The 459,246-nt window shown below is 69.2% G+C and carries 370 protein-coding genes, 2 tRNA genes and 3 pseudogenes (2 of these 375 only partly in view); 211 read left to right on the top strand and 164 right to left on the bottom strand.

Features of this window, described 5'->3' with window-relative positions; translation table 11 throughout:
• Both AC1D29_RS08325 and AC1D29_RS08320 read left to right on the top strand, forming a co-directional pair.
• A protein-coding gene (locus AC1D29_RS08325; RefSeq protein WP_477896051.1) for a hypothetical protein crosses the window boundary here: on the top strand, positions 1-481 show its 3' portion. The gene continues 2 nt to the left of window position 1, outside the view; the window shows 481 of its 483 coding nt (coding positions 3-483); its start codon straddles the left edge of the window (only 1 of its three bases is visible, at position 1); the stop codon is at positions 479-481.
• Between the two features lie 251 nt (positions 482-732).
• Entirely contained in the window at positions 733-2,040 is a 1,308-nt protein-coding gene (locus AC1D29_RS08320; RefSeq protein ID WP_477896049.1) for an SGNH/GDSL hydrolase family protein, read from the top strand.
• A gap of 67 nt (positions 2,041-2,107) precedes the next feature.
• Here the strand turns inward: AC1D29_RS08320 and AC1D29_RS08315 are convergent, their stop codons facing one another.
• Positions 2,108-5,248: a TonB-dependent receptor gene (locus AC1D29_RS08315; RefSeq protein ID WP_477896047.1), complete on the bottom strand. Its 3,141-nt coding sequence runs from the start codon at positions 5,246-5,248 to the stop codon at positions 2,108-2,110.
• 437 nt (positions 5,249-5,685) lie between these two features.
• Here AC1D29_RS08315 and AC1D29_RS08310 point away from each other — a divergent pair, with 437 nt between their 5' ends.
• From AC1D29_RS08310 to AC1D29_RS08255, 12 genes are all read left to right on the top strand, one after another.
• Entirely contained in the window at positions 5,686-6,366 is a 681-nt protein-coding gene (locus tag AC1D29_RS08310) for a GntR family transcriptional regulator (protein ID WP_477896045.1), read from the top strand.
• Positions 6,367-6,430: 64 nt separating this feature from the next.
• The gene (locus AC1D29_RS08305) at positions 6,431-7,609 is read left to right on the top strand and encodes a fumarylacetoacetate hydrolase family protein (protein ID WP_477896043.1); all 1,179 of its coding nucleotides are present in this window, start codon (positions 6,431-6,433) and stop codon (positions 7,607-7,609) included.
• Between the two features lie 368 nt (positions 7,610-7,977).
• Positions 7,978-8,106, top strand: coding sequence for a hypothetical protein (locus AC1D29_RS08300; protein WP_477896041.1), 129 nt, complete (start codon positions 7,978-7,980; stop codon positions 8,104-8,106).
• An 80-nt stretch (positions 8,107-8,186) separates the two neighbouring features.
• Positions 8,187-8,681 (top strand): nuclear transport factor 2 family protein, encoded by a 495-nt coding sequence (locus tag AC1D29_RS08295; protein WP_477896039.1) that lies wholly within the window; start codon positions 8,187-8,189, stop codon positions 8,679-8,681.
• Between the two features lie 209 nt (positions 8,682-8,890).
• The gene (locus AC1D29_RS08290; protein ID WP_477896037.1) at positions 8,891-9,493 is read left to right on the top strand and encodes a helix-turn-helix domain-containing protein; all 603 of its coding nucleotides are present in this window, start codon (positions 8,891-8,893) and stop codon (positions 9,491-9,493) included.
• Positions 9,490-10,314, top strand: coding sequence for an SRPBCC family protein (locus tag AC1D29_RS08285; protein ID WP_477896035.1), 825 nt, complete (start codon positions 9,490-9,492; stop codon positions 10,312-10,314). The genes AC1D29_RS08290 and AC1D29_RS08285 overlap by 4 nt, the downstream gene beginning before the upstream one ends.
• Before the next feature lie 279 nt (positions 10,315-10,593).
• Entirely contained in the window at positions 10,594-10,827 is a 234-nt protein-coding gene (locus tag AC1D29_RS08280; protein WP_477896033.1) for a hypothetical protein, read from the top strand.
• Positions 10,820-12,736, top strand: a complete 1,917-nt coding sequence (locus AC1D29_RS08275; protein WP_477896031.1) for an AAA family ATPase — start codon at positions 10,820-10,822, stop codon at positions 12,734-12,736. Before AC1D29_RS08280 ends, AC1D29_RS08275 begins: the two co-directional genes overlap by 8 nt.
• 63 nt (positions 12,737-12,799) lie before the next feature.
• A complete protein-coding gene (locus tag AC1D29_RS08270; protein WP_477896029.1) occupies positions 12,800-14,488 on the top strand; it encodes an ExeA family protein in 1,689 nt (562 codons plus the stop codon).
• A 27-nt stretch (positions 14,489-14,515) separates the two neighbouring features.
• Entirely contained in the window at positions 14,516-15,214 is a 699-nt protein-coding gene (locus AC1D29_RS08265; protein ID WP_477896027.1) for a general secretion pathway protein GspB, read from the top strand.
• Between the two features lie 136 nt (positions 15,215-15,350).
• Positions 15,351-15,884, top strand: a complete 534-nt coding sequence (locus AC1D29_RS08260; RefSeq protein WP_477896025.1) for an EVE domain-containing protein — start codon at positions 15,351-15,353, stop codon at positions 15,882-15,884.
• Positions 15,885-15,926: 42 nt separating this feature from the next.
• On the top strand, positions 15,927-16,109 hold the full coding sequence (locus AC1D29_RS08255; RefSeq protein WP_477896023.1) for a hypothetical protein: 183 nt from the start codon (positions 15,927-15,929) through the stop codon (positions 16,107-16,109).
• A 22-nt stretch (positions 16,110-16,131) separates the two neighbouring features.
• On the opposite strand, the gene AC1D29_RS08250 is transcribed toward AC1D29_RS08255, so the two are convergent.
• The 5 genes from AC1D29_RS08250 to AC1D29_RS08230 all read right to left on the bottom strand — a co-directional run bounded on the left by AC1D29_RS08250 (position 16,132) and on the right by AC1D29_RS08230 (position 22,356).
• Positions 16,132-17,184: an aldose epimerase family protein gene (locus AC1D29_RS08250; protein WP_477896021.1), complete on the bottom strand. Its 1,053-nt coding sequence runs from the start codon at positions 17,182-17,184 to the stop codon at positions 16,132-16,134.
• A complete protein-coding gene (locus tag AC1D29_RS08245; RefSeq protein WP_477896019.1) occupies positions 17,184-18,158 on the bottom strand; it encodes an SMP-30/gluconolactonase/LRE family protein in 975 nt (324 codons plus the stop codon). The genes AC1D29_RS08250 and AC1D29_RS08245 overlap by 1 nt, the downstream gene beginning before the upstream one ends.
• Positions 18,155-18,991: an NAD-dependent epimerase/dehydratase family protein gene (locus tag AC1D29_RS08240; protein ID WP_477896017.1), complete on the bottom strand. Its 837-nt coding sequence runs from the start codon at positions 18,989-18,991 to the stop codon at positions 18,155-18,157. Before AC1D29_RS08240 ends, AC1D29_RS08245 begins: the two co-directional genes overlap by 4 nt.
• A gap of 46 nt (positions 18,992-19,037) precedes the next feature.
• The gene (locus AC1D29_RS08235; RefSeq protein ID WP_477896015.1) at positions 19,038-20,120 is read right to left on the bottom strand and encodes a LacI family DNA-binding transcriptional regulator; all 1,083 of its coding nucleotides are present in this window, start codon (positions 20,118-20,120) and stop codon (positions 19,038-19,040) included.
• Positions 20,121-20,220: 100 nt separating this feature from the next.
• On the bottom strand, positions 20,221-22,356 hold the full coding sequence (locus AC1D29_RS08230; RefSeq protein WP_477896013.1) for an alpha-glucuronidase family glycosyl hydrolase: 2,136 nt from the start codon (positions 22,354-22,356) through the stop codon (positions 20,221-20,223).
• A 222-nt stretch (positions 22,357-22,578) separates the two neighbouring features.
• Here AC1D29_RS08230 and AC1D29_RS08225 point away from each other — a divergent pair, with 222 nt between their 5' ends.
• The 7 genes from AC1D29_RS08225 (at position 22,579) to tkt (ending at position 33,418) form a co-directional block, all read left to right on the top strand.
• A complete protein-coding gene (locus AC1D29_RS08225) occupies positions 22,579-24,135 on the top strand; it encodes an MFS transporter (protein ID WP_477896011.1) in 1,557 nt (518 codons plus the stop codon).
• Between the two features lie 16 nt (positions 24,136-24,151).
• Positions 24,152-25,807 (top strand): glycoside hydrolase family 43 protein, encoded by a 1,656-nt coding sequence (locus AC1D29_RS08220; RefSeq protein WP_477896009.1) that lies wholly within the window; start codon positions 24,152-24,154, stop codon positions 25,805-25,807.
• Between the two features lie 45 nt (positions 25,808-25,852).
• Positions 25,853-27,400, top strand: a complete 1,548-nt coding sequence (locus AC1D29_RS08215; protein ID WP_477896007.1) for an MFS transporter — start codon at positions 25,853-25,855, stop codon at positions 27,398-27,400.
• Between the two features lie 57 nt (positions 27,401-27,457).
• Positions 27,458-28,774, top strand: a complete 1,317-nt coding sequence (xylA, locus tag AC1D29_RS08210; RefSeq protein ID WP_477896005.1) for a xylose isomerase — start codon at positions 27,458-27,460, stop codon at positions 28,772-28,774.
• Between the two features lie 170 nt (positions 28,775-28,944).
• Positions 28,945-30,408 carry a xylulokinase gene (gene xylB, locus AC1D29_RS08205; protein ID WP_477896003.1) on the top strand — a complete coding sequence of 488 codons (1,464 nt, stop codon included), beginning with the start codon at positions 28,945-28,947 and terminating at the stop codon, positions 30,406-30,408.
• A gap of 52 nt (positions 30,409-30,460) precedes the next feature.
• Positions 30,461-31,411: a transaldolase gene (tal, locus tag AC1D29_RS08200; RefSeq protein ID WP_477896221.1), complete on the top strand. Its 951-nt coding sequence runs from the start codon at positions 30,461-30,463 to the stop codon at positions 31,409-31,411.
• A gap of 3 nt (positions 31,412-31,414) precedes the next feature.
• Positions 31,415-33,418 (top strand): transketolase, encoded by a 2,004-nt coding sequence (gene tkt, locus AC1D29_RS08195; protein WP_477896001.1) that lies wholly within the window; start codon positions 31,415-31,417, stop codon positions 33,416-33,418.
• Positions 33,419-33,436: 18 nt separating this feature from the next.
• Here tkt and AC1D29_RS08190 read toward each other — a convergent pair whose 3' ends face one another.
• The 3 genes from AC1D29_RS08190 to AC1D29_RS08180 are packed head-to-tail and all read right to left on the bottom strand — an operon-like array spanning position 33,437 to position 36,389.
• Positions 33,437-34,501 carry a PEP-CTERM sorting domain-containing protein gene (locus AC1D29_RS08190; protein ID WP_477896000.1) on the bottom strand — a complete coding sequence of 355 codons (1,065 nt, stop codon included), beginning with the start codon at positions 34,499-34,501 and terminating at the stop codon, positions 33,437-33,439.
• A 32-nt stretch (positions 34,502-34,533) separates the two neighbouring features.
• A complete protein-coding gene (locus AC1D29_RS08185) occupies positions 34,534-35,526 on the bottom strand; it encodes a tripartite tricarboxylate transporter substrate-binding protein (RefSeq protein ID WP_477895997.1) in 993 nt (330 codons plus the stop codon).
• Positions 35,523-36,389, bottom strand: coding sequence for a class I SAM-dependent methyltransferase (locus tag AC1D29_RS08180; protein WP_477895995.1), 867 nt, complete (start codon positions 36,387-36,389; stop codon positions 35,523-35,525). Before AC1D29_RS08180 ends, AC1D29_RS08185 begins: the two co-directional genes overlap by 4 nt.
• Before the next feature lie 63 nt (positions 36,390-36,452).
• On the opposite strand from AC1D29_RS08180, the gene AC1D29_RS08175 reads away from it, so the two are divergent.
• Positions 36,453-37,364, top strand: coding sequence for a LysR family transcriptional regulator (locus AC1D29_RS08175; RefSeq protein ID WP_477895993.1), 912 nt, complete (start codon positions 36,453-36,455; stop codon positions 37,362-37,364).
• A gap of 18 nt (positions 37,365-37,382) precedes the next feature.
• Here the strand turns inward: AC1D29_RS08175 and AC1D29_RS08170 are convergent, their stop codons facing one another.
• The gene (locus AC1D29_RS08170) at positions 37,383-37,703 is read right to left on the bottom strand and encodes a plasmid stabilization protein (protein WP_477895991.1); all 321 of its coding nucleotides are present in this window, start codon (positions 37,701-37,703) and stop codon (positions 37,383-37,385) included.
• A gap of 79 nt (positions 37,704-37,782) precedes the next feature.
• The gene (locus tag AC1D29_RS08165) at positions 37,783-39,252 is read right to left on the bottom strand and encodes a TonB C-terminal domain-containing protein (protein ID WP_477895989.1); all 1,470 of its coding nucleotides are present in this window, start codon (positions 39,250-39,252) and stop codon (positions 37,783-37,785) included.
• 185 nt (positions 39,253-39,437) lie between these two features.
• Between AC1D29_RS08165 and trxC the strand changes: the two genes are divergently transcribed.
• The 6 genes from trxC to AC1D29_RS08135 all read left to right on the top strand — a co-directional run bounded on the left by trxC (position 39,438) and on the right by AC1D29_RS08135 (position 47,460).
• Positions 39,438-39,860 carry a thioredoxin TrxC gene (gene trxC / locus AC1D29_RS08160; RefSeq protein WP_477895987.1) on the top strand — a complete coding sequence of 141 codons (423 nt, stop codon included), beginning with the start codon at positions 39,438-39,440 and terminating at the stop codon, positions 39,858-39,860.
• Between the two features lie 142 nt (positions 39,861-40,002).
• Complete coding sequence (locus AC1D29_RS08155; protein WP_477895985.1) at positions 40,003-40,605, top strand: biliverdin-producing heme oxygenase; 603 nt, start codon at positions 40,003-40,005, stop codon at positions 40,603-40,605.
• Positions 40,602-42,827 (top strand): ATP-binding protein, encoded by a 2,226-nt coding sequence (locus tag AC1D29_RS08150; RefSeq protein ID WP_477895983.1) that lies wholly within the window; start codon positions 40,602-40,604, stop codon positions 42,825-42,827. Before AC1D29_RS08155 ends, AC1D29_RS08150 begins: the two co-directional genes overlap by 4 nt.
• Positions 42,828-42,834: 7 nt before the next feature.
• Positions 42,835-43,293 carry a response regulator gene (locus tag AC1D29_RS08145; protein WP_477896219.1) on the top strand — a complete coding sequence of 153 codons (459 nt, stop codon included), beginning with the start codon at positions 42,835-42,837 and terminating at the stop codon, positions 43,291-43,293.
• Positions 43,286-45,274, top strand: coding sequence for a hybrid sensor histidine kinase/response regulator (locus tag AC1D29_RS08140; RefSeq protein ID WP_477895981.1), 1,989 nt, complete (start codon positions 43,286-43,288; stop codon positions 45,272-45,274). The genes AC1D29_RS08145 and AC1D29_RS08140 overlap by 8 nt, the downstream gene beginning before the upstream one ends.
• 5 nt (positions 45,275-45,279) lie before the next feature.
• Positions 45,280-47,460 carry an ATP-binding protein gene (locus AC1D29_RS08135; protein WP_477895979.1) on the top strand — a complete coding sequence of 727 codons (2,181 nt, stop codon included), beginning with the start codon at positions 45,280-45,282 and terminating at the stop codon, positions 47,458-47,460.
• A gap of 5 nt (positions 47,461-47,465) precedes the next feature.
• On the opposite strand, the gene AC1D29_RS08130 is transcribed toward AC1D29_RS08135, so the two are convergent.
• Positions 47,466-51,242, bottom strand: coding sequence for a glycosyl hydrolase family 8 (locus AC1D29_RS08130; protein ID WP_477895977.1), 3,777 nt, complete (start codon positions 51,240-51,242; stop codon positions 47,466-47,468).
• A gap of 222 nt (positions 51,243-51,464) precedes the next feature.
• Here AC1D29_RS08130 and AC1D29_RS08125 point away from each other — a divergent pair, with 222 nt between their 5' ends.
• From AC1D29_RS08125 to AC1D29_RS08110, 4 genes are read left to right on the top strand one after another with little or no spacing between them, the layout of a single operon-like run.
• The gene (locus tag AC1D29_RS08125; protein ID WP_477895975.1) at positions 51,465-52,886 is read left to right on the top strand and encodes an aldehyde dehydrogenase (NADP(+)); all 1,422 of its coding nucleotides are present in this window, start codon (positions 51,465-51,467) and stop codon (positions 52,884-52,886) included.
• Positions 52,883-54,613, top strand: a complete 1,731-nt coding sequence (gene araD, locus AC1D29_RS08120) for an L-arabinonate dehydratase (protein ID WP_477895973.1) — start codon at positions 52,883-52,885, stop codon at positions 54,611-54,613. The genes AC1D29_RS08125 and araD overlap by 4 nt, the downstream gene beginning before the upstream one ends.
• A gap of 8 nt (positions 54,614-54,621) precedes the next feature.
• The gene (locus tag AC1D29_RS08115; protein WP_477895971.1) at positions 54,622-55,332 is read left to right on the top strand and encodes a ribonuclease activity regulator RraA; all 711 of its coding nucleotides are present in this window, start codon (positions 54,622-54,624) and stop codon (positions 55,330-55,332) included.
• 5 nt (positions 55,333-55,337) lie between these two features.
• Entirely contained in the window at positions 55,338-56,483 is a 1,146-nt protein-coding gene (locus AC1D29_RS08110) for an ROK family protein (protein ID WP_477895969.1), read from the top strand.
• Here the strand turns inward: AC1D29_RS08110 and AC1D29_RS08105 are convergent.
• Positions 56,480-64,741, bottom strand: a complete 8,262-nt coding sequence (locus tag AC1D29_RS08105; RefSeq protein WP_477895967.1) for an LEPR-XLL domain-containing protein — start codon at positions 64,739-64,741, stop codon at positions 56,480-56,482. The genes AC1D29_RS08110 and AC1D29_RS08105 overlap by 4 nt on opposite strands.
• Before the next feature lie 45 nt (positions 64,742-64,786).
• Positions 64,787-102,646 carry an LEPR-XLL domain-containing protein gene (locus tag AC1D29_RS08100; RefSeq protein WP_477896217.1) on the bottom strand — a complete coding sequence of 12,620 codons (37,860 nt, stop codon included), beginning with the start codon at positions 102,644-102,646 and terminating at the stop codon, positions 64,787-64,789.
• 347 nt (positions 102,647-102,993) lie between these two features.
• Between AC1D29_RS08100 and AC1D29_RS08095 the strand changes: the two genes are divergently transcribed.
• The 7 genes from AC1D29_RS08095 to AC1D29_RS08065 are packed head-to-tail and all read left to right on the top strand — an operon-like array spanning position 102,994 to position 113,643.
• Positions 102,994-103,716, top strand: coding sequence for a SapC family protein (locus tag AC1D29_RS08095; protein ID WP_477895965.1), 723 nt, complete (start codon positions 102,994-102,996; stop codon positions 103,714-103,716).
• Complete coding sequence (locus AC1D29_RS08090) at positions 103,716-105,347, top strand: TolC family protein (protein WP_477895963.1); 1,632 nt, start codon at positions 103,716-103,718, stop codon at positions 105,345-105,347. The genes AC1D29_RS08095 and AC1D29_RS08090 overlap by 1 nt, the downstream gene beginning before the upstream one ends.
• A complete protein-coding gene (locus AC1D29_RS08085) occupies positions 105,344-106,144 on the top strand; it encodes an efflux RND transporter periplasmic adaptor subunit (protein WP_477895961.1) in 801 nt (266 codons plus the stop codon). Before AC1D29_RS08090 ends, AC1D29_RS08085 begins: the two co-directional genes overlap by 4 nt.
• Positions 106,141-108,060, top strand: coding sequence for a hypothetical protein (locus AC1D29_RS08080; RefSeq protein ID WP_477895959.1), 1,920 nt, complete (start codon positions 106,141-106,143; stop codon positions 108,058-108,060). The genes AC1D29_RS08085 and AC1D29_RS08080 overlap by 4 nt, the downstream gene beginning before the upstream one ends.
• A gap of 6 nt (positions 108,061-108,066) precedes the next feature.
• Entirely contained in the window at positions 108,067-110,220 is a 2,154-nt protein-coding gene (locus AC1D29_RS08075) for an efflux RND transporter periplasmic adaptor subunit (protein ID WP_477895957.1), read from the top strand.
• Between the two features lie 4 nt (positions 110,221-110,224).
• Positions 110,225-112,117: a hypothetical protein gene (locus AC1D29_RS08070; RefSeq protein ID WP_477895955.1), complete on the top strand. Its 1,893-nt coding sequence runs from the start codon at positions 110,225-110,227 to the stop codon at positions 112,115-112,117.
• Positions 112,114-113,643 (top strand): Lcl C-terminal domain-containing protein, encoded by a 1,530-nt coding sequence (locus AC1D29_RS08065; RefSeq protein ID WP_477895953.1) that lies wholly within the window; start codon positions 112,114-112,116, stop codon positions 113,641-113,643. Before AC1D29_RS08070 ends, AC1D29_RS08065 begins: the two co-directional genes overlap by 4 nt.
• Positions 113,644-113,658: 15 nt before the next feature.
• Here the strand turns inward: AC1D29_RS08065 and AC1D29_RS08060 are convergent, their stop codons facing one another.
• The 3 genes from AC1D29_RS08060 to AC1D29_RS08050 are packed head-to-tail and all read right to left on the bottom strand — an operon-like array spanning position 113,659 to position 118,809.
• On the bottom strand, positions 113,659-116,046 hold the full coding sequence (locus tag AC1D29_RS08060; RefSeq protein WP_477895951.1) for a mechanosensitive ion channel domain-containing protein: 2,388 nt from the start codon (positions 116,044-116,046) through the stop codon (positions 113,659-113,661).
• A 23-nt stretch (positions 116,047-116,069) separates the two neighbouring features.
• Entirely contained in the window at positions 116,070-117,542 is a 1,473-nt protein-coding gene (locus AC1D29_RS08055) for an acyl-CoA-binding protein (RefSeq protein ID WP_477895949.1), read from the bottom strand.
• Positions 117,535-118,809, bottom strand: a complete 1,275-nt coding sequence (locus AC1D29_RS08050; RefSeq protein WP_477895947.1) for an MASE1 domain-containing protein — start codon at positions 118,807-118,809, stop codon at positions 117,535-117,537. The genes AC1D29_RS08055 and AC1D29_RS08050 overlap by 8 nt, the downstream gene beginning before the upstream one ends.
• Before the next feature lie 152 nt (positions 118,810-118,961).
• Here AC1D29_RS08050 and AC1D29_RS08045 point away from each other — a divergent pair, with 152 nt between their 5' ends.
• Both AC1D29_RS08045 and AC1D29_RS08040 read left to right on the top strand, forming a co-directional pair.
• Positions 118,962-119,801 (top strand): hypothetical protein, encoded by an 840-nt coding sequence (locus AC1D29_RS08045; RefSeq protein WP_477895945.1) that lies wholly within the window; start codon positions 118,962-118,964, stop codon positions 119,799-119,801.
• A 71-nt stretch (positions 119,802-119,872) separates the two neighbouring features.
• The gene (locus AC1D29_RS08040; RefSeq protein WP_477895943.1) at positions 119,873-122,023 is read left to right on the top strand and encodes a patatin-like phospholipase family protein; all 2,151 of its coding nucleotides are present in this window, start codon (positions 119,873-119,875) and stop codon (positions 122,021-122,023) included.
• A 19-nt stretch (positions 122,024-122,042) separates the two neighbouring features.
• Here AC1D29_RS08040 and AC1D29_RS08035 read toward each other — a convergent pair whose 3' ends face one another.
• Positions 122,043-122,540, bottom strand: coding sequence for a hypothetical protein (locus AC1D29_RS08035; RefSeq protein ID WP_477895941.1), 498 nt, complete (start codon positions 122,538-122,540; stop codon positions 122,043-122,045).
• 230 nt (positions 122,541-122,770) lie between these two features.
• Between AC1D29_RS08035 and AC1D29_RS08030 the strand changes: the two genes are divergently transcribed.
• Positions 122,771-122,941 (top strand): hypothetical protein, encoded by a 171-nt coding sequence (locus AC1D29_RS08030; RefSeq protein ID WP_477895939.1) that lies wholly within the window; start codon positions 122,771-122,773, stop codon positions 122,939-122,941.
• A 5-nt stretch (positions 122,942-122,946) separates the two neighbouring features.
• Complete coding sequence (gene ku, locus AC1D29_RS08025) at positions 122,947-123,825, top strand: non-homologous end joining protein Ku (RefSeq protein WP_477895937.1); 879 nt, start codon at positions 122,947-122,949, stop codon at positions 123,823-123,825.
• Between the two features lie 4 nt (positions 123,826-123,829).
• Here the strand turns inward: ku and garD are convergent, their stop codons facing one another.
• On the bottom strand, positions 123,830-125,419 hold the full coding sequence (garD, locus tag AC1D29_RS08020) for a galactarate dehydratase (protein ID WP_477895935.1): 1,590 nt from the start codon (positions 125,417-125,419) through the stop codon (positions 123,830-123,832).
• A 108-nt stretch (positions 125,420-125,527) separates the two neighbouring features.
• Here garD and AC1D29_RS08015 point away from each other — a divergent pair, with 108 nt between their 5' ends.
• The 7 genes from AC1D29_RS08015 to AC1D29_RS07985 all read left to right on the top strand — a co-directional run bounded on the left by AC1D29_RS08015 (position 125,528) and on the right by AC1D29_RS07985 (position 133,767).
• The gene (locus tag AC1D29_RS08015; protein ID WP_477895933.1) at positions 125,528-126,337 is read left to right on the top strand and encodes a FadR/GntR family transcriptional regulator; all 810 of its coding nucleotides are present in this window, start codon (positions 125,528-125,530) and stop codon (positions 126,335-126,337) included.
• A gap of 144 nt (positions 126,338-126,481) precedes the next feature.
• Positions 126,482-127,393 (top strand): 5-dehydro-4-deoxyglucarate dehydratase, encoded by a 912-nt coding sequence (kdgD, locus tag AC1D29_RS08010; protein ID WP_477895931.1) that lies wholly within the window; start codon positions 126,482-126,484, stop codon positions 127,391-127,393.
• Between the two features lie 32 nt (positions 127,394-127,425).
• Positions 127,426-128,388 carry a Bug family tripartite tricarboxylate transporter substrate binding protein gene (locus AC1D29_RS08005; RefSeq protein WP_477895929.1) on the top strand — a complete coding sequence of 321 codons (963 nt, stop codon included), beginning with the start codon at positions 127,426-127,428 and terminating at the stop codon, positions 128,386-128,388.
• A gap of 8 nt (positions 128,389-128,396) precedes the next feature.
• Positions 128,397-129,725, top strand: coding sequence for a glucarate dehydratase (gene gudD / locus AC1D29_RS08000; RefSeq protein ID WP_477895927.1), 1,329 nt, complete (start codon positions 128,397-128,399; stop codon positions 129,723-129,725).
• Positions 129,726-129,770: 45 nt separating this feature from the next.
• Positions 129,771-130,754: a Bug family tripartite tricarboxylate transporter substrate binding protein gene (locus tag AC1D29_RS07995; protein WP_477895925.1), complete on the top strand. Its 984-nt coding sequence runs from the start codon at positions 129,771-129,773 to the stop codon at positions 130,752-130,754.
• A 143-nt stretch (positions 130,755-130,897) separates the two neighbouring features.
• Positions 130,898-132,337, top strand: a complete 1,440-nt coding sequence (locus AC1D29_RS07990) for an aldehyde dehydrogenase family protein (protein ID WP_477895923.1) — start codon at positions 130,898-130,900, stop codon at positions 132,335-132,337.
• A gap of 62 nt (positions 132,338-132,399) precedes the next feature.
• The gene (locus AC1D29_RS07985) at positions 132,400-133,767 is read left to right on the top strand and encodes an MFS transporter (protein WP_477895921.1); all 1,368 of its coding nucleotides are present in this window, start codon (positions 132,400-132,402) and stop codon (positions 133,765-133,767) included.
• Here the strand turns inward: AC1D29_RS07985 and pelA are convergent.
• A complete protein-coding gene (gene pelA / locus AC1D29_RS07980) occupies positions 133,751-135,046 on the bottom strand; it encodes a pectate lyase (protein WP_477895919.1) in 1,296 nt (431 codons plus the stop codon). The genes AC1D29_RS07985 and pelA overlap by 17 nt on opposite strands.
• 92 nt (positions 135,047-135,138) lie before the next feature.
• On the opposite strand from pelA, the gene AC1D29_RS07975 reads away from it, so the two are divergent.
• Complete coding sequence (locus tag AC1D29_RS07975; protein ID WP_477895917.1) at positions 135,139-136,509, top strand: metallophosphoesterase family protein; 1,371 nt, start codon at positions 135,139-135,141, stop codon at positions 136,507-136,509.
• Positions 136,510-136,701: 192 nt separating this feature from the next.
• Positions 136,702-138,132, top strand: coding sequence for a S41 family peptidase (locus tag AC1D29_RS07970; RefSeq protein WP_477895915.1), 1,431 nt, complete (start codon positions 136,702-136,704; stop codon positions 138,130-138,132).
• A gap of 16 nt (positions 138,133-138,148) precedes the next feature.
• Here AC1D29_RS07970 and AC1D29_RS07965 read toward each other — a convergent pair whose 3' ends face one another.
• Positions 138,149-138,598 (bottom strand): nuclear transport factor 2 family protein, encoded by a 450-nt coding sequence (locus AC1D29_RS07965; RefSeq protein ID WP_477895913.1) that lies wholly within the window; start codon positions 138,596-138,598, stop codon positions 138,149-138,151.
• Positions 138,595-139,062, bottom strand: a complete 468-nt coding sequence (locus AC1D29_RS07960; RefSeq protein WP_477895911.1) for a VOC family protein — start codon at positions 139,060-139,062, stop codon at positions 138,595-138,597. Before AC1D29_RS07960 ends, AC1D29_RS07965 begins: the two co-directional genes overlap by 4 nt.
• Before the next feature lie 46 nt (positions 139,063-139,108).
• On the opposite strand from AC1D29_RS07960, the gene AC1D29_RS07955 reads away from it, so the two are divergent.
• Positions 139,109-139,726 carry a TetR/AcrR family transcriptional regulator gene (locus tag AC1D29_RS07955; protein ID WP_477895909.1) on the top strand — a complete coding sequence of 206 codons (618 nt, stop codon included), beginning with the start codon at positions 139,109-139,111 and terminating at the stop codon, positions 139,724-139,726.
• An 11-nt stretch (positions 139,727-139,737) separates the two neighbouring features.
• Here AC1D29_RS07955 and AC1D29_RS07950 read toward each other — a convergent pair whose 3' ends face one another.
• On the bottom strand, positions 139,738-140,904 hold the full coding sequence (locus AC1D29_RS07950) for an MFS transporter (RefSeq protein WP_477895907.1): 1,167 nt from the start codon (positions 140,902-140,904) through the stop codon (positions 139,738-139,740).
• Positions 140,905-140,978: 74 nt separating this feature from the next.
• Here AC1D29_RS07950 and AC1D29_RS07945 point away from each other — a divergent pair, with 74 nt between their 5' ends.
• The 4 genes from AC1D29_RS07945 to rocF all read left to right on the top strand — a co-directional run bounded on the left by AC1D29_RS07945 (position 140,979) and on the right by rocF (position 144,516).
• Positions 140,979-141,902, top strand: a complete 924-nt coding sequence (locus AC1D29_RS07945; protein ID WP_477895905.1) for a LysR family transcriptional regulator — start codon at positions 140,979-140,981, stop codon at positions 141,900-141,902.
• Positions 141,899-142,657 carry a HesA/MoeB/ThiF family protein gene (locus AC1D29_RS07940; RefSeq protein WP_477895903.1) on the top strand — a complete coding sequence of 253 codons (759 nt, stop codon included), beginning with the start codon at positions 141,899-141,901 and terminating at the stop codon, positions 142,655-142,657. The genes AC1D29_RS07945 and AC1D29_RS07940 overlap by 4 nt, the downstream gene beginning before the upstream one ends.
• 66 nt (positions 142,658-142,723) lie before the next feature.
• A complete protein-coding gene (locus AC1D29_RS07935; RefSeq protein ID WP_477895900.1) occupies positions 142,724-143,599 on the top strand; it encodes an LOG family protein in 876 nt (291 codons plus the stop codon).
• Entirely contained in the window at positions 143,596-144,516 is a 921-nt protein-coding gene (rocF, locus tag AC1D29_RS07930) for an arginase (RefSeq protein WP_477895898.1), read from the top strand. Before AC1D29_RS07935 ends, rocF begins: the two co-directional genes overlap by 4 nt.
• A gap of 53 nt (positions 144,517-144,569) precedes the next feature.
• Here the strand turns inward: rocF and AC1D29_RS07925 are convergent, their stop codons facing one another.
• The 6 genes and pseudogenes from AC1D29_RS07925 to AC1D29_RS07900 all read right to left on the bottom strand — a co-directional run bounded on the left by AC1D29_RS07925 (position 144,570) and on the right by AC1D29_RS07900 (position 149,214).
• Positions 144,570-145,031 carry a nuclear transport factor 2 family protein gene (locus AC1D29_RS07925; protein WP_477895896.1) on the bottom strand — a complete coding sequence of 154 codons (462 nt, stop codon included), beginning with the start codon at positions 145,029-145,031 and terminating at the stop codon, positions 144,570-144,572.
• Positions 145,032-145,033: 2 nt separating this feature from the next.
• Entirely contained in the window at positions 145,034-145,477 is a 444-nt protein-coding gene (gene cynS / locus AC1D29_RS07920; RefSeq protein WP_477895894.1) for a cyanase, read from the bottom strand.
• Positions 145,474-146,358, bottom strand: coding sequence for an ABC transporter ATP-binding protein (locus tag AC1D29_RS07915; protein WP_477895892.1), 885 nt, complete (start codon positions 146,356-146,358; stop codon positions 145,474-145,476). Before AC1D29_RS07915 ends, cynS begins: the two co-directional genes overlap by 4 nt.
• A complete protein-coding gene (gene ntrB, locus AC1D29_RS07910) occupies positions 146,348-147,220 on the bottom strand; it encodes a nitrate ABC transporter permease (protein WP_477895890.1) in 873 nt (290 codons plus the stop codon). Before ntrB ends, AC1D29_RS07915 begins: the two co-directional genes overlap by 11 nt.
• Before the next feature lies 1 nt (position 147,221).
• Positions 147,222-148,604: a CmpA/NrtA family ABC transporter substrate-binding protein gene (locus tag AC1D29_RS07905; RefSeq protein WP_477895888.1), complete on the bottom strand. Its 1,383-nt coding sequence runs from the start codon at positions 148,602-148,604 to the stop codon at positions 147,222-147,224.
• Positions 148,605-148,736: 132 nt separating this feature from the next.
• A pseudogene (locus tag AC1D29_RS07900) lies at positions 148,737-149,214 on the bottom strand (VOC family protein).
• Positions 149,215-149,286: 72 nt separating this feature from the next.
• Here AC1D29_RS07900 and AC1D29_RS07895 point away from each other — a divergent pair.
• From AC1D29_RS07895 to AC1D29_RS07875, 5 genes are all read left to right on the top strand, one after another.
• Positions 149,287-150,102, top strand: a complete 816-nt coding sequence (locus AC1D29_RS07895; protein WP_477895886.1) for a substrate-binding periplasmic protein — start codon at positions 149,287-149,289, stop codon at positions 150,100-150,102.
• A gap of 262 nt (positions 150,103-150,364) precedes the next feature.
• Positions 150,365-150,712 (top strand): ArsR/SmtB family transcription factor, encoded by a 348-nt coding sequence (locus AC1D29_RS07890; RefSeq protein ID WP_477896215.1) that lies wholly within the window; start codon positions 150,365-150,367, stop codon positions 150,710-150,712.
• Complete coding sequence (locus AC1D29_RS07885) at positions 150,702-151,211, top strand: SRPBCC domain-containing protein (RefSeq protein ID WP_477895884.1); 510 nt, start codon at positions 150,702-150,704, stop codon at positions 151,209-151,211. Before AC1D29_RS07890 ends, AC1D29_RS07885 begins: the two co-directional genes overlap by 11 nt.
• A 34-nt stretch (positions 151,212-151,245) precedes the next feature.
• A complete protein-coding gene (locus tag AC1D29_RS07880) occupies positions 151,246-151,656 on the top strand; it encodes a VOC family protein (RefSeq protein WP_477895882.1) in 411 nt (136 codons plus the stop codon).
• Between the two features lie 109 nt (positions 151,657-151,765).
• On the top strand, positions 151,766-152,590 hold the full coding sequence (locus tag AC1D29_RS07875; protein ID WP_477895880.1) for a DUF6445 family protein: 825 nt from the start codon (positions 151,766-151,768) through the stop codon (positions 152,588-152,590).
• Positions 152,591-152,649: 59 nt separating this feature from the next.
• On the opposite strand, the gene AC1D29_RS07870 is transcribed toward AC1D29_RS07875, so the two are convergent.
• The 3 genes from AC1D29_RS07870 to AC1D29_RS07860 all read right to left on the bottom strand — a co-directional run bounded on the left by AC1D29_RS07870 (position 152,650) and on the right by AC1D29_RS07860 (position 155,334).
• Positions 152,650-153,450, bottom strand: a complete 801-nt coding sequence (locus AC1D29_RS07870; RefSeq protein ID WP_477895878.1) for a hypothetical protein — start codon at positions 153,448-153,450, stop codon at positions 152,650-152,652.
• Positions 153,451-153,547: 97 nt separating this feature from the next.
• On the bottom strand, positions 153,548-154,207 hold the full coding sequence (locus AC1D29_RS07865; protein ID WP_477895876.1) for a response regulator: 660 nt from the start codon (positions 154,205-154,207) through the stop codon (positions 153,548-153,550).
• Positions 154,204-155,334, bottom strand: a complete 1,131-nt coding sequence (locus AC1D29_RS07860; protein WP_477895874.1) for a PAS domain-containing sensor histidine kinase — start codon at positions 155,332-155,334, stop codon at positions 154,204-154,206. The genes AC1D29_RS07865 and AC1D29_RS07860 overlap by 4 nt, the downstream gene beginning before the upstream one ends.
• Before the next feature lie 59 nt (positions 155,335-155,393).
• Between AC1D29_RS07860 and AC1D29_RS07855 the strand changes: the two genes are divergently transcribed.
• The 4 genes from AC1D29_RS07855 (at position 155,394) to AC1D29_RS07840 (ending at position 158,839) form a co-directional block, all read left to right on the top strand.
• On the top strand, positions 155,394-156,821 hold the full coding sequence (locus AC1D29_RS07855) for an amidohydrolase family protein (protein ID WP_477895872.1): 1,428 nt from the start codon (positions 155,394-155,396) through the stop codon (positions 156,819-156,821).
• 108 nt (positions 156,822-156,929) lie between these two features.
• A complete protein-coding gene (locus AC1D29_RS07850; protein WP_477895870.1) occupies positions 156,930-157,622 on the top strand; it encodes a hypothetical protein in 693 nt (230 codons plus the stop codon).
• Between the two features lie 126 nt (positions 157,623-157,748).
• Entirely contained in the window at positions 157,749-157,880 is a 132-nt protein-coding gene (locus tag AC1D29_RS07845; protein WP_477895868.1) for a hypothetical protein, read from the top strand.
• 98 nt (positions 157,881-157,978) lie between these two features.
• Positions 157,979-158,839: a sensor histidine kinase gene (locus AC1D29_RS07840; protein WP_477895866.1), complete on the top strand. Its 861-nt coding sequence runs from the start codon at positions 157,979-157,981 to the stop codon at positions 158,837-158,839.
• Here the strand turns inward: AC1D29_RS07840 and AC1D29_RS07835 are convergent.
• Positions 158,829-159,641 carry a DUF429 domain-containing protein gene (locus AC1D29_RS07835; RefSeq protein WP_477895864.1) on the bottom strand — a complete coding sequence of 271 codons (813 nt, stop codon included), beginning with the start codon at positions 159,639-159,641 and terminating at the stop codon, positions 158,829-158,831. The genes AC1D29_RS07840 and AC1D29_RS07835 overlap by 11 nt on opposite strands.
• Positions 159,642-159,679: 38 nt before the next feature.
• On the opposite strand from AC1D29_RS07835, the gene AC1D29_RS07830 reads away from it, so the two are divergent.
• The 3 genes from AC1D29_RS07830 (at position 159,680) to AC1D29_RS07820 (ending at position 163,687) form a co-directional block, all read left to right on the top strand.
• Complete coding sequence (locus AC1D29_RS07830) at positions 159,680-161,383, top strand: GGDEF domain-containing protein (protein ID WP_477895862.1); 1,704 nt, start codon at positions 159,680-159,682, stop codon at positions 161,381-161,383.
• Between the two features lie 82 nt (positions 161,384-161,465).
• Positions 161,466-162,656: an MFS transporter gene (locus AC1D29_RS07825; protein WP_477895860.1), complete on the top strand. Its 1,191-nt coding sequence runs from the start codon at positions 161,466-161,468 to the stop codon at positions 162,654-162,656.
• Positions 162,653-163,687 carry an asparaginase gene (locus AC1D29_RS07820; RefSeq protein ID WP_477895858.1) on the top strand — a complete coding sequence of 345 codons (1,035 nt, stop codon included), beginning with the start codon at positions 162,653-162,655 and terminating at the stop codon, positions 163,685-163,687. Before AC1D29_RS07825 ends, AC1D29_RS07820 begins: the two co-directional genes overlap by 4 nt.
• Here the strand turns inward: AC1D29_RS07820 and AC1D29_RS07815 are convergent.
• The 6 genes from AC1D29_RS07815 to hutC form a co-directional block, all read right to left on the bottom strand.
• Entirely contained in the window at positions 163,674-165,227 is a 1,554-nt protein-coding gene (locus tag AC1D29_RS07815; protein ID WP_477895856.1) for a methyl-accepting chemotaxis protein, read from the bottom strand. The genes AC1D29_RS07820 and AC1D29_RS07815 overlap by 14 nt on opposite strands.
• Positions 165,228-165,287: 60 nt before the next feature.
• Positions 165,288-166,673 carry a formimidoylglutamate deiminase gene (gene hutF, locus AC1D29_RS07810; RefSeq protein WP_477895854.1) on the bottom strand — a complete coding sequence of 462 codons (1,386 nt, stop codon included), beginning with the start codon at positions 166,671-166,673 and terminating at the stop codon, positions 165,288-165,290.
• A complete protein-coding gene (gene hutG / locus AC1D29_RS07805) occupies positions 166,661-167,461 on the bottom strand; it encodes an N-formylglutamate deformylase (protein WP_477895852.1) in 801 nt (266 codons plus the stop codon). Before hutG ends, hutF begins: the two co-directional genes overlap by 13 nt.
• Positions 167,458-168,645, bottom strand: coding sequence for an imidazolonepropionase (gene hutI, locus AC1D29_RS07800; protein ID WP_477895850.1), 1,188 nt, complete (start codon positions 168,643-168,645; stop codon positions 167,458-167,460). Before hutI ends, hutG begins: the two co-directional genes overlap by 4 nt.
• 7 nt (positions 168,646-168,652) lie before the next feature.
• Positions 168,653-169,201, bottom strand: a complete 549-nt coding sequence (locus AC1D29_RS07795; RefSeq protein ID WP_477895848.1) for a HutD/Ves family protein — start codon at positions 169,199-169,201, stop codon at positions 168,653-168,655.
• A gap of 70 nt (positions 169,202-169,271) precedes the next feature.
• The gene (gene hutC / locus AC1D29_RS07790; protein WP_477895846.1) at positions 169,272-169,991 is read right to left on the bottom strand and encodes a histidine utilization repressor; all 720 of its coding nucleotides are present in this window, start codon (positions 169,989-169,991) and stop codon (positions 169,272-169,274) included.
• A gap of 66 nt (positions 169,992-170,057) precedes the next feature.
• On the opposite strand from hutC, the gene hutU reads away from it, so the two are divergent.
• Positions 170,058-171,719, top strand: coding sequence for a urocanate hydratase (hutU, locus tag AC1D29_RS07785; protein ID WP_477895844.1), 1,662 nt, complete (start codon positions 170,058-170,060; stop codon positions 171,717-171,719).
• Positions 171,716-173,215, top strand: a complete 1,500-nt coding sequence (gene hutH, locus AC1D29_RS07780) for a histidine ammonia-lyase (RefSeq protein WP_477895842.1) — start codon at positions 171,716-171,718, stop codon at positions 173,213-173,215. Before hutU ends, hutH begins: the two co-directional genes overlap by 4 nt.
• On the opposite strand, the gene clsB is transcribed toward hutH, so the two are convergent.
• From clsB to AC1D29_RS07750, 6 genes are all read right to left on the bottom strand, one after another.
• Positions 173,212-174,474 carry a cardiolipin synthase ClsB gene (gene clsB, locus AC1D29_RS07775; RefSeq protein WP_477895840.1) on the bottom strand — a complete coding sequence of 421 codons (1,263 nt, stop codon included), beginning with the start codon at positions 174,472-174,474 and terminating at the stop codon, positions 173,212-173,214. The genes hutH and clsB overlap by 4 nt on opposite strands.
• Positions 174,471-175,262 (bottom strand): endonuclease/exonuclease/phosphatase family protein, encoded by a 792-nt coding sequence (locus AC1D29_RS07770; RefSeq protein WP_477895838.1) that lies wholly within the window; start codon positions 175,260-175,262, stop codon positions 174,471-174,473. The genes clsB and AC1D29_RS07770 overlap by 4 nt, the downstream gene beginning before the upstream one ends.
• Complete coding sequence (nudB, locus tag AC1D29_RS07765) at positions 175,259-175,735, bottom strand: dihydroneopterin triphosphate diphosphatase (RefSeq protein WP_477895836.1); 477 nt, start codon at positions 175,733-175,735, stop codon at positions 175,259-175,261. The genes AC1D29_RS07770 and nudB overlap by 4 nt, the downstream gene beginning before the upstream one ends.
• Before the next feature lie 29 nt (positions 175,736-175,764).
• The gene (locus AC1D29_RS07760; RefSeq protein ID WP_477895834.1) at positions 175,765-176,562 is read right to left on the bottom strand and encodes a CsgG/HfaB family protein; all 798 of its coding nucleotides are present in this window, start codon (positions 176,560-176,562) and stop codon (positions 175,765-175,767) included.
• Positions 176,563-176,686: 124 nt separating this feature from the next.
• Positions 176,687-177,097: a PaaI family thioesterase gene (locus AC1D29_RS07755; RefSeq protein WP_477895832.1), complete on the bottom strand. Its 411-nt coding sequence runs from the start codon at positions 177,095-177,097 to the stop codon at positions 176,687-176,689.
• A gap of 308 nt (positions 177,098-177,405) precedes the next feature.
• Positions 177,406-180,099 (bottom strand): zinc-dependent metalloprotease, encoded by a 2,694-nt coding sequence (locus AC1D29_RS07750; protein ID WP_477895830.1) that lies wholly within the window; start codon positions 180,097-180,099, stop codon positions 177,406-177,408.
• Between the two features lie 123 nt (positions 180,100-180,222).
• Between AC1D29_RS07750 and AC1D29_RS07745 the strand changes: the two genes are divergently transcribed.
• The 12 genes from AC1D29_RS07745 to AC1D29_RS07690 all read left to right on the top strand — a co-directional run bounded on the left by AC1D29_RS07745 (position 180,223) and on the right by AC1D29_RS07690 (position 190,641).
• Complete coding sequence (locus tag AC1D29_RS07745) at positions 180,223-180,813, top strand: YqiA/YcfP family alpha/beta fold hydrolase (protein WP_477895828.1); 591 nt, start codon at positions 180,223-180,225, stop codon at positions 180,811-180,813.
• An 18-nt stretch (positions 180,814-180,831) separates the two neighbouring features.
• On the top strand, positions 180,832-182,853 hold the full coding sequence (locus tag AC1D29_RS07740; protein WP_477895826.1) for a ribonuclease catalytic domain-containing protein: 2,022 nt from the start codon (positions 180,832-180,834) through the stop codon (positions 182,851-182,853).
• Between the two features lies 1 nt (position 182,854).
• Positions 182,855-183,706, top strand: coding sequence for an energy transducer TonB (locus AC1D29_RS07735; RefSeq protein ID WP_477895824.1), 852 nt, complete (start codon positions 182,855-182,857; stop codon positions 183,704-183,706).
• Positions 183,703-184,518, top strand: coding sequence for a shikimate dehydrogenase (gene aroE / locus AC1D29_RS07730; protein ID WP_477895823.1), 816 nt, complete (start codon positions 183,703-183,705; stop codon positions 184,516-184,518). Before AC1D29_RS07735 ends, aroE begins: the two co-directional genes overlap by 4 nt.
• Positions 184,518-185,234 carry a monofunctional biosynthetic peptidoglycan transglycosylase gene (mtgA, locus tag AC1D29_RS07725; RefSeq protein ID WP_477895821.1) on the top strand — a complete coding sequence of 239 codons (717 nt, stop codon included), beginning with the start codon at positions 184,518-184,520 and terminating at the stop codon, positions 185,232-185,234. Before aroE ends, mtgA begins: the two co-directional genes overlap by 1 nt.
• A complete protein-coding gene (locus AC1D29_RS07720) occupies positions 185,231-185,815 on the top strand; it encodes a hypothetical protein (protein WP_477895819.1) in 585 nt (194 codons plus the stop codon). The genes mtgA and AC1D29_RS07720 overlap by 4 nt, the downstream gene beginning before the upstream one ends.
• Entirely contained in the window at positions 185,812-186,333 is a 522-nt protein-coding gene (locus AC1D29_RS07715) for a TlpA family protein disulfide reductase (protein WP_477895817.1), read from the top strand. Before AC1D29_RS07720 ends, AC1D29_RS07715 begins: the two co-directional genes overlap by 4 nt.
• A gap of 151 nt (positions 186,334-186,484) precedes the next feature.
• Positions 186,485-186,931 (top strand): type II 3-dehydroquinate dehydratase, encoded by a 447-nt coding sequence (gene aroQ, locus AC1D29_RS07710; RefSeq protein WP_477895815.1) that lies wholly within the window; start codon positions 186,485-186,487, stop codon positions 186,929-186,931.
• Positions 186,932-186,980: 49 nt separating this feature from the next.
• On the top strand, positions 186,981-187,445 hold the full coding sequence (gene accB / locus AC1D29_RS07705; RefSeq protein WP_477896213.1) for an acetyl-CoA carboxylase biotin carboxyl carrier protein: 465 nt from the start codon (positions 186,981-186,983) through the stop codon (positions 187,443-187,445).
• 9 nt (positions 187,446-187,454) lie between these two features.
• Complete coding sequence (gene accC / locus AC1D29_RS07700) at positions 187,455-188,804, top strand: acetyl-CoA carboxylase biotin carboxylase subunit (RefSeq protein WP_477895813.1); 1,350 nt, start codon at positions 187,455-187,457, stop codon at positions 188,802-188,804.
• A gap of 5 nt (positions 188,805-188,809) precedes the next feature.
• Positions 188,810-189,697, top strand: a complete 888-nt coding sequence (gene prmA / locus AC1D29_RS07695; RefSeq protein ID WP_477896211.1) for a 50S ribosomal protein L11 methyltransferase — start codon at positions 188,810-188,812, stop codon at positions 189,695-189,697.
• Positions 189,694-190,641 carry a zinc-ribbon and DUF3426 domain-containing protein gene (locus AC1D29_RS07690; RefSeq protein ID WP_477895811.1) on the top strand — a complete coding sequence of 316 codons (948 nt, stop codon included), beginning with the start codon at positions 189,694-189,696 and terminating at the stop codon, positions 190,639-190,641. Before prmA ends, AC1D29_RS07690 begins: the two co-directional genes overlap by 4 nt.
• A 257-nt stretch (positions 190,642-190,898) precedes the next feature.
• Here AC1D29_RS07690 and AC1D29_RS07685 read toward each other — a convergent pair whose 3' ends face one another.
• The 7 genes from AC1D29_RS07685 to AC1D29_RS07655 form a co-directional block, all read right to left on the bottom strand.
• Positions 190,899-191,507, bottom strand: coding sequence for a histone (locus AC1D29_RS07685; RefSeq protein ID WP_477895810.1), 609 nt, complete (start codon positions 191,505-191,507; stop codon positions 190,899-190,901).
• A gap of 209 nt (positions 191,508-191,716) precedes the next feature.
• Positions 191,717-192,877, bottom strand: coding sequence for a ribonucleotide-diphosphate reductase subunit beta (locus AC1D29_RS07680; protein WP_477895808.1), 1,161 nt, complete (start codon positions 192,875-192,877; stop codon positions 191,717-191,719).
• Positions 192,878-193,034: 157 nt separating this feature from the next.
• Positions 193,035-195,941: a ribonucleoside-diphosphate reductase subunit alpha gene (locus AC1D29_RS07675; RefSeq protein ID WP_477895806.1), complete on the bottom strand. Its 2,907-nt coding sequence runs from the start codon at positions 195,939-195,941 to the stop codon at positions 193,035-193,037.
• Between the two features lie 500 nt (positions 195,942-196,441).
• Positions 196,442-197,899, bottom strand: coding sequence for a sigma-54-dependent transcriptional regulator (locus tag AC1D29_RS07670; RefSeq protein WP_477895804.1), 1,458 nt, complete (start codon positions 197,897-197,899; stop codon positions 196,442-196,444).
• Positions 197,896-199,563 carry a sensor histidine kinase gene (locus AC1D29_RS07665; RefSeq protein ID WP_477895802.1) on the bottom strand — a complete coding sequence of 556 codons (1,668 nt, stop codon included), beginning with the start codon at positions 199,561-199,563 and terminating at the stop codon, positions 197,896-197,898. Before AC1D29_RS07665 ends, AC1D29_RS07670 begins: the two co-directional genes overlap by 4 nt.
• A gap of 15 nt (positions 199,564-199,578) precedes the next feature.
• Positions 199,579-199,830, bottom strand: a complete 252-nt coding sequence (locus tag AC1D29_RS07660) for a PP0621 family protein (protein WP_477895800.1) — start codon at positions 199,828-199,830, stop codon at positions 199,579-199,581.
• On the bottom strand, positions 199,827-200,705 hold the full coding sequence (locus AC1D29_RS07655) for a cytochrome C assembly family protein (RefSeq protein WP_477895798.1): 879 nt from the start codon (positions 200,703-200,705) through the stop codon (positions 199,827-199,829). The genes AC1D29_RS07660 and AC1D29_RS07655 overlap by 4 nt, the downstream gene beginning before the upstream one ends.
• Positions 200,706-200,760: 55 nt before the next feature.
• Between AC1D29_RS07655 and ffh the strand changes: the two genes are divergently transcribed.
• Positions 200,761-202,140 carry a signal recognition particle protein gene (ffh, locus tag AC1D29_RS07650; protein WP_477895796.1) on the top strand — a complete coding sequence of 460 codons (1,380 nt, stop codon included), beginning with the start codon at positions 200,761-200,763 and terminating at the stop codon, positions 202,138-202,140.
• Between the two features lies 1 nt (position 202,141).
• On the opposite strand, the gene AC1D29_RS07645 is transcribed toward ffh, so the two are convergent.
• Together AC1D29_RS07645 and AC1D29_RS07640 are read right to left on the bottom strand one after the other, a co-directional pair.
• Complete coding sequence (locus AC1D29_RS07645) at positions 202,142-202,735, bottom strand: LysE family transporter (protein WP_477895794.1); 594 nt, start codon at positions 202,733-202,735, stop codon at positions 202,142-202,144.
• Positions 202,732-203,628 carry an NAD-dependent epimerase/dehydratase family protein gene (locus AC1D29_RS07640; RefSeq protein WP_477895792.1) on the bottom strand — a complete coding sequence of 299 codons (897 nt, stop codon included), beginning with the start codon at positions 203,626-203,628 and terminating at the stop codon, positions 202,732-202,734. The genes AC1D29_RS07645 and AC1D29_RS07640 overlap by 4 nt, the downstream gene beginning before the upstream one ends.
• 101 nt (positions 203,629-203,729) lie before the next feature.
• Here AC1D29_RS07640 and AC1D29_RS07635 point away from each other — a divergent pair, with 101 nt between their 5' ends.
• Together AC1D29_RS07635 and AC1D29_RS07630 are read left to right on the top strand one after the other, a co-directional pair.
• On the top strand, positions 203,730-204,698 hold the full coding sequence (locus AC1D29_RS07635; RefSeq protein WP_477895790.1) for a LysR substrate-binding domain-containing protein: 969 nt from the start codon (positions 203,730-203,732) through the stop codon (positions 204,696-204,698).
• 10 nt (positions 204,699-204,708) lie between these two features.
• Positions 204,709-205,242: a hypothetical protein gene (locus AC1D29_RS07630; protein WP_477895788.1), complete on the top strand. Its 534-nt coding sequence runs from the start codon at positions 204,709-204,711 to the stop codon at positions 205,240-205,242.
• A gap of 52 nt (positions 205,243-205,294) precedes the next feature.
• Here AC1D29_RS07630 and ftsY read toward each other — a convergent pair whose 3' ends face one another.
• Positions 205,295-206,443 (bottom strand): signal recognition particle-docking protein FtsY, encoded by a 1,149-nt coding sequence (gene ftsY / locus AC1D29_RS07625; protein ID WP_477895786.1) that lies wholly within the window; start codon positions 206,441-206,443, stop codon positions 205,295-205,297.
• A gap of 124 nt (positions 206,444-206,567) precedes the next feature.
• Between ftsY and AC1D29_RS07620 the strand changes: the two genes are divergently transcribed.
• The 5 genes from AC1D29_RS07620 to AC1D29_RS07600 are packed head-to-tail and all read left to right on the top strand — an operon-like array spanning position 206,568 to position 215,892.
• Positions 206,568-210,479, top strand: a complete 3,912-nt coding sequence (locus AC1D29_RS07620; protein WP_477895784.1) for a beta-galactosidase — start codon at positions 206,568-206,570, stop codon at positions 210,477-210,479.
• Positions 210,480-210,507: 28 nt separating this feature from the next.
• On the top strand, positions 210,508-211,671 hold the full coding sequence (bglB, locus tag AC1D29_RS07615; protein WP_477895782.1) for a beta-galactosidase BglB: 1,164 nt from the start codon (positions 210,508-210,510) through the stop codon (positions 211,669-211,671).
• Between the two features lie 7 nt (positions 211,672-211,678).
• The gene (locus AC1D29_RS07610) at positions 211,679-213,337 is read left to right on the top strand and encodes an MFS transporter (RefSeq protein WP_477895780.1); all 1,659 of its coding nucleotides are present in this window, start codon (positions 211,679-211,681) and stop codon (positions 213,335-213,337) included.
• A gap of 55 nt (positions 213,338-213,392) precedes the next feature.
• Positions 213,393-214,643: a rhamnogalacturonan acetylesterase gene (locus AC1D29_RS07605; protein ID WP_477895778.1), complete on the top strand. Its 1,251-nt coding sequence runs from the start codon at positions 213,393-213,395 to the stop codon at positions 214,641-214,643.
• 4 nt (positions 214,644-214,647) lie between these two features.
• Complete coding sequence (locus AC1D29_RS07600; protein ID WP_477895776.1) at positions 214,648-215,892, top strand: serine hydrolase domain-containing protein; 1,245 nt, start codon at positions 214,648-214,650, stop codon at positions 215,890-215,892.
• Between the two features lie 13 nt (positions 215,893-215,905).
• On the opposite strand, the gene AC1D29_RS07595 is transcribed toward AC1D29_RS07600, so the two are convergent.
• A complete protein-coding gene (locus tag AC1D29_RS07595) occupies positions 215,906-217,054 on the bottom strand; it encodes a M12 family metallopeptidase (RefSeq protein WP_477895774.1) in 1,149 nt (382 codons plus the stop codon).
• Between the two features lie 321 nt (positions 217,055-217,375).
• On the opposite strand from AC1D29_RS07595, the gene AC1D29_RS07590 reads away from it, so the two are divergent.
• Both AC1D29_RS07590 and AC1D29_RS07585 read left to right on the top strand, forming a co-directional pair.
• Positions 217,376-219,202 carry a rhamnogalacturonan lyase B N-terminal domain-containing protein gene (locus tag AC1D29_RS07590; protein ID WP_477895772.1) on the top strand — a complete coding sequence of 609 codons (1,827 nt, stop codon included), beginning with the start codon at positions 217,376-217,378 and terminating at the stop codon, positions 219,200-219,202.
• The gene (locus AC1D29_RS07585; protein WP_477895770.1) at positions 219,199-219,879 is read left to right on the top strand and encodes a hypothetical protein; all 681 of its coding nucleotides are present in this window, start codon (positions 219,199-219,201) and stop codon (positions 219,877-219,879) included. Before AC1D29_RS07590 ends, AC1D29_RS07585 begins: the two co-directional genes overlap by 4 nt.
• Positions 219,880-219,937: 58 nt before the next feature.
• Here AC1D29_RS07585 and AC1D29_RS07580 read toward each other — a convergent pair whose 3' ends face one another.
• Together AC1D29_RS07580 and AC1D29_RS07575 are read right to left on the bottom strand one after the other, a co-directional pair.
• Positions 219,938-221,323, bottom strand: a complete 1,386-nt coding sequence (locus tag AC1D29_RS07580) for an FGGY-family carbohydrate kinase (protein WP_477895768.1) — start codon at positions 221,321-221,323, stop codon at positions 219,938-219,940.
• Positions 221,320-222,201, bottom strand: coding sequence for a DeoR/GlpR family DNA-binding transcription regulator (locus tag AC1D29_RS07575; RefSeq protein WP_477895766.1), 882 nt, complete (start codon positions 222,199-222,201; stop codon positions 221,320-221,322). Before AC1D29_RS07575 ends, AC1D29_RS07580 begins: the two co-directional genes overlap by 4 nt.
• A gap of 486 nt (positions 222,202-222,687) precedes the next feature.
• Between AC1D29_RS07575 and AC1D29_RS07570 the strand changes: the two genes are divergently transcribed.
• The 15 genes from AC1D29_RS07570 (at position 222,688) to AC1D29_RS07500 (ending at position 245,040) form a co-directional block, all read left to right on the top strand.
• Positions 222,688-224,796, top strand: coding sequence for a bifunctional rhamnulose-1-phosphate aldolase/short-chain dehydrogenase (locus AC1D29_RS07570; RefSeq protein ID WP_477895764.1), 2,109 nt, complete (start codon positions 222,688-222,690; stop codon positions 224,794-224,796).
• Positions 224,797-224,829: 33 nt separating this feature from the next.
• Positions 224,830-226,128: an L-rhamnose catabolism isomerase gene (rhaI, locus tag AC1D29_RS07565; RefSeq protein ID WP_477895762.1), complete on the top strand. Its 1,299-nt coding sequence runs from the start codon at positions 224,830-224,832 to the stop codon at positions 226,126-226,128.
• Between the two features lies 1 nt (position 226,129).
• Positions 226,130-227,497, top strand: coding sequence for a glycoside hydrolase family 28 protein (locus tag AC1D29_RS07560; RefSeq protein WP_477895760.1), 1,368 nt, complete (start codon positions 226,130-226,132; stop codon positions 227,495-227,497).
• A 19-nt stretch (positions 227,498-227,516) separates the two neighbouring features.
• Entirely contained in the window at positions 227,517-227,840 is a 324-nt protein-coding gene (locus AC1D29_RS07555; RefSeq protein WP_477895758.1) for an L-rhamnose mutarotase, read from the top strand.
• Positions 227,804-228,559: a DUF6250 domain-containing protein gene (locus AC1D29_RS07550; RefSeq protein WP_477895756.1), complete on the top strand. Its 756-nt coding sequence runs from the start codon at positions 227,804-227,806 to the stop codon at positions 228,557-228,559. Before AC1D29_RS07555 ends, AC1D29_RS07550 begins: the two co-directional genes overlap by 37 nt.
• Complete coding sequence (locus tag AC1D29_RS07545) at positions 228,556-230,094, top strand: alpha-N-arabinofuranosidase (protein WP_477895754.1); 1,539 nt, start codon at positions 228,556-228,558, stop codon at positions 230,092-230,094. Before AC1D29_RS07550 ends, AC1D29_RS07545 begins: the two co-directional genes overlap by 4 nt.
• Positions 230,091-231,923 (top strand): glycoside hydrolase family 2 protein, encoded by a 1,833-nt coding sequence (locus AC1D29_RS07540; protein WP_477895752.1) that lies wholly within the window; start codon positions 230,091-230,093, stop codon positions 231,921-231,923. Before AC1D29_RS07545 ends, AC1D29_RS07540 begins: the two co-directional genes overlap by 4 nt.
• 35 nt (positions 231,924-231,958) lie before the next feature.
• Positions 231,959-234,682, top strand: coding sequence for an exo-rhamnogalacturonan lyase family protein (locus AC1D29_RS07535; protein ID WP_477895750.1), 2,724 nt, complete (start codon positions 231,959-231,961; stop codon positions 234,680-234,682).
• Positions 234,679-236,058, top strand: coding sequence for a glycoside hydrolase family 28 protein (locus AC1D29_RS07530; protein ID WP_477895748.1), 1,380 nt, complete (start codon positions 234,679-234,681; stop codon positions 236,056-236,058). The genes AC1D29_RS07535 and AC1D29_RS07530 overlap by 4 nt, the downstream gene beginning before the upstream one ends.
• Positions 236,055-236,939, top strand: coding sequence for a polysaccharide deacetylase family protein (locus AC1D29_RS07525; RefSeq protein WP_477895746.1), 885 nt, complete (start codon positions 236,055-236,057; stop codon positions 236,937-236,939). The genes AC1D29_RS07530 and AC1D29_RS07525 overlap by 4 nt, the downstream gene beginning before the upstream one ends.
• Before the next feature lie 85 nt (positions 236,940-237,024).
• The gene (locus AC1D29_RS07520) at positions 237,025-239,964 is read left to right on the top strand and encodes a glycoside hydrolase family 2 protein (RefSeq protein ID WP_477895744.1); all 2,940 of its coding nucleotides are present in this window, start codon (positions 237,025-237,027) and stop codon (positions 239,962-239,964) included.
• The gene (locus AC1D29_RS07515) at positions 239,961-242,345 is read left to right on the top strand and encodes a glycoside hydrolase family 95 protein (RefSeq protein WP_477895742.1); all 2,385 of its coding nucleotides are present in this window, start codon (positions 239,961-239,963) and stop codon (positions 242,343-242,345) included. Before AC1D29_RS07520 ends, AC1D29_RS07515 begins: the two co-directional genes overlap by 4 nt.
• The gene (locus AC1D29_RS07510; RefSeq protein ID WP_477895740.1) at positions 242,342-243,379 is read left to right on the top strand and encodes a glycoside hydrolase family 43 protein; all 1,038 of its coding nucleotides are present in this window, start codon (positions 242,342-242,344) and stop codon (positions 243,377-243,379) included. The genes AC1D29_RS07515 and AC1D29_RS07510 overlap by 4 nt, the downstream gene beginning before the upstream one ends.
• A complete protein-coding gene (locus AC1D29_RS07505) occupies positions 243,376-244,143 on the top strand; it encodes an alpha/beta hydrolase (protein ID WP_477895738.1) in 768 nt (255 codons plus the stop codon). Before AC1D29_RS07510 ends, AC1D29_RS07505 begins: the two co-directional genes overlap by 4 nt.
• Before the next feature lie 42 nt (positions 244,144-244,185).
• On the top strand, positions 244,186-245,040 hold the full coding sequence (locus AC1D29_RS07500; RefSeq protein ID WP_477895736.1) for a hypothetical protein: 855 nt from the start codon (positions 244,186-244,188) through the stop codon (positions 245,038-245,040).
• A 6-nt stretch (positions 245,041-245,046) separates the two neighbouring features.
• On the opposite strand, the gene AC1D29_RS07495 is transcribed toward AC1D29_RS07500, so the two are convergent.
• Positions 245,047-246,012: a family 43 glycosylhydrolase gene (locus tag AC1D29_RS07495; protein WP_477895734.1), complete on the bottom strand. Its 966-nt coding sequence runs from the start codon at positions 246,010-246,012 to the stop codon at positions 245,047-245,049.
• A gap of 18 nt (positions 246,013-246,030) precedes the next feature.
• On the bottom strand, positions 246,031-247,971 hold the full coding sequence (locus AC1D29_RS07490; RefSeq protein WP_477895732.1) for a rhamnogalacturonan lyase: 1,941 nt from the start codon (positions 247,969-247,971) through the stop codon (positions 246,031-246,033).
• A gap of 447 nt (positions 247,972-248,418) precedes the next feature.
• On the opposite strand from AC1D29_RS07490, the gene AC1D29_RS07485 reads away from it, so the two are divergent.
• Positions 248,419-250,062, top strand: a complete 1,644-nt coding sequence (locus AC1D29_RS07485) for a GH35 family beta-galactosidase (RefSeq protein ID WP_477895730.1) — start codon at positions 248,419-248,421, stop codon at positions 250,060-250,062.
• A 10-nt stretch (positions 250,063-250,072) separates the two neighbouring features.
• On the opposite strand, the gene AC1D29_RS07480 is transcribed toward AC1D29_RS07485, so the two are convergent.
• From AC1D29_RS07480 to AC1D29_RS07460, 5 genes are all read right to left on the bottom strand, one after another.
• Positions 250,073-252,499, bottom strand: coding sequence for a glycosyl hydrolase 115 family protein (locus AC1D29_RS07480; RefSeq protein ID WP_477895728.1), 2,427 nt, complete (start codon positions 252,497-252,499; stop codon positions 250,073-250,075).
• A gap of 5 nt (positions 252,500-252,504) precedes the next feature.
• Positions 252,505-253,494, bottom strand: a complete 990-nt coding sequence (locus AC1D29_RS07475; protein ID WP_477895726.1) for a hypothetical protein — start codon at positions 253,492-253,494, stop codon at positions 252,505-252,507.
• A complete protein-coding gene (locus AC1D29_RS07470) occupies positions 253,491-255,347 on the bottom strand; it encodes a rhamnogalacturonan lyase (protein ID WP_477895724.1) in 1,857 nt (618 codons plus the stop codon). Before AC1D29_RS07470 ends, AC1D29_RS07475 begins: the two co-directional genes overlap by 4 nt.
• A 92-nt stretch (positions 255,348-255,439) precedes the next feature.
• Complete coding sequence (locus AC1D29_RS07465) at positions 255,440-258,598, bottom strand: TonB-dependent receptor (protein WP_477895722.1); 3,159 nt, start codon at positions 258,596-258,598, stop codon at positions 255,440-255,442.
• Between the two features lie 369 nt (positions 258,599-258,967).
• Positions 258,968-260,320: a hypothetical protein gene (locus tag AC1D29_RS07460; protein WP_477895720.1), complete on the bottom strand. Its 1,353-nt coding sequence runs from the start codon at positions 260,318-260,320 to the stop codon at positions 258,968-258,970.
• A 133-nt stretch (positions 260,321-260,453) separates the two neighbouring features.
• Here AC1D29_RS07460 and AC1D29_RS07455 point away from each other — a divergent pair, with 133 nt between their 5' ends.
• Together AC1D29_RS07455 and AC1D29_RS07450 are read left to right on the top strand one after the other, a co-directional pair.
• Positions 260,454-262,115, top strand: coding sequence for a rhamnogalacturonan acetylesterase (locus AC1D29_RS07455; protein WP_477895718.1), 1,662 nt, complete (start codon positions 260,454-260,456; stop codon positions 262,113-262,115).
• Positions 262,116-262,169: 54 nt separating this feature from the next.
• A tRNA-Met gene (locus tag AC1D29_RS07450) sits at positions 262,170-262,246 on the top strand.
• A gap of 63 nt (positions 262,247-262,309) precedes the next feature.
• Here AC1D29_RS07450 and AC1D29_RS07445 read toward each other — a convergent pair.
• Positions 262,310-263,542, bottom strand: coding sequence for a vanadium-dependent haloperoxidase (locus AC1D29_RS07445; RefSeq protein WP_477895716.1), 1,233 nt, complete (start codon positions 263,540-263,542; stop codon positions 262,310-262,312).
• 265 nt (positions 263,543-263,807) lie between these two features.
• On the opposite strand from AC1D29_RS07445, the gene AC1D29_RS07440 reads away from it, so the two are divergent.
• Complete coding sequence (locus AC1D29_RS07440; RefSeq protein WP_477895714.1) at positions 263,808-264,185, top strand: hypothetical protein; 378 nt, start codon at positions 263,808-263,810, stop codon at positions 264,183-264,185.
• Positions 264,182-265,540 carry a tRNA (N6-isopentenyl adenosine(37)-C2)-methylthiotransferase MiaB gene (miaB, locus tag AC1D29_RS07435; protein WP_477895712.1) on the top strand — a complete coding sequence of 453 codons (1,359 nt, stop codon included), beginning with the start codon at positions 264,182-264,184 and terminating at the stop codon, positions 265,538-265,540. The genes AC1D29_RS07440 and miaB overlap by 4 nt, the downstream gene beginning before the upstream one ends.
• Here miaB and AC1D29_RS07430 read toward each other — a convergent pair.
• Complete coding sequence (locus AC1D29_RS07430; protein ID WP_477895710.1) at positions 265,530-265,805, bottom strand: hypothetical protein; 276 nt, start codon at positions 265,803-265,805, stop codon at positions 265,530-265,532. The genes miaB and AC1D29_RS07430 overlap by 11 nt on opposite strands.
• 54 nt (positions 265,806-265,859) lie before the next feature.
• Between AC1D29_RS07430 and hemA the strand changes: the two genes are divergently transcribed.
• From hemA to AC1D29_RS07395, 7 genes are all read left to right on the top strand, one after another.
• Positions 265,860-267,122: a glutamyl-tRNA reductase gene (hemA, locus tag AC1D29_RS07425; RefSeq protein WP_477895708.1), complete on the top strand. Its 1,263-nt coding sequence runs from the start codon at positions 265,860-265,862 to the stop codon at positions 267,120-267,122.
• 68 nt (positions 267,123-267,190) lie between these two features.
• A complete protein-coding gene (gene prfA / locus AC1D29_RS07420; protein WP_477895706.1) occupies positions 267,191-268,276 on the top strand; it encodes a peptide chain release factor 1 in 1,086 nt (361 codons plus the stop codon).
• Positions 268,273-269,088, top strand: a complete 816-nt coding sequence (gene prmC, locus AC1D29_RS07415) for a peptide chain release factor N(5)-glutamine methyltransferase (protein ID WP_477895704.1) — start codon at positions 268,273-268,275, stop codon at positions 269,086-269,088. Before prfA ends, prmC begins: the two co-directional genes overlap by 4 nt.
• Positions 269,089-269,222: 134 nt before the next feature.
• Positions 269,223-269,795, top strand: a complete 573-nt coding sequence (locus tag AC1D29_RS07410; protein ID WP_477895702.1) for a hypothetical protein — start codon at positions 269,223-269,225, stop codon at positions 269,793-269,795.
• Between the two features lie 56 nt (positions 269,796-269,851).
• Positions 269,852-270,166 (top strand): Grx4 family monothiol glutaredoxin, encoded by a 315-nt coding sequence (gene grxD, locus AC1D29_RS07405; protein ID WP_477895700.1) that lies wholly within the window; start codon positions 269,852-269,854, stop codon positions 270,164-270,166.
• Positions 270,163-270,723: a UbiX family flavin prenyltransferase gene (locus AC1D29_RS07400; RefSeq protein WP_477895698.1), complete on the top strand. Its 561-nt coding sequence runs from the start codon at positions 270,163-270,165 to the stop codon at positions 270,721-270,723. Before grxD ends, AC1D29_RS07400 begins: the two co-directional genes overlap by 4 nt.
• Positions 270,724-270,856: 133 nt before the next feature.
• The gene (locus tag AC1D29_RS07395) at positions 270,857-271,450 is read left to right on the top strand and encodes a hypothetical protein (protein ID WP_477895696.1); all 594 of its coding nucleotides are present in this window, start codon (positions 270,857-270,859) and stop codon (positions 271,448-271,450) included.
• 25 nt (positions 271,451-271,475) lie between these two features.
• Here the strand turns inward: AC1D29_RS07395 and AC1D29_RS07390 are convergent, their stop codons facing one another.
• The 3 genes from AC1D29_RS07390 to AC1D29_RS07380 all read right to left on the bottom strand — a co-directional run bounded on the left by AC1D29_RS07390 (position 271,476) and on the right by AC1D29_RS07380 (position 276,040).
• Positions 271,476-273,611 carry a M3 family metallopeptidase gene (locus tag AC1D29_RS07390; RefSeq protein WP_477895694.1) on the bottom strand — a complete coding sequence of 712 codons (2,136 nt, stop codon included), beginning with the start codon at positions 273,609-273,611 and terminating at the stop codon, positions 271,476-271,478.
• A gap of 84 nt (positions 273,612-273,695) precedes the next feature.
• The gene (locus AC1D29_RS07385; RefSeq protein ID WP_477895692.1) at positions 273,696-274,298 is read right to left on the bottom strand and encodes a lytic transglycosylase domain-containing protein; all 603 of its coding nucleotides are present in this window, start codon (positions 274,296-274,298) and stop codon (positions 273,696-273,698) included.
• Positions 274,295-276,040, bottom strand: a complete 1,746-nt coding sequence (locus AC1D29_RS07380) for a proline--tRNA ligase (RefSeq protein WP_477895690.1) — start codon at positions 276,038-276,040, stop codon at positions 274,295-274,297. The genes AC1D29_RS07385 and AC1D29_RS07380 overlap by 4 nt, the downstream gene beginning before the upstream one ends.
• A 140-nt stretch (positions 276,041-276,180) precedes the next feature.
• Here AC1D29_RS07380 and AC1D29_RS07375 point away from each other — a divergent pair, with 140 nt between their 5' ends.
• Positions 276,181-276,768, top strand: a complete 588-nt coding sequence (locus AC1D29_RS07375) for an RNA pyrophosphohydrolase (RefSeq protein ID WP_477895688.1) — start codon at positions 276,181-276,183, stop codon at positions 276,766-276,768.
• 13 nt (positions 276,769-276,781) lie between these two features.
• Here the strand turns inward: AC1D29_RS07375 and proB are convergent, their stop codons facing one another.
• From proB to rplU, 4 genes are all read right to left on the bottom strand, one after another.
• Positions 276,782-277,897, bottom strand: coding sequence for a glutamate 5-kinase (gene proB / locus AC1D29_RS07370; protein ID WP_477895686.1), 1,116 nt, complete (start codon positions 277,895-277,897; stop codon positions 276,782-276,784).
• Positions 277,894-278,958 (bottom strand): GTPase ObgE, encoded by a 1,065-nt coding sequence (gene obgE, locus AC1D29_RS07365; protein ID WP_477895684.1) that lies wholly within the window; start codon positions 278,956-278,958, stop codon positions 277,894-277,896. The genes proB and obgE overlap by 4 nt, the downstream gene beginning before the upstream one ends.
• 142 nt (positions 278,959-279,100) lie before the next feature.
• Positions 279,101-279,364 (bottom strand): 50S ribosomal protein L27, encoded by a 264-nt coding sequence (gene rpmA, locus AC1D29_RS07360; RefSeq protein ID WP_477895682.1) that lies wholly within the window; start codon positions 279,362-279,364, stop codon positions 279,101-279,103.
• Positions 279,365-279,401: 37 nt separating this feature from the next.
• Positions 279,402-279,713: a 50S ribosomal protein L21 gene (gene rplU, locus AC1D29_RS07355; protein WP_477896209.1), complete on the bottom strand. Its 312-nt coding sequence runs from the start codon at positions 279,711-279,713 to the stop codon at positions 279,402-279,404.
• A 368-nt stretch (positions 279,714-280,081) separates the two neighbouring features.
• Between rplU and AC1D29_RS07350 the strand changes: the two genes are divergently transcribed.
• From AC1D29_RS07350 to AC1D29_RS07315, 8 genes are all read left to right on the top strand, one after another.
• Positions 280,082-281,011 carry a polyprenyl synthetase family protein gene (locus AC1D29_RS07350; RefSeq protein ID WP_477895680.1) on the top strand — a complete coding sequence of 310 codons (930 nt, stop codon included), beginning with the start codon at positions 280,082-280,084 and terminating at the stop codon, positions 281,009-281,011.
• Between the two features lie 32 nt (positions 281,012-281,043).
• A tRNA-Pro gene (locus AC1D29_RS07345) sits at positions 281,044-281,120 on the top strand.
• A 202-nt stretch (positions 281,121-281,322) separates the two neighbouring features.
• Positions 281,323-282,990, top strand: coding sequence for a type IV-A pilus assembly ATPase PilB (pilB, locus tag AC1D29_RS07340; protein WP_477895678.1), 1,668 nt, complete (start codon positions 281,323-281,325; stop codon positions 282,988-282,990).
• Positions 282,991-283,010: 20 nt separating this feature from the next.
• A complete protein-coding gene (locus AC1D29_RS07335) occupies positions 283,011-284,234 on the top strand; it encodes a type II secretion system F family protein (protein WP_477895676.1) in 1,224 nt (407 codons plus the stop codon).
• A gap of 90 nt (positions 284,235-284,324) precedes the next feature.
• Positions 284,325-285,260, top strand: coding sequence for a prepilin peptidase (locus AC1D29_RS07330; protein WP_477895674.1), 936 nt, complete (start codon positions 284,325-284,327; stop codon positions 285,258-285,260).
• 7 nt (positions 285,261-285,267) lie between these two features.
• On the top strand, positions 285,268-285,873 hold the full coding sequence (gene coaE, locus AC1D29_RS07325) for a dephospho-CoA kinase (protein WP_477895672.1): 606 nt from the start codon (positions 285,268-285,270) through the stop codon (positions 285,871-285,873).
• A gap of 14 nt (positions 285,874-285,887) precedes the next feature.
• Entirely contained in the window at positions 285,888-286,643 is a 756-nt protein-coding gene (gene zapD, locus AC1D29_RS07320) for a cell division protein ZapD (protein ID WP_477895670.1), read from the top strand.
• On the top strand, positions 286,640-286,858 hold the full coding sequence (locus AC1D29_RS07315; protein WP_477895668.1) for a DNA gyrase inhibitor YacG: 219 nt from the start codon (positions 286,640-286,642) through the stop codon (positions 286,856-286,858). Before zapD ends, AC1D29_RS07315 begins: the two co-directional genes overlap by 4 nt.
• Here AC1D29_RS07315 and AC1D29_RS07310 read toward each other — a convergent pair whose 3' ends face one another.
• Genes AC1D29_RS07310 through tal (AC1D29_RS07300) form a run of 3 tightly spaced genes read right to left on the bottom strand, consistent with a single transcriptional unit; the run spans position 286,859 to position 290,039 of the window.
• The gene (locus AC1D29_RS07310; RefSeq protein ID WP_477895666.1) at positions 286,859-287,479 is read right to left on the bottom strand and encodes an HAD family hydrolase; all 621 of its coding nucleotides are present in this window, start codon (positions 287,477-287,479) and stop codon (positions 286,859-286,861) included.
• Complete coding sequence (pgi, locus tag AC1D29_RS07305) at positions 287,476-289,095, bottom strand: glucose-6-phosphate isomerase (protein WP_477895664.1); 1,620 nt, start codon at positions 289,093-289,095, stop codon at positions 287,476-287,478. Before pgi ends, AC1D29_RS07310 begins: the two co-directional genes overlap by 4 nt.
• 2 nt (positions 289,096-289,097) lie before the next feature.
• The gene (tal, locus tag AC1D29_RS07300) at positions 289,098-290,039 is read right to left on the bottom strand and encodes a transaldolase (RefSeq protein WP_477895662.1); all 942 of its coding nucleotides are present in this window, start codon (positions 290,037-290,039) and stop codon (positions 289,098-289,100) included.
• Between the two features lie 123 nt (positions 290,040-290,162).
• Between tal (AC1D29_RS07300) and zwf the strand changes: the two genes are divergently transcribed.
• Positions 290,163-291,608 carry a glucose-6-phosphate dehydrogenase gene (zwf, locus tag AC1D29_RS07295; protein ID WP_477895660.1) on the top strand — a complete coding sequence of 482 codons (1,446 nt, stop codon included), beginning with the start codon at positions 290,163-290,165 and terminating at the stop codon, positions 291,606-291,608.
• Between the two features lie 2 nt (positions 291,609-291,610).
• Entirely contained in the window at positions 291,611-292,471 is an 861-nt protein-coding gene (locus AC1D29_RS07290) for a MurR/RpiR family transcriptional regulator (protein ID WP_477896207.1), read from the top strand.
• 4 nt (positions 292,472-292,475) lie between these two features.
• Here AC1D29_RS07290 and AC1D29_RS07285 read toward each other — a convergent pair whose 3' ends face one another.
• From AC1D29_RS07285 to AC1D29_RS07260, 6 genes are read right to left on the bottom strand one after another with little or no spacing between them, the layout of a single operon-like run.
• Positions 292,476-292,784: an STAS domain-containing protein gene (locus tag AC1D29_RS07285; protein WP_477895658.1), complete on the bottom strand. Its 309-nt coding sequence runs from the start codon at positions 292,782-292,784 to the stop codon at positions 292,476-292,478.
• Between the two features lie 2 nt (positions 292,785-292,786).
• The gene (locus tag AC1D29_RS07280; protein ID WP_477895656.1) at positions 292,787-293,425 is read right to left on the bottom strand and encodes an MlaC/ttg2D family ABC transporter substrate-binding protein; all 639 of its coding nucleotides are present in this window, start codon (positions 293,423-293,425) and stop codon (positions 292,787-292,789) included.
• A gap of 56 nt (positions 293,426-293,481) precedes the next feature.
• Positions 293,482-294,342: an MlaA family lipoprotein gene (locus AC1D29_RS07275; RefSeq protein ID WP_477895654.1), complete on the bottom strand. Its 861-nt coding sequence runs from the start codon at positions 294,340-294,342 to the stop codon at positions 293,482-293,484.
• The gene (mlaD, locus tag AC1D29_RS07270) at positions 294,339-294,836 is read right to left on the bottom strand and encodes an outer membrane lipid asymmetry maintenance protein MlaD (protein ID WP_477895652.1); all 498 of its coding nucleotides are present in this window, start codon (positions 294,834-294,836) and stop codon (positions 294,339-294,341) included. Before mlaD ends, AC1D29_RS07275 begins: the two co-directional genes overlap by 4 nt.
• An 18-nt stretch (positions 294,837-294,854) precedes the next feature.
• Positions 294,855-295,634: a lipid asymmetry maintenance ABC transporter permease subunit MlaE gene (gene mlaE / locus AC1D29_RS07265; protein ID WP_477895650.1), complete on the bottom strand. Its 780-nt coding sequence runs from the start codon at positions 295,632-295,634 to the stop codon at positions 294,855-294,857.
• On the bottom strand, positions 295,631-296,485 hold the full coding sequence (locus tag AC1D29_RS07260) for an ABC transporter ATP-binding protein (RefSeq protein ID WP_477895649.1): 855 nt from the start codon (positions 296,483-296,485) through the stop codon (positions 295,631-295,633). Before AC1D29_RS07260 ends, mlaE begins: the two co-directional genes overlap by 4 nt.
• Positions 296,486-296,723: 238 nt before the next feature.
• Between AC1D29_RS07260 and AC1D29_RS07255 the strand changes: the two genes are divergently transcribed.
• From AC1D29_RS07255 to AC1D29_RS07230, 6 genes are read left to right on the top strand one after another with little or no spacing between them, the layout of a single operon-like run.
• Positions 296,724-297,197 (top strand): type IV pilin protein, encoded by a 474-nt coding sequence (locus tag AC1D29_RS07255; protein ID WP_477895647.1) that lies wholly within the window; start codon positions 296,724-296,726, stop codon positions 297,195-297,197.
• On the top strand, positions 297,167-297,802 hold the full coding sequence (locus tag AC1D29_RS07250) for a pilus assembly FimT family protein (RefSeq protein WP_477895645.1): 636 nt from the start codon (positions 297,167-297,169) through the stop codon (positions 297,800-297,802). The genes AC1D29_RS07255 and AC1D29_RS07250 overlap by 31 nt, the downstream gene beginning before the upstream one ends.
• Positions 297,787-298,212: a type IV pilus modification PilV family protein gene (locus tag AC1D29_RS07245; protein WP_477895643.1), complete on the top strand. Its 426-nt coding sequence runs from the start codon at positions 297,787-297,789 to the stop codon at positions 298,210-298,212. The genes AC1D29_RS07250 and AC1D29_RS07245 overlap by 16 nt, the downstream gene beginning before the upstream one ends.
• Positions 298,209-299,381, top strand: a complete 1,173-nt coding sequence (locus AC1D29_RS07240) for a PilW family protein (RefSeq protein WP_477895641.1) — start codon at positions 298,209-298,211, stop codon at positions 299,379-299,381. Before AC1D29_RS07245 ends, AC1D29_RS07240 begins: the two co-directional genes overlap by 4 nt.
• 1 nt (position 299,382) lies before the next feature.
• Complete coding sequence (locus tag AC1D29_RS07235; protein WP_477895639.1) at positions 299,383-300,027, top strand: pilus assembly PilX family protein; 645 nt, start codon at positions 299,383-299,385, stop codon at positions 300,025-300,027.
• 38 nt (positions 300,028-300,065) lie between these two features.
• The gene (locus AC1D29_RS07230) at positions 300,066-303,905 is read left to right on the top strand and encodes a pilus assembly protein (protein ID WP_477895637.1); all 3,840 of its coding nucleotides are present in this window, start codon (positions 300,066-300,068) and stop codon (positions 303,903-303,905) included.
• An 89-nt stretch (positions 303,906-303,994) separates the two neighbouring features.
• Here the strand turns inward: AC1D29_RS07230 and AC1D29_RS07225 are convergent, their stop codons facing one another.
• The 12 genes from AC1D29_RS07225 to AC1D29_RS07170 all read right to left on the bottom strand — a co-directional run bounded on the left by AC1D29_RS07225 (position 303,995) and on the right by AC1D29_RS07170 (position 322,501).
• Positions 303,995-305,470, bottom strand: a complete 1,476-nt coding sequence (locus AC1D29_RS07225; protein ID WP_477895635.1) for a glutamate synthase subunit beta — start codon at positions 305,468-305,470, stop codon at positions 303,995-303,997.
• Between the two features lie 11 nt (positions 305,471-305,481).
• Entirely contained in the window at positions 305,482-310,239 is a 4,758-nt protein-coding gene (locus tag AC1D29_RS07220) for a glutamate synthase-related protein (RefSeq protein ID WP_477895633.1), read from the bottom strand.
• Positions 310,240-310,368: 129 nt separating this feature from the next.
• On the bottom strand, positions 310,369-311,070 hold the full coding sequence (locus tag AC1D29_RS07215) for an REP-associated tyrosine transposase (protein ID WP_477895631.1): 702 nt from the start codon (positions 311,068-311,070) through the stop codon (positions 310,369-310,371).
• 84 nt (positions 311,071-311,154) lie between these two features.
• A complete protein-coding gene (locus tag AC1D29_RS07210; RefSeq protein ID WP_477896205.1) occupies positions 311,155-312,285 on the bottom strand; it encodes a deoxyguanosinetriphosphate triphosphohydrolase in 1,131 nt (376 codons plus the stop codon).
• A gap of 5 nt (positions 312,286-312,290) precedes the next feature.
• Positions 312,291-313,385 carry a 3-dehydroquinate synthase gene (aroB, locus tag AC1D29_RS07205; protein ID WP_477895629.1) on the bottom strand — a complete coding sequence of 365 codons (1,095 nt, stop codon included), beginning with the start codon at positions 313,383-313,385 and terminating at the stop codon, positions 312,291-312,293.
• A 37-nt stretch (positions 313,386-313,422) separates the two neighbouring features.
• Complete coding sequence (locus AC1D29_RS07200) at positions 313,423-313,962, bottom strand: shikimate kinase (protein ID WP_477895627.1); 540 nt, start codon at positions 313,960-313,962, stop codon at positions 313,423-313,425.
• Positions 313,963-313,979: 17 nt separating this feature from the next.
• Complete coding sequence (locus tag AC1D29_RS07195) at positions 313,980-317,405, bottom strand: beta strand repeat-containing protein (RefSeq protein ID WP_477895625.1); 3,426 nt, start codon at positions 317,403-317,405, stop codon at positions 313,980-313,982.
• A 29-nt stretch (positions 317,406-317,434) separates the two neighbouring features.
• A complete protein-coding gene (locus AC1D29_RS07190; RefSeq protein ID WP_477896203.1) occupies positions 317,435-319,585 on the bottom strand; it encodes a type IV pilus secretin PilQ in 2,151 nt (716 codons plus the stop codon).
• Between the two features lie 26 nt (positions 319,586-319,611).
• A complete protein-coding gene (locus AC1D29_RS07185) occupies positions 319,612-320,136 on the bottom strand; it encodes a pilus assembly protein PilP (protein ID WP_477895623.1) in 525 nt (174 codons plus the stop codon).
• On the bottom strand, positions 320,133-320,804 hold the full coding sequence (locus AC1D29_RS07180; RefSeq protein ID WP_477895621.1) for a type IV pilus inner membrane component PilO: 672 nt from the start codon (positions 320,802-320,804) through the stop codon (positions 320,133-320,135). Before AC1D29_RS07180 ends, AC1D29_RS07185 begins: the two co-directional genes overlap by 4 nt.
• 18 nt (positions 320,805-320,822) lie before the next feature.
• Positions 320,823-321,425: a PilN domain-containing protein gene (locus AC1D29_RS07175; RefSeq protein ID WP_477895619.1), complete on the bottom strand. Its 603-nt coding sequence runs from the start codon at positions 321,423-321,425 to the stop codon at positions 320,823-320,825.
• Entirely contained in the window at positions 321,422-322,501 is a 1,080-nt protein-coding gene (locus tag AC1D29_RS07170; RefSeq protein WP_477895617.1) for a pilus assembly protein PilM, read from the bottom strand. The genes AC1D29_RS07175 and AC1D29_RS07170 overlap by 4 nt, the downstream gene beginning before the upstream one ends.
• Before the next feature lie 284 nt (positions 322,502-322,785).
• On the opposite strand from AC1D29_RS07170, the gene AC1D29_RS07165 reads away from it, so the two are divergent.
• Positions 322,786-325,176 carry a penicillin-binding protein 1A gene (locus AC1D29_RS07165; RefSeq protein ID WP_477895615.1) on the top strand — a complete coding sequence of 797 codons (2,391 nt, stop codon included), beginning with the start codon at positions 322,786-322,788 and terminating at the stop codon, positions 325,174-325,176.
• Between the two features lie 6 nt (positions 325,177-325,182).
• On the opposite strand, the gene cyaY is transcribed toward AC1D29_RS07165, so the two are convergent.
• On the bottom strand, positions 325,183-325,515 hold the full coding sequence (gene cyaY / locus AC1D29_RS07160; protein ID WP_477895613.1) for an iron donor protein CyaY: 333 nt from the start codon (positions 325,513-325,515) through the stop codon (positions 325,183-325,185).
• An 11-nt stretch (positions 325,516-325,526) separates the two neighbouring features.
• Between cyaY and lptM the strand changes: the two genes are divergently transcribed.
• Positions 325,527-325,700, top strand: a complete 174-nt coding sequence (gene lptM / locus AC1D29_RS07155; RefSeq protein WP_477895611.1) for an LPS translocon maturation chaperone LptM — start codon at positions 325,527-325,529, stop codon at positions 325,698-325,700.
• On the opposite strand, the gene AC1D29_RS07150 is transcribed toward lptM, so the two are convergent.
• From AC1D29_RS07150 to AC1D29_RS07125, 6 genes are all read right to left on the bottom strand, one after another.
• Entirely contained in the window at positions 325,701-326,699 is a 999-nt protein-coding gene (locus tag AC1D29_RS07150; protein ID WP_477895609.1) for an ABC transporter ATP-binding protein, read from the bottom strand. It abuts the gene before it with no gap.
• Positions 326,696-327,676: an ABC transporter ATP-binding protein gene (locus AC1D29_RS07145; protein ID WP_477895607.1), complete on the bottom strand. Its 981-nt coding sequence runs from the start codon at positions 327,674-327,676 to the stop codon at positions 326,696-326,698. The genes AC1D29_RS07150 and AC1D29_RS07145 overlap by 4 nt, the downstream gene beginning before the upstream one ends.
• Positions 327,673-328,617 (bottom strand): ABC transporter permease, encoded by a 945-nt coding sequence (locus AC1D29_RS07140; protein WP_477895605.1) that lies wholly within the window; start codon positions 328,615-328,617, stop codon positions 327,673-327,675. Before AC1D29_RS07140 ends, AC1D29_RS07145 begins: the two co-directional genes overlap by 4 nt.
• A 1-nt stretch (position 328,618) precedes the next feature.
• Complete coding sequence (locus tag AC1D29_RS07135) at positions 328,619-329,596, bottom strand: ABC transporter permease (RefSeq protein WP_477895603.1); 978 nt, start codon at positions 329,594-329,596, stop codon at positions 328,619-328,621.
• A 180-nt stretch (positions 329,597-329,776) separates the two neighbouring features.
• On the bottom strand, positions 329,777-331,051 hold the full coding sequence (locus AC1D29_RS07130) for a porin (RefSeq protein WP_477895601.1): 1,275 nt from the start codon (positions 331,049-331,051) through the stop codon (positions 329,777-329,779).
• Between the two features lie 97 nt (positions 331,052-331,148).
• Entirely contained in the window at positions 331,149-332,186 is a 1,038-nt protein-coding gene (locus AC1D29_RS07125; RefSeq protein WP_477895599.1) for a porin, read from the bottom strand.
• Positions 332,187-332,383: 197 nt separating this feature from the next.
• Here AC1D29_RS07125 and coq7 point away from each other — a divergent pair, with 197 nt between their 5' ends.
• Complete coding sequence (gene coq7, locus AC1D29_RS07120) at positions 332,384-333,046, top strand: 2-polyprenyl-3-methyl-6-methoxy-1,4-benzoquinone monooxygenase (protein WP_477895597.1); 663 nt, start codon at positions 332,384-332,386, stop codon at positions 333,044-333,046.
• Here the strand turns inward: coq7 and AC1D29_RS07115 are convergent, their stop codons facing one another.
• Complete coding sequence (locus tag AC1D29_RS07115) at positions 333,047-333,478, bottom strand: OsmC family protein (protein WP_477896201.1); 432 nt, start codon at positions 333,476-333,478, stop codon at positions 333,047-333,049. It abuts the gene before it with no gap.
• A gap of 319 nt (positions 333,479-333,797) precedes the next feature.
• Here AC1D29_RS07115 and ilvA point away from each other — a divergent pair, with 319 nt between their 5' ends.
• The gene (gene ilvA, locus AC1D29_RS07110) at positions 333,798-335,318 is read left to right on the top strand and encodes a threonine ammonia-lyase, biosynthetic (protein WP_477896199.1); all 1,521 of its coding nucleotides are present in this window, start codon (positions 333,798-333,800) and stop codon (positions 335,316-335,318) included.
• Between the two features lie 33 nt (positions 335,319-335,351).
• Positions 335,352-336,425, top strand: coding sequence for a nicotinate-nucleotide--dimethylbenzimidazole phosphoribosyltransferase (locus tag AC1D29_RS07105; RefSeq protein WP_477895595.1), 1,074 nt, complete (start codon positions 335,352-335,354; stop codon positions 336,423-336,425).
• A gap of 3 nt (positions 336,426-336,428) precedes the next feature.
• Here the strand turns inward: AC1D29_RS07105 and AC1D29_RS07100 are convergent, their stop codons facing one another.
• Entirely contained in the window at positions 336,429-337,037 is a 609-nt protein-coding gene (locus tag AC1D29_RS07100) for a hypothetical protein (RefSeq protein WP_477895593.1), read from the bottom strand.
• 53 nt (positions 337,038-337,090) lie between these two features.
• Between AC1D29_RS07100 and gspG the strand changes: the two genes are divergently transcribed.
• The 11 genes from gspG to gspF all read left to right on the top strand — a co-directional run bounded on the left by gspG (position 337,091) and on the right by gspF (position 347,666).
• Positions 337,091-337,513, top strand: coding sequence for a type II secretion system major pseudopilin GspG (gspG, locus tag AC1D29_RS07095; protein WP_477895591.1), 423 nt, complete (start codon positions 337,091-337,093; stop codon positions 337,511-337,513).
• Positions 337,485-337,949: a pilus assembly FimT family protein gene (locus AC1D29_RS07090; RefSeq protein ID WP_477895589.1), complete on the top strand. Its 465-nt coding sequence runs from the start codon at positions 337,485-337,487 to the stop codon at positions 337,947-337,949. The genes gspG and AC1D29_RS07090 overlap by 29 nt, the downstream gene beginning before the upstream one ends.
• Positions 337,946-338,302: a type II secretion system minor pseudopilin GspI gene (gspI, locus tag AC1D29_RS07085; RefSeq protein ID WP_477895587.1), complete on the top strand. Its 357-nt coding sequence runs from the start codon at positions 337,946-337,948 to the stop codon at positions 338,300-338,302. Before AC1D29_RS07090 ends, gspI begins: the two co-directional genes overlap by 4 nt.
• Before the next feature lie 2 nt (positions 338,303-338,304).
• Positions 338,305-338,943: a PulJ/GspJ family protein gene (locus tag AC1D29_RS07080; protein ID WP_477895585.1), complete on the top strand. Its 639-nt coding sequence runs from the start codon at positions 338,305-338,307 to the stop codon at positions 338,941-338,943.
• Positions 338,940-339,920, top strand: a complete 981-nt coding sequence (gspK, locus tag AC1D29_RS07075; RefSeq protein ID WP_477895583.1) for a type II secretion system minor pseudopilin GspK — start codon at positions 338,940-338,942, stop codon at positions 339,918-339,920. Before AC1D29_RS07080 ends, gspK begins: the two co-directional genes overlap by 4 nt.
• A gap of 104 nt (positions 339,921-340,024) precedes the next feature.
• Positions 340,025-341,278 (top strand): type II secretion system protein GspL, encoded by a 1,254-nt coding sequence (gene gspL / locus AC1D29_RS07070; protein WP_477895581.1) that lies wholly within the window; start codon positions 340,025-340,027, stop codon positions 341,276-341,278.
• A complete protein-coding gene (gspM, locus tag AC1D29_RS07065) occupies positions 341,278-341,805 on the top strand; it encodes a type II secretion system protein GspM (protein ID WP_477895579.1) in 528 nt (175 codons plus the stop codon). The genes gspL and gspM overlap by 1 nt, the downstream gene beginning before the upstream one ends.
• Positions 341,805-342,683, top strand: a complete 879-nt coding sequence (gene gspN, locus AC1D29_RS07060) for a type II secretion system protein N (protein ID WP_477895577.1) — start codon at positions 341,805-341,807, stop codon at positions 342,681-342,683. Before gspM ends, gspN begins: the two co-directional genes overlap by 1 nt.
• Positions 342,684-342,685: 2 nt before the next feature.
• On the top strand, positions 342,686-344,884 hold the full coding sequence (gene gspD / locus AC1D29_RS07055; protein WP_477895575.1) for a type II secretion system secretin GspD: 2,199 nt from the start codon (positions 342,686-342,688) through the stop codon (positions 344,882-344,884).
• A gap of 14 nt (positions 344,885-344,898) precedes the next feature.
• Entirely contained in the window at positions 344,899-346,314 is a 1,416-nt protein-coding gene (gene gspE, locus AC1D29_RS07050; protein ID WP_477896197.1) for a type II secretion system ATPase GspE, read from the top strand.
• Between the two features lie 140 nt (positions 346,315-346,454).
• Positions 346,455-347,666: a type II secretion system inner membrane protein GspF gene (gene gspF, locus AC1D29_RS07045; RefSeq protein WP_477895573.1), complete on the top strand. Its 1,212-nt coding sequence runs from the start codon at positions 346,455-346,457 to the stop codon at positions 347,664-347,666.
• A 90-nt stretch (positions 347,667-347,756) separates the two neighbouring features.
• Here gspF and AC1D29_RS07040 read toward each other — a convergent pair whose 3' ends face one another.
• The 3 genes from AC1D29_RS07040 to AC1D29_RS07030 all read right to left on the bottom strand — a co-directional run bounded on the left by AC1D29_RS07040 (position 347,757) and on the right by AC1D29_RS07030 (position 350,046).
• Positions 347,757-348,431 carry an amino acid ABC transporter permease gene (locus AC1D29_RS07040; RefSeq protein WP_477895571.1) on the bottom strand — a complete coding sequence of 225 codons (675 nt, stop codon included), beginning with the start codon at positions 348,429-348,431 and terminating at the stop codon, positions 347,757-347,759.
• Positions 348,428-349,129 carry an amino acid ABC transporter permease gene (locus tag AC1D29_RS07035; RefSeq protein WP_477895569.1) on the bottom strand — a complete coding sequence of 234 codons (702 nt, stop codon included), beginning with the start codon at positions 349,127-349,129 and terminating at the stop codon, positions 348,428-348,430. Before AC1D29_RS07035 ends, AC1D29_RS07040 begins: the two co-directional genes overlap by 4 nt.
• 74 nt (positions 349,130-349,203) lie before the next feature.
• Positions 349,204-350,046, bottom strand: a complete 843-nt coding sequence (locus tag AC1D29_RS07030; protein ID WP_477895567.1) for an ABC transporter substrate-binding protein — start codon at positions 350,044-350,046, stop codon at positions 349,204-349,206.
• Positions 350,047-350,271: 225 nt separating this feature from the next.
• Between AC1D29_RS07030 and AC1D29_RS07025 the strand changes: the two genes are divergently transcribed.
• Complete coding sequence (locus AC1D29_RS07025) at positions 350,272-351,660, top strand: pyridoxal-phosphate dependent enzyme (RefSeq protein ID WP_477895565.1); 1,389 nt, start codon at positions 350,272-350,274, stop codon at positions 351,658-351,660.
• Entirely contained in the window at positions 351,657-352,841 is a 1,185-nt protein-coding gene (locus AC1D29_RS07020; protein WP_477895563.1) for a trans-sulfuration enzyme family protein, read from the top strand. The genes AC1D29_RS07025 and AC1D29_RS07020 overlap by 4 nt, the downstream gene beginning before the upstream one ends.
• On the opposite strand, the gene AC1D29_RS07015 is transcribed toward AC1D29_RS07020, so the two are convergent.
• Positions 352,838-353,353 (bottom strand): DUF3455 domain-containing protein, encoded by a 516-nt coding sequence (locus AC1D29_RS07015; protein WP_477895561.1) that lies wholly within the window; start codon positions 353,351-353,353, stop codon positions 352,838-352,840. The two genes, AC1D29_RS07020 and AC1D29_RS07015, sit on opposite strands and share 4 nt — an antisense overlap.
• 86 nt (positions 353,354-353,439) lie before the next feature.
• Here AC1D29_RS07015 and AC1D29_RS07010 point away from each other — a divergent pair, with 86 nt between their 5' ends.
• Positions 353,440-354,330: a 5'-nucleotidase gene (locus AC1D29_RS07010; RefSeq protein ID WP_477895559.1), complete on the top strand. Its 891-nt coding sequence runs from the start codon at positions 353,440-353,442 to the stop codon at positions 354,328-354,330.
• Between the two features lie 5 nt (positions 354,331-354,335).
• Here AC1D29_RS07010 and AC1D29_RS07005 read toward each other — a convergent pair whose 3' ends face one another.
• The 4 genes from AC1D29_RS07005 to AC1D29_RS06990 are packed head-to-tail and all read right to left on the bottom strand — an operon-like array spanning position 354,336 to position 358,397.
• A complete protein-coding gene (locus AC1D29_RS07005) occupies positions 354,336-355,442 on the bottom strand; it encodes a HupE/UreJ family protein (protein ID WP_477895557.1) in 1,107 nt (368 codons plus the stop codon).
• Positions 355,439-356,596 (bottom strand): hypothetical protein, encoded by a 1,158-nt coding sequence (locus tag AC1D29_RS07000; protein ID WP_477895555.1) that lies wholly within the window; start codon positions 356,594-356,596, stop codon positions 355,439-355,441. Before AC1D29_RS07000 ends, AC1D29_RS07005 begins: the two co-directional genes overlap by 4 nt.
• Positions 356,593-356,853 (bottom strand): hypothetical protein, encoded by a 261-nt coding sequence (locus tag AC1D29_RS06995; RefSeq protein ID WP_477895553.1) that lies wholly within the window; start codon positions 356,851-356,853, stop codon positions 356,593-356,595. The genes AC1D29_RS07000 and AC1D29_RS06995 overlap by 4 nt, the downstream gene beginning before the upstream one ends.
• An 11-nt stretch (positions 356,854-356,864) precedes the next feature.
• Positions 356,865-358,397 (bottom strand): DUF4331 domain-containing protein, encoded by a 1,533-nt coding sequence (locus AC1D29_RS06990; RefSeq protein ID WP_477895551.1) that lies wholly within the window; start codon positions 358,395-358,397, stop codon positions 356,865-356,867.
• 136 nt (positions 358,398-358,533) lie between these two features.
• Here AC1D29_RS06990 and AC1D29_RS06985 point away from each other — a divergent pair, with 136 nt between their 5' ends.
• Both AC1D29_RS06985 and AC1D29_RS06980 read left to right on the top strand, forming a co-directional pair.
• A complete protein-coding gene (locus tag AC1D29_RS06985; RefSeq protein WP_477895549.1) occupies positions 358,534-361,884 on the top strand; it encodes a S41 family peptidase in 3,351 nt (1,116 codons plus the stop codon).
• A gap of 105 nt (positions 361,885-361,989) precedes the next feature.
• Positions 361,990-362,427, top strand: a complete 438-nt coding sequence (locus AC1D29_RS06980; RefSeq protein ID WP_477895547.1) for an ExbD/TolR family protein — start codon at positions 361,990-361,992, stop codon at positions 362,425-362,427.
• A 50-nt stretch (positions 362,428-362,477) separates the two neighbouring features.
• Here AC1D29_RS06980 and AC1D29_RS06975 read toward each other — a convergent pair whose 3' ends face one another.
• Positions 362,478-362,825: a hypothetical protein gene (locus tag AC1D29_RS06975; RefSeq protein WP_477895545.1), complete on the bottom strand. Its 348-nt coding sequence runs from the start codon at positions 362,823-362,825 to the stop codon at positions 362,478-362,480.
• 5 nt (positions 362,826-362,830) lie between these two features.
• A complete protein-coding gene (tyrS, locus tag AC1D29_RS06970; protein ID WP_477895543.1) occupies positions 362,831-364,057 on the bottom strand; it encodes a tyrosine--tRNA ligase in 1,227 nt (408 codons plus the stop codon).
• Positions 364,058-364,363: 306 nt separating this feature from the next.
• On the opposite strand from tyrS, the gene AC1D29_RS06965 reads away from it, so the two are divergent.
• Together AC1D29_RS06965 and AC1D29_RS06960 are read left to right on the top strand one after the other, a co-directional pair.
• Positions 364,364-365,668 carry a peptidoglycan DD-metalloendopeptidase family protein gene (locus AC1D29_RS06965; RefSeq protein WP_477895541.1) on the top strand — a complete coding sequence of 435 codons (1,305 nt, stop codon included), beginning with the start codon at positions 364,364-364,366 and terminating at the stop codon, positions 365,666-365,668.
• The gene (locus AC1D29_RS06960; protein ID WP_477896195.1) at positions 365,665-366,771 is read left to right on the top strand and encodes an anhydro-N-acetylmuramic acid kinase; all 1,107 of its coding nucleotides are present in this window, start codon (positions 365,665-365,667) and stop codon (positions 366,769-366,771) included. Before AC1D29_RS06965 ends, AC1D29_RS06960 begins: the two co-directional genes overlap by 4 nt.
• Here the strand turns inward: AC1D29_RS06960 and erpA are convergent, their stop codons facing one another.
• The 3 genes from erpA to rplM all read right to left on the bottom strand — a co-directional run bounded on the left by erpA (position 366,772) and on the right by rplM (position 368,067).
• On the bottom strand, positions 366,772-367,137 hold the full coding sequence (erpA, locus tag AC1D29_RS06955) for an iron-sulfur cluster insertion protein ErpA (RefSeq protein ID WP_477895539.1): 366 nt from the start codon (positions 367,135-367,137) through the stop codon (positions 366,772-366,774).
• Between the two features lie 99 nt (positions 367,138-367,236).
• Complete coding sequence (gene rpsI / locus AC1D29_RS06950; RefSeq protein ID WP_056262649.1) at positions 367,237-367,629, bottom strand: 30S ribosomal protein S9; 393 nt, start codon at positions 367,627-367,629, stop codon at positions 367,237-367,239.
• A 9-nt stretch (positions 367,630-367,638) separates the two neighbouring features.
• Positions 367,639-368,067: a 50S ribosomal protein L13 gene (gene rplM, locus AC1D29_RS06945; protein WP_056203159.1), complete on the bottom strand. Its 429-nt coding sequence runs from the start codon at positions 368,065-368,067 to the stop codon at positions 367,639-367,641.
• 209 nt (positions 368,068-368,276) lie between these two features.
• Here rplM and AC1D29_RS06940 point away from each other — a divergent pair, with 209 nt between their 5' ends.
• The 3 genes from AC1D29_RS06940 (at position 368,277) to AC1D29_RS06930 (ending at position 371,170) form a co-directional block, all read left to right on the top strand.
• Entirely contained in the window at positions 368,277-369,083 is an 807-nt protein-coding gene (locus AC1D29_RS06940) for an N-acetyltransferase family protein (protein WP_477895536.1), read from the top strand.
• A 156-nt stretch (positions 369,084-369,239) separates the two neighbouring features.
• Positions 369,240-370,100: a DUF2726 domain-containing protein gene (locus tag AC1D29_RS06935; RefSeq protein WP_477895534.1), complete on the top strand. Its 861-nt coding sequence runs from the start codon at positions 369,240-369,242 to the stop codon at positions 370,098-370,100.
• 26 nt (positions 370,101-370,126) lie between these two features.
• Entirely contained in the window at positions 370,127-371,170 is a 1,044-nt protein-coding gene (locus AC1D29_RS06930; RefSeq protein WP_477895532.1) for a serine/threonine protein kinase, read from the top strand.
• Here the strand turns inward: AC1D29_RS06930 and AC1D29_RS06925 are convergent.
• Both AC1D29_RS06925 and AC1D29_RS06920 read right to left on the bottom strand, forming a co-directional pair.
• A complete protein-coding gene (locus AC1D29_RS06925) occupies positions 371,167-371,550 on the bottom strand; it encodes a YciI family protein (protein WP_477895530.1) in 384 nt (127 codons plus the stop codon). The two genes, AC1D29_RS06930 and AC1D29_RS06925, sit on opposite strands and share 4 nt — an antisense overlap.
• A 31-nt stretch (positions 371,551-371,581) precedes the next feature.
• Positions 371,582-371,962: a VOC family protein gene (locus AC1D29_RS06920; protein WP_477895528.1), complete on the bottom strand. Its 381-nt coding sequence runs from the start codon at positions 371,960-371,962 to the stop codon at positions 371,582-371,584.
• A gap of 136 nt (positions 371,963-372,098) precedes the next feature.
• On the opposite strand from AC1D29_RS06920, the gene AC1D29_RS06915 reads away from it, so the two are divergent.
• The 13 genes and pseudogenes from AC1D29_RS06915 (at position 372,099) to AC1D29_RS06855 (ending at position 387,019) form a co-directional block, all read left to right on the top strand.
• Positions 372,099-372,971 (top strand): translesion DNA synthesis-associated protein ImuA, encoded by an 873-nt coding sequence (locus AC1D29_RS06915; RefSeq protein WP_477895526.1) that lies wholly within the window; start codon positions 372,099-372,101, stop codon positions 372,969-372,971.
• Positions 372,940-374,247, top strand: a complete 1,308-nt coding sequence (locus AC1D29_RS06910) for a Y-family DNA polymerase (protein ID WP_477895524.1) — start codon at positions 372,940-372,942, stop codon at positions 374,245-374,247. Before AC1D29_RS06915 ends, AC1D29_RS06910 begins: the two co-directional genes overlap by 32 nt.
• An 8-nt stretch (positions 374,248-374,255) precedes the next feature.
• The gene (locus AC1D29_RS06905) at positions 374,256-377,579 is read left to right on the top strand and encodes an error-prone DNA polymerase (RefSeq protein WP_477895522.1); all 3,324 of its coding nucleotides are present in this window, start codon (positions 374,256-374,258) and stop codon (positions 377,577-377,579) included.
• 94 nt (positions 377,580-377,673) lie between these two features.
• Complete coding sequence (locus AC1D29_RS06900) at positions 377,674-378,807, top strand: glycosyltransferase (protein ID WP_477895520.1); 1,134 nt, start codon at positions 377,674-377,676, stop codon at positions 378,805-378,807.
• The gene (locus tag AC1D29_RS06895; protein ID WP_477895518.1) at positions 378,804-380,390 is read left to right on the top strand and encodes a hypothetical protein; all 1,587 of its coding nucleotides are present in this window, start codon (positions 378,804-378,806) and stop codon (positions 380,388-380,390) included. The genes AC1D29_RS06900 and AC1D29_RS06895 overlap by 4 nt, the downstream gene beginning before the upstream one ends.
• A gap of 81 nt (positions 380,391-380,471) precedes the next feature.
• The gene (msrP, locus tag AC1D29_RS06890; protein WP_477895516.1) at positions 380,472-381,440 is read left to right on the top strand and encodes a protein-methionine-sulfoxide reductase catalytic subunit MsrP; all 969 of its coding nucleotides are present in this window, start codon (positions 380,472-380,474) and stop codon (positions 381,438-381,440) included.
• Positions 381,441-381,444: 4 nt separating this feature from the next.
• Positions 381,445-382,071, top strand: coding sequence for a protein-methionine-sulfoxide reductase heme-binding subunit MsrQ (locus AC1D29_RS06885; RefSeq protein WP_477895514.1), 627 nt, complete (start codon positions 381,445-381,447; stop codon positions 382,069-382,071).
• A 24-nt stretch (positions 382,072-382,095) separates the two neighbouring features.
• Positions 382,096-382,635, top strand: a pseudogene (locus AC1D29_RS06880) (FAD-dependent oxidoreductase); the annotation flags it as partial.
• A 312-nt stretch (positions 382,636-382,947) separates the two neighbouring features.
• On the top strand, positions 382,948-383,343 hold the full coding sequence (locus AC1D29_RS06875; RefSeq protein WP_477896193.1) for a dihydroneopterin aldolase: 396 nt from the start codon (positions 382,948-382,950) through the stop codon (positions 383,341-383,343).
• Positions 383,344-383,465: 122 nt separating this feature from the next.
• A pseudogene (ttcA, locus tag AC1D29_RS06870) lies at positions 383,466-384,341 on the top strand (tRNA 2-thiocytidine(32) synthetase TtcA); the annotation flags it as partial.
• 60 nt (positions 384,342-384,401) lie between these two features.
• Positions 384,402-385,025, top strand: coding sequence for a DUF4136 domain-containing protein (locus AC1D29_RS06865; protein ID WP_477895512.1), 624 nt, complete (start codon positions 384,402-384,404; stop codon positions 385,023-385,025).
• A gap of 76 nt (positions 385,026-385,101) precedes the next feature.
• On the top strand, positions 385,102-386,481 hold the full coding sequence (gene glmU / locus AC1D29_RS06860; protein ID WP_477895510.1) for a bifunctional UDP-N-acetylglucosamine diphosphorylase/glucosamine-1-phosphate N-acetyltransferase GlmU: 1,380 nt from the start codon (positions 385,102-385,104) through the stop codon (positions 386,479-386,481).
• A 118-nt stretch (positions 386,482-386,599) separates the two neighbouring features.
• On the top strand, positions 386,600-387,019 hold the full coding sequence (locus AC1D29_RS06855; protein ID WP_477895508.1) for a hypothetical protein: 420 nt from the start codon (positions 386,600-386,602) through the stop codon (positions 387,017-387,019).
• Positions 387,020-387,085: 66 nt separating this feature from the next.
• Here the strand turns inward: AC1D29_RS06855 and AC1D29_RS06850 are convergent, their stop codons facing one another.
• Positions 387,086-388,126, bottom strand: a complete 1,041-nt coding sequence (locus AC1D29_RS06850; RefSeq protein ID WP_477895506.1) for a BON domain-containing protein — start codon at positions 388,124-388,126, stop codon at positions 387,086-387,088.
• 145 nt (positions 388,127-388,271) lie between these two features.
• Complete coding sequence (locus AC1D29_RS06845) at positions 388,272-389,117, bottom strand: phytanoyl-CoA dioxygenase family protein (RefSeq protein ID WP_477895504.1); 846 nt, start codon at positions 389,115-389,117, stop codon at positions 388,272-388,274.
• Between the two features lie 87 nt (positions 389,118-389,204).
• Between AC1D29_RS06845 and AC1D29_RS06840 the strand changes: the two genes are divergently transcribed.
• The gene (locus AC1D29_RS06840; protein ID WP_477895502.1) at positions 389,205-389,735 is read left to right on the top strand and encodes an SRPBCC family protein; all 531 of its coding nucleotides are present in this window, start codon (positions 389,205-389,207) and stop codon (positions 389,733-389,735) included.
• Positions 389,736-389,877: 142 nt separating this feature from the next.
• Positions 389,878-390,486: a hypothetical protein gene (locus tag AC1D29_RS06835; RefSeq protein WP_477895500.1), complete on the top strand. Its 609-nt coding sequence runs from the start codon at positions 389,878-389,880 to the stop codon at positions 390,484-390,486.
• On the opposite strand, the gene AC1D29_RS06830 is transcribed toward AC1D29_RS06835, so the two are convergent.
• Positions 390,483-391,184 carry a hypothetical protein gene (locus AC1D29_RS06830; RefSeq protein WP_477895498.1) on the bottom strand — a complete coding sequence of 234 codons (702 nt, stop codon included), beginning with the start codon at positions 391,182-391,184 and terminating at the stop codon, positions 390,483-390,485. The genes AC1D29_RS06835 and AC1D29_RS06830 overlap by 4 nt on opposite strands.
• A 208-nt stretch (positions 391,185-391,392) precedes the next feature.
• On the opposite strand from AC1D29_RS06830, the gene AC1D29_RS06825 reads away from it, so the two are divergent.
• The 5 genes from AC1D29_RS06825 to AC1D29_RS06805 all read left to right on the top strand — a co-directional run bounded on the left by AC1D29_RS06825 (position 391,393) and on the right by AC1D29_RS06805 (position 394,311).
• Positions 391,393-391,908, top strand: a complete 516-nt coding sequence (locus AC1D29_RS06825) for a hypothetical protein (protein WP_477895496.1) — start codon at positions 391,393-391,395, stop codon at positions 391,906-391,908.
• Positions 391,905-392,591 (top strand): DUF4386 domain-containing protein, encoded by a 687-nt coding sequence (locus AC1D29_RS06820; protein ID WP_477895494.1) that lies wholly within the window; start codon positions 391,905-391,907, stop codon positions 392,589-392,591. The genes AC1D29_RS06825 and AC1D29_RS06820 overlap by 4 nt, the downstream gene beginning before the upstream one ends.
• Positions 392,592-392,620: 29 nt before the next feature.
• Positions 392,621-393,325: an orotidine-5'-phosphate decarboxylase gene (pyrF, locus tag AC1D29_RS06815; protein WP_477895492.1), complete on the top strand. Its 705-nt coding sequence runs from the start codon at positions 392,621-392,623 to the stop codon at positions 393,323-393,325.
• Between the two features lie 69 nt (positions 393,326-393,394).
• Positions 393,395-393,865: a group II truncated hemoglobin gene (locus AC1D29_RS06810; protein WP_477895490.1), complete on the top strand. Its 471-nt coding sequence runs from the start codon at positions 393,395-393,397 to the stop codon at positions 393,863-393,865.
• 59 nt (positions 393,866-393,924) lie between these two features.
• A complete protein-coding gene (locus AC1D29_RS06805; protein WP_477895488.1) occupies positions 393,925-394,311 on the top strand; it encodes a VOC family protein in 387 nt (128 codons plus the stop codon).
• Between the two features lie 15 nt (positions 394,312-394,326).
• Here AC1D29_RS06805 and AC1D29_RS06800 read toward each other — a convergent pair whose 3' ends face one another.
• Together AC1D29_RS06800 and AC1D29_RS06795 are read right to left on the bottom strand one after the other, a co-directional pair.
• The gene (locus tag AC1D29_RS06800) at positions 394,327-396,582 is read right to left on the bottom strand and encodes a penicillin-binding protein 1A (protein ID WP_477895486.1); all 2,256 of its coding nucleotides are present in this window, start codon (positions 396,580-396,582) and stop codon (positions 394,327-394,329) included.
• Positions 396,583-396,591: 9 nt separating this feature from the next.
• Complete coding sequence (locus AC1D29_RS06795; protein ID WP_477895484.1) at positions 396,592-397,053, bottom strand: tetratricopeptide repeat protein; 462 nt, start codon at positions 397,051-397,053, stop codon at positions 396,592-396,594.
• 208 nt (positions 397,054-397,261) lie between these two features.
• On the opposite strand from AC1D29_RS06795, the gene AC1D29_RS06790 reads away from it, so the two are divergent.
• From AC1D29_RS06790 to AC1D29_RS06775, 4 genes are read left to right on the top strand one after another with little or no spacing between them, the layout of a single operon-like run.
• The gene (locus AC1D29_RS06790; protein WP_477895482.1) at positions 397,262-397,630 is read left to right on the top strand and encodes a hypothetical protein; all 369 of its coding nucleotides are present in this window, start codon (positions 397,262-397,264) and stop codon (positions 397,628-397,630) included.
• 14 nt (positions 397,631-397,644) lie between these two features.
• The gene (locus AC1D29_RS06785) at positions 397,645-398,733 is read left to right on the top strand and encodes a sensor histidine kinase (protein ID WP_477895480.1); all 1,089 of its coding nucleotides are present in this window, start codon (positions 397,645-397,647) and stop codon (positions 398,731-398,733) included.
• On the top strand, positions 398,730-399,752 hold the full coding sequence (locus AC1D29_RS06780; protein ID WP_477895478.1) for a LytS family sensor histidine kinase: 1,023 nt from the start codon (positions 398,730-398,732) through the stop codon (positions 399,750-399,752). Before AC1D29_RS06785 ends, AC1D29_RS06780 begins: the two co-directional genes overlap by 4 nt.
• The gene (locus tag AC1D29_RS06775) at positions 399,749-400,483 is read left to right on the top strand and encodes a LytR/AlgR family response regulator transcription factor (RefSeq protein WP_477895476.1); all 735 of its coding nucleotides are present in this window, start codon (positions 399,749-399,751) and stop codon (positions 400,481-400,483) included. Before AC1D29_RS06780 ends, AC1D29_RS06775 begins: the two co-directional genes overlap by 4 nt.
• Here AC1D29_RS06775 and AC1D29_RS06770 read toward each other — a convergent pair.
• Positions 400,470-401,309, bottom strand: coding sequence for an amidohydrolase family protein (locus AC1D29_RS06770; RefSeq protein ID WP_477895474.1), 840 nt, complete (start codon positions 401,307-401,309; stop codon positions 400,470-400,472). The two genes, AC1D29_RS06775 and AC1D29_RS06770, sit on opposite strands and share 14 nt — an antisense overlap.
• Positions 401,309-402,154, bottom strand: a complete 846-nt coding sequence (locus tag AC1D29_RS06765) for a transposase (RefSeq protein ID WP_477895472.1) — start codon at positions 402,152-402,154, stop codon at positions 401,309-401,311. Before AC1D29_RS06765 ends, AC1D29_RS06770 begins: the two co-directional genes overlap by 1 nt.
• A 44-nt stretch (positions 402,155-402,198) precedes the next feature.
• Here AC1D29_RS06765 and AC1D29_RS06760 point away from each other — a divergent pair, with 44 nt between their 5' ends.
• Genes AC1D29_RS06760 through AC1D29_RS06750 form a run of 3 tightly spaced genes read left to right on the top strand, consistent with a single transcriptional unit; the run spans position 402,199 to position 403,444 of the window.
• Positions 402,199-402,438, top strand: coding sequence for a hypothetical protein (locus tag AC1D29_RS06760; RefSeq protein ID WP_477895470.1), 240 nt, complete (start codon positions 402,199-402,201; stop codon positions 402,436-402,438).
• A 25-nt stretch (positions 402,439-402,463) separates the two neighbouring features.
• Entirely contained in the window at positions 402,464-403,075 is a 612-nt protein-coding gene (locus AC1D29_RS06755) for a UPF0149 family protein (protein ID WP_477895468.1), read from the top strand.
• Positions 403,076-403,126: 51 nt separating this feature from the next.
• Positions 403,127-403,444, top strand: coding sequence for a hypothetical protein (locus AC1D29_RS06750; RefSeq protein ID WP_477895466.1), 318 nt, complete (start codon positions 403,127-403,129; stop codon positions 403,442-403,444).
• A 6-nt stretch (positions 403,445-403,450) separates the two neighbouring features.
• Here AC1D29_RS06750 and AC1D29_RS06745 read toward each other — a convergent pair whose 3' ends face one another.
• Positions 403,451-405,232, bottom strand: a complete 1,782-nt coding sequence (locus AC1D29_RS06745) for an ABCB family ABC transporter ATP-binding protein/permease (protein WP_477895464.1) — start codon at positions 405,230-405,232, stop codon at positions 403,451-403,453.
• Between the two features lie 83 nt (positions 405,233-405,315).
• Between AC1D29_RS06745 and AC1D29_RS06740 the strand changes: the two genes are divergently transcribed.
• Positions 405,316-405,720, top strand: a complete 405-nt coding sequence (locus AC1D29_RS06740) for an acyl-CoA thioesterase (protein WP_477896191.1) — start codon at positions 405,316-405,318, stop codon at positions 405,718-405,720.
• A gap of 39 nt (positions 405,721-405,759) precedes the next feature.
• On the opposite strand, the gene AC1D29_RS06735 is transcribed toward AC1D29_RS06740, so the two are convergent.
• A complete protein-coding gene (locus tag AC1D29_RS06735; RefSeq protein WP_477895462.1) occupies positions 405,760-407,592 on the bottom strand; it encodes a rhamnogalacturonan lyase B N-terminal domain-containing protein in 1,833 nt (610 codons plus the stop codon).
• A 102-nt stretch (positions 407,593-407,694) separates the two neighbouring features.
• Positions 407,695-408,429: an SGNH/GDSL hydrolase family protein gene (locus AC1D29_RS06730; protein ID WP_477895460.1), complete on the bottom strand. Its 735-nt coding sequence runs from the start codon at positions 408,427-408,429 to the stop codon at positions 407,695-407,697.
• Positions 408,430-408,564: 135 nt separating this feature from the next.
• On the opposite strand from AC1D29_RS06730, the gene AC1D29_RS06725 reads away from it, so the two are divergent.
• Positions 408,565-408,726 (top strand): DUF1328 domain-containing protein, encoded by a 162-nt coding sequence (locus AC1D29_RS06725; RefSeq protein WP_477895458.1) that lies wholly within the window; start codon positions 408,565-408,567, stop codon positions 408,724-408,726.
• 3 nt (positions 408,727-408,729) lie between these two features.
• Here AC1D29_RS06725 and AC1D29_RS06720 read toward each other — a convergent pair whose 3' ends face one another.
• From AC1D29_RS06720 to AC1D29_RS06685, 8 genes are read right to left on the bottom strand one after another with little or no spacing between them, the layout of a single operon-like run.
• Complete coding sequence (locus tag AC1D29_RS06720; RefSeq protein WP_477895456.1) at positions 408,730-409,494, bottom strand: enoyl-CoA hydratase; 765 nt, start codon at positions 409,492-409,494, stop codon at positions 408,730-408,732.
• Between the two features lie 11 nt (positions 409,495-409,505).
• On the bottom strand, positions 409,506-410,048 hold the full coding sequence (locus AC1D29_RS06715) for a DUF1569 domain-containing protein (RefSeq protein ID WP_477895454.1): 543 nt from the start codon (positions 410,046-410,048) through the stop codon (positions 409,506-409,508).
• Between the two features lie 3 nt (positions 410,049-410,051).
• Positions 410,052-411,266 carry an acetyl-CoA C-acyltransferase gene (locus AC1D29_RS06710; RefSeq protein WP_477895452.1) on the bottom strand — a complete coding sequence of 405 codons (1,215 nt, stop codon included), beginning with the start codon at positions 411,264-411,266 and terminating at the stop codon, positions 410,052-410,054.
• Between the two features lie 11 nt (positions 411,267-411,277).
• On the bottom strand, positions 411,278-411,769 hold the full coding sequence (locus AC1D29_RS06705) for a DUF4442 domain-containing protein (RefSeq protein WP_477895450.1): 492 nt from the start codon (positions 411,767-411,769) through the stop codon (positions 411,278-411,280).
• An 8-nt stretch (positions 411,770-411,777) separates the two neighbouring features.
• Positions 411,778-414,174 (bottom strand): 3-hydroxyacyl-CoA dehydrogenase/enoyl-CoA hydratase family protein, encoded by a 2,397-nt coding sequence (locus tag AC1D29_RS06700; RefSeq protein ID WP_477895448.1) that lies wholly within the window; start codon positions 414,172-414,174, stop codon positions 411,778-411,780.
• A gap of 31 nt (positions 414,175-414,205) precedes the next feature.
• Positions 414,206-414,631 carry a DUF2147 domain-containing protein gene (locus tag AC1D29_RS06695; protein WP_477895446.1) on the bottom strand — a complete coding sequence of 142 codons (426 nt, stop codon included), beginning with the start codon at positions 414,629-414,631 and terminating at the stop codon, positions 414,206-414,208.
• A 29-nt stretch (positions 414,632-414,660) separates the two neighbouring features.
• Positions 414,661-416,451 carry an acyl-CoA dehydrogenase C-terminal domain-containing protein gene (locus tag AC1D29_RS06690; protein ID WP_477895444.1) on the bottom strand — a complete coding sequence of 597 codons (1,791 nt, stop codon included), beginning with the start codon at positions 416,449-416,451 and terminating at the stop codon, positions 414,661-414,663.
• Between the two features lie 37 nt (positions 416,452-416,488).
• A complete protein-coding gene (locus AC1D29_RS06685) occupies positions 416,489-417,211 on the bottom strand; it encodes a TetR/AcrR family transcriptional regulator (protein WP_477895442.1) in 723 nt (240 codons plus the stop codon).
• A gap of 198 nt (positions 417,212-417,409) precedes the next feature.
• Here AC1D29_RS06685 and AC1D29_RS06680 point away from each other — a divergent pair, with 198 nt between their 5' ends.
• The 6 genes from AC1D29_RS06680 (at position 417,410) to AC1D29_RS06655 (ending at position 420,596) form a co-directional block, all read left to right on the top strand.
• Positions 417,410-417,967, top strand: coding sequence for an HNH endonuclease (locus AC1D29_RS06680; RefSeq protein ID WP_477895440.1), 558 nt, complete (start codon positions 417,410-417,412; stop codon positions 417,965-417,967).
• A gap of 97 nt (positions 417,968-418,064) precedes the next feature.
• A complete protein-coding gene (locus tag AC1D29_RS06675; RefSeq protein ID WP_477895438.1) occupies positions 418,065-418,556 on the top strand; it encodes an outer membrane lipoprotein in 492 nt (163 codons plus the stop codon).
• 49 nt (positions 418,557-418,605) lie between these two features.
• Entirely contained in the window at positions 418,606-418,881 is a 276-nt protein-coding gene (locus tag AC1D29_RS06670) for a hypothetical protein (RefSeq protein ID WP_477895436.1), read from the top strand.
• Positions 418,878-419,363, top strand: coding sequence for a hypothetical protein (locus AC1D29_RS06665; protein WP_477895434.1), 486 nt, complete (start codon positions 418,878-418,880; stop codon positions 419,361-419,363). Before AC1D29_RS06670 ends, AC1D29_RS06665 begins: the two co-directional genes overlap by 4 nt.
• An 83-nt stretch (positions 419,364-419,446) precedes the next feature.
• Entirely contained in the window at positions 419,447-419,905 is a 459-nt protein-coding gene (locus AC1D29_RS06660) for a DUF1203 domain-containing protein (protein ID WP_477895432.1), read from the top strand.
• A 97-nt stretch (positions 419,906-420,002) separates the two neighbouring features.
• Entirely contained in the window at positions 420,003-420,596 is a 594-nt protein-coding gene (locus AC1D29_RS06655; protein WP_477895430.1) for a PEP-CTERM sorting domain-containing protein, read from the top strand.
• Here AC1D29_RS06655 and AC1D29_RS06650 read toward each other — a convergent pair.
• The 4 genes from AC1D29_RS06650 to AC1D29_RS06635 all read right to left on the bottom strand — a co-directional run bounded on the left by AC1D29_RS06650 (position 420,593) and on the right by AC1D29_RS06635 (position 425,179).
• Complete coding sequence (locus AC1D29_RS06650) at positions 420,593-421,354, bottom strand: nitrilase-related carbon-nitrogen hydrolase (RefSeq protein ID WP_477895428.1); 762 nt, start codon at positions 421,352-421,354, stop codon at positions 420,593-420,595. The two genes, AC1D29_RS06655 and AC1D29_RS06650, sit on opposite strands and share 4 nt — an antisense overlap.
• Positions 421,351-422,580 (bottom strand): saccharopine dehydrogenase family protein, encoded by a 1,230-nt coding sequence (locus tag AC1D29_RS06645; RefSeq protein WP_477895426.1) that lies wholly within the window; start codon positions 422,578-422,580, stop codon positions 421,351-421,353. The genes AC1D29_RS06650 and AC1D29_RS06645 overlap by 4 nt, the downstream gene beginning before the upstream one ends.
• Entirely contained in the window at positions 422,577-423,122 is a 546-nt protein-coding gene (locus AC1D29_RS06640) for a GNAT family N-acetyltransferase (protein WP_477895424.1), read from the bottom strand. The genes AC1D29_RS06645 and AC1D29_RS06640 overlap by 4 nt, the downstream gene beginning before the upstream one ends.
• Positions 423,123-423,184: 62 nt before the next feature.
• The gene (locus AC1D29_RS06635) at positions 423,185-425,179 is read right to left on the bottom strand and encodes an SDR family oxidoreductase (protein WP_477895420.1); all 1,995 of its coding nucleotides are present in this window, start codon (positions 425,177-425,179) and stop codon (positions 423,185-423,187) included.
• Positions 425,180-425,367: 188 nt separating this feature from the next.
• Here AC1D29_RS06635 and AC1D29_RS06630 point away from each other — a divergent pair, with 188 nt between their 5' ends.
• The 6 genes from AC1D29_RS06630 to AC1D29_RS06605 all read left to right on the top strand — a co-directional run bounded on the left by AC1D29_RS06630 (position 425,368) and on the right by AC1D29_RS06605 (position 429,071).
• Positions 425,368-426,105 carry a phasin family protein gene (locus tag AC1D29_RS06630; protein WP_477895418.1) on the top strand — a complete coding sequence of 246 codons (738 nt, stop codon included), beginning with the start codon at positions 425,368-425,370 and terminating at the stop codon, positions 426,103-426,105.
• A 100-nt stretch (positions 426,106-426,205) separates the two neighbouring features.
• Complete coding sequence (locus AC1D29_RS06625; protein ID WP_477895417.1) at positions 426,206-427,384, top strand: patatin-like phospholipase family protein; 1,179 nt, start codon at positions 426,206-426,208, stop codon at positions 427,382-427,384.
• A gap of 44 nt (positions 427,385-427,428) precedes the next feature.
• On the top strand, positions 427,429-427,809 hold the full coding sequence (locus AC1D29_RS06620; protein WP_477895415.1) for a thiol-disulfide oxidoreductase DCC family protein: 381 nt from the start codon (positions 427,429-427,431) through the stop codon (positions 427,807-427,809).
• Complete coding sequence (locus AC1D29_RS06615) at positions 427,806-428,024, top strand: ferritin family protein (protein ID WP_477895413.1); 219 nt, start codon at positions 427,806-427,808, stop codon at positions 428,022-428,024. Before AC1D29_RS06620 ends, AC1D29_RS06615 begins: the two co-directional genes overlap by 4 nt.
• Complete coding sequence (gene ubiG / locus AC1D29_RS06610; RefSeq protein WP_477895411.1) at positions 428,017-428,751, top strand: bifunctional 2-polyprenyl-6-hydroxyphenol methylase/3-demethylubiquinol 3-O-methyltransferase UbiG; 735 nt, start codon at positions 428,017-428,019, stop codon at positions 428,749-428,751. The genes AC1D29_RS06615 and ubiG overlap by 8 nt, the downstream gene beginning before the upstream one ends.
• A complete protein-coding gene (locus tag AC1D29_RS06605; protein ID WP_477895409.1) occupies positions 428,748-429,071 on the top strand; it encodes an SDR family oxidoreductase in 324 nt (107 codons plus the stop codon). The genes ubiG and AC1D29_RS06605 overlap by 4 nt, the downstream gene beginning before the upstream one ends.
• Here the strand turns inward: AC1D29_RS06605 and AC1D29_RS06600 are convergent.
• The 6 genes from AC1D29_RS06600 to AC1D29_RS06575 all read right to left on the bottom strand — a co-directional run bounded on the left by AC1D29_RS06600 (position 429,043) and on the right by AC1D29_RS06575 (position 434,898).
• On the bottom strand, positions 429,043-430,797 hold the full coding sequence (locus tag AC1D29_RS06600) for an ABC transporter ATP-binding protein (protein WP_477896189.1): 1,755 nt from the start codon (positions 430,795-430,797) through the stop codon (positions 429,043-429,045). The genes AC1D29_RS06605 and AC1D29_RS06600 overlap by 29 nt on opposite strands.
• Before the next feature lie 28 nt (positions 430,798-430,825).
• A complete protein-coding gene (locus AC1D29_RS06595; RefSeq protein WP_477895407.1) occupies positions 430,826-432,562 on the bottom strand; it encodes an ABC transporter ATP-binding protein in 1,737 nt (578 codons plus the stop codon).
• Between the two features lie 85 nt (positions 432,563-432,647).
• A complete protein-coding gene (locus tag AC1D29_RS06590) occupies positions 432,648-432,986 on the bottom strand; it encodes a hypothetical protein (protein WP_477895405.1) in 339 nt (112 codons plus the stop codon).
• Positions 432,983-433,138 (bottom strand): hypothetical protein, encoded by a 156-nt coding sequence (locus tag AC1D29_RS06585; protein ID WP_477895403.1) that lies wholly within the window; start codon positions 433,136-433,138, stop codon positions 432,983-432,985. The genes AC1D29_RS06590 and AC1D29_RS06585 overlap by 4 nt, the downstream gene beginning before the upstream one ends.
• An 8-nt stretch (positions 433,139-433,146) precedes the next feature.
• Positions 433,147-433,473, bottom strand: a complete 327-nt coding sequence (locus AC1D29_RS06580; protein ID WP_477895401.1) for a hypothetical protein — start codon at positions 433,471-433,473, stop codon at positions 433,147-433,149.
• 27 nt (positions 433,474-433,500) lie between these two features.
• On the bottom strand, positions 433,501-434,898 hold the full coding sequence (locus AC1D29_RS06575; protein WP_477895399.1) for a sodium:solute symporter: 1,398 nt from the start codon (positions 434,896-434,898) through the stop codon (positions 433,501-433,503).
• A 106-nt stretch (positions 434,899-435,004) separates the two neighbouring features.
• Here AC1D29_RS06575 and AC1D29_RS06570 point away from each other — a divergent pair, with 106 nt between their 5' ends.
• Positions 435,005-438,052: an ExeM/NucH family extracellular endonuclease gene (locus tag AC1D29_RS06570; RefSeq protein WP_477895397.1), complete on the top strand. Its 3,048-nt coding sequence runs from the start codon at positions 435,005-435,007 to the stop codon at positions 438,050-438,052.
• A gap of 14 nt (positions 438,053-438,066) precedes the next feature.
• Entirely contained in the window at positions 438,067-438,558 is a 492-nt protein-coding gene (locus AC1D29_RS06565; protein WP_477895395.1) for a PEP-CTERM sorting domain-containing protein, read from the top strand.
• A 65-nt stretch (positions 438,559-438,623) separates the two neighbouring features.
• On the opposite strand, the gene ruvC is transcribed toward AC1D29_RS06565, so the two are convergent.
• From ruvC to dusB, 12 genes are all read right to left on the bottom strand, one after another.
• A complete protein-coding gene (ruvC, locus tag AC1D29_RS06560; protein WP_477895393.1) occupies positions 438,624-439,172 on the bottom strand; it encodes a crossover junction endodeoxyribonuclease RuvC in 549 nt (182 codons plus the stop codon).
• Position 439,173: 1 nt separating this feature from the next.
• Positions 439,174-440,157 (bottom strand): phosphatidate cytidylyltransferase, encoded by a 984-nt coding sequence (locus AC1D29_RS06555; RefSeq protein ID WP_477895391.1) that lies wholly within the window; start codon positions 440,155-440,157, stop codon positions 439,174-439,176.
• Positions 440,157-440,807 (bottom strand): lysophospholipid acyltransferase family protein, encoded by a 651-nt coding sequence (locus AC1D29_RS06550; protein ID WP_477895389.1) that lies wholly within the window; start codon positions 440,805-440,807, stop codon positions 440,157-440,159. Before AC1D29_RS06550 ends, AC1D29_RS06555 begins: the two co-directional genes overlap by 1 nt.
• Positions 440,808-440,852: 45 nt before the next feature.
• Positions 440,853-441,743, bottom strand: a complete 891-nt coding sequence (locus AC1D29_RS06545) for a tetratricopeptide repeat protein (protein WP_477895387.1) — start codon at positions 441,741-441,743, stop codon at positions 440,853-440,855.
• A 109-nt stretch (positions 441,744-441,852) separates the two neighbouring features.
• Entirely contained in the window at positions 441,853-442,242 is a 390-nt protein-coding gene (locus tag AC1D29_RS06540; protein ID WP_477895385.1) for a GFA family protein, read from the bottom strand.
• Positions 442,243-442,246: 4 nt separating this feature from the next.
• Positions 442,247-442,783 (bottom strand): N-acetyltransferase family protein, encoded by a 537-nt coding sequence (locus tag AC1D29_RS06535; RefSeq protein ID WP_477895383.1) that lies wholly within the window; start codon positions 442,781-442,783, stop codon positions 442,247-442,249.
• Positions 442,784-442,800: 17 nt separating this feature from the next.
• On the bottom strand, positions 442,801-444,411 hold the full coding sequence (locus tag AC1D29_RS06530) for a GMC family oxidoreductase N-terminal domain-containing protein (protein ID WP_477895381.1): 1,611 nt from the start codon (positions 444,409-444,411) through the stop codon (positions 442,801-442,803).
• Complete coding sequence (locus AC1D29_RS06525; RefSeq protein WP_477895379.1) at positions 444,408-444,917, bottom strand: hypothetical protein; 510 nt, start codon at positions 444,915-444,917, stop codon at positions 444,408-444,410. Before AC1D29_RS06525 ends, AC1D29_RS06530 begins: the two co-directional genes overlap by 4 nt.
• Entirely contained in the window at positions 444,917-446,335 is a 1,419-nt protein-coding gene (locus tag AC1D29_RS06520) for a coniferyl aldehyde dehydrogenase (protein WP_477895377.1), read from the bottom strand. Before AC1D29_RS06520 ends, AC1D29_RS06525 begins: the two co-directional genes overlap by 1 nt.
• Positions 446,336-446,610: 275 nt before the next feature.
• Positions 446,611-448,188, bottom strand: a complete 1,578-nt coding sequence (gene purH, locus AC1D29_RS06515; protein WP_477895375.1) for a bifunctional phosphoribosylaminoimidazolecarboxamide formyltransferase/IMP cyclohydrolase — start codon at positions 448,186-448,188, stop codon at positions 446,611-446,613.
• A gap of 6 nt (positions 448,189-448,194) precedes the next feature.
• The gene (locus AC1D29_RS06510) at positions 448,195-448,443 is read right to left on the bottom strand and encodes a helix-turn-helix domain-containing protein (protein ID WP_477895373.1); all 249 of its coding nucleotides are present in this window, start codon (positions 448,441-448,443) and stop codon (positions 448,195-448,197) included.
• An 18-nt stretch (positions 448,444-448,461) separates the two neighbouring features.
• A complete protein-coding gene (gene dusB / locus AC1D29_RS06505) occupies positions 448,462-449,511 on the bottom strand; it encodes a tRNA dihydrouridine synthase DusB (protein WP_477896187.1) in 1,050 nt (349 codons plus the stop codon).
• 61 nt (positions 449,512-449,572) lie between these two features.
• On the opposite strand from dusB, the gene AC1D29_RS06500 reads away from it, so the two are divergent.
• Complete coding sequence (locus tag AC1D29_RS06500; protein ID WP_477895371.1) at positions 449,573-450,070, top strand: YqaA family protein; 498 nt, start codon at positions 449,573-449,575, stop codon at positions 450,068-450,070.
• The gene (locus tag AC1D29_RS06495) at positions 450,067-451,557 is read left to right on the top strand and encodes a carboxypeptidase M32 (RefSeq protein ID WP_477895369.1); all 1,491 of its coding nucleotides are present in this window, start codon (positions 450,067-450,069) and stop codon (positions 451,555-451,557) included. Before AC1D29_RS06500 ends, AC1D29_RS06495 begins: the two co-directional genes overlap by 4 nt.
• 275 nt (positions 451,558-451,832) lie before the next feature.
• Here the strand turns inward: AC1D29_RS06495 and AC1D29_RS06490 are convergent, their stop codons facing one another.
• The 4 genes from AC1D29_RS06490 to AC1D29_RS06475 form a co-directional block, all read right to left on the bottom strand.
• Positions 451,833-452,018: a hypothetical protein gene (locus AC1D29_RS06490; protein ID WP_477895367.1), complete on the bottom strand. Its 186-nt coding sequence runs from the start codon at positions 452,016-452,018 to the stop codon at positions 451,833-451,835.
• Positions 452,012-452,947, bottom strand: a complete 936-nt coding sequence (gene lpxC / locus AC1D29_RS06485; RefSeq protein ID WP_477895365.1) for a UDP-3-O-acyl-N-acetylglucosamine deacetylase — start codon at positions 452,945-452,947, stop codon at positions 452,012-452,014. Before lpxC ends, AC1D29_RS06490 begins: the two co-directional genes overlap by 7 nt.
• Before the next feature lie 18 nt (positions 452,948-452,965).
• Complete coding sequence (locus AC1D29_RS06480) at positions 452,966-454,936, bottom strand: sensor histidine kinase (protein WP_477895363.1); 1,971 nt, start codon at positions 454,934-454,936, stop codon at positions 452,966-452,968.
• Between the two features lie 92 nt (positions 454,937-455,028).
• The gene (locus AC1D29_RS06475) at positions 455,029-455,589 is read right to left on the bottom strand and encodes a TetR/AcrR family transcriptional regulator (RefSeq protein ID WP_477895361.1); all 561 of its coding nucleotides are present in this window, start codon (positions 455,587-455,589) and stop codon (positions 455,029-455,031) included.
• A gap of 112 nt (positions 455,590-455,701) precedes the next feature.
• On the opposite strand from AC1D29_RS06475, the gene AC1D29_RS06470 reads away from it, so the two are divergent.
• Genes AC1D29_RS06470 through AC1D29_RS06460 form a run of 3 tightly spaced genes read left to right on the top strand, consistent with a single transcriptional unit; the run spans position 455,702 to position 458,418 of the window.
• Entirely contained in the window at positions 455,702-456,397 is a 696-nt protein-coding gene (locus AC1D29_RS06470; RefSeq protein ID WP_477895359.1) for an SDR family oxidoreductase, read from the top strand.
• Positions 456,398-456,415: 18 nt separating this feature from the next.
• Positions 456,416-457,237, top strand: a complete 822-nt coding sequence (locus tag AC1D29_RS06465) for an alpha/beta fold hydrolase (protein ID WP_477895357.1) — start codon at positions 456,416-456,418, stop codon at positions 457,235-457,237.
• Positions 457,234-458,418 (top strand): Bcr/CflA family efflux MFS transporter, encoded by a 1,185-nt coding sequence (locus AC1D29_RS06460; protein WP_477895355.1) that lies wholly within the window; start codon positions 457,234-457,236, stop codon positions 458,416-458,418. The genes AC1D29_RS06465 and AC1D29_RS06460 overlap by 4 nt, the downstream gene beginning before the upstream one ends.
• A gap of 56 nt (positions 458,419-458,474) precedes the next feature.
• Here the strand turns inward: AC1D29_RS06460 and ftsZ are convergent, their stop codons facing one another.
• On the bottom strand, positions 458,475-459,246 hold the 3' portion of the coding sequence (gene ftsZ / locus AC1D29_RS06455) for a cell division protein FtsZ (RefSeq protein WP_477895353.1). The gene runs 473 nt beyond the window's last position; 772 of the gene's 1,245 nt are visible here — the last part of the coding sequence; the start codon falls outside the window, past its right edge — the gene reads right to left on this strand; the stop codon is at positions 458,475-458,477.

The raw sequence follows: 459,246 nt of genomic DNA, 5'->3' as shown, positions 1-459,246 counted from the left end.
GACAGTTGATCAGTTCAGGTTGCCGACCGTGGGCAATGACGATTCAGCCTTCCGCCAGATGCCGCCGTCTGACGGCACTCTGGGCGCCGCCAACATGGACACGGTGGCGCCGGTGGATGACCATCCGAGCGACGTGCGCAGCGTGGGCGCGCGCCGCCCCGGTGGCAGCACCATGGGCCGGCTGATGTGGCGCAGCCGCACGCGCACGGCGGGCATACGCTTCGAGTGGGCAATGCGCTCCTGCGGGCCGGTGTTGCGCGTGGTGGCGACCTGGACCGACCGCCAGGGCCAGCCGCACCACACCTCGTTCTCGGTGCAGTGCAACGGCCTGGAAGGCGCGCTCGACCGCGCCATCGCGTCGCGCATTTCCTGCGGCGCACCGATGCCGGACCGCGAGGATTTGCTGCAACGTCTGCAGCAAGAATTTGCCACGGCGCCGCCGCACGTCCACATGCCGGCGCAGGCGGCCAAGGCCGCTTAAAGTCGGCGCCCGGCCCGGTTGGGCAGCCCGCCTGGCGTGACTGGCCGGCCGGCTCAGAGCCAGCTGATGATGCGGCGCAGCCACTGGGGCAGCGGGCGCGTCGGGGTGTAGTTCTGGCGGTATTGATTGGGCATGGCGATGGGCTCCGAACGATGTACTGTATGTTTATACAGTATTTTCAGCCGACCCATCAAGCGTCATGGCGTAGTTGGTAGCGATATCATTTATCGCACCACCGCCACGGACGCCCCATGAACGCTTCGCGCCGACAGACGCTTCGCCACGCTCCCCTGACGCTGATCGCGGCGCTGCTGCTGGCCGGCTGCAGCGGCCTTGCGCCAACGCCCCCGGCCGACGGCACCTGGGTGGCGGCCTGGGGCAGTGCCCAGCTGGAACAGGCCTCACCCACCAGCGGCACCACACAGCCGCTGCGCGACATGAGCCTGAGGCAGGTGGTGCGCACGACAGCCGAAGGCATGGCGCTGCGGGTGCGCGTCAGCAACCTGTTCGGGCGCGAGCCCCTGCAGCTGGGCGCGTCCAGCGTGGCCCTGGTCCAGGCAGGCACCGAGGCCGGCCGGCCGTCGCTCCAACCCGGTAGCCTGCGCACGCTGAGTTTCCAGGGTCGGCGCGAGCTGACGCTGGCGCCCGGCGCCGAAGCCTGGAGCGACCCGATCGCGCTGCCCGTGCCGCGGCTGGCCGACGTGGCCGTTCAGATGCATGTGGTGTCGGCGCCGGCGCTGGCGACGGCCCACCCGGGCTCGCGCATCAGCAGCTGGGCCCTGCCCGGCAATCAGGTGGGTGCCACGGACTGGCCCGACGCCACGCCGCGCGACGGCTGGTGGCATCTCGCGGCCGTTGACGTGAGTGTGCGCCAACCTCAACCGGTGCTGGTGGCCATCGGCGACTCCATCACCGACGGCTATGGCGTGCCGCCCGGCAGCTACCAGCGCTGGACCGACGCCCTCGCCCGCCGCCTGGCCGCGCAGGGCCGCACCGCAGCCGTCGTCAACACCGGCATCGGCGGCAACCGGCTGCTGACCGATGGGCTGGGGCCCAACGTGATGGCGCGTTTCGAGCGCGACGCGCTGGCGCGCAGTGGTGTCACGCATGTGGTGCTGCTGGCCGGCGTCAACGACCTGGGCACGAGCCACCGCCAGCGCCCGACCACGCCGGCGTCGCGCGAGGCCCTGCTGAATCAGTTGGCGGGCGGTCTGTCCCAGCTGGAACAGCGGGCGGCCGAGCGCGGTGTCTGCCTGCTCGTCGCCACCGTCATGCCTTACGGCGGTAGCGGCTACTACCAGCCCCAGCCCGAGAACGAAGCCGACCGGCAGACGCTGAATGCCTTCATCCGCCGCGCCGGCGGCTTCGACGGCGTGGTCGACTTCGACGCCCTCACCCGCGACCCGGCGCGGCCCTCGCACCTGAAGCTCGAGCTGGACAACGACGGCCTGCACCCGTCCATGGCCGGCTACCAGGCCATGGCCGATTCCTTTCCCGTCGAGTGGCTGGACCGGCGCTGCTCGGTCCGCAAGACGATCCGGATCGACGGCGCCAAGTAGCAAGGGGCTCCGTGAGGAGCCCCTTGTCGTCGAGCCGAGCCCGGCGCGCCGGGCTCGTCGCTCAGCCTCAGAAGCTGGCGCGCAGGCCGACCTGGTAGGTGCGGCCCGGCTCGTAGATGGCGTAGGGCGCGTTGGCGAACTGGAAGTTGGTGCGCTGCGAGGCACGCGTGACGTTGAAGACGTCGAACGTGGCCTGCAAGTCCTTCTTCCAGCCAATGATCTCGCCGATGTTCAGGCGGGACGTGAAGTCCACCTGGGCATAGTCCAGCCCGTAGAACGCGGCGGCGGTGATGCCGTTCTGCCCCGTGCCGCTGGACTGCGACCCCTTGGTGAAGTTCTTGGTCACGCGGAAGCCGCCATAGGTGCCTTCGTAGTAGGCCGCCAGGTTGTAGGTGTAGGGCGGCACGCCGATGGCCACGTTGGCGCCCGACTGCTTGACCTTGGTGTAGTTGGCGCTGACGCCGAAGCCCTTCAGGTAGGACATGAGGATCTCCAGCGGCTGCTGGATCGTCAGCTCCAGGCCCTTGATGTAGAGCTTGTCGGACGTGTTCTGCGTCTGCGACAGCGTGACCGGCAGGTTGTTGATGTCGGTCAGCGCCTGGCCGACGGGCAGCGCGTCCAGGTCCGCCGGCGGGTTGGCGTAGCCGGCGCGGATGTAGAGCGCGCGGCGCTGGTCGCGGCTCAGGCCGTTGGTCCAGTTGATGCCGTACTGGTTCAGGCTGCTGAACGGCACGTTGGCGTTGACGTTGCCGGTGAAGCCCTTGATGCCCTTCTTGAACCAGGCCAGCGCGATATAGCCTTCACGCCCGGTGTACCACTCCAGGCCCAGGTCGGTGTTCTTGGACTCGTAGGGCTTGAGGTCGGGGTTGGTCAGCGTGCCGTTCTGCGCCGACGGGTCGGTGAAGCTGGCAGTCAGCGCGCGCAGCGACGTGGGGTCGGCACGCGTGATGGTCTTGGACACCGACGCACGGGCCAGCAGGTCGGGGCGGATGCTGTAGGCCAGGCTGCCCGACGGCAGGAAGTTGCTGTAGGTCGTCGTCGTCAATGCTTCGACGATGGGCGTCGGGTAGCGGCCGCCGTCGGCCAGCGTCGTGTTGCGCGGATCGGCCGGCGCGCTGAGCGACGCGAAGGTCTGCTGCGTCGTCACATAGCGGGCGCCGGCGTTGTAGCGCAGCGTGTTGCCGAACACGGTCGCGTCGCCGTTGACCTCGGTGAAGATGGCGCTGACTTTCTCCTCGATGTAGCCGGGGTTGACGCCCGTGTTGGTGCCGCCGGTGCCGGGCACCGCGGTCTCGTGGGCGGCGGCGTAGTTGGCGTCCTTGGCGAACTTGCCCCAGTCCAGCGCAACGAAGCCGCGCGAGTTGGCCGACAGGTAGCCCGGGATGCTTGCGTTCGGGATGGCCGAGCCCAGGTATTGCAGCGGCGTCGTCGCGCCCGCGGTGTAGCCGGTGCCATAACCGGGATAGTCAGCGGCAGCCGAGCCGGCGGCACCCGTGCCATTGCAGCCGTTCTTGTTGGTCGTGTTGGGCGCCGGCAGGTAGACGTTGAGGTTGCGGCCGCAGACGATGTTGGACCAGTAGGCGTCGTTGTTCAGCGAGCTGATGCGGCGCGACACGCTGTCGTAGGCGCCGCCGAACTTGATGTCGACGACGTCGGCGTCGATGTCGATGGCGCCGCGCAGGCCCGAGGTGCGCACCTGGCGTTTCTCTTCCTGCACGTTGACACGGCCGCCGTTCCAGCCGAACGCGGCGGGCGTGTTCAGGATGTCGGTGCTGGCGCCGGTGAGGGTGTTGGTGGCCTTCAGCATCGGCGTGCCGCTGGTGTTGTCGTACTCGGTCGTGATGCCCGAGCCCAGCACCGTCTGGAACAGCACCGTGGGCGACTGGCGGTGGAAGTCACTGCGCGTCGCGTTGGCCTGCACGTCCACGCTGATCGCGTCGGTGATCTTGATGTTCAGGCCGGGGTTGATGCTGTGGAACTTGGTGTCCTCGGTGTACGGCCGGTACTCCAGGAAGTACTGCGAATTCGCGAACGTGCCCTTGGTGACGACGCAACCGTTGGCGCAGTCCGTGCGGTCCACCGTCATGTTGACGGGGATGGACGAGCCGTTGCGGCCCACCCAGTTCATGTCCGAGCGTTCGAACTCGTTCTTCTTGTGGCCGTAGATCGCGTCGACGAACAGCTTCACCGAACTGTTGGGGCGGGCCTCCACCGACAGGATGGCGTTCTGCCGGTCGCGGCTGCCCTCGGCCACCATCGCGCGGCCCAGCCGCGGGATGATGGCGTTGTCGATCTGCGTGATGGTCAGGCCGGGGTTCTTGGCCAGCAGGAAGGCCTCGTCGATGGTGGCGCCCGTCGTCAGGCCGTTGCCCGCGTTGGCCGGCACGGTGCCGGGGATGGTCCAGTTGCCGCCGCCGGTGTTGTTGCGCGTCGCGCTGCTGCTCTGCGTGGCCAGCAGGTTGGCATTGGTCCAGCCGATGGACTCGAAGCCGGTGGTCTTGACCTTGTTGGTCGACCAGGCCACGCCGGCCAGCACGCCGAAGGTGTTGTCCCAGGTGTTGCTGATCAGCGCCGAGCCGCGGTTGCCGTTCTTGTCTGCCTGCTGGTTCTTGGTGCCGGTCAGCGTGAACGCGGTGCGCAAGCCCTTGCGGTCGAACGGGCGCGCGCTGCGCATGTCGACGATGCCGGCCGCGCCGCCTTCCAGCATGGACGCGGTCGGGCTCTTGACCACCGTCACGCTGCTGAACAACTCGCCCGGCAGGAAGTCCATGTCGACTTCACGATTGGCGCTGCCCGAGTCGACCCGGCCGGTGGAGGCCGATGCGACGGGCGCGCCGTTGAGCAGCACGCGGGTGAAGTTGGTGCCCAGGCCGCGGATCTGGATCTGCAGGCCTTCACCGGTGATTTCGCGCGTCAGCGTGACGCCCGGGATGCGCGAGATGGACTCGGCGATGTTGCTGTCCGGGAACTTGCCCATGTCCTCGGCGCTGATCTTGTCGATGAAGCCGATCGAGTTGCGCTTCGCGTTCGCGGAGCTCTCCAGCGATGCGCGGATGCCGGTCACGACGACGGTGTCGAGCTTCTGCTGATCCTGGGTCTGGGCGGGAGTCTGGGCGTACGCCTGCGAAATCAGCCCTGCGAGCAGCGTGATGCCCACGCCCAGATGTTGGTTTGCGCGACGCGTCAGTCGCTTGGAAGGCTCGTTCATCGTTGTCTCCGTGTGGTTCTGTGATCGGCGCCGTGACCGGTGCGGTAACGGCCTCAAAAATGGTAGCGCGAACATTTTTAATTTACGTTCACCAGCAAACAGCGTCAACGAGGGTGTGTACTAATGTATTAGTGAAATATGGGGGCGGGATTCTTGGCCGAACACCTCAATCCGGAGGGATCTTGGATCGCGCTCTCGCAAGACATCGACAACGGCCGGCGCGTCCCCCGTTGCCGTCCCGGCAACCAACGCGGCACCCCGAACCGGCCGGCCTCACCCGTCATGGCCAGCTCAACGCCCGGCCCCCGCGCAACGACGCACCGGCCGGGGCGCGCCCTGCCCTCCAGCACCAGGCACTGCGCGCGGAGCACGCACAAGGCAGGCCATGACAATGGCGCCCAGCACTTGAGCGCGCACGCCCGCGTCTTCACCCCGAAATGAACTTCACGCTAGATCCCACCCGCCACGCGGCGCCGCAGGTCGTCGAGGCGCTTCGAGCAGCCATCATTTCGCTGGAGCTGGCGCCCGGGATCGCCCTCGACCGCGCAGAACTGGCACAAGGCTTCGGGGTCAGCCAGACCCCCGTCCGCGACGCACTCATCCGGCTCAGCGAGGAAGGCCTGGTGCTCATCCGCGCCCAGTACACGACGCAGGTCAGCCGGATCGACGTGCCAGCCGCCCGTGAAGCCCACGTCCTGCGCCGCGCCATCGAGATCGAGATCGCGCGCCAGCTGGCCAGCGCCCATGACGACGCCGTCATTGCCGACATGCGCACGCAGTTCTCGCGTCAAGCCGAGCTGGCGGACAGGAAGGACTTCATCGGCTTCATCGCGGCCGACAAGGAGTTCCACCGCGTGATGTACGAGGCGGCAGGTCTGCCGCGGCTCTGGTCGGTGGTCGTCCGCATGTCAGGCCATGTCGACCGCCTGCGCCTGCTCCACATCCCGACCGCCGGCAAGACCGAACAGATCCTCGACGGCCACCTGGCCATCCTGGAGGCCATCGCCTCGGGGGATGTCGAGGCGGCGCAGCAGGCCGTCCGCGACCACCTGTCCGGCACGCTGGCCTCCGTGGACGACATCCAGAAGCGCTACCCCGAGTACCTCATCGTCAGCTGAGCGGCCACACCCGCGTACATCACCCGACTTGGCAGTAATTTAGGTAGCGCTCACAATCAACGCCATGAATCGGCGCTTCAACCATTTTCTGCCTGACGACGCCGACCGCGCGCTGCTCATCGGCCGCGTCTGGCGCCCGGACGGCGGCGGACCGTCTCTGGTGGCCGTGCGAGGTGGCGAACTGGTCGATATGTCGGCGTACGCGGCCACCGTGTCGGAGTTGCTGGACCACCCCGAGTTGCTGCACATCGCCCGGCAGGCGCCCGGCGCCGCGCTGGGCCCGGCGCAAGCGCTGCTGGACAACGCGCTGGCCAGCGCGCCAGACCTCGCGCTGCCGCGGCCGCTGGCACCCTGCGACCTGCAAGCCCTCAAGGCCTGTGGCGTGACCTTCGCGGTCAGCCTGCTGGAGCGCGTCATCGAGGCGCAGGCGGGTGGCGACGCCACGCGCGCGAACGCCTTGCGGCAGGCCTTGCACGACACGCTGGGCAGCGACCTGTCCAGCATTCGCCCCGGCTCGGACGCGGCGCTGCGGCTCAAGGCCGAGTTCGTCGCGCGCGGCGCCTGGTCACCCTATCTGGAAGTGGGCCTGGGCCCGGACGCCGAAGTCTTCACGAAATCGCAGCCGATGTCGGCCGTCGGCTTCGGCGCGGCCGTGGGCCTGCACCCCGACTCGCAGTGGAACAACCCCGAGCCCGAGATCGTGCTGGCCGTCAACGGCCGCGCCGAGGTCGTCGGCGCGACGCTGGGCAACGACGTCAACCTGCGCGATATCGAGGGCCGCAGCGCCTTGCTGCTGGGCAAGGCCAAGGACAACAACGGCTCCTGCGCCATCGGGCCGTTCATCCGGCTGTTCGACGGGTCCTTCACGCTGGACAGCGTGCGGGCAGCGGCAGTGAGCCTGCGCATCGAGGGCGCGCACGACCGCTTCGTGCTGGAAGGCGTCAGCCACATGCCGCAGATCAGCCGCGACCCGCTGGAACTGGTGCGCCAGACCTGCGGGCCGCATCACCAATACCCGGACGGTTTCATGCTCTTCCTGGGCACGATGTTCTCGCCCATCCAGGATCGCGGCGCGCCGGGTGCCGGCTTCACGCATCAGCTGGGCGACCGCGTGACCATTTCAAGCCCGGCGCTGGGTGCGCTGGTCAACACTGTGCAGCGCAGCGACGCCATCCCGCCGTGGACGTTTGGCGTGGGTGCGCTGATGAGGCATCTGCGCATGGAGCGAGCGATGCGCCGCTGAAACCCGAGTCACTGGTTGGGCGCCCTGCTGGTGGGCGTCCTGTCTCTTGCGGCGGCCTGCGCGAGCGGACCGCCGCTTTTTTTTTCCGATCGGCAACTGCGGCCAGCATCAGACCGAGTGTCACCAGGAGGCCGAATGCCTGACACAGATTGATGGCCGCCGTGCGTTGAAACCGCTTGAGTCCGGCCAGACAGAGCAGTGTGTCCAGAAGGCCGAAGCCGTTCTTGCGCTGGACAAGCAGCGCAAACACTGCCGCGCTCAGCACAAAGACCACCTGCGCGGCTGTGAAGTAGGGACTCGCCACGATCGTCTGCATTGCTTGCATCTGGTGGTGCCCGGCCCATTGAGAAGTTCATTGAGGAGGGTCGATGCGAAACACTGAAACGCGTGCAGGCATTGTGGCGAAGAGCGATGCGGCAGGCACGTTCCCGATCGCTGGCCGGCTGGCAGTGAAAGTACGTTTTGTCGAGCCGTTCGACGCTTGGTCGGCGCAATGACGCCGACCGTCGCAGCAGCATGGCGGTGCCGGCTGCCGGCCGGGAGGATGCGCCATTCCCACGCGTCCCAAGGCCGATCGATGCCCGCTCTACCCCACCGCCTTATCGCGCTCGCCCTCGCCGGCGTCGCCATGGCCGCCCAGGCGGCAGACACATCCCCGCCCGAGGCTGAACTCACGGCCACCATCACTGCGCAGGATGCCGCGGCCTTCGACGCCTTCAACCATTGCGAGGCCAACGGCCAACTCGATCGCTACGCGAGCTTCTTCGCACCCGACGTCGAGTTCTATCACGACCTCGGCGGCGTCACGTGGACGCGCGACGCGATGATCGCGCAGACCCGGGCCAACGTCTGTGGCAAGTTCCAGCGCGAATTGGTGCCGGGCACGCTGAAGGTGTGGCCGATCAAGGGCTATGGCGCGCTGGCCCGCGGCGAGCACCGCTTCTGCCACTACAAGCCGGGCGGCGCGACGCACCCCTGCGAAGGCCGGGCCGAGTTCACCATCCTCTGGCGCAACCAGGACAACGCGTGGACCATCACGCGCGCGTTCAGCTACGGCCACGGGTCGAACTGACACCCGCTTGAGGCGGACTGCGGGCCTTCGCCGCGATTCCGAAGACCGCTGCTTACGACCCCTTCGCGGTCGTTCGAACTGGCCACCGCCATCGTCCTCTTCTGCTGCTGAGCGGGCACCGCGCATCGCGATCCCTCGCGTCGGCGCGGCGAATGCACAAGCTCGACGCGCCTTGACAATAATATTTGTCAACGTCTAGCATGGGTTTCATGCTAGACATCCAAGTCATCGAAGACCCGGCGGCGGCGACGGCGGCCTTGGCGCCGGTGCGAAGCCTGCTGCTCTCGGCGTTGGCCGAGCCGGCCTCGGCGGCGACGCTGGCCGCGCGGGTCGGCCTGGCTCGGCAGAAGGTCACCTACCACCTGAACGCGCTGGAAGCCCACGGGCTGGTGCAACTGGCCGAGGAGCGCCGGTGGGGCGGGCTGACGGAAAGGCTTCTCGTGGCGACGGCCGCGTCCTACGTGGTGTCACCGGGCGCGCTGGGCCCGGTCGCGGCAGACCCGGGGCGTGAGGTCGACCGGCTGTCGGCGAGCTACCTCATCGCGCTGGGCGCCCGGGTCGTGCGCGAGGTGGGCGACCTGGTGCGCCGCGCAAGCGACACGGGCAAGCGCCTGGCCACGCTGGCGGTGGACACCGAGATCCGCTTCCGTTCGGCGGCGGACCGCGCCGCCTTCAGCCACGAACTCACCGAGGCCGTCGCCAGGCTGGCCTCGAAATACCACGACGAATCCGCCCCCGGCGGACGGGCGCATCGCCTGGTCGTCGTGGCCCATCCGCTGGTCAAGACATCCGCTTCCAAGGAGCTTTCATGAGCGTGAAGAAAGAAGCCTCCGGGCGCCGTTCGGTGCAGATCGAGTTCGAAGTCCCCGGCACGCCGGAAGAGGTCTGGCAGGCCATCGCCACCGGCCCCGGCATTTCGTCCTGGCTGATGCCGGCCGAGTTCGAGGAGCGCGACGGCAAGCCCGTGGCCCTGAAGCTGGACTTCGGCTCGGGCCCGAACCCGAGCTCCGCGGTGACGACGTGGGACCCGCCCCGGGTGCTCGCCCTGCAGAGCGATGGCCTGGTGCCGGGTTCGCCGCCCATTGCGGCCGAGTGGCACATCCAAGCGCAGGCGGGCGGCACCTGCACGCTTCGGCTGGTGCACAGCCTCTTCGCCAGCACGGACGATTGGGATGACCAACTGGGGTACATCGAATCCGGCTGGTCCGCGTTCCTGCGCACGCTGCAGATCTATCTCACGCACTTCCGCGGCCAAGGCTCGACGCTGATGAAGTGGATGGTCCCCGTTGCGGGCACGGAAGCGCAAGCCTGGCAGACGCTGACCACCGCGCTGGGTCTGCAAGGGGCGAGCGCCGGCCAGCGCTGGACGGCCCCCGCGGGCGCGCCGGCACTCAGCGGCGTCGTCGAGTACGTCAGCGAGGAGCCTTACGACATCCTGGTGCGCGTCGACCAGCCCGGCCCGGCCGTCGCCGCCTTTGGCGCCGTCGACATGGGTGGCCCGTGCATGGTGGGCATGAACGTCTACTTCTACGGCGACCAGGCGACCGCCACCGCCGCCCGCGAGACGCCGCTGTGGCAGGCATGGACCCAGGAACACCTCCCGACGCCGGCGCAGGCGGATCAGGCCGGTTGACCGCTGCGGCCCACGTTGGCGCGCCACAACGCCGCAGTCCCGCAGCGCTTGCGTCGCCGCGCTAACGCCTCCATCATTCGCGCCCTTGCTGAAGGCACCCACGACAGCGCCCGCAAAACGGAGATCCCTGCCATGTCCTCCCTGTTCATCTCGACGATCGACTGAACACGGTTCCCGAGCCCCGGCTGAACCGTGTCTGTTCCCAGATACGGCCTCAGACCGCGCGGCGTGCAAAGCCCCGTGACCCAAGAGCCGGGGCTTTTGCTTTTCGGAAACCGAATGAGTGCACAACTCCGTTCCCGCGCCTTGCAAGAAGGCCGGGTCAAGGCCCTGCGCCGCATGAAACAGCCGATGACGCTGGTGCTCGAAGGCGCGCGCGACCCCGTCGCGCGTGCGCTGGCCCAGCGCGGCTTGCGCGGCGCAGGCCAACACATCCAGAGCCGCGGCGCCCAGCGCGGTGCCGATCGCGTGGCGCTGCAGGCGCTGCTGCGAAGAAAGGATTGGGATGACTGATTCCCAGAACGAACTGCGCGCGCAACTGGCGCAGAGAAATCGACAGCTGCAAGACGTCGCCGCGCAGCTCAAGAGCGAGCTGTTCGGCATCGACGCCATCATCGACCGCGTCATCGATTCGGTGAGGGCGTGGTACGTGCTGCCCGAGCTGGTGGCGCGGCCCGTCATCGTCTGCCTGTGGGGCCTGACCGGCACGGGCAAGACCCAGCTCGTGCGCCGTCTGGCGCAGCTGCTGGGCTTCTACGACCGCTTCGTCGAAGTGCAGATGGACGGCTTCTCCAACGGCGCCAGCTGGCGTGGCGCGCAGAACATCTCGGGCATGCTGGCACAGAGCGGCGTGCGCGAGGGGGAGCCGGGCATCCTGGCGCTGGACGAGTTCCAGCGCTTTCGCACCATCGACGGCAAGCGCAACGAGATGCGCGTGGAGCGTTACCAGGACGTGTGGGCACTGCTGTCCGACGGCCGGCTGCCGCCCGCGCTGTCGCTGCTGGGGGACATCGAATCGTCCATCGCCGAGGCTGCGTTCGACGCCGAGCGGGCCGATGTCGACGACGCCAAGCTGCGCTTCAAGCTCAGCAGCTGGGATGCGAAGGAACTGCGGCGCACCCTCAAGCTCGACGTGCCGCTGCTGGAGATCATGGCCTGGACGCCGGAGCAGATCCAGCAGCGCCTGCACGCGTTCCGCGAGAGCGGCCAGCAGCAGTGGGACACCGACTACAGCCGCCTGCTCGTGTTCGTCTGCGGCAACCTCGACGAGATGTACGAGGACCTGGCCACCAGCGTGGACGACTGCGACAGCGATGCCGACACCTTCCACGCGGTGACGGCCAAGCTCAGCGTCATCGATGTGAAGCAGGCGCTGAACCAGCGCTTCAAGCCCGAGCAGGTGGCGCGGCTGGGCAACGAGCATGTGGTCTACCCGTCGCTGTCGCGCCGCGCGTACGAGCAGCTGATCGAGCAAGGGTGCGCACGCTACGCCCGTGAGACGTCGGAGCGCTGCGGCCTGCACTTCGAGCTGGACGCCAGCGTGCGCGAGCAGATCTACGCCAACGCCGTGTTTCCCGCGCAGGGCACGCGGCCGCTGTTCTCGTCGCTGCACGCCATCCTGGGCACGGGCCTGGCGAAGGCCGCGCTGTGGGCCCTGGAGCACGGCGCCATGGCGGGCGACAGCGTGGGCCTCACGGCCGACGGCCGCAGCCTGACTGCGCACTGGCGCGGCCAGTCGCACGCCATCGCCGCGCCCTTCGAGATCAGCCGCCTGCGCCAGCGCAGCAACGCCGATTTCCGCGCGCTGCTCGCCGTGCACGAGGCCGGCCACGGCCTGGTGCATGCGCTGCTGTTCGGCCGCGCGCCGACCGAGATCAAGATCCACGTCGCCAGCTTCGAAGGCGGCTACAACGCCTACACGTCGCGCAAGGTCTGGTCGCGCCAAAACCTGCTGGACAACATCTGCACCAGCCTCGCCGGCCGTGCCGCCGAGCTGCTGGTGTTCGGGCCGGAGATGAGCTCCAGCGGCGCCGAGAGCGACCTGACAAAGGCCACGGAGAAGGCCGCGCGCATGCTGCGCCATCTCGGCCACGGATCGCGCATCGGCCGCATCGATGTGTCCGTCAGCAGCGAGGACAACGTCTGCACCGACGTGCAAACCAGCAACGCGCCCATCGAGGCGCTGCTGCAGGCCGAGCACGCGCGCGCCACGCAGCTGATCGAAACGCATCGCGGCGCGCTGCTGGCGCTGGTGGACGAGCTGATCGATCAAGGCCAGGTCACGCCGGCTCGCTTTGCGGCGGTGGCGGGGTTGCCGCCAGGCAGCCTGGGCCGACCCGAGGACGCGCTGGACCCGTATGCGCAGCGGCTGGCGACGTTTCGCGGGGCGGGCGCCGACGCGCGGGAGCGCTTGCGGGCCTAGCGCGGACGGTGCCGGCGGCACGAATGGGTGACCGGCGCGGTGCAATGGTTATCCTGCCGCCCCATGTACGCGCCCTTCTTCGGCTTGAGACAAGCGCCGTTCTCGATCGCGCCGGATCCGCACTACCTGTTCATGAGCGAGCGCCACCGCGAGGCGCTGGCCCACCTGCTGTATGGGCTGGACGGCGGCGGCGGCTTCGTGCTGCTGACCGGCGAGATCGGCGCCGGCAAGACCACCGTGTGCCGCTGCTTCCTGGAGCAGATCCCGGCGAACTGCAACGTCGCCTACATCTTCAACCCCAAGCTCACCGTCACCGAGCTGCTGCAGGCGATCTGCGACGAGTTCCACGTCCCCGTGCCGCCCGGCGCGCGCACGGTGAAGGACTACGTCGACCCGCTGAACGACTTCCTGCTGGCGCAGCACGCGGCGGGCCGCAACAACGTGCTGATCATCGACGAGGCGCAGAACCTGTCGGCCGACGTGCTGGAGCAGCTGCGCCTGCTGACCAACCTGGAGACCAGCGAGCGCAAGCTGCTGCAGGTGGTGCTGATCGGCCAGCCCGAGCTGCGCGGCATGCTGGCCCGGCCGGAGCTGGAGCAGCTGGCGCAGCGCGTGATCGCCCGCTTCCACCTGGGCGCGCTGTCCGAAGCCGAGACGGCGCAATACATCCGCCACCGCCTGAACGTGGCCGGCCTCACCGGCGCCCTGCCCTTCGACCGCAAGGCGCTGCGCCTGATCCACCAGCTCACCCGCGGCGTGCCGCGCCGCATCAACCTGCTGTGCGACCGCGCGCTGCTGGGTGGCTATGCCAGCGGCCAGGCGCAGGTCACGCTGCCCATCGTGCGTCAGGCCGCGGCCGAAGTGTTCGACGCGCAGCACGCCGCGCCTGCGCCCGGGCGCCGGGCGGTGGTCGGCACAAGCCTGGCGGTGCTGGCAGTGGCGGTAGCCGGCGGGGCGCTGACCTGGGGGCTGCAACAGCGCGGCGGCGGGGCCGGCGCCGCGGCGGTGGCCACGGCGGCGAGTGCCGCATCGGCCCCAGCCAGCTCGGCGTCGACCGTAGCGTCGGCCGCAAGTGCCGCCCTGCTGCCGGCGTCGGCCGCCAGCAGCGCCGAACCGGCACCCGAGCCGCTGCGCCTGGCCGACTGGACACCGCGCGACGGCGACGCCTGGACCATGCTCGCCCAGCGCTGGGGCCTGCCGCTGCAGCCTCAAGCCGACCCCTGCACAGCAGCCGCACAGCGTGGCCTGCAGTGCTACCGCACCAACAACGGCAGCTTGTCGCTGATCCGCCTGATCGACCGCCCGGTGCTGCTGACGCTGCAGCGTCCCGGCCACGCGCCGGCCCTGGCCACGCTGGTGGCGCTGGATGGGCAGCAGGCCACGCTGCTGGTGGACGGCAGGCCGCGCCGGGTCGCGCTGCCCGAACTGGCCGGCGCCTGGCGCGGCGAGTTCACCACCTTGTGGCGCGTGCCACCAGGCTATGTCAACCGGGCCGAGAACATCGCTCCGCTGCGCGCCTGGCTGGCCACGCAGCTGGCCAGCGTGCCGGGCATCGGCGCACCGGCCAGCGCCGCCGCCGAGCCCGCCAGCGCGGTCGCGCCGACGACCAGCTGGACCGAACTGACCCGCCAGTTCCAGGCCTTCCAGGCCAGCCAGGGCCTGCAGCCGGATGGCCGCATCGGCCCCATCACACTGATGCAGATCAACCGGGCCACCGGCGTGGCCGAGCCGCGCCTGGACGCGGCACGCTGAACCCCAGAATCGAGCGACCGAACCGCCATGTCCTACATCCTCGATGCCCTGCGCCGGGCCGAAGCCGACCGCGAACGTGAACGCGGCCAGGTGCCGGGCCTGCACACGCAGGCGCCATCCGGCCGCCCGGCCGCGCCGGCCGCTGGCCCACGCCGCTGGCTGCCCTGGGCCGGCGGCGGCCTGCTGCTGCTGGCCGGCATTGGCGCCGGCAGCTGGTGGGCGAGCGGGCAGCCGGATGCCCAGTCACCGGCTGCACCGGCTGCATCAGCTGCACTGCCGGCGCCAGCGACCGAGGTCGCCACGGCGCCGCCGGCCGCGCCACCAGTGGTCAGCGTGCCAGTACCGCCGCCGGCAGCCTCAGCCTCGCCCTACCTGCCGCCCGCGCCACCGCCCGGCGCCGTGACTGCTGCCCCCGTGCCCGCACCCGTGGTCGCCGCCAAGCTGGCACCGGTGCCCGCAGCACCGCCCGCTCCGGCCCCCGCGCCCGCGGCCGACATGCCCATCCCGCGGCTGGCCGAGCTGCCCGAGAGCACGCGCCGCGAGCTGCCCAAGCTGGTGATCAGCGGCTCGGTCTATTCGGACGACCCGGCCAGCCGCTTCGTGATGATCAATGGCGAGGCGGTGCGCGAAGGCGCCAAGCTGGGCCCCGACCTCGTGCTGGAGCAGATCGGCCCGCGCGAGCTGGTGCTGCGCTTCAAGGGCCAGCGCTACCGGCAACCGGTCTAGAGGCTGGCCAGAGACCCGCGCCTTGCGCCGTTCGGCGCCCGGCCCGACCTCCCGGCGCCAGCGGCACTGCTGACAAGCCGTTGTCAATCGCCTTCGTCACCATCGCGGCTCCTGAGATTTCGCAAAGGCAGCAGCCATGATGACGCGTATGGACATGGCAGCAGCAAACACGTGGGCGCAGGCCAGCTTGTGGGCGCCAGCGCCCGAACCTGAAACGACCGCGTCGCGCGGCAACTGGATTGCAGTGGCCAGCGCCACCCATGCACGCCGCGGCTGCGCCGAGCCGGACGCCGGCTACATGCAGGTGTGCCATGGCAAGGTCGCACCGCTGAGGCGCGTGAAGCCCGGCGACCGCGTCGCCTACTACGCGCCGACGGTGACCATGGGCGGCAGCGACAAGCTGCAGGCCTTCGTGTCGCTGGGACTGGTGAAGCCCGGCGAGCCCTATGCCTTCGACATGGGCGGTGGCTTCGTTCCCTTCCGCAAGGACGTGACCTATGTGCCCGCACACGAGGCGCCCATTGCGCCGCTGCTGGACCATTTCGAGTTCGTGCAGGACCGCGCGCGCTGGGGCTACTCGTTCCGTTTCGGGCTGTTTGCCGTCAGCGACCATGACATGCGGCTGATTGCCGATGCCATGGGCGCCGATGCCGCTTCAATGCATTTCTGAACGGCCGCCGGTTTCTACGGCTTGGGCTTGAGTTCAACGGCGATGACCAACGGCTCGCCGGTGCCCGCGTTCGCGATCCGCCTCCGCCGTGCGCACCGAATCGCTTTCCAGCAGCTCTTTGTGATGCTGCGTGGTGGCAGCCACGGCGTCGGCTGCCGCCGCGTCATGGGCATGGAGATGTCCCGCCGGCGCAAGCAGCAGACTCGAGACCCGGACCAGCATTGAGCGCGTGGCGTCGTGCCCGCTGCTACAGGCTGCCGAAACGATGCAGCGTCGCCGACCTGAAGACCTCGCCCGGCCGCAGCACCGTGCTGGGCCAGTCGGGGCCGACGGGGCGGTTCGGCGAGTCGGGGCTGTGCTGGGTTTCCAGGCACACCCCGGCGCCGCGCGTGTACGGGACGCCACCCGGACCGGTCAGCGAACCGCTCAGCCAGGTGCCCGCGTAGAACTGGATCGCCGGCTCCGTCGTCAGCACCTCCATCCAGCGCCCGGAGGCGGGGTCGCTCAGACGCGCGGCCAGATGCAGGCCGCCGTCCAGCGCATGGTCCAGCAGCCAGTTGTGGTCATAGCCGACGTCCATGCCGATCTCGCGCTCGCGACGGAAATCGAACGCCGTGCCTTCGACATCGACATGCCGGACCGGCACGCCACTCGCGTCCGGTTCCGTGTAGCGGCCGGCCTGCAACGCCAGGCGGTGTTGCAGCGCCGAGCCGGATTCGGCGCCGCCCAGGTTGAAGTAGGCGTGCGACGTCAGGTTGACGACGGTCGGGCGGTCGCAGCGGGCCTCGTAGTCGATGCGCCAGCTCATGTCCGCCCCCAGCGTGTAGCGCACGCCGACCTGCAGCGTGCCGGGGAAACCCATCTCGCCGTGGGGGCTGTCGCGCGTCAGCAGCAGGCTCACGCTGCCATCCGCCGCCGGCGGCTGCGGCATGCCGCGCCACAACTGCGCGCCGAAGCCGGCCGGGCCGCCGTGCAGGCAGTTGGCGCCGTCGTTGGCGACCAGCGTGTAGCGCTCGCCGTCCAGCTCGAAGCTGGCGTTCGCGATGCGGTTGGCGTAGCGGCCGGCGATGACGCCCAGGTGCGAGCCGGCACCGCTCAGATAGGCATCCAGGTCACGCAGGCCCAGCACGACGTTGTCGCTGCGGCCGGCGGCATCCGGCACCCACAGGCCGGTGACGATGCCGCCCAAGTCCAGCGCCGTCAGCACGAGGCCGCCGCCGTTGTCCAGGCGGTACTCGTGCACCACGCGCCCATCGGGCAGACGGCCGTATTCGCGCGCGGCGATGCTCGCGTCCGCCATCAGCGGACCAGCCCGCGCGCGTTCACATACAGCGCGTACAGCGAATGGCTGCTGGCCATGAAGAGGCGGTTGCCCTTGGCGCCGCCGAAGCACAGGTTGGCGCAGCGCTCGGGCAGGTGGATGTGGGCCAGCGGCTTGCCGTCGGGCGCATAGACGCGCACGCCGTCCAGCGCCGCCGCATCGGCGCCGGGCTGGCCGCCGCCGCCGAAGCCGCACCACAGCCGCCCCTGCGTGTCGATGGCGATGCCGTCGAAGGCGCCATGGCCATCGGCGTCGATCAGCAGGCGCTTGTCGCTCAAGGCCGCGCCATTGACGCCGTAAGACCAGATCAGCCGGTTCGGCTGCGCGCGGCTTTCGACGACATAGAGCCGCGTGCCGTCGGGGCTGAAGGCCAGGCCGTTGGGGCCGGCGAGGTCGTCCAGCACGCGCTGCAGCTCGCCGCTCGCCGGGTCGATGCGGTAGACGCCATGCGGCTGCTCGCGCACCGCCGGCGCGCCTTCCCAGTCGCCGGAGATGCCGAACTCCGGGTCGGTGAACCAGACGGCGCCGTCGGGCGCGCAGGTGATGTCGTTGGGTGAGTTCAGCGGCTTGCCGTCGAAGCGGTCGGCCAGCACGGTGATCCGGCCGTCCAGCTCCGTGCGCGTGATGCGCCGGCCCAGGTGCTCGCAGCTGACCAGGCGCCCTCGCGCGTCGCGCGCATGGCCGTTGGCATTGCCGCTGGGCTGGCGGAACACGCTGACGGCGCCGCTGCAGTCGTCCCAGCGCAGGATGCGGTCGTTCGGGATGTCGGACACCAGCAGGTAGCGACCGTCGCCGAACCAGACCGGGCCTTCGGCCCATTGCAGGCCGGTGGCCAGCTGCTCCACGCAGGCCGAGAACAGGCGCAGCTCGCGGCCCTCGGGCGCGAGGAGCTCGAAGGCCGCGTCGGGCAGCCGCGACGCGGGCTGGAACGGGATGACCGGGCCGCTGCTCATGCGCCCTCCTGGCCGGCAAACGGGAAAGGCCCCAGCACGACGAAGCCGCCGCCCTGGTAGCGGGCCTCGGGCTGCGCCGGGTCGACATGCGGCTGGCGCGCTTCCACTTCGGCCCGCCACGGGTCCGAGCTGTCCTGCGGCCGGAAGCCGATGTGGTTGGCCGCTGCGTTGTCCCACCAGGTCGAGCGGTTGGCGCTGACGCCGTAGACCACGCTGTGGCCCACCACGGGCGCCGTCAGCGCCGCCACCAGCAGGCGCTCCATGTCGTCGTAGCTGAGCCAGCTGGACAGCATGCGGCGGTCGGTGGGCACGGGCCAGCAGGAGCCGATGCGCAGCGTGACCGTCTCGAGGCCGTGACGGTCGAAATAGAACTGCGCCAGGTTCTCGCCGAAGGCCTTGGACAGGCCGTAGAAGCTGTCCGGCCGCGGCGGGGCCTTGGGCGTGATGGTCTCGCCCTGGCCGTAAAAACCGGTCACGTGGTTGGAGCTGGCGAAGACGATGCGCTTGACACCCTGGCGGCGCGCGGCCTCGTAGACGTTGTAGGCGCCGACGATGTTGGCCGGCAGCACCGTCTCGAAGGGCTTCTCGATGGACACACCGCCGAAGTGCAGCACCGCGTCCACGCCCTCCAGCAGCGACAGCATCGCGCTCGCATCCTCCAGCGCCGCGGGCACGACCTCCTCGCCGTCGCCGGCCGGGTCCATGGCGGCCAGGTCCGACAGGCGCAGCGTCTCGCAGTAGCGCTTCATGCGCGGCCGCAGCACGCGGCCCAGGTTGCCGGCGGCGCCGGTCAGCAACAGGCGCTTGAAGCGCATGGCGGTGAGTTCTTGCATCGATGAGTCTCCGGCCCGGCGGCGGGCCCCGAGGGGGTTGGCGGTGTCAGGCGCCGATGCGCAGTGGCGGGCGCAGGCGCGGCGCGGCGTCGGACTGGCGGCGCACCAGCTCGAAGTCCATCAGCTCATGCTCGCAGGGCAGCGGCTCGCCGCTCCTGCGCGCGCGGATGTGGCGCACCAGCAGGTCCACCGCGGCGCCGGCCATCTCCATGATGGGCTGGCGCACGGTGGTCAGCTCCGGCCAAATGGTGGTCGCCAGCGGCGCGTCGTCGAAGCCGACGACGGTCAGGTCGCTGGGCACGTCCAGGCCCATGCGGTGGGCAATGGCCACCGTGGCCGCGGCCATGTCGTCGTTGCTGGCGAAGATGGCCGTGGGCCGGCGCTCCTGCGACAGCAGCGTCTCGGCGGCGTCCAGGCCCGAGCGGTAGGTGAACATGCCCTGCGCCACGACCTCTTCCTCCTCGATGTTGAGGCCGGCGTCGCTCATGGCCGCGTGAAAGCCCGCCAGCCGGCGCGCGCTGCTGCTCTGGTAGGGGTCGCCAATGATGAAGCCCAGGCGGTGGTGGCCCAGGTTCAGCAGGTGGCGCGTCATCTCGTAGGCGGCCTGGTAGTCGTCGATGCCCACCGCGCAGACGGCCTCGGGCGGCACGCCGCTGGAGACGACGACGGCCGGCGTTTCGGTTTCGGCGACCAGCTTGAGCAGGACCTGAGAATCGCAGAACGGCGGCGGCAGGATCAGGCCGTCGATGCCGTTGGCAATCATCTCGGCGACCGGCTTTTCCTCGCCGTCACGCTCGGCCTCGCAGCGCTGCACGATCAGCTGCACATGGCGCATGCTGGCCTTGTTCAGCAGGCCGATCAGGAACTCGTTCAGGTAACCCGCGGTCGGGTCGATGTAGAGCATGCCGATGCGGATGGGCTCCGAGCCGGCGAGGTGGCGGGCGGCCTGGTTGGGCAGGTAGTTGAGCTGCGCGATGGCGGCCTGCACCTTCTCCCGCGTGCCCGGGCGCACGTTGAGCTCGCCGTTGACCACGCGGGACACCGTCATCGGCGACACGCCGGCCAGACTGGCCACGTCGGCAATGGTGGCGACCTTGGTGCTGCGCCCCTGACGCACGTTTGGCTTCAATCTGCACCTCGAGTGTTCATTGTTCTTGGCAGCCGGACAGACGCTGCCGGGCTGGAGCCGCGATTCTCTATCAAGCGCATGGTTGCGCGATCTTCCATGGTCAACCGCCACGGCCCGGCGCGAAACCGAAGCGCAGCGCCTTGTAGTGGGCGAGGTCGTGTTCGGGCGGCCGCACGCCGGCCGGCAGCGGCAGCCCGGAGGCGGACTGGAAGTAGGCGATGCAGGCGTCGCGCCACCAGCGGGCCTCGCGGGCCTGCACCGCGAGGTAGGCGGCCACCTCGGCATGTCGCTCGGCGTCGATGTCCGGCCGCAGCGCGGCCCAGCGCCGGCGCAGGTCGTCCACCGTCGCCACGCCGCGGTCGTAGCGGCCGATCAGCTCCGCCCACAGCGTGCGGCCCGACGGCATCGCGTGCTCCCATGGCAGGTGGTGGAACCACAGCAGCAGCTCGGGTGGCGTCGTGCGCGGGTCGGCGAAGCGGCGTGCCACCGACGGTGCGTACTGGGCCACCGCATTGCTGCCCGTCGGCGTGCGGTCGAAGCCGATGCCGCCGCGGTCGGCGCGGTGGAAGTAGGTCGGGTTCCAGTCGGCGCGCTCCAGGTTGTCGACCCAGGGGGCCGGCCCGTGGTGATGGCCCGTGCCCATGAGGTGGTGCAGGCCCAGCGGGGTCATGTAGTCCACGACGGCCTCGCGCGACCGCGTCATCAGCTCGGCGATGGCGTCACGCGCGGCCGGCCGCGCCGTGAAGGTCTGCGCGGCCCAGTCCTGGGCGACGGCGCGCGCGCGCACCTCCGGGTCCCAGGCCATGCGGCCGAAGGCGTACCAGTTGGCCTGGTCGAACTGCGAGCCGCTCCAGTTGCGGTCCGTGCCGATGTTGGCGACGCCGGCCATCGCCGTCAGCCGCTGGCCGCCCAGGCTGCCGTCGATGACGCGCGCCACCGTGCCGCCCCGGCCCGTGTCGGCCTGCAACACCTCCTCGAACAGCGGGCCCAGGTAGACCAGGTGGGTGGCAAAGCCCAGGTATTCCTTGGTGATCTGCAGCTCCAGCGCCAGCGGCGTTTTCGGCATCGCCCCGAACAGCGGGTGGAAGGGCTCGCGCGGCTGGAAGTCGATGGCGCCGTTCTTGACCTGCACGATGACGTTGGCCGCGAACTGGCCGTCCAGCGGCTGGAACTCGGCGAACGCCTGGCTTGCGCGGTCACTGGCGTCGGCCGCGTAGACGAAGGCCCGCCACATGACGACGCCGCCATGCGGGGCGAGCGCCGCGGCCAGCATGTTGGCGCCGTCGGCATGGCTGCGGCCATAGTCCTGCGGCCCCGGCTGGCCTTCGGAGTTGGCCTTGACGAGAAAGCCGCCGAAGTCCGGAATGGCGCGGTAGATCTCATCAGCCTTGGCCCGCCACCACGCGCGCACGGCCGGGTCCAGCGGGTCGGCGGTCTTCAGCCCGCCCAGCTCCACCGGCGCCGAGAAGCGCGCCGACAGCCAGACCTTGAGGCCGTAAGGCCGGAACACGTCGGCCAGCGCCGCGGCCTTGGCGAGGAAGGGCGCGGTCAGCGACTCCGCCTTGGCGTTGACGTTGTTCAGCACCGTGCCGTTGATGCCGAGCGACGCGTTGGCGCGGGCGTAGTCGGTGTAGCGCAGGTCGAGGATGTCCGGCAGCTTCCACCAGTCCCACAACGACTGGCCGGCGTAGCCCCGCTCCACCGTGCGGTCCAGGTTGTCCCAGTGGTTGAGCAGGCGCAGCGCGATCCTGGGTGCCGAGCGCTGGTCCAGCCGGGCCAGGTCCACGCCCGTCTGCGCCGCGCGCAGCCAGGCAAAGCTGCCGTAGAGCAGGCCGATGTCGGTATTGGCCGCGATCAGCGTCACGTCCCGACCCTGCAGCCGCGTGCGGCGCAGCAGCCAGCCTTCGGCCCCCAGGTCTTGCAGCTGCGAACCCAGCTCGGGCAGCGAGGCGGGCGTCGCCAGCACCAGCGCGCCCGCACCGATCTTGCGCAACAGCGCCGGCGGCCGACCCGACAGGCCGGCCACGCCGCGCTGCAACTCGACCACGGCCGCCTGCAGCGTGGGCGACGCGGCGCCTCTGGTCACGATGGCCTGCGCGCTGGCCTGCAGCTGCGCCAGCGCCGCGCTCTGCAGCGGCCGGTAGCGCAGCCACAGCGCCGCGCCGTCCTCGGCCGACGCCCATGCCGGCAGCAGCGCCAGCAGCATCCATCCCAGCCATTTGCCCACCGTCTTCATCCAGTCTCCTCGCCGATCCACGAAATCCAGGCTTGCGCGAACCCAAATGGTAGCGCTACATTTGCGTCCGCAGCATGCCATAAACAAGCACCGCGCAGGTGCCCCCTACATCGGAGACAGGCCTTTGAACACCACAGCGTCCGGACCCCATTTCAGGTCGCCACAGCGACAGGGGTTTACCCGGACAATCGCTAGCGCTACCAATCGCCCTGGACGCCTGGCGTGACGAGGGATGTCGCCGCCGCCGTCACCGGTCGCCAGCGCTGGTGGATCTGCGCGCTGCTGTTCGCGGCGACGACGATCAACTACCTGGACCGCAACGCGCTGTCGGTGCTGAAGACCAGCCTGCAGCAGCCGTTCGAGGCCGGCGGCCTGGCGCTGACCGATGCCGACTACGGCTGGATCACCTTCGCCTTCACGGCCGCCTACGCCGCCTTCCCGCCGCTGATCGGCGCCGGCATCGACCGCTTCGGCGTCAAGCGCAGCCTGGGTGTCGCGCTGGTGCTGTGGTCGCTGGCGTCCGCCGCGCACGGCCTGGTGGCCACGGTGCTGGGCCTGGTGCTCGTGCGCTTCCTGCTGGGCATGGCCGAGGCGGCGCACTTCCCGGCCGCCATCAAGGCGGTGGCGATGTGGTTCCCGCAGCAGGAGCGCGCGCTGGCCACCGGCGTGTTCAACGCCGGCACGGCGCTGGGCATCATCGCGTCGCCGCTGACGGTGTGGCTGGCGCTCAGCTTCGGCTGGCAATGGGCGTTCGTCGCCATCGGCGCGGCGGGCCTGGTCTGGCTGCTGTTCTGGGAGCACGGCTTTCATGCGCCGGAGCGCCACCCCAAGCTGGCCGCCGCCGAACTGGCCTACATCCGCGCCGGCCAGGCGCCGGGCGAGCAGGCCGTGCGGCTGCCGTGGACGGCGCTGCTGCGCTACCGCGAGATCTGGCCCTTCCTGCTCGGCAAGCTGCTGACCGACCCGGTCTGGTGGTTCTTCCTGTTCTGGCTGCCGTCGTACCTGGAACGCGAGCGCGGCCAGAACCCGCTGAAGAGCGCCGGCCTCGTGGCCCTCATCTACCTGGGCTCCAGCGTCGGCTCCATCTTCGGCGGCTGGCTGTCGGGTCACCTGACTCAGCGCGGCTGGCCGGTGGGCCGGGCGCGGCTGACGACCATGGGCCTGTTTGCCGCCTGCATGCCGGCCAGCCTGATCGCCTACTGGAGCGACAGCTTCGCGCTATGCGTCGCGCTGATCACGCTGGCCACGGCCTGCCACCAGGCCTGGTCGGCCAACCTGCTGACCTCCGCCACCGACCTGTTCCCGACCAAGGTGTCCGGCGCCGTCATCGGCCTGGGCGCCACGGCGGGCGGCATCGGCGGCATGTTCATCGCGCTGCTGACGGCGCTGACGGTGCAGTGGACCGGCACGCAGCAATGGGCCTTCGTCTACGCCGGGCTGATGCACCTGACCAGCCTGGCCGTCTTCCTGCTGTGGTTCCGCGGCCGCTTCGAGCGCGTCAACGTCGATGCCGGCCTGGACCTGGCGCAGCCGCACCGCCCGCTGCTGACGGCCGGCGGCCTGGTCGCGGCGCTGGGGCTGCTGCTGGTGTCGCTGATCACCTCGCACTGGGACGCCTGCGTCGCCGCAGCCAAGGTCTCCGGCGCGGCACAAGCACTGACTGCCGCGGCCGGCCTGGGCCTGATCGGCGCGCTGCTGGCCTATGCCGGCCGCCCGCACGCGACGCCAGCACCCCTGCTCTCCCATTCCACCGAGACGCGCCCCCAACATGGCGCCTGAACGCACCCCTCTGACGATGATTGCCAATCCCATCCTGCCGGGCTTCCATGCCGACCCGTCCATCTGCCGCGTTCCCGGTGAGGGCGGAGACGACTACTACATCGCCACCTCCACCTTCGAGTGGTGGCCGGGCGTGCGCATCCACCACTCGCGCGACCTCGTCCACTGGCGCCACCAGGGCTATGCCGTCACGCGCCCCAGCCAGCTGGACCTGACCGGCCACCCCGACTCGGCCGGTGTCTGGGCGCCCTGCCTGACCTATTCGAACGGCCAGTTCTGGCTGATCTACACGGACGTGCGCTCCACCATCGGCGCGTTCAAGGACACGCACAACTACCTGATCACGGCGCCGACCATCGACGGCCCGTGGAGCGAGCCCATCTACCTGAACAGCTCGGGCTTCGACCCCAGCCTGTTCCACGACGCCGACGGCCGCCAGTGGCTCGTCAACCAGCAGTGGACGCACTGCCCCGGCAAGAACCACTTCAACGGCATCCTGCTGCAGGAGTACGACCACGAGGCGAAGAAGCTCGTCGGCCCGATCAAGAACATCTACCTCGGCACCGAGCTGGGCGTCGTCGAAGGCCCGCACATCTATCGCCGCAACGGCTGGTACTACCTGCTGACCGCCGAGGGCGGCACGTTCTACGAGCATGCCGTGACGCTCGCCCGCTCGCGCAATCTCGACGGACCCTACGAAACCCTGCCGGGCAACCCGCTGCTGACCGCGTGGCAGAAGCCCACCGACGGCCTGCAGCGCTCGGGCCACGCCAGCCTCGTGGAGACGGCACAAGGCGAGTGGTTCATGGCCCACCTGTGCGGCCGGCCGCTGGAATGGAGCGGCCCCAACGCCGACGCCAATGCGCCGGAAGACGGCTACGCCGGCCTGCACTGCCCGCTTGGCCGCGAGACGGCGCTGCAGCGCATCCACTGGCGCGACGACGACTGGCCGGAGGTCGTCGGCGGCAACGGTCAGCAGCCCAGCCTGGCCGTGGCCGCGCCGGACCTGCCGCCCCACCCCTTCCCCGCCGAGGCCGCGCGCGACGACTTCGACTCGACCACGTTCAGCGGCCACCTGAACTCGCTGCGCAAGCCCTTTGACGAAAGCTGGGCCTCGCTCACCGCGCGCCCCGGCCACCTGCGCCTGACGGGCCGCGAGTCGCTGATGAGCCTGTTCGACCAGAGCCTGGTCGCGCGCCGCCAGCAGCACTTCAACTGCCGCGTCGAGACGCGCCTGGACTTCGCGCCCGAGAACTTCCACCAGATGGCCGGCCTGGTCGCCTACTACAACACCCGCAACCACGCCTACCTGCACGTGACCTGCGACCCCGACAGCGGCCGGCGCGTCGCCTGCCTGCACGTCAACCGCGACGGCGCCTACAGCGCCAATGGCGCGCCGCTGCCGCTGGCCGACGGCCCGGTGGACCTGGCCGTCGAGTTCAGCCACGACAGCTACCAGTTCCACGTCCGCCAGGACGGCCAGCCCTGGCAGCCCATCGGCATCGCGCTGGACACGGCCATGCTGAGCGACGAATTCGCGACCCGCTTCATCAACGGCTTCGCCCACAGCTTCGGCTTCACCGGCAACTTCATCGGCATCGCCTGCCAGGACCTGGCCGGCACGCGCAAGACCGCCGATTTCGACCATCTGAGCTACGAAGCCAAGGCCTGACGGCGCCGACGAGCGCCGCAGCCGCAAAAACACAAGAGGAGACATATGAGCCACAGACTTTCCTTCCTGGAAAAGGCCGGCTACAGCTGCGGCGACGCCGCCGCCAACCTGGTCTTCATGTCCATGGTGCTGTTCCAGCTGAACTTCTACACGGACGTGGTGGGCCTGAGCGCCAGCACGGCCGCCGCCATCCTGCTGTGGCCGCGGCTGTGGGACGCCGTCTTCGACCCGGTCATGGGCGTGCTGGCCGACCGCACCAACACCCGCTGGGGCAAGTTCCGCCCCTGGGTGCTGTGGACGGCCGTGCCCTGGGCCGTGGTCATGATCCTGGCCTACACGACGCCGGACAAGAGCTGGGGCTGGAGCACCGGCATGGTCATCGCCTACGCGGGCCTCACCAACACGCTGTTGATGACGCTGTACTCGATGAACAACATGCCCTACTCCGCGCTCGGCGGCGTCATGACGGCGGACCTCAACGAGCGCACCAAGCTCAACTCCTACCGCTTCGTGTCGGTCAACGTCGCGCAGTTCATCGTCGGTGGCTTCACGCTGCCGCTGGTGGCCAAGTTCGCGCAAGGCCATGACCGCGCCTACGGCTGGCAGATGACGATGACCATCTGGGCTGCCGCCTGCCTGGTGCTGTTCATGGTCACCTTCTTCACGACCAAGGAGCGCATCAAGCCCATCGTGGAGGTCAACGCCACACCCAAGCAGGACTTCGTCGACCTGCTGAAGAACGGCCCGTGGCTGGCGCTGGTCTGCTACACGGTCTTCAACTTCGGCATGCTGTCCATGCGCGGTGGCGCCCACTTCAACTACTACCACCACTACGTCGACAAGGCGGCGATGTTCGACTTCGTCGCGGCACTGGGCCTGACGACGCCCGACCCGGCCGGCACCGGCAGCCTGGCCGACAGCCTGGGCTACATCGTGCACGGCACGCGCGACAGCCTCGCCACGTCCAACGTCGCCGACGTCTACAACAGCATCCTCAACATGGCCGGCTTCGCGACGACCATCGTCGTCATCATGCTGTCCGCCGGGCTGTCGGCGCGCTTCGGCAAGCGCACGGTCGCGACGGTGGGCTTCGCGCTGTCGACGCTGCAGGCCTGCGCGCTGTACCTGATGCCGCCCACGGCCGTGTGGGGCATGCTGGCTTTGCACATGCTCGGCTCGGTGTTCTACGCGCCCACCATCGCCGTCATGTGGGCCATGTACGCCGACGCGGCCGACTACTCCGAGTGGCAGACGGGCCGCCGCTTCACCGGCATGGTGTTCGCGACCATCGGCTTCTCGCTGAAGTCCGGCCTGGCGCTGGGCTCGGCCGGCTTCCTGTGGCTGCTGGCCGGCTTCTTCGGCTACGACACGCAGGCGCCGACGGCGCCCAACGCCATCGAGGGCTACCGCTTCGCGTCGAGCTTCGGCGTCGGCGCCTTGTTTGCTGCCTGCACGCTGTGCATGCTGGCCAACAAGCTCGACAAGCGCACGACGCTGCAGATGTCGGAGGAACTCGCGCAGCGCCGCCGCAAGGCCGGCGTCGCCGACGACCCACCCGACGGCAGCGCCGCCGCCGTGCCGGCCACCGCCTGATCTCCGCCGCCTTCTTTCTCCACCTTCTCCATCGCTTCCCGCAGTAAGGACCTCGCCATGAGCACCGCCTATTCCGACCTCCCCGTCGTTCAATACGAAGGCCCCCAATCGACCAACCCGCTGGCCTACCGCTGGTACGACGCCAAGCGCGTCGTCATGGGCAAGACGCTGGCCGAGCACCTGCGCCCGGCCGTCTGCTACTGGCACAACTTCTGCTGGAAGGGCGAGGACGTCTTCGGCCTGGGCGCCACGGCCCACCAGCGCAACTGGTTCGCCGAGGCCGACGCCGTCAAGGCGGCCTACCTGAAGCTGGACGCCGCCTTCGACCTGTTCGGCAAGCTGGGCCTGCCCTACTGGTGCTTCCATGACCGCGACGTGGCTCCCGAAGGCGCGACGCTGGCCGAGTCCAACCGCATCCTCGACGGCCTGCTCGAAGCCGCCGGCAAGAAGATGCAGGACAAGCAGATCGGCCTGCTGTGGGGCACGGCTAACCTGTTCTCCAACCCGCGTTTCATGAGCGGCGCGGCCACCAATCCCGACCCCGAGGTGTTCGCCTATGCCGCCGCGCAGGTCAAGCATGTGCTGGAGTGGACCAACCGCCTGGGCGGCCAGAACTACGTGCTGTGGGGCGGCCGCGAGGGCTACGAGACGCTGCTGAACACCGACCTCAAGCGCGAACTGGCGCAGTACGGCCGCTTCCTGTCGGCCGTCGTCGAGCACAAGCACAAGATCGGCTTCAAGGGCACCATCCTCATCGAGCCCAAGCCGCAGGAGCCCACCAAGCACCAGTACGACTACGACAGCGCCACGGTCTACGGCTTCCTGAAGACCTATGGCCTGGAGAACGAGGTCAAGGTCAACCTGGAGGTCAACCACGCGACGCTGGCCGGCCACAGCTTCGAGCACGAGGTGGCCACCGCCTGCGCGCTGGGCATCTTCGGCTCCATCGATGCCAACCGCGGCGACGAGCAGCTGGGCTGGGACACCGACCAGTTCCCCAACAACCACGCGGCGCTGGTGCCGGCCATGCTGGAGATCATCCGCGCGGGCGGCTTCACGACCGGCGGCACCAACTTCGACGCCAAGGTGCGCCGCCAGTCCATCGACCCCACCGACCAGCTCGAGGGCCACATCGGCGGCATGGACACGATGGCGCGCGCCTTCCTCAGCGCCGCCGCGCTGTACGAGAGCGGTCAGCTGGAAAAGGTCGTGGGCGACCGTTATGCGGGCTGGAACGGCGAGCTGGGTCAAAAGATCCACGGCGGCGCCAGCCTCGACGACCTGGCCAGCCTCGTGCACGCGCAAGGCCTCTCGCCGGTCGCCCGTTCCGGCCGCCAGGAGCGCCTGGAGAACATCGTCAACAACTTCGTTTAAGGACTGTTGACCCCTCGCCCAGACGCACCTCGCTGAACGCGGGTGCGTCTGGTCGATCCCCCGAGGGGACGGCGATACATGCGGCATGGAGCCGCATGCACATCGCCCAAGGGGCCGGCTTGGGGCGGCCCGGCGCTCGGCCCAAAACGCAATTCAGAACTCAACGCACCATGTTCCTCGGTATCGACCTCGGCACGTCCGAGCTGAAGCTGCTGCTGCTCGACGAGCAGCACCGCATCGTCGCCACCACCGGCGTGACGCTCACCGTGCAGCGGCCCAAGGCGCTGTGGAGTGAGCAAAACCCCGCCGACTGGTGGGCGGCGCTGGACCAGGGCATGGCCCAGCTGAAGGCCCAGCACGGCAGCGCACTCGCGGCCGTGCGCGGCATCGGCCTGTCGGGCCAGATGCATGGCGCCGTCACGCTGGACGCGGCCGACCGCGTGCTGCGGCCGGCCATCCTGTGGAACGACGGCCGCAGCGCCGCGCAGTGCGCCGAGATGATGGCCGCCTGCCCCGAGCTGCCGGCCATCACCGGCAACCTGGCCATGCCCGGCTTCACGGCGCCCAAGCTGGCCTGGATGCGCCAGCACGAGCCCGAGCTGTTCAGCCGCGTCGCCAAGGTGCTGCTGCCCAAGGACTGGCTGCGGCTGCAACTGAGCGGCTCGCATGTCAGCGAGATGAGCGATGCCGCCGGCACGCTGTGGCTGGACGTGGCCCGCCGCCGCTGGTCGCCCGAGGCGCTGGCGCTGACGGGACTGAACGAAGGCCACATGCCGCGCCTCGTCGAAGGCAGTGCGCCCAGCGCCGCGCTGCGGCATGAGCTGGCCGAACGCTGGGGCCTGCACGCCGGCATCCCGATCGCCGGCGGCGGCGGCGACAACGCCGCCAGCGCGGTGGGCATGGGCGTCGTCAAGCCGGGCCAGGGTTTCCTGTCGCTGGGCACCTCGGGCGTCATCTTCCTGTGCAACGAGCGCTTCAGCCCCAACCCGGCGCACGCGGTGCATGCCTTCTGCCATGCGCTGCCCGACACCTGGCACCAGATGAGCGTCATGCTCAGCGCCGCCAGCGCGCTGCGCTGGGTCACGCAGACCCTGGGCCAGGCCAGCGAGGCCGCGCTGATCGAGCAGATCGCTGCGCTGCCCGCCGCGCAGCGCGAACGCGCGCCGCTCTTCCTGCCCTACCTCAGCGGCGAGCGCACGCCGCACAACAACGCCAACGCGCAGGGCGTGTTCTTCGGCCTCACGCACGAGCATGACGCGGCGGCGCTGGGCTATGCCGTGCTGGAGGGCGTGGGCTTCGGCCTGCTGGACGGCTGGCAGGCGCTGCAAGCGGGCGGTGGCGCGGCGGACTCGCTGTGGCTGGTCGGCGGTGGCGCCCGCAGCGAATGGTGGGCCAGGCTGCTCGCGTCGCTGCTGAACACCCGCCTCGTCAACGGCGTCGGCGCCGAAGCCGGTGGCGCGCTGGGCGCCGCACGCCTGGCCTGGCTGGCCTGCGGCGGCACGGTGGACGAGGTCTGCCGCACGCCCGACATCGCCCGCGTCGCTGAACCCGATCCCGAGCTGGCTGCAGCGCTGCAGCCGCGCCACGCCGGCTTCCAGCGCCTGTACACCGCGCTGCGCAGCGAGTTCGGCTGACCTCCTCCACCCCGACACGATGCCGCCACGCGCGGCAGGCCCCGCCATGCCCATGAACAGCCTCGATCAACTCCGCCAGCACACCACCGTCGTCGCCGACACGGGCGACTTCGACCAGATCGCCCGCTTCAGCCCGCAGGACGCGACGACCAACCCCTCGCTCGTGCTGAAGGCCGTGCAGTCGCCGCGCTACCTGCCGCTGCTGCAGCGCGCCGTCGCCGAGCACCCGGGCGCCGGCGCCGCCACCGTGGCCGAACACCTGCTGGTGGCCTTCGGTGTCGAGATCCTGAAGCTGGTGCCCGGCCGCGTCTCCACCGACATCGACCCGCGCCTGTCCCACGACAGCGCGGCCTCGCTCGCGTCGGCGCGGCGCCTCATCGGCCTGTACGCCGCCGCCGGCGTGCCGCGCGCCCGCGTGCTGATCAAGCTGGCCGCCACCTGGGACGGCATCCAGGCCGCCCGCCAGCTGGAGGCCGAGGGCATCCACACCAACCTGACGCTGCTGTTCTGCCTCGCGCAAGCCAAGGCCTGCGCCGACGCCGGCGTGCGGCTGATCTCGCCCTTCGTGGGCCGCATCTACGACTGGTACAAGAAGACCGCCGGCGCCAGCTGGCACGAGGCCGCGATGGCCGGCCCCAACGACCCCGGCGTGCGCTCGGTGGAAGAGATCTATCGCCACTACAAGCGCCACGGCATCCGCACCGAGGTGATGGCGGCGAGCTTTCGCAACGCGGGCCAGATCCTGGCGCTGGCGGGCTGCGACCTGATGACCATCAGCCCGGCGCTGCTGGCCGAACTGGCCCAGGCCACGACGCCGGTCGCGTGCCGGCTCACGCCGCCCGCGGGCAGCGGCGGCACGCCGCCACCGGCGCTGACGCAGGCCGAGTTCGAACAAGCCCTCGCCGCCGATGCGATGGCCCGCGACAAGCTGGCCGAGGGCATTGCCCAGTTCATCGCCGACACCGAGTCGCTCGAGCAGCTCATCCGCGCCCACCAGGCCTGACCCATGCAAGACCTCACCCTCGCCGCCAACGCGCTGCGCATGCTGGCCGTCGACGCCGTGCAACAGGCCAACTCCGGCCACCCCGGCATGCCCATGGGCATGGCCGACATCGCCGCCGTGCTGTGGAGCCGCCACCTGCGCCATAACCCGGCCGACCCGCACTGGCCCGGCCGTGACCGCTTCGTGCTGTCCAACGGCCATGGCTCCATGCTGCTTTACGGCCTGCTGCACCTGAGCGGCTACGACCTGGCCCTGGACGAGCTGAAGGCCTTCCGCCAGCTGCACAGCAAGACGCCGGGCCACCCCGAGGTGGGCCTGACACCCGGCGTCGAGACGACCACCGGCCCGCTGGGCCAGGGCCTGGCCAATGCCGTGGGCATGGCGCTGGCCGAGCAGCTGCTGGCGGCCGAGTTCAACACGGCCGAGCACCGCGTCGTCGACCACCGCACCTTCGTCTTCGTCGGCGACGGCTGCCTGATGGAAGGCATCTCGCACGAAGCCTGCTCGCTGGCCGGCACCTGGGGCCTCTCCAAGCTGGTCGTCATCTACGACGACAACGGCATCTCCATCGACGGCGACGTGAGCGGCTGGTTCAACGACGACACGCCGGCCCGCTTCGAGGCCTACGGCTGGCGCGTCATCCGCGATGTCGACGGCCACGACTTCGCCGCCATTGACGCGGCGCTGCACCGCGCAACGGAAGACGTCGGCAAGCCCACGCTGATCTGTGCCAGGACGCAGATCGGCCACGGCTCACCCAACAAGGCCGGCGGCCACGACGTGCACGGCGCGCCGCTGGGCGCGGCCGAGGTGCAGGCCGTGCGCGAGGCGCTGAACTGGCCGCACCCGCCCTTCGTCGTGCCGGATGCCGCCCGCGTGCCGCTGGATGCCCGCGAACGTGGCGCAGCCGCCCAGCGCGAATGGGAGGCGCAACAGGCCAAGCACAGCGCCGCCCTGCCCGAACGCGCGGCCGAGCTGGCGCGCCGCCTGCGCGGCGAGCTGCCTGCCGACTTCGACGCGCGCTGCGCCGCGCTGCTGGCCGACGCGGCCGCGCGCGCCGACACGCTGGCGTCGCGCAAGGCCTCGCAGAACAGCCTCACCGCGCTGGCCGCGCTGCTGCCCGAGCTGCTGGGCGGCTCGGCCGATCTGGCGCCGTCCAACCTGACGCAGTGGCCCGGCTGCCGCCCCGTGAAGAAGGCCGCGGCGGGCGGCAACTACCTGCACTACGGCGTGCGCGAGTTCGCGATGGTGGCCATCCAGACCGGCCTCGCGCTGCACGGCGGCTGGCGCCCGTTCGCCGGCACCTTCCTGATGTTCTCGGAGTACGCGCGCAACGCCATCCGCATGGCGGCGCTGATGCGCAGCAACCCCATCTACGTCTTCACGCACGACTCCATCGGCCTGGGCGAGGACGGCCCCACGCACCAGCCGGTGGAGCAGCTCGCGACGCTGCGCCTCGTGCCCAACCTCGATGTCTGGCGCCCCGGCGATGCGGTCGAGACGCTGGTGGCCTGGCAGACCGCCGTGCGCCACCTGCACACGCCCACCTGCCTCGTGCTGTCGCGCCAGAACCTGCCTCACCAGGAGCGCGACATGGAAACCCTCGATGCGGTTCAGCGTGGCGGCTATGTGCTGGTGCGCGAGGACAAGGCCCGGCCGCTGCAGCTGGTGCTGATCGCCACCGGCTCGGAGCTGCACCTGGCCGTGCAGGCGCAGCGCCGGCTGGCGCAGGACGGCGTCAACGCGCGCGTCGTGTCGATGCCGTCCTGCTTCGTCTTCGAGCAGCAGGAGACCCTGTGGCGCCGCGCCGTGCTGCCGCCCGGCGTGCCACGCGTGGCCGTGGAGGCCGGCGTGACGGCGGGCTGGCGGCAGTATGTCGGCCTGGAGGGCGCCGTCGTGGGCATCGACAGCTTCGGGGAGTCGGCCCCGGCCGCGGCACTGGCCGCACATTTCGGCATGACGGTGCAGGCCGTCGTCGACGCGGCACTCGGCTGCCTGGCGCGCTGAACCCGCCGCACCCGCAGCTCACGCGCCGGGTGACGCGCGGCGCCGCGCCCACAGCCCCAGCAGGCCGGCGCACAGCATCAGCGCGGCAGCCGGCTCGGGCACCGCGATGACGCCGCCCGGGCCGTACAACGTCCCCGACGCGGCCATGATCGTGAAGTCGGGCAGCGCCTGCCCGCTGCTGTCCAGCACCTGGATGCCGGTGAGCCTGGCGCTGGTGAGGAAGCTCGCGTCGCCGCCGCTGGCTGTCAGCAGGCCCACGTTGGACCGGGGCAGCGTCGCCGCCCACAGGCTGAAGCCGATGTCCTGCGCCACGCCGAAGACGATGGGCACGTCGAACGAGAACGTCGTGGCGCCCGTCACCGTGCGGCCGTTGGCCAGGTCACCGGCGACGGTCATGCCCGGCAGCGCGGTCTGGAAGGCGTCATTGGCGTAGAGGGACACCGCGCCGTCCTGCGACGCCATGATGCGCAGCGCCAGCCGCGTCGGCCCGCTGCCCGCCGAGTAGCCGAACTCGATCTCGCTGTCCGTACGCCCGACGTTGAAGAACGACCCGTCCAGCGTGATGCTGGCGCGGTAGGTGCCGCTGCCGGTGCCGCCGGCTATCGTCAGCGTGTCGACCTGCCGCGCACCGGCCTGCGCACCCGCGACCGTGCCGTTGTCGGAGGTGCCGGTGTAGCTGGAGGTTGCCCGCACGCCCAGGCTGCCGTAGCCGGCGCGGGCCTGCGCGTTGCCGGTGAAGGTGCGCGGGTCGGTCGGCGCACCGAAGGCGACGGCCAGCGGTGCTGCCACCTGCGCCGCGCCGGCTATCGCGCTCGCGCTGCGCAGCACGCTGCCCACCCCGCAGATGGGCCCATCGGTGGGCAGCGCCAGCTCAAACGTGCGGCCGAACAGCGCCGCGCCGCTGTCGGGCGCAAAGGTGGAGCAGCCGAACGGGTTGCCGTTGGCGCCGAACAGCGAGTTGCCGCCCGCCGTCAGCGCGTACACGTCCAGCGCCGGTGCGGCGGAGGCCTGACCGGGGCACAGCGACGCCGACAGCAGTGCGGAGATGGCGAGGGAAGCAGCGAAAGAAGAGGCGAGGCGCATGACGGACTCCAGGTGGATCGGTGGACGGTTGGCTAGTCGGCACGGATGTCATGTGCCTGCAGCACGGGCTGCCAGTAGCGCTGCTCGGCGGCGATGCGCGCGGCCAGCACGGCGGGCGCACAGGACGACGGCGTCATGCCGGCCTGGGCAAACACGGCGGCCACCGACGGGCGGGCGACGGCCTGCTGCAGCGCCGTCGACCAGTGCGCGACCGTGTCCCTGGACATCGCGCCGGATGCGAAGACGGCAAACCATTCGTTCACGACCAGTGCGGGGTGCCCCTGCTCGGCCAGCGTGGGCACCTCGGGCAACTCGGCGCTGCGCGCGGCACCCGACGTGGCGATCACGCGGACGCGGCCGGCCGCATGGTGCTGCCGCAGCAACCCTTGCGGCAGCACCAGCGCCGCGATTTGCCCGCCGAGCAGGTCGGTGACGGCCGGCGGGCCGCCCGAGTAGGCGATGTGCTGCCAGGCGACGCCGGCTTCGCGCAGCAGCAGGGCCTCGACGAGATGGGGCAGCGTGCCGCTGCCGGGCGAGCCGATGTTGGCCGCTGCCGGGTGCGCGCGCAGCCAGGCGATGAAGTCCGCCAGCGTCGTCACCGTGGCCGGCACCGCGGGGCCGATGGCCAGCGCCAGCGGCATCTCGCTGGCCAGTGACACCGGCTGCAGGTCGGCGTCCGCGTCATAGCCCAGGTGCGGGTACAGGAAGGGGTAGACCGTGGCGATGGCGCCCTGGGCGAGCAGCAGCGTCGAGCCGTCGGCCGGCGCCGCCTTCAGCGCCATGACGCTCAGCTGGCCAGCCGCCCCGGGGCGGTTGTCGACGATGACCGCGCGCCCCAGCGACGGCGCCAGCGCGTCGCCCACCGCGCGCGCCACCAGGTCGGGGATGCTGCCGGCCGGCCCGCTGCACAGCAGCCGCAGCACACGCTCGGGCGCGGCCCGTGCAGCGCTCGGCGCCAGGCACAGCGAGCCCAGCGTGACCAACGCATCGCGGCGGCGCGTGGCCGTGGGGAAGGCTGGGCTCATGCAGCGCTCCCGGGCTTGCGGGCCGCGGTCAGCAGCAGCTCGTTCGGCCCCGCCCAGCCCGTGGCCGTGCTGAAGGCCTGCAGCTGCTGTCGGATGTCGTCCCAGGCGGCCTGGGCTGCGGTGGCGTCCAGCCCGGCCAGCATCTGCAGCACGGGGCTGGCGGAGCTGCGCACGAAGGCAAGATAGTCGTCCACGCCGGGCATGTGGAAGACCGCGTCCATCGCGGTGGTGGCCACGTCGCAGAAACCAGCCTCTTGGCAGAGGCGGTCCAGCTGGCCGGGGCGCGACAGGCTGAACAGGCTGCCGGGTGCGAAAGGGTCACGCGCCGGCAGCCCGGCGTGGCGCAGCGCGGTGGCCGTCAACGCGGTGATGCAGGGGTTGCGCGGCGGCCCGGCGAACACCACCGTGCAGATGCGCCCACCCGGGCGCAGCACCCGGTGCAGCTCGCGCAGGCCTTGCAGCGGGTCCGGGAACAGCATCAGCCCGAGCCGGCAGACGGCGGCGTCGAAGGACGATGCGTCCGCAGGCAGCGCCTCGCCATCGCCCACGCACCAGCGCACCTGCGCCAGGCCGGCGCGCCGGGCGCGCTGCTCGCCCAGCGCCACCAGCGCCGGCGACAAGTCCACCGCCACGACGGCGCCCGCCGGCCCGACGCGCTCGGCCAGGGCCAGCGTCTGGTCGCCCGCGCCCGCCGCCACGTCCAGCACGCGCGCGCCCGGCTGCACGCCGGCCATGGCGATCATGGCCTCGGTCGCCTGACACAGCCATGCGTGGAGGGCCGGCGTATGCTGGTCCCAGCCCGCCGCCGCGGCGTCCCAGTGGGTGCGCACGGTGGTCTTGAAGTCGGTTGCTGAAGCTTGCATGCCTTCAGCGTACGGCCCGGCGCGTGCCGGCGGCAGCCGCAAATCTGCAGGACAGGAGCCGCAATGGCGCATACCCCCCGGGACTTCGACTGGGACGACCTCAAGCATCTGCTGGCCGTGGCGCGCCACGGCAGCACATTGGCCGCAGGCCGCGCGCTGGGTGTGGACCAGTCCACCGTGCAGCGGCGCCTGACGCAGCTGGAGCGGCGCTTCGGGCTGCCACTGGTGCAACGCCAGCCCAGCGGCTACCAGCTCACCGAGTTCGGCCAGGCGCTGCTGCCGCACGCCGAGCGCGTCGAGGAGGCGGTGACCCAGTTCAGGCAGCAACTGGCCACGGCAGTCGCCGAGGTGGCGGGCGTCATCCGCGTGACCTGCCCGGAGCCCATCGTCTTTCGCATCACGCAGTCGACGCTGCTGCAGCGCTTCCAGGAACGCTACCCGGCGCTGCAGGTGCACTTCGTCATGAGCGACAAATACGTCGACCTGGCCAGCGGCGAAGCGGACGTGGCGCTGCGCTCCGGCGACACCGACGATGGCGACCTGGTCGGTCGCAAGATCGGCGATTCGGTCTGGGCCGTCTATGCCAGCACGGGCTACATCGAGCGTCACGGCAGCCCACACCGTGTGGAAGACCTGCCGGCCCACGCGCTGGTCGGGCTCGACGAGACCATGGCGCGCCATCGCATCGCCGGCTGGCTGCGCCAGGTCGCGCCCGACGCGGTGCTGGTCGCGCGCAGCAACAGCGTGCTGGGACTGGTCTATTCCGCCAAGGCGGGCGTGGGCGTGGCGCCGTTGCCCATCGCGCTGGGCGACGCCGAGCCTGACCTGGTGCGTGTCATCGAGCCCGTGCCCGAGCTGACGCGCATCTGGCGGCTGCTGACGACGGCCGAGCTGCGGCACACACCGCGTGTCGCCGCCTTCTTCGACTTCATCGTCAGCGAGATCGACACGCTGCAGCCCATCATCACCGGCTGAGCCGGTACCGGGCGTGCCTCAGTGGCTGCGGGCGCGCGCCGCGGCGTTGCGCTTGCGCGTCTCGGCGCCCTTCCTGGCCGACGCCGACCGCTCGGCCGCCGTGCGGCTGGCAGCGGCCTCGCCGCCCAGGCGGCCGCCCTTGCGCGACGGCTCGTGGTTGACCGGCTGGCCACGGCCGGAGCCGGACTTCTTGCCGCCGCCGGTCTCCTTGTTCACGGTCGCCCAGGCGCGGGCCTCGGCTTCCTTCTCGGGCACGCCGCGCTCTTCGTAGCCGGCCTCGATGTGCGCGGCCTGGCGCTTTTGCTTGTCGGTGTACGACGACTTGTCACCTCGGGGCATGGTGCGCTCCTGCAGTTGCAACACCATCACCTTGCGACGGTCCGCGGCCCGGCGCTGTAGGACTTGGCCTTGCTTACGTTCAGTACAGGCGGATGGCCATGTCGAAGTGCCAGGTGCGGCGGATCTCGACGACGTCGAAGTCGCGCAGCAAGGCCGGCTGGAAGGCCTGGTAGCGCTCCTGGCTCTGCACGATGCGCCGCACCGCGTCGTCGACGGCCGGCACGCCGCTGGAGCGCACGAAGGTGATGGACTCCACCGAGCCGTCGCTGCGCACGGCCACCGTGACGATGGGGTCGGTGTGCGGCTGCTTCGCGGCCTCGCGCACCATCTCCATGGTTGGGTTCAGCTGGATCTTGCGGGCGAAGGCCTCGGCATACAGCACCAGTTCCTCGTTGGCGTCGCTGCGACCGAACAGCCGGCCGCGGCGCGCCGGCGTCCAGTCGGCCCGCTTGCGCTCGGCATCGCGCTTGGCGGCCTCCTCGTCCAGCTGCTTGCCGATGGCGCGCAGCCGCGCCTCGCGCTGCTCGGCCTCGGCCTGCGCCTGCGTCTGCAGCGCCGCCAGCTTCGCCGCCTCGATGCGGCCAGCCTCCAAGCGCGCCGCGGCCTGGCGGGCAGCTTCCTGGCGGCCCGCCTCCTGCCGGGCGGCTTCCTGACGGGCGGCTTCCTGACGGGCTGCCTCGGCGCGGGACGCTTCCTGGCGTGCGGCTTCCTGCCGCACCGCCTCCTGCCGGGCGGCGGCCTGGCGGGCGGCCTCCTGCCGTTCGCCCTCCAGGCGTGCGGCCTCGGCCCGCGCTGCTTCCTGGCGCAGCGCTTCCTGCCTTGCCGCCTCCTGCCTTGCCGCCTCCCGTCGCGCGGCCTCGGCCCTTGCGGCCTCCTGGCGCAGCGCGTCCACGCGCGCCGCCTCCAACTGCTCCGCCTTCTGCTGCGTGTCCTGGCGCGCGTTGTCCAACTGGGCCAGCTCGGCCACGCGCTCGCGGGCGTCGCGGTCGACCGCGCGCAGCGCATCGCGGCGCAACGGCTCCACGGCGGGGCTGGACGCACTCGCGAAAGCCGCGACGACGGTTGCCGGCAGCGGCTTGGCCTCGGGTCGGCTGACCTCCGGCGGCGCGGGCTCCACGCTGCGCACGCGCAGGGCATCGCTCATCTGGCGCAGCGGTTCCACGGCCGGGCTGGAGGCGCCCGACATGGCTGCGATGACCGAGGTCGGCACCGCAGACGCCGCCGGCACGGCCCACGCGGCCGGGCGGTCCACGGCGATCAGCGCCGGCCCGGCATCCGGTGGCGGGGCCACGTCGACGACGGGCTCGGGTGCCTCCAGCGTCTTCGAGGCCGGCGCGGCCTCGGCGGCCGCTGGTGCGGTGCTCGGCTCGACCGGCGCCTGCTCGACCACGGCCGACGGCGGGCTGAGCACGACGCGCAGGTCCGGCGCCTCGGTGCGGCGCGCCTGCCACGGCAGGCTCAGGCCCGGCAGCCCGAAGCCCTGGCCACCGAAGGTGAGACTCACCAGCAGCGCATGCGCCAGCAGCGAGAACAGCAGCGCACGGTTCATGCGAGCGTTCGGCATCGCACCCAGGGCGGCGCCGGCCGCGCTCAATCGCACGCCACCGCCTCCTGCGCCGCAGGCCCTGCGCTGATGCCCTCAACCCCCATGCGGTCTATTGTCTTTGCTATCGGATGCCGGACCGCGAAGTTGTCCTACGCAAGCCCCGGCTCGGGTGGTGCATCGTTTCACCCATGCTGCTTGTCTGCCCCCACTGCGGAACCCGCAATCGCGTCCCCGGCGAACGCCTGGCGGACGACCCGGCCTGCGGCCGCTGCGGGGAGCCGGTGGCGCCACGCCAGCCGGTGGCGCTGGGCGATGCGGCGCTGGCCGCTTACCTCGACGGCACCGAAGCCCCCGTGCTGGTGGACTTCTGGGCCGCGTGGTGCGGGCCCTGCCGGTCCTACGCGCCACAGTTCGAACAGCTGGCCGCCTCCCGCCCCGACATCCGCTTCGTGAAGGTTGACAGCGACGCCGCGCCGGCGGCCAGCACGCGGCTGCAGATCCGCAGCATCCCCACGACGCTGCTGTTCCTGAACGGCCGCGAGATCGCACGCCAGAGCGGCGCGATGTCCGCGGCGCAACTCAATGCCTGGGTCGAGGGCGCGCTGCGTTGATGCGACTGCAAGGCGGCTTGCAAATATTTCGGCAAATGTTGCGCGCGTGCGGCGGCAGGCGGACCGCCCTGGGCGAGCCCGCATGGAGATTCGACGGGCACGTTTTTTGCGCGGCAGGGCTGAAACAACAAGGGCTGTACCGATGATGTTGATGCCAACGGCAACAAAGCCGGTCGAAGGATTGCTGGGTGAGCTGCGTGCTGCGACGCGGCCCCACCACGACCGCATCGAACAGTTGCTGGCGCTGGATGCGCCGATGGATCTGGACCGCTATGGCGCCATCGTCGGCGGCTTCCACAGCTTCCTGACGCGCTGGGAGCGCGAGCTGCGGCTGGCCTTGCCGGCGCGCCTGCACGGCTGGCTGGCCGCCCGCGGTCGCGCGCAGTTCGCGGCCGACGACCTGGCGTTCCTGGGCGCGTGCCCACCGGCCGCGCGAGGGCTGCCCGCCTGCCTGCCGGAGCCGAGCGTGCCGGCCGCCTTCGGCTCGCTGTACGTGATCGAGGGGTCGGCGCTGGGCGGCCAGGTCATCACGCCGCGGCTGCAGCAGACGCTGGGCCTGGCGCCCGGACGCGGCGCCAGCTACTTCCACGGCCACGGCGACCGCACGGGCTACATGTGGCGCGAGTTCCGGCTGCGCGCGACCGCCGAGGTGGGTGATGACGCGGCCCGTCACCGCATGGCCTGCCGCGCCGCCGAGCGCACCTTCGATGCGCTGATCGCCACTTTCGAACCGCTGCTGGCATGAGTCATTCCAACCCGGTCGATGCGGACAACCCGCTGGCCCTGGCGGACTGCGCCAGCGAGCCCATCCGCGTGCCCGGGGCGATCCAGCCGCATGGCTGGCTGCTCGCGGTCAACGCCGCCGATGCCTCGGTGGTCGCGTGGAGCGACAACTGGACCGATCTGCTGGGCGGCACCCTCAGCGACGAGCTGAACGGTTTCCTGGGCGAGCTCAGGCAAGACCTGGCGCGGCTGGTGGATGGCGAGGGCGTGCTGTCGCTGGGCCTGCACGCGATGGCCGGGCGCACGCTGCACGTGTCGGCGCACCGGCAGGGCGAGCTGGTCCTGCTGGAGCTGGAGGCGGCGACCGCCGACCGCGGCGCACAGGCGCCCATCTACGGCCTGGCGCGGCATGCGGTGCCGCTGATGCAGCGCACGACCGCGGTCCAAGACGTCTGCCGCGTCGTCGCTGCCGAGATGAAGCGGCTGACCGGTTTCGGCCGCTGCCTGGTCTACCGCTTCGATGCCGACGGCCACGGCGAGGTGCTCGCCGAGGCGCTGGACGCGGGCTACGACGCCTACCTGAACCACCACTTCCCGGCCGGCGACATCCCGGCGCAGGCACGCGCGCTGTACCGGCTCAACCACCTGCGCCTGATTCCGGATGCGAACTACCAGCCGGTGCCGGTACGCTTCGCCGACGGGCGCAGCGCGGCGATGACGCTGGACCTGTCGCAGGCCCAGCTGCGCAGCGTCTCGCCGGTGCACCTGGAGTACATGCGCAACATGGGCACGATGGCGTCGATGTCGGTCTCCATCGTCGTGCGCGGCGAGCTGTGGGGGCTGGTGTCCTGCCACGACCACGAAGTGCGGCACCTGCCCTACCAGACCCGCATGGCCTGCGAGCACCTCGGGCAGCTGCTGTCGCTGCAGATCGAGGCCAAGGAAGAGCATGAGCAGGTCAGCGAGCAGCTGCGGCTGCGCCAGCTCACGCTGGCCATGGTGGCGCACATGGCGGACAGCGACGCCACGCTGCAGCGCCTGGTCGACGAGCCGGGGCCGCTGCTGCGGCTGGGCCGCGCGGCGGGCGCCGCGGTCATCCTGAACGATGAGTGCTGGCGCGTCGGCGAGACACCCGACGCCGACACCGTGCTGCAGATCGGCCGCTGGCTGGCCAACCACATCGACGAGGTCGCCTGCACCGACCGGCTGGCGCAGGAGGCTCCCGGCCTTGCCGAGCATGTCGGCGTCGCGGCCGGGCTGCTGGCCATTTCCATCTCCCGCCTGCACCGCCACTACATCGTCTGGTTCCGGCCCGAGATCGTGCAGAACATCACCTGGGCCGGCGACCCGCGCAAGGAGGCGCTGGCGCAGGGCAGCGCGCTGCACCCGCGGCGCAGCTTCGCGAGCTGGGTGGAACGCGTCAGCGGCCGATCGGCGCCATGGACCCCGGCGGAAGTGCATGCCGCGCTGGAGCTGCGCCATGCGCTGATCGGCATCGTGCTGCGCCGCGCCGAGGAGATGGCCGAGGTGGCGGCCGAGCTGGGCCGCGTCAACAAGGAGCTGGAGGCCTTCTCATACACCGTCTCGCACGACCTGCGCGCGCCGATGCGGCACATCGCCGGCTACGTGGACCTGGTGCTGGACATCGAAGGCCGCAACATCAGCGACCGCGCGCGGCGCTACCTGACGCATGTCAAGGACGCATCCGCGCACGCCGGCACGCTGGTCGACGCGCTGCTGGACTTCTCACGCATGGGCCGGGCGGCGCTGCGCTGCAGCTGGGTCAACACCGACATGCTGGTCGACGACCTGGTCGCCGAGCAGGCCGGCGCGCCGCGCGACGGTCGCGTTGAATGGCTCATCCACCGCCCGCTGCCGCGCCTGTGGGCGGACCCGGTGCTGATCCAGGTCACGCTGCGCAACCTGATCAGCAATGCCGTCAAGTACAGCCGCACGCGCGAGCTCGCGCGCATCGAGATCACGCCCGTCCAGGACGAGCACGGTGCCGGGCTGTACATCAGCGACAACGGCGTGGGCTTCCAGATGAAGTACGTCAACAAGCTGTTCGGTGTGTTCCAGCGCCTGCATCGCTCCGAGGCCTTCGAGGGCACGGGCATCGGCCTGGCCACCGTGCGGCGCATCGTCGAGCGCCACGGTGGCAGCGTCGAAGCCTTCGGCGAGCCCGACCGCGGCGCCCGCTTCCGGTTTGTCCTGCCTCACCCGCCCAATCTGAACCATGCATAACAACCACATGCTCAAACCCATCCTCCTCGTCGAGGACGACGCCCGCGACCTGGAACTGACCCTGGTCGCCCTCGAGAAAAGTCAGCTGGCCAACGAAGTCATCGTCGTGCGCGATGGCGCGGAGGCACTGGACTACCTCAACCGTGAAGGTGTGCATGCAGAGCGCAGCGAAGGCAGCCCCGCCGTCGTGCTGCTGGACCTGAAGCTGCCCAAGGTCAACGGCCTGGAGGTGCTGCGCGCGGTGCGCAGCACCGAGGCGCTGAAGAGCATCCCTATCGTCATGCTGACCTCGTCGCAGGCGGAGACGGACGTGGTGCAGAGCTACGAGCTGGGCGTGAACGCCTACGTCGTCAAGCCGGTGGAGTTCAAGCAGTTCGTCACGGCCATTTCCGACCTGGGCGTGTTCTGGGCCGTGCTCAACGAGCCCCCGCCCGGATCGCTGCGCAGCAGCCGCCGCTATGAATGACACGGCCAGCCTGCTGACGGCGGTGCCGGACACGGCCCCGCTGAACATCCTGCTGCTGGAGGATTCGGCCTTCGACGCCGAACTGCTGCAGGCCTCGCTGGAAGCGGCCTACCCCGCAGCCCGCTTCATCTGGGTGCAGGACGAGGCCGGCTTCACGCAGGCGCTGGCGCAGCAGCGCTTCGACCTCATCCTGTCGGACTACCAGCTGCCCGACTTCAACGGCGCCGAGGCACTGGACCATGCCCGCGTCGCGGCGCCGCAGACGCCGTTCGTGTTCGTCTCCGGCGTCATCGGCGAGGAGAACACCGTCGAGCTGCTCAAGCGCGGCGGCACCGACTACGTCATGAAGGGCCGGCTCACCCGGCTGCCCATCGTCATCGAGCGCGCGCTGCGCGAAGTGGCACAGCGCGATGCGCAGCTGCAGGTGCAGGCGCAGCTGCGCGAGGCGGATGCGCTGTACGCACGCGTCGTCGACTCGCTGCAGGACTACGCCGTGATCCTGATGGACCACGAAGGCCGGATCCGTGACTGGAACCGCGCGGCCGGCAGCATCTTCGGCCACACGCTGGCCGACGTGCGCGGCGAATCCACCGAGATCCTGTTCGCACCCGATGACCGCGCGGCCGGCACGCTGCAACGCGAGATGGCCACCGCGCTGGCCACCGGCTCGGCGCGCGACGACCGCTGGCTGATGCGCAAGGACGGCTCGCGGCTGCGCGCCGAGGGCGTGCTGACGCCGCTGTACAGCGCCACCGGCGAGCACACCGGCTTTTCCAAGATCGTGCGCGACGTCACCGCTCCTTACGAGGCCTCGGAGCTGCTGCGCCAGGCCAAGGAGGAGGCCGAGCGCAGCAACGAGCTGAAGGACCAGTTCCTGGCCGTGCTGTCGCACGAGCTGCGCTCGCCGCTGAGCGCGATTGCCGGCTGGGCCGACGTGCTGGAGAAGCGCGCCGGCGGCGACGAACTGCTGACCAAGGCTTCTCTGGTCATCCGCCGCAACGCGCAGATGCAGACGCGCATGATCAACGAGCTGCTGGACATGAGCGCCGTCGTGGCCGGCAAGCTGGTCATCCAGCGCGAGGTGCTGGACCTGAGCGCGCTGGCCGCGGAGGCGCTGCTGTCGCACCTGCATGTGGCGCAGGGCCGCCGCATCGAGCTGGCCTGCCAGGGCAGCGAGGTGCTCTGGGTCTCCGGCGACGCGCAGCGCCTCACGCAAGTCATCGCCAACGTGGTGGGCAATGCGCTGAAGTTCAGCCCCGACGGCAGCCGCGTCGAGGTGACGACGCGGCTGGACGGCGACATGGCACTGCTGAGCATCCAGGACAGCGGCCGCGGCATCTCGCCGGAGTTCCTGCCCCATGTGTTCGACCGGCTGCGCCAGGAGGACAGCTCGCGCACGCGCAAGGCCGGCGGGCTGGGCCTGGGCCTGGCGATCGCACGCGCCATCGTCGAGCTGCATGGCGGTCGCATCGAGGCGCACAGCGACGGCCCCGAACACGGCTCGCGCTTCGATGTGCGCCTGCCCATCGCCGCCGCACCCGCCGCCAAGCCGACCGCGCCGGCCCTGAACGCATCCGACCGCGCGGCGCCGCGCCTGGACGGCATCCGCGTGCTGTTCGTCGACGACGAGGAGGACGCGCGCGACGTCGGGCAGGCGGCGCTGCGCGAACTGGGCGCCGCCGTCACCGTGGCCAGCGGGGCGCGCGAGGCGCTGGCGCTGCTGGCCGAGCCGGCCTTCGACGTACTGGTGTCCGACATCGGCATGCCCGAGATGGACGGGCTGACGCTGATGCGCACCGTGCGCCAGCAGCCCGCCACCGCCCGCCTGCCGGCGGTGGCGCTGACCGCGTTCGCGATGCTGCCCGACCGGCAGGCCGGGCTGGCGGCGGGGTTCCAGCGCTACGTCGCCAAACCCATCGAGGTGCGCGGCCTCGCCACGGCCATTCTTGAAGCGCTCGGCCGGTCGGCCCAGGCGGCATGACCCGCATGAACAAGCACGCCACCGAGCCCGTCACACTGGACAACTGCGAGCGCGAGCCCATCCACATCCCCGGCTCCATCCAGCCGCACGGCGCCCTGCTGGCCTTCGACCGGCTGGGCCGGCTGGTCTCCATGAGTGCCAATGCCAACGCGATGCTGGGGCTGGACCTGAAGCTGGGCCGCGCGCCACGGGCCGCCGAGCTGGGCAGCGACCCCAGCGTCTACCTCGCCATCCAGCAGGCCATCGCGGGCATCGGCACCGACGACACCATGCCCGACTCGCGCGAGGTCGTGCTCAACGGCCGCGGCCTGGACCTGGTGGTGCACACGCACGGCGCGCTGTGTCTGTGCGAATTCGAGCGCCGCGACGGCAACACCGACCGGCTCAGCAGCTTTGCGCAGATGGCCTACCGGTCCATGGAGAAGCTCAAGCGCCAGCGCAGCATCGACAAGCTGCTGGAGGTGGCCGTGGCCGAGGTGCGCGCGATGACCGGCTTCGACCGCGTGATGGCCTACCGCTTCCGCCACGACGACAGCGGCGACGTCGTGGCCGAGTCGCGGCGCGACGACCTGGAGGCCTACCTGGGCCGGCGCTACCCGGCCAGCGACATCCCCGCGCAGGCAAGGCGGCTGTATGTGCTGAACACGCTGCGGCTGATCGCCGACGTGGGCTACCAGCCGGTGCCGCTGCTGGCCGAGGCCAGCCATGCCGAGCCGCTGGACCTCAGCCACAGCGTGCTGCGCAGCGTCTCGCCCATCCACATCGAGTACCTCAGCAACATGGGCGTGGGCGCGTCGATGAGCGTGTCCATCGTCGTCGCCGGGCGGCTGTGGGGCATGCTGGCCTGCCACCACATGGGGCCGCTGCTGGTGCCCTATGCGATCCGCATGGCGTCCGACGTCATCGCGCAGCTGATCGCCGCGTCCGCGCAGTCGCTGGCCGCGCAGGACCGCGAGGCGGCGATGGCGCGCGCGGCGCTGCTGCGCACTGACATTGCCGCGGAGATCGTGCAGGGCCACGAGGCCGTGGACGTGCTGGCCCGCGAAGCCCCCGCGCTGTGCGCCAGCCTGGGCTGCGATGCCATGTTCGTCAGCCTCAACGGCCGCGTGCGCTGCCATGGCGCCGTGGATGAAGCCTGGGCCGCGCAGCTGGTGGACTGGCTGCAGGCCCGCGAACAGCCGCTGGTGCATGTCGACCGCGGCGACACGCTGCCGCCTAGCGATGGCGCGGAGCGCTACTGCGGCGTGCTGGGCCTGCGCTTCGACCCGCCGCGGCGGGGCTGGCTGGTGGCGCTGCGGCGCGAGCAGATCGAAACCATCCGCTGGGGCGGCAAGCCCGAGAAGGCGATCACGCCCGGCCCGCTGGGGCCCCGGCTGACGCCGCGGGGCTCGTTCGACGAATGGCGCGAGACCGTGCGCGGCACGGCGGTGCCGTGGTCGGACGTCGCCCTGGAAAGCGCCGCGCTGCTGCACGACACGGTGAGCCGCGTGCACGCCGACCGCGTGCTGGAGCTGGACCGCCTGCGCTCGCAGCTCTGGGCCGTGCTGGGCCACGACCTGCGCGACCCGCTGCAGTCGCTGAGCGTGGCGTCCATCGTGCTGGACCGGCAGAACGCCACCGACCGCATCACGTCGGTGATCCGCAACTCCACCAACCGCATGCAGCGCCTGCTGCGCGACCTGCAGGACATCACCCGCCTGCAGAACGGGCTGGGCCTGGCGATGACCTATGAGCACACGGACCTGGTGGCGCTGCTCAGCCAGCAGCTGGATGACCAGCGCACCACCTACCCCAACATGCAGCTGGACGTGCAGCTGCCGGCCACGCTGCCGGTGCACGTGGACCCGATGCGCTACCTGCAGATGGTGGCCAACCTGCTGAGCAACGCGCGCCACCACGGCGCCGGCCGCATCGCCGTGGCGCTGACGACGGAGGCCGACCGCGCGCTGCTGAGGATCAGCAACCCGGCGGAGCCGATCGCGCCGGAGCTGGTCGACAGCTTGTTCGACCCCTTCAAGCGCCGGTCACTGGGCAACAGCCGCAACCCGGGCAGCATGGGCCCGGGGCTGTACATCGTCGACCAGGTGGCCAGCGCGCACGGCGGCGCCATCCGCTACGAGGCCGGCGACGGCGAGGTGCATTTCGTGCTGACCGTGCCGCTCGCCAGACACGACGTGTCGGCCTAGGCGGTTCACCAGGCCTTGAACCGCCCGCTCACGTGCAGCAGGGCCATGAACTGCAGCAGCCCGTCGTAGTAGCGCCACTGGCCCGCGGGCGGCTCCAGCGCCCAGAGGTCATCGACGAAGCGCCTGGCCAGCGGTGGGTCGACCAGCAGCGCCGCCACGGCATTGCTGGCCATCAGGCCCTTGGACGGCTCGTCGTTCAGCGGCTTGCCGTCCAGCGTGTAGAGGTGCGGGTAGGGCTGGGTCGGCTGGCTGGCGAAGAAGCCCAGCAGCCTCTGGCTCAGGCCCGCCGCGGCCGGGTTCCTGCCCCACCAGGCCTGGTCGACGCTCCAGTTCACCGCCGTGCGGAAGGCGTCATAGCGGAAGTCTTCATGGCCTTCGTGCACATGCGGACGGCCGTCGAACTCGGCGTAGTCGGACGTCAGGCCGGTCCTGGGGTGCGCGGCCTGGCTGAAGTAGGCGCGGCTGATCTGCGCGATCTCGGCCCAGCGCGCGCGGTCGGCGGGCTTGGCGCGCTGCGCCCACAGCTCGTAGAACGCGGGCAGGTGGTAGGACGGGTCGCTGAAGTCGGCCGCGTCGCCGATGGGCACGAAGACGACCTGGCCGTGCTTGGGCGAGAACATCGAGCGCACGCCGTCGACGACGCCGCCGTTGATGCGCTCCTTGTTCAGCATCACGTCCAGCAGCGCCAGCGCCTGCGCCGTGTAGTCGTACAGGCCTTGGCCGTTGCCCCAGCGGCTGGCGGCCATCAGCAGCGCGGTGGCCATGTACTCCTCGCCGTCGGACGCGGGCACGGCGTCCTTGCCGAAATCTCCGCAGCCCTTGGGCTGGCATTGCCAGCGGAAGTAGCCCTTGCGCGGGCCGGTGGCATAGCGCATGTGCGTCGCGGCCCAGTTCCACAGCGCGTCGAACTCGGCCTTGCGGCCCATCTGCACGGCAATCATCATCCCGTAGGACATGCCTTCGCTGCGCACGTCGGCGTTGCCCACGTCCAGCACATAGGCGGCCGGGCCGTCGGGCGTCGCGGGCGCGGGGTAGACGACGCGCCGGTCGGCGCCGCCTTCGAACAGCGAGGTCCAGTAGGCCGACAGCTTGGCGGTGATGTCGGCCTCGGTGATCTCGGGGCGGATCTCGCGCAGCAGGTTGCGGTACTGACCGGTCACCGCGGCGCCCTTGGCGGGAGCGCGCTGGTCCGCGATGGGGGTCAGCGCCAGGCGCTGCAGCACCGCGTTGTCATCCAGGCGCCAGACGCGGATCACGTGGCGCCCCGGCTTGACGCCGGGGAAGCGCGCATGGAGCCGGAACTGGTTGTCCTTGACGGCCCGCGCCCAGTCCTTCTCCTCACGCGTGACCTCCGGCCCGGCGGTGGGCTGCAGGTTGAGCCTGAGCTCCTGCGCGGGCTGGTCGTCGAGGCCGACGGCCAGCCGGATGCCGCCGGCACGGCCAGTGTCCAGCGTGGGCACCATGTAGAGGTCCAGGTTCATGTCGCCGCCCACCGCCAAGTCGACGTCGTACTCCAGCCGCACGCCATCCGCCAGCGTCGTGGCCGGCCGGCCCTGAGGCAGCGCCGTCACCGCGCCTTGCCCCTGGCCCAGGTTGGCGATGGCGGTCCACGTCAGCCCGCGGCCGTTGACGGCGCGGCTGAACTGCGCGGCCTGCAGCGCGACGCCGCTCGCAGACGCCTGGGCCGCGCCGCGTTCCAGCTGGCGTTGCACGGCCGCGGCGTCCGGCGTCGCGCCGGGCACGCGCTGCACGGCGGGCATGACGTTCTTGTCGGGCTGCTGCCAGCTCGTGTAGCCGATGTGGGTCTGCAGCATCATGCCGGCCCATTTGCCGTTGGCGGTCGCGTGGTACTGGTCGGTGATGGCCTGGTCGCGCGCGAACGCGGCCTCGGCGCGGTCGGCAAAGACGTTGGCGCGCGGGTCGGCGTCCCGGGCGAGCTGACGGTTCCAGGCCACCGCGTAATACAGGCGGTAGAGGTTCGCCAGTGCCAGCACCGGGTGTTCGACGAGCTGGAAGTAGGCATCGAGCTGGTCAGGCCGCAGCTCGCGCTTGACCCGGGCCACGCGCGTTTCCAGCGCGTCCCATTCCGCCACGCGCCTGCCGAAGTCCTCGCCGCGCAGCGTGTCGGCCGTGTGCACGCCGATGAGGAAACTGCGCTCGTCGATCAGCTCCGGCTTGCGCCGCGCCGCGTACTGGCTGTAGCGCGTGACGATCTCGCCGATCTCGGCCGCCTGGGCGCCGCCAAAGGTCGCTGCCGCCCAGTCTCGCGGGTAGGCCGCCAACGCCGACGGGGTCATGCGCTGCGGGCTCCAGGCCATGTCGAGGAAGAAGCTGATCGGGAATTCCATCGGCTTGATGTCGCCGACGTTGACGATCCACATCGCATCAGCGCCGCGCTCGTGCGCGAGGTCCATCTGTTGCCAGGTCTTCTCGAGCTGGTTGGCGTTGAGCCACTTGTAGTTGCGCGGCCCGCCGACGTAGTCGAAGTGGTAGTACACCCCGTAGCCGCCCTTGCGCTGGAGGTCCTGCGTCGGCAGGCGGCGCACCTGGCCCCAGTTGTCGTCGCAGAACAGCAGCAGCACGTCGTCGGGCACCTTCAGCCCCGCGTCGTAGTAGTCCTGCACCTCCTTGTAGAGGGCCCACATCTGCGGCGTGTCGGACGCCGGCCGGCGCGTCACGTCGGCAATGATCTGCCGCTGGTCCTGGACGATGCCTTCCAGCAGCGCGGTCGCCGTGCCCTCGCTCATGGGCTCGTCGCCGTCGCCGCGCATGCCGATGGTGACCAGGCTGTCGAAGGGCTTGCCGTCGGGGCGGCCCATCATCCGCGTGATGCCGCCGCGCCAGAACTCGCGCAGCTGGGGCGCGTTCTTCGCGTAGTCCCAGGCGCCACCCTTGTAGCGACGCCACTCATCGTGGGCGCGCATCATGGGCTCGTGGTGGGACGTGCCCATGACGACTCCCATCTCGTCGGCCAGCACCATGGCCTTGGGGTCGTCGGCGTTGAAGGCGCGCGGCTGCCACATGGCCGGCCACAGGTAGTTGCCGCGCAGCCGCAGCAGCAGCTCGAAGACATGCGCGTAGAAGGCCGCGTTGGTGCCGCCGAACCTGGTCTGCGCCCACGTGCTCAAGGCGGGCGCCTCATCGTTGATGAAGAGGCCGCGGTACTTGACGCCCGGCTGGTCGCTGTGCGCGCCGGCGGTCACGAACACGTCGGCCTGCGTCACGACGGGCACGTCCGCCCACCAATGCCAGGGGCTGACACCGATGCGCGCGGACAGGTCGTAGGCGCCGAACACGGCGCCGCGCCGGTCCGAGCCGACGATGACCAGGGCCCGGTTCACGCCTTTGAAGGGCTGCTCGACGACGACCTGCGTGTAGGCCTCCCACTGGCCCTTCTTCAGCGCCGCCGCCTTCAGCTTGCCGCGGGCCACCAGGCCGTCGATGACGGGGCTACGGCCCAGCTCGCCAATGACGACGATCTCGCGCGGGGCGCCGGCGATGCCGCTCAGCAGCGCCGCGGGCCGCCCCGACACGCGCGCCAGATCGGCGACGAAGCTGCGCCCCAGATGCTGCAGCGCCGGGTCGGCGCCGCCCTCCACGACAACGGCCGCCGGCTGGCCGCCGCGCACCAGGCCAAAGCTCTTGCCCATGTCGCGCGCGCAGACCGAGGCTGGCTGCTCGCAGGCCAGGGCGCCTGCGCACACGATGGCCTGGAGCAGCAGCACTGCCAGGGACTTGAACCTGGGCAGCGGCCGGTTCACGGCCTCGGAAGCAATGGTCATTGGCATCAAAATGGTTGCGCGATCATTTCAGTCTAGCCGCCCCGCCATGCCACCGGCCACATGGTTAACAGCAGTGCGGCAGAGCCCATGGAGGCAGGCCGTGCACTGGGCGACCAACCTCTTCCCCTGGGGGAAACGCTGAGCGCAGCAGGGGTAGCGATATATATGATAGCGATACCAAATGCCAAGCTGGTGCGCCGCACTTCTCTTGATCGCTTCACGATGACCCTCTCCGACAGCCCGGCCGCCCAGATCCGGGCCGCCTGCTCCGCAGCCGCTGATGCGGCGCCCACCTGGGCTGCCCTGCCCCTGGCTCGCCGCGCCGCACTGCTGCGCGCGCTGGCCGACGCGCTGCAGTCCCCCCGCGATGCGCTGGTGTTGCTGGCCGACGAGGAAACCCACCTGGGCGCTGCTCGCCTGAATGGCGAGCTGGACCGCACCTGCTTCCAGCTGCGCGGCTTCGCCGACCAGGTGGACGCCGGCGCGCCCCAGCCCGTGCAGCACGACGCCGCCATCGCCGGCGCACCGCCCGGCGGCCGGCCGCAGCTGACCCGCGTGCGCGTGCCGCTGGGGCCGGTGGCCGTGTTTGCGGCCAGCAACTTCCCGTTCGCATTCAGCGTGCTGGGTGGGGACACGGCGTCGGCGCTGGCTGCCGGTTGCACGGTCGTCGTCAAGGCCCACCCCGGGCACCCACGGCTGTCGCAGGCCGTGGCCGACATCGCGTCAGCATGCATCGCCGCGCAACGCCTGCCCGTGGGCCTGCTGCAGATAGTGCAAGGGGTCAGCGTGGAGGTCGGTCTGGCGCTGGTGCGCGACCCGGCCATCGAGGCGGCGGCCTTCACCGGCAGCGTGCGCGGCGGCGTGGCGCTGTGGCGCGAGGCCAATGCCCGGCCGCGGCCCATCCCCTTCTACGGTGAACTAGGTTCCATCAACCCGGTCGTCGCGCTGCCCGACGCGCTGGCCGCCAATGCGGCGCTGGCCACGCAGCTGGCCGGCAGCATCGTGCTGGGCTGCGGTCAGTTCTGCACCAGCCCGGGCCTGCTCATCGTGCGCGACGACACCGCCAGCCAGAGCTTCGTGCGCCAGCTGGCCGAGGCGCTGGCCAACGCCACGCCGCACGCGATGCTGAACGCCGGCATCCGCGCCGGCTTCAACACCGGCGTGGCGCGCCTGCATGGCCGCGCCGGCGTGAAGACGCTGGTGGCGTCACCGGCGCGCGGTGCGGCGCCCGGCGCCCATTTGTTTGCCACTCATGCCACCGGCTTCCTGGCCGACACCGCGCTGCACGATGAAGTCTTCGGCCCGGCCTGCCTGGTCGTCACCGTGCGCGACCTGGACGAGACGCTGCAAGTGCTGCAAGCCGTGCGGGGCAGCCTCACCGTCACGTTATGGGGCGCGGATGAAGACAGCGCCGACAACCGCCGCCTCGTGCGCGCGGCGCAAGGCATCGCCGGTCGCGTGCTGTTCAGCGGCGTGCCCACCGGCGTGGCCGTCACGGCGGCGCAGCAGCATGGCGGCCCCTGGCCGTCGTCGACGAATGCCTTCAGCACCAGCGTGGGCCATGCGGCGCTGGAGCGTTTCCTGCGCCCGGTGGCGCTGCAGGACGCGCCGGCCTGGCTGCTGGACGCGAGGGGCCAGGCATGAGCATCAAGAAGGCAGAAGACCTGCGCAGCGCGCGCTGGTTCGCCAAGGACGATTTCCGCAGCTTCGGCCATCGCAGCCGCGTGCTGCAGATGGGCTATGGGCCGGAAGACTTCATCAACAAGCCCGTCATCGCCATCGTCAACACCTGGAGCGATGCCAACCAGTGCCACACCCACTTCAAGCAGCGGGTGGAGGACGTCAAGCGCGGCATCCTGCAAGCCGGTGGCTGGCCGCTGGAGCTGCCGGCCATCTCTCTGAGCGAGAGCATGGTGAAGCCGACGTCCATGCTCTACCGCAACTTCCTGGCGATGGAGACCGAGGAGCTGCTGCGCAGCCACCCTGTCGATGGTGCCGTGCTGATGGGCGGCTGCGACAAGACGACGCCAGGCCTGTTGATGGGTGCGATCAGCATGGGCCTGCCCTGCATCTTCCTGCCGGCGGGCCCCATGCTGCGCGGCAACTGGCGCGGCCAGGTGCTGGGCTCGGGCTCGGACGCCTTCAAGTACTGGGACGAGCGCCGCGCCGGGCGCCTCTCTGACCAGGCCTGGGCCGAGATGGAAGCCGGCATCGCGCGCAGCCACGGCACCTGCATGACCATGGGCACGGCGGCGACGATGATGGGCATCGCGGAGGCCATCGGCTTCACGCTGCCCGGCGCCAGCAGCATTCCGGCGCCCGACGCCAACCACACGCGCATGTCCGCCGAATGCGGCCGGCGCATCGTGCAGATGGTGTGGGACGACCTGACGCCCGCCAGGATGCTCAGCGCCGGCAGCTTTGCCAATGGCATCGCCGTCGCGATGGCCATGGGCTGCAGCACCAACGCCATCATCCATCTCGTCGCCATCAGCCGCCGCGCGGGGCTGCCGGTCACTTTGGACGACTTCGATGCGGCCAGCCGGCATGTGGGCGTCATCGCCAACATCCGCCCCAGCGGCGACGCCTACCTGATGGAGGACTTCTTCTACGCCGGTGGGCTGCCGGCGCTGATGAAGGTCATGGCGGCCAAGCTTGACCTGGGCGCACGCACCGTCAACGGCCGCACCGTGGGCGAGAACATCGACGGCGCGGAGGTCTTCAACGACGACGTCATCCGCCCGCTGGACAACCCCATCTACGCCGAAGGGGCGCTGGCCGTGCTGCGCGGCAACCTCGCCCCGGACGGCGTGGTCATCAAGCCCAGTGCCGTCGCGCCGCACCTGCTGCGGCACACCGGCCGCGCGGTGGTGTTCGACGACTATCCGCAGCTGAAGGCCGCCGTCGACGACCCGGACCTGGACGTGACCGGCGACGACATCCTGGTGCTGCGCAACGCCGGCCCCAAGGGCGCCGGCATGCCGGAGTGGGGCATGCTGCCCATCCCGACCAAGCTGCTGAAGGCCGGCGTGACCGACATGCTGCGGCTGTCGGACGCCCGCATGAGCGGCACCAGCTACGGCGGCTGCCTGCTGCACTGCAGCCCCGAAGCCTTCGTCGGCGGACCGCTGGCGCTGGTGAAGACGGGCGACCGCATCAGCGTCGACGTGCCGGCCCGCAGCATCCACCTCGAAGTCAGCGACGCGGAACTGGCCGCCCGCCGCGCCGCGTGGACACCGCCGCCCGCCCGCTACGAACGCGGCTACGGCTGGATGTTCGGCCGCCACATCCTGCAGGCCCACGAGGGCTGCGACTTCGACTTCCTCGAAACCAGCTTCGGTGCGCCCGTGCCCGAGCCGGTCATCTATTGAGACCCGCCATGAACCCAGACACCCGCAACAAGTTGATGGGCGTCAGCACCGCCACGCTGTGCACTGCCCTGTTCAAGCGCGGCCTGCGCAGTCAGTTCATTCAGGACGTTCGCCCGCTGAACCCTGGCCTGCCCAACATGGTGGGCCCGGCCTACACGCTGCGCTACATGCCGGCGCGCGAGGACCTGAACACCATCGCCGTGTTCCAGGACCGCAGCCACCCGCAGCGCAAGGCGGTCGAGGAATGCCCCGCGGGCGCCGTGCTGGTCATCGACAGCCGCAAGGATGCGCGTGCCGCATCGGCCGGCGGCATCCTCGTCGCGAGGCTGATGGTGCGCGGCGTGGCCGGCGTCGTCACCGACGGCGGCTTCCGCGACAGCCCCGACATCGCCAAGTACCCCTTCCCCGCCTACCACCAGCGCCCCAGCGCCCCCACCAACCTGACGCTGCACCAGGCCATCGCCATCAACGAGCCCATCGGCTGCGGTGACGCGCCGGTGTTCCCCGGCGACATCGTCGTGGGTGATGCCGAGGGCGTCATCGTCATCCCCGCGCACATCGCCGACGAGATTGCCACCGAGGCCGTCGAGATGACGGTCTTCGAGGACTTCGTGCAGGCCCAGGTGCTCGCCGGCCGCAGCGTGCTGGGCCTGTACCCGCCGACCGACGCGGACGTCGCCGGCGCGTTCGCCGCCTGGCGCGCCAGCCAAGGCCGGTGAAGGCCATGTTGATGAAAACCGGCGGCAGCAGCCAGGCCCAGCTCAAGCACAACAACCGCATGGCGCTGATCCGCCAGCTGCGCGTGCGGCCCGGCCTGTCGCGCGTGGACCTGGCCCAGGCGCTGGGCCTGACCAAGTCGACGGTCAGCGCCCTGTCGCGCGAGCTGCTCGACGAGGGCTGGCTGGTGGAGCGCGACGTCGTCGCCACCGGCGACCTGGGCCGCCGCCCGACGCCGCTGTTCATCGACCCCACGCGACTGCTGCTGCTGGGCGCTCAAGTGGGCATCGGCCATGTGCGCGTGGTGCTGACCTCGCTGACGGGCGAGGTCCTGGCCGCGCGGAGTGCCAGCTACGACACCGGCCTGGAGGTCGAGGCCTGCATCCAGCTGCTGACCCGCACGCTGCTGGCCGTGGCAGCCCGGCGCGGCGACGCGCAGCGCATCATCGGCATCGGCGTGGGCCTGCCCGGCGGCGTGGACCAGACCCACGACCAGCTCGTCTTCGCGCCCCACCTCCACTGGCACCATGTGCCTTTCGGTGCCCTGCTGCGGGCGGCGCTGCGCGGCACGCCGCTGTCCGGTGTGTCCGTCTTCATGCAGAACGACGCCGATGTCGCCGCTTTGGGCGAGAGCGAGTTCAACCCTTCGCCCACGGCCGACCCGCTGCTGCTGGTCTTGGTCGGCGAAGGTGTCGGCGCGGGCCTCATCGTGGGCGGCCGGTTGCTGACGGGCGCGCGCGGCCTTGCCGGCGAGGTCGGCCACATGGTGCTGCAGGTCGACGGCCCGCGCTGCTCCTGCGGCCGTCGCGGCTGTGCGGAAGCGCTGATCGGCAGCCGTGCGCTGCTGCAGCAGGACGACCTGGCCGGCGACGCGCAAGCCGCGGCCGCCGTGGCCAAGGCTGGGCAGTACCTGGGCGTGCTGCTGCAGAACCTGGCCGCCGCGTACGACCCGGCCTGCATCGTGCTGGGCGGCCCCGCGGTGGCATGGGGCGACGCGCTGCTGGCGCCGGTGCGCGCGACGCTGCAGGAGTACGCCCAGGCGGCACGCCTGTCCGCGCCGACGCTGCGCGTGTCCCGCTTCGGCGCCGATGCGATCGCGATCGGTGCCGCCGCGCTGGCCGGCTACCGCCTGACGCAGCCGGCCCTGTCCTAGAGCATCAGCTCTTCGGACCAGACGCGAAAGCGCGCGCTGTCGGTCGCGGGCGCATCGACCGCCACCGTGGCCGCATCCAGGCCGAGCCAGGACGCCAGCTGGCTGGGCAGCAGCGGCGCCGGATCGGCGTCGAACACCGGCGCCGGCTCGCGCAGCGACGTGGCCGCCAGCAGCGTCGACATCGTCGGCGCCAGCGCGGCGGCCAGCGTCGTGTCGCGGAACTCCTGCAGCGGCCGCGCCGTGTTCAGCCAGGCCCAGGCATCGGCAGCAGCGGCCGAGGGCTGCCCGCCGGGGGCGGCCGCCACGCTGGCCTGCCGCGCCGGCGCGCCCAGCGCCACCAGCTGCTGGTAGATCTGTCCGCCGTCCAGCAGGTTGAAGGCCGTGTGGCCATTCGTGCCGCTGTCGCGCAAGATGACCCCGCTGGGCGCGTCGACGTCCAGCTTGTTGGCCTGCACGTCGAGCGCCGCTGGCGTCTCGGACGCACCGCCGGCCAGTGCCGGCCCGCGGCCACGCAGCGTCAGCAGGTCGGCGTAGATGTCGGCCGCCGCATCGCCATTGGCCTCGCTGATGGTGCCCGTCGTCGACGCCAGCACGACGGCTGCCGTGGCACCGCCCGCACCGCGCGTGTCGATGCGCCCGACCCGCAGGTCGCCACCGGCCTGCAGCTGCACGTCACCGGCCTGCGTGGCGAGCACCCCATCCGTCGCCATGCGCAGCGCACCGCCGGCCGTGGCATGCACGTCGGCGCCCGCCGCGGCCAGCGCCAGCGTGCCGGCCAGCGTCAAGTCCTGCCCGGCTGCCAGGTCCAACAGCTGCACGCCGGCGTTCGGGCCGGTGACCCCACCTTGCAGGCTGAGGCTGCCGCCCGCCAGGCTCAGGTGCGGCGTGACGAGGCTGTTCAACGTGGCTATGTCGACGGTGGTGGCTCCCTGGTCGACGCGGCCGATCTGCACCGTGCCGAAGCCTTGCAACGCCGCCAGTTGCGCACCACTCAGGCCCAGGCCCGAGCCGGTGGCGGTGCCGACCGTCACGCCGCTGGCCGTGCCGGCGCCGGCCACTTCCAGCCGCGCCGCCGCACTGCCGCTGATGAGGCCCGACAGCGTCAGCGCGTCGACGCGGATGACCGCATTGCCGCTCGTGATGACGACGTTGCCGATGACCAGCTCGGTCGCGCCGACGATGTTGAGGCTGCCGCTGCTGAGGTCCAGCAGACCCTTGAACTCGACCTTGCCCGCCGCCTGCAGCGTCAGGTCGCCGGCCAGCTTCACATCCTGGTCGAAGCGCACGTTGCGCGCGTCGTTGATGGCCAGGCCGCCCAGGCGCTCGGTCGCGCCGATGGCGCCACCGAAGACGACGTCGGCACCGTCGCTGGTGACGACCAGCTGGTCGGCCGCGCCGCCGGCCGTGCCGTCGATGGCACCGCTGATGGTGATGGGGCCGTCGCCACGCGCGCCGCCCTGGCCGCCGGTGATGCTGACGGCACCGTCGAACTTCAGGCCGCTGTCGATGCTGACCGGGCCTTGCTGCACGATGGCGCCGGCCGGCGCGTTCAACACCGCGCCCGCGCCGCCGGCCTTCAGCAACACGCTGCCCGTGCCGTCAGCCGTGACGCTGCGGCCGTCCTGCGGCGCCGTGCCGTCGGCAAAGGTGATGCTGCCATTGGTGGTCGCCAGCGCGATGCTGCCGTTGCCGCCGGTCGTGATGAGGTCGGACTGCGTCGCGTCGTCGATGGACGTGCCCGTCGTCGCCTGCGCGCTGACGCGTTTCACCGACACGGCCACGTCGCCGATGGTGATGATGTCGGCCTCCTGCAGCCAGATGCCGCCGCCGGCCGCGCGCGCACTGACGCGTTGCACGGCGGTCTCGAGGCGGTCGCTGTTGCTGCCGACGCCCCCCGCCGCCACCAGCCGCAGCCAGGCCGCGCTGACTTCCGTACCGCTGTGGCCCGCCGCCGCAGCGATGCTGCCGCCGGTGGAGATCAGCGACACCTGGCCCAGGCCCGCTGCGATGCCGCCGACCGTCAGATCGCCGCCAGCCTGCACGCGGATGGCGGAGTCCACCGTCGTCAGGTCGGTCGTCGCGGCCATGCTCACGGCGCCACCCGCCTGCACATCGAGCGTGCGGCCCGTGCGCGTGATGGCCACGTCGGCGCCCAGGCTCATGCCGCCGGTGGCCAGCAGGCTGATCGCGCCGGCCGTGCTGCGCAGCGCCGCGCCGACGTTCATGTCGCCGCCAGCATCCAGCAGCACATTGCCGCCGGACTGCAGCGCGAAGCCGTCGGCATTGCCGCCGTCCGCCAGGCTGAGCGTGCCGCCGGCCACGAGGACGACGTTGCCGCCGGACACCACATCGGACAAGGCCGCGTCGGCCAGCGTCGCCTGCGAGCCATCGGCCGCGACGCGCGCGACGGACACGCTGACCGTGTCGATGGCCAATGCATCGGCCTCACGCGCAAAGAAGCCGCCCGCGCCCGTGCCGGCCACGCTGGCCGCCAGCGTGCCCACCTGCAGTTGCAATGGCGCGTTGCCTGTGCCGAAGCCCTGCGTCGTGCCCGTGCCCGTCGTCACGACGCGCAGCGCGCGCGCCGTCACGTCAGTTTCGGCACCACCGGCATCCGTGATGTTGCGGGCCAGCAGGCTGACGTCCCCACCGGTTTGCAGCGCGCCGACACTGAGATTGACGGTGGCCGCCAGACGCAGCGAGCCGCTGCCGCTGGCGATGACGCTGCCGTCCGCCATCGTGAGGGACGCGCCGGCCTCGGCATCGAGGCTGCCGGCGCCGGCCAGCGTCACGTCGCCGCTGGCCGTGAAGCTCAGCTCGCCACCAGCCCGCAGGCTGGTGTTGCCCGCGGCCGTGAGGCCGGCCTTGATGGCCACGCCGCCGGTCACCGCGCGCAGCAGCAGCGCGCCGCCCGCATTGACGGCCTGCTCCAGGCTGGCCGTGCCGCCGTTGATCGTCAGGTCGCCGCTGTTGATGGTCAGCAGCAGCGCGCCGCTGGTCGTGACCAGGTCTTCCTGGGCGCCGAGGTCCAGGCCCTGCGTGCTGCCGTCGGCGGCAATGCGCTGCAGGCTGGTCGTCACGCGGTCCACCGTCAGCCCCTGGCTCTGCGCCAGGGACAGCGAGGCCGCGCTGACGCTCAGGCTCGTGAGCGTCGTCTCCAGCGCGTTGGCCGCGGTGCCCACCGCACCGCCGGCCGTCAGGCGCAGCGCGCTGGCCGTGATGTCGACCTCCGCATCGCCGGCCGCATCGCCGTCGACGATGGCGCCACCGGCGATGACTGCCGCGCCGGCGGTGCCGGCGTTCAGCGTTTCCAGCGTGATGTCGCGGCCGGCCTGCAGCGCGATGACGCCGTTGGCCGTTTGTGCACTGGCGCCCTGCCCCTGCGTGATGTCGCGCGCGGCGACGAGGTCGAGGCTGCGCGTGCTACCGAAACTGCTGACGGTGCCATTGAGCAGCAGGTCGCGACCGGCGTTCAGGGACAACGCGGCTGTCGTGCTGGTGAGCATCGCGCCAATGCTGAGGTCCCCTGCGCTGCTCAGCAGCACTGCGCCGGTGGCACTGGTCGCGGCGGTCAGGGCAAGGCTGCCACTGCCGCGCACAATCAAGGCAGCGCTGCTGCGCAGACCCAGGAGCGGCGCGTCAACGACACCAACCTGGCTCGTCGTGCCGTCCAGTTGCACACGCGTGCCGCCGAAGCTGGCCAGGCTGTCGATGACCAGATCGCCGGTCTGGGCGAGGAACACGCCACCGCCCGCCGCGTCCACGGCCAGGCGCTGCACGGCCGTCTCCACGGCGTCACTGCCGGTGCCCACGCCAGCAGTCGCTGTCGTGCCGGTGGTGCGCAGCATCAAGCTGGATGCGATCAGGTCGACATCGGTTGGGTCACCCACCAAATCCTTGACCTGGCTGGCCGTCACACTCATCGCGCCACTGCCGGCGTCGAGCTGTGCCAACGCGAGCGCCCCGGTCGCCGCCACCCGCAGCGTGCCGCCGCCACTGGCAACACGGCTGCCCTGGGCCATGGCCCAGGCGCCTGCGGCCTGCACGTCCACGCTGCCACCGCCGCTCGTGATGCTGCCGGCCTGCGCCTGCTGCACGGCGCCGCCGGCAATGACGCTCAATGCGCCGCCGCCACTGGCCACGGCCGCGTTCAATGTGACGGCGCCGCTGGCCTCTAGCCGCACATTGCCGCCCTGGCTCTGCACGCCGGCATCCACCGTCAGCGCGCCGCCAAGCAGTCGCAGTACCAGTGCTGAATTGCCAGTGTTCAGTCCCTGTACTTCGGTCACGCCAAGCGTGGCGATGCTGCCGTCGACAAACACGCGCTGCACCGTGCCGAAGCTGGTGCTCAGCGCGCCGTTGATGACGAGCGCATCGCTCTCGTCGATGAAGAGCCCGCCCCCTCCGCTGGCGCCGAGATAGGTCGCCGTCGTTTCAACTGCATTGCCGGCCTGGCCGATGCCGGCAGTGGCGATCAGCACCAGTTTGCCAGCCTTCAGGTTGACCGTGCTGTCGCCGGCTGTGTCAGCATCGCGCAGGCTGCCACCGGCGGTGATCGTCAGCGCCTTGCTGCCGCCTACATCGATGCCGGCCACGCGCACGTCGCGCCCAGCCGTCAGAAGCGAGGCCCCCTGGGCCGTGGCCGACACGCCCGAGGTCATCAGGATGTCACGCCCGGCCAGCAGATCAATGCCGGCACTGCCGGTGATGCCGCCTTGCACGAGCAGGTCGCGAAGGGCCTCCAGGCTCAGCGCGCCGCCGGTGACAAGTCCCGCCTGCAGGCTCAGATCACCCGCGGAAGACAGCCTCGTGCCCTGCGCGCTGATGGCGCCCAGCACGCCGACGTCGCCACCGACGGTCAACACCAGACCGGCCGCGCTCGTCAGGCCGCTCAGTGCTGCGTCGGCCGCAAGAGCTGTCGTGCTGCCATCGGCTTGCACGCGGCTGCCCGCGGTCGCGGCGATGTTGTCCACGATGACCCCATCGGCTTCGTTCAGATAGACCCCGCCCGCGCCGGCCGACTGCGCGGCCAACCGCTGCACCGACAGCACCAGCGTGCCCATGTTGCTGCCAAGGCCATCGCCACTGCCCGTGCCAGTGGCAATGAGGCGGGCAGCGCCCGCGGTCAGGTTGGTCACCCCGTTGACGCCGTAGGAAGCGATGCGCGTGCCTTGCACCCAGGCCTCGCCGCTGCCGGCGTTGAGCTGGCCCAGGGTCAGCACGCCGCCACTCTGGATGCGCAGCCGCCCGCCGTTGCTGCTGACTGGGGCCGCATAGTCCATGGTCACCGCACCGCCAGCCTGCTCGTCGAGCTCGCCTCCGGACGTGCTCACACTGCTGGGGGCCGCATGCGTGATGGGGCCGCCGGCCAGCAGGCTGACCTGGCCACCACCGATGCCGTTCCAGATGCTGAGGGCCGCACCGGCGCTCAATCGCAGATTGCCCGTCGCGCTGGTCGAGGTGTTCACCGTGATCGTGCCGCCGGCATTCAGCACCAGATTGCCTCCCGCTGCCAGCATGCCCGACAAGGCTCCACTGGAGGGCACCAGCGTCGCGGCGCCTGTCGCATCGACCGCTTTGACCGACGCCAGGTTGATGTAGCTGACAGTGATGTCGTCAAGCTCGTTCAACACAACGCTGCCCGTGCCACTGGCCGCCAGGTGGTCGACTTTCAGTTGCAGAGGTGCCGCCCCGGTGCCGATGCCGCCGTTGCCCGCCGACACCGTCAGGCTGCCTGCGGTGATGCTGGCCGACGGCGAGGCCACCGTGACCGCGCCAGCGGTGACGCTGACCGTGCCGGAACCGGCGTCGATGCTGCCCAGGACCACCCCGCCGCCGCCGTGCAAACCCTGATCCGCGTTGACCGTCGCGAGCAGCGTCGTGGCGCCCAGCGTGAGGCTGTTGACGCCGCGCAGGTTCAGCGTCTGCCCGGCCGAACGGCTGCGGACCTCGGGGCCTGTGACGGTCAGCGCCGTACTGGCGAGCAGGCTGATGCTGCCGCCTTGGGCAACCACGTCGCCCTGTACCACCAGGGCGCCGGACATGGCTTCCAGCAGGATGTGGCCGAAACCGCTCGCGCCGTTCGTATGCACAGAGCCGATCACGGTCATGTCGGCCAGCGCGTTTCGCACAACGATGGCACCACCGCCAGCCGTGGTCAGCCCGCCGGCCGCGATGGTCAGCGCCGTGTCCTCGGCAATGAAGATGCCGCCGCTGCTGCCGCTGACCGTCGCGGTCAGGCTGCCGATGGCCGTGTGCAGCGGCGCGCTGCCGGTGCCGACGCCATTCGCCGCCGTCAGCGTGACCGCCGCGGCCTCGCCACGCAGGTTGGCCGTGTCGCCCGCCAACGCGTCGACGATGGCGCCGGTCGTGGACGTCAGCGTGATGCTGCTCGCGGCCTGCACGATGCCGATGCTCAGGTCGCCCACCGACTGCAGCGCGATGACGCCGCTGGGGCCGGCGTCCAGCGTGATGCCGCTGAGGTCCAGCGCAGCGCCACTGTTCAGCGCCAGACTGCCACCCACCGTCGTGACGGCCGCATGCAGCGTCAGCGCGCCTGTGCCGGAGGTGATGCTGACGGCCGAGGCGCCGCTGGCGTTGATGGGCGCCGAGGCATTGGTCGTGAAGCTGTCGACCGCATTGAACGTGGCCGCGCCGCTGACGAGGCTGACGGGCGCCAGCAGGCTGATGTCCGAGCCCGTGCCCTGCGCCGTCAGTGACAGCGCGCCCGTGCCGCCGAGGCTGATGCCCGCGCCGGCCGCCAGCGTGATACCGCCGCCCTTGGTCAGCAGCGAAATGCCATTGGCGCCGCTCACCGCCGTCTGCGCGAGGTGGGTGACGCTGATGTCGCCGCTGATGTCGGTCAGGAAGGTGGTGTTGCCGCGTGCGAGGTTCTGCACCAGCGCGATGTCGCCCTGGCCGGTGTTGACGACGTCGGCCGTCTTGACCTCCAGGCTGGTCAGGCTGACGCCGTTGGCGGCCTGAGCCACCAGGTCGTAGGCCCGCAGCGGCTCGTTGGTGCGCTGCGCGCCGTCGACGACGCTGTCGAACTGCTTGATCTGGCCGCTGGCCGAGTAGAGATGGACGGCCTGCGCGTCGAGCTCGTTGTAGAGAGACACGTTGCCGACCGCATCCAGCGTCAACGTGCTGCCGGTGTCCACGCGCAGCCAATCCGACGAGGCGCTGAGGTCGTCGACCTGGATCGCACTGCCGTAGACCTTGATGGCGTCCCAGGGCAGCGGGTTGCTGTCCGCCGTGCCGCCCAGCCAGACCGGGCCGCTGCTTGCGGCCGCATGGCCCGCGGTCTCACGGCCGAAGCTGAAGCTGGTGAACGACGAGGCGAAGGTGCCCATCGCCGTGTTGTCGAGTGACAGCGAGCCCGCATGCACGCCAGGCGCTGAGAACAGCGCCATGCCGTAGCCTGCCGTCGTCGGCATGATGGTGGCGCTGCCACTGCCGGTGATGCGGTTGGCGGGCACCAGCAGCGTGATGTCATCGGCCTGCAGCAGCAGGTCGCCGGGCGTGCCGCCGTTGGGGGTGGTCAGGTCCAGGCGCGATGTCGTCGCGAAATAGATGGCGCTGGCGCCGTAGATCTTCAGGCTGCCGCCCTCCGACAGCGCGACGGGCTTGTCGAACGTCACCGTGCCGGTGGCGTGGATCTCCAGCGTGCCCTTGATGCTGACTGCTTCCTTGAAGCTGACATTGTTGGCCTGCAACACCGTCAGGCTGGACAGCGAATCGGTGTCATTGGCGCCGACATTGATCTCGGCGTTGATGGTGACGTTGCCGGAGGTCGAAGTGAGCGTCAGGTTGTCCAGCACGCCCGGGCTGAGCGTCGAGCTGTCCCCCGACAGGAAGTCGCCGTGGTTCGCGACGCCGAGGACGATGTTGCCCGTCTCCTGGATCGACGCCGTGCCGGTGACCTTCAACGACCCGAGCGGATAGGTCAGGCCCGTGTTGCTGCCACTGATGCTGGAGGTCTGGCCGGGGTTGTTGATGATGGCCAGCGCATGCATGGTCGGCCCCGCGCTGGCAGCGGAATAGGCATCGTCCAGCAGGTCGGCCTGACCGCCGCCATCCGGCAGCATGGCCAGTTGCACGGCCCCCAGCACCGGGTCGGCCGACAGCAGCACGCGCGGCTCCAGCGCTTCCAGGCTCCAGGCGCGGGCACTGCGTCGGGGCGACAACGTGGCCGCAGCCTCGGCGGTAGGGCTCAGGGCCTCGCGCCAACGGCGCGGCAGCAGGGAGCGGGCTTTCACAAGGTGTTCCTTTTTTGATGAGGCAAGCCGCCCACCTGATCGCTGTCAGAGGGCCAGGCTCTCCTCCCAGACATCGAAGGCAGTATCGACCGAGCTTTGCAGGCCGCTGGCCGCCGGTTGCTGCGAGCCGCTGCCGAGCAGCCAGGCGCGCTCCAGGCTTTGCGAGAGGCCGAAGGACGCGTCCGACAGCAGGTCCAGCGCCGCGCCGCCGGCGGTGGCGCCGACCGCGGCTTCGGGGGCCGTCGTCAGCGTGGCCAGGTAGACGCTGGCGGCGCTGTCGTGCGGCACGTCGTCACCGGCGGTGGCGGTCAGCGCCGACAGCGCGTGGCGGGCCGGGCCGTCCAGCAGCGAGCCCTGACGCAATTCGGACAGCGGCCGCAGCGCCTGCAGCCAGGCGGCCATGTGGGCGGTCACGTCGGCCGCGCTGCTGCCGCTGGCGCCCGGGGCGATGGGCGCCGTGGAGCCGCGCAGCGGGCTGCCGTCGGCGACGACCTGCTGGTAGAGCACGCCGTTGTCGAGCAGGTTGAAGCGGGTGCGGCCGTCGGCGCCGGTGTCGCGCAGCATCAGGCCGCGCTGGTCGTCGGCGTCCAGGCGGTCGACCTGCACGTCGATGGCGGCGGCCGTGGTGGAGCTGCCAGGCGCCAGCGCCGGGCCATGGCCGCGCACGGACAGCCAGGCTGCGTGCACGTTGACGCTCTCGTCGTTGTCGGCGTCGACGATGTGGCCGGTCAGTGCCTGCAGCAGCACGCCGCCGCTGCCGGCTTCGACGCGGCCCAGCGTGATGCCGGCGTCGGCGATGGCGGTGACGTCGCCGCCGTTGGTCATGACCAGCGAGCCCGGGGCCATCTTCAGCGCGCCACGGCTGTCGATGCTGAAGTCCACGCCGGCCGCGGTCAGCGCGGTACGGCCGCTCATCGCGACGTCGCCGCTGGCGTGCAGCGCGACGTGATCCGTGAACTGCAGGTTGGCGCTGCCGCCGGCCAAGCTGAAGCTGCTGCCGGTGATGTCCAGGCTGCCGGCGGCCAGCGCGCTCAGCGTGTCGGTGGCCACGTTGACGGCGCCGCTGGTGGTCAGCGACACGGCGCCGAAGCCATGCAGCTGGGCCAGTGTCGACGCGCTGAGCAGCAGACCGTCGCCGCTCTCGGCCAGCGTGAGAGGCAGGCCCGCGGTCGTGGCCTGCAGGTTGAAGGCGCCGCCACTGGATGTCAGCGCGCCGTTCAGCGTCAACGCGTCGGCGCTCAGCACGATGTCGCCGCCGGAGATGACGACGCCGTTCAGCACGACGCGCGTCGCGCCGATGATGTGCAGGCTGCCGCCGTCCAGCACCAGGTCGCCGTGGAACTCGACGGTGCCGCTGGCGTGGATGCTCAGGTCGCCGGTCAGGTGGACCGTCGAGGCGAAGCTGACGTCGGTCGCGCCGTCGATGGCCAGGCCTGCCAGCGCCGTCTGGCTGCCCACGGCGCCGAGCACGTTCACCGCGCCGTCGGCATGCAGCGTCAGCGTGTCGGGTGCGCCGCCGGCCTGCCCGTCGATGGCGCCGGTCAGCGTGATCGCACCGTCACCGGCGGCGCCACCCTGGCCGGCGTTGACGACGAGGCCGCCTTGCAGCGCGAGGTTGCTGTCCAGCACGACGTCGCCGTCCTGGGAAATGGTCTGTGCCGGCACGCCCAGCACGGCACCGGGGCCTTGCGCCTGCAGGCTGACCTTGCCGCTGCCGTCGGCCTTCACGGCCACGCCGTTGCTGGGCGCACTGCCGTCGTTCAGCACGATGCCGCCGGCCAGCGTGCGCAGGCCGATGCTGCCGTTGGCGGTGGTGAGCAGATCACTCTGCGCCGCGTCCACCACCGTGCTGGCCTGGCCACTGGCATCCAGGCGCGTGACGCTGACAGCCACGTCGCCGACGGTGACGGCGTCGGCTTCCAGGATCCAGATGCCGCCGCTGCCGGCGCGCGCCGACACGGTGTCGACACGGGTCTGCAGGCGGTCGGCGGCGTTGGCCGTGTCACGACCGATGCCGCCGCCGGCCGACAGGCGCAGCACCGGGGCCGTCACGTCGATGCGGTCGGCCGCCGCGCCGAGGATGCTGCCGCCGGCGATCAGCGACACGGCGCGCAGGCTGCTGAGGGCGCCGAGCTGCAGGTCGCGGCCGGCCGCCAGGCGCAGCGCGGCGACGGCGTCGGCCGTGGCGCTGCTGGCGAAGACGATGTCGCGGCCGGCCTGGGCTTCGAGGCTGGCGGCGCTGGACAGGCGGCCGTTGACGATGAGGTCCTGCGCCGCAGCGAGGCTGACGGCGCCGGCCGTGGTGCTGACGTCGGCGTTCAGCGTCAGCGTGCCGCCGCTGGCCAGCATCAGGCTGTCGCTGGCGACGCTGGCCTGCGTCAGCGTCAGGTCGCCGACGTTGCTCAGGCTGACCGGGCCGGCCGCGGCGAGCTGCAGCGTGGCAACGTCGGTGTGCATGCCGATGATGCCGCTGCCGGCAGCCAGGCTGGCGCTGCTGCCCAGCAGCTGCACGGCCGGCGCGCCGGCGGCGACGCCGAGCTGGCCGCCCGCGGTGACGGCCACGCTGGCCGGGCCTGCGCCGGCGGCGCCGCGCGCATCGACCTGGCTGACGCTGATGTCGCCGCTGGCCGAGATCTGGATGGCGCCGCCCTGGCTGGTGACCGCGCTGCCCGCGCTCATCACCAGGCTGCCACCGGCGACGGCGAGGCCCAGGCTGCCGCCTTGGGTGCTGAGGCCGCTGAGTTGCAACGTTTGCGCCGCGGCACCATCGACCGCCAGGCTGGCGCTCAGCGAGCCGATCTGCAGCGAGCCGGTCTGCACGACGTTCAGGCTGGCGGCGCTGGCGGCCAGCTGACCGACGGCGATCTCGATGGGCGCGCTGGCCGTGCCGGCCGCGCCGCCAGCCTTCAGCAGCAGCGAGGCGGCGCTCACGTCAACGGCCGCATCGCCATCGGTGACATTGCCGCCAGCGACGATGACCGCCGCGCCCGGCGTGCGCAGGTCGCCCAGCGCGACATTGCCGCCGGCCACGAGGACCAGGTTGCCGCCGGCCGTGATGCGCTCGGCGTCGCCCATGACGATGTTCTGGCCGGCGCGCAGTTGCAGGTCGCCGTTGGCGGTGACACCGGACAGCGCGGCGTCGGTGAAGGCGGCCGCGTTGACGCTGCCATCGGTCTGCACGGCCCCGACGCTGATGGCGCCGCTGTTGCCGATGACGAGGTTGCCACCGCTGGCGATGTTCACGGCCGCGCCGGCCTGGGCCGCCACGCTGGCGGCTTGCACATCCAGCGCGTTGCCGCTGGCGCCGATGGCGTCGCCGGCCTGCAGGCGCACGCTGCCGGCGACGACGTCGGCCGAGCCGTTGCTGTCGGCGTCGAGGATCTTGCCGCCGCTGACCAGGCTGACGGCGCCGCTGCCGGCATCGACCAGCGCCACGGTCATGTCGCCGTCGGACTGCAGTCGCACGTTGCCGCCACCGCTGCTGATCTGCGCACCGTCGGCCTGCGTCAGGCTGCCGCCCACGGCGCGCACATCGACCGTGCCGCCGCGCGTGACAAGCAGGCCGCCGGCGGCCTGGGCGATGCTGCCCTGCACGATGACCGACAGCGCGCCGCTGCCGGCATCGACGGTGGCGTTGAGCTGCAGGCTGGGCTGGGCCAGCGCCGCGGTGTTGACGGCGATCAGCACATTGCCATTGCCGGTGGCGATGACGTCCTGGTTGATCGTCAGGCGGCCTTCGTGCGTGTTGCCGCTGGTGATGACGATGCTGCCGCTGCCCTGGGCACCGGCCATCGCGCCGCTGGCGCCGACGGCCGCGACGCTGCCGACTTCCAGGCCGTTGCCTTCGGCGACGAAGACACCACCGGCCGCGGCGCGCACGGCCAGCGTGTTGATCGAGGTCTCGATGGCGTTGCCGCCGCTGCCGACGCTGGTGCCGGCGCTGAGCTGCACACCGCCGGCGGCGATGTTGACGGTCTGGCTGCCACCACTGACATCGGCATCGCTGATGCTGCCGGCCGTGCTGATGGCGACGACGCCGGCGCCGGCCGAGACCTGGCCCAGCAGCACGCTGCTGGCCGCGACGAGGCGCTGGTTGCCGCCGGCGGTGACCAGGCGGGCGTCGGCGGCCATGACCAGGCGGGCGCCGGCGGACAGGTCCAGCGGCGCGGCCAGCGACTTGGTCTGCACGCGGCTGTGGGCGGCCAGCGTGATGTCGGCCGCGGCCTGCAGTTGCACGGCGCCGGTGTCCGTCGCCACGAGACCGGCGATGGTCAGGTTGGCATTGCTGCCCAGCGCGGTCAGGCGGATGTCGCCGCCGGCGCTGGCGTTGTTGCTGATGGACTGGTCGATCAGCAGGTCGCCGCTGGCGACGCTGAGCTGCAGTGCGCCGCTGGCGCCGGCCAGGCTGAGGCCGCCGCTGGCCAGGTGCAGGCCATTGGCTTCGGCGATGTAGAGGCCGTCGGTGCTGGCGGTGACGCTGGCGGCCAGGCTGGCGACGTCGGTGCGCAGCGGTGCGGCAGCCGAGCCGATGGCCGTGCCGGCGGACAGGCGCAGCGCGTCGGTGCGCAGGTTGGCGGCGTCGCCGCTCAGGCCGTCGACGAGGGCGCCGCTGGCGCTGTTGAGGACGATGGACGAGGTAGCCGAGATGATGGAGACATGCACGTCGCCGGCGGCATCGGCCACGACACGGCGCGCATCCTGGGCGCCACCGCCCAGCGAACTGACGACCACGCCATCGGCCATCTGCAGGCCTGCGCCGGCCGTCAGCGTGACGAGGCCGCCCAGCGTCGTCAGGTCGGCGCCCAGCTGCAGGTCGCCGCCGGCGGTCAGGCTGATGACGGCATTGCCGGTCGGGGCGATGCGGCCGGCACCACTGGTGGCCAGCAGGCCGGCGGCTTCCATGGAGATCTGGCCGCTGACGGCCGTGACCAGCTGCTGCACGCGCAGCGCGGCAGCCACGCCGTTGTTGACGCCGCTGGCCTTGAGGCTGATGGAGCCGCCGCCGACCGTGGACACGCCGCTGCCGGCCGCCAGCACGGTCACATCGCCGCCCAGGCTGGCCAGCTCGATGGCGCCGCTTTCGGTGCTGCTGAGCTGGGCCAGGCGCTGGATGCCCACGCTGCCGTCGACGAGGTTCTGGCCGACGTTGAAGCTGTCGCGCGCAGCGTTGATCGTCAGGCCGATGCCGCCGGTGCCGCTGTTGACGACGTCCAGGCTGTGCACTTCCAGCGAGTTCAGCGACACGCCGCCGGTGGACGACACGACCAGGTCCACCGCGCGCAGCGCCTCGCCGAGCAGGCCGTCGGCGGCCGTGTCGACCTGGCGCACGCCCGACGCGCCGGCCACCAGCGTGATGCTGTGGGCCTCGATCTCGTTGGAGAGCGTGATGAGGTTGCTGGCGTCAAGCGTCAGGTGGCTGTTGCCGCCCAGGCGCAGCACGGCCGTGGCGTCGCTGTAGTCGGTCACGGCGATGGTGGCGCCATAGACGGTCAGGCTATCGCTCAACGTCAGGCTGTCGACGTCGCCGCGTGCGCCGATGCTGACGGCGCCGGCGCTGGCCAGCGCATGGCCGCCGTCCTCGTGGCCGATGACGATGCCGGCGAAGCCGTCTGCCAGCGTGCGCAGCTCGGCCACGTCGAGGTTGAGCACGCCGGCGCTGCCGACGCCGGTGGGCGAGGCGATGGCGATGGACTGCGAGAGGGTGGTCGGGCGCAGCGTCAGCAGGCCGTGGCCGACGAACTGGGCCTCGCTCATGCGCAGGTCGATCTCGTCGCCTTCCAGCACGACATCGCCCGCGTGGCCCGCGTTCACGCCGGACAGCACGACGCTGCCCTTCATGACGATGTGGTTGGCGCCCAGGATGGTCAGGCTGCCGCCATTGAGCAGCGTGATGGAGCCGGAGAAAGTGACGACGCCGCTGGCCTGGATGACGAGGTCGCCGTCGACGGTGATGTCCTGGTCGAAGACGACGTCCTGCGCGTTCAGCACCGTCAGCGCGTTCAGCAGGTCGCTGGCTTCCTCGCCGCCGCCGATGCGGCCGCTGACGTGGACGTTGCCGTTGCGGGCGTCCAGCGTCAGCGTGTCGCGCGTGGCGGTGCTGTCGCCGCCCAGGTAGTGCAGGTTGCTGCCGCCCAGCGTGATGCCGCCGTCCAGCGCCGTCAGCACGCGGCTGCCGGAGATGCGCACCGAGTCGTTGATGAGGATGTCGCCGGTGGTCGCGGTCGCGTCGCCGGACAGCGTCGTCGTGTCACCCGAGCCGAAGATGGTCAGCGACGGTGCGATCAGGTTGGCGCTGATGCCGACGTGGCCGCCCTCGCCGTTGGTGTAGAAGACCAGGTCGTCCTTCATCTCGACCTGCGCGCCCGTCACCATGATGGCGTTGGACGAGCCTTCCGAGCCGAAGACGATGCGAGAGAAGCCGTCCTTCAGGCGGTTCAGCTCGCTGCCGGCCAGCAGCATGTAGTCGCCGCTGGCGAGCGCCTGGCCCAGCACGATCTGGCGGTCCGGCGCGATGGAGCGGAAGCGCAGTTCGGCGCCGGCGCTGCGCACGTCGGCCAGGATGTCGAGGTCGTCGGCGGCGATGTCGATGTTCTCGCCATTGGCGTCAACGTTGCTGGACAGCGTCTGCTTGCCGGCCAGGCTGATGACGTCGGTGGAACCGGCGCGCGAGCCGGCCGCGCCACCACCGCCGATGCTGATCGCGCCGCTGGCGACGACCGACACGTTCTCGCGGCTGGTGCTGCCGGCATTGATGCTGGCCGCGCTGACGTAGATGGCCAGCGGGCTGTAGCGCATGCCGTCCACGGCCTCGCCGATGCCGTGCAGCGCCGACAGCACGACGCGGCCGCCGGCGCTTTGCAGGTAGGCGCCGCCAGCCTGGCGCAGCGCGGTGCCGTTGCTGACACCGTGCTGGGCGGCTTCGGCCGCGGTCAGGCGGTCGGCGGTGACAGCGCCGGTGGCGGCGTCGACCTGGAAGCGGCCGTGCGTCAGCAGCCATTCGAGCTCACCCTCGAAGGCGCCGCTCGTGTAGCCACCGCCTTCGCGCAGCCAAGGCGAGGCGCTGTCGGCTTCAAGGATGGAGCCCTCCACGGCGCGCAGCGTGATGGTGCCGCCGGTGCCGCTGGCCTTGTCGGCCTTGATGCCGGCCGCCAGCGTCAGGTCGCCGCTCTCGGCGACGAGGTTGACCGCGCGGCCGCCCGAGGTGATGGCCGCGCCGACGTTGATGGCGCCGCCGCCGGCGTACAGGGTGATGCCCGGGATGGCCGAGGCGTTGCCGATGTCGGCGCCCGTGATGGCGCCGCTGACGTCGATGCGCCCGGCGCGCGTGGTGATGTTGACGCTGCCGGCCGTGGCCTGCGAGATGCCTTCGATCTCGACGCCGTCGACCTCTTCCAGCGCAATGTCGCCGCTGGCCGTGTTGACCAGCAGCAGCTTGGCGACCTGGATCTCGATCGGGTTGGCCTGCGTGCCGATGCCGCCGTGCGACGTGATGGACAGGCGCGCATCGGCCGCGATGATGTCGGTGTCGCCTTCGCCACCGTCGACGACGCCGCCGGCCCAGACGACCAGGTCGCTGTGCGAGTCACTGCGCAGCTTGCCCAGTGTGATCCTGCCGCCGGCGTGCAGCTCGATGGCGCCCGCGCCGGCGTCGACATAGGTCTCGGCCGTCAGGTCCATCAGGCCGTTGGTGGCCCACAGCTTCACGTTGCCGCCCTGGGTCGTCACGTCGGCCTGGGCACCCAGGTCCAGCAGGCCCGCGGCCTCGACGGTGACGCTGCCGGTGACGGCGCTGATGGCCTGGGTGGCCGTGATGTCGCCCGCCGTGGAGACCAGGCGAACCGCCGCGCTGCCCAGCGTCGCCACCGCGGCGCGCAGGTCGAGGTTGCCGCCGGCCTGCACGTCGATGGCGCCGCCGCCGCTGTCCAGCTGGTTGACGAGCAGCGCGTCCTGCTCGTGCACCTTGATGCTGCCGCTGGCCTGCACGTCCAGCTCGGTGGCATCCAGCACGACGTCGACGCTGCCGGCCGCGCGCAGCACGACCTGGTGCGAGGAGGCCGTCGTCGCGGCGCTGCCACCGATGATGATGCTGCCGCCGGTGGACGTGATGCGGATGTTGCCGACGCTGCCGACGATGCTGTCGATGGTGATGGTGCCGGTGGCCTCGATGTCGATGTCGCCGCCGGCCAGCGTCAGCACGTCGATATGCAGCGCGCCGGTCTGCTGCAGCGTCAGGTCGCTGCTGGCGCCGTTCAGCGTGATCGTCATGTCGCTGACACGGGTCAGCAGGCTCAGGTCGTTGCCGGCGGTGGCCGTCAGCGTGCCGGCCTTCACTTCCTTGCCGAGCGTGATGCTGTCGCCGGCGGTGACGGTCAGCGTGCCCGTCGTGCCGAGGTCGAACTCGTCGACGACGACCAGGGCGTGGCCCGCGCTCAGCGTGATGTTCTCGGCCGGGTTGACCGGCAGGCGCACGATGAAGAGGTCGTGCGTGGCGCTGATGTTCATGTCACCCAGCGACGTGCGCGTGGGGATGATGACGACGCCGTCGCCCGTGTACGGCAGGTTGCGCAGCGCATCGCCGCTGCGCACTGCCGCGCCGGCCGCGAACGGGGTGTTGTTGCTCAGCGCGAGCAGGTCCAGCGAGTTGCCGACGCGGCTGGCGTTGATGACGCCGCCGCCGTCGATCAGCGTGACCAGCGCGTCGATGACGGCAGGCCAGGTCGTGCCCACGCCATTCTGGCCGGCCGTGACGGTGTAGACGGTGTTGGCGGTGACGGTGACGACGGTGCCCGACGCGACCGAGCCGCTGAAATCGATGCGGCTGTGCTGCGGCGTCAGGCTGCCGGCCAGCTGCAGGTCGCTGGCGCTGCCCGATGCGCCGGCCGAGGCGACCTGGCGGCTGTCGAGCACCTGCACGTCGGTGATGCCAAAGCCCGCATTGGCCGCGTCGGCCGTGAAGGTGATGGAGCGTGCCGTGCCGTCGATGGCCGAGGCCGTGATCGCGAAACCGGGGTGGGCCGCGTTGTCGGCGTTGAAGGCATTGACGGCGTCGCGAATGCCGTCCAGCACGTCCGGCCAGGTCGTCAGGTTGGCCTGCACGGTGTAGCTGAACGCCTCGCCACCAAGGCTGAAACTGATCTTGTCGCCAACGGTCAGCGTGTTGTCCGCGAAGACGATGCGGCTGACCTGCGTGGCGTTGCTGCCGGCGCTGACCAGGTTGACCGACGCCGCGACATGGAAGGCGGGGTTGACGGTGACGTCGAAGGGGTCGTTGTCACTGTCGGCCGTCAAGCGCACCGAGTTGCCGTGGATGGCGGCGCCGACGACCGCACCGCTGTCGTTGGTGACGGCGGTGACCAGCGCCTGCTGCAGCTCGCTGCGCGTGGGCGTCGCGTCGCTGGTGATGCTGTAGCTGCGGCCGTCGATGACGAAGGAGTAGGTCGTCAGCGCCAGCGGCGTGGCCGAGAAGTCGATGTCGGTCTGCTGCTTGGCGCTGGCACCCGGCGCCTGCACCTGCGTCGCGGTTGGCGTGTCGGTCGTGGGCGACAACGTGGCGGCCGTGATCGCGACAGCGAAGCCCGCGGCGCCGGGGGTCTTGGCCGTCAGCTCGACGTTGCCGCCGACGATGGCGGCCGTCACCACGGCGTTGGCACCGCTGGCGCCATCGGCCTGGATGGCGGCGACCAGCGCGTTGTTCATCTCCGTCTGCGTGGGTGTGCCGTCGGCCACCCACTGGTAGGGCCGGCCGCCGATGTCGACGCGATAGGTCGCGCCGGCCAGTGGGCTGGACGAGAAGGTGACGGTGGACTTCTGCGCCACCGCCGGCGGGCTGTTGCCATTGCCAGCGTCCGCGCCATTGACGGTCTTGGCCGTCGTCGGCGTGTCGGTCACGGAGAACGTGCCGAAGCTGAAGGCCTGGTTGGCGGCCTGCCCCACCAGCCAGATCACGCCGTCCGCCGGGTCGACCGTCAGACCGTCGCCACCGCTGCCGGAGTAGCTGTGCGTGATCGCCGTGGCACCGCTGGCGCCCGTGACGAGCAGCAGCGTCGTGCCCTGGGCCAGCGCCGTGTAGGTGGGCGTGGTGTCTGCGTTGATCTTGCGCACCAGGCCGTCGATGACGGTGGACGCGTCGTCGCCGGCGACACCGGTGTAGGTATAGGTCTCGCTGCCGATGTTGAGGGTGTAGGTCTTGCCGTCGGGGCTGGTGATGGCGCTGCCGTCGATGACGCGCTCGGCCGCGTTGACGAGGCTGTTGCCGTCGATGCCAGAGGCCAGCACCTTGACCAGGCTGGCGTAGTTGCCGGCCGTGACCGTCGTGCCACCGGCGACGTCGCCGACCTTGGCCGTGTAGAGCGCGCCGCCGACATGGACGCTGAAGGTCTTGAAGCTGTCCAGGCCGATGCTGGTGTCCAGCCACAGCTGGCTGCGCTGCGCCTGGCTGATGCCGGCGGCCGTGACGGGCGTGCTGCCGTCGTCCACGGTCTCATGGCGAGCCGCGACGTTGGAGACGGTGAAGGTCTTGTTGACCGCGTCGCCGGTCAGCACCAGCGCATCGCTGCCGGCCGACAGACTGGCGGTGACGGGCAGGCCGGTGTCGGCGTTGACGGCGTCGCGCAGCGCGGTCAGCACGCCGGACCAGCTCGGCGAGGCGCCGGCCACGATGCGGTAGGTGGCGCTGATCGTGTCGCCGCTGCCGTTGACGAAGGAGACGTCGATGGTGAACACGTCGCCCGCGGCGGGTGACGCGGTGGCGTCGAACTTCACCTGGCTGATCTGCGGCAGCGCGGCGGTGGCCGACTGCGTCGGCACGCTGCCGTCCTGCAGCACGCTGGTGCCGAAGGCGGTGAACAAGTCATGCGTGACCGCGGCCGACGCGGTGAAGCTGCTGTTGACCGTGTTGCGCGTGACCACCAGCGTGCCCAGGGTCACGTCGACGTCGACGGTGTAGCCCTGGGCCTCGATCTGGGTTTCCAGGTCGGTCAGCAAGGCCTCGAACTCCACGCTGGTCGGCGCGTTGTTGCCCGAGCCCTGCAGCACCGACGAGAAGGGGGTGCCCGCGAGGTAGACGACGTAACGGTCGCCGGCCAGCAGCGCGCCGCCGAAGTCGATCTTGCTGATCTGCGCGCGGTCGACGCCGGGCGGCGCCAGTTCGACGGGCGTGATGCTGCGGATGCTGCCGCTGCCCTGGGCCGCGCCGGTCTCGCCGATGTGGCTGACGTCGCGGGTGATGGCGCCGCCGGCGACCATGCGGATCTCGATCTCGTCGGTCGTCCCGGCATCGCCGCTGCCGACCAGCTGCTTGTAGGCGACGACGGCGTTGTTGTAGAGCTTGACCTGGTAGCCGTAGAGCTCGGCGGCGCTCTGGTCGTAGGCGCTGGTGCCGTCGAGCTGGCCGTCGGCCGTGCGGCCCAGCGCCTGCCACTCCTTGATCGTGCCCAGCGAGTCGACGCTGACGATGCCGCCGGTCTTGCGGGCGCCGACGGCGAAGCCGGCCTCAATGCGGTCGATGAGCAGATTGCCGCCGGACTTGACGGTGATGTCATCGCCGTCGGCGTAGTTCAGGATGCTGCGCACCGACACGTCGCCACCGGCGTCGATGAGGATGCTGCCGTCGCGGGCCTCCACCTGTTCGATGGTGATGGCGCCGGCTTCCTTCACGCTGATGCCGCCCACGCCGTTGCTGACCGCGCGCAGATGCTGGGTGAAGGTGTTGAGCTGGATGGCCAGCGCATTGGCGGCGACGCTGCCGGTGGTCTCGACGTCCAGGCTGCTGGCGATGAAGACGGAGGCACCGTCCGACGACACGGCGCCGGCGCGCACGATGAGGTCGTTGCCGGCGCTGACGATGCCGCTCTTGAGCTGCAGCGTGCCGCTGACGTCCAGGCGCACATTGGCCGCCGGGTTGAAGCCCATGAGGCCACCGACGAACCCGGCCAGGCTCAAGCCTGCCGTCACATCGACGCGCACGTCGCGCGCGGCGCGCAATTCGAGGTGGGTGACCGGCAAGGCGGCCAGCTGCAGGTCAATGTGGCCCGTCGGCGTGACGACGTTGGCCTCGTCGATGACGTCGGTGAGCAGGTTGCTGTTCAACACGCCGTCGCCGTTGTAGTCGACACCCAGGATGATGATGCTGGTGCCGTCGACGAGGCCGTCGTGGTTGGCGTCGGTGCCGGCTTCGATGAAACGGTCGTTCAGGCCGTTGGCGTTGTTGATGTTGATGGACTTGGTCGACGACGTCAGGCCGCGCGCCGTGATGACGAGTTCGTCGATGGCCGAGCCGGCGTTCGTGCCGTTGTAGTACTGGCCCTTGACCAGCACCTGGCCACGCAGGATGACGTCCTGGCCGGACACCAGCTCCAGGTGGCGGTTGGCGCTCAGCGTGCCGTTCAGGCTCAGCGTGCTGCCGCTTTCCAGGATCAGCGTGTCCGACGTGATGCTGGTCGGCAGCAGGCGGCGGTTGCTACCCTGGTCGGCAAACGAGAAGTAGTCGCCGGCACGGTATTCGGTGCGCTCGGGGCCGCTGTAGAAGCGGTTCAGCTGCAAGGTGTGCGCGGCGACGAAGGCGACGCCGCGCGTGTAGTGCAGCGACTCGGACTGGCTCTGGCCGTAGTCCGTCGAGCGGCCGCCAGTGGTGGGCGCGAGGACGAAGACGCTGTCGGTCGTGCTGGCCAGGCGGATGTTGTCGCCGCGCACCCAGCCGGTGGCCGTCACGCGCAGGTCGCCCTCGATGCCGCTGCGGTTGACGCGCGACGCATCGCTGCCGGTCACGCTGATGTCGACGCGCGTGCCGGCGTTCAGTGCCGTCGTGGCGCGTGCGACCGTGAGGCCCGGCGAGGTCTCGGCGACGCCGTCGAAGTCGGCCAGCAGGATGTCGCCACCGGTGGTGTCGGCGTCCAGCGTGTTGGCCGCGATCTCCAGGCCGGTGATGCCGGTGGCGGCGCGCAGCGTCAGCACGTTGGCGACGAGGTCGGGCGCGTCGTCGACGAAGTTCTCGCTGATGCCGCCGGCGATGGACGTGATGCTGATGTTCCCGCCGGAGCTGTAGCCCGACATGGCGATGACCTGGCCCTGCGCATTGCGCACGACCGGCGCGTCGGCCAGGCGCTCCAGATAGAGGCCGGCCGACACCTCGCGCACCAGCACGTCGCCCTGGGCCGTCACGCTGATGTCGGAGGCCGCGCGGTTGGACGCGACGACCAGCTTGGCCAGGTCGACGAGGCCGCCGGCCGTCAGCGTGAAACTGCCGTCGGCCACCGACGAGTTGGCAACCGTCAGGCGGTGCGCGCCCTGGGCCAGCGTCACGTCGCCGACACCGCGGGTCGTGACCGACACGCTGTTGACCAGCAGGTTCAGGTCGACGGCGCCGCGGTCGCTGGCCTGGTCCAGCCGCGAGCCGGCCAGCAGCACCAGTTCGTCGGCCGTGATGCGCGAACTGCTGGAGATCTTGAGCAGCTTGCCCTGGGCGTCCAGCAGCACGTCGCCGCGCACGCCGGCCGTGACGTCGCCCACCAGGATGCTGGCGCGGCTGGTGGCACCGTCGCGCAACAGGCTGCGCAGGCTGATGTCGTTGCGGTCGGTGCTGCCCAGCGTCTCGACGCGGGTGGCCGTGATGTCGCCGAAGGCCTTGATGCTGATGAAGCCGTCGGCCGCCGTGACATGGGTCAGCACCAGCGCGCGCTGGTTGGCCAGTTCGATGTTGCCTTCGCCGGTCAGCACGGCGCTCTCGACGCGGTTCACGTCGGTGGCCAGCACGATGCCGGCCTCGGCCGTGGCGCGCAGCACGTCGGCGGTCAGCACCCCGCTGATCACGACATTGGCGCCGCTGCCGATGGAGGATTGCAGGATCTGGCCGGCGGCCGCCGACAGGTCGATGGCCGCGCTGGCATGCAGCTCGCTGCCGCCCAGGCGGATGGTGCCGGCGAACTCGCCGGAGGACAGCGTCAGGTCGCCGCCCGTGGCGTACAGCGTCGTGCCCTCGCTGACGTTGATGCTGCCGCTGCCGATGCCGTAGGTGACGAAACCGCCGCCGTCGCGCTCCAGATGGCCGGCACTGATGGTGATGCTGGCGGCCGTGATGCCGCCACCGCGCACACCCGTCTGGTTGCCCAGCGTCTCGCTACCGCCGCCGCTCAGGGTCACGTCGCCCAGCGCCTGCAGTTCGACATGGCCCAGCGACGCACCCTGGATGCGGCCCGCCATCAGCAGGTCGCCATCGCTGGTCAGTTGCACGCTGGCGGCGTTGACGCCGGCAGTGCCCGACAGCACGGCCGAGTTGTCCAGGCGCAGCGTGACGCCCGCATGCAGGCGCAGGTCGTTGGCATCCAGCTCGACCGCGAGCGCCTTGCCGGCGTGGTCGTTGCCGTGCAGGGCCAGCTCGCCGCCGGCGTTGACTTCCATCGACGTCGACGCCGTCAGATGGCCTGACAGGCGCACGGCATTGCCGGCATCGACGAGGACCGAGCCGCCGCTGATGGAGGCGTTGGCGCCAGCCAGCGCGGCCGACAGCGTCTGCGTGACCACCTCGGTGCGCAGCTGGGTCTCGGTCGTCGTGACGGGCACGTCCTTCCAGACCGTGACGAGCTTGTTGACGACGGTGGGCACCATCGTCGTCGTGGTCTGGTAGATGGGGCGCTGGTCCAGGATGTCCTGGGCCTGCGTCGTCAGCGTGTACTGGTGCTGCTCGCGCCGGTCATAGACGGCCTTGTCGGTGCTGGTCCAGTTGTAGACGTAGTTGTAGAAGTTCTCGTAGACCTTGCCCCAGGCCCGGTAGGACGAGACGTTGTCGTTGCCGACGGTGTTGTCGCCCAGCCAGCCGTCGTCGGCGGTGAAGTTGGTCCATGCGCCGCCGTAATTGACGTGTTGGATCAGCTGCACCAGGTAGGCAGAGCCGATGCTGATGGCGCTGGCGTAGTCGTGGAAGCCGTAGTTGAACGGCGGCGGCAGGCCGTTGAAATAGGTGTTGCGGATGTCCGGGTCGTTGGCGCCGCCGTTGTAGGTGCTGAAGTCGGCGCCCCAGCTGCCGATGCCGTCGACCCACAACTTGAAGTTGAAGTACGCGCCCTGCGAGCCGCCGACGACCTTGGTGGTGGCGTAATAGGCCGAGTCGGTCGTGATGGACGCGGTGTCCTGCGTCAGCGCCGTGTACCAGTTGGCGCTCGAATTGATGTAGTTCGTGCCGCGGCCGCCGGAGACGTTGTCGGTGTAGTCGTTCGGGGTGCTCGGGTTCACCGCCCAGACGGGCATGCGGTCCAGCGACGCGTCGGCCAGCGCGTTGGCGCCGCCGAAGCCCGTGTTGACCAGGTCGTAGATCTTCTTGGCGGCCGTGCCACCGGTGAACAGGCTGACGCCCCAGCGACCGGCACCGTCCGTGTCGCCGATGTTCCAGTCGCCGACGCCGCTGTTCTGGAAGACGGAGGCGATCTGCGAGTACAGCACCTGCGCGGTCTCGCGGGTATAGCCCACCAGTTCGCCGCTGTTGGTGCCGGCATTCACGCCCCAATTGCTGGCACCACCCTGGTTGCCGCTGGCCGTGTTGTTGCCGTCGGCGCTGACGTCGATGACCGCGCCGTGGCCCGGGTTTTGGGCATTCACGAACGGGTCGGAGCCGCCCAGGTACTTCGTCGCGCCGACCGACGCCAGCGACAGGATGTCCTCCTGCGCGCCGACCGGCATGTAGACGTACTTGTCGCGCCAGCCGGCCACGTCGACGAAAAAGATGCGGCGCTGCGTGGCGTTGCCCTGGTCCCAGGTCGGCGTCGTGCCGGTGACCGTGGTCACGCCGTTGAGCGTCTTGTGGTTCTGCGCATTGGCGTAGGCGAAGTCGTAGAGCGGCTTGAAGCCGGTGGCGTTCAGCACGGCCCAGCGCTCGGTGTCGTTCAGGTCGGCGAAGGTCTTGTAGTTGTTGCCGCCGAAGGCCGTGGGCTGCATCGTGACGGTGCCGCCGGGGTTCTGCTCGCTGCCGGCCTTGCTCCAGTCGACCACCGGCACGTTGTTCGGGTTGCTGGCCGGGCGCTGGTTGAAGTAGTCGCGGCCCTCGACGAGGTACTCGGCGAACGCGTTGCTCGTCGGGTTGAAGTAGCCGACCTGGGCCAGCGTGACATCCATCGTCAGGTACTCGCGGCCCACGGGCACGAGTTCGGTACCGATCTGCTGCGTCAGCACGGTGGGCGTCAGCACGACCTCGGGCACGCTGATCTGGCCGGCCTCTTCCTTGCGGTAGCTGATGATCTTGTCCACCGTCTCGGAGACGGTGCGCACGATCTGCACGGTCAGGCTGCGGTCGGCGTTCAGCGCCGCGTCGGCGTCCAGCGTCACGTCGCCTCCGGCCATCAGCTTGACGACGCCGCCGGCGGACAGCAAGCCCTGGCCGTGGATGAGGATGTCGCCGCCCTGCAGGTCGGTCTTCAGGATGCTGCCTTCGAGCGCCGTGCGGCCCAGCGCCAGGTCGACGCCGGCATGCACCTCGATGTCGCCGGTGGAGAACACGCTGCCGCCGATCAGCACCTGGCGTTCGGCCGACACCAGCACGCGGCCGTTGGCCTGCGTGGCCTGCACGAAGCCGTCCAGCGTGACCGCGGGCGCCGCGAAATGCACCAGGCGCCCGGCTTGCACGATGGCGGGGTTGACGGCCGTGGGCACCGTCTGGCCCTGCGAGACCGTGATGCTGTTGCGGCCTTCCAGGTAGACCGTGGACGTGGCCGACAGCGCGAAGATGTGGCTGCCCGCCTGAGCGGCAAGGTCGCGGCCGGTCATGACGACGTCCTTGCGGACGTTGATGTCGCGCCGCAGGATGACGTCGCCGGCGACCGACTGGATGTCCACCAGCGCCGTGCTGCCCTGGCCGCCCAGGTCGTATTGGCCCACGACGCCTTCGATGACGATGGAGTCGATGGCCGCCAGCACGATGGAGCCGTCCAGGTCGGTTTCCAGCGCGCCGGTGCGGCCGTTGCTCTGCACGTCGACGCGGATGGCGATGCGGCTGTCGTCGGTGCCGCCGATCAGCTCGACGCGATCGCTGGCATGCACCAGGCCCTTCACGTCGATGCGCGAGCGCGACTGGATCTGCACGTCGGCGCCGACGTCCAGCGCGCTGATGCCGCCGTCCAGCGACAGGTCGCCGTCGCTCTGGATACGGATCAGGCCGGGTGCGGTGACGCCGGGTGCCGTGCCCTGGGCCGCGTCGACGCGGACGGTGCTGTTCGCGGAGCTGGCGAAGCCTCGGCCGGTGGCATCGGAGCCGCTCTGGATCAGCAGCACACCGGTCGACGTCAGCTCACCGCCGGCACCGGTCGCCAGGTTGCCCAGCGTGATGCCTTGCAGCGCCGTGACCGACAGCGTCGCACCGCCACCCGTGTACTGCCAGCCGGCGCCAGCACCGCCGGTGTAGTCGCCGCCGGCGCGCAGCGTGCCCAGCAGCGTCAGCGTCGGCGCCAGCAGCTGCAGGCGGCTGCTGACGCCGCTGGTGTAGGCCTGTGCATCGGCGGCCAGCACGAAGTTGCCGCCAGCGCTCAGCTGCAGCAGGCTGTCGGCTTCCAGCACCAGGCCGCCGCTGCGGCCGTTCAGGCTGCCGAGTTCAAGGTTGCGCGTGGCGCCGAGGATGAGACGCTGCTCGCTGGCCTGTGCCGAGACGATGGTGTTCCACGCGAACAGGTCGCGGCCGGCGATGGCGCGCATGGAGCCCGCCACCTGGAACTCGCCGTGCAGGCGCAGGTCGCGCTGGGCCAGCACGCTGATTTCGTCGTCGTAGGCCGCCGCCGTGGCGCCGGTGCTGTGCACGACGCCGACGATGTCGACATCGACCCCGCTGAGCGTGATCAGGCCCGCGGTCTCCAGGCGACCCGCCGTCTGCGTGGCGCTGACTACCTCGCCCACGGTCAGCGTGCCCTTCGTCGAGCGCACGTCCAGCTGGGCCAGGCCGGGGCTGGTCGTGCCGATGGTGCTGCCGATCAGCACGTCATTGACACCGGAGATCAGGATGCGGCTGCCGACGTCCTGCGTGTTCAGCACGCTGCTGCTGAAGGTGTGCAGGCTCAGCTCGCCGGCATGCTCGGTGGTACCGGCCTTGATGATGATGTCGCGCTGGGCCGTGAAGCTGCCGCGCAGCTCCAGCGTGTCGTGCGCATTGATCGTGATGTCGGCGCCGGCGCCGCGGGCGATGAACTCGCCGTTCAGCGCGGCCGCGCCCGTGGGCGAGAAGCGCATGCCGCCGGACAGCGTCTCGACGCGGGCCGTGGGTGCGAACGTGACCTGCGCGTTGCCGCTGCTGCTGGTGCCGGCATTCAGCTCGATGGCCGTGTGCGCGCGCAGCGAGCCGGCGACGATGATTTCGCCAGTCGGCGCGTTCTCGCGGCCGATCTTGATGACCGAGCCCGTCGCGCTGGCATCCACCGCGTACGGGCGGCTGGACGTGGCACTGGCCTGCGTGAAGCCCAGGCGGTCCGAGCCGGCTGCGGCGCCGACAGTGAAGGGCTGCGCGGTCGTGCTGGTCAGCACCAGGTGGCCGTCGTCCAGGCGCACCTGCAGCTGGCTGGCGGTGATGCCCAGCGTGCTGCCCACCGCCGGCGTGCCGGTCGGCGACCGAGTGACGACCAGGGCCGCCCCGGCCAGCGCGTTCTCCACGTCCTGTCGCAGTCCGGCAATGCCGGTGTTGTCGACCGTGTCGAGCGCGCGAACGGTGACGGTGCCAGTGACGGTATAGCCGCCCGCATCGAAATTGATCGTGAACGACGCGTCTTCGCTGAGGCGGCCACTGGCCAGCTCGGCAAAGCCCGCGGCCTGCAGCTCCTGCGTCCAGGCCGGCACCAGCACGCCCAGCTTGCCGGCGGCGGACAGCGCGATCGTGCTGTCTTCCTGCCAGGTGCTGAGCTGCACGGTGCCGCCCAGCAGCAGGCCGTAGCCGGCGAACGGGTCGCTCGGGTCGGCCGCGCCTGGCACACCGCCACGCACATCCAGCGTGCGGCCGGCCTGCAGGTCACGCGTCAGGCGCACGGCGCCACCGGCCTCGACGGTGATGACCGAGTTGCCGCCGAAGGTCTTGACGCGCGAACCCAGGTTGAAGCCGTCGCGGTCCTGCACGTCCTCGATGTCGCCGCCGGCGACGAGCTGGCCATCGAGGTTGGCGGCGCCGACTGCGCGCAGGTCGATGCGACCGGCCTCGTCGTGGACGACGACGCGGGCCGCACCCGGCAGGCGCAGGCTCAGGCCGTCGGTGGACACGCCGCCGCTGAGCAGCACCGACTGACCGGCGCGGATGGTGGCGCCGACCTCGACCAGGTTGCCCGATGCCGCACGCACCATGCCGCCCAGCCACAGCTGGCCGCCGGCCGTGATGCTGACCTTGGACGGTTCGTCGGACCAGTCGAAGTTCTCGCTGATCAGGCGGCCGTTGGCGCCGAAGGTCTGGCTGGCCGTCGCGCCGGACAGGATGTTGCCGGCGATGCTGATCGCACCGGCCGTGTTGATGGTGACCTGGCCGCCGCTGGCGTTGCTGGTCAGGCCCGGCACGCTGATGCCGCCGGCCGACGTGATGACCAGGCCGTAGCCGGCGTCGTCGGCGCCGGGCGCACCGGTGGTCGTGAGCGTGACGGCGCGAGCCGCCGTCAGTGCCGTGTCGATATCGATGCGCTCGCCAGCGGTGACGCTGATGCGCGAGTCCGGCCCCAGCCACTGCACGCCGCTGGGCGTGATCTCGCCGCCGGCGACCAGCGCGCCGTGCAGTTCGACATCGCGGGCGCCGCTGACGGTGATGCTGGCGCCAGCGGCCAGCGCGTTCAGCGTGGAGCTGGCGTGCACGTAGACGCTGGTGCCCTCGCCTGGCTTGCCGGCTTCCGGCGCGCCGCGGCCGGTCAGGCTGATGTTGCCGTGGATCTCGGCCTGGCCTTGCCAGTAGACCCAGCGGTCGGAGGCCAGCGTCAGGTCGGAGCCGTTGCCCAGCAGGTTGATGTTGCCCTGGACGATGATGTCGTCGCGGGTGTTGACGTTCAGGTCGGCATTGGCCTGCAGCGTCGTGATCGTGCCCGTCAGCAGGAAGCCGGCGCCGCGCTGGCCGAACAGCGGATGCGGGTCCAGCACGCGCAGCTCTTCGGCCACGCCGTCGCCATTGGCGTCGTAGGCGTAGGCGATGTAGCGGTGGCCGGCACCGTCGTCCAGCACCCAGCGCGTCGCGTGCGACACACCGGCCGCGGCGTTGCTGTAGTCCTGGCCCTGAGCGAAGCTGGTGCGCAGCTTCAGGCCGTCGGCCGCGTCGGCCTTGTAGAAGACCAGGCCGGCGTCGCTGTAGGGCGTGAAGCCCGTCTGCGCAAGCACGCGGGCCTGCTGCTGCGCGTCGAGGCTGGCAAAGGCCTGGCCGGCGTTGGGGATGGCGACGGCGGACCAGACGATGGCGTCGCGGTCGAAGTCCAGGCTGGTGCGGTACTCCGGCGCACCCGCGGTCTTGGCGAACACCTCGCCCTGCCAGCGGCTGTAGCCGTTGCTGGCGAGCACGCGGTCCTGCTGCTCCACCGTCATGTCGACGAAGGCGGTGCCGGCCAGTGCCGGCGCGACGCCGCCCCAGGCGATGTTGGCGAACTGGTAGTCCGCGCCGTCCGTCAGCGTCGCCAGCACCTGGTGGCCGTCGGCGGCGCTGCGGTTCACGTAGACCTCGCGCTGCACCTCGGCATAGCCCAGGCCGGTCAGCACGACGGCGCGTTGCGCCAGGCTCAACTCGCCAAAGCTGGTGCCGGCATCCGGCTTGATGGCGCCGCCCCAGTCGATCTGCGCGTAGTCGACATCGGCGCCGCCGGCCGTGAAGCCGCTGACCCAGCGGTCGCTGGCCGGCGCGTCGGCCTTGAAGAAGCTCTCGCCGTCGGCGCGCTCGTAGCCCAGGCTGTGCGCGACGATGCGCTGCTGGGCCGCGGTCAGTGACGCGAACGCCGTGCCGGCGGCCGGGGCACCGGCGCTGCCCCAGTCGATCTGGTCGTTGCGGTAGTCGGTGACGACGCCTTCCCTGAAGCCGGTGACCAGGCGCTTGCTCGCCGCGGCCTCGTAGTTGAAGAACTGCGCCGGCTTGCCCGCCGCGTCGCCGGCCTGGATGTAGGTGATGACGGTCGCCTTCTGAGCGGCCGTCAGGTCCTTGAACTGCGCATCCTCGGCCGGGCGCAGCAGCTGGTCGACCAGGCTGCGCTGGTCGGGCGTCAGCTGCGCGTAGCCCGTACCCTGGGTGGGCACGAACTCGATGGCGCTGTCGACGACGGCCTGCTGCGCGGCGCTCAGCAGCTCGTAGGGCGTCGCGATGTCGGGCTTGCCGGCGGCGCCCCACAGGTCGGCATCCACCAGCAGCGCGTAGTTGCCGGTGAAGTACTCGATCCAGGTCGCGCGTGGGATGGCGGCGTAGTCCAGCGGCTGGCTGGACCATTGCGCGGCTGGGATGGCGTAGTAATCCAGGCGGTAGCCGAGCTGGTCGACGACGGCCATGCGCTGCGCGGCGCTGAGCTGCGCGAAGCCGGGGTCGCCGCTGGGCGCGGCCACGCCGGCGGCGGCCCAGCCGATGGTCGCGTTGTCGTAGTCGGCCGAGAGCCCTTCGATGAAACCGGCGCGCAACCCGGCGGTGGCGCTGTAGTAGGCCGGCTGGGCATACATCGTGTAGCCCAAGTGCGCGGCCACGGCGGCCTGCTGGGCGGTGCTGAGCGACTCGAAGGCCGTGCCGGCGGCCGGTGCGTCAGCGGCGCCCCAGTTGACGGCGGCGGGGTCGTAGCTGACGGCGTGGCCGACGACCAGCTGCTCGCGCATCGTGTTGGTCGTGGCGCGGAAGAAGGCGCCGTGCTCCAGCACCTGGTAACCGAGGCTGGCGGCAACGGCGGCCTGGGCCTCCTTGCTGAGCTCGCCAAAGGGCGTGTAGTCGCCCACGGCGACCGCGTGCGAGGAGCCCAGCGTCAGGTTCTGGCTGGCCAGCAGCGACAGCAGCTCGGGCGACAGGTTGCCGGCGGCGAGGCCCGACAGGATGGCGGCGATGGTCGCCGCGTCGGCCGTGCTGGCGAGCGTGATGCCCGGCAGCGTGTCGAAGTAGTCGGCCTGCGTGCTGCTCACCTCGCCAACGTTGAAGACGGCGCTGGCCGCCGTTGTCAGCGAGCCGCCCAGCAGCAGCTCGCCCGGGGTGTTGATCTCGACACGCGTGCCGCTGCCGGTCAGCAGCGGCGTGCGGCCGTCGCTGGCGAAGGTGGCGCCGCCCAGCACGGCGCTGCCGCTGAGCAGATGCACCTTCTGGCCGGCGTTCAGGCTGACCAGCGAGCCGCCCAGCGACGCCGACACCAGCGCGCCCTCGCCCAGCTGCAGCTTGCTGCCGGCCTCGATGCGCAGCGTGGAGTTGGCGGCCAGGGCCTGCACGGCGCTGGCGATGACGACGGAGCCGCTGCCGCGCAGGCTCAAGCTGCCGCCGGCCTGGGCGACGCTGATCTCGGCGCCCTTGTCCGTGGAGATGCTGTTGGGGCCGTCGCCATAGCCGATGAAGGCGCCGGCGCCGGTGCTCGCCAGCACGTTCATCGTCAGGTTGCGCTGGGCGCGCAGCCAGCCGGAGACGACGACCTGCTCGGCGACATTCAGCGTCAGGTCGACGGCGCTCAGGCCCGAGCTGGGCCCGCCGTCCGGCGCATTGACGTTCTGGCGGCGGATCTCGAGCAGGCGCGACTGCAGGCTCAGGCCTTCCGTGGACTGCACGTCGCCCTGGACGATGATCCAGTCGGCCTGCAGCTGGGCCACGTCGTCCAGCCGCGCGGAGAAGGCCTTGCCGTAGACGGTGCCGTTGTTCAGGTCGCCGACGCGCATGACGACGCCCGGCGCCGTGTGGCCGATGTCGATGACCGAATAGCCGTTGGCCAGCGCGGAGACATCGCGCTCGCTGAGTTCCATCGCGCCGGTCTGGCCGAACGAGCGATCGTTGCCGTACTCGCTCTGGCCGGCGCTGCCGATGCGGTAGTTCTGGTCGACCGCGTGGCTGCGCAGGGTCAGCCGGCCGCTGCCGATGACGCTGTCGTTGCCGGCCTGCAGGTCGATGTCGTCGGCGATCAGGCGCAGCTCGCGACCGGCACCGCCGGCCAGCACGCGGCCGCTGACATGGTCGAACAGCGCCTCGCGGCCGGCCAGGTCCACGTCGATGCCGCCGGACTTGGCCACCAGCCCGCCTTCGGCGCGGCCGTCGCTGACGATCTGCAGGCTGTCGACCTCGCGCACGACGATGTCGACGGTGTCCGCCGCGCCGGTGCCGCGGTTCAGCACCGACAGCTCGGCCAGCTGGGTGTTCAGCACGCCGCGCACGCCGGCCGCGCTGACGCTGAACAAGCCCTGCGGCGCGACGATGCGCGCGTTGGTCACGTCCAGCACACCGGCGGCGTCGATGACCAGATCGCTGCGGCCCCAGCTGGCGCCCGTCGGGTTGGACAGCACGGTGCTGGTGGCGTTCTGGTCGGTCAGCTCGACGCGTTCCAGGCTCTCGTTGAAGACGATCTGGCGGCTGCCGGCCGAGGCGGCGATCAAGACCTCGTGGTCCTTGATCTGCAGCGGCGCGTTGCTGGTGAACGGCGCGACGACCAGGCGATCGTTGCCGGCGCCGCCGTCCAGCGTCAGCTTGCCGCCGCCGACGGCGATGCGGATCAGGTCGTCGCCACCGCCGGCGTCGACGACGTTCTCGCCGGCGCCGATGTTGATGACGTCGTTGCCGCCATTGCCCCAGATGCGGTTGTTGCCCGCACCCATGTCGATGGTCTCGGCACCGTCGCCGCCGATGAACTTGTCGTCGCCGTCGCCGCCGAAGAAGCTGACGCCGTTCTCGGGCCCGCTGGAGAACTCGTCCTTGCCCGCGCTGCCGCGCACGACGCTGCCGGCCGCACCGCCCATGATGACGAAGGCGTCGTTGCCCAGGCCGCCGTCCACGTCCAGCAGCGCCGCGACGCTGGTGCCGATGAACAGGCTGTCATTGCCCTTGCCGCCGTAGTAGACGATCTTGCGGACGCTGCCGGCGGCGTAGGTGTCGGTCTCGCCCAGCGAGCGCACGGTGATGGTGCCGCCGTCCTGGTCGACGCTGAAGGCCTCGTTGGTGATGTCGTCGTACAGCGTGCCGCTGCCGTAGCGGCCGGACGCGTCACCGGCATGCAGGTACAGCGTGCCGTCGGACGCCAGGTGGCTGATGTCGGGCGGCGAGCCGAAGCTCCACTTGTAGCTGCCGCCGACGCTGATGCCCATGACGCGCACGCGCGCCGCGACATAGGCCGCGGCGGGCGTGATGTCGATCTGCGCATCGAAGCCGGCGATCGTGAAGTCGATGCTGCCGAAGATGCCCAGGTCGATCTCGAAGTCCAGCGAGCCATGCGCCTCGGCGAAGAAGCGCGGCCGGCTCGACAGCGCCACGCTCATGCCGGCGTTGAAGTGCAGCGGGCCGAGGTGGATGTCGATCTCGGCGCTGCCGTGGACTTCCCACTGGCCGTCGCTGGAGACGAAGCCGCCCACGTCGACCGTCAGCGCATTGAAGAAGTTCAGGTGGCCGTTGAACTCCAGCTTGAAGACGTCGTTGACGATGCTGATGCGGCCACCGAAGTCGATGTCGAAGGCCAGCAGCTTCAACTTGCCGTTGAGGCTGAGGTCGAACATCGTGTCGCCGGCGATGGTGTGGCCGGACAGCGTCGTGTAGTCGTTGCTGCTGGTGTTGATCTGCAGCAGCGCATTGGCCTTGATGTTCAGCACCGAGATGCCGAACTCCAGCGTGGTCTGCACGCGCAATGCAAAGAACGGCGAGTTGCTGGCGTCGGTGCCGAAGGCGGCATCGAGCGCAAAGGCCAGCTCGCCGAAATCGCCCAGGTCCAGCGTGACGTTGCCGCTGGCCTGCAGGCCGTGGCTGTCGATCAGCAAGTCCATGCCGCCGGACAGCGTGATCGGGCCGACGTGGATGGCAGCCGAGCCCGACAGGCGCAGCAGCTGCGGCGCGACGTTGACGATGACCGGCTGGCCTTGCGCGTTGAAGACGTTGCCGCTCGCGTCGCGGCCGCGCACCTGCTGGGTCTGGCTCGTGGTGTTGATCTGCAGCAGGAAGCGGCCGCTGACGTCGAACACGCCGCCGCCGTCGATGATCTTGGAGTCGGCGCCACTGCCGCCCACTTCCAGGCTGCCGTAGATGCCGCCGGCGACGATGCCCAGCGTGCCGGTGACCTGCAGCGGCTGCAGCACCGGCAGGTCCAGCGTGGCCGTGACGGCCATCTCAACGCCGCTGGTGGAGATGATGACGCTGAAGTCGCCGCGCAGGTCCAGCAGGCCGTCAAGCAGGTCCAGCGAGCCGTTGCCCGTCAGCGCCATGTAGGGGCCGGTCCAGTTGGGCTTGCCGGGCGGCGTGGCGGGGATGGTGTAGACCGGGAAGTCGACCTTGTCGAGGAACTCGTCCGGCACGTTGTAGACGATCTCCTGGCCGAAGCTGTTCATGTTCAGCTCAAGCTCGGCATGCAACTTGGCGACGGCGCCGAAGTCGAGGTTGGCCGACAGGTTCAGGCGCATCGCGATGCCGTCACGGATGACCAGCAGGCCGGTCGCGTGCGTCGTGAACAGCGGCGCGCTGGCCGTGCCGATGCGGGCCTGCACGTCGACGAAGACGGAGATGCCCTGGCTGGCACTGGCGCGCACGTCGAACACGCCCGTCATGTTGACCAGGCCGAAGACGTCGATCTCGGCCTCGCCGAACAAGCGCAGGAACTGCTCGTTATAGAGCAGCACGATGGGTTCGTCGGGGTTGCCCGTCTCGATGGCGTAGCCGGGGGAGATGACGCCCTGGCTGTTCTTCCAGTTGGCACGCGAGAAGTCGATGACGGTGAAGGCGCCGGTCAGGCTGACACCGCCGCCCAGCGTCACCGCGCCCGAGGTGTCCTGCGTGAACTGCGACGTGCCGATCTGGATGCGCACGCCGGTGTTCAGTTCCAGCTGCAGGTTCTCGGCATGGAAGGTCACGTCGGGCACGCCGACCAGGCCGATCTCCGTGACCTTGGCCTGGGCCGCGAGGTAGACACCCACCGACGCGCCCTGCGCCGTGATGACCAGTTCCTTGGCGACGATGAGGCCCACGTCGAGGTCGTTGATCGCGAAGCCGACGGCCGAGGTGTCGGGGCTGTCGGTCTCGGTGATGCGGCCGTCGCCATTGCTGTCGCGCCAGTAGCCGCCGACGCCGATGAAGCCGAAGCCGTCGTTGATGCCGATGGCCAGCGTCGTGACCGTGGTCTCCTCGCCGTTGTCCAGCGTGACGCGCTCCGACCCGCGCTTGGTGAAGGCCATCGACGCCGAGATCTGCACGAAGCCGGCCAGGTTGATGGACGCGTAGCCGATCTTGGCCTGCACCAGGTCGCCGGTGAAGTCGATGAAGACGCTGTTGCCGCCGCCGGCCGGCAGCGCGAAGCCGTGGGCGTTGAGGCGGCCGTCGCGGTTGCTGTCTTCGCCGGTGTCGAGCTGGCCGTTGCCGTTCTTGTCCTCGGTGTAGTCCTTGAACGAGGGGCTCAGCTGGTAGTTGATGGCCGGCGGGCCGAACAGCTGGATGGCGGCCTGCACCGGTGCCGGGATGGACGGCACGTAGAAGCTGTTGATGTTGACTTCGACATCCTCGGCGCGCACGTCCAGGATGTTGTGATCGATGCCGACCAGGCCGGCAAAGCCCACCGAGGCCTTGGCCGTGACGAAGCGCGGTGAATACTGCTCCAGGCCCGGGATGGCCTTGCCGACGGCCGGCGTCATGATGGCCAGGCCGAAGTCGACGTCGTCCAGCGCCACGCCCACGGCGTTGTCGTTGATCTTGTCCAGCAGGCCGTCGTTGTTGGCGTCGACGCCGTAGCGGTATGGGCCGCCCACGCCGGCAAAGCCGCTCAGGTGCGAGCCGCCCAGCGTCATCGCCGAGACCTGCAGCGGCAGGCTGTCGCCGTTGACGCCCAGGCTCTCCAGCAGCGGGCGCAGGCCGCCCATGTCGATGGCGACGTTGAAGATGTCGCCCTGGCGGAAGGCCAGCGAGCCGCGCAGGAACAGGAAGTCGGCGACGGCGATCTCGGCCAGGCCGATGTCGATGCCGATCAGGTCGTTGCCACGCAGCGTCAGCCGCACCGGCGTGCCGCCGGTCTTGATCTCGTAGCCGATGCGCGTGACGCCGCCGGCGTCGACGGTGCGGATGCTGGAATAGTCCGCCGTCGAGCGCATCAGGCCGCCGAACAGCTTGCCACCGTTCTGCACTTCCAGCGTCACGTCGCTGGCGCGGATGGTCAGGATGTTGCCAAAGCCGTAGGTGCCGATTTCCTGGGCATGCAGCTGCAGCGACAGGAAGTTCTGCGCGTTGAAGAAGCTCGGCAGGTCGGCCTTGAAGACGCCCAGGCCCAGGTCGACGTCCTGCAGGCCGAAACCGATCAGGCCGTCCTGGCTGGACAGCGGCTTCGTGAAGTCGGGGTTGCCGACGCCGATGAAGACGTCGACGTCGGACGCGCCGAAGCTCAGGCCCTTGAAGGTGACGTTGGACAGCCGCGAGTAGTCGCTGGAAAGGCCGCCGATGGCGCGCAGGCCTTGCAGGATCTGCGTCGCCTGGCCGGCCGGCAGCAGCTGCTCGATCAGCGACAGCTCGGCCGGCAGGCCGGTGTACATGTCGGCGGTGAAGGTCTCGCCCAGGTTCAACCTGAAATCGCCATGGATGTGGACGAAGTTGGCGATGTTGATGTTCAGGTTCGGCAGCTCGACCGAGCCGAACAGCGTCAGGCCGAGGCTGGGATCGAAGCCGATGGACAGCTCGAGGTTCTTCAGGAAGTCCAGCGCGCCGTCGAGGAAATCGAAGCCCGGCAGCTTGTCGGGCAGGAAGCTCGTGAGCTTCTTCAGGCTGATGGTCGGGATCAGCTGGCCGGTGGACGGGAGTTCAAAGTCGAAGTCGAACGAGGTCGTGACCGAGAACAGGTCGAACACGCCCAGCGTCGCCGTCATCGCGATGCGCAGCGAGTTGCTGTCGAAGTCGATCTTGAACGCGTTGGCGTCGCTGCCGATGGGGATGGCCAGGCCGCCACCGGGCAGCTTGCTGAAGTCCACGTAGGCGCTGGGCACCGGGTACTTGCCCAGGAATGCGCCGTTGAAGCCCAGCTTGACGTCGGTGGCCTGCAGCGTGAGATACGGGTCGGTGCCGACCAGGCCGGCCAGACCAGCGCTGGCCGTGAAGGCGTAGAACTTGCCCGGCAGCGTGATGCCGGCGCCCAGCGTGGGCGTCAGCATCGCCAGCGCGAAGTCCAGGTTGTCGATGGCGAAGCCGATGGCGTCGTCGTTGGGCGTGTCGCTCGCGTCGATGACACCGTCGCCGTTGGTGTCGCGGCGATAGGGGCCGTTGATGCCGGCAAAGGCGTTGACGTTCTTGCCGGCGACAACCAGCACGTCGGCCGGGATCTCGACGTTCAGGCCCACGGCGTTGAAGTTGACGCCGTCGACCGTCTGCTTCTGGAAGGTGAAGCCGCCCGACAGGCTGACGATGCCCGCCACGCTGGCCTTGGCCTGGCCCACCGTCGCGCTGATGAGGCGGTTGCCGGCATCCAGCATGATGGGCGTGCCGCCGGTGGCGATGGCATGGCCGCCGCCGGCCGCGAAGTCGATGACGTAGAGCGGGTTGCTGCTGATGTTGACGTCGACCAGTGCGTCGTTCAGCGAGAACTCGATGAACTGGTCGAAGCCGACGAAACCGATCTGCCGGGCCGAAGCCTTGAGTGCGGTGAACTTGGTGCCGACGACGATGTTGGCGGCCGGGTTCAGCACATCGGGCATGGCCTTGTACAGGCCCAGCGCGAAGTCGAAGTCGTCGACGACCAGGCCGATGGCGTTCGGGTTCGTGCTGTCGCCGCCCACGCCCACGAAGGCGTGCACGTCGCTGGCGCCGATCTCGATGGCGCGCATCTTCACGTCGGCGATGCTGACGCCCAGCGGCGCCTTGACGGTCAACCTGACGTCGTCGGCCTTGCGGAAGGCGAAGTTGCCGTCGATGTGCACGAACTGACTGATGGTCAGCCGCGCGTCGGTCAGGCTGGCGGCGATGACGCTGCCGGACATGTCCAGCACCACCGGCGCGCCGCCGGTAGGCACGCTGAAGCCGCTGCTGCCGCCGGCCGTGAAGTCGATGGGCCGGGCGATGCCGGTGGCCGTGTTCAGCTCGATGTCGACACCGTTGGCCGACAGCTCGAAGTCCTTGGGGTCGAAACCGTAGACGCCGATGGCATCCGCGTGGGCCTTCAGCGCCGTGTACTTGATGCCGCCGGCGTTGGCCATCAGCAGGCCGATGTCCACGCCTTGCACGCCCAGGCCGTAGAGCTGGCTGGTCTGGTCCTGGAAGCGACGCGTGCGGTCCAGGCCACCGTCGGCATAGCCGATGAAGACGTCGACATTGCTGGCGCCGACCGTGAAGCCGCGCGCGTTCAGCAGCGGCAGGCCCAGCGTGTTGCGCAGGCCCGTGAAGCTGGCTTTCTGGAAGGCGAAGCTGCCCTGGATGAGCACGAAGTCCGAGATCGCCAGCGTCGCCTGCGCGGCGGACAGCATCAGCCGCTCGCCGGAGAAGTTCAGCGTGACCGGGTCGGCGCCGGTGGGCAGGTCCAGCGCGCGGCTGCCGGCGAAGTTCAGCGGCGTGATGAGGCCGCCCACGCCCGGCGAGGCGCTGTTGTATTCGATGTGGACGTCGGTCGCGCTGAGCTGGAAGTCGCTGGCGTCGACGCCGTAGATGGCCACGTTGCTCGCGTCGGCGCGCAGCGCGCGGTAGGTCTTGCCAGCCTGGTCCTTGACGCTCAAGAAGCCGAAGCTCAGGCCTTGCACGCCGAAGCCGTACAGGCTGCCGGCCTGGTCGGCGAAGGACTTGCTCGCGTCGATGCCGCCGTCCGCATAGCCGACGAAGGCGTCGATGCCGCTGCCGGCGATGGAGAAGCCCTTGGCGCCCAGCACCGGCGTGAGGCCGTTGCCGGCACGCAGCGTGTTGCCGAAGTCGGCCTTCTGGAAGCCGATGGCGCCGCGGAAGTAGATGAAGTCCGAGACCTTCAGCACCGCCTCGCGGGCGTAGACGCCGATGCGGTCGCCGCCGCGGAAGTCCAGCGCGATGGCGCCCGCCGAGCCCAGCGCCAGGCCACCGGCACCGAAGCTGCGCACGAAGTCGATGCTGCGGCCGCTGGCGTCGGCGCGGTTGATCTCCAGCTGCAGGTCGCTGGCGCTGAGCTCGAAGTCGTTGGGGTCGAAGCCGTAGACGGCGACGTGCGCGAGGTTGGCCTTGGCCGCCGTGTACGACTGGCCGCCGGCCTTGGCGATGAGCAGGCCGAAGTCCGCGCTGCTGACGCCGAAACCGTAGAGGTTGCCGGCCTGCTGGTCGGGCGTCTTGCTGGTGTCGAAGCCGCCGTCCGCATAGCCGACAAAGACGCTGACGCCCTGGCCGGTGATGGCCAGCATGGAGGTGGCTGTGACCTGTTGCGGCAGGCCGGCGGCGGTGGCCAGCGTGATGGGCGCGGTGGGGCTGTACTTCTCGAAGCCGATGCGGCCCGACAGGTAGGCGAAGTCGAACAGCTGCAGCGTGATGTCGCCTTCGACGCGCACCAGCTCGCCGGCGCTGCCGTCCAGCGTGATGTCGGCCGTCTGGCCGGGGCCGATGAGCACGGTCAGCGGCGCGGCGGCGAAGTCGATGACGCGGTCGTTGGCGCGGCTGGCCTGGTTCAGCTCGATGCTGAGGTTGCGCACCGTGGGCAGCAGGTCGGACAGGCCCACAAAGCCGGCCGACGTTGCGTTCGCTTGCAGCGCCGTCCATTTGCGGCCGGGTTCGGCCTGCGAGCTGATCAGCGCCAGCGCCAGGTCCACGCCAGCAATCTGCAGGCCGGCCGCATCGGCGGTGCCGCCGTTGACACCGGCGAACACCGTGACGTTGTCCAGACCGAAGGTCAGCACGTCGACGGCGATGTCCTGCGCCGGCAGCGTGCGCGTGGCGGCCAGCGACAGCGTGGTGCTGCGCTTCTCGACGGCGAAGCCACCCGAGACCTGCACGAAGCCGAAGGCGTCCAGCGTCAGCGTGCCGGTGGCGCTCAGCATCGGACCGTTGGCGCCCGGCATGTCGAACGTGATGCCACTGGCCGGGCCGGTGGCGACGGTCATCGCGGTCGCACCGCTGGCGTAGTCGACGACCGCGGGCTTGGCGCCGACCGGCACGACCTGCGACGCGCGGTTGACCTGCACCTTGATGTCGTTGGCCTGCAGCGTCAGGCCGTCGGGCATGCCAACCAGGGCGATCTGCTGGGCGGTGGCTTCCAGCGACGTCCACTTGCGCGGCGCGGCGCCACCCACTTCGCTGATCAGCGCCAGACCGAAGTTGGCGCCGGTCAATTCCAGGCCGACTTGGTCGGCCGTGCCGCCGTTGATGCCGGCGAACGCGCGCACGTTGCTGGCGCCAATGGTCAGCAGACGGGCGTTGACGGTGGCGGGCGTGGCGGTCTGCACACCTTGCGCGTTGGTCGCGGCGGACAGCGTGACCGCCTGGTCGCGCTGCTCGATGGCGAAGCCGCCGCTGACCTGGAAGAAGCCGAAGGCGTCCAGCGTCAGCGTGCCGCTGGCCTTCAGGACCTTGCCCTCGCTGCCGGCCATGTCCAGCGTCAGCGTGTTGCCGGGGCCGGTGGCGACGACGAGGTTCTGCGCCGCATAGTCGACGACCTTGTCGTTCAGCGCCTTGGCCTGGTTGATGCGCAGCGCGAGGTCGCTGCCGGTCAGCGTCAGGCCGTCGATGCCGACCAGCCCCACGCTGCCGGCACTGGCCTGCAGGCTGGTCCAGCTGCGCGTCGGCGTGGCCTTGCTGGACTGCATCGCCAGCGCGAATTCGAGGTTGGTCAGCGCCAGGCCCACGCGCTCGGCCGAGTTGCCGTTGATGCCGGCAAAGCCGTTGATGCCCGCGCCGCCCACCGTCAACAGCCGGGTCTGCACCGTGCTGCCGTCGGCCAGCACGACCGTCGAGTCCTTGCTCTCGATGGCGAAGCCGCCACTGACCTGCACGAAGCCGAACGCGTCCAGCTGCAGGTTGCCGCTGGCGCGCAGCAGCTTGCCGTCGCTGCCGGCGACGTCCAGCGTCAGCGTGTCGGCCGAGCCGGTCGCGACCGTGAGGTTCTGCGCCGCGTAGTCGGCCACCGCGTCGTTGAGCTGCTTGGCCTGGTTGACCTGGATGCTGAGATTGCTGCCCGCCAGCGTGAGGCCGTCGATGCCGACCAACGCGACGCTGCCGACGCTGGCCTGCAGCGTCGTCCAGCCGCGTGCGGGCGTGGCCTTGCTGGACTGCAGCGCCAGCGCGAACTCGGCACCGCTGAGCGTCAGGCCGACGCGGTCGGCCGAGTTGCCGTTGTTGCCGGCAAAGCCGCTGATGCCGCTGCCGCCCACCGTCAGCAGGCGGGTCTGCACGGTGCTGCCGTCGGCCAGCACCAGCGTGGAATCCTTGCTCTCGATGGCGAAGCTGCCGTCCAGCTGCACGAAGCCGAAGGCGTCCAGCGTCAGGTGGCCGCTGGCCTTCAACATCTTGCCGTCGGCACCGGCCATGTCCAGCGTCAGCGTGTCGGCGGGGCCGGTGGCGACGACCAGGTTCTGCGCGGCGTAGTCGGCCACCGGGTCGGCGAGCTGGCCGGCCTGGTTCAGCTTGATGGCCAGGTTGGTGCCGGACAGCGTCAGGCCGTCGATGCCGACCAGGGCCACGCTGTTGGCATTGGCCTGCAGACTCGTCCAGCTGCGCGCCGGCGTGGCCTTGCTGCTCTGCAGCGCCAGGCCGAACTCGGCGCCGGTCAGCGTCAGGCCCACGCGGTCGGCGGAGTTGCCGTTGTTGCCGGCGAACCCGTTGATGTTGCTGCCGCCGACGGTCAGCAGGCGGGTCTGCACCGTCGAGCCGTCGGCCAGGATCAGCGTCGAATCCTTGCTCTCGATGGCGAAGCCGCCCGACAGCTGCACGAAGCCGAAGGCGTCCAGCACCAGGTTGCCGCTGGCCTTCAGCAGCTTGCCGTCGGCGCCGGCCATGTCCAGCGTCAGCGTGTTGGCCGGGCCGGTCGTGACGACGAGGTTCTGGGCCGCGTAGTCGGCGACCGAATCGTTCAGCTGCTTGGCCTGGTTGAGCTTGATGCTGAGGTTGTTGCCAGCCAACGTGAGGCCATTGATGCCCACCAGCGCGACGCTGTCGACGCTGGCCTGCAGGCTGGTCCAGCTGCGCGTGGGCGTGGCCTTGCTGGACTGCAGCGCCAGCGCGAACTCGGCGTTGGTCAGGCTCAGGCCCAGCTTGTCGGCCGAATTGCCGTTGTTGCCGGCAAAGCCGTTGATGCCGGCGCCGCCGATCGCCAGCAGGCGCGTCTGCACGGTCGACCCGTCGGCGAGGACCAGCGTCGAATCCTTGCTCTCGATGGCAAAGCCACCGCTGAGCTGCACGAAACCGAAGGCGTCCAGCGCCAGGTTGCCGCTGGCCTTCAGCAGCTTGCCGTCGCTGCCGGCCATGTCCAGCGTCAGCGTGTCGGCCGGGCCGGTGGCGACGACCAGGGCCTGGGCTGCGTAGTCCGCGACCACGTCGTTCAGCGCCTTGGCCTGGTTGAGCTTGATGGACAGGTTGCTGCCCGACAGCGTCAGCCCGTCGATGCCCACCAGCGCGACATTGGCGACGCTGGCTTGCAGGCTGGTCCAGCTGCGCGTGGGCGTGGCCTTGCTGGACTGCAGCGCCAACGCGAACTCGGCGCCGGTCAGCGTCAGGCCGACGCGATCCGCCGAGTTGCCGTTGTTGCCGGCAAAGCCTTTGATGTTGCTGCCACCCACCGTCAGCAGGCGGGTCTGCACGGTGCTGCCATCGGCCAGCACGACCGACGCGTCCTTGCTCTCGATGGCGAAATTGCCGCCCAGTTGCACGAAGCCGAAAGCGTCAAGCGCCAGCGTGCCGCTGGCCTTCAGCAGCTTGCCCTCGCTGCCCGCCATGTCCAGCGTCAGCGTGTCGGCCGGGCCGGTGGCGACGACCAGGTTCTGCGTCGCGTAATCGGCGACCACGTCGTTCAGCGCCTTGGCCTGGTTGAGCTTGATGGACAGGTTGCTGCCCGCCAGCGTCAGGCCGTCGATGCCCACCAGCGCGACGCTGTTGACGCCGGCCTGCAGGCTGGTCCAGCTGCGCGTCGGCGTGGCCTTGCTGCTCTGCAGCGCCAGCGCGAACTCGGCGCCGGTCAGCGTCAGGCCCACGCGGTCGGCGGAGTTGCCGTTGTTGCCGGCAAAGCCGTTGATGCCGCTGCCGCCCACCGTCAGCAGGCGGGTCTGCATGGTGCTGCCGTCAGCCAGCAGCAGCGTCGAGTCCTTGCTTTCCAGCGCGAAATTGCCGCCCAGCTGCACGAAGCCGAAGGCGTCCAGTGACAGCGTGCCGCTGGCCTTCAGCATCTCGCCTTCGCTGCCGGCCTCGTTGAGCGTCAGCGAGCTGCTGCTGCCGGTGGCGACGACCAGGTTCTGCGCCGCGTAGTCGGCCACCGCGTCGTTCAGCTGGCTGGCCTGGTTGATGCGCACGCCCAGGTTGCTGCCCGACAGCGTCAGCCCGTCGATGCCCACCAAGGCGACGCTGGCGACATTGGCCTGCAGGCTGGTCCAGCTGCGCGCCGGGCTGGCCTTGCTGCTCTGCAGCGCCAGCGCGAAATTCAGGTTGGTCAGCTCCAGGCCGACCTTGCTGGCCGAGCCGCCGTTGTTGCCGGCAAAGCCGTTGATGCCACTGCCGCCAATGGCCAGCAGCCGGGTCTGCACCGTGCTGCCGTCGGCCAGCTGCAGGCTGGTGTCGCGGCGCTCGATGGCGAGGCTGCCGCTGGCGCTGAAGAAATCGAACAGGCCCAGCGCCAGCGTGCCGCTGGCCTTCAGCAGCCGGCCGTCGCCGCCGGCCATGTTCAGCGTGATGCCGGGGCCGCCGGTCGCCACGGTCAACGCCGTCGCGCCGTAGTCGACCACCGCGTCATTGACGGCGGTCGCCTGGTTGACGCTCAGCGCGAGGTTGCTGCCGGTCAGCGTGACGCCGTCGATGCCGATGAGGCCGACCGACGCCGCGCTGGCCTGCAGGCTGGTCCAGCTGCGCGCGGCGTTGTTGCGGTCGGCGAACACCGCCAGCGCCAGGTCCAGGCCGCTGAGGTTCAGGCCCATCGCGCTGGCCTGGCCGGCGTTCATGCCGGCAAAGCCGCTGACGCCGCTGGCGCCCACCGTCAGCAGCCGCGTCTGCACGACCTCGCCGCCGGCCAGCGTGACGGCCTGGTCGCTGCGCGTCAGCGCCAGGCTGCCGTTGAAGCGGACGAATTCGTAGATGTCGAAGGTGACCGTGCCGGAGGCCTGCAGCAGCCGGCCGCGCGAGCCGGCCATGTCCAGCGTGAAACTGCCGGCGCCGGTCGGCACGGCCAGCACCGTGCGGGTGGCACCGTAGTCGACGACCGAGTCGTTGACGTTGCTGGCCTGGTTGACGCTGACCGACAGATTGCTGCCCGTCAGCGTGATGCCTGGCAGGCCGCTGAAGCCGGCCGTTGCGGCGCTGGCCTGCAGGCTGGTCCAGTGGCGGGTCGGGTCGCTGCGCGCGCTCATCAGCGCCAGCGCGAAGTCGACGCCGGCCAGCGCCAGGCCCGGGCCGCCAGGCACCCCGGCGCTGGCCGAGAGGCCATGGCCGCCGAGCAGGAAGCAGTCGACCAGCACGCCGGCCGTGGCCTCGTCGACGCCGGCGGTGCTGGTGTTGTCGGCGGCCAGCAGCACGGTGGCGCTGCTGCGCTCCAGCGCCAGGTTGCCGCCGGCGCTGAAGAAGTCACCCACCGTCAGGGCGGCGCCGGTCAGGCTGACCTGCTGCAGGCCGGCCGTGAAGCCGGCGCCGAAGGTGTAGCCGGCGTTGCCGACGGCCAGCACGCGGCCGCTGGCGTCGCCGGCCGTCGCATTCCAGCGCAGTGCGGCGGAGGACGCGCTGGCTGACACATCGCTGCCCAGCTGCAGGAAGGCCGCGCCGCTGGCCTCGACCAGCTCGACACCGCCACCCGAGGCGCTCATCGCCACGGCGACCTGGGCGCCGCTGACGCCGGCCTTGAAGCTGCCCGCGACCAGTTGGAAGCCGGCGTTGGCGGCGATCAAGTCCATGCCGCCGGTGTTGGCGTCGCGGCCGAAGGCGAAGTCGCCGCTGAGGCTGAAGGTGTCGCCGATGCTGGCCTGCAGGCCGCGGATGTCGACCGTCGGCGTGCTGCTGGCCGGCAGCGTGCCGAAGGTGTGGCTGAGCGCGCCGGCCGTCAGCACATGGCCGGTCTGGTCGGCGCCGCTGAGGTTCAGGCGCAGCAGCGCCGACGTGGCCGACACGCTGGCAAAGCCGCCGCCGGACAGATGGAAGCCGCCGCTGGCCTCCATGGCCAGGCCGCCCCCCGAAGTCATCAGCGCGCCGAAGCTGGCGTCGGTCACGCCGGCCGCGAAGCTGCCCGTCGTCAGCCGGGCCTCGATGTGGTCGCCGATGGCCGTCAGCGAGCCGGCCGATACCGCCAGGCCCAGCGAACCGCTCAGCGTGACCGGGCCATAGGCCAGTTGGCCGGTGCCGCTCATGGACGCGAAATCGCCCAGGTGGCCGTCACCGTTGAAATTGACCAGGTTGCCGCCGACCAGCAGGCCCTGCGGCTGGCTGGAGAGGTCGATGCCCGCGTGGTTGGCCGCGCCGTTCAGCTGGCCCAAGCCCAGGCTGAATTCCAGCGACAGGTTGCTGGCGCTCAGCGTCAGGCCGCTGACGCCTTGCAGGCCAATGCCACCGGCCGCGCCCTTGGCCAGCAGCCAGCCGGCCGCATTGGCGCCTTGACCGTCCAGCAGCACGACTGCCGCGTCGATCTGGCTGAAGGTGACGCCGGGCTTGCTGGCATCCGCCGAGTTCAGGCCCAGGTAGCCACTGGCGTCGTCCAGGCCAATCTGCCAGACGTCGTAGCTGTGCGTGCCGCTGCCGTCGCTGAGCAGCACGTTCTGCGTGTAGCTGGCGGCCAGCGTACCGGACAGCTTGACGCCCTGGCCCAGGTCCAGCGTGCCGCCGAAGCTGTAGGCCTGGTTGCGAGCGAAATAACCCGCGTTGAACCACTCGCCCGCCTGGTCGGCCAGCGCCTGGCCATTGCTGCCGGCCGCGGCGTACAGCAGGTTGACCGCAAAGGTGCTGGGAGCGTCGAGCCGGTGCGCGATGAGGCTGAGCTCCTTCGCGGCCGCGTCGTGATGGATCTCGAAGTACAGGCCATTGCCGACGCTGACCAGGCCCTCGCCCTCGGCGAAGCTGCCGGACAGCTGGTCGTAATGCAGGAACTTGAAGGTCTGGCCGTCGGTCGGCGACGCGCCGCCGATCAGGCTGACCTTGAGCGTGCCGTTCAGCGTGGCCAGGCCGCTGACATCGACGAAGTCGACGGCGCCGGTGCTGTCGATCTCCACCTCGAAGGTGTCGCCGACACCCAGCGTCAGCGAGGGTTCGGTCGTCTGCGTGACGGCCTGCGCGCCGCCCGGGTTCACAACGGCCAGCGCATGCGAGAACGTCGTCGCGCTGCTGAGATTCAGCACCTCGGGGTCGTTGGCCGCGTGGTCCAGTGGCACGCTCAGCGTGCCGGCCATGAAGCCGCTGGCCGTCTGTGCATGGCCGGCGTCGAAGGCGCGCGCGTCGACGGCGAAGGTCTGGCTGCCGGCGGACGAAGCCTCGGGCGCGCTCGGCGCCCAGGTCTGCCAGCCGTCCGGCAGCGTGGCATGAGCGAAATGACCCGGGTGGTCGGCCAGCGCGTCGGCCGGGTCGTAGGCGCCGTCCAGTGATTGCGCGTAGGGGTCGACCGGCTGCATGACCACCGCATGCGCCGCACCCAGCACCGGGTCGGCCGACAGCAGCACGCGCGGCTCCAACGCCTCCAGCTTGTAGGCATCGCGCATCGCGCGAGCCAGACCGACCATCGTGCTCACGACGCCCGGCCCTCGGCCCCGGCGCTGATCACAGCGCTGACGAGGGGGGCATGAAGGGCGGCGGACATGCGGGCGAGCATATAGAAGGCGGGTGTCAATCCCATGAGAGTTTTCAGCAAGAAGTGCGCGTTTTTCACACCCGCTTCCGGGGGTTGAGGAGACCCCACAACCGCAGACGCTATTGCGCGCGGCATTGCGACAGCCGGCGCCCTAGGACTTTCCTGTGTCCGGTGCGCAAGGGCCTTCACCGATACTGAGAAACAGCTTGCGCGGCGGGTCGCAGGTCGCGGCGTCTGCCCCTGTCCCGCCGATTGAAAAACGCGTCAGAAGGATTTGCGATGTTCGAGAAAGTGGTCCCCGTCAACCGTGAACGTCACGCCCGCACCCGCATCAAGGAGATCACGGGTTTCGGTTTCGCGAAGGACTTCCACATCGCCTACCTGACGATGCACGAGTTCGCCCGCGCCGCGGCCGTCTACCCCATCGTCTTCGTCGAGGACAAGGAGAAGGACGCCTTCCGCCCGGTCACGCTGCTGGGCCTGGACGCCGGCGAGAACCTGTTCATCAGCGAAGGCGGCAAGTGGGAGGCGAGCTACATCCCCGCCATCATCCGCCGCTACCCCTTCGCGCTGGCCGGCAGCGGCACCGAGGGTCACTTCACCATCTGCATCGACGAGGCCAGCAGCCTGGTCAGCGAGACCGAAGGCAGCGCGTTGTTCGACGACAAGGGCGAGCCCACGCAGGTCATCGAGAACGTCAAGCGCTACCTGGCCGAGCTGCAGCAGATGGACCAGATCACGCTGGAGTTCGCCAAGACGCTGGCCGAGCTGAACATGTTCACGCCGCTGCAGATGCGCGTGCGTGAAGGCGACCGCGAGAAGAACATCGCCGGCTGCTGGGTGGTCAACGAAGAGCGCCTGAACAACCTGTCCAACGACAAGTTCGTCGAGCTGCGCACCAAGCGCTACCTGCCGGCCATCTACGCGCAGCTGATGTCGCTGGCCCAGATCGAACGGCTGATGCAGCTCAAGGACAAGCGCATCGCGCCGAAGGCCTCCTGATGCGACGACGCGCCGCGGCCTGGCGCCATGCCCTCGGCGCGGCGGTCGCGGCGGCGGCCTGTGCCGGGCCGGCCCCGTCGGCGCTGGCGGCCATCGACACCAGCGAGGCGGAATACCCGCGCGACTTCGCGCCGGCTCCCATCCGCTACGAGCCCTATGTGCCGCCGCCGAAGGCGCCGGCGCAGCGGCCCGTGCGGCTGGACGCGAAGACGCTGGCCCAGCTGGCGCTGGCGCAGAACGCCGAGGTGTTGTACGCCCGGCTGCAGTCGCGCGTGTCCGAGCAGGCGGCCGAGGCCGAGACCGGGCTCTACATGCCCGTCGCCTACGCCAACCTGCGCCGCGAGGGGCGCAACCGCCAGCGCACCGTCGAGGAACGGCTGACGGCCGCGCTGGGCGGCATCACGCGGCTGGACGAGCAGGTGCTGGGCGGCGAGACCGGCGTGCGCGTGAAGGCGCCCACCGGCGCCGAGGTGGCGCTGGCCTGGCGCAGCACGCAGCGGCGCAGCAACGTCATCGGTTCGGCCAGCTTTGCCCAGGGCGACTCCGAAAGCGTCGGCGCGCTGGTGCTGTCCATGCGCCAGCCGCTGCTGCGCGGCGCGGGGCGCGACGTGGTCGAGACCGACCTGCGCGTGGCCCGCGTCGAGCGCGAGATCGGCGTCTGGCAATTCCGCCAGCAGGCGCTGCGCATCGGCAGTGACGCGCTGTCAACCTACTGGCAGCTGTGGCGGGCCCGCGCGACGCAGGCGCTGCGCCGCGACGCGCTGGACAACGCCCGCGAAACGGTCGACGACGTGCGCACGCGCGTCGACGGCGGCCGGCTGGCGCCCGGCGCGCTGGACGAGGCTCAGGCCGTGCTGTCCGCCCGCCGCGCCGAGCTGGCGCGCGGCCAGCAGGCGCTGTTCGAGGCCGAGGCCAAGGTGCGCGTGCTGCTGGACCTGCCGCCGCAGGACGGCGGCTGGGCACTGGCCGAGCCCAGCCTGGACACGCCGCCCCCGTCCACGCAGCTCGCCGCACTGGCCGAACGACTGCCCGACGTGGAGGCCGCGTGGCCCCCACTGCGCATGGCCCAGCTCAAGCGCGAGCAGGCCGACGCCCGCCTGCGCCTGGCCTACAGCAAGAAGCTGCCGGCGCTGGATGTGCAGGCCAGCTACAGCAGCAACAGCCTGACCTATGGCCCGCTGGACGCGGCTCAGAAAGCCACGCAGGGCCGCAACCCCGACTGGACGATCGGCGTCGCGGTGGAAGTGCCCATCGGTGGCGACCGCCGCGCCCAGGCCGAGTACCGCGCGCAGCAGCTGCGCGTGGAGCAGTCGGCGCTGGAAGTGCATTCCGTGCGCCAGGCGCTGGCCAGCGACTACTTCAACCGCGCCGCACAGCTGGCGGAACTGGACGGCGAGCTGACGCAGCTGCGCGAGGAGCTGGCCGCCCGCCAGCAGCTCGAGGCCAGCGTGCGCGAGCAGTTCGCCAGCGGCGCCGCGCCGCGCAACCGCCTGCTGCGCCTGCAGGCCGACGTGCTGGACGCCCGCATGCGCCTCATCGACGGCAGCAGCCGTTGGGCGCTGGCCCGCGTGGCTCTTCAACTGGTGGACGGCAGCCTCTTGTCCGCCAACGACGTGCGCATCGACGAATGAAAGCCCCTGTCCTTCTCTTCATCACGCTGCTCGCCGGTCCCGCACTGGCAGCGGACTACGTCGGCATCGTCCACGCCCGCCACAAGCTGAGCTTGAGCCTGCCGGTCACCGGCGTCGTCGCCAAGGTGGCCGTCGAGCCCGGCCAGAAGGTGGGCGCCGGCCAGGCGCTGATCCTGCTGGACGAGCGTGCCCAGGCGCTGGAGGAACAGCGCCGCCGCACGCAGTACGAGGACATGAGCGAGGTGCGCGCGACCGAGGAGCGCCTCAAGGTCGTGCAGCCGCTGGCCGAGGACGCGCGCAAGCTGGCCGCCACGCGCGGCGCCATCAGCCGCGAGGACGCCGCCCGCAACGAGCTGGACTTCATCGCCACGCGCGGGCGCCTGGCGCAGCTGCAGACGCAGAAAGGCCGCGAGAAGCTGGAGATGCAGCTGGCCGAGACCGACCGCCAGCAGCGCCGCTTGCTCGCGCCGGTGGCCGGCGTCGTCACCAAGGTCGGCATCGACGTGGGCGAATGGGCCAAGCCCGGCGACACACTGGTGGAGCTGGTGGACGCGTCGGTGCTGCACCTGCGCGCCAACGTGCCGGCCGCGGCCGCGCGCAAGCTCAAGGACGGCCAGGCGCTGCCCATCGCCATCGAGGGCGGCGAGACGGTGAACGGCAACGTCAGCTTCATCTCGCCGGCGACCGATGCCGCCAGCGGCCTCGTGGAGGTGCGCGTGCGCTTCACCAACACGGGTGGGCGCATCGCCCCGGGCAGCAAGGGCATCCTCAAGCTGGACGGAGGCGCCACGAAATGAACGCGCCGGGCGTGGTCACCGCGTTGCCGAGCTACAGCGCCCGCGAGCTGGTGCTGGCGCTGCACGCGCTGCGCGGCGCCAGCGGGCAGGCGGACTACGCGGCCCAGGTGGTCGCGGCGCTGGCGCGGCTGATGCGCGCGCAGCAGGGCTGGTGGTTGACCGAGCTGGAGGCTGGCTGGCAGCTGCGCGCCGAAGTCCAGGACGAAGCCGGCGCCAGCGACCCGGCGCCGGACCCGCTGCGCGCCGACTTCTCGGCCGACCTGCTCGCGTTGGCGCAGCGCGCCCGCACGCAGGGCTTCGCCAGCCTGCCGCAGCGCTCGGCGCTGGGCACGACGCAATGGCTGGTGGCCGTGCGCCCCGAGCGCGCCGCCAACGACGTCTGGCTGCTGTGCCTGCCCGACCGCGAGCGGCCGCACCTGAACGAGCTGGTGCTGCGCGCACAGCTGGTGGCCGACCTGCCGGCACCGGGCGAGGTGCCCGCCACCGCGCCATCCACGGACGCGCCGCTGCTGACCTGGGCGCCGCTGCTGGATGCGGTGCTGTTCGCGCAACGCCACGACGGCTTCGAGCCGGCCACGCTGGCACTGGTCAACGCGCTGGCCAGCACGCTGGGCGCGCAGCAGGTGGCGCTGGGCTGGCGTGCCGAGGCCGGCGCCGCCGTGCGCCTGGTGGCGCTGAGCCACCGCGACAAGCTGGACCGCTTCGCGCACGCCGTCGTGTTGACCGAAGGCGCGCTGGACGAAGCACTGGATCATGACGAAGGCGTGCGCCTGGACGCGGTCGCCGCCTCGGCCGAGGCCGGCACCGCGCTGGCCGAGGTCGACGCCACCGCGCCGCTGGCGCTGCCCGCGCACCGGCTGCTGCAGCAGTCGCTGGGTGATGTCAGCCTGGCGTCGCTGCCGCTGACCAGCGGGCACAGCGCGCCGCGCGCGGCGCTGCTGATGGTCTTCGACGGCGAGGCGCTGCCGGCCGACCAGCTCGCGCGCCTGCGACTGGCCCTGCGTGTGGCCCTGCCCTGGCTGGAAAGCCTGCATTGGCAGCAGCGCCCGCTGATGCTGCGCGCCCAGGACGAGCTGCGCCGCCGCGCACGGCTGTGGCTGGGGCCGCAGCACCTGGGGCTCAAGCTCGGCAGCGGCCTGGCGGCCATCGCGCTGGTGATCGCCCTCTTCGTCGACTGGGACTACCGCGTCGGCGCCAGCGCCCAGCTGGCCACCGACAGCACACGCATCCTGTCGGCGCAGTTCGACGGGCGCGTCGAGGAAGCCCTGGTCAGCGCCGGCCAGAACGTCAAGGAAGGCGAGCTGCTCGCGCAGCTGGACGTGCGTGACCTGCAGAACCAAGTTGCCGACGCCCGCGCCGAGGTGCAGCGCTACACCGCCGAGGCCGACAAGGCCCGCGCGGCCGGCGCGCTGGCCGAGTCCGAGGTGGGCAACGCGCGCACGGCCCAGGCGCAGGCGCGGCTGGCACGCACGCAGGAGCTGGTCGACCTGGCCGCCAACCGCGCGCCGTTCGACGGCGTCATCGTCGAAGGCGAGAAGCGCGAGCTGCAAGGCGCGCCGGTGCGCAAGGGCGACAAGCTCTACCGCATCGCCCGCGTCGAGAAGCTGTACGCGACGCTGCAGGTGCCCGAGCGCGACGCGGCGCAGCTGCAGGCCGGCGCGCGTGGCGAGCTGAGCCTGATGACGCGGCCGGACGAGAAGATCCCGCTGCGCGTGCTGGCGGTCATCCCGGTGGCGCAGATCAAGGGCCAGGAGGGCAACCAGTTCATGGTCCGTGCCGAGCTGCTGTCGCCGCCGGCGCCGTGGTGGAAACCGGGCATGAGCGGCAACGCCCGCATCGACGCCGGGCCGCGCCGCATCATCTGGGTGCTGACGCATCGCCTCGTTGACCAGCTGCGGCTGTGGCTCTGGTGGTGATGCGCGATGACGCAAGGCACGCTCTCCGATAGCTGGTACCAGGTCGCGCAGGCCCGCGTCGCGCTGCTGCCCACTGTCGAGGCGCAGGCCCAGCGTTACCGTGGCCAGGCCTGGGTGCTGCTGGAGGACGGTTACTCGCACCGCTTCTTCCGCGTCACGCCGCAGGCCTACGAATTCCTGCGTGCGCTGGACGGCGAGCGCACCGTCGACGCCATCTGGCAAGACCTGGCCCGCCGTCACCCCGAGGGCACGCCCGGCCAGGACGAGGTCGTGAGGCTTCTGTCGCAGCTGCACCTGTCCAGCCTGCTGTTCTTTCGCGAGCAGCCGCATGCCGACGCGATCTCGGAGCGGCTGCAGCGCCAGCGCTCGCGCGAGTTCATCGGCCGGCTGCTGTCGTTCATGTACTGGCGCTTCCCGCTGTTCGGCCTGGACAAGTGGCTGGACCGCATGCTGCCTTTCATCCGCGCCTGCACCGGCCGCGTCGCCGGGCTGGTGTGGCTGGCGGCGGTCTGCTGGGGCGGCGCGACCGCCTTCGAGCACGGCGGCGCGATCAGCAACGGCAGCGAAGGCTTGCTGTCGCTGTCCAACCTGCCCTGGCTGTACCTCGCGACGACGCTGGTCAAGGTCGTGCACGAGCTGGCCCACGCCTTCGTCTGCAAGCGCTACGGCGGCCAGGTGCCGACCTTCGGCGTCATGGTGCTGGTGCTGGCGCCACTGCCCTATGTGGACGCGTCGGCCAGCTGGGGCCTGCGCAACAAGTGGCAGCGCGCCTACGTGGGCGCGGCCGGCATGCTGGCCGAGGTCTTCCTCGCCGCACTCGCCTGTGTCGTCTGGGCGGCCACGGCCGACGGCACCGTGCACAGCATGGCCTTCAACGTGATGATCGTCGGCTCGCTGTCCAGCCTGATCTTCAACGGCAACCCGCTGCTGCGCTACGACGCGTACTACATCCTCAGCGACCTGACGGAGATGCCCAATCTCTACCAGAAGGCGCAGGCGCAGTGGCTGCACTACGGCGCGCGCTGGCTGTTCGGCCAGCGCAGCCACCCCGAGCCGGCGCAGGACCGCCACGAACGCATCTGGTTCACCGTCTACGGCGCGCTGGCCTTCGTCTATCGCTGGATCGTCACGCTGGGGGTGCTGGCCTACGTGACCGACCAATGGTTCGGCGTCGGCGTCATCATGGCCATCACCACCTTCATCACGATGGTGCTGATGCCGGCGTCCAAGCTGTGGAGCTGGCTGCGCGTCGCGCCGGGCACGCTGCGCGCACGCGCTTTCGCGGCGACGGGCGGCATGGTGCTGGTGGCCTGGCTGCTGTTGTTCGTGCTGCCGCTACCGCATGCGCTGCGCCTGCCCGGCGTGCTGGAGGCGCGCCAGAGCAGCCCCATCTACCTGCAGACCCCCGCCCGGCTGCAGGAGCTGGCGGTGCGCCACGGCCAGCGCGTCAAGAAGGGTGAGCTGCTGGCCCGCTTCGACAACCCCGAGCTGGCGCTGCAGCTGGACCTGGTGCAAGGCCAGATCGCCGAGACGCGCGCCCAGCTGGGCCTGGCGCTGAGCGGCACGCCGGCCGAGATCGGCCCGCTGCAGGCGCGGCTGGACGCGCTGACGGCGCGCCGTGCCGAGACCGAAAAGCTGCTCGCCTCGCTGGAGGTGCGCGCACCGCAGGACGGCGAGTGGGTGGCGCCCGCATTGCACGAACGCCTGGACGCCTGGGTGGACCGCGCCCAGCCGGTCGGCGAGGTCGTCGACCGCAGCGCGCTGCGCTTCGCCGCCGTGCTGCCGCAGGCGGACGCCGCCGAGCTGACGACGCTGCCGCCGGCCGCGCAATCGCAGCTGCGCCTGGCCGGCCGCCGCGGCGAGGCGCTGGGCCTGGCCAGCCTGCGCATGGTGCCCTACCAGCGCCAGCGGCTGATGTCGCCGTCGCTGGGCTTTGGCGGTGGCGGCGACGTGGCGATCCGCCCCGACGACAGCACCGGCACGACGGCAGCCGAGGCCTTCTTCGAGATCCAGGCCGAGTTCGCGCCTGGCGGCCTGCCGGCCGACCTGGGCCTGCACGGCATGAGCGGCGTGCTGCGCCTGCCCGTGGCGGCCAAGCCGCTGGGCAGCCGCCTGTGGGCCGGCCTGCAGCAGCTGCTGCAACACCGCTACGGGCTGTGAAGCGATGAACAGCAGCGCCACGCTCAGCCCGCCCTGGTTCCCGCCACGGGAGCAGGCCCAGCCCACGCGCGGCTTCGCGCCGCGGCCGGCCGAGCGCGCGGCCCGCATCGCTGCGCTGCGCGCCGCCGTTGACGCCGCCCTGCCCCATGTCTTCGATGCCGCGGCCTGCCTGCGCACGGCCGGCCAGGCCTTGCGGCGCGCGCTGAACCGCGAGGACGCCGCCGCCGAACAGGCCGCCCTCGCCCAGGCGCTTGCCGCCGCGCAGACGGCCTGGCGCTTCGACGCCGCCGTGCTGGACGCGGCCTGCCGCCTGGTGCTGGGCGGCGCCACCGCGCTGCCGCGCGCCAGCCAGCGTCACCAGGCGCTGGCGCTGGCCGCCGCGGCGTGGGCGTCGTGCGGGCGGCCCTGCGTGCTGATGACGGCCGACGACGAGGCCGCCGCGCAGGCCAGCCGCAGCCTGCTGCCGCTGTTCCAGCAGATCGAACTCGACGCCGCGCCCGCCGGGTCCGACGCCAGCGGCACGCTGCTGCGCCGCGCCTATGCGGCCGGCGTCGTCATCGTGCCGGCGCGCCGCTTCACGGCCGACCTGACGCGCGACCGCCGCGAGCGCGGCAGCGGCGATGCGCAGCGGCTGGAGTCGCGCCTGCACGGCGAGACCGGCGCGGGCCTGCTCGTCACGCGCGGCCTGTTCGCGCTGCTGGTCGACGAGCTGGACCGCGTGCTGTTCGACGACGCCGTCAACCCGGTGCTGCTGTCCGTGCCCGACGACAGCACGGCGCTGGGCGAAGCCATCCAGCGCAGCCGCGACATCGCCGAGCAGTTGGACCCTGCCCACCACTACACGCTCAGCACCGAGCAGGGCCTGGCCTGGACGGCCGCCGGCGCCGCGCTCGCGGGCGAGCTGATCGCCGCGCTGCCGCCGCTGTGGCGCCAGCCCGAGCGCGCCGAATGGCTGCTGCGCCAGGCGCTGGTCGTGCGCGATCTGCTGCAGCCCGGCCGCCACTACACGTTGACCAACGCGCAGGTGCACCTGGACGACGCCATCGGCCAGGCGCTGCCCGACCGTGGCCTGCTGCCGCAGCTGACGCAGGCCATCCAGGCCCGCGCCGGCGTGCAGCTCAGCCCCATCACCCGCGCCACCGAGCGCGCCAGCGTGCTGGGCCTGGCCGGCAGCGCCCACCGCCTGGCCGGCGCCGCCGCCGACCTGCACGGGCTGGAGGCCGCGCTGTGGCGCCAGCACGGCCTGGTCGCGGACCCCACGTCCGCCGCCACGCTGACCGCCGTCACGCTGCAAACCTGCCGCGACGAGGCCGACTGGCAGGCCCGCGTGCAGGCCGCGTTCGGCGCGCCGCCCGACGTGCATCGCCTGTTCGTGCTGCGCCAGCTGACCGCAGCTGCGCGCTTTGCCGAGCTGCCCGGCGCCAAGACCGAGGCCTGGGTGCTGGCCGGCCTGGGCCCGCAACGCGCGCTGCACCAGCTGCGCGAGCGCGCCGAGGCCGACGGCCGCGCGCCGGCGCGGCGCATCGAGATCCTGTTCACCGAGCCGCTGGACAGCCGGCGCGCGGAAGGCCAGTTCATCGCCCGCGTGATGGACGTCGCCGCCGATGCGGACGTCAGCGCCCGCCTGCTGCTGCATGCCGATGCGCGCTGGGTGCAGCAGGCGCTGGGACCGCTGGCCGCGCCGGTGCGCGCGCTGTGCCGGGTCTTGCCCGCCAGCGCGCCGCGGCTGCTGAATGTCACGCTGGCGCTGCTACGCTGGCAGATGGCCCGCCAGCAGGCGCGGGCGCTGCATGCCCAGGCGCAGCGCGAGCACCAGCTCAAGTTGCAACTTTCCTTCGCCGGCAGCACGCCGGTGCTGCCCCAAACATCGCCCGAACCCGTCAGGAGAACGTCATGACGATGAACATCCCGCGCCCGCCCCTGCCGCTGATGGCCCCGCCCGCCCCTGCCGGCCGGGCCATGATGCGCAACCCCTGGTTGCTCGGCTTGCTGGGCGCTGCGCTGCTCAGCGGTTGCGGTGGTGGTGGCGGTGGGGGCGGCGGCACGACACCGCCGCCCGCGCCCACGCCCAAGGGCCCGCTGACGGTCAGCGTCGACCCCGTCGTGGCCGGCACGTCGCTGAGCGTCAAGATCAACCTCGCCGCCGGCGCCACCGGCCCGGTGGACATCGTCTACTCGACCGTCAACACCGGCACCGTGACCGGCGACGCCACCGGCGGCGACCGCTGCAACAGCGTCGGCGTGGACTACATCACCGCGACGCGCTCCACCATCAGCGTGCCCGCGGGCGCCAGCAGCGTGACCGTGCCGATCACGACCTGCGCCAACACCAGCTTCGAGCCCAACGAGCGGCTGGACATCACGACCGAGCTGGAAGGCCGCACGACGACCAACCGCGTGCTCATCCTGAACAACTTCGCCGGTGGCCTGAACGACACCGGCGCCACGCAATGCCTGAACAGCGCCAACGCGCTGGTCGCCTGTTCGGCCACCGACCTGGCCGGCCAGGATGGCGCGGCCGGCCGTGATGCCAGCGCGCTGACCAACGACAGCGCGGATGGCCGCGTCGGCTTCTCATTCGCCGCGACGAACGGTGGCGCCTGCGTGCAAGATCAGGTCACCGGCCTGTTCTGGGAGGCCACCACGGCCGCGGCCGTCAACCTGGCCACGGCGCAGACGCTGGTCGACGCCGCCAACGCCGCAGCGCGCTGCGGCCGCACCGACTGGCGCCTGCCGACGGCCGCCGAGCTGATCAGCCTGGTCGACGCCGGCCTGACGACCGGCGCCCGCCTGGACCCCAAGCTGGGCACGACGGCGCCGGTGCCGGCGTGGACCGCCACCGCCTACGCCGCCGACACGCGCGCCAACTGGGTGGTGGACTTCGGCTCCGGTGCGGTGGCGTTCGAGTCCGCCACCAACCCCCTGGCCAAGCCGTTCGCCGCCCGCATCATCGCCGGCACGGCCGCGACCGATGCCGACTGCGACAACGCGACCGCGCCGCGCTACACCGACCACGGCAACGGCACCGTCAGCGACACGCGCACAGGGCTGATGTGGCAGCAATGCGTGGACGGCCTGTCCGGCGCCAGCTGCGCCACCGGCACCGCGACGACGCACGCCAGCTTCTCGGCCGCCCTGGCGCGCGCCACCGCCGTCAACGCCGACGCAGCCGGCGCGGGCAAGACCTACAACGACTGGCGCCTGCCCAACCGCAACGAGCTGGCCTCGCTGGTCAACTGGCGCTGCAGCAGCCCGGCCATCCAGCGCAGCCGCTTCCCCGGCACGCCCAACGCCAGCGCCTGGACCTCGTCGCCGGCAACGGTGGCGGGCTTCGTCTGGTACGTGGACTTCACGGACGGCAACGTGGGCCTGTCGGGCAGCGCGGGCAACCGCGTGCTGAGGCTGGTGCGCGCGGGCCAGTAAGTACGCGGCAGGGCCTCAGGCCTTGTCGTCGGCGGGGTGCAACCACACCTCACGCTGCGGCAGCGGCAGCTTGATGCCCGCGTCGCCGAGCCGCTGCGGCAGCAGTGCGCGCAGCTCGCCGCCGACCGACAGCGCGCTGTCCACGTCGGCCACCCAGGCCGCGAGGCGGAACCTCAGCGCATCCGGGCCGAAGTCCAGCAGCAGCACCTGCGGCGGGGGGTCGGCCAGCACGAGGGCATGCTGCTGCGCGGTGGTGCGCAGCAGCTCGGCCACCTGCGCCGTGTCGCTGCCGTAGCCGACACCGATCTCGATGTCGACGCGGCGGCCGCGGTCGCGGAAGGTCCAGTTGATGACCTGGCGCGACAGCAGGTCGCCGTTGGGCACGATGACGTCGGCGCCCTGCGAGGTGCGGATCACGCTGGCCCGGATGCCAATGCGCCGCACGTTGCCGACGACGCCGTTGACGTCGATCAGGTCGCCGACGTGGATGGGCTGCTCGATCAGCAGCATGATGCCCGAGATGAAGTTGGTGATGATGTTCTGCAGGCCCAGGCCCACGCCCACGCCGATGGCGCCGGCCAGCAGCGTGACCTTGCCCAGGTCTATGCCCGCCGCGGCCAGCGCCAGCAGGAAGCCGATGACGCCCACCGTGTAGCGCACCAGCGTGGAGACGGCGAAGGACACGCCGGGCTTGAGCGACAGGCGCGGCAGCACACCGTCGTCCAGCAGCAGCCGCAGCAGCCACACGGCCGCGGCGGTGGCCAGCAGCACGATGCCGGCCGACAGCACGGCGGCGATGGGCAGGCTGGCGCTGCCGATGACGATGTGCGCGCCCTGCAGGGCATCGAGCCAGCGCGGCAGGTCGTCGCCGAAGCCGAAGCCGTTGATCGCCGAGAGCCCTACGCCCAGCACGGCCAGCGTTCGCAGCCCCAGGTCCAGCGCGCGGTCCAGCGTGGCCCGGCGGTGGCGCACCAGCAGCGAGTCGGCCAGCAGCGGCGTGCGCAGCAGGCCCATGCCGACGCCCAGCAGCGCGTGGTACAGCGCGAAGCACACCATGACCGCGCCCAGCGTGCCCAGCACGCCGTTGCGCAGCGTGCGCGCCAGGCCCACGTGGCCGACCACCGTGGCATACAGCGCCAGCACCAGCACGGCCAGCACCCCGAAGCCGGCCTGGCGCAGCAGCCCGCGCAGGCGCAGCGGGAAGGTCTGCGGCAGATAGCCGCGCGCCAGCTCCCAGCCCAGCGCGCCGCCCACCAGCAGCAGTTGCAGCAGCGTCTTCAACCGGTCGGCCAGCGGGTCCAGCTCCAGCAGTGAGCGAAACGGCGACAGCAGCACCGCCGCCGTCAGCGCGCAGACGACGGTGCGCATGCCCGGCCCCAGCACGGCCAGCACCAGCACCGCCGCGGGGATGGGCACCAGCAGCCCGCCGAAGTCGTAGAACGCGATGGGACCGCCCTCGGGCGCCAGCACGGCGACGGCCATCAGGCCCAGCAGCATCGCCACCCAGTGCCGGTGTTGCAGCACCAGCAGCGTCTGGCGCAAGGGGTTGCGCGTGGCCGCCGGGTCTTTGCGCAGCGCATCGCGCGTGGCTGCGATGACCAGCGAGCACGCCAGCATGGTCAGCAGGCTGCCCAGCAGCAGCAGCGCGGCGTGCGCCCACAGGTAAGTGCCCACGGCGTGCCACTGCAGCCTGCGCTCGTTGCGCAATGCCTGCGTCTCCCAGTGCGGCTGGCCCAGCAGGCGCCACAGCGGCTCCTGCTCGACGCCCCGCAGCGTCTCGCCGATGCGCTGGCGGCGCGCCAACAGGTCTTCGTGCAGCAGCGCCATGCGCGTGCGCAACTGCGTCGCCCGGTCCAGCAGCGACAGCAGCCGGTCCCGCAGTGGCAGCAGGCGCTGCGTCTGCGTCGCCAGCTCGCCCTGCGCCAGCCGCAGCCGCTCGACCAGGTCACCAGCGGCCTGCAGCGACTGCGCCTGGGCGGCGCGCACCTGCCAGTGCCGGGCCTCTTCGCGCAGCTGCTGCAGCACGGCCTCCAGCGCCTGTGTGACGTCGCGCAGCTGGCTCAGCCGCAGCTCGGCCTGGCTGCGGGCCAGGCGAAGGTCATCGTCGAGATCGAGCAGCTGCTCCTGCGTGGCCGTCGTCGCGCCGTCGCCGCCGGCGTGGCCGGCCAGCTCCGCAAAGCGCGCCTCGGCCTGCGCCAGCTCGCTGTCCAGCCCCAGCGCGCCCTGGGCGCGCTCGGCCGCCCGGCTGGCCTGCAGGCGCAGCCGCTCCAGCGTGTCGAGCGCACCGATCAGGCCGGACAGCCGGTCGTCCTCGGCCGCCGCAGCCGGCGCCGAGGCCGCAGGCCCCGGCGCGCTCTGCGCCCACGCCGGCCCAGCCACCACCACCAGCCAGAACGCAGCCAACAGCCAATGCAGCCTGATGCCCCTCATGCCGGCTGCGCGTCGGCGGCCTTGAGCTGGTTGACCAGCGTCACGTAGTCGGCCATGGCCTGCTCGCGGCTGGCGCCGCGGCGGGCCGCCCAGGCGTCGTACTTGGCACGGCCCACGACGTCCAGCGCGCCGGGGCGTGCGCCCGCCGCGTCGCCGAGGCTGCCCTGCTTGTACAGGGCGTAGAGGTCCAGCAGCGTCGCCTCGGGCGGCGTGCGGCCCAGCGTCTTGGACAGCGCCGCAGCAGCCTCGAAGGCCTTCTCGGCGGGACTGGGGCCGTCGGGGATGGGCTCGCCGCCGAAATGGGCATCCTCCAGCGCGACCTCGTCGGGGAACCAGCGCATCTCCAGCAGCCGCCCGTTGCGCATCGACAAGGCCAGCACGCCATGCGAGGCCAGCGCGCCCGCGCGCAGCGTGGCCGGCAGCGCCACCATGCCGGCGTTGAAGACCGGCGTGCCGAACGCGGTGAAGGCCACGCCCTCGCCCGCCCAGGCCTTCAGCCGCGCCAGGCCCTTGGCGCCGCGGAAGATGCCGGTGCTGCGGTTGGCGCCCGGCTGGAACCAGGCGAAGTCGGGGATGCCGCGCTCGTACAGCGCGTCGGCATCGCCACGTTCGAGGTCGGCCTGGGCGGCTGCCAGCAGCTGGGCCATGTCCTGCGCGGACATGCGCGGGTCGTCATTGATGACGCCCAGCGTGTCGGAGGCGCCGAAGAACTCCAGCACGCGCTGCGCCAGCAACTCCTTGTCGTTGTCGACGCAGATGAGGTGGTAGCTGTTCTCCAGCACCACCATGCGTGCCTGGCCCGCGCGCTTGCCGGCGCCGATGCGCTGCACCAGGAAGTTGGCCGAACGCAGGCTGGTCAGTTCGTCCTCGCGGGCGTGGATGACCAGCGTCGGGCAGGGGATCTTGTCCAGCCCCTTCATGACGAAGCCGCGCAGCCGGTCCACCTCGCGGATGCAGGCCAGCGGCACCCAGCTGTAGGCGAAGGCATCGCCGCGCTCGAACTTGGCGCGCACGATGGCCCGCAGCTGTTCGTTCTTGATGCCGTAGGGCTCCTCTTCCGTGACCTTCATGCGATTGGCCAGGCCCGGGATGCGATAGACCAGCGGCCGCAGGCCGCGGTACCAGGGCGTGGACCAGCCGTCGATGAACACCGGCGGCGCCAGCGCCACCAGCCGCCCTTTGGCATGGCGCTCGCGCTTGCAGGTTTCGACGGACAGCAGCGCGCCCATGCACATGCCCATCACGTGCACCACCTCGTGCTGGTCGATGATCTCGCGGTACTTCACGCGCACCGCCTCCAGCCAGTCCTCAGCGCGCACGCCGACCAGGTCTTCGGGCTTGCCGCCGTGGCCGGGCAGCGTGATGGAGTAGGTGACGAAGCCGGCGTTCTTCAGCCGCTTGTGCATGGACCCGAGGTCGTACTGCGTGCCGCCCAGGCCGTGGATCAGGAAGACGGCGGGCTCAGACACGCGCCGGCTCCGCGGCCGCCAGGCTCAGCAGGCCGGCCACCTGCTCCACCAGGCCGTCGCCGCCGCGCACGCCGGCCAGCCGCTCGTGCACGCGCTGCACGCGGCCGTCGGCCAGGCGCAGCGCGTAGGTCTGCTCGCTGCTGGCCGCATCACCGCGTGCCACGGCCGCCCACTGTGCCTGCACCAGGCCGCGCTCGGCGGGGTCGATGCGGTCCAGCCACTGGTCAACGCTGTTGATCTCGGTGACAGCCGCCCCCAGCACCGCGGCGGCACCTTGGCCCCAGGTGGCGCGGCCGGTGACGGCGTCGTATTCCACCGCCGCCACGCCCACCGCGTGCAGCGTGCGCTCGTAGCGCAACCGCCAGGCATGCGCCTGCGCCAGCGCGATGCCACGGCTCTCCGACAAGGCCCGCGCCGCCAGCAGCACGATGGCCCAGATGGCGACGAAGCCCTGCACCTCGATGACCGCTTCGCCGGGGAAGTCCTCGTTCACTGGGAAAGGCCCGCCGCCCGCCGCCGTGCGCGCCACCATCCACAGCGAGCCGAGCAGCGTGGCCACCGTGCCGCCGCGCGGGCCCCACAACAGCGCGGCGAGCATCAGGAAGGGCATGGGCAGGTAGGCCAGCGTCGCGGCCAGCGATCCGAACCGCTGGACGGCCTGGTCGCCGAACACCACGCCCACCGCGAGCACGAATGCCGCGAAGGCCAGGCCGCCCTGGACGAACTGCGCCATCGGCATGCCGCCCGAGCGCTTCACCTTGAAGCCGCGGTAGGCCACGGCCACCGGCGCGATCAGCAGCAGGCCAAGCCCGGTGGAGCAGGTCCAGGCCAGCCATTCGGCCAAGGGCTGGGTCGCCGGGCGCTGCCAGTGCCAGAACGGCACGGCCAGCAGGCCGCCCAACACGGCCGCCAGCAGCGCGCCGGCCACCAGCAGCGCCGCGCCGGCCGGTGCCTCGGGGTCTTGCCGGCCCAGCGTGGCGACCCACGCACCCAGGCCAATGCTGACGACTTCGATGGCAGCAAAGGCCAGCGTGCCTGTTGCACCAAGGCCGTGCGCGACGACGCCCCAGATCGCGGCGGCGAGCGCCGCACCCACCAGCGTGGCCGGCCAGAGCCAGCGCGCGCTCACGAGCAAGACGGCAAACGTGATGCCGCTGCCCAGCCACACCGGCACCGACTGCGTTGCCGCTTGGCCCAGGCCGCGCGACACGAAAGCGGCTGCGAGAAACAGCACCGCCACCCACGCCACCCGTCGTACTTGCTGCAACGGCGATCTCCCTGGTGAAGTGCGCGGCAGGATAGCGAGGGCCAGGCCCGGCGACAAGCCAGTTAGCAACTGCCGGCTCGCTTCAAACAGGAGGGTACAAAATCCGCGCCGCCTGCGCTAACGTGCGGCGCATTTTTCAGGGAGCTGAACATATGAAGAAGTCATTCGCGCCTTGGCGCTGTGGTCGCCTGGTGCTGGCTGGCGCTGCCGTCCTGGGGGGCCAGGCGCAGGCGGCTGGTACGGACACGCTGGACCAGTCCATGTGGCTGCGCGTCGAGTCCTTCCGGGCCGATCTCAGCACCCGCGTACGCATCGACGACCCCGGCCTCAGCGCCAAGGGCACCGAGTTCGAGTTCGAGCGCTACGGCATGTCCGACAAGAAGACCTTGCCGGCGCTGAACCTGGGCGTGCGGTTCGCGGAGAACTGGCGCCTCGAGTTCGAGTACTTCAAGCTCAACCGCAGCGGCAGCGGGCAGCTGGACAAGGACATCAAGTTCGACGACACCACGTTCCCGGTGCTGGCGCTGCTGGACACGCACCTGCGTTCGGACGTGGGCCGGGCCAGCGTGGGTTACTCGTTCGTGCGCTCGCCGACGTTGGAAGTGGGGGCCGTGGGCGGCGTGCACGTCACCAAGTTCGACATGTCGCTGCAGAGCACCCTCAGCGTCGCCGGCGCGCCGGCGACCGTGCGGCGCGACGAGAAGACCGCCACCGTCCCGCTGCCGACGGCCGGGGCCTACGGCGCCTGGGTGTTCGCCCCGAGCTGGATGCTGGGGTGGCGCGCCGACTTCTTCGCCCTGAAGCACAAGGGCTACGACGGGCGCCTGCTCAACGGCCAGGCCAACGTGGTGTACCGCTTCACGCCCAACGCGGCGGTGGGCGGCGGCGTGCGCTACGTCGACTACAAGCTGCGCTCGGACAACAGCAAGATCAAGGGCAACGTGGACTACAAGTTCACCGGCCCGCAGCTGTTCGTCGAGCTGGGCTTCTGAAGCCGCGCCGGGCACTCACCCTCATCGCCGCGGGGCTGCTGTGCCTGGCGGCGCTGCCCGCTGCCGCGCAGGTGCAGGCGGCGGGACCGGCGGCCGCGCAGGCCCGCCCGCGCATCGGCCTGGTGCTCTCGGGTGGCGGCGCGCGCGGTGGTGCGCACCTGGGCGTGCTGAAGGTGCTGCAGGAGCTGCAGGTGCCGGTGGACGTCGTCGTGGGCACCAGCGCCGGCGCCATCATCGGTGCGGCCTATGCCAGCGGCATGTCGCTGCCCGAGATCGAGGCCGAGGTGCGGCCGCTGGGCACGGCCCTGCTGTTCCATGACGTGTCACGCACGGACCTGCCGGTGCGGCGCAAGGACGACGACGCCTTCAACTTCATCGGCCCCGAGGTGGGCATCAATGCCGCAGGCCTGGCGCTGCCCAAGGGGGCCGTGTCGGGCGTGTCACTGGAGGCCGTGCTGCGCCGGCTGACCGCGCGCCAGCATCACGAGCGCTTCGACCGCCTGCCCATCCCCTTCCGCGCCGTGGCCACCGATGTGGCGACGGCCGAGATGGTCGTGCTGGACCAGGGCAACCTGGCCTCGGCGGTGCGCGCCAGCATGGCGCTGCCGGCCATCGTCAACCCGGTCGAGATCTCGGGCCGGCTGCTGGTGGACGGTGGCGTCAGCCGCAACCTGCCGGTGGACGTGGCGCGCAGCCTGGGCGCGCAGGTGGTGATCGCCGTCAACATCGGCACGCCCATGCTGCAACGCCAGCAGCTGGTGTCGCTGCTGTCGGTGTCCGATCAGATGGTGCGCATCCTCACCAACAAGAACGTCAACCAGTCGCTGTCGGAGCTGACGCCGGACGACGTGCTGATCACGCCCGAGCTGGGCACGCTGGGCACGGCCGACTTCGACCGCATGCTGGAGGCCGCCACGGCCGGCGAGCAGGCCGCACGCGCCGTGGCCGCGCAATTGCAGCGCTACCGCATCGCGCCGGAGGCCTACGCGGCGCTGCAGTTGCAGCAGCATGCCGGCCGCCTGCAGTACAGCCCCAAGGTGGACGAGGTGCGCATCGTGGGCGTGCAGCGCGTCAACCCCGACACCGTGCTCGGCGCGATGCAGCTGCAGGCCGGCCAGCCGTTCGACGCGGCCAAGGCCGACGCCGACATGAAGCGCATCTACAGCAGCGGCGACTTCGAGCATGTCAGCTACCACCTGGTCGACCGCGCTGATGGCGGCCACGCGCTCGTCACCGACGTGACCGAGAAGTCCTGGGGCCCGCACTACCTGCGCGCCGGCCTGGGCCTGGCGAGCGACTTTGCCGGCAACTCCTACTTCAACCTGCTGCTGAGCCACCGCCAGACCTGGATGAACCGCCTGGGCGGCGAATGGCGCAACGACTTGCAGATCGGCCGCATCGACCGCCTGCGCAGCGAGTGGCACCAGCCGCTGAACGCCGGCCAGCAGCTGTTCGCCAACCTGCACGGCGAAGTGCGGCGCGAGCCCTTCGACCTGTATGCCAACGGCCAACGTTTTTCGCGCTTCAACCGCGAGGAGTTCATGCTCGGCGCCGATGTGGGCGTGGCGCTGGCCAATACCGCGGAGCTGCGGACCGGCCTGCGACGCGGCCGCGTGCGCCTGGGCACCGACACCGGCGTGATCTCCGGCAAGGAGCTGATCCCCACCACCGACGTGGGCGGCTACGTGGCGCGGCTGCGCGTGGACACGCTGGACAGCCTGCGTTTCCCGCGCAACGGCGTGGCGATGGACCTGAACTACTTCCTGGCCCACGACAGCCTGGGCGCGAAGGACAGCTACGCCAAGGTGCAGCTGGCGCTGCAGGGCGCCATCTCGTCGGGCCCGCACTCGCTGCGTGCCGCCTTCTTCGGCGCCCAGCCGGTCAGCGGCGACGAATTGCCGGGTTACGAGCTGGTGCAGCTGGGCGGCTTCCTGCGCCTGTCGGGCTACCGCAGCGGCGAATTCATCGGCACCAAGATGGCCATGGGGCGCATCGTCTACACACGGCGCATCGCCACGCCCGGGCTGCTGGACGGCGTCTATCTCGGCGTGTCGGCAGAAGCCGGCCGCATCAATGAAGGCCCCGGCGCGGTCGCGCAAGGGACGCTGCGCAGCAACGCGCTGTTCCTGGCGGCGGACACGCCACTGGGGCCGATCTACCTGGCCTACGGCCGCGCCAAGTCGGGCCACAGCGCGACGTACCTCTATCTCGGCCTGCCCTGAGCAGGCGCGCCGCCAGCGTTCACCAGGTGGCCGAATAGGCCAGCATCACGCGGCGGGCCTGCGGTCGCAGCATCAGGCGGCTCTGCGACCCCAGCTTGTAAGAGAACGCACCGCGCAGGCCGGCCACGCCATCGGTCTTCGGCCGCTCGAAAGCCATGCGCGACGCCCAGCCGGTGTCGCGCTGCCACACCGGCACTTCCACGCCACCGCGCAGCCGCGTCGTCAGGTCGTAGCTGACGCCCGCCCACAGCGCCTCGCGCACGGCGGCCTGCGGACCCAACTGCACGGGCGAGCGCAGCTGCTGCTCCAGGCCGATCTGGTAGCGCCAGCGGGAATGCTCGCGCTGACGGGCCAGCCATTGCGGGTCGCGCCAGTTCAGCTCGGGGTCGGGGGTGGACAGCGTCATCGCCTGCCCGGCGAGCGTCGAGCCACCGGTGACACTCACGGTCTGCGTCTGCGCCTGGGCCAGGCCGGTCAGACCGAGACAGAGCAGCGAAGCGATCAGGCGGGAGTTCATGGTGGCGAATCTCGTCGGTTGATGAGGCCATGATGGGCGTGCGGCGGCGCACGGGATGTCGGCCCCGGTCGGCGCCGCGTATCGGACAAGCGGAAGCCGCGCTGCCGGCCTGCAGGCCTTGGCGTGGCTGCCGGCCCGGTCAGCCGGCGCCTACACGCAGACGTCCGCCGCACCGATCGCCTGGCGCGGCCACGCGATCGATAGTGCGGCGAGCGCATCAGGAGTAAGCCATGCCCCCTCAGCAGCGATTCGTGCAGGTGATGTCAGCGGCGCTGATGGCCGTCGCCCTGCTGACGGCCTGCCGCAAGGAGGTGCCGCCACCGCCCTTGCCCAAGCCGGAAAAGACGCCCAAGCCCACCGTGGCGGCGGTCGCGGTCGGCGCCATCTGGCGCGTCGGGTGATGAGCATGGCGGACGACAAACCCCAGGCCGGCCCGCGCGCCATCTGGAAGGGCGCGATCTCCTTCGGCCTCGTCCACGTGCCGGTGTCGCTGCATTCGGCCACCGAGGAGCAGGAGGTGGACTTCGACTGGCTGGACAAGCGCAGCATGGACCCGGTGGGCTACAAGCGCATCAACAAGCGCACCGGCAAGGAGATTGCGCGGGAGCACATCGTCAAGGGCGTGAAGTTGCAGGGCGACGACTACGTCGTGCTGTCCGACGACGAGATCAGGAGCGCCTATCCCAAGCGCACGCAGACCATCCAGATCGAGACTTTCGTGAAGGCCGCGGACGTGTCCTTCGTCTACATCGAGAAGCCGTACTACCTGGCGCCCGACGGTCGGGCGCACCGCGTCTACGCGCTGCTGCGCGAGGCGCTGGCCAAGGCCGGCGTCATCGGCATCGCCCGCTTCGTGCTGCACAACAAGGAACACCTGGCGGCGCTGATCCCGGCGGGGCCGGCGCTGATGCTGGGCACGCTGCGCTGGGCCAGCGAGATCCGCTCGGCCGACGCGCTGGACCTGCCCAAGCCCGGTGCGGCGGCCAACAGCCTGAAGCCGGCCGAGCTGAAGATGGCGCAGCAGCTCATCGCGCAGATGACGGCCGCCTTCAAGCCGCAGCAGTTCAAGGACGACTTCACGACCGCCATCCGCGCGCTGGTGCAGCGCAAGGCCAAGGCCGGGGACAAGGCCACCGTGCAGCCGTTCGAGGACGCGCCCGAGGCCGGCAGCGACAACGTCGTCGACCTGACCGAACTGCTGCGCAAGAGCCTGGGCGGCAAGGCACCTGCGTCAGCCCGCAAGACGCCCGCCAAAAAGAGTGCGGCCCGAAAGAAGGCGGCCTAGCCTCTCAGGTCACCGGCGCCGGGTTGAACAGCACCAGGCTGTTGTGCAGCTTCCAGTGCTCGGCCCAGGTCTTCCTGCGGCCGCTGGCCACGTCCAGCAGCAGGCGGAACATGTCCCAGCCGGTTTCCTCGATGCTGGCCTCGCCGTCGGCGATCTTGCCGGCGTTGACGTCCATCAGGTCGTGCCAGCGGCGCGCCAGGTCGCTGCGCGTGGCGACCTTGACGACCGGGCATTCGGCCAGGCCATAGGGCGTGCCGCGGCCGGTGGTGAAGATGTGCAGGTTCATGCCGGCGGCCAGCTGCAGCGTGCCGCAGATGAAGTCGCTGGCCGGCGTGGCGGCGTAGACCAGGCCGCGCTGGTCGCGCCGCAGCTTGTCGCCGGGGGCCAGCACGTGCGAGATGGCCGAGCTGCCGCTCTTGATGATGGAGCCCATGGCCTTCTCGGCGATGTTGGACAGCCCGCCGGCCTTGTTGCCGGGCGTGGTGTTGGCCGAGCGGTCGACACGGCCGCGGTCCAGGTAGCGGTCGTACCAGCCGAGTTCGCGAATGATGGCGTCGGCCACCTCGGGCGTGGCGGCGCGGCTGGTCAGCTGCTCGACGGCGTCTCGCACCTCCGTGTTCTCGCTGAACATGATGGTGGCACCGGCGCGAACCAGCAGGTCGGCGCAGAAGCCCACGGCCGGGTTGGCCGTCACGCCGGAGAAGGCGTCGCTGCCGCCGCACTGCACGCCGACGACCAGCTCAGCTGCAGGCACCGTCTCGCGACGGCGGGCGTTCAGGCGCTGCAGATGCGGCTTGGCGCTGTTGACGATGTCGTCCAGCATGGACATGAAGCCCACATGCGCGTCGTCCTGCAGGCAGATGGTCTCGGGGCCGCTGGCCGGGTCGCGCTCGTCGGTGATGGGGAAGGAGCCCGGCGGCAGCAGCCGCGCGGGCTGCAGCTTCTCGCAGCCCAGGCTGACGACCATGACCTCGCCGCCGAAGTTGGGGTTCAGCGAGATGTTCTTCAGCGTGCGGATGGGGATGACTGCGTCCGGCGCGTCGATGGCCACACCGCAGCCGTAGCTGTGCTCCAGGCCGATGACGTCGTCCACGTTGGGGTAGCGCGGCAGCAGCTCGGCCTTGATGCGCGCGACGGCGTGCGCGACGACGCCGGCCACGCATTGCACCGTCGTCGTGATGGCCAGGATGTTGCGCGTGCCCACCGAGCCGTCCTTGTTGCGATAGCCCTCGAAGGTGTAGCCGTCCAGCGGTTCGGCCAAGGGCGGCTTCACGGTGGCGATGGGCAGGCCCTCCAGCGCGCGGGCGGCGGGCATCTGCAGCAGGCGCTCATGCACCCAGCTGCCGGCGGGGATGGCTTTCAGCGCATAGCCGATGGGCACCGCGTAGCGCAGCACCACCTCGCCCTCGGCGATGTCGCGCAGCGCGACCTTGTGGCCTTGCGGCACCTTGTCCCGCAGCACCAGGCCGGCGCCGGGCACGCCGTCTGGCAGCCGCGTGCCCTCGGGCAGGCCGCCGTCGTTGGCGACGATGGCGACGTTGTCCTCGGCGCGCATGCGCAGCGTCAGGGGCGGACGGGGGGAAACAGCAGTCATGAGAAGCCGAGGCGGAGCTACAGTTGATGTCGTACGTCGTCTAGTTGTCGTACAACTTCCGTCACTTTAGACGTCGCGACCGTTTCAAAACTCCGGGAAAACCCGCGAATGCACGCCCCTTACCTGCCGTCGGCCCGCCGCCGGCCCCGCACGCTGGCCCTCGAACTGGTCGATTCGCTCGGAGACCGCATCCGCGCCGGCCAGCTGCAGCCGGGCGACAAGCTGCCCACCGAGGCGGCCATCATGGGCGAGTTCGAGGTCAGCCGCACCGTCGTGCGCGAGGCCATCTCCAAGCTGCAGGCGGCCGGGCTGGTGGAGACGCGGCACGGCATCGGCACCTTCGTCATCGGCCCGGGTGATGCGCCGTCGTTCAAGATCACACCGGAACAGTTCAGCACGCTGCAAGACGTCATCGCCGTGCTGGAACTGCGCATCGGCCTGGAGACCGAGGCCGCGGGCCTGGCCGCCCAGCGGCGCACTTCCGACAACCTCGTCGCCCTGCGCAGGGCGCTGGATGCCGTCATTGCCGCGGTGGAAGCCGGCGCGGACTCGGTCGCGGCCGACTTCCAGTTCCACCTGGAGATTGCCCGGGCGACGCAGAACAGCCATTTCGCCGAGCTGATGGCGACGCTGGGCGCCCAGATCATTCCGCGCGCCCGGCTGGAGCCGGTGGCGGACATGAGCCCCGCGCAGCCGCCCGAAGGGGCTCAGCGCCCGCTTGGCGGGACAGCGCGCAGCGAGAAGGGGGCAGACATCAGTGCGGAGCGGCTGGCTTACATGCGCCGCGTGAACGCCGAGCACGAAAGCATCCTCGACGCGATCACCAGCCAGGACGCCGAATCGGCGCGCGCCGCGATGCGCACCCACCTCAGCAACAGCCGCGAACGGCGCCGTCGCGCTCAAGCCGAGGCGGCCTGAGCCGCGCGTAAAGACACCCCGCATCGCGGGTTATCCCTAGTCTCGTCGGATTTGACTGCAGTTGTACGATGACCTACAACTTGAAGATTCGATGCCGCCCGGCGTCGAGCCGCCCGTCACCCCAACATCCACGGAGACCCGCCCATGTCGCCCCAAGAACTCAAAGCCGTCCTCGAAGCCGGCCTGCTGTCCTTCCCGCTGACCGACTTCGACGCGCAGCTGAACTTCGCGCCCAAGGCCTACGCCGATCGGCTGGAGTGGTTGCAGCCCTACGGCGCGTCGGCGCTTTTTGCGGCCGGCGGCACGGGTGAGTTCTTCTCGCTGGAGCCGGGCGAGTACAGCGACGTCATCAAGGTGGCGCTGGACACCTGCCGCGGCCGCACGCCCATCCTGGCCGGTGCCGGCGGCGGCACCCGCGTCGCCATCCAGTACGCGCAGGAGGCCGAGCGCCTGGGCGCGCAAGGCGTGCTGCTGCTGCCCCACTACCTGACCGAAGCCAGCCAGGAAGGCCTGATCGCTCACGTCGAGGCCGTCTGCAAGAGCGTCAAGTTCGGCGTCGTCGTCTACAACCGCGGCGCCTGCAAGCTGACGCCCGCGTCGCTGCAGGTGCTGGCCGACCGCTGCCCCAACCTGATCGGCTTCAAGGACGGCCTGGGCGACATCGAGAAGTTCGTCTCCATCCGCCAGACGCTGGGTGACCGCTTCGCCTACCTGGGCGGCCTGCCCACGGCCGAGCTGTTCGCCGGTGCCTACAAGGCCATGGGCTGCCCGGTCTACTCGTCGGCCGTCTTCAACTTCATCCCCAAGACGGCCATGGAGTTCTACAACGCCCATGCCGCCAACGACACGGCGACGACCGACCGCCTGGTGCGCGATTTCTTCATCCCCTACGTGGCGCTGCGCAACAAGGGCGAGGGCTATGCCGTGTCCATCGTGAAGGCCGGCGCCACGCTGGTCGGCCACACGGCCGGCCCGGTGCGCCCGCCGCTGTCCGACCTGGCGGCCGCCGAGGTCGACCAGCTCGGTGCGCTGATCTCCAAGCTCGGCCCGCAATAAGCCAACAACACAGAACAACCCGGAGACACCCCATGAAGAATCTGCTGACCGTCCTGCTGCTGGGCGCCGCTGCCGCCACCGCTGCCGTGGGCCAGGCCTGGCCCGCCAAGCCGGTGACGCTGCTCGTGCCTTTCCCGCCCGGCGGCTCCACCGACGCCATCGCGCGCCTGCTGGGTGCGAAGCTGCAGGAGCAGCTGGGCACCAGCTTCGTCATCGACAACCGCGGCGGCGCGGGCGGCACCATCGGCACCACGGCCGTCAAGCGCGCCGCGCCGGACGGCTACACCATCCTCGTCACGTCGCTGGGCCCGCTGGTCATCGGCCCGCACCTGCTGAAGAACATCGCCTACGACCCGACCAAGGACCTGGACTACATCAGCGTCGCCGTGCAGGCGCCCAACGTGCTGGTCGTGCCCGCCGCGTCGGCGCACAAGAGCATGGCCGACGTGCTCGCGTACGAGAAGGCCAACCCCGGCAAGATGAGCTTCGCTTCCAGCGGCAACGGTTCCAGCGACCACATCACGGCCGAGCTGTTCTGGCAGCAGACGGGCACCACCGGCCTGCACATCCCCTACAAGGGCGGCGGCCCGGTCATGACCGACCTGCTGGGCAACCAGGTGGATGCCAGCTTCATGAACATCAACACCGCGCTGCCGCAGATCAAGGCCGGCAAGCTGCGCGCGCTGAGCATCACCAGCGCCGCGCGTTCGCCCGTGCTGCCCGACGTGCAGACCATGGACGAGCTGGGCATCAAGGGCTTGCAGGTCTACTCCTGGCAAGCCGTGGCCGCGCCCAAGGGCTTGCCGGCGGACATCAAGCAAAAGCTCTACGCCGGCATCGTCAAGACGCTGAACGCGCCGGACGTGAAGCCCAAGCTCCTGGAGCAGGGCTTCGAGATCGTCGCCAACACACCCGACCAGTTCACCGCCTTCCAGGCCAGCGAGTTCGCGCGCTGGAAGAAGGTCATCGAGGACCGCAAGATCACGGCAGATTGAATCTCTCCATGAACTCCACTCCCGTCATCAAGGAGTTGCGCGTCGTGCCCGTCGCCGGGCGCGACGGCATGCTGCTCAACCTCAGCGGCGCGCATGCGCCCTTCTTCACCCGCAACATCCTGATCCTGACCGACAGCGCCGGCCACACCGGCGTGGGCGAGGTACCGGGCGGCGAGAAGATCCGCCAGACGTTGGAGGATGCCCGCCAGCTGGTCGTCGGCCAGCCCATCGGCTCGCACCAGGCGTTGCTGCAGAAGGTCAGCCAGAGCTTCGCCGACCGCGACGCCGGCGGCCGCGGCCTGCAGACCTTCGACCTGCGCACCACCATCCACGCCGCAACGGCCATCGAGTCCGCCTTCCTGGACCTGCTGGGCCAGCACCTGGGCGTGCCGGTCGCGGCGTTGCTGGGCGAAGGCCAGCAGCGCGACGCGGTCGAGATGCTGGGCTACCTGTTCTACGTCGGCGACCGCAAGAAAACCGACTTGCCCTACAACAGCGAACCCGATGCCGACAACGCCTGGAGCCGCCTGCGCCACGAGGTCGCGCTGACGCCCGAGGCTGTCGTCAAGCTCGCCGAGGCCGCGCGCGAACGCTACGGTTTCAACGACTTCAAGCTCAAGGGCGGCGTGCTGCGCGGCGACGAAGAGGTCGAGGCCATCCGCGCGCTGCACGAGCGCTTCCCCGACGCCCGCGTGACGCTGGACCCGAATGGCGGCTGGCTGCTGAAGGACGCGATCCGGCTGATGCGCGACATGAAGGGCGTGCTGGCCTATGCCGAAGACCCCTGCGGTGCCGAGGACGGCTTCTCGGGCCGCGAGGTCATGGCCGAGTTCCGCCGCGCCACCGGCCTGCCCACGGCCACCAACATGGTCGCCACCGACTGGCGCCAGCTCAGCCACGCGCTGTCGCTGCAGAGTGTGGACATCCCACTGGCCGACCCGCATTTCTGGACCATGGCCGGCTCGGTGCGCGTGGCGCAGACCTGCCGCGACTGGGGCCTGACCTGGGGCAGCCACTCGAACAACCACTTCGACATCTCGCTGGCCATGTTCACCCACGTCGGCGCCGCCGCGCCGGGCAAGGTCACGGCCATCGACACGCACTGGATCTGGCAGGACGGCCAGCGCCTGACGAAGGAGCCGCTGCAGATCGTTGGCGGCCACGTGAAAGTCCCAGCAAAACCAGGGCTTGGCGTCGAGCTGGACATGGCCGAGGTCGAGAAGGCGCATGCGCTCTACAAGCAATATGGCCTGGGCGCACGCGACGACGCCATCGCGATGCAATATCTGATCCCTGGCTGGACCTTCGACAACAAGCGTCCCTGCATGGTGCGCTGAAGCCGCGCCGGTCCTGAAGGATCGGCGCCCCACGGAGACCTTCCCATGATCAAACGCTCCCGCTTCGGCCTGGCCCTGCTGGCCAGCCTGACCCTGTCCACCCTGGCTACCGCGGCCACGGCGGCGCCGGCGCCTGCCGCCTGGCCGACAGGCCCCATCAAGCTCGTCGTGCCCTACCCCCCAGGTGGTTCGTCGGACATCATCGCCCGCGCCATCAGCACCCAACTGGGCGCGGCGCTGAAGCAGAACGTCATCGTCGACAACCGCCCGGGCGCCAGCGGCAACATGGGCGCGGACGCGGTCGCCAAGTCCACCGATGGCCACACGCTGCTGCTGTGCGACGTCGGCGCGCTGGCCATCGCCCCCTCGGTCTACACCAAGCTGCCCTTCGATCCGTCCAAGGACCTGCGCGGCGTGACCATGCTGGCCTATTCGCCTCACCTGCTGGTCGTCCATCCCGGCGTGCCGGCCAACAACCTCGGCGAACTGGTGGCACTGTCGAAGACCCGGCCGTTGAACTTCGCCGTCACGGCGCTGGGCAGCGCGCCCCACCTGGCCGGTGTCGCTGTCGAGCAGGCCAGCGGCGCGAAGTGGACCTACATCCCCTACAAGGGCGGCGCGCAGTCGGTGGCCGACACGATTGCCGGCCAGACCGAGGTCACGATGAACGGCATGCTGGCCACCCTGCCCCATGTGCAGTCCGGCAAGCTCAAGGTGCTGGCGGTGTCCAAGGGCACGCGTGTGCCGCTGCTGGCCAACGTGCCCACCGTCGCCGAGCAGGGCCTCAAGGGCTTCGAGTCCGGCACATGGCAGGGCGTGCTGGCGCCGGCCAGCATGCCGCCGGCCGTGGTCGCCAAGCTCAACGCCGTGCTGACCGAGATCATCCGTTCGCCCGAGGTGCGCGAGCGCCTGGTCTCGCAGGGCGCCGAGGTCCGCACCATGACGACGGCTGAGTTCACCAGCTTCTTCGACGCCGAGCGCAAGCGCTGGGCCCAGGTGGTCGCCAAGGGCGGTGTCAAACTCGACTGACATGACCGCACCCCGCCTGCTGCTGGTCGGCAACTTGATGGCGGCGCGTTCGAGGGAGTCATGACCTCGGCCGCGGTGGGCCTCGCTGAGGCCCAGCTGGCGGCGTCCGTTCCGCCCTTCCTTTTCTTCATCGTGGAGTTCCCATGAAACCGAACTACATCGCCGGCGCCTGGATCGAAGGTCCCCACGCCTCGCGCAACATCAACCCGTCGGACACCCGCGACCTGGTCGGCGAATACGCCCAGGCCGATGCCGCGCAGACCGAGCTGGCCATCACGGCCGCCGCCGCCGCCTTCCCGGCCTGGAGCCTGTCCACGCCGCAGCAGCGTTTCGACATCCTGGACGCCGTCGGCACCGAGATCCTGGCCCGCCGCGCCGAGCTGGGCGACCTGCTGGCGCGCGAAGAGGGCAAGACGCTGCCCGAGGCCATCGGCGAGGTCCAGCGTGCCGGCAACATCTTCAAGTTCTTCGCCGGCGAGGCGCTGCGCCCGGGCGGCGAGAGCCTGCCCTCGGTGCGCCCCGGCGTGGGTGTCGAGGTCACGCGCGAGCCCATCGGCGTCGTGGGCCTCATCACGCCTTGGAACTTCCCCATCGCGATTCCCGCCTGGAAGATCGCGCCGGCGCTGGCCTACGGCAACTGCGTCGTCTTCAAGCCGGCCGACCTGGTGCCCGGTTCGGCCTGGGCGCTGGCGGAGATCCTGTCGCGCTCGGGCCTGCCGGCCGGCGTGTTCAACCTGGTCATGGGCCGCGGCTCGGTGGTCGGCGAGAAGCTGCTGAACGACCCGCGCGTGGCCGCCATCAGCTTCACCGGCTCGGTCGCCACCGGCCAGAAGGTCGCTGCGGCCGCCGTGGCGCGCATGGCCAAGTTCCAGCTCGAGATGGGCGGCAAGAACCCCATGATCGTGCTGGACGACGCCGACCTGGGCGTGGCGGTGAATGCGGCCGTCAACAGCGGCTTCTTCTCCACCGGCCAGCGCTGCACGGCCTCGTCACGCCTGATCGTCACCGAAGGCATCCACGACCGCTTCGTCGCCGCGATGGTCGAGAAGATGAAGACGCTGAAGGTCGACGATGCCCGCAAGGCCGGCACCGACATCGGTCCCGTCGTGGACCAGAGCCAGCTCAGCCAGGACCAGGCCTACGTCGGCATCGCCCAATCCGAAGGCGGCCGGCTGGCCTTTGGTGGCGAGCGCATCGAGCACAACACCGCCGGCGCACCGGGCTTCTACCTGACGCCGGCGCTGATCACCGACACCACGCCCGAGATGCGCATCAACCGTGAAGAGGTCTTCGGCCCCGTCACGAGCGTGCTGCGCGCCCGCGACTACGAGCACGCGCTGGCGCTCTCCAACGACACGCCGTTCGGCCTGGCCGCCGGCATCGCGACGACGTCGCTGAAGCACGCCACGCACTTCAAGCGCCACTCGCAGGCCGGCATGGTGATGGTCAACCTGCCGACGGCGGGCGTGGACTACCACGTGCCCTTCGGCGGCCGCAAGGGGTCCAGCTACGGCCCGCGCGAACAGGGCCGCCACGCGGCCGAGTTCTACACCACGGTGAAGACCGCCTACACCTTCGCCTGATCCCTCAGTTCCGGCACACCCGCCCGCAAGAAGGCGGGGCCGCTGCATTCCCGGAGACACCGATGAACACCGCCACCGCCACGCTGGGCGCCGCGTCCAGCAGCGCCACCCGCACCAAGAAGCGCTTCGCCATCCTGGCGATGCTCTTCATCGTCACGACCATCAACTACGCGGACCGCGCCACGCTGTCCATCGCCGGCCCGGCGCTGTCCAAGGACCTGGGCATCGACGCGGTGACCATGGGCTTCATCTTCTCGGCTTTCGGCTGGTCCTACGTCATCGCCCAGCTGCCGGGCGGCTGGCTGCTGGACCGCTTCGGCTCCAAGAAGGTCTATGCGGCCAGCATCCTGCTTTGGTCCATCTTCACATTGCTGCAGGGCGGCATCACGTTCTTGACGGCGACGGCCGGCACTGCCGTGGTGACGCTGTTCGCGCTGCGCTTTCTCGTCGGCGCGGCGGAGGCGCCGTCCTTCCCCGCCAACGGCCGCATCGTCGCGTCCTGGTTCCCGGCCGCCGAGCGCGGCACGGCCTCGGCCATCTTCAACTCGGCGCAGTATTTCGCCACCGTGCTGTTTGCGCCGCTGATGGGCTGGATCACGCACAGCTACGGCTGGCCGGCCGTGTTCGTCGTCATGGGCCTGCTGGGCATCGCGCTGAGCGCCGTCTGGCTGAAGACCGTCTACACGCCCAAGACCCACCCGGGCGTCAACCAGGCGGAGCTGGACCACATCGCGGCCGGCGGCGCGCTGGTGAACATGGACCAGCCGGGCACGCAAAGCCGCAGCTTCGGCGCCGAGACCCCCAAGCTGAACTACATCAAGCAGCTGCTGAGCAACCGCATGCTGATGGGCGTCTACGTGGGCCAGTACTGCATCACGACGCTGACCTACTTCTTCCTGACCTGGTTCCCGGTCTACCTCGTCAAGGAACGCGGCATGTCCATCCTGAACGCCGGCTTCGTCGCCGCGCTGCCGGCCATCTGCGGCTTTGCCGGCGGCGTGCTGGGCGGGCTGATCTCCGACGGCCTGCTGCGCCGAGGCAAGAGCCTGACCTTTGCCCGCAAGACACCCATCGTCATCGGCATGCTGCTGAGCACCAGCATGATCCTGTGCAATTACGTCGACAGCGCCATGGTCGTCGTCGCCATCATGTCGCTGGCCTTCTTCGGCAAGGGACTGGGCGCTTTAGGCTGGGCCGTCGTGTCGGACACCTCGCCCAAGGAAATCTCGGGCTTGTCCGGCGCGCTGTTCAACACCTTCGGCAACACGGCCGGCATCACGACGCCCATCGTCATCGGCTACCTGATCAAGGGCACGGGCTCGTTCAACGCGGCGCTGGTGTTCGTCGCGGCGAACGCGCTGGTCGCCGTCTGCTGCTACCTGTTCGTCGTCGGCGACATCAGGCGCTTCGAGCTCAGGAAGGCAGCTTGACGACCCAGGCGTCGTAGGCCGCCAGCGTCTTCAACGGCCAGTTGCCCCACCAGGCATAGCCGTTGCGGCGCTCCAGGCTGATGTCGTTGACGTCGTCGTGCAGGCTCTTGTCACGGTCGCCGAACACGGGCTTGAGCGTCACGGCGTCGTAGTAGCGCGCCCACAGCGGGCCAGCACCGGGCTGCACCACCAACCGGCGCCCGTCGTCGGTCTTGACGAAGGCGCGGTCCTGCACGGCGATGGCCCGCAGCGTGGCGACGCCGGCGCGCACGGCCGCGACGACGGTCGGCGACGGCCGCGGCAGGCTCATCAGGAAGGCCAGCGCCTTGGCGCTCTCGCCACTGCTCAGCGCGGGCGGCTCGTAGTTGCGCGCCGACACCGGCGCCAGCGTCAGCGCGTCGTGCTGCTGCGCCCACAGCGTGAGCTTGCCGTCGACGCGGATCTGCGTGGCCAGCAGCAGTTGCACGGCCCTGGCCTCCGCGGCGCCGGCCGCCGCGCGTTGCGCCGCGGGCAGAAAGCCCAGATCCGCCTCGCCGCGGGCGATGGCACCCATCAGCTCGGCCACTTCGACCAGCGCGTTGTCGTTCAGCGTGATGGCATCGTGGTAGCCGCCCTGCAGCGGCCACACCTGCGGCCAGCCGCCGTTGGGGAATTGCGCCGCCAGCAGATAGGCCACGCCGCGCTGTGCCGCCTGGCGGTAGACCTCGCCGGCCGCACCCGGCTGGGCCGCCGCCACCCGGGCCAGAAAGCGGATCTCGGTGATGGTCGCGTCGTTGTCGATGGTGCCGACATAGCTCCACTGCGCGTCCTCGGCGCGGTCGAAGTCGCCGGCCACGGCGGGCTTCTTGGGGCTGTTGTCGGCCACATAGGCCTGGCCGGGCTGGCGTGGCGGCGTGTCGCGCGGCTGGTTCTTGCCCCAGCCGCCGGCCGGCGTCTGGTAGCTCAGGATGTTGCGCGCCACCGCCTGCGCGGCCTCGCCGGCATACCAGTCGCCGGGCTTGTCCAGCGGCATGCTGGCCTCGCCGTTGCCACCAGCCGGCGGCGCAGGCCAGGTGGCCAGGCCCTTGCGCTCGGCCGCCAGCGCTGACCGGTCGGCCGCGCGCTGGGCGTCCGAGCGGGCCAGGTAGTCGGCCCAGACGGCGCGCTCGGCGGCTGGCAGCGCCGCCACGCGCGCCGCCGTCAGCGGCTGGGCCGGCGGGATGACGCCGATCTGGGCCGCAAAGGCCGTCGACGCGCAAGCCAGCGCAAGCAAGGTGACAAGGCGGCGCAGGGCGGGCATGGCGGGCAACGAAGTGGGGATGGCGGCAATCTACAGGCCCACAAAGGCCGCGGCGACGCTAATCTCCCGCCGCTCACCACCTTGATCGCTTCATGACCGCTCGTGCGCTTTCCCTGTTGCTCGCCGCGCTGCTCGCCGGCTGCGCCGCCCCGCCACTCCCGCCGCAGGCGCGCACCACGCCGGGGCTGCAACAGGCCTGGGTGCAGGCCGTGGCCGGCCCGGCCTGGGCCGTGCGCGCGCTCACCGCCGAGGCGACCTGCCCGACGCTGCACTGGGCCGGCGGCGGCTCGCCGATGCTGGAGCGCAGCGCCCCCGGCGACGAACCACCGCCGCCCGGCAACAAGCAGCCCGAGAACAAGCCCACGAGCTTCACGCTGCGAGCCTGCGAGGCCGCCTGGCCGGCGGGCGCGTCCAGCGTGCAGGTCGACGCCGTCACGCTGCGGGCCCCGGCCGCCGAGGCGCGCCGCATCGTCGTCATCGGCGACACCGGCTGCCGGCTGAAGGCGTCGGACCGCGACTTCCAGCCCTGCAACGATGCCTTCGGCTGGCCGTTCCCGCGCGTGCTGGCCCAGGCGCTGGCGCTCAAGCCCGACCTGGTCATCCACGTCGGCGACTACCACTACCGCGAAAGCGCCTGCCCTGCCGGCATGGCGGCCTGCGCCAACAGCCCCTGGGGCTACGGTGACGACACCTGGCAGGCCGACTTCTTCCAGCCGGCCAAGGCGCTGCTGGCCGCCGCGCCCTGGGTCTTCGTGCGCGGCAACCACGAGGCCTGCTCCCGCGCCGGCCAGGGTTGGCTGCGCTACCTGGACGCCGAGACCGGCGCCGCCCGCGCCTGCGCGCCCGAGGCGGCCGGCGTGAATGAAGGCGATTTCACGGCCCCGTTCGCCGTGCCGCTGTCGCCGCGCAGCCAGCTCATCGTCTTCGACTCCGCCGAGGTCGGCAGCGCCGCGCCGCCCGTCAACTCACCGGCCTGGACGCGCTGGCGCCAGCAGCTGGACCGGGTCGCCGAGCTGTCGCGCCACCGCGCGCAAAGCCTGTTCCTGAGCCACCACCCCAGCCTCGCCTTCAGCCCCAGCCTCACGGGCGCGCCCGGCACGACCCGCTCGGGGCTCACGCCGCTGCTGCAGGACGCCACGCCGGGCCGCCTGTTCCCACCGGGCGTGCAGGCCACCATCCACGGCCACCTGCACATCCACCAGGTGCTGGGCTTCGCCAGCAACCAGCCCGCCACCCTGGTCATCGGCAACGGCGGCTCGGCCGCGTCGGGCCGCATCAACGCGGCCGCGGCGCTGAAGGCTGAACCGCTGCCCGGTGCCCGCCTGGAGACCTTCCAGAGCCACAGCGAGTTCGGCCTGTCGCTGCTGACGGCCACGCCCGAGGGCTGGCAGCTGCAGGCCTTCAACGCGCTGGGGCAGCCGCTGGCCACCTGCTCGCTGGCGGGGCAGAAACTGCGCTGCTGACCGGGTTGCCGCTGGGCGCACTTGGTTACGCATGACTTCAGACAGGTAACGCTCGCGCATTCCTTCACTCCGACGCCGATTTGAAGGGTTTCTGTCGGGTAAATCGACGGCCCGTTTCAGGCCCCCCGGCTACACTCGGGGCACCTGTCAAGCTGTTTCGACAGGATCATGTTGATCAAAGGACTCGCCTACATGAGCTCCAAACTGAAAGTTGCCGGTTGGGTCGCCCTCGGGGCCGTTGCAGGTGCGCTCACGACGATGCAACTGCAGGCCAATGCGCGCAGCAGCCTCTCCCCGCTGCCGCTGGACGAAATGCAGCAGCTGGCTGCCGTCTTCGGCCTCGTCAAGGCCGAGTACGTCGAAGCGGTCGACGAGAAGAAACTGATCAACGACGCGATAGGCGGCATGGTCTCCGGCCTGGACCCGCACTCCCAGTTTTTCGACAAGAAAACCTTCAAGGAATTCCGTGAAGGCACGTCCGGCAAATTCGTCGGCGTCGGCATCGAGATCGGCATGGAAGACGGCCTGGTCAAGATCGTCTCCCCCATCGAAGGCTCGCCCGCCTTCCGCGCCGGCCTGAAGAGCGGCGACCTGATCAGCCGCATCGATGACACGGCCGTGCGCGGCATGACCATCGACCAGGCCGTCAAGAAGATGCGCGGCGACCCGGCCACCAAGGTCTCGCTGAGCATCTATCGCAAGACCGAGAACCGCACCTTCCCCGTGACCATCGTGCGCGAGGAGATCAAGGTCCAGAGCGTGCGCGCCAAGGTCGTGGAGCCCGGCTATGCCTGGCTGCGCGTCAGCCAGTTCCAGGACCGCACGGTCGACGACTTCGCCAAGAAGCTCGAAGAGATCTACAAGCAGGAACCCCAGCTGAAGGGCCTGGTGCTGGACCTGCGCAACGACCCGGGCGGCCTGCTCGACGGCGCCGTGGCCATCTCGGCGGCCTTCCTGCCCAAGGACGTCGAGGTCGTGTCGACCAACGGCCAGATCGCCGAGTCCAAGGCCAGCTACAAGGCCAACCCCGACGACTACCGCCGTCGCAGCAGCGATGACCCGATCAAGCGCCTGCCCGCCGCACTGAAGAACGTGCCGCTGGTGGTGCTTGTCAACGAAGGCTCGGCCAGCGCCAGCGAGATCGTCGCCGGCGCGCTGCAAGACCACCACCGCGCCACCGTCATGGGTGCGCAGACCTTCGGCAAGGGCTCGGTGCAGACCGTGCGCCAGCTGGGCCCGGAAACGGCGCTGAAGATCACCACCGCGCGCTACTACACGCCGAGCGGCCGCTCCATCCAGGCCAAGGGCATCGTCCCCGACGTCATGCTGGACGAGACCGCCGAAGGCAATGTCTTCGCTGCGCTGCGCACCCGGGAAGCCGACCTCGAGAAGCACCTCGCCAACGGCCCGGAAGAGAACGAAGCCCGCCAGAAGGCCCGCGAGGAAGCCCGCGCCAAGCTGGAAGCCGAGTACGCCAAGCGCGCCGAACCTCCCAAGCCGCTGCCCGAGTTCGGCTCGGCCGAGGACTTCCCGCTGCTCCAGGCCCTGAACCAGCTCAAGGGCAAGCCCGTCATTGCGTCCAAGACGGCGCTGGAACGCAAGGCCGAAGCGAAGACCGAATAAGCCGTAGCTCCACGTTTCAAGCACACGGGCCTCGCAAGAGGCCCGCTTTTTTTGTCCGGCGCAGCGCGGCCGTCGCGCCGCCCGCTAAGCTGGCGGGCGTCAGGTGGGTCAGCACGCAACGCCATTGGCCCTGCGCGAGACGGTAGACGTCGGTGATCCATTCATCGGCGCTGATGGGCGCACCCCGGAAGGTGCCGGTGTTGCTGCCGCGCCCGGTGACGACCGCCATGTCGCCGTACACGCTGGCGCGCACCACCTGCTTGGTCATCGAGTCGTGCGTCAGCATGCCGCTGCTGATGGCGTGCAGGATGGCCTCGCGCGTGATCGGGCCCTTCTCCGGCGTGACCAGCGTCCAGTCGTCCGCGATGCATCGCGCGATGCGCTGCACGTCGTTGCTGACCATCGCGTCGTTGAAGCGGTCCTCGATGGCCTGGAAGGTCTTGAGGACCTCGCCGACGGCCGTCATGACGGGCTCCCGGCGGCCATCGCATCCCAGCGGCGCTGCATTTCCTCGGCGCTGACGTCCTCTGCCTTGCTCGCGATGAACCAGCTGTAGCCGAACGGGTCGGCGATGAGGCCGGTGCGATGGCCGTGGAACTCGAGCTTGACGGCGCGAAGCACGCTGGCGCCATGCCGCACGGCGTTGGCGACAGCCAGGTCGGCGTCGGCCACGTCCAGGTGGAGCTTGACGGGGGAGCCACCTATCGCCTCGGGCCCGACGGCACCGAAGTCGGGATACTCATCGGCAATGAGGACCCGCGTGGTGCCGAACAGCATTTCGGCGTGGCCGATGCGGCCGTCGGCCGGGTCCAGCAGCTTGAAATCCAGCGTGGCGCCAAAGGCCTGGATGTAGAAGTCGATGGCGGCCTGCGCATCCCGGACCACGAGGTAGGGCGACAGGCTGGACGGTGAGGCTGCGACTGCGGGCATGATGAATCCTCCGGCAACTTGCAATTAGATTACGATACGTCACGTAATGAGTCAAGCATCCCCTCCGAAGCCCCCGCGCAAGCCCGGCCGCCCGCCCAGCGAGGAAGCGCGCCGTCTGGCGCTGGCGACCGCCTACCGCATCCTGATCGAGGAGGGTTTGAGCCGGCTGACGATAGAGCGCGTGGCGGCCGAATCGGGTGTGAGCAAGCCGACGATCTACCGGACCTGGATCAATGCGCAAGACCTGGCGATGGCCGCATTCATGGCGCATCCGGCCTCGGACGAGCCGGTCTCGCGGGCGAACTCCGTGCGGGCCGGCCTGCGGGCGCACCTGGCAGGCGTCATCGGCACCTTCGCCACGCCGCGCGGGCGCCAGATCACGTTGACCATGGCCTCCGCCGACCCCGACAGCGAGCTGGCCAAGGCCTTTCGCAACCAGGTGATCCTGAAGAGCCGGGAGGCCGGCCGCCAGCTCATCGAGCGCGCCATGGCGGCGCGCGAGATCCGCTCCGGCATCGACATCGACGTCGCGCTGGACATGATCTACGGGCCGTTGTTCTTCCGGCTGCTGGTGGGCCACCGGCCGCTGTCGCTGCCATTGGCGGAGCAGTTGGTCGACACGCTGTTCAACGGCATTGGCATGGCAGAAGAATCGCCCCGCTGACCGGGACGCCCTCAGCCCCGCCGGGCAATGGCCAAGGCGCCCAGCGCCGCCACCGCGCCCAGCGTGGGCACCGCCCGCCAGCCGAAGGACGCCAGCAAGGTCGAGCCCAGCGCCGCGCCGCTGGCCATGCCGACGAACATCGAGCTGACCAGTACCGCATTGAGCCGGCTGCGCGAGGCCGGGTCGAGGCTGTAGATGACGCTCTGGTGCGAGACCAGCGCGGCCTGCACGCCGAGGTCGAAGACGACAGCTACCGCCACCAGCAGCCACAGCGATGCCGGCGCCACGGCCTGCACGGCGAACGCAAGGAACACCAGCAGCGCCGCGACGCGGATGACCGCCTGCGGCCCGCGCTTGTCGGCGATGCCGCCAGCCAGCGGCGCGGCCAGCGCGCCGGCCGCGCCGGCCAGGCCGAAGGCCCCCGCGACCGCGCTGCCCTGGCCGAAGTCCGGCCCGGCCAGCACCAGGGCCAGCGTGGACCAGAACGAGCTGAAGGCCACGCTCAGCAGCCCCTGCGTCAGCGCCGCGCGCCGCAGCGGCGCATGCCTGGCCCAGAGCCCGGCCATGGACATCAGCAGCGAGCCATAGCCGGCCGACGTGGCCGGCACGAAGCGCGGCAGGCTGCGCCACAGCAGCGGGATCAGCGCTGCCACGGCGACGGCCGCCACCGCATAGACGGCCCGCCAACCGGCCACGGCCGCCAGCGCACCGCTGGCCACGCGCGACAACAGGATGCCCAGCAGCAGCCCCGTCATGACCTGGCCGACCCGTTTGCCGCGCTCGGCCTCAGGCGCCAGCGTCGCGGCGGCCGGCACCAGGTCCTGCGCGAGCGTGGCCGCCAGACCGATGGCCACACTGGCCATGCACAGCGCCGCAAAACCGGGCGCCAGCGCGGCGAAGGCCAGCGCCGCCACCAGCGCCGCGGCCTTGACGACGATGATGCGTCGACGGTCGAAGCGGTCACCCAGCGGCGACAGCAGCAGGATGGCCGCGCCATAGCCCAGCTGGGTCAGCGTGGGCAGCAGGCCGATGGCCGCGCTGCCCACGCCGAACTGATCGGACAGCAGGCCCAGCAGCGGTTGCACGTAGTAGATGGAGGCGACGGCCAGGCCGGTGGCCGTTGCGAGCAGCAGCGTCAGCGCGGGGCTGAGCGGGGTGATGGCGGGAATGGACTTCATAGCGCCCGCAGTGTGGCCATGCGCGACAAACCCCGCTAGACGCAGAGCCCGACTGACTGCCATACGCTTGGCGCATGAGCACCACGTCCGACCGCCTGCAGCTGATGCAGACCTTCATCCGCATCGTCGAGGCCGGCAGCCTGTCGGCCGCCGCGCGCCAGCTGGGCACGACGCAGCCCACCGTCAGCCGACGGCTGCAGGCGCTGGAGCGCCAGCTGGGCCAGCCGCTGGTGCAGCGCTCCACGCACGCGCTGCGCCTGACCGCGACGGGCCAGTGCGCCTTCGAGCGCGCGAAGGCGCTGGCCATTGAATGGGAGAGCTTCGAGCACTCGCTGCGCGCGACGCCCGCCCTGCCCGAGGGCCTGCTGCGCGTGCAGGTGCCACATGCCTTCGGCCAGGAGCATCTGGTCGAGCCGCTGGTGCGGGCGCTGCGGGCCGCGCCGCGGCTGCGCGTGGACTGGCTGCTGAACGACGCACCGCCCAACTTCGTCGAGCAAGGGCTGGACTGCGCCATCCGCGTCGGCGGCAAGGCCGAGGGCGCCGTCGTCGCCATCCCGCTGGCCAAGGTGTCGCGCGTGCTGGTGGCCGCACCCTCGCTGCTGAAGGGCCGCACGCTGCGCGAGCCCGAGGCGCTGGCCGAGCTGCCGTGGCTGGCGCTGTCCACCTTCTACCGCCAGGAACTGCGTCTCAGGCGTGACGACGGTGCACGCCACCGCCTGGCCATCGTGCCCGTGTTCGCGACCGACAGCCTCTACGCGACGCGCGAGGCCGCGCGCCTGGGTCTGGGCGCGGCACTGCTGTCGGGCTGGTCGGTGCGCCAGGACATCGCCGACGGCCGCCTTGTGCAGTTGCTGCCGCGCTGGCGCGGCGAGTCGCTGCCGGTGCAGCTGCTCTACCCGAACCCGCCGGCGCCGAGCGCCCGGCTGCGCTATTTCATCGAGGCGATGCGGCGCAGCATGGCCGAGCCCTTGTGGCCAGATTTATCCTCTCCCACATGACCGACGACGATCTGCTGCGCTATTCCCGCCATCTGCTGCTCGACGAGATCGGCATCGAGGGCCAGCAGCGCCTGCTCGACGCCAAGGCCCTGGTCATCGGTGCCGGCGGCCTGGGCTCGCCGGTGGCGCTGTACCTGGCCTCCGCCGGCATGGGCCGCATCACGCTGGTGGACCACGATGCCGTGTCGCTGACCAACTTGCAGCGCCAGATCGCGCACGACATGAGCAGCCTGGACCGGCCCAAGGTCGAGTCCGCGGCTGCGCGCATGGCCGCGCTGAACCCCGGCGTGCAGGTGCGGACCCTGGCGCAGAAGGCCGACGCCGCGCTGCTCGACGCCGAAGTGCCGCGCGTCGACGTCGTCATCGACTGCACGGACAACTTCGCGACCCGCCACCTCGTCAATGCCGCCTGCGTGCGCCATGCCAGGCCCCTGGTGTCGGGTGCGGCCATCGGCTTTGACGGCCAGATCAGCGTCTACGACAGCCGCTCGGGCCAGCAGCCGTGCTACGCCTGCCTGTTCCCGCCCGAATCCGGCTTCGAGGACGTGGCCTGCGCGACCATGGGCGTGTTCGCGCCGCTGGTGGGCATCGTCGGCAGCATGCAGGCGGCCGAGGCGCTCAAGCTGCTGGCCGGCATCGGCGAGCCCTTGACCGGGCGGCTGCTGATGCTGGATGGCCGGCGCATGCAGTGGAGCGAGATCGCCATGCAGCGCGACCCCGATTGCTCGGTCTGCAGCCGCCCGCTAGGCGCATGAAATCCCGCGAATGCTCTCGAATGGGGCGGAAAATTCGGCCCTGACCTGCCCACAATCCTCTCGCCCATGAAGCCTACCGACGTCCCGACGCGCAACTTCCCGACCGCCAAGGAAGAGTGCCGCACGCTGCAGCCCCATCCCGACTACGACGGCCCGGGCAGCGCCTATGAGCTGGCCTTCAAGGACGAGAGCTTCCTGCTGCGCCAGGACATGCGGCCGGTGCGCATGCAGCTGGAGCTGATGAAGCCCGAGCTGGTGCAGAACGAGCAGGGCGTGAAGTCCACCATCGTCATCTTCGGCAGCGCGCGCATCCTGTCGGCCGACGCGGCCCAGGCGCTGATGAGCGCGGCCGAGGCCGGCGGCGACGAGACGGCGCTGCGCATCGCGCGCAACAAGCTGGACATGAGCCGCTACTACGAGGAGGCACGCCGCTTCGCGCAGATCGCCACCGTGGAATGCACCCAGCGCGGCCGGCCCGTCGTCATCGCCACCGGTGGCGGCCCCGGCATCATGGAAGCCGGCAACCGCGGCGCCTACGAAGTGGGCGGCAAGAGCGTGGGCCTGAACATCGTGCTGCCGCACGAGCAGTACCCCAATCCCTACATCACGCCGGAGCTGTGCTTCCGCTTCCACTACTTCGGCCTGCGCAAGATGCACTTCCTGATGCGCGCCGTGGCCCTGGTCTGTTTCCCCGGCGGCTTCGGCACGCTGGACGAACTCTTCGAGACCCTGACGCTGATCCAGACGCGCAAGAGCCGCCGCCGCCCCATCCTGCTGTTCGGGCGCGAGTTCTGGACCAAGCTGCTGAACATCGAGCTGCTGCTGGAGACGGGGATGATCAGCCCCGGCGACGAGAAGCTCTTCCACTACGTCGAGACCGCCGAGGAAGCCTGGGCCGTGCTCGAGGCCGAACCCGAACTTTCAAGCATCCACACGCCATGACCAAGCTCAGAAACGTCTCCCTCATCGGCGCGCCCACCGACATCGGCGCCGGCGCCCGCGGCGCCAGCATGGGCCCCGAAGCCATGCGCGTGGCCGGGCTGGCCGAGGCGCTGCGTGCCCGCGGCGTGGATGTCGTCGACCGCGGCAACCTCAACGGCCCCGCCAACCCCTGGCTGCCGCCGACCGACGGCTACCGCCACCTGAACGAGGTCGTCACCTGGAACCGCACGGTGCACGAGGCGGTCTATGCCGAGCTGAAGACCGGCCGCATGCCCATCCTGCTGGGCGGCGACCACTGCCTGGGGCTGGGCTCCATCAGCGCCGTGGCCCGACACTGCCGCGACACGGGCAAGAAGCTGCGCATCCTCTGGCTGGACGCGCACGCCGACTTCAACACCAGCGAGCTGACGCCCAGCGGCAACATCCACGGCATGCCGGTGGCGGCGCTGTGCGGCTTCGGCCCGCAGGAGCTCATCGAGATCGGCGGCCACGTGCCCGCCATCAGCCCCAAGTGGATGCGCCAGATCGGCATCCGCAGCGTCGACGAGGGCGAGCGCCGCTTCGTGCATGAACAGGACCTGGAAGTCTTCGACATGCGCTTCATCGATGAGATGGGCATGCGCCACACGATGGAGCTGGCCCTCGCCACGCTGGACGACAACACCCACCTGCACGTCAGCTTCGACGTCGACTTCCTGGACCCCGTGATGGCGCCCGGCGTGGGCACCACGGTCGGCGGCGGCCCCACCTACCGCGAGGCCCACCTGTGCATGGAGATGATTGCCGACACGGGCCGCTTGGCGTCCATGGACCTGATGGAGCTGAACCCGGCGCTGGACGAGAAGAACCGCACGGCGCTGGTCGCAGTCGATCTCATCGAATCCCTGTTTGGCAAGAGCACATTGATGAGGAAGTGAGCTTGCCCTGCCTGGGGCAGACGGCAAATCAACCCTGATGCGCAAGTAGGCGCTCAGAGCCCCAGCTCGCTCAGGCCAGGGTGATCGTCGGGCCGCCGCCCCAGCGGCCAGAAGAAGAGCCGGTCCGCCGCCGCGATGGGCAGGTCGTTGATGCTGGCAAGGCGGCGGCGCATCAAGCCCTCGGCGGTGAAGGCCCAGTTCTCGTTGCCGTAGCTTCTGTACCAGTGGCCCGAGTCGTCGTGCCACTCGTAGGCGAAGCGCACGGCGATACGGTCATCGCTGAAGGCCCACAACTCCTTGATGAGCCGGTAGTCCAGCTCGCGCGCCCACTTGCGCACGAGAAACCCATGCACCTGCTCGCGCCCGACCGGGAACTCCGCGCGGTTGCGCCAGACCGTGTCGTCCGTGTAGACGCCCACGACGCGGTCGGGGTCGCGGCTGTTCCAGGCATCTTCGGCCAGGCGCACCTTCTGCGTGGCCGACTCGGCCGTGAACGGAGGCAGCGGCGGCTTCATGCTCAGTAGGTCTTGTAGGGCAGGAACTTGCCGCTCATGACGATGCTGACGCGGTCGCCAGCCGCGTGGGGCTCGCGCTGCAAGTCCATCTTGAAGTCGATGGCGCTCATGATGCCGTCGCCGAACTCTTCATGGATCAGCTCCTTGAAGGTCGTGCCGTAGACGCTGATCAGCTCGTAGAAGCGGTAGATCAGCGGGTCGGTCGGCACGGAGGTCGGCAGGCTGCCCTTGTAGGGGACGACCTTGAGCCACTGCGCCTCGGCCTCGGTCAGATCGAAGTGCTTGGCCAGCTTGGCGGCCTGCTCGTCGTTGAAGGTCATCTGGCCCAGGCAGCCGGCGGTGACCCACTCCTTGCTGAGGCCGATGTCGGTGGCGACGTCGGCCCACTTGATGCCTTTGGCGACCTTGGTGGCAATGATCTTTTCGGTGACTTCGAGGCGGCTCATGCTTGGCTCCTGAGGGTGGTGTGGGTTGAAGGTTCGAGGGCAAAGACTTCCGCGGTCTGCGTGAGACGGGGCCGCACTTCCGGCGGCTGCTCCGGCGCGCGGCCGTGGGACAGCGTGGCGCTGCGCTCGACGAGGAAGTCGACGAGGTGGTTGCGGATGCGATAGAACTGCGGGTCGTGGTGCAGCGTGGCGCGCTGCCGGTCGCGCGGCATCGTGTTGACGACGATCTCCGCCACGCGCGCCTGCGGGCCGTTGGCCATCAGCAAGATGCGGTCGGCGAGCAGGATGGCCTCGTCGACGTCATGCGTGATCATGAAGACGGTCTGGCGCGTGGCGGCGCAGATCTTCAGCAGCTCATCCTGGATGGTGCCGCGCGTCAGCGCGTCCAGCGCGCCGAAGGGCTCGTCCAGCAGCAGCATGCGCGGCTCGATGGCGAAGGCGCGCGCGATGCCCACGCGCTGCTTCATGCCGCCGGACAGCTGGCTGGGCTTCTTGTCCAGTGCGGGCGTCAGACCGACGAGAGCGACGTACTTCTCGACCTGCGCATCGACCTCGGCGCGCTTCCAATCGGGCCACTTGCTGCGCACCGCAAACGCGATGTTCTGGCGCACGGTGAGCCAGGGCATCAGCGCATGGCCCTGGAAGACGACGCCGCGCTCCAGCCCCGGCGCATTCACCTCGCGCCGGGCCATGAAGACATGGCCTTCGCTCGCCTGCTCCAGCCCCGCCAGCACGTTGAGGATGGTCGTCTTGCCGCAGCCGCTGTGGCCGATGATGCAGACGAACTCGCCCTCGGTCAGCGTGAAGTTGACGTTGTCGAAGACGGTCGCGTCCCCATATCGCTTGGCCAGGCCTTGCACTTGCACGAGCTCAGTCGACATAGGTCACCGCCTTCTGGGCGCGGGCGAACAGCAGGTCCAGCGCCATGCCGACCAGGCCGATGACGAGGATGGCGAAGATGACGTTGGGCAGGCTGAGGTTGTTCCACTCGTTCCAGACGAAGTAGCCGATGCCCGTGCCACCCACCAGCATCTCGGCCGCGACGATGACCAGCCAGGCGATGCCCATGCTGATGCGCATGCCGGTCAGGATGGTGGGCGCCGCCGCCGGCAGAATGACCTCGAAGGCACGGCGCAGCGGGCTCACCTCCAACGTGCGCGCGACGTTCAGCCACTCGCGCCGCACGCCGGCCACGCCGAAGGCGGTGTTGATCAGCATCGGCCACAGGCTGCAGATGAAGATGACGAAGATGCCGCTCGCGGCCGAGTCCTTGATCGTGTAGAGCGCCAGCGGCATCCAGGCCAGCGGCGAGATGGGCTTGAGCACCTGGATGAACGGGTCCAGCGCGCGGTGGATGAGCGGGCTCATGCCGATGACGAAGCCCAGCGGGATCGCGCCCAGCGCGGCCAGCAGATAGCCCAGGCCCACCCGGCCCAGCGAGTAGGCCAGCTGCAGGCCAAGCCCCTTGTCGTTGGGGCCGCGGTCGTAGAAAGGCTCGGCCAGGTGATGGGCCACCGTGCGGCCCATCTGCGCCAGCGTCGGGAAGCCGCTCTTGGCCGCCACCGGCGTCGCGTCCACCGGCTTGCCCATCAGCTTGGCGTACTCGATCTGCTCGGGCGTCATCGCGGCCGTGGGCGCGGCGCTGGCACTGCCGCCCAGCGTGGCCAGGTGCCAAAGGCCCAGCAGGCAGGCCAGCAGCAGCAGCGACAGCAGGCCGGCGCGGAAGTTCAGCGAGCGCTGCATGTCAGGCGCGCTTGATGGCGAAGCTGTCGATGTAGGCCTGCGGCTTGGCGGGGTCGAACTCCTTGCCCATGACCTTGAACTTCGGATAGCCGCCGGCCTTGTCGTCCGGCACCACCATGTCCAGCGCCTTCATTTGCTTTCTCGCGTCGGTCAGCAGGAACACCTTCTCGGCGATCTGCTGGTAGTTCACGTCGCCCTTCAGGTAGCCCCAGCGCTTCATCTGCGTGAGCATCCACACGGCCATGCTCTGCCAGGGCATGGGGTCGAAGTCGGCACGGTCCGGCACGACCTTCACGTTGCCCAGGCCGTCGGCGAACTTGCCCGTCAGCACCTGGGCGATGACGGTCTCCGGCTGGTTCAGGTAGGCCTGTGGTGCGATGACCTTGGCGATCAGTTCGCGGTTGCGCGCTTCGCGGGCCATGGCCGCGGCCGTCAGCACCGCGCGGTACAGCGCGATGAAGGTGTTGGGGTTCTTCTGGATGAACTCGCTGCTCGTGCCGAAGGCGCAGCAGGGGTGGCCGTTCCACAGCTCCTTGGTCAGCAGGTGGATGAAGCCCACCTCCTCGTACACGGCGCGCTGGTTGAACGGGTCCGGGCCCAGGAAGCCGTCGATGTTGCCGGCACGCAGGTTGGCCACCATCTCGGGCGGCGGCACGACGCGGATCTGGATGTCACGGTCCGGGTCCAGCCCCGCCTCCGCCACGTAGTAGCGCAGCAGGAAGTTGTGCATCGAGTACTCGAAGGGCACGGCGAACTTGAAGCCCTTCCAGCTCGCCGGGTCGCGCTTGTCCTTGTGCTTGACGCTCAGCGTGATGGCCTGGCCGTTGGTGTTCTGGATGGTGGCCACATTCATGGCCGTGGCCGGCGCGCCCAGGCCCAGGCTGATGGCCAGCGGCATCGGCGACAGGAAGTGCGTGGCGTCGTACTCCTTGTTGATCATCTTGTCGCGGATCAACGCCCAGCCCGCCGTCTTCACGACCTCCACGTTCAGCCCCTGCTTGGCATAGAAGCCGAGAGGGTGGGCCATGATCAGCGGCGTGGCGCAGGTGATGGGGATGAAGCCGATCTTCAGGTCCTTCTTCTCCGGCGCGCCCTTGGTGTCCTGGGCCATCGCCTGCAGGCTGGCGATGGGCAGCACGCTGCCGATGGCGGCCATCGCCGTGTTGCGACCAACGGCCCTCAGGAAGCGGCGGCGCAGCGCGTCCTGCGGAAACAACGCCTTCACCAGCGTGGCCTCGACGAAGCTGGCCGACTCGGCCTCGAAGTCCGCCGTTTCGCTGCGGGCCCTCAGCTCGGCTGCGGCATGCTCGGCGGTGCTGGCGTGGCGGCCGCAGGCGCAGTGCATCAGCAGCGGCCGGCCGGCATCGTAGGGATCGTGGCTCATCGAGTGCTCCTCAAGATGGGAGCGACTCTAGGAAGCCGCGGGTCGTCTCGGAATCGTGGTGGCTGGCAACTTCTTGTAGGGCTGGAACTACGCGGGAAATCCTGGCGCGCGGGCGATGCGGGTCACGAGCCCTCAACGCCCCTGCTTCATCGGATCCTCCCGCCCCACCTGCTGAACCAGTTGCTCCACCAGCCCGATCAGGATGCCCTCCGGCCCCCGGATGTCGCAAAGGCGGTAGATGCTTTCGTAATCCACCACCTGGCCCACCAGCGTGGCGCCGAGCTTGTAGATGCGGGCGAGCGTGTCGGTTCAAGTCCTCCACCGCGAACATGACGCGCACGTAGCCCCGCGCGTTGACCGGGGCGGTGCGGTGGTCGGCGGCGATGGGCGGCGAGTCGAAGCGCGACAGCTCCAGCCGGCTGTGGCCGTCGGGCGTGCGCAGCATGGCGATCTCCACGCGCTGGCCGGTGAGACCCGTGACGCCGTCGGCCCACGTGCCCTCGATGGGCGCGCGGCCTTCGAGCGTGAGGCCCAGTTCGGCGAAGAAGGCGATGGCCCCGTCAAGGTCGGCGACGACGATGCCGACGTTGTCCATGCGTTTGACGGTCATGCTCGTGTCTCCTGGTCGCGCAGCGCTACCATGGCCATCACGACGAGTTGGCTTGCGCAAGCCTTGACTTGAATGGTGAATCTCCCGGCTCATACCCTCGCGTCGCTGCTGCTGAGTTGCATGCCCTTCCTGGCGCAGGCCGACTGCTTGCGGGCGTTGCGGGTGCCGGTGGCGCCCATCGGCCTTGCGGTCACGGTCAACGATGGCGAGGTGGGTGGCATCTATCCCGATCTGCTGCGCGCCGAGATCGCGAAGACGGGTTGCACGATGGAATTCCAGGTCGTGCCACGCTCACGCCAGGAGATGCTGTTCGAGACCGGCCAGGCGGACATGCTGCTGCCGGCCCGGCGCTCGGCGCGCCGCGACGCGCACGGCATCTTCGTGCCCATGATCCGCAGCCGTGCCGTGCTGCTGTCGCTGCGGTCACGCCAGCTGCCGGCGCGTAGCGTGGCTGAGTTGCTGGAGCATCGCGAGCTGCGGGTGGCGGTGGTGCGCGGCTACGACTATGACGGGCGCTACCAGTCCCTGGTCAAGCAGCTGGCGGCGGAGGGCCGGTTGGTGGAGTCCGCCGATCCCCTGTCATTGGCCCGCACGCTGGACGCCGGCATCGCCGATGTGGCCGTGATCACGCCCACGGCGGTCACGGGCGCATTGCGGGCCACGCCGAAGCTGAGCGCCTGGATCGATCGGCTGCATGCCGAACCCGTGGATGAACTGGCCTGGGGCGAGAGCGGCGCCTATGTGAGCCGCAGTTCGTCGCTGAGCGACGCCGACCGCAAGCAGGCGCTGGAGATGCTGGAGCGCATCGGCCGGTCCGGCGCCGCCTGGCGCGCCTTCCAGCATTACCACCCCGACACCAACCTCAGCGATTCGGTGCGGCCGCGCTAGGCACCGGCCACCACGGCCATGCTTGCGCGGACCACAGGATGCGGGCCGAGCATATGCACGCGGCGCTTCCAGTCGAGCGCGGTCGTCGGGCGTGAACTCGAGCGCCCGAGAGCAGGGGTCAGCAAACGGCGGACTCGTCCTAACCGGCCAGTGTCAGGTGCTGGATGACTGACGATGCTTGCACGCGGCGATCAAGGCGCAGCCGAACGCCAGCATGGCCACCCGGTTGCGGCGCCCATTCACGCTTGCTAAACTTAGCTTTATGGCTAACAATAATCTGGCGCTGGATGCTGTTTTCCATGCCCTGTCTGACCCGACGCGCCGGGCCGTTCTGCAACGGCTGGGCCGCGGGCCGGCCACCGTGAGCGAGCTGGCGGAGCCATTCCCCATGGCCCTGCCATCGTTCCTGAAACACGTGGGCGTGCTGGAGGACAGCGGGCTCATCCGTTCCCGCAAGGTCGGCCGCATCCGTACCTGCACGCTCGAACGCCGCAAGCTCGCGGCCGCGGAGCGCTGGTTCGATGAGCAGCGCGCGATGTGGGAAAGCCGCTTCGACAACCTTGAAGGCCTGCTGGCCAAACTGAGTGGAGATGACACCCTTGAAACCTAACCTTCAATTCGACTTCCTCGTGGACCGCGAGCGAAGCACCATCACGGTGAAGCGCGAGTTCGCCGCCCGCCGCCAGCTCGTGTGGGACTGCCACACCAAGCGCGAGCTGCTGGACCAATGGTTCGCGCCCAAGCCGCTCACCACGCAGACGAAGCACATGGACTTCCGTGAAGGCGGCCACTGGCACTACGCGATGGTCACGCCCGAGGGCGAGTCCTACTGGAGCCGGCTGGACTATGTGCGCATCACGCCCATCGACGGCTACGAAGCGCAGGACGCCTTCAGCGACGCGACCGGCGCCGTCAACCCCGACATGCCCCGCGCCCACTGGGACGTCTCCTTCACCGAAGCCGCACCCAAGCGCACCCTGGTGACGACGGCCATCCTGTACCGCTCACCCGAAGACGTGCAGAAGGTCATCGACATGGGCCTGCAGCAGGGCCTCGCGTCCACCGTCGAGCGGCTGGACGAGCTGCTGGCCTCCCTGGACAACGCCTGACCATTCCCAGGCAACCCCACCCTGAAAGCCCCCAATGCCCAAGCAAATCTTCGTCAACCTGCCGGTCGCCGACCTCGGCAAGGCCAAGTCCTTCTACGAAGCCATCGGCGCCGTCAACAACCCCCAGTTCTCCGACGACACCGCCGCCTGCATGGTGGTCTCCGACACCATCTACGTGATGCTGCTGACGCATGCCAAGTGGGCCACCTTCACGATGAAGCCCATCGCCGACGCCCATGCGGTGAGCGAAGTCATGCTGTGCCTGAGTGCCGACAACCGCCAGGCTGTCGACACCATGGTCCAGGCCGCAGGTACGAATGGCGGCAAGCCGGACGTGAACTCGGTGCAAGACCACGGCTTCATGTATGGCCGCAGCTTCGAGGACGTGGACGGCCACGTCTGGGAAGTCATGTTCATGGACACGTCGCAGATGCCGCAGGGCTGACGCAACGTCTGATTGGCAGCGAAAGCGGACGCATTTGAGAAACATTTCCAGGTCATGATTCCCGCAACGGCGACGTTAGGCGTCGTCGACCACCGGCCTTGACCTGAACATGCTGCAACCGCCCGACGCTTTCCAGCAAGATGATCTGCGCATCGTTGCCGAGCGTGGCGCACCGGGGATGGCACCGCAGTCCAATATGGGACGCGCGGCCGCGGCACCGTCCTTGCAGATCAACCGCGCAGCGCGTCTTGAAACGGTGGCACTGGACGGCGGCGCCAGGGTCTTCGTCATCGACGATTTCGTACGGGACCCCGAGGCGCTCGTGGCGCTGGCGCGCGCGATGGCGGGCCAGTTCAAGGCTGTCCCGGGCCATCCTTATCCCGGGCCCCAGCTGAGCGTGCCCGATGGCGTATCCGGCGAACTGCGCAACTTCTTCGAGCAGCAAATGCGCGCGCGCCTGGGCGCCAGGGCCTTTCTCGGCATGTATGCCCGCTTCAGCCGTGTCATTCAGGATGTGATGACGCTGGACGCCCGCCAGCGTGTCTGCCATCGGGACGATGCGGGCCTGCCGGCCGGCGAGATGGTTGCCGCATTCGTTCACTATCTGTTCCGGGACGCAGCGCTGGGCGGCACGGTGTTCTTTCGCTCATCGATGTCCCTTGCCGACACGGCTCAGTTCTGGCGCGACGCCAACACGCTGGACCCCGCCGTCTTCGGTGACAAATACGACATCCCGCAGGGCTACATGACCGAGAGCAACCGCTTCTTCGAGGTCATCGGCCGCGTGCCGGCAAAGTGGAACCGTGCCATCTTCTATGACGGCGGCATCTTCCATTCTGGCGATGTCGGCCGCGCGCCGCTGGCGGCCTACCGCGAGGACTCGGGCCGGCTGACCATCAACGCCTTCTTCAGGTGCCTTCGCCACGTTGCCTGAAGATTGACCAGCCTGAAGCCGCCGTTGGCGAAGGCAACAGTCATCCCGGCGGCGCTGGGTCAGGCAGCGACGGCGGTCGCTCGCGCGATCTGCACCTGCACTTCGCCGACTCCGGCAAACACATGCCGCGACTGCTGACCGATGCGGATGTCGTGCACGCCGGTGATCATGCCGGTCGAGATGACGTCGCCGGCGCGCAGGATCTGGCCCTGCTGCGCGCGCTTGTTCAGCGTGAAGGCCAGCGCGCCCAGCGGCCCGGGCTTGATGGCAACCTTGCCGGTGCCCACCGGCTGGCCATCGATGAAGGTCTCGACGTCGATGGTTTCCAGCTCGCGCCAGTTGGCGATCTCGGCGCCGACGACGACGCCCCAGTTGTTGCCGAAGTCGGAGATGACGGCGCCGGGGCCGATGTCGTTCAACGTCGCGAGCGGGCTGCTGGCGACTTCGACGCCGATGTGCATGGACTTGACGAGCGGCAGCACGGTCTCGGCCGTCCAGTCGCTCTTGCCCGCCGGCGAATCCGCCGCGACGACGATGACGACTTCCGCCTCGACGGCCGCGAAGCCGCCTTCGAACACGGGGCAGGTCGCCGTGCCGCCCGGCTCGACGTGGTGCACATTGGGGGCGAACGCGGGGCCGATCAGCCGCTCCTCGGGGAACTGCGTGGCGAAGGCCGGGTTCACGCGGGCAACCTTCCAGCCCTTGACCGCATCGGGCCAGCGCGCGATCGCGGCGGCCTGGATCGCGTAGGCCTCGGCCAGCGTCGCGGGCGGCGTGCCCGGATAGCCGTCAATGGCGCGGCCGGTGGCACGAGCGGTGGTGAAGGCTAGGGCGATTTGCTGGGTTTGATCGACGCTCATCTCTGTTCTTCCTCTGCGCCAGCCGGCGCCATGGTGCATGCGGGCGGCAATGTACCGCGCGGGGATCAGCGGCGGTTCTGCATCTGTGCAAGTGCAGCTATCCCGCGGCGCCCGCCTGCGCCGTGCGCACCGCGAACAGCGCCAGTTCCACGTCGTTGCGCACGCCGATCTTCTCCAGCACCCGCGCGCGATAGGTGGACACCGTGTTGGGCGACAGCACCAGCTGCTCGGCGATCTCGCCCACGCTGCGACCGGCAGCCAGCAGTTGGAAGACCTGATGCTCCCGGTGCGACAGCCGCTCGTGCAGCGGCTGCTCATCATCCGCTCGCCGGCCACTGCCCGCGCCCACCGCACCGGCCAGCTGCTCGGCCACGCTGGGCGTGATGAAGAGTTTGCCGCGCGCCACGCTGCGCACGGCGTCGATCATCTGCTCGCTGTCCGCGCTCTTGTTCAGGTAGCCGGCCGCGCCGAGCTTGAGGCTGCGCACGGCGTACTGGCGGTCGGGGTAGGTGGACAGCATCAGCACCGGCAGCCTGGGGAACTCGGACTTCAGCGCCTTCAGGATGTCCAGCCCGTCGCGCTGCGGCATGGCGATGTCCAGCAGCACGACGTCGACCTCGCCAGCCCTCACCTGCTGGATCGCGTCCGGCCCGTTCGCCGCCTCACCGACCACGCGCAGGTCCTCGGCCTCGGCCAGCACCTGCTTGATGCCCTGGCGGACGATCAGGTGGTCGTCGCAGATGAGGACGCGAATCATGTCTGCTCTAGCGGCATCACCAGTCGCACCGTCGTGCCTCGACCAGGAACGCTTTCAATGCCCAGCCGCCCACCGAAGTGCCCCGCCCGCTCGCGCATGCCCAACACGCCGTAGCTGCGGGCGTCGTTCAGCGCCTCGGGCGCGGCACCCACGCCGTCGTCGCGCACCTGCAGGTACAGCACCGGCGCCGGCGGCGCGTCCACGTCGATGCGGATGGCCACCTTGCGCGCCTTGGCGTGCCGGGCGATGTTGGACAACACCTCCTGGAAGATGCGGAACACCGCGATGGGCAGCCCGCCCTCCGGCGGCGCCACGTCGGCCGCCACGTGCATCTTGAAATCGACCGCGCGCTCGTCGCTGCCGGCCAGCTGGAACTCCTGCGCCTGCCATTCCAGCGCGGCCCACAGGCCCTGGTGGTCGAGGATGCTGGGGCGCAGGTCCGTCATGATGCGGCCGACCGCGTCCACCGCCGTGTCCACCAGCCCGCCCATGCGCTGGCACTTGCCCACCATGGCCTCGCGCTGCGCGGCGTCGCCCACGCGGCGGGCCAGCCAGTCCAGGTCCATCTTCAGCGCCACCAGCAGCGAGCCCAGTTCGTCGTGGATCTCGCGGGCGATGCGCTTGCGCTCGGTCTCGCGCACGGCCTCCAGGTGGTGGGACAGCTCGCGCAGCTGCGCGGTGCGCTCGGCCACGCGCCGCTCCAGCTCGTCATGGCTGGCCCGCTGCACCTCCTGCGCGCGCTTGCGCACCGTGATGTCGACGAAGGTGGCCACCGCGCCCTGCACGACGCCGTCCTGCAGCATCGGGTAGCTGGAGTACTCGGCCGGGAAGGCGCTGCCGTCGGCGCGCCAGATCACCTCGTCGTCGATGCGGCAGGGCTCGCCGCGGCGGAAGGCGTTGAAGATCGGGCAGTCGCACTCCGGGTAGTGCCGGCCGTCCGCGTGCGAGTGGTGGATGAGCTGGTGCATGTTGCGGCCAAGCACCTCTTCGGTGCGCCAGCCCAGCATGTCGCAGGCGGCGCGATTCACGAAGGTGCACGCGCCGGCCATGTCGACGCCGAAGATGCCTTCACCCGTGCTTTCCAGCAGCAACGCCAGGCGGCGGGCGGGGTCGGCGGCGGCTTGCATGCCCGGTCCGGGTGCAAGCGCCGTGCCACCGCGGTGCCGACGCCGTGCGAGGATGAAGCATGCACCGACACACGCTGCCCATCGCCGCTCTCGCCACTCTCGCGCTGACGGCCTCGCTGGCCCGCGCCCAGCCCGGCAACGACACCGAGCGCTACACCCTCTTCCACGCTCCCGTCACGCTGCTGCGCAACGCCCAGCTGTTCGACGGCACGGGCCGCGCGCCGCGCGAGCACATGAGCGTGCTGATCCGCGACGGCCGCATCGCCGACGTCAAGCCCGACGCCGAGCTGAAGGCCCCCGCCGGCGCGCTGGTCAAGGATCTGGCCGGCGGCGCGCTGATGCCCGGCTTCGTGCTGCTGCACGAGCACCTGTTCTACCCAACCGAGCGCGGCAGCTACGGCGCCTTCTTCCAGAGCTTCCCGCTGCTCTACCTGGCCGGCGGCGTGACGACGATGCGCACGGCCGGCAGCATGAGCCCCTATGCCGACCTGAACACCTGGAAGGACATCAAGGCCGGCACCGCGCCGGGGCCGGACATGGACGTGACGGCACCCTTCCTGAACGGCATCCAGGCCTTCGTCGCCCAGGTGCCGCGCCTGCAGAACGCGGAAGACGCCGTGCGCCAGGTCGGCTACTGGGCCGACGTCGGCGCCACCTCGTACAAAGGCTACATGCACCTGACGCGCGAGCAGCTGGGCGCCATCGTCACAGCTGCGCACGACCGCCAGGCCAAGGTCACGGCCCACCTGTGCGGCGTGACCTATGCCGAGGCCGCCGCGCTGGGCATCGATAACCTGGAGCACGGCTTCTTCGCGTCCAGCGACTTCGTCGACGGCAAGCAGCCCGACGCCTGCCCGGCGGGCGACGCGGTGCCACGCTCGCTGGACGCGCTGGCGCTGGACGACCCGCGCATGGCGGCGCTGCAGCGCCAGCTCATCGAGCGCAAGGTGGCGCTCACGTCCACGCTGACCATCTTCGAGACCTTCTCCCACGGCCGCCCCATGGCCCCGGCTGCGGCGTTGGACCTGCTGATGCCGCAGCTGCGCGAGCAGTACGTGATGCGCTACACGGCCATCCAGCGCGGCGGGCCCAACGCCTACGGCCGCGTGCTGCCCAAGGACATGGCCTGGGAGAAGCAGTTCCATGACGCCGGTGGCCTGCTGGTCGCCGGCACCGACCCGACGGGCTACGGCGGCGTCATCCCGGGGTGGTCGTCGCTGCGCCAGTTCGAGCTGCTGCGCGAGGCCGGCTTCGACCCGGCCGCGACCGTCAAGGTCATGACCGCCAACGGCGCGACCTACCTGGGCCGCACCGCCGACATCGGCCGCATCGCGACCGGCCTGCGCGCCGACCTGGTCGCCTTCGAGGCGCCGCTGGACGCGGCCAAGCCTGCGTTGCCCAACGTCGCCTGGACGATGAAGGCCGGGCGGGCCTGGGACCGGTCCAAGATCCTGAATTCCTGGAAGGGCCAGGTCGGCCTGCGCTGAGGCCCCCAGCCCGCGCGGGTTTCGCCCGCATAGTTCACACAAGCCCGCCGCTGCCATGTCAAGACCCGCGGGGTCTCGTCCGAAGATGCTTCAAAGGAAGTATCTGCCGTGCTGCGTCGCCTGTTCACCCTCCTCGCCCTGCTGTCCGGCGCGTTGTCGCAGACGGCTCACGCCACCGACCTGACGCCGCTGGAAACGCGCTGGCTGCAAGGCATCTGGCCCGTTGTCAGCCATGCGCGCCAGGCCCTGGCGCTGCCGCTGGACCTGGTTGTGCAGCCGCAAGACACGCCCGGCGCCGCGCCGATGGCGCTGGGCTTCGTCGACGGCCGCTGCAAGCTGGTGCTGTCCATGCGCGGCAATCCGCAGGTGCGGCGCCAGCTGGACACCATAGACCCCGCGCTGCTCGGCGTCACGCTGGAGCTGATGGCCGCCCATGAGCTGGGCCATTGCCGCCGATACCTCGACGGCGCCTGGTACGACGTTCCGGCCGGTTTCGTCGCCGCGCAAGCGCCGGCCGGGCTGGCGCCCGACCTGCAGCGGGCCTGGCTGGAAATGCGCTCGACCCGTCGCGAGGAGGGCTTTGGCGACCTCGTGGGCCTGGCCTGGACGCGTGAACGCCATCCCGAGCTGTACGCGAAGCTGCACGCCTGGCTCGTGACCGAGCGCTCCACCGAGCTGATCCCGGGCAGCCACCACGACACGCTGGAATGGCTCACGCTCGCCAGAGAGGCTGCGGCGCTGGACGGCCCGACGATGTTCGAGGCCGCCGGCAAGCTCTGGATGCGCGGGCTCAAGGACTGAACCGCTGCGATCAAGCGCCGTCATCCGTGCGTTGCCGCACGGATGACGGCGGGCCGACGGTCTACAAGCGTGCAGCGCATCTGGCAGGTGCTTGCTCGCTCTGTGGTCCAGTCAACGAAAGCCCCCATGTCCAAAGGTCAACACGGCAACAAGGAAGCGAAGAAGCCCAAGAAGGCGCCGGTGCCCGTAGCCCCGGTCGCGCCCGAGGCGACCGTGCGCACGGCCGCCACCGTGTCGGTCGCTCCGCGCAGGAAGTAGCGCGGCTGCGGCGGCACACCCCCGGCGTGTGCGACAACGCACCGACGCCCGCAGCTGCTTCGATGACGCTCGCCGCATCGACGCTTCAGGTTGCCGCCATGTCCCCGCAGTACACCCCCTTCGAGACGATGGTGCCCGCCACGTCGGCGCCGCTGCTGCTCACACCGATGCCCGCCGCCTTCGGCCGCTGCGACGCCACACGAGGGGGCTTGACTGGGGAAACCGCACCCGGCGGGCACGACGCTGGCGAACCGGCCTGCGCGCTGTGGCGCCAGGCCGTCCATGACCTGCGCGGCAAGCTGGGCGTGGTCAGCAACGTCACGGCCCTGCTGCAGACCAGTTCCGGCCACGCGCGCCGCTCCGAGCTGATGGCCGTGCTGGACCGCAACGTGGCCGGCCTGGGCGAGCTGCTGAACGGCCTGGCCGACCTGGCCCGCCTGGATGCGCAGCAGGAACGCCCGGCCATCTGCGGCCTCAACGTCGCGGTCGCGCTCGGCCAGAGCTGCGACAACCTGCGCGTGCTGGCCCGTTCGCGCGGCCTCACGCTCGAGTTCAAGGGCCCCGCCAGCCTGGCGGCGGAGGGCGATCCGCTGCTGCTGTCGCGCATCGCCCAGAACCTCGTGCTCAACGCGCTGCAGTACACGCGGGCCGGCGGCGTCGTGCTGACCTGCGGCCCCTGTGACGCGGCCGAGGCCGGGCATTGGTACTTCGAGGTCGGCGACGCCGGCCCTGCCGCGCCGGGCGGGCCGCCGCCGGCCACCGCGAGCTCGGGTGAAGGCATAGGCCTGTCCATCGTCAGGCGGCTCTGCAGCCTGCTGGGCGGCGCGATGGCGATGCAACCCTGCGCTACCGCCGGCCGCACCACCCGCGTCACGCTGCCGCTGCGCTACGTCAGCACGCTCCAGGTCGCGAGCCCGCTACCGGCCTCGGGGCTGGCCAGCGTGGCGATCACGCACTGACGATCCAGCCCTCCAGCGCGTCCACGCCCTGCGGCCAGCCATAGCCCGGTTGTGCCGCCGCCCAGCCGGCCTGCAGCAGCGCCAGCACGGCATCCAGGCTGTCGCCGCTCGCGTCGGCCACCAGCTCATCGCGCTGGGCGTGGCTCAACTTGAGCCGCAGGCCCAGCCGCGTGCGGCCCTGCTCCAGCGCGTCGACGACGTCCTTGCGCGCGATCAGCCGCTCGGGCGTCTGCGCGGCCTTGGTGTCGCTCTTGTAGGAGCGCCGGCCAATCAGCTCGCGCGCCAGCAGCCCGGGGTAGGCCTCCAGCGCAACACGCCCCGGGTCGCCGGCCAGCAGCCCCGGCAGATGAACGCCCGCCGCGATCAGCCGCGGCACGCCGGCATGCAGCATCCAGGCCACCGGCGGGTTGACCCATTTCATGCTCGGGCTCGCGCCAGCCGGGCCGTCACAGGCCCGGTGGGCAAACTTGGCGCCGGCCGGCCGCGCATCGCAGAAGGCCGCGAAGCGGTCACGGATCTCCACCCGGCTCAGCCCGGCGTAGTGGGCCATCAGCGCGGCGTAGTCGGTGGGCCAGCCCAGCTGTTCGACCAGCTCGCGCGGCAGGCCGAAAGGCAGGTCGAAACCGGCCACCCAAGGCCCCGGCCGGGCCAGCCAGACGGAAAAAGCCTCCAGGCTGTCCAGCGCTGTCAACCCGGTCAGGCGGACGACGGCGCCGTGCCGCCGCCCTTCGGCGACGCAAATGGGCTTGCTGCGGCGGGGCGCACTCGTGAAGTCGATCCCGAAAATGGCGGCGTCATGCATGGCCGGCATTCTGGGGGTAGGCAAAATCAGCCGCTTCGATGTCAGCCCTGCTCGATCTCCCCACTCTGCCCGCCGACGACAACGGTTTCGACCCCGAGGCCTTTGATCGGGCGGTCATCGCGCAGCGTCTGCGCGCGGCAGCCGGGGACTACCAGGCCTCCAGCGACACGCTGGAGCACCTGCTGCTCAATTGCCCGTTCACGCAGTTGCGCCGGCGTGCCGAAACGCTGGCCTTGCTGGCCCACCAATACCCGCGCCTGGGCCGGCTGACGGCGAGCGCGCGCTGCGCCACCGAGGCCCTGGGGCTGGCCGAGCGCCTGGGCGACGACGCGCTGCTGGCCGACGCACTGACCACCCAGGCCTATGTCTACGGCCAGCTGCTGATGGGCCGCGAGGCGCTGGAGACCGGCATGCGGGCGCTGGCCGCCGCGCGCCGTGCCGGCCACGCGGTGCGCGAGGCCTGGGCGCTGAACCGCGTGGCCATTGCCTACTCCAGCCTGGAAAACCCGGTGCAGGCCTGCGCCTCGGCCGAACAGGCGCTGGAGATCGCGTTGCGCACCGACGCGCCCGAGGTGCTGTTTTCCTGCCAGAACAACCTGGCCTATTTCTGGCTACGCCGCGCCGAGGAGGCCCAGGCGCTGGGCGATGCCACCGCGCTGGCCGAGGCCGTCACGCACGCGCGCCGCACGGCCCAGCAGGCCACCGACCTGGCGCGCCGCTCGGGCAGCCCCTTCCAGGTCGCGGTGGCCGTGTCCAACCTCGTCAACGCGGAGCTGGCCGGCGGCCAGCTGGACACCGCGCTGCCGCTGCTCAACGAGTTCGGTCACCTCGCGCACGACCATGGCTACCGCACGCTGGCCGTCGAGGCCGACGCCCAGCGCGCGATCTTCCTGCGCCTGAAGGGCGAACCCGTGCAGGCCGCGCGCATCCTGGAGGCGCTGCTCAGCGCGGCCGTGGAGCCGCCGCCCAAGCTGCGCCGCCTGCTGATCCGCGCGCTGTACGAGACGCACAAAGCCTGCGGCCAGTACCGCGAGGCGCTGGGCTGGCTGGAGGAACTCGGCGGCCTGGACCGCCAGATCCGCCGCGACAACCTGGTGCTGCAGACCGAGGTCATCCTGATCCGCGACCAGGTCGAGCAGGCCCAGGCGCGCGCCGACAGCGCCGTGGCCGACGCCCGCCGCGAGCGCGCCCGCGCGACTCATCTGGAGAACGAACAGCAGCGCCTGCGCGAGCATGCGATGGCGCTGGACCGGGCCGCGCACGAGGACGTGCTGACCGGCCTGCACAACCGGCGGCACGCCGAGTTCGCGCTGCCGCTGCTGGTGCAGGGCGCACAGATGGGCGGCCAGGTCATCAGCGTGGCGGCGCTGGACGTGGATCATTTCAAGAAGATCAACGACACCCACGGCCACGCGGTGGGCGACGCCGTGCTGCAGCAGCTCGCCCAGCTGCTGCGCCACCGCCTGCGCAGCGCCGACCTGATGGCCCGCATCGGCGGCGAGGAGTTCATGGCCGTGCTGGTGGGCATCGCGCCGCAGCAGGCGGCCGAGATCTGCGAGCGCCTGCGCCTGGCCGTGGTCGAGCACGACTGGGCCGCCATCACGCCCGGCCTGCTGGTGCGCATCAGCGTCGGCATCGCCGGCGGCCTGCCGCCGCTGCAGGCCGACAGCTTGCTCGCCCGCGCCGACCACGCGCTCTACGCCGCCAAGCGCACCGGCCGCAACCGCGTCCACGTGGACTGACGCCCATCTTGAAGCGCGGCTTCAAGCTGCTGGCATGCCCGGCCAGCTTATCGGGCCATCGCCAAGCCCGTATGGTGCGGGCATGTCTGCTCCCCCAACCGTTCCCCCCGTCAACGCCACCCATGCCTTGCTGGCCCTGGGCGTCGGTGGCTTTGCCATCGGCACCGGCGAATTCGTCATCATGGGCCTGCTGCCCGAAGTCGCCAGCGACGTCGGCATCAGCGTGCACGCCGCCGGCGGCCTGATCAGCGCCTACGCACTGGGCGTGGCCGTTGGCGCGCCGCTGCTGGCCGTGCTCACCGCCGGCTGGGCGCGCCGTGCGCTGCTGATGGCGCTGATGGTGTTCTATGCCGCCGCCAACTTCGCGACCGCGATCGCGCCCGGCGCCTTTGCCGTCGGGCTGACGCGGCTGGCCTGTGGCCTGCCGCATGGCACCTATTTCGGCGTCGCGGCGCTGGTGGCGGCCGCGCTGTCGCCGCCCGGCCAGCGCGCGCGTGCCGTGGGCCTGGTCATGATGGGACTGGCCACGGCCACGCTGGCCGGCGTGCCGCTGGCGGCCTGGCTGGGCCAGCAGTTCGGCTGGCGCGCCGCCTTCGTCTTCGTCGGCGCCATCGCGCTGCTGGCGGCCGTGCTGATCCGCCGGGCGCTGCCGGCCCTGCCCGCCGCCGCCGGTGCCAGCCCGCTGCGCGAGCTGGGCGCGCTGGCACGTCCGCAAGTCTGGCTGACGCTGGGCGTGGCCGGCATCGGCTTTGGCGGCATGTTCTGCGTGTTCAGCTACATCAAGCCCACGCTGGTCGAGGTCAGCGGGCTGCCGCTCGCGCTGGTGCCGCCGGCGCTGGCGCTGTTCGGCCTGGGCTGCATCGCCGGCAACCTGTTCGGCGCCCGCCTGGCCGACCGCGCGCTGCTGCCCACCATTGCCGGCACGCTGCTGTACTCGGCGCTGCTGCTGGCGAGCTTTGGCACATTGGCCCAGCAGGTGCCGACGGCGCTGCTCGCCGTGTTCGGCCTGGGCTGCGTCGTGGCCCTGGGCCCGGCGCTGCAGATCCGGCTGATGGACGTGGCCGGCGACGCGCAGACGCTGGCCGCGGCGCTCAACCACTCGGCCTTCAACGTCGCCAACGCACTGGGCGCGGCGCTGGGTGGCGCGGCCATCGCGGCGGGCTGGGGCTGGGCGTCGCTGGGCTGGGTGGGGGCGGCGCTGTCCGTGGGCGGGCTGGTCGTGTTCGCCGCGTCGCTGGGCCTGCAGTTCTACCGGCCTAGACTGGCGGCATGAACCCCGTCCTCATCGAAGTGCTGCGCGGCAGCGCCGTCGAATCGCGCCACGCCGGCGCACTGGCCATCGTCGACGCCGCGGGCGCCGTGCACACGGCGCTGGGCGACATCGACCGCCCCATCTTCCCGCGCTCGGCCGTCAAGCTGCTGCAGGCGCTGCCGCTAGTGGCCAGCGGCGCGGCCGAGGCCTTTGGCCTGAGTGACGCCGAACTGGCGCTGGCCTGCGCCTCGCACAGCGGCGAGCCCGAGCATGTGGCCACCGCCGCGGGCGTGCTGACCAAGCTGGGGCTGGACGCCGGCGCACTGGAATGCGGCACGCAATGGCCCAGCCGCGAACCCGTGCTGCGCGGCATGCTGGCGCGCGGCGAGGTGGCCGGCCCGCTGCACAACAACTGCTCGGGCAAGCACAGCGGCTTTGTCTGCGTGGCCTGCCTGATGGCGCGCGATGCCGGCGCCGAGCCCGCCGAGTTCGTGCGCGGCTATGTGGCGGCCGAGCACCCGGTCATGCGCGAGGTGTCCGCCGCGCTGTCGGCCGCGAGCGGCGTGGACGTCGAGCAGGCCCCGCGCGGCATCGACGGCTGCTCGATCCCGACCTTCGCGCTGCCACTGCGCTCGCTCGCGCTGGCCTTCGCCCGCTGCGGCACGGGCCAGGGGCTGTCTGACGGCCACGCCCGCGCGGCACGCCGGCTGCGCCAGGCTGTGGCCGCGGCGCCCTTCATGGTGGGCGGCACGGACCGCTTCGACACACGCGTCATGCAGGCCTACGGCGAGCGGCTGTTCTGCAAGATCGGCGCCGAGGGCGTCTACTGCGCGGCGCTGCCGGCGCTGGGCCTGGGCGTGGCGCTGAAGATCGACGACGGTGCCATGCGCGCCGCCGAGGCCGCGATGGCCGCCGTTGCGCAGGCGCTGCTGCAGACCGAGGACGCGGTGCTGCGTGGCTACAGCCACCTGGAGCTGCGCAACTGGCGCGGCATCGACGTCGGCGCGCTGCGGCCCGCCGATGCCTTGAACCGCGCGCTCAGCTCAGCCTGAAGATCGACACCGAGCGCGCCAGCTCGTCGGCCTGCTGCTGCAGGCTGACCGCGGCCGCGGCGGATTCCTCCACCAGCGCGGCGTTCTGCTGCGTCATCTGGTCCAGGCCCGCGATGGCCTGGCCGATCTGGCCGATGCCCGTGCTCTGCTCGCCGGTGGCATGGCTGATCTCGGAGACGATGGCGCTGACCCGTGCAATCGACTCGATGATTTCCTTCATCGTGCCGCCGGCCTGGGACACCAGGGCCGCGCCACTGTCGACGTTCTCGCCGCTGCGCGTGATCAGCGCCTTGATCTCCTTGGCGGCCTCGGCCGAGCGCTGCGCCAGCGTGCGCACCTCGCTGGCGACGACGGCGAAGCCACGCCCCTGCTCGCCCGCGCGCGCGGCCTCCACGGCTGCATTGAGCGCCAGGATGTTGGTCTGGAAGGCGATGCCGTCGATGACCGAGATGATGTCGGCGATCTTGGCCGACGACGCACTGATGCGCCCCATGGTCTGCACGACCTCGTCCACCACCGCGCCGCCGCGGCGCGCCACCTCGGCGGCGTCGCCGGCCAGCTGGTTGGCCTGGCGGGCTGACTCGGCGTTGTGCGTGACGCTGGCGGTCAGCTCCTCCATCGCCGAGGCCGTCTCCTGCAGGTTGGACGCGGCCTGCTCGGTGCGGTTGCTCAGGTCCTGGCTGCCGACGGCCACCTCGCGCGACGCATTGGCGATGCTGTCCGTGCTGAGGCGCACGCCGGAGACGACCTTGGCCAGCGAGTCCTGCATGCCCTGCACGCCGCGCATGACGGCCGCCGTCTCGTCACGGCCATCCACGCGCACCGGCTGGCTGAGGTCCTGGCCAGCGATGCGCTCAGCCGTCTTCACCGCATAGGCCAGCGGCGCGAGGATGGAGCGGATGTTGACCACCGTGTAGCCCGCCAGCAGCAGCACCGCGGCGATGACGACCAGCGTCAGGTTCAGGCGGATGTCCTTCTCGTGCTCGTCCAGCAGCGCGACCTGCCGGGCCGAGTGCTGGTCGACCTTCTCGGTCATCTCGGCCAGCGACTTGTCCAACGCCCGCACCGGGCCCTTGACCGGTTCCATCGCCTGGTTGGCGGTGGCCGTGTCGGCGAACTCGCCCTTGGCGACCCGCTCCAGGATGCCACTGAAGCCGCCGCGGTAGTCCTGCAGCGCCTTCAGCAGCTCCGCCGGCATGCGCTTCACGTCGTCCGGGATGTCGAGCTTGCCGATCTTGTCCAGGCTGATCGAGACCTTGTCGAAGGTCTCGTTCCAATCCTTGCGATAGCGCTCTACGGCCTTGGCGTCGGCCAGGTTGATCAGCAGGTCTTTTTCATAGCGGCGCAGGTTGCCGACGCCGGCGCGTATGCCGGCCAGCTGCGTCAAGGTCTCGACGTCGTTGTCCACGTAGTGGACAAACTCCGCCTTGGACTGGGACAGGCTGCGCAGGCCCTGCAGGCCGACGACGAGCATGGCCACCACCGCGAGGGCGGCGAGCGCAAGAAGCCGCGCCCTGATCGTGAAATCGCTGAGCTTCATCGCCATCCCCCTCCGGGTTGATGGCGGGAGACTAGTCCTTTGCAGGGGCCTCGCCAAGCCTCAGCCTTGCAGGTCCCCGTCCGGCTGCCACAGCTCGCGCATGGCCGCCTCGAAGGCGTCGCCCACGCGCTGCGGCGCCCGCCAGGGCCGCGCGCGGCCGGCCACCCAGACCGATTGCCAGGGCGAACCGTTGCTGCCGAAGACGACGGCGTCCAGCAGCGCCTCGTCGGGCAGGCCGCGCAGCGCGTCGGCGTCGCGGTTCAGCACCAGCGCGTCGGCACGGGCGCCGGGCGTCAGGCCCCAGGCCGCAAAGCCGGCCGCACGGGCGCCGCCCGCCACGGCCGCGTCGAACAGCCGCGCCGCGCTGGACGGCTGGCTGCCCGGTGCAGAGGCGATGTTGCGCTGGCGCAAGGCCAGGCGCTGGCCGTACTCCAGCCAGCGCAGCTCCTCCACCCAGCCGCGCGTGACCTGGCTGTCCGAGCCCACCGTCAGCGGCACGCCGTTGGACAGCCAGCGCGGCAGGTCGGCCAGGCCGTCGCCGAGGTTGGCCTCGGTGCCCGGGCAGATGACGATGCCCGCGCCGCTGAGCGCCACGGCCTCGATCTCGGCGGGCTCGGCATGGGTGGCGTGCACCAGCTGCCAGCGCGGGTCCAGATGACCCGCGTCGGCCAGCCACTGCAGCGGGCGCTTGGCCGTGGCGGCCAGGCAGTCGGCCACCTCGGCGGTCTGCTCGGCGATGTGGATGTGGATGGGCAGGTCGGCCGCGCCGACGAGTTCGCGCAGCCGCAGGATGTCGGCCGGCGCCGCGCCGCGCAGCGAGTGCAAGGCCACGCCGGCGTTCACGCGCGGCAGGCCGGCGGCCATCACGCGCTGGCAGGCCCGCCAGGCCCAGTCGGCATCGGCGGCGAAGCGGTGCTGGTCAGGCCGCAGGCCGGCGGCGTCGAAGCCGCTGCGCGTGTAGACCACGGGCAGCAGCGTCAGGCCGATGCCCACGTCCTCGGCGGCCGCGGCCAGCGCCCAGGCCATGTCCAGCTCGTCGTCGAAGGCCTGGCCCTCGGCCGCATGGTGCAGGTAGTGAAACTCGCAGACCTGCGTGTAGCCGCCGCGCAGCATCTCGCCGTACAGCTGGCTGGCCACCGCGCGCAGCTGCTGCGGCGAGATGCGCAGCGCCAGCGAGTACATGCGGTCGCGCCAGCTCCAGAAGTCGTCCTGGCCGGCCTCGCGCCGCTCGGCCAGGCCCACGAAGGCGCGCTGGAACGCATGGCTGTGCGCGTTGACGAGGCTGGGGATGACCGGCCCGGCCAGCTTCTCGGCGTCGGGCGGCGCGGGCAGGTTGACGGCGATATCGGACCAGTGGCCGCTGGCGTCCACGGTCAGCAGCACGTCGCGCTGCCAGCGGCCATCGATCCAGGCCAGGGGCGCGTGCAGTTTTTTCAGGGCCGCCATGCCAGCATCTCTTTCAACATCTGTTCGATCAGCGGCGCCACCTGCGCGGCGCCGGCTTCGTCATAGGCAGACCGCGGGTCCAGCGCCTCGTCCATGTAGCAGCGCTGGCACATCTCCAGCTGCACGGCGTGCACGCCGCCTTGCGGCTGGCCGTAGTGGCGCGTGATGTAGCCGCCCTTGAAGCGGCCGTTGATGACCTGGCTGAACCGCTGCTGGCCGGCCAGCAGCGCGCCCAGCCGCTCGGTGATGATCGGCGCGCAGGACGCGCCGTCCGCCGTGCCGAGGTTCAGCGCCGGCAGCTCGCCCTCGAACAGCCAGGGCAGTTCGGAGCGGATGCTGTGGCCGTCGAACAGCAGCGCGTGGCCGTGCAGCTCGCGCAGCCGCGCCAGCTCGGCCGCCAGTGCCTGGTGATACGGCTGCCAATAGGCCTCGCGTCGCGCGGCGATGCCGGCCGCGTCGGGTTCGGCACCGTCGACGTACAGCGGGTCGTCGGTGAAGAAGCGCGTGGGCACCAGGCCGGTGCCGCCGGCAGCGCCCGGATACAGCGGCTGGTCGTCGGGCGGCCGGTTCAGGTCGACGACGTAGCGGCTGTAGCGCGGCACGATGAGGCTGGCGCCGAGCTGCTCGGCCAGCGGCCGGTACAGGCGTTCCAGATGCCAGTCGCTGTCCTCGCTGATCAGCGCGCGCGGCACCAGGCGTTCGGCGATCTCCGGCGGGATCTCGGTGCCGACATGCGGCAGGCTGATCAGCAGCGGCGCCTGGCCCTGCTGAAGACGATAGACGCTCATGCTTCTCCCTGAAACACCCGCTTTGTCAGCGGGTTATGCCCAAAGCATGCTGCCAGCTCGCGCGGGTGGGCGCTATCCCAGATGCAGAAGTCCGCCCGCTGGCCGGCCACGAGCTGGCCGCGGTCCGCCAGGCCCAGCGCGCGGGCGCCGTTGACGGTCAGGCCGCGCAGCGCTTCCTCGGGCGTCAACCGGAACAGCACGCAGGCCATGTTCAGCATCAGCAGCGGCGACAGCGTGGGCGAGCTGCCGGGGTTGTGGTCGGTGGCGATGGCGATGGGCACGCCGGCCTCGCGCAGCGCGGCAATGGGCGGCAGCATGGTTTCGCGCAGCGCATAGAAGGCGCCGGGCAGCAGCACGGCCACCGTGCCGGCCTGGGCCATGGCCTGCACGCCGGCGGGGCTGAGGAACTCGAGGTGGTCGCAGGACAGCGCCTGGTGACTGGCCGCGAGCTGGGCACCGCCCTGGTCGCTCAACTGCTCGGCATGCAGCTTGACGGGCAGGCCCAGCCGCCGGGCGGCGTCGAACACTCGGGCGACCTGGGCCGGGCTGAAGGCGATGTGCTCGCAGAAGGCGTCCACCGCATCGACGAGGCCCGCCTCGACCAGGTCCGGCAGCCACAGGCAGACGGCGGCGATGTAATCGTCGGCATCGGCGAACTCGGGCGGCAGTGCATGAGCACCGAGATAGGTCGTGCGCACGGTCAGGCCCAGGCCGGTCAGCTGGCGTGCGACGCGCAACATGCGCGCCTCGGTCGCGGCGTCCAGGCCGTAACCCGACTTGACCTCCAGCGTCGTCACGCCCTCAAGCATCAGCGCCTGGGCGCGTTTGGTCGCGCTGGCCAGCAGCTCGGCCTCGCTGGCGGCGCGCGTCGCGGCCACCGTGGAGCGGATGCCGCCGCCGGCCTTGGCGATGTCGGCGTAGCTGGCGCCATGCAGGCGCTGCTCGAACTCATGGGCGCGGCTGCCGCCATAGACCAGGTGGGTGTGGCAGTCGACCAGGCCGGGCGTGACGAGGGCGCCATCCAGCGCCACGACCTCCGCGCCAGCGGCTTGCGGCGGCAGCTCCGCCACCGGCCCGACCCAGCGCAACAGGCCGTCGTCCACCAGCAGCGCGCCATCCTCGATGAGCCCCCAGCCGCTGTCGCCGGCCAGCGTGGCCAGAAGGCCCCCGCGCCAGAGCTTCATGCGCCCCTCACTCGCCGCTCCAGGTCAGCCACCAGGCATGGCTGCTGGTCGCGTCGGGTCCCGTGAACACGCAGCTCTGCGCGGCCGGCGTCTCGCACCAGGCCAGCGTCAGCGGCGCCAGCGGCATCGCGCGGTGGCCATGCTCCAACAGGCCGCCCTCGACGGTGAACAGCGCCACCCAGGGCGTGCGCGGCAGCAGCACATGGCTGGCCGGCTCGACCTCCAGGTTGCCGCGCCGTTCCATCACGTTGAAGACCTCGGTCTCGCCCTTGATCAGCTCCGCGTCGGGCGCCAGGCCGCCATCGAAGCGCAGCGGCTCGTCGCCCAGGCTCTGCGGCCAGTCGAACAGGCGCAGCCCCGCGCCGCCGACCACGGCCAGCCAGCGGTGCACGCCGGGGAAGGCCGAGAACGGCCCGTCGCGCTCGACGCGCGCGACGCTGATGCGCAGCGCCCAGTCATGCGCATGCGGCCAGGCGAGCAACTCGCGCGTCATGCCGCCCTTGTTCTTCCAGGCCTGCGGATCCACGTCTGCCGCGCTGACCTTGCTCCAACTCATGTTCTCAACCTCGCACTAGGCCCCGCTCTGCGGGCAACTGCGCATTCTCCGCAGCTCAGGGCTGCGGTGGTCATGCCGAGAAGCTCCCTTGCAATTGGTAACGTACCCCGGGGTGGGTCAGTTTCACGCTGGTTACGGCCACGCCGCGGCTGTAGGTGATGCGCTTGACAACCAGGCAAGGGTCGCGCCGGTTGATGCCCAGCAGCTTGGCCTCGACCTCGCCGGGCAGCGCCGCCTCGATCATGTAGCGCGCCTCGGACAGCGGCGCCACGTCCAGCAGGTAATGCGTCGGCGTGATGCGCGTGAAATCCTGTGAAAGATAGTCCGGCGCGCAGGCCGGGTTGACGGCCCGTTCCTCGCACTGGATGACGACGCCGTTCTCCAGATGCGTGATCAGGCTCAGGTAGACCGGCGCGCCGCGTTTGAGGCCCAGCTCGGCGGCCTGCTGCGGCGTGGCTTTGCCCCGGGTCAGCGCATGCACGCGCGCCTCGTGGCTGCCGCCGCGCTCGGCGATCTCCTCGTGCACGTCGCGCACGTTCAGCGTCGACGAGATGCGATGCAGCTGCGCGACGAAGCTGCCCACGCCTTGCACGCGCTCGATCAGCCCCTCCTGCACCAGCTCGCGCAGCGCACGGTTCACCGTCATGCGGCTGACCTCGAACTGCCCCACCAGCGCGCCTTCGCTGGGCAGCAGGTCACCCACCACCCAGTGGCCGCTGGAGATGCCTTCACGCAGATGGTTCTTGACCTTGAGGTACTGGGGTTCGGGGCTGACGGCGGCTCGGGACATGCGGCCATCCTAGTTGACTTGACTTGTATAGACAACTAGAGTTCGCGCCACTTTCCGGAGAACCGCATGACCGCCCTGCCCCGCCCTGTCAAAGCCCCCACCGGCACCCAGCTCAGCTGCAAGAGCTGGCTGACCGAGGCCGCCTACCGCATGCTGCAGAACAACCTCGACCCCGCCGTGGCCGAGAACCCGGACGCGCTGGTCGTTTACGGCGGCATCGGCAAGGCCGCGCGCAACTGGGACGCCTTCGACGCCATCTGCCAGGCGCTGCGCGAGCTGGGTGACGACGAGACGCTGCTGATCCAGTCGGGCAAGCCGGTGGGCGTGTTCCGCACCCATGTTGATGCGCCGCGCGTGCTGCTGGCCAACTCCAACCTCGTGCCCGCCTGGTCGACGTGGGAGCACTTCCATGAGCTGGACCGCAAGGGCCTGATGATGTACGGCCAGATGACGGCTGGCAGCTGGATCTACATCGGCAGCCAAGGCATCGTGCAGGGCACCTACGAGACCTTTGTCGAAGCAGCCCGCCAGCACTACGGCGGCGTCGCCAAGGGCCGCTGGGTGCTGACTGCCGGCCTGGGCGGCATGGGCGGCGCGCAGCCGCTGGCCGCCACGTTCGCGGGCTTCTGCTCGCTGAACATCGAGTGCCAGCAGAGCCGCATCGACTTCCGGCTGAAAACGCGCTACGTGGACGAGCAAGCCACCGACCTGGACGACGCGCTGGCCCGCATCAAGGCCCACACCGAAGCCGGCCGCGCGGTGTCCGTCGCGTTGCTGGGCAATGCCGCCGAGGTGCTGCCCGAACTGGCGAAGCGCGGCGTGAAACCCGATCTCGTCACCGACCAGACCAGCGCCCACGACCTCATCCACGGCTACTGCCCGCCCGGCTGGCGCGTCGAGCAATGGAAGGCCGCTGCCGCCGACCCCGCCCGCCACGCCGAGCTGAAAGCCGCCGCGGCTGCCGGCTGCGCGACGCACGTCAAGGCCATGCTGGCGTTCAAGGCCCAAGGCATCCCGACGGTGGACTACGGCAACAACATCCGCCAGGTCGCCAAGGACCAAGGCGTGGCCAATGCCTTCGACTTCCCCGGCTTCGTGCCCGCCTATGTGCGGCCGCTGTTCTGCGAGGGCAAGGGCCCGTTCCGCTGGGTGGCGCTGTCGGGCGACCCCGAAGACATCCGCAAGACCGACGCCAAGCTCAAGGAGCTGTTCCCCATGCACGAGGCGCTGCACCGCTGGCTGGACATGGCCGCCGAGCGCATCGCCTTCCAGGGCCTGCCGGCGCGCATCTGCTGGCTGGGCCTGGGCGAGCGCCACCTCGCCGGCCTGGCCTTCAACGAGATGGTCAAGCGCGGCGAGCTGAAGGCGCCCATCGTCATCGGTCGCGACCATCTGGACAGCGGCTCCGTCGCCAGCCCCAACCGCGAGACCGAAGGCATGAAGGACGGCTCGGACGCCGTGTCCGACTGGCCGCTGCTGAACGCGCTGCTGAACACCGCCGGCGGCGCGACCTGGGTGTCGCTGCACCATGGCGGCGGCGTGGGCATGGGCTACTCCCAGCATTCCGGCGTCGTCATCGTCTGCGACGGCACGGAGGCCGCCGCCAAGCGCATCTCGCGCGTGCTGTGGAACGACCCCGCCACCGGCGTCATGCGCCATGCCGACGCCGGCTACGAGTCGGCCGTCGCCTGCGCCACCAAGAACGAACTGAACCTGCCCTCGCTATGAAACTCATCCCCGGACAACTCACGCTGGACCAACTCGCCGACATCGCCGCCGGCCGCGCCGAGCTGCAGCTCGACGACTGGGCACCGGTCGACAAGAGCGCCGCGCTGGTGGCTGCCGCCGCCGCGGGCGACGCGCCGGTCTACGGCGTCAACACCGGCTTCGGCAAGCTGGCCAGCACGCGCATCGCCAAGGACCAGCTCGCTGCGCTGCAGTTGAACCTGATCCGCAGCCACGCGGTGGGCGTGGGCGCGCCGATGTCACCCGAAGTCGTGCGGCTGATGCTGGCGACCAAGGCCGGCAGCCTGGCGCGCGGCTTCTCGGGCGTGCGCCGCGACGTCGTGCAGGCGCTCCTGGACGCATTTAACGCCGGCTTCATCCCCTACGTGCCCTGCCAGGGCTCCGTCGGCGCGAGCGGCGACCTGGCGCCGCTCGCCCACCTGACGCTGGCGCTGATGGGCGAAGGCGAGGCGCTGGTCGCCGGCAAGCGCATCCCGGCCCGCGACGAACTCGCGCGGCTGGAGTTGCAGCCGCTGACGCTGGCCGCCAAAGAGGGCCTGGCGCTGATCAATGGCACGCAGGCCAGCACGGCGCTGGCGCTGCACGCGCTGCTGCGCTTCGAGGGTTTGTTCGCCACGGCGCTGGCCAGCGGCGCGATGACGCTGGACGCCGCGCGCGGCAGTGACGGCCCGTTCGACGACCGCATCCACCAGGTGCGCGGCCAGCCCGGGCAGATCGAGGTCGCCGGCATCTACCGCGAGCTACTGGCCGGCAGCGCGATCCGCGCCAGCCATCGCGAGGGCGACGAGCGCGTGCAAGACCCGTACTGCCTGCGCTGCCAGCCCCAGGTCATGGGCGCCTGCCTGGACCAGGCGCGCCACACCGCCCAGGTGCTGGTGCGCGAGGCCAATGCGGTGACCGACAACCCGCTGGTGTTCGACGACGTGATGCTGTCGGGCGGCAACTTCCATGCCGAGCCGGTGGCCTTCGCGGCCGACAACCTGGCGCTGGCCATCGCCGAGGTCGGCGCCATCGCCGAGCGCCGCATCGCGATGCTGATCGACCCGGGCATCTCGCGCCTGCCGCCCTTCCTGACGGCCGACGCCGGCCTGCACAGCGGCTTCATGATCGCCCACGTGACGGCCGCGGCGCTGGCCAGCGAGAACAAGAGCCTGGCCCACCCGGCCAGTGTCGACAGCCTGCCGACCAGCGCCAACCAGGAGGACCATGTCTCCATGGCCACCTTCGCCGCGCGCCGGCTGCACGCGATGCTGGACAACACGGCCCACATCGTCGCCATCGAGATGCTGGCCGCCGCGCAAGGCATCGACTTCCTGCGCCCGCTGCAGAGCTCGGCGCCAGTGGAGGCGCTGCACACGCGGCTGCGCGCCGACTGCGCCAGCAGCCCGGCCGACCACTACCTGGCGCCCGACATCGAGCGCGCCGCGGCACTGGTGCAGGCGGGCGTGCTGAAGGCACAGCAGGGGCCGGCTTTCTAGTACCGCCCGGCAGCCCCGGCCACACGCAGGAAGACGTAGGCGAACCACACCACGACCGCGCGGTGCAGCCACGCGCGCAGGCCCTTGCCTGCAGCGGCGCCGACACGCTCGGACACGGCCAGCGCGGCTTCGATCTCGGCGGCGAGCCGGGTCGCGAAGCTGCGGTCCAGCACGACGACGTTGGCCTCCAGGTTGACCAGCAGCGACAGCGGGTCGATGTTGGAGCTGCCGACCGTGGCCCAGTCGTCATCGACGACGGCAACCTTGGCGTGCAGGAAGGCCGGCGTGTATTCGTAGATCTCGATGCCGTGGCGGAGCAGATCGGCGTAGAGCGCCTCCGCCGCCCAGCCGGCGATGCGGTAGTCCAGCTTGCCCTGCAGCAGCAGGCGCACGCGCACGCCACGGTCGGCCGCGCCGCGCAGCGCGTGGCGGATGCGCTGGCCCGGGTAGAAGTAGGGACAGACGATGTCGACGCTGTGGCGCGCGTTGCGGATGGCGTCGGCATAAGCATGCTCGATGGTGCGGCGGCGGCGCAGGTTGTCGCGCAACACGAAGGCGGCGCAGACGGGCGGCAGGCGCGACGACGGCTCGGGCAGACGCTGCGGGCCACGCCAGAGCTGGGTCAGCCACAGGCTGAAGCGGCGGCGCAGGGGCACATAGTCCAGCAGTGCATCGTCAAAGTCCCGCCCCAGCCAGGCGCGTGACCAGATCGAGCGCACGCTGTGGGCGACCAGGTCCACCAGGCCGCCGCCGACCTGCACGGCGAAGTCCAGCCGCGGCAGCTCACTGAGGCCATGGCGCATGTCCAGGCGGTCGTCGATGACGTTGATGCCGCCGACGAAGGCCAGCTCGTTGTCGACGACGCAGAGCTTCTGGTGCAGGCGGCGCAGCTGGCCGCGCTGGAACCAATGCCACAAGCGGTCCATGGGCCGGAACACCGCCAGCGCCACGCCGCTGCCGGCAAAGCGCTCGCGCAGCGCCGCGAGGCTGGCGTTGCTGCCGAAGCCGTCGACGACCACGCGCACGCGCACGCCGCGCCGGTCCGCCGCCAGCAGCGCGTCGGCCAGGGCCAGCGAGGTCGCGTCGTGATGAAAGATGTAGGTTGCCAGCCAGACCTCCCGGCGCGCGCGCAGGATGGCCGCGTGCATGCTCGGGAACAGCTGGTCGCCGCCGCGCAGCAGGTCGATCTCGTTGCCGCCGACGAAGCCGGTGTCGACGGGCTGGTAGCGCCCGCGCCGCCGCGACCCGAGACGCCTCATTCCAAGGCCAGCTCGACGACCAGGGGCAGGTGGTCGGACATGCGCGCCCAGGTTGGGCCGCGCGGCACCTGCACGCCGGTGCATTTCAGGCCGCGCAGGTAGACGCGATCCAGCGCGAACACCGGCAGGCGTGACGGGAAGGTGGCGGCGCGCCCGCGCGTGTGCGGCGACTGCGCGCGCTTCAGGCCGTGGCCGCGCATGGACACGTCCAGCCGCTCGCCCCAGTCGTTGAAGTCGCCGGCGACGAGCACGGGGTCGCCCGACGGCACATGCTCGCGCACGAAGGCCGCGAGCCGCTCGACCTGGCGCATGCGGCTGGAATGGATCAAGCCGAAATGCGCCACGACCACATGCACCTGCGTGCCCTGCCACAGCACCGGCACATGCAGCAGGCCGCGCTGCTCGAAGGAATGATCGGACACGTCGTGGTGGCCGATGTCGCCGATGGGCCAGCGCGACAGCAGCGCGTTGCCGTGCTCGCCGCCCTTGGTGATCGCGTTGGTCCGGTAGGCCACCTCGTAACCCTCGGGCGCGAGGAACTCGGCCTGGCCCTTTTCGGGCCAGCCGAACCAGGTGCGGTCGAAATGCGCCGCCTCGCGGTGGTGAAAGAGCCGCACCTCCTGCAGGCAGACAAGGTCGGCGTCCAGCGCCTCGACGCCCATCTGCAGGTTGTGGATCTCCAGCCGCTTGGCGGGCCCGAGGCCGCGCACGCCCTTGTGGATGTTGTAGGTCGCCACGCGCAGCACGGCGCCGGGCGGGTGGGGGGTGGGGCGGGCGACGGATCTCATGGCATCGATGTAGCGGCGCTGAAGCGAGGCAGTTGCAGCACCGCCTCGGCGTTGGACGGGGAGAAGCAGCGGTCGGCTGCTTCATGCCAGGGCAACCACAGCCACGATAGATGCTCGCGCGGCGCGAGCCTTGGCGTCAACGCCGATGGCAGTTGTAGGCCGAAGACGTGTTCGGTGTTGCGCGTGACGCCGGGCGCGTAGCGGTGACGCCAGTGCGGGTAAATCTCGTAAACATTGGCGAGGTGCCAGTCGCGCAGCTCACCGCCCACGGCGGCGATGTCGAAGCCGGTTTCCTCCAGCACCTCGCGGCGCGCGGTCTCGGCCGGCGCCTCGTCGAGGCGGTCCTTGGAGCCGGTCACGCTCTGCCAGAAGCCGGGGTGGTCGGCGCGCTCGATCAGCAGCACCTGCAGGTCCGCCGTGTGGATGACGACGAGGACCGATTCGGGGATCTTGAAGGGCTTGGCCGAGGGCATGGCGTCAGCATAGCCCTGGCCGGCCGGGCTCACCCGCCCTGGGTCTTGCGCCTGGCGACTTCCGGCGGCAGTTCCTTGGCCTGCAGTTCGCGCACCTGCGCGACGAGCTGGTTGTGCGCATCCATGAAGGCGGCGGCGATGACCTTGCCCTCGTTGGAATTGCTCCAGCCGGCGCCACCCGCGCCGCCCAGCTTGCCGACGATGGCGCCGCCCACGCCCAGGTCGGCCACCTCGACCGAGCCCGTCGCCGCGGCGATCTGCTCGGTGGTCTCGTTGTCGGTCAGCAGCAGCGCGGCCTGGGCCTGTTTGAGCTTAACCTGCTCGGCCGCGCCGACCAGCTTGTTCAGGTAGGGGATGGCCTGCAGGATGCCGCCGATCTGGCGGCCGGCGTCCTGCTCGCTGAAGGTGAGGCTGGGCGTCAGGCTGTACTGGGCCTCATAGCCCTTGCCCTTGGCGACCGTGTTGCCCTGCTGGCGCAGGATGCCGGCGTCCTTGAGCTCCTGCTCGCGCACGGTGGCCTTCAGGCCCGCCGAGCGGTCGACGACGCGGAAGCACCCGCTCTGCTGGGCCAGCAGGCGCACCAGCGGCACGGGGCTGGACGGCAGCTGGTAACTGCTGGAATAGGCGTAGCCGTTGGGGTTCTCGATCAGCGCCAGCGTGGCGACCGGCGCGTCGCACTTCACCAGCTCGCGGCTGGCCTTGTGGGCGCCGGCCGGCCCGGCCGAGCCGGAGATGACCGAGCCGCCCTCGCCCAGCGAGGTGGACGACTTGCCGCAAGCGGCGAGCAGCGCGAAGACGGGAACAGCGAACAGCAGGCGGGCATTCATCGGCAAAACCTCGGGGAAGCGAGGCGCGAGTCTCGCGCGCCCCTCGGGCCGGGCTGGCCCTAGAACGTGGGACAAGGACACAAGCCTCCCCCTGTCCACGGGGCCGAGGGGCGCCCACCCGGCCTCACTTGCCGTACAGCACCATCTGCGTGCAGCGGAACAAGGCCATGGTCTTGCCGGTGTCCTTGTGCGTGACGACCGCGTCCCAGACCTGTGTCGTGCGGCCCAGGTGCACGGCCTTGGCCACGCAGGCGATGCTGCCCTCGCGGGCGGTGCCCAGATGGTTGGACTTCAGCTCCACGGTCGTGAATCCGACCGCGCCTTCCGGCAGGTTGGCCACGCAGCCATAGCCGGCGCAGGTGTCGGCCAGCGTGACGATGCTGCCGGCATGCAGGAAGCCGTTGGGCGCCATCAGTTCCTGGCGCACGGCCAGCTCGGCGTGGATTTCGCTGCCTTCGACGTGGGTGATGACGATGCCGAGATAGCCCGGCAGGTGCTTGGCACCGAACTGGTTGAATTGCGCGCTGTCGGGCATGGGCTCCTCCTCGTGGCTGGCTATCGTAGACGCAGGAAACCTGCGGGCCGAGCGCCGGGCCGCTCCCAAGCCGGCCCGCCTGAGGCGATGTGCTTGCCGGTTGAGCCGGCAAGCATCGCCGTCCCCACGGGGGCTGAGGCCGGACACGGCGCGCCCAGTGGGCGCGTTGTGCCTGCCGAAGGGCTGCGGCGCAAGCCGCGGCGCGGTCTGCAAGACCGGCCAAGGTACTCCTTGGACGAGGGGCTTCACGCCAGTGACAAGAAAAAAGCCGGCATCGCTGCCGGCCTCTTGCATGAAGCGCAGCGGGATCAGGTGCGCGTCATCGTTGCCTTCAGCATGCCGTTGAGCAGGTCCAGCGACTCGGCCAGGTGGGCGCGCGTCTCAACGGACAGGCCCGGCTTGCTGGATGCCGTGCGCAGCTCGTTGGCCAGCTGGCTGGCGTGGTAGCGGGCCATGGAGAACGCGTCGGCATAGACCGTGGCGCCGTTGGCCGAGCGGTTCAGCTGGGCTTGCAGGCGCTTCAGGTACTCGCGCTGCAGGCTGCGGCGCATGCGGTCGATCTCGGTGCCGCTCTTCAGCTCGCTGAAGATGGCGCCCTGCAGCGTGGCGTAGACCTCGCTCAGCGACACCGCGCCCTTGCGCTGCGCCTCGGGCAGGTAGCTGCCCTGCTCGATCAGGCGGCGCGCGGTGTTGGGCGACATCAGCCGGTCCAGCACGCGACCCTGCAGCGCACTGACGCCGTCGGGGATGGACAGCGGCAGGCCGCGGTCCCATTCGTTGTAGTCGACACCCTGCGTCACGAGGAACTCGGGGCGGAACTTGAACGAGTCGCTGGACAGCAGGCCGCTGGCGATGAAGCGCAGCGCGTCGCGTTGCTGCGCGTTGTCGACCGGCTTGAAAGCCTGCCCAGGCGTGACGCCCGGCACGATGCGTTCGGCCTGCATGCCGCCGACGTACTTGCTGACGTTGTTGGCCGTCATGCCCAGTTGGCGGAAGGACTCGGCCACCGAGCGGCGGCTGCGCAGCGGGTCTTCGCCGGCCTCGGGCTTGCGGGTCTGCACACGCTCCCACAGCTCCTGGCTGAGCTTGAGGCGCTTCCTGGCGTAGGCCAGCGGGTCGTCACCCAGGTCGCGCTGGTTGGTGCGCGGGTCGAAGCCGTCGTAGGGGCCGCCCACGCCCTGGTCGAAGTCGTCGCCGTAGGCCAGCAGCGGCTCGGTGGAGCGCGCGGCGATCTTGGCGAGTTCCGCGGCTTCCTGGTCGGCGGCGATGGGCTTGTAGGCGTACTCGATGGCCCAATAGTCGTAGGCGCCCAGCGTGGTGTTGGTCAGGCTGGACTTGGCCTCGCCCTTCAGCGGCAGGTTGTAGGCGTTGTAGTCCATCACCGAGTTGGAGATGCCATGCGCCTCGGTCCAGGCCTTGTCCTTGAGCTGGGCCTGGGTGACGGTGGTGGACGACTTGAAGTTGTGCTTGAGGCCCAGCGTGTGGCCGACCTCGTGCATGACCACGTCCTTGATGACGGCCTGGGCCAACGCCTCGGCCTCGGGGCCGTTCATGTCCATGCCCTCTGCTTCGCCCCGCAGCGCCAGCAAATCCAGCGCGAAGCCGAACTCGCTGGCCTGGTCGGCCATGTAGGAACACTGCTGCTCGGTCAGCGCGGTCTGGCTGCGCTCGCCCATCCAGCTGCTGCCGTGGTCGTGGCCGTGCTGGCCCACCACGTCGTCCGTGGCCAGGCGGCGCGAGCCGCGGCCGAAGACGTCGCTCATGCCGATATCGGCGTCCAGGATTTCGCCGGTGCGCGGGTCACGGTTGCTCGGGCCGATGGCAAAGCCCACGTCCGAGCCGGTGAACCAGCGGATGGACGCGTGCGTCGAGTCCATGTTGTCCCAGTCGGCGTCGTCGGGCTGCTGCTTGGCGACGACGGCATCCTTGAAGCCGATCTTCTCGAAGGCCTTGTTCCACTCGACGATGCCGGCCTTGACGGCCTCGCGGTACTTGGTGGGGATGTTCTTGTCCATCCAGTAGGTGATGGGCTGCACCGGCTCGGACAGCGCCGCGCTCGGGTCCTTCTTCTCCAGGCGCCAGCGGGCGATCATGTGCACGCGCGGGTTGGCCTTCAGGTCATTGCCCAGGTCGCTGTAGCTCTCCATGAAATGACCCAGGCGCGGGTCGGCATGGCGAACGGCGGCCGGCGCCTCGGGCAGCGCGCGGAAGCTGTAGACGAAGCTGAAGAACATCGAGCGCGGGTCGGGCGTGGCCTGCGGCGGCGTCGGCACGGGCACGGGGGCCGGCACCAGCGGCGGCGCGGGGATGCGCGGCGTGGCGAAGTGCACGCGCGAGGTCAGCGTCGTGATCTGCGCGTCGACGCGGCTGGACTCGATGAAGGAGTTGGCGCGATCGGGCGCGTAGGGCAGGCGGTAGGCCATCTCCAGGCGCGTCGAGTAGCCGGGGATGTCACCCAGCAGGAAGGCACCGGCGTCCACCAGCACGGACTTGCGGTCCGGGTGGTCGGCGCTGGCGACCGGGCCGCCGGCGATCAGGCTGGGCGAGAAGGCCTGCTCGATGGCCAGCTTGCTGGAGGCGTTGTCGGTGCGGAACTTGGTGTTCAGCGCGATCAGCTGCACCTGGTTGCCGACACGGCGCCATTCGGCCAGCTCGTCGCCCAGCATCTGGCTGGCGTACAGGCCGCGCTCGCCGACGGAGTTGGCGACGTTGACGCTGAACAGGAAGGGCTTGTTGAAGGCTTCCTTGGGGATCTCGATCCAGACCTTCTCGTCCTTGCGCCAGACCGGGAACAGGCCGGGCTGCTCCTTGGCGCCCTTGATGATGTCGGCGAAGGGCTTGGGCGCGGTCGGGTCGGCGGGCGGGCGGGCGGGGGAGGCACCGGGCGCGGAGGCGGCGCCGGCGGCAGCCGAAGCCGCGCCATTCGGCGCGGGCGGGGTCTGGGCTTGGGCGGCAGCGGCCAGCACGAGCAGCGCCGCGGACGCCAGGGCTGTACGGGACATCGGGATCATGGGGTGTGTCCGAAGGAAACGAAAAGGGCGTCACTGTGGCGGGCAGCGACACTGGCGTCAATCGGAGCCCTCCCCCGTCGCGGGGTTGCATAAATTCACGCAAAAACTTCCGTCATGGCGCTTACGCATCTGATCTATCTGCATGGTTTCCGCTCGTCGCCGGTTTCCGCCAAGGCCCGCCGCATGGCCGCCTGGGCCGCCGCTCAGCCCGGCCTGACCTTCGCCTGCCCGCAGCTGCCGCCATCGCCGCTGGACGCGATGACCCTGGTGGCCGGCCTGGTCGCCGGCTGGCCGGCCTCCGGCGCGGCCGTCATCGGCAGCTCGCTCGGGGGCTTCTATGCCACCGCGCTGGCTGAGCAGCCGGCCCACCGCGGCTGGCGTGCCGTGGTGCTGAACCCGGCCGTCGACCCGGCGCGCGACCTGTCGCGCCACATTGGCCCGCAGACGGCCTGGCACGACCCCGAGCTGAAGTTCGACTTCACGGCTCAGCATGTGGCCGAACTGGCCGCGCTGGCGCCGCCGGCCCGGCTGACGCGGCCGCTGCGCTATTACGCGCTGATCGCCAAGGGCGACGAGCTGCTGGACTGGCGCGAGATGCTGGCCCGCTACGCCGGCTGCGACGGCGAGGTGCTGGAAGGCAGCGACCATGGCCTCACGGACTTCGAAGCCCATCTGCCCGGCCTGCTCAAGCACCTTGAAGGGTGAGGCGACAATCCCCCTCCTATGTTTGCGCTGTTTGATGACGCCGGGAAATTTCACGCCGGCCGGGTGATGTCTGAGGCCGACGCCTCGCTGCAGGTCGAGCTGGACTCGGGCAAGCGAGTCAAGGTCAAGGCCGCCAATGTGCTGCTGAAGTTCGAGAAGCCGGCGCCCGCCGTGCTGCTGAGCGAAGCCCGCGCGCTGGCCGACGACATCGATCTCGACCTGGCCTGGGAGTTCGCGCCTGAAGGCGAGTTCGGCTTTGCCGACCTGGCGCGGGACTACTTCGACGCCAAGGCGGGTGTCGTGCAGCAGGCCGCCGCGCTGCTGCGCCTGTTCGACGCGCCGCACTACTTCCGCCGCGCCGGCAAGGGTCAGTTCAAGAAGGCGCCCGAGGAGACGGTCAAGGCCGCGCTGCTGGGCATCGAGCGCAAGCGTCAGCAGCAGCTGCAGATCGAGGGCTGGGCGCAAGAGCTGGCGGCAGGCACCTGCCCCGCGCCCATCCAGGACCAGATCTACAAGATCCTCTTCAAGCCCGACAAGAACGGCCCGGAATACAAAGCTGTCGTCGAGGCCAGCAAGCTCGCGCACAAGGCGCCGCTGGACCTGTTGCAGTCGGCCGGTGCCATCACCAGCCCCTACCAGTTCCACTGGAAGCGCTTCCTGTTCGAGAACTTCCCCAAGGGTGCCGGCTTCCCGGCGCTGACGGCGCCGGAGATCAAGGACGACCTGGCGCTGTCGCCCGCGCAGGCCTTTTCCATCGACGACTCGCAGACCACCGAGATTGACGATGCGCTGTCGGTGCAAGGCCTGGGCACCGGCACGGTCACCTTCGGCGTGCACATCGCCGCGCCGGGCCTCGCCATCACGCCGGACTCGGCCGTCGACAAGGTCGCCCGCGAGCGCCTGTCCACCGTCTACATGCCGGGCTGGAAGCTGACCATGCTGCCCGACGACGTCGTGCAGGCCTACACGCTGATCGAGGGCCGCGACTGCCCGGCGGTGTCCATCTACTTCACGATGGACGAGGCCACGTTCGAGATCAAGACCCGGGAAACGAAGCTGGAGCGCGTGCACATCGCCGCCAACCTGCGCCACGACAAGCTGGACGGCATCGTCACCGACGCGACGCTGTCCGGCGAAGCGCCAGCCGACTACGCCTTCGCGCCCGAGCTGGCCTTCACCTGGCGGCTGGCCAAGCACCTGAAGGCGCAGCGCGAGGTGGTGCGCGGCAAGCCGGAGAACTTCAACCGGCCCGACTACAACTTCCGCCTCGTCGGCGAGCGCATGGAAGCGCCCAACGGCAGCGAGTCCGTCGAGATCGGCGTGCGCGCCCGCGGCAGCTCACTGGACCTGATCGTCGCCGAGGCCATGATCCTGGCCAACTCCGCCTGGGGCGGCTGGCTGGCGGAGCTGGGCCTGCCCGGCATCTACCGCAGCCAGGCGAGCCTGGCGCCCGGCATCAAGGTGCGCATGGGCGTGAAGGCCTTGCCGCACGCCGGCATGGGTGTGGCGCAATACACCTGGGCCACGTCGCCGCTGCGCCGCTACGTGGACCTGGTCAACCAGTGGCAAATCATTGCCTGCGCCCGCCACGGCCGCACGGCGGCACTCGCCGCGCCGTTCAAGCCCAAGGACGCGCAGCTGTTCTCCATCATCTCGGGCTTCGAGTCGGCTTATGCCGCCTACAACGGCTTCCAGAACGGCATCGAGCGGTTCTGGACGCTGCGCTGGCTGCAGCAGAACGGCACCACCGAGCTGACCGCGACCGTCATGAAGGAAGGCCTGGTGCGGGCAGACGACCTGCCGCTGGTCTTCAAGGCGCTGGGCTGCGAGAACCTGCCGCGCGGCAGCCATGTGAAGGTACGCATCACGGGTCTGGACGAGATGACGCTGGACGTGCATGCCTCGCTGATCGAGCGCCTGGACGAACCGGTCGCGACGGAAGAGGCCGAAGCCGAAGACGACGATCTCGAGGCCGCCGCGGCGCCGATTGCGCTGGCCATCGACGTCAACGAGGCCGAGCCGGCCGACGCCCAGAGCTGAGATGCGCCGCCCGAGCACGCTGCAGATCGCGCTCGCGTTTTCGCTCGGCGTGCATGCGGCACTGCTGAGCCTGCGCATCGCCGCGCCGGAGGCCTTCAACCGCATCTTCCAGGACACGCCACTGGAGGTGGTGCTCGTCAACACGCGCTCCAACGAGGCGCCGACCAAGGCCACGGCGCTGGCCCAGGCCAACCTGGCCGGCGGCGGCAACCAGGAGACCGGCCGGGCGACGTCGCCGCTGCCGCCCGCCAAACGCAGCGAGGTGGGCGACGCGGCCGAGGTGCAGCACACGCAGGTCACGCAGCTGCAGGAGCAGCAGCAGCAACTGCTGACGCAGCTGCGCCGCGACATCGCGCTGCTGCCGCCGCCTGACCCCAAGCGCGAGAAGGCCGACGAGGCCGAGCGAGCCCAGGCCGAAAAGCGGCGCCAACTGGTGGACCAGCTGGCCGAGATCGAGAAGCGCGTCAATGAGGAAAGCGCGCGGCCGCGCAAGCGCTACATCAGCCCGTCCACGCGCGAGGTCGTCTACGCGCAGTACTACGACAGCCTGCGCCGCCGCATCGAGGAGCGCGGCACGCGCGACTTCCCGGAAGCGCGCGGCAAGAAGCTGTACGGCGAGCTGACGATGAACATCCACATCGACCACAAGGGCCGCGTCATCGAGACCGAGGTTGTGGCCTCCAGCGGCAACCCGACGCTGGACCGCCGCGCCATCGCCATCGTGCAGGCGGCCTCGCCCTTCGGCAACTTCAGCAAGGACATGCTGCGCGGCGCCGAGGTGCTGGTCATCACGTCGCGCTTCAAGTTCACGCGCGACGAAGGACTGGAAACGACTTTGACGGGGCAACCATGACAGACAAGTACGCCGTGGTCGGCAACCCTGTCGAGCACAGCCGCTCGCCGGCCATTCACGCGATGTTTGCCGAGCAGACCGGGCAGAGCCTGGTCTACGAGCGGCTGCTGGCGCCGCTGGATGGCTTCGAAGCCACGCTGCGCGCCTTCGCCGCCGCGGGCGCCAAGGGCTGCAACATCACCGTGCCGTTCAAGTTCGACGCCTTTGCGCTCGCCGCCGTGCGCACCGAACGCGCGCAGTTGGGCGGCGCCGTCAACGCGCTGCGCTTCGACGCCGGCGGCTGGACCGGCGACAACACGGATGGCGCCGGGCTGGTCAACGACATCCAGCGCAACGCCGGCCGCTCGCTGGCCGGCCTGCAGGTGCTGCTGGTGGGCGCCGGCGGTGCCGCGGCGGGCGTGCTGGGCAGCCTGATTGCAGCCGGGCCGGCGCAGATCACCGTCGTCAACCGCACGGTGGACAAGGCCCACGCGCTGGTCGTCAGCCACGCCCACCTGGGCGTGCCTTTGTCTGCCGGCACCTTGGTTGATGCCCCGGCCGCGCAGGACATCGTCGTCAACGCCACCAGCACCAGCCTGGCCGGCGCCGCCGCGCCCGTGGACGCCCGCGTGCTGAAGCCAGGCAGCCTGGCGCTGGACATGATGTACGGCCCCAAGGCGCAAGGCTTTCTAGACTGGGCCGCCGCCCACGGCGCCGAGCCGCGCGACGGGTTGGGCATGCTCATCGAGCAGGCGGCCGAGGCCTTTTTCTTCTGGCGCGGCGTGCGGCCGGACACGACGCCGGTGCTGGCGGCGTTGAGGGCGGCGCTGTGATGCTGCGCCACATCGGCCGACTGATCGCCGTGCTGGTGCTGGCCACGCTGTGCCTGCAGCTCTGGTTTGCCGGCCGCATCCTGATGATGCGTTTCATCGCGCCGCAATCGACCAGCTTCCAGCGCAGCGAGGCCATCCGGCTGCTGAAGGAAAAGCAGCAGGTCGCCTGGGCGCAGGCCTGGGTGGACGACGAGCAACTGCCCAGGACGCTGAAGCGCGCCGTCGTCGCCAGCGAGGACGATTCCTTTGCCGAGCATGGCGGCGTCGACTGGGACGCGTTGAAGGGCGCCTGGAAGAAGAACGAGAAGGCGCAGGCCCGCGCCGAGGCGCGCGGCAAGCCGGTGGCCAAGGTCATCGGCGGCTCGACGATCACGCAGCAGCTGGCCAAGAACCTGTTCCTGTCCGGCGAGCGCACGCTGCTGCGCAAGGGCCAGGAGCTGATCATCACGCTGATGCTGGAGGCGCTGCTGGACAAGCGCCGCATCCTGGAGATATACCTGAACAGCGTCGAATGGGGCGAAGGCCTGTTCGGCGCGCAGGCCGCGGCGCGCCACTACTTCCACACGGACGTGTCGCGCCTGGGCAATTTCGAAGCCGCGCGGCTGGCGGTGATGCTGCCGGCGCCCAAGCGCTTCGAGCGCCAGCCGGGGTCGGCCTATGTGATGGGCCGGGCCGGCCTCATCGTCAACCGCATGACGAGCGCCCAAGTGCCATGAGCGACATCAGCGAAGAGATCGCCGCCGCCGCCGCCCGCCTCATCGTCGACGAAGGCATGGACTGGGGCGCCGCCAAGCAGCGCGCCGCCCGCGACCTGGGCGCACCGCGCGCCGCGCTGCCGGGCAACGACGAGGTCGAGGACGCCGTGCGCGAGCACATCGCCATTTTCCATGCCGACACCCAGCCGGCCGAACTGCGCGAGCTGCGCGAACTGGCCGCCGTCTGGATGGCGCGCCTGGCCGAGTTCCGCCCGCACGTGACCGGCGCCGTCTGGCGCGGCACGGCGACCCGGCTGTCCAACGTGCACCTGCAGCTCTACTGCGACGACAGCAAGGCGGCCGAGATCGCGCTGCTGGACCGCGGCGTCAGCTTCGACGTGGCCGAGACGACGGGCGGCAAAGGCCGGGCGGTGGACATGCTGATCCTCGACGTGCCCTGCCCCGCCTTGGGCGAGCAGGTCACGCTGTGCCTGACCATCCTGGACTTCGACGACCTGCGCGGCGCCCTCAAGCCGGGCGCGCGCGGCCAGGCCGAACGCGGCGACCTGGCCGCATTGCAAACCTTGCTGGAGACCGAATGAGCCCTGTCACACGCCGCCTCATGCTGGCCGGCGCCGGTCTCGGCGCCGCCGCTTTGGGCGCGTCGTTCGCCTGGCGGCGCCTGAACCCACCGGCTGCCTCGGCCGTGGCCCAGGCCTTCTGGGCCAGGCGCTTCCCCGGCCTGGATGGCACTGACGTCGCCGTCGCCCGCTGGCGCGGCAAGCCCCTGCTCGTCAACTTCTGGGCCACGTGGTGCCCGCCGTGCGTGAAGGAGCTGCCGGAGATCAACCAGTTCTACAAGGAAGCCAAGGCCAAGGGTTGGCAGGTGCTGGGGCTGGCGGTGGACCAAGCCGAGCCGGTCAAGGCCTTCCTGCAGAAGACGCCGCTGGACTTCGCCGTCGCGCTGGCGGGTCCGGAAGGTCTGTCGCTGGTGCGGGAGCTGGGCAATGCGGCCGGCGGCCTGCCGTTCTCGGTCGTCTTCGACGAGACCGGCGAGATCAGCTGGCGCCGCATGGGCGTCAGCCGGCTGGAAGACCTGCGCGCTTTGGCTGCCTCCTGAGGCGATCCGGCGCCGAATCGGCGTTCGGGCGACCTCGGCCCAGAAAAACCCCTATCCGGTGGGGAATCCGGCGCCAAAACGCTTAAAGTTCGCCCTTCCTCAATTTAGTGGCGGCCCTCTAGACCCTGGTGTCCAGCGTGCCGGCACGTGTTTGATGCAAGTTCTCGTCCTGCATGGCCCCAACCTCAACCTGCTTGGCACCCGCGAGCCCGAGGTCTACGGCGCGCAGACCCTGGCCCAGATCGATGCCGAACTGAGCGCGATCGCCGCAGAAGCGGGTGCTACCCTGGTCAGCTTCCAGAGCAACCACGAAGGCGCCCTGGTCGATCGCATCCAGGCCGCGCGCAGCGATGGCACGCGCTTCATCCTCATCAATCCGGCGGCCTACACCCACACCAGCGTGGCCATCCGCGACGCGCTGGCCGGCGTGGCCTTGCCCTTCATCGAAGTCCACCTGTCGAACATCCATCGCCGCGAGGCCTTCCGCCACCACAGCTACCTCAGCGACCTGGCGGTCGGCGTCATCTGCGGCCTTGGCGCAAGCGGCTACCGCCTCGCATTGCGTCATGCCCTCGAATCGTTGGAAGCCGGCGCCTGAGCGCGCCGTCTCTTCTTCTCCCACAACAACAACACAGCCTGGAGCCATGATGGACCTGCGCAAGCTCAAAACCCTGATCGACCTCGTCTCGGAATCCAACATTTCCGAGCTGGAAATCACCGAGGCCGATGGCAAGGTCCGCATCGTCAAGGCCGACCCGGCTGCCGCCGTCGCGATGCAACCCGTCTACGCCGCCGCTCCGGCCGCGCCCGCCGTGACCGCGGCCGCCTCGGTCGCCGCACCCGTCGCCGCCGCCGCACCAGCCGCGCCCGTCGAGACCGGCCATGTCGTCAAGTCGCCCATGGTCGGCACCTTCTACCGCGCGTCCAGCCCGAACGCCAAGCCGTTCGGCGACGTGGGCCAGCAGATCAAGGAAGGCGAGGCCATCTGCATCATCGAGGCGATGAAGATCATGAACGAGATCGAGGCCGACAAGACCGGCACGATCACCAAGATCCTGTGCGAGAACGGCCAGGCCGTCGAATTCGGACAGCCGCTGTTCATCATCGAGTGAGGCCACTCGATGTTTAAGAAGGTCCTCATCGCCAACCGAGGCGAAATCGCGCTGCGCATCCAACGTGCGTGTCGCGAACTCGGCATCAAGTCCGTCGTCGTCTACTCCGAGGCCGACCGCGACGCCAAATATGTGAAGCTGGCCGACGAAGCCGTCTGCATCGGCCCCGCGCCGTCCGCGCAGAGCTACCTCAGCATGCCGGCCATCATCGCCACGGCCGAGGTGACCGACGCCGAGGCCATCCACCCCGGCTACGGCTTCCTGTCCGAGAACGCCGACTTCGCCGAGCGCGTGGAGCGCAGCGGCTTCACCTTCATCGGCCCGACGCCCGAGTCCATCCGCCTGATGGGCGACAAGGTCTCGGCCAAGCAGGCCATGATCCGCGCGGGCGTGCCCTGCGTGCCCGGCTCCGAAGGCGCGCTGCCCGAAGACCCCAAGGAGATCATCAAGATCGCCCGCACGGTGGGCTATCCGGTCATCATCAAGGCGGCCGGCGGCGGCGGCGGGCGCGGCATGCGTGTCGTGCACACCGAAGCCGCGCTGGTGCACGCGGTGCAGACGACGCGCGCGGAAGCGGGCGCGGCCTTCGGCAATCCCGAGGTCTACATGGAGAAGTTCCTCGAGAACCCGCGCCATGTGGAGATCCAGATCCTGGCCGACACGTTCAAGAACGCCGTCTGGCTGGGCGAGCGCGATTGCTCCATGCAGCGCCGCCACCAGAAGATCATCGAGGAAGCGCCGGCACCGGGCATCCCGCGCCGCACGATCGAGAAGGTCGGCGACCGCTGCGCCGCCGCCTGCAAGAAGATGGGTTACCGCGGCGCCGGCACCTTCGAGTTCCTGTACGAGAACGGCGAGTTCTACTTCATCGAGATGAACACGCGCGTGCAGGTCGAGCACCCGGTCACCGAGATGGTCACCGGCATTGACATCGTGCAGCAGCAGATCAAGATCGCCGCGGGCGAGAAGCTGCCGTTCACGCAGCGCCAGATCGAGCTGAAGGGCCATGCCATCGAGTGCCGCATCAACGCGGAAGACCCGGTCAAGTTCATCCCCTCGCCCGGCCGCATCACGATGTGGCACGCGCCCGGTGGCCCCGGCGTGCGCGTGGACTCGCATGCCTACACGAACTACTTCGTGCCGCCCAACTACGACTCCATGATCGGCAAGATCATCGTCCACGGCGACACGCGCGAGCAGGCGCTGGCCCGCATGCGCATCGCACTCAGCGAGACGGTGGTTGAAGGCATACAGACCAACATCCCGCTGCACCGCGAGTTGATGGCGGACGCCAAGTTCATCGAAGGCGGCACGTCGATTCACTACCTCGAAAGCTGGATGGCTGCCCACAAGCGATGAGCAATCTGTTCGAGCTGGCCCTGGTCTGCCGCGAGGCCGACGTCGAGATCGTCAGCGATGCGCTGATGGAGATCGACGCGCTCGCGGTGTCCGTCGAGGACGCCGACGCGGACACCGATGCCGAGCAGGCCTTGTTCGGCGAGCCGGGCATGCCGGCACCCAAGCCCGGCTGGGAGCGCTCGGTCGTCAAGGCCTTGTTCCCCAGCGAACCCGAAGCCACCAAGGCGGCGACGCTGCTGCTGGCCCAGGACTGGGCGGCCGACGTGCACGTGCAGGCCATCCAAGCCGTGCCCGAGCAGGACTGGGTGCGCCTGACGCAAAGCCAGTTCGCGCCGGTCGAGATCACGCCCGAGTTCTGGATCGTGCCGAGCTGGCACGAGGCGCCGCCGCAGGCCAGGCGCGTCATGCGACTGGACCCGGGCCTGGCGTTTGGCACCGGCACACACCCGACGACACGCATGTGCTTGCGGTGGATTGCGAATCACGCCCAAGCCTGGCCGCGCGTGCTGGACTACGGTTGCGGCTCGGGCATCCTCGCGATCGGCGCGGCGCTGCATGGCGCGCGAGACATCGACGCGGTCGACATCGACCCGGCCGCCGTCACGTCCTCGCGTGACAACGCGGCGGCCAACGGTGTCACGCTGAACCCCGGCCTGCCCGACCTGGCCCAGGGCGAGTACCCGCTCGTCATCGCCAACATCCTGGCCACGCCGTTGAAGCTGCTCGCGCCGCTGCTGTGCGCGCATGTGGCTTCGGGTGGGCACCTGATCCTGGCCGGCATCCTGGCCCGCCAGGCGGACGAGCTGAAGGCGGCCTACGCGCCCTGGCTGGCGCTGGAAGTCAGCGATGAAGAAGATGGCTGGATCCTGATGACGGCCCAGCGAGCGGCATGAGCCTCGCGACGCGCTGCACCGCCTGCGGCACGATCTTCCGGATCGTCGAGGATCAGTTGCGCGTCTCCGACGGCTGGGTGCGCTGCGGCCGCTGCGCCGAGATCTTCGACGCGCGCGAATTGCTGTTCGACATCGAGCGCGACGCGCCGCCGCCCTGGCCCGCACCGTTCACGCCGGCCGCGGTCATCGAACCGCCTCCGCCGCCGCCCCCACCGCCACCACCACCCCCGGCTCCACCGCCGGTGTGGATGCCGCCGCCCGAGCCGGAGCCCGAGCCGGACGCATTGCCGACCGGCTGGCCCACCGACGTCGCACGGCAGGAACCGCACTGGATCGACGTCGACCGCACACCGCCGCCGCCCGCGGCGCGCGAGTCGGAGCCGCTGCCACCCATGACGGCCGAGCCCGCCGCGGCGCCCGTGATGACCGCCATGCCCGAGTTCATGCGCCGCGCTCAGAGCAGCGCACGCTGGAACCGGCCAGGCGTGCGCCTCGCCCTGGGGCTGGCATCGGTGCTGCTCGCAGTGCTGCTGGCAATGCAGATCGCGCTGCACTTCCGTGACGCGCTGGCTGCCCTGCACCCGCCGCTGCGCGCCTCGCTGCAGGCCATGTGCGGGGCGTTCGGCTGCGAGGTCAAGCCCTGGCGTCGCATCGAGGCGCTCAGCATCGATGCGACGTCGTTGAATCCGGCCGGCAGCGGTGGCAGCTACAAGCTCAATCTGTCGCTGCGCAACAAGACCGGTGTGGATGTGGCGGCACCCTGGGTCGAGCTGAGCCTCACCGACGCCAGCGGTGCGCCCTTCGCCCGCCGCGTCATTGGCCCGGAGGCCCTGAGCCCGCAGCTCAAGCAGGTCAACGCCGAGTCCGAGCAGGCACTGTCGGTGAGCTTCAGCACGGGCGGCCAGCGCGTCAGCGGCTACAGCGTCAACATCTTCTACCCGTAGGGCCGTGAGCCCCTCGCCCGGCCTTGCCTTGCTGAACGCAGGCGCGCGCGGTCGGTTCCGCTAGGAGACGGCATCGAGCCGCAAGCACATCGCCTGCGGCTGGCTTACAGCGGCCCGGCACTCGGCCCACAGATCCCTGGCCGTACGGATCTGGTCGCGCCCCCCAAAGCAGAAAAGAAAAAACCCGGCACCGCGTGAGCGGGCCGGGTTTCGCGAGTGAGGGAACGGGCGGTGGAACCGCCCGCTCAGACAAACGCTTAGGGCTTGTTGCCGGTGGGGAAGGGCCAGGCGGCTTGCGGGCTCAGCGCGGTCTTGGCAGCCGGGGCAGCAGCAGCGGCAGGCTTGGCCGCAGCGGCAGGCTTGGCGGCAGCCTTCTTCGGCGCAGCGGCAGGCTTCGCAGCAGGCTTGGCGGCGGGCTTGGCAGCAGCCTTCTTGGGGGCAGCAGCCTTCTTCGCGGCAGGCTTGGCGGCAGGCTTGGCGGCAGGCTTCGCAGCAGCCTTCTTGGCGGCCGGCTTGGCAGCGGCCTTCTTCGCCGGAGCAGCCTTCTTGGCCGGAGCGGCCTTCTTGGCGGGTGCAGCCTTCTTGGCCGGAGCGGCCTTCTTGGCGGGCGCAGCCTTCTTGGCCGGAGCGGCCTTCTTGGCGGGCGCAGCCTTCTTGGCCGGAGCGGCCTTCTTGGCGGGTGCAGCCTTCTTGGCCGGAGCGGCCTTCTTGGCGGGCGCAGCCTTCTTGGCCGGAGCGGCCTTCTTGGCGGGCGCAGCCTTCTTGGCCGGAGCGGCCTTCTTCGCCGGGGCAGCCTTCTTGGCGGCAGCCTTCTTCACCGGGGTAGCGGCGGCCTTCTTGGCCGGAGCTTTCTTTGCAGTTGCCATGGTTTTCTCCTTGATCAAGTGGAAAAGACACCGTCCCGCACGGACCGGTCCGTGCAGATACGGTTATTCACCGTCCGAGAGTCGCTCAGGAGGAACGCCTCGATACGGTGAATGGGATCGCCATGCAGCCCCGCCACGTCTAGCGTGTTGATGCGGGTTTCGCTCGGTGACTGCATTGGCTTGAGCTTGATCGGGTTGCGGCTGGAACGTCAGTCCCAGCTCAGTGCCCCGCCCGACTGGTACTCGATGACACGGGTCTCGAAGAAGTTGCGTTCCTTCTTCAAGTCGATCATCTCGCTCATCCAGGGGAAGGGGTTTTCTTCGTTAGGGAACAGGGCTTCCAGGCCGATCTGCACCGCACGGCGGTTGGCGATGAAGCGCAGATAGCCCTTGAACATCGAGGCGTTGAGGCCCAGGACGCCGCGCGGCATGGTGTCCTCGGCGTAGCGGTACTCCAGCTCGACGGCCTTCAGGAACAGCGCCTTGATCTCGGCCTTGAACTCGGCCGTCCACAGGTGCGGGTTCTCCAACTTGATCTGGTTGATCAGGTCGATGCCGAAGTTGCAGTGCATGGACTCGTCGCGCAGGATGTACTGGTACTGCTCTGCCGCACCGGTCATCTTGTTCTGGCGGCCCATCGCCAGGATCTGCGTGAAGCCGACGTAGAAGAACATGCCTTCCATCAGGCAGGCGAAGACGATCAGGCTCTTCAGCAGCGTCTGGTCGTTCTCGGGTGTGCCCGTGTTGAAGTTCGGGTCCATGATCGCGCCGATGAAGGGGATCAGGAACTCGTCCTTGTCGCGGATGGACTGGACTTCGTTGTACGCGTTGAAGATCTCGCTCTCGTCCAGACCCAGCGACTCCACGATGTACTGGTAGGCGTGCGTGTGGATCGCTTCCTCGAAGGCCTGGCGCAGCAGGAACTGGCGGGCCTCCGGCGCCGTGATGTGGCGGTAGGTGCCCAGCACGATGTTGTTGGCGGCCAGCGAGTCGGCGGTGACGAAGAAGCCGAGGTTGCGCTTGATGATGCGACGCTCGTCTTCGGTCAGGCCGTTGGGATCTTTCCAGAGCGCGATGTCGCGGCTCATGTTCACTTCCTGCGGCATCCAGTGGTTGGCGCAGGTGGCGAGGTACTTCTCCCAAGCCCACTTGTACTTGAACGGCACCAGCTGATTGACGTCGGTCTGGCCGTTGATGATGCGCTTGTCGGCAGCCTTCACGCGACGCGCGGTCGTGGGTTCGCCGGACAGCTGGGGAGCGGGGATCGAGACGCTGGCAGCTTCGCGCGACGCAGTCGCCGAAGGCATGGCCGCGAGAGGCTTCGCGGTGTGGGTATCAGTGGACTTCAGGTCTTCGTCCCAATCCAGCATGGTGTCTTTCCTATCACTTCGAATTATCGGCAGTGCTTGTGCAAATCAACAAGGACTAGCAACTGCTATTTGCATCAATCGCGCAAAGTTTGTTGCGCGTGGGCATCGAAAACATGAAGTGCGCACTTGTCTATACAAGTACGCACCCCTGCTTCATTTACTGGCAGGCCTCGCAGCCGGGGTCGTCGATGGCGCAGAACTTCATGTCCGTGGCGGGCAGCTCGGGCTCGACAACGGCGACCGGAGCGACCGGTGCCGCGGCCATCGCTGCGGTGCTGTTGGACACCGCGTTCAGCTGGCCAGAGCGTGTGACCGTGCTCTTCTCGGCCTGCGTCGCGCTGGTGGTGCGCAGGTAGTAGGTCGTCTTCAGGCCGCGCTGCCACGCGAGCTTGTAGGTCTCGTCGAGCTTCTTGCCCGATGCGCCGGCCATGTAGATGTTCAGGCTCTGCGCCTGGTCGATCCACTTCTGGCGGCGCGCGCCGGCTTCGATCAGCCACACGGTGTCGACTTCGAAGGCCGTCGCGTACAGCGCCTTGATCTCCTCGGGCACGCGGTCGATGCGGCGCAGCGAACCGTCGAAGTGCTTGAGGTCCATGACCATCACGTCGTCCCACAGGCCCAGCGCCTTCAGGTCACGCACCAGCGATTCGTTGATGACGGTGAACTCGCCGGACAGGTTGGACTTGACCGACAGGTTGCCGAAGCAAGGCTCGATCGAAGCGTCCACGCCGATGATGTTGGAGATGGTCGCGGTCGGCGCGATGGCCACGCAGTTGCTGTTGCGCATGCCGAAGCTGGCGATGCGGCCGCGCAGTGCGTCCCAGTCCAGCGTCGTCGAGCGATCCACATCGACGTAGCCACCGCGGGCTTCGGCCAGCAGGTCCAGCGAGTCGATCGGCAGGATGCCGCGGTCCCACAGCGAGCCCTTGTAGCTGCTGTAGCGGCCGCGCTCTTCGGCCAGCTCCGTCGACGCCCAGTAGGCGTGATAGCAGACGGCTTCCATCGAACGGTCGGCGAACTCGACGGCAGCTTGCGACGCGTACGGCGTGCGCAGTTGGTACAGCGCGTCCTGGAAGCCCATGATGCCCAGGCCGACCGGGCGGTGGCGCAGGTTGGAGTCGCGCGCCTTCTTGACGGCGTAGTAGTTGATGTCGATGACGTTGTCGAGCATGCGCATCGCCGTGCGCGTCGTCTTCTTCAGCTTGACCTGGTCGATGGCGCCATCCTTGATGTGCTGGGCCAGGTTGACGGAGCCGAGGTTGCAGACGGCGATCTCGCTGTCGTTGGTGTTCAGCGTGATCTCGGTGCACAGATTGGACGAGTGCACGACGCCGACATGCTGCTGCGGGCTGCGCACGTTGCAGGCGTCCTTGAACGTGATCCAGGGGTGGCCCGTCTCGAACAGCATCGACAGCATCTTGCGCCACAGGTCCTTGGCCGGCATGCGCTTGAAGAGCTTCAGCTCGCCGCTGTCGACCTTGCGCTCATAGCCCACATAAGCTTCCTCGAAAGCCTTGCCGAACTTGTCGTGCAGGTCCGGGCAGGTGGAGGGGCTGAACAGCGTCCAGTCGCCGCCTTCGATGACGCGGCGCATGAACAGGTCGGGAATCCAGTTCGCCGTGTTCATGTCGTGCGTGCGGCGGCGGTCGTCGCCGGTGTTCTTGCGCAGATCCAGGAACTCTTCGATGTCCAGGTGCCAGGTTTCCAGGTAGGCGCAGACGGCGCCCTTGCGCTTGCCACCCTGGTTCACGGCGACGGCCGTGTCGTTGACCACCTTCAGGAAAGGCACGACACCCTGGCTCTTGCCGTTGGTGCCCTTGATGTGCGAGCCGAGTGCCCGCACCGGCGTCCAGTCGTTGCCCAGGCCGCCGGCGAACTTGCTCAGCAGCGCGTTCTCTTTCAGCGCCTCGTAGATGCCGTCGAGGTCGTCGGCCACGGTCGTCAGGTAGCAGCTGGACAGCTGCGAGCGGCGCGTGCCGGCGTTGAACAGCGTCGGCGTGCTGGACATGAAGTCGAAGCTGGACAGCACTTCGTAGAACTCGATGGCGCGGGCTTCGCGGTCGATCTCGCCCAGCGCCAGGCCCATGGCCACGCGCATGAAGAAGGCCTGCGGCATCTCGATGCGCTCATCGGCGATGTGCAGGAAGTAGCGGTCGTACAGCGTCTGCAGGCCGAGGTAGTCGAACTGCAGGTCGCGTTCGGCCTTCAGCGCGGCGCCCAGCTTGGCCAGGTCGTACTGGCCCAGCTTCTCGTCCAGCAGCTCGGCCTTGATGCCGCGCTTGATGTAGCCGGGGAAGTAGTCGGCATATTTCTGCGCCATTTCGGCTTGCGTCACTTCACCGCCGATGATTTCGCGGCGGATGGTGTGCAGCAGCAGGCGAGCGGTGGCGCGGCTGTAGCCGGGGTCCTTCTCGATCAGCGTGCGGGCGGCCAGGATGGCGGCCTTGTAGACCTCGTCGATGGCGACGCCGTCGTACAGGTTGCGCTGCGTCTCGGCCAGCACGGGGTCGGGCTTCACGTCGGCGCCGAGGTTCTCGCAGGCCGAGGCGATCAGCGACTTCAGCTGGCCCAGGTCCAGCGGGCGACGCTCGCCGCGGTCCACCACCATCAGCGCCGGTTCGGCGGCCCGGCTGGCTTCACCTTGGGCGGAGCGCTCCTGCGTGCGGCGCTCGCGGTACAGCACGTAGGCGCGGGCGACTTCGTGGTTGCTGCTGCGCATCAGGCCCAGTTCGACCTGGTCCTGCACGTCTTCGATGTGGAAGGTGCCGCCGCTGGGGCGCGAACGCAGCAGCGCGCGCACGACGTTCTGGGTCAGCTGCTCGACCGTCTCACGCACGCTGGCCGACGCGGCACCGCTGGTGCCATGCACGGCCAGGAAGGCCTTCATCAGCGCGACGGCAATCTTGCTCGGCTCGAACGAGACCACGGCGCCGTTGCGGCGAATGATCTGGTAGGCCTGGTAGGTCGACAGCGTCGGCTGGCTGCTGGTGGCGTTGGGCGCGTCGGATTCAAACGCGACTGGTGCGGCGGTGGCGGGAGCCTGGCCGGAGACGGCTTGTTGCATGAGGGAATCCTTTATCCAAAAACTGCAGACCAAAGCGCGGCTGCCACCCTGAGGTGGGCCCGCGCTCGGTGGGGGGCTTCAAAAGAGGTATTTCGTCCCTGCCGCTCCATGACTCGGCCGGCATCGCGGCTCGCTTCTCCGGTGTGTCGCTGCGGGCGATTAGCCCCGACAAACAGCGCGTCCGGGAAGATGGTCATGGGGGGTCGACTGGGTCAGCAGGATAGCACGAGAGGACACTATATATGTGGCGCCCCGACCTCTCAAGCACTACGGCTAGTGTGAAACCCCGTACGGCCCCAGACACACAAACGGCGGCTTCGCGGCCTTGGCCCGATCAATACGGGCACCGCGCGACACAACCCGCATGGGCACTGGGCCGGCGGGCCGCAATGGGCCGCGAGGCCGCGCCGTTGCTGGGCCTGCGTTGCCCGTGGTCGTTGCGCTGCGCCGCTTGCGCAGGATTCAAGCAGGGCAAATCCCGAGAAGGTTTTTGGGGTCGCTCAGGCGTCGCCGGCCGAGATCGCCAGCCGGGCCATGCGGTAGCGGATCTGGCGCAGCGACAGGCCCAGGCTGGCAGCCGCCGCGGTGCGGTTGAAGCGGTGCGCCTCCAGCGCCCGCAGCAGGATCGCGCGCTCCACCTCATCGAGATAGCGCGCCAGGTCATCGGGCAGCTCCTCCGGCAGCAGCAGCCCCTCCGCCACCGGCGAGGCCACCACAGGCGTCTCCAGCGCGGCGAACTGCGACTCGCTGCGCCCCTCGTCCAGCAGCGTGTCCGGCAGGCCCAGGTCGTCGGCGTCTATCCACTCGCCACCGGCCAACGCCAGCGCGCGGTGCAACAGGTTCTCCAGCTCGCGCACATTGCCGGGGAAGGCATACCGCGACAGCGTCTGCAGCGCGTCCGCCGTCAACCGCGGCGTGGGCGACACGCCGGCATCCTGCGCGATGCGCGCCAGCACGCGGTTGCTGATCAGGCCCAGGTCCTCCAGTCGCTCGCGCAGCGGCGGCACGCGGATCTGGATGACGTTGAGGCGGTAGAACAAGTCCTGGCGGAAGCGTCCCGCGGCGACCTCGGCGCCGAGATCCTTGTGCGTGGCGCTGAGGATGCGCACATTGATCGGCGTTTCCGCCGTCGCACCGACGGGCCGCACCGAGCGCTCCTGAATGACGCGCAGCAGCTTGCTCTGCATGGCCAGCGGCAGGTCACCGATCTCGTCGAGGAACAGCGTGCCGCCGTCGGCCGCCTGGAAGAAGCCCTCGCGGTCCTCGTTCGCGCCGGTGAAGGCGCCCTTGCGGTAGCCGAAGAACTCGGCCTCCAGCAGGTTCTCGGGGATGGCACCGCAGTTGACGGCGACGAAGCGCGCTTCGGTGCGCACGCCATGGTCGTGGATGGCGCGCGCGACGAGCTCCTTGCCGGTGCCCGACTCGCCCTGCACCAGCACCGGCGCCATGCTGCGGCCCACCTTGTCGATCAGCGCGCGCACCGAGCGAATGGCCGGTGACTCGCCAACCAAGCGCAGCGCGGTTGCCGACACCGTGCTGGCCGGCGTGGGCGTGCGCACGGGTTCCGGCGCGCGTTGGGCGGGCTGGCGCCCCAGCGCCGAGCCGACGACGAGCCGGAACTGGCGCAGGTCCACCGGCTTGGTCAGGTAGTCGAAGGCGCCGGCCTTCAGCGCCTCGACGGCGTTCTCGGCCGAGCCGAAGGCCGTGATGACGACGGCCTTCTCCGGTCTGCCGGCCTGCTCCAGCCAGCGCAGCAGCGCCAGGCCCGAGCCATCGGGCAGCTTCATGTCGGTGATGACGGCGCTGTAGGTCGCGGCCTGCAAGTGCTCCAGCGCCTCGGCCACCGTGCCGGCGCTGTCGATCTCATAGCCCTCGCGCAGCAAGGTCAGCTCGTAGAGCGTGCGCAGGTCCGGCTCGTCATCGACCACCAGCAGGCGCACAGGCGTGGCATTACTCATCGTGACTCGGGCATGCGCAGGCGCACACAGAATTCGTTGGCCGCCGCGTCGGCGGCACGGCGGTAGTCGATGCGGGCGCCATGGCGCTCGCACAGCTCCCGGCAAATATAGAGGCCCAGGCCCGAGCCGCGGCTGCGCGTCGAGAAGAAGGGCTCGAACAGATGCCGCTCGATCTCAGGCGGCACCGGCGGGCCGGCGCTGCGCACGACCAGGTCCAGCGCCTCGCCGCGGCGGTCCAGTGCGACGCGGATCGCTCCGGCGCCGGGCTCGGCATGGCGGTGCGCGTTGTCCAGCAGGTTGACGAGCACACGGCGCAGATGCTCGGCATCGAACAGCGCGATCAACCCGGGCGCGGCGATCTGCAACTGGAAGCGGCTCTGCGCGCCGGGTGCCACGCCGTTGACATGCGCCCAGTCCCTGCAGGTCTCCTGCACGAGGGCGCTGGCATCCAATGGCTGCGTGTCCGGCTGCATGCCCGGCGCCACCTCGGTCACGTCGTCGACCAGGCGCTTGAGGCGCTGCACGTTGGACGCGACCATCTTGGTCAGCTGTTCGGCGCGCATGCCGGCCACGTCCTCGGCGATCAGCGCATTGGCCTGCGCGATGGCCGCGAGCGGGTTGCGGATCTCGTGCGCGATGCCAGCCGACACGCGGCCCATCGCGGCCAGCTTCTCCTGCCGCGTGCGTGCCAGCAGCTCGCGGTTGTCCTCGACGAACAGCACGCACAACTCCTCGCTGCCCTCGCGCTGGCGCGTGAAACGCAGGCGCAGGCGCAGGCTGCGGCTGACGCCACTGTCCAGCGGCAGCATCACGTCGGCCTCGGTGCCCGCGCCGCCGCCGCCGTTCGCGTAAGCCTGCTCCAACGCCTGCACCAGCGGTTGCCAGTCCGGCCGCCCGCGCAGCTGCCAGCTCAACTCGCCGCTGTCGGCACCCAGCAGCGCGCGCGACGCCGGGTTCATCGCCCGGACGCGGCCACGCCGATCGACGACGAGCACCCCCTCCTGCATCTCGTCGATGACGAGGCGGTTCAGCGACTCCTGCTGGCGCGCCAGTGCCAGGCTGCCACGCGCGGCCTTCTCCTCGCGGGCCAGCCGCGCGCTCAGCTCGCCCGCCAGCAGGCTGACGGCGAACAGGCCGCTGCCGACGAGGCCGGCCTGCGTGGTCTTGATGCCAATGTCCACGCCCAGCAGCAGCGACCAGGCGGCCGCGCCAAGCAGGCCCAGCGTCGCGATGGCCGCCGTCGCCAGCGCCAGCATGCGCGGGCTCAGCACGGCCGCCATCAGCACCGGCATGACGAACAGGGCGCCATAGTTCACGCCGCTGGGGTCCAGCGCATGCAACACGCCGAACAGGATCAGGTCCACACCGATCGCGCTCCACCAATGCGGGCTGCTGATGCGCGCCAGGCTGCGCGGCGACGCGCCGCGGCGAAGCTGCGGCAGCAGCCACAGCGCCACCGCAGCCACCGCATAGGAGGCGCTCAGCGCCAACGTCGAGCGCGCCGGTGGTGTCGACAGCACGGAGGCGATCAACTGTGCCGCGATCAGCGCCACGCCCAGCGCCGCGCGCGCGGCGAGAAACGCGCGGTAGAGCCGGTCGAAGGCCGCGCTCGTCTCGGCCGGCTCGGCCGGCGGTGATTCGACGAACCAGCCGCCTTCAGCCACGGGTCGTCGCCACGCTCAGCCCTGGCCCTGCCGGGCCTCGAAGCCCGCGCGGTGCGCGGCGCTGCAGAACACGCCACCCTTGCCGGGCAAGGTCTCGTCCGCGGGCAGGTGCATGCCGCACTCGGCACAGCGCAGCATGGCTTGAGGCCGCGCCGCGGGAGGCGCCGGCGGCGGCGCCTCGGGATCGCGTTCGCGCGGCCGTGATCGCTTCAGGCCCAGCACGAAGAAGAAGCCCGCCAGCAGCAGCAACAGCAGCAGGTACTTCATGCGCCACCCCCGTTGCCCGCGCGCTGCAGGATGACCTCCAGCACGAAGCGCGAGCCGGCATACGACAGCAGCAGCAGCGCGGCGCCGGCGTACAGCCAGCGCGTCGCACGCCGGCCGCGCCAGCCGTAGATGCGTCGGCCCACCAGCAGGCCGGTCAACACCAGCCAGCCCAGCACGGCCAGCAGGTTCTTGTGGTCCCAGCGCCAGGTCGGCGTGAACCACCAGCCCAGCAGGATGGCCAGCGACAGCACGCCCACGCCGGCGGCGACGAACTGGAAGGTCAGCCGCTCCAGCTGCAGCAGCGGCAGCCCGCCGGGCGTGGACTGCTTGCGGCGCAGCTGCGATTCGGCGCGGTTCAGCAGCGCCGCATGCAGCACGGCGACGCCGAACAGGCCGTAGGACGCCAGCCCCAGCACCCAGTGCAGCGGCGCCCAAGGCGAGGCGGCCAACGGCCGGCTCTCGCCGGGGAAGCTCCACGCCAGCAGCACGGCCGCCGCCGCCAACCAGGCCAGCACGCGGCGCACGCTGTGCAGCGGCAGGAAGCGGCTTTCGATCAGATACACCGTCAGCACCAGCCAGGTCGTCATGGACAGCGCCGGCGCGAAGCCGAAGCGCGCGCCCGGCGTGGCCAGGCCGTAGCCGCTGATATCTATATAGAGGGCGATGAATTGCGCGGTCCAGGCCAGCGCCATCGGCGGCACCGAACGCACTGGCGGGCGCGTGGCTGTGTCCAGCTCGCCGGCACGGGCGCGCAGCAGCCCGACCCAGATGTAGCCGAGCAGCGCCAGCACGCTGGCCACGGCCAGTGCGAGACCCGGTCCGACGCCTTGAGCGCCGACGGCGGCGTCTGCGAGGGGGGCGGGCGATAAACTCATGGCTGCAGTGTACTTTTGGGTTCCGTGCGTTCTGCCGGTTCAACCCTCCCCAACGATGGCATCCAACCTCACCGACCGCCTGAGTCGCCTTGTCAAGACGATGCGCGGCCAGGCCCGCATCACCGAGACCAACGTGCAGGACATGCTGCGCGAGGTGCGCATGGCCCTGCTCGAGGCCGACGTGGCCCTGCCCGTCGTGCGCGACTTCATCGCCCGGGTCAAGGAGAAGGCGCTGGGCCAGGAAGTGGTCGGCTCGCTGAACCCCGGCCAGGTGCTGGTCTCGGTCGTGCACAAGGAACTCGCCGCGACCATGGGCGAGGGCGTGGCCGACATCAACCTGGCCGCCCAGCCGCCCGCCGTCATCCTGATGGCCGGCCTGCAGGGCGCCGGCAAGACGACGACGACGGCCAAGCTGGCCAAGCACCTGATCGAGAAGCGCAAGAAAAAGGTGCTGACGGTCAGCGCCGACGTCTACCGCCCCGCCGCCATCGAACAGCTGAAGACCGTCACGCGCCAGGCCGGCGCGGAGTGGTTCGAGTCCACGCCCGAGCAGAAGCCGCGCGACATCGCGCTGGCAGCCCTCGACTACGCCAAGCGCCACTACATCGACGTGCTGCTGGTCGACACGGCCGGCCGCCTGGCCATCGACGAGGCCTTGATGGCCGAGATCAAGGACTTGCACGCGGTACTGAACCCGGTCGAGACGCTGTTCGTCGTCGACGCGATGCAGGGCCAGGACGCGGTCAACACGGCCAAGGCCTTCAAGGACGCGCTGCCGCTGACCGGCGTCATCCTGACCAAGCTGGACGGTGACTCGCGCGGTGGCGCGGCGCTGTCGGTGCGCCAGATCACCGGCGCGCCGATCAAGTTCGCCGGCGTGTCCGAGAAGATCGACGGGCTGGAGGTGTTCGACGCCGACCGCCACGCCGGCCGCGTGCTGGGCATGGGCGACATCGTCGCGCTGGTCGAACAGGTCACGGCCAACGTGGACATGGCCTCGGCGCAGGCCATGGCCGACAAGCTCAAGAGCGGCAGCGGCTTCGATTTGAACGACTTCCTGCAGCAGATCGCGCAGATGAAGAAGATGGGCGGCCTGGGCGGCCTGATGGACAAGCTGCCGCAGAACATGATGGGCAGCAAGCAGCCCGGCCAGGCCGACATGGACCGCGCCGAGCGGGACATGAAGCGCATGGAAGGCATCCTGCGCGCGATGAGCGCCAAGGAGCGTTCGCACCCCGCGTTGTTGATGGACGGCAAGAGCAAGGCCAGCCGCAAGCGCCGCATCGCGGCCGGCGCAGGCGTGCAGATCCAGGACGTCAACCGCCTGCTGAATCAGTTCGACCAGATGCAGCAGATGATGAAGAAGATGAAGGGCGGCGGCCTGATGAAGATGATGAAGCGCATGGGCGGCATGAAGGGCCTGCCCGGCATGTGATCTAGCCGAACAGCACCAGGGCCGCGCAGCCGAGCAGGCCCAGGCCACCCAGGCGGTTCAGCCACGGCCCGGCCGGGGCACGAGCCCGCAGCCGCACGGCGGCCGCGATCAGCAGCGCAAACCAGCCGATGTTGATCAGCTCGAACAGCAGGCCCAGCCGCAGGAAGCCGGCCAGCCAGTCGTCGCTGTCCGACGCCAGGAAGAGCGGGAAGAAGGCGCCGAAGAACAGGATGGGCTTGGGGTTGAGCAGCGTCAGCAGCAGGGCCGGGCCGAAAGCGGCACCGGGGGGCACCTGGGCGGCGTCGCGGGCCGGCGCGCTGCGCAGCATCGCGAGGCCAAGCCAGGCCACATAGCCCGCGCCGACGATGCGCAAGGCCAGCAACGCCGCCGGCCACTGGCGCAGCAACGCGCCCAGACCCAACCCGGCCGCCGCGATCAGCAGCAGGTCGCCCACGACCAGGCCCGCCACGGCCCGCAGCGCGCGCGGCGCCGCAGTGCGCGCCTGGCCCAGCACATACAGCGTCGCCGGCCCCGGCACGACGATGACGAGCAGCGCGGCCAGCAGGAAGGCGCCGAGGTGCTGGATGCCGTTCATGCGCTGACCGCCGCGCCGTTCAACGCGGCGGCATGCGTGTCGATGAGCGCGTCCAGCCAGTCGTCGACGGCGCCGAAGCGCCAGCCCAGGACCGCGGCGCGGCGCGTGTCCATGGCATGCGGCGCGGCGTAGTTGAAATCGTCCGCTGCGTCGCCCGGAGCCAGCCGTACCTCCCTGCCCAGCCGTGCGGCGATGCGCGCGCGCAGCCCGGGTGCCGTCAGCGTGCCAGCACTGGCGACATTGAGGGGGCCGCGAAAGTCCTGGCGGCCGGCCCAGACCAGCAGCTCGACGACGCCGGCCACATCGATGAAGGAGGTTCCGCCCGGCACTGCCGCATGCCGCAGGGTCTCGCCGCGCAGCACCGCCTCGACATGGCCGCGCAGCCGGCCGGTGAAGTCTTCCGGCCCGCCCAGCACATGGGCCAGGCGCAGCGTCGCGGCCGGCAGCCCGGGCGCGGCCAGCAACGCGGCCTCCGCGCGGCGCTTGCCGTCGCCATAGGCGGTGGGCGGGTGCGCCACGGCCTGCGCCGGGTCGAGATCGTCTTCGCGGTACGCCCGCTGCAACCGGCCATGCAGCGCGTCGTAGACCTCGATGGTCGACGTCATCAGGTAGCGCCCCACCCGCCCGGCGAACAGCCGCGCGGCCAGCGCCGCTTCGTCCGGGCCGTAGCACATCTGGTCGTAGACCAGGTCGAAGCGCGCATCGCCGAAGGCGGCCTGCATGGCCATCGCGTCGCCGCGGTCCACCGCGATGCGGCGCACCCGCGTGCCGAAGGGGTCGGGCGTGCGCCCGCGCGTCGCGACGGTCACGCGCTCGCCGGCGGCGAGCAGCGCCTCGACAAGGCGGATGCCGAAATAGCGCGTGCCGCCGATGACCAGGATTTCTTGACCCATGACTGCTCCTTGGATTGCCTGGAGCGCAGTCTTCCCTCTGGCCATTCCGGTGGAAAGCGAGAATTGCCAACCCTGAGGATTAGCCAAACCTAGCCTTCACCATGCCCAAGCCGTTTGCCAGCCTGTCCGGCCTGCTGGACTTCGAGGCGGCCGCCCGCCTCGGCAGCTTCCGCGCCGCTGCGGCCGAGCTGCACAAGACGCCGGCCGCCCTGAGCCAGCAGATCAAGCTGCTGGAGCAGTCCCTCGGCCTGCCGCTGTTCGTTCGCCACCCGCGCCACGTCGCCATCACGCCGCCCGGCCAGGCGCTCGCGGCAACCGTCACGCGCATGCTGGGTGAGCTGCGCGGCCAGGTGCTGGCGCTGCGCGAGACGCAGGACCCGCACAGGGTGCGCGTGTCCAGCACGCATTCGCTGACGATGAAGTTCCTGGTGCCGCGGCTGCACCGCTTCACGGCTGCGCACCCGGCGGCGGACGTGCGTGTGGAGGCCAGCGACCAGCTCGCGGACCTGGACGGCGGCGGCTGCGACCTCGCGCTGCGCTACCAGTCGCTGGCCACGATGGACGCGCCGCCGCTGTATGCCGAGCAATCGGTGGTCGCCTACAGCCCGGCGCTTGTCGCCAAGCCGGTGCCGCTGGCCGGGCTGCTGCGCCAGCCACTGCTGCACGAGGAGGGCGGGCTGGACGCTTGGCAGCGACTGCTGGCGCGCGAGGGCCTGGCGTCTCGCCGCCACCTGGACTTCTCACGCGCCTGCAGCCACGGCGGGTTGCTGGTGCAGGCCGCCGTGGCGGGCCTGGGCGTGGGCCTCGTGCCGTTCGCGCTGGCGGCCGAGGACCTGGCGCAAGGGCGCCTCGTGCGGGCCGACTGCGCGCCGCTGCCCTCGGCCTATGGCTACCGCCTGCTGCGCGGCGCCGCACGCGGCAGCGCGCCGGCGGTGAAGGTCTTCGAGGCCTGGATCAAGGCCGAGTTCGAGCAACTGACGCCGGACGGCCCGGTGGGGACACAAGTGCTCACACTTGGTCCCAAGGTCAGGGGACGGCCGGGCATGGCCAAGGGCAGTCGCGGCCGCTAGCGTGTCGCGCATGCTCAACCTCCAACTCCCCCGCGCCGTGGGCGCCTGGCTGAACCGCCTGACCCGACCGGACGGCCCCCTGAGCGCCGACGCGGCCGACACCGTGATGCGCTGGCCACCCACGCCGGCGCGCGTGCTGGTGAGCTCGGAGCGGCATGCCCACAAATGCATCGCCCAGGCGCTGGCGCTGGAGCACCCCAAGGGTTTCCTGCTCGCGCATGTGCCCCTGCACAAGCTGGTGCGGGTGCCGCGCCAGCATTCCTATCGCGAATGGCTGTCGCGCACTGGTCTGCTGACCGTTGACTTCGCGCTGTGCGACGAGCACGGCTATGTGCGCTCGGTGGTGATGCTGCCCATCCCCGAAGACCAGCCCCGCCAGGCCCGCAAGCGCGAGCGCTTGCTGCGCGTGCTGGGGGCGACCGAGCTGGTACTCACGCAGTGGGACCGCGAATGGCAAGGCGAGGATGGCGAGCGCCTGCGCACCACGCTTTTCCCGAAGCCGCGCGGTGCCGGCTACTACGCCGACACACCGCACGCGCACTGAGCTGACGCCCCTCGCCCGGTCTGAGCGCGGCTTGGTGCTCAGGCCGCGAGGGTCACTCCAGCAGCGCCCGGGCGAATTCGCGGGCGCTGAAGGTCTCGAGGTCTTCCAGCTTCTCGCCCACGCCGATGAAGTAGACCGGCACGGGCCGCTCGCGCGCGATGGCCGCCAGCACGCCGCCCTTGGCGGTGCCGTCCAGCTTGGTGACGATGAGGCCCGTCAGCCCGAGCGCCTCGTCGAAGGCCTTGACCTGGTTCAGCGCGTTCTGGCCGGTGTTGCCGTCCACCACCAGCAGCACCTCGTGCGGCGCGTCGGCTTGCGCCTTGGCGATGACGCGCTTGATCTTCTTCAGCTCCTCCATCAGGTGGATCTGCGTGGGCAGGCGGCCCGCCGTGTCGGCAATGACCACGTCGGCACCGCGCGCACGGCCGGCGTTGACGGCGTCGAAGGACACCGCGGCCGGGTCGCCGCCCTCCTGGCTGATGATCTCGACCTTGGCGCGGTCGGCCCACACGCCCAGCTGCTCGCGCGCGGCGGCGCGGAAGGTGTCGGCCGCGGCCAGCAAGACCTTCTGGTCGGCCTCGGCCAGGTGGCGGGTCAGCTTGCCGATGCTGGTCGTCTTGCCGGCACCGTTGACGCCCACGACCATCATCACGGTGGGCGTGAAGCGGCCGACTTCCAGGCTTCGCTCCAGCGGCGCCAGCAGCTCGGCCAGCGCGTCGATCAGCAGCGCACGCACGGCCTGCGGGTCCGTGGCACGGGCGTCCTTCACGCGGCGCTTCAGGTCGTCGAGCAGGAACTGCGTGGCCTTGACGCCGGCGTCGGCCATCAGCAACGCCTCTTCCAGCTCCTCGTAAAGCTGGTCGTCGATCTTGGTGCCGCTGAAGACGCCGGCAATGCTGCCGCCGGTCTTGCGCAGGCCGGCGCGCAAGCGCTCCATCCAGCTCTGGCGCGGTGCAGCGGCCGGTTCGGGCGTCGGCGGTGGCGGGGCCATGGGCCGGGCGGGCGCAGCCACCACGGGCGCAGGGGTCTGCGGGGCGGCAACCGGGACGGCGGCGGGCGCTGCCACCGGCGTGGGCGTGGCGGCAGGCGCTGCAGGCGGCGGTGGCGGGCTGGCCGGCTTGGTGACCCAGCCCTCGGGCAGCAGGGTCGGCGCCTCAGCGGGGGCAGGAGCCGGCGCCGTCTTCTTGAAGAAACTGAACATAGCCGGGCATTTTCGCCTGCCGCCACGACAAGGCCCTGACGGGGCCTTTCTCGCACGCGCTTGATTTTTTGGTGGCGGTGAACGGGGTGACACTGATCCAGGCTCCCCGCACTCCCGGTCCGCTATGCACGCTGCTCTGCCGTCTGCTCCGTCGCCCCGCTCCGCCATCTGGTGGGCGGCGCTTTTGCTGTGCGGGGCCTTGCAGGCGCAAGACCTGCCCGGCCAGCAGGCGCCCACCGCCGTCAGCACGCCGGCGCCGGCGACCGTCCCGGTGGTCAAGCCCGAGCGCACCTACCTGATGTCGGCCTTCATGGCGACCTCGCAGAACACGCTGAGCCTGTTCAGTTCGGCCGACGGCATCAACTTCACGTCGCTGGGCTCGGAGGTCTACACGCCGGCCAAGGAGCTGCTGCGCGACCCGTCCATCATCCGCGCGGCGGACGGCCTCTACTACGTCGCCTACACGACCAACTGGAACGGTTCGACCTTCGGCATCGCCAAGTCGGCCGACCTGAAGGCGTGGACGCATGTGGCCGACGTGCCCGTGAAGCTCCCGGGGGTGAAAAACGTCTGGGCGCCGGAATGGTTCCGCGACAGCGACGGCAGCTTGAAGCTGGTCGTCAGCCTGTCCACCACCGGCACGCAGGGCCCTTTCGGTGCCTACACCGTGAAGGCGCTGGACGCAGGCTTCACGAAGTTCGGCGAGCCCGTGCCCATGCAGGGGCTGGAGAAGAACTACATCGACACCTTCGTCATCCCCCACGAAGGCCGCTACGTGGCCTTCACGAAGAACGAGACGACCAAGTTCATCGAGCTGGCGACGGCACCGTCGCTGGACGGCCCATGGACCTTCCAGAAGACCGGCGACTGGGCCGGCTGGGGCGGCCCGTCGGAGGGCCAGGCCCTGGTGCCCATCAAGGGCACGGACGGCAAAGCAGGCTGGCGCATCTACTTCGACGACTACATGACGAAGCGCTACTGGTATTCCGACAGCTTCGACGGCCTGCAGACGTGGACGGCCAAGAAGGAGCTGGGCGGCGTGTCGGGCACCGTGCGGCACTTCACCGTCATTTCCGAAGAGACCGCGCAGATCGAGCGCGCGACGGCGCCCAAGGCCAAGCCCAGAACCATCGCCTGGGACCGCCATTCGCTCATCATCGACGGCCGTCGCGAGATGATCTTCGCCGGTGAGTTCCACCCCTTCCGCCTGCCCTCGCCCAGCCTGTGGCGCGACGTGCTGCAGAAGATGAAGGCCTCGGGACTGAACGCCGTCTCGTTCTATTTCAGCTGGGGCTACCACTCGGCCAAGCCGGGCCATTACGACTTCACCGGCGTGCGCAACATGGAGCGCGCCATCCAGATGGCCGAGGAGGAAGGCCTGTACGTCATCGCCCGCATGGGTCCGTACGTGAACGCCGAGCTGACGGCCGGCGGTTTCCCCGGCTGGCTGCTGCGCCAGCGCGCCGAGGCGCGCACCGACGCGGCCGAGTACCAGGCCGCTGCCGACGAGTGGATGACGCAGATCAACGCGATCCTGGCCCGCCACCAGGCCACCAATGGCGGCGGCAACGTCATCGCGTACCAGATCGAGAACGAGCTGTTCGCGGTGAACCCCAAGAACATCCGTCACATGCAGCACCTGGCGGACAAGGCGCGGGCCGATGGCATCACGGTGCCGCTGTTCCACAACGCCGCGTCGCGACTGCCGGACTGGACGCCCAAGAACTCCACCGCGCCGTTTGCCAACCCCGGTCCGACCGACCTCTACGCCTTTGACGGCTACCCCGGCGGCGTCTGCGGCGTGGACGCCACGCCCGGCACGCCCGCACCGGCGCCGGACTGGGGCCTCTACGGCAAGAACTTCCCCAAGGTCGGCTCGCAAGCCTCGCCCAACACGCCCGGCTTCGTCGCCGAGATCGGCGCGGGCTGGTTCGACTACTGGGGCAGCAACGGCACCTACGAATGCACGGCGCAGCGCCAGGGCCCGGGCTACCAGCGCGTGTTCTACGGCAGCAGCCTCATCAACGCGCTGACCATCCACTCCATCTACATGGCCTTCGGCGGCACCAGCTGGGGCTGGCAGCCGGGACCCATCGTCTACACGAGCTACGACTACGGCTCGCCCATCAGCGAAGCCCGCGTCATGCGCGACAAGGCGCTGGTGCTCAAGCAGATGGGCGGCTTCGTGCAGGCCGCCACGCCCGTGCTCGCGCAGATGGACAAGGGCGAGGTGCTGGACCCGGGCAACGCGAAGGTCAGGCTGTACCACAACGTCAACAAGGCGCTGGGCAGCCATGTGCTGCTGGCGCAGCACAACCATCTGGAAGGCACGGCCGCCTTCGGCTTCAAGCTACAGACCAAGGACGGCAGCTACCAGGTGCCGCAGGCCGGCAAGCTGACGCTAACGGGCCAGGACGCCAAGCTGCTGCTGGCCAGCTATGCGCTGGAGCGCCAGCACCTGATCTACAGCACCAGCGAGCTGCAGGCGCAGTTGCAGCAAGGCGCGCGCGACGTGGCGCTGTTCTACGGCCGCAACGGTGACGACGGCGAGACCGTGCTGCGCTACGCGTCCAAGCCGACCGTGCAGCTGCTGCGCGGCCAAGCCCAGGTGAACTGGGATGCCAAGAGCGGCGACCTGCGGTTGAACTACGCCCATCAAGGCCTCATCGAGATCCTCATCAGCGGCGCGGGTCGAGCGCCCCTGCTGCTGCTGGTCGCCGACGAGAAGACCGGCCAGGCCTTCTGGCGCCTGCAGGCCGGCGGCCAGGCGGTGCTGGTGCGCAGCCCAGGCCTCGTGCGCTCGGCGACGATCGACGGCAAGACGCTGCAACTGCGCGGTGACACGACGGCCCCAAGCACGCTGCGCGCCTGGGTGCCCGAGGGCATCACCGGCTTGAGCTTCAACGGCCAGGCCGTCGCCACCGCCGCGCAGGACTTCAGCCTCACCGCCCGCGCCGCGCTGCCTGGCCCCGACGCTGTTCGTCTGCCCGACCTGACGCAGCTGACGTGGATGCGCCGCTTCGACTCGCTCGAAGCCGATCCCAAGTTCGACGACAGCGCCTGGCGCAAGACCGACGCCGGCGCGTCGGCCGCCAACGTCTACACCGCGCCCGACAAGGGCCAGCCGGTGCTGGCGATGAGTGACTACGGCTTCCATCATGGCGACGTCTGGTACCGCGGCCGCTTCACGACGACGGCCGATACCAAGCCGCTGCAGCTGGAACTCTTCTTCGGCGGCGGTGGCGCCGGGATGATCCAGGTCTGGCTGGACGGGCGATTCCTCGGCCAGCAGGAGCACGACACCGGCCGGCCCTTCCCCGAGACGACCGACACCTTCCGGCAGTTGCTGAAGGACCTGCCGCCGGGCGAGCATGTCATCTCCGTCGTCGTGCGCAACAACTCGCACAACTGGGACCTGTTTGCCGACGATGTGCACAAGGAGGCGCGAGGCCTGATTTCCGCGTCCATCACACCCAGGGGTGGCCAGCGCTCCGGCACGCCCATCGCCTGGAAGATCCAGGGCAACAAGGGCGGCGAGGACATCGCCGACCTTGTGCGCGGCCCCATGAACAGCGGCGGCCTGCACGGCGAGCGCATGGGCTGGCATCTGCCCATCGATGCCAGCAAACCGCAGCCAGGCTGGGACTCGACGACACCCGGCGCCGCACCGCCCGCCCCGGGCACCTACTGGCTGCGCAGCCACTTCAAGCTAGACCTGCCCGCCGGCCATGACGTGCAGCTGGGCCTGGCCTTCGGTGACACCACCAAGCCGCGCTCCGAGGTCGAGAACCGCGCGCTGATCTTCGTCAACGGCTGGAACCTGGGCCAGTTCATCGCCCACATCGGCCCGCAGCGCGTCTTCGTGCTGCCGCCAGGCATCCTGAACCCGAACGGCGAGAACACGCTGACCTTGGCCGTCACGACCGACGGCCAGGCCGCCAACGCGCTGGAGACCGTGCGACTGGTGCCGCTGGCCGTCGCACGCGGCGGCGTACCGTTGGAGCCCGTGCCCCAGCCTCGAACCCTGCAGCGCTGAACTGCCAAGAATTCACCGAGACAAGACCATGTCCAACCAGATCCTCAAGCCCGTCGACTCTTCCAAGATCCATCCGCTGCTGGCCCATCACACGGCACACCTCGGCGCGGACCGCGACGACATCCGCGGCGCCATCGATCGCCTGATCCACAACCTGATCAACATCGAGGACAGCGACGGCAAGTTCCTGCTGCGCCTGGACGACGGCCGCGTGCTGGACACCAAGGGCTGGAACGGCTTCGAGTGGACGCATGGCGTGGGCTTGTACGGCGTCTACAAGGTCTGGGAGCTGACCGGCGACCCCAAGGCCTGGGACATCATGACGAGCTGGTTCGAGGCGCGCTTTGCAGAAGGCATGCCCAGCCGCAACATCAACACGGTCGCACCCTTCCTGACGCTGGCCTACCTGTTCGACCGCACCGGCGACCGCCGCTTCCTGCCCTACATCGACCGTTGGGCCGAGTGGGTCTACAACGAGCTGCCGCGCACCGAGGAAGGCGGCTTCCAGCACATCGTCTACAACAGCGTGAACCACCAGCAGCTGTGGGACGACACGCTGATGATGTCGGTGCTGCCGCTGGCCAAGTTCGGCCTGCTGCTGAACCGGCCGCACTACGTGGAAGAGGCCAAGCGCCAGTTCCTCGTCCACATCAAGTACCTGTCCGACCGCAAGACCGGCCTGTGGTTCCACGGCTGGACCTTCGACGGGCGCCACAACTTCGCCAATGCCTTGTGGGCGCGCGGCAACTCGTGGGTCACCATCGTCATCCCCGAGTTCATCGAGCTGCTGAACCTGCCCGAGGGTGATGCGTTCCGCCAGTTCCTGGTCTCGACGCTGGAAGCGCAGGTGAAGGCCCTGGCGCAGTTCCAGTCGCCGTCGGGCCTGTGGCCCACGCTGCTGGACGACCCGACCTCGTATGACGAGGCCGCCGCGTCGGCCGGCTTTGCCTACGGCATCCTGAAGGCCGTCCGCAAGGGCTACATCGCCAAGGACTACGAGGCTTTCGGCGTGAAGGCCGCGCTGGCCGTGCGCAAGCACATCAACGACGCGGGCGAGCTGACGCAGGTCAGCTTCGGCACGCCGGTGTTCAATACGCTGCAGGAATACAAGGACATCCCGCTGACGTCCATGCCCTTCGGCCAGGCGATGGCGCTGCTGGCGATGGGCGAGTTGCTGGTGCGCTTCATCTGAGCCCGCCATGCAAAAGAACCTGCACCCCGCGGCCAGAGAGCCGGGCTGGATCAACTACTGGGGCTGGGGGTCGGGCGACGTGCTGGGCGCCGGCGCGCAGGCCGTCATCACCGGCTGGCTGTTCTATTTCTTCACGACCTTCTGCGGCCTGTCCGCGGTCGACGCCGGTCTCATCCTGGGGCTGCCGCGGCTGATCGAAGCCATCACCTGCCCGCTGATCGGCTACGTGTCCGACAACCTGCGCCACACCTGGGTGGGCCGCAAGATCGGCCGGCGCAAGCTCTTCCTGCTCATCACCATCCCGCTGCTGCCCAGCTTCGCGCTGATCTTCCGCGCCGGCCACACGTTCTGGTACTACCTGTTCGCCTTCATCTTCTTCGAGCTGCTGTACACGATGTTTCTCATCCCCTGGGAAACGCTGGCAGCGGAGATGACCAAGGATTACAAGCGCAAGGCCAAGTTCGCCGGCGCGCGCATGATCATTGCGCAGGGCTCGGCCATCCTGGCGTCCTACCTGCCCACCTTGCTGATTGGCCATTTCGGCGGCAAGGACTCGCCCGACACCTTCTTCTGGATGGCGGCCATCTTCGGCGTCAGCTTCTCGGTCGTCGTCACCATCGTCGTGCTGACGACCTGGGAGCGGCCCTACGGCACGCGCGAGCAGGCCGTCATGTCGCAGACCTTTGGCGGCTTCAACCTGAAGGCGGCATTGGCCATCCCGGCCAAGATGTTCCGCGACCTGTTCTCCACGCTGAAGATCCGCGCCTTCCGCCAGCACCTGTCCATCTACCTGGGCGGCTACCTGTCGCAGGACATCTTCAACACCGCCTTCCCCATCTTCGTGGCGACGGTGCTGATGGGCGCGACGCTCGTCATCTCGCAGCTGATGACGGTCATGTACGTGGCCCAGCTGATCTCGGTCATGGTGGCCATCCAGATCGTCATCCGCACCGGACCCGTGCTGGCCTACCGCATCGCCATCTCGATGTTCGGCGCGGCGCTGCTGCTCTACCTGGGCTTCTTCCTGACGACGCCCGAAGGCTTCCAGGCCGGTTTCAAGGCGCTGGGCGCCAACCTGTTCACTGCGCTGGACCCGTCGCGCGACAGCTTCAGCCCGGCCCTGATCTTCTGGCTGTTCCTGCCCATCGTGCTGGCCGGCCTGGGCCGCGGCACGCTGAACTTCGTGCCCTGGTCGGTCTACAACTACCTGCCCGACATCGACGAGGCCGTGACAGGCCAGCGCCGCGAGGGCATCTTTGCCGGCGTGATGACGCTGGTGCGCAAGCTGGCGCAGTCGCTGGCCATCATCGCCAGCGGCTGGATCATCGACCTGGGCGGCTACATCTCGCCCAAGACGCGGCCGGGTGAGGTCATCGTGCAAAGCGCCGAGGCCATCCAGACCATCACCGCACTGATGGTGGGCGGACCGCTGCTGATGATGCTGTTTGGCCTGGTGGCGTCATGGTCCTTCCGCCTCAATGCCGGCACGCACGCCGTGCTCGTCAACGAGGTGGAGCGCCTGCGCAATGGCGCGACGGAGGCGGAGACGCCGGAGAGCGGCCGCATCGTCGAAGACCTGACCGGTTGGCCCTACGACCGCCTGTGGGGCCGTGGCAGCGGCCACGCGGCGGACTCGTCGCTGCAACCGCTGCAGGCGCGGCCCTGAGCGCCGCGCCGACAAGAACCTGGCGTTGATCGGCGAACACCTGACGGACTGACACATGCGCTTGCTTCTCCCCTTGCTCCTGTGCGCACCCCTGTGCCTGGCCGGCTGCGCGTCGCCGCCGCCCGCCGCCAACGCGCTCAGCTTCGAGCTCAGCACGACGCCCGAGCCCACCTACAGCCGCGAGCGCGGCCACGGCTTCGAACCCGGCGCGCCGCGCAACGCGGCCGGCCAGCCCAGCTTCTTCACGGTGGACGTGCCCGCCGAGGGCAACTACCGCGTCACCGCGACGCTGGGTGGCGCCGCCGCCAGCGACACGACCATCAAGGCGGAGCTGCGCCGGTTGATGCTGGATGACGTGCGGCTGCCCGCCGGTGCGACCGAGACGCGCAGCTTCATCGTCAACGTGCGCACGGCCAGCATCGCCGCCGCGCCGGGCGTGGAAGCGGGCGTCGTCAAGCTCAAGGAGCCGCGCGAAAGCAGGGACGAGATCTGGGCCTGGGATCAGCGCATCACGCTGGAGATCAACGGCAGTCGGCCGGCGCTGCGGCGCGTGCTCATCGAGCCGGTCAGCGTGCCCACCATCTTCCTGCTCGGCGACTCGACCGTGGCCGACCAGTCCCGCGAGCCCTACAGCAGCTGGGGCCAGATGTTCACCGCCCTCTTCAAGCCCACGGTGGCCGTGGCCAACCATGCACAGTCTGGCGAGACCTTCCGCGACTCGCTGGCGCGCCGGCGCATCGACAAGATCCTGTCGGTCATGCGGCCCGGCGACACCGTGCTGCTGCAGTTCGGCCACAACGACCAGAAGCAGCAGAAGGACGGCAGCGGCAACGCCGAGACCTACCAGGCCGAGCTGCGCACGCATGCCGAGCGCATCCTGGCGCGCGGCGGCGTGCCGGTGGTCGTGTCGTCCATGGAGCGGCGCAACTTCGACGAGCAGGGCCGCCTGAGGCCCAGCCTGCTGGAGTACGCCGACGCCGCGCGCGCCGTGGCCAGGGACATGAAGCTGGCCTTCATCGACCTGAATGCGATGAGCCAGCAGCTCTACGCGGCACTCGGCCCCGAGCGCTCCAAGGCCGCCCACCCGTTGAACGCAGGCAAGATCGACAACACCCACCACAACAACTACGGCGCCATGCAATTGGCGCGTTTGGTGGCGCTGGGCCTGAGGGAAGCCCGCGTGCCGGTGGCGGCGCAGCTGCGCGATGATCTCGGCGCCATCGAGCCCAGCAAGCCGATGGCGCCGGAGCAGTTCCGCGTCGCGGCCAGCCCCGGCTTCACCCAACAGCGACCGCTGGGCGATTGAGCCGATGAAGAAGACCGTCCTTGCCGTGGCGCTGGCCTGCGCCGCGCTGATCCATGCGCCTGCCACGACGGCGGCGCCGCCCAAGGCCGCGGCCGTCAATGCGCAAGGCTTCTCGCCCGAGCGGCTGCAGCGCCTGGACGCGGCGATCAACGAGCAGATCGGCAAGCAGCAGCTCGCCGGCGGCGTGATGGCCGTGCTGCGCGACGGCAAGCCGGTCGTCTTCAAGGCCTACGGGCAGCGCGACATCGAGAACGCCAAGCCCATGCGCACGGACACGATCTTCCGCATCGCGTCCATGACCAAGGCGCTGACCACCGTGGCGGCCATGATCCTGTACGAGGAAGGCCGCTTCCTGCTGAAGGACCCGGTGGCCCGCTACCTGCCGGCCTTCGCCAACCTGAAGGTCGCCCTGCCCGGCGGTGGCACCGAGAAGCCGCGCCGCGCGCTGACCATCCACGACCTGCTGACCCACACGGCCGGCATGAGCTACGGCCCCGGCCCGGCGCAGGCGGCCTACACCGCGGCCGGCCTGACGGACTGGTATCTCGTCGGCAACGACGAGACGCTGGCGCAGTGGACCGACCGATTCGCCGCCCTGCCCTTGCAAAGCCAGCCGGGCGAGCAGTTCATCTACGGTTACGCGACCGACGTGCTGGGCCGCCTCGTGGAGGTGGTGTCCGGCCAGCCGCTGGACAAGTTCATCAAGGAGCGCATCACCGACCCGCTGCGCATGCCGGACACGGGCTTTGCCGTGCCGCCCGAGAAGGTGGAACGCCTGGCCAATGTCTACGGCCTGGAGGGCGGCCAGCTCAAGCTGATGGAGACGTCGGCCAGGAGCGACTTCGTCAACGGCCCGCGCAAGCTGCTGTCCGGCGGCGCGGGCATGCTGTCCACCGCGGGCGACTACACGCGCTTCCTGCAGATGCTGCTCAACAAGGGCGAGCTGGACGGCCAGCGCATCCTCGCGCCCAAGACCGTGGAGCTGATGACGGCCGACCACCTGGGCGACAAATCGCGCGGCGACGCGGACGGCTTCGGCCTGGGCTTCTGGGTCAACGTCAAGCGCGGTGGCTTCAAGGAGCTGGGCAGCGAAGGCGCGTTCGGCTGGGGCAGTGCCTATTTCCCGCAATACACGGTGGACCCGCAGGAGCGGCTGGTCATCCTCTTCATGACGCAGCTGCGGCCCGCGGGCAACTCGACGCTGCACCTGCGCGTGCGCGGGCTGACCTACCAGGCCTTGCTGCGCTGACAGCGCCTGTGCGTCACCACCACATGACAGCCGTCTCTCCCGCGGCCGACGCGTAGTACATGCGCACGCGCAGCACGTAGCTGCGCCCACGCTGCAGCCTGAGCTTGAGCTGGGCGTTGCGGTCCTCGCCACTGTCGTCGTCCCCACCACGGAACTTCAGCGCGCCGGCGACGTCCTCGAACAAGGCGAGCAGCGTATCGGCCTGGCCAAAGGTGGCGAGCTGGTAGCTGCGCGTGCGTGGCGGCTTGACGCGCAGATCGATCTGCTGCCCGGCCGCGATCTGCAGCCGGCGCGACTCCGCGAGCACCAGCTCCGTGAACTCGTTGACCGGCGGCTGCGCTGGATAGATCTTGCGCACCTGCGCGATGTCGCGCGCGGACAGGCCGCCGGCCGGCTGCAACGGCTCCACGCGGTACTTGCTCGGCTGCAGGATGAGACCGGGACCGAAGGGGTAGTGCATGACCGAGTCCGGGTCCCAGGACGTGCCTTCCACCGTCGACTCGTCCAGCTTGCGCAGGATGTTGAAGTGGGTCTTCTCCCGCGACCAGCGATTGGGCGGCGCCGCCAGCGCGGCGTAGACCTTCTCCTCGTCCCAGACGATGCCGGAGAAGGGGTTCTGGTGCTCGTGGTTGAAACCCAGCGCGTGGCCGATTTCGTGGACGGCCGTGTCCAGGTCCTGGGTCACGTCCCAGCCGATGTTCATCGTGCGTTCGTCAGCCGCGATGCCCAGCAGCGCCCGCCCGACGTAGGACCAGCTGCCATCGCCGGCCATGAAGCCGATGCGCAAGGTCGCCTGCTCACGGCTGGCGACCTCGCGAAAGCGCACGCCCAGACCCAGCTTGGCCCAGACATCGAACGCCTTGCGCAAGGCCTGCTTCTGCTCCGCGGCACCGGCCCAGGGCACGAAGCGGCTGCTGCCGTCGGCGAGCATGACCGTCTGTCCGTCGCTGGGCTGGTCGTAGAAGTAGTACGTCAGCTCGGTGCCGTTCAGCCACTTGTCACGCAAGGTGTTGATGGCAGCGGCGCGCTCGCCGAACACCTGCGGGCCGACGACCGGCGGCAGCCCCGGGCGCACGTTGCAGTAGTGGTAGTCATAACGCAGCGGCTGCGCATCGCCATCGACGGCTGGGGTGCGACGTGTGCTGTGAGGCGTGGAGGCCATGGAACTCTCCGGATATCGGGTGACGACGATTCAGCTTAGGCAGTGGCGGCGCGGCCATGCGCCGCAACCTTGGGGGCTGGCCGTGGTTGGCGTCCCTCCGATGGGGGATGAAGCCCGCAAGCGATCGCGATTCACACGGGTTGAGCGCTCCCACGATCGCGCGCGGCTATCACTTGCGCCCCACGCCCCTCGGCGGTGCCACGCCGCGGTGAAACGCTCAAGCGGTTGAGTACACGCGGGAGAGGGCCCTGCCTAGAGTCCGCTCCGGCCGATGGGAAGCACCCCTCGGTCGTGAATAACGACACGAAACCAGGAGACTTCATGAACACGACAAGCTCGCGCCCACTCTGGGCGCGCTGGCTGGCCGCAGGCCTGCTCGCCGCGACGGCACCGGCCGCGATGGCGGCCTTCAGCATCACCACCGTCCACGACAACAACAACGCGGCGCGGCCGCAGTACGTCATCGACACCGATGGCGGCCTCGTGTTCAAGGTGCGCGGCTGGGACGCCAGCAGCACGACGGCCATCGGCGACTTGTCCAGCATGGTCTACAAGGGCGTGGAGTACGCCGACCCCAGCCGTGGCACGCAGCTCAATTCCGGGGCCGACTGGCTCTACAACGGCGTCAGCGCGGTCGGTCTGAAGGTCGAGGCCGTCAGCGCCAATGGCACGGTGACCCCGGCTGCCAGTACCAACGGCGGCGTGGTCACCGCGACTGACTACATCCGCGTCACGCTCACCAGCACCAGCACCAAGGGCGGCGTGCTGACGCACTACTACGTGGTCAAGAAAGGCGAGTCCAACATCCACATGGGCACGCATTTCACCGAGCAGCCCGACGTGCACGGCCTGGTGCGCTTCATCGCGCGCATCCCGATCGCCAAGCTGCCCAACGGCGGCCCGGCCCACGCGGCCGGCGGCCTGGTCAGCTACAACGGCGAGAACTTCTGGGCCGAAGACCTGCGCGGCACCAGCGGCGCCATCGAGGCCAGCGACGTGTTCGGCTTCCCGAGCACCGACTCGCGCTACGGGCAGTCCCGCTCCAAGCACTACGCCAACCGTCGCCTGAAGGACTGGGAGTTCGTCGGCGGCAGCGGGCCTGGCGCGGGCATCTGGTTCTGGCGCGACAACAACGAAGGCGGCTCCAGCGGCCCCTTCTATCGCAGCCTGCTGCAACAGATCACCAGCACGAACAACGAGCTGACCTACATCGTCAACTACGGCGAGGCGCAGACGGAGCCCTTCCGCCTGAACGTGCTGAACACGTACACGATGATCTTCAACGACGGCACGCCCCCGACGGCAAGGCCGGACACCAGCTGGTACGGCCAGGTGGGCCTGGTCGGCTATGTGCCGCCGGTGGGTCGTGGCTCGGTCAGCGTCGCCGGCCTGACGGGTCGCGTCGCGGGCATCCCCTACACCGTGGGCTTCGCCAACGCACAGGCGCAATACTGGGCCGATGCCGATCCCGTGGACGGCCACCTCACGGCCAGCGGCATGATCCCGGGCATCTACACGATGACCGTCTACAAGGGCGAGCTCGCCGTGCAGACGGGTTCGGTGACGGTCACCGCCAACGCCAACTACGCGCTGAACCCGGTGGCCATCACGGCCGACCCCGAAGCCACGCCGGCCCTCTGGCGCATCGGCCGCTGGGACGGCACGCCGCAGGAGTTCATCAACGGCGACAAGCTGACCTTCATGCACCCGTCCGACGTGCGCATGGCGTCGTGGAACGTGGGCCCCTTCGTCATCGGCCAGTCCAACGCCGCGACGCAATGGCCGCCGTACCAGTGGAAGGACGTGAACAACGGCCTGCAGGTGCGCTTCACGCTCAAGCGCGGCCAGAACGCGGCGCCGCTGCGCCTGCGCATCGGCATCACGGCCGACTTTGCCGGCGCCAGGCCGCAGGTCACGGTGAACAGCTGGAGCTCCGCCATCCCGGCCGCGCCGCCCAAGGTGTCGCGCAACCTCACGGTGGGCACCTATCGCGGCTTCAACCGCACCTACAGCTTCGACATCCCGGCCGCGCAACTGGTCGTCGGCACCAACGTGCTGACCATCAACACCGTCAGCGGCACCGCCGGCACGAGCTTCCTGAGCCCGGCCCTGTCCTTCGACGCCATCGACCTGGTGGCCGCGCAATGAACGCCAAGACCATGAAAAGAACCCTCGCTCCTCTCCTGTCCGCCTTGCTCGCCCTGCCGGCCATGGCCGCAGTCGTGCAGACCACCGGCGCCGGCAGCGCCACGCCGGGTGCAGCGCACCTGACCTACGCCGCCGACTTCGAGGCCAACGCCGGGCTGACCAGCCCGTGGCTGGAAGGCGGCCTGCAGTTCACGCACACGGGCCTGGACAACAACAACGGCGGCTGCGGCTACGCGGGCGAGTTCTGCGTGGACCTTGGCGCAGGCCAGGTCTACAGCGAAGCCTTCTCGGGCAACTACTTCGCGACCGCCGGCAGCAACGCCTACCTGTCCATCCGCAGCACGACGACGCGGCTCAACGGCATCGAGTTCGCCGTGGACTCCGGCTACGCCAGCATCTTCGTCATGTGGCAGACCTGGCTGGGCGGCGCGCTGACCGGCAGCGGCCGCGTGTCGTTGGGCGCGGCCGGCATCGGCGACGTGCTGGGCCTGAGCGACGCGGTGGGCTTCGAGGAAGTGCGTGTCTATGCCTTCGACAGCGCGACCGACACGGCAGGCTACAGCGTGCCGGCCATCGACAGCGTGCGCGCGTTCACCGTGGCCGAGCCGGGCTCGCTGGCGCTGGCCTCGCTGGCTGGCCTGGGCGTGGCGGGCATGCGCCGTCGTCGCCGCGGCTGATCCGAGCCGCACCAGTCAAAAGGCCGGCCTCGCAAGAGGCCGGCCTTTTTGTTGGCGCTCAGTGCGCGCCGGCCTGGGCCTGCCAGGCGTCGCGATAGGCCCGCCATCCCGGCAAGTCCAACGCAGCGACCGCAGCCTCGCGCGGCATGGCAATCTCACCGCCCCACTGGCTCAGCAGCCAGCCGCCGCAGGTCGTGCCGCTGGCGTCATCCGACACGATGACTTCGCGGCCGTCACGCAGGCCCGCCAGCAGCGCGCCAAACCACGGGTTGGCGGTGAACGCCCCCTCGACGACCACCGGCGCGTCGGCGCCCAGCGCCGCCAGGCAGTGGTCGGTCATCAGCACCACGTAGAGCGTTGCCAGCGCGGCTTCCTCGGCGGGCGTGGCCGGCGCAGGGCCGTCGATGCGACCGGCCAGGCCCGCGAACGGCCCACCGGTCTCGGCAAAGCAGGGCAAGGCCAGCGTCCGCTGGCCGATCAACTTCTCCAGCACCTCGCGCCCGAAGCCGGCCGGCTGGCCGCCCGCGAGGGCCGCGAACTCGCGCCCGCCCATGAAGCGCATGCAAGGCACCGCGTCACCAAACACGTTGCAGTTGGCCAGCATGTCCTGCGCCTCGACGAGCGGTCGCGTCGCCGAACCCAGCGCGGCTGCGATGACCCAGGTGCCGGTGGAGAGCACCGTGCAAGGCCCGCTCTGCTGCAGCGTCAGCAGGTGGCGCAGCAGCGACGCATTGCTGTCGTGGATGCCGCAGGCGATCTCGCAGTCGGCCGGCAGGCCGGTGTCGGCGGCAACGTCGGCACGCAGCGCGCCCAGCCGCGCCCAGGCTTCGCGCTGCGGCGGGAACAGCGCCTGCCAGCCATGACGCTCGACCAGGGACGACCACGCGCGCTCGCGCGGGCGCCACAGGTCGGTATGACAACCCAGCGACGTCACCTCGCTGGCCGCGACGCCGCACAGGCGCCAGGCCCAGTACTGCGGATACATCAGCACATGCCGGGCGCGCGCGAACTCGCTCGGGTAGCCCGCCTGCAGCCAGTCGAGCTGCCGGCCGAGGTTCAGCCCCGCCGGCAACTGCGGCGAGCCGCTTTCGTCGAAGCCCGGCCGCAGCGCGTCGTAGCGCGCTGCATCGCTGGCGTCACCCGGCACATGCTCGTAATCAGGCACCGGCAGCACCAGGCCCGCGTCGTCGACCAGCGCCGCTGTCGCGCCATGCGTGACGGGCACGATGGCGCGGATGTGCGCCAGCGCGGACAGCTCGCGCAGCTGGCCCAGCATCCAGCCCCATAAGCGCTCGGTGTCATGGTGCGGATAAGGCCCGTCGCGCTTCACGGTGTTGGGCGTGCGCACCTCAGCCAGCGTCTTGCCGGCTGCGTCGATGAGGGTCAGCTTGGCGTTGGTCTTGCCGATGTCGAGGACGACGGTGCCCGGTACCCCAGAGCTCAAGACACCAGCCCCGCGTGCCGGTGGTAGGAGCCCGACTCCAGCACGGCCGCATAGTCATGCGAGCTCAGCGCCGAAGCCTCCACCACGCGAGGGTCCACGGCTTCAGGCTCCACGGTGATGACGCGCACGCCGTAGTGCTCCAACAGCTGCACAGCACTGTCGGACGCGCCGGTGTCGGTGATGACGGTAGAGACGCGGTTCAGCCCGCACAGCACCAGGCCGGCCTTGCGTGCGAACTTGGAGCTGTCCACCAGCACGACCAGTTCCTCCGCCTGGCCGATGAGGCGCTTCTCGGCCTGGATCAGCAACGGGTCGGCTTCCATCAGGCCCAGGATGGACAGGCCGTAGACGCCCATGAACATCTTGGCCGCGTAGTGGTGCTGGGCGACGTCGTTCTCGAACGGGCTCAGGATGACGTTCTGCTCGCGGTAGACCTTGCCGCCGGGCAGGATGATTTCGTTGTCGCTGGTGACGAGCAGGCGCTCGGCCATCAGGAAGGAATTGGTCAGAATCTTCAGCTGTTTCTCGACGAGAAACTCCGCCATCATGAAGGTGGTCGTGCCACCATTGATGATGATGGTTTCGCCGTTATTGCACATCGACGTCGCATAACGGGCGATCGCGCGTTTGGCGGCAGTATGTTGCTGGGCGTTGTTTTGAAAAGTCTCGCTGGTCAGCGTATAGGACTTTTTCTTTTGCTCCAGCCTTTGAGCGCCACCACGGGTGCGCGTCAACTGGTTTTTCGCGGCCAGCCAGGAAATATCCCGGCGCACGGTGGCGGCAGATGCCGACAACCATTCCATCAATTGCTGCACGCTGGCATGCTCGCGCTCGTCCAGCAATTTGAGCAGACGCTTGTGGCGCTTGTGATTGATCATGAGAGTCACCTTTATCGGGCGCCCATCCGGAAGCGGTGGCGACCGTTGTCTCGTCGTTATGTCGCCCAGCCCTCAGTTGCATTCGCGGGGCGGGCGTCGCTTGCCTTTGGCGGACCGGCTGAGGCCGGGCGCCTGATTGCAGTCGGTGAGCGTAGGCGCCGGCTGCCGAACTGCTGTTCATCCTGATCGGCACCGCTCAACGTCGGGGACCGGCCAGAGGTGAAACACAGTTCCGAATGCAGATTACGTCAATCACATGACAGGGTCAATCAGGAAACGCTCATGCCCTTGAGCGTTTCGTGAGCGATCAGCTGCCCCGCCGGGCATTCGCTCATCCTTTTGATTTACTGCGCCGGCCCTGCGCATGGGGCAGCGTTTGAGCCCACACTTCGGCCCGCTTCACCCCAAAAGCCGGGTGCCGGACCGCAGATTGACCACCCATGCGGCCCGGGACGAACGAATGACGCACTGAATACAGGCAAGCCGATGACTGCAATTTCCCAAACCCCTGCGCAAACTCCGATCGTCTCCAAGTGGGACGACACCGTCGCAGCAAAATTGAGCGAACCCGAACTGCTGCTTTATCGCTCGAATCTGCTGGGCTCGGACCTGCGTGTGACGAATTTCGGCGGCGGCAATACCTCGGCCAAGGTCAAGATGCGCGACCACCTGACCGGCGAGGATGTCGAGGTGCTGTGGGTCAAGGGCTCCGGCGGCGACTTGGGATCCATCAAGCTGGACGGTTTCTCCACGCTCTACATGGACAAGCTGAATGCGCTGAAGAAGCGTTATCGCGGCCTGGAACATGAAGACGAGATGGTGGATTACCTGCCGCACTGCACGTTCAACCTGAACCCGCGTGCCGCGAGTATCGATACCCCCCTGCACGCCTATATCCCGAAGGCGCATGTCGACCACATGCACCCGGACGCGATCATCGCCATCGCCGCCTGCGCTGACAGCAAGCGCCTGACCGAAGTCATCTTCGGCGGCCAGCTGGGCTGGCTGCCCTGGCAGCGCCCCGGCTACGACCTGGGCCTGAAGCTCGAAGCGTTGGCCACGTCGCAGCCCAACCTCAAGGGCATCATCCTGGAAGGCCACGGCCTGTTCACCTGGGGTGACACGGCCAAGAGCTGCTACGAGATCACGCTGGAGATGATCCGCCTGGCCGAGCAGTGGCTAGCCGAGAACATCAAGCAGCCGGTGTTCGGCGGCGTCAAGACCATCACCCTGCCGGCCGAGCAGCGCGCCGCACTGGCCGCCAAGCTCATGCCCGCGCTGCGCGGCCGCATCAGCGCCAGCGAACGCAAGCTGGGCGACTTCAACGACAGCGACGTCGTGCTGGAGTTCGTCAGCAGCAACGACCTGGCCAAGCTCGCCGCGCTGGGCACGTCCTGCCCCGACCACTTCCTGCGCACCAAGATCCGCCCGCTGGTGCTGGACTTCGACCCGGCCAACCCCGATGTCGACGCCGTGCTGGCCGGCCTGGATGACGCGCTGGAAGCCTACCGCGCCGACTACCGTGCCTATCACGAGCGCTGCAAGCGCCCGAACAGCCCGGCCGTGCGTGATGCCAACCCCATCATCTACCTGATCCCCGGCGTGGGCATGCTGTCCTTCGCCAAGGACAAGGCCACCGCCCGCATCGCCGGCGAGTTCTACATCAACGCCATCAACGTGATGCGCGGCGCCAATGGCGTGGACACCTATGTCGGCCTGCCCGAGCAGGAAGCCTTCGACATCGAGTACTGGCTGCTTGAAGAAGCCAAGCTGCAGCGCATGCCCAAGCCCAAGAGCATGGCCGGCCGCGTGGCCCTGGTCACCGGCGGTGCCGGCGGCATCGGTCAGGCCGTGGCCCGCCAGCTGCTGCAGGAAGGCGCCTGCGTCATGCTGACCGACATCGACGGCGAAGCACTCGAAGAAGCCAGCAAGGCGCTGATCAAGGTCGGCGGCAAGGACGCCGTGGCCACCGTGCGCGGCGACATCACGTCCGAGGCCGAAGTCGAAGCCCTGATCGCAGCTACGGCGCTGCGCTTCGGCGGCCTGGACATCCTCGTGTCCAACGCCGGCATCGCCTCCGCCGCGCCGCTGGAAGACACCTCGCTGGAAATCTGGAACCGCAACCAGAACATCCTCGTCACCGGCTACTTCCTCGTCAGCCGCGCCGCCTTCCGTCTGCTCAAGCAGCAGAAGATTGGCGGCAGCATGGTGTTCGTGGCCAGCAAGAATGGCCTGGTCGCTTCGGCCGGCGCTTCGGCCTACTGCACGGCCAAGGCGGCCGAAATCCACCTGGCCCGCTGCATCGCGCTGGAGGGTGCTGCCATCGGTGTGCGCGTCAACGTCGTCAACCCCGACGCCGTCATCCGTGGCTCGCGCATCTGGGACGGCAAGTGGAAGGAAGAGCGCGCCGCGTCGAACAAGATCGATTCGGACAACATCGAAGAGTTCTACCGTCAGCGCAGCATGCTCAAGCTCAGCGTGTTGCCCGAGGACATCGCCGAAGCGGTGTACTTCCTGGCCAGTGACAAGGCCGGCAAGAGCACGGGCAACATCCTCAACGTCGACGCCGGCAATGCTGCCGCCTTCACGCGTTAAGCGCAAACTGGCAAAGCAGTACAGGAGACATCCATGACGACCAACATCATCGACGCCGGCCAGGTCGAGCAACACAACGCCGGCCAGCGCGCCACGCTGCAGGCCGACTACGACGCGCTGGGCGGCATGCTGTCCCGCCGCGGCGTGGACATCGAGGCGCTGACCGCCACCGCCCAGACCTTCGCCGTGGCCCTGCCCAGTTGGGGCGTGGGCACGGGCGGTACGCGCTTCGCACGCTTCCCCGGCAAGGGCGAGCCGCGTGACGTGACCGAGAAGCTGGAAGACTGCGCCGTCATCCACCAGCTGACCCGCGTCACGCCCGCCGTGTCGCTGCATTTCCCCTGGGACAAACCCAGCGACCCCAAGGCCCTGCGCCAGCAGGCCGACAGCCTGGGCCTCACTTTCGACGCGGTCAACTCCAACACCTTCCAGGACCAGGCCGGCCAGGCCCACACCTACAAGTACGGCAGCCTGACCGCGCAAAGCCAGGCCGCCCGCGAGCAGGCCGTCGCGCACAACATCGACTGCATCGAGCTGGGCAAGACGCTGGGCTCCAAGGGCCTGACGGTGTGGGTGGGCGACGGCGCCAACTTCCCCGGCCAGCACAACCTGCGCGGCTCGCTGGAGCGTTATCTGGACAGCGCCAAGGGCATCTACGCCGCGCTGCCGGACGACTGGCTGATGTACATCGAGCACAAGCTGTTCGAGCCGGCGTTCTACTGCACCGTCATTGCCGACTGGGGCACCAGCTTCGCCGCCGCGCAGACCCTGGGCGAGAAGGCCAAGTGCCTGGTGGACCTGGGCCACCACGCGCCCAACACCAACATCGAGATGATCGTGGCGCGCCTGGCGCAGTTCGGCAAGCTCGGCGGCTTCCACTTCAACGACAGCAAGTACGGCGACGACGACCTGGACTCGGGCTCCATCGACCCCTTCCAGCTCTTCCTCGTCTTCAACGAGCTGGCGGATGCGGCCGAACGTGACGGTGCAGCCTTCAAGCCGGCCTACATGCTGGACCAGTCGCATAACGTGACCGACCCCATCGAGAGCCTGATGAGCAGCGCCGTCGAAGTGCAGCGCGCCTTCGTGCAGGCCGCGCTGGTGGACCGCAAGGCGCTCGCCGGCTTCCAGGAAGCCAACGACGCGCTGCAATCGGCGCAAGCGCTGAAGAAGGCCTTCCGCACTGACGTGAGCCCCATCCTGGCGATGGCCCGCCTGCGCAGCGGTGCCGCCATCGACCCGGTCGCGGCCTACCGCGCCAGCGGCTACCGCGAGCAGGCGGCGGTCAAGCGTCCGCCGAGGGCGGGCGCATCCGGCAGCGGCATCGTCTGAGGTGGATGCCCAGGCCCTTGGCGCGCGCGGCGACGGCATCACGCTCGACACGCGGGCGCTGCAGGCCGCCATCGACGCCGCGGCGCTGAAGCGCGCCACGCTGAGCCTCAAGCCGGGCGTCTACCTGACCGGCGCCCTCTTCCTGAAGAGTGGCATGACGCTGCGCCTGGAGCGTGGCGCCACGCTGCTCGGCTCGCGCAACCTGGCCGACTACCCTGTCCTGCCCACGCGCGTCGCCGGCATCGAGATGCGCTGGCCGGCGGCGTTGGTCAACATCTACGGCGAGCGTGATGTCGGCCTCGTCGGCGAGGGCTGCATCGACGGCGACGGCCAGGTCTTCTGGGACAGCTACTGGGCCTTGCGCGCCAGCTACGAGCCGCGCGGCCTGCGCTGGGCGTCGGACTATGACGCGCAGCGGCCGCGGCTCGTGCAGGTCTTCGAGGCGGCCCGCGTGAACATCGGCGAAGGCCTGCTGCTGCGTCGCTCCGGCTTCTGGACACTGCACCTCTGTTATTCCGAGGACGTCACCGTCGACGGCATCACCATCCGCAACAACGACGAGGCCCGCGGCCCATCCACCGACGGCATCGACATCGACTCCTCGCGCCGCGTGGCCATCCGCCGCGCCGACATCGCCGTCAACGACGACGCCCTGTGCCTGAAGGCCGGCCGCGACGCCGACGGCTTGCGTGTGGCGCGCCCCTGTGAAGACATCACCATCACCGACTGCATCGTCCGCGAGGGCGCCGCCGGTCTCACCTTCGGCAGCGAGACCTCGGGCGGCTTCCGGCGCATCACGGCGCAGCGCATTGAGGTGCATGCCCCCGTGCCGGTCGGCCTGCTGTTCAAGAGCGCACCCACGCGCGGTGGCTTCATCGAGGACGTGTCCATCAGTGACCTGCGCCTGCACAGCGTGCCGGTGGCACTGCGCGCGACGATGAACTGGAACCCCGCCTACAGCCAGGCGCGCATTCCTGACCACGAAAGACCCAACGCCCCGCCCCACTGGTTGACGCTGGCCCAGCCTGTGCCACCCGAGCAAGGCCGCACACGGGTCGACGGCGTGCGCATCGCCGGCCTGCACGCCCGTGGCGCCGCAGTGGCCTTCCAGGTGGATGCCATGGCCGAAGCGCCGTTGCGCCACTTCCATTTCAGCGGACTGGACATCGAGGCCCACCGCGGCGGGCATCTGCAGGACGTGCAGGGCTGGCGCTTCGATGCCGACTGCCGCCTGCGCCTGGGCACGCCCATCGCGATGGGCGGCCACTGTGAGCTGGCTGGCCTGGCCGCCGACTGCCAGCGGCTGGACCCGGGCTTGCGCCGGCGTGACGTGTCGGACCTGCCCATGGCCGAGCAGGACGTGCTCTAGAAGATCAGGAGACAAACCCATGAGCGACGAGATTCGCGCCTTCAAGATGCAATTGAAACCCGGCGTGGTGGCCGAGTACAAGAAGCGCCACGACGAGCTGTGGCCCGACCTGGCCGAGGCGCTGCGCGGTGCCGGCATCCATGACTACTCCATCTTCCTGGACGAAAGCACGCTGAGCCTGTTCGCCGTGCTCAAACTCAAGGCGGGCATGCCCATCGACGAGCTGCCCACCTTGCCCGTCATGCGCCGCTGGTGGGACTACATGGCCCCGCTGATGGAAGTCGAAGCCGACAACAAGCCGCGCCAATGGGCACTGCCCTCCGTCTTCCACTTTGCGGGCTGACGCTCGCACTGCCGCTGCTTGCGGCAGCGTGGTGCGAGGCGCCGCGCAAGCTGGAGCAAGTCGCCACTGACGACTTCCGCGCCGGCCTCGCTCGCTGGCGGCTGGAGGCCGAGGACGCGCGCGCCGTCGTCACCGCCCAGGGCGGCGTGCTTGACATCGCCACGCCCGCCGGCCTGTCGCTGTGGTGGCGCGAGCCGCTGAGCGGCGACTACGCCATCCGCTTCACTGCTGTCGCCTTGCCCGCGCCGGTCACGGCGGGCACGCTCGCCGGTCGACTGTCGGACCTGAACATGTTCTGGAACGCACTCGAAGCCGACGGCAGCGAGCCCTACCTGCGCAGCGGCAAGTTCGGCGGCTACGACACCCTGCCCACCTACTACGCCGGCTTCGGCGCCAACGGCAACACGACGACGCGGCTGCGCCTGTACGACGGCAGCCAGCGCCGCTTGCTAACTGGCTTTGCTGACGGGGCCGTCGCCGAGACGGGCGAAGCCCCGATGACGCGCGAGACCCGGCTGCATGCCGGCAAACCGCTCAGCATCGAGATTGTTTCGCGTCAACCGACGGCCGCCGATCCCGTTCACCTGCGCTGGGTCGCCGACAGCAACGAAGTCTTTACGCGCGCCGATCCCAATCCCCGCCTGCACGGCTACTTCGCGCTCCGCACGACAGCCAGCCGATTGCAGATCAGAGACTTCCAGATCCTCCGCTGCCAATGAAGCACCTGCTCCCCGCCCTCAGCCTCGCCACCTCGCTTGCTGTCCACGCGGCGGAGCCGGTCAAGGTGGACATCCAGGCCGACAAGCCCGGCCCCGTCATCGCCCGCCAGATCTACGGTCAGTTCGCCGAACACCTCGGCGCCGGCATCTACGAAGGCCTGTGGGTCGGCACGGACAGCAAGATCCCCAATGTGCGCGGCTGGCGCAGCGATGTCGTCAACGCACTGAAGGCCATCAAGGTGCCCGTGCTGCGCTGGCCGGGCGGCTGCTTTGCCGACGAATACCACTGGCGCGACGGCATCGGCCCGCAGGCGCAACGCCCGCCGCGCGTCAACACCAGCTGGGGTGGCGTCATCGAGCCCAACACGGTCGGGACGCATGAGTTCATGGACCTGGCCGAGCAGCTCGGCAGCGAGGTCTACATCAACGCCAACCTCGGCTCGGGCACCGTGCAGGAAATGGCGCAGTGGCTGGAGTACCTGACGGCCGAGGGCGACACGGCCCTGGCCCGCGAGCGCCGCGCCAACGGCCGAGACAAGCCCTGGCGCATCCAGTACTGGGGCATCGGCAACGAGAGCTGGGGCTGCGGCGGCAACATGAAGCCGAGCTATTACGCCGACCTCTACAAGCACTGGGCCACCTTTGCCAAGGCACCGCGGGGCAACCGGCCCAAGCTCGTCGCCAGCGGCGGCCAGGAGCTGGAGCTGCACTGGACCGAGACGCTCAGCGCCGAGATCAAGCAGATGAGCGCCATCACCCACCACCAGTACTCGCTGCCCACGCGCGACTGGACGAAGAAGGGCGCGGCCATCGCCTTCCCCGAGACAGAATGGATCTCCACGCTGGCCGTGCCGCAGACCATCGACGTCTACCTCGCCAGGCACCGCGAGATCCTGGATCGCAACGACCCTACGAAGAAGTTCGCCATCTACTTCGACGAATGGGGCAGCTGGTACGACCCCGAGCCCGGCACCGACCCTGGCTTCCTCGTGCAGCGCAACACCATGCGCGACGCGGTGCTGGCCGCGCTGCACTTCCATGTCTTCCACCGCCACGCCGAGCGCGTGAAGATGGCCAACATCGCGCAGATGGTCAATGTGCTGCAGGCCGTGGTCATCACCGACAAGGAGCGCATGGTGCTGACACCCACGTACCACGCGTTTGCGATGCACCTGCCCTTCATGGATGCGACCTTGCTGCCAGTTCAGCTGACCGGCGTGCCCGACTACAAGCTGGGCAAGTACAGCATCCCGGCCGTCAGCGCGAGCGCAGCCAAAGGCGCGGACGGCAAGCTGCTGCTGAGCCTGACTAACACCAACCCGAACCAGAACCTGGCGCTGCAACTCGCCGTGGGCGGCAAGGGTGTGCGCGCGGTGGCCGGCCAGCTACTGACCGCCGCGACCATGGACGCCGAGAACCGTTTCGACGCGCCCGACCGCGTCAAGCCCCAGCCCTTCAAGGCGCAAGCCAAGGACGGCACTCTGAATCTCACGCTGCCGGCCAAGTCCGTGCTCGTCATCGAGGTGCAACCATGATCCGTCGTCTCTTCTGCCTGCTGGCCTTCATCGCCGCGCCCGCTCTCGCCGCCGATGCGCTGCGCCCGCCGCTGCTGCTGACCGGTGCCCGGGCTAATGTGCAGGACCTGTCTGGCCGCTGGACCTATTCCAAGGACCTGTACCGCACCGGCTTCACCGACATCAACGGCTGGGTCGCCAAGTCGCGCATGCAGCGCCACCGCGATGTGGACGTCGCCGCCGAGGAGACCAAGTCCGGCCCGGCCTTCTTCGAATTCGACCTCGACCGCGGCCCGGCCATGGACATCCCCGGCGCATGGAACTCGGCCACGCCCGAGCTGCGCTACTTCGATGGGCTGATCTGGTTCCAGCGCCGCTTCGATGCGCCGGTGAAGACCGGCCAGCGCAGCTTCCTGCGCTTCGAGGCCGTCAACTATCGCGCCTACGTCTACCTGAACGGCAAGGAAGTCGGTCGGCACGAGGGTGGCTTCACGCCCTTCGTCGTCGAGGTGACCGACACGCTGCGCGCACAAGGCAACCGCCTCGTCGTCGGCGTGGACTCCAAGCACGACGCCAACAGCGTCCCCGGCGAGATCACCGACTGGGATCTCTACGGCGGCATCACGCGGCCGGTCAAGCTCATCCAGACGCCCGCCACCTTCATCGACGACGCGACGCTGCGCCTGACCGACGCCGGCCGCCTCGTGGGCAGCCTGCAGCTCAACGGCCCGCAGGCCGCCAACCGCGCGGTCAGTCTGCGCATCGCCGGGCTCAACCTCACAGTCCCGGCCCGCACCGACACCAATGGCGAAGCCCGCTTCGACGTCGCCGCGCCCGCCAGCCTCAAGCGCTGGACACCCAACGCGCCAACGCTTTACGACGTGGACTTTGAAGCCGACGGCGACAAGCTGCGCGACCGCATCGGCTTCCGCACGATCGCCGTGCGCGGCAGCGAGATTCTGCTCAACGGCCAGCCCATCTTCCTCAAGGGCATCTGCATCCACGAGGAAGAGATCGGCCCCAACCCCGCGCGCCGCATCGACGAGGCCGCCGCACGCCGTCTGCTCGGCGAGGTCAAGAACGGCCTGCACGGCAACTACGTGCGCCTGTCGCACTACCCGCACAACGAGACCATGCTGCGCGTGGCCGACGAGATCGGCCTGCTGGTGTGGAGCGAGATCCCCGTCTACTGGACGGTGAACTGGGACAACCCGGCCACACTGGATCTGGCCCGCCGCATGCAGGCCGAGACCATCTACCGCGACCGCAACCGCGCCTCCGTCGTGCTGTGGAGCATCGGCAACGAGACGCCGGTGGCCGAGAACCGCACGCGCTTCCACACCGCGCTGGCCGAGACCGTGCGCGCGCTCGACCCGAGCCGCCTCATCAGCGCGGCGCTGCTGGTGGAGCGCAAGGGCGACACCATCCACATCGCCGACCCGCTGCTGAAGGAACTCGATGTCATCGCCGTCAACACCTATGCCGGCTGGTATGGCGACGACACGCTGGAGGCGGTGGGCAAGCTGCGCTGGGACGTGCCGGCGGACAAGCCGCTGCTGTTCAGCGAGTTCGGCGCCGATGCGCAGGCGGGCTTCAGGGACGCCCAGCTGCGCCGCAAGTTCAGCGAGGACTTCCAGGTCGACTACTACCGCGCCACGCTGGCCATGGCCGCCAAGGTGCCGACGCTGCGCGGCCTGTCGCCCTGGGTGCTGAAGGACTTCCGCTCGCCGCGCCGTGAACACCCGGTCTTCCAGAACGGCTGGAACCGCAAGGGGCTGATCTCCGAGACCGGCCAGCGCAAGGCGGCCTTCGAGTTCCTCGCCGATTACTACCGCAGCCTGCCGCGCTGACCGATCGCCACCTCCATCCAACCGTCAAGGTTTCCATGAAGCTGTCACCCTTCTCCCGCCGCGGCTTCCTGCAGTCCACGGCACTGGCCTCCATCGCCTCGTCGCTGCCCACCGCGCAAGCGGCCACGGCCAATCTGCCCACGACGACCGTACCTGTGGCCGATACCACGCTGCGCTGGCTGGACGGCGTCGCGCCGTCGCGCTTCGAGGGCGCCACCTTCGGCGTGCCCTGGCCGCGCGGCCAGGTGCGCTCGGCGAGCAAGGCGCTGGACTTCAAGCTCGGCATGCACGCCGTCCAGTCCTGGCCGCTGGCCTACTGGCCCGATGGCTCGCTGAAGTGGACGGCGCATGCGCTGGCCGGCGGCTCGCCGCAGGGCCCGCTGAAGCTCGAAAGCGGCACACCCGCAGCGGGCGGGTTGAGCTTGAAGCAATCGGCCACGCAGATCGTCATCACCGCCGGAGACCTCGCCTGGACCGTGCCCACGCGCGGCGCCGTGCTCATCGAGCAGGCCACGCGCGCCGGCCGCGTCACGCTGAAGAATCTCAAGCTCATCGCGCTGCGCCAGGACGGCGCCGAGCCCGAACTGGACGGCAAGGTCGCGCGCCAGGCCTTCAGCAGCAAGGTCAACACCGTCACCGTCGAGCAGCAGGGCCCGGTGCGTGCCGTGCTCAAGCTCGACGGCAGCCACTCAGGCAATGGCCGCGACTGGCTGCCCTTCTCCGTGCGCCTGTACTTCTACGCCGGCGCCGAGAGCGTGCGCATCGTCCACACCTTCGTCTGGGACGGCGACCCGGCCAAGGACTTCATCGCCGGCCTGGGCGTGACGGCGCAGGTGCCCATGACCAACGCCACGCACGACCGCCACATCCGCTTCTCCGGCGAAGGCGTGGGCGTGTGGGGCGAGGCCGTACGGCCCGTCACCGGCCTGCGCCGCGACCCCGGCCAGGCCTACAAGGACGCGCAAGTTGCCGGCCAGGCGCTGCCCGCGCTGAGCGGCATGGCCAAGCCCGTGCAGGACGGCCTGAAGTGGATCCCCGAGTGGAGCGACTTCTCGCTATCGCAGGCCAATGCGGACGGCTTCACGCTGCGCAAGCGCACGCAGGGCGGCCCCGCCTGGATCGACTCCAACGGCGGCGCGCGAGCCAAGGGCCTGGTCTATGCCGGCGGTGCGTCGGGCGGCGTGGCGCTGGGCCTGAAGGACTTCTGGCAGCGCGCCCCCGTGCGCCTGGACGTGCGCGGCGCGGCGACCGAACTCGCCGATGTGACCGCCTGGCTGTACTCGCCCTCCGCCCCGGCCATGGACATGCGCTCCTACCGCTCGCGCGGCGACATGGACACGCACGAGAAGGAGATCGAAGGCCTCAACATCACCTACGAGGACTACGAGGCAGGCTGGGACAACTCCGTCGGCGTGGCGCGCACGTCGGAGCTGCAGCTGTGGGTGCTGGGCGCCACACCGTCGCACCAGGTGTTCTCGGACATGGCCGAGCAGGTCGCCAACCCGGCGCGGCCGATGCTCACGCCGCAGCGCATCCATGCTGCCGGCGTGTTCGGCGACTGGGACCTGGTCGAGGCCGGCTCGCCAGCCCGCAAGCTCATCGAGGACCGGCTGGCGCTGCAGCTCAACCAGTACCTGAAGGAAGTCGAGCAGCACCGCTGGTACGGCTTCTGGAACTACGGCGACGTCATGCACACCTACGACGTCGACCGCCACATGTGGCGCTACGACATCGGCGGCTATGCCTGGGACAACTCGGAGCTGTCGACCGACCTGTGGCTGTGGATGAGCTATCTGCGCACCGGCCGCGCCGACATCTTCCGGCTGGCCGAGGCGATGACGCGGCACACCGGCGAGGTGGACGTCTACCACCTCGGTGAGTTCAAGGGCTTCGGCACGCGCCACGGGGTGCAGCACTGGTCCGACTCGTCCAAGCAGCCGCGCGTGTCCAACGCCGCCTACCGCCGCATCTACTTCTACCTGACCGCCGACGAGCGCTGCGGCGACCTGATCCGCGAACTGCTCGACTCCGACGCCGACATCGCCAAGGTCGACATCTCGCGCAAGCTCGCGCGCAGCGCCGCGCCGCCGGAAGCCTCGGGCCTGCCCGGCGTCGGCTTCGGCACCACCTGGGGCTCGTGGATCGCCGCCTGGCTGACTGAATGGGAGCGCACCGGCGACAAACGCTGGCGCGACAAGCTCGTCAACGGCATGCAGAGCATCGGCGACCTGAAGCGCCGCTGGTTCGCCGGTGGCGCGCCCTACGACGCCAAGACGGGCAAGTTCATGGGCCCCGGCGACAACGTCTCCATCTCGCACCTGAACGGCGTGTTCGGCGTCATCGAGATGAGCTCGGAGCTGCTGACGCTGGTGGACGTGCCCGCCTACCGCAAGGCCTGGCTGGAGTACTGCCGCCACTACAACGCGCCCAAGAACGAGATCGCCGCGCTGCTGGGCAAAGACCCCGGCGGCCGCAGCCTGACGGACACCTGCTCGCGCATGACGGCCTACGCCGCCTTCCACGAGAAGGACCGTGCGCTGGCGCTGCGTGCCTGGCGCGAGTTCTTCGCGTCACGCGCGCTCAAGGGCGGCGGCACGACACGGCGCATTGCCGGCGTGGACGTCATCCGGCCGCTGGACGAACAGCCCAGCATCAGTACCAACGACTCGGCGCAATGGGGGCTGGCCGGCATCCAGAACCTGGCGCTGATCGCCGACTCGCTGGACGAGGCGGCCAAGGCGGCCGGGCTGGTGTCGTGACGCTGAGCCGCCGCGTCGTGCTGGCGGCGGCGGCCGGTCTGGCGGGTTGCGCAACGGCCGGCACGGCGTTCCCGACGCAGTCGCTGAAGGTCGAGAACACGCCCTTCGACATGCCGCCGCTGCGCCTGCCGGTGTTCGATGGGCGACCACGCTTTGTCATCACCGACCTGGGCGCGAGCGTCGACAGCCAGGCGCTGACCTCAGCCGCCATCGCGAAAGCCATCGCCGCTGCGCACGAGGCCGGCGGCGGCATCGTCGTCGTGCCGCCCGGCAGCTGGCCCACCGGCCCGGTGCACCTGAAGAGCCGCGTCAACCTGCACCTGGACGCGGGCGCCACGCTGCGCTTCTCGCCCGACCCGGCCGACTACCTGCCAGCCGTGCTGGCGAGCTGGGAGGGGCTGGAATGCATGATCCATTCGCCGCTGGTCTACGCGTACGACTGCGAGGACATCGCGATCACCGGATCGGGCTCGCTGGAGGCGCAGATGGAGGTCTGGCAGCAATGGTTCGCACGGCCCAAGGCGCACATGGATGCGCTGGTGGCGCTGTACCGCATGTCGGTCGACGGTGTGCCGGCCCGAGAGCGTCGCATGACGGACGGCAGCGCCAACCTGCGCCCGCCCTTCCTGCACTTCAACCGCTGCCGCCGCGTGCGCCTGGAAGGCGTTCGCATCGTCAACAGTCCCTTCTGGACGGTCCACCCCTTCCTCTGCGAAGACGTGCTCATCCGCGGCATCAGCATCCGCGCGCACGGCCACAACAACGACGGCGTCGATCCCGAGATGAGCCAGCGCGTGCTGATCGAGGACTGCACCTTCGACCAGGGCGACGATGCGATCTCCGTCAAGTCCGGCCGCGAGCGCGACGGCTGGCGGCTGGCCACGCCGGCCCGCCACATCGTCATGCGCCGCTGCAAGGTGCTCAATGGCCACCAGCTGATGGCCATCGGCAGCGAACTGGCGGGCGGCATCTCGGAGGTGCTGGTGGAGGACTGCGAGGTCGACAACCGCGCCAGCACGCACAAGGTGCCGCTGAACAACCTGCTGTTCGTGAAGACCAACGAGCGCCGCGGCGGCTTCGTGCGCAACATCCACCTGCGCCGCGTGAAGGCGCACAAGCTGGCCGGCAGCGTGCTGGACGTGGACACGGACGTGCTCTACCAATGGCGCACGCTGATGCCGACGCTGGAGAAGCGGCTGACGCCCATCGAGGGGCTGTTCGTGTCGGACGTGGAGGCCGGCGAGGCCAAGCACATCAGCCGGCTGCGCGGCGAGGCGGCGCTGCCGGTGCGCGGCGTGACGGTCAAGCGTGTCAAGGTCGAGAAGCTGCTCGGCCAAGCGCACGACCATCGCAACGCCGTCGAGGTGTCGACATGAAAACGCTGCTCGCCACGCTGCTGCTCGCCGTGGCCTCGGCAGCGCAGGCCTTCGACGTCGCCATCACCGTCGACGACATCCCGGCACACGGCAAGCTGCCGCCGGGCGTGACGCGGCTGGAGGTGGCCGAGGCCCATCTGCGCGCGTTCAAAACGTTTGGCGTGGGCGAGGCCTGGGGCTTCGTCAATGCACGCGGCGCCGAGGCCGAGGGCGACGCGGTGCTTGTGGCCTGGCGGCGAGCAGGGCATCCGCTGGGCAACCACACGTTCAGCCACATGAACCTGGGTCGCGCGGCATCGCTGGAGGCCTGGACCGCCGACGTGGCGGCTGGCGAGCCCTTGGTTGAGAAGCACATGGGGGGTACGGACTGGCGCTGGTTCCGCTACCCCAACCTGTCGGTGGGCGACGGCGAGCGGCGCGATGCGGCGCTGGCCTTCCTGCGCGGGCGGGGCTATCAGGTCGCCGATGTGAGCCTGGCGTTTTCGGACTGGGACTACACCGATGCCTATGCGCGCTGCAAGGCGGCGGGTGACGAGGCGTCGGTCGCGGTGATGACGGCGCATTACTTTCGCGGTGTCGACGCAAGCATCGCGCAGGCGCTGGCGGAGTCCAAGGCCGTCTACGGGCGCACGATTCCACTGGTGCTGCTGACGCACATGGGGGCGTTCAGTGCGGTCACGTTGCCGGAGGTGCTGGCTCGGTTGAAGACCGCTGGCGCGAGGTTTGTGCAGCTGGCGCAGGCTCAGGCGGACCCGGCGTATGGACGCTTTGGCGGCGGCAGCCTGATTGCACGGGAGGCGCGGGCGCAGCACATCAGGTTGCCTGCAAGGGCTGCTGCTGAAGCATTCGATCCCAAGACGCTTTGTGCGGCCGCGCCATGAATGGATGCATTGCCGTTGTGCAATGGCCCCAGTCGTGATTGCGCCCCGGCACCGCGCTCGCCAACAACCCAACGGCACCCCCACCATGACGCTGCCAAGCATCGCCGCCCTCCTCGCGAGTCTGACCGTCGCGCTCTCGGCCCAGGCCGCCCGCGAGGTCTACAACTTCAACCCCGGCTGGCGCCTCCACGTCGGCGACGCCCCCGGCGCCGAAGCGCCCGCCTTCGACGACCAAACCTGGAAGCCCGTCACCCTGCCCCGCGCCTGGAACGAGGACGACGCCTTCGCCCAGGACATCGTCGACCACCGCACCGGCATCGCCTGGTATCGCAAGCGCTTCACGCTGCCGGCCGACGTGGCGGGCCGCAAGGTCTTCATCGAGTTCGAAGGCGCCCGCCAGGCCGCCGAGGTGTGGGTCAACGGCCAGCGCATCGGCCTGCACGAGAACGGCGTCACCGCCTTCGGCTTCGACCTCAGCAAGGTGGTGAAGCCCGGCGACAACCTCATCGCCGTGCGCACCGACAACCGCTGGGACTACCGCGAGCAGGCCACGAACCAGCGCTACCAGTGGGCCGACCGCAACTTCAACGCCAACTATGGCGGCCTGCCCAAGAACCTGCGGCTGCACGTGACGGACAAGCTCTACCAGACGTTGCCGCTGTTCTCCAACCTCGGCACCACCGGCGTCTACGTGCACGCGGCCGGCTTCGACATCCAGGCGGGCAAGGCCACCGTCACCGCCGAGGCGCAGGTGCGCAACGAGCATGACAAGCCGCGGCGCTTCGGCTACGACGTGACGCTGCGCGACACCAGCGGCCGCGTCGTCGCCACCTTCAAGGCGCCGACGCAAACCGTCGCCGCGGGTGCCACCACCACCGTCAGTGCCCATGCGCCGGTCACGGGCCTGCAGTTCTGGAGCTGGGGCCATGGCGCGCTCTACGACGTGGAGACGACGCTGACCGTCGGCGGCAAGCCCATCGACAACGTCGTCACACGCACCGGCTTTCGCCAGACCGGGTTTGCGAACGGCATGGTCACACTGAACGGCCGCGTCATCCAGCTCAAGGGCTACGCGCAGCGCACGTCGAACGAGTGGCCCGCCATCGGCCTGTCGGTGCCGACCTGGCTCAGCGACTACAGCAACGGCCAGATGCTGGCCAGCAACGCCAACTTCGTGCGCTGGATGCACACGGCGCCGTGGAAGCAGGACGTCGAGTCGCTGGACCGCATCGGCCTGATGCAGGCCATGCCCGCCGGCGACTCCGAGGCCGACGTGACCGGCCGGCGCTGGGAGCAGCGCATGGAGGCCATGCGCGACGCCATGATCTATTTCCGCAACAGCCCGAGCATCCTCATGTACGAGTCGGGCAACCGCGGCGTCAGCGCCGAGCACATGCGCGAAGTGACCGCGCTGCGCGACCGCTTCGACCCGCACGGCGGCCGCGCGGCGGGCAGCCGCGAGATGCTGTCCAGGGCGCTGCAGGACGTGGCCGAGTACGGCGGCGAGATGCTCTACATCAACAAGAGCGCGCGCCGCCCCATGTGGGCCATGGAGTACTCCCGCGACGAGGGCGCCCGCAAGTTCTGGGACGAGCTGAGCCCGCCCTTCCACCGCGACGGCGACGGCCCCGAGCACAAGGGCCAGAGCGCCGCCACCTACAACCGCAACCAGGACTCGCACGCGCTGGAAGACGTGCGCCGCTGGGTGGACTACTGGCGCGAGCGGCCCGGCACCGGCACGCGCGTGTCGTCGGGCGGCGTCAACATCATCTTCAGCGACAGCAACACCCACCACCGCGGCGCCGAGAACTACCGCCGCAGCGGCGAGGTGGACGCGATGCGCATCCCCAAGGACGGCTTCTTCGCCCACCAGGTGGTGTGGGACGGCTGGGTGGACCTCGAGCGCCCGCGTGCGCACCTGCTGGGCCACTGGAACTACGCGCAGGGCACGGTGAAGACCGTCACCGTCATCTCCAGCGCACAGCGCGTGCTGCTGACGTTGAACGGCAAGCCAATGGGCGCGGCCGAGGCCAGCGAGCCCTTCGTCTTCAATTTCCCAGCCGTGAAGTTTGAGCCAGGCGAGCTGCGCGTCATCGGCCTGGACAAGGACGGCAAGCAAGTCTGCGAGGACGTGCGCATCACGGCCGGCGCACCTGCGGCGCTGAAGCTGAGCGTGCAGACGCATCCGCAAGGCCTGCAGGCCGACGGCGCGGACCTGGCGCTGGTGCAGGTCGAGGTCGTCGACGTGAATGGCCGACGCAACCCCGTCGCGCTGGACAGCGTGAAGTTCACGCTCGACGGCCCGGCTGAATGGCGCGGCGGCATCGCGCAGGGGCCGGCCAACTTCGTGCTGGCGAAGGAGCTGCCGGTGGAAGGCGGCGTGAACCGCGTGCTGCTGCGCGGCACGACGGAGGCCGGCGTCATCAAGCTGCGCGCCGAGGCGGCGGGCCTGGCACCCGCCACGCTGGAGTTGCGCTCGCAGCCGGTGGCCGTCATCGGCGGGCTGAGCAAGCGCTTCCCCGTCGATGGCGTCACGCCGCAGTCCACGCGCGGCGCAACCCCCGCGGCGCCGTCGTTCACCGTCAGCCGCATCGCCGTGCCGGTCGCCTCGGCCGAGGCCACCAGCGGCGACGCCGCCAAGGCGGTCGACGACGACGAGAGCACGTCGTGGACCAGCGAGTCCGGCCAGGGTGCCATCCGCTTCAAGCTGGCCGAGGCCGCGACGCTGAGCGAGATCACGCTCAAGCTCGGCGGCTGGCGAGAGCGCCAGTACCCGTTGGTCATCCGCGTGGACGGCACCGAGGTCTGGCGCGGCCTGACCGAGCGCAGCCTGGGCTACGTGACGCTGCCGCTCAAGCCCCGGCGCGGCCAGGTCGTCAGCATCGAGCTGACCGGCGATGCCAAGGGCGGCAATGCCACGGCCAACACCGAGGTGGTCAACCAGAAAATCGTCGACACCGGCGCCGCCAGCCTCGGGCGCGGCGTCTTGTCCATCGTCGAAGCCGAGTTCTATCGCCAGCCATGACCACCATCACCTCGCGCCGCTCCTGGCTGCAGCAGCAACTGATGCAGGCCGGCCTGTTGCGCTTCGGCGCGCCGCTGCTGGCCCTGCCCGCCGCTCACGCGCAGACGGCCACGCCCAACCCGCTGCGCCTCTGGTACCGCCGCCCGGCCGACGAGTGGACGCAGGCGCTGCCCGTGGGCAACGGGCGGCTGGGCGCGATGGTGTTCGGCGGCACGCACACGGAGCGGCTGCAGCTCAACGAAAGCAGCTTCTTCTCCGGCGGCCCCTACGACACGACCAACCCGCTCGCCCGCGAGGGCCTGCCCAAGGTGCGCGAGCTGGTCTTCGCCGGCCGCTACGCCGAGGCCGAGAAGCTGGCCAACGAGACGCTGTTCGGCCAGCCGATGAAGCAGATGAGCTACCAGCCGCTGGCCGAGCTGCTGCTCGTCTTCCCCGGCCTGGACGGCGTGCGCGGCTATGAGCGCGGCCTGGACCTGGACGAGGCCGTCGCCACGACGCAGTTCCGCGCCGGCAGCGCGACGCTGACGCGAGAGGTCTATGCGTCCGCCGGCAACCAGCTCATCGTCGTGCGGCTGGCCGCCGACAAGCCGAAATGGATCAGCGCCGACATCACGCTGACGGCGCCGCACCAGCAGCGCAGTGGTGGTGAAGGCGGCCACACGCTGTGGGTGGCGGGCACCAGCCCGACGCAGCAAGGCATCGAAGGCCGGCTGCCCTTCGAATGCCGGCTGCAGGTCGTCACGCGCGGCGGCACGCTCGTCGCGCGTGACGGCGGGCTGCAGGTGCAGGGCGCGGACGAAGTCTTCATCCTCATCGCCGGCGCCACCGGCTACCAGCGCTTCGACGACGTCTCCGGCGACCCCGCTGTCGCCAACAAGGCGACGCTGGCCGCGGCCGTCGCGCGCGGCCCCGACACACTGCGCCAGGCCCACCGCGAAGCCCATCAGCAGCTGTTCCGCCGCGTTGCCATCGACCTGGGCGCAGGCCCCAACGCCAAGCTGCCCACCGACGAGCGCATCGCCCGCTTTGCCGAAGGCCAGGACCCCGGCCTCGCGTCGCTCTACCTGCAGTACGGCCGCTACCTGCTGCTGTCCAGCTCGCGCCCAGGCACGCGCTTCCCGGCCAATCTGCAAGGGCTGTGGAACGAGAAAACAAACCCGTCGTGGGGGTCCAAATGGACCATCAACATCAACACGGAGATGAACTACTGGCCCGCCGAGGTCTGCAACATCGGCGAGACCATTGAGCCACTGATCGCGATGGTGGAAGACCTCGCCATCACCGGCGCCAAGGTGGCGCGGGCGATGTACGACGCGCCGGGCTGGGTGGCCTTCCACAACACCGACGGCTGGCGCGTGGCCGCACCGACCGACGGCGCCAAGTGGGGCCTGTGGCCCATGGGCGGCGTGTGGCTGGTCAACACGCTGTGGCAGAGCTGGCTGTTCCGGCGCGACCCAGCGCTGCTCAAGCGCCTGTACCCACTGATGAAGGGCGCCGCCGAGTTCCAGCTCGCCACGCTGGTGCGCGACCCGAAGAGCGGCTTCATGGTCACCAACCCCAGCCTTTCGCCGGAGAACGCGCACCCGCACGGCTCGTCGGTCTGCGCCGGCCCGGCGATGGACAGCCAGCTGCTGCGCGACCTGTTCGCCCACTGTGCCGAGGCCGCGCGCGAGCTGCGCACCGACCGCCCCTTCGAGCGCGCCTGCCTGGCCATGCGCGAGCGCCTGCCACCCGACCGCATCGGCGCCGCCGGCCAGCTGCAGGAGTGGCAGGAGGACTGGGACCTGCAGGCACCCGAGCTGCAGCACCGCCATGTGTCGCACCTGTACGCGCTCTATCCGTCGGACCAGATCACGCCCGAGGACACGCCGGCGCTGGCCGTCGCCGCACGCAAGGTGCTGGAGCGCCGCGGCGACGACACCACCGGCTGGGGCATAGGCTGGCGCCTCAACCTGTTCGCGCGTCTGAAGGACGGCGAGCATGCGTATTCGGTGCTGCAACGCCTGCTGCACCCCAGCCGCAGCTACCCCAACCTGTTCGACGCCCACCCGCCCTTCCAGATCGACGGCAACTTCGGCGGCGCGGCCGGCATCGCCGAGATGCTGCTGCAGAGCCACCGCGGCCGTATCGAGCTGCTGCCGGCGCTGCCCTCGGCCTGGCCCACCGGCAGCATCAGCGGCTTGCGGGCGCGCGGTGGCTTCGAGCTGGCGATGACCTGGCAAGGCCGCGAGGTGCAGGCCCTGACAATTGCGAACGCCGTCGGCGGCAGCACCGAACTGCGCTGGGCTGGCCAGAAGCTGCCGCTGCGCCTGAAGGCCGGCGAGACGGCCCGCTTCGAGCGCCGCGACGGCAAGCTACAACGCATGGAGACCTCTGCTTGACTCACCCGATCTCGCGCCGCACGGCGCTGGCTGCGGCCCTGCTGGCGCCCGCCCTGCCCGCCCTCGCACAAGCCCCCGCCGCACCCGCCCCGGCACCGCTGCCCTGGCCCAACCCCCTCGTCGCCCAACGTGCCGACCCGCAGATCCTTCGCCACGGCGACTGGTACTACCTGATGGCCACGGCGCCGGCCTACGACGTCATCGAGCTGCGCCGCGCACGCAGCATCGCCGGCCTGGCCTCGGCCGAGCCCAAGGTCGTCTGGCGCAAGCACGACAGCGGCCCCATGAGCCGCAACATCTGGGCGCCCGAGCTGCACGTCATGGACGGTCGCTGGTTCATCTACTTCAGCGCTGGCGAGGCCAAAGAACCCTGGAAGATCCGCCTGTGGGTGCTGGAGAACGCCTCGGCCGACCCCATGCAGGGCGAGTGGACCGAGCGCGGCCAGGTCAAGACCGCGTGGGAGACCTTCACGCTGGACGCCACCGTCTTCGAACACCGCGGCAAGCGCTACATGGCCTGGGCGCAGACCGACCCGGCCAAGAAGAACCACAGCACCGACATCTTCATCTCGCGCATGAAGAGCGCGACCGAGCTGCAGGGCCCGCAGGTGCGCATCAGCCAGCCCGAGTACGCCTGGGAGAAGGTGCGCCACATCGTCAACGAGGCACCGGCCGTGCTCGTCCACGGCGGCCGCGTCTTCGTCAGCTACTCGGCGGCCGGCACCGGCGCCGAATACTGCCTGGGCCTGCTGTGGGCCGACGAGAACGCCGACCTGCTGGATGCGAAAAGCTGGCGCAAGTCGCCCGGCCCGGTGTTCAGCACCAGCCCCGAGAACAGCCAGTACGGCCCCGGCCACAACAGCTTCCTCGTCGAGCCGGACGGCCAGGTGCTCAACGTCTTCCACGCCCGCAACTACCGCGACATCGTCGGCGACCCGCTGAAGGACACCGGCCGCGCCACGCGCGCGCAGCCGCTGGCCTTCACGGCCGACGGCATGCCGGACTTCGGCCTGCCGCGGCCCGAGACCAAATGACCGTCATCGCCCTGTCCGCCGGCGCGCCCAACGTCTTGGCCGGCGCGTCGCCCGACCGCATCTGCCGCCGCCCCACGCGCGCCGAGCTGCACGCGTATCCGTCACCAACGCCGGCCCGCGGCCGTGCTCTCGTCTACGCCGGCGGCGGCTACCTGCAGCTGATGCACGACAAGGAAGGCGTCGAGATCGCGCAGTGGCTGAACACGCTGGGGCTGGACGCCTACGTGCTGGTGCACCGCCTGCCCGGCCAGGACGGTCATCCCTTCGACATCGCGCTGCAGGACGGCCTGCTGGCGCTGGACCACCTCGCCACGCTGCCCGCCCTGCCGCTGCTGCACGTGGGCCTGTCCTCCGGCGGCCACCTGGCCGGCGTGATGGCCTGCCAGCGCGAGTGCGCCGGCGCCGTCATCGCCTACGCGCCCCTGAACGCCAACCACCGCGACCACAAGTTCCCGGCCGGCAAGCCCGACTTTGCACCGCCCGAGAAGCAGGCCTTCTACGACGCCTGGCCCATCGGCATCGCGAGCGAGCCGCACGGCCTGCCGCGTTGCCCGGTGTTCCTGGCCTATGCGCTGCACGACGCCATCGTGCCGGTGCAGCATGCGCTCAACCTCATCGTGGCCGCGCAGCAGCACCGGCTCGACGTCGAGGCCCATGTCTTCCCGCAGGCCGAGCACGGCTTTGCGCTGCGCGGGCTGGACGGCACGCAGGGCCAGTGGCCGGCGCTGGCGACCCGCTGGATGGCCGAGAAGCTTCAGGCCTGAGAGGGCGCTACCCTTGCGGCTCATCGAGGCAACTTATCCCGCATGGAGCAAGCGATCAACACGTGGAATGACTACCGGGCCAGGGTGCGCGAATTCGACGCCGTGCTGGAGCATGGCAAGGCAGTGTCAGCAGCCTCGTCCGGCATCACCGCCAGCACGCCACAGGCCAGCTACGGCGAGCAGATCTTCGTCAAGCTGCTGGCGCACTGCATCGCGCTGCGCCGGCTGGCACCCGACCCCACGCAGGCCATGCCGGTCGAGCTGTGGGACCTGTCATCGATGAGCGCTCTGTCCCGGTGCGTCATCGACGCGCACGACGCCTTCGAGTACATCGCCGGCCACCCGGTCGCGGATGCGGAGCGTGGCTTTCGCATTCGCTGGTGGGAGCTGCACGACGCCACAGGGCGGCTGAAGGTCCTGGCTCGCCTCGGCTCGACGGACCCGGCGATTGCGGGCATCCGGGCCGACGCAGCGCGGCTGCAGCTGGCGCTGGAGACGCACGAGTTCCTCGCCTCGCTGCCGGCGGATGTGCAAGGGGTGCTGCGCTTGCGGCTCAGGCGCAGCGACCTGCCCAACTTCCACCTGGACGCCCCGCAACGCTGCGAGATGAGCGGCGTGGACGCGGACTGGCATGGCGCCCTGCTGATGCAGCTCTCGCAGCATGTGCACACGCTGCCGTTCTCCGTCCACCAGTTGCTGCAGTTCCAAGCCGGCACGCCCGACGCCCTGCGGCTGATGTCGCAGCCGCTGCTCTTTGCGCTGCCCTTCCTCGCGCGGGTCATCCACGCCATGGACGGGCTCATGCCGGTCCGCGTGCCTCAGGCGCCGAGCCGCACGGCCCGCACGATGGCGGTGTGGCGCGGCGTGGCCGAGCGAGGCTTCAACGGCGCCGACTGACCGGGGTCAGCGCACGCGCTTGGGGAAGTCGCTGACGCCTTCGCGCGTGCGCTCGACCTTGCGGATGGTCCCGTCCCCGTTGAAGTGCAGATACTCCGCCGCGACGTGGCGCTGCTTCTTCGCGCAGGCCGAGCCGGGCACGTCCAACCAGCGGTGATAGAACAGGATCCACCGGCCCTGGTACTCGACGATGGACTGGTGGTTGTTGCCGTTCTCGGGCTCCATGAAGACACCGCGGTAAGCCCAGGGTCCCTTCGGTGTCTTGGCCGTGTAGTAGGTCAGCGTGCGGTTGCCCTCGGGCATGGTGAAGTAATACAGGCCGTTGCGCTTGAACACCCACGGCCCCTCCATCTTGGGCTCGTAGCCGCCCATGTCCATCTTCTGCAGCGGCCCCTTCACGCTGCGCATGTCGTCGGCCATCTCCACCACGTGGTAATCGGCGCCCGCGGCATGCACATAGAGGTAGGCGCGGCCGTCGTCGTCGATGAAGAGGGCGGGGTCGTTGGCGTAGGGCTCGCGCCACAGCGGCGCGCCGATCATGTCCTTGAAGGGGCCGGCGGGCGAATCGCTCTCGGCGATGCCGATGCCCATCCACTTGGTGCTGTTGCTGGGGTTCTGCCGGTCCTTCACGCCGGTGCCGGCGGGGAAGACGAGGTAGTACTTGCCGTTCTTGTAGGCCGCGTCGGGCGCCCAGGCGTAGTCGTCGGCCCAGCTCAGGTCCTTGAGCGACAACACGGCGCCGTGGGCCGTCCAGTGCACGAGGTCGGTGGACGAGAAGGCATGCCAGTCCTTCATGTGGAAGTCGGCCTGGCATTCCTCGTCGTGCGAGGTGTAGAGCCACATCCTGCCGTCCTTCCAGACGTGTCCGGAGGGGTCGGCGGTGCGCAGGTCCTTGCCGAAGTTGAGCGGGTTCTGGGCCTGTGCGAGCGACGCGACCAGCAGGGCTGCGAGGGCAAGAGATGCGAGCTTCATGGGAGGGCCTGCCTGTGATCACTGCTTGCCGGCACCGGCCGGCTTGAGCCCACGGACCACGACCTGCGGGACTGCCGGTTCCTTCATGCCGTCGCCCAGATAGAAGCTCGGGTAGGGCGGCTGGTTGTAGGCCGTGTTCTGCCAGGCGATGGCGACGCGGTACTGGGCGTCGTGCATGAGAGTGATGAGCCGCCTGTCAGTCGGGTAAGGCGTCGTGTAGATGCGCAGGAATTTCTCGTCGGGCGTGTGCCAGATCACTTCCTCACGCCAGTCGCCGAACAGGTCGGCCGACACGACGGGCACGTTCTTCGTGCCGCTGGTCTGCAGCGCGCCGGTCGCCTCCAGCAGCGTGTGCGACTTGCCGGTCAGCCAGTCCCACTTGTTGATCTTGTTGCGGTCGAACAGTTCGCGCAGGTCGTCGCCGTCCCACCAGACCAGGAAGCTCAGCTCCTTGGGCCGCTTGACCCCTTCGATGGGCTTGCCCTGCGCGGTGTAGAGCACATCCTTGTTGGTGGCCCAGGCCTCGGCACCGGGGAAGCGCGGGTCGATGTCCGCCGCGACGCCGCGGCCTGTGTCCGTGTCGGCCAGCGTGCTCCAAAGCACCTTGCCCGTGCGCGCATCGAGCATGGCGGCGCCGATGCCGCCGTTGTGCCCGACCTCCTCATGGGCGCCGAACTTCTCCAGGCCCGGGTGGGTCGGGTCCAGGTCGCTGACGGCCATCGCATCGCCGTGCCTCAGCCCCGAACTCCACAGCCCCTTGCCGTTGTCATCGACAACCATGGAGCCGTAGACGATCTCGTCCTTGCCGTCGCCGTCCACGTCGGCCACGCTGAGCTGGTGATTGCCCTGGCCGCCGAAGGCCTCGTTGCCCGGCTCGGCGCTGTCGAATGTCCAGCGCTTCGTCAGCTTGCCGTCGCGCCAGTCCCAGGCGGCCAGCGTTGTGCGCGCGTAGTAGCCGCGCGCCATGACGATGCTGGGGCGCTCGCCGTCCAGATAGGCGGTGCCAGCGAGGAAGCGGTCAGCACGGTTGCCGTAGCCGTCGCCCCAGATCTCCTTGAGCTGCGCGGCCGTCGGTGCATCGGTGCGCGGGTCGCGCGCCGGCCAGTAGGGTTCACTGGCCAGGGCCTTGCCGGTCAGGCCGTCGAAGAGGGTCAGGAATTCCGGGCCCTTCAGGATGCGCCCCTGCAGCGGCGCGACCAGCGTGCCGTCGGGCTGCTGCTTGCCGCCGGTGCGGTCGGTCGACGGCACCTCGCCGCCGGGTTCGCGCCAGTCGGCCTTGGGGTCACCCAGCACCCGGCCGGTGCCGTCCACCGTGCCGTCGCTGGTGCGCACGGCCAGCTCGGCGCGGCCGTCGCCGTCGTAGTCGAACACCTGGAACTGCGTGTAGTGCGCGCCGGCGCGGATGTTCCTGCCGAGGTCGATGCGCCACAGGCGCTTGCCGTCCATCGTGTAGGCGTCCAGGTAGACCGCGCCCGTGTAGCCGTCGAAGGCGTTGTCCTTGGCGTTGGTCGGGTCCCACTTCAGGATGATCTCGTAGCGACCGTCGCCGTCCAGGTCGGCCACGCTGGCCTCGTGGGCCGTGTAGGTGTAGGCCTGGCCCGTGGGCGTGACGCCGCCATCGGGCTGCTGGATGGGGATGCTGAGATAGCCCTGCGCCCACACCTTGACCGGCGGGCTGGCCTCGACGTCCTTGCTGTTGACGCGCGTCTTGATGACATAGGTCGACTGCGGCGTACCGGCCTTGTCCACGAAGTTCGTGCCGCCGCTCAAGGGCTTGGCATTGAGCTTCCCGCCATCGCGGTAGACATCGAATTCCGTCTGCGGCGCATCGTTGGCCAGCAGGCGCCAGCTGACAAGCACGCCGCCATCGATGGCCGGCACGGCGACCGCACCGCGGTCCAGAGCCTCCATCCACCGCGGCGCCGCTTGCGCGCTGCGCCCGGCAAAAGAGCACAGCATTGCCGCGCTCAAGAGCAATGCCGCAGGCAAGCGGAATGTCATCGTCTTGGTCATATCAACCTTTGAGAATCCGCAACAAGTGATGCGGATACGCCAGTCTAGGAGTCTGAACTTTGGCCGCGTGAACGCGAGCACAAGACTCATGGCCATGATTGCTTCAGGCGCGCGCAAACTCCGTTGACAGGTCGCCGGTCAAGTTTCATTGCTGCATGTGTCGAGATTGAAGAAACCGGCAGGTATTCCTGAATCGCTGCGTGCCGTCGGAAACTCGATATATGTCGCTTGCCGCTCGCTGCGCCCTCGCAAACGCTGTCATTCGCAGAGCCCTCGGGCCGTTTCACGCGCGAGTTCCCGGCGGTGTTGCAACGCGCAGCTTGTTGAGCACCGCCACGCAGGGGGCAGGCCTAGCATGCGGCCTCTCTCCAATCGCAGTCGGGACGACGACTCATGACACGCAAGCGCTTGAACACGATATTGACGGCACTGGCCATGGCAACCGCCTTTGGCGCCGCCGCCCAGGACATGCCGCATCTGAGAAAGCAGGGCACGGCCACGCAGCTGATCGTCCACGGCAAGCCGATGCTCATTCTTGGCGGCGAGCTTGGCAATTCGACGTCGTCGGACCTGAAATACCTGGGCACGTATTGGCCCACGTTGAAAGGCATTGGCCTCAATACCGTCATTGCCACTTTGGAGTGGGACCAGATCGAACCCAGGGAAGGGGTTTTCGATTTCGCCTCGGTGGAAGGCCTGATCAAGCAGGCTGAAGCCAACAACGTGAAACTGGTCGTGCTCTGGCTGGCCGCATGGAAGAACTCAACGTCTTCCTACGCGCCGCCCTATATCAAGCACGAGTGGCAGAAATACGCCAAGGCACAGGACAACAAGGGCGTGCCGCAGGACATCCTGAGCCCCTACGACCCGGACACCTTGAAAGCCGACCAGCGCGCTTTCGGCGCACTGATGGCGCACATCAGGAAGGTCGACAAGAACCACACCATCGTCATGGTGCAGGTGGAGAACGAGATCGGCATGCTGCCGGTCGTGCGCGACTACAGCCCCCAGGCACAGGCCGCTTTCCAGGGCCAGGTCCCCAAGGTGCTGACCGACTACCTGCTGCAGAACAAGGCCACGCTGCATCCCTATGTGCGCGACGCCTGGACCGCCAAGGGCAACAAGGCGGCGGGCACGTGGACAGAGGTGTTCGGCGACAGCGTCGAGGGTCAGGAGATCTTCCAGGCCTGGGGATTTGCTGCCTTCACCAACGAGCTGACCAAGGCAGGCAAGGCCGCCTACAACCTGCCGATGTACATCAACGTCGCGCTCAACCGGCCCGACCAGAAGCCGGGCCAGTATCCGAGCGCCGGGCCGCTGCCACATTTGTTCGACATCTGGAAGGCCGGCGGCCCGGACATCGACCTGATCGGCATGGACATCTACTACCCCAACTACACGGAGTGGGCCGACAAGTTCAAACGCCCCGACAACCCGGTGTTCGTGCCCGAGGCCAACCGCGCCGGCCAGTCCGACGCCGGCGGCAATGCCTTCTACACGCTGGGCGAACTGGACGGCATCGGCTTCTCGCCCTTTCATATCGAGACCCTGCCCAATTTCGCCACCGACCCGCTGACGGATGCCTACCGCGTGCTGCGCCAGATCGCGCCCACCGTGCTGGCCCACCAGGGCAAAGGCACGATGCGTGGCTTCAAGGCGCCACTGAGTGCCGAGGGCGTGCTGGACGAGACGCCGCGCAAGATCGAACTGGGCGGCTTTGCGCTGACGGTCACGATGGTCGACTCGCGCACGCCCAAGAACACGCAGGACATCAAGGCGCACGGCGGCCTGATCATCCAGACCGGCAAGGATGAGTTCCTGGCCGCGGGCCGGGGCGTCATCGTCAGGTTCGCGGACGCCGCCGCCAACTCCGGCTACCGCATCGGCATCGAGCAGATCCGCGAGGGCGAGTTCGTCGACAGCGAGTGGGTGCCCGGCCGCTGGCTGAACGGTGACGAGAACGGCCAGGGCCGCTACCTGCGCCTGCCGCCGGAGAAGTTCGGCATCCAGAAGATCAAGGTCTACCGCTACAAGTAGGCCGGCTTGCCTATGGGCGGCAGGCGCCGGGCAGCAGTTCGGCGCCGTCGAACATCAGGTCGCGCTGCTGTGCGCGCAGTTGCAACGCCAGGTTGCCGCTGCGCTCGGGCACCGTGACCGACGCCGACAGGCGGTTGGCCAGCACGCCCTGGGCCCAGGCGGCGTCCTGCTGGCCGCGCGGCCAGCGCAGCGGCAGCGTCTGGCCATCCACCAGCACGTCGGCGGCCCAGGCCTCGCCCGGCGTGGCGGTGTAGCTGGGCAGCACGTGCACGCGCAGGCAGCTGGGGCCAGGCGCGGTGCCGGGCACGGTGATGTCCAGCGTGGCGCCAGGCTGGCGGGCGGCCAGCACGCCATCGTGTCGACCCAGGCCGGGCACGCGGCGCCAGGTGGCGTCGACCGTCACGCGCAGCGCAGGCGCGACGGGCTCGACCAAAGGCAGCGGGCCGAGGTCGGCCATGGCACGGGCCAGGTCCTTCAGCGCGTCGGGCACGCTGCCGCCCAGACCGGGTGCCGGCAGCAGCGGCGCGAGCTGGCGGTAGCTGGTCCACAGCCCATCGGCCGGCTCCTCGGCCAGGATGCCTGCCCAGCGGCCAGCGTTGTAGCGGGCGGTCAAGGCCTTGAGGCGCTGGTCGGCGCGCACGGCTTGCGCGGCGAAGGCACGCGCACCCACCGGGTCGCGCTCCAGCGTGGCGGCATAGCGCTCCAGCGCGAAGAAGCGCTCGTTGGCCAGCGCCGACGCGCGCATCGGGTACTCGACCAGCTGGAAGAAGCCATCGCGCTGCGCAGCGGCGATGCGCGGGCGCACGGCGTCCAGCTTCGCCAGCAGCTGGGCGAAGCGCGTCTGGCGCTCGCTGACGGCAGCCGGTGTCAGGCCGCTGCGCTTCATGCGTTCGCCGGGCAGGTGGTACTGCAGATGCTCGGGCCGACGCTCGAAGTTGACGCGGTAGTAGCCGTCCCAGATGTCCGCGATCTCCGCCGCGCCGAACAGCCGCTGCGCCAGCTCTCGCAGATAGCCGGCCTGCCCTTGCGCCCGCACGGCGGCCGGGTTCCAGGCCAGGTCGAACCAGTGGCTCAGGTTGACCTCGTGCGGCTTGATGTCGCCCGCGTTGACCATCCACAGCCGCTGCACGCCGGCGTCGAACGCGCGGCCCATCTCCTCGGCCACCAGGGCCGGTGGCGTCGTGCTCAGCCACAGATAGGACAGCGGCGCGCCGAGATAGCTCAGGTGGTAATAGACGCCCGAACCGCCCGAACGCTTCGCCTGTGCGGCATCGGGGAACTGGCGGAGGTAGCCGAAGTTGTCGTCGACCCAGACCAGCGTCACGTCGTCCGGCAACGCCAGGCCGGGCAGCAGCGGCAGCACTTCCTTGTAGGGCACGAAGACCTGCGGCACCTGCGCCGGGTCGCCCACGTGCTGGCGGATCAGTTCGCGCTGATCGGCGATCAGGCCGTTCAGCAGCGCCTGCTTCTCGGCCACCGTGCCGCCGCCCTGCATGCCGGAGTCGTGGATGCCGCGCATGCCCAGCGTGTAGAGGTTGTCGAAGCGGCCGTTGGCCTTCAGCCGCTCGGCCCAGTAGTCGCGCACGGCTTGCGGATGCGTCGCGAAGTTGTATTGCTCGTGCGGCGCGGTCCATTCGGCGACGTTGTTGCGCAGCATGGGCTCGGCGTGCGACGAGCCCATGACGATGCCGTAGCGCTGCGCCAGTTCGGCGTTGCGCGGGTTGGCATTGAACGCACCGGAGACCTGGTGCATGGCCGGCCACAGCGTGTTGGCCTTCAGCCGCAGCAGCAGGCGGAAGACCTGCTCGTAGGTCCTGGAACCGATGGTGCCGGCCTCGGGCTCGAAGGTCTTGGCGGCCCAGGGTTGCAGGCCCCAGTCCTCGTCGTTGATGAACAGGCCCCGGTACTTCACGGCCGGGCCGTCTTGCAGCGGCTCGGTGACGCTGATGTGCAGCGGCCCGCGCTGGCGTGGCGCCAAGTCCGCCCACCAGACCCAGGGCGACACGCCCAGCGCCTGGCTCAGCGTGTAGACGCCGTAGGCCGTGCCGCGGCGATCGGCGCCGGCGATGACGAGGGCCTGCTTCACGCCGGGCGCAGGGTCGCGCACCTGCATGATCTGGAAGCACTCCCAGCAGTCCTTGAGCTTGCCGAGGTCCAGCCGGCCGGCAGCGGCCAGCGCGTCGATCTGCGCGTGGCGGCCGGCGGTGCCGACCCAGATCTGCACCGGGCGCTTGTTGCCCGTGCGCAGGCCCAGTCGCTTGAGATCGTCGGCCAGGTCTTGCGTGACGAAGGCCTCCAGCGGACCTGCACTCGGGCTGCCGACGATGACGGCACCGTCCAGCGGCAGGCTGGTGGGCGTGGCACGCGTGGACACCTCCAGGCCCGCGTGGGCGCTGCCGGCCAGCGCCAGCAGCAGGATGGTCAGCAGCTGGCGCATGGCGGTCATCGTGCCTTGAATGCGGGACGCAGGTCGGGCGGCGGGGCGTTGCGGTCTACCGTCAGCCAGCCGTCCTGCAGCTTGATTTCGGCGACCTGGATGACCGTGCGCTGGTGCCAGCGGTCATCCGTCTTCGCCTGGGGTTCGCCGCTCTGGTGCGTGAAGTAGAAGAGGTAGGCGCGGCCGTCGACGACGGTGACGCCCGGGTGCTGGCCCTTGGCGCGGTCGGTGGGGTGCAAGCCGATGTCGGCCAGCAGCCGCGTGGGTTGCTCTTCCCAGTTCTGGGCGTCGTGGGAGCGCATGACGAGCAGGCCCTTCCACAGGTCGGCCACCAGCCAACATTTGCCGGCGAAGGGGAAGACCGTGGGGCCTTCGCCGGGCAGCGGGCTGACGGGGCCGCGCACGGTCCAGTTCTTCAGGTCGGCACTGTCGGCCACCTTGAGCTTGCTGCCGCCCTGCTCGTCCTTGAACCACATGCGCCATCCGCCCTGGGGCGCGCGGATGACGGCCGCATCGATGACCTTGGGCGAGCCGAGGTCCACGCGGCCGGCGCATTGCCAGTGGCGCAGGTCGGTGCTGGTGAGGTGCTCGATGCGGCGCTCGCCGGTCCAGCTCTTGTGAACGCCGGGCACGATGGTCAGCCACAGGTGGTAGGTGCCGTCGAAGTCCTGGATCTCGGGCGCCCACAGCGTGACGCCGGTGCACTCGGCCGGGAAGCTGGCTTCCCCCGCCGCACGCCAGTGGTTGCCGTCGTCCGTCGTCGCGATGGCGATGGGCGTGGCGTGCACCCAGCTCACGTCCTTGGGGTCGTCCAGCCGCAGCGTCGCTCGGCGGTTGGTATAGAACATCTCCCAACGCTGCAGCCCGCGGTTGAAGACCAGGGACACATCGGCCGCGCCATCCAGCACGGGGTCGCGGTACAGCGGCCGCGGTGCGGGTTCGGGCGTGGCGCAGCCGGCCAGCGCGGCGAGCAGCAGCAAGGCGGCGAGCTTCATGGCGTCGTGATCGGCAGGTAGCGCGGCGCCTTCATGCCGTGGCCGAGATGGAAGCTGGTGTGCGGCGGCTGGTTGTAGCCGGCGTTCTGCGCGGCCACCTGCACGCGGTACTGCGGGTCGTGCATCAGCGTGACGAGTCGGTGCTCGGTGGGGATGGCCGTCGAGAAGACCAGCAGCGCGGTGCTGTCGTCATTGCGCCAGACAACTTCCTCACGCCAGTCGCCGAACAGGTCGGCCGACAGCACCGGATTGCCCTTGGTGCCGTTGTTGGACGCGGCACCGAAGGCCTTGCCGTTCAGCCGGTTCTCGAACTTGAAGGTGGCAGGGTTCCACTTGTCGATGGCGACATGGTCGAGCGACTCGCGCAGCAGGTCGCCGTCCCACCAGATCGCGAAGTTGTAGCGGCTGGGGTGGTTCTCGCTGATGAGCTTGCCGCCCGCGCTCATCAGGCCGCCGACGGAGCCCCAGCATTCGGCGCCGGCGTGAGCCGGGTCGATGTCGAAGCAGACGCCGCGGCCCACGTCGGTGTTCCTGCCGGACATGCTCCACAAGACCTTGCCGGTGGCCGCGTCATGCATCTCCAGGCCATGCTCGCCGTAGCAGCGCGGGCTCTCGTGCACCATGAAGATCTGCTGGCCGTCGCGCGCCGGGTCGAAGGCGCTGACGTGCAGCGCGTCGCCGTGGCACAGGCCGGTGCTGTAGAGCAGCTTGCCGGTGCCGGAGATGGTGGCGGCACCGTAGATGATGTCGTCCAGCCCGTCGCCGTTGACGTCGGCCACCGAGAACCAGTGCGCGCCCTGCCCCGCGACCGGTTTGCTGGCCGCGTCGGCCTCGGTGTCGAATACCCAGCGCTGGCTCAGCTTGCCGTCGCGCCAGTCCCACGCGGCCAGCACCGCGCGGGTGTAGTAGCCGCGCGAGAACACGGCGCTGGGCCGCTTGCCGTCCAGGTAGGCCACGCCGGCCAGGAAGCGGTCCACGCGGTTGCCGTAGCCATCACCCCAGGCGCTCACGTCGCCGCGTGCCGGCACGTAGTTCGTCGTCGCCATGGCCGCGCCGGTCAGGCCGTTGAAGACGGTCAGGAACTCGGCGCCGGCCAGCACGTAGCCGGCCTCGTTGCGGTGGTCGGCCTTGGCGTCGCCGATGACTTTGCCAGCGCCATCGACCGTGCCATCGGCCGTCTTCATCATCACCTCGGCCTTGCCGTCGCCGTCGAAGTCGTAGGCCAGGAAGCTGGTGTAGTGGGCACCGGCACGAATGTTGGCGCCGAGGTCGATGCGCCACAGCCGCGTGCCGTCCAGCCGGTAGGCGTCGACCAGCGTGTGGCCCGTGTAGCCCTTGTGCGAGTTGTCGTGGGCGTTGGTGGGCTGCCACTTCACGATCAGCTCGTACTGCCCGTCGCCGTCCACATCGGCCGCCGCGCCGTCGTTGGCCTCGTACCGGTAGGCCACGCCGTCGGGCGACACGCCGCCCTCGGGCTTTTGCAGCGGCACGCGCAGATAGGGCTGGGCCCACGGCGAGACGGCGGGCTCGGCGGGCAGTTCGTGGCCGTCGACGACGGCGCGCACCGTGTAGCGGCTGTCGGCGTGGCCCTGCGCGTCGAGCAGGTTGGTCAGCGACTGCGGCTGGCCGGTGAGCCGCTTTCCGTCACGGTAGACGTTGAAGCGCACGCCCGCCGGCTCGGTGCCCAGCAGCCGCCAGCTGACGAACACGCCGGACGAAGTCGACAGCGCGACGACGCCGCGGTCCAGCTTCTCGACCTGGCGCGAGTCGGCCTGGACGGTGGCCGCACCGGCGAGCAACAGCCCGCAGGCGAGACCACGCCAGAGGCGAGTGAGTGAGGTCAATGAAGTCATCGCGCCACGTTAAAAAAAAAGCGGCCTCATTCGAGGCCGGGCACCTGAAGTTCAGGCGCAACAGGATTGGCCATGCCGGCCAGGCCCGGAGATCAGAGCTTGTAGCCCAGGGTGATGTAGTAGCGACGGCCCGACCACGCCAGTTCGTTGGGGCGCGACAGATCGCCCGCGTAAGTCAGCTCGGCCTGGTCGGTCAGGTTCTTGGCTTCGAAGGCCAGCGTGAAGTTCTTCGTGGCCTTCCACTGGATCTTGGCGTCCAGGTAGCCGGTCTTGTCGCTGAAGTTCGGGTTGCCAGACACGTCGTTGGTGCCGCTGTAGTACTTGTCGCGGTAGGCGTAGGCCAGGCGGGCGTTGAAGTTGCCGTCGTCGTACCACAGGCCCAGGTTGTAGGAGTTCTTCGACAGGCCCGGGTAGGGCAGGACCGAGTTGTCCAGCGGGCTGATCAGCTCGTTGCCCTTGGCATAGCTGAACGTCATGCGGGTGTAGTTGGCGTCCACGCCGAAGTTGCCCAGCCAGCCGGGCAGGAAGGACAGCGCCGTGCGGCCCGCCAGCTCGATGCCCTGCGTCTTGGCACCTTCGCCGTTGACGGCCTGGGTCACGTCGAACAGGCGGCCGTCGCCGTAGAAGTCGACACTGCGGTTCACGACGCCCTTGCGGACATAGGTGTTGATGTCGGTGCGGAAGGTGGCCAGGCTGACCTGCGTGTCGCGGCTGGGGTAGTACTCCAGGCTCAGGTCATACTTGGTGGCGCGGTAGGGCTTGAGTTCGGGGTTGCCGGCCGTGCAGTCGTCGGTGCCGTCACCACCAGGGCGCGCAGGGGAGCCGCTGCCGGTCGTGCAGGTGACGTTGGGCGCCAGCAGGTCGATCGCCGGACGGGCCATCACCTTGGCCACACCACCGCGCACCAACAGCTTGCCGTTGATCAGCTGCAGCGTGGCGTTCAGGCTGGGCAGCACGTCGCTGTAGCTGTTGCTGAGCGACACCACCTTGTTGCTGTTCACGAGGACCGAGCAGGTCGACACGGCGGCCGGGTCGCAGGTGCGGTCCGTCTGCAGGCCGGTCGACGTCACGTCCGTGCGGGTGTAGCGCACGCCGACATTGCCATCCAGCGGCAGACCGAAAATCTCGGTGCCCCAGTCCAGCCGCACATAGCCCGCCTTGACCTTCTCGACGATGTCGAAGGCGGGGATCTGCGGATAGGTCTTGCCGTCGCTGCCGGGCGACTCGTAAAGGTATTTGTGGGAGAAGTCGCTGGTGTCGAAGATGCCCGACGCCACCGTCGCCGCATAGCTCGGTGCCGTCCAGTTGGCGGGCACGCCGGAGACGTCGCCATAGCCGCCCATGAAGGTGCCGGGCGACTTCGTGCGGATCGCGTTGACGACCTCCTGCATGCGCGCGCCGTTCACGTACGAGGTCTTGAAGCCGCTGTTGATGTAGGTCTGCGTGTCGTTGGGGCGTTGCGCCGTGCCGGTGTACAGCGGGTCCCAGATGAGGGTCTGGTTGACGTTGGCCGTGCGGACGTTGATGTCCACCGCTTCGTTGGTGTTGCTCAGCAGGCCGTTGTTCTGCACCAGGTAGCCGCCACCGTTGTACTGGCGCGAGCTGGACTCGCGAACCTGGCCGCCGAACCACAGGCTCTGGAAGAAGCTGTGGTCGAAGGCGTACTGGAAGTCCAGCTTGCCCTGGCGCTCCGTGTTCTTCGTGGCCGAGGGGCGGTACTGCTGCTGGGCCTGCACATAGGACGACGCGTTGTCGGGGCTGTAGGCCGCCGGGAACGTGAACTGCGGCAGGCGGCTGTCGTCAAGCTTCACCACCAGGCCAGGCGCGTTCTGCGTCAGAACGATGTTGTTGCTCTCGCTCTTGTAGTCCGACTTGGAGTCGCCCAGCAGGCCTTCGACGCGCCACTTGTCATTCTTGAACTTGAAGCCGGCGGTCGTGTACTTGGACTTGATGTCCAGCGCGAAGTCGCGCGCCGACGTGCTGAACGCGCCCTGGCCACCCTGGCCGGCCACGTTCAGGCAGTTGCCCACGGTGAACTGCGTGACATGGTGGTTATCGACCACCATGCCGGCCGGCGTGGCGGCGGCCGGTGCGGCCACGCAGGTGCCGCCCGATGGAACGCCGGTGGCCGAGTAGACGGGTGCGTTGCCCGGCGAATTCAGCCGCGTCACCGCCGAGAAGTCGGTGCCGTAGTTCATGTCGTTGAGCCGCTGCGCCTGGGTGTTGGCCTGGTAGCTCACGTAGGCGTCCAGTTCCTTGGTGAACTGGTACTGCGCCGTCACTTCGGCGGAGCTGCGCTTGTGGTCGCGGGTCCAGATGCCGTAGCGAGAGATGCGCGGCGAGTAGTCGAACCACTGGCTCAGGCAGGGTGCCTGGTCGGCGGTGGCCAGGCTGCTGCAGCCGGCCTTGGTCGTCACGGCCGCGGCGTTGGCGTTCAGGCTGGTGAGGGTCTTGTCGGCCGAGAAGTCCCAGTCGCGCAGGAAGGCCCAGGACGTGTTGCGCGAGAAGTCGCCGCGCGTGTAGATCTTGTCGTAGACCAGGTTGGCCATCAGGCCCAGCTTGCCGTCCAGGAACTTGTCGGCCAGCAGCAACGTGGCACGCGGCTGCGTGCCGCCGCGCAGGCTGCCCTGCTCGGCCGACAACGATCCGGCGATGGTGGGCTTGGTGAAATCCAGCGGCTTGCGCGTCTTGACGTCCACGGTGCCGCCGATGCCGCCTTCGGTCAGGTCGGCCGTCGAGCCCTTGATGACGTCGATGGAGGCGATCAGCTCCGACGCCAGCTCGCGCAGTTCGGCGCCGCGACCGGCACCGCCGTTGGTGCCCAGCACGGACATGCCATTGATCTGGACGCGATTCAGGTCGGGCTCGACGCCGCGGATGGAGACCTGCGAGCCTTCGCCGAACTGGCGCGACAGCTGCACGCCGGTGATGCGCGACAGCGCCTCGCCAACGTTCTTGTCCGGGAACTGGTCGATGTCTTCCGCGACGATGCTGTCCGAGACGGTGGACGCGTTGCGCTTGCGGTCGATGGCGCTCTGGATGGAGCGGCGGATGCCGGTCACGACCACGGTTTCGAGCTGGTTGCCCTTGTCGGCCGGCTTGGCGGCGGCCTCAGCGGCCGGTGCGGATGCGGCTGCCTCCGGGGCAGCGGCTTGCTGGGCGTGGGCCTGGCTTGCAAATGCGGCCGTGACGGCCAGCGCCAGCGGAGTCCAACGCGAAACCGGCGTGCGGCCGTGAATCTTTTTCAGCATTTTGTCTGTCTCCAGAATATCGACGAGGTAAGCGCTTGAGCGGCTTTTTCTTATTGCCCCGGAGACAAGTCTAGAGGTCGGAATTCACGCCGTGTTCACCGCGCGGCAAAGAATCATCACGGTGATTGCTTCGGCTCGCGTAAACCCTTGGAGCCTGCGGGTTTCGCTCAAATCGGTGATTACTCAGGCGCTGCAAGGAGCACCAACTGTGCGCTGCCGCACATCGGTGCGCCGATTCAAGCAGCGTTTGACTATCACGTGAGCGAATATATCGGCGCGCCGCAGTGGGTTTCTTGCTGCAGTTTTCGAATATTCATATTCTGAATCGCCAGCACCCTGTGCAATACCCACAAACCGCGGCAAACAATCTCAAGGCCGGCGCTCCAGCCAGCCCTGCGGCACCGGCACGATGCAGATATTCATCTCTCGTCCGTCGGCCGCCAGCATGGCGGACTGGATCTGGATCTTCTTGCCGTCCGGGCTGAAGGTCGGGTGGATATGGTCGCGCGCGGTCGTCTTGTGGCCGGTGGTCAGCACGATCATCTCGCGCGTCCGGCGGTCGATCAGGTAGAGGCTGCGGCCGAAGTCGTCGCCCGTCGCGAAGCGCCCGTCCGGCGAGCCGTGCACATGCCACAGGCCGCTGCCCGACGGGGTCTGGCCCACCAGGTTCATCTCGCGCGAGCGCAGGTTGACGATGGCCAGGCCCGTGGGCTTCTCGCGCGTGCCGGTGTTGCCCCAACCGTCTTCCTGGCCGGGATTGGCGCCCTCGACAGCCGTGCCCGCGGGGCGATTGGGATCGACGACGCCAGGAACCGGGCGGTGGCCCATGATGGCCAGCGCCACCTCGTCCTTGCCGATGAAGGCCTCGTGCGTGACCCACTCGTAGGGCGCCTCGGGGTAGAGCGGGCGCAACCCGGTGCCGTCGCCCTTGACGGTCCAGGTCCGCTGCGGCGACTTGCCGCCCGTCTCCCAGCTGAACACCAGCTCGCCCGGGTTCCAGCTGTTGCTCTGGATGTGGCCGATCTGGAAGGGCACGGAAACGACGTGCTTGATCTCGCCCGTCTTCACGTTGATCTTGCCGATGGCATGCGGGCCGGCGCCCATGCCGCGCGGGCCGAAGGGCGGCTCGACCTTGGTGCCGGCCGGCAGCCTGGCGCCGGCGTAGGCCTTGCCCTGGATGCGGAAGTAGAACCACTGGCCATCGGCGTCCAGCGCGTTGTCGCCGAAGGCCTCAAGTTCCGCCGGCAGCGTGGCGAAGACGCGCTGGTAGGCGCTCGCCGGCTTCATGGCGCCGGCCTTGCTGTCGGCGAACACGCGGTCCAGGTCCACCTCGACGGCCTGCATGACCTTGGCCGCGCCGCCGGGGTCCTTGCGCAGGAAGTACAGCTTGTTGCCGCCGGACTGCGCGAGGTTGAGCATGCCCTCGTAGCCGCCTTCGGTGACCTGCACCAGGTCACCCGTGGCCTCGTTGACGGCGATGGCCTCGCCCTTGACGCGCGCCGAACGGAACACCAGCCACTGGCCGTCGGCCGTCCACTGCGGGTGGCTGGGGTAGATCTTGGCGTCGCCGCGCGGCTGCGTCGTCAGGAAGGTCAGCGGCGTGCCGGTGACCGGGTCGGGCACGACGCGACGCTCCGACGGGAAGCGCTGGCCGATCTGGGCCCAGGCCGGTGCGAGGGCCAGCAGCAGGGTCAACAACAGGGAGGTCTTGCGAAGCGACATGATGAAGGCCCGGGTCAATGTGGCCGCGACTCTAGGACCGGCTCTGTTGCGCGATGTTGCTGGATCTCAATCGCTCAAGAACTTGCGCCATCGCCGCGGTCGCGCGCACCGGCCTGCTCCTAGCATGCGCGCCATGATCGCCCCGCTCTCCCTGACCCGCCGCCTCGTCGCGGCCCTGCTGATGTCCCTGCCCGTGGCGCAGGCCCACGCGCAGGAGTTCTCCGCCAGCACCGACCCTGCACGCGCCCAGGTGCAGTTGCCCGAGCCGGCCCGGCCCGAGCTGCCGTCGCTGATCTTCATCGGCGACTCCACCGTGCGCAACGGCCGCGACGACGGCCAGGGCAAGGGCGCCGAAGGCCAGTGGGGCTGGGGCAACCCCGTCGCCGGCTTCTTCGACCTGAGCAAGATCAACGTCGTCAACCGCGCCGTCGGTGGCCTTTCCAGCCGCACCTACCGCACCAGCGGCCACTGGGACCGCACCAGGCCGTTCATCAGGAAGGGCGACTGGGTCGTCATGCAGTTCGGCCACAACGACGCCAGCCCCGTCAACGACAACAGCCGCGCCCGCGGCGTGCTGCGCGGCACCGGGCCCGAGAAGGAAGACATCAACAACCTGCTGACCGGCAAGCCGGAGACCGTCTACACCTACGGCGCCTACCTGCGCGGCTACATCGCCGAGATCCGCGCGGCCGGGGCCACGCCGGTCATCGCGTCGCCGGTGATCCGCAAGCGCTGGGAGGCCGACGGCGTGAAGGTGATGCGAGCAGGCGGCAACTTCGCGGCCTGGGCCGCCGAGGTCGCGAAGCAGGAGGGCGTGGCCTTCATCGACCTCAACGAATGGGGCGCGCTGCGCTATGAGGCGCTGGGCAAGGCCGAGGTGGACAAGCTGTTCCCGCCAGAGCCCGAAACCGTTCACACCAACCTGGCCGGCGCCATGCTGAACGCGCAGCTGGTCGTCGCCGGCCTGATCCAGAACAAGGTGCTGCCCGACGCCGTCTACACGCGCCGCTTCGCACCGGACGGCAGCGACGACCGGCCCGTCGTCGACGCCCGCAAGGTCAAGGTCGAGGCGCCGCGCGACGCCAGGCTGCCCAGCCTGGTGCTGATCGGCGACTCCACCGTGCGCAGCGGCGGCCAGAACGGCGCGTTCGGCTGGGGCGAGCGGCTGGCACCCTTTTTCGACACGCAGCGCATCAACGTCGTCAACAACGCCATCGGCGGCCGCAGCAGCCGCACCTTCTTCACCGAAGGCCGCTGGGCTTCCGTGCTGGAGCAGCTGAAAGCCGGCGACTGGCTGCTGATCCAGTTCGGCCACAACGACGGCGCCCGCATCGGCGACCCCGCCGGCAAGAACCGCGGCTCGGTGCCCGGCGTCGGCCCCGAGGCGGTGGAAGACACCAAGCCCGACGGCACGAAGGAGACGGTGCAGAGCTTCGGCTGGTACCTGGCGCGCTACATCAACGACGCCAAGGCCAAGGGTGCCAACGTCGTCGTGCTGTCGCCCATCCCGCACAAGGACCGCTGGCAGGTGGGGCAGCCGCGCGACTTCGAGAACTACGCCGCCTGGGGCGAACAGGTCGCGCGCGCCAACGGCGCGCAGTTCATCGACCTGACCTTGCTGGTCACCGACGGCTACCGGAGCATTGGCGCCGAGCGCGTCGACAGCTTCTTCTCCGATGCGCGCACCCACACGAACGATGCCGGTGCCGTCTTCAACGCCACCCAGCTGGTCGAGGGCCTGAAGCGCCTGCCGGCCAAGCCTCTGCAGGCCTATCTGCGCGACGCGGCGCCTTGATCCGCCGCCGGGTCTTGCCAGCCTCAAAAAACTTCGTTTAAAATAACGGGCTCAGGCGCTTTAGCTCAGTTGGTTAGAGCGATGGAATCATAATCCACAGGTCCGGGGTTCGAGTCCCTGAAGCGCCACCAAACAAAGCCAACGGGCTGTCTCTCACGAGGCAGCCCGTTTTCTTTTGCTGCCTACTCAAGCCTTCATTTGGCGGCAAGGGGCGCGGCAAACCGCTGCTGCACCAGCGCACCGACGGCCACGCCGATCTGGTTGCCGACCTCGGTCGAGTTCCTGTAGTGCACGCCGTCGTAGATGCGCGCCATGCGCACCTCTTCCATCAAGGCGTCGACGCTGTCCCACTCGCGCACGGCGCCAGGCATCGCGGGGCTGGTCGAGCCGAGCCGAGGCATGGGCTTGCCGCGCATCTCCTCGCGCAGCACGGTACCAAGCGCGCCCGACACGACGCAATGGGCGCAGGGATATTCGGGGTGCATGGGCGTGGGAATGAAGGGCGTCCAGCCCGGGTCCGCCATCGTCTTGCTGCCACCGGCCTGATGCTCCATGCGGATGGCCGTGATCGGGCGCCAGAAGTTGTAGGCGTACTTGGCGTCGAAGACGGCCACCAGGGCATCGTCTATCGCCATGCCCGCGGCGGCATACAGGCGCGCGTTCTGCACCACCGTGCGGCCAGGCATCTGGCTGACGGCCTTGAGCACCGGGTAATAGACCATGGGCCGCGTCTCCTCCCAGAAGCGCGCGATGTCGGTCTGGGCCGCCGTCCGCGCGGTGCTGTTCTTGGCACCCAGCGTGCGCACCTCCTGCAGGTCGCGCACCCAGAGCGCGCTGGCGAGATCGGGCGGCGGGCCGGGGCGGAACTGGTCGGCGCGCTCCATCACCCAGGGCTTGCGCTGCGGCCAGGTCGCGGCGGCCGGCACGACCGTGGGCACGTAGCGGCCGGGCGTCGTCTGCCATTGGTAGTTGTCGGCGGCGCCGGCGCCATCGGTCGCCGCGCGCGCCAGCGCCTGGGCCGCCGCCTTCTCGCCGACGGCGATGCCGTCCACCTTGGCCACACCATCGGGCAGCGCCTTCAGCGCAGCCTGGTAGGCCGCCTCGATCGTCGCCTTCTCGGCCGGCACCAAGGCCAGCAGCGTCGCGCGGTTGGCGGCCGCGACGGCGGCCTCGACCGAGGCGCCGGGCGGCGCCGTCATGCGCGGCAACCAGGGTGCGTAGCGCGGCTCGATGCTGTTCACGGCCTCGAAGACGGCCACCTGCACGACGGCGAGCAAGCGATGCCCCGGCGCGCCCGGGCCCACCTTGGCCACCGCGTCGCAGGCGGTCTGATTCCAGTCGGTGATCACGTCGGCCCGAGTCGGCATGGAGCCGGCACTCAGAGCGAGCGCGGCCAGCAGGGTTGGGATTGCACGCCAGGCGGTCATGTTCGTTTCCTCTTCCAAAGCCCTCGGCGGTTGCCGCAGCAGACAAACATAGACGGCGGCAGGGCCCGCAGCACCGCGCGGTTGGGGGGCATGCGCGCTCAGGATTGCGCACCCCCTCGGCAAGACCGGCCAAGGTAAACTTGCGGCTACCGCTGGCGCTGCCGCGCCACGGCTCCCCAAGCGGCGCGAGCGAGCCTCGCGCCGTCTTCATTTCCGCAGCCGTTCCATCGGGACGGCGGCTTTCCGCAGCCACTGGACAAATACCATGTATCGCTGTGTGCTCCCGCTGGCGCTGGCCGTCAGCTGTCTGACCGCCCAGGCGCAGACGCACCGCTTCTTCACGCCCACCACCTTGCGCGGCGAGATGGTCGTCACGCAGCACCCCGACGTGCTGCTGAACGGCCAGGCCGCTCGGCTGGCACCTGGCAGCCGCATCAAAGGCGACAACAACCTGCTGGTGCAGCCGGGTGCCATCACCGGCCAGAAGCTCACGGTGCACTACACGGTCGAGAACAGCGGCCTGATCATGGACGTGTGGGTGCTGAACGCCGCCGAGCTCGCCAACAAGACCTGGCCGCGCACGCCGACCGAGGCCGCGACCTGGCAGTTCAACCCGGGCAACCAGACCTGGAGCAAGCCATGAGCGGCGAGACCCCGACGAAGAAGGTCTTCATCAAGACCTTCGGCTGCCAGATGAACGAGTACGACTCGGACAAGATGGCCGATGTGCTGGGCGCCGCCCAGGGCTACGTGCCGACCACCGACGTCGAGCAAGCCGATCTCATCCTCTTCAACACCTGCTCGGTACGCGAGAAGGCACAGGAGAAGGTGTTCAGCGACCTCGGCCGCGTGAAGCACCTGAAGGCCAAGGGCGTCATGATCGGCGTCGGCGGCTGCGTCGCCAGCCAGGAAGGCGCCGCCATCATCGAGCGCGCTCCCTACGTGGACGTCGTCTTCGGCCCGCAGACGCTGCACCGCCTGCCCGCCATGCTGGACGCCCGCCGCGCGCAGCGCCGCCCGCAGGTGGACATCTCCTTCCCCGAGATCGAGAAGTTCGACCACCTGCCGCCGGCCAAGGTCGAGGGCGCCTCGGCGTTCGTGTCGATCATGGAAGGCTGCTCCAAGTACTGCAGCTACTGCGTGGTGCCCTACACCCGCGGCGAAGAGGTCTCGCGCCCCTTCGACGACGTGCTGACCGAGATCGCCGGCCTGGCCGACCAGGGCGTCATGGAAATCAACCTGCTGGGCCAGAACGTCAATGCCTACCGCGGCAAGATGGGCGACACCAGCGAATTCGCCGACCTGGCCCTGCTGCTGGAATACGCGGCCGAGATCCCCGGCATCCGCCGCCTGCGCTTCACCACCAGCCATCCCAACGAATTCAGCCCCCGCCTCATCGAGGCCTACGGCAAGATCCCGCAGCTGGTAAACCACCTGCACCTGCCCGTGCAGCACGGCAGCGACCGCATCCTGATGGCGATGAAGCGCGGCTACACGGCGCTGGAGTTCAAGAGCATCGTGCGCAAGCTGCGCGCCATCCGCCCGGACCTGCGCCTGGCCAGCGACTTCATCGTCGGCTTCCCCGGCGAGACGGACGAAGACCACGCCAAGCTGATGAAGCTGGTGCACGACGTCGGCTTCGACGCGTCGTTCAGCTTCATCTTCAGCCCCCGCCCCGGAACGCCCGCGGCGGCGCTGGAGGACACGACGCCCTACGAGGTCAAGGTCCGTCGCCTGCAGGAGTTGCAGGCGGCCATCGAGGCCCACGCGCTGACGATCTCGCAGGCCATGGTCGACAAGGTCGAGAAGGTGCTGGTCACCGGCACGTCACGCAAGGACGCCACGGAGCTGATGGGCCGCACCGAGTGCAACCGCATCGTCAACTTCCCCGGCTCGCCGCGGCTGATGAACCAGCTGGTGGATGTGCGCATCACGACCGCCTTCGCGCATTCGCTGCGCGGCGAGGTCGTCACGACCGAGGACGTGCTCAGCGCTTGATGCTGAGCAGCCACCACTGCGGCAAGGCCACGCCGAGCACCAGCAACGCGTAGCCGGCCATCTTGCCGTCACGGCCCAGCACGGCCAGCGCGGCGATGACGGCGATGCTGCCGCCCGCCGCCCCCCAGGCCCACAGACGCCGCCAGCCCAGAGACTTCGCCTCCCGCCGCCACAGGCCCTTGATCGCCACCGCCAACAGCGCCGCCAGCCCCCAGGCGGGTGCAAACAGGTTGGCGATGTGCCAAAAGGCGTCGAGTGGGCTCATTCGGGCTTGACCGTTGTCAGTCGCTGAAAAGCGGCGAATCCTACAATTCAACCCATGTCGGTCTTTGCACTTGGCCTGAACCACAACACCGCCCCGCTGGACCTGCGCGGGCGGTTCGCGTTCACGCTCGAGCAGATCGCACCCTCCCTCGTGGGCCTGCGCCAGAAGCTGCCCGGCACGCCCGAGGCGGCCATCCTGTCGACCTGCAACCGCACCGAGGTCTACGTGGCCGCGCCGCCCGCCCAGGTGCAGCCGGCCATCGCATGGCTCGCGCAGACCGGCGGCGTGGCGGCGGGCGAGCTGCGCGAGCACGCCTATGTGATGCAGGGCAGCGCCGCCGCCCGCCACGCCTTCCGTGTCGCCAGCGGGCTGGATTCCATGGTGCTGGGCGAGCCGCAGATCCTCGGCCAGATGAAGCAGGCCGTGAAGGAAGCCGAGGCCGCCGGCGCGCTGGGCACGACGCTGCACCAGCTGTTCCAGCGCAGCTTCTCGGTCGCCAAGGAGGTGCGCAGCTCCACCGAGATCGGCGCCCACTCCATCAGCATGGCCGCCGCCGCGGTGCGCCTGGCCGGCCAGCTGTTCGAGGACCTGGCCAGGACCCGCGTGCTGTTCGTCGGCGCCGGCGAAATGATCGAGCTGACGGCGACCCACTTCGCCGCCAAGACGCCGCGCCACATGGCCGTCGCCAACCGCACGCTGGAGCGCGGCGAAAAGCTCGCGACTCGCTTCGGCGCCGAAGCGGTGCGCCTGTCGGACCTGCCCGACCGGCTGCACGAGTTCGACATCGTCGTCTCCTGCACCGCCTCCAGCCTGCCGCTGATCGGCCTGGGCGCCGTCGAGCGCGCTTTGAAGAAACGCAAGCACCGGCCGATGTTCATGGTCGACCTGGCCGTGCCGCGCGACATCGAGCCCGAGGTCGCGCAGCTGGACGACGTCTACCTCTACACCGTCGACGAGCTGGCCGCGCAGGTGCAGACCGCCGGCGAAAAGCGCCAGGCCGCCGTCGAGCAGGCCGAGGCCATCGTCGAGACCGGCGTGCAGAGCTTCATGCACTGGCTGGACCAGCGCCACACGGTGCCGCTGATCCAGGCCCTGCATGCACAGACCGATGACTGGCGCGCAGTGGAAATCGCCCGCGCCCGCAAGCTGCTGGCCAAGGGCGCGGACGTGGACGAGGTGCTGGACGCGCTGTCCAAGGGCCTGACGCAGAAGCTGCTGCACGGCACGCTGGCCGAACTGCACGGCAGCGACGGCGAACAGCGCCTGCAGCTGGCGCAGACCGTGTCGCGCCTGTTCCTGCGCGGCAAGCAGTCTTAGCGGCGCTCGCCAGCCGCCGCCCGGCGCGCCCTGCGCCGCCCTCTGCCTGCCATTCCCGTTTGCCGCCCATGAAAGACTCCCTGCGCCAGCAGTTCGACCGCCTAGGCTTTCGCCTCGCCGAGCTGGACACCATCCTTGCCGACGGCAGCGCCGCGTCGGACATGAAGCGCTACCGCGCGCTGACCAAGGAGCAGTCCGAGGTGTCAGGCCTGGTCGAGCGCTACCGCCGCTATCAAGCGCATGAGGCCGACCTGGCCGCGGCGCGCGACATGCTGGCTGACCCTGAGATGGCCGAGATGGCGCGCGAGGAAATCGCCGCCAACGAGGCGGCGCTGGCGGCGCTGGACGCCGAACTGCAGCTGGCGCTCATCCCCAAGGATCCCGACGACGAGCGCAACGCCTTCCTGGAAATCCGCGCCGGCACCGGTGGCGATGAATCCGCACTGTTCGCGGGCGACCTGGCGCGCATGTACCTGCGCTTTGCCGAAGGCCAGGGCTGGCGCTGCGAGATCCTGTCCGAGAACCAGTCCGACCTGGGCGGCTACAAGGAGCTGGTCGTGCGCGTCGAGGGTGACAACGCCTACGGCCGGCTGAAGTTCGAGAGCGGGGGGCACCGCGTGCAGCGCGTGCCGGCAACCGAGAGCCAGGGCCGCATCCACACCAGCGCCTGCACGGTTGCCGTGATGCCCGAGCCCGACGAGGCCGAGGAGATCACGCTGAACCCGGCCGACCTGCGCATCGACACCTTCCGTGCCAGCGGCGCCGGCGGCCAGCACGTCAACAAGACCGACTCGGCCATCCGCGTCACGCACATCCCGACCGGGCTGGTCGCCGAATGCCAGGACGACCGCAGCCAGCACCGCAACAAGGCCAAGGCGCTGGCCGTGCTGCAGGCGCGGCTGCGCGACAAGGAGCGCATCGAGCGCGAGGCCAAGGAGGCGGCCACGCGCAAGGGCCTGATCGGCAGCGGCGACCGCAGCGACCGCATCCGCACCTACAACTTCCCGCAGGGGCGCCTCACCGACCACCGCATCAACCTGACGCTGTACAAGCTCGCGCAGATCATGGACGGCGACCTGGCCGACGTCATCCAGGGCCTGCTGGCCGCGCAGGCGGCCGAGCAGCTGGCGCAGCTGGAGGAAGGCCGGACATGACCGCCAGCCTGACAGTAGACGGGGCGCTGGCGCTGGCCCGCCAGCTCGGCGTCGAGCGCGGCGACGCACAGACGCTGCTCAGCCACCTGACCGGGCAGGACCGCGCCTGGTTCATCACCCATGGCGATGCCCCTGCGCCGGGCGCCGAGGCCGCGCTGCGCCGGCTGGCCGCGGGCGAGCCACTGGCCCACCTGACCGGCTGGCAGCCCTTCCACGGCCTGATGCTGCAGGTCACGCCGGCCACGCTGATTCCGCGGCCCGACACCGAAACGCTGGTCGACTGGGCGCTGGCGCTGCTCGCCGAGCTGCCGGGCGAACCGAGCATCGTCGACCTCGGCACCGGCAGCGGCGCCATCGCACTGGCCGTCAAGGCCGCCTGCCCACGCGCCCGGGTCACGGCCGTCGACGTCAGCGCCGACGCGTTGGCCGTGGCCCGTGGCAATGGCGAACGCCTGGGCCTGACGGTGGACTGGCGCCAAGGTAGCTGGTTCGACCCGCTGGTCGGCCAGCGCTTCGACCTGGTCGTCAGCAACCCGCCCTACATCGCCGGTGACGACCCCCACCTGCCCGAGCTGCGCCACGAGCCGATCACGGCGCTGACGCCCGGCGGCGATGGCCTGGCAGACCTGCAAACACTGATCGATGCGGCGCCGCAACACCTCGCAGCTGGCGGCTGGCTGCTGCTGGAGCACGGCTGGGACCAGGCCGATGCGGTAGCGCAACAGCTGACGGCACGCGGGTTTGCCGAGGTGCAGCTGCGCCGCGACCTCGCCGACCGGGCGCGCGCCAGTGGCGGCCGCTGGCCGGCGTGAAGCCGGAGTTGCCGGCTGGCGAACCTCCCCCGGGTTTGCGTGATGTTTTGCCCTCAGTTCGTCATTCACGCGAACGAATTGCCGGCGTAGTATCGAATCCCGGTGCCCCCTGTTGCACCGCGCAGGAGCCGATCATGTCCCGCTTCGCCCGCGCTGCAGTCCTGAGCCTCTCTGCCCTGTTGACCCTGCCGGCCCTGGCCGACGGCGACGCCACACCGCGCTGGCAGACGCGGGTGCAGCTCAGCAGCGTGGACGGCGGCAACGACACCCAGCCCCACCTGGGCGGCTCGCGCGTGCTGAGCGCCAACCTGCTGGGCGACTACTACCTCACCAGTTCCGGCTTCTCCAGCCTGCGCGGCGGCCTGCGCGCCACCGGCGGTGTGCTGCTGGGCCCCCTGTCGGTGTCCCAGGCCAGCGGCGGTCTGGCGCTGGGCAACGGCCCCGTGGCGGCCGGCCGCCGCAGCCTGTCGATGAACGGGCTGGACGCCTACTCGCTGGAACCCAGCGCCAACCTGTCCTATGTCGGCATCGGCTACACCGGGCGCGTGCAGCGCAGCGGGTTTGCGTTCAGCGCCGATCTGGGCCTGATGTCGGGCAGCGTCGGCAACCTGCGCCTGGGCCGCAGCAGCGCCCAAGGCTTCGAGGAGGCGATGCGCGACCTGCGCTTCAAGCCCTTGCTGCAGTTGGGTCTGGCGTACAGCTACTGACGCCCGACCGGGGCAGTCCCGGATAATTGCGCTTTTGCCTTTTGACGAGAACTGCCATGAGCGACGTTCAGCAACGCATTGACGACCTGGTCAAGTCCAACCGGGTCGTGCTCTTCATGAAGGGCACCGCCCAGTTCCCGATGTGCGGTTTCTCCGGCCGCGCCATCCAGATCCTGAAGGCCTCCGGCGTGACGGACCTGAAGACCTTCAACGTGCTGGAAGACGAGGCCGTGCGCCAGGGCATCAAGGACTACGCCAACTGGCCCACCATCCCGCAGCTCTACATCGGCGGCGAGTTCGTCGGTGGCTCGGACATCATGATGGAGATGTACGAGTCGGGTGAGCTGCAACAGGTCCTGGCGACCGCGTGACCCGCCTGGTCGTCGGGCTGACGGGGGCAACGGGCGCGGCCTACGCCCTGCGTCTTCTGCGCCGCGCGCGCGACTTGGGCGTGCAGACGCACCTGATCGCCACGCCCGCCGGCATCCTGAACGCCCACCACGAGCTGGGGCTGGACCGCGCCAAGCTGGAAGCGGAAGCCGACCACGCCTACTCGCCCGGCGACATCGGCGCCTGCATCGCCAGCGGCAGCTTCACCACGGCCGCCATGGTCGTGGCGCCCTGCTCCATGAAGTCGCTGGCCGCGATCGCCCACGGCCTGGGCGACAACCTGCTGACGCGCGCTGCCGACGTCACGCTGAAGGAGCGCCGCCGGCTCATTTTGATGGTGCGCGAGACGCCGTTGAACCTGGCTCACCTGCGCAACATGGTGGCGGTGACCGAGATGGGCGGCATCTGCTTCCCGCCGCTGCCGGCCTTCTATCACCACCCCAAGACCATTGAAGAGATGGTCAACGAGACCGTCGAGCGCGTGCTGGAACTGGTCGGCATCCCGACCGCGCAGCCCAAGACCTGGACGGGGCTGTAGGCCCCTGCGTCACGGACGGGCTCGTCCCGTCCCGTCAACGCCAAGAAGCCCGGGGATTCGGGCCTTGCTGCGCGCTTGGCCGCGCATGCGCGACCTGCAAGATGGCAGCACGAACTGGCTCCCTGGACGCGCGATGGTTTCCGGCCTCAACAGCTCCCTGCTCAGCTACCTGTCAACGCAAGGCCTCGACACCTCGGCCAAGACCGGCAATGCGGCGGGCAAGGCCACGACCGACAAGGCCAAAACCCAGCCGATACCGCAGGCGGCGCTGCAGCGGGCAGCCGGCACGGCCAAGGCGGTGTCGGCCATCCAGAGCCTGGAAGGTGGCCAGAAGACGCTTGCCACCGACCTGCGCGCGGCCATGGCCAAGGCGGGCGTCAAGCTGACGGGCGTCGTCGAGTTTTCCGTCAAGAGCGACGGCAGCGTGGACGTCAAGGGCGCCGACGGCGACAAGGCGGCCACAAAGGCGTTCCTGAGCGCGGACACCAGCCGACCCAGCTTTGCCACCCGCATCGCAAGCCAGGCGCGTGACGCGCTGAAGCTGTCGGCAACGATCCAGCAGAGCGCCGCCATCTCGCAAGCGGCCAAGCTGGCCAAGACGGCCGGCGGCGTCATGTCGCTGTACACGTCGCTGATGCAGCAGACGGGCACGACCAGCGTCGTGTTCTCGGTCTCGGCGACGTCGAGTTCGCTGACCTACCCTGGCTCGCTCACGGCGAACGCCTGACCGGCGCGCGCCTCGGTGGGCAGCATCAAGGCTTCTGCACCACCAACCCACGCCGCGCCAGCAGCGGCTGGATGTCGGGCTCATGGCCCACCAGGTTGCGGAACAAGACCATCGCGTCCTCGCTGCCGCCGCGTGACAGCAGCTCGGCGCGCAGCTTGTCACCGTTGGCACGCTTGAGGCCGCCGTTGGCCTTCAGCCATTCCACCGTGTCCGCATCCAGCACCTCGCTCCAGATGTAGGCGTAGTAGCCGGCCGAGTAGCCGCCCATCATGTGGCTGAAGTACGGCGTGCGATAGCGCGGCGGCACGGGGCCCAGGTCCACGCCCTCCTCCTTCAGCACCTTGGCCTCGAAGTCCATGACGCCCTCGGCGGCCGGCATCTGGCCGGGCTTGAGTTGGTGCAGCCGCTGGTCCAGGATGGCCGAGCTGAGATAGGACAGCGTCGTGTAGCCCTGGTTGAAGCGTTTCGCGCGCTCGACCTTGTCCAGCAGTTCGCGCGGCATGGGCTCGCCGGTCTTGTAGTGGCGCGCGTAGTTCGCCAGCACGCTGGGCCAGTCGGCCCAGACCTCGTTGACCTGCGACGGGTATTCGACGAAATCGCGCGGCACGCGGGAGAGGCTGGGGTAGGCCACCTTGTTGAACATGCCGTGTAGCGCATGGCCGAACTCGTGGAACAGCGTGTTGACCTCGTCCCAGGTCAGCAGCGTCGCCTCGCCGGCCGGCGGCTTGGGGATGTTGAGGTGGTTGGCCACGACGGGCTGCGTGCCCTCCAGCGGGTTCTGGCCCACGTAGGCATTCATCCAGGCGCCGCCGCGCTTGCTGGGGCGGGCGTACAGGTCGGCGATGAAGATGGCGAGTTGCTTGCCGTCGGTGTCGAACACGTCGTAGACGCGCACGTCGTCGCGGTAGACCGGCAGGTCCGTGCGGCGCTTGAAGCTGATGCCATACAGCTGGTTGGCCGCGAAGAACACGCCGCGCTCCAGCACGCTGGTGATCTCCAGATAGGGCTTGAGCTGGCTCTCGTCGAAGCCGTACCTGGCTGCGCGCAGCTTCTCGGCGTAGTAGCTCCAGTCCCAGGCCTGCAACGCAAAGCTCGGCTGCTTCCTGGCGGCCTGGTCGCTGTCGATGAGCTTCTGCAGCTCGGCGGCCTCCTGCCGGGCCGAGGCCACGGCGGCGGGCGCCAGCTTGCGCAGCAGCGCGTTCACGGTGTCGGCGGACTTGGCGGTCTCTTCCTCCAGCACATAGGCCGCCGGCGTCGCGTAGCCCAGCAGCGCCGCGCGCTCCTGGCGCAGCGTCATCACGCGGGCGACGATGGCGCGCGTGTCGAACTCGTTGCCGCGCGCACCGCGGGCGACCGACGCGCGGTGCAGGCGCTCGCGCAGCGCGCGGTTCTGCAGCTGGGTCTCGAAGGGCTGGATGGTCGTGTTCAGCAGCGCGATGACGTACTTGCCATCCAGGCCGCGCTTCTTGGCCACGTCGGCGGCGGCAGCGATCTGCGCGGTGGTCAGGCCGGCCAGTTCCTCGGCGCTGTCGACGACGACGGCCGAGTCGTTGACCTCCGCCAGCACCGCCTTGTTGAAGCGCGCGCCCAGTGTCGCCATCTCGGCGTTGATGGCCTTCATGCGCGTCTTCTGCTCGTCGTTCAGACGCGCGCCGGCGCGCACCATGTCACGGCGGTAGCGCTCGATCAGGCGCTTGGCCTCAGCTGTCGGCGCGGCCGTGTCACGCGCGGCGTACAGCGCCTCGACACGGGCGAACAACTTCGGGTTGAGCAGCACCGCATCGCGCTGCGCGGCAAGCTTGGCGGCGTAATCGGTCTGCAGCTGCTGGCGGGCCGGGTTGGCGTCGGCGCCGATCAGGCTGAACAGCAGCGTCGTCGCGCGCGACAGCAGCCGGCCGCTCTTCTCCCACGCAACGATGGTGTTGTCGAAGGTGGGCGCCGCGGTGTTGTCGGCGATGGCCTGGATCTCGCTCAGTTGCTCGGCCATGCCCTGGTCCAGCGCGGGCGCGAAATGCTCGTCGCGCAGCTTGTCGAACTGCGGGTAGCGCAGCGGCAGCGGGCTGGTGGTCAGCAGCGGGTTGTCGGTGGGTTGCGCCCAGGCCACGCCGGTGGCCAGCAGGGTGCAGATCAGGAGCTGAGCAAAGCGGCTTTTGGCAAGCATGACGCGGTGTCTTGTGCACGAGAACGCCAGCCTAACGGGCCCATCACCCGCCTGCCACAAGCCACAGCGGGAAAGCCCCAGGGCTCAGCGCTCGCCCGGCAGCAGCCACTGCCCGCGCGCCGCGAACACCGCGCGCGGGTACTCGGGCCGGCCGCGGCTGCCGTTGTAGCGGCCCAGCGCCAGGTACATGTCGCCCTTCTCGATGTCGAGGTAGTGGCGCAGGATCACGCAGCCGAACCGCAGGTTGGTCTGCATGTGAAAGAGCCGCGCGGCATCGCCATCGCCGATCAGCTTGGCCCAGAACGGCATGACCTGCATGTAGCCGCGCGCACCGGCGGTGCTGATGGCGTACTTGCGAAAGCCGCTCTCGACCTGCACGAGCCCCAGCAGCAGGCTGGGCTCCAGGCCCGCGCGCTTGGCCTCGTACCAGACCGTCTCCAGGAACTCGATGCGGATCTGCGTCTCGGCCTTGCGCTTCTTCAAGCGCTCGCTCATCGTGCCCAGCCAGGTCAGGTAGGCCATGCGCGCATCGTCGCGGTCGAACCTGGGCCGCGGCGGTGCGCCCTGGGCGATGGCCGCGCCCAGCGCGGATCGCACGGCGTCGGCCAGCGGCTCCTCGACCTGGGCGCCGGCCCGCGCGCCCAACGGCGCCGCGAGCAGGCCCAGTACCGCAAGGCGGCGCTTCAAAGCTTGAGCAGGCCCTTCAAGTGGCCCACCACGTCGGCGACGGCCAGCTTGGTCGCGGCCTCGTCGCGGCGGCCCTGGTACTCGACCTGGCCCTCCTTCAGGCCGCGGTCACCCAGCACGACACGGTGCGGGATGCCGATCAGCTCCCAGTCCGCGAACATCGCACCCGGGCGCTCGCCGCGGTCGTCCAGCAGCACGTCCACACCCAGCGCCTTCAGCTCGCCGTAGAGCTTGTCGGCCGCGGCCTTGACGTCAGCGCTGCGGTCAGCGCCGATGGGGCAGATGACGACGGTGAACGGGGCGATCGCGTCCGGCCAGATGATGCCGCGCGCGTCGTGGTTCTGCTCGATGGCCGCACCCAGGATGCGTGTGACGCCGATGCCGTAGCAGCCCATCTCCATCAGCTTGGGCTTGCCGTTCTCGTCGAGGAAGGTCGCGTTCATCGCGGCCGAGTACTTGGTGCCGAGATAGAACACATGGCCCACCTCGATGCCGCGCTGGATGGCGAGCAGGCCCTTGCCATCGGGCGACGGGTCGCCCGCGACGATGTTGCGGATGTCGGCGACGACATCGGGCTCGGGCAGGTCACGGCCCCAGTTCGCGCCGGTGAAGTGGCAATCCACGTCGTTGGCACCGCAGACGAAGTCGCTCATGACCGCGACGGTGCGGTCGGCGACGATCTTCAGCGGTGCCTTCAGGCCGATGGGGCCCAGGTAGCCAGGCTTGCAGCCGAAGTGCGCATCGATCTCGCCGGCCGTCGCAAAGCGGAAGCCCCCCTTCAGGCCCTCGACCTTGCCGGCCTTCACTTCGTTCAGCTCATGGTCGCCACGCACCAGCAGCAGCCAGACCTGGGTCTTGGCGATGTTGCCGTCCTTGTCCAGCTCATCGGTGGCCAGCACCAGCGACTTGACGGTCTGCGACAGCGGCAGGCCCAGCAGCAGCGCGACTTCCGCGCAGGTGGCCTTGCCCGGCGTGGGCGTCTTGGCCAGCGGCTGCAGCGCATCGCCGCGGGCGGGCAGCAGCGCGACGGCTTCGGCCAGCTCCATGTTGGCGGCGTAGTCGCTGGTGGGGCAGTAGACGATGGCGTCCTCGCCGGTGTCCGCGATGACCTGGAACTCGTGCGAACGGTCACCGCCGATGGCGCCGGTGTCCGCCGCGACGGCGCGGTACTGCAGGCCGAAGCGGTCGAAGATCTTGCCGTAGGCCGCGTACATGTTGTCGTAGCTGCGGCCGGCGGCCTCGACGTCACGGTCGAAGGAGTAGGCATCCTTCATCGTGAATTCGCGGCCGCGCATCAGGCCGAAGCGCGGGCGGCGCTCGTCGCGGAACTTGGTCTGGATGTGATAGAAATTTTTCGGCAGCTGGCGGTAGCTGCGCAGCTCCTGGCGGGCGATGTCGGTGATGACTTCTTCGCTCGTCGGCTGGACGATGAAGTCGCGACCATGGCGGTCCTTCACGCGCAGCAGCTCCGGGCCCATCTTGTCGAAGCGGCCCGTTTCCTGCCACAGCTCGGCGGGCTGGATGACGGGCATCAGGCACTCCACAGCGCCCGCCGCGTCCATCTCCTCGCGGATGATCTTCTCGACCTTGCGGATGACGCGAAGCCCCATCGGCATGTAGTTGTAAATGCCGGCGCCCAGGCGCTTGATCATGCCGGCGCGCATCATCAGCTTGTGGCTGACGACCTCCGCGTCCGCGGGCGCTTCCTTGAGGGTGGAAATGAAGAACTGGGAGGCTTTCATGGGCGGGCTGGAATGCGAAGGCCGGGTGAAAACCCGGCCAAGTCACGACAAAACAGGGAGAAATCTTCGGGTTAGCGAGGGCGCTACCGCAATCGCGGCCCGATGCAATAATCGAACCAACTAGAGATTTGAGGTTGATTATGCTCGACCGTGAAGGCTTCCGCCCCAACGTCGGCATCATCCTGCTCAACCAACGCAACGAAGTCTTCTGGGGCAAACGCATCCGGACGCATTCGTGGCAGTTCCCGCAAGGGGGCATCAAACACGGCGAGACGCCTGAGCAGGCGATGTTCCGAGAGCTCCACGAAGAGGTGGGGCTCATCCCAGAGCATGTGCGCATCATCGCGAGGACGCGAGATTGGCTGCGCTACGAGGTGCCCGAGCACTTCATCCGGCGCGACGCACGCGGCCACTACAAGGGCCAGAAACAGATCTGGTTCCTGCTGCAGATGGTGGGCCGCGACTGCGACATGAACCTGCGCGCCACCGACCACCCCGAGTTCGACGCCTGGCGTTGGAATGAATACTGGGTGCCGCTGGAAGCCGTCATCGAATTCAAGCGCGGCGTCTACGAGATGGCGCTGACGGAGCTGGCGCGCTACCTGCCGCGCATCAACCATCACAACCGCTATCTGCGCGCGGGCATGCGGCCGGCGCATCGGGATGGGCGCAGCAGCGGGCCGATGCCACTGGAGACCGCCGTGCCACCGGACGGCGAGCAGACCTGAGGCCGCGGCGCTCCTAGCGGAGCACCAGATTGTCCCGGTGGATCAACTCGGGCTCGGCCACGTAGCCGAGCACCGCTTCGAACTGCGACGACGGCTTGCGCGCAATCAGCCGCGCTTCCGCGGCTGAGTAGTTCGACAGGCCCCGAGCCAGTTCGACGCCTTCGGCGGTCTGCACCGAGATGACATCGCCGCGGTGGAACCCGCCCTGCACGTCAGTCACGCCGATGGGCAGCAAGCTCTTGCCGTCGTCGCGCAGCTTCGTCACCGCACCGGCATCGACCTTGACCGCACCGCGAAGCTGCAAGTGGTCCACCATCCACTGCTTGCGCGCCGCCAACTTGGGCGTTGCCGCCAGCAGCGCCGTGCCGATGGCCTCGCCGCGCGCCAGGCGCACAAGCACATCGGGCTCGCGCCCCCAGGCGATGACCGTACCCGCACCACTGCCGGCCGCACGCTTGGCCGCGAGGATCTTGGTGATCATGCCGCCGCGGCCGATGCTGGTGCCCGCGCCACCGGCCATGCGCTCCAGCTCGGGATCGCCGGCCTGCGCCGTGTCGATGAAGCGCGCAGCTGGGTCCTTGCGCGGGTCGGCCGAATACAGGCCGCGCTGGTCGGTCAGGATGACAAGGGCGTCGGCCTCGACAAGGTTGGCGACCAGCGCCCCCAGCGTGTCGTTGTCGCCGAACTTGATCTCGTCGTTGACGACGGTGTCGTTCTCGTTGATGACCGGCAACACGCGGTGGGCCAGCAGCGTCAGCAACGTCGAGCGTGCATTGAGGTAGCGCTCGCGGTCGGCCAGGTCGGCGTGGGTCAGCAGCACCTGGGCACTGGCCAGGCCTTGTGCGCTGAGCTGGCTTTCGTACATCTGCGCCAGACCCATCTGGCCGACGGCGGCGGCCGCCTGAAGCTCATGCAGCTCTTTCGGGCGCGTTGCCCAGCCAAGGCGCTTCATGCCCTCGGCGATGGCGCCGCTGGACACCATGATCAGCTCCCGGCCGTCCTTCGCCAGCGTTGCCAGCTGGCGGCTCCAGTTCGCGATCGCTTCGGCATCAATGCCCCGGCCCTCGTTGGTGACGAGGCTGGAACCAACTTTGACAACGATGCGGCGCGCGCTGGACAGCAAGCTCATTCGGCGGGGTCTTTGGACTCGAAACGGATGTCGGGTTCTTCGATCACGCGCTGGTCGGCAGCGACGTGGTCGTAGATGGCGTGGATCAGCGGCTGGCAGCCTTGACGGGTCAGCGCCGAGATCTCGAAGACCGGGCCCTTCCAGCGGTAGCGCTTGACGAAATCCTTCACGCGCGCGGCGCGCTCGTCTTCCGGAACCATGTCCAGCTTGTTCAGCACCAGCCAGCGCGGCTTGGCATGCAGTTCGCCGTCGTACTTCTTCAACTCGGCGACGATGGCCTTGGCTTCCTTGACCGGATCGACTTCGGGGTCGAACGGTGCGAGGTCGACGACGTGTAGCAGCAAACGCGTGCGCTGCAGATGGCGCAGGAACTGGTGGCCCAGGCCGGCGCCTTCCGCGGCGCCTTCGATAAGGCCGGGGATGTCGGCGACGACGAAACTCTTCTCGGGCGCGACGCGCACGACACCCAGGTTGGGATGCAGCGTCGTGAACGGGTAGTCAGCAATCTTGGGCTTGGCGTTGGAGATCGCCGTGATCAGCGTCGACTTGCCGGCGTTGGGCTGGCCCAGCAGGCCCACATCCGCCAGCACGCGCAGTTCCAACCGCAGTTTCTTCGCCTCGCCCGGCCAGCCGGGGGTCTTCTGGCGCGGCGCACGGTTGGTCGAAGTCTTGAAATGCAGGTTGCCGAAGCCGCCGTCGCCGCCCTTGGCCAGCAGGATGCGCTGGCCCATCTCGAGCAGCTCACCGATGACGGTCTCTGTTTCGAGGTCCGTGATGATGGTGCCGACCGGCACGCGCAACACGATGTCATCGGCCGCCGCGCCGAAGCAGTCGGAGCCGCGGCCGGCCTCGCCGTTGCGCGCCTCGTGGCGACGCGCGTAGCGGTAGTCGATCAGCGTGTTCAGGTTGCGATCGGCCTCGGCCCAGACGCTGCCGCCCTTGCCGCCATCGCCGCCGTCGGGCCCGCCGAAGGGGATGAACTTCTCGCGCCGAAAGCTCGCGCAGCCCGCGCCGCCGTTACCGGCTGCGATGTCAATGGTGGCTTCGTCGACGAATTTCATGGCGGAGCAGCCATCGTACTGGCTGGGTTGCGGCAGGCCCGTTGCGTTTCAACGCAGCGGACTTTCCAAAAAACAAAAGCCCCGGCAGGCCGGGGCTTGGGGGTGTGTCCGGGCGGTTGACCCGTCCCGGATCACGCAGTCATCAAGCCGCCAGCGGCGTGATGATGACGGTCTGGCGGTTCTTTTCGCCCTTGATGGCGAACGACACATGGCCATCGACCAGCGCGAACAGCGTGTGGTCCTTGCCGATGCCCACATTCACGCCGGGGTGGAACTTGGTACCACGCTGACGCACGATGATGGAACCAGCGGAGATCAGTTCACCACCGTAAGCCTTGACGCCCAGCATTTTGGGCTTGGAATCGCGGCCGTTCCGTGTGGAACCGCCGCCTTTTTTCTGTGCCATGAGTTAGCTCCTAGAAATTAGCGAAAGACGACTGGGATCAGCCGTTGACCGCGCTGATTTCCAGCTCGGTGTAGTTCTGGCGATGGCCTTGGCTCTTCTTGTAGTGCTTGCGACGGCGCATCTTGAAGATGCGAACCTTGTCGTGCTTGCCATGGCTGATGACCTTGGCACTGACCGTGGCGCCGGCGACCAGCGGAGCGCCGACCGTCAGGCCGTCACCGCTGCCAACTGCCAGCACTTGGTCGATGGTGACCTCAGCGCCGACTTCCGCGTCGAGCAACTCGACCTTGATCTTTTCGCCAGCAGCAACCTTGTACTGCTTGCCGCCGGTTTTGATGACCGCGTACATGTTCTTCCTTTCGCACCCTGGAGGTGCATTCACCCGGCTCCAGCGGCTTGGCACCCATGTCTGCACACGCGCGCCGCCGCCCTCGTCGGGCCTTTTTGTCGGTTTTGTTGTCTCTCCACAGCACGTACGCAGCACGCACGAATTGCGAAGAGCCCGCGAGTATACCCGCGGTCAGCTGGGGATGGCAACCCGCTGCTTGGCTAGGCGCGCTGCGCCAGCGTCCGACCCGCATAACGCTCGGGTCGGCGGTGCGCGCGTCAGCCGTTTCTATAATCCGGGGATTCCTAGCTTGAGAGTCCAGAGTGAGCGTCGACTCAGCCTCGCCCCCACCCCAAGTTGCCGAGGCACTCGCCCTGCTTGCCGCCGAAATGGCCCAGGTCGACGAAGTCATCGCCCGACGCCTGAGTTCCGACGTCGCGCTGATCGACCAGATCGCGCACTACATCGTCCATGCTGGCGGCAAGCGCATGCGGCCCAAGCTCGTCCTGCTGTTCGCCAATGCGCTGGGCTTCGAAGGGCTGGCGCGCTTCGAGCTCGCTGCCGTCGTCGAATTCATCCACACGGCAACGCTGCTGCATGACGACGTCGTCGACGAGTCGTCCCTGCGCCGCGGCAAGCCCACCGCCAATGCGCTGTTTGGCAACGCTGCCAGCGTGCTGGTCGGCGACTTCCTCTATTCGCGCGCCTTCCAGATGATGGTCTCCGTCGACCGCATGCGCGTGCTGGAGGTGCTGGCAGAAGCCACCAACGTCATCGCAGAGGGCGAGGTCCTGCAGCTGATGAACATGCACGATCCCGACATCAGCGTCGAGAGCTATCTGCGCGTCATCCGCTTCAAGACTGCCAAGCTGTTCGAGGCCAGCGCCCGCCTCGGCGCCGTGCTGGCGAACGCGACGCCAGAAGTTGAAGAGGCCTGCGCGGCCTACGGCCGGGCGCTCGGCACCTCATTTCAGCTCGTGGACGATGTGCTGGACTACGAGGGTGATGCGCACGAACTGGGCAAGAACATCGGCGACGACCTGCGAGAGGGCAAGACCACGCTGCCACTGCTGATCGCGATGGAGCGCGCCACGCCCGAGCAGCGCGCGCTGCTGCGCCATGCCATCGAGGAAGGTGAGCTGGAGAGGCTGCAGGAGATCGTCACCATCGTCCGCTCGACAGGCGCGCTCGAGTCCACGCGTGAAGCCGCACGCGCCGAGGCGAGACACGCCAGCGACTCGCTTCAGCTGCTACCTCGCAACAAGTGGACAGAATCTCTGCTAGAATTCGCAATTCAGTCGGTTGAGCGCCACTCCTGATTTCTCGGGAACAGCGTCGCAACAGAAGACATCGGGGTGTAGCTTAGCCTGGTAGAGCGCTACGTTCGGGACGTAGAGGCCGGAGGTTCGAATCCTCTCACCCCGACCAAGTCTTCCCCTCGGGACGAGGGACCGTAAGCCGCCACGCGGCTACGCTGAAATCCTGCCGTTATCCCTTGGATTCGCTCGCTTGGCGGCGAGTCCATGACTGGCACAATCGACGGACTTCACTCTTGCCGTCATCGACGCCATCGCTCGTGGAAACCACGCTCGCAGAGCCGCTCCAGTCTTCCCTGTCCGGGGTTGCGCGCATGCTTGTGCATGCCGGCAAGCTGCAGCCCAAGGCCGCGGAAGATCTCGTCAAGCAGGCGCGCGAGAAAAAGACCAGCTTCGTCAATGCGGTGATCGCAAGCGGCCAGGTGTCGCCCACCGACCTAGCGCACACCTTGTCCAGCGCGCTGGCGCTGCCGCTGCTGGACCTGTCCGCCGTCGACCCACAGCGCATGCCGCAGAACGTCATTGACGCGAAGCTGGCCCAACAGTACCAGGTCGTCGCGCTGTCCCGCCGCGGCAGTCGGCTCTTCGTCGGCGGCGCCGACCCGACGGAGCTGGAGGTCATCGAGCGCATCAAGTTCGCGACCCAGTTGCAGCCCGAGTGGGTCATCGTCGAGCATGACAAGCTGGCCAAGATGCTGGCCACAGCCGGCGCAACGGCGGCGGAGACGCTGGAATCCATCGCCGGTGGCGACTTCGACTTCGACATCGCCGAGGACGATGCGGCGCCGCAGCAGGAGTCTGCCGAACTCGCGGATGTCGAGGACGCGCCAGTCGTGCGCTTCCTGCAGAAGATGCTCGTCGACGCGATCAATCTGCGCGCCTCCGACCTGCATTTCGAGCCCTACGAACTCCACTACCGCGTGCGTTTTCGCGTCGACGGCGAGTTGCGTGAGATCACGCAGCCGCCCGTCGCCATCAAGGACAAGCTGTCGTCGCGCATCAAGGTGATTTCGCGCCTGGACATCGCCGAGAAGCGCGTGCCCCAGGACGGGCGCATGAAGCTGAAGTTCGGATCCAAGTCCATCGACTTCCGCGTCAGCACGCTGCCCACGCTGTTCGGCGAGAAGATCGTCATCCGTATCCTGGACTCGTCGTCGGCCAAGCTGGGGATCGATGCGCTGGGCTACGAGAAGATCGAGAAGGAGCGCCTGCTTGCGGCCATCTACCGGCCCTACGGCATGGTGCTTGTGACCGGCCCGACGGGTTCGGGCAAGACGGTGTCGCTCTACACCTGCCTGAACATCCTGAACCAGCCGGGCGTCAACATCTCGACGGTCGAAGACCCGGCCGAAATCAACCTGCCCGGCATCAACCAGGTCAACGTCAACGACAAGGCCGGCCTGAACTTCTCGGCCGCGCTGAAGTCCTTCCTGCGCCAGGATCCGGACATCATCATGGTCGGCGAGATCCGCGACCTGGAGACGGCCGACATCGCGATCAAGGCTGCACAGACCGGCCACATGGTCATGTCGACGCTGCACACCAACGACGCACCCAAAACGCTGACCCGGCTGTTGAACATGGGCGTCGCGCCATTCAACATCGCCTCCAGCGTGCTGCTGATCACGGCGCAGCGCCTGGTGCGCCGGCTGTGCGAGAACTGCAAACAGCCGGCCGACTATCCACGCGATGCGCTGCTGAAGGCCGGCTTCGTCGAAGAGGATTTCGATGGCAGCTGGAAGCCCTACCGTGCAGTCGGCTGCAACAACTGCACCAATGGCTACCGTGGGCGCCTGGGTCTGTACCAGGTGATGCCCATCACCGAAGCAATCCAGCGCATCATCCTGGCCCAGGGCACGGCGATGGACATTGCCGAGCAGGCGAAGAAGGAAGGCGTGCGTGATCTGCGTCAGTCGGGCCTGATCAAGGTGCGCGGCGGCATCACGACGCTGGAAGAAGTCCTGTCCGCCACCAACGAATAAATCAGTCGCGAGGAGAGCGCATGGCCACTGCCACCGCCGCAGCAAAAGGCGTCAAAGAGTTCGTCTTCGAGTGGGAGGGCAAGGACCGCAACGGCAAGATCGTCCGGGGCGAACTGCGCGCCGGCGGCGAGGCCATGGTCAGCGCGACGCTGCGTCGCCAGGGCATCCTCGTCAACAAGGTCAAGAAGCGCCGCGTCAGCGGCGGCAGCTCGATCAAGCAGAAGGACATCGCCGTCTTCACGCGCCAGATCGCCACGATGATGCGCGCCGGCGTGCCATTGCTGCAGTCCTTCGACATCGTCGCGCGAGGCTCGACGAACCCGCGCCTGACCCGGCTGCTGAACGACATCCGCCAGGACGTCGAGACCGGCACCAGCCTGTCCTCGGCCTTCCGCAAGCATCCGATGTATTTCGACGCGCTGTACTGCAACCTCGTCGAAGCCGGCGAAGCGGGCGGCATCCTGGAAGCGCTGCTGGACCGCCTGGCGATCTACCAGGAGAAGACGGTTGCGATCAAGAACAAGATCAAGTCCGCGCTGACCTACCCCATCGCCGTGCTGACCGTCGCCTTCATCGTCGTCGCGGTCATCATGATCTTCGTCGTGCCGGCCTTCAAGGACGTGTTCACGTCCTTCGGCGCCGACCTGCCCGCACCGACGTTGATGGTCATCGCGATGTCGGAGTTCTTCGTCAGCTACTGGTGGGCCATCTTCGGCGCCATCGGCGGTGGCCTTTACTTCTTCATCCAGAGCTGGAAGCGCTCCGTGAAGATGCAAAAACGCATGGACCGTCTGCTGCTGAAGATTCCCGTGTTCGGCGACCTCTTGTACAAGTCCGCCGTCGCACGCTGGACGCGCACGCTTTCGACGATGTTCGCCGCCGGCGTGCCCCTCGTCGAGGCACTGGACTCGGTAGGCGGCGCCTCGGGCAACGCGGTGTTCCAGGAGGCCACCGAGCAGATCCAGCGCGACGTCTCCACCGGTTCCGCGCTGACGACATCGATGCAGACCACGGGCATCTTCCCGACGATGGTGCTGCAGATGGCCTCCATCGGCGAGGAGTCCGGCTCGCTGGACCACATGCTGGGCAAAGCCGCCGAGTTCTATGAGGACGAAGTGGACGAGGCGGTCAAGGCCCTGTCCAGCCTGATGGAGCCTTTCATCATCGTCATTTTGGGTACGCTGATCGGCGGCATCGTCGTGGCGATGTACCTGCCCATCTTCAAGATCGGCACCGTGGTCTGAAGCGCGCGGTCGGCGCAAGGCGCCGACCGTCTCGCCTAAGCCCAAAGCGGGTAGATTCCTGCCCGCACGTCGACCACCTGCAACGCCGCCATGCTCTCTTCCATCGACTGGTCCATCTGGCTCTCTCCCTGGGTGCTGGGCATCCTGGGCCTGTGCATAGGCAGCTTCCTGAACGTCGTCATCCACCGCATCCCGCTGATGCTGGAGCGGCAATGGCTGCACGAATCGGCGGCCCAGCTGACCGATGCGTCGGCCATGGCCCGCGTCGCCGGCGTGCCGCAGGCCGAGGCCGACCAGCTCGCCAAGGCGGTCGACGCCTATGGCACCAAGATCGAGGCGCTGCCGCCGTTCGGCATTTCAAAGCCGCGCTCGCGTTGCCCGCACTGCGGTCACCAACTGCGCTGGCACGAGAACCTGCCCGTCATCGGCTGGCTGCGGCTGGGTGGCAAATGTGCGGCCTGCAAGGCGCCAATCTCCAAGCGCTATCCGATCATCGAAGCCGTGACCGGTCTCGCCTTTGCGGCCCTGTCCTGGCGCTTTGGCGCGCAGCCGACCACGCTGCTGTGGTGCGGCTTCGTCGCCGCGCTGATCGCACTGGCGATGATCGACTGGGACACGACGCTGCTGCCCGACGCCATCAACCAGCCGCTGCTGTGGGCCGGCCTGATCGCGGCGCTGATGGGCTGGACGATTCCGCTCGACAAGGCGCTGATGGGGGCGCTCGCCGGCTACCTCTCGCTGTGGTCCATCTACTGGCTGTTCAAGCTCGCCACCGGCAAGGAGGGCATGGGCTTTGGCGACTTCAAGCTGCTCGCGGCGCTGGGCGCCTGGCTGGGCTGGCAGATGATCCTGCCCATCGTGCTCGGTGCTTCGGCCATCGGCGCGGTCGTGGGCATCATCATGAAGATGAACGCCGGCCTGCGAGAAGGCCGCTACGTGCCCTTCGGCCCCTTCCTGGCCGGTGGCGGGCTGGTGGTGCTGTTCGCCGGCCAGCAGACCGTGCTGGGCTGGCTGGGCTGGGCCTGACGCCGAGATGCGCATCGGCCTGACCGGCGGCATCGGCAGCGGCAAGAGCACGGTGGCGGGTTTCCTGCGGGAGGCCGGTGCCACCATCGTCGACACCGACGCGATCTCACGCGCACTGACGCTGCCGGGCGGCGCCGCCATGCCGGCCATCGCCCAGCAGTTCGGCGCCGACTTCATCGCGGCGGACGGCGCACTGGACCGCGACCGCATGCGCGCCCTCGCCTTCTCCGATGCGGGCGCCAAGCGCCGGCTCGAATCCATCCTGCATCCGCTGATCACTGCTCAAGCCCTGACCGAGGCCGACGCTGCCACCACCGGCCTGGTCGTCTTCGACGTGCCGCTGCTGGTCGAGTCCGGGCGCTGGCGGGCGCGCGTCGCGCGCGTTCTCGTCGTGGACTGCTCGGCCGAGACCCAGATTGCGCGTGTTCTGCAGCGCCCCGGCTGGTCGCGCGCGCGCGTTGACGGCGCACTGGCCGCGCAGACCACGCGCGAGGCCCGGCGGGCCGCTGCCGATGCGGTGCTGCTGAACGATGGGCTTGCGCTTGTCACGCTCAGAAACGAAGTGATGAGCCTGGCCGCACGCTGGGGCTGTGAAACAATCGCGGCGCCCTGACTGAAGCCCCCGCCGTGGTCCTGTACGAGTACCCGTTCAACGAAAGCATCCGCACGATGCTTCGCCTCGAACACCTGTTCGACCGCCTCGGTGCGCTGATGGCGCGCGAAACGGCGCTGGACCATCACTTCGCGCTGGTCACGCTGTTCGAGATCCTGGACGTCGCCTCGCGCGCCGACCTGAAGAGCGACTTGCTCAAGGAGCTCGAAAAGCACAAGGCCCAGTTCAATGCCTACCGCGGCAACCCAGGCGTCGAGGAAGTGCGGCTGGACGAGGTGGTCGGCCGCATCGACGGCGCCTTCCAGCGCTTGAACGCGGTGGCCGGCAAGACCGGTGTGGCACTGACCGGCAATGACTGGCTGATGAGCATTCGCAGCCGCATCAGCATTCCCGGCGGCACTTGCGAGTTCGATCTGCCGGCCTACTACAACTGGCAGCAATTGCTGCCAGTGCGCCGCCGCAAGGACTTGATGAGCTGGGCACAGACCTTGATGCCGATGGCCGAGGCCCTGCAGGTGTTGCTGGGCATGCTGCGCGACTCCGGTGCGCCGCACAAGGTCGCCGCCACGGCGGGCCAGTTCCAGCAGAGCCTGCCCGCCGGCCGCGTCTACCAGCTGCTGCGCATGCGCATCGACCCCAGCCTGGGGCTGATCCCCGAGATCTCCGGCCACCGGCTGATGATCTCCATCCGGCTGATGCGCCAGGACGAGGAAGGCCGGCTCAAGCTGGCCCAGGAAGACACCGCGTTCGAGCTGGCCCTGTGTCAATGAAGAAGACCAACGCCCAAGGCGAGCGCATCGTGCGCTGCCCCCAGTGCGGCGGCGACAGCGTGTTCGCGCCCAGCAACAAATGGCGGCCGTTCTGCAGCGAACGCTGCCGGCAGATCGACCTGGGCGCCTGGGCCAGCGAGAGCTTCCGCGTGCCGGCCGCACCGCCGCAGGACCCGGACGAAGCCGGGCCTGGCGGCGAACCGCACATGCACTGATCAGGCGCTCAGCAAGCGCCGCGACACCAGCTCACGCCGCGCACTCGCGGCATCGGTGAACAGGAAGGCTTGCCAGTCACGTGCCAGAGCCGCGTCCACATTGGCCGGGTGATCGTCCAGGAACAGCAACTCGTCAGGCTTGGCCTCGAAGCGCCGCTCCGCCATCGCGAAGATCTCCGCGCCGGGCTTGACCTGCTTCACATGGCCCGAGAACAGGCCCGACTGGAACCATTCATTGAGCGGGTGGCTGCGCGCCAGGTGCTCGGCAAACGGCTCCGGCATGTTGGACAGGAAGTGCAACTGATGGCCGGCCGCGCGCAGGTCGCGGATCAGCACCACCGTGGCCGGGATGGGCAGCAGCTCGTCGGGCACGGCGCGCACGACCGCGGCCACATCACCCAATGGCCAGCCGGTGCGGGCCGCGACACGGCGCACGACTTCGTCGGCACCGATCAGGCCCTGGTCGAACAGGCCCCAGTCGCCGCCGTAGTTCTGGAAGAACACTGCCGCGGCGGCCGCGCCCTGCTCCAGCGTCTCGATGCGATGCGGCCAGATCCGCGCCAGAAAGCTCGCCGGATGCCAGCGGAACACGACGCCGCCAAAGTCGAAGACGATCTTCATGCCAGCAACCGGGTCAGCAGGCCGGCGGTCGAGCCATCCAGGCCCGTCGTGTCACCCGAGTCCAGGCGCGGCAGCAGCTGGTTGCACAGCGCCTTGCCAAGCTCCACGCCCCATTGGTCGAAGCTGTTGATGCCCCACAGCGCGCCAGTGACGAAGACGCGGTGCTCGTAGAGGGCGATCAGCGCACCCAGCGAGCGCGGCGTCAGTGCGTCCAGTACGAGGGTTGTGCTCGGGCGGTTACCGGGAAAACTGCGGTGGCGGGACAAAACATCGCGGTCCAGCGTCGCGGAGGCGGTCGGCGCCTTCTCGGTCAGCGCCTCGGCGGCCGTCTTGCCTTGCATCAACGCCTGGCTCTGCGCCAGGCAGTTGGCCAGCAGCTTGCGATGCTGGTCGGCGAGCTTGTCGGCCAACTCACCCGTCACGCAGTGGTTGGGCCGCTTCACCGCGATGAACTCCACCGGAATCACGTCCGTGCCCTGGTGCAGCATCTGGAAGTAGGCATGCTGGCCATTCGTGCCGGCCTCGCCCCAGACGACGGGCGACGTGCCGATGGCCAGCGCGTTGCCGTCCAGGTCCACGCCCTTGCCGTTGCTCTCCATCTCTAACTGCTGGAGGTAGGCCGGCAGGCGGCGCAGCCCCTGGTGATACGGCGCGACGCTGCGGCTGGTGAAGCCGTGGAAATTGCGGTACCAGATGTCGACCAGGCCCAGCAGCACGGGCAGGTTCTTGTCCAGCGGCGTGGTCGCGAAGTGCTGGTCCATCGCGTGCGCGCCCGCTAGCAACTCGCGAAAGTTGTCGGCGCCCACGGCGATGGCGATCGGCAGGCCGATCACCGACCACAGCGAGTAGCGGCCGCCGACCCAGTCCCAGAAGCCGAAGGCGGTGTCGATGCCGAACGCCGCCGCCGCCGCGGTATTGCTGCTGGTGGCGACGAAGTGTCGAGCCACGTCGGTGCCGCCCGCCGCGAGGAACCAGGCCTTGGCGGCCTGCGCGTTGGCCAACGTCTCCTGTGTCGTGAAGGTCTTGGAGGCGATGACGAACAGCGTGTGCTTCGCGTCCAGCCCGGCCAGCACCGGTGCCAGGTCGTGACCGTCGACGTTGGAGACGAAGTGCAGCTTCAGGTCACGCCGGCCAAAGGCCTGCAGCGCCTGCACGACCATGGCGGGCCCCAGGTCGCTGCCGCCGATGCCGATGTGGACGACGTCGGTGATCTCGCCGCGCTCGCCGCGGCGCACGCCGTCGGCAAACGCCAGCATCGCGTCGAGAGACGCCTGCACCTCGGCGTTGAATGGCGCGTCGCTGCCGGCTGGCGCGCGCAGCGCCGTGTGCAGCACCGCGCGGCCCTCCGTGTGGTTGACCGGGTCGCCGCGCAGCAGCGCGTCGCGGCGCGACTCCAGGCCGCAATCGCGGGCCAGCTTCAGCAGCAACGCTAGCGTGGGCGTATCGATGCGGTTCTTGGACAGGTCGGCAAAGACCTCGGGCGCTTCAAACGACAGCGCGCCGAAGCGGCCCGCGTCGGCCTTGAACGCCTCGCGGACGTCGAAGCCGCGACCGCTCGCGGCGTGGTGGGCTTGCAGTTCAGCCCAGACGGGAGACAGGTCGCAGCGGGTCGCCATGGTCAGGCAGCCTCGATGAGCTTGTCGAGCTTGCCGGCGTCCACGGCGAACAGGCGGATGCCTTCTGCCAGCTTCTCGGTCGCCATCGCATCCTCGTTCAGTGCGAAGCGGAAGGCGGCCTCGTTGAGATGGATGGCGGGCGTCGCTGGCGACTTGGTCGGGTCGAGCGCACGCTCCAGCTTGGCATCGGTCGCCTGCAGTTGCGCCAGCAGGTCGGGGCTGATGGTCAACAGGTCGCATCCGGCCAGCGCCCGGATCTGGCCGATGTTGCGGAAGCTCGCGCCCATGACCTCGGTCTTGATGCCGTGCTGCTTGAAGTAGGCGTAGATCTGGCTCACGGACTTCACGCCGGGGTCGTTGACGCCCGACTGCGCGGCTTCGTCCCAGTTGCTGCCGGCCGACTTCTTGTACCAGTCGTAGATGCGGCCCACGAACGGCGAGATCAGCTGCACCTTGGCTTCACCGCAGGCCACGGCCTGGGCGAAGGCGAACAGCAGCGTCAGGTTGCAGTGGATGCCTTCACGCTCCAGCTCGGCGGCGGCCTGAATGCCTTCCCAGGTCGACGCCAGCTTGATCAGCACGCGCTCGCGGCCGATGCCGGCGGCTTCATACAGCGCAATGATGCGGCGTGCCCGCGCGAGGCTGGCGGCCTTGTCGAAGCTCAGGCGCGCATCGACTTCGGTGGACACCCGGCCCGGCACGACCTTCAGGATCTCCAGCCCGAAACGCACCAGCACCTGGTCGACGATCTCGTCCAGCGGTTTGCCGCGGTGGGCTTCGACCGTTTCCTTCAGCAGCGGTGCGTAGTCGGGCGACTGCACGGCCTTCAGGATCAGTGAAGGGTTGGTCGTTGCATCCCGCGGCGCGAACTGCGCCAGCTGCAGGAAGTTGCCGGTGTCGGCCACGACGGTGGTGAAGGCTTTGAGCTGGTCGAGCTGGTTCATGGTTGGCCTGTCCTCGGGTCGATTGGATTGACCCGGCGAAGAAACTGCTGCATAGTATTTCACGAAACTTAGTTACACAACGGTTAGCGCCCCATGGGAGACGCTGGCTTGGAGACTCCGCAGATGTCTTTCGATCTCGTGTTCTTTGGCGGTACCGGCGACCTGACATGGCGCAAGCTGATGCCCGCGCTGTTCCAGGCCTTCCGGCACGGCAAATTGCCCGAAGGCGGCCGCATTCTCGCCGTCGCGCGTGACGACCAGACCGACGAGCGCTACCGCGAATGGCTGAAGGAGCGCTTCCGCGAGGTGGACGGCGCCAAGCGCCCGAACGACGAGGAGTTCGAGCGCTTCGCGTCGCTGATCCATTACCGCCGCATGGACTTGTCGCAGCCCGACCATTACCAGGGCCTGAAGGACTGGCTGGACGCGCGCAATGCCGACACCGTCGTGCTGTACCTGGCCACCAGCCCGCACCTGTTCACCGGCATCTGCCAGCAATTGGGCGCGGTCGGTCTGAACCACGACAAGGTGCGCGTGGTGCTGGAAAAGCCGCTGGGCCACGACCTGGCCAGCGCGCAGGAGATCAACCGTGCGGTGCGCAGCGTGTTCGCCGAAGCGCAAGCCTTCCGCATCGACCATTACCTGGGCAAGCCGTCGGTGCAGAACCTGATGGCGCTGCGCTTCGGCAATGCGCTGTTCGAGCCGCTGTGGCGCCGCGAGAGCATCGCCAACATCCAGATCACGTTGGCCGAGCGCCTGGGCGTGGGCACGCGGGGTGCGTTCTACGACGGCACCGGCGCGCTGCGCGACATGATCCAGAACCATGCGCTGCAGCTGCTGACGATGATTGCGATGGAGCCGCCGGCGCGCAACGACGCCGACGCGATCCGCGACGAGAAGCTCAAGGTGCTGCGCTCGCTGAAGCCCTTCACGCCGGACAGCGTGGCCCGCGACGTCGTGCGCGGCCAGTACCGCGCCGGCACCATCGAGGGCACGGCCGTGCCGGGCTACCTGGACGAGGTCAAGGTGCCGCCCGACAGCGCCTGCGAAACCTTCGTGGCGCTGCGCACCGAGGTCAACAACTGGCGCTGGGCCGGCGTGCCCTTCTACCTTCGCACCGGCAAGCGGCTGGCCGAGCGCGACGCGCAGATCGTCGTCAACTTCCGGCCCGTGCCGCACAAGATCTTCCCCGGCGCCAGCCAGCCCAACCGCCTGGTCATCAAGCTGCAGCCCGAGGACGGCCTGGAGCTGCAGCTGCTGGCTCAGAAGGGTGCGGGCGCCAATGAGCAACTGACGCCGGTGTCGCTGGACCTGGACTTCGACAAGGCGTTTGCCACACAGCGCGTCGGCGCCTACGAGCGCCTGCTGCTGGACGCGATCGCCGGCCGACTGAACCTGTTCGTGCGCAGCGACGAGCAGGAGCAGGCCTGGCGCTGGGTGGAACCCATCCTGGACGCCTGGGCGGCCGATGCGAGCGGCCCGCGTCCCTATTCGGCGGGCTCCTGGGGCCCGGCCGCGGCAAGTGCGTTGGTCGCACGTGATGGTTTCAGCTGGGCGGAAGAGCAATGAGCATTCTTGAGCGCGTGAAGGCCGCCCTGCCGGCCCTGCCGCCAGCCGAACAACGGGTCGCCAAGCTGCTGCTGCTGGATGCGCGCAGCTTCGCCAGCCTGCCGGTCAGCGAGCTGGCCGACCGCTCGCACGTCTCCAAACCGACGGTGGTGCGCTTCTGCCGCAGCGTGGGCTACGACGGCCTGGCGGACTTCAAGCTCAAGCTGGCCGGCAGCGTCAACGAGGGCGTGCCCTTCGTGCACCGCGCGGTGGATGAGGACGACAAGCCGCAGGACATCATCGTCAAGGTGGTCGACAACGCCGTCGCCGCGCTGCTGCACTACCGCAACGACGCCGCCAGCCACGCCTTCGAGCGCGCCATCGAGGCGCTGGCCGATTCGGCCCGCCACAACCGGCGCATCGAGTTCTACGGCGTCGGCAACTCAGGCATCGTCGCGCAGGACGCGCAACACAAGTTCTTCCGCCTGGGCGTCAACACGGTGGCGACCAGCGACGGCCATGTGCAGCTGATGAGCGCGACCATGCTGCAGCCGGGCGACTGCGCCGTCATCATCAGCAATTCGGGGCGCAGCCGCGACCTGCTGGACGCGGCGGAGATCGCGCGCAAGAAGGGCGCGACCATCATCATCATCACGGCCAGCGCGTCGCCGCTGGCGCAGCTGGCGTTGGGGCCCAGCCAGATCCTGCTGGCGGTGGACCACCCCGAGGACTTCGACCGCTACAGCCCGATGGTGTCGCGGCTGCTGCACCTGATCGCGGTGGACATCCTGACGACGGGCGTCGCGCTGAAGCTGGGCCAGCACCTGCGACCCATGCTGCAGGAGATCAAGAAGAACCTGCGCGCGAAACGCTACGCAGGTTGATCGCTCAGGCCGCCATGGTCGGCGGCCACAACAGCTCGGCGACGCCGTAGACACGCGCCAGCTCGCGCAGCTTGTCCGGCGCGTCGTTGAGCTTGAGTGTGGCGCCTTGCTCGCTGCACTGCCGCGCCGCGGACAGCAGCAGGCTGAGCGCCGACGAATCGAAATCCGTCAGCTCTGCGGCCGACAGCCGCACCTCGCGGCCCGCCGCGGCCAGCACCTGGGCGGCCTCGGCGCGCAGCGCTGGCGACATCTGCGCCCAGGCGGCGCGGGCGCCATCCGTGCGCAGCCGCGCGGGCAGCTTCAAGCCGCTCAAGATCAGCTCTTGGTGGCCGGTGCGCCGGCCTTGGCGTTCTTGTCCGCCAGGCTCTTGATCAGGCCGTCGATGCCGTTGGCGCCGATCTCCTGCGCGAAGCTGTTGCGGTATTGGTCCGCCAGCCAGATGCCCAGCACGTTGACGTCGTAGATCTTCCACTCGGCACCGGCCTTCTCCAGGCGGTAGTCGAGCTGGATCGGGTCACCCTTGCCGCGGATCTCGGTACGCACGACCACCTCCGTCGCGCCGGCTTCGGCACGCAGGGGCTTCAGGCCGATGGTCTGGTCCTTCACCTGCGTCAGCGCGCCGGCATAGGTGCGCACGAGCAGCGTCTTGAACTCGGCCTGCAGCTTGGTCTGCTGGTCGGGCGTGGCCTGGCGCCAGAAGCGGCCGACGGCGGACGACGTCATGCGCTGGAAGTTGACATGCGGCATCACCTTGGCGTCGACCAGGGCAATGATCTTGGCCACGTTGCCGGACTGGATGTCCTTGTCGGCCTTGACGGCCTCGATGGTCTCCAGCGACAGCTGGCGGATCAGTTGGTCGGGCGCGCTGGCATCGGCGGCATGGGCGGCGTGCACGAGGCCAAGGCCCAAGGTGGCCGTGACGAGCAGGCGGCGCAGGGAAGTCAGCAAAGTCATGATGTCGCTTTCTCTGAACAAGGACTGACGCTCAACGCGCGAGCCCAGTGTTTGGTTCACCGCGTGGCTGCAGAAGCGGGCTCGGCGGGCTTTTTCACGGTGGCGGCGGGCTCGGACGCCGCCGGCTGAGGCGCCGAAGCGGCCACGGCGGGTGCCGAGGCGCCATTACCCGGCACCAGCACCTCGACCTCCTCGTCGTCGTCGAAGCTGCCGCGGCGCTGCAGGTAGGCATCGCGGTAGAAGGTGTACTTGTCCAGCGCGATGCCTTCCAGCATGTCGCCGGCGCGCAGGAAGTTGGCACGCGTGTTGATGATGTTCAGCGAGGTGATGAGCACCTTCTTGCTGCCATCGTCGAACACGACGGCCGGCGAGGCCTGCCAGTCCAGCGGCAACGCGAGCGAATCTCGCACGGACGACGGGCCGAACAGGGGCCAGACGATGTAGGCGCCGGTGCCCATGCCCCATTTGCCCAGCGTCTTGCCGAAGTCCTGGCTGTTCTTCTCCAGGCCCGCCTCGGTGGCGATGTCCAGCACGCCCGCCAGGCCCAGCGTGGAGTTGACGGCGAAGCGCATGCCCTGCTCGACGCCGGCCTTGAAACGGCCCTGCAGCATCAGATTCACGGCCGACCACGCGTCGCCGATGTTGCCGAAGAAGTTGTCGATGCCGGTGCGGATGGGCGCTGGCACGATTTCGGAATAGGCGGTCGCCACGGGCTTGAGCACGTTGGCGTCCAGGCTCTCGTTGAAGGCAAAGACCTTGCGGTTCCAGGACTCCCAGGGGTCCAGTCGCTGCCCCTTGGAACCCATCACCTTGTCCACGGCGCGCTCGATGCGCGAGCCGACGCCCTTGACGGTCTGGCAGCCCGCCAGGCCCAGCACCAGCGCCATCAGTGCCAGCATGCGAATCACTCGGCTCACGGCTTGCCTCCTGCCGAGGCCGGGGTTGCGGCGCTGCCCATGTCAGAGGCCTTGCTGTTGATGAACTGGCCGATCAGGTTCTCGAGCACGACGGCGCTCTGCGTCTGCCGGATGACATCGCCGGTGGCGAGGTTCTTCTCGTCGGCGCCCGGCTCCAGGCCGATGTATTGCTCGCCGAGCAGGCCCGACGTCAGGATCTTGGCCGAGCTGTCCTTGGGGAACAGCGTCGCCTTGTGCAGGTTGATGACGACCTTGGCCTGGAAGGTCTTGTCGTCGAAGGCGATCGACTCCACCCGGCCGACGACGACGCCGGCGCTCTTGACCGCCGCACGCGCCTTCAGGCCGCCAATGTTGTCGAAGCGCGCCGAGACCTGGTAGGTCTCGTCGAAATTGAGGCTGAGCAGATTCCCGGCCTTCAACGCGAGGAAGAGCAACGCCGCGCCGCCGAGCAGCACGAAGAGACCCACCCAGGCGTCATGTCGAGAGGCTTGCATGTGTACTCCCTGACTCCATCAAATCGAAAACATCATCGCGGTCAGCATGAAGTCCAGCGCCAGCACGGCAAGGGACGACAGCACGACGGTGCGGGTGGTCGCGGCCGACACGCCTTCCGGCGTGGGGCTGCACGTGTAGCCCTGCAGCAGCGCAACGAAGGTGACCGTCACGCCGAACACAAGACTCTTGACGACGCCGTTGCCGACGTCCGCAAAAACATCCACGCCGCCCTGCATCTGCGACCAGAAGGCGCCTGCATCGATGCCCAGCAACGGCACGGCGACCAGCCAGCCGCCGATGATGCCGACGGCCGAGAAGACTGCCGCAAGTAAGGGCATCGCAATGAAACCGCCCCAGAAGCGCGGCGCCAGCACGCGCTGCACAGGGTCAACGGCCATCATCTCCATGGCCGTCAGCTGCTCGCCGGCCTTCATCAGACCGATCTCGGCCGTCAGGGACGTGCCGGCGCGGCCCGCGAACAGCAGCGCGGTGACGACCGGCCCCAGCTCGCGCACGAGGCTCAGCGCCACCAGCAGGCCCACCGCCTCGGCCGAGCCGTAGCGCTGGAGTGTGTAGTAACCCTGCAGCGCCAGCACGAAGCCGACGAACAGGCCGGACACGCCGATGATGGACAGCGAGCGATTGCCCAGATAGAAGACCTGCTCGCGCACGAGGACGAAGCGGGCCAGCGCCTTGGGCGAGCGCGCCAGCAGGCTGAGGAACAACCGTGCCGCGCCGCCGACGTCGGTCAGCGCCAGGCGTAGCCCGGCGCCGACACGGGTGGCCAGCGCCATCATGCCGACACCCCAAAGTCTTCAGCCACCGGCACGGCCGGCTGGTGAAAGCGCACCGGCCCGTCGGCCTCGGCGCCGACGAACTGGCGCACCAGCGGGTCGTCGCTGTGGCGAAGCTCATCCGGCGTCCCCTGGGCAACGACGCGGCCGTTGGCAACCATGGCCACCTCGTCGGCGATCTGGAAGGTCTCGTGCAAGTCATGCGACACGATGACGCTGGTCAGGCCCAGCGCATCGTTCAGGTCGCGGATCAGGCGGGCGGCAACGCCCAGCGAGATCGGGTCCAGGCCGGCAAAGGGCTCGTCGTACAGCACCAGGTCCGGGTCCAGCGCGATCGCCCGCGCCAGCGCCACGCGGCGGGCCATGCCGCCGGAGATCTCGCTGGGCAGCAGGTCGCGCGCACCGCGCAGACCGACCGCGTTGAGCTTCATCAGCACGAGGTCGCGGATCATGGCCTCGGGCAGGTCGGTGTGCTCGCGCAGCGGGAAGGCGACGTTCTCGAAGACGCTGAGGTCAGTGAACAAGGCGCCGAACTGGAACAGCATGCCCATGCGACGCCGCACGGCGTACAGGCCTTCCAGGTTCAGCGGCGCCAGATCCTGGCCGTCGAACAACACCTGGCCGGAGATCGGGCGCAGCTGGCGGCCCAGCAGGCGCAGTACGGTGGTCTTGCCGCCGCCCGAGGTGCCGATCAGCGCAAGCACCTTGCCGCGCTCAAGCTTCAGGTTGACGCCGTCCAGGATCACGCGATCGCCATAGCCGCAGCTGACGTTGCGCAGTTCGATCAGAGGTGTTGCGGTGGACAAGGGGTTCACGCAGGCAGGCCGGAGCCGGGCGGGAAGAAAGGGCGCCATGATAGGGGAAACACTGACACACCCCGAGACAAGTGCCTTCGCTGACGACGCAAGATATTGCGGGCCATGCGCCTGGAGCCAACAGGCGCCAGTAACACGAGCACACAGTTTGAAGGGCGATCGGTCGTGCGGCAGTTCACGAATTGCGCTCAAGCCGCGATCAGCGCGCTCGACTCGGCGACAAGCGGTCAGCGATGTTCTGCAACGCGCACCAGAATAGTTGTCACCGATCCGCACCATGAATGACATGTTCAGACCTACGCGCACCCATCGACGCTCAGCTGGCTTCACCTTGATCGAACTGATGATCGCGGTGGCGATCATCGGCATCCTCAGTGCGGTGGCCGTACCGGTCTATACCAGCTATATCACCCGGGGCCGGCTGGCTGACGCCAGTACGGGCTTGTCGACCGTTCGCGCCCAGATGGAGCGCTACTACCAAGACAACCGTACCTATGCGAGCGTGGGCAGCTTCACCACACCCTGCGCGACGACGAACGCGGCCTCGCGCACGTTCGGTGCGTTCGTCGTGTCATGCAACGGCACGCCCACCGCCACCACCTTCACGTTGAAAGCCACGGGCAGCGGAGCGGTCAGCGATTTCAGCTACACGATCAACCAGAGCGATGTGCGTGCGACGACTGCATTGCCAAGCAGTTGGGGTGCCACCTGCACTTCCAAATGGATCATGAAGAAGGGGGACTCGTGTTGAACCGCGACCATGGGTTCAGTCTGATCGAACTGCTGATCGCCGTCGCACTTGGCGCGCTGCTCGTCGCCCTGGCCATGCCGAGCTTTACGACGTGGATCAGCAACGCGCGGATCCGCAGCGTCGCCGACGCGCTGCAGTCCGGCCTGCGTACATCCCAAATCGAGGCACAGCGTCGGGCGCACACGGTAGTGTTTTTCCGAACCACCTCGAAGACCTGCGACACCACCTCAGTGGCCAATGCAAGCGGGTCGTTGTGGCAAATCAGAACCGTGCCCAACGCCCTGCTGACCGGCGACATGGCGGAGGCCGTGCAATGCGGCGTGCTGACAGACGTGTCCAGCGGCGTTAGTTTGACCGGCCCCACTACCGTATGTTTCAGTGGCGATGGCCGTCAGACGGCTGCCACCAACCCCGCCACGGTCGGCATCGACTGCGCGTTGGATGCTCAAGGGCGCGCCAGCAGCTTCGACGTGACGGCAAGCACTCCGACGGCAGGGGAGACTCGCGCGCTGCGCATCTTGGTGACGCTTGGCGGATCTGTCCGCATGTGCGACCCCAACAAGACCCTATCCACCAGCGCTCCTGACGGATGCCCAGCAACGTGAATCCGATCGTCACCCCATCCCGGCAAAACCCGAGCCGAGGCTTCTCGATCATCGAGATGCTGGTCGGGGTGCTGATCATTTCATTCGGCCTGCTTGGCTTGATGGCGTTGCAAAGCCGCGCCGTCCAGGTATCGGTCAGCAGCGAAGACTCGCAGCGCGCCGCGCTACTCGCCAGCGATATCGCGTCGACCATGATCAACCAAGGCACCGTGGCATTGAGCGACGAGATCGTCGAAGCCTGGGCGGCCCGAGTGGCCGATGCGGCATCGGGCGGCTTGAGCAACGGAGTTGGTAGCGTCACGGTGAGCGGTAGCACCGCGCGCATACAGGTTCAATGGACGCCGCCGCGAACCGTGTCGGGAGACAGCAACGGCGTACACAACTACCAAACCGACGTGGTGATCCCGTGAGGCAAGCCAAGGACGACATCCGCAACCTGGCACCCCGGTGCGCCGGCTTTTCGCTCATCGAACTGATGGTGGCCCTCGTCATTGGACTAGCGCTGACATTGGTGATCACTCGAATGCTGGCCAGCCAGGAGGCGGTGAGGCGAGGCATCACCTCGGGCGGTGATCTGGTCAGCAACACCGCGTACGCGGCGTACACCTTGGAGCGGGAACTGAGCACGGCCGGAGCCGGCATCAGCCAGGTGGTGGCAGAGAACTATGGCTGCCTGCTCAATGTGTCCAAAGGCAATGCCCAGTTGCTGCCAGCCACGTCAGCCTTTCCTGCGCCGTTTGCCTCCGTCTCGCAGAACTACCACCTCGCTCCTCTGGTGGTCTTCGCCGGCGCCGGCGCGGGCGGGTCCGACGTGATTGCCATGGCGGCCGGTGCTTCGGCCCTCAGCGAAGCTGGGCTGCCCGTGTCGCCCAAATCGACCGCAGCTGGGCAGCTGAAGCTGGCGAATACCCTTGGGCTGAAGGGCGGTGACCTGGTCCTCCTTTCGCAGCAGTCGGTGGGCTGCATGGTCCAACAGGTCAGTACAGGCTTCGTCGGCAGCACGGCCACGGTGCCCAAGCCTATTCTGACCTTTGGTGGCGACTACGCGGCGGACACTATCAATGCCTTGTCACTGACCGATTTCTCCACCGGGAACGCCTTCGTGTCCGTGCTCGGAAACGTTGCGGGCAACCAGCCGCGTTTCCAGTTGATCGGGCTCGGCGCCAACGCCACCTTGTTCAGCTACGACCTGCTGAAGCTGAATCAAACCGCGCCGCAGGCATTGGCAGAAGGCATCGTCGACATGCGTGTCTTGTACGGCGTTGACACTGTCAGGACCGGTCAACGCCAGGTGACCGCGTGGATCAAGCCGACAGACAGCGGCTATACCGCGGCGGCACTGACCAGCGGCACCAGCGCCGCCCAGACCAACCTGCAGGCGATTCTCGCGGTACGAGTTGGTCTCGTGCTACGCAGCGATCTGATCGAGAAAGACGACGTATCGACCGGGACGCTGACCTTGTTCAGCGACCTGGACGGGGTGCAATACACCTACACGCTGCCAACGGATGGCACCCGGCAACGATACCGAGCCGTGGAGTTCACCGTGCCGCTGCGCAACGTACGTTTCTCCCGCTGACATGACCCAAGCTCCTCAAGCCCCAGCGCGCCGGCCCCAGCAACGCGGCGTCGTCCTTGTCTTTGCCATGATCGCCCTGGTCATCATGCTGATCGGCGCGGTCGCGATCACACGCTCGATGAATGCGGCTCAGTTCAACATTGGCAACATCGGCTTCAAGCGCGACCTCACCAACCAATCCGAGCGGGCGATGCAGGCAGCGATGGCTGCAGTCAGAACCAGCGGTGTGCTTGCGGATCCAACCGTGCGGCTGACCAGCCTCAAATCGGCCAACTATTCGGCTGTCAAACTGCCAGACAACCCGCAAGGCATCCCCACGGCTTTGCTGTCGGACACGGAATTTGCGACGGTCGGCACGACAAGCAAGGACATCGACGTCAGCGACCAGAAGGTCCAGCTGCGCTACGTCATCGACCGGCTGGCCACCACCACGGGCGTCTGTAGCCCAGCGACATGCGTGGTCGCCAATCAAACCGTGTTCGGTGGCAGCTCCAGTGAATGGATCAATTCGCAGACCAACAGCGGTGCTGCGAACAACGCCAACCCGTCCGCAGTGCCGCAACAGCCCATCTACCGTCTCACGGTTCGTCTGATGGGCCCCCGCAATACTTTGTCCTTCTTCCAATCCACGTTCACGTCCGACTGAGCAAGCCTCATGTCGCGCCGGAGCACGGAGATCCAGTGATGAATCCAATCATTCGCATTGCACGAACTTTTGCGCCTCTTGGCAGGGCCGCAGTTTGGCTGGCGGGTTTCGCCAGCTTGGCCGCGCAGGCACAGATACCACTGTCCGATCAACCCGTGTTCACTTCGGTCAGCGTGCCTGGCAACCTCGCGCTGGCGTTGTCAGTCGAATTCCCTACGGCGGTGAGCGTGGCGCACCCGACACGTATCTATTCCGCGGCGAACGTTTATCTGGGCTATTTCGACCCAGCCAAATGTTATCTATACCGTTACGTTGACGATACCAGCGACGACAATTACTTCTACCCCACCTCAACTACCACCACTCGGCAATGCACGGGCGCCTGGAGTGGAAACTTCCTGAATTGGGCGTCAATGCAGACCATTGACCCCTTTCGCTGGGCGCTGACGGGTGGGTATCGCGTGACGGACACAACGTCGCTGACGGTGATCGAAAAGGCTTGGAATACGACTCAAGGTTCGTCCACCAATTTTCCCGACAGCAATACCACCGGCACCACAGCGATTGCGGGCGCAACCCCCTTTATTGGGGCCGCGACCTTGGGCACATCCATCCTTGGCTACGGCAACAAGATGCGTTTCATGGCCGTGGCGTCAGGTTCGCCGTCATACAGTGGCACGCCTGCCCATTTTCGCGGCGTCTCCACACTTGCCACGCTCTATGAAGTATTCATTCGCGTGAAGGTGTGCGATACATCCATCGGCCTTGAATCCAATTGCGTTGCCTACAACGGAGGCAATTACAAGCCCGAAGGTTTGATGCAGAAGTATGCCAACAAGATTCGCTACAGCGCGTTCGGTTACCTTGCAAGCAATGACACGGCCGATTCGAACCTCAAGCGCGATGGCGGCGTACTGCGTGCCCGGCAAAAGTTCATCGGCCCCAGTCAACCTGTCCCAGGCAGCACGGCATTGGCCAATCCCAAGGCGGAGTGGGACCCGCAGACCGGCATCATGTTGACCAACCCGGACAGCACCGATGCATCTGCAAGCAGCACCACGGCGGTGCCTATCGCCAACAGTGGCGTGATGAACTATTTGAACAAGTTCGGGGAAATCAACCGTACGGTCTATAAGCGTTTCGACGCAGTCAGTGAACTATATTATGCGGTGCTGCGCTACTACCGCAATCTCGGAAATGTGCCCGCATGGTCGTCAGTGACTGGCGTCAGTGACACCGTCCGCAAAACCATGTTTGACGGCTTCCCGGTCATTACAACCTGGGATGATCCGATTCAATATTCCTGCCAGCGGAACTTCATTCTTGGCATCGGCGACATCAATACCCATGCCGACCGAAACTTGCCCGGCGCCACCACGGGCGTCAAGGAACCGGCGATGCCCGCGGAGGTATTCGCTGACAATATCAACGCGGTCGACTGGACCAACAAGGTAGGTACACTTCAAAACCTTAGCAATCTGGGCACCACCCTTATTGGCAGCAACGAGGCCGGCTATTTGATGGCAGGCCTAGCCTATTATGCCAACGTCACCGACATTCGATCAGACTTGACGGGCACGCAGACCGTCCAGACTTATTGGCTTGATGTCCTGGAGGGTGGTTATGTAGCCAATCGTCAGTTTTATCTGACGGCGAAATACGGCGGCTTCAACCCGCCGAACAATTTCCTTCCCTCAACGGCCACAAGATCGCAGTTCATGGACAACGCGACCACCAAGTTCTGGTGGAGCACAACAACGGACACGATTGGCGGCCAGCCTCGCCCGGACAACTACTACACCGCGGACCGGGCGGACAAGATGGTGCAGGGGCTCACCTCGGCTTTCGCCAGCATTTCATCGCAGCTCAAGGCATTCTCAACTTCGTTCTCGACGGCCCTGCCGCAGGTGTCCGCGTTGGGCGTCGCGTCGTACTCGGCGCGGTACGACGCTCAGAATTGGAGCGGTGAGTTGATCGCCAGTCAGACGACCTTTGACGCACTGACAGGCGATCCGACGCTGGATACGAAGTGGAGCTTCTCCAGCACCCTGGCGGCTCAGGCCGCCAGCGATTCTGGCGCTGGCTGGAACACGGCGCGCTTCATCGTGACCCGGCACAGCGACAACAACGTGGGCGTGGCGTTCCGCATCGCATCGCTGGCCAGCAGCCAAGTCACCGCACTCAACACGACCTACGTTGGCGGGGATGACAGCGCCAACTATCTGAACTATCTGCGCGGCGACCGCACCCACGAGCGTTCTTCGACGGCGACCGGCACTACCAATGCTTATCGAGACCGGACGAGCCTGCTCGGCGACATTGTGGGCGCCAAGGCGCGCCCCGTCGGCCCGCCGGCCGCCCCGTATTCAAGCAGCAGCAACCCGGGATACGACACATTCAAGACCACGTATGCCAGCCGGACGCCCATGGTCTATGCGGGCGCGAATGACGGCATGGTCCACGCCATCGATGGCAGCTTGACGGGCACAACTGCTGGTAAGGAAGTCTGGGCCTATATCCCGTCCGCGCTCTTCAACGGCCCGACCTCCACGCCGAGCGTCAACGGTCTTGCATCCCTTGGCAACCCTGATTTCACGCACCATTTCCTCGTTGACGCCACGCCTCTTGCGGTGGACGTCGACTTCGGAAGGACCGCCGGCGGCAGCGGCACCGACTGGCGCTCAGTGCTGATTGGCGGGCTGGGCAAGGGGGGCAAGGCACTCTACGCGCTCGACATCACGAACCCCGCCTCGGTCACCAATGAGACCACCGCCGCCACCAAGGTCCTGTGGGAGTTCACGGACGGGGATCTCGGCTACGTCTACGGGCAGCCCACCGTGGTCAAGACCAGGAAGCATGGCTGGACGGTGATCGTCGGGTCGGGCTACAACAATGCCGACGGCAAGGGTTACATCTACTTCATCAATCCACGTACTGGCGCACTGCTGGACAAGATCGTCACGCCTTGCGGCACCTGCTCGGCCAGCATCCAAGCCGGCTTGGCCCATGTGAATGCTTTCGTGCTCGACCTGACCGACGGCTATGCCGATGCCGTTTATGCAGGGGACTTGATGGGCAGGCTCTGGCGCCTGGACATCAGTGGCACGGGCACTTACCCCGCGCCGGTGCAATTTGCACAATTGACCGGCTCTGACAACAGGGCCTTGCCGGTGACGAGCAGGCCTCTGGGCATCGTTCAGCCGGGCACCAATCGTCGCTACATCACTGTCGGCACTGGACGGCTGCTGGACGGCACCGACATCTCCAACGCGCAGCCGCAGCGCTTCTTTGCTTTCCTCGATGGCAGCAACGCCGAATTCAGCAATGACGGCACGATTGCAGGCACCACCACGGACCTTCCCGCCGGCGTCACGTTCCCGCTCACGGTGTCCAATCTGAAGGAGCTCACCGACATCAACACCAAGATCTCGCTGAACCTCAATACTCAGGTCGGCTGGTTCCTGGATCTGGGCACATCGGTTGCAGGCCCGGGCTGGCGCGTGTTGTCCGATCCCACGTCTTTCTATGGCACGGTGGCCTTTGCAGCGACGTCGCCATCGTCTTCGGACGCCTGCCAACCCGGCGGCAGCAGTCGTGTCTATGCCATCGACCTGGGCACGGGATCCAGCGTGCTGACCAACTCGGGAACGAATGCGGACGGCACGCCCAAGCGGTACTTCGACGGCCTATCAGGTGTCGTCATTGACTTGTCGTACTACAGCGTCAACGTGAACGGTGTCGGCACCTCACGGCTGATCGCGGGCAGCAACAACGCGACCAACCCGAACAGCGCACCGGTCAAGGCCGTTGCCACGCGCAACCCAGCGGCGTTGGGCCTGCAGCGGCTCAACTGGCGAGAGATTCGCGTCAACAACTGACGCGGCAGTCGACAAAAGAAAAGCCACCTTCGGGTGGCTTTTTCATTTGCGCCGAAGACAGCCGCGTCAACGGCCAAGCACCTGCAGCTTCAACGCGGCAGCGTCGTCGCCCCCATCAGGTACTCGTCCACCGCCCGCGCCGCCTGACGGCCCTCGCGGATGGCCCAGACGACGAGGCTCTGGCCGCGGCGCATGTCGCCGGCAGAGAAGACCTTGTCGACATTGGTCTTGTAGGCATTCGCGCCTTCCGTCGCGGCCTTGCCGTTGCCACGTGCGTCCTTGTCGACGCCGAAGGCCTCCAGCACGGTTGCGACAGGGGCGGTGAAGCCCATGGCCAGCAGCGCCATGTCGGCCTTCAGGATCTGCTCGCTGCCTTCGACCTCGGTCATCTTGCCGCCCTGCCATTGCAGGCGCACGGTCTTGACGCCGGTCAGCTTGCCCTTCTCGCCGACGAATTCCTTGGTGGCGATGGCGAACTCGCGCTCGCAGCCTTCCTCGTGGCTGGACGACGTGCGCAGCTTGATCGGCCAGTAAGGCCAGGTCAGCGGGCGGTCCTCCACTTCGGGCGGCTGCGGCAGCAGTTCGAACTGCGTCACGCTCTTGGCGCCGTGGCGGTTGCTGGTGCCCACGCAGTCGCTGCCGGTGTCGCCGCCGCCGATGACGATGACGTGCTTGCCGTCGGCGCGCAATTGGCCCTTGAGCTTGTCGCCCGCGTTGATCTTGTTCTGCTGCGGCAGGAACTCCATCGCGAAGTGCACGCCAGCCAGGTCGCGGCCGGGCACGGGCAGGTCGCGCGACTGCTCGGCGCCGCCGGTCAGCACGACGGCGTCGAATTGCGCCTTCAGCTCGTCGGCACTGATGGTTTCCTTGGCCCAGTTGGTGACCTTGGAGCCTTCCGGCATCGCGCCGATCAGCACGCCGGTACGGAACTCGACGCCCTCGGCCTTCATCTGCTCGACGCGGCGGTCGATATGGGACTTCTCCATCTTGAAGTCGGGGATGCCATAGCGCAGCAGGCCGCCGACACGGTCGTTCTTCTCGAACACCGTGACGCTGTGGCCCACACGTGCCAGTTGCTGGGCCGCGGCCAGGCCGGCGGGACCGGCGCCGACGACGGCGATCTTCTTGCCGGTCTTGACCTTCGGCGGCTGGGCGGTCACCCAGCCTTCAGCCCAGGCGCGGTCGATGATGGCGTGCTCGATGGACTTGATGCCCACCGCGTCATCATTGACGTTCAACGTGCAGGCCGCCTCGCAGGGTGCGGGGCAGATGCGGCCGGTGAACTCGGGGAAGTTGTTGGTGCTGTGCAGCACCGTGATCGCGTTTTTCCAGTCCTCCGTGCGGCCGCGGTAGACGAGGTCGTTGAAGTCCGGGATGACGTTGTTGACCGGGCAGCCGCTGTTGCAGAACGGCGTGCCGCAGTCCATGCAGCGCGCGCCCTGCTGCTTGGCCTGCTCAACGTTCAGGCCGATGACGAATTCCTTGTAGTTCTTCAGACGAACGGGCGCGGGCTCATAGCCCTCTTCGAGCCGCTCGTATTCCAGGAAGCCAGTGACTTTTCCCATGTCGAAACTCCTTAGACCTTGGCTGTCTCAGGCGACTTGGCCTGAGCAATGGTTTGTGCGGCTTCCTTGGCGGCGTTGAGCTCACCCAGCGCGCGGCGGTATTCGTTCGGGAACACCTTGATGAACTTGGCTCGCGACTCCGCCCAGTGGTCGAGGATGTCGCGGGCGCGCTGGCTGCCGGTCCAGCGGTGGTGGTCTTCCAGCAGCTTGCGCAGGATGGCCTCATCGGTCTGCGCCTCGCGGTCGACACCGTCCACGCCCTTGGTGCGGTGCCAGATGGCCTTGTCGACGGCCGCTTCCTGCTCCTGCGCCGTCATCAGCTTCTCCAGCGAGACCATGCTGGTGTTGCAACGCTTGGCGAAGTGGCCATCCTCGTCGTAGACGTAGGCGATGCCGCCGCTCATGCCCGCCGCGAAGTTGCGGCCGGTCTTGCCCAGCACGGCGACGGTGCCACCGGTCATGTACTCGCAGCCGTGGTCGCCCGTGCCTTCGACGACCGCGGTCGCCCCAGACAGGCGCACTGCGAAGCGCTCGCCGGCCACGCCGCGGAAGAAGGCCTCGCCGCGTGTCGCGCCGTACAGCACGGTGTTGCCGACGATGATGTTCTTGGTCGCGTCGCCGCGGAAGTCGATGCTGGGGCGCACGACGACGCGACCGCCCGAGAGGCCCTTGCCGGTGTAGTCGTTGGCGTCACCGATCAGGTAGAAGGTGATGCCGTGCGCCAGGAAGGCGCCGAAGCTCTGGCCGCCGGTGCCTTCCATCTGGATGAAGATGGTGTGGTCGGGCAGGCCCTCGGGCTTGCGGCGGATCAACTCGCCAGACAGCATGGCACCCACCGTGCGGCGCACGTTGGTCACCTCCTGCATGAACTGCACCTTCTCGCCCTTCTCGAAGGCGGGCAGGCACTTCTCGATCAGCTTGACGTCCAGCGCGCGGGCCAGGCCATGGTCTTGCACATCGTTGTGGATGCGCGCCACGTCGGCCGGCACGACCGGGCGGTGGAAGATGCGGCCGAACTCCAGGCCCTTGGCCTTCCAGTGCGAGATGGCCTTCCGGGTGTCCAGCCAGTCGCTGTGGCCGATCAGCTCCTCGAATTTGCGCACGCCCAGCTGAGCCATGATCTGGCGCGCTTCCTCGGCAACGAAGAAGAAGTAGTTGACGACGTGCTCGGGGCGGCCGGTGAACTTCTTGCGCAGTACCGGGTCTTGCGTGGCCACGCCCACCGGGCAGGTGTTGAGGTGGCACTTGCGCATCATGATGCAGCCCTCGGCCACCAGCGGCGCGGTCGCGAAGCCGAACTCGTCGGCGCCCAGCAGCGCGCCGATGACGACGTCGCGGCCGGTCTTCATCTGGCCGTCGGCCTGCACGCGCACGCGGCCGCGCAGGCGGTTCAGCACCAGCGTCTGCTGCGCTTCCGCCAGGCCCAGCTCCCACGGCGTGCCGCAGTGCTTGATGGACGACCAGGGCGACGCGCCCGTGCCGCCGTCGTGGCCGGCGATGACGATGTGGTCGGCCTTGGCCTTGGCCACGCCGGTCGCCACCGTGCCCACGCCCACTTCGGACACCAGCTTCACCGACACGTCCGCCTTGGGGTTGACGTTCTTCAGGTCGTGGATGAGCTGCGCCAGGTCTTCGATGGAGTAGATGTCATGGTGCGGCGGCGGGCTGATGAGGCCCACGCCCGGCACCGAGTGGCGCAGCATGCCGATGTACTCGCTCACCTTGCCGCCGGGCAGCTGGCCGCCCTCACCGGGCTTGGCGCCCTGGGCCATCTTGATCTGGATCTGATCGGCGCTGACGAGGTACTCGGTGGTGACCCCGAAGCGGCCCGACGCGACCTGCTTGATCTTGGAACGCAGCGAGTCGCCTTCCAGCAGCTCGTAGTCGGCCTCCATGATCTTGTGGCCCAGCACGTCGCCGATCTTGCTGCCTCCGACGATCTTGATGCCCTTCAGCTCGTTGCGGTAGCGCGCCGGGTCTTCACCGCCCTCGCCCGTGTTGCTCTTGCCGCCGATGCGGTTCATCGCCACGGCCAGCGTCGCATGCGCCTCGGTGGAGATGGAGCCCAGCGACATCGCGCCGGTGGCGAAGCGCTTGACGATCTCGCTGGCCGGCTCGACTTCGTCCAGCGGCACGGCCTTGCTCGGGTCGAACTTGAACTCGAACAGGCCGCGCAGCGTCATGTGGCGCTTGCTCTGGTCGTTGATGAGCTGGGCGTATTCCTTGTACGTCTCGAACTTGCCGCTGCGCGAAGCATGTTGCAGCTTGGCGATCGCGTCCGGCGTCCACATGTGCTCTTCGCCACGCGTGCGCCAGGCGTATTCGCCACCGGCGTCCAGCATGCTCTCCAGCAGCGGGTCGTCGCCGAAGGCAGCCTCGTGCATGCGGATGGCTTCCTCGGCGACTTCGAACACGCCGATGCCGCCGACTTGCGTGGGCGTGCCGCGGAAGTACTTCTCGACGAAGTCCGCCTTCAGGCCGATGGCCTCGAAGATCTGCGCGCCGCAGTAGGACATGTAGGTCGAGATGCCCATCTTGGACATGATCTTGGAGAGGCCCTTGCCCACCGCCTTGATGTAGTTGTAGCGGGCCTGCTCGGCCGTCAGCTTGGGCGGCAGTTCGTCCTTCATCGCCTCGAGCGACTCGAGGGCGAGGTAGGGGTGGACGGCTTCGGCGCCATAGCCGGCCAGCACGGCGAAGTGGTGCACCTCGCGCGCAGTGCCGGTCTCAACGACCAGGCCGGCCGTCGTGCGCAGGCCCTCGCGCACCAGGTGGTGGTGCACGGCGGACAAGGCCAGCAGCGCCGGGATGGCGATGCGGTCCTGGCTCAGGTGGCGGTCCGTGATGATGAGGATGTTGTGGCCGGTCTTCAGCGCATCGACAGCCGACGCGCACAGCGAGGCCAGCTGCGCCTCGACACCGGCGCGGCCCCAGTCGCGCGGGTAGGTGATGTCCAGCTCGCTGGGCTTGAACTTGCCGTTGGTAGGCGCCTCGATGCCGCGCAGGCGCGCCATGTCGTCGAAGTCCAGGATGGGCTGGCTGACCTCCAGGCGCATCGGCGGGTTGATCGCGTTGATGTCCAACAGGTTGGGCTTGGGACCGATGAAGCTGTTCAGCGACATCACGATGTTTTCGCGGATCGGGTCGATCGGCGGGTTCGTGACCTGGGCGAACAGCTGCTTGAAGTAGTTGTACAGCGGCTTGTTCTTGCCCGACAGCACCGCGAGCGGCGAGTCGTTGCCCATGGAGCCGATGCCCTCTTCGCCGTTGGCGGCCATCGGGGCGAGCAGGAACTTGAGGTCTTCCTGCGTCGTGCCGAAGGCTTGCTGGCGGTCCAGCAGCGACGTCGTCGAACCCGGGCGCGCGGCGTCGGGCACGGCGATGTCGTCCAGCTTGACGCGGACGTTCTCGATCCACTGACGGTAGGGGCGCGCGTTGGCGAACTGGTTCTTCAGTTCCTCGTCGTCGACGATGCGGCCCTGCTCCAGGTCGATGAGGAACATCTTGCCGGGCTGCAGGCGCCACTTCTTGACGATCTTGCTTTCGGGGATAGGCAGCACGCCGGACTCGGATGCGAGCACGACGAGGTCGTCGTCGGTGATGCAATAACGCGCAGGCCGCAGACCGTTTCTGTCCAGCGCGGCGCAAACCTGGCGGCCGTCGGTGAAGGCCATCGCGGCGGGGCCGTCCCAGGGTTCCATCATGGCGGCGTGGTACTCGTAGAACGCGCGGCGGCGCTCGTCCATGCCCTCATGCTGCTCCCAAGCCTCGGGGATCATCATCATGGCCGCGTGGGCGAGCGGGTAGCCGCTCATCGTCAGCAGCTCGATGGCGTTGTCGAAGGTGGCCGTGTCGGACTGGTGCTCGAAGCTGATGGGGTAGAGCTTCTTCAGGTCATCGCCCAGCACGGGTGACTTCATGACGCCTTCGCGGGCGCGCATCCAGTTGAAGTTGCCCTTGACGGTATTGATCTCGCCGTTGTGGCAGACCATGCGGTAAGGGTGGGCCAGCGGCCACTCGGGGAAGGTGTTCGTCGAGAAGCGCTGGTGGACCAGCGCGATGGCGGACACCACACGCGGGTCCGACAGGTCCTGGTAGTACTTGCCCACCTGGTCGGCCAGCAGCAGGCCCTTGTAGATGACCGTGCGGCAGCTCATGCTGGGCACGTAGTACTCGCGGCTGTGCGTGAGCTTGAGCGCCTGGATGGCGCTGGAGGCGGTCTTGCGGATGACGTAGAGCTTCCGCTCCAGCGCGTCGGGCACGATGATGTCCGGGCCGCGACCGATGAAGATCTGACGGATCACCGGCTCCTTTTCGCGCACGGTGGGCGACATGGGCATGTCGCGGTCGACGGGCACGTCGCGCCAGCCGATCAGCACCTGGCCTTCGGCCTTGATTGCGCGGGCCAGTTCCTGTTCGCAGGCGAGGCGGGAGGCGTGTTCCTTGGGCAGGAAGATCATGCCCACGCCGTACTCGCCAGGCGGCGGCAGGTTGATGCCCTGCTTGGCCATCTCGGCGCGGTAGTACTCGTCCGGGATCTGGATCAGGATGCCGGCGCCGTCGCCCATCAACTTGTCGGCACCCACCGCGCCGCGGTGGTCCAGGTTCTCGAGGATCTTCAGACCCTGTTGGACGATGTGATGCGCCTTCTGCCCCTTGATGTGGGCCACGAAGCCCAGGCCGCAAGCGTCCTTCTCATTCCCAGGCCGGTAGAGCCCATGTTCGGCAAGGTCTTGGATCTCGGACTGAATCTGCGCGGCGTGGCTCATGGCGCCCTCCTGGAACACAACAGGGCGGGAGATTACTGCAGCGCAGCAATTGCGGCAACTTGATTAAAATAGGGTCAGAGTCGATTAATTAGCCACACGACGATCGCTGGATATTAAATGGGGCCACAGTTAATCGAACTGCTGAGGCTGCTTGCGCGGCCGGCCACGCGGCCGCTTGTTCACCACTTGCGCGTGATCGATCGCCAGCGGCTTCAGGAAGGCGTCACTCGCCACCGGGCGGCCCCGCAATGCACCGTCGGTGAACTGCACCTGCTCCAATGACGACACGCCTTGCGCCGTGAATTCCCGATAGGCGTGTTCCCGCTCGAAGGGTGTGTTGCCGAGCGACCAATAGAGCTCGTGCTCGGTGATCAGTGGGCTGCGGGCCAAGCCGAGATGGTGTGCCGCGCTCGACCAGGGCCACTGCGCCGGTTCGATGCACAGGCCGGCACGGACAGGATTCAGCTCGATGTAGCGCATGCAGGCGAGCAGGTGGCGCTCGCCCTCGATCAGACCGACACGGAAGCGACCCTCCCACAGCGTGCCGCTGCGCTGATGCCGGGCGTTGAACCAGCCGACATAGCGTCTACCGAGCGACTGCATCATGCGGCTGAGGGCTTCCGCGGTCGACGGCGTCAAGAGCAGGTGGAGATGGTTGTCCATCAACACATAGGCATGGATGGCAACCTGGTACTGGGCGGCAACCTCCGCCAACGTCGCCAGCAACTGCTGGCGGTCCAGGTCACTGAAGAAGATCGCCTGGCGGTTGTTGCCACGCAGGATGACATGGTGGGCCTGGCCGGGCAGGATCAGGCGGGGAAGGCGGGCCATTCGAGTATTCCTGTCAGCGCGTCGAAAGAGCGATGCAACACGATAATCGACTCCGACCCCATTTTCAGGGATGCGCAGACACGCTCAGAACAGCATCTTGCCGGTCAGGCGCCGGTGTTCGCGGATCGCAAAACGATCCGTCATGCCGGCGATGTAGTCCGCGCAGGCGCGCTCACGATCCCCACGCTGGGCGAAATCCGCAGGCATTTCATGAGCATCGCCCGAATATGCGGCGAAGAGGTCGCGCAAGACTTGCTCTGCGCGCGCCCGGGTGGACTGGACCTGCGGGTGCCGGTAGAGGTTGGCGAACAGGAAGCGCTTCAGCGCCGTGCTCTTGGCGCGCATGTCGAGGCTGAAACGCAGCAGAGGCGTGTCGCCACGGCGCACGGCGTCTGCATCCGCGGGCGCGGCCTCCGCCAGCGCGCCCTGAGTCGCATCGATGATGTCGTAGACCTGCGCCGACAGCATGCGGCGTATCGTCTCGAACAGCAGGCGTTTGCCGGCCAGGCCAGGGTGCGCGTCCAGCGCCGCCCGCCAATGCTCGCGCACGAGTTCCACCTCCAGCAACTGCTCGAGTTCGATCAGCCCCGAGCGCACGCCGTCGTCGACGTCATGCGCGTTGTAGGCGACCTCATCGGCAATGTTGCACAGCTGGGCCTCCAGGCTGGGTTGGCCACCCTGCAGAAAGCGCGTCGCAATGCCACCCGGCTCGGCCGCATCCAGCGATTGGGCGTTGCGCCGCGAGCAATGCTTGAGGATGCCCTCGCGCGTCTCGAAGCAGAGGTTGAGGCCGTCGAACGTCGGGTAGCGTTGCTCCAGGTGGTCAACGACGCGCAGCGACTGCAGGTTGTGCTCGAAGCCCCCATGGTCGCGCATGCATTCGTCCAGCACGTCCTGGCCTGCATGGCCGAAGGGTGTGTGGCCCAGGTCGTGGGCCAGCGCCACGGCCTCCACGAGGTCTTCGTCTAGGCCCAGGCTACGTGCAATGGAGCGGCCCAGTTGCGCCACCTCGAGCGAGTGGGTCAGCCGCGTGCGGAACAGGTCACCCTCGTGGTTCAGGAAGACCTGCGTCTTGTAGACGAGGCGGCGGAAGGCCGTGCTGTGGATGATGCGGTCACGGTCACGCTGGAATTCGCTGCGCGTGGGTGCCGCCGGCTCGGGCAGGCGGCGGCCGCGGCTGCGCGCCGGATCAGCGGCGTAGGCCGGGCGCGCCATCGTCATCAGGCCGCACCGTGAGCGGTCAGCGTCTCGACGATGCGCGCGTCCGGCACGGCATGCAGGCCAGCGCGCCCCAGCTTCTCGATGAGCACGAAGCGGATGGCGCCCGACTCGGCCTTCTTGTCGACCCGCATCAGCTGCAGATAGCGTTCGGCACCGAGCCGCGGCGGCTGCACCGGCAGGCCGGCGCGCTCGATCAGGCGCTGCAAGCGCGCTACGAAGTCAGCCGGCATCAAGCCCATGCGCTGCGACAGATCAGCCGCCAGCACCATGCCGCAGGCCACCGCCTCGCCATGCAGCCACTCGCCGTACCCCAGGCCGGCCTCGATGGCATGCCCGATGGTGTGGCCGAAGTTCAGGATGGCGCGCAGGCCCTGCTCGCGTTCATCCTGGCCGACCACGTCGGCCTTGAGCTCGCAGCTGCGCCGCACCGCGTAGCCGAGCACGGCCTTGTCGCGCGCCAGCAGCGCGTCGAGGTTGTCCTCGATCCAGCACAGGAAACCCGCGTCGGCGATGGGCCCGTACTTGATGACCTCGGCCAGCCCGGCACGCAGCTCGCGGTCGGGCAGGCTGTCCAGCACGTCGAGGTCCGCGATGACGCGCTCCGGTTGATAGAAGGCGCCGAGCATGTTCTTGCCCAGCGGGTGGTTGATGGCGGTCTTGCCGCCGACCGAAGAGTCGACCTGGGCCAGCAGCGTGGTTGGGACCTGCACAAAGGGCACGCCGCGCATGTAGATGGCCGCCGCGAAACCGGTCATGTCGCCGATGACGCCGCCGCCCAGCGCGAACAGCACGGTCCTGCGGTCCAGCGCGCGACTGAGCAGGTGGTCGCAGATGCGGTTGAGGCTGTCCCAGCCCTTGTGCTGCTCGCCGTCGGGCAGCACGACTAGGTCGACGCGGGGATAGACAACCAGCAGGCGTTCGCGCAGGCGCTCCGCATACAGGGGCGCCACCGTGTCATTGCTGACGATGACGGCCGTTGCCGCCTTGGGCAGGCCGTGCCAGCTGGCGGCCTCGTTCAGCAGACCGGCGCCGATGCGGATGTCGTAGGCGCGGTCGTCAGCGAGATGAATGTGGACGGTATCGGTGGCAGGCATGCGGCCAAGTGTAAGAGCCGCCCTCCCCTGCCCATCGTCACTGGGGCTCGGCGCCCACGGTCGCCGCGACCCGAGTGGGGTCGAGCAGGCCGGCCAGCTCCAGTTGCATCAGCGCCATGTTGACCAACGCGTGCACCGACGGCCTGGCACTTTCGAGCACGTAGTGCGCGCAGCGGCGATACAGCGGGTCGCGCTGCTGATGCAGTTCGCGCAGCTTGGCGAGCGGGTCGCGCACCTGCAGCAGCGGCCGCGTCGTGTCGTGACGCAGGCGGCGGAACAAATCCTCGGGCGTCGAGCGCAGATAGAGCACCGTTGCGCCCTGATGCAGCAGCTCGCGATTGCGCTCGCGCAGCACCGCGCCACCGCCGGTGGCCAGCACGCAATCACCGGGCCGCTGCATCAGATCGGCGATGACCTCTGTCTCGATTTCGCGAAATGCATCCTCGCCGTGCTGCTCAAAGAACAGCTTGATGCTGCCGCCGATGCGCAGTTCGATCTCGTGATCCGAGTCGACAAACGGCAGGCCGATCTGGCGCGCTAGCTGCCGGCCGACGGTGGACTTGCCACCGCCGGGCATGCCGACAAGTGCGAGCTTTAAGGGCAAGTCCTCTTTACCGTGAACGTGAACGACGTTCCGGTACCGCGAGGGGTGGTGAACGTCACCGTGACCGAGCCGGTGCTCGCCGTATCGAAGTTGTAGCCTATGCCCACGCGGTTGGCCTGACTGGTGTTCGCCACAGGTGTTCCACCCGCCATTGACACAGAAAACCCTGTGGTGGGGGTGGCCGCCGTGACGACCGTTCCGGCCGGCATGGGGTTGAGACGGGGCAACACGACGTAGTTGTTGCTGTCGCTGAGGTCGATGGGGAGCGCCAAGCCAGACTTCAGCAGCCCGGAGTTGGCATCGGCGGCGAGCAACTGAAAGCTGCCACTCGTGCCGGCATTGCAAATGGTGTCCCCGTTCGCGACGTTGTAGTTCGTCACCTGCGTGGGGCTAGGTCCGGTTTGCATTGGCAGCTTGCCGTTCACGTTGACCACGCGCGAGTCATCGCCGGGCCACAGTGGGCGCGCCCTGGAGGTCGACAAAACCGTCTCCAGCGCGCGCCTGACGTAGATCTGCCCTGCCCCCGTCCACTTGCCGTCGCAGGTACCAGGCACGCTCGGCGTGTAGGCGGTTAGGCCGAAGATCGCCACAGTCGTCGGCGGTACGCAGGCGCTGCTGGTGTTGCCCGGCAGGTTCACGCCAATGAATTCGTCAAACGTGGCATCGAAGAGGCCGTCGTAGTTGCGGTCCTTGAAGATGTTGCCGAGGTCCTGGAATTCCTCGCCGCTGTCGTAGATGTTGTTCCCGTTCTTGTCGATGAACGACTCTTCGCCCAGCGCATAGGCCACGATCGTGACTCGGCCGTCGACCGGCTTCGGCTGTGCGGACACGAAGTTGGACGTGGCTTGCGAAATGCCGTTGGTCTGCGAGATCAGCTTGCTCGACTCGATCTGGCCGCCTCCAGCAACAAAGTTGATCGTCGTGCCCACCGGCACCGGATTGCTGCTGCGGTCAGCAACGATCAGCGTATACGTGTTGGGCACGTTGTCAATGTCGTATCCCTCGATGTTGATCGTCTGCTGCGCCATCGAGAAGTTCAGCTGCGAGGGCAAGCCAATGCCCACACTGAGGTTGCTGGACACCGTGCTGATGGTGCTTCCGGAAAGCGTGGCCTGGATGCGCACCGGGGTGGGTTGCGTGCCGGAATTGACCTGCACCGAGACGCGACCTGTCGCGTTGGACTGCGTCGAGTAGCTCGTGCCGACACCCAAGCCGCCCTGCATGGTCACTCCGCCAGCGCCCGTCAACAACTTCAGATCAACACTCTTGTTCGGCAAGGTGTTGCCGGCAGAGTCGCGCACCTCGAAGGTGACCACCGAAGACTCGGTAAAGCCCGAGCCCTTCAGGAAGATCTGCTCCGGCACCGAGGAGATGAACGCGATGCTGGACGCCGCAGGAGCATCGATCGGCAACGTCAACTGCTTGGCCGTCGATGTGCCATCGACGACGACCTGTAACAGATCGGAGGGCTGGATGGCGCCGCAACCGTTGTCGCGGTACTGCAGCGTGACCGTGTTGCTGGTGGCCGAGATGCTGGACGGCGACACTGTCGCCTTGCCGGCAGCCGCGCAAGACGACGACACGCTGAGCTTGACCGGCGAATCCACTGCCGCGCCCGTCAGCGTGAGGGTCAGGATGTCCTGGCCATAGGCAGACAGCGAAGCCGGACCGGTGAAGCTGACGATGGTGGCGTTGGTAGCCTGGACCTGGAAGCCCTGGGTCGCCGACAGCGAGGCACCCGCATACTGCACCGTCGCCGTAACTTCGTCGGCACCCGCCGATGCAGAAGTCGCTGGCGACAACAGGGCAACTGCCTTACCCGTCGCGTCGGTCAGGGCCGTGCCCACATTGGTACGGCCCAGGCCCCGGATCACGGCGAAGGTGACTACTTGCCCCGCCACTGGCTGGCCGCGCGAGTCCGTCAGCGTGGCGGTCACGGTGGCCGGCACCGCCGAACTGACAGAGGTAGATGACAGCGCAAGTTGCAGCACCGGCGTGCCGGGCGACGTCGCGCTGACGACCTGCACAGGCTTGCTATCGGTGGCGGTGATGCCGCTCACCGTCACCGTCGCTTTGACAACGTCAGCACCATTGGCCGTCGATGTCGATGGCGTCACGGTGACCTTGGCGACACCGGTGGCATCGGTCAGCGCCGTCGACGCGTCGAACTTGACGAGGCCAAACTGCGAACTGAACTGCACCAATTGGCCCGACACAGCGTTGCCGCCGACGTCGCGCACCAGCACACTGGCGGTCGACGAGGATGCCGAGGCGGTGATGTTGGAATTGCTCAGCGTCATTGTTGCGGTCGGCGACTCGCCGACGATCTGCACGATGACATTGCTGGCCAGGAACTGGTCCGCGTAGTTGGCCGTCACGCGCAACGTGTCGGTCGAAGAGCTCGAGCCGGCAAAGGTGCCCAGTTTCAGCGTGCTGCGCACGATACCGTTGGTATCCGTCGGGGCGGTGTCGGGGGTCGGCGTCACGTTGATGATGGACGACGGCGAGAAGGTCACGATCTGGTTGGCGACCGGCAGGCCGGCGGCGTCACGCAGTGTGGCCGTCACCTGCGGTGCCGGCTGCGACAGGCGCAGCGTGACTGTGGCTGGGCTGATCGTCAGTGTCGGCAACGCGTTTGTCACCGTGAAGGCCTGCTGTGCGCTGACCGTGACCGAGCCGATGCTCGCGAAGGCGGTCACGTAGTCGGCACCGGTAATGCCGGACGTGCTGGCCTTGAGCTGGGCCGTGGCTTGGCCGTTCGCGTCCGTGCGCACGGTGGCCACCGACAGGTCGGCGAGGTTGCCGCGACCTGTGGACAGGCTGACGACGATATCGGACATGGCCACGCCGGTGGCCGACTTCAGCTGAATCGTCACCGTGGAGCCAACTGCAGGCGTGATCTGCGTGGTCGACAGCGCGACGGTCAGCGCGGGACCGCTGGTCGCACCGGTCGGCGACGGCGTGACGACCGTGATCTGCGCCGTCTTCGTGATGGAACCGCTGGCAGCCGTCACGGTGATGGTGCGCTTGGATTGATCGGAGCCGATGCGCACCGAGCCGGTCACGACGCCGGTGGCGTCGGTCTTGCTGGCGCTCGTCGAGATCAGCGCGTTCGAGTCGACGGAAACGGACACCGGCACATCGGCGATGGTGTTGCGCTTGGCGTCGACGGCGTACACGGTGACGAGGACGGAACCCGTGCCATCGGTCGGCAGCGTGGAGCCGCTGAGCGTGACGACAAGATCGGCCGCGGTGGGACCGGTGGTCGTGCCACCGCCCGTACCGCCGCCCGGGAAGACGGAATCGCCAGCGCTACCGCCGCCGCCGCCACAGGCCGACAAGAAAGCGGCCATCCCCAGTCCCAACGCAGCCTGGGCAAGGCGACGCCAGCCCTGCGTGACGATGGTTTGCAACATGCTCGAACTCCTGAATATCTCTGAATGCTTTAGCGCACCGTGGCCCGCTCACTGACGACCTTGGGCGTCAGGAAGATCAGCAGCTCGGTCTTGGCGGTCGTACGGGTCTTGTTCTTGAACAGGTTGCCCAGCAAGGGCACGTCGCCCAGGAAAGGCACCTTGTTCACGGTCTCGCCCTCGTCCTGCGTGTAGATACCGCCGATGACGACAGTGCCACCGTTCTCGACCAACACCTGCGTCTGCACGTGCTTGGTGTTGATGGCGTAGCCCTGGGGCGTCAGCGTGCCGCGGCTGTCCTTGTTCACGTCAACGCTCAGGATGACGCTGCCCTCGGGCGTGATCTGCGGCGTGACCTCGAGCTTGAGGTTGGCCTTGCGGAAAGCGATCGACGTCGCACCGCTGGCCGTGGCGACCTGATAAGGCAGCTCTTCGCCCTGCTCAATGAGCGCCTTGACTTGATCAGCCGTGATGACACGCGGGCTGGACACAACCTTGCCCTTGCCGTCGGATTCCAGTGCCGACAGTTCCAGGTTCAGGAAGCGATTCGCCGTGGCGCTGAACAGCGACAACGCCACTGTCGCGGCCGTGCCGTTGCTGAAGCTGTCGGACGAGGTGTTGGCGGGCAGGTTGACGAACTGCGTGTTGTTGTAGTTCGCCGCGACCCCTTGGTTGGTCTGCGACCCGATGCCGCTGTAGTTGCCACCCACGGTCACATAGTTGCCGCCGCCGACGCTGTAGCCGGGGATGCCGCCCTGCTGGCCGCGCAAGTCGTTGACGCCCAGCTTGATGCCCAGCGCGCGGCCGAACTTGTCGTTGGCCTCGACGATGCGCGCCTCGATCAGCACCTGGCGCACCGGGATGTCGATCTTGGCAATCATGGCCTGGATCTCCTCGAGCTTGCTCGGGATGTCCGACACGAAGAGCTGGTTGGTGCGCGACTCGGAGATGACGCTGCCGCGCGGCGACAGGATGCGCGTGCCGCTACCGGAGCCGCCACCACTGCCGCCGCCGCCGCCGCCAGAACCGATCGCTTGGCCGGTAAGGCCCTTGGCGATCTCCTCGGCCTTGACATAGTTCAGCTGGAAGGACTGCGTGCGCACCGGCTCCAGCTGCGCGATCGCGGCCTTGGACTCGAGGTCGAGCTTTTCCTTGGCGGCCAGTTCGTCCTTGGGCGCGATCCACAGCACATTGCCGGACTTCTTCAGGCCCAGGCCTTTGGCCTGCATGATGATGTCCAGCGCTTGATCCCAGGGCACGTCCTTCAAGCGCAACGTGACGTTGCCAGTCACCGTGTCGCTGGTGACGACGTTGAAGTTCGTGAAGTCGGCGATGACCTGAAGCAGCGCACGGACTTCAATGTTCTGGAAGTTCAGCGACAGCTTGTCGCCGGAGTAGCCAGGGCCTTGCGTCAACTTGTTCGGGTCGATCTTCTGCGGCCTGACCTCGAGCACGAACTGGTTGTCGCTCTGGTAGGCGCTGTGCTCCCAGCTTCCCTTGGGCTCGACGACCATGCGCACGCGGTCGCCGGTCTGCGTTGTCGTAATCATCTGCACCGGCGTGCCGAAGTCCGTCACATCGATCTTGCGACGCAGGTTCTCGGGCAGGCTGGAGCGCAGGAACTCGACGACGAGACTCTGTCCTTGCTGCTGGATGTCGACGCCGACCTGGTTGCTCGGCAGATTGACGATGACGCGACCGGTGCCATCGGCACCGCGGCGGAAATCGACGTCGCGCAGCGGCTGCGGCGCGGCATTCAGGCTCTGCGCGAAGTGCACTGGTTCACCGGGCGCTTGCGCCACCGGCGCCGAGGCGCTCAGCACGAGCACCAGCGCGTTGCCTTCCAGCTTGGCGGTGTAGTTTGTCGCCTGTCGCAGGTTCAACACGACACGCGCGCGGTCACCCGCCTGGGCTACCGCGGCCGAGCGCAGGTTGCCCTGGTTGATGTCGACCTGGCTGCGGCCGATACCGTTGACGACGCCGGGCAGATCGATCGCGATGCGCGGTGGCGTCTGGATCGTGAAGCCTGTCGGCACCGCTGCGAGCGGCTCACTCAACTCGATCCGCACGACCTCGACACCAGCCTGCTGACTCGTGTTGATCGCGCGTATCTGCGTTTGCGCCCACGCGGCTGGCGCTGCCAACCACGCGAGTGCGAATCCCAGCAACCAGCCACGGCCCATCGGCTTGCTCTCCTGCAATGTCCTGTTCATCGTCCCTGCTCCTGTAGCTGGAGGGTACTGGTGCGTTCAATCCACTCGCCCGCAGCGTCCTGGACGACTTCTCGCAACGTGATCTCGGTCTCGCTGATCTTGGTGATGCGACCGAAGTTCTGGCCGAGGTAGTCCCCGGCTTTGACCTGATAAAGCAAGCTGTCGACGCGCAGCAGTGCATAGCGCCGTCCCTCGCGCGTCAGGCTGCCCACCATGGACATGTTGTCCAGCGGATAGGCCTCCAACGGCTCCTTGCGGCGATTGATCTCCGCCGTCAGCAGCGAATTGGGCTGCGCAGCTTCCTGCTTGATCGCGACGCTGAGCTTCTGCGTGCTGAAGGGATCCACACCGGTGCCCGATTCGTAGGGCTGGGGCAGGAACTTCTTCGGCGGCAGCAGCGGCGTGACGGTAGGCTTGGCCTCCTTGCGCTCCTGCTCCATCCATTGACGCAGTTCGTCGATGTCGCTGCCGCAACCGGCCAGCGCCACCGTGGCGGCGACGGGAATTAGCAGGCGCCTCATTTCTTGCCTCCGGCCTTGGCCGCAGCCTTCCTTTGTTCAGCCACCTCGGCGGAGTCGAGATAGCGATAGGTGCGCGCCGTGGCTTCCATGCTGAGGATGGCATTAGGCTCACGCGCGCTGGGTGCTAAGACGACAAGGTTGTGCAACGTGACGATGCGCGACAGGTTGGACACGTCTGCCGCGAAGGAGCCAATGTCGTGATAGCGGCCGGACACGCGCAAGGCGATCGGCAGTTCCGCGTAATAGTCCTTGACCAGCACCTGGCCTGGGCGGAACAACTCGAACTGCAGACCACGGCCGACGCCGGCGCTGCTGATGTCTGACAGCAGCGAATCGATCTCGGCCTTGCCAGGCAACTGCTTCTCGAGCTGGGTCACGTATTCCTCAACCTGGCTCTTTTGCTTGCGCAGCTCCGGCAGGTTGACAGCTTGGGCCAGCTTGCCTTTGTAGTCCTGGCGCAACTGCGGTTCGCGGTCGCGTTCGGCCTCCAGGCCAGCCTGCACATCGGCGAGCACAAAGAAATAGCCGGCGGCAATGGCCGCCACCATTACGGCAAACGACGCTGCGAGCTTGGGCGCCAACGGCCATTGACCGGGCTCCTTGGGATTGAGTCCTCGGAACTGACCGCTGAATTCCGCAAACCAGGTGTTCAGGTCGAACTTGGGCATGGAGGTGGCCATCGTCGATCAGCCCTTCTTGGGGGCAGAAGCGCCAGTTGCAGCGTCCTGAGGTGGCGCCTTGATCGAGAGTTTCATTGAGAAGTCCAGCAACCGGCGCGAGTCGCGAGTGTTCGTGCTTACAGCCGCAAGCTTGACTTCGATGAGATCGGGCTTTTCCAGCCATTCCGAACTGCGCGACACATTGCGCAGGAATTCCGACACCCGCTCGTTCGTCTGGGCAATGCCGTTGATGGTGACGACCTTGGCATCCTGACGGATCGCACTCAGATAGATTCCCTCGGGCGTCAGTCGGGCCAAGTCATTGAGCAGCTGAACTGGCGTGTTGCGATCGGTCTGAAGATCTTCAACGGCCCGCTGGCGCGATTTCAACGACTCGATCTCCGCCTTCAGATTGGCGATGTCCTTGATCTGAGCCTCAAGACGCGAGATTTCGTTTTGAATGTATTGATTGCGCGACTGCTGCTCCGTGGTCAGCAACTGCAGCAACAGGAACGCGGCCACCACGAGGCCCGCACCCACCAGGCCGGCCAGGCCAAGGCCCGCGAAGAAGGCAGCCTTGCGCCGCTTGCGCCTCTCCTCACGGTAAGGCAGCAGGTTGATCAATATCACTGGAAGAACCTCCGCATCGCGAGGCCGCAGGCAGTCAGATAGGAGGGCGCCTCACGGCGCAGCTTGGACTCGCGCACCGCCGCCCCCATGTCCATGTTCTCGAAGGGATTGACCACCATGCAGGCAAAGCCAGTCAAGTCGGTCACACGCTCCTTGAGCCCCGGCAGAGTCGCAGTGCCGCCGGCCAGCATCACGTAGTGCACCTTGTGATGCGGCGTGCTCGTGAAGAAGTACTGCAGCGCCCGGCCGATCTCCTGCGACAGACTGTCGACGAAGGGGTTCAGCACGCTGACCTCGTAGTCCTCGGGCAACTCATTGGCCAGCTTCTTCTGCTCGGCCTCTTCAAAGGAAAATCCGTACTGGCGTGAGATGAGTTGCGTCAGCTGCGAGCCCCCGAAGGACTGGTCTCGGTCGTACAGCAATTCGTCGTCGCGCAGCACCTTGAGGCTGGTCGTGTCGGCGCCGATCTCGAACAGCGCGACGAGCGCATCCTTGCCCTCGTTGGGCAGCGCCGCGATCAAGCGGCCCATGGCCATGCGCGAGGCATGCGACTCGATGTCCAGCACGACGGGACGCAGGCCCGCCGCTTCGGCCAGGCCCTGGCGGTCCTGCACGCGATCCTTGCGGGACGCGGCGATCAGCACCTCAACGTCGCCCACCGAAGTGGGGCTCGGGCCGATGACGCAGAAGTCCAGGCTGACCTCGTCCAGCGAGAACGGGATGTACTGATTGGCCTCGGCCTCGACCTGCAGCTCGAGTTCTTCCTCGCGCAGGCCGGCCGGCAGCATGATCTTCTTGGTGATGACGGCCGACTGGGGCATGGCCAGCGCGGCGTCACGGACTCGCGTGCCACTGCGCGCGACGACGCGACGCACGGCGTCAGCGACTTCGTCGAACTTCTCGATCTGACCATCGGCGATCCAGCCTTTTTCAAAAGGCTCGCTGGCAAAGCGCTCCAGCACGAATTCGCCGCTCTTGGTCTGGCTCAGCTCCACCAGCTTGACGCTGGATGAACTGATATCCAGGCCAATCAGGGGGGGGTGCTTGCGACCCAAAAGTGCGTCAAGTATTCCCATGCCCTTTGTCCCCGATACGCGAGTTACGTATCGGACTATTAATAAGTTACTTGAATGCTAGCAGCAAAGCCGTTGACACCGAACGGAAATCCGGCCTGAGCTGGTAACGCCACGTTGCTAAACATACACGAATCAACGCGTTTGCAAGCTCCTGAAAAACACAGGGGAAGCGGTCGTTTGACACGCGGTTTGAGGGTCTACTTCGTATACACGGCCGGCGGGATCCCGCTTCCTATAATCCGCCGCCTCTCCCCAACGCGCCCGTGGGCGCGCTACGCCGGCACATGAACGACAAGCCCCGCCCCGCTGCGCCCAGTCCATCAGTCGCCGGCACCCCTCCCGCCCCACGTTCCTCGCAGCTCGGCCCTCGCATGGGTCACTTGGCGCTGTGGGCCTTCGGGCTGCTCGCCGGCGGTGTCGCGGCGGTTGCCTTGCTGGTGGGCCTTGCGCTGGCGCTGGCCTATCCCAACCTACCCGACATCGGCGGGCTGACCGACTACCGCCCCAAGTTGCCAATGCGCGTGCTGTCCAGCGACGGCGTGCTGCTGGGCGAGTTCGGCGAGGAGCGGCGCAACTACCTGCCGATCCGCGAGATCCCGAAGGTGATGCAGGAGGCTGTGCTGGCCATCGAAGACGCGCGCTTCTACCAGCACGGCGGCGTGGACTACCTGGGCGTCATCCGCGCCGGCCTGGCCAATGTCGGCGAGTCGCGCAGCCAGGGCGCATCGACGATCACGATGCAGGTGGCGCGCAACTTCTACCTGTCCACCGAGAAGACCTTCACGCGCAAGATCTACGAGATCCTGCTCGCACTGAAGATCGAGGCGGCGCTGCCCAAGGAGAAGATCCTCGAGATCTACATGAACCAGATCTTCCTGGGCCACCGCGCACACGGCTTTGCGGCGGCCAGCGAGATCTACTTCGGCAAGCCGCTGGACAAGGTCAGCGTCGCCGAGGCCGCGATGCTGGCCGGCCTGCCCAAGGCGCCATCGGCCTACAACCCGATCAACAACCCCAAGCGCGCGACCATCCGACAGCAGTACATCATCGAACGGATGTACGAGACGGGCTACATCACCGAGGAGCAGCGGGATGAGGCCAAGGCCGAGAAGCTGCGCTACCGAACGGTCAGCGAATCCGCCTCGCACGCCGAGTTCGTCGCCGAAGCGGCCCGCCAGCTGATCTTCAGCCAGTACGGCGACGAGGCTTATTCGCGCGGCCTCAATGTCTATCTGACGCTGAACAGCGCCGAGCAGAACACGGCTTACCGTGCGCTGCGGCGCGGCATCCTGGACTACGAGAAGCGCCAGGTCTACCGTGGCCCCGAGGCCTACGCGGACCTGCCCAGCGACGCCAAGGCGCTGGACACGCGCATCGCCGAGGCGCTGACGGACCACCCGGCCAACGACGAACTGCTGGCGGCCGTCGTGCTGGAAGCCGACCCGAAGAAGGTCACCGCCGTGCTGCAGAGCGGCGACGCCATCACCATCATCGGCGACGGCCTGAAGCCCGCCACGTCTGGCCTGTCCGACAAGGGCAACCCCAAGACCCGCATCCGTCGCGGTGCAGTCATCCGCGTCGTCAAGGGGCCCAAGCTGAAGGACGGCGGCGAGTGGACGATCACGCAGCTGCCCGAGGTCGAAGGCGCCTTCGTGTCCATGGACCCGCGCACGGGCCAGGTGCACGCCATGGTGGGCGGCTTCGACTACGCGAAGAACAAGTTCAACCATGTGACGCAGGCCTGGCGCCAGCCGGGCTCCAGCTTCAAGCCCTTCATCTACTCGGCCGCGCTGGAGAAAGGCTTCACGCCCGCCACCATCGTCAACGACGCGCCGCTGTTCTTCGACGCCGGCACCACCGGCAGCCAGCCCTGGGAGCCGAAGAACTACGACGGCAAGTTCGAGGGCCCGATGCCGCTGCGCACCGCGCTGGCCAAGTCCAAGAACATGGTGTCCATCCGCATCCTGCACTCCGTCGGCGTGCGCTATGCACAGGACTGGATCACGCGCTTCGGCTTCGAGGCCGAGAAACATCCGGCCTATCTGACGATGGCGCTGGGTGCCGGCTCGGTCACGCCCATGCAGATGGCGCAGGGCTATGCGGTGTTCGCCAATGGCGGCTACCGCGTCAGCCCGCAACTGATCAGCCGGATCACGGACAACAAGGGCCGCCTGCTCTACGAGGCCCTGCCCGTCACGCTGGCCGACAACGCGCGCGCCATCGAGCCGCGCAATGCCTTCCTGATGAGCAGCCTGCTGCAGGAGGTGACGCGCAGCGGCACCGCCGCGCGGGCGCAGGCGACGTTGAAGCGCCCTGATATCTACGGCAAGACCGGCACGACCAATGACTCGATGGACGCCTGGTTCGCCGGCTACCAGAAGGACCTCGTCGCCATCGTCTGGATAGGCTACGACCAGCCGCGCAAGCTGGGCGACCGCGAGACCGGCGGCGGCTTGAGCCTGCCGGTCTGGATCGAGTACATGCAGGTCGCGCTGAAGGGCAAGCCAGTCGACGAAGTGACGCCGCCTGAAGGCGTCGTCAACGTCAACGGCGAATGGTTCTACGAGGAGTACGCGGCCGGCAGCGGTGTGCGCGAACTGGCCGCCGAGCCGAATGTGCCCACCACCGCCAGCGACGACGAGAAGAAGTCGATCCTGGACCTCTTCAAGCGCTAGCGGGGCTCAGGCGCTGAAGGTCAGCGCCTGGCCGGCCTGCTCGCTCGCACAGCGCGACAGCCGGGCGCAGAACTCCTGGCCTTCGCGGTCCACCCACTGCGTGCCGTCCCACTTGAAGTGGTAACCGCCCGCGCGCGCGGCCAGCCAGATCTCCTGCAGCGGTGGCTGGGTGTTGAGAACGATCTTGCTACCACCCGGCATGCTGAGCTCCAGCAGGCCGCCGGTGCGGTGGGTGTCGATGTCGACCACGTCGGCCTCCAGCCAGGCGTCGATCTGCGCCTCGATGCTCGCGAGCAGCGCGTGTGACTTGGCGTGGTACTCGGCATCGGACAGGGACATAAACTGGGCAGATGAAAAAGACTGTCGCCAGTGTAGGTGGGCGCCCCTTGGCAAAGGGAATGGCCCTGCTGATCACCCTTACCGCGCTCGCGGGTTGTGGGCAGAAGGGGCCGCTGACACTGGCCAAGCCGGCCGCAGCCGCGTCGGCGCCGGCCTCCGCCGCCGCTTCAGCACCGGCGCGCTGATCAGCCCGCCCTGCCCTCTTCGACCGCGTGGCAGGCCACGCGCACGCCCTTGATGTCCAGCAGTGCTGGCCGCTCCGCCTTGCAGCGCGCATTGGCCAGCGGGCAGCGCGGGTGGAAGCTGCAGCCGCTGGGCGGGTTCAAGGGGTTGGGCACTTCGCCCTGCACCGGCGTGCGGGCGCGACCGCTCATGTGGATGTCGGGGATCGCGTCCAGCAGCATGCGCGTGTACGGATGCCTCGGCCGCGCAAACAGCTCGGCCTTGTCGGCCACCTCGACCAGGCGGCCGAGGTACATGACGCCGACCTGGTCGGCCACATGGCGCACGACGGCGAGGTTGTGCGAGATGAACAGGTAGGTCAGGCCGCGCTCGCGCTGCAAGTCCTTCATGATGTTGAGGACCTGGGCCTGCACCGACACGTCCAGCGCCGACGTCGGCTCGTCGCAGACGAGGAACTCCGGCTGCGTGGCCAGTGCCCGCGCGATGGAGATGCGCTGGCGCTGGCCGCCGGAGAACTGGTGCGGGAACTTCTGCGCATCCGCCGGATTCAGGCCCACCGAGCTGAGCAGTTCGCCGACGCGCTGCTTCGCCTCGGCATCCCCCGTCAGCAGGCCATGCTCGCGCAGCGGCTCGGCGACGATGTCCAGCACCTGCCAGCGCGGGTTCAGCGAAGCGTACGGGTCCTGGAAGATCATCTGCATGCGCCGGCGCAGTTTCAGCGCACCCGGACCGGCCAGCGTCTTCGCGATGTCCTCGCCGTCGAAATTCACGCGCCCCCGCGTGGCGGCATACAGCCCGACGAGCAGGCGAGCGACCGTGCTCTTGCCACAGCCGCTTTCGCCGACCAGGGCCAGCGTCTTGCCGCGCTGGATCGCAAAGGACACGCCGTCCACCGCATGCACGAAGGCCTTGGGCTTGCGCTCGACGACGCGGTTCAGCCAGGGTGGCGACACGTCGAAGATCTTGGCGAGGTCCAATACCTCGACGAGGGGGGGGCTCATCGCGGCATCTCCACGGTCACAGGCTTCCAGCAGGCCGCGCTGGTGGTTCCCACTTGAACCAGGTCAGGCCGGTCGACGCGGCAGCGGTCGAAGACGCGCGGGCAGCGCGGGTTGAAGGCGCAGCCGGCGGGAATGGCGGTCAAGCGCGGCATGGCCCCGTCAATCTGCAACAGGCGCTCGCGATCCTCGTCCATGGCCGGGATGGAACCCATCAGGCCCACCGTGTAGGGGTGGGCGGGGCGATGGATGACGTCGGCCACCGGGCCGATCTCGGCGACGCGGCCGGCGTACATGACGGCGACGCGGTCGCAGGTCTCGGCGATGACGCCCATGTCGTGCGTGACCAGCATGACGGCCGCGCCCTGCTCACGGCAGACCTTCTTCAGCAGCGCAATGATCTGCGCCTGGATGGACACGTCCAGCGCCGTGGTCGGTTCATCGGCGACGATGAGCTTGGGATTGGCCGCCAGTGCCAGCGCAATGACCACGCGCTGGCGCATGCCGCCGGAGAACTGGTGCGGGTAGTGGTCGATGCGCGCCTCGGGCGCCGGGATGCCCGTGGAGGCGAGCAGCTCGATGGCCCGCGTGCGCGCCTGCGTGTGGCTCAGATCGAGATGGGTGGTGATGGTCTCGATGAGCTGATGGCCCACCGTGTAGAGCGGGTTCAGCGAGGTCAGCGGGTCCTGGAAGACGGCGCCGATCTCGCGGCCACGGATGCGGCGCATCTGCTCGTAGGGCAGGTTGTCGATGCGCCGGCCGGCCAGCCTGATCTCGCCGGCGGCGATGCGGCCCGGCGGGTCCAGCAGGCCGATGATGGCCGCGCCGGTCAGCGACTTGCCAGCGCCGGATTCGCCGACGACGCCCAGGATCTCCCCGGGAGCAATCGAAAAGGAGATGTCGTCCAGCGCCAGCAGCGTGCCGTGGCGGGTCGGGAACTCCACCCGCAGGTGGCTGACTTCAAGAAGCGGTGCAGTCATCGCAGCCGTGGGTTGAGTGCGTCGCGCAGCCAGTCGCCCAGCAGGTTCACGCTGAGCGTGATCAGCACCAGCGTCAGGCTGGGCCAGGCGGTGATCCACCATTCGCCCGAGAACAGGTAGTCGTTGCCGTTGCGGATCAGCGTCCCCAAGGACGGGCTGGTGGCCGGCACGCCGACGCCGAGGAAGGACAGCGTGGCCTCGGTGATGATGGCCGACGCGATCTGGATGGTGGCCAGCACCAGCACCGGCCCCAGCACATTGGGCAGCACGTGGCGGCGCATGATGCGCAGCGAGCCGACGCCGATGACGCGGGCGGCCTGCACGTATTCCTTGTTGCGCTCGACCAGCGTCGAGCCGCGCACGGTGCGCGCGTACTGCACCCAGCCGGTCAGCGCGATCGCCAGCACGAGCACGACGAAGGCCAGCATGTCGGGCGCATGCGGGTACAGGCTGCGACCGACGCCGCTGATCATCAGCGCGACGAGGATGGACGGGAAGGACAGCATCACGTCGCAGATGCGCATGATCAGCGCGTCGACCCGGCCGCCGACAAAGCCGGCCAGCAGACCCAGGCTGACGCCGATGAGGATGGACAGCAGCACGGACGCGATGCCGACCAGCAGCGAGATGCGTGTGCCATACATCAGCGCCGACAGGATGTCGCGGCCCTGCCCATCGGTGCCCAGCCAGTACTTGGACTCGCCGCCCGGCACCCAGGACGGGGGCTTCAGTGAATCCATCAGCTCCAGCGTCGCCAGATCGAAGGGGTTGTGCGGCGCCACGACCTCGGCGAACAGCGCGCAGACGAAGCAGACCAGCGTGATGACGGCCGCCAGCATCGCCACCGGTGACGAGCGGAAGGAATGCCAGACGTCACCGGCGAAGAAGCCGCGCAGCGCGGATGCGGATGCGGTGGGGTTGGGGTTGGCGTCAACGGCCATATCAATGGGCTTTGCCTTCAACGCGCAGGCGCGGGTCGACGGCGAAATAGAGCAGATCGACACCGAGATTGATGACGACGAAGATCAGTGAGATCAGGCACAGGTAGGCCGCCATGACCGGGATGTCGGCGAACTGCACGGCCTGGATGAAGAGCAGGCCCATGCCGGGCCACTGGAAGACTTGCTCGGTGATGATGGCGAAGGCGATCAGCGAACCGAGCTGCAGACCGGTGATCGTGATGACGGGCACCAGCGTGTTCTTCAGCGCATGGCCGAAGTAGACGCTGCGGTTGGTCAGGCCACGGGCGCGGGCGAAGCGGATGTAGTCGGTGCGCAGTACCTCGAGCATCTCGGCGCGCACGAGACGCATGATCAGCGTCAGCTGGAAGGCCGACAGCGTGAAGGCCGGCAGGATCAGGTGCAGCAGGCCGTCGCGCGTCAGCAGGCCCGAGGTCCACGAGCCGAAGGCCACGACCTCACCGCGGCCGAAGCTGGGCAGCCACTTCAGCTCCACTGCGAAGATCCAGATCAGCACGATGCCGATGACGAAGTTGGGCAGGCTGACGCCGAACAGCGTGCCCGTCATCAGCAGTTGCGCGCTGGCCTTGCCGCGCCGCAGTGCGGCGTAGACGCCCAGCGGAATGCCGAGCCCGAGTGCGATCAGGCCGGCGACCATGGCCAGTTCCAGCGTCGCCGGGAAGCGCTCGCCGATCAGCGTCGAGACCTTGCGCCCCTGGCGCAAGCTGATGCCGAACTCGCCGTGCGCCGCGTTGGCGGCAAAGCGAGCGAACTGCACCGGGAAGGGTTGATCCAGGCCCAGATCCTTGCGCAGCGCGATGCGCTGGTCCTCGGTCGCATCCTGGCCCAGCAGATTGGTGACCGGGTCGCCCACGTACTGGAACAGCATGAAGGCGATGAAGGCCACCGACAACATGACGACAAGGGCCTGGGCCAGACGGCGGAGGATGAAAACCAGCATGAGGATCCGAATAGCAGCGGTCGCGCCGCTGCGCCGCACTAAGGCGCGATCATGGCGAAGGCCGGGAGGCTGAAGCCCCCAGGAAAGCCCTAGCGCAGCAAAGTCAGTGCCAACCAAGAAAAACGGGCCGCTGACGCGGCCCGTTGGACTGGCAGACAGGCCTGAAGCCTGTCTCGTCGATCAGAAGCGGTGACGCAGACCGACCATCGCACCGCCGCGCTTGCTGGCGCCGTTCAGGAAAAGCACTTCGCCTTCCGTCTTGGTGTAGTCCACTTCGAGGTAAGCGTCCGTGCGCTTGGAGAATGCGTAGTCCAGTACCACGGCGAAGAAGTTGGCCTTGGACTTGGTGTTGGCGTTGGTCGTGAAGCCCAGCGCGTTCGCGAACGGAGCGGCCAGATTCTGGGCCGTGCCGTAGTGCGTCTGCTCGCTCAGCCACACATTGCCGCCGATGTTCAGCTGAGGGGTCAGCTGATAGGTCGCACCGAACATCAACATGCTGCGCTTCTTGATGTCGAAGGCATCGTTCGTGAAGACGCTGGCACCCAGGATGCCCGAGGTGTAGCCACCGCGGGTCGCAATCGCCACACCGAAGGGCGCGGTCGCTGCGGCCGAAGCACCGAACGCCGCAGCACTGGTCTGGTTCAGCAGGCCGAAGGGATTCTCGAACTTGTTCTCGCCCCAGGACGCGTGGACATACAGCGGGCCGGACGTGTAGGACGCGCCGAACACGGTCGCCTTGATCTTGCGGCCGCTTTGCTCCGTGGCCTGCAGGTAGGCACCACCGGCGCCGAACGTGCCGTCCGTGTAGCGAACCAGGCCGCCCATGGTCTTGTTCGGCAGGCCGGTCGCAGCACCTTCGCCCGCGCTCACCTGGATTTCGCCGTAGAAATTGCCGACCTGAGCCAGGTACTTGACCATGTTGTCCTGGCGCGCGGCCATGGACATGCCGATTTCGGGCTTGTACGCCTCGATGTAGGGCGAGTAGCGGAAGGAGGCGAAGGTCGACGTGTAGAGGTCGAACAGGATGTTGTACTGGCGGCCCAAGCGAACCTGGCCAAATTCGCTCGACTGCAGGCCCACCCAGGCCTGGCGCCAGAATTCAGCGGCGGCAACGGCACCGGTGTCCGAACTCAGGCGGTGTTCCATGTTCACCAGGGCCTTGAGGCCGCCACCCATGTCTTCGGTGACGTTCACACCCAGACGGCTTTGCGACATGCCGCCAGGGATGAGCTGCTTGGTCGCGACGCCGGGATTGGCATTGCTGGTGTAACGCGCTGCAGCGTCCACGATGCCATACAGGGTGACGCTGGACTGAGCCCAGGCGGCGGAAGTGCTAGCGGCCAGGACAGCGACGGCCAGAGTGGCTTTTTTAATCAAGGTTGTCTCCTGCAAAGAAAGGTGGGCCGGACCATTCTCAGCGAAGCGCCCTGACATAACGTGCCGCCTGTTGTTCATTGTCCACAGCAATTCCCCTTGTCGCGGACGGGACAAAGATGAAAAAAGCCGCCCGAAGGCGGCTTTGCAAATATCGCGGCGGCCGAGGCCGCGCGAATCAGAAGCTGTGGCGAACGCCGACGTCGAAGCCCGTGGACTTCTGACCGCCGGCGGTCGCTGCCGGAGCACCCGAGATGATGAACCTCGCGGCGCCGTCGTTCTTCAGCTCGGAGACCGTCGTGTACAGGGCAGTACGCTTGGACAGGTTGTAGATATAACCTGCAGCGAACAGCTTGGCATCGCCGATGGGGGTGAAGCCTGCGACTGCAGTCTCGGCAGCAGCATTGGCCTTGGCGTCCGTGAACGAGGCCCACAGTTGACCTTGGCCCAGCGGAGCCGTGACGGCCGCGGTCCAGATCTTCTGCTCGCGACCCAGATACTTGGTCTGCGTGTAAGACAGCGAGGGACGGACCACGCCGAAGTCGTAAGCCGCGCCGGCCGAGGCCAGCTTGAACTTGCTGCTGTCAGCCGCATTGGACGTGCTGGCATAGGCGCCAGACACGTGCAGCGGGCCCTGCTTGTAACCCAAGCGGACCGACTGACCCTTGTTGGTACCGGTGCCTTCACCAGCCGAGACGTCCACACCGCCGTAGAAGCCGCCGAGGCTGGTCGGCAGCGAGTAGGACGCCAGGTTGTCAGCGCGGCCGAAGGACGTGCCGTTGCCGCTACCCAGGTTGCTGTAAACAGCGCTGACGCTGCCCAGGCCGGTGAACGACGTCGGGTCGAAGTCCTCGAGGTGCAGGCGCGAAACGGTCTTGTTGCGGCCCAGGCGCACCTCACCGAATTCGCCAGCGAGGCTGACCGTGGCGCGACGGCCCCAGAAGGCGCTGCCACCGCCACCGACGCCGGTGTCGGTGTCGACTTGGGATTCCAGCCAGAAGCCAGCCTTGAGACCGCCGCCCAGATCTTCGGTGCCACGGACACCGATGCGGCTGGTGTTCAGGCCACCAGAGTCCAGCTTCTTCAGCTTGAGGTCGCCGGTCTTGACGTACTTCATGTCGGCATCGAGGACGCCAAACAGGGTGACCGAGGATTGCGCGACGGCGGCGCCGCCAGTCAGGCCGAGGACGGCCAGGGCAATCAGAGCTTTCTTCATTCGATACTCCTAGGTATTCATCCGAGCCATCGACCCGACAGGGCACGGTGGCTTACCTCCTGTGAGGAAGTCCGCGTATTCCACTACAGGTTTAACGCCCTGGGGAATTCACGGATATGAAATTGTGTGTTGCCGTTGCCCGACCACAACGGCTACATCTCTGTCACGATTTCTTCATGGCAACACTGCTTAACTGAATGCATCAGCCAGCAAGCACATCCCATTCCCGCGCCTTGAGTTTCAGTGATCGTTGCTTGATCGCGCTCGACGGCGGCCTGCGCACGGTTTTCGCGCCGACGCGCGCCGCGCGCGTTTCACCGGCAGCCGGCTTGGCCGCGGTCGAATTGCCCGTGAACGAAAGCCGGCAAGCCGGCGCGCTGATGCGGGTCAACCATGTCGGCGAAATTTGCGCCCAGGCCCTGTATCAATCCCAGGCCCTGTTCAGCCGCAGCGACGAATTGCGGCAGCACTTTGAACACGCCGCGCAAGAGGAACTGGATCACTTGGCCTGGACGGCAGAGCGCGTCGATGCGTTGGGCACGCATACCAGCCATCTCGCACCGCTGTGGTGGGCAGGCGCCTTTGCATGGGGCAGCTTGGCCGGTTTGGCGGGCGACCGATGGAGCCTGGGCTTCGTCGTCGAGACCGAACGCCAGGTCGAGGCCCATCTGGCTTCGCACCTGGATCGCCTGCCCGCGGACGATGCCGCGTCCCGCGCCATCGTCGATCAAATGCGTCGTGAGGAGGCCGAGCATGCCGATGCGGCGCTTGCCGCAGGTGCCAGGCCGCTGCCGGCGCCCGTGCAGAGCTTGATGCGCGTGGCGGCCAAGGTCATGACGACCGTGGCTCACCACGTCTGATCAGACTTCGACCACCTCGAAGGACGTGCTGATGGCCGAGGTCTTGGCCAGCATGGCCGTTGCCGAGCAGTACTTCTCGTGCGACAGCGCGACCGCGCGTTCGACGATCTCGGCCTTCAAGCCCTTGCCGCTGATGACAAAGTGGAAGTGGATGGCCGTGAAGACCTTGGGATCGCTGGTCGCGCGTTCCGCCTTCAGCGTCACCTTGCAGCCGCGCACGTCGTGGCGGCCGCGCTTCAGGATCAGCACGACGTCGTAGGCGGTGCAGCCGCCCGTGCCGGCCAGCACCGTCTCCATGGGTCGCGGCGCCAGGTTCAGGCCGCCGCCGTCCGGCGCGCCGTCCATGGCCAGCACATGACCACTGCCGGTTGCGGCGACGAAACTCATGCCGCTGGGGCCTTCGGACCCCAGCCAATTGACGGTGCATTCCATGGTCATCTAGAGGCAAAGCTCCAATTCGTTCACACAAAATATATTGCGGCGCAGCATAACTCGGCGCTACACTGCTTCCCAAGCGAAAACGTTTTCGCACCGATTGTCTCCTCCACCGCCTCCATGGTGGATTCAACCCGAGCTTGCAAGAGCTCGGGTTTTTTTTCGCCGAAGGCGGAAGGCGGCGCCGCATGAGGGGCCTCCCCTATCATGCGGCGCCGCAACAAACCACCATGGAGACCCGATGAGCGCCCCCTCGCGCCGCCGCGCGCCCGCCGCTTCCAAGGCGCCATCCCAGACGTTCAGCCAGGTGCCCGCCATGCTGCCTCCCGGCAGCAGCTATCTGCAGCGAATTCTGAATGCGCGGGTCTACGAGGTGGCGCGCGAGACCGACCTGACGAATGCCACCAAGCTCTCCAAGCGCCTGGGCAACAAGGTCTGGCTGAAGCGCGAGGATGAGCAGGACGTCTTCAGCTTCAAGCTGCGCGGCGCCTACAACAAGATGGCGCATCTGACGCCCGAGCAGCGCGCCGCAGGCGTCATTTGCGCTTCGGCAGGCAACCATGCCCAGGGCGTCGCGCTGTCGGCGAAGAAGCTCGGCTGCCGCGCCGTCATCGTGATGCCCGTGACGACGCCCCAGGTCAAGATCGATGCGGTCAAAGCCCTGGGTGGCGAGGTCGTCCTGGAGGGTGAAAGCTACACCGATGCCTACGGCCACGCCCAGGCGCTGCAGCGCGATCAGGGCCTGACCTTCGTCCACCCCTTCGACGACCCCGACGTCATCGCCGGCCAGGGCACCATCGCGATGGAGCTGCTGCGCCAGCACCCCGGCCCCATCGACGCCATCTTCGTCGCCATCGGCGGCGGCGGCTTGGTCTCGGGCGTGGCGGCCTACGTCAAGGCTCTGCGCCCGGACATCAAGATCATCGGTGTGCAGACCACCGACTCCGACGCGATGCTGCGCTCGGTCAAGGCCGGCAAGCGCATCCAGCTCAACGACGTCGGCCTGTTCGCCGACGGCACGGCCGTCAAGCTGGTGGGCGAAGAAACGTTCCGCATCGCCCGCGAGCTGGTCGACGACTACATCGTGGTCGACACCGATGCCGTCTGCGCCGCGATCAAGGACGTGTTCGAGGACACGCGCTCCATCCTCGAGCCATCCGGCGCGATGAGCGTGGCGGCCGTCAAGCAATACGTCGCCAGCACCGGCGCCAAGGGCCAGACGCTGGTGGCCATCACCTGCGGCGCGAACATGAACTTCGACCGCCTGCGCTTCGTCGCCGAGCGCGCCGAGGTCGGCGAGCATCGCGAGGCCTTGTTCGCCGTCACCATTCCCGAAGCGCGCGGCAGCTTCAAGCGCTTCTGCGAACTGCTGGGGCCGCGCAGCGTCACGGAGTTCAACTACCGCATCGCCGATGCCAAGGTGGCCCACATCTTTGTGGGCATCGCCATCTCCAAGCCCGACGACGCGGCCAAGCTCGCGCGCACCTTCACCAAGGCCGGCTTCGAGACGCTGGACCTGACGAATGACGAACTGGCCAAGCAGCATGTGCGCCACATGGTGGGCGGGCGCAGCGAGCTAGCGCGCGACGAGCGGCTCTACCGCTTCCTGTTCCCGGAGCGGCCCGGCGCGCTGATGAAATTCCTGTCCAGCATGCACCCGGACTGGAACATCAGCCTCTTCCACTACCGCAACCAGGGCGCGGACTATGGCCGCATCCTCGTCGGCATCCAGGTGCCGCGCGGCGACGCCGGCGCACTGCGCGAGTTCCTGAATGGCCTGAATTACCCGTTTGAGGATGAGAGCGCTAACCCGGTCTATCGCTTGTTCCTGGGTTGAGTTGAAATCCGGGCGTTCGCCACCGCCAGTGCCATGACCGTCGCCCAACAGTCGCTGATCTCCCCCACCGCCAATCCTGAACTGGAGAAGGCCCTCCGCGACCGCGTCGACCGCCGCTCGAGCATTGCCGGGGGCCTCGGTGAGCTGGAGCCGCTGGCCGTGCGCCTGGGCCTGGTGCAGAACAGCCTGACGCCGCGCTTCCGCGACCCGGTGCTGGCGCTGTTCGCGGCCGACCACGGCATCGTCGTCGACGGCGTCGGCGCGCAATGGGGCCGGGCCACCAAGGATCAGGTGCAGATGGCGCTGCACGCGCAGCTCCCGGTGTCGGTGTTCGCCCGCCTGCAGGGCCTGCATCTGACCGTCGTCGACTGCGGCGTCGCCGAGAACCTGCCGCCACACGCCCGGCTGCTGGCGCGCAAGGTCGCGCACGGCACCCGCAATGCGCGCACTGGCCATGCGATGAGCGTCGAGCAGGCCCACGCCGGCGTGCGCGTGGGCATGGAGATCGCCGACAACCTGCCCGGCAATGTGCTGGCCTGCGCCAGCATGGGCCAGGGCTCGGCGGAATGCGCGGCCCTCGTGCTGTCCCGCCTGGCCGACCAGCCGGCGCGGGACTTCGTCGTGTCCGGCCCGACGATGCGCCAGGACGACCTCGTGCACCTGCTCGACGTGTTGCACGGCGCATTGGCCCGGCACCGCGACGCCAAGGACCCGATGGACTTGCTGGCGGCCTTCGGCGGCCATGAGCTGGCGGTGATGGTCGGCGCGATGCTGGTTGCGGCCAGCAAACGCAGCCTGATCATCGTGGACGGCATCGCCGCCTGCGCGGCGCTCAAGCTGGCGTCGCTGATCTGCGCGCCGGTCACCGACTACGCGGTGTTCTGCCGCAGCCATGTGCACCGCGGCCTGGATGAGGCGCTGGCGCTGTTCCATGCGTCGGCGCTGCTGGAGCTGGGCATGGACAGTGCCGACGGCACCGGCGCGGCACTGGCGTGGCCCATGATCCGCTCCGCGGCGGCGTTGCTGACCGACCTGCACGAGGTCGCCGAGGCCCGCCTGGCGACGCGGCCGGAGCCCGGTGCCAACCTGCCGACGCTGGGCGCCTGAGGCTTAGCGCGTCTGCGGCAGCGAGCCGTCGCCGCGCGGCGGGCTGGCCGAGGCCGATGCGGCCAGCGGCAGGCCATAGACCGAAGGCACCGTGGCCGGCGGCGGTGCGCCCGTGCCCGGTGGGTTGCCACCCAGCACGACGGGAGACGGCTGCGCTGGCGGCAGGGACCCCGTGGCAGGCGCCGCCTGCACGGTCATCTGCAAGACCTGGCTGGGCGCCTGTCCCATACGGCCCAGGCTGGCGCTGCGTGCATCGACGCGCAGCAGTCGCAGCTCACCGTCAACGACGGCACCGACGCGCACCGTGCGCGGCACGCCGTCCACCTCGATCAGCGCGACACCCTCGCCGGCGTCGGCCGCCTTGGCGCTCTTGGGCGCCACGACACCGAGCAGGCGCAGCCGCGTGGACGGCGCCACCTCGGGCTCGGGTGTGGGCTCCGCGGCGGCCAGGCCCAGCAGCCGGCCCAGGTCGACCTGCGTGGCCCGCGCGTCGCTGGCCGGCAGCACCGAATCCGGCATCGCCAGCGGCCGCGCCAGCAGTTGCAGACCCCAGTAGGCCACCGAGCCGCCCAGCAGCAGCCACACCGAAAACGTCGTCAATCGAGCAACCATCAGCCCATTATGATGGCCCGCTCACTGCAGCTCTGCGCTCCCACGCTCCCGCCATGCGCCGTCACTTTCTCGCCCGCGGCTTCACGCTGATCGAACTGCTGGTCGTGCTCGTCATCATTGGCGTGCTCGCGGCCCTCGTCGTGCCCAATGTGCTGGACCGCGCCGAGGACGCCCGCGTCACCGCCGCCCGCACCGACGTCAACAACCTGATGCAAGCGCTCAAGCTCTACAAGCTCGACAACCAGCGCTACCCCAGCGCCGAACAAGGCCTGGACGCGCTGGTGCGCAAGCCCACGGCCGGCAACCCGCCGCCGAACTGGAAGCCCTATCTCGAGAAGCTGCCCAATGACCCGTGGGGCCACCCCTATCAGTTCGCCAACCCCGGCGTGAAGGGCGAGGTCGATGTCTACAGCTTTGGCGCAGACGGCCGCGCCGGCGGCGAGGGCCGTGACGCGGACGTCGGTTCCTGGCAGTAAGCCGCGTGGCTTCACGCTGATTGAACTGCTGGTGGTGGTGGCGTTGATCGCCATCACGAGCGCAACGATCTCGCTGGCCCTGCGCGACCCCACCGAGCTGCAACTGCAGCGCGAGGCCCAGCGCCTGGCCGCGCTGCTGGAGACGGCCCGCGCCGAAAGCCGCGCCTCGGGCCTGGCCGTGCGCTGGATTCCCAAGGGCGCCAAGAGCGGCGAAGACTTCCAGTTCGTCGGCCTGCCGCGCACCATCCAGCTGCCCTCGCGCTGGCTGGGCGAACCGGTGGCCGTGCAGATCGAGAACGCCAGCGCCGTCAACCCCGGCCTCAGCCTCGGCCCCGAGCCCGTCATCCCGGCCCAGCGCCTGCGCCTGCAGCTGGGCAGCCAGCGCATCGTGCTGGGCACCGACGGCCTGTCCGCCTTCGACGTCATCACGCCATGAAAACGCAGCGCGGCTTCACGCTGATCGAGGTGCTCGTGGCCCTCGTCATCGTCGCCATTGCGCTGGGCGCCGGCATCAAGGCCGCGGGCGCGCTGGCCAACAACGCTGAACGGCTGGCCGAGGTCAGCGCCGCGCAGTGGTGCGCCGAGAACCTGCTGACCGAGCTGCGGCTGACGCAGCAGTTCCCCGACATCGGCGAGACCCCCTTCGCCTGCGAGCAGCTGGGCCGCAGCTACGCCGGCAAGCTCAAGGTCAGCCCGACGCCCAACCCGCTGTTCCGCCGTGTCGAGGCCTTTGTCAGCACCGATCAGGGCGTGCCGGTGCTTGGCCTGTCCACCATCATGGGCAAGTGACGATGACGCGCAGCGCCGGCCGCAACCGCGGCTTCACCCTGGTCGAAGTGCTGGTCGCGCTGGTCGTCATGGCGACGATGGCGGGCATGGCCTGGCGCGGCATCGATGCGCTGGTGCGCAGCCGCGAGATCGCCCAGGTGCGCCTGGCGCAGACCGCGCGGCTGCAGACGGTGCTGGCGCAGTGGGAGGTCGACTTGCGTGCGCTGCAAGACAGCCACAGCCTGGTGCAGCCGCTGTCCTTCGACGGCGGCAACCTGGTCATGACGCGCCAGGCGCCGACGGGGCTGCAGGTGGTGGTGTGGAGCCTGCGCGAGGGCAGCCTGTGGCGCTGGGAGAGCCCGGCGCTGCGCACAGTGCAGGACCTGGAAGACCAGCGCCAGCGCGGCCTGCAGCAACTGGCCCAGCGCAACCCGGCGCTGCGCGCCTTCGACGGCGTGGCCGACTGGCAGTTCTACTGCTTCTGGGGCAATGCCTGGAGCAACTGCCAGTCCACCGGCGGCACGGCCAACCAGAACGCCGGCCCGGTCAACCCGCGGGGCAACACGCAGACGCCGTCGGGCCTGCGCATCGCGATGCAGTTCGCCGAGGGCAGCGGCCTGAACGGCACGCTGATGCGCGAGCTGGAGGTCACGGTGCGATGACCCGGTACAAGCAACGCGGCGCGGCGCTGCTGACCGCGATGATCATCGTCACGCTGATCGCCAGCCTCGCGGCCGGCATGGTCTGGCAGCAGTACCGCGCCGTGCAGGTCGAGGCCGCCGACCGCGCCCGCGCGCAGAGCGCGTGGATCCTGCAGGGCGCGCTGGACTGGGCGCGTCTGATCCTGAAGGAAGACGCGCAGAACAACCGCAACAAGCCCGTCGACCACCTGGGCGAGCCCTGGGCCGTGCCGCTGGCCGAGGCGCGGCTGTCCACCTTCCTGGCCGCCGACAAGACGGCCGCCGGCGACGACGAAGGTCCCGAGGCCTTCCTGTCCGGCAGCATCGAGGACGCCCAGAGCCGCTACAACCTGCGCGCGCTGCTGGGCGGCACCCAGGTGCCGGAGCTGGAGCAGCGCGTGCTGGAGCGGCTGTGCAGCCAGGTCAACGCGCCGCCCAGCACGGCCGCCGTCATCATCAGCGGCCTGCGCGCCGCGTTTCCGTCGCCGGCCAGCGGTGCCGCCAGCAGCGCGGCCAGCAGCCCCACGGTCAGCGAGAGCGGCCCGCTGCAGCCCGCAGGCCTGGACCAGCTCGCCTGGCTGGGCCTTAACGCCGACACGCTAGAGCGGCTGAAACCCTATGTGGTGCTGCTGCCCAAGGCCACGCCGGTCAACCTGAACACGGCGCCGCGCGAGGTCATCGCCGCGCTGTTCGACGGCGTCGACCTGGCCTCGGCCGAGCGCCTGGTGCAGGGCCGCAAGGGCCAGCCGCTGCAGACTATTGCGGACGCCGCCCCCTTCCTGCCGGCCAGCGTGCAGATCGCTGCCGGCCGCGCGTCCGTGGACTCGTCGTTCTTCATCATCACCGGCCGGCTGCGCCTGGATGAGCGCCAGCTCGAACAGCGCTCGCTGATCGAGCGCCAGGGCACGAACATCGTCGTGCTGGCCCGCGAGCGCATCAGCCAGTTGCTGGAGCGCTGACCGCGCCTCATCTCGAAACCGCAACAGATCTTTAGCGCAAGCCCTTGATTCGAGCCGACATCGTCACAGCCCCCTCCTAGAATGCGCCGCGCCTGCCTGCCCCTATGAGCATCCTGCTGCTGTTCCTGCCCCCCCGAACGCGCCTGCGCGCGCTGGGCCGAGCCGCGCCCGCAGCGGCCGACCTGCCGCGCGCCGCCGGCCTGCGCGAGTACGACTACGTGCTGACGCCCGATGGCCGCCAGATCAGCGCCGAGGGCCGCGCCGCCGCCAGCGCGTTGCCTCCCGCGGACAGCGTCATCGCGGTACTCGCCGAGTCCGACATCAGCTGGCGCTGCGTGGAGCTGCCGCGCGCCGGCCGCCAGATGCGCGCGGCGCTGGCCGGCAAGCTCGAGGAGCTGGTGCTCGACGACCCCGACACGCTGCATTTCGCGCTCGAGCCCGACGCTGTTGGCGGCGACACGGCCTGGGTCGCGATCACGTCGCGCCCGTGGCTGGCCGACCACCTGGCCCAGCTCGACGCGGCCCATGTCTTCGTCGAGCGCGTCGCGCCGCTGTCCTGGCCCGACGAGATCCCGCGCGGCCACTTCTTCGAGTCGCAGGCCGGCGGCGACGGCGTGTCGTTGCGCTGGAGCCATGCCGACGGCGTGGCCACATTGCCGCTGCAGGGCGGGCTGGCGCGGCAGTTCTTCCCGCCGGGCCTCGTGCATGCGGCGCAGTGGACCGCGACGCCCGCCGTCGCGACCAGCGCCGAGCGCTGGCTGGGCACCACCGTCACCGTGCAGACTCAGGGTCAGCGCGCGCTGGCCGTCGTCGACAACGCCTGGGATCTGCGCCAGTTTGACTTCGCGCCGCGCGCCCGCGGCGTGCGGGCACTGCGCCTCATCAGCCGCGGACTGATGCGCAAGCCCTGGCAGCCGGTGCGCATCGGCCTGGCGCTGCTGCTGCTGGTGCAACTGCTGGGCCTCAACCTGTGGGCCTGGCACCAGAACCGCGAACTGGCGGCCCGCCGCCAGGCCGTCACGGCCACGCTGACGGGCGCCTTCCCGCAGGTGCACGCCATCCTGGACGCGCCGGTACAGATGCAAAAGCAGCTGGACCTGCTGCGCGCCAGCGCCGGCAGCGTCGGCGAGCAAGACCTCGAAGCCCTGCTGGCCGCCGCCGCCACCGCCTGGCCCGCCGACCGCCCGCCGACCGAGGCGTTGGCCTTCGAGCCGGGCCGGCTCACGCTGCCGGCCCAGGGCTGGAGCCAGCCCCAGATCGACAACTTCCGCACCCAGTTGCACAGCGATGGCTGGCGGCTGGACGCGAGCGAGGGCAAGCTGACCATCAGCCGCCCGAGCGCAGCAGGACGCAGCTGATGGCCCGCCCCAACGCCCACCCCGCCCGCGACGGCATCAAGGCCCAGTTCGAGCAGGCCAGGAGCCAGGCGGTTGCGCAATGGCAGGCCATGGGCGAGCGCGAGCGAGTGGCGCTGGCCAGCATCGCCGTGCTGGTCGGCCTGCTGCTGGCCTGGAGCGTGCTGCTCGCGCCCGCGCTGCGCACGCTGAAGACGGCGCCCGCCGAACTCGAGAAGCTGGAGCTGCAACTGCAGCAGATGCAGGCCCAGGCCCAGGAGGCCCGGGTGCTGAAGGCCGCGCCGGCCGTGCCGCCGGCCCAGGCGCAGGCGGCACTGAAGGCCTCGGTCGAGCACCTGGGCGCCGCCGCGCGCCTGAATCTGACCGGCGACCGTGCCGTCGTCACGCTGACCGGCATCGCCCCAGCGGCGCTGCAGGCCTGGCTGGGCGAGGTGCGCGCCGCCGCGCGGGCCCGCCCCGTCGAGGTGCAGCTGACGCGCGGCCCCAAGGGCTATTCCGGCAACCTCGTGTTCAGTCTGGGAGGCGCCTGATGCGTTGGTTCAAGAAAGCCGCGCAAGTCACGCTGCCCACCGACTCGGTGCTCGGCAGCGGCGGCGTGGGTGGGCGCACCGTGCGCCACGGCACACCCAAGCGCTGGGGTGTCATCGGCGCGCTGATCGGCATCGTCGGCGCCCTCATCTTGTTCGCGCCCGCCAGCTGGCTGGCGCGTGCCCTCGCCTCGGCCACCAGCGACCACTTGCTGATCGTCGACACCCGCGGCAGCGTCTGGAACGGTTCGGGCGTCCTGGTGTTGACGGGCGGCGCCGGCGCGCGCGACGCCTCGGCGCTGCCTGGCCGGCTGCACTGGCGCATGAGCGTCAAGGGCCTGGGCCTGCAGCTCGCGGCGCAGCAGGACTGCTGCATCAACGGCGAGCTGTTGCTGGGCATCAAGCCCGGCTTCGGCCGCATGGCGATCAGCGTCGACAACCGCGCTGACTGGCTGGCCCGGCTGCCGGCCGGCGTGTTGTCGGGCCTGGGCACGCCCTGGAACACGCTGCAGCTGGGCGGCTCGCTGCGGCTGTCGACGCGCGAGCTGCGGCTGGAATCGGTGCAGGGCCGCTGGCGCCAGTTCGGCGACCTGAACCTGGACCTGCTCAACCTGTCCTCGCGCGTGTCCACCGTCGCGCCGCTGGGCAGCTACCGCCTCAACCTGAGCGCCGACGCGGCCAACCCCGGCGTCAGCACGCTGCGCCTGTCCACGCTGGAAGGCGCGCTGCAACTGTCCGGCACGGGCACCGTCAGCAGCGTCGGCAAGAGCCGCTTCACCGGTGAGGCCAGCGCCGCGCCGGGCCGCGAGGAAGCGTTGAACAACCTGCTGAACATCATCGGGCGCCGCCAAGGGGCGCGCTCCGTTTTGACGATCGGATGATCATGAATCACCAACGCACCGCCACCGCGATTGCCGTGCTGCTGCTGGCCGCAGGCAGCGCGCTCGCGCAGCCCGACAACGCCACCGTGCAGCGCGCCCGCCCCAGCTCGTCAAAGGGCCCGGCCGTCAACGCCAGCTCCCCGGTCACGCTGAACTTCGTCAACGCCGACATCGAGGCCGTCACGCGCGCCATCGGCATGATGCTGAACCGCCAGATCATCATCGACCCGCGCGTCAAGGGCACGATCACCGTCTACAGCGAGCAGCCCGTGTCGGTGGCCGAGGCCTACCGCAACTACCTGGCGGCGTTGCGCGGCCTGGGCTTCACCGTCGTCGAGGCCGCGGGCTTCCTGAAGGTGCTGCCCGAGCCGGACGCCAAGCTGCAGGCCGGCTCCGTGGCCGTCGAGACCAGTTCGGTGCGCGGCGACCAGATCCTGACGCAGATCTTCCGCGTGCAGCACGAGAACGCGAACAACCTCGTCGCCGTGCTGCGCCCGCTGATCAGCCCCAACAACACGATCAACGCCAACCCCGGCAACAACAGCCTGGTCATCACCGACTACGCCGACAACCTGCAGCGCATCGCCAAGATCATCGCGGCGATGGACACGCCGGGAACCAGCGACATCGAGATCGTGCCGCTGAAGCATGCCGTGGCGGCCGACTTGGCGCCGCTGGTGCAGCGCCTGGCCGATGGCGGCCAGACCACCGGCGCCGCCGTGCCGGGCCAGAGCAGCAGCGCCGTCAACGTGCTGGTGGACCCGCGCTCCAACGGCCTGATCCTGCGCGCCAGCAATCCGGCGCGCCTGGCCGCCGTGCGCGCGATGGTCGACAAGCTGGACCAGCCCAGCATCGACGGCGGCAACAGCATCCGCGTCGTCTACCTGAAGAACGCCGACGCCACCAAGCTGGCCGCCGTGCTGCGCGCCGCATTCAGCGCCGGCTCGTCGACCGGCGCCGGCGGCAGCAGCAGTTCGTCGTCGAGCAGCGGCGGCCTCAGCGGCATCGGCAACACGCTGGGCGGCACGGGCAACAACAGCCTGGGCAGCAACAGCTTGACCAGCGGCACGCAGAGCGGCACGACCTCCACTGCGGCGACCACGCCGCTGAGTCAATCCGCCGGCCCTTCCACCGGCGGCTTCGTGCAGGCCGACCCGTCGACGAACTCCCTGATCATCACGGCGCCTGAACCGCTGTACCGCCAGGTCCGCACCGTCATCGACCAGCTCGACTCGCGCCGCGCCCAGGTCTACGTCGAGTCGCTGATCGTCAAGATCGACAACAGCAAGTCCGGCCAGTTCGGCGTGCAGTGGCAGAACCTGTTCGGCGACAAGGGCGACGCGACCATCTACGGCGCGGGCACCAACTTCGGCACCGGCCTGGCCAACATCATCAATGCCACCGGCGTCATCGCGCAGGGCCGTAGCGCCGTCGCGACGGCGCAGGGCACCACGCCGGCGCCCACGGGGCTGAACGTGGGCCTGTTGAAGAAGTTCGGCAGCTTCTACACGCTGGGCGCCGTGGCCAATTTCTTCGAGGGCCAGACCGGCGCCAACGTGCTGTCCACGCCCAATCTCGTGTCGCTGGACAACGAGGAAGCGCGCATCGTCATCGGCCAGAACGTGCCCTTCGTGACCGGCTCGTACGCCAACACCGGCTCCAGCACCGGCGGCACGGTCAACCCTTTCCAGACCGTGGACCGCAAGGACGTGGGCCTGACGCTGAAGATCAAGAGCCAGATCGGTGAAGGCGGCACGGTGCGCATGCAGGTCTACCAGGAGAACTCCAACGTGACCGCGCAGGGTGTCAACGGCCCGACGCTGGACAAGAGTGCCATAGAGACCACGGTCGTCGTCGAGGACGGGGACGTCATCGTGCTCGGCGGCCTGATGAAGGACGATTACTCCGACAGCGACAACGGCGTCCCGGGTCTGTCGAGGATTCCGCTGTTCGGCAACCTCTTCGGCACCAAGGGCCGTCAGCGCATCAAGAGCAACCTGATGGTTTTCCTGCGCCCCGTCGTGCTGCGCACCGCCGAGAGCACCAACCAGTTGAGCCTGGACCGCTACGAAAGCATCCGCGCCGTGCAGCAGAACGGCCAGCCCACCAAGAACTGGGCGCTGCCCGACACCGGCGCGCCGGTGCTGCCCGAGCCCAAGCCTGCCAGCCCGGTCAAGGTTTCACCGGTGCCGCTGCAGTAACCACCATGGCCGCCATCCGCCACCCCCTGCCCTACGCCTTCGCGAAGGCGAACTGCGTGCTGCTTGAGGACGACAGCAGCACGCTGACGCTGTGGGCGTCGCCCGAGGTGACCTGGTCCACGCTGTCCGAGGTGCAGCGCCAGTACGCGGTGGACAAGCTGGAGTCCGAGGCCGCGAACTCGCTGACCGAGCGCATCAACGCGGCCTATGCCGGCAGCGAATCGAGCGCGGCCGTCGTCGTCGGCGAGGTCGAGAGCGCCGTGGACTTGTCGCGCATGATGCAGGACCTGCCCGCGGTGGAAGACCTGCTGGAAGCCGCCAACGACGCGCCCATCATCCGCATGCTCAACGCACTGCTGACCCAGGCGGCCAAGGACGGCGCGAGCGACATCCACATCGAGCCCTACGAGCGTTCCAGCTCCGTGCGCTTCCGCGTCGACGGCACGTTGCGCGAGGTCGTGCAGCCGAACCGGGCATTGCACGCGGCACTGATTTCCCGGCTGAAGATCATGGCCGAGCTGGACATCGCCGAGAAGCGCCTGCCGCAGGACGGCCGCATCTCGCTGCGCATCGGCGGCCGCGCCATCGACGTGCGCGTGTCCACGCTGCCGTCCGCCCACGGCGAGCGCGCCGTGCTGCGCCTGCTGGACAAGAGCGAATCCAAGTTCACGCTCGAAGGCCTGGGCATGGACGGCCAGGTGCTGTCCGCCTTCAAGAAGCTGGTGCAGCAGCCGCACGGCATCGTGCTCGTGACGGGCCCAACCGGCTCGGGCAAGACGACCTCGCTGTACGCGTCGCTGCAGACGGTGGACACCAGCACGACCAACGTGCTGACCGTCGAGGACCCGATCGAGTACGAGCTGCCCGGCATCGGCCAGACCCAGGTCAACAGCAAGATCGACCTGACGTTTGCGAAGGCCTTGCGCGCCATCCTGCGCCAGGACCCGGACGTCATCATGATCGGCGAAATCCGCGACTACGAGACCGCACAGATCGCCATCCAGGCCTCGCTGACGGGCCACCTGGTGCTGGCCACGCTGCACACCAACGACGCGCCCAGCGCCGTCACGCGCCTGACCGACATGGGCGTGGAGCCCTTCCTGCTGTCGTCATCGCTCTTGGGCGTGCTGGCCCAGCGCCTGGTACGCCGCCTGTGCCCCGTCTGCAAGCGCAAGGACGACCACGACCGCTGGCACCCGGTGGGCTGCGAAGCCTGCGGCCACACCGGCTACAAGGGCCGCACGGGCGTCTACGAGTTGATGGTGGCTGACGACGCGGTGCGCAGCCTCATCCACAACCGCGCGCCCGAAAGCCAGTTGCAGGCCGCCGCGGAGGCCATCGGCCTGCGCTCGATGCGCGAGGACGGTGAGCGGCTGATTGCGTCGGGCGTCACGTCGCTCGAAGAAGTGCTGCGCGTCACCCGCGAGTGAAATGAAACCCCTCGTCCAACGAGTACGTTGGCCGCCCCCCCGAGGGGGCGGCGATGCTCGCGGCTTCGAGCCGCGAGCCCATCGCCATGGCGGGCCGGCTTGGGAGCGGCCCGGCGCTCGTCACGCAGGATTGCCCTGACATGCCCGCCTACAAGTACGAAGCCCTCGCCGACTCCGGCCGCCAGAGCAGCGGCCTGATCGAGGCCGACAACCCGCGCGCCGCCCGCGCGATGGTGCGCGCCCAGGGACTGACGCCGCTGTCCATCGAGATGGTGCAGCAGCACGGCGCCCAGGAAGGCAGCCGCTTCACGCGCCGCGTCTTCAGCACGACGGCACTGGCCGTGTGGACGCGCCAGCTCGCCGGCCTCGTCGGCTCGGGCCTGCCCATCGAGCGCGCGCTGACGGCGCTGGCCGACGAGAGCGAGGACACCAAGCAGCGTGAACTGATCAGCCAGTTGAAGGCCGAGGTCAACGCCGGCTCGGCGTTCGCGCGCGCGCTGGCCACGGCGCCGCGCGAGTTCGACGACGTCTACCGCGGCGTCGTCGCCGCCGGTGAGCAGAGCGGCGCACTGGGCCAGGTGCTGGAGAAGCTGGCCGACGACCTGGAGGAGCGCCAGGACCTGAAGGCCAAGCTCGTCGGCGCGATGGCTTACCCGGCCATCGTGTCCTTCATCTCGGTGCTCATCGTCATCTTCCTGGTCACCTACGTCGTGCCGCAGATCGCGACGGTGTTCACCAGCTCCAAGCGCACGCTGCCGGCGCTGACCATCGCGATGCTGGCCATCAGCGACTTCGTGCGCAGCTGGGGCTGGGCCATGCTGCTGTTGCTCGCGGCCGGCGGCACGGCGCTGCGCTTTGCGCTGAAGGCGCCGGCCTTCCGGCTGCGCTTCGACGCCGGCATCCTGGGTCTGCCGCTCATCGGGCGCCTGGCGCGCGGCTACAACGCGGCGCGCTTTGCCGGCACGCTGGCCATGCTGGCCGGCGCCGGCGTGCCCATCCTGAAGGCGCTGCAGGCGGCGGCCGAAACGCTGTCCAACCGCGCGATGCAGGCCGATGCGCTGGATGCGCTCACGCAGGTGCGCGAAGGCGCGCCGCTGGGCTCGGCGCTGGCGGGCAAGAAGCGCTTCCCCGGCATCCTGGCGATGTTCGCCCGCCTGGGCGAGCAGACCGGCCAGCTGCCCGAGATGCTGGGTCGCGCCGCGCGCCAGCTCAGCGTCGAAGTGCAGCGCCGCTCCATGGCCGCGGCCACGCTGCTGGAGCCGCTGCTCATCGTCGCGATGGGCGCCATCGTGCTGCTGATCGTGCTGGCTGTGCTGCTCCCGATCATCCAGCTCAACACCTGGGTGAAATAGACCACCCCTACCGGCTTTCGCCGGCCCCTCAAGGGGCACCGTCGGTGGCCCGGCAAAGCCGGTTCCACGACGATCGCTGCGTGAATGCGGTCAGCTTGCCAAACGGCGCTCAAGCGTCTTGGCGACGCGCGTCAACCCGAAGCACATGACGAAGTAGCAGCCGGCCAGCGTCAGGTAGATCTCGACCGGTTTCACCAGCACCTGCGCGTTGATCTGGTTGGCGATGAAGCTCAGCTCGGACAAGCCGATGATGGTGCCCAGCGACGTCTCCTTGATGGTCGCGACGAACTGGTTGATCAGCGACGGCAGCATGTGGCGCAGCGCCTGCGGCAGCAGCACGCCGCGCAGCGCCTGGCCGCGCGTGAGGCCCAGCGACAACGAGGCCTGCAGCTGGCCCTTGGGCAGCGCCTGCAGGCCGGCGTGCACGATCTCGGCGAGGTAGGCGGCATCGAAGATGATGAGGGCGACCAGCATGGTGCTGAACTGGTCCGTCTTGTGGCCGGTCACCGTGGGCAGGAAGAAGTAGGCCCAGAACACCACCATCAACAACGGCGTGCCGCGCACCACCCACACCCAGCCGGTCACCGGCAGGCGCAGCCAGCGTCTGGGGCTGAAGCGCGCCAGGCCCAGCAGCACGCCCAGCGGCAGTGCCAGCACCAGGCCCAGCGTGGCCAGCAGCACGGTCAGCACCAGGCCGCCCAGCGGCCCGTGCGGGTACTGGCCGACAAGGAAGTACAGCCAGTAGGTGTCGACGAGCTCGCTCATCGCCGCGCCCGTTGCGGGGCCACATGGTGCTGCGCCCACTGCGCCAGGCCGGTCAGCACCAGCGACACCGACAGGTAGGCCACCGTCACCAGCGCGAAGGTCTCGAAGCCGCGAAAGCTCGCCGACTCTACGCGCTGCGCCTGCGTCATCAGCTCCGCCGCGCCGATGACGGTGGCGATGCTGGTGTTCTTCCAGAGGTTGAGCGTCTGAGACAGCAGCGGCGGCAGCGTGATGCGCAGCGCCTGCGGCAGCACGATGAGGCGCATCGCCGCGAGGTGACCGAAGCCCAGCGCCCGCGCCGCATCCAGCTGCGCCCCCGGCACCGCGCGCACGCCGGAGCGGATGTCCTCGGACATGTAGGCCGCCGTGTACAGCGTCAGCGCGGCCCAGGCGCTGAAGATCTCGATGTCACCGGCGTAGATCTTCTCTTTGAAGCCGGCCGGCAGCAGCTCCGGCACGCCGAAGTACCAGAACAGCATGTGCACCAGCAGCGGCACGCAACGCATGCCCTCCACATAGCTCTCGCCCACGGCGCGCAGCGCGCGCACAGGCGAGATGCGCAGCAGCGCGATGGCGATGGCCAGCGGCAGCGCGGTCAGCAGCGTCAGGCCGGTCAGCAGCAGCGACAGGCGCAGGCCGGCCAGCAGCCAGGTGAGGTAGTCCCCGTGCAACAACGGGGCAAAGGACAGGACGGGCATGGCGAGGTCCGGCAAAAAGCGAGGCAGCCGCCGGCCCTCGTGAGGCGGCGGCTGCGGTCAGCAAGACAGGAGATTCAGCTCTCGACCTTGTCGCTGTCGATCTTGAACGTGCGCTTGGGGAACTTCAGCCGCGTGTCCGGGCCGTACCACTTGACGAACAGCTTGTCGGCCTCGCCGCCCTTCTCCAGGCTGCTCAGCGCCGCGTCGACCTCGGCCTTCAGCCGTTTCTCACCCTTGCGGATGCCGATGGCCAGCGGCTCGACGCTGATGTTCTGGTCCAGGATGCGGTACTGGCTGGAGGCCGTGCCCAGCTTGGCGTGCTGGTCCAGCAGCGAGACCTCGTCGTTGACGAACGCGACGCCCTTGCCCTGCTGCAGCGCCTGGAAGGCCTGCGGGCCGGTGTCGAAGGTGACCACGTCGACCTGCGGCACGGCCTTGCGGATGTTGGGCTCCTGCGTGCCGCCCTTGATCGTGACGACCTTCTTGCCGGCCAGCGCCGCCAGGTTCTGGATGCCGCTGTCGGCCTTGACCAGCACCTTCTGGCCGGTGACGAAGGTGGTCAGCGAGAAGTCGATGACCGCCTCGCGCTCCTTGTTGTGCGTCAGGGACGCGGCCAGCAGGTCGACATGGCCTTGCTGCAGCTCGGGGATGCGCGCCGCGACGGCGAGCTGCTTGATCTGCAGCTTCACGCCCAGCCTGGTGGCGATGGCGCGGGCCAGGTCGACTTCGTAGCCAATGATCTCGCGCGTCTTGGGGTCGATGAAGCTGTTGGGCTCGTCGGTGCCCAGCACGCCGACGACCAGTTCGCCCTTCTTCTTGATGTCGTCGAGCTGGTCGGCCTGGGCCGCGTGCACGGCGAAGAAGCTGGCGCTCACGGCGATCAGGGCCTGGGCAAGACGGCGACGGTGGTGTTGCATGAGATTCCTTGTGAGAAAACTTGAAGCAGGCGGGTGCCTGAGTGCCCTCATGCTAGGAAACGCATAAGCGCCCGTGAACGACGTTTTTCGCATTTGCTTGCGCGCTGGCGCGGCGCAAAAAACGCGTGAGCTCATGCGGAAAACGGGATTGGCACGCGAAGCCTCACTTCGTAACCTGCGAGGCCTTACCCAATTGGCCGCGCCCGACCCGCGGCCCGATGCGTCATGACCGCCAGACCCCCGCTCGAGGCCCGGCCCGCCGTGCTGGACCTCATCGGCAACACGCCGCTGTTGCCCGTGCACCGGCTGGACACCGGGCCGTGCCAGCTGTTCCTGAAGCTGGAATCCCAGAACCCCGGCGGCTCCATCAAGGACCGCATCGGCCTCGCGATGATCGAGACGGCCGAGCGCGAGGGCCTGCTCAAACCCGGCGGCACCGTCGTCGAGGCCACGGCCGGCAACACCGGCCTGGGCCTGGCACTGGTCGCCCGCGCCAAGGGCTACCAGGTGGCGCTGGTGGTGCCCGACAAGATGAGCGCCGAGAAGGTGTTGCAGTTGAAGGCCCTGGGTGCCCAGGTGCACCTGACGCGCTCCGACGTCGGCAAGGGCCACCCGGCCTACTACCAGGACGTGGCCGCGCGGCTGGTGCGCGAGATCCCCGGCGCCTGGTACGCCGACCAGTTCAACAACCCCGCCAACCCGCTGGCCCACGAGACCACCACGGCCCCCGAGATCTGGCAGCAGATGGGCCATGACGTGGACGCCATCGTCTGCGGCGTCGGCTCCGGCGGCACCATCACCGGCCTGGGCCGCTACTTCCAGCGCGTGCAGCCCGGTGTCGAGATGGTGCTGGCCGACCCGGTCGGCTCCATCCTGAAGGAGTACATCGACACCGGCAAGTTCGGTGACGCCGGTTCGTGGGCCGTGGAAGGCATCGGCGAAGACTTCATCCCGCCCATCGCCGACCTGAAACCCGTGCGCACCGCCTACAGCATCAGCGACGCCGACAGCTTCGCCACCGCGCGCGAGCTGTACCGCGCCGAGGGCATCCTGGCCGGTTCGTCCACCGGCACGCTGCTGGCCGCGGCGCTGCGCTACTGCCGCGAGCAGACCACGCCCAAACGCGTCGTCACCTTCGTCTGCGACACCGGCACGCGCTACCTGTCCAAGGTCTACAACGACCACTGGATGTTCGACCAGGGCCTGCTGACGCGCCCACGGCTGGGGGACCTGCGCGACCTGATCTCTCGGCCCGCGTCCAGCGGCGGCGTCGTGTCCGTCGGGTCCGACGACACGCTGCAGACGGCCTTCTCACGCATGCGCCAGGCCGACGTGTCGCAGCTGCCGGTGCTGGACGCCGGCAAGCTCGTCGGGCTGCTGGACGAGTCCGACCTGCTGGCCCGCCTGCATGCCGATGCGGCCTCGTTCGCAGCGCCCGTGGCCAGTGCGATGAACGCCGACGTCATCACGCTGCCGCCGACCGCGACGCTCACCGAGCTGAACGAGCAGTTGCGCCGCGGCCTGGTCGCCGTCATCGCGGACGACGCCGGCTTCCACGGCCTCGTCACCCGCTTCGATCTCATCAACCATCTGCGCAAGGAGGTCGCGCGATGAGCCACTCCCACGACGACACCCGCCTCGATTTCGACACCCGCGTCATCCACGCCGGCCAGCACCCCGACCCCGTCACCGGCGCCGTGATGCCGGCCATCTCGGTCAGCTCCACCTACCGCCAGAAGAGCCCCGGCGAGCACACCGGCTACGAGTACGGCCGCACGCACAACCCGACGCGCCAGGCCTGGGAGCGCGCCATCGCCGACCTCGAAAGCGGCGCCCAGGCCTTCGCGTTCGCGTCCGGCCTGGCCGCGATGGCGACGGTGCTGGACACGCTGCCCGCCGGCGCCCACATCGTTGCCGGCGACGACCTCTACGGCGGCAGCTACCGGCTGTTCGAGCGCGTGCGCAAGCACAGCGCCGGCCTGCGCGTCAGCTATGTGGACAGCCGTGATGCCAACGCCGTGCGCGCGGCGCTGCAGCCCGACACGCAGCTGATCTGGATAGAGACGCCCAGCAACCCGCTGCTGCGCCTGACCGACCTGGCCGCCGTCGCCCGCATCGCCCGCGAGCACGGCGCGCTGGCCGTGGCCGACAACACCTTCGCCAGCCCCTGGGCGCAGCGGCCGCTGGAGCTGGGCTTCGACCTCGTCGTTCACTCGGCGACCAAGTACCTGAACGGCCACAGCGACGTCATCGGCGGCGTCGCCGTCGTCGGTGGCGAGCCGCGCCAGGCCGCGCTGCGCGAGAAGCTCGAGTTCCTGCACAACGCCGTCGGCGCCGTCGCCGGCCCGTTCGACAGCTTCCTCGCGCTGCGTGGGCTCAAGACGCTGGCACTGCGCCTGGAGCGCCACAACGCCAGCGCCGCCGAGCTGGCCGGCTGGCTGGCGGGCCAGCCCCAGGTTGAGCGCGTGCTCTACCCCGGCCTCGCCAGCCACCCGCAGCATGCGCTGGCAAAGGCCCAGATGCGCGGCGGCGGCGGCATGATCAGCGTCGCGCTGAAGACCGACCTGGCCGGCGCACGACGCTTCCTGGAGCGCGTCGAGCTGTTCACGCTGGCCGAGAGCCTGGGCGGCGTCGAGAGCCTGATCTCGCTGCCGGCGCTGATGACGCATGCGTCCATCCCCGCCGACACGCGCGCGCGGCTGGGCATCACGGACTCGCTGGTGCGGCTGTCCGTCGGCATCGAGGCCGTGGACGACCTGCGGCGCGACCTTGCGACCGCGCTCGCGGCGATCTAGCGGTAGAAGTAGTACGCCGCCGTGTAGGCCACGCGCGCCTGCTGGCCCAGCTTCGCGGTGGTGCAGGCCTCGGCGGGCTCCACGCCGCCGCCGGTGTTCAGGCGCTGGATGCTGCGCACGCTGCTGAAGACGCCGCTGCCGCTGTTGCTCTTGGCCGCCAGCAGCAGCCACGGGATGGCGGTCTCCGGCGTCGGGCTGGGGGCGCGCGCCTTCACTTCGCCGACGACGCGGCTGCCGTCCGGCGCCTCCCAGGTCGGGCCGGCGTAGTGCTTGCCCAGCGGGTTGCTGCGCTGGTCCGCCAGCGTGGCCTCCGGCGCGCGGAACACCCAGCCCGGGCCGCTGCCATCCGCCTTGGCGGCGCAGTCGTAGATCTGCACGCCGCTGGCGAGCGCTTCCATGACGAACACCTGCCCCGCCGGTGGCTGCAGGTTCGCGGGCGCCTGGGGCGGCGTGGGCGCCGATGCGCAAGCCACCAGGGCGAGCGCGGGAAGCAGGGCAGGCAGTGAGCGCATGGAAGTCCTTTCGCGGCAGGTTTCGAGACGAGCCGGCCCAGTCTAGAAAGGCGGCCGGCGCGCGTCGCCCCCTATCATCGACCGCCATGCCAGCCACGCTCACCGGTCAACTCGTCGTCGCGATCTCGTCCCGCGCCCTGTTCGATTTCGAGGCCGAGAACGAGGTCTTCGAGGCCGGCGACGACCATGCCTACATGGCCTTGCAACAGCAGCGCCTGGACGAGCCGGCGCCACCCGGCGTGGCCTTCTCGCTGGTGCAGAAGCTGATGGGCTTCAACACGGGTGGCGAGCAGCGCGTCGAGGTCGTCGTGCTGTCGCGCAACGACCCGATCTCCGGCATGCGCGTGTTCCGCTCGGCCAAGCACTACGGCCTGGCCATCGAGCGCGGCGTCTTCACGCGCGGCGCCTCGCCCTGGCGATACCTGAAGCCGCTGTCGGCCCAGCTGTTCCTGTCGACCAACGAGGCCGACGTGCGCCAGGCGCTGCTCGCCGGCGTGGCCGCGGCGCGGGTGATGCCGGACGCCGCACGCGCGTCGGCCGCCCACCCTGGCGAGCTGCGCATCGCCTTCGACGGCGACGCGGTGCTGTTCTCCGACGAGGCCGAGCAGGTGTTCCAGCGCGATGGCCTGGCCGCCTTTCGCGAGCACGAGCGCGAGCGCGCCCACCAGCCGCTGCCCGCCGGGCCCTTCAAGCCGGTGCTGCAGGCGCTGCAGCGGCTGCAGCACGCACCGGGCATGCGCATCCGCACGGCGCTGGTCACGGCCCGCAGCGCGCCGGCGCATGAGCGCGCCATCCGCACGCTGATGGACTGGCAGATCGAGGTTGACGAGGCGATGTTCCTCGGCGGCCTGGCCAAGGGTGAGTTCCTGCGCGAGTTCGAGCCCGACTTCTTCTTCGACGATCAGGCCGGCCACATCGCCAGCGCCGCGGTCCACGTCCCGGCCGGGCACGTGGCCATGGGCATCGCGGCGCGCTGACCGCGTCAGGGCAGCAGCTGCACCGCCAGGCTGCGTTCCACACACCAGACCAGCGCCAGCGCCGCCACGACGCTGGACCCGCCGGGCACGATCCAGCGCCGGTAGGCCTTCGCCGAGCGCAGTGACAGCGCCAGCGGCAGCAGCAGCGCGACGACGGCGAGCTGGCCCAGCTCCACGCCCACGTTGAAGCCCAGCAGCGGCAGCACCAGCTCGGCGCCGCGCAGGCCCAGGTCCTTCAACGGGCCGGCGAAGCCGACACCGTGCACCAGGCCGAAGAGCCCCACCATCAGCCAGCGCGGCCCCGGCACGAAGGGGCGAAGGTTGTCCAGCGCGGCGAGCAGCACGGTCAGCGCGATCAGCGCTTCGATGAGGGCCGTGGGCGGGTCGATCGCGCCGCTGGCGGCGAGCCCCAGCGTGATGGAGTGGGCCAGCGTGAAGGCGGTGACCAGCTTGAGTGTCTCGGCAAAGGCGCTGCGCACACTGTCGCGCGGCGCCCAGCCGGTGCCGTCGCGGCGCCACACGGCCACCAACAGCAGCGTGACGAGGAAGAGCACGTGGTCCAGGCCGCTGGCGATGTGGGCCATGCCTTCGATGACGAAGCCCAGCAGGCCATGGCCATCGACACCCAGGCGCTGCGGGCCGGCACCGGGCTGCAGCACCAGCGGCTGGCCGGCGGCGCCGACCAGGCGGGCCAGGCCGCGGTGGCCGGCATCGGTGGCGGCGAACAGGCGGTAGTCGATCTCCAGCTCGCGCACGGCAGCCGGGCAGCGCCACTGGCCCACCAGCACGGCGTGCATGCCGTCGCTGTGTTCGTCGAGCTGCGCCAGCGCTGTGCCGGCGAGCTGGCAGGTGGCACCATCGGCCGTGAAGCGCACGCCGGCAGCGGCCAGCCGCTCGATGTCGGGCCAGCGGGTGCGCACCTCGCCCCAACTGAGCGTGCCGTCGCCATCGGCGTCCAGCGCCAGGTCGCGGTCGAGGTCGCGCAGCGAGATGTCCAAGCGCTGCTCGACATCGGTGCCGGTCACGCGGTAGCTGAGATACGCCTCGCTGGCCTGATGCGCCTGGGCCGCACCGGCCAGCAGCAGCAGCCACAACAGCAGACCACGGATCACGATGCAAAGCTCCTGTCGAGGGCGACGAGACGCGCATCCTGCCAGCCTTGCGCCTTCAGGAAGCGCGCCAGCTCCTGGCGGGCGGCATCGCCGCTGCGGCCGGCGGCCAGCGCCGCGCGCAGCAGCAGCAGCGCGTCGGTCGGCTCGCGCTGCATGGCCCAGTTGACTTGCGCCAGGCGCAGCGCCTCGCGGGGCTGCTTGTCGATGTCCAGCGCGAAGCGGGCCTGTTCGCGCGCGTGCTTGCCGGGCTCGCGGCGGTCGGCGGCGGCCAGGCGTTCACGCATCTGGGCGGTCAGCGTCGCCAGCAGCGACGGGTCACGGCCCAGCTGCTGCAGCGCGATGACACGGCGCAGCAGCAGCGCATCCGCCTCGACGTCGGGGCTGCGTTCGACCAGCGCGAGGGCGTCTGCCGCACGGTTGCGGGCCAGCAGCCAGTCGGCCAGCGCGGCGCGGGTGTAGACCTCGTCCTGGCCTGCGAGCGCGACGCGGTACAGCGCAGCGGCCGCCGCGTCGTCGCCCAGGCGCTCGGCCAGTTCGGCGCGCATCAGCGCGAGCCAGGGCATGACGACACGGCCGGGGCTGAGTTGCGCCAGCGTCTGCGCGGCGCCCTGCGCGTTGCCCGTCAGGCTGGCCAGCTCGGCCAGGCAGGCGGCGGCGGGCAGCGCGGCCAGCGGCTGCAGCTGCGTGCACAGCGCGCGCGCCTCGGGCAGCTGGGCGCGCAGCTGGTGCAGCGCGGCGGCGTCGAGCAGGCCTTGCGCGCGCAGCTCGGGTGCCAGATCGACGCGCGCCAGCAGGCCGCGCAGGTCGGCCTGGGCGGCTTCGAACTGGTGGTGCGCCTGCAGCACGCGGGCCCGCAGCAGCACTGCTTCGGCCGGCGCGTCGGCCTGGCGCCACCACGGCGCAAGCGCCGCCTGCGCGGCGCCCAGCTCGCGCGGGTCGCCGTGCACGTGGGCACGGTCGAGCGCCGCGCGGGCCGTGGCCATGGCCAGCGGCAGCTGCGCCGGGTCGCGTGCCAGGGCCGCGCGGCGCGCGCGCTCGGCCGCGTCCACCCGGTAGGGCAGGCGCTGCACGATCTCGGCGTCGCCCTTCGGGATGAAGGGCTCGGCCGAGACCACCAGCGGCCAGGCCAGCAGCAGCGCGAGCAGGCGCTTCACAAGGTCTGAGCTTCCTCGGTCTCGCTGGCCGCGACGTCCACGGTCGGCAGCGTCAGCGCCTCCGAGGTTTCGTCGTCGGCCTTGAGGCCCTTGAGGTAGCTCACCAGTGCGGTGGACGAGGCCACGGCGCTGTCGGGCACCGCGGTGGCCACGGGCGGCGGCGGCGGCGGCACGACCGTGTCGTCATCGCCACCGCCGCAAGCGGCCAGCACGAGAGCGGCGCCGAGGGCGAGGGCGGCAGTCTTGCGGGTCAGCATGGCGGCCTCCTTCACTTGGTGCCCGGGATGGGCGTGTTGAGGTAAGGGAAGCCGGACAGCAGCGGCACGACCGCCTGGTCCACCGCGTCGTGCAGCTTGAACGTGGTCGCGCCGAGCGGCACCGCGCTGGGCTTGCAGGCCGCGCCGAAGCCGAGCTTGTCGGTGTCGCCGTTGGCCACGCACAGGCCGCCCATCACGGCCACCAGCGAGATGTCGACGACGTCGTCCTTGGGACGGCGGCCATTGGGGTAGCCGGCGTTGTCGTTGCCCGCGGCCAGGATGTTGCCGACGATGCCCAGCCGGTTCTGCTGCGCGAAGGCCACCGGCGCGATGGCCGTGTTCAGGCGCAGCATCTCGGACGGCGTGATGGTGGCCTGCTGGTTGACGCCCTTGATGCCGGTCAGGAAGGTCGTGACCAGGTCGTTGCGCGGGAAGTTGGTCGGTGCCGTGTTGGGCAGCGCCAGCGCGATCTCCAGCAGCGCCGGCAGCGTCGGGTTGGTCACGTAGTCGGCGAACTGCGCGTCGTCCTTGGGCTTGGACGAGTTGAACTTGTCCTTGTCCTTCAGGCCGATGACGACCTCATTGACGAGCGGCATGCCCAGGCGAGACACCTGCACCCAGGCGCCGCCGGCCTTCTCGCTGGCCTGGTGGCCGCTGCCGGGCTTGGGGTCCAGCAGGCGGCCCTGGCGCAGGCTGGCCGTGGTCCAACCGCCGATGACGTCGTCGCTGCCGGCCTTCAGGCAGTCCTTGTGGATCTCCAGCGCCAGCGTGGTGACGTTCTTGTCGCCGATGGTGTTGGGCGCGGCGTTGATCAGGGACGGGTCGGTGATGACCGAGACCGGCGCGTTGACCAGGTCGAAGATGGTGCCCAGGTTGACCGCGAACGGGTCCTGGCGCTGGCCCACGAAGACCTTGGCCGGCGTGTTGCAGCCCGGGATGGTGATGGGGTAGACATGCTTGGCGGCATAGGCCGCGTAGTCGGCGATGGTCTTCTTGCCGATGTTGTCGACCGGCTTGTCGAAGGTGGTCGCGCCGCTGGTCGCGTGGGCCACGGCCTGGGACGTGCCGCTGCGGCGGTCACCGCGCACGACGCTGACCGTGTAGCTCTCGTTGAGCTGCAGGTTGGCATCCTTCACGCCCGACACGGCGCCGCTCTGGATCAGCGGGATGCCGACCATCTTGCCGCCGATGGACAGCGAGGTGCCGGCGCCGTTGTTCGACAGCTTGTTCTTGAAGCGGAACTGGAAGCTGATGTCTTCCTTGGCGTCACCGGTGTTGTCGATGTGGATCTCGTACAGCGCGTTCGGGTCCAGCGAGAAGTAGTTGGGGCCGCCGTAACCATCCTGCAGCGGCAGGTAATTGGCGATCAGCGTCACGTAGCCGTCGCGGCCCGTTTCATAGCTGCGGAACATGTAGAAGTCCGTCGCGTCGACCTTGGGCGAGGTCGTGATGAAGGGGGCTTCGCGGTGGCTGGAAGCCTGCGCGCCGCAGGCGAGGCAGAGCAGCGCCGTCGCCAGGGCGCTTCGGGTAAGACGAGCTTTCATGGGGGGCATCCTGTGGGGCGATACCGGCTTGGCATCTGGGCGGTGTTACGTCGCCACATGCGGCGCGGATGCAAAGGCGTGACGAATCGCAGCCCATCCCCCTAGCAACACAATGGGCGCACTTCGAGGAGAACCCATGCCCCGTTTCCGTCTTGCCGCGCTTGCGGCCGTGCTGTGCGCCACGAGCGCCTGGGCCGGCCAGAGCGGCTTCTACCGCCAGCCCGCATTGCAGGGCGGGCAGGTCTACCTGGTCGCCGAGGGCGACCTGTGGCGCGTTGGCGCGCAAGGTGGCGAGGCCCAGCGGCTGACCACCCATTCGGGGCTGGAGAGCCAGCCCGCCGTGTCGCCCGACGGCCAGTGGCTGGCCTTCGCCGGCCAGTATGACGGCGGCACCGAGATCTACCTGATGCCGGCCACCGGCGGCCCGCCCCGGCGGCTGACCTGGGAAGGCGGCGGCATGCGCGTGTGGGGCTTCAGCGCCGCCGGCGACATCCTCTACACCGGCCTCGAAGGCCGGCCCGGCGCGCAGCTGTTCGCCCTCGACCCCAAGACCGGCCAGCGCCGCGCGCTGCCGGTGGGCCAGGCCAGCGACGGCGCGCTGAGCGCCGATGGCAAGACGCTGTACTTCACGCGCAGCGGCCTGCGCAGCGACAACGCGCGCCAATACCGCGGCGGCGCGCTGTCGCGGCTGTGGGCCATGGACCTGGCCGGCAAGACCGAGGCCCGCCCGCTTGTCGCCGAGGGCAACAATGACCGCCGGCCGCTGCCCTACCGCGTCGGTGGCGCGGAGCGCATCGCCTTCCTGTCGGACCGCGACGGCACGGTCAACCTGTGGTCCGTCGATGCGCAAGGCGGCGACCTGCGCCAGCACACGACGCACAAGGGCTGGGACATCCGCCATGCGTCCATCGACGGCAGCCGCGTCGTCTACACGCTGGGCGCCGATGTCTACGTCGTCGACCTGACGCAGCCGGGTGCTGCCGGCAAGCTGGACGTCAGCCTGGGCGGTGACTTCGACCAGACGCGCGAGCGCTGGATCAAGAAGCCGCAGGACTTCCTGACCGACACGTCCTTCGCGCCCAACGGCGAGCGCGTGCTGCTGGCCGCGCGCGGCCACCTGGCCACGCAAGGCGTCGGCACGCTGCGCCGCGCGGAGCTGCCGCAACCGGCCGACGGCCGCTGCAAGAAAGGCGAGTTCAGTGCCGACAACAAGAGCATCTTTGCCGTCTGCGACTTCAGCGGCGAGACCGAGATCTGGCGCTTCGCGGCCAACGGCACGGGCAAGCCCGAGCGCATCACCAGTGGCGCGACCACGCAGCGGCGCGACCTGCTGCCCTCGCCCGATGGCCGCTGGCTGGCCCACACGGACAAGGAAGGCCGCATCTGGTTGACCGATCTGAAGGCCCCCAAGGACAAGGCCGCGACGCGCGAGATCGCCCGAGGCCTGCTCGGCGGCGCGCCGCAGCTGCAGGCCTGGAGCCCCGATGGCCAGGCCCTGACCTGGGCACTGTCGCTGCGCAGCGGCGACCGCGGCCAGCTGCAGCTCTTCAGCATTGCCGACGGCCGCACGCACACGCTGACCAGCGACCGCTACGACAGCGACGGCGCCACGTTCAGCCCCGACGGGCAGTGGCTGTACTTCGCGTCCAACCGCAACTTTGCGACCACCGGCAACGGCAGCCCCTGGGGCGACCGCAACACCGGGCCGTTCTTCGGCTTCCGCGCCAAGCTCTACGCGCTGGCGCTGCAGCCTGGCCTGCGCTCGCCGTTCGCGGCCAAGGACGAACTTGAGTCGGCCACCGAGAAGAAGGCCGACGAACAGCGCGCCGAGGACAAGAAGGCCACCGACAAGAACCCCGACGAGCGCAAGCCCGACAAGGACAAGCCGGAGGACAAGAAGCCGGCGGAGAAGAAGGGCAAGCCCGCCATCGTCTTCGACGGCCTGGCCGAGCGCCTCTACGAGCTGCCCGTGCCGGCCGGCAACTACCGCGCGCTGCGCGCCGACGGCAAGCGGCTGTGGTTCCTGGACCGCGACCTTGACGGCAAGAGCCAGCTGAAGTCCATCGGCATCGACAACCAGGGCGGCCCCGCCGACATCCTGGCCAGCGACGTGCGCGGCTACGAGCTGAGCGCCGACGGCAAGAAGCTGATGGTTGTGCGCAACCAGGGCGCCAATGCCGCACCCGAGGTCCTCATCGTCGACGCCGCGCCCAAGCTGCCCGCGGACCTGAGCAAGCTGCAGGTGCGCTGGAGCGACTGGCAGATCGCCACGCAGCCGCGCGCCGAGTGGCGGCAGATGTTTGCCGACGCCTGGCGCATGCACCGCGACCATTTCTACGACGCCGCGATGCACGGCGTCGACTGGGTGGCCGTGCGCGCCAAGTACGAGCCGCTGGTGGACCGCGTGACGGACCGCTACGAACTGGCCGAGCTGATGGCGCAGATGGTGTCCGAGCTGGGCGCACTGCACAGCCAGATCGGCGCCGGCGACACGCGGCCCGCGCCCGACGAGCCTGGCCTGGCCGGCCTGGGCGCACGCTTCTCGCGCGCCCCCAACGGCTGGCGCATCGACACGATCTACGCCGCGGACCCCGAACTGCCCTCCGAGGCCTCGCCGCTGGCGGCGCCGGGCCTGGGCCTGAAGGTGGGCGACGTCATCACGACCGTGAACGGCCGCCCGACGCTGGAGGTGCCCCACGTGCTGGAACTGCTGCGCGGCCAGGCGGGCCGCCAGGTGCTGATCGAGGTCAGGCAGGGCGAGAAAACCGTGCAGCGCATCGTCACGCCCGTGGCGCAACTGCGCGAGAACCAGCTGCGCTACAACGACTGGCGCTTCAGCCGCGCCCGCGCCGTGGAGCAGGCGGCCCAAGGCCGCATCGGCTACATGCACCTGCGCGCGATGGGTCCGGCGGACATCGCCGACTTCGTGCGCGAGTTCTACGCCGCCAGCGACCGCGACGGCCTCATCATCGACGTGCGCTACAACAACGGCGGCAACATCGACAGCTGGATCCTGGAGAAGCTGCTGCGCCGCGCCTGGGCCTTCTGGCAGCCGCGCTCGCCCGCGGGCTCGGCCGTCTACTCCAACATGCAGAACGTCTACCGCGGCCACACGGTCGTGCTGATGAACGAGGACACGTATTCCGACGGCGAGACCTTTGCCGAAGGCTTCAAGCGGCTGAAGCTGGGCCCCGTCATCGGCAAGCGCAGCTCGGGTGCGGGCGTGTGGCTGTCCGACGGCAACCGGCTGCTGGACAACGGCATCATGCGCGCCGCCGAGAATGGCCAGGTCGACGCCGACGGCCGCTTCCTCATCGAGGGCGTGGGCGTGACACCGGACATCGAGGTCGACAACCCGCCGCGCGCGACGGCAATGGGCCAGGACGCGCAGCTGGACGCGGCGATTGCGGCGCTGAAGAAACGGATCGCCGAACAGCCGGTGCAACCCATCAAGCCGGGTTCGTACCCGCGGCCGATGAAGCCGTGAAGCAACAAGGGAGGCTGCGGCCTCCCTTTGCTTTTGCGCCCGAAGCCGGCACCATCAGCGCCAGCCTCGTCATCCCGACGCACGGCATGGATCCCGGGAGGCCCCATGGGAATGAAGCTCGCGACTTTGTCCGGCAACGCTGAACCTGAAGCCCTGATGGACGTCAACACGACGCCGCTGATCGACGTGATGCTGGTGTTGTTGGTGATGCTGATCCTCACCATCCCCACACAGCTGCACACGATGGGGCTGTTCATTGGCGGGCACCCCGCCAGCTCCGACGCCCCCAAGCCGGTCGTCCATGTCGTCGCCATCGACTTCGACGGCACGCTCTACTGGAATGACCAACGCCTGGACAACCGGGCCGCCCTTGACGCCAAGATGCAGACCGTGGGCGCCCTGGCGGTGACCGCCCAGCCCGAGGTGCACATCAAGCCGAACCGGCTGGCGGACTACGGTGTGGTCGCGGCCGTGATGGCCTCGGCCCAAAGCCACAGCGTCAGGAAGATGGGCGTGGTCGGCAACGAGCAGTTCAACAGTTAGCCGAACCGCGCGCCAGCTTGCGTTCGACCGCGACATCGGTCAACGACTGCTCAGAACTCCTCGAAGCTGTCTCGTAGAACCGGCAACGGTTCAGGCCGCTCGAACACCCAGTCGCGGCCGTCGGCGCGGCCACGCAGCACGCGCGCGTGCGTGCCGCCGAACGCCCGGTCGTCGCAGGCATGGAACGAAGTCCATGTGACCGCGTAGCTCACGGCGACCGCCACGTCCGACGTGTCGACCCCGGTCACGACGACGCCCGTGCGCTGCGCCAGTTCGTCAAACTCGACGACGCTGAGGTCCAGCGCGGCATCGAGGCCGCCGCGCTGCACTTGCTCATCGAAGTAAAGGCGCAGATCCACGCCCGGCACGGGCATGGCGACGCGGATGCGCTCGGTCAATCCGCTCAGCTCAGCACGACCCGTGCGAACTTGCGCTTGCCCACCTGCAACACATGCTCGCCGGCGTCCAGCTTCAAGCCCTTGTCAGACAGCACCTCGCCCGCGCGGCGCACGCCGCCCTGCTCGATCATGCGCAAGCCCTCGCTGGTCGACGCAACCAGGCCGGCCGCCTTCAGCACCTGCGCGATGCCCAGCGGTGCGCCGCTCAGCGCCACCTCGGGAATCTCGTCCGGAATGCCACCCTTGGCGCGGTTGTTGAAGTCGGCCTCGGCCGCATCCGCCGCCGCCGCGCTGTGAAAGCGGGCGGTGATTTCCTTGGCCAGCATGACCTTGGCGTCCTTCGGGTTGCGGCCACCCTCGATCTCGACCTTCAGCGCCGCAATCTCGGCCAGCGACTTGAACGACAGCAGCTCGAACCACTTCCACATCTGCACGTCGCTGATCGACAGGATCTTGGCGAACATCGTGTTCGGCGCTTCCGTGATGCCGATGTAGTTGTTCTTGGACTTGGACATCTTCTCGACGCCGTCCAGGCCCTCCAGCAACGGCATGGTCAGGATGCACTGCGGCTCCTGGCCGTACTCCTGCTGCAGGTGCCGACCCATCAGCAGGTTGAACTTCTGGTCGGTGCCACCCAGCTCCAGGTCGCTCTTCAGCGCCACAGAGTCGTAGCCCTGCATCAGCGGGTACAGGAACTCGTGCACGGAAATCGGCGTCTGCGCCGCGAAGCGCTTGGTGAAGTCGTCGCGCTCCATCATGCGGGCGACCGTGTACTTGCTGGCGAGCTGGATCATGCCGGCCGCGCCCAGCGGCTCGCTCCACTCGGAGTTGTAGCGAATCTCGGTGCGCGCCGGGTCCAGCACCAGCTTGGCCTGGGCGTAGTAGGTCTCGGCGTTGGCCTGGATTTGTTCCTTGGTCAGCGGCGGGCGGGTCGCGTTGCGGCCCGACGGATCGCCGATCAGCGACGTGAAATCGCCGATCAGGAAGATCACCTGGTGCCCCAGGTCCTGCAACTGGCGCATCTTGTTCAAGACCACCGTGTGCCCGACGTGGATGTCCGGCGCCGTCGGGTCCAGGCCCAGTTTGATGCGCAGCGGCACGCCCGTTGCGGCCGAGCGGGCGAGCTTTTTCGTCCACTCCGCCTCGGGCAGCAGCTCATCCACCCCGCGGCGGGTGACGGCCAATGCCTCCAGGACGGCATCGGTGACGGGAAATTGAGCAGCGTTGGACATGGGACGACGCCGTTCGGAAACAAGCCGAACGAAAGTGTTAAGTTGTTGATCTATCGGGGTTAACCGGCATGCCAAGTAGGACAACGCCGTTAGAATTCACCCTTCGAATCGGGGGTGTTGCTTCAACACAACCGTCATGGATTTTAGAGCGCGCCGCGGCGCGCTCCTCGCGTGGAACCGGCTTGGCCGGGATTGCCCCAGCGACAACCCCGGGATCCGAGCGTGACCGCAGTTCAGAAACGTCTCCATCAGCTTCAAACAGCGCTGAAAAGCGCCGAATCCTTCGCCGCCAGGCATCCGCGCGCGTTGACTGCTTCCGTCGTCGGCATGCTGAGCTGCTTCGCCGTGACCGCCTTCGGCATCGCGCCGCTGGCCCCGGATGCCGCTGAACTGCCGCGCCGCACGGTGGTCGAGACGCTGCCCAGCCCCGACATCGAAAGCCAGCTCGACGAGCTCGCCACGCACGCCATCGGCCTGACCCGCGCCGAGGCCACCCGCTCCAGCGACACGCCCGACAGCCTGCTCAAGCGCGCCGGCGCCTTCGACCCCGCCGCCGCCGCCTTCCTGCGTGCCGACCCGCTGGCCCGCCGCATCTTCCAGGGCCGCGCCGGCAAGATGGTGCACCTGACGGCCGACGCGTCGGGCCAGGTGCAGAAGATCGTCGCGCGCTTCCCGGCCGAGAAAGTCGAGCAGCAATCGAGTCATTTCACCCGTCTGACCATCGAGCGCGACGGCGCGCGTTTCAGCGCCCGCACTGAGACGGCACCGCTGCAGGCCCAGGTGGCCCTGGGCAGCGGCAGCATCCGCACCTCGCTGTTCGCCGCCACCGACGACGCCAACATCCCCGACGCCATCGCGTCGCAGATGGCCGACATGTTCTCCGGCGACATCGACTTCCACCGCGAGCTGCGCAAGGGCGACCACTTCAGCATCGTCTACGAGACGCTGACCGCCGACGGCGAGCCCATCCAGTGGGACGGCGGCACCGGCCGCCTGCTGGCCGGCGAGTTCACGAACAACGGCCGCACCTACTCGGCCGTCTGGTTCAAGGACAGCGCCAGCGGCAAGGCCAGCTTCTACGGCTTCGACGGCCAGAGCAAGCGTCGGGCCTTCCTGGCCAGCCCGATGGAGTTCTCGCGCATCACCAGCGGTTTCGCGATGCGCTTCCATCCCATCATGCAGACTTGGCGCCAGCACAACGGCGTCGACTACGGCGCGCCCACCGGCACGGCCGTGCGCTCGGTGGGCGACGGCACTGTGGAGATGGCGGGCTGGCAGAACGGTTTCGGCAATGTCGTGCAGGTCCGCCACACCGGCGACCGCAGCACGGTCTACGCCCACCTGAGCAAGATCGACGTGAAGAAGGGCCAGCGCATCGAGCAAGGCCAGCGCCTGGGCGCCGTCGGCTCGACCGGCTGGGCCACCGGACCGCACCTGCACTTCGAGTTCCGCGTCGGCGGCCGCCACATGGACCCGCGCGCCATCGCCCGCGCGTCCGAGGCCATCACGCTGCCCAACTACGCCAAGGTGCAGTTCCAGCAGACCGTCGCCAGCGTGAAGACGCAGCTGGCCGTCGCGCAGACGATGGACGGCGTGTCCGCCGCCGAATAGGCCCCGTGGCCACCGCGGGCCTCTATATCGGGCTGATGTCGGGCACGTCGCTCGACGGCACCGACGGCGTGCTGTTCGACGCGGATGCCATGGTCGTCACCGGCCACGTTCACGCGCCCTTCCCGCCCGCGCTGCGCGACGAGTTGCTGGCGCTGAATTCGCCCGGCGACAACGAGTTGCACCGCGCCGCACTGGCGGCCAACGCAGTGGCTCGCAGCTATGCCGACGTCGTCTCGCAGCTGCTGGAAGCCACCAGCACCCGGCACGAGCAGGTCGCCGCCATCGGCGCCCATGGCCAGACGGTGCGCCACCAGCCCGGCGGCTTTGACGGCTACACGACGCAGCTGCTGAACGGCGCGCTGCTGGCCGAGCAGGCCGGCATCGATGTGGTCTGCGACCTGCGCGGCCGCGACGTCGCCGCCGGCGGCCAGGGCGCACCGCTGGTGCCGGCCTTCCACCGTGCGGTGTTCGGCGCGTCGGGCCAGGATGCCGCGGTGCTGAACCTGGGCGGCATCAGCAACCTGAGCCTGCTGCACGCCGATGGCCGCACCGGCGGCTTCGACTGCGGGCCGGCCAACTGCTTGATGGACGGCTGGATCGCCCGCCACCAGGACCAGGCGTTTGATGCCGACGGCGCCTGGGCCGCCACGGGCCGGGTGTCGCCGGCGCTGCTGGCCACGCTGCTGGCCGAGCCCTACTTCGCGCTGCCGCCGCCCAAGAGCACCGGCCGCGATCTCTTCCACCTCGGCTGGCTGCAGACCAGGCTCATGCCCGGCCTTGCGCCCGAAGATGTGCAGGCGACGCTGCTGGAGCTGAGTGCGCGCTGCGTCGCCGATGCGCTACGGGCGCAGATGCCGGGCGCAAAATCGATGACCGTCTGCGGCGGCGGTACGCTGAACGGGCGGCTGATGCAACGCCTGTCGGACCTGCTGCCCGGCGTGGCGGTCGAGTCCAGCGCCGCGCGCGGCCTGCCGGTCGATCAGGTCGAGGCGGCCGCCTTCGCGTGGCTGGCGATGTGCTTCAAAGCAAAACGGCCGGGCAATCTGCCGGCCGTCACGGGAGCCGCGGGGCTCCGGGTTCTGGGCTGCCTCTACCCGGCCTGATCAGACCGAGAAGCTGGAACCGCAGCCACAGGTCGTCGTGGCGTTCGGGTTCTTGATGACGAACTGGGCGCCCTGCAGATCTTCCTTGTAGTCGATCTCGGCGCCCATCAGGTACTGCAGGCTCATCGAGTCGATCAGCAGCGTCACGCCGTTCTTCTGCATCTGCGTGTCGTCGTCGTTCACGGCCTCATCGAACGTGAAGCCGTACTGGAAGCCGGAGCAGCCGCCGCCCTGCACAAAGACGCGCAGCTTCAGCTCCGGGTTGCCTTCCTCGGCCACCAGGTCGCGCACCTTGTCGGCGGCGCTGTCCGTGAAGACGAGGGGCACGGGGATGTCGGTGACGGGGGTATCAAGCACGGCGCTCATGGCGGGCTCCTGTGAATCTGTCCAGAGACGAATATGGGGATTGTCGGCGCAAATACAAAAGGCCGCATGGAGCGGCCTTTTGACGTCGCAGCGTAGAAATTAACGCTTGCTGAACTGCTTCCTGCGACGGGCGCCGTGCAGGCCGACCTTCTTACGCTCGACTTCACGCGCGTCACGCGTGACGAAGCCGGCGCGGCTCAGTTCGGGCTTCAGGGTCGCGTCATAGTCGATCAGCGCGCGGGTGATGCCCAGGCGCAGCGCGCCGGCTTGACCCGACTCGCCACCGCCGTGCACATTGACCTTGATGTCGAACGCTTCACCGTTGTTCGTCAGCAGCAGGGGCTGCTTGGCGATCATGATGGAGGTCTGACGACCGAAGTAAGTGTCGATGGCCTTGCCGTTGACGATGATCTGGCCCGTGCCCTTCTTCATGAAGACGCGAGCGACCGACGACTTGCGACGGCCCGTACCGTAATTCCAGTTTCCGATCATGGCCGTTCCTTAGATCTCGAGAGCCTTGGGCTGCTGGGCGGTATGCGGGTGCGTCGGGCCGGCGTAGACCTTCAGCTTCTTGACCATGGCGTAGCCGAGCGGGCCCTTGGGCAGCATGCCCTTGACGGCCTTTTCCAGCGCGCGGCCGGGATGCTTGGCTTGCATGTCCTTGAACTTCGTGGCGTAGATGCCGCCGGGGAAGCCGCTGTGACGGTAGTACACCTTGTCGGTGGCCTTGTTGCCGGTCACACGGAGCTTTTCGGCATTGACGATGACAATGAAATCACCGGTGTCCACGTGAGGCGTGTAAATGGCCTTGTGCTTGCCGCGCAAACGGAGTGCCACTTCGCTGGCAACACGTCCGAGCACCTTGTCGGTGGCGTCAATCACAAACCACTCGTGCGTCACCTCGGCCGGCTTGGCGCTGAAGGTCTTCATGAGTTGCTTTCGCTGTGCCGGCCTCCTCAAGGAAGCCGGCAATGAATGGCTGAACTTCGACTGGCCTCGGTGCTGTGTCATGAATGCACAACCTCTCGGCGCAGCTCTTTCCCGCAGCCTTTTGACGGAAAAGCCCATGAGTGTATCAGCTTGAGTGCCGGTTTGAAAGTCCACGAGGCGTTACCCTTGCCAGACCAGCCAGCCGCGCCATGCCCACAAAACCCAACCCCCCCTCGCCCCCGCTCGCCGAACCCGCGACGGACTGGGATCACGAGCTGGCGGGCTTCGGCCCGGACCCTCGCGCCACTGCGGCGCCCGCCCCGCCCGCCGAGACCGGTGGTGGCCCGTTGGCCAGCGCCCGTGCCGCGCTGGAGCGGCTGTCGACATGGGTGCCCATCCGCTCGTTGGCGCGGCGCCACCGCCGCCGCATCATCGACCACCTGCTCGCGCTCGAGCCCGGGGACCGCTATCTGCGCTTCGGGTACCCGGCCTCGGACGAGCAGATCCGCAAATACGCCCTCAGCATCGATTTCGGCCGCGACGAGGTGCTGGGCATCTTCAACCGCCGCCTGCAGCTGGTGGCGCTCGCCCATCTGGCCTACGGCCAGCCGCTGCCGGGCGATCCCGTCCGCACGATGGCCGAGTTCGGCGTGTCCGTGCTGCAGCAGTCGCGTGGCCGCGGCCTGGGCCGGCGCCTGTTCGACACCGCCGCGCTGCACGCCCGCAACCGCGGCATCGACACACTCTTCATCCACGCGCTGAGTGAGAACCGCCCCATGCTGCGCATCGCCATCGCCGCGGGCGCCCTCGTCGAGCGCGACGGCGGCGAGTCCGCCGCCTGGCTGCGCCTGCCGCCGGACACCTTTGGCTCCCAGGTCGAACAGGCGCTGGATCGCCACCTGGGCGAACTGGACTTCCAGTTCAAGCGCCAGGCCCAGGTGCTGAGCGAATTCGTCGACAGCGTGGCCGAGGTCAAGGCTCATTTCGATGCCTCAGGGCGGGCCGCCAAGGAATAAATGACGCAACTCGACGTCAGCTCCGCATAACTCTCCGCCCCCTCAGACTGGGGGAATCGGGAATAGCGAGTAATGCCGTGTCACTTGATTACGCTACATTGATCTACTTATGCGCCGCGAGACCGTCGGCGATTACCGCCGAACTCCTCGAGGGACATGCCGTACGCCATTTATTGGATCGCCGCCCTGGCTGTTTGCGTGCTGGGCCTGGCCATCAGCCTGGTCTGGGCACTGCGGCGGCCGGCGTACGCCAATAAAGGCTTGCCGGCGGAGTGGTCACTCACGGCTCGGCCGGTCTTCACGACCGATGAGCGGCGTGTCTTCCGCCTGCTGCGTGAGGCCCTGCCCCATCACGTCGTGCTGTCCAAGCTGCCGTTGGTGCGCTTTTGCCAGCCGACCGAGGCCAAGGAAGTGCGCTACTGGTTCGACCTGCTGGGCGCCTCGCACGTGACCTTTGCCGTCTGCAGCCCCAATGGCCGCGTGCTGGCCGCCATCGACCTGGAAGGCGAACGGGGCGTCACGCCGCGCAGCACGCAGATCAAGCAGGCCGTGCTGTCCGCCTGCCGCGTGCGCTACCTGCGCTGTGCAATGGATCAGTTGCCCAGCGTTGCCGAGCTGCAATTGCTGGTGCCCCAAAGCAGCAGCTCGCGCGGCCCACTGCCGGCGCCGGCGTCCATGCCCGGGCTGTCGCGCCGCCGCTCGGCCGGTGGCGCGGAGGACGAGTTCGGCAGCGACTGGGGGCAGTTTTCGCAGCCGCTGCCGTTGTGGCAGGACGCGAACGTCTTCGGCGGCGGGGAGGCCTATGGCGACCGCAACCCCGGCGTTTCGGCGCAGCAGTTGCCACAGCGATCGCATCAGCGCCGCAGCCCCGTGCAACGCAATCTCGACACCGCCCGCTACAACCCGCGCAGCCTGCCGGTGCTGGACGATGCCGATGACGACGCGATGCTGGACGACATCGTCGGCGTGGTCGTGGACGCACCGCGTTACGCCACGCAGCGCCCGCGCCGGGGCTGATACCCCGTACCGGCGACACTCGCCGGATGCACGCAACCCCTGATCTCAGCTTCGGCGACCTGACGCCGGAGTTCATGCTGGACGCGCTGGATGCCGCCGGCCTGCGCGCCGACGGCCGGCTGCTGCAGCTCAATTCCTTCGAGAACCGCGTGCTGATGCTGCACTTGGAGGACGGCGGTGCGGCCGTTGCCAAGTTCTACCGCCCGGCGCGCTGGAGCGACGCGCAGATCCTGGAAGAGCATGCCTTCGCGACCGAACTGGCCGCCGCCGAGGTTCCCGTCGCGGCGCCCTGGACGCTGGCGGGCGGCTCGACGCTCTTCCACTACCAGGGCCAGCGACTGGCCGTCACGCCGCGCCAGGGCGGGCGGGGGCCGGAGCTGGAAGATCCCGAGGTGCTGCGCTGGATAGGCCGGCTGCTGGCCCGCCTGCATGGCGTCGGCCGCCAGCGGCCGTTTGCCGAACGCCTGGCCTGGGCCAGCGCCGCGCCCGCCCAGGCCGCGCGTGACTGGCTGATGGCCAACGACGCCATCCCGGCCCAGATCGCGCCGCAATGGGACGACGCCGCCCAGCGCTGCATCGCCGCGATCCAGGCCGCTTTCGACAGCCTGCCCGACCTGCAGCTCACGCGGCTGCACGGCGACTGCCACCCCGGCAACATCCTGTGGACGCCCGACCGCGGCCCGCATTTCGTCGACCTCGACGACGCCGTCACCGGCCCGGTCGTGCAGGATCTTTGGATGCTGCTGCCCGGCGAGCCCGATGCCGCACGCAGCTTGTTGAACGCCGTGCTGGACGGCTACGAGCAGATTGGCGAATTCGACGACCGCGAGCTGCGGCTGATTGAGCCGCTGCGCACGATGCGCATGATCCACCACAGCGCCTGGCTCGCCCGCCGCTGGGGCGACCCGGCCTTCCCGCTCGCCTTCCCCTGGTTCGGCACGCCCAACTACTGGCTGGATCAGGTCGCCAAGCTGCGCGAGCAGTTGGAGGCGATGAAACCCAAGGACCTGGCCCCGACGCTCACCAGGGACGAGGATGCCGTGAATTTCGATGGCGACGGGTTTTCCTAACGCCAGTTCGCGGGTGTCTCGTTGGTCGGCACCGCCACGTGAGCGAGGGTGGCGTCCAGCGGCCGGATCTCCAGGCTGAGGCCGAAGGCGAGACAGGGGTTCTCGGCGGCTATCGCGGCGGCCTGCTCCAACGTCTGGGCGACGATGAACCAGTAGCCGCCGACCCACTCCTTGGTTTCGGCAAACGGGCCGTCGGTGACGAGGCCGTGGGCCACGATGCGCGCGCTTTGCGCCAGCCGGCTGCCGGGCTTGAGCCGGCCCTGGGCCAGCCCCTGCTCGTACCAGACATAGAACGCGTCGATGGCGCCCTGCACGGCCTCGGGGCTTGCGTCTGCACGCCACTGCCCGCGGGAGAGCACCAGATAGTCATTCATCGGCATCGAGGAATCTCCTGCAAGGATGGGGTCATCATCAGGGCAGCGGGCTGGTCAGCACCACCGTATAGCCGTCGGGGTCGCGCAGCCAGAACTCCCAGTTGCCGTTCTCGCTCCAGCGCCTGGGCCTGACCACGTCGACACCCAGTGCCTCGGCCCGCGCGATGGCGGCGTCGAAGTCGGGCAGCTCGAACCACAGCAGCACGCCGTTGCCGTAAGGGCGCAAGTCCGGGTCGCCCAGCGGCCCGTGGTCGTGATCGACGTCCCAACGGTGCAGTTGCAGCACGAGCCGGCCGTCGGCGTCGTTCAGCCGCTCGTATTCATCGCCGCCATGGCCGCTGCGGGCACCGAGCAGGCGCTGGTACCAGCGGCTGCTGGCCGGCACGTCATGGACGCAGATCAAGGGGGCAAGTTGCATGGCGACTCTCCTGAGGACGCGTGAAATGCTAGCGGCTGACGCGGGGTGGTTGCCAGAAAATACTGGATATAAATACAGTATTGTGGTTTGATCCAAGCTCCGGATTCTTCCCCTCTGACGCATCTTCTGCCCGGCCATGTTGCCCGCTCCCGTCCCCCACGCCGCCGCTGCGTCGCCCATCGGTCGCCCACCGCTGCCAGCTCGCCACGCGCCGCCGCTGGAAGACGCCCGCCTGCAGGGCAAGCTGTGGCGCGGCAGCAGCCTGGGCACCACGGCCGACCCGACGCTGCCCAGCGGTTTCGCGGCGCTGGATGCCGAGTTGCCCGGCGGCGGCTGGCCGACGCGTGCCGCCGTCGAGGTGCTGACGCCGCAGTCCGGCGTGCTGGAGTGGCGGCTGCTGGCACCGGCCCTGCGCGGCTGGTGGGGAGGCCAGGCCTTGCCGCCCCGTGACCCGGGTCGCCGCCAGCGCCCGGCCGCGTCAACCCTGCGCTCGCTGCTGCTCGTGAACCCGCCCCACATGCCGCATCTGCCCGGCCTGCAGGCGCTGGGCCTGCCGCCGTCAGCGTTGATCTGGGTGTCGACCACGACGCCGGCTGAAACGCTCTGGGCCGCCGAGCAGGCCATCAAGTCGCGCGTGGCCGTGCTGGCCTGGCTGCCCGAGGCGCGGCCGGAGCAGATCCGGCGGCTGCAGGTCAACGCACTCAGTTCGGATGCGCCGATCTTCCTGATGCGGCCCGAGCGGGTCGGCCAGCAATCCTCGGCCGCGCCGCTGCGCCTGGTCGTGCAGCCCGGCGACGCCTGGGGCCTGGCCGTGCACCTGCTCAAACGCCGCGGCCCCGCGCACGAAGGCTGGTTGACGCTGCCGGCCACGCCGGGCGCGGTCGAACCGCTGCTCACGGCGGCCAAGCGCAAGAACCCACCTTCACCCGCACCGGCGCCCTCGCCCGCACCGGTCAGCCCCCCGACGGAGCGCACCGATGCGCTGGCTCGCCCTGCGCTGCACGCCTGATGCGCCCGCCGGTGACCGCGACGCATTGGCCTGGCTGGCGCTGAGCTTCACGCCGCGCGTCGCCAGGCTGGAGGAAGCGGTCGTGGCCGAGGTGTCGGCCAGTCTGCGGCTGTTTGGCGGCGCGCGCGCGTTGCGCCAGCGACTGCAGGGCCAGGCCAGCCTGGCCGGCCTGGCCCTCGGCGTCACGGCCTGGGCGTCGACCGCGCTGGCCGCGCTGGCGCTGGCACGCCACCCTCACCCACCGCAGCGGGGCCCAGGGGGTCAGACGCTCAGCCAACGGCTCGACGCGCTGCCGCTGTCGGCCTTGAGCGCCGCCCAGGCCCACCACGCGATGCTGGCCCGCCTGGGCTGCACCCGCCTGGGCGAGCTGCGCCGGCTGCCTCGTCCGGCGCTGGCCAAGCGCTTCGGCCCCGCGCTGCTGACGGCGCTGGATCAGGCCTATGGCGAGTTGCCCGAAGTGCACAGTTGGCTGACGCTGCCCGAGCGCTTCGACGCCCGGCTAGAGCTGCCCTACCGCGTGGAGCATGCACCCGTGTTGCTGCACTTTGCCGAGACGCTGCTGCGCCAGCTGTGCGCCTTCCTCGCCGCGCGCCATGCGGGCGTGCGCACGCTGCGCCTGGGCTGGCAGCACGACGCGATGCGCGCCCGCGACGTGGCCGACAGCGGCGAGCTCACCGTGGCCACCGCAGACACGACGCGCGACCTGCACCGCCTCACGCGCCTGCTGGCCGAGCACCTCGCCCGCATGACGCTGGCCGCACCGGCCGGCGAAATCAGCCTCAGCGCCGACGGCGTGCTGCCGCTGGAGGAAGGCAGCAGCAGCCTGCTGCCCGGCCCCACCGATCCGCAGGAACGCGCGACGACGAATGCACTGCTGGAACGGCTGTCGGTTCGCCTGGGTGTCGGCCAGGTGCGCGAAGGCCGTTTGCGCGAGGATCACCGGCTGGACCACATGCAGAGCTGGCACGCCTGGCCTGCGCCGCCGGCCATCGCCTTGCGCCGCCCCTCCGGCCCTCAGCCCACCTGGCTCGTCCAGCCGCCACAGCCGCTGCGCTCCGATGCACGCGAACAGCCCACTTACTGCGGCCCATTGACGCTGATCAGCGGCCCGCACCGCGTCGAGGCCGGCTGGTGGGAGGGTCTCGCCGGCTTGCAGGCGCGCGACTATTTCGTCTATCGCAGCGCCGCGCGAGGATTGCTGTGGGTCTATCACGAGCGACCCTCGGCAATCGCGTCCAGCCCTGCGGGCTGGTTCCTGCATGGGGTGTTCGCATGAGCCCGCCCATGTCGGACCGCGATGAGCGGCTGGCGATGCTGCGCCAGCAGGGCATCGCCTCGGAGGCGGAGTTGCGGCGCGCGGCGGACGGCCGGCAATCCCTGGCACCCGGTGCGGGGTCCGACCTGCCGCGCTATGCCGAGCTGCACTGCCTGTCGGCCTTCAGCTTCCTGCGCGGCGCGTCCGAGCCCGCCGAACTGGTGGAGCGCGCCTGCGAGCTGGGCTACGAGGCGCTGGCCGTCACCGACGAATGCTCGCTGGCCGGCGTCGTGCGCGCGCACAAGCAGTTGCGGGAGATGCGCGAGGCAGCGCATCACGCCTTGGAGGAGGCCGCCAACGAAGCCGACAAACCCGACGAGGACATCGAGCAGCCGCAGCTGATGAAGCTGCTGATCGGCAGCGAATTTCTTGTCCGCGACGACGCCGGCGCGCCGCGCTTCAAACTCGTGCTGATCGCGCAGAACCTCAATGGCTACGGCAACCTGAGCCAGTTCATCACCCGGCTGCGGCGCGCCAGCCCGATCAAGGGCGAATACACACTGCATTGGCGCCAGATCGCGCCCGAGCGGCTGACCGACTGTCTCGCGCTGCTCGTGCTACCGCGTGAGGCCAGCGACGCCGAACTGGCCGCGCCCGCGCACTGGCTGCTGCGCCACTTCGCCGGCCGTGCATGGATCGCCGTCGAGCTGCATCGTGAAGCCAGCGACGCGCTCTGGCTGCAGCGGCTGCAGCAGCTGTCGGAAGACACCGCCTTGCCGCTGGTCGCCGCGGGTGACGTGCACTTCCATGTGCGCTCGCGCAAGGCGTTGCAGGACGTCATGACCGCCACGCGCCTGGGCCGCACGGTGGCCGAGTGCGGCTTCGACCTGCAGCCCAATGCCGAGCGGCATCTGCGCAGCCGCCAGCGCATATCGCAAATCTGCCCTCCAGAGCTGCTGCGGGAGACGCTGCATGTGGCGGCGCGTTGCACGTTCAGCCTCAACGAGATCAGTTACCTCTATCCCAGCGAAGTCGTCCCGCCGGGCTGCACGGCCATGCAGCACCTGCGCACGCTGACCTATGAAGGCGCGGCCAAGCGCTGGCCCAATGGACTGACGGACGAATGGCGAGGCCGTCTCGAGCACGAGCTCGAGCTCATCGAGGATCTGCGCTACGAACACTACTTCCTGACCGTCGCCGACACCGTGAGGTTCGCGCGCAGCCAGGACATCCTCTGCCAAGGGCGCGGCTCGGCAGCCAACAGCGTCGTCTGCTACTGCCTAGAAATCACCTCGGTCGATCCGGCGCAAAGCACGTTGCTGTTCGAGCGCTTCATCAGCCGCGAGCGCAACGAGCCGCCTGACATCGACGTGGACTTCGAGCATGAGCGCCGTGAGAAGGTCATTCAGTACCTCTACGAGAAGTACGGCCGCGACCGCGCCGCGCTGACGGCCGTCGTCATCTGCTACCGCCCCAAGAGCGCCATCCGCGACGTGGGCAAGGCACTGGGCTTCAGCGAAGAGCAGCTGGACATGATGAGCCAGGACCACAGCGGCTGGTCCACCCAGGTGCTGCCCGAGGAGCACCGCCTTGAACTGCTGCGCAAACTGGGCATGCCGGCGGACGACCCACGCCTGCAGCAACTCATCACGCTGGGCCGCCAGCTCAATGGCCTGCCGCGCCATCTCTCCCAGCACGTCGGTGGCTTCGTGTTGACGCAAGGGCCGTTGGAGCGACTCGTGCCCATCGAGAACGCGACGATGAAAGGCCGCAGCGTCATCGAGTGGGACAAGGACGACATCGACGAGCTGAAGATGATGAAGGTCGACGTGCTGGCCCTGGGCATGCTCACGGCCATCAAACGCTGCTTCGATCTCCTCGCCCCCCTGCGCGGCAGAACCTACGAACTGGCCACCATCCCGCAGGACTGCACCCAGACCTACGACATGATCTGCGCGGCAGACACCATCGGCGTCTTCCAGATCGAGTCGCGCGCACAGATGTCCATGCTGCCGCGGCTGAGACCGCGCGAGTACTACGACCTCGTCATCGAGGTCGCCATCGTGCGCCCCGGGCCCATCGAAGGTGGCATGGTGCACCCCTACCTGAAGAACCGCGCGCTGCCGCCGGACCAGGTGGAGTACCCCAGCGAAGCACTGAAGGAAGCCCTCTGGCGCACCCGTGGCGTGCCCATCTTCCAGGAACAGGTCATGCAGGTGGCCATCATCGCGGCGGGCTTCACGCCGGGCGAGGCCGACCAGCTTCGCCGCGCCATGGCCGCCTGGAAACGACCCGGCGTGCTTGAGAAGTATTACGACAAGGTCGTCAAGGGCATGCGCGAGCGGGGCTACGAGGACGCGTTTGCCGAACGCATCTTCAGCCAGATCAAGGGCTTCTCCTCCTACGGCTTCCCGGAGTCCCACGCCGCCAGCTTCGCACTGCTGACCTACGTCAGCTCCTGGCTCAAATGCCATGAGCCGGCAGCCTTCCTGTGTGCGCTGCTGAACTCCCAGCCGCTGGGTTTCTACACGCCCAGCCAGCTGGTGCAGGACGCACGCCGGCACGACGTGGAGGTGCGCAGCATCGACGTGAACCACAGCAACAAGGACAGCACGCTGGAACTCCGCCCTGGCGAGGCGCAGCCCGCAGTCCGCCTGGGCCTGCGCCTGGTCAGCGGCCTGGGTGACGAGTCCGCTGAGCGCATCGAGAAGGCTCGCGACAACGGCGGCCCCTTTGCCCACCCGCAGGATCTCGCCTTCCGCGCCCACCTGACCCAGCAGGACATGCAGCAACTCGCCGCCGCCGATGCGCTGACGTCACTGGCCGGCCACCGCCGCCAGCAGGTCTGGCAGGCCTCGGCACTGCACGCGATGCCGGAACTGCTGCAGGGCAGCCTGCTGCCCGAGGACGATCTCGAACTCCCCGCCGCCGCCGAGGGCGAGGAGGTGCTGTGGGACTACGCCGCCACCGGCCTGACGCTGCGCCGCCATCCGCTGGCGCTGCTGCGCCCGCGGCTGGCCAAGCAGGGCCTGCTGAGCGCCCGGCAGCTCGACGCCGTCAAGAGCGGCCGCCGCGCCCGCGCCTGTGGCATCGTCACGGGGCGGCAAAAGCCGCAGACGGCCAAGGGCACGCTCTTCGTCACGCTGGAGGACGAAACCGGCAACGTGCAGGTCATCGTCTGGCCCAAGGTCTATGAGGAACACCGCAGCACCATCCTCGGCGCGCGGCTGCTGGCCGTCGAAGGCGTCTGGCAGCGCGGCGACGGCGATGTGCGCCATCTGCTGGCGCAGGGCTTCACGAACCTGAACCCGCTGCTGGGCCGGCTCCCCACTGAAAGCCGGGATTTCCGATAACTGCACCGTATGCACACCGCCCCTGAAACGAGGGGCGTTCGGCGCGCCGTTTGCGGCATGGGCTGCATAGCATCGGCCCCTGGCCCACCTCCACATGCGCGCCTCGATGACCGTCAACGCCAGTCTCAGTTCACCTCAGGCCGCCGAGCTGGCCGTCATCATCCCGACGTTTCAGGAAGTGGCCAACGTGACCGAGCTGGTGCGCCGTCTGCAGGTCTGCCTGGCCGGCCAGCGCTGGGAAGCCGTCTTCGTGGACGACGACTCCACCGACAGCACGGCCGCATTGATACGTGACCTGGCCCAGACGCACCCGAATGTGCGCTGCATCCAACGCATCGGTCGCCGCGGCCTGTCATCTGCCTGCGTGGAAGGTGTGCTGTCCACCAGCGCCCCCTACGTAGCGATCATGGACGCTGACCTGCAGCATGACGAAACGCTGCTGCCGCCCATGCTGCAGCGGCTGCAGTCCGAGGCAGACCTCGACATCGTCATCGGCAGCCGCCATGTCGAAGGCGGCTCCCTGGGTGACTGGGACGGCCAGCGCGCGACGATCAGCCGGTGGGCCACCCGGCTCAGCCACCTGGTGCTGCCCCGCACGCTGCGCGATCCCATGAGCGGTTTCTTCATGGTTCGCCGCACGGTCTTCATGGACGCCGTGCGGCGGCTTTCGTCGTTTGGCTTCAAGCTGCTGGTCGACCTGTTCGCATCGTCGCCACGGCCTTTGCGATTTCTGGAGCTGCCTTACCGCTTCCGCGCCCGGCACGCCGGCGAGAGCAAGCTCGACTCTCAGGTGGCCTGGGACTACTTGATGCTGCTGGCCGACAAGGTCATCGGCCGCTGGATTCCCGTGCGATTCCTGTCGTTCGCGTTGATCGGCAGCGCCGGCGTCCTGGTGCACCTGGCCATCCTCACTCTCGCACTGCAGTTCGCCAGCCTGAAGTTTCAGGCGGCCCAAACCATCGCCACATTCGGCGCCATGGCGTTCAACTACACCACCAACAACCGCATGACCTACCGAGATCGCCGCCGCAAAGGGTGGCGCTGGTGGAGCGGCCTGCTGTCATTCATCGTGCTGTGCAGCCTCGGGGCCATCGCCAACGTCGGCATGGCCTCGTACCTGTTCGACCAACAGCACCATCACTGGGTCGCCTCGGCGCTGAGCGGCATCCTGGTGGGTGCCGTCTGGAACTACGCCATCACGTCGGCCTACACGTGGAAGCGCAGTTGACCTCAGCCCCCGATCGCATCGCGTCGCCGGTGGTCCGAGCGAGGGTCCCGAGAAGCTGGGCATTTGCTGCGCTCGCCACGCTTGCCTGCCTGCTTTACGTCGCTTGGCAGCAATTCGGTGCGCTGCGCCATCAACACCTGCAGGTCGATGAGCTGTTCTTCGGTGCCTGCGCCTCGCGCGGCCTGATCGACGGCCTGGCCACGGTGGCAGGCTGCCACGACAACAAGGCGCCGCTCATCTACCTGCTGCACGGGCTGATTCAGAGCGTCTCCCACCCCTTCGACGCCTTGCCACTGAAGCTCACCTCGGGCCTGCTGCTGGCGGCCATCGCCACGCTGGCCGCGGTCATCGCCCGGCGCGCCGCGCACTCGCAGCCGCACCTGGCAGCGCTGGCCACGACGATCCTGCTGATGGCCGCGCTGGTCCCCAACCCCTCACTGCTGGCCGTCAAGACCGAACTGCTGGGCATGCTGTTCGTGCTGATGGCGCTGGCCCTGGCTCCGCGCGAACGGATCCGCACCCGCCACGCGCTGGGCATCGGCCTGGCCCTGGGCCTGGCGTTGATGAGCAAGCAGTCCTACCTGTTCCTGCTGCCCATCGGAATCTGGCTGGTCTGGCGTGCCAGCCGCAACGAGTCGCAGCGACGCCGTGGCGGGCTGCAACTCGCCCACGCCGCTGGCCTGGCCTTGCCATTCGCACTGCTCGCCGCGCTGTTCGCCGCCAATGGCAGGCTACAGGAGTTTCTGGGCACCACCTTCCTGTACCCCGCGGTCTATGGCGATTCGGCCGCACCGCCCAGCCTGTTCAAGGCGCTGCTCTGGCGGTCGACAGCCGTCAGCGAGTTCCTGCAATTCACACCCATCCACATCGCCCTGGTGCTGCTGGCGGGGCTGGCCATCAAAGACAAGGCCACGTCGACACCGCAGCAACGCAGCCTGCTCATGGCCTGCGGGCTGGCGCTTGTCATCCTGCTGGTGGCGCCGGTGCTCTTCAACTACCACGTCATCCCGTTCTGGATATTGGCCTCGATCATTGGCGGTGTCGCCCTGGCCGACGCGCACGCGGCCGGAGGCCGGAGCACGCTTTTCGCCGCCGCAGCCCTGCTGGCAGCAGCCCTCCTCGGCCTGGGCATGACGCTGCGCCAAAACTCCGGGCTGGCGCAGCCAGACACATTGGCCGCCTCCCTCGAACCATCGGCAGGCCGGTATGCCTACGTGCTGGGCATGGAGCCGGCGTTCTATGCCAGGGGCTTCATCCCCGCCTCCAGCGTGCAGTTCCCCTGGGCCTTGCCCGGGACACCTGGCACCTGGGCCTACCGCCCGCCTGCGCCTGGCAGCTGGGTGTACGAGGTGCTGCAGGCCCAGCAGCAGCGCAACCTGGCGCAGCTGTACCAGGACTTTGCCCGCACGCCGCCGGCCTACATCGTCACCACGGACCTGTACGCGCGCAGTGCCGGCTCGCAAAAGTACACGGATGTGCCCCAACTGGACGACTACCTGGCCCGCCACTGCGAGCACCAGGGCGATATCGCCGACTCGCGCGGCCACCCCGGACATTTGTTTGCGTGCCGCCCGGTGCGCTGACCCGCCCCTCAAGGAGGGTCCCGCCGCAGGGGTTTTGTCCGCCGGTGTAAGGTCAGGCCACATTGGCCCGACTTCGCTCAAATGCTGATCCGAACCCCCACCCCCACCGACCCGCTGCCCAGCGAGATCACGCCTCGCTCGGCCTACCTGAACCGCCGCACGGCGCTGGCCGGCCTGGGCATGGCGGCAGCATCGCCGCTGGCCCTGGCGCAGTCCGCACCCGGCGGCGGCAAGCTGGCCAAGCTGCCCGGTGCCCGTTCGGCCGTGGTCGGCGGCATGGTGCTGGACAAGGCCACGAGTTACGCCGACGCGACCTCGTACAACAACTTCTACGAGTTCGGCACCGACAAGGCCGACCCCGCCCAGCGCGCCCACACGCTCAAGCCCCGCCCCTGGACGGTGGCCGTCGAAGGCGAATGCGCCAAGCCGGGCAACTACGACCTCGACGCACTGATGAAGCTCGGCGCCATGGAAGAGCGCATCTACCGCCTGCGCTGCGTCGAGGGCTGGAGCATGGTCATCCCCTGGGTGGGCTTCTCGCTGTCCGAGCTGATCAAACGCGCCGAGCCCACGGGCAAGGCCAAGTTCGTCGAGTTCACGACGCTGGCCGACCGCGCGCAGATGCCGGGCCTGCGCTCGGGCGTGCTGGACTGGCCCTATGTCGAAGGCCTGCGCATGGACGAGGCCATGCACCCGCTGGCGCTGCTGACCTTCGGTATGTACGGCGAGGTGCTGCCCAACCAGAACGGCGCGCCGGTGCGCGTCGTGCTGCCCTGGAAGTACGGCTTCAAGTCGGCCAAGAGCATCGTCAAGATCCGCTTTGTCGAGAAACAGCCGCGCAGCAGCTGGGAACAGAGCGCACCGCAGGAGTACGGCTTCTATTCCAACGTCAACCCGGGCGTGGCCCACCCGCGCTGGAGCCAGGCCAGCGAGCGCCGCATCGGCGAGGACGGCCTGTTCGCCAAGAAGCGGCCGACCCTGATGTTCAACGGCTACGAGGCCCAGGTCGGGCAGCTCTACGCGGGCATGGACCTGAAGCGCAACTACTGAGCCGATGAAGAAGCTGCTCTCGACGGCGCTGCTCAGCCGCGCCGCCAAGCCGGTTTTGTTCATCGCCTGCTCGCTGCCGCTCGCTTGGCTGGTCTATGGCGCGGCTGCCAACCGGCTCGGTGCCAACCCGGCCGAGGCGTTGATCCGCGGCCTGGGCGACTGGACGCTGCGCGGCCTGTGGCTGACGCTGGCCATCACGCCGCTGCGCGAGCTGACCGGCCTGGCCGCGCTGGCGCGTTTGCGGCGCATGCTGGGCGTTTTCACGTTCAGCTATGCGTCGCTGCACCTGCTGGCCTACGGCTGGCTGGACATGGGGCTGGACTTCGGCGACATCGCCATCGACATCGCCAAGCGGCCCTTCATCCTGATGGGCTTCACGGCCTGGCTGCTGATGCTGCCGCTCGCGCTGACCAGCTTCAACAAGGCCATCAAGGCCCTCGGCGCCAGGCGCTGGCAGGCGCTGCACAAGGCGATCTACGCGATCTCCGTCATCGCGCTGATGCACTTCATCTGGATGCGCGCCGGCAAGCACAACTTCGCCGAGCCCGCCGTCTACGGCGTGATCCTCGCCGCGCTGCTGGGGTGGCGGCTCTGGAAACGCTTCAGCGCAAAACGGGGCCGACTGGGATAATTCGCGGCTTTGCCCCAGCCGTCCATGTCCAGCCCCACCTCCATCGACGCAGCCATCCTCGGCGGCGGCCCCGCCGGCTGCAGCGCGGCGTCCTGGCTCGGTCAGCTGGGGCTGACGACGCTGCTGGTCGAACGCGAGCCCCGGCTGTGCGCCGCACTGGCGGCGCTGGATTTCACGCAGGACTGGGTGCTGGGCGAGCCCGCCACGCGGCTGGCTGACCTGGCAGAGCACTACGCCGCGCAGGCGCGCGCCACGCCGGGCCTCGCGCTGCGGCTGGGCGCCCAGCTGGAGTCCGCGCGCCATTCGCCCGAAGGCTGGACGCTGCAACTCGCCGGCGGTGAGCGCGTGCAGGCCCGCGCGCTGCTGGTCGCAACGGGGTTGCGCCTGCTGCGCCCGTCGCGCTATTTCGCATCGCCCCACCCGCGCGTGCTGGACGCCGCCACGCTGACCGCCCGGCGCGCCACGCTGGCGCCGGGCCGCGTGCTGCTGCTGGGTGCCGGCGACAACGCGGCCGAGAACGCCCTCTTCCTGGCCGAGCGCGGCTTTGCCGTGACCGTCTGGGCCCGCGGCGGCTGGCGCGCCCAGACCCACCTGGCCGAACGCGCCGAAAGGCACCCGCGCATCCAGCTGCGCCTGTCCACGCCGCTGCCCGACGCGCTGCTGCCCGACGCCGACGGCGTGACGGTCGGCACCGAGCGCTTCGACCATGTCGCCGCCCTGCTGGGCTTCGAGCCCGAGCCTTCCGCCTTTGCTTTGCTGGACGCGCACGCCCGCCAGCACGCCTTCGTCGCCGGTGACGCCAGCGGCCGCTGGCACCCCTGCGTGCAGACGGCCCTGGCCGACGGCGTGCAGGCTGCCAAGCAGATCGAGCAGGCGCTGCGCCCACAGGCCGCCGCCGCGCCGCAGCGCTACAACAACCGACAGGTCATCCACCTGCAAGGCCTGCGCTTTCGCGCCAACCTGGGCGTGCTCGACTTCGAGCGCACCGGGCCGCAGCCCATCCAGGTCGACGCCGAGGTCAACCTCGGCGCGCTGCCGGTGGTGGCACGCGACGCCGACATCGGCCACGTGCTGGACTACCGCCGCGTGCGCACGGCCATCATCGACGAATGCACCGCCGAGCACACCGACCTCGTCGAGGCCCTGCTCGGCAAGCTCTGCAACCGCCTGATGGGCCTGCCCGGCGTCGTCGGCGTGCGCCTGAAGCTGACCAAGCTCGAAATCTTTCCCGACTGCGAAGTCGCAATCAGCACAGAGTTAGGTGCATGGTGAACACAATGTCTGAACTCATACCCCCACGCTCGCATGGCGAGCTGCCCCCCGAGGGGGCTGTCAGCGGTTCCGGGCGGCCGAGCACCGCTGACGTCCTCGATTTCGCTGACCAAGCCGCCGCCGACAAGAAGGCCGCGCACGAAATCAACAAGCTGTCCAAGCGCCTGCATCGGCAGGTCGGCCAGGCCATCACCGACTTCAACATGATCGAAGACGGCGACAAGGTCATGGTCTGCCTGTCCGGCGGCAAGGACAGCTACGCGATGCTGGACATCCTGCTCAACCTGCAGGTGCGCGCGCCGATCAAGTTCAGCCTCGTCGCTGTCAACCTCGACCAGAAGCAGCCCGGGTTCCCCGAGGACGTGCTGCCCAACTACCTGCGCTCGCGCGGCGTGGACTTCCACATCGAGAACCAGGACACCTACTCCATCGTCAAGCGCCTCATCCCCGAGGGCAAGACCACCTGCAGCCTGTGCTCGCGCCTGCGCCGCGGCATCCTGTACCGCGTGGCGGGCGACCTGGGCGCCACCAAGATCGCGCTGGGCCACCACCGCGACGACATGGTCACGACGCTGTTCCTGAACATGTTCTTCGGCAGCCGCCTGAAGGGCATGCCGGCCAAGCTGGTCAGCGACGACGGCAAGAACGTCGTCATCCGCCCGCTGGCGTACGTGAAGGAGCCCGACCTGGTGCGCTGGGCCGAGCACCGCGAGTTCCCCATCATTCCGTGCAACCTGTGCGGCAGCCAGGAGAACCTGCAGCGCGTGCAGGTCAAGGCCATGATCAACGAGTGGGAGAAGCGCTACCCGGGCCGCATCGACAACATCTTCACGGCCATGGGCAACATCGTGCCCTCGCACATGATGGACAAGAAGCTGTTCCCGTTCGAGACCATGCGCGCCACCGGCCAGGCCGAGCCCGACGGCGACATCGCGTTCGACGACGACGAGAGCTGCGCGACACCTGCGCCGGCGGCAATCATCACGCTGCAACGCTGATTTACACAGGGGCAATCTAAGCGGGTCAGAATCCCTCCATCGCCACGATGGAGGTGCACGATGAACCGCCGCCTGATCCTCTCCGCCCTTGCAGCCGCCTCTGTCGCCGCCCTCGCCGGCTGCAGCGGCCCCTACACCGTCTCCGCTGACGTTTCCAGTTATGGCGTCTGGCCTGCCGGCCGCAAGCCCGGCACCTACGCCTTCGACCGCCTGCCCTCGCAGCAGCACAACGAGGAGGCCACCAAGCGCGAGACCGCGCTCGAGGAAGCCGCCCGGGGCGCGCTGGAGAAGGCCGGCTTCAAGCCGGCCGCCGACGCCAAGACCGCCGACGTCCTCGTGACGCTGGGCGCGCGCGTCACCGCCTACGACCCCGTGCCCTGGGACGACCCGCTGTGGTGGCGCTGGCGCGGTCGCCTGATCTCGCCGCGCTACGGCTATGCGCCCGGCTGGGGTGGCTGGGGCTGGCGCCACGACCCCTTCTTCGACCGCCGCTACGACCGCGCCGTGGCCCTGCTGGTGCGCGACCGCGCCAGCGGCGAAGCGCTGTTCGAGACGCATGCCAGCAACGAGGGCATGACCATGGGCAGCGAAGCCCTGCTGGCGCCGCTGTTCGACGCCGCGCTGGCCGAGTTCCCGAACGTCAACCCGAAATCGCACCGCGTCAGCGTGCAGGCCGTCCGCTGACGGCGGCGTCAGGCCGGCCGCGCCAGCCGGCCTGACCATAATCGCGACTTCGTTAAAACGCAGTCGCAAGGCAGGCATGGCGCTCAACATCGTGATCATGGCGGCGGGCAAGGGCACCCGCATGAAGTCCGCAACGCCCAAGGTGTTGCACAAGCTCGCGGGCCGCTCGCTGCTGGCCCATGTGCTGAAGAGCGGCGAGCCGCTGGCGGCCGATGCCCGCATCGTCATCACCGGCCATGGCGCCGACCAGGTCGAGGCGGCGGTGGCGGCCGACGGCATCTCCTTCGTGCGTCAGATGCCCCAGCTCGGCACCGGCCACGCCATCCAGCAGGTCGTGCCCGCCCTGGTCGGCGAAGGCACGACGCTGATCCTGAACGGCGATGTGCCGCTGATCGAGACGGCCACGGCCAAGGCACTCATCGACACCTGTGCCGGCCATGCGCTGGTGCTGCTGACGGTCGACCTCTTCGACCCGACCGGCTACGGCCGCATCATCCGCAACCAGGACGACGGCGGCGTGCTGGCCATCGTCGAGCACAAGGACGCCACGCCCGAGCAGCGCCTCATCCACGAGGGCTACAGCGGCATGATGGCCGCGCCGACCGGCGCGCTGAAGCGCTGGGTCGGCCAGCTGAGCAACAACAATGCCCAGGGCGAGTACTACCTGACCGACATCGTCGCGATGGCCGTGGCCGAGGGCCTGCCGGTGCTAGGCATCAAGGCCTCCAGCGAGACCGAGGTGCTGGGCGTCAACGACCCCGTGCAGCTGGCCCAGCTGGAGCGCGCCTTCCAGGCCCAGCAGGCCGAAGCGCTGATGCGCGCCGGCGTGCGCCTGGCCGACCCGGCCCGCTTCGACCTGCGTGGCACGCTGACGCACGGCCAGGACGTCGACATCGACGTGAACTGCGTCTTCGAAGGCACCGTGACGCTGGGCGACAACGTGCGCATCGGCGCCAACTGCGTGATCCGCAACGCCAGCATCGCTGCCGGCGCACGCATCCACGAATTCACTCACATCGATGGCGAGAAACAGGGCGCCAGCGTCGGCGCGGGCTCACTGATCGGCCCGTTCGCGCGCCTGCGCCCCGGCGCGCAGCTGGGCGCCGAGGTGCACATCGGCAACTTCGTCGAGGTCAAGAACTCGACGCTGGCCGACGGCGCCAAGGCCAACCACCTGGCCTACCTGGGCGACGCGACGGTGGGCGCGCGCGTCAACTTCGGCGCCGGCTCCATCACGGCCAACTACGACGGCGCCAACAAGCACCGCACGACCATCGGCGACGACGTGCACGTGGGCTCCAATTGCGTGCTGGTCGCCCCGGTCACGCTGGGCAATGGCGCGACCATCGGCGGCGGTTCGACCATCACCAAGGATGTCAACGCCGGCGACCTCGCCGTGGCGCGCGGGAAACAAGTTGCATTGACTGGCTGGACCCGCCCGACCAAGAAGCGTTGAATAGAGCGGCTGACGTGACATTGTTCCGACGATTGCGTCACGCCGCCCGGGTTGAGGGGGCAGCCGCCGACCCGGGTCGCCATTAGGATGACTCTGCCTCACAAACACCGCAGTACGCATGGCCCACGAACTCGACTTTGCCGCGCTCTCGCTTGACGACGCCATCCCGGCCGACCTGGGTGCATACGAGCTCGTCCAGGCCCGCGACGAGGCCGATGCACGCCATCGCGCGCTGGAGCTGAAGGCCCAGGCCTGCGACAACGCCGCCGACGCCTGCTGGTACCTGGCCCGCAGCCTCGGCGCCGCACGCGATTTGCCGCAAGGCGGCGAAGCCAGCCTGGAGCTGCTGTTCCAGCTGATCGGCGCGCTGGCCGACCTGCCCACCGAGATCGCCAACGCACCGCTGCCCGAAGTGGCCGGCGGCCGCGACGACGGCATCACGGAACTCTGCCTGCAACTGGAAGCCGCCCGCGAAGTGACCGAAGAGGCGCTGATCGACGCGGAACTCGCACCGGCCCGCACCCAGCTCTGCCACTGAGCCGACCACCCCACAAAACAAAAGGCGCCCGAGGGCGCCTTTTGCGTTTCTGGCTGCGGGCTAGCTTCAGCCGCCGCTGTTCGCCTTGTCCAGCGACGCGACCGGCGGCAGCGTCAGCCGGTTGTCGACCGCCTTCACGCCATTCGTGGCCGCGGCGACGACGGTGGCGCGCTCACGGGCCTGGGCGTCGGGCGCCTGGCCTTCGAGCTTGACGACGCCATGGTCGGTGCTGACGGCGATGGGCACGGCGGCCAGCGTCGCGTCGGCGGACAGCGCCATGCGGACCTTGACGGTGATGCCGCTGTCCTCGGGGTCGGCAACCGGCGGCGGGGTCTGCTGCGCCAGCGGCGGCACGACCGGCGTGGCCGTCTCGGGCGGCGGCACGACGGCGGGGGCCGGCGTCACGGTCGGAGCGACCGGTGCCAGCGGCGTCAGTGCAGGTTCACGCAAGGCCACCGGCGGCGGCGAGGCCTGGGCCAAGACCTCGGGCCTGGGGCTCAGCGTCTTGGGTGCCGGCAGCGCGCCAGGCGCGGCGCGCACGACGTCGGGTGCCGGCGCCATCGGCGTGGCCTTGGGTGCCTGGGCGACACGCGGCTCGGCCGAGGGCGGCGGTGCCGTCACGGCAGGTGCGGGTTCAGGCGTGGGTTCAGGTGCCGCGACGACCGGGCCGGCGGCCGAGGGCTCGGACTTCAGTTGCGCGTCCTCAGGCGACGCAGGCGCGGTGTTGGCCTGGCCCACCACCGTGGGCGGCAGCGACGGCTCGCTGGGCGACATGGTGCGCGACATCGTCACGGCCAGGCCGATCAGCGCAGCACCCACGCCTGCCCCGATCAACCAGGGATTCACGCCCGAGCGCACCGGCGCGGCGGTGGTGCTGGTACGCGCTGCCTTGGCGGTCGGCGCCGCAAAGCCCGTGGGCGCGATCGGCGGCGTGCTGTCACCCAGCACGCTTTCGCGCAACAGGGGCCGTGTGGAGGCGCCCAGCTTGACGCCCGGCTTCGGGGTGGTCTTCAGCCCGGGCTTGAGGGCGTCCGGCAGATGCTCGGGCGCCGTCGTGTCGATGTGGTCGGCCCAGCCCTCAGCATGTACTGATTTTGGAAATTTCATCACAGCCTCCTGTCGTCGAAATCGACGGTTGCGGTGAAGTCATTGTTGGGACTGCGCGGCCTCGGGCCTGCCGGCCTAGGCTGCCTATCCCTGTAGGACAAAGGGCCGGGAACGTGTGCGCCTGTGAGGCGTGTGACCAAGCGGCTTAAAAACCGCCCACCGGCAACGTCTGCTCACGCTGCAGCCAGTTGCGCGGCGAGTAGCGACTGGCCGCGTCCGTCACGTGCAGCGTGTAGGCGTGGCGTGACTTGTCGGAGCGGTTCGCCGCCGAGTAGTGCGGCAGCAGGCCATGGAAGATCACCAGCGAGCCGGCCTCGACCTCCAGCGGAATGGCTTCGGCCGAGTCCGCCGCGGGCCAGGGCGTGGCGTCGATCTGCTCCATCCAGGCCCGGCGGCCGTCGCGCACGAAGCGCTCGCGCAGCACGCCGCGACGGCCCTGGTGGCCGCCGGGCTCGGTCCACAGGCAGCCGTTCTGCAGCGTTGCGTCCTCCAGCGCAAACCAGAAGGTCGTCACCGTGATGGGGTCGCTCTCGAAGAAGCTCGCGTCCTGGTGCCAGCGCACCTCGCCGCCGATGCCGGGCTGCTTGAAGATGAACATGGACTGCCAGACCTGCGGCTTGGCGAGGCCCAGGCCGGCGGCCACGCCGCGCAGCGCCTCGCCCTTGGAGAAGGCGCTGAAGACCGGGTCCAGGTCGTGCATCGCATGGCCGATCTTGTTGATCGCGAGCGCCTTGTCGACCCGCAGCCGGCCCTCAGCGTCGAAGGCCTCTTCCTCGAAGAAGCAGCGCACCTGGTCGCCGCTGTCGAGGAAGTAGTCATCGACATGGCGCTGCTGCTCCTCGGTCGTGAAGACCGGGCGCTGCTCGCCCGGGTCGAAGGCGTCGACGATCTGCAGCGCGCGCTGGCGCAGCGCGGCGATGTCGGCGGCGGACTTGAAGCCGGGAATGACGAGGAAGCCTTGTTCGGCGTAGCGGGAAGCGTCGATGGTCATGGCAACGGGCAGCAGGGAGTTGTGCGGATTGTGTGGCCCGCGCGGCACGCCGACAGTGCGGCCACGCCAATCCCAGGGAGAGCCCCCATGAAAGTGCTGAAGACCCTGCTGATCGCCCTCGCCGCGCTGCTGGCCGTGCTCATCGTGGGCGGGCTGCTGCTGTCGCCCAAGTACACGCTGTCGCGCACGACGACGATCAACGCGGCGCCGGACAAGATCTACGCCCTCATCGCCGACCCGCGCGGCTGGAAAGCCTGGAGCGCCTGGAACCAGCGCGATCCGGCCATGGCCATCGAGTACAGCGGCCCGGCCTCCGGCGCGGGCGCCGTCTGGGCCTGGAAGAGCAAGAGCCAGGGCGACGGCCGCATGACCTTCACGACCGCCGAGCCGCCCAAGCGCCTGGGCTATGAACTCTTCTTCCCCGACTTCGGCACCACGTCGACCGGCGACTTCCGCCTTGAGACCAACGGCGGCGCCACCCAGGTCACGTGGACCATGAACGGCGACATGGGCAAGAACCCGATCTATCGCTGGATGGGCTTGTTCATGGACAAGATGGTGGGCCCGGACTTCGACGCCGGCCTGGCCAACCTGAAGGCGCTGGCCGAGAAGCCCTGATCCTCAAAACGCCGGCCCGCGCCCCTCGAGATGGGTGGTCGCGGCGCAGGCACGGATTGACCCGGGATCGTCGCCGGCGCAACGTGGCCTTCCCCACCACGATGCACGTCTCGTGACGTGCCCTGATGCAAAGGAAGCGCTCATGACGTCCCTCCTCCACCGCGCACGGATCTGGCTCGCTGCGCTGCTGTTCACGCCGTCGCTGCTGCTGGCCGCACCCTACGAGGTCATCGGCGGTATCAGCTCGAACCAGACCGGCGGCCCCTTCCTCACCGACCTGGGCAATGGCACGACGCGCTGGGTCACGCCGCTGGACTGGACCAACACCAACGCCTTCACGACCGGCACGCTGTTCTTCGTCGTGACGCGGCAATGGGCCGGCGGCTCGGCGGCCGCCAACGCCATGCAGTGGGACGACGCGGCCGGCGTGTTCCGCCAAGGCAACCTCGTGGGAGAAGCCGACAACGAGGACCGCTTCATCAAGCTGACTGACACCGACTTCAATGTCGCCTCGCTGAACCCGATCTTCGGCGTCGACGGCGATGACAGCCTCGCCGCCTTCCGCATCGGCCCGCTGAATCCTGGTCAGACCGTCGGCACCGAGATGAACTTCCTGATGAGCTCGTCGATCAACACGATGTTCTTCAACGGCTTCCTCGTCGAACAGAAACTGCCCTTGCCCGGCAGCCTGCCCCTGGTGCTGGCCGGCTTCCTGGCCTGGTCGGCCACCTCGGTGCGCCGGCGCGGCTAGCTGCCCGGCTCCCACACCAGCGCCAGCGCCAGCGCCGCCTCGGTGACGGCGCGGCCCAGCGGCGTGGCCGGGTCGGGGCGGCGCAGGCGCGGCACGGTGCCGCTCAGGTCCAGGCTGCCGACCACCGTGCCCTGGTGAAGCATCTCGTAGCCCACCGCGGCGGACTGCGGCTGGGCGTTGCCCTCCAGCAGGTGGACCGAGCGCAGGCCCAGCGTCAGCTCGCCGCGGCGGTAGGCGCCTTCGCGGCTGAGCTTGCCGCGGCGCATCTGGCCCTCGCCGACCTGCAGCATCGCCGCCGGCGCGCTGCCCCAGCGGCAGCTCAGCACCCAGGGCTTGGCGTTGGCCAGGCGGCCATTGGCGCTGACCTCGGGCGTCCAGCCCTCGCAGGCCGTCGCGCTGTCGCCGGCCGGTCCGACCCAGCTGAAGCGCAACGGCGCGCGCACGTTGGCGGCCAGCGGCTCGAACAGCGACAGCTTGTCCACGCCGCGCTCGTAGCGCACGCGCTGGCCGCTGAGCGCGAACTCGCCCTGCCGGCCCCAGCCGGGCTTGCCAAAACTTTCCTCCGCGACACCAGCCACCGACGGCGGCTGGGCCATGCGCAAGTCGCGTCCGTCCCGACCCGGGTGACCCTCGCGGAGCGAGGCACACCCGGCCAGCAAGGCGACGAGGGTGGCGGGGATCAGGAGGCGATGGCGCATGGGCAGTGTCTTGTTGGCAGGCAGGCACACACTCTAGGGCCGACACTGCCGGAAAGCTGTTACCCAGCGTTGCTGACGGCAAGGCCGGGCACCATTCGTCACCCGCCGATGCGTTTGATCGCCCTGGCCGCACGGCCGGTCGCAACCGCGTCGTCGCCCGGCACGCGTGCCGGCAAGCTGCGCGGCTTCCCGGTCACACTCGCGCCCCATGCCGCCCACCACGACACGCCGCCTGCAACTCGCCGCCCTGGCCCTGCTGGCCGAGGCCTTGCACCTCGGCTGGGAGGCGCTTCATGGCGGCATCGCCAGCCACCATCTGCTGCAAAGCGCCGACATGCCTGCCCTGTCCAACGCCTGGGGCCTGCTCATCCTGCCGGCACTGGCCGCCTGGGCCGCTGGTCGGCTCCCGCCGGCACCGCCCGCCGCGCGCGACTGGCTGCCCGTGGCCGCCGGCTTCGCCATGCCGCTGCTGCTGGGTGCAGCACTGTCGCTGGCCTTCGCGCTGAAGTTGCAGGCGCTGACCGAGGCCATCTTCTTCGGCCTGCTGCTGCTCGCGCTGCTGCTGCCGGCGCACCGGCCCGAGCAGTTGCTCGGCTTCGTGCTGGGCATGAGCTGGACCTTCGGCGCCGTGTTGCCGACGCTGGTGGGCGGCGTCATTGCCGGCCTGTCCTGGGCCATGCGCCATCTGGTGCGCCGGGCCTGGCGCGCGGCGAGGCCGGCATGAGCGCGGTCAGCACGCGCGAGCTGCGCCTCGCCGGCCTGTGCTACCTGGCCATCATTGCGCTGGGCCTGTGGACCGAGGCCTTCGTGCGCGGCAGCCTCGTCGTGCCCGGCGACGCCGCCGCGACGGCACAGCGCATCGCGGCCAACCCGCAGCTGTGGCGCCTGGGCCTGGGCGCCGACCTGCTGATGCAGGTGCTGGACCTGCCCGTCATCGTCGTGCTGTGGCGGCTGCTGCGGCCCGTCAACGAGACGCTGGCGCTGACGGCCACCGGCCTCAACCTCGTGCAGACGGCCGTGCTCGTCGCCAACCGCGTGCAGCTGCTCGCCGCGCTGGACCTGCTGACCGGCACGGCCATGGGCGCGGCCTTCCTGCCGGGCCAGCGCGAGGCGCTGGCGATGCTGGCCGTGCAGCTGCACAGCCAGGGTTTCGGCATCGGCCTCATCTTCTTCGGCTTCGCCTGCGTCATCCGCGGCGCACTGATCGCGAAGAGCGGCGTGGTGCCACGCGCGCTCGGCTGGCTGCTGGTCATCGCAGGCCTGGCCTATCTCGTCAACAGCTTCGCGCTGCTGCTGGTGCCGGACTTCGCCAGGCTGCTCTTTCCCGCCGTGATGCTGCCGGTCTTCGTCGGTGAGCTGGCGTTCGCGCTGTGGCTGACGCTGAGCGGCCGCGCACGTTTGGCATAGTGGCCGGCATCGCCGGACCCGCCGCTGCCATGCCCTCAGCCGTCATCGTCGCCCTCGACTTCGAATCCGCCGCCCAGGCGCGCGCGCTGGTGGCGCGGCTGGGGCCCGAGGCCGACCACTTCAAGCTGGGCCTGCAGTTGCTCACCGAAGCCGGCCCGGCGCTGGCCCATGAGCTGGTCGGCGCGGGCAAGCAGGTCTTCCTCGACCTCAAGCTGCACGAGATCCCCAACTCCGTGGCCGGGGCCGTGAAGGCCGCGGGCCGGATGGGCGCCGCGATGGTCACGGTCCATGCATCGGCCGGATCGGCGGTGCTGCGCGCCGCGGTGGCCGCGGCCGAGCCGTATCCGCAGCTGCGCGTGCTGGCGCTGACCGTCATCACCAGCCTGGCGGATGCCGACCTGCCCGAGATCGGCCTGGCACCATCGGTGCGCACCCAGGTGCTGCGCCTGGCCGGTCTTGCCTCAGAGGCCGGCTGCCACGGCGTGGTCGCTTCCGCGCAGGAGGCCGGCTATCTGCGCGGCTCGCTGCCCGACGGCATGCTCATCGTCTGCCCCGGCATACAACTGCCCGCGTCCGGCGCCAACGACCAGGTGCGCACCGCGACACCGGCCATCGCCGCGCAGGCTGGCGCCACCCATGTCGTCATCGGCCGAGGCATCACGGCGGCACCGGACCCGGCGATCGCCTTTCGCATGGCCATTGCGGCCTTTCGCGCCGAACCAGCTGCCGCCTAGGCGCTGCGCGCCCTTGCCCTGCCTCACACCGTCCCCATCTCGGCTTCGCCATCACCCCGCACCATCACCATGAGCGACACCCCAGTCCCCACCCTCTACGAATGGCTGGGCGGCATTGCCGCGCTGCAGCGCCTGACCGAGCGCTTCTACGTGCGTGTGAAGGACGACGCGCTGCTGGGCCCCGTGTTCGCGCACATGAGTGGCGAGCACCCGGCGCACGTGGCCGCCTTCCTGGCCGAGGTGCTGGGCGGGCCGACGGCCTACTCCGAACAGCACGGCGGCCACCCGCACATGATCCGCCAGCACCTGAACCGTCACCTGGACCAGGCGCAGCGCCGCCAATGGGTGGCGCTGCTGCTGAGCACCGCCGACGAACTGGGCATGCCCGACGACCCGGAGTTCCGCTCCGCATTGGTGGGCTACCTGGAATGGGGCTCGCGGCTGGCCGTCATCAACTCGCAGCCCGGCGCCGTCGTGGACGCCGATGCGCCCATGCCCAAGTGGGGCTGGGGCGAGGTCAAGGGGCCTTACACGGGCTGAGCGCGCCGCGCCAAGGCGCGATGGGCATGCTGAAATCGCCGCTCGATTGGAGGCTTCCCATGAAACGTGTGACCGGTATCGGCGGCATCTTCTTCAAATCCCCCGACCCCAAGGCGCTGTCCGAGTGGTACCGGGTGCACCTCGGTCTCGAGGTCGAGGCCTGGGGCGGCGTCGCGTTCAGCTGGGCCACGCCGGACAACCCTGGCGGCACGGGCTCGACGAACTGGAGCCCGTTCAAGGCCGACACGACCTATTTCGCGCCCAGCGAGGCCAGCTTCATGGTCAATTTCCGCGTCGCCGACCTGCCGGCGCTGCTGCAGGCGCTGCGCGCCGAGGGCTGCAACGTGCTGGGCGGGCCGGACGAGTCGGAGTACGGCAAGTTCGGTTGGGTGCTGGACCCGGACGGCAACAAGGTCGAGCTCTGGGAGCCGCCCGCGGGGCAATAGCCGCGGCCGCGCGCCTCACTGGTTGATGGGCGGGCGCGGCGGCGGTTCCGACTCCGGCTCCGAGGCGGCCTCTTCGGGCGCTCTGACGCCGATGCGCGCGATGGCCATGTCGCCGGCGAACTCCGTGTAGAACCAGTCGCCGCCCTGCTGCACCAGGCCCTCGCTGGGCGGCGCCATCTGCGTGTTGGGCTGGCCCTTCAGCGCGACGGCCATCGTCGCCGCCCAGACCGGCAAGGCCAAGCCGCCGCCGGTCTCGCGTTCGCCCAGCGAGCGCGGCTGCGGATAGCCTATCCACACCGTGCCGACGCGCGAGGCCTGGAAGCCGCAGAACCAGGCGTCGACGGCATCGTTGGTCGTGCCCGTCTTGCCGTACAAGTCCCAGCGGCCGAGCAGGCTGCTGGCGCGCGCCGCCGTGCCCTCGCGCGCCACGGCGGCCAGCAGCTGCGACGTCATGAAGGCATTGCGCGGGCTGATGGCCCTGCGCAGGGGCGGCGGCTCGGCTTTGAAGAGCGTCTCGCCCTGCGCGTCCTGCACGCGCTGGATCAGCCAGCCGGTGGGCAGCTGGCCCTCGTTGGCAAAGGCGGCATAGGCCTGGGCCATCTGCAGCGGCGTGACGGCGCCGGTGCCCAGGGCGAGCGTGAGGTTCAGCGGCTGCCTGTCCTCGTCGATGCCAAAGCGCGCGGCCCAGGCGCGGGCGCGCTGCGGGCCCAGCGCCTGCGTGACGCGGATGGTCACCATGTTCTTGGACCGGGCCAGGCCCTGGCGCAGCGTCAGCGCCTCCTCGTACTGGCCGTCGTAGTTGCGCGGCGACCAGTCGCCCTGCTGGAAGGGCTCGTCGCTGACCAGCGTGCCCGCCCAGGCGCCCTGCTCGATCAGCGCCGAGTAGATGAAGGGCTTGAACGCCGAGCCCGGCTGGCGAAAGGCCTGCGTCGCGGAGTTGAACTGGTTGCGCGTGAAGTCGAAGCCACCCACCAGCGACCGGATGGCGCCGGTGGTCGGGTCCAGCGTGACGACGGCGCCCTCGGCCTGCGGCGTCTGGCTGAGCTGCCACTGCCCGCCCTTGGCCTCCAGCACGCGCAGCACGGCGCCGGGCTTCAAGCCTTGCAACGTGCGCAGCGCGGTGCCCTTCAGCGTGATGCGCTCACCATCGCCCAGCACCAGCTTGGCGGCGCTCTTGTCCAGGTCCAGCAGCACCGCGGTGCGCAGCTCGCCCAGGTCGGGATGGGCGTCGAAGGCCGCGTCAAGCACCTCGTCCAGGCTGTCGTCGCTGGGCAGGTCCACCGTCGCCTCGGGCCCGCGGAAGGGCTGGCGGCGCTCCAGCTCGAACAGCGCATGGCGCAGCGCCTCCTGCGCGGCGCTCTGCTCTGCATACAGCAGCGTCGTCGTCACGGTCAGGCCGCGCGTATAGGCGGCCTCGCCGAAGCGGGTCAGCATCTCCTGGCGCACCTGCTCGGCGGCGTGGTCGGCGATGCCGGCCATGCGCTTGGGGCGGTGGATGTCCAGCGGCTGCTCGCGCGCGGCCTTGGCCTGCTCGGCCGTGATCTGCCCCACGGCCGCCAGGCGGTCCAGCACGACGGCCTGGCGGCGCTTGGCGCGGCCCAGGTTCTGCACCGGGTTGAAGCCCATCGGGTTCTTGGGCAGGCCGACCAGCAGCGCCATCTCGCCGGTGCTGAGCTGGTCCAGCGTCTTGCCGTAGTAGCGCTCGGCCGCCGCCGCGAAGCCATAGGCGCGGTTGCCGAGAAAGATCTGGTTCATGTAGATCTCGAGGATCTGTTCCTTGTTCAGCGTGCGCTCGATCTTGATCGCCAGCAGCGCCTCGACGGCCTTGCGCGACCAGCGCTGCTCCTTGGACAGGAAGGTGTCGCGGGCCAGCTGCTGCGTGATGGTGGAGGCGCCGTGCAGCGGGCCGCTGTGCGTCAGGTTGCGCCACATCGCGCGCACGATGCCGCCGAAGTCCAGGCCCGAATGCGTCCAGAAATCGCTGTCCTCCACCGCCAGCAGCGCGTCCTGCATGGGCTTGGGAATGTCCTTCAGCGGCACGAAGCGGCGGCGCTCGGCGCCGAACTCGCCCAGCAGCTGGCCGTCGGCGCTCATCACGCGCAGCGGCTGATGGGGCTGGTAGTCGGTCAGCACGTCCAGCGCCGGTAGCTGCTGCCACAGGAAGATCGCGACGATGGCGCCAATGAGGACGAGAACGAGGGGCAGGCCCAGCAGGGCCAGCAGCAGCGGACGGTCCAGCAGAGCCTGGACCAGAGCGGAACGGCGCAGCACGTCGGGGGCTTACTTCTTGACCGGGTGGGCGCTGATGGCGCGGGCGAGGTCCTCGCGCTCCTCGCAGCCGGCCGGGCACAGCTGGGCCAGCACAGCCAGGCGCTTCTCGGCGCTGGCGACGTCGCCCTTCATCAGGTACAGCTCGCCGAGGTATTCGTTGGCGCCGCGGTGGCCGGGGTCCAGGCGCAGCGCTTCCAGGTAATGGGATTCGGCCGCCGCCAGGTCGGGCCGGGCCTGCTTGCGCAGGCTGTAGCCCATCAGGTTGTGCCAGTCGGCGCTGCCGGCCTGCGGCTGGGCGCGCAGCGCGCCGAGGGCGCCGGCCCAGTCCTTGGCCGCGATGAGGCGGCGCGGCGCAGCCAGCGCATCGGCCGTGGCGGACTGGCCCAGCGCCGGCGGCGGGCTCATGTCGGCGGCCCAGGCAGGGCTGGCCAGCAGCAGCGTGCTCAGGGTGGTCAGGGCAGTCAGGCGCATGTTGTCTCCTCGGTCGGATGGGGCAGCAGCTTAGCGCCCCGCGCCTGCAGCGCCGGGGGGCTGTCGTAAGTCATGGCGCCGCGCCGCCGTCGGCCACGGCCTCGGTTTCGTCGGCCGATGCACGGGCTTCGTCCGGCAACAGCTGACCGGCAACGCGGCGATCTTTAACTTTGCGCCATCGACCCACCCCCGCCCTCAAGGAGCCCCCATGAAAGCCTTCCTGCCCCTGCTGCTGCTCGCCGCCGCCCTCCCCACCTTCGCCGCACCCGCGGGCTGCCCGCAGGCGGGCGAGCAGCTGAGCGAATACCTGGCCAGCGCCAAGCAGCGCGTCGGCTCCGACGGCGAAGTGCGCGTCGAGTTCGAGGTCGGCGCCGACGGCCGCCTGCGCATCGTCGAGCTGGACGGTGCGCGCCGCTACCGCAGCTCCGTGCGCATCGCAATGCAGACGCTGGATTGCGAGGCCGGCACGCCGCAGCGCTACGTCCTTAACATCCGCTTCGCCGACCCCGCGCCGCGGGCCGTCGCGGCGGCCGCGTCCGCCACCGTCGCCCAGGCGACCCCACCCACGCCGCGCTGAACCCTCTGCACCCGATGCCGCCCGCAACGCCCGCCGACCGAGCCACCCTGCTGCGCTGGCGCGCGCTGCTGGCGGCCGCGGCCTTGAGCGCGGCGCTGGCGCTGGCGCTGCTGCTGCCGGGGCTGGTGCGCTGCGCGCTGTGGCCGGCGCAGGAGGGTGACGAGAGCTGCCACGCCAAGGTGGGGCTCAGCGGTGGCCTGGGCCTGGCCGTGATGCTGTGGGGGCTGTGGCTGGGCGCGGCGCTGACGCAGCGCTGGCTGCCGCGCGCCGGCAACGCGCGGCGCTGGGGCCTGGCGGCGCAGATCGGCGGGCTGACGCTGGTGTTCGCGCTGCTGAACCGGGTCGTCCACACCGTGGGCGGGCCCGACGGCCAGCTCAGCCCCTACACGCTGCAGGTGCTGGTGACCTTTGCCGCCTGCGTCTGCCTGGGGCTGGAATACCGCCAGCGCGGCCACAGCGGCCAAGTGGATGCCGACGACCTGCAGCGCAACGCGCACGACCAGATCTGCCGCGTCGATGCGGCGCGCGCGGCGCTGCTGCAGGCGCAGGTCGAGCCGCATTTCCTGTTCAACACGCTGGCCCACCTGCGCCGCCTGGCCCGCACCGACGCCAGCGCCGCGCACCTGATGCTGGGCGACCTGCGCCGCTACCTGGCCGCCGCGCTGCCCGAGCTGCGCCAGGCCGAAACGCCGCTGGCGCGCGAGCTGGAGCTGGTGCGCGCTTTCCTGGCCTTGCACCAGCGCCGCATCGGGCCGGAGCGCCTGACGCTGCGTTTCGACGTCGCGCCCGGGCTGGACGACGTCATCGTGCCGTCCACCTGCCTGCTGACGCTGGCCGAGAACGCGATCAAGCACGGCATCGGCCCGCGGGTGGACGGTGGCGAGATCTGCGTGCGCGCCGGGCCCGACCCCGACGAGCCCAGGCTGCTTCGCCTGGAGGTGGCCGACACCGGCGCCGGCATGGGCAGCGGCAGCGGCAGCGGCACGGGCCTGGCCACGCTGCGCGCACGGCTGGCAGCGGCCCACGGCGCCGCAGCCAAGCTCAGCCTGCACCTCAACCAGCCGCGCGGCCTGATCGCCCGCGTCCAGGTGCCGTGGCCTTGACGGAGTTGCGCCTGCAGGCCGGCGATCCGGGCTGGATGCTGCTCGTCGGCGCCGCCACGCTGGTGGCCAACGGCACGCCGCTGGGCAACGCGATGTCGGCCGGCGAGACCTTGAATGCGCTGGCCTACAACGTCATCCAGTTCGGCATCCCCGCGGTGCTGCTGCTGCGCCTGGCCGACGCCCTCGTCGACGCCGGCCGGCTGCCGGCCTGGCCGGCCTATGTCGGCGTCGTCGCGCTGACCGTCGTTGGCGGCATCTGGGTCATCGCGCCGCGCCTGTACCCGTGGCTGGGCAAGGCCGACTGGTGGACCTGGGAGAACGACTTCGCGCTGGCCAGCACGACGCTGATCTGGCATGGGCTGGGCGTGGCCGTCTATGTGCAGCTGCGCTTCTCGCAACGCGCCCAGGCGCGGCTGGTCACGCTGCAGCACGCCGCCGAGCGGCGCGAGCGCCAGCTGGCCGCGACGCAGCTCCTGGCGCTGCAGGCGCGCGTGGACCCGGCGCTGCTGTCCGAGCGCCTGGCCGCCATCGACGCCGAGCTGCTGAGCCAGCCGCTGCGCGCGCAGGCGCGGCTGGCGGCGCTGATCGAGCTGCTGCGCGCGCTGCAGCCGCACGTGGAGGCCGAGGTGTCGACGCTGGCGCGCGAGATCACGGCGCTGCACGCCTACGCCCGGCTCGTCAGCGCCGACGCCCAGCACACCGAGCGCCTGCACTTCGCGGCGCTGGCCGACCCGCCCGACTGGCCGCTGGCGCCCATGGTGCTGCTGCCACTGGTGCGCCCGCTGCTGGATGACGGCACGACGCTGTGGAGCCTGTCGTTGCACAGCGGTGCCGGCTCGGCCGAGCTGCGCCTGCAAGCCCTGGGGCCCGACGCCGAACGCACGCGGCGCGCGGCCGGGCGCGTGCCGCTGGCCGAGCTGGCCCAGCGCCTGCGCGCCGTGCACGGCCGCGAGGCGTCGCTGGCGCTGGTTGTTGAAGAATTGCCGCTGTTCCGATTGACCTGGCCCCTACCGACATGACCCGCATCCTGATCGCCGAAGACGAGGCCTTGCTGGCCGCCGAGATCCGCGAGGAGCTGCTGCGCCAGTGGCCCGAGGCGCAGGTCATCGCGATGGCGCGCGACGGCCATGAGGCGCTGCGGCTGGTCGAGCAGTTCTCGCCCGAGGTCTGCTTCCTGGATGTGCAGATGCCGGGGCTGTCGGGCCTGCAGGTGGCGCAGCTGACCGGCCGCCGCGCCCACATCGTCTTCATCACGGCCCATGAGCGCTACGCGGTGCAGGCCTTCGACGAGGGCGCGGTGGGCTATCTGCTGAAACCCCTGGACCCGGTGCGCATGGCCAAGACGCTGCTGCGGCTGAAGGAGCGCCTGACGCAGCCGCCGGCCGACCTCGGCGGGCTGGGCGCGCGCACGGCGGCGGCCAGCGAGCCGCTGCGCTGGATCACCGTGCAGCGTGGCAAGGAGCTGCAGCTGATCACCGTCGAGGACGTGGCCTATTTCCGTGCCGACCACAAATACGTCGCCGTCGTCACGGCCGACACCGAGGCGTTGATCTCGCTGCCGCTGAAGGAGCTGGTGCAGCGGCTGGACGGTGAGCACTTCTGGCAGGTTCACCGCTCCACCATCGTCAACGCGCACGCCATCAAGTCGGTCAGCCGCTCACTGAGCGGCAAGCTCAGCATCGCGCTGAAGACGCGGCCGGAGACCTTGGAGGTCAGCCCGGCCTACGCGCACCGGTTCAAGCAGCTGTGAGGCCGAACAGCTCGGCGGCATTGCCCCAGGCGATGCGCTGTGCGACCTCCGCCGGCAGCTGGCCCAGCCAGGCGCGGTAGTCCGCGAACAAGCCCTCGTAGTGCTGCCAGCGCTGCGTGACCCAGGTGTCGGAGCCGATCAGGAAACGGCCCGCCTGACGGGTCAGCAGCGCGCGCCAGTCGTCGCTGAGCTTGTCATCGAAGGTCAGCCCGGGACGGTAGGACAGCTCGCCGCGCAGGCCCGGGTGTTTGGCCAGCAGCTCGCGCACGCGCGGTACCGGCTCGCCGGAAATGCCCGTGTGCGCCCAGATCAGCGACGCCCCCGGCGCATGGCCCAGCAGCTTGTCCACCGCCACGTCGTCCACATGTGCCAGCACCGTCAGGCCGCGCTCGCGGGCCAGCTTCATCAGCGCGATGGCCGTCGGGCCGTCCGCGTTGGCGCTGTCGTAGAGGTGGAACTCGCCCAGGCCGCGGAACGGCCCGGCCGGGCTGCCGCGCGCAAGCAGCTCCAGCACCATGCGGCGGATGCTGTCGTCGGCGAACCAGCCGCTGTAGTCGGCGCGGTTGCGGTACAGGCGGATGAAGGGCACCCACTGCGGCCCGGCCTCGGCAACCAGACGCAGCGTGCCGTCGTTGGGCCGGCTGTTGACCAGCGCACCGCGCACGCCCGCGCGGGCCATGCGCGCCAGCACGTCTGCCGGCGGGTGGGGCGCTTGCGCGTCGTCGTTGTAGTGCAGGTGGGCGTCGAACAACGGGCCGCGGTAGCCGCCATCGGCGCCGGCACCCAGCGGCAGGCCGGCCAGCAGCAGCGCGCGACGCCTCAACATCAGACCGCGCGCTCTGCGGCGGCAATGAGGCGGCTGATGCGCGACACCGACAGGCCCAGCTGGGCGGCCAGGTCGGTCATCGCGATGCCGCCTTCGGCGTGGGCCAGCCACAGCGCCTGCTCGCGGATGCCACCGGCGCGCTTGAGCCACTCCGCCCAGCTGATGCGCGCGACGCGCTTGGGCGCGATGGCGGCGGCCCGCATGCGCTGGGCGAACTCGGCGTCGCCCAGGAAGATCTGCTCGCGCAGCCGGCCCGGCCACAGCTGCAGGCCCGGCTCCGACGCGACCAGGCGCGCATAGCGGTCGCCCGCCAGGCGGTGCTGGGCGGGTGTCACCGCCGGGCGGCCCAGCAAATGGGTGTGCAGGCCATCGACGTCCAGCCAGTCGGGCGCAGCGTCCAGGCCGGCCAGCGCCCGGAAGCTGGAGCCGCGCCAGTCCGCCGCGCCGCGCGCCAGGCCCAGGCGCACCGGGTTCAGGTCGACCCAGCGGCAGGCGTCCAGCAGGTGGCGCTCGCGGTCGACCAGCACGGCATGGAAACGGCCGCGAAACAGCGGCCCGCTGAAGCGGTGGCGGCGCTGGTGGTGCTGGGTGTAGACGCCGTTCACATGCCGCATCAGCTGCGACAGGTTGGCGCGGCGCGTGAACAGCAGCAGGTCGTAATGCTCCGGCATCAGCGCATAGGCCAGCGCCTGGGCATCGAAGCGGTGCAACGCCTGGGCCAGCAGAGCGCGCATCTCGGCGCGGTCGGTTTCATCGGCGAAAGCGGGCCGGCCGCTCTCGAACGGGCAATGGGCGCCGATCAGATAGACCGCGCCGGCAATCTCGAGTCGAGCGGGCCGCGCCATGCAGTGACCTTAAGGCGCAGCGCGAGGAATGGCAAGATAGCCCAATGAAGACGCATCAAATCGAAATCCAGAAGTTCAAGGCCGCGTCCGCCAACCAGCACGGCCAGCTCATGTTCAAGGTCGACGCGCTGGTCTCCGGCAAGACGCCGGTCGAGGGCATCGAGCCCAGCAGCGTCATCCTGATGACGGAGCAGAACGCCCGCGTGCTGATGGCCTTGCTGAAGGCGCAGCTGGTCGAGCTGGACAGCAAGAAACCCAAGAGCCGCCACGGCCGCCACGGCTGAAATCGCGAGCCAAAACACCACACCCATGAACTACCCCCACTACAACCCGGCCTCCGACAACCGCCCGCTCTCCGACGAGGAGGTCAACGACGTCGACGAACTGCTCGCGGCCCTGCCCACCGACGCGGCGATGAATGTCGAGGCGCTGGACGGTTACCTCGCCGGCCTGCTGCTGACGCCCGGCCGCCAATTGGCCGACCTGCCCGGCGAGGCCTGGCTGCCGCCCATCTGGGGCGGTGACGGCGAGCCGGATCCCGCCCCCTTTGCCAGTGGCAAGCAGCGCAAGAAGGTCACGCTGCTGGTGCTGCGGCACCTGCACTCCATCGCGATGGCCTGGACCCACCAGCCGCAGGCTTGGGAGCCCATCTTCAGCTTTGCCGAGGGTGACGACGAGGACACCGAGTACGCCGACGCGGAAGACTGGGCGGCTGGCTTCCTGCTGGCGGTGGACCTGGCGCCGGACGCCTGGGAACCGCTGTTCGACGGTGACGCGACGGCCCCGCTGCTGGCGCCCATCGCCGCCCTGGGTGGCGAGGACGGCGCGCTGGCCGAGGGCTCGGCCGCCGAGCGAGACGCGGCCAGCCGGACGATTCCTGACGCCATGCTGGCGTTGTGGGCGTTACGGCAGCAGGCCTGATCCCCCCAACGTAGGTGGCGCGCAGGCGCTGGTTTAGGTCACACTCGGCCCATGTTCCACACGCTGCTTGCCGCCACCGGCCTCGCCGTCTGCATCGCGCTGGCGCTGCACATGGCCTTGCCCTACCGCGCGCGGGCCCGGGTGGACGCCGGCGTGGCACGCCTGGGCAGCTGGGTGCAGGCGCAGATTGACCGCGCCACCGGCTGGCGCCGCCGCCAGCGCCAGACGCGCGCCGCGGCGCTGGAGGCCGAGCGCGTCATCCGCCGTGCCCGCGAGTCATCGCAGCACGGGGACGGCCGCCTGGACGGCGAATGGGACGGCAACGTCTACCGCCCGAAGAGCTTCGAGAAGCCCAAGAAGCCCCACTGAAGCCGCTCAGTCGCCGGACTGCTGCAGCTTCCACATCTCCGCATAGCGCCCACCCCGGGCCAGCAGCGCGTCGTGGCGGCCGCGTTCGATGATGCGGCCCTGTTCCAGCACCAGGATCTCGTGCGCGTCCACCACCGTCGACAACCGGTGGGCGATGACCAGCACGGTCTTGTTCTGCCCGACCGACTCCAGTTCGGCCTGGATGGCGCGCTCGTTGGTGGAGTCCAGCGCCGACGTGGCTTCATCAAAAATGAGGATGGGCGGGTTCTTCAGCAGCGTGCGGGCGATGGCCACGCGCTGCTTCTCGCCGCCTGACAGCTTCAGGCCGCGCTCGCCGACCATGGTGTCGTAGCCCAGCGGCGTGGCGCTGATGAAGCCATGGATGTACGCGGCACGCGCCGCCCCCTCCACCTCCTCCTGGCTGGCGCCGGGCCGGCCGTAGGCGATGTTGTAGGCCACCGTGTCGTTGAACAGCACGGTGTCCTGCGGCACGATGCCGATGGACTTGCGCAGGCTGGACTGCGTCACCGCGCGGATGTCCTGGCCGTCGATGCGGATCTGGCCGCCGTCGATGTCGTAGAAGCGGTACAGCAGCCGCGCCAGCGTGCTCTTGCCCGAGCCGCTGGGGCCCACGACCGCGACCTTCTTGCCGGCCGGGATCTCGAAGCTGACGCCGTGCAGGATGGGCCGCACCGGGTCGTAGGCGAACTGCACGTTGTCGAACACGACGCCGCCGCCGGCCACCGCCAGCTCGACCGCGCCGGGCGCATCGGCCACCTCGCGGTCGCGGTCCAGCAGCAGGAACAGCTTCTCGATGTCGGTCAGCGCCTGCTTGATCTCGCGGTAGATGACGCCCAGGAAGTTCAGCGGGATGTAGAGCTGGATCATGAAAGCGTTGACCATGACCAGGTCGCCCAGGCTCATGTGCCCCTGCACCACGCCTTGCGTGGCGCGCCACAGCATCAGCACCAGCGCCGTGGCGATGATGAGCTGCTGGCCGGTGTTGAGCAGCGACAGCGTCGTCTGTGACTTGAGCTGGGCGCGGCGCAGCTTCTCCAAGCTCTCGTCGTAGCGCGTGGTCTCGAAGCCTTCGTTGTTGAAGTACTTGACGGTCTCGTAGTTCAGCAGCGAGTCGATGGCCCTGCTGTGCGCGACCGAGTCCAGTTCGTTGAGCGTCTTGCGGAACTTGGTGCGCCACTCGGTGACGACGACCGTGAAGCCGATGTAGACCACCAGCGCGGCGATGGTGATGCCGGCGAACCAGACATCGAACTTGACGGCCAGCAGCGTCAGCACCAGCACCACCTCGATCAGCGTCGGCACGATGCTGTACAGCGAGTAGCTGATCAGCGAATGCACCGCCCGCGTGCCGCGCTCGATGTCGCGCGTCATGCCGCCGGTCTGGCGCTCCAGGTGGAAGCGCAGCGACAGCTCGTGCAGGTGCCGGAACACCTGCAGCGAGATGCTGCGCGCCGTGCCCTCGGTGGCCTTGGCGAAGATCAGCTCACGCAGCTCGGTGAACAGCGACGTCGACAGCCGCAGCGCGCCATAGGCCAGCAGCAGGCCCAGCGGCACGACCAGCAAGGCCTGCGGCTGGCCGGGCTTGATGTCGAGCGTGTCGATGAGGTTTTTCAGCAGCAGCGGCACGCCGACATTGCTGACCTTGGCGCCGATCATGAAGGACAGCGCCAGCGCCACGCGCCAGCGGTAGCGCCACAGATAGGGCACGAGGCGGCCGACGGTGCCCCAGTCGCCACGCGGTGCTGGAGCGGTGCCAGCGGGTGGCACGGATGATGCTGAAGTGAGGGATCGCAAGCGCAGGACCGAGAATGAAAGACGAAATCAAGGACGAATTGTCCCAAGTGAATGCCATGACGCAGGATTCAAGCTCTGTTCAACCCTATGCCGGCCAACGTGAACTGGTGCTGCGCGTGATGCCCATGCCTGCCGATTCGAACGCCAACGGCGACATCTTCGGCGGCTGGATCATGGCCCAGGTGGACATCGCCGGCTCCATCATGCCGGCGCGCATCTCGCGCGGCCGCGTCGCGACCGTGGCGGTCAACGAGTTCGTCTTCAAGCAGCCGGTCTCCATCGGCGACCTGCTGAGCTTCTACGCCACCGTCACGCGCGTGGGCCGCACGTCCATCACCGTGCACGTGGAGGTGATGGCCGAGCGCGACCCGGAGAACCTGCACGTGGTCAAGGTGACCGAGGCCAACCTGACCTACGTCGCCATCGACCGCGAGGGCAAGCCCCGGCTCGTCTCGGCCTGAGCGCCCCGCGCCCAAGCCAGGGGGGCCTTCGCCCAGCCCTCAGGGCGTCACGACCAGGTCGACCGCGTCGTAGGACAGGCCCGGGCTCAGGTAGCTGCTGCCCGAGGTGCCGCTGACGACGTTGATCGTCAACGTGTTGGTGCCCGCAACCAGCGCGGTCGACGGGATGTCGAAGCGGTAGAGCCGGTTGACGCCGCGGTAGGTGCCCACGGTCAGGTTGCGCGAGCCCTTGGGCGGCGCCGTTGGAATGGCCGACGTCCAGCCGTTGACGGTGATCTGCGGGCGGGCGCCATTGAAGTCGGCCGTCGTGCCGATGCGCAGCGTCAGGTTCTGCACCTGGGCGCTGGTCAGCGTGAACTGGATGACGCGCGCGTTGTTGACGTCCTTCCATTGATAGGCCGGGAAGCCGCTCGCCGCGCTGGACGAGCCCACGACGAATGTGGCTGGCAGCCAGCTGCTCATGCGCACGTCAGTCGGGTGCATGGTTGTCAGCTTGCCGCCGTTCAGGAACTCGGCCGGCAAGCCGTCCCAGCCGCCGATGCGCCACAGCGCGGCGGTGCTGGCCGGGTCGGCATTGATCACCAGTGTGTTCAACGTGGTGGTGCCACCCGCCGTCACCGTCACGCTGCCGCTGTAGACGGCCAACTCGTTCTTGTAGACGGTGAGCGTGTAGGTGCCGGGCCGCATGCCCGTGCTCTTGAAGAAGCCGTTGTTGGCCAGGTTCGCGGAAGCCCAGTACTGGGCCTGGCTGTTCGCAAAACCCACCGTGTAGCCGTAGGCCGGGTCCGTGCCGGACAGCCCCACGCCGGCCACGGCGCCGCGGCCGGCAGGCGCCACGTAGCCGTTCAGCCCCATCACGGCGAACCAGCTGGTGTCGGGCGCCGATGGCGCGCCGCCGGCCGTGAACATCAGCGTGTAGCTGTTGAGCACGCCCATGCGGAAGGCCTCGGTCTGGCCTTCGCCGTAGTTGACGATGTAGGTCAGCTCGTTGTTGGTGGACGTGATCTGGTTGAGCAGGCTGCGATAGAACGGCCCGCCGGAGTTGCCTTCGTTGCCGTCGCGGTAGAACCACAGCCCCACCGTGCCGGCGCTGTTCAGGCCGCCGAAGTACTGCCAGTCCTTGAGCCGCATGTTCGAGTAGTGCTTGGAGCGCGTCTGCCCGGCATTGGCGCTCGCGCTGGAGAAACCGAACACGTCGCTCGCTTCGACCGTCGTGTCGGTGCCGCGCAGGTCCTGTGGCCAGCTGCCGTTGCTGGCGAGGCCCCCGGGCACGCCCGCCGCCGGCCCCTTGGCCAGCGCCGCGATGGGCACGCGCACGATGAAGCGCACCAGGTTCAGCGTGTCGGGCTCCTCGGTGAAATAGGTGCCGATGTAGACGCGCGGCTCGCCGCTCTTGGCCATGTAGTAGTGCTTGAGCACGCCACCGTTGGCGCTGAAGACGGTGACCGTGATCTTCACGTAGGCGCCGCCGCTGACCACGCCACCATCGGCCGTGGAGGCCGACGTCGCCACGCCGGTGCTGCTGATCATCTGGGCCTGCACGTCCACGGCCGAGACGTTGCTGTAGAGGTAGTCGAAGCCGGAGTTCAGCTGCGAGCCCCGGCTCGCGTCGGCGTATTGCACGCCGTTGTAGAGGATGCTGGACAGGTCACCCTTGGACTGGGTGCTGACGCCGTTGTCATAGGCCATGACCTTGAACACCAACCCGCCCCCCGTGTCCACCTGGTATTGCACCTTGGCCGAGCTGCCGCCGTCATACAGCGTGGTCAGGTTGAAAGCGGCCATGGCGGGCACGGCCACGGTCATCAGGCCACCCGCGAGCGCGAGTGCGCCCAGCCGACGAAGCTGCCGGCAGAGTCTGTCGATCCACATGTTTGTCTCCGTTGGATCCGACCGTCTGTACGGCTGGCGCGGCCGGTATTACCGCGTGATTGCGGCGCGCGCAGTCTAGGAAGCCGCCGGTCGCCGTAGCACTCAAGTTGTTGAGCGGATCGCAACCTGCGGTAAGGCCGCCACGATGTGCTCGACCAGCGCCTCGGCCCACAGCGCATAGCCGCGCGGGCCGGGGTGGAAGCCGTCGATGGCCATCAGCGCGGCGGCGTCGCGCTGCATGGCCTCGGGCAGGTGCACGACGTGACGCGAGGCGTGTGCCGAGACCTGCGCCGTCAAGGCCGCGTTGAAGCGTGCCGCCTGACGGCCGAAGAACCAGCGCAGCGGCTGCGGCAGCAGCGGGAAGGCCTGCATGGGCGGCGCCGCGCAGTGCAGGCTCAGCCGCACGCCCGCGCGGTCGCGCGCCAGCGTGTCGATGGCGTCCAGCGCCGCCAGCGCCTCGGTCGGCGCCACCTGGTCCACGACGTCATTGACGCCCAGCGCCGTGATCAGCACATCGGCCCCCGCCAGCTCGGTGGCCTGCAACTGCGCCAGCGCCTGGGCGCTGCGGTGGCCGCTGGTGGCGACCAACTGCCAGCCGACGGGGCGACCCAGGCGGTCGGCCAGCGCCCGGGCCAGGCGTCCGGCCAAAGCCTCGTCCTGATGGGCCGCGCCGACTCCGGCAGCCGATGAGTCACCGACGATGAGCAGCCGCAGCGTGCCGCCCGCCCTCGAGCGCTCGCCCGCCGCCTCGGGCAGGCGCAGCGCCGTGGCGCGCACGCGGGTACCCTGCCAGAGCAGCACGGGGCCCAGCAGCCATTTGGCCAGCGTCAGCTGCACGGGCGGGGCCCTCCACATGTAACGGCGTCAGCCATGTCCGACTCCAAGCTCCCGCGTCGTCCTTCACGGCGCCAAAGGCCGCGGCCCTAGTCTGCAAGCGTCCGCCTTCAAGGCGTCAACCGTGAGGAGTCCGACATGCTGCGTTACGCCATCATCTTCTTTGTCATCGCCCTGATTGCCGCTGTGTTCGGCTTCACGGGCATCGCCGCCAGTGCGGCCGGCTTTGCTCAGCTGCTGTTCTACGGCTTCCTGATCCTGGCCGTCATCGGCTTGATCATTGGCCTGGTGCGACGCTGACGCTCACTCGAACTTGGAAAAGTCCGGCGCGCGTTTCTGGAAGAACGCCTGGAAGGCCTCCATGGCTTCCGGGCTTCTCAGCCGCGCGCCGAAGATCTCGGCCTCGCGCGCAATGGCCGCCTTGACGGCTTCTCGCTGAGGCTCGCGGATCAACCGCTTGCTGTCACGCACGGCGCCCGGCGCGAGGTTGTTGAAGCGCTCGGCAATGCGCCTGGCGTGGTTGACCACTTCGCTGCCCGGCAGCACACGGTTGGCAATGCCGCATTCCACGGCTTGCTCGCCCGTGAAGGGGTCGCCCAGCAGCAGCTTCTCGGCCGCGCGGCGGTTGCCGATCAATTGCGGCAGCACGACGCTGGACGCGAACTCCGGCACCAGGCCCAGCGCCACGAAGGGCATGGCTAGGCGTGCGTCGTCGGCCACGAACACCAGATCGCAATGCAGCAGCATGGTCGTGCCGATGCCGATGGCCGCGCCGGTCACGGCAGCGACGACGGGCTTGCCGCAGTCCACCAGCGCGTGCATGAACTGGAACGTCGGCGCGTCCTCGCCACGCGTGGGGCCGGCCATGAAGTCTTCGAGGTCGTTGCCCGACGTAAAGATGCCCGGCTGGCCGGTGATCAGCACGGCGCGCACGGCCTTGTCCGCGTCCGCAGCGCGCAGCGCATCGGCCATGCTTTGGTACATGGCCTGGGTGATGGCGTTCTTCTTCTCGGGCCGGGCGATCTCGATGGTGGCAACGCCGTTGACGGTGTAGCTCTTGATGGTCATGGGACGGTCCTTCAGGCGGTAGCAGTCTTGGCGTGGAATTGCGTCCAGTGATTCGCCAGGTGCATCAAATGGGCTCGCTCGTACTGCGGCTTGGTCAGCTCGCCGTAGGCGAAATGAGGCCGCAGCGTACCGTTGAATTGCGCGAAGGCGTCCATCGCGTCCAGCAGCCGTTGCACCGATGTCTTCAGCGCCTGTGACGCATCGAGTGCGGGCGCGCCCGGGATGGGTTCGTCCAGGCTGTGGCTCATCGCGCCCCGAGCGTTGAACACGGCAAACGCCGCCGAGCCGATGGAGGAACGGAACCAGGCGCCCTTCAGCGCCGGAAAGCCCTGCATCGAGAACTCGATGCTCTGCGCCAGGTGCTGGATGACCTGGCTGAGGTTCCAGGGGTTGTCCTGCACGACCTTCTCGGTGAACAGCAGCTCCAGCACAGCCTGCTGCGCACCCTTCCAGGTCGTGAAGGTCTTCAGCCTGCCGGTGCAACCGGCAAGCTGGGTCGCGGCCGGCGCCGCCAGCAACACCGTGGTGGTCTTGAGCGCGCGGCGGCGGTCCATGGCTTACAGCCTTTCGAAGATGCCGGCAGCGCCCTGGCCGGCGCCCACGCACATCGTCACCATGCCGTATTTGCCGCCCGTGCGGCGCAGGCCGTGGATGACCGAGGCCGCGCGGATGGCACCGGTGGCGCCCAGCGGGTGGCCCAGCGCGATCGCGCCGCCGTTCGGGTTGACCTTGGCGCGGTCCAGCTCGATGCCCTTGCTGTCCAGGTCGTTCAGCACGGCCAGCGACTGCGCGGCGAAGGCTTCGTTCAGCTCGATCCAGTCCAGGTCGGCGGCGGTGATGCCGGCGGCCTTCAGCGCGACGGGGATGGCGGCGATGGGGCCGATGCCCATGATCTCGGGCGGCACGCCGCGCACGGCGAAGGACACGAAGCGGGCCAGCGGCGTCAGGTTGTAGCGCTTCAGCGCGGCTTCGCTGACGATCAGCAGGCCGCCCGAACCGTCGGAGGTCTGCGAGCTGTTGCCGGCGGTGACGCTGCCCTTGGCGGCGAACACGGGCTTGAGCTTGGCCAGGCCTTCCAGGCTGGTGTCGGGGCGGGCGCCTTCGTCGAGCTTGACGGTGCGGGTCTTGGTGTTGACGGTGCCGTCAGCCAGGTTGGGCGTGCGCTCGATGACGTCGAACGGCGTCATCTCGGCGTCGAAGTGGCCGGCGGCCATGGCGGCCACGGCGCGGCGGTGCGATTCCACCGAGAACGCGTCCTGCGCCTCGCGACTAATCTTCCACTGCGCGGCGACCTTCTCGGCCGTCAGGCCCATGCCGTAGGCGATGCCGATGTTCTCGTCCTTCTCGAAGATCAGCGGCGACAGACTGGGCTTGTTGCCGCCCATCGGGATCATGGACATCGACTCGACGCCGCCGGCGAACATCACATCGGCTTCGCCGACGCGGATGCGGTCCGCGGCCATCTGCACGGCGGTGATGCCGGAGGCGCAGTAGCGGTTGATCGTCACGCCGCCGATGGTCGGGCCCAGGCCCGCCAGCACCGAGGCCACGCGGGCAATGTTCATGCCCTGCTCGCCTTCGGGGAAGGAGCAGCCGACGATGGCGTCTTCAATGGCCGCCGGGTCCAGGCCCGGGGCTTGCGCCAGCACGGCCTGCATGACCTTGACGAGCATCTCGTCGGGGCGGGTGTTCTTGAAGTAGCCACGGCCGCTCTTGCCGATGGGCAGACGGGTGGCGGAGACGATGTAGGCGTCTTGGACTTGCTTGCTCATGTTTGTTCCTTTCAAGCCTGGGGCTTTTCTTTGGGCACCCAGGCCCAGACAAATTCACACTCGATCGGCTCGATGCCGGCTTCGTCGGTCACGGTCACGGCGACCCGCACTTCACCCTTGGTTTCGCTGGCCATGCTGAAGCGCTGCGCCGCGGTGAGGTGCGCCTTGGCGACGAGACCGCCGGTGGCGCGCTTCCTGAAGTTGACCTGCAGCGACTTGCACAGCGGCAGGCAGTCGTCGCGCACATTCATGCCCACCACCATGCCGGTCGCGGTTTCAGCCAGCAACGACATGGCGGCCGCGTGCACACCCTTGATGTGGTTCTGCACGGGGCGCTTGTTGGCGACGCGGATCTCGCTGCGCTCGGGGGTGAGCGTGACGAAGTCCAGCCCCGCCGTGCCGGTGAAGGGCACGGCTCGGCGCAGCGCCAAGTTGCGGACGACGCCACGCAGCGGGCCGGGCAGGCCATCCAGCTTGGTGAGCGTGCGTTGAAGCCGGTTCATGCTCGTGCTTAGTTGCGCACCGGCTTGCCGGTTTGCAGCATGCCCATGATGCGTTCCTGCGTCTTGGGGTTGTCCAGCAGCGAGCAGAAGTGCTTGCGCTCCAGCGCCATCAGGTACTCCTCGGTGACGAGGGAACCGGCTTCGACTTCGCCACCGCAGACCACGTCGGCGATCGCCGCAGCCAGGTGGTAGTCGTGCGCGCTGACGAAGCCGCCGTCGCGCATGTTGGCGACCTGGCCCTTGATCGTCGCGATGCCGCTGCGGCCGGCGACCGGGAACAGCGCCTTGTGCGGCGGGCGGTAGCCGGCCTCGGACATGCCGATGGCGGTGGCCGTGGCCACGTGCAGCAGCTCGTCCTTGTGCGGCACGATGATGTCGCTGTCGAGCAGGAAGCCGTTCTTCTTGGCTTCGTGCGCCGACGTCGCGACCTTGGCGGTGGCCGCGGTCAGGAAGCCATCCTTCAGGAAGCTCAGGATGTCGGCACCGGCATTGCCGGCCGCAGCCATCTCGGCGGCGCGGCGGGCGATGTAGGTCAGACCGCCGCCGCCGGGCACCAGGCCCACGCCGACTTCGACCAGGCCGACATAGCTCTCGACATGCGCGACACGGCGTGCGCAATGCACGGCCAGTTCGGCGCCACCGCCCAGCGCCAGGCCGCGCATCGCGGCGACGACCGGCACGCTGGCGTAGCGCAGGCGCAGCATCATGTCCTGCAGCTTCTTCTCTTCCGGCGCGATGCCCTTGCTGCCCATCTTCATGAAGACGGGCATCAGGCTTTCCAAGTTGGCGCCGGCCGAGAACACGTCGTCCGGCGACCAGATCACCAGGCCCTTGTAGTCGGCTTCGGCGATCTCAACAGCCTTCAGCAGGCCTTCAGTGACAGCCGGGCTGATCAGGTGCAGCTTGGCGGTGATGGAGGCGATGACGACGTTGCCGTCCAGCGTCCAGACGCGCACTTCGTCGTTCTTGAACAGCTCGGTGCCCGACTTCAGCGGGTCGGCGGCGCCGGTGCCCAGCAGCGATTCGCGGAAGGCCTGGCGGGCGTAGACCGGCAGCTCGCTGCGCGGCTTGAACTTGCCCTCGGCGGCGCTCCACGAGCCCTGCGGCGTGTGCACGCCACCGGCTTCGGCCACGGGGCCTTCGGTGACCCAGGCCGGCAGCGGTGCGCTGGACAGCGTCTTGCCTTCGGCGATGTCGGCGGAGATCCACTCGGCGACCTGCTTCCAGCCGGCGGCTTGCCACAGCTCGAACGGGCCTTGCTGCGTGCCAAAGCCCCAGCGCATCGCGAAATCGATCTCGCGCGCGGTGTCGGCCACGGTGTTCAGGTGCACGGCGGCGTAATGGAAGCTGTCGCGCAGGATGGCCCACAGGAACTGGGCTTGCGGGTTGGTCGATTCCCGCAGCAGCTTCAGGCGGTCGGCCGGCTGCTTCTTCAGCATGCGGGCGACGATCTCGTCGGCCTTCTTGCCGCCGGCGACGTAGTCACCCGTGGCGAAGTCCAGGCGCTGGATGTCCTTGCCGACCTTCTTGTAGAAACCGGCGCCGGTCTTCTGGCCCAGCGCGCCCTTCTCGATCAGGCCGGCCAGCACCTTGGGCGTGGCGTACGTCGAGTAGAACGGGTCGTCCTTCAGGTTGTCCTGCATCGTCTTGACGACGTGGGCCATGGTGTCCAGGCCGACGACGTCCGCGGTGCGGAAGGTGCCGCTCGATGCGCGGCCCAGCTTCTTGCCGGTCAGGTCGTCGACGACGTCCACGCTCAGGCCGAACTTCTCGGCCTCGATCATCGTGGCCATCATGCCGGCGATGCCGACGCGGTTGGCGACGAAGTTGGGCGTGTCGTGCGCGCGCACGACGCTCTTGCCCAGCGACGTGGTGACGAAGGCTTCGAGCTGGTCGAGGATTTCCGGCTGCGTGGTCGGCGTGTTGATCAGCTCCACCAGCGCCATGTAGCGCGGCGGGTTGAAGAAGTGGATGCCGCAGAAGCGCGGCTTGATTTCCTCGGGCAGCACTTCGCTGAGCTTGGTGATGCTCAGGCCCGACGTGTTGGACGCGACGATGGCGTGCGGCGCAACGAACGGCGCGATCTTGGTGTACAGATCCAGCTTCCAGTCCATGCGCTCGGCGATGGCCTCGATGATGAGGTCGCAGCCCTTCAGCACGTCGAGGTGCTCTTCGTAGTTGGCCTGCTGGATCAGCGCGGCTTCGACGCTGTCCCCCAGCGGCGCGGGCTTGAGCTTCTTCAGGCCGTCGACGGCCTTGGTGACGATGCCATTCTTGGCGCCTTCCTTGGCGGGCAGGTCGAACAGCACGACCGGCACCTTGCAGTTGACCAGGTGGGCCGCGATCTGCGCGCCCATCACGCCGGCGCCGAGCACGGCGACCTTGCGGACTTGGAATCGACTCATGGGTTCTATCTCCTAAAGATATTCGTTCAGTTCACTCGACGCGAATCCACGTCTGCGTGCGGTAGAAGGGGCCGATGTAGCCGCGCATCTCCAGTTTCTTGCCGCCGTCAACGGGCTTCAAGCGGGTGCGGTAGGTCTTGCCGTTGTTGGGGTCCAGGATCTCGCCGCCGCCCCAGATGCCGTCGCCCTCGGCCTTCACGCCGCGGATGATCTGCAGGCCGATGACGGGCTTGTCCTTGCGGTCATCCGAGCACTTGTCGCACTTGGAATCGCCGGGATCCTTGGGGTCCAGCAGCTTGTCGATGCTGCCGACCAGGGTGCCCCCCTGTTCGCTGATGCGGACCAGCGACTTCGCGGTTTTGCCGTCGTCGTCGATGGTCTTCCACAGACCCACGGGTGTGGTTTGCGCAAACGCAAACGCGGGCAACAGCAGGGCAGCAGCGAACAGGCATTTCATCGGGGCATCCTTGTCGTCGGGTCAGCGAATCAGAACAGCGCTTCTTCCATTTCCATCAGCGGCGCCAGACCGGCACGCGCGGTGCGGATCAGCGTCGCCGTCTCGGGCAGCAGCTTGGCGAAATAGAAGCGCGCCGTGGCCAGCTTGGCCGTGTAGAACGGGTCGCCGCTGTCCTTCTTGGCCAGCGCGATCTTGGCCGCTTGCGCGAAGAAGAAGGCAAACGTCATGTGGCCCACCACGCGCAGGTAGTCCACGGCCGCGGCGCCCACCTCGTCGGGGTTGCCGAAGGCCTTCATGCCCAGTTCCTGCGTGAGCTTGTTGACCTTGTCACCCAGGTCGGCCAGCGGGTTCACGAACTCCTGCATGGCCTCGTTGGTGCCCTCTTCCTCGATGAAGGCGGCGATCTTCTTGCCGAACTTCTTCAGCGTGGCGCCGTTGTTGCCCAGCACCTTGCGGCCCAGCAGGTCCAGCGACTGGATGGTGTTGGTGCCCTCGTAGATCATGTTGATGCGCGCGTCGCGCACGAACTGCTCCATGCCCCACTCGTGGATGAAGCCGTGGCCGCCGAACACCTGCATGCAGTGCGACGTGGCCAGCCAGCCGTTGTCGGTGATGAAGGCCTTGATGATGGGCGTCAGCAGCGCGACTTCGGCGTCGGCGTCCTTGCGCTCGTCTTCGTCGTCGCTCTTCAGCGCCTTGTCCAGCTGCAGCACCGTGTAGGCCTGCAGCATGCGGCCGCCTTCGGCAAAGGCGCGGGCGGTCAGCAGCATCTTGCGCACGTCGGGGTGCACGATGATCGGGTCGGCCGGCTTGTCCGGCGCCTTGGGGCCGGAAAGTGCGCGCATCTGCAGGCGGTCCTTCGCGTACGCCACGGCGTTCTGGTACGCCACTTCGGTCAGGCCCAGCGACTGGTTGCCCACACCCAGGCGGGCGGCGTTCATCATGACGAACATCGCGGCCAGGCCCTTGTTGGGTTGGCCCACCAGCGTGCCGTTGGCGTTCTCCAGCACGATCTGCGCGGTCGCGTTGCCGTGGATGCCCATCTTGTGCTCAAGGCCGGCGCAGAACACGCCATTGCGCGATCCCAGCGAACCGTCCGCGTTCACGTTGAACTTGGGCACGACAAACAGCGAGATGCCCTTGGAGCCTTGCGGCGCGTCCGGCAGGCGGGCCAGCACCAGGTGGATGATGTTGTCGGCCATGTCGTGCTCGCCGGCCGAGATGAAGATCTTGGCGCCGGTGATCTTGTACGTGCCGTCTGCCTGCGGTTCGGCCTTGGTGCGCAGCATGCCCAAGTCGGTGCCGCAATGCGGCTCGGTCAGGCACATGGTGCCGGTCCACTCGCCGCTGGTCAGCTTGGGCAGGTAGGTGGCCTGCTGCTCGGGCGTGCCGTGGGCGTGCAGCGCTTCGTACGCGCCGTGGCTCAGGCCCGGATACATCGTCCAGGCCTGGTTGGCCGAGTTCAGCATCTCGTAGAAGAACTGGTTCACCAGATGCGGCAGGCCCTGGCCGCCGAACTGCGTGTCGCAGGACAGTGCCGGCCAGCCGCCTTCGACGTACTGCTTGTAGGCCTCCTTGAAGCCCTTGGGCGGCGTCACCTCGTGGGTGGCTTTGTCCAGCGTGCAACCTTCGGCGTCGCCGCTGAGGTTGATCGGGGCGATGACTGTGGCGGCGAACTTGCCACCTTCCTCGAGCACCGCGTTGATCGTGTCGGCGTCGATGTCCTCGTGACCGGGCAACATCTTCAACTCGTCGACAACGTTCAACAGCTCGTGCATGACGAACTGCATGTCACGCATGGGCGGGGTGTACTGGGGCATCGGGTACTCCTGGAACAGCTTGGGGTGGTGAATCGGGTCAGCGCTTCGTGGCGCCGTTCTTGGGGGCCTTGCGGCTCGTCTCGATGTCGAGGCCGGCCGGCGTGGCATAGAACTGGATGGTTCGGTCGAAACCGATGCCGGCCCGCGCGAGCGCGCCGGGGATGCGCATGAAGCGCGCGTCGTGGTGCAGCGACAGGATCAGGCCATGCAGCTCGAAGACGATCTGGTCGACGTCGGCATCACGCTTCAGGTGGCCTTCCTCGACCGACAGCACGATGGCCTTGTGCAAGGCCGCATGCCAGGCCTTGACCATGGCGACCAGCGCGTCGCGCACGGGGCCGGGCCGGTCGTCGAACTCGACGGCGCCGCTGATGTAGATGCAGCCGGAATCCACCTCGACCGACACGCGGCGCACCCAGCGCTCGAACATCGCGCGCAGCCGCGGCAGGCCGCGCGCCTCGCGGATGGCGGTGAAGAAGACTTCTTCCTCGAACTTGGCGTGGTACTCGGTGACGACGGCGATCTGCAGCTCTTCACGCGAGCCGAAGTGGGCAAAGACGCCCGACTTGCTCATCTGCGTCACGTCGGCCAGCGCGCCTATGGACAGGCCTTCCAGGCCCATGTGCGAGGCCAGGCCCAGCGCGGCGTCCAGAATGGCGGCCCGCGTCTGCTGGCCCTTTTGCAACGAACGCGCAACGCGCACGGGCTTGGCAACCCGGAGCGAGGCGGCTTTCTTGGCAGGGGCAGGCAGCGTGGACACGGTTCAAGAATAAAACGAACGATCGTTCTATTTTGCAGGTCACTCCCGTGACAACGCCAGCTTGCCCGGGCGATTTCTAGGGTGATGTGCCTAATACTGCCGCGGACCTAGGGATGACCCGGAGGGCCGCCTGTCATGGCCGCGCGCTTGAGCGGCAAGTCGCTTCTGAAGTAGTCTCCCGGTTGGAGGTTGACTTCTGTGGATGTGCTCCAACTCGATGTCTCCGGCCGGCCGCAGGCCTGGATCACGACCCGCGAAGCGGCCGTGATCTACGCCTGCGATGGCGTCGCCTGGACTTTGGGCGACCCCTGCCAGGTGCTGCGCGGCGGCTGGCAGCGCATCAGCGGCCGCCAGTCGCGCATCGAGGTCCATCCCATCATTGCCGTGCGCGGCGCCGTGCCCAGCCGGGCCTGGCGCATGGCGCCGGCGCTGTCCAACACCAAGCTGTTCGCGCGTGACCGCTTCGTCTGCGCCTACTGCGGCCACTGCCTGCCGGTGGAAGACCTGACGCGTGAACACATCCAGCCCACGTCCCGCGGCGGCATGGACACCTGGATGAACTGCATCACCGCCTGCCGGCCCTGCAACGGCCGCAAGGGCAGCCGCCTGCCGGAGGAGGCGCGCATGAGCCTGCTCTACCTGCCCTATGTGCCCAGCCTGCACGAGGACATGATCCTGCGCGGCCGGCGCATCCTGGCCGACCAGATGGAGTTCCTGCTGGCCAGCGTGCCGCGCAGCTCACGCCTGCACGGTTGACCGCCAACGGGTAAAGAGTTGTAGCAGCCGGCTGCAAGTGGTCAACGGCGGGACAATTCGACACGTTGCGCTGCTGTTTTGCCCAAGGAGTATTCGAATGTCCAAGCTCATGACTTCCGTCACCCTGGCCGCGGCCCTGGTGCTTTCGGCCTGCTCGACGACCAGCCCCGACGTCGTCCAGCGCGGTGACGCGCAGCGGCTGTCGCAGGTGCAGGACGCCACCGTGCTGTCCTCCCGCCCGGTCACCGTCGACGGTTCGCAGAGCGGCGTCGGCGGTGTGGCCGGCGGCGTCACCGGCGCCATTGCCGGCAGTTCGGTCGGCGGTCGCCGTGAGGGCGCGGTCGTCGGCGTCATCGGTGCCGTGGCGGGTGCCGTCATCGGCAACGCCATCGAGCGCTCGGCCACCAAGGAAGACGCGCTGGAGATCATCGTCCAGCTGCGCAACGGCGAACGCCGCGCCATCATCCAGGCCAAGGGCGCCGAGAGCTTCAACAGCGGCGACCCCGTCGTGCTGGTCACGACCGGCGGCAAGACGCGCGTGACGCGCGCACCGGCCGTCGTGCCGTCCGCCCCGGCCAACAACGGCTGATCTCACCATCGCTCGCGGGCCGGTGTCCCGAACTGGGACAATCCGGTCCATGAGCATGAAGAAAACCGACCTGGAACGCCTTGCCGGCCTGAAGCTGGACACGGCGATGCGCGGCCAGGCCATCCCCGGGCGCTTCGGCCAGGCCGCCGCCGCGCTGCCGGACCGCAAGGCCCAGCGCAAGCTGGACGCCGCGGCGGGCCTCGTGCCCTTCGCCTGCAAGCTGCCCGCCTCACTGACCGAGCAGTTGCGCGAGCGCGCCGCCACGCATGACGGCGGAATCAATGCGCTGGTCGCCGAGTTGCTGGCCAAGGGGCTGAAGGCATGAGCGGCGACCTGGACGAGCCCCTGTACGAAGCCCGCCTGTGGCGCGACAACGGCTGGACCGCGCAAGTCATCAAGAACGAGGACGACGAGGGCTGGGCCGTCGCGATGTTCAAGGCCGGCGAAAGCGAGCCGGCGCTGGTCGGCCCCTGGACGATGGGCCGCGACAAGAAGAACCCCAAGCCGCTGGACGTGAACGCCTTCAACACGCTGGTGAAGACCGCGTCTGAGGTCCTGCGCCGCCACGAGCAGCAGTTGCACGCCCAGCTGAACAAGGCGCTCTACGTCGCGCGCGACGGTGCCTGGCTGAAGATCACGCTGGAGATCGTGCCCGCCGAGGACGACCCCTACGCTTGGCTCGCCGCCTTCGATGCTGCTGGCGAGAAGCTGGCGCAGGTCAAGGTGTCGGCGGGCTTCAAGCTCAGCCAGTCCGCCGCCGAGGCCTGGGTGGACAACGGCTACGAACGGCCCGCTGGCCGGGACTGACTCGGTCAACAGCAGGTCCGATTGCGGCCAGACGCGGCCCGGCCGCGCCGGAAGAATGGCGTGCATTCCCACTGGAGCACGCCATGTCCTACCGCATCACCGGGCTGTCCGCCCAACCCTTTGCCCACCTCTTCGGCCTGAGCGACGCCGAGCTGGCCGCCCACGGCGCGCTGCGTTTCCGCGGCGAAGGCCTGCCGGACCGCGTCGAATTGCGCGACACCGTGGGCGACGAGACCGTGCTGCTCGTCAACCACGAGCACCAGCCGGCCGACACGCCCTACCGCTCGCGCCACGCCATCTTCGTGCGTGAGCAGGCCGGCGACACCTTCGACGCCGTCGACACCGTGCCCGCGGCGCTGCGGCAGCGCCTGCTGTCGCTGCGCGCCTTCGACGGCCAGCACCTGATGGTGGATGCCGACGTCGCCGAAGGCGCGGCCCTCGAACCCCTCATCGAGCGCCTGCTGGCCCGGCCCGACGTCGCTTACGTGCACGCCCATTTCGCGCGCCGCGGCTGCTATGCGGCGCTGATCCAGCGCGCCTGATCCCGGCCCCCCGAGTCGGGGGCTCCCCCCAAGTTCGAACCCCGCGCCGGGCGTTCGTCGCGGCTAGATTGCGCCCGATCCCTACCGGAGACTTGCGATGACCTCGACGCCCCGCCTGCCGCTGCTCGCCGCCACCGCCCTGCTGGCCGCCGCGCCCGCCTGGTCTGCCACGCTCTACACGCTGCCGGCAGCGACGACCGCGCTGGAAACCAACACTTCGGTGACGGCCAACTTCTCGGCCGCCGCGGGCGCCGGCCAGGTGGCCTTCACGCTGGCCGGCTATGCGACGCTGGATGGGGACAACTTCTGGATCGACGTGCTGCACGTGACGCTGAATGGCACCGAGGTGCTGAGCGGCACCTGGGACATCGGCGGCGGCGGCGCCAGCAGCCTGCTGGTCGACCCGAACGGCGCGACGGTCGGCACCGTCAACAACGTCACCAAGGAACTGGTGATCAGCTTGCCGGTGACGCTGGCGGCGGGCAGCAACCAGCTCGTCTTCAGCTACGAGAGCCCGACGAGCTTTGCCGGCAGTGACCGCGCCGGCTTCCAGGGGCTGGGCGACGAAGGCTGGGGCCTGAACGCCCTCACCGTGACCGGCACGGCCGCACCCATCCCCGAGCCGGCAGGTGGCGCGATGCTGCTGGCCGGCCTCGGCGTGCTGGGCTGGCTGTCCACGCGCCGCCGCTAAGCGAGCGTCACGAAGGCCAGCGCCGCTTCGTCGCGCGGCAGCGTGGTCACCAGCCGGCCACCCGGCGCGATGACGACGCCGGCGCCGAAGCCGCGCTGCGCCGGCGCGTTCAGCGACGCCGGCCAGTTGCTCTGCAACACCCAGGCGCCCAGCTCGCGCGCGAGACCCGCAGCGCCGACGCGATAGGCCTCGCACAACGCGGTCTGCTCGGCATCGGACTCGGCCACATAGCTGGGCCAGAAGATCACGCGCGGCCGCGCATCACCCGCCGGCAGCCCTGCGCGCAGCTCCGGCAGCAGCGCCGGGCCATCCAGCATCTCGCGGCACAGCACCGACGTGGCCAGCAGGCTGCCGATCGCCAGCCAGCCCCGTGCACCGCCCGGCGCGAAGAAGCCGGCCTCGCTGGGCGTCAGCCCGCGCTTGTGCACGCGGCCGAGCTCGCGGCCGGCGGCATCGATGTAGACATGGCTGTTGAACACCGCGCCGCCCTCGCCCAGCGTCGGCAGGCCCAAGATGGCGGCCAGGCCCAGGCGTGCGCAGGCGCTGCGCAGCGTTGCTTCGGCCTCGGCCAGCGCAGCCGCGTCCAGCAGCTCGGGCATGCGCCGGTGAAAGCCGGTCAGCGCGAGCTCGGTGCCCAGCAGGCCTTCGGCACCACCCGTCGCAGCCGCTTCAAGCGCTGCCAGCGTCTCGGCCAGGTTGCCGGCCAGCGTCCAGTGCATGCGCGGCTGGCTGATGGCCCAGCGCGGCCCGATGCTCAAGCGGCGATCTCGAACGTCAGCCCCGCACGCGCCTGCAGCCTGCGCACCAGCGCCAGGCCCATCGCGCTGCCAGGCGTCCAGACGCCACCGGGCGTCGCCTCGCGGCCCACGTCCTGTGCGAGGCACAGCGCGGTCTCGCTGATCAACTTGCAGGTCGAGCCATAGCCGGGGTCGCGGTCGCCCTTGACGACGGCGCGCAGCGTCTCGCCGCTGGCCGACTTGCCGGTGAACCAGACCTCGTAGCACCCCGCCTCGCGCGCCGCCTTGTCGGGGCCGTCGCCGGGCTGGGTCAGCACGAAGCGGCGCAGCAGCGCCCGTGTGGGCGTGAAGCCCAATGCCAGGTTCTGCAGCTTGGTGAAGCGGGCCAGCGCGACCGCCTTCTTGCGGCCCTTGTCGCCCTGGCCCGGCCGGCCCATCAGCAGCTTCTCGCTGTAGATGAAGTCCTGGCCCCACGGGTGGCCGCGCAGCGCGTTGCTGCGGTGCACGTTCTTGGTGTTGATGGTGGCCATCATGAAAGGCGCGCTCCAGACGTCGGCCCAGTCGTCCAGCTCCGCCCCCTGGCCACCGGGTTGGCGCGGGCCCTTGAAGCCGGGCGTCAACGCGAACGGGTTGGCCATCACCTTGATCAGCGCGGGCTCCCGGCGCACGGCCTCGATGGTTTCCATCATGCTGGCCAGCGTGCCACCCGACGCCGTGCCCTTCACGCGCGCGACGCGGCCCCGCACTTCCGACAGCGGCGCACCGAAGCGGGCCTGCGCCTCGGCCTGCAGGTAGACGACGCCGAGGTCAAAGGGGACGGAGTCGAAGCCGCAGGAGAACACGATGCGCGCGCCGCTCTTCTGGGCCAGCGGCGTCAGCTTGTCGATCATGCGCGCCATCCACAGCGGTTCGCCGCACAGGTCCACGTAGTCGGTGCCGCCCTCGGCGCAGGCCGTTGCCAGCGGCTCGCCATGCAACTGGTAGGGGCCGACCGTCGTGATGACGACGACGGTGCGCGCGACCAGGGCCTTCAACGCGGCGGCGTCACTGGCATCCGCCTTCAACAAGGCCACCGATGGCGGCAGGTGCAGCTCGTCGCGCACCTTGGCGAGCTTGTCCAGGCTGCGCCCAGCGATGGCCCAGCGCGCGCCGGCGGCGCCGCTCAGGTGCAGGTACTCGGCAACGAGACGGCCGGTGAAGCCGGTCGCACCGAAGACGATCAGATCGAATTCCTTCCTGTCGCTCACAAAGCCCTGCCTTTCATCGCCATCCAGTCGCCGCGCAGCAGCGACAGCGAATGGCAGTCCACATACTCCCCGGCCACAAAGACGATGCCGCGCTGCACGCCCTCGTGCGTGAAGCCGCACTTCTCGGCCACGCGCCGCGACGCATGGTTGTGCACCGACATGCCACAGGACAGGCGGTTCACCGGCCAGTTCTCGAACAGGTAGTCCACCAGCAGCGAAGCCGCCTCCGTGGCCAGCCCCTGGCCGCGCATCGCGACATCGGCCAGCGTCCAGCCGATCTCGCGCGCCGTCGTGTAGCGGGCCGCGGCGAAGTGCACCACGTCGCCAATGACGCTACCGTCAAGCAGGTGACAGACGAGCAGGCGCTCGGCGTCCTCGTTGGCAAAACCGTTGTCCTTCCAGCGCTGGTCCACCGTGTGCGGCGTCATCATGCGTGAGCCCAGGAAGGGGCCACGCACCTGCGGGTCGCCCGTCGTGCGCTTGAGCCAGGGCAAGTCGTCCTCGGTCACATAGCGCAGGCCGACGCGTTGTCCTCGGAGCATGGGTCTCGTCCTTGAAAACAAAAAGGCCCGGCCGAAGCCGGGCCATTGTTCAGTGTGCCGGATCAGAAATGGATGCCGCGCATCATCTGCTGCATCGCGATGGCTTCCGGCGACAGCCCCGACTTGCCGGACTTGTCGCCCTTGGCCGCCGAGCTGTCGGGGAACATGCGGAAGGTCGTGTTCATGACGATCTGCGCGATGCGCGGCGCGGCGGCATGCAGCATCTCGCCCGAGATGCCCAGGCGCGTGGCGATGCGCACGGGCTTGTTGATGCAGGCCTGCGCAATCATGTCGCCGGCCTCCTCGGGCGCCAGCGTCGGCACGTTCTTGTAGATCGCCGTGGGCGCGATCATGGGCGTGCGCACCAGCGGCATGTTGATGGTCGTGAAGGTCACGCCGGTGTCGGCGAACTCGCTGGAGGCGCAGCGCGTCCAGGCGTCCAGCGCGGCCTTGCTGGCCACATAGGCGCTGAAGCGCGGTGCGTTGGTCAGCACGCCGATGGAGCTGATGTTGACGACGTGGCCCTTCTTCTTGGCCACCATGCCGGGCAGCAGGCCCATGGTCACGCGCAGGCAGCCGAAGTAGTTCAGGTCCATCGTGCGCTGGAAGTCGTGGAAGCGGTCGTAGCTGCTCTCGATGGCACGGCGGATGGAGCGGCCGGCGTTGTTGATGAGGAAGTCGACACCACCGAACTCGTCGTTGCACCACTGGATCAGCCCGGCGCAGCCGGCCTCGTCGGCGATGTCGCAGGCGTAGCTGTGGATCTGCGCGTCCTTGCCCGCGGCAGCCTTGATCTCCTTGACCGCCTCGGCCAGCTTGACCTCGTCACGCGCGCAGATCAGCGTGATCGCGCCGGCCTCGGCGAACTTGATGGCCGCGGCCAGGCCGATGCCCGACGAGCCGCCGGTGACCAGCACCACCTTGCCGCCGGTCGCACCGCGCAGCGAGCGGTCGATGAACAGCGCCGGGTCGAGATGACGCTCCCAGTAGTCCCACAGCCGCCACGCGTAGTCGTTCAGGTCGGGGCAGACGATGCCCGAACCCTTCAGCGCCGCCTCGGTGTCGCGGCAGTCGAAGCGCGTCGGGTAGTTGATGAAGGTGAACATGTCCTCGGGGATGCCGAGGTCCTTCATCACCGCGTTCTTGATGCGGCGCACCGGCGCCAGCGCCATCAAGCCTTTCTTGACGCTCTTGGGAATGAAGCCCAGCAGCGCGGCGTTGATGAACAGGTTCATCTTGGGCGCGTGCGCGGCCTTGCTGAAGATGTCCAGCACGTCGCCGACGCGGTAGCCCTTGGAGTCGACCAGGTGGTAGCAGCCGTGCGCCTTGGTGACCTTGTGCGAGATGTGGTCCAGCGCGTCGACGACGAAGTCCACCGGCACGATGTTGATGCGGCCGCCCTCCAGGCCCACGCTGGGCAGCCAGGGCGGCAGGATCTGGCGCATGCGCTGGATCAGCTTGAAGAAGTAGTAAGGCCCGTCGATCTTGTCCATCTCGCCGGTCGTCGAATCGCCGACCACCAGCGCCGGGCGGTAGACCGTCCACGGCCGCTTGCACTCCTTGCGCACGATCTTCTCGCTCTCGTGCTTGGTCATGAAGTACGGGTGATCGAGGTTCTCGGCCTCCTCGAACATGTCCTCGCGGAACACGCCTTCGTACAGCCCTGCCGCCGCAATCGAGCTGACATGGTGCACGTGGCCGGCGTCGATGGCCTGCGCGAACTCCACCATGCTGCGCGTGCCTTCGATGTTGACGGCGACCTGCGACTCCTCGTCGGCGCCCAGGTCGTAGACCGCAGCCAGGTGGTACAGGTGGTCGATCTGGCCCTTCAGGCCCTTGATGACGTCGCTGGCCACGCCCAGCTTCTTGCTGGTCAGGTCGCCGAAGACGGGGATGGCGCGCGTCTTGGAGACGCCCCAGTAGGCGAGCAGGTCGGGCAGCTTGGCTGCGCTTTCCTCGCGCATCAGGAAGTGGACCGTGCTGCCGCGCCGGGCCAGCAGCTTCTTGACGAGTCGCTTGCCGATGAAGCCTGTGGCGCCGGTGACGAAATACTGCATGCGGGTCTCCTGCTTGTTGGATGAGCTTGTCGCACTGATTCTTCACCAGCGCTTGCGCTACCTCGCTGGGCACTTTCCCCAGTGATAGTCGCCTCTAGCGTAGAGCGCCCACACTAGGAATCGCCGTGCCGATCGGGGATGCCGCCGCTACAGTGCGTCGGCAATTCGCTAACTCGCAAGGACACCCCATGGTCAAGAAGCTCCAGAAGATGGCAGACAAGAAGAAGGCTGCAGCCGCCACCGGCTTCCCGGCTGGCCTGCTCGACAGCGCAATGGCACAGAACGTCAAGGACAGCGCCCAGCAGATCTGGGCCGCCGGTCTGGCTTCCTTCTCCAAGGCCCAGGGCGAAGGCAGCAAGGTTTTCGAGGCCCTCGTTTCGGAAGGACTCAAATTGCAGAAGAAGACCCAATCCGCCGCCGAGGAAAAGCTCAGCGCCGTGGCCAGCAAGGTCAGCGGCATGGCCGGTGACGTCGGCACCAAGGCCGGCCAGCACTGGGACAAGCTGGAAAGCATCTTCGAACAACGCGTCGCCAAGGCGCTGAAGACGCTGAACGTGCCGTCCGCCGGTGACGTGCAGAGCCTGATCAAGCGCATCGACGACCTGGCCGTGTCGGCCGGCCTGAAGAAGGCAGCGCCCGCCAAGGCCGCCAAGAAGGCCGTCGTCAAAAAGGCTGCCGCCGTGAAGAAGGCCGTTGTCGCCAAGGCCGCGCCGGCCAAGAAGGCGGCCGTCAAGGCCGTCGCCAAGAAGGCCGCGCCCGTGAAGGCCGCCGTCAAGGCCGTGGCCAAGAAGGCTGCATCCCCGGCGAAGAAGGCTGCTGCGCCCGCCAAGAAGGCCGCCCCGGCCAAGACCGTGGCCAAGAAGGCGCCGGCCGCCAAGAAGGCCGCGGCGCCTGCACCGGCCGCCGCGCCGGCCGCGCAAGCCTGACCGATAACTCTCTCTGACCATGCGCCAACCAAGAATCGGGTTGGCCCTGGCAGGCGGAGGCCCACTGGGCGCCATCTATGAAGTTGGCGCCCTTTGTGCTTTGGAGGAGGCCGTCGACGGCCTGGACTTCACCGCCTGCGACGGCTACATCGGCGTCAGCGCGGGCGGCTTCATCGCCGCCGGCCTGGCCAACGGCATGACACCGCGCCAACTGTGCGCCGCCTTCATCGAGAACACGGCCGAGGCACCGGACCGCTTCGACCCCGCCGAGCTGCTGCAGCCGGCCTGGACCGAGTTCGGCCAGCGCCTGCGCCTGGTCCCACAGCTGCTGGCCGACGCCGCGCGCGAGGTGCTGCTGGAAGGCCGCTCCGTGCTGGGCGCCGTCGAGCGCCTGGGCCGCGTGCTGCCCACCGGCCTGCTCAGCAGCGAACGCTTTGGCGAGGCGCTGCAGCGCGTCTTCGCGCTGCCCGGCCGCAGCAACGACTTCCGCCAGCTGCGCCACCGCCTCGTGCTGGTCGCCACCGACCTGGACAGCGGCGAGGCCATCCCCTTCGGCGCCGAGGGCTGGGACCATGTGCCGATCTCGCAGGCCGTGCAGGCCAGCGCGGCGCTGCCGGGCCTGTTCCCGCCGGTCGAGATCGACGGCCGGCATTACGTGGACGGCGCGCTGAAGAAGACGCTGCACGCCTCCGTGCTGCTGGACCGTGGCCTGGACCTGCTGATCTGCCTGAACCCGCTGGTGCCCTACGAGAGCGACCGCCTGTCCAACCGCGAGGCGCGCTCGCGCCGCGCAAAGAAGCTGGCCAGCAAACTCGGCCGGCCCGCCCTGCGCGCGCTGCAGCCGCGCATCCACCGGCTGGTGGACGGCGGCCTGCCGCTGGTGCTGTCGCAGACCTTCCGCTCGCTGATCCACTCGCGCCTGGCGCTGGGCCTGAAGGGCTACGAGCTGACGCACCCGCAGACCGACATCCTGCTGTTCGAACCCGACCCGCGCGATGCGGAGATCTTCCTGGCCAACACCTTCAGCTACAGCCAGCGCCGCCACCTCGCCGAACACGCCTACCAAGCCACGCGCGAGCTGCTGCGCGAGCGCGCGGCGGTGCTGAAACCGCAGTTCGAACGCGCCGGCCTCACGCTGCGCGAGGACGTGCTGGCCGACCGCGAGGCCCGGCTGCTGCCCGCGCCCGGCGAGACGCCGATGGAACAAGCGCTGCGATCGCTGCGCGGGTCCTTGAGCGTGCTGGAAGCTCGCCGCGGCGCAAGGCACAGCGCGCAATAACCGACCCCGGGCAAGGCATGGCCCCGGCAGGCAAGATGCCCGCCATGCCCTCCGTCCCCGCTGCAGCGCCGACCGACCGGCCCACCGTCTACTTCGACGGTGCCTGCCCCGTCTGCACCCGCGAGATCGGCCTGTACCGCCGCCAGCCCGGGGCCGGCGGCCTGTGCTGGGTCGACGCGGCCGCCTGTGACGCCGGCGCACTGGGCGCCGACCTGACGCGGCCGCAGGCGCTGGCGCGCCTGCACGTGCGCGGCGCCAACGGCGAGCTGGTCAGCGGCGCGGCGGCCTTCATCGCCCTGTGGGCCGCGCTGCCCCGCACTGCCTGGCTGGCCCGGCTGCTGGACCACCGACCCGTGGTGTGGCTGCTGGACGTGGCCTACGGCGGCTTCCTGCGCGTGCGCCGGTTGTGGCGGGCACCGGCATGAGTGCCGACATCAGCGCCGTCGGGGTGCCCGCCCTGCCGGCGGCGGTCCGGGCCGAGCTGCGCACCGACCTGGAAGCCTGCCGCCAGGACGAGGTGCACCACCGCGACGGGGCCACCGCCCACGGCGCACCGGCACCCGGCTGGGCGCTGCGGTGGTGGTGCGGCCTGGTCGGCCGGGGCTCGGCCGCGGCTGTGTCGGTGTGCCGCCATGTCTGACACGCACACCACCGTCATCCCCGCCGAGGTGGCGCGCTTCGACGCCTGGAGCGCCACCTGGTGGGACGCGCGAGGCCCGATGCGGCCGCTGCACGTGACCAATGCGCTGCGCCTGGCCTGGGTGCGCGACGCCATCCGCCGCCACCACGGCGGACGCGCAGACTTGAGCCTGCTGGACGTGGGCTGCGGCGGCGGGTTGGTGGCCGAGCCGCTGGCGCGCGACGGCCTGCGCGTGGTGGGCATCGACGCATCGGCCGGCAACATCGGCGCCGCCCGGCGCCATGCCGGTGAGCTGCCGGGGCTGGACTACCGCGTCGGCGAACCCGCCGTGGCGCTGCGGCCGGACGAGCGCTTCGACGTCGTGCTGGCGCTGGAGGTGGTGGAGCATGTCGACGACGTGCCGGCCTTCCTGACGCAGGTGGCCGGCCATGTGGCGCCCGGCGGGCTGCTGATCGCGTCGACGCTGAACCGCACCGCACGCAGCTGGCTGCTGGCCATCGTCGGCGCGGAGTACCTGCTGCGCGTGCTGCCGGTGGGCACGCACCGCTGGCGCCAGTTCGTCACCCCGGCCGAGCTGGAGGCCGCCGCCACGCGCGCCGGGCTGCGGCCGCTGCAGCGGCTGGGCATGCGCTACCTGCCACTGCTGCACCGCGCGAGCTGGACGCGCGACACCTCGGTCAACTACCTGGCGAGCTTTGCCCGCCCTGCCTCGGAGACGCCTGCATGACCCCCATCGTTCTCGCGACCGGCGCCCGCGGCGGCATCGAGGCGCTGGTGCGCAGCGCCGCCGCCACCTACGCGCAGCAGGGCCTGCGCGTCAACGCGGTGGCACCGGGCATGACCGACACGCCCATGACCGCCGCCATGCTGAAGCAGCCCGCCATGCGCGAGGGCGCCGGCAAGCAATACCCGCTGGGCGGCGTACAGACGGCCGATCAGGTGGCCGGCGTGATCGCCTGGCTGCTGTCCGACGCGGCCGACCGGCTCACCGGCCAGGTGCTGCCGGTGGACGGCGGGTTCACGCGCATCCGGCCGCTGGTGCACTGACCGGCTCGTCCGCGTCCGCGGGCTCTTCCAGCGTCTGCAGCTCCACCAGACGGCGGTACAGGCCGCCGTCCAACGCCATCAGCGCCTCGTGCGTGCCGCGCTCCTGCAGGTGGCCGTGGTTGAGCACCAGGATCTGGTCGGCCGCGCGGATGGTGGACAGCCGGTGCGCGATGGCGATGACCGTGACGCGGCCGTGCAGCGCCGTCAGCGCCTCGCCGACGCGCTGCTCGGTGGCGCTGTCGATGTTGCTGGTCGCCTCGTCCAGGAACAGGATGCGCGGCGCGCCGGCCAGTGCGCGCGCCATGGCCAGCAGCTGCTTCTGGCCGGTGGACACGCGCGCGCCCCCCTCGCCCAGCCGGGTGTCGTAGCCCTGCGGCAGCGCCGTGATGAAGTCGTGTGCGCGCGCCGCGCGGGCGGCGTCCTCGACGTCCTCGTCGGCGATGCCCGGCCGGCCCATCGCGATGTTGTCGCGCACGGTCGCCGCCATCAGGTAGGGCTCCTGCGGCACCAGGCCCACCGCGTCGCGGAAGGCCGCGTCCGGCACGCTGTCCAGCGGCTGGCCGTCCACCGCGATGCGGCCTTGCTGCGCCGTGTAGAAGCGCAGCAGCAGCGACAGCAGCGTGCTCTTGCCGCTGCCCGTGTGGCCGACGATGCCGACGAAGCTGCCGGCCGCGATGTCCACGTCTAGCCCATGCAGCACCGGCCGCAGCGGGTCGTAGCCGAACGTGAGGCCCTCGATGCGGATCTCGCCCTTCGTGACGGGCCCGCCGTCCTGCGCCGGGCCGCGGTGCTCTTCCTCCTCCAGCAAGGCGCGCACGCGCGAGGCCGCCACCATGGACTGCTGCAGCTGGCCGAACTGCATCGTGATCTGGATCAGCGGCTCGACGACGCGGGCGATGTAGGCCAGGAAGGCATACAGCAGCCCCACCTCCAGGCCCGACAGCTCGCGTCGTCCGAAGCCGTAGACGACGGTGACCAGCAGCAGCACGTTCAGCAGGTCCAGCGCCGGGCGCAGCAGCCAGGCGTTGGCGCGCAGCTCGGCGATGCGCGACAGCCTGTGCTCCGCGTTCACGGCCTCGAAGCGTGCGCCGAAGCGCCCGGCCGCGCCGCTGGCCTGCAGCACCGCCATGCCGGCCATGCTCTCGGCCATCTGCGCGTTGATGTCGCTGCGCAATTGGCGGGTGCGCGCCACCGCGGGCGCGGACAGTCGCTGGTAGCCCTTGATGATGAGCACCATGGCCGGCACCAGCGTCGCGACGATGAGCATCAGCCGCCAGTCCAGGAAGGCCATCGCGACCAGCGAGCCGGCGACGACGATGCTGGAGTCCAGCATCACGTACAGCACCTGGCGGTACAGCTGGTTCACGGCCTCGGTGTCGTTGGTCACGCGGCTGACGAGCTGGCCGGTGATGGCCTTGTCGAAGAAGGCCATGGGCAGCGCCAGCACATGGGCGTAGACGCTCTCGCGCAAGCGCAGCACCGAGCGCCGCGCGACCCCGGCCATGCGCGACAGCTGCGCATAACGGATCCAGCTGGCGGCCCAGCCGGTCAGCAGCACCGAGGCCAGCAGCAGGGCCATCGCGCCCAGGTCGTAGTGGCCGGGCAGCAGATGCTCGTCGATGTAGCGCTTGCCGAGGATGGGGGCCAGGGCCTCCAGGCCGGCGGCGAGCAGCAGCCACAGGCCGCCACGGATCAGCTGCGGGCGCTCGGGCCGCGCCGAGTCCATCAGCAGGCCCACGCTCTTCCAGGGCTTCTCAAGCGGCTTCAAGACTGGCCTCGATCTGTTGATAGCGCCACTGCGCTGCATACCAGCCGCCGAGGGTCAGCAACTGCTCGTGCGTGCCGCGCTCGATGACATGGCCTTGCTTGAGCACGATGACCTCGTCGGCCTCCATCACCGCCGACAGCCGGTGGGCGATGACGATGACGCTGCGGTCCGGGCGCGCCGCGCGCAGCTCGCGCAGGTGGTCCAGGATGTCGGTTTCCGTGCCGGTGTCGACGGCGGACAGCGCGTCGTCCAGCACCAGCAGTGGGGCATCGGACAGCAGTGCCCGCGCGATGGCCACCCGCTGGCGTTGGCCGCCCGACAGCGTGACGCCGCGCTCGCCCACCTCGGTCGCGTAGCCGTTGGGCAGGCGTGCAATGTCGTCGTGCACGGCGGCCAGGCGGGCGGCGGCTTCGATCTCGGTCGGCGTGGCGGAAGGCCGGGCCAGCGCGATGTTCTCGGCGACGGAGGCCGAGAACAGGAAGGGCTCCTGCGGCACCCAGGCGATGTGGGCGCGCAGCGTGGCCAAGGGCAACTCGGGCAGCGGCACGCCACCGAGCGTCAGCCGGCCCGCGTCGGGCTCGGCCTGACGCAGCAGCAGGCGCACGAAGGCGGACTTGCCCGCACCGGTCGCGCCGACGATGCCCAGCGTGCGGCCCGGCGCGAGCGTCAGGTCCACGCCCTCCAGCGCCGGCCGCCTGGCACCGGGGAAGCCGAAGGTCAGCCCCTCGGCGCGCAGCGTCGCACCGGTGGGCAGCGCCGCCCTGCCCGCGTCGGCCAAGGTCAGCGGCGCGTCCAGCACCGGCGCCAGCCGCGCCCAGGCCGCGCGGCCACGCTCCAGCAGCGCCAGCACCCAGCCGGCCGCGAACATCGGCCAGATCAGCTGGCCCAGGTACATCGTGAAGGCGGTCAGCTGGCCGATGCTGATCTCGCGCTGCGCGACCAGCCAGCCGCCCACGGCCAGCGCAATCGCCGTGGCCGCGCCCAGCGTCATGCCGACGGCGGGCTCGTAGGCGGCCTCCCAGCGTTGCGAGCGAAATGCCGCCTCGGCCGCGTGCCCGGCCAGCTCGCCAAAGCGCGTCTCGCTGCGCGAGACCAGGCCCAGCGCCCTCAGCGTGCGCACGCCGGCCAGGCTCTCCTGCACCTGCTGGTTGAGGTCGCCGAAGCGGGTCAACGAGTCCTGCGCCGCCTCGTGCAGGTGCTTGGAGATCCACCAGAACGCCAAGGCCATCAGCGGGAAGGGCACGAGGGCCGCGAGGCCCAGGCGCCAGTCGATGGCGAGGGTCATCATCGCCAGCACAAGGATCAACGTCTGGCTGCCATCGAAGCCCGCCAGCATGGCCTCACCGGCGGCCTGCTCGACGGCATCGATGTCGTTGGTCGCCAGCGCCATCAGGTCGCCGGTGCGCTGGGACTGGAAGTAAGCCGGGCCTTGCAACGCCAGCCGGCCGAACAGCCGCGTGCGCAGCCGTGCGCCCAGCTGGTAGGCCGCCTTGAACAGCATCAGCCGCCAGCCCACGCGCAGCAGGTAGATGACCAGGCCGGCGGCGACCAGCAGCGCGAGTTGCTCGATGAGCGCCGGGCCCTTGAGGCCGCCGGCCACCAGCGCGTCGACCACATGGCCGACCTGGCGCGGGATCCAGACGGTCAGCGCGGCGATGCAGCTGAGCATGGCCGCTGCGGCGCCATAGGCGCGCCAGTGCTCGCGCACGAAGGCGGCGAGCATGCGGGTGAGGGTGGAAGGGGCAGTAGCGGCGGACATGAGGGGGTGAAGTGTCGCCGCCGTCATCGCGGCGACGGCGCCTCGCGTCTCACCAACGCAAGCAGAAGCCGAGCATGACCAGCAACACGAAATACACGAACGTCACCCAGCTCGCTCTGAAACGTCGCCTCTGGAGATGCGCGACACGCGCCTGCAAGGCTGCACTCAGGCTGTGATCGACAACGCCGCCCTCGATTGCCTGATCCAGCTTTTCGCGGTACTCGTTCAAACCACCCTCTGTGCGGACCACCGGCGAATCCAGCAGCGCCCCCTCTCCCTTCTCGCGGGCCACCTCTTGGCAGTAGGCGCGGAACTCACTCATGTACTGCCAGTTCACGACCAGAACAGCGACGCCAAGGACAACCATCAGTCCAGCCCAGAACGTCATGAGGACGCCTCCCGCGCTCCATCATGCTTCACCGACTCGCGCCGTTGCGCCTTCTCGAAACCCAGCGCCTCGTAGAAGCACCTGGACAAGTCGAAGTCCCTGGCAGGCATGAAGGGGCGTGCAAGCTCGGTGCCGGTGGGCGCCTTGTTCATGCGCAGACCTACTCCTGCCGGTAGATGTCTTCGCGGATCTCGGCCACCACGCAGTCTTCGACCAAGTCGAACTCCAGATACCCCGCGTGCTCCGAGAACACCGCCGCCTGCCGCGTCTGCGGCCTGATGACGGCAAAGGCCGATTCGATGCGGTGAGTGCAGCCGAAGGGATAGCGGACCTCGACGGCGCACGCCGGCGAAAAGTCGTAGGCGCTCAAACCCCGTTGGCGCAGTTCAGCCTCCGGCCGGCCCAGCTTTTCCTCCAGTTCGGCTGCCCAGTCGTTCAGCACGTCTCTGAACGGCCGCAAAGGCCGCAACTGCACTTCAACACTCATGCGCGCCTTTCTTCAGCTGACTGGCAATCATCCTCGACGCGCAGCCAGCCACAACCCCGCCCACGTCAGCAGCCCGTTGAGCAACAACAGCTCCAGTCCGATCTGATACCTACCCCAAGGCTGCCCAAAGTCCAGCACTGCACACAGCAAGGGCGCAATCAGGCAGGCGGCGATCAGAGCATTGGCCGACACCACCCGCGGCGTGAACATCGCGAACGCGAACAGCCCCAGCAGCGGGCCATAGGTGTAGCCGGCCAGCTTCAGGATCAGGAAGATCATGCTGGTGCTGTCCAGCGCCTTGAAACCCAGCACGAGCACCAGGAACAGCACCGCAAAGCCCAGGTGCACACGACGGCGCGTGCGCACGTCCTCGCGCGGGATGCGCAGCAGGTCCAGGCAGGTGCTGGCGGTCAGCGCGGTCAGCGCACCATCGGCGCTGGGCAGCAGCGCCGACACCAGCGCCAGCACGAAGACGGCCTGCACCCAGGCCGGCAGGTGCTGCATGACCACGGTCGGGAACAGCGCGTCGCCGCGCACAGCCAGGCCGTGCTCATGCGCGAACAGCGTCAGCAGGCCGCCCAGCAGCAGGAAGGCCGCGACGACGACCAGCATCAACACAGCCAGCACGAGCAGGTTCTTCTGTGCGTCGCGCAGCTTGGCGACCGACAGGCTCTTTTGCATCATTTCCTGGTCCAGGCCCGTCATCGCGATGGCGATGAACATGCCGGCCAGCAGCGCCTTGGCGCAGAAGTCGCGGCTCAGCGGATCGCCAACCCAGACGCGTGACAGGCCCGCGGCGTCGAGCTGCGCGAGCGCATCCGGCCGCCACAGCAGCGCCACGCAGACGACCAGGCCGGTCAGCATGCCGGCGGTCTGCAGCGTGTCGGTCCAGACCAGCGCCTTCACGCCGCCCTCGACCGTGTAGAGCAGGATCATGGCCAGCACCACCGCCGCGCCCAGCGCGAAGGGCACGCCCAGCGGCGCCAGGATCAGCGTGTGCAGCACCTGCACGACCAGGTACAGCCGCGCCGTGGCGCCCAGCGTGCGGCTCAGCACGAAGTAGGCCGAGCCCAGCCGCTGCGCCGCCGGCCCGAGCCGCTCGCCCAGCAGGCCGTAGATGGAAGCGAGCCTGAGCCGGTGATAGGCCGGCAGCAGCACAAGGGCGATGACCGCATAGCCAACGACCTGACCGAGCGCAATCTGCAGATAGGTGAAGCCGCTGGTGGCCACCGAGCCGGGCACGCTGATGAAAGTGACGCCTGAGAGCGACGTCCCGATCATTCCGAACGCGACGACCGGCCAAGGACTTTCCCTGCCCCCCACATAGAAACCCTCAGCCCCCGAACCGTGCGAGACGCACCGCGCCAGCACCAACAGCAGGCCGAAATAGGTGAGAACCCCGAGCAAAAGCAGTGCAGGTGACATGGGCCGGCATGATGCCCGAGGACACCCCCGCAAACGCGGTGGGTGAAAGCGTCACGAAGGATGACTAGCATCCGCGCCCGTTGCGGCCAATTTTTACTAAATAGTCATGCGGATCAAACCCCTGGTGTCTCTCCTCGCCGCGGCCTTCGCCGCGCCCGCCGTGCTGGCTTCGGCCAACGGCCTGGTCATCAGCCAGATCTATGGCGGCCAAGGCAACGTCTACAAGAACGACTACGTCGAGCTGTTCAATGCCGGCGCGTCGCCGGTGTCGCTGAGCGGCATGTCGGTGCAATACGCCAGCGCCAGCGGCAACGGCAACTTCGTCGCCGTCGCGCTGGGCAGTGCAACGCTGCAGCCAGGCCAGTACTTTCTGGTCAAGCTCGCGCCGACGAACGCCAACGGTGCCGACCTGATCACCGCCGACGTGACCAGCACGTCCATCGACCTGTCGGGCACCAACGGCAAGGTCATCCTGGCCAGCCAGGCCACCAGCATCGGCTGCAACGGCAACCCGACCGGCACGACGCCTTGCACGGACGCGCAGAAAGCGCTGATCGTCGACCTGCTGGGCTACGGCAACGCCACCTTCTATGAAGGCACGGCGTCGGTCGCCGGCACCAGCACGACCGCGCTGCTGCGCGCCGGCAACGGCTGCACCGACACCAACAGCAACAGCAGTGACTTCAGCCGCGTCACGCCGGCACCGCGCAACTCCTCCAGCACCTTCAACGTCTGCGGCGGCGGCACCCCGGCAGCGCCCATCGTGCCGAGCTGCCCCGACGCATCGGCCGTCTCCGGCAGCGCCTCCAGCTTCTTCGTCAGCGCGACGGATGCCGACAGCCGCGTCAACGCGGCCAGCGTGGTCGGCAGCCTGCCCACCGGCATCACGCTGGGCGACTTCGTCATGGCCAGTGGCGACGGCGTGGCCGCGACGCAGCAGATCAACGTCGCCAACACCCTGGCGGCCGGCAACTACAACCTCAGCCTGAAGTGGGACAACGACGAAGCCCAGACCGCCAGCTGCACCTTCAAGCTGTCGGTCAGCGGCGTCGTCAAGATCCACGACATCCAGGGCGCCGGCGCCAAGAGCCCCATGGATGGCTCGACGGTCACCACCAGCGGCATCGTCACCAAGCTGATCAACAACGGCTTCTACCTGCAGGACCCGGACGCCGACAGCGACACGGCCACGTCCGAAGGCATCTTCGTCTTCACGAGCTCGGCGCCCACCGTCGCCGTCGGCGACAAGGTCTCCGTATCGGCCAAGGTGCAGGAGTACTCGGTCTCCAACAGCGCAGCCAGCCAGGCCAACCCGCTGACCGAGCTGAGCAGCGTCACCAATATCACCGTCATCAGCACGGGCAACCAGCTGCCGCAGCCGGTCGAAGTCAGCCTGGCGGCCTTGACCAGCCAGGCCGACATGGAGCGCTATGAAGGCATGCTGGTGCACATCACCGATGCGCTGACGGTCAACCAGACCAATTTCGTCGGCAGCTGGGGCCAGCTGACCGTGTCGGCCGGCGGCCGCACGCTGAACCCGACCAACGTGCTGCGCCCCGGCCCCGCCGCGCTGGCGATGCAGGCCGCCAACCTGGCCCGCAGCGTCGTGCTGGACGACGGCAGCGCGGCCAAGTTCCCGAACCCCACGCCCTACCTCTGGCAGGACGGCACGGTGCGCGGCGGTGACACGCTGGACGGCGTGACCGGCGTCGTCGACTTCGGTCCGTCCACCGACGCGGTCACCGGCCCGCTGTCGTACAAGATCCACCCGACCGTGGCGCCGGTGTTCGCCCGCCCCATCGCGCGTCCGGCCACACCGCCGGCCGTGGGCGGCAACATCAAGGTGGCCAGCTCCAACGTGCTGAACTTCTTCACCACCTTCACCGACGGCAGCTCGGTGCCCGGCGGCGGTGCCTGCCCGAGCGCCGGCTGCCGCGGTGCGGACAACCTCACCGAGTTCAACCGCCAGCGCACCAAGATCCTCGCGGCACTGGGCGGCTTGAACGCCGATGTCGTCGGCCTGATGGAGATCCAGAACAGCGGCAACTTCGCGGTGCAGAACCTCGTCGACGGGCTGAACGCGATGCTGGGCGCCAACACCTATGCCGCCGTGCCGCTGCCGGCCGCCGGCACGGGCACCGACGCGATCCGCGTCGCGATGATCTACAAGCCCGCCAAGCTGGGCCTGGTCGGCGCGTCGATCTCCGACAACAACGCGATCAACAACCGCCCGACCTATGCGCAGGGCTTCGTCGCTCCCAACGGCGAGAAGTTCGCCGTCGTCGTCAACCACCTGAAGTCCAAGGGCAGCTGCGGCACCGGCGCCAACGGCGACACCGGTGACCTGCAGGGCTGCTGGAACCTGCAGCGTCAGCAGCAGGCCCAGCGCCTGCTGGAATGGCTGCCCACGGTCAAGTCCACGGCCCAGACCGACGACATCATCCTGATCGGCGACTTCAACTCCTACGCGCAGGAAGACCCGATCAACGTGCTGACCACCGGCGGCCTCGTCGACCTGGTCGGCAAGTTCGACCCGGCCGACTACAGCTACGTGTTCGACGCCAGCGCCGGCCGCCTGGACCACGGCCTGGGCACGCCCAGCGTGGTCGGCAAGGTGACGGGCGCGACCAGCTGGCACATCAATGCCGACGAGCCCGAGTGGACCGACTACAACACCGAGGACAAGGCGGCCAACAACGACTGGTACCAGCCCAACGCCTTCCGCGCGTCCGACCATGACCCGATGCTGATCGGCCTGAACCTGGTGAAGGCCATCACCGGCACCAGCGGCAACGACACCATCGTCGGCACCGACGGTGACGACGTCATCGAAGGCGGGCTGGGTCGCGACACGCTGACCGGCAAGGGCGGCAAGAACCAGTTCGTGTACCGCAGCGGCGCGGACGGCCTGGACGCCATCACCGACTTCAAGCCAGGCCAGGACACGCTGGTGTTCACCGACCTGCTGAAGGCCGTGGGCATCACCAGCGCCGACCCGCTGGCCACCGGCCACGTCACCTGCACAACCCAGGCCGACGGCGCACTGATCGGCTACGACCCCGACGGTGCGGCCGGCAGCGCGGCCTCGCGCCCCGTGGTCAAGCTCAAGACCGTGCTGTGCAGCGCCATCAACGGCACCTCGTTCAAGTTCTGAAAGGCGATAACAACATGAAGTTCCACTCCCTCCTCCTTGCCGCCGCGGCCGCACTGCTCACCACCGCGGCCCACGCCGACTATCAGTTCGCCGGCAGCATCAGCGCCGGCCCCGAGACCGGCCAGGCCTTCACCGGCAGCTTCGACTACGACGCCTCGGGCCTGGGCGGCAGCGGCTTCGAAAGCCTGTCGCTGACGGCCTTCACGATGGATTTCCTGTCGCAGACCTTCTCGCTGAACGCCGCCGCGACGGCAGACTTCCAGGATGGCGTCTTCCTCGGCGTGAGCTACTTCACCTCGGGCGCGGGCTTCGACCTGAGCATGTTGTCCGGCAGCTTCGACGTGACCGACGCCTATCTGGTCTACCAGCCGGTGCGCGGCACCGAAAGCAGCGGCGGCTACCAGGTCACTGCGGCCGCCCCGCTGCCCGAGCCCGCCTCGCTAGCGCTGGTGCTCGGCAGCCTCGCCGGCGCGGGCTGGGTCTCGCGCCGCCGCAAGGCCGCCTGAGCGCCCTGCTGCATCGCGACAAGCCCCGCCTCGGCGGGGCTTTTTCATGGCCGGCCAGTAGCTGGCTAGTAGGTGCGGCCGCCCTTGAACTGCGCGTGCTGGCGCCGCTGCAGCGTCGTGCTGCGGCTCATGGCCTCGAAGCTGACGCGCGCATGCGCGTGCATCACGGCAATGCCCAAGGCGTCCGCGGCGTCCTTGCCGGGCACGCCAGGCAGGTTAAGCAGGCGTTGCACCATGGCCTGGATCTGCTCCTTCTTGGCCTGGCCGTGGCCCACGATGGCCTTCTTCATCTGCGTGGCCGTGTACTCGCTGACGCCCAGGTCGGCCGACACCAGCGCCGCGAGCGCCGCGCCGCGCGCCTGGCCCAGCAGCAGCGTGGACTGCGGGTTCACGTTGACGAAGACGATCTCGACCGCCGCGCATTGCGGCTGGTAGCGCGAGATGACCTCGCGGATGCCGTCGAACAGGATCTTCAGACGCGCGGGCAGGTCGCCGGTCGCGACGGCATTGGTCTTGATGGTGCCGCTGGCGACGTAGGCCAGGCGCGGGCCATCGGCTTCGATGACGCCAAAGCCGGTCGTCTGCAAGCCGGGGTCGATGCCGAGAATCCTCACATCACCGCCCGAAATACCAGCGCGCCGAGTGGAAGAACACCGGGGCCGCAAAGCACAGCACCGCGATGCGGTCGAGCAGCCCGACGGCGCCGGTGATGGAACTGCGGTTGCCCCAGTACAGCACGCCCGCGTCCTTCTTCAGCGCCTTCATGACCAGGCCGCCGAAGCCGGCCGCCGCGGCCGTCAGGAAGGCCATGGCCAGTGCCTGGCCGATCTTGAACGGCGTGATCCAGAACAGCAGCGCGCCGGCGACCGAGCCGGTCAGCGTGCCTATCCACCACGCGCGCATCGAGAAGCTGCGGCTGATGCGCCGCGCCACCGGCCGGCGGCGCAGCGTGCGCGTGGCGATCTCCTGCGCGATCTGCGAGGACGCGACGACCATCACCAGGAAGAACAGCAGGAAGGCGCCGCGGCCGGTGTAGCCGGGGAAGTCCAGCAGCAGCAGCGCCGGCGCATGCGACAGGCCGTAGACGCAGACCATCACGCCCCACTGGATCTTGGCGTTGCGTTCCAGGTAGTGGCGCGGGTCGTCGGCCAGCGCGCTGACGATGGGCAGCACGAGGAAGCCGTAGACCGGCAGAAACACCGTGAACAGGTCGAAGAAGCGCGTGCCGCAGGCCATGTACTGCAGTGGCAGCAACACGAAGAAGGCGACGATCAGCGTGCGGTGGTCGCTGCGCTGGGTGTGCACCAGGGTGATGAACTCGCGCAGCGCCAGGAAGGAGAACAGTGCGAACAGCAGCGTCGCGCCCAGCGGCCCGGAGATCCACGCGACCCAGAACATGCAGCCGCCTATCCAGGCCGCGCGCAGGTCGCGGCGCACGCGCTCCCAGGTCAGCTGCGACGCCACGCGCTCGTCCTCGTTGTCGCGTTCGCGCAGCGAGTTCAGGAACAGCCCGACGGTGAGCAGCAGCAGGAAACCGAACAGGACGAGAAACAGCAGGGCCACCTGTTCGCTGGCCGTCAACGCCTTGAGCCAGCGCATCAATCGGCCTCCGCGGGGCGGCCGACCCAGGCCGGGTCGGGGCGCTGCTCCATGACGGCCTCGCGGGCGCGGCACAGGAAGTCGGCCTTGCTCTCACCCGGCAGCAGCTGGATGGGTTCGCCGAAGGTCACCGTGCACAGGATGGGCACGGGCACGACCTCACCCTTGGGCATGACGCGCTGCACGTTGTCGATCCAGGTCGGGATCAGCGGCACGTGCGGGAACTGCTCGGCGAGGTGATAGATGCCGGACTTGAAGGGCTGTGGGTTGCCCTTGTTGGAGCGCGTGCCCTCGGGAAAGATGACCAGCGAATCGCCATTCGCCAACGCGTCGACGAGCGGCTCCAGCGGGTCTTCGTCGGGGTTGGCGCGCGTGCGGCTGACGTAGATGGCGTTGAAGACCTCGGTCGTCAGCCAGCGCCGGAAGGCGCTCTTGGTCCAGTAGTCGCGCGCGGCGATGGCGCGGGTCTGCGCGCGCAGCTCATGCGGGAAGGCGGCCCAGATCAGGACAAGATCGAAGTGACTCTGGTGGTTGGCGATGTAGATGCGCTGCTCGGCTTGTGGCGGGCAGCCCTTCCAGTGGCCTTGCGCGCCCGTGATGAGTCGGGCGATGAAGGCGAGCAACTGGCCGGTGAAGGCGGCTGGCGTCATGGGGTGGGATTATCGGGCCCACCCCGGTGGTGTCAGGGGCAGGGCTTACCAGTCGTCGCCGCCGCCACTGCCCATGTCACCGCCGCCGCCATCGCCGCCGGTCCAGCCGTCGCCGCTGCCGAAGTCGATGTCGCGCCGGGTCAGCTCGCTGGCCGCGTTATCGGCACCGGCATCGAAGCTGCCGGGCACCAGGCCACTGCCGCCGCCCGCGTCGGCACGGTCACGCGGGAGGCTGCGTTCGTCGTGGCCGCCATGCAGCAGCTTCTCGGCCAGCATGCCGGCCGCCAGGCCACCGGCCACGCCCAGGCCGACGCCCATCATGCCGGGGCCGCCCGAGCCGGGTGCCTGCGGCATGCCGGGGCCATAGCCGGGGTTGCCCTGGAAACCCTGGTTGCCCATGCCGTACCCGCCCGCCATCGCCGGCTGCAGGTTCTGCGCCTCGGTGCGGCGGCGCATCCAGCGCATCGCCAGCCAGATGAAGACGATGGCGCCACCCACCAGCAGCCAGATGGGCACACCACCGCCACTGGCGGGCGCCGCCGGCTCGACCCGCTGAACCGGCGCCGCACCGACGGCCGCCGGCAGCGCGGCCTTGGCCGTCGGCACCTGCTCGCGCTGCAGCAGCTGCTCGAAGGCGTTGAACTTGGCCGGGTCGGTGAACTTGATGGCCGGGTCCAGCGCCCGCGCGCGGCGCGTGTGTTCGGCGGCCTCGTTGAACTGACGCCCGTGGGCCAGGATCTCGGCCAGCACGTAGTGCGCACGCGCGCTGTCGGGCTTGGCCGCGACGACCTCGCGCATCATCTTCTCGGCGCCGGCGTAGTCGCCGCGCTGGGCGGCCGCCTGCACCTCATCGACGGTGGGCAGCGCCTGAGCGGTGCCCAGCCACAGCGAGGCCAGCAGGCCCAGGCAGATCAGCAGGATTCGAGGGAACTTCATCGCAACACTCCTCAGGCCGTCACCCGCGCGCGGTGCGCACGGGGCAGACAGCAGTTTGCGCCGCTGATCTGGCACCGGACCTTCCGGTTTCAAGACCTTGCGCGTAGGACTAGAACCAATAGTCCGCCACGCACCGCCCGTCGCGCGGCAGGTCGTCGAAGGTGTCGAGACCGTCGAAATGGTCGATGGGGATGGTGGCCACGGCGTCGGGCTCGGCCAGGCGCAGGTTGACGGCAATGCGCCGTCGGCCCGCCTCGTCCAGTCGCAGCCCGCGCCAATGGGTCACGCAGCCGCAGGTCGGGCAGAAATGGAACTCCAGCGCCCTGCCACGCACATAGGCCTGCGTGGGGCCGGAGACATGGATGCCTTCATCCACATAGTCGTAGGCCCACAGCACGCCGTAGCGGCGGCAGGCCGTGCAGTTGCAGGCCGTGGCGCCGTCGGGCTGGCCGTCGAAGCGCCAGCGGACGCTGCCGCAGAGACAGGAACCTTCGATCATGGCGTCAGGCCTCCAGGCGTTGCGCGGCTCGCACCGGCGCCGCGTAGATCGGGTCGATGTAGATGCGGCCGCCGAACAGGAACTCCTTGCCGCCCACTTTGGCGAAACCGAAGCGCTCGTAGAACGCGACGGCGCGCACATTGCGATCGTAGACGCCCAGCCAGAGCGTCTGCGCGCCACGGCGCCGCGCATGGACATGGACCTCGTGCATCAGCCGTGCGCCCAGGCCCTGGCCGATGAAGCCTTCGCCCAGATAGATGCGCCACAGCTGCAACGGCGCCGGCGCGGTCACGCAGTCCGGTGCCGGCCCGGCCTTCAGGATGGCATAACCGGCCAACTGCTGGCCCACACAGGCCAGCAGCGTCGTGCAGCCGGGGTCGGTGATGACACCGGCCATGATCCCCGGCTGGAAATGCTCGGCGACGTAGTCGGCGATCTCCTGCGGATCGTCCAGGCCGCGGTAGGTGTCGGTGAAGGCCTGGGCGGCGAAGGACGCCAGCGGCGTGGCGTCCTCGGGGGTGGCGGGGCGGATCGTCGGCATGCCGACGATTCTCGCCGTCAGGCCAGCGGCACGGCCTTGGCGCCCAGGCGCTGGATCAGGCCGCTGCTCAGCCGCGTCGCCAGGCCATACACCGTCAGCTGCGGGTTGGCGCCCAGGCTGGTCGGGAACAGCGAGCCGTCGTGCACCGACAGGTTGGCCAGTTGCCAGTGCTGGCCGTCGGGCCGCACGACGCCGCGGCCCGCATCGGCCGCCATCGTGCAGCCGCCCATCACGTGGGCGCTGCCGACGGTGGCCAGGAAGGGCTTCATCGTCAGGCCGGCAATGCCTTGCCTGGCCTCGGCGAGGTTGGCATAACCCGTTGCCTGCTCGTGCACCGGGCGCACGACCTTGGCCCCGGCGGCGAACTGGATCTCGGCCATCGTCACGTAGGCGCGGCGTGCGCCGTCCAGCAGGTAGTCGGTCAGCGCGTAGTCCAGCTGCGGCGAGCCGTCGCCGCGCAGCTTGACGGCGCCGCCCGCCGCGTCGGCATGGAAGCCATCGCGCAGCAGCGCAATCATCAGCTGCGTGCGCGGCATGTCGCGCGCGCGCTGGGCCAGCTCGGCGCCGATGCCGCCGCCGTTGGTCAGCGCGAAAGCCGGGTGCACCGGTGCCACTTCCAGCTTGTAGCCCACTGGTCCGTCGATGGGGCCGGTGTGCAGGAAGTGGTCGCAGAACACCGACAGCGGCGCGCCAGCCCAGCCGGCCACGTCGTGGTCGAACAGCGCGACGCCGCCGGCTGTCGGGTGCAGGAAGGTGCGCTTGCCCAGCAGCGAGTGTGGATCGGGCGCGTTGGAGCGCAACAGCAGCGCGGGCGAGTTGATCGCGCCACCGGCAACGACGTAATGCCGGGCCGTGATGCGCACCGGCGCGCCCGTGACCGTACCGTCCAGCGCCACAGGCTCGGCCACCAGCGCCGCGGCCTTGTCGCCCTGCAACTCCAGCCGTGCGGCACGCGTCTGCACCAGCATCGTCGCGCCCAGGTCCAGCGCCGCGGGCAGCGTGCTGACCAGCATGGACTGCTTGGCATTGGTCGGGCAGCCCATGCCGCAGGAGCCGAGGTTCCAGCAGCCCTTGACGTTGCGGCGCACGACCTTGGTCGGGATGCCCAGCTTGGCCGCGCCGCGCTTCAGCACGTCGTTGTTCTCGTTGGGGTCAACGAGCCAGTCGCCGATGTTCAGGCGCCGCTCGGCCTGCTCGAACCACGGCGCCATCGCGGCTTCGTTGAAGTCGGTCAGGCCGAACTTGTCGCCCCAGTAGGCCAGCGCGTCGGGCGGCGTGCGGAACGAGCCGGTCCAGTTGACCGTCGTCGAGCCGCCCACGCAGCGGCCCTGCAGGATGTTCATCGCCTGGTCGACCGTCTTGCGGCCGCCGGCCTCCTGGTAGAGCTGCGGGTAGGCATCGGCTTCGCGCTGCCTGAACTGGCTGCTGGAGCGCAGCGGGCCTTCTTCAATGATGACGATCTTCAGGCCCGCGCGGGCCAGCATCTCGGCGGTGATACCGGCACCGGCGCCGCTGCCGATGATGGCGACGTCGCAGTCCAGCGTGGCGGGCAGCGCCGCGTGCGGGCCGCCATGGACCTTCCAGCCGCGCTGCAGGCCGTCGAGGATGGGATCAGGGATGGCGCTCATGCGATCTCGACCGGGCCGGCATAGCCCGCGGTCTTCCAGTTGGTGGGCTCGGTGAAGAAGGCGATCGCGTTCAGGTCGCGCAACGCGTGGTAGACCTGCTGCTTGGTGTTGGACGTGGACAGGCGCATCGCGTCCAGGGCCTGCTGCACGTCCTGCGCGCTGGCCTCGGCCCAGGGCTTGGACAGGCCCACCAGCGCAAGGCGGCCGGCCGCCGTGCCCAGCAGCCCCAGCGCGTCGGACAGTTCCTTGCGCGTGGCGGCGGGCAGCGCCGCGACGGTGGCATCCAGGCGTGCGAGCTGCGCGTCGAGCGCCGCATCGCGCGCGGCGCCGGCCGGCGGCAGCAGGTCATTGAACACCGCCTGCGCAGCGGCACGCATCAGCTCACGCGAGCCGGGGCTGAGCTTGTTGTCGACCAGCCCTGGCTTGATCAGCGCGATGCCGGCACCGGCGATGCCGAGCACGACGGCAGCGCCCAGGCCCAATTTCAAGAGACGTCGGCGTTGCATCACACCACTTTCTTCAACAGCGAGAGCAGGCGCTCGAAGGTCGCGCCATAAGGCGGCTGGAACAGCTGGGTGCCGGCAAAGCGCGACTGGATGAACAAGGGCTTCTCCTTGCTGAAGGTGCGAAAACCCCATTCGCCGTGGTACGAGCCCATGCCGCTGGCACCCACGCCGCCGAAGGGCTGGTCCTCCTGGCCCAGGTGCCACAGGCAGTCATTGATGGTCACGCCACCGGCATGCGTCTCGCGCATCACGCGGTCGCGCGCGGCAGCGTCCTGGCCGAACCAGTACAGCGCCAGCGGGCGGTCGCCGCGGTTGATGTGGGCCAGGGCTTCGTCGACACGCTCGTAGCCGACGATGGGCAGCAGCGGGCCGAAGATCTCTTCCTGCATGACGGTGGCCTCGGCCGGCACGTCCAGCAGCAGCGCGGGCACCAGGCGGCGGTCCTGGTTTGGATCGGGCTGCTCATCATGGCTGCGCAGCACGCGCGCGCCGCGTTGCGCCGCGTCGGCGATCAGGCCTTGCAGCCGCGCGTGATGGCGCGGCGTGGCGACGCTGGTGTAGTCGGCGTTGCCGGCGATGCGCGGGTACATGCGGCGCATCTCGGCCAGGATCCGCTGGCTCAGCGGCTCGACCAACTCCTTGGGCACCAACAAATAGTCCGGCGCGACGCAGGTCTGCCCGGCGTTGAACAGCTTGCCGAAGGCCAGCCGCGACGCGGTCAGTTGCAGGTCGCAGCTGCGGTCGATGACGGCAGGCGACTTGCCGCCCAGCTCCAGCGTCACGGGCGTCAGGTTCTTCGCTGCAGCCTGCGCCACATGGCGACCCACTGCGGTGGAGCCGGTGAAGAACAGGTGGTCGAAAGGCAGCTCGGTGAAGGCCTTGCCGACCTCGGCGTCGCCGGTGATGACCTGCATCTCCTCCGGCGCGAAGCGCTCGGCGACCAGGCGGGCCATCAGCTCAGCAGTCGCCGGCGTCAGCTCCGACGGCTTGATCAGCACGCGGTTGCCGGCGGCCAGCGCCGCGACGGCCGGCTCCATGGCCAGGTAATACGGATAGTTCCAGGGCGAGACGATACCCACCACGCCCAGCGGCTGGCGCATCAGCACGTTGCGGCCGGGCAGGAAGTGCAGCGGCGTGGCGACGCGCTTTTGCTTCATCCAGCCACGCAGGTGCTTCAACGCGTGGCGCGTGCCGGCCTCGACAGTGAAGATGTCGGCCAGCAGCGATTCCGGGCGGGCGCGGTGGCCGAAGTCCCGGGCCATCGCGGCAGCCAGCGCCTCGCCGTGCTGGCGCGTCATCGTCAGCAGCCTTTGCAGGCGGTCGCGGCGCACCTCGTACGAGGGCATGCGCTCGACATCGAAGGCGCGGCGCTGCGCGAGCAGCGCCAGGTGCAGGCGTTCCTGCAGCGCGGTGTCCATGGCCTTGTCTCCGGTTCTTTTCTCGAATGCATCGAGGCTAACCGCAAGACCGGGCCTCACCATCGGGTGAGGCCCTGGACTAGAGGGCTACGTCTAGTCCCGCAGGTGACAAACCGGCTCCCTGGGACTTGCTTGCGGGTCGAGCGCCGGGCCGCTCCCAAGCCGGCCCGGCTTGGCGATGTGCTTGCGGCCCAACGCCGCGAGCATCGCCGTCCCCTCGGGGGATCGACCAGACTGGCCCGCGTTCAGCAGGGCCAAGCTGGGCGAGGGGCTCATCAATGCCGGAAGTGACGCACGCCGGTCAGTACCATCGCGATGCCGCGCTCGTTGGCCGCGGCGATGACCTCATCGTCACGCATGGAGCCGCCCGGCTGGATGACGCAGGTGGCACCCGCATCGGCCAGCACATCCAGGCCGTCACGGAACGGGAAGAAGGCGTCGCTCGCCACCGCCGAGCCGACGAGGCTGAGGCTGGCGTGCTGGGCCTTGATGGACGCGATGCGCGCTGAGTCCAGACGGCTCATCTGGCCGGCACCGACACCCAGCGTCATGCCACCGCCGCAGAAGACGATGGCGTTGCTCTTCACGTACTGCGCCACGGTCCACGCGAACATCAGGTCGTCGAGTTGCTGGGCCGTGGGCTGCAGCGTCGTGACGATCTTGAGGTCTTCCTTCTTCAGGAAGTGGTTGTCCGAGCTCTGCAGCAGCAGGCCCGAGCCGACGCGCTTGCTGTCGCCGGCGTTGCGGCCCTGGTCCCAGGGGCGCGCGCCACCGGGCGGCAGCGCGATCTGCAGCAGGCGCACATTGACCTTGCCCTTGAAGGCTTCCAGCGCCTCGGCGCTGAAGCTGGGCGCCATCAGCACTTCGACAAACTGCTTGGCCACGAGTTGGGCGGCCGCGCCATCCACCTCGCGGTTGAAGGCGATGATGCCGCCGAAGGCGCTGGTCGGGTCGGTCTTGAAGGCCTTGCTGTAGGCCTCGGCCGGGTTGGCCGCCACGGCCACGCCGCAGGGGTTGGCGTGCTTGACGATGACGCAGGCGGGCACGTCGAAGCTCTTCACGCACTCCCACGCCGCATCGGCGTCGGCGATGTTGTTGTACGAGAGTTCCTTGCCTTGCAGCTGCTTGCCCGTCACCAGCGAGCCGGGCGCGGGGAACAGGTCGCGGTAGAGCGCGGCGCTCTGGTGCGAGTTCTCGCCATAGCGCAGGTCCTGCACCTTCACGAAGGTCGAGTTCATCTGCGCCGGGTACTCGGCCTTGCTGCCGTCGTCCTGCAGCGCGGACAGGTAGTTGCTGATCGCGGCGTCGTACTGCGCGATGCGGTTGAACGCGGCGACGGACGCGGCGAAGCGGGTCTTGTCGCTGGTCTTGCCATGGGCCTTCAGCTCGTCGAGCACGGCGGCATACTGGGCCGCGTCGGTCAGCACCGTCACATCCTTCCAGTTCTTGGCCGCGCTGCGCACCATGGCCGGGCCGCCGATGTCGATGTTCTCGATGGCGTCTTCCAGCGTGCAGCCGGGCTTGGCCACGGTCGCCTCGAACGGGTACAGGTTGACGGCCAGGATGTCGATGCGCGTGATGCCGTGCTTGTCCATCGCGGCGACGTGCTCGGGCGTGTCACTGCGCGCCAGAAGGCCGCCGTGGATCTTGGGGTGCAGCGTCTTCACGCGGCCGTCCATCATCTCGGGAAAACCGGTGTGCTCGGCCACTTCGGTGACGGGCAGGCCGGCGTCGGCCAGCAGCTTGGCGGTGCCGCCGGTGGACAACAGCTTCGTGCCCAGAGCGTGCAGCTCCTTCGCGAATTCAAGGATGCCGGTCTTGTCTGAGACGGAGAGGAGTGCGGTGAGTTGCATGACGGCTTAGAGGTTGTGATCGGTCAGCTTGCGGCGCAGCGTGTTGCGGTTGATGCCCAGCCATTGCGCCGCCTTGCTCTGGTTGCCGCCGGCTTCGCGCATGACGATCTCGAACAGCGGTTTTTCGACCAGCTTGATCAGCATCTCGTGCATCGAATGCGGCTCCTGGCCGTCGAGGTCACGGAAGAAGGCTTCGAGGTTGTCGCGCACGCAGGCGTCGATGGGATTGGGCGGTGTGTTCTTCTGGGCACTCATGACAGGGAGTGATTAGGTTCAGGCGGCGCAGGCTTCGTCGGCTTGCGCGTCTTCGTCGTTGGCGGCCGCGGTAGGCGGCAGCCGGTCGTGGGTCTGGCCGAGTTCGTCGAACCAGTCCCGCAGAGCCTGCAACTGCAGGTCGCAGCGCTCCAGCGTGTTCATGTGTTGGCGGAAGTCCTCGCCGCCGGGCAGGCCGCGCACGGCCCAGCCGATGTGCTTGCGCGCACTGCGCACGCCGCTCAGCTCGCCGTACAGGCCGTAGTGATCATGCAGGTGCTCGATGAGCCAGTCGCGCGCCTCGGTGACAGCCGGCGCCGCCAGGTGCTCGCCCGTCGCCAGGAAATGCTGCACCTCGCGGAAAATCCAGGGGCGGCCCTGCGCGGCGCGGCCGATCATCAGCGCGTCGGCCTTCGTGTAGGCCAGCACGTCGCGGGCCTTTTCGGGGCTGTCGATGTCGCCATTGGCGACGACCGGGATGGCCAGCGCGGCCTTCACGGCGGCAATCGTGTCGTACTCGGCCAGGCCCTTGTAGCCCTGTTCGCGCGTGCGGCCGTGGATGGTCAGCATGGCAATGCCGGCGGACTCGAACAGGCGCGCCAGGCGCAGCGCGTTGCGCTCGTCGGCGCTCCAGCCGGTGCGCATCTTCAGCGTCACCGGCACGCCGCGCGGCGCGGCCACGGCGACGACCGCCTCGACGATCTCCAGCGCCAGCGCCTCGTTGCGCATCAGCGCCGAGCCTGCCCACTTGTTGCAGACCTTCTTGGCCGGGCAGCCCATGTTGATGTCGATGATCTGCGCGCCGCGGTCGATGTTGTGGATGGCGGCCTCGGCCAGCATGGCCGCGTCGGTGCCGGCGATCTGCACGGCGATGGGCCCGGGCTCGCCGCTGTGGTCGGCGCGCCGCGAGGTCTTCAGGCTGTTCCACAGCTCCTTGCGCGACGTGACCATCTCGCTGACCGCATAGCCCGCGCCCAGGCGCCGGCACAGCTGACGGAAGGGCCGGTCCGTCACCCCCGCCATCGGCGCCACGAAGAGCCGGTTGGGGAGAAGGTGGGGGCCGATGTGCACGAGGGGTCTGCTCAAAAAAGAGGCGAGATTGTAGCCAGCCAGGCACACGCACAATGCCGGCATGGAAGCCTGGCTCGGCCATTTCATCCAAGACCTGCTCGCCGCGCTGGCCCTGCCCCAGGTGGGGCTGGTCGCCGTCTTCGTCATTGCTTTCGTCTCGGCGACGCTGTTGCCGCTAGGCTCGGAGCCCGCGGTCTTCCTGGTCGTCAAGGCCGATCCCGGCATGTTCTGGCCCGTCATCCTCGTCGCCACCGTGGGCAACACGCTGGGCGGCATGGTGTCGTGGTGGATGGGCTATGGCGTCGAGAAGGCGGTCGAGGCGGTGCAGCATCACGAGCCGTCGCACTCCCGTGCGGCGCGGTGGCTGCAGCGCTTCGGCCCCAAGGCCTGCCTGCTGAGCTGGCTGCCCGTCGTGGGTGACCCGCTGTGCGCCGTGGCGGGCTGGCTCAAGCTGCCGTTCTGGCCCTGCGTGGGCTGGATGGCGGTGGGCAAGTTCCTGCGTTTCCTCTTCTACACCGCCGCTTTGCTGTGGCTCGTCCCGGAATCCTGGTTGTCATGACTACTTCTTCCTACCAAGACCTCGCCGCGCGCCAGCAGCGGCTGCACCGCCTGTCGCACCTGCAGGCCATTGCGCAATGGGACCAGGCGGCCAACATGCCCGCCAAGGGCAACGAGGCGCGCAGCCTGGCCCTGGCCGAGATGGACGGCCTGCTGCATCAGCTGGCCACCGACCCGGCGCTGGCCGGCCTGCTCGACACGGCCGCCACCGAGCCGCTTGACGACACGCAGCGCGCCAACCTGCGCGAGATCCGCCGCGCCTGGCGCGCCGCCAACGCGCTGCCGCAGGCGCTGGTGGAGGCCAAGAGCCTGGCCAACAACCGCTGCGAGCACGCCTGGCGCACGCAGCGCCCGGCCAACGATTGGGCCGGCTTCGTACCCAACCTGCGCGAGGTGCTGAAGATCGCCCGCCAGGAGGCCGAGCTGCTGTCGCAAAGCACGGGCCTGTCCAAGTACGACGCGCTGCTGGACATGTACGAGCCGGGCATGCGCTCGGCGGACGTGGAGCGCGCCTTCGCGCCGCTGCGCGGCTGGCTGCCGGGGTTGATCCGCGACGTGATCACCAAGCAGTCGCAGGAGACCGTCATCGAGCCGGTCGGCCCCTTCCCCGCCGCGGCGCAGAAGGCGCTGGGCCTGGACGCGATGAAGCTGATGGGCTTCGACTTCGCGGCCGGCCGGCTGGACGAGAGCACCCACCCCTTCTGCGGCGGCGTGCCCGAGGACGTGCGCATGACCACGCGCTACCGCGAGGACAACTTCCTGCCCAGCCTGATGGGCACCATCCACGAGACCGGCCACGGCCGCTATGAGCAAGGCCTGCCGCGCGAGCTGCTGGGCCAGCCCATCGCCCGCGCGCGCTCCATGGGCATCCACGAGAGCCAGAGCCTGTCGTTCGAGATGCAGCTGGGCAGCCACCCTGCGTTCGCCGGCCTGCTGGCGCCGCTGCTGGTGAAGCACTTCGGCGACCAGCCCGCTTTCGAGGCCGGCAACCTGCACAAGCTGCTGACGCGCGTGCAGCCGGGCTACATCCGCGTCGACGCCGACGAGGTCACCTACCCCGCCCACATCCTGCTGCGCTTCGACATCGAGCGCGCGCTGATCGAGGGACAGGCCGAGGTCGACGACATCCCGGCGCTGTGGGACGCCAAGATGGCCGAGCTGCTGGGGCTGGACACGCGCGGCAACTTCAAGGACGGGCCCATGCAGGACGTGCACTGGCCGGCCGGCCTGTTCGGCTACTTCCCCTGCTACACGCTGGGCGCGATGTACGCGGCGCAGTGGTTCGCGACGATGCGCGCGCAGCAGCCGGCGCTGGATGCGCAGATTGCGCGCGGCGAGCTGGGCGGCGTGTTCGACTGGCTGTCCACGCAGGTCTGGCAGAGCGCCAGCCGCTACGAGACGCCGGAGCTGGTGCAGCGCGCCAGCGGCGAGGCGCTGAACCCGGCGCATTTCGAGGCCCATCTGCGCAGCCGCTACCTGGGCGCCTGACGACAGCTTGGCGACAGCTCCGTTCGTGCTGCACGCCACAAAAAAGAGGGCCGCTCCATCGGGAGCGGCCCAACCTAGTGTCGAACGATCTCTCTTTCAGACCAACGGCGCTTCCCCGGCCCCCCGGCCATCTCCGCGCGTGGCGCCCGGGGTGTTGTGCTCTCCGGGCTGGGCCGCCGAAACCTGTTCAGCGACCGTGAATGCATTCTGAGCACGTCGGGCCGCGCTGGCATCCCCGCAAGCCAAGGGGAGGGTCTCATCAGCCGTGAACGGCGTCACAGCAGCAGCGCCAAACGTTCCAGGATCAGCACGGCAAAGAACGCCAGGCCGGCCACCAGCGTCCATTTCATGATGACCAGGCCCAGGCGCCGCCAGCGCGGCTGGCCGGTGGCAATGGAAAACGCGAAGCAGACGACGGCCGAGAACAGCAGCAGGCCGACGAGCAGGCGGGCGATCACCATGCCGGCGCGAGCTCGGCGAAGCCCTTGGGTGCCGCCCGGTCGTCGTCGAAGTGGACGACCTCGTAGGCCGACTCGTCGGCCAGCAGCGCGCGCAGCAGCTTGTTGTTCAACGCGTGGCCGCCCTTGAAGGACGTGTAGGCCGCCAGCAGCGGCATGCCGGCCACCTGCATGTCGCCGATGGCGTCCAGGATCTTGTGCTTCACGAACTCGTCGTCGTAGCGCAAGCCGTCGGCGTTCAGCACCTTGTAGTCGTCCACGACGATGGCGTTGTCCATTGACCCGCCCAGCGTCAGGCCGCGCGAGCGCATCAGGTCGATGTCGGCCGTCATGCCGAAGGTGCGCGCACGGGCGATCTCCTTCTTGTAGGTGCCCGAACCCATGTCGAACACGAACTGGCTGCCGGTGGCTGCCACGGCCGGGTTGTCGAACTCGATCTCGAAGCTCAACGTGTAGCCGTGGTGCGGCTCCAGCCGGGCCCACATCAGCTTCTTGCCTTCGCCCTGGCGCACTTCCACCGCCTTCTTCACTTTCAGGAAGCGCTTGGCCGCGTCCTGCAGCACGATGCCGGCCGACTGGAGCAGGAACACGAAGCTGGCGGCCGAGCCGTCCAGCACCGGCACCTCGTCGGCGTTGATGTCGATGATGAGGTTGTCCAGGCCCAGGCCGGCGCAGGCCGACAGCAGGTGCTCGATGGTCTGCACCTTGGGGCCACCCGGGTCGCCGCCGGGGCTGATGGTGGTGGCCATGCGCGTGTCGCTGACCGACAGGACACCGACCGGGATGTCCACCGGCGGGCACAGGTCCACGCGGCGGAAGACGATGCCGGTGTCGACCGGTGCGGGGCGCAGCGTCAGCTCCACCTTCTGACCGCTGTGGATGCCCACGCCGACGGCGCGGGTGATCGACTTCAGGGTGCGTTGCTTGACCATCCCCGGATTGTCCCAGGATCAGGCCGTTGCCTTGCGTTCGACGGGCAATCGCAGCGATAGCCTCGTGCCCATGCCGGGCGTGGAGTCGATGCGCAGCTTGCCGCCCAGGCGCTGGGCGCGCTTGATCTGGCTCTTCAGGCCGCGGCCGTGCTGGATGTTCTGCATGTCGAAGCCGGCGCCGTCGTCCTCGACGCGGATCTCGACGTAGCTGCCGTGGTGGCGCGTGACCATGCGCACGCGGCTGGCGCCGGCGTGCTTGAGCACGTTGTTCAGCGCCTCCTGCATCAGCCGCAGCACGTGCAGCGCGTCGGGCGGCTCCAGCCAGGCCAGCGGCGGCAGGTCCTGCACATCCCATTCCAGCTTGAGTCCGCCGGTCTGCAGGCGCTTGCCCAGGCGGTAGCGCATCGTCGCCAGCAGGGACACCAAATCGTGGCCCACGGGCTCCAGCGAGTCGATGACCAGGCGCAGGTCGTCGACGCATTCGCGCAGCACCTGCACGCATTGCTCATGCGACATGCTGCCCTGCTCCATCGCGACCAGCGCCGACAGCAGCGACGAACCCAGCCCATCGTGCATGTCGGCCATGATGCGCTGGCGCTCCAGCAGCAGCGCCTGCTGGCGCTCGACCTCGCGCAGCTGCGCGTTCTGCGCCTGCAGCACCGAGACCTGTTCGTCCAGGTCTTCCTGCAGCTGGCTGTTCTCGGCCTGGACTTGCTCGACGGTGCCGACATAGCGGCGCTGCACGGCGTGCAGGAAGCTGAGCATGACGATCAGCGTCGCGAACGGCATCAGGAAGAAGTGCTCCGGCCAGGCCCAGCCGGCCAGCACGGCCAGGTCGTGGCCGCCCAGCAGCACGCCGACGACCAGCGCCAGCGCCATGATGCGCAGCTCGGTGCGGCGCTCGCGCCAGGCAAGGAACGCCACCCAGCCCGTGCCGGCGGCGGCCACCACGGCCGTCACCGCGTACTGCAGCACCACCATGTCCAGCTGGCGCAGCCACAGCGGCATGCTGACCACGCTGACCAGCACCACGCAAGTGATCAGCGCCCGCTCCAGCCAGCGTGCGCGCCGGCTGGCGAAGCCCAGCGCGAACAGCAGCGCCGTCAGCATGACCCAGCCCATGGACGCATGCGTGGCCCACCAGAACCAGTCCTGCGCCCCCGGCGACGCCGGCAGGCTCACGTAGTAGTGCAGGTTACGCACCATCCAGGCCGCCGCACCCAAGGCGAACAGGCCGTAGATGCTCTCGCCGGGGCGGCGCAGCCACAGCGTCAGCGCGAACAGGCCCAGCACGGCCAGCGTCAGGCTGACGGCCTGCGGCAGGCCGGTCTGTGCGCGCACGCGCCACAGCCAGCGTTTTTCCAGGGTGTCGCGCGGGCCGACCCAGATGCGCGACACCGCGTGATAGCTGCCCGCCGGCACCGGCAGCGCGACGACCAGCTCCAGCCCCTGCGCGCCCACGCCGGGCAGCGGCAGCCAGATCGGTTGCACCCATTGCTCGCGCTCTGCATGCTGGTTGTCCAGCAGCAGCTGCCAGCCCTGCTCGGTGTGGGCCAGCACGGCCGCCGACAGCGTGACGAGGCGGGGCAGGTACAGCGCCATGGCGTCGTCATTGCCGGCCGCGACATGCAGCCGGTACCAGCGCATCTCATAGCCCTGCGCATCGCTGACCATGGCCGCGCCGGGCCGGGTGCGCACGTCGGGCATGGCCACCGGCCGCCACGCCGCCGCGTCTACAGGCGGCAGCAGCTCGGCCGGCAGCTCGAGCTGGCTGCCGCCGGCCACCGAGTGATGGCGCAACGCCGCCCACCAGGCGTCGAGCTGGGCGCGGCTCCAGGTGCTGGTGGCGAGTTCAGCCGAGGCGGAGTCATCGCCCGCGACGCGCGTGCTCGGCTGTGGCAGGCGCTGCGCCTGCAAGGGCAGGCACAGGCCCAGGACCAGGACCAGCATCAGCAGCCAGCCGCGCAGCATGAGGCGCAGCTCACGCATCCCTACACACTCTTCTAGGCGTTGACATGGGGCGCGAGCATGCCACACGGGCTGCTCCTGGCCCGACCGCCCAGGCCGGCCGCAGCGACCGTTCAGCCGCCGGCCGGCAGGCTCTTGCGCGCGGCCTCGCGCAGCTCGCGCGACAGGCCCGGATCGCCCACCGCGCGTGACAGCAGCAGCGCGCCGACCAGCGTGGACAGCATCGCCAGCGCCTGTTCGCGCCGCTCGGCGGCATCGGCCGCGGGCATCTGGGTCTGCAGCGTCGCGGCGAGGTTGCCGACGCCTTCGGCAAACACGGCCTGCACCGCTGGCCCGCCGCGCGCCGCGTCGCCCGCCAGCGCGACCAGGCCGCAACCGGCGCCGATGTGGTCGCGGTGAGCGTCGGACAGATAGGCCTTGACCCAGGCCGCGAGGCTGCGGTCGGTCTGCTTCTTCCACTGCTCGCGGTTGGCCTGCAGCGCACGCCGGCTGGCCTGCGCGGCAAGGTCGTCCTTGGACTCGAAATGGCCGTAGAAGCCGCCGCGCGTCAACCCGGCAGCCTGCATCAAGTCGTTCAGGCCGATGCCGTCGAAGCCACGCTCCCGGAACAACTGGGCGGCGTTGTCGAGGATGCGTTCGCGGTTCTCTTCGGCCTGGGCGCGGGTGACTTTCATCGCGATCTCCTGGGGTCTTTCGACAGATGGGCTTGACGCATTTTATATGTTGACCGACATTTATATCAATCATGTCAATCGACATGAATAAGCCGATTGGAAGGAATTAGTCATGCAGCTCAAGAACGCCGTCGTCTTCATCACCGGTGCCAACCGGGCCCTGGGTCGCGCCTTCGCCCAGGCCGCCCTGGCCGCCGGCGCCGCCAAGGTCTACGCCGCCGCGCGCGACCCGGCCAGTGTCGACCTGCCCGGCGTCGTGCCCGTCGCGCTGGACGTGACCGACCCCGCCCAGATCGCCGCCGCGGCAGCCCAATGTGCCGATGTCACGCTGCTGATCAACAACGCCGGCGTGTCCCAGGGTGCGGGCGTGCTCGCCGCAGACGCCATCGCCACGGCACGCAAGCATCTGGAGACCAATTTCTTCGGCGTCTGGGCCTTGACGCAAGCCTTTGCCCCCGCCCTGAAGGCCAACGGCGGCGGTGCCGTGCTGAATGTGCTGTCGGTGCTGAGCTGGGTGACGCTGCCCGACCTGACGCCCTACAGCGCCAGCAAGGCCGCGGCCTGGGCGCTGAGCAATGGTCTGCGCCAGGAGCTGAAGGCACAGGGCACGCAGTTCACCAGCCTGCATGTCGGCTACATGGACACCGACATGACCCGCGGCCTGGACGCACCCAAGTCTGCGCCGACCGACGTGGCTCGCCTGGCGCTGGAAGGCGTCGAGGCCGGCAGCTTCGAGGTGCTGGCCGACGACATCAGCCGCCAAGTCAAGCACAGCCTGTCCACCACCGCGCCGGCCTACGCGGGTTAACGCACCCGGGAGAACGCCATGAGCATCAGCACCGCTCTCGCTTCACCGCTGGCCGCCCACGACGACGGCCGCCTCGCTGCCGCCCGCCATGCGTTTTCCGCGCCGGAGCGCATCCCGCTGAGCGCCGCGGAGGCGGCCACCCTCGTTGGTGCCGCCGAGCCGCCGCTGCGCCATGAAGGCGTCAAGCTCGCGCGCTGGACGCTGGGCCAGGGGCCGCGCGTCGTCCTCGTGCATGGCTGGAACAGCCGTGGCTCGCACCTGCTCGGCTTCGCGCGGCCGCTGGTCGAGGCCGGCTTCTCCGTGACGCTGTTCGACCTGCCCGGCCATGGCGACTCGGGCGGCCATGTGGCCAGCGTCGTGCATGCCGGCCGCGCGCTGCGCACACTGCTGAAGGGCATTGGCCTGGTGCACGGCATCATTGGTCATTCGATGGGCTCGGCCGCGACGCTGCTGGCCTTTGCCCATGGCCTGCAAGTGCGGCGCAGCGTGCACCTGGCCGGGCCATCGTCGCTGACGCCCATGGTCAAAGGCCTGGCCCAGGCCCACGGTCTTGGCCCGGCCGACGCGGCAGCGTTTGCGGGCTGGGTCGAGGGTTTCATCGGCACGCGCATGGCCTGCGTGGACCTGGAGCGCTTGCAACACGGCCTGTGCCATCCGGGGCTCATCGTTCACGACCCCGAGGACCGCACCGTGCCCTTCGCCGCCTCACAGGCGCTGCACGCCGCCTGGCCCGGCTCACAGCTGGAGACCGCAGCGGGCTTGGGGCACCGCCGCCTGCTCGCCGACGCCGACGTGATTGCGCGCAGCGTCGCCTTCATCGCCGCGGGGCGGCCGCAATGAGCGCCGTGCCCCGCCCCTGGCTGCTGACGCTGGCCGCGCTATCGGCGCTGGGCACGCTGTCCACCAACATCCTGCTGCCGTCGCTGCCCGTCATGGCGCAGGCTCTGGGTTCGAGCGAAGCCGCGATGACGGCCGTGCTCAGCCTGTTCCTCGCCGTGTTCGCGCTGGCCCAGCTCATCGTCGGGCCGCTGTCGGACCGTCTCGGCCGCCGGCCCGTGGTGCTGGGCGGCCTGCTGGTCTTCGTCTTCGGCAGCCTGGTCTGCGCGCTTGCGGGCGACCTGCCGCTGCTGCTGGTCGGCCGCGCGCTGCAAGCGGTCGGTGTCGCGGCGGCGTCGGTGCTGGCGCGCGCGGCCGCGCGGGACCGCTTCGAAGGCGCGCAACTGGCCGCGCTGCTGGGCCGCATCATGGTCGTCATGGCCGCGGCGCCGGGTTTCTCGCCGCTGCTGGGCGGCCTGGTGCAAGCGGCCTGGGGCTGGCGTGCGCTGTTTGCGGTGCTGGTGATCGCCGGCATCGCGCTGGCGGCGGCCTACGTGAGCATCGTCGGCGAGACGCTGCCGGTCGAACGGCGCCGACATCAGCCTGCAGGGGCGCTGGCACGCGGCTATGTCGTGCTGCTGGGCGATGCGCGCTTCATGCGGCCAGCGCTGGCGACGGCGGCCATCCTCGGCGCGCTGTTCGCGTTCTTCGGCACGGCACCGCTGGTGCTGGCCAAGGGCTTCGGCTTCTCGGCGCTGCAGGTGGGCCTGTTCTTCGCGACGTCGGTGTTCGTCGTCTTCGCCGCCGGGCAGACAGCGCCGCGCTGGAGTGCGCGCTGGGGCAGCGCCGCGGTGCTGCGCCTGGGTGCTGCACTGGCCGCGGCCGGCGGGCTGGCCATGCTGGTCAGCAGCGGCGCCGGCCTCGTCGGCTTCGCTGCGTCGGTCGCCCTCTTCCTGTTCGGCATGGGCCTGGTGTCACCCACCGGCGCGGCGCTGGCGCTGACGCCGTTCGCGTCGCAGGCCGGCCAGGCGTCGGCCTTGCTGGGCTTTCTACAGATGGCCGCGGCGGCCGCGCTGACGACGGTGGCTGCAACGCTGCCGGGTGCGCGCCTCACGGCCCTGGCCATCGTGCTGGCGGGCGGCGGTCTGCTGGCGCTGCTGGCCGGTGCGGCCAAGCCGGCGCTGACGTCAAAAGCGCCCGCCTGAAATGAAAAAGGACAAGTCCTCGCGGGCTTGTCCTCCGGCGCGCGATCCGCGCGGCTTCAGTCGGCTTGCTTGCGCAGGAAGGCCGGGATCTCGATCTCGTCCATGCCGTTGGACGACAGCGCCTCGACCTTGGCGGCCGCACTGCCCGAACGGCCATGGCGCCAGACGCTGGGCACGTTGGCGTTGGCAAAGTCGCCCAGGCCCAGGCCCACATTGGCCTGTGCAGCGGTGGCGGGCGCCGACATCGCGACGGCTTGCGTCAGCACCGGCATGGCCATGCCGTCGGTGCCGTTGCGCACCACCTGCTGGGTCTGCACGACTTGCAGCGGCGCCTGCTGGCGGGCGCGGCCGGCAGTCAGGCCGGTGGCGATGACGGTCACGCGCAGCGAATCACCCAGGCTCTCGTCGTAGGCGGTGCCGTAGATGATGTGCGCTTCTTCCGACGCGTAGCGCTTGATCGCGTTCATCGCGTTGCGCGACTCGCTCAGCTTGAAGTTGGCGCGGCTCGCGGCGATCAGCACCAGCACACCCCGCGCGCCGGACAGGTCGATGCCTTCCAGCAGCGGGCAGGCCACGGCGGCTTCGGCCGCCTTGGTGGCGCGGTCCGGGCCGCCGGCCTGCGCCGTGCCCATCATGGCCTTGCCAGGCTCGCTCATCACCGTCTTGACGTCTTCGAAGTCGACGTTGACCAGGCCGGGGATGTGGATGATGTCCGAAATGCCGCCAACGGCGTTCTTCAGCACGTCATTGGCGTGCGCGAAGGCCTGGTCCTGCGTGACGTCGTCACCCAGCACGTCGAGCAGCTTGTCGTTCAACACGACGATCAGC

It is taken from the genome of Roseateles sp. P1_C6, from assembly GCF_056406315.1.
The sequence above is the reverse complement of the archived record's forward strand: the minus strand, read 5'-3'. Positions and strand labels throughout refer to the sequence as shown.

Excerpts from the sequence above, each read along its gene's own strand:
- AC1D29_RS08320 (WP_477896049.1), top strand. The coding sequence starts at position 733 with ATGAACGCTTCGCGCCGACAGACGCTTCGCCACGCTCCCCTGACGCTG.
- AC1D29_RS08315 (WP_477896047.1), bottom strand. The coding sequence starts at position 5,248 with ATGAACGAGCCTTCCAAGCGACTGACGCGTCGCGCAAACCAACATCTG.
- AC1D29_RS08310 (WP_477896045.1), top strand. The coding sequence starts at position 5,686 with ATGAACTTCACGCTAGATCCCACCCGCCACGCGGCGCCGCAGGTCGTC.
- AC1D29_RS08305 (WP_477896043.1), top strand. The coding sequence starts at position 6,431 with ATGAATCGGCGCTTCAACCATTTTCTGCCTGACGACGCCGACCGCGCG.
- AC1D29_RS08300 (WP_477896041.1), top strand. The coding sequence starts at position 7,978 with ATGCGAAACACTGAAACGCGTGCAGGCATTGTGGCGAAGAGCGATGCG.
- AC1D29_RS08295 (WP_477896039.1), top strand. The coding sequence starts at position 8,187 with ATGCCCGCTCTACCCCACCGCCTTATCGCGCTCGCCCTCGCCGGCGTC.
- AC1D29_RS08290 (WP_477896037.1), top strand. The coding sequence starts at position 8,891 with ATGCTAGACATCCAAGTCATCGAAGACCCGGCGGCGGCGACGGCGGCC.
- AC1D29_RS08285 (WP_477896035.1), top strand. The coding sequence starts at position 9,490 with ATGAGCGTGAAGAAAGAAGCCTCCGGGCGCCGTTCGGTGCAGATCGAG.
- AC1D29_RS08280 (WP_477896033.1), top strand. The coding sequence starts at position 10,594 with ATGAGTGCACAACTCCGTTCCCGCGCCTTGCAAGAAGGCCGGGTCAAG.
- AC1D29_RS08275 (WP_477896031.1), top strand. The coding sequence starts at position 10,820 with ATGACTGATTCCCAGAACGAACTGCGCGCGCAACTGGCGCAGAGAAAT.
- AC1D29_RS08270 (WP_477896029.1), top strand. The coding sequence starts at position 12,800 with ATGTACGCGCCCTTCTTCGGCTTGAGACAAGCGCCGTTCTCGATCGCG.
- AC1D29_RS08265 (WP_477896027.1), top strand. The coding sequence starts at position 14,516 with ATGTCCTACATCCTCGATGCCCTGCGCCGGGCCGAAGCCGACCGCGAA.
- AC1D29_RS08260 (WP_477896025.1), top strand. The coding sequence starts at position 15,351 with ATGATGACGCGTATGGACATGGCAGCAGCAAACACGTGGGCGCAGGCC.
- AC1D29_RS08255 (WP_477896023.1), top strand. The coding sequence starts at position 15,927 with ATGACCAACGGCTCGCCGGTGCCCGCGTTCGCGATCCGCCTCCGCCGT.
- AC1D29_RS08250 (WP_477896021.1), bottom strand. The coding sequence starts at position 17,184 with ATGGCGGACGCGAGCATCGCCGCGCGCGAATACGGCCGTCTGCCCGAT.
- AC1D29_RS08245 (WP_477896019.1), bottom strand. The coding sequence starts at position 18,158 with ATGAGCAGCGGCCCGGTCATCCCGTTCCAGCCCGCGTCGCGGCTGCCC.
- AC1D29_RS08240 (WP_477896017.1), bottom strand. The coding sequence starts at position 18,991 with ATGCAAGAACTCACCGCCATGCGCTTCAAGCGCCTGTTGCTGACCGGC.
- AC1D29_RS08230 (WP_477896013.1), bottom strand. The coding sequence starts at position 22,356 with ATGAAGACGGTGGGCAAATGGCTGGGATGGATGCTGCTGGCGCTGCTG.
- AC1D29_RS08220 (WP_477896009.1), top strand. The coding sequence starts at position 24,152 with ATGATTGCCAATCCCATCCTGCCGGGCTTCCATGCCGACCCGTCCATC.
- AC1D29_RS08215 (WP_477896007.1), top strand. The coding sequence starts at position 25,853 with ATGAGCCACAGACTTTCCTTCCTGGAAAAGGCCGGCTACAGCTGCGGC.
- xylA (WP_477896005.1), top strand. The coding sequence starts at position 27,458 with ATGAGCACCGCCTATTCCGACCTCCCCGTCGTTCAATACGAAGGCCCC.
- xylB (WP_477896003.1), top strand. The coding sequence starts at position 28,945 with ATGTTCCTCGGTATCGACCTCGGCACGTCCGAGCTGAAGCTGCTGCTG.
- tal (WP_477896221.1), top strand. The coding sequence starts at position 30,461 with ATGAACAGCCTCGATCAACTCCGCCAGCACACCACCGTCGTCGCCGAC.
- tkt (WP_477896001.1), top strand. The coding sequence starts at position 31,415 with ATGCAAGACCTCACCCTCGCCGCCAACGCGCTGCGCATGCTGGCCGTC.
- AC1D29_RS08190 (WP_477896000.1), bottom strand. The coding sequence starts at position 34,501 with ATGCGCCTCGCCTCTTCTTTCGCTGCTTCCCTCGCCATCTCCGCACTG.
- AC1D29_RS08185 (WP_477895997.1), bottom strand. The coding sequence starts at position 35,526 with ATGAGCCCAGCCTTCCCCACGGCCACGCGCCGCCGCGATGCGTTGGTC.
- AC1D29_RS08180 (WP_477895995.1), bottom strand. The coding sequence starts at position 36,389 with ATGCAAGCTTCAGCAACCGACTTCAAGACCACCGTGCGCACCCACTGG.
- AC1D29_RS08175 (WP_477895993.1), top strand. The coding sequence starts at position 36,453 with ATGGCGCATACCCCCCGGGACTTCGACTGGGACGACCTCAAGCATCTG.
- AC1D29_RS08170 (WP_477895991.1), bottom strand. The coding sequence starts at position 37,703 with ATGCCCCGAGGTGACAAGTCGTCGTACACCGACAAGCAAAAGCGCCAG.
- AC1D29_RS08165 (WP_477895989.1), bottom strand. The coding sequence starts at position 39,252 with ATGAACCGTGCGCTGCTGTTCTCGCTGCTGGCGCATGCGCTGCTGGTG.
- trxC (WP_477895987.1), top strand. The coding sequence starts at position 39,438 with ATGCTGCTTGTCTGCCCCCACTGCGGAACCCGCAATCGCGTCCCCGGC.
- AC1D29_RS08155 (WP_477895985.1), top strand. The coding sequence starts at position 40,003 with ATGATGTTGATGCCAACGGCAACAAAGCCGGTCGAAGGATTGCTGGGT.
- AC1D29_RS08150 (WP_477895983.1), top strand. The coding sequence starts at position 40,602 with ATGAGTCATTCCAACCCGGTCGATGCGGACAACCCGCTGGCCCTGGCG.
- AC1D29_RS08145 (WP_477896219.1), top strand. The coding sequence starts at position 42,835 with ATGCTCAAACCCATCCTCCTCGTCGAGGACGACGCCCGCGACCTGGAA.
- AC1D29_RS08140 (WP_477895981.1), top strand. The coding sequence starts at position 43,286 with ATGAATGACACGGCCAGCCTGCTGACGGCGGTGCCGGACACGGCCCCG.
- AC1D29_RS08135 (WP_477895979.1), top strand. The coding sequence starts at position 45,280 with ATGAACAAGCACGCCACCGAGCCCGTCACACTGGACAACTGCGAGCGC.
- AC1D29_RS08130 (WP_477895977.1), bottom strand. The coding sequence starts at position 51,242 with ATGACCATTGCTTCCGAGGCCGTGAACCGGCCGCTGCCCAGGTTCAAG.
- AC1D29_RS08125 (WP_477895975.1), top strand. The coding sequence starts at position 51,465 with ATGACCCTCTCCGACAGCCCGGCCGCCCAGATCCGGGCCGCCTGCTCC.
- araD (WP_477895973.1), top strand. The coding sequence starts at position 52,883 with ATGAGCATCAAGAAGGCAGAAGACCTGCGCAGCGCGCGCTGGTTCGCC.
- AC1D29_RS08115 (WP_477895971.1), top strand. The coding sequence starts at position 54,622 with ATGAACCCAGACACCCGCAACAAGTTGATGGGCGTCAGCACCGCCACG.
- AC1D29_RS08110 (WP_477895969.1), top strand. The coding sequence starts at position 55,338 with ATGTTGATGAAAACCGGCGGCAGCAGCCAGGCCCAGCTCAAGCACAAC.
- AC1D29_RS08100 (WP_477896217.1), bottom strand. The coding sequence starts at position 102,646 with ATGGTCGGTCTGGCTCGCGCGATGCGCGATGCCTACAAGCTGGAGGCG.
- AC1D29_RS08095 (WP_477895965.1), top strand. The coding sequence starts at position 102,994 with ATGTTCGAGAAAGTGGTCCCCGTCAACCGTGAACGTCACGCCCGCACC.
- AC1D29_RS08090 (WP_477895963.1), top strand. The coding sequence starts at position 103,716 with ATGCGACGACGCGCCGCGGCCTGGCGCCATGCCCTCGGCGCGGCGGTC.
- AC1D29_RS08085 (WP_477895961.1), top strand. The coding sequence starts at position 105,344 with ATGAAAGCCCCTGTCCTTCTCTTCATCACGCTGCTCGCCGGTCCCGCA.
- AC1D29_RS08080 (WP_477895959.1), top strand. The coding sequence starts at position 106,141 with ATGAACGCGCCGGGCGTGGTCACCGCGTTGCCGAGCTACAGCGCCCGC.
- AC1D29_RS08075 (WP_477895957.1), top strand. The coding sequence starts at position 108,067 with ATGACGCAAGGCACGCTCTCCGATAGCTGGTACCAGGTCGCGCAGGCC.
- AC1D29_RS08070 (WP_477895955.1), top strand. The coding sequence starts at position 110,225 with ATGAACAGCAGCGCCACGCTCAGCCCGCCCTGGTTCCCGCCACGGGAG.
- AC1D29_RS08065 (WP_477895953.1), top strand. The coding sequence starts at position 112,114 with ATGACGATGAACATCCCGCGCCCGCCCCTGCCGCTGATGGCCCCGCCC.
- AC1D29_RS08045 (WP_477895945.1), top strand. The coding sequence starts at position 118,962 with ATGAAGAAGTCATTCGCGCCTTGGCGCTGTGGTCGCCTGGTGCTGGCT.
- AC1D29_RS08035 (WP_477895941.1), bottom strand. The coding sequence starts at position 122,540 with ATGAACTCCCGCCTGATCGCTTCGCTGCTCTGTCTCGGTCTGACCGGC.
- AC1D29_RS08030 (WP_477895939.1), top strand. The coding sequence starts at position 122,771 with ATGCCCCCTCAGCAGCGATTCGTGCAGGTGATGTCAGCGGCGCTGATG.
- ku (WP_477895937.1), top strand. The coding sequence starts at position 122,947 with ATGGCGGACGACAAACCCCAGGCCGGCCCGCGCGCCATCTGGAAGGGC.
- garD (WP_477895935.1), bottom strand. The coding sequence starts at position 125,419 with ATGACTGCTGTTTCCCCCCGTCCGCCCCTGACGCTGCGCATGCGCGCC.
- AC1D29_RS08015 (WP_477895933.1), top strand. The coding sequence starts at position 125,528 with ATGCACGCCCCTTACCTGCCGTCGGCCCGCCGCCGGCCCCGCACGCTG.
- kdgD (WP_477895931.1), top strand. The coding sequence starts at position 126,482 with ATGTCGCCCCAAGAACTCAAAGCCGTCCTCGAAGCCGGCCTGCTGTCC.
- AC1D29_RS08005 (WP_477895929.1), top strand. The coding sequence starts at position 127,426 with ATGAAGAATCTGCTGACCGTCCTGCTGCTGGGCGCCGCTGCCGCCACC.
- gudD (WP_477895927.1), top strand. The coding sequence starts at position 128,397 with ATGAACTCCACTCCCGTCATCAAGGAGTTGCGCGTCGTGCCCGTCGCC.
- AC1D29_RS07995 (WP_477895925.1), top strand. The coding sequence starts at position 129,771 with ATGATCAAACGCTCCCGCTTCGGCCTGGCCCTGCTGGCCAGCCTGACC.
- AC1D29_RS07990 (WP_477895923.1), top strand. The coding sequence starts at position 130,898 with ATGAAACCGAACTACATCGCCGGCGCCTGGATCGAAGGTCCCCACGCC.
- AC1D29_RS07985 (WP_477895921.1), top strand. The coding sequence starts at position 132,400 with ATGAACACCGCCACCGCCACGCTGGGCGCCGCGTCCAGCAGCGCCACC.
- pelA (WP_477895919.1), bottom strand. The coding sequence starts at position 135,046 with ATGCCCGCCCTGCGCCGCCTTGTCACCTTGCTTGCGCTGGCTTGCGCG.
- AC1D29_RS07975 (WP_477895917.1), top strand. The coding sequence starts at position 135,139 with ATGACCGCTCGTGCGCTTTCCCTGTTGCTCGCCGCGCTGCTCGCCGGC.
- AC1D29_RS07970 (WP_477895915.1), top strand. The coding sequence starts at position 136,702 with ATGAGCTCCAAACTGAAAGTTGCCGGTTGGGTCGCCCTCGGGGCCGTT.
- AC1D29_RS07965 (WP_477895913.1), bottom strand. The coding sequence starts at position 138,598 with ATGACGGCCGTCGGCGAGGTCCTCAAGACCTTCCAGGCCATCGAGGAC.
- AC1D29_RS07960 (WP_477895911.1), bottom strand. The coding sequence starts at position 139,062 with ATGCCCGCAGTCGCAGCCTCACCGTCCAGCCTGTCGCCCTACCTCGTG.
- AC1D29_RS07955 (WP_477895909.1), top strand. The coding sequence starts at position 139,109 with ATGAGTCAAGCATCCCCTCCGAAGCCCCCGCGCAAGCCCGGCCGCCCG.
- AC1D29_RS07950 (WP_477895907.1), bottom strand. The coding sequence starts at position 140,904 with ATGAAGTCCATTCCCGCCATCACCCCGCTCAGCCCCGCGCTGACGCTG.
- AC1D29_RS07945 (WP_477895905.1), top strand. The coding sequence starts at position 140,979 with ATGAGCACCACGTCCGACCGCCTGCAGCTGATGCAGACCTTCATCCGC.
- AC1D29_RS07940 (WP_477895903.1), top strand. The coding sequence starts at position 141,899 with ATGACCGACGACGATCTGCTGCGCTATTCCCGCCATCTGCTGCTCGAC.
- AC1D29_RS07935 (WP_477895900.1), top strand. The coding sequence starts at position 142,724 with ATGAAGCCTACCGACGTCCCGACGCGCAACTTCCCGACCGCCAAGGAA.
- rocF (WP_477895898.1), top strand. The coding sequence starts at position 143,596 with ATGACCAAGCTCAGAAACGTCTCCCTCATCGGCGCGCCCACCGACATC.
- AC1D29_RS07925 (WP_477895896.1), bottom strand. The coding sequence starts at position 145,031 with ATGAAGCCGCCGCTGCCTCCGTTCACGGCCGAGTCGGCCACGCAGAAG.
- cynS (WP_477895894.1), bottom strand. The coding sequence starts at position 145,477 with ATGAGCCGCCTCGAAGTCACCGAAAAGATCATTGCCACCAAGGTCGCC.
- AC1D29_RS07915 (WP_477895892.1), bottom strand. The coding sequence starts at position 146,358 with ATGTCGACTGAGCTCGTGCAAGTGCAAGGCCTGGCCAAGCGATATGGG.
- ntrB (WP_477895890.1), bottom strand. The coding sequence starts at position 147,220 with ATGCAGCGCTCGCTGAACTTCCGCGCCGGCCTGCTGTCGCTGCTGCTG.
- AC1D29_RS07905 (WP_477895888.1), bottom strand. The coding sequence starts at position 148,604 with ATGAGCCACGATCCCTACGATGCCGGCCGGCCGCTGCTGATGCACTGC.
- AC1D29_RS07895 (WP_477895886.1), top strand. The coding sequence starts at position 149,287 with ATGGTGAATCTCCCGGCTCATACCCTCGCGTCGCTGCTGCTGAGTTGC.
- AC1D29_RS07890 (WP_477896215.1), top strand. The coding sequence starts at position 150,365 with ATGGCTAACAATAATCTGGCGCTGGATGCTGTTTTCCATGCCCTGTCT.
- AC1D29_RS07880 (WP_477895882.1), top strand. The coding sequence starts at position 151,246 with ATGCCCAAGCAAATCTTCGTCAACCTGCCGGTCGCCGACCTCGGCAAG.
- AC1D29_RS07875 (WP_477895880.1), top strand. The coding sequence starts at position 151,766 with ATGCTGCAACCGCCCGACGCTTTCCAGCAAGATGATCTGCGCATCGTT.
- AC1D29_RS07870 (WP_477895878.1), bottom strand. The coding sequence starts at position 153,450 with ATGAGCGTCGATCAAACCCAGCAAATCGCCCTAGCCTTCACCACCGCT.
- AC1D29_RS07865 (WP_477895876.1), bottom strand. The coding sequence starts at position 154,207 with ATGATTCGCGTCCTCATCTGCGACGACCACCTGATCGTCCGCCAGGGC.
- AC1D29_RS07860 (WP_477895874.1), bottom strand. The coding sequence starts at position 155,334 with ATGCAAGCCGCCGCCGACCCCGCCCGCCGCCTGGCGTTGCTGCTGGAA.
- AC1D29_RS07855 (WP_477895872.1), top strand. The coding sequence starts at position 155,394 with ATGCACCGACACACGCTGCCCATCGCCGCTCTCGCCACTCTCGCGCTG.
- AC1D29_RS07845 (WP_477895868.1), top strand. The coding sequence starts at position 157,749 with ATGTCCAAAGGTCAACACGGCAACAAGGAAGCGAAGAAGCCCAAGAAG.
- AC1D29_RS07840 (WP_477895866.1), top strand. The coding sequence starts at position 157,979 with ATGTCCCCGCAGTACACCCCCTTCGAGACGATGGTGCCCGCCACGTCG.
- AC1D29_RS07835 (WP_477895864.1), bottom strand. The coding sequence starts at position 159,641 with ATGCATGACGCCGCCATTTTCGGGATCGACTTCACGAGTGCGCCCCGC.
- AC1D29_RS07830 (WP_477895862.1), top strand. The coding sequence starts at position 159,680 with ATGTCAGCCCTGCTCGATCTCCCCACTCTGCCCGCCGACGACAACGGT.
- AC1D29_RS07825 (WP_477895860.1), top strand. The coding sequence starts at position 161,466 with ATGTCTGCTCCCCCAACCGTTCCCCCCGTCAACGCCACCCATGCCTTG.
- AC1D29_RS07820 (WP_477895858.1), top strand. The coding sequence starts at position 162,653 with ATGAACCCCGTCCTCATCGAAGTGCTGCGCGGCAGCGCCGTCGAATCG.
- AC1D29_RS07815 (WP_477895856.1), bottom strand. The coding sequence starts at position 165,227 with ATGAAGCTCAGCGATTTCACGATCAGGGCGCGGCTTCTTGCGCTCGCC.
- hutF (WP_477895854.1), bottom strand. The coding sequence starts at position 166,673 with ATGGCGGCCCTGAAAAAACTGCACGCGCCCCTGGCCTGGATCGATGGC.
- hutG (WP_477895852.1), bottom strand. The coding sequence starts at position 167,461 with ATGAGCGTCTATCGTCTTCAGCAGGGCCAGGCGCCGCTGCTGATCAGC.
- hutI (WP_477895850.1), bottom strand. The coding sequence starts at position 168,645 with ATGAAGCTCTGGCGCGGGGGCCTTCTGGCCACGCTGGCCGGCGACAGC.
- AC1D29_RS07795 (WP_477895848.1), bottom strand. The coding sequence starts at position 169,201 with ATGAGTTGGAGCAAGGTCAGCGCGGCAGACGTGGATCCGCAGGCCTGG.
- hutC (WP_477895846.1), bottom strand. The coding sequence starts at position 169,991 with ATGTCCCGAGCCGCCGTCAGCCCCGAACCCCAGTACCTCAAGGTCAAG.
- hutU (WP_477895844.1), top strand. The coding sequence starts at position 170,058 with ATGACCGCCCTGCCCCGCCCTGTCAAAGCCCCCACCGGCACCCAGCTC.
- hutH (WP_477895842.1), top strand. The coding sequence starts at position 171,716 with ATGAAACTCATCCCCGGACAACTCACGCTGGACCAACTCGCCGACATC.
- clsB (WP_477895840.1), bottom strand. The coding sequence starts at position 174,474 with ATGAGGCGTCTCGGGTCGCGGCGGCGCGGGCGCTACCAGCCCGTCGAC.
- AC1D29_RS07770 (WP_477895838.1), bottom strand. The coding sequence starts at position 175,262 with ATGAGATCCGTCGCCCGCCCCACCCCCCACCCGCCCGGCGCCGTGCTG.
- nudB (WP_477895836.1), bottom strand. The coding sequence starts at position 175,735 with ATGCCCTCGGCCAAGCCCTTCAAGATCCCCGAATCGGTCCTCGTCGTC.
- AC1D29_RS07760 (WP_477895834.1), bottom strand. The coding sequence starts at position 176,562 with ATGAATGCCCGCCTGCTGTTCGCTGTTCCCGTCTTCGCGCTGCTCGCC.
- AC1D29_RS07755 (WP_477895832.1), bottom strand. The coding sequence starts at position 177,097 with ATGCCCGACAGCGCGCAATTCAACCAGTTCGGTGCCAAGCACCTGCCG.
- AC1D29_RS07750 (WP_477895830.1), bottom strand. The coding sequence starts at position 180,099 with ATGTCCCGTACAGCCCTGGCGTCCGCGGCGCTGCTCGTGCTGGCCGCT.
- AC1D29_RS07745 (WP_477895828.1), top strand. The coding sequence starts at position 180,223 with ATGGCGCTTACGCATCTGATCTATCTGCATGGTTTCCGCTCGTCGCCG.
- AC1D29_RS07740 (WP_477895826.1), top strand. The coding sequence starts at position 180,832 with ATGTTTGCGCTGTTTGATGACGCCGGGAAATTTCACGCCGGCCGGGTG.
- AC1D29_RS07735 (WP_477895824.1), top strand. The coding sequence starts at position 182,855 with ATGCGCCGCCCGAGCACGCTGCAGATCGCGCTCGCGTTTTCGCTCGGC.
- aroE (WP_477895823.1), top strand. The coding sequence starts at position 183,703 with ATGACAGACAAGTACGCCGTGGTCGGCAACCCTGTCGAGCACAGCCGC.
- mtgA (WP_477895821.1), top strand. The coding sequence starts at position 184,518 with ATGCTGCGCCACATCGGCCGACTGATCGCCGTGCTGGTGCTGGCCACG.
- AC1D29_RS07720 (WP_477895819.1), top strand. The coding sequence starts at position 185,231 with ATGAGCGACATCAGCGAAGAGATCGCCGCCGCCGCCGCCCGCCTCATC.
- AC1D29_RS07715 (WP_477895817.1), top strand. The coding sequence starts at position 185,812 with ATGAGCCCTGTCACACGCCGCCTCATGCTGGCCGGCGCCGGTCTCGGC.
- accB (WP_477896213.1), top strand. The coding sequence starts at position 186,981 with ATGGACCTGCGCAAGCTCAAAACCCTGATCGACCTCGTCTCGGAATCC.
- accC (WP_477895813.1), top strand. The coding sequence starts at position 187,455 with ATGTTTAAGAAGGTCCTCATCGCCAACCGAGGCGAAATCGCGCTGCGC.
- AC1D29_RS07690 (WP_477895811.1), top strand. The coding sequence starts at position 189,694 with ATGAGCCTCGCGACGCGCTGCACCGCCTGCGGCACGATCTTCCGGATC.
- AC1D29_RS07685 (WP_477895810.1), bottom strand. The coding sequence starts at position 191,507 with ATGGCAACTGCAAAGAAAGCTCCGGCCAAGAAGGCCGCCGCTACCCCG.
- AC1D29_RS07680 (WP_477895808.1), bottom strand. The coding sequence starts at position 192,877 with ATGCTGGATTGGGACGAAGACCTGAAGTCCACTGATACCCACACCGCG.
- AC1D29_RS07675 (WP_477895806.1), bottom strand. The coding sequence starts at position 195,941 with ATGCAACAAGCCGTCTCCGGCCAGGCTCCCGCCACCGCCGCACCAGTC.
- AC1D29_RS07670 (WP_477895804.1), bottom strand. The coding sequence starts at position 197,899 with ATGAGTAATGCCACGCCTGTGCGCCTGCTGGTGGTCGATGACGAGCCG.
- AC1D29_RS07660 (WP_477895800.1), bottom strand. The coding sequence starts at position 199,830 with ATGAAGTACCTGCTGCTGTTGCTGCTGCTGGCGGGCTTCTTCTTCGTG.
- AC1D29_RS07655 (WP_477895798.1), bottom strand. The coding sequence starts at position 200,705 with ATGAGTTTATCGCCCGCCCCCCTCGCAGACGCCGCCGTCGGCGCTCAA.
- ffh (WP_477895796.1), top strand. The coding sequence starts at position 200,761 with ATGGCATCCAACCTCACCGACCGCCTGAGTCGCCTTGTCAAGACGATG.
- AC1D29_RS07645 (WP_477895794.1), bottom strand. The coding sequence starts at position 202,735 with ATGAACGGCATCCAGCACCTCGGCGCCTTCCTGCTGGCCGCGCTGCTC.
- AC1D29_RS07640 (WP_477895792.1), bottom strand. The coding sequence starts at position 203,628 with ATGGGTCAAGAAATCCTGGTCATCGGCGGCACGCGCTATTTCGGCATC.
- AC1D29_RS07635 (WP_477895790.1), top strand. The coding sequence starts at position 203,730 with ATGCCCAAGCCGTTTGCCAGCCTGTCCGGCCTGCTGGACTTCGAGGCG.
- AC1D29_RS07630 (WP_477895788.1), top strand. The coding sequence starts at position 204,709 with ATGCTCAACCTCCAACTCCCCCGCGCCGTGGGCGCCTGGCTGAACCGC.
- ftsY (WP_477895786.1), bottom strand. The coding sequence starts at position 206,443 with ATGTTCAGTTTCTTCAAGAAGACGGCGCCGGCTCCTGCCCCCGCTGAG.
- AC1D29_RS07620 (WP_477895784.1), top strand. The coding sequence starts at position 206,568 with ATGCACGCTGCTCTGCCGTCTGCTCCGTCGCCCCGCTCCGCCATCTGG.
- bglB (WP_477895782.1), top strand. The coding sequence starts at position 210,508 with ATGTCCAACCAGATCCTCAAGCCCGTCGACTCTTCCAAGATCCATCCG.
- AC1D29_RS07610 (WP_477895780.1), top strand. The coding sequence starts at position 211,679 with ATGCAAAAGAACCTGCACCCCGCGGCCAGAGAGCCGGGCTGGATCAAC.
- AC1D29_RS07605 (WP_477895778.1), top strand. The coding sequence starts at position 213,393 with ATGCGCTTGCTTCTCCCCTTGCTCCTGTGCGCACCCCTGTGCCTGGCC.
- AC1D29_RS07600 (WP_477895776.1), top strand. The coding sequence starts at position 214,648 with ATGAAGAAGACCGTCCTTGCCGTGGCGCTGGCCTGCGCCGCGCTGATC.
- AC1D29_RS07595 (WP_477895774.1), bottom strand. The coding sequence starts at position 217,054 with ATGGCCTCCACGCCTCACAGCACACGTCGCACCCCAGCCGTCGATGGC.
- AC1D29_RS07590 (WP_477895772.1), top strand. The coding sequence starts at position 217,376 with ATGAACACGACAAGCTCGCGCCCACTCTGGGCGCGCTGGCTGGCCGCA.
- AC1D29_RS07585 (WP_477895770.1), top strand. The coding sequence starts at position 219,199 with ATGAACGCCAAGACCATGAAAAGAACCCTCGCTCCTCTCCTGTCCGCC.
- AC1D29_RS07575 (WP_477895766.1), bottom strand. The coding sequence starts at position 222,201 with ATGATCAATCACAAGCGCCACAAGCGTCTGCTCAAATTGCTGGACGAG.
- AC1D29_RS07570 (WP_477895764.1), top strand. The coding sequence starts at position 222,688 with ATGACTGCAATTTCCCAAACCCCTGCGCAAACTCCGATCGTCTCCAAG.
- rhaI (WP_477895762.1), top strand. The coding sequence starts at position 224,830 with ATGACGACCAACATCATCGACGCCGGCCAGGTCGAGCAACACAACGCC.
- AC1D29_RS07555 (WP_477895758.1), top strand. The coding sequence starts at position 227,517 with ATGAGCGACGAGATTCGCGCCTTCAAGATGCAATTGAAACCCGGCGTG.
- AC1D29_RS07550 (WP_477895756.1), top strand. The coding sequence starts at position 227,804 with ATGGGCACTGCCCTCCGTCTTCCACTTTGCGGGCTGACGCTCGCACTG.
- AC1D29_RS07545 (WP_477895754.1), top strand. The coding sequence starts at position 228,556 with ATGAAGCACCTGCTCCCCGCCCTCAGCCTCGCCACCTCGCTTGCTGTC.
- AC1D29_RS07540 (WP_477895752.1), top strand. The coding sequence starts at position 230,091 with ATGATCCGTCGTCTCTTCTGCCTGCTGGCCTTCATCGCCGCGCCCGCT.
- AC1D29_RS07535 (WP_477895750.1), top strand. The coding sequence starts at position 231,959 with ATGAAGCTGTCACCCTTCTCCCGCCGCGGCTTCCTGCAGTCCACGGCA.
- AC1D29_RS07525 (WP_477895746.1), top strand. The coding sequence starts at position 236,055 with ATGAAAACGCTGCTCGCCACGCTGCTGCTCGCCGTGGCCTCGGCAGCG.
- AC1D29_RS07520 (WP_477895744.1), top strand. The coding sequence starts at position 237,025 with ATGACGCTGCCAAGCATCGCCGCCCTCCTCGCGAGTCTGACCGTCGCG.
- AC1D29_RS07515 (WP_477895742.1), top strand. The coding sequence starts at position 239,961 with ATGACCACCATCACCTCGCGCCGCTCCTGGCTGCAGCAGCAACTGATG.
- AC1D29_RS07505 (WP_477895738.1), top strand. The coding sequence starts at position 243,376 with ATGACCGTCATCGCCCTGTCCGCCGGCGCGCCCAACGTCTTGGCCGGC.
- AC1D29_RS07500 (WP_477895736.1), top strand. The coding sequence starts at position 244,186 with ATGGAGCAAGCGATCAACACGTGGAATGACTACCGGGCCAGGGTGCGC.
- AC1D29_RS07495 (WP_477895734.1), bottom strand. The coding sequence starts at position 246,012 with ATGAAGCTCGCATCTCTTGCCCTCGCAGCCCTGCTGGTCGCGTCGCTC.
- AC1D29_RS07490 (WP_477895732.1), bottom strand. The coding sequence starts at position 247,971 with ATGCTGTGCTCTTTTGCCGGGCGCAGCGCGCAAGCGGCGCCGCGGTGG.
- AC1D29_RS07485 (WP_477895730.1), top strand. The coding sequence starts at position 248,419 with ATGACACGCAAGCGCTTGAACACGATATTGACGGCACTGGCCATGGCA.
- AC1D29_RS07480 (WP_477895728.1), bottom strand. The coding sequence starts at position 252,499 with ATGCGCCAGCTGCTGACCATCCTGCTGCTGGCGCTGGCCGGCAGCGCC.
- AC1D29_RS07475 (WP_477895726.1), bottom strand. The coding sequence starts at position 253,494 with ATGAAGCTCGCCGCCTTGCTGCTGCTCGCCGCGCTGGCCGGCTGCGCC.
- AC1D29_RS07470 (WP_477895724.1), bottom strand. The coding sequence starts at position 255,347 with ATGACTTCATTGACCTCACTCACTCGCCTCTGGCGTGGTCTCGCCTGC.
- AC1D29_RS07465 (WP_477895722.1), bottom strand. The coding sequence starts at position 258,598 with ATGCTGAAAAAGATTCACGGCCGCACGCCGGTTTCGCGTTGGACTCCG.
- AC1D29_RS07460 (WP_477895720.1), bottom strand. The coding sequence starts at position 260,320 with ATGTCGCTTCGCAAGACCTCCCTGTTGTTGACCCTGCTGCTGGCCCTC.
- AC1D29_RS07455 (WP_477895718.1), top strand. The coding sequence starts at position 260,454 with ATGATCGCCCCGCTCTCCCTGACCCGCCGCCTCGTCGCGGCCCTGCTG.
- AC1D29_RS07445 (WP_477895716.1), bottom strand. The coding sequence starts at position 263,542 with ATGACCGCCTGGCGTGCAATCCCAACCCTGCTGGCCGCGCTCGCTCTG.
- AC1D29_RS07440 (WP_477895714.1), top strand. The coding sequence starts at position 263,808 with ATGTATCGCTGTGTGCTCCCGCTGGCGCTGGCCGTCAGCTGTCTGACC.
- miaB (WP_477895712.1), top strand. The coding sequence starts at position 264,182 with ATGAGCGGCGAGACCCCGACGAAGAAGGTCTTCATCAAGACCTTCGGC.
- AC1D29_RS07430 (WP_477895710.1), bottom strand. The coding sequence starts at position 265,805 with ATGAGCCCACTCGACGCCTTTTGGCACATCGCCAACCTGTTTGCACCC.
- hemA (WP_477895708.1), top strand. The coding sequence starts at position 265,860 with ATGTCGGTCTTTGCACTTGGCCTGAACCACAACACCGCCCCGCTGGAC.
- prfA (WP_477895706.1), top strand. The coding sequence starts at position 267,191 with ATGAAAGACTCCCTGCGCCAGCAGTTCGACCGCCTAGGCTTTCGCCTC.
- prmC (WP_477895704.1), top strand. The coding sequence starts at position 268,273 with ATGACCGCCAGCCTGACAGTAGACGGGGCGCTGGCGCTGGCCCGCCAG.
- AC1D29_RS07410 (WP_477895702.1), top strand. The coding sequence starts at position 269,223 with ATGTCCCGCTTCGCCCGCGCTGCAGTCCTGAGCCTCTCTGCCCTGTTG.
- grxD (WP_477895700.1), top strand. The coding sequence starts at position 269,852 with ATGAGCGACGTTCAGCAACGCATTGACGACCTGGTCAAGTCCAACCGG.
- AC1D29_RS07395 (WP_477895696.1), top strand. The coding sequence starts at position 270,857 with ATGGTTTCCGGCCTCAACAGCTCCCTGCTCAGCTACCTGTCAACGCAA.
- AC1D29_RS07390 (WP_477895694.1), bottom strand. The coding sequence starts at position 273,611 with ATGCTTGCCAAAAGCCGCTTTGCTCAGCTCCTGATCTGCACCCTGCTG.
- AC1D29_RS07380 (WP_477895690.1), bottom strand. The coding sequence starts at position 276,040 with ATGAAAGCCTCCCAGTTCTTCATTTCCACCCTCAAGGAAGCGCCCGCG.
- AC1D29_RS07375 (WP_477895688.1), top strand. The coding sequence starts at position 276,181 with ATGCTCGACCGTGAAGGCTTCCGCCCCAACGTCGGCATCATCCTGCTC.
- proB (WP_477895686.1), bottom strand. The coding sequence starts at position 277,897 with ATGAGCTTGCTGTCCAGCGCGCGCCGCATCGTTGTCAAAGTTGGTTCC.
- obgE (WP_477895684.1), bottom strand. The coding sequence starts at position 278,958 with ATGAAATTCGTCGACGAAGCCACCATTGACATCGCAGCCGGTAACGGC.
- rpmA (WP_477895682.1), bottom strand. The coding sequence starts at position 279,364 with ATGGCACAGAAAAAAGGCGGCGGTTCCACACGGAACGGCCGCGATTCC.
- rplU (WP_477896209.1), bottom strand. The coding sequence starts at position 279,713 with ATGTACGCGGTCATCAAAACCGGCGGCAAGCAGTACAAGGTTGCTGCT.
- AC1D29_RS07350 (WP_477895680.1), top strand. The coding sequence starts at position 280,082 with ATGGCCCAGGTCGACGAAGTCATCGCCCGACGCCTGAGTTCCGACGTC.
- pilB (WP_477895678.1), top strand. The coding sequence starts at position 281,323 with ATGCTTGTGCATGCCGGCAAGCTGCAGCCCAAGGCCGCGGAAGATCTC.
- AC1D29_RS07335 (WP_477895676.1), top strand. The coding sequence starts at position 283,011 with ATGGCCACTGCCACCGCCGCAGCAAAAGGCGTCAAAGAGTTCGTCTTC.
- AC1D29_RS07330 (WP_477895674.1), top strand. The coding sequence starts at position 284,325 with ATGCTCTCTTCCATCGACTGGTCCATCTGGCTCTCTCCCTGGGTGCTG.
- coaE (WP_477895672.1), top strand. The coding sequence starts at position 285,268 with ATGCGCATCGGCCTGACCGGCGGCATCGGCAGCGGCAAGAGCACGGTG.
- AC1D29_RS07315 (WP_477895668.1), top strand. The coding sequence starts at position 286,640 with ATGAAGAAGACCAACGCCCAAGGCGAGCGCATCGTGCGCTGCCCCCAG.
- AC1D29_RS07310 (WP_477895666.1), bottom strand. The coding sequence starts at position 287,479 with ATGAAGATCGTCTTCGACTTTGGCGGCGTCGTGTTCCGCTGGCATCCG.
- pgi (WP_477895664.1), bottom strand. The coding sequence starts at position 289,095 with ATGGCGACCCGCTGCGACCTGTCTCCCGTCTGGGCTGAACTGCAAGCC.
- tal (WP_477895662.1), bottom strand. The coding sequence starts at position 290,039 with ATGAACCAGCTCGACCAGCTCAAAGCCTTCACCACCGTCGTGGCCGAC.
- zwf (WP_477895660.1), top strand. The coding sequence starts at position 290,163 with ATGTCTTTCGATCTCGTGTTCTTTGGCGGTACCGGCGACCTGACATGG.
- AC1D29_RS07280 (WP_477895656.1), bottom strand. The coding sequence starts at position 293,425 with ATGACTTTGCTGACTTCCCTGCGCCGCCTGCTCGTCACGGCCACCTTG.
- mlaD (WP_477895652.1), bottom strand. The coding sequence starts at position 294,836 with ATGCAAGCCTCTCGACATGACGCCTGGGTGGGTCTCTTCGTGCTGCTC.
- mlaE (WP_477895650.1), bottom strand. The coding sequence starts at position 295,634 with ATGATGGCGCTGGCCACCCGTGTCGGCGCCGGGCTACGCCTGGCGCTG.
- AC1D29_RS07260 (WP_477895649.1), bottom strand. The coding sequence starts at position 296,485 with ATGGCGCCCTTTCTTCCCGCCCGGCTCCGGCCTGCCTGCGTGAACCCC.
- AC1D29_RS07255 (WP_477895647.1), top strand. The coding sequence starts at position 296,724 with ATGAATGACATGTTCAGACCTACGCGCACCCATCGACGCTCAGCTGGC.
- AC1D29_RS07250 (WP_477895645.1), top strand. The coding sequence starts at position 297,167 with ATGGATCATGAAGAAGGGGGACTCGTGTTGAACCGCGACCATGGGTTC.
- AC1D29_RS07245 (WP_477895643.1), top strand. The coding sequence starts at position 297,787 with ATGCCCAGCAACGTGAATCCGATCGTCACCCCATCCCGGCAAAACCCG.
- AC1D29_RS07235 (WP_477895639.1), top strand. The coding sequence starts at position 299,383 with ATGACCCAAGCTCCTCAAGCCCCAGCGCGCCGGCCCCAGCAACGCGGC.
- AC1D29_RS07230 (WP_477895637.1), top strand. The coding sequence starts at position 300,066 with ATGAATCCAATCATTCGCATTGCACGAACTTTTGCGCCTCTTGGCAGG.
- AC1D29_RS07225 (WP_477895635.1), bottom strand. The coding sequence starts at position 305,470 with ATGGGAAAAGTCACTGGCTTCCTGGAATACGAGCGGCTCGAAGAGGGC.
- AC1D29_RS07220 (WP_477895633.1), bottom strand. The coding sequence starts at position 310,239 with ATGAGCCACGCCGCGCAGATTCAGTCCGAGATCCAAGACCTTGCCGAA.
- AC1D29_RS07215 (WP_477895631.1), bottom strand. The coding sequence starts at position 311,070 with ATGGCCCGCCTTCCCCGCCTGATCCTGCCCGGCCAGGCCCACCATGTC.
- AC1D29_RS07210 (WP_477896205.1), bottom strand. The coding sequence starts at position 312,285 with ATGGCGCGCCCGGCCTACGCCGCTGATCCGGCGCGCAGCCGCGGCCGC.
- aroB (WP_477895629.1), bottom strand. The coding sequence starts at position 313,385 with ATGCCTGCCACCGATACCGTCCACATTCATCTCGCTGACGACCGCGCC.
- AC1D29_RS07200 (WP_477895627.1), bottom strand. The coding sequence starts at position 313,962 with ATGCCCGGCGGTGGCAAGTCCACCGTCGGCCGGCAGCTAGCGCGCCAG.
- AC1D29_RS07195 (WP_477895625.1), bottom strand. The coding sequence starts at position 317,405 with ATGTTGCAAACCATCGTCACGCAGGGCTGGCGTCGCCTTGCCCAGGCT.
- AC1D29_RS07190 (WP_477896203.1), bottom strand. The coding sequence starts at position 319,585 with ATGGGCCGTGGCTGGTTGCTGGGATTCGCACTCGCGTGGTTGGCAGCG.
- AC1D29_RS07185 (WP_477895623.1), bottom strand. The coding sequence starts at position 320,136 with ATGAGGCGCCTGCTAATTCCCGTCGCCGCCACGGTGGCGCTGGCCGGT.
- AC1D29_RS07180 (WP_477895621.1), bottom strand. The coding sequence starts at position 320,804 with ATGCCCAAGTTCGACCTGAACACCTGGTTTGCGGAATTCAGCGGTCAG.
- AC1D29_RS07170 (WP_477895617.1), bottom strand. The coding sequence starts at position 322,501 with ATGGGAATACTTGACGCACTTTTGGGTCGCAAGCACCCCCCCCTGATT.
- AC1D29_RS07165 (WP_477895615.1), top strand. The coding sequence starts at position 322,786 with ATGAACGACAAGCCCCGCCCCGCTGCGCCCAGTCCATCAGTCGCCGGC.
- cyaY (WP_477895613.1), bottom strand. The coding sequence starts at position 325,515 with ATGTCCCTGTCCGATGCCGAGTACCACGCCAAGTCACACGCGCTGCTC.
- lptM (WP_477895611.1), top strand. The coding sequence starts at position 325,527 with ATGAAAAAGACTGTCGCCAGTGTAGGTGGGCGCCCCTTGGCAAAGGGA.
- AC1D29_RS07150 (WP_477895609.1), bottom strand. The coding sequence starts at position 326,699 with ATGAGCCCCCCCCTCGTCGAGGTATTGGACCTCGCCAAGATCTTCGAC.
- AC1D29_RS07145 (WP_477895607.1), bottom strand. The coding sequence starts at position 327,676 with ATGACTGCACCGCTTCTTGAAGTCAGCCACCTGCGGGTGGAGTTCCCG.
- AC1D29_RS07140 (WP_477895605.1), bottom strand. The coding sequence starts at position 328,617 with ATGGCCGTTGACGCCAACCCCAACCCCACCGCATCCGCATCCGCGCTG.
- AC1D29_RS07135 (WP_477895603.1), bottom strand. The coding sequence starts at position 329,596 with ATGCTGGTTTTCATCCTCCGCCGTCTGGCCCAGGCCCTTGTCGTCATG.
- AC1D29_RS07130 (WP_477895601.1), bottom strand. The coding sequence starts at position 331,051 with ATGAACAACAGGCGGCACGTTATGTCAGGGCGCTTCGCTGAGAATGGT.
- AC1D29_RS07125 (WP_477895599.1), bottom strand. The coding sequence starts at position 332,186 with ATGAAGAAAGCTCTGATTGCCCTGGCCGTCCTCGGCCTGACTGGCGGC.
- coq7 (WP_477895597.1), top strand. The coding sequence starts at position 332,384 with ATGCATCAGCCAGCAAGCACATCCCATTCCCGCGCCTTGAGTTTCAGT.
- AC1D29_RS07115 (WP_477896201.1), bottom strand. The coding sequence starts at position 333,478 with ATGGAATGCACCGTCAATTGGCTGGGGTCCGAAGGCCCCAGCGGCATG.
- ilvA (WP_477896199.1), top strand. The coding sequence starts at position 333,798 with ATGCTGCCTCCCGGCAGCAGCTATCTGCAGCGAATTCTGAATGCGCGG.
- AC1D29_RS07105 (WP_477895595.1), top strand. The coding sequence starts at position 335,352 with ATGACCGTCGCCCAACAGTCGCTGATCTCCCCCACCGCCAATCCTGAA.
- AC1D29_RS07100 (WP_477895593.1), bottom strand. The coding sequence starts at position 337,037 with ATGGTTGCTCGATTGACGACGTTTTCGGTGTGGCTGCTGCTGGGCGGC.
- gspG (WP_477895591.1), top strand. The coding sequence starts at position 337,091 with ATGCGCCGTCACTTTCTCGCCCGCGGCTTCACGCTGATCGAACTGCTG.
- gspI (WP_477895587.1), top strand. The coding sequence starts at position 337,946 with ATGAAAACGCAGCGCGGCTTCACGCTGATCGAGGTGCTCGTGGCCCTC.
- AC1D29_RS07080 (WP_477895585.1), top strand. The coding sequence starts at position 338,305 with ATGACGCGCAGCGCCGGCCGCAACCGCGGCTTCACCCTGGTCGAAGTG.
- gspK (WP_477895583.1), top strand. The coding sequence starts at position 338,940 with ATGACCCGGTACAAGCAACGCGGCGCGGCGCTGCTGACCGCGATGATC.
- gspL (WP_477895581.1), top strand. The coding sequence starts at position 340,025 with ATGAGCATCCTGCTGCTGTTCCTGCCCCCCCGAACGCGCCTGCGCGCG.
- gspM (WP_477895579.1), top strand. The coding sequence starts at position 341,278 with ATGGCCCGCCCCAACGCCCACCCCGCCCGCGACGGCATCAAGGCCCAG.
- gspN (WP_477895577.1), top strand. The coding sequence starts at position 341,805 with ATGCGTTGGTTCAAGAAAGCCGCGCAAGTCACGCTGCCCACCGACTCG.
- gspD (WP_477895575.1), top strand. The coding sequence starts at position 342,686 with ATGAATCACCAACGCACCGCCACCGCGATTGCCGTGCTGCTGCTGGCC.
- gspF (WP_477895573.1), top strand. The coding sequence starts at position 346,455 with ATGCCCGCCTACAAGTACGAAGCCCTCGCCGACTCCGGCCGCCAGAGC.
- AC1D29_RS07040 (WP_477895571.1), bottom strand. The coding sequence starts at position 348,431 with ATGAGCGAGCTCGTCGACACCTACTGGCTGTACTTCCTTGTCGGCCAG.
- AC1D29_RS07035 (WP_477895569.1), bottom strand. The coding sequence starts at position 349,129 with ATGCCCGTCCTGTCCTTTGCCCCGTTGTTGCACGGGGACTACCTCACC.
- AC1D29_RS07030 (WP_477895567.1), bottom strand. The coding sequence starts at position 350,046 with ATGCAACACCACCGTCGCCGTCTTGCCCAGGCCCTGATCGCCGTGAGC.
- AC1D29_RS07025 (WP_477895565.1), top strand. The coding sequence starts at position 350,272 with ATGACCGCCAGACCCCCGCTCGAGGCCCGGCCCGCCGTGCTGGACCTC.
- AC1D29_RS07020 (WP_477895563.1), top strand. The coding sequence starts at position 351,657 with ATGAGCCACTCCCACGACGACACCCGCCTCGATTTCGACACCCGCGTC.
- AC1D29_RS07015 (WP_477895561.1), bottom strand. The coding sequence starts at position 353,353 with ATGCGCTCACTGCCTGCCCTGCTTCCCGCGCTCGCCCTGGTGGCTTGC.
- AC1D29_RS07010 (WP_477895559.1), top strand. The coding sequence starts at position 353,440 with ATGCCAGCCACGCTCACCGGTCAACTCGTCGTCGCGATCTCGTCCCGC.
- AC1D29_RS06995 (WP_477895553.1), bottom strand. The coding sequence starts at position 356,853 with ATGCTGACCCGCAAGACTGCCGCCCTCGCCCTCGGCGCCGCTCTCGTG.
- AC1D29_RS06990 (WP_477895551.1), bottom strand. The coding sequence starts at position 358,397 with ATGAAAGCTCGTCTTACCCGAAGCGCCCTGGCGACGGCGCTGCTCTGC.
- AC1D29_RS06985 (WP_477895549.1), top strand. The coding sequence starts at position 358,534 with ATGCCCCGTTTCCGTCTTGCCGCGCTTGCGGCCGTGCTGTGCGCCACG.
- AC1D29_RS06980 (WP_477895547.1), top strand. The coding sequence starts at position 361,990 with ATGGGAATGAAGCTCGCGACTTTGTCCGGCAACGCTGAACCTGAAGCC.
- tyrS (WP_477895543.1), bottom strand. The coding sequence starts at position 364,057 with ATGTCCAACGCTGCTCAATTTCCCGTCACCGATGCCGTCCTGGAGGCA.
- erpA (WP_477895539.1), bottom strand. The coding sequence starts at position 367,137 with ATGAGCGCCGTGCTTGATACCCCCGTCACCGACATCCCCGTGCCCCTC.
- rpsI (WP_056262649.1), bottom strand. The coding sequence starts at position 367,629 with ATGATCGGAAACTGGAATTACGGTACGGGCCGTCGCAAGTCGTCGGTC.
- rplM (WP_056203159.1), bottom strand. The coding sequence starts at position 368,067 with ATGAAGACCTTCAGCGCCAAGCCGGCCGAGGTGACGCACGAGTGGTTT.
- AC1D29_RS06940 (WP_477895536.1), top strand. The coding sequence starts at position 368,277 with ATGCCCACAAAACCCAACCCCCCCTCGCCCCCGCTCGCCGAACCCGCG.
- AC1D29_RS06935 (WP_477895534.1), top strand. The coding sequence starts at position 369,240 with ATGCCGTACGCCATTTATTGGATCGCCGCCCTGGCTGTTTGCGTGCTG.
- AC1D29_RS06930 (WP_477895532.1), top strand. The coding sequence starts at position 370,127 with ATGCACGCAACCCCTGATCTCAGCTTCGGCGACCTGACGCCGGAGTTC.
- AC1D29_RS06925 (WP_477895530.1), bottom strand. The coding sequence starts at position 371,550 with ATGCCGATGAATGACTATCTGGTGCTCTCCCGCGGGCAGTGGCGTGCA.
- AC1D29_RS06920 (WP_477895528.1), bottom strand. The coding sequence starts at position 371,962 with ATGCAACTTGCCCCCTTGATCTGCGTCCATGACGTGCCGGCCAGCAGC.
- AC1D29_RS06915 (WP_477895526.1), top strand. The coding sequence starts at position 372,099 with ATGTTGCCCGCTCCCGTCCCCCACGCCGCCGCTGCGTCGCCCATCGGT.
- AC1D29_RS06910 (WP_477895524.1), top strand. The coding sequence starts at position 372,940 with ATGCGCTGGCTCGCCCTGCGCTGCACGCCTGATGCGCCCGCCGGTGAC.
- AC1D29_RS06905 (WP_477895522.1), top strand. The coding sequence starts at position 374,256 with ATGTCGGACCGCGATGAGCGGCTGGCGATGCTGCGCCAGCAGGGCATC.
- AC1D29_RS06900 (WP_477895520.1), top strand. The coding sequence starts at position 377,674 with ATGCGCGCCTCGATGACCGTCAACGCCAGTCTCAGTTCACCTCAGGCC.
- msrP (WP_477895516.1), top strand. The coding sequence starts at position 380,472 with ATGCTGATCCGAACCCCCACCCCCACCGACCCGCTGCCCAGCGAGATC.
- AC1D29_RS06885 (WP_477895514.1), top strand. The coding sequence starts at position 381,445 with ATGAAGAAGCTGCTCTCGACGGCGCTGCTCAGCCGCGCCGCCAAGCCG.
- AC1D29_RS06865 (WP_477895512.1), top strand. The coding sequence starts at position 384,402 with ATGAACCGCCGCCTGATCCTCTCCGCCCTTGCAGCCGCCTCTGTCGCC.
- glmU (WP_477895510.1), top strand. The coding sequence starts at position 385,102 with ATGGCGCTCAACATCGTGATCATGGCGGCGGGCAAGGGCACCCGCATG.
- AC1D29_RS06855 (WP_477895508.1), top strand. The coding sequence starts at position 386,600 with ATGGCCCACGAACTCGACTTTGCCGCGCTCTCGCTTGACGACGCCATC.
- AC1D29_RS06850 (WP_477895506.1), bottom strand. The coding sequence starts at position 388,126 with ATGAAATTTCCAAAATCAGTACATGCTGAGGGCTGGGCCGACCACATC.
- AC1D29_RS06845 (WP_477895504.1), bottom strand. The coding sequence starts at position 389,117 with ATGACCATCGACGCTTCCCGCTACGCCGAACAAGGCTTCCTCGTCATT.
- AC1D29_RS06840 (WP_477895502.1), top strand. The coding sequence starts at position 389,205 with ATGAAAGTGCTGAAGACCCTGCTGATCGCCCTCGCCGCGCTGCTGGCC.
- AC1D29_RS06835 (WP_477895500.1), top strand. The coding sequence starts at position 389,878 with ATGACGTCCCTCCTCCACCGCGCACGGATCTGGCTCGCTGCGCTGCTG.
- AC1D29_RS06830 (WP_477895498.1), bottom strand. The coding sequence starts at position 391,184 with ATGCGCCATCGCCTCCTGATCCCCGCCACCCTCGTCGCCTTGCTGGCC.
- AC1D29_RS06825 (WP_477895496.1), top strand. The coding sequence starts at position 391,393 with ATGCCGCCCACCACGACACGCCGCCTGCAACTCGCCGCCCTGGCCCTG.
- AC1D29_RS06820 (WP_477895494.1), top strand. The coding sequence starts at position 391,905 with ATGAGCGCGGTCAGCACGCGCGAGCTGCGCCTCGCCGGCCTGTGCTAC.
- pyrF (WP_477895492.1), top strand. The coding sequence starts at position 392,621 with ATGCCCTCAGCCGTCATCGTCGCCCTCGACTTCGAATCCGCCGCCCAG.
- AC1D29_RS06810 (WP_477895490.1), top strand. The coding sequence starts at position 393,395 with ATGAGCGACACCCCAGTCCCCACCCTCTACGAATGGCTGGGCGGCATT.
- AC1D29_RS06805 (WP_477895488.1), top strand. The coding sequence starts at position 393,925 with ATGAAACGTGTGACCGGTATCGGCGGCATCTTCTTCAAATCCCCCGAC.
- AC1D29_RS06795 (WP_477895484.1), bottom strand. The coding sequence starts at position 397,053 with ATGCGCCTGACTGCCCTGACCACCCTGAGCACGCTGCTGCTGGCCAGC.
- AC1D29_RS06790 (WP_477895482.1), top strand. The coding sequence starts at position 397,262 with ATGAAAGCCTTCCTGCCCCTGCTGCTGCTCGCCGCCGCCCTCCCCACC.
- AC1D29_RS06785 (WP_477895480.1), top strand. The coding sequence starts at position 397,645 with ATGCCGCCCGCAACGCCCGCCGACCGAGCCACCCTGCTGCGCTGGCGC.
- AC1D29_RS06775 (WP_477895476.1), top strand. The coding sequence starts at position 399,749 with ATGACCCGCATCCTGATCGCCGAAGACGAGGCCTTGCTGGCCGCCGAG.
- AC1D29_RS06770 (WP_477895474.1), bottom strand. The coding sequence starts at position 401,309 with ATGTTGAGGCGTCGCGCGCTGCTGCTGGCCGGCCTGCCGCTGGGTGCC.
- AC1D29_RS06765 (WP_477895472.1), bottom strand. The coding sequence starts at position 402,154 with ATGGCGCGGCCCGCTCGACTCGAGATTGCCGGCGCGGTCTATCTGATC.
- AC1D29_RS06760 (WP_477895470.1), top strand. The coding sequence starts at position 402,199 with ATGAAGACGCATCAAATCGAAATCCAGAAGTTCAAGGCCGCGTCCGCC.
- AC1D29_RS06755 (WP_477895468.1), top strand. The coding sequence starts at position 402,464 with ATGAACTACCCCCACTACAACCCGGCCTCCGACAACCGCCCGCTCTCC.
- AC1D29_RS06750 (WP_477895466.1), top strand. The coding sequence starts at position 403,127 with ATGTTCCACACGCTGCTTGCCGCCACCGGCCTCGCCGTCTGCATCGCG.
- AC1D29_RS06740 (WP_477896191.1), top strand. The coding sequence starts at position 405,316 with ATGACGCAGGATTCAAGCTCTGTTCAACCCTATGCCGGCCAACGTGAA.
- AC1D29_RS06735 (WP_477895462.1), bottom strand. The coding sequence starts at position 407,592 with ATGTGGATCGACAGACTCTGCCGGCAGCTTCGTCGGCTGGGCGCACTC.
- AC1D29_RS06725 (WP_477895458.1), top strand. The coding sequence starts at position 408,565 with ATGCTGCGTTACGCCATCATCTTCTTTGTCATCGCCCTGATTGCCGCT.
- AC1D29_RS06720 (WP_477895456.1), bottom strand. The coding sequence starts at position 409,494 with ATGACCATCAAGAGCTACACCGTCAACGGCGTTGCCACCATCGAGATC.
- AC1D29_RS06715 (WP_477895454.1), bottom strand. The coding sequence starts at position 410,048 with ATGGACCGCCGCCGCGCGCTCAAGACCACCACGGTGTTGCTGGCGGCG.
- AC1D29_RS06710 (WP_477895452.1), bottom strand. The coding sequence starts at position 411,266 with ATGAGCAAGCAAGTCCAAGACGCCTACATCGTCTCCGCCACCCGTCTG.
- AC1D29_RS06705 (WP_477895450.1), bottom strand. The coding sequence starts at position 411,769 with ATGAACCGGCTTCAACGCACGCTCACCAAGCTGGATGGCCTGCCCGGC.
- AC1D29_RS06700 (WP_477895448.1), bottom strand. The coding sequence starts at position 414,174 with ATGAGTCGATTCCAAGTCCGCAAGGTCGCCGTGCTCGGCGCCGGCGTG.
- AC1D29_RS06695 (WP_477895446.1), bottom strand. The coding sequence starts at position 414,631 with ATGAAATGCCTGTTCGCTGCTGCCCTGCTGTTGCCCGCGTTTGCGTTT.
- AC1D29_RS06690 (WP_477895444.1), bottom strand. The coding sequence starts at position 416,451 with ATGCCCCAGTACACCCCGCCCATGCGTGACATGCAGTTCGTCATGCAC.
- AC1D29_RS06675 (WP_477895438.1), top strand. The coding sequence starts at position 418,065 with ATGTCCAAGCTCATGACTTCCGTCACCCTGGCCGCGGCCCTGGTGCTT.
- AC1D29_RS06670 (WP_477895436.1), top strand. The coding sequence starts at position 418,606 with ATGAGCATGAAGAAAACCGACCTGGAACGCCTTGCCGGCCTGAAGCTG.
- AC1D29_RS06665 (WP_477895434.1), top strand. The coding sequence starts at position 418,878 with ATGAGCGGCGACCTGGACGAGCCCCTGTACGAAGCCCGCCTGTGGCGC.
- AC1D29_RS06660 (WP_477895432.1), top strand. The coding sequence starts at position 419,447 with ATGTCCTACCGCATCACCGGGCTGTCCGCCCAACCCTTTGCCCACCTC.
- AC1D29_RS06655 (WP_477895430.1), top strand. The coding sequence starts at position 420,003 with ATGACCTCGACGCCCCGCCTGCCGCTGCTCGCCGCCACCGCCCTGCTG.
- AC1D29_RS06640 (WP_477895424.1), bottom strand. The coding sequence starts at position 423,122 with ATGCTCCGAGGACAACGCGTCGGCCTGCGCTATGTGACCGAGGACGAC.
- AC1D29_RS06635 (WP_477895420.1), bottom strand. The coding sequence starts at position 425,179 with ATGCAGTATTTCGTCACCGGCGCCACAGGCTTCATCGGCAAGCGACTC.
- AC1D29_RS06630 (WP_477895418.1), top strand. The coding sequence starts at position 425,368 with ATGGTCAAGAAGCTCCAGAAGATGGCAGACAAGAAGAAGGCTGCAGCC.
- AC1D29_RS06620 (WP_477895415.1), top strand. The coding sequence starts at position 427,429 with ATGCCCTCCGTCCCCGCTGCAGCGCCGACCGACCGGCCCACCGTCTAC.
- AC1D29_RS06615 (WP_477895413.1), top strand. The coding sequence starts at position 427,806 with ATGAGTGCCGACATCAGCGCCGTCGGGGTGCCCGCCCTGCCGGCGGCG.
- ubiG (WP_477895411.1), top strand. The coding sequence starts at position 428,017 with ATGTCTGACACGCACACCACCGTCATCCCCGCCGAGGTGGCGCGCTTC.
- AC1D29_RS06605 (WP_477895409.1), top strand. The coding sequence starts at position 428,748 with ATGACCCCCATCGTTCTCGCGACCGGCGCCCGCGGCGGCATCGAGGCG.
- AC1D29_RS06600 (WP_477896189.1), bottom strand. The coding sequence starts at position 430,797 with ATGGACTCGGCGCGGCCCGAGCGCCCGCAGCTGATCCGTGGCGGCCTG.
- AC1D29_RS06595 (WP_477895407.1), bottom strand. The coding sequence starts at position 432,562 with ATGCTCGCCGCCTTCGTGCGCGAGCACTGGCGCGCCTATGGCGCCGCA.
- AC1D29_RS06590 (WP_477895405.1), bottom strand. The coding sequence starts at position 432,986 with ATGACGTTCTGGGCTGGACTGATGGTTGTCCTTGGCGTCGCTGTTCTG.
- AC1D29_RS06585 (WP_477895403.1), bottom strand. The coding sequence starts at position 433,138 with ATGAACAAGGCGCCCACCGGCACCGAGCTTGCACGCCCCTTCATGCCT.
- AC1D29_RS06580 (WP_477895401.1), bottom strand. The coding sequence starts at position 433,473 with ATGAGTGTTGAAGTGCAGTTGCGGCCTTTGCGGCCGTTCAGAGACGTG.
- AC1D29_RS06575 (WP_477895399.1), bottom strand. The coding sequence starts at position 434,898 with ATGTCACCTGCACTGCTTTTGCTCGGGGTTCTCACCTATTTCGGCCTG.
- AC1D29_RS06570 (WP_477895397.1), top strand. The coding sequence starts at position 435,005 with ATGCGGATCAAACCCCTGGTGTCTCTCCTCGCCGCGGCCTTCGCCGCG.
- AC1D29_RS06565 (WP_477895395.1), top strand. The coding sequence starts at position 438,067 with ATGAAGTTCCACTCCCTCCTCCTTGCCGCCGCGGCCGCACTGCTCACC.
- AC1D29_RS06555 (WP_477895391.1), bottom strand. The coding sequence starts at position 440,157 with ATGCGCTGGCTCAAGGCGTTGACGGCCAGCGAACAGGTGGCCCTGCTG.
- AC1D29_RS06550 (WP_477895389.1), bottom strand. The coding sequence starts at position 440,807 with ATGACGCCAGCCGCCTTCACCGGCCAGTTGCTCGCCTTCATCGCCCGA.
- AC1D29_RS06545 (WP_477895387.1), bottom strand. The coding sequence starts at position 441,743 with ATGAAGTTCCCTCGAATCCTGCTGATCTGCCTGGGCCTGCTGGCCTCG.
- AC1D29_RS06540 (WP_477895385.1), bottom strand. The coding sequence starts at position 442,242 with ATGATCGAAGGTTCCTGTCTCTGCGGCAGCGTCCGCTGGCGCTTCGAC.
- AC1D29_RS06535 (WP_477895383.1), bottom strand. The coding sequence starts at position 442,783 with ATGCCGACGATCCGCCCCGCCACCCCCGAGGACGCCACGCCGCTGGCG.
- AC1D29_RS06530 (WP_477895381.1), bottom strand. The coding sequence starts at position 444,411 with ATGAGCGCCATCCCTGATCCCATCCTCGACGGCCTGCAGCGCGGCTGG.
- AC1D29_RS06525 (WP_477895379.1), bottom strand. The coding sequence starts at position 444,917 with ATGCAACGCCGACGTCTCTTGAAATTGGGCCTGGGCGCTGCCGTCGTG.
- AC1D29_RS06520 (WP_477895377.1), bottom strand. The coding sequence starts at position 446,335 with ATGGACACCGCGCTGCAGGAACGCCTGCACCTGGCGCTGCTCGCGCAG.
- purH (WP_477895375.1), bottom strand. The coding sequence starts at position 448,188 with ATGCAACTCACCGCACTCCTCTCCGTCTCAGACAAGACCGGCATCCTT.
- AC1D29_RS06510 (WP_477895373.1), bottom strand. The coding sequence starts at position 448,443 with ATGAGTGCCCAGAAGAACACACCGCCCAATCCCATCGACGCCTGCGTG.
- AC1D29_RS06500 (WP_477895371.1), top strand. The coding sequence starts at position 449,573 with ATGGAAGCCTGGCTCGGCCATTTCATCCAAGACCTGCTCGCCGCGCTG.
- AC1D29_RS06495 (WP_477895369.1), top strand. The coding sequence starts at position 450,067 with ATGACTACTTCTTCCTACCAAGACCTCGCCGCGCGCCAGCAGCGGCTG.
- AC1D29_RS06490 (WP_477895367.1), bottom strand. The coding sequence starts at position 452,018 with ATGGTGATCGCCCGCCTGCTCGTCGGCCTGCTGCTGTTCTCGGCCGTC.
- lpxC (WP_477895365.1), bottom strand. The coding sequence starts at position 452,947 with ATGGTCAAGCAACGCACCCTGAAGTCGATCACCCGCGCCGTCGGCGTG.
- AC1D29_RS06480 (WP_477895363.1), bottom strand. The coding sequence starts at position 454,936 with ATGCGTGAGCTGCGCCTCATGCTGCGCGGCTGGCTGCTGATGCTGGTC.
- AC1D29_RS06475 (WP_477895361.1), bottom strand. The coding sequence starts at position 455,589 with ATGAAAGTCACCCGCGCCCAGGCCGAAGAGAACCGCGAACGCATCCTC.
- AC1D29_RS06470 (WP_477895359.1), top strand. The coding sequence starts at position 455,702 with ATGCAGCTCAAGAACGCCGTCGTCTTCATCACCGGTGCCAACCGGGCC.
- AC1D29_RS06465 (WP_477895357.1), top strand. The coding sequence starts at position 456,416 with ATGAGCATCAGCACCGCTCTCGCTTCACCGCTGGCCGCCCACGACGAC.
- AC1D29_RS06460 (WP_477895355.1), top strand. The coding sequence starts at position 457,234 with ATGAGCGCCGTGCCCCGCCCCTGGCTGCTGACGCTGGCCGCGCTATCG.